This window comes from Evansella cellulosilytica DSM 2522 (genome assembly GCF_000177235.2).
Taxonomy (GTDB): Bacteria; Bacillota; Bacilli; order Bacillales; family Salisediminibacteriaceae; genus Evansella; species Evansella cellulosilytica.
In genome coordinates this window covers 1095760-1557132 of the sequence record NC_014829.1, presented here as the reverse complement: position 1 = coordinate 1557132, position 461373 = coordinate 1095760, and the positions used below count along the sequence as shown (strand labels likewise).

Annotated in this window: 381 protein-coding genes, 18 tRNA genes, 3 rRNA genes, 4 pseudogenes and 3 other annotated features (1 of these 409 only partly in view); of the genes and pseudogenes, 65 read left to right on the top strand and 341 right to left on the bottom strand. The window is 37.0% G+C overall.

The annotated features are described in order from the left end of the window. Positions 1–388: 388 nt before the first annotated feature. From BCELL_RS22030 to helD, 5 genes are all read right to left on the bottom strand, one after another. Positions 389–544, bottom strand: a complete 156-nt coding sequence (locus tag BCELL_RS22030; RefSeq protein WP_013487974.1) for a DUF1540 domain-containing protein — start codon at positions 542–544, stop codon at positions 389–391. A gap of 223 nt (positions 545–767) precedes the next feature. Beyond that, on the bottom strand, positions 768–1787 hold the full coding sequence (locus BCELL_RS06940; RefSeq protein ID WP_013487973.1) for a glycoside hydrolase family 130 protein: 1020 nt from the start codon (positions 1785–1787) through the stop codon (positions 768–770). Positions 1788–2140: 353 nt separating this feature from the next. Further along, entirely contained in the window at positions 2141–3166 is a 1026-nt protein-coding gene (locus BCELL_RS06935; RefSeq protein WP_013487972.1) for a substrate-binding domain-containing protein, read from the bottom strand. A gap of 296 nt (positions 3167–3462) precedes the next feature. Beyond that, a complete protein-coding gene (locus BCELL_RS06930) occupies positions 3463–7014 on the bottom strand; it encodes a glycosyl hydrolase (RefSeq protein ID WP_013487971.1) in 3552 nt (1183 codons plus the stop codon). 497 nt (positions 7015–7511) lie between these two features. Continuing rightward, positions 7512–9851, bottom strand: coding sequence for an RNA polymerase recycling motor HelD (gene helD, locus BCELL_RS06925; RefSeq protein WP_013487970.1), 2340 nt, complete (start codon positions 9849–9851; stop codon positions 7512–7514). Between the two features lie 399 nt (positions 9852–10250). Here helD and BCELL_RS06920 point away from each other — a divergent pair, with 399 nt between their 5' ends. Next, complete coding sequence (locus BCELL_RS06920) at positions 10251–12554, top strand: GGDEF domain-containing protein (RefSeq protein WP_013487969.1); 2304 nt, start codon at positions 10251–10253, stop codon at positions 12552–12554. 56 nt (positions 12555–12610) lie between these two features. Here BCELL_RS06920 and yhbH read toward each other — a convergent pair whose 3' ends face one another. The 3 genes from yhbH to BCELL_RS06905 all read right to left on the bottom strand — a co-directional run bounded on the left by yhbH (position 12611) and on the right by BCELL_RS06905 (position 16931). Next, positions 12611–13774 carry a sporulation protein YhbH gene (gene yhbH, locus BCELL_RS06915; RefSeq protein WP_013487968.1) on the bottom strand — a complete coding sequence of 388 codons (1164 nt, stop codon included), beginning with the start codon at positions 13772–13774 and terminating at the stop codon, positions 12611–12613. A 345-nt stretch (positions 13775–14119) separates the two neighbouring features. Further along, positions 14120–14713, bottom strand: coding sequence for a signal peptidase I (gene lepB, locus BCELL_RS06910; protein WP_013487967.1), 594 nt, complete (start codon positions 14711–14713; stop codon positions 14120–14122). A 322-nt stretch (positions 14714–15035) separates the two neighbouring features. Continuing rightward, the gene (locus tag BCELL_RS06905) at positions 15036–16931 is read right to left on the bottom strand and encodes a PrkA family serine protein kinase (RefSeq protein ID WP_013487966.1); all 1896 of its coding nucleotides are present in this window, start codon (positions 16929–16931) and stop codon (positions 15036–15038) included. A gap of 266 nt (positions 16932–17197) precedes the next feature. Here BCELL_RS06905 and BCELL_RS06900 point away from each other — a divergent pair, with 266 nt between their 5' ends. After that, complete coding sequence (locus BCELL_RS06900) at positions 17198–19057, top strand: transglycosylase domain-containing protein (RefSeq protein WP_013487965.1); 1860 nt, start codon at positions 17198–17200, stop codon at positions 19055–19057. 351 nt (positions 19058–19408) lie between these two features. Here the strand turns inward: BCELL_RS06900 and BCELL_RS06895 are convergent, their stop codons facing one another. Continuing rightward, complete coding sequence (locus BCELL_RS06895; protein ID WP_013487964.1) at positions 19409–19966, bottom strand: YufK family protein; 558 nt, start codon at positions 19964–19966, stop codon at positions 19409–19411. Between the two features lie 21 nt (positions 19967–19987). After that, positions 19988–20293, bottom strand: a complete 306-nt coding sequence (locus BCELL_RS06890) for an antibiotic biosynthesis monooxygenase family protein (RefSeq protein WP_013487963.1) — start codon at positions 20291–20293, stop codon at positions 19988–19990. 611 nt (positions 20294–20904) lie between these two features. Here BCELL_RS06890 and BCELL_RS06885 point away from each other — a divergent pair. After that, entirely contained in the window at positions 20905–22182 is a 1278-nt protein-coding gene (locus BCELL_RS06885; protein WP_013487962.1) for an acyl-CoA thioesterase/bile acid-CoA:amino acid N-acyltransferase family protein, read from the top strand. A gap of 94 nt (positions 22183–22276) precedes the next feature. On the opposite strand, the gene ltrA (BCELL_RS06880) is transcribed toward BCELL_RS06885, so the two are convergent. The 6 genes from ltrA (BCELL_RS06880) to BCELL_RS06855 form a co-directional block, all read right to left on the bottom strand. Continuing rightward, positions 22277–23602: a group II intron reverse transcriptase/maturase gene (gene ltrA, locus BCELL_RS06880; RefSeq protein ID WP_013487961.1), complete on the bottom strand. Its 1326-nt coding sequence runs from the start codon at positions 23600–23602 to the stop codon at positions 22277–22279. Positions 23603–24288: 686 nt separating this feature from the next. After that, on the bottom strand, positions 24289–24762 hold the full coding sequence (gene trmL / locus BCELL_RS06875; protein ID WP_013487960.1) for a tRNA (uridine(34)/cytosine(34)/5-carboxymethylaminomethyluridine(34)-2'-O)-methyltransferase TrmL: 474 nt from the start codon (positions 24760–24762) through the stop codon (positions 24289–24291). A 114-nt stretch (positions 24763–24876) separates the two neighbouring features. Then, positions 24877–25782 carry an amidase domain-containing protein gene (locus tag BCELL_RS06870; protein ID WP_013487959.1) on the bottom strand — a complete coding sequence of 302 codons (906 nt, stop codon included), beginning with the start codon at positions 25780–25782 and terminating at the stop codon, positions 24877–24879. Positions 25783–25980: 198 nt separating this feature from the next. Further along, complete coding sequence (locus tag BCELL_RS06865; RefSeq protein WP_013487958.1) at positions 25981–26511, bottom strand: methylated-DNA--[protein]-cysteine S-methyltransferase; 531 nt, start codon at positions 26509–26511, stop codon at positions 25981–25983. 25 nt (positions 26512–26536) lie between these two features. Next, positions 26537–27676: a tRNA epoxyqueuosine(34) reductase QueG gene (gene queG, locus BCELL_RS06860; protein WP_013487957.1), complete on the bottom strand. Its 1140-nt coding sequence runs from the start codon at positions 27674–27676 to the stop codon at positions 26537–26539. Between the two features lie 119 nt (positions 27677–27795). Then, positions 27796–27869: transfer RNA gene (locus BCELL_RS06855), tRNA-Gly, on the bottom strand. A 403-nt stretch (positions 27870–28272) separates the two neighbouring features. Between BCELL_RS06855 and BCELL_RS06850 the strand changes: the two genes are divergently transcribed. Both BCELL_RS06850 and BCELL_RS06845 read left to right on the top strand, forming a co-directional pair. After that, positions 28273–29151: an SDR family oxidoreductase gene (locus tag BCELL_RS06850; protein WP_013487956.1), complete on the top strand. Its 879-nt coding sequence runs from the start codon at positions 28273–28275 to the stop codon at positions 29149–29151. Between the two features lie 957 nt (positions 29152–30108). Continuing rightward, on the top strand, positions 30109–30732 hold the full coding sequence (locus tag BCELL_RS06845; RefSeq protein WP_013487955.1) for a GDSL-type esterase/lipase family protein: 624 nt from the start codon (positions 30109–30111) through the stop codon (positions 30730–30732). Between the two features lie 190 nt (positions 30733–30922). Here BCELL_RS06845 and BCELL_RS06840 read toward each other — a convergent pair whose 3' ends face one another. From BCELL_RS06840 to BCELL_RS06730, 23 genes are all read right to left on the bottom strand, one after another. Beyond that, entirely contained in the window at positions 30923–31576 is a 654-nt protein-coding gene (locus BCELL_RS06840) for a YesL family protein (RefSeq protein ID WP_013487954.1), read from the bottom strand. Positions 31577–31626: 50 nt separating this feature from the next. After that, a complete protein-coding gene (locus tag BCELL_RS06835) occupies positions 31627–32751 on the bottom strand; it encodes a glycerate kinase family protein (RefSeq protein WP_013487953.1) in 1125 nt (374 codons plus the stop codon). A 66-nt stretch (positions 32752–32817) separates the two neighbouring features. After that, positions 32818–33801: a 2-hydroxyacid dehydrogenase gene (locus BCELL_RS06830; RefSeq protein ID WP_013487952.1), complete on the bottom strand. Its 984-nt coding sequence runs from the start codon at positions 33799–33801 to the stop codon at positions 32818–32820. A gap of 178 nt (positions 33802–33979) precedes the next feature. Then, on the bottom strand, positions 33980–34882 hold the full coding sequence (locus BCELL_RS06825; protein ID WP_013487951.1) for a carbohydrate ABC transporter permease: 903 nt from the start codon (positions 34880–34882) through the stop codon (positions 33980–33982). A gap of 11 nt (positions 34883–34893) precedes the next feature. Further along, a complete protein-coding gene (locus tag BCELL_RS06820) occupies positions 34894–35784 on the bottom strand; it encodes a carbohydrate ABC transporter permease (RefSeq protein WP_013487950.1) in 891 nt (296 codons plus the stop codon). A gap of 90 nt (positions 35785–35874) precedes the next feature. After that, on the bottom strand, positions 35875–37248 hold the full coding sequence (locus tag BCELL_RS06815) for an ABC transporter substrate-binding protein (RefSeq protein WP_013487949.1): 1374 nt from the start codon (positions 37246–37248) through the stop codon (positions 35875–35877). Positions 37249–37351: 103 nt separating this feature from the next. Continuing rightward, on the bottom strand, positions 37352–38842 hold the full coding sequence (locus BCELL_RS06810; RefSeq protein ID WP_013487948.1) for an aldehyde dehydrogenase family protein: 1491 nt from the start codon (positions 38840–38842) through the stop codon (positions 37352–37354). Between the two features lie 35 nt (positions 38843–38877). Next, complete coding sequence (locus tag BCELL_RS06805; protein ID WP_013487947.1) at positions 38878–40038, bottom strand: iron-containing alcohol dehydrogenase; 1161 nt, start codon at positions 40036–40038, stop codon at positions 38878–38880. Then, positions 40025–41128, bottom strand: a complete 1104-nt coding sequence (locus BCELL_RS06800) for an Ldh family oxidoreductase (RefSeq protein WP_013487946.1) — start codon at positions 41126–41128, stop codon at positions 40025–40027. Before BCELL_RS06800 ends, BCELL_RS06805 begins: the two co-directional genes overlap by 14 nt. Then, positions 41125–41802, bottom strand: coding sequence for an RraA family protein (locus tag BCELL_RS06795; protein ID WP_013487945.1), 678 nt, complete (start codon positions 41800–41802; stop codon positions 41125–41127). Before BCELL_RS06795 ends, BCELL_RS06800 begins: the two co-directional genes overlap by 4 nt. A 15-nt stretch (positions 41803–41817) precedes the next feature. Continuing rightward, complete coding sequence (locus BCELL_RS06790; protein ID WP_013487944.1) at positions 41818–42678, bottom strand: NAD(P)-dependent oxidoreductase; 861 nt, start codon at positions 42676–42678, stop codon at positions 41818–41820. Positions 42679–42855: 177 nt separating this feature from the next. Further along, entirely contained in the window at positions 42856–43566 is a 711-nt protein-coding gene (locus tag BCELL_RS06785) for an RraA family protein (RefSeq protein WP_245546959.1), read from the bottom strand. A 107-nt stretch (positions 43567–43673) separates the two neighbouring features. After that, positions 43674–44690: a LacI family DNA-binding transcriptional regulator gene (locus BCELL_RS06780; protein WP_013487942.1), complete on the bottom strand. Its 1017-nt coding sequence runs from the start codon at positions 44688–44690 to the stop codon at positions 43674–43676. Between the two features lie 333 nt (positions 44691–45023). After that, the gene (locus BCELL_RS06775) at positions 45024–45767 is read right to left on the bottom strand and encodes a hypothetical protein (protein WP_157184179.1); all 744 of its coding nucleotides are present in this window, start codon (positions 45765–45767) and stop codon (positions 45024–45026) included. After that, entirely contained in the window at positions 45751–46848 is a 1098-nt protein-coding gene (locus BCELL_RS06770; protein ID WP_013487940.1) for a molybdopterin-dependent oxidoreductase, read from the bottom strand. Before BCELL_RS06770 ends, BCELL_RS06775 begins: the two co-directional genes overlap by 17 nt. A gap of 40 nt (positions 46849–46888) precedes the next feature. Next, the gene (locus BCELL_RS06765) at positions 46889–47401 is read right to left on the bottom strand and encodes a MogA/MoaB family molybdenum cofactor biosynthesis protein (RefSeq protein WP_013487939.1); all 513 of its coding nucleotides are present in this window, start codon (positions 47399–47401) and stop codon (positions 46889–46891) included. Positions 47402–47515: 114 nt separating this feature from the next. Next, positions 47516–48178, bottom strand: a complete 663-nt coding sequence (locus tag BCELL_RS06760) for an HAD family hydrolase (protein ID WP_013487938.1) — start codon at positions 48176–48178, stop codon at positions 47516–47518. A 395-nt stretch (positions 48179–48573) separates the two neighbouring features. Then, on the bottom strand, positions 48574–49161 hold the full coding sequence (locus BCELL_RS06755) for a class D sortase (RefSeq protein ID WP_013487937.1): 588 nt from the start codon (positions 49159–49161) through the stop codon (positions 48574–48576). Between the two features lie 49 nt (positions 49162–49210). Further along, positions 49211–50305 carry a sensor histidine kinase gene (locus tag BCELL_RS06750; RefSeq protein ID WP_049786628.1) on the bottom strand — a complete coding sequence of 365 codons (1095 nt, stop codon included), beginning with the start codon at positions 50303–50305 and terminating at the stop codon, positions 49211–49213. Continuing rightward, positions 50298–50984 (bottom strand): response regulator transcription factor, encoded by a 687-nt coding sequence (locus BCELL_RS06745; protein ID WP_013487935.1) that lies wholly within the window; start codon positions 50982–50984, stop codon positions 50298–50300. Before BCELL_RS06745 ends, BCELL_RS06750 begins: the two co-directional genes overlap by 8 nt. 36 nt (positions 50985–51020) lie before the next feature. Beyond that, positions 51021–51560 carry a redoxin domain-containing protein gene (locus BCELL_RS06740; RefSeq protein ID WP_013487934.1) on the bottom strand — a complete coding sequence of 180 codons (540 nt, stop codon included), beginning with the start codon at positions 51558–51560 and terminating at the stop codon, positions 51021–51023. A gap of 66 nt (positions 51561–51626) precedes the next feature. Next, positions 51627–52370 (bottom strand): cytochrome c biogenesis CcdA family protein, encoded by a 744-nt coding sequence (locus BCELL_RS06735; protein ID WP_013487933.1) that lies wholly within the window; start codon positions 52368–52370, stop codon positions 51627–51629. A 3-nt stretch (positions 52371–52373) separates the two neighbouring features. Beyond that, complete coding sequence (locus tag BCELL_RS06730; RefSeq protein WP_013487932.1) at positions 52374–53087, bottom strand: hypothetical protein; 714 nt, start codon at positions 53085–53087, stop codon at positions 52374–52376. 685 nt (positions 53088–53772) lie between these two features. On the opposite strand from BCELL_RS06730, the gene BCELL_RS06725 reads away from it, so the two are divergent. Beyond that, positions 53773–55419 carry a CoA-disulfide reductase gene (locus BCELL_RS06725; RefSeq protein WP_013487931.1) on the top strand — a complete coding sequence of 549 codons (1647 nt, stop codon included), beginning with the start codon at positions 53773–53775 and terminating at the stop codon, positions 55417–55419. A gap of 561 nt (positions 55420–55980) precedes the next feature. Here the strand turns inward: BCELL_RS06725 and BCELL_RS06720 are convergent. The 21 genes from BCELL_RS06720 to BCELL_RS06620 form a co-directional block, all read right to left on the bottom strand. Next, a complete protein-coding gene (locus BCELL_RS06720; protein WP_013487930.1) occupies positions 55981–56208 on the bottom strand; it encodes a sulfurtransferase TusA family protein in 228 nt (75 codons plus the stop codon). A 32-nt stretch (positions 56209–56240) separates the two neighbouring features. Next, positions 56241–57368, bottom strand: a complete 1128-nt coding sequence (locus tag BCELL_RS06715; protein ID WP_013487929.1) for an MBL fold metallo-hydrolase — start codon at positions 57366–57368, stop codon at positions 56241–56243. Between the two features lie 38 nt (positions 57369–57406). After that, on the bottom strand, positions 57407–57958 hold the full coding sequence (locus BCELL_RS06710; protein WP_013487928.1) for a sulfurtransferase TusA family protein: 552 nt from the start codon (positions 57956–57958) through the stop codon (positions 57407–57409). A 27-nt stretch (positions 57959–57985) separates the two neighbouring features. Then, positions 57986–58270: a rhodanese-like domain-containing protein gene (locus BCELL_RS06705; RefSeq protein WP_013487927.1), complete on the bottom strand. Its 285-nt coding sequence runs from the start codon at positions 58268–58270 to the stop codon at positions 57986–57988. A gap of 22 nt (positions 58271–58292) precedes the next feature. Next, positions 58293–58772: a DsrE/DsrF/DrsH-like family protein gene (locus tag BCELL_RS06700; protein ID WP_013487926.1), complete on the bottom strand. Its 480-nt coding sequence runs from the start codon at positions 58770–58772 to the stop codon at positions 58293–58295. A gap of 158 nt (positions 58773–58930) precedes the next feature. After that, positions 58931–59485, bottom strand: a complete 555-nt coding sequence (locus tag BCELL_RS06695) for a carbonic anhydrase (protein WP_013487925.1) — start codon at positions 59483–59485, stop codon at positions 58931–58933. Next, positions 59472–61166, bottom strand: coding sequence for a SulP family inorganic anion transporter (locus BCELL_RS06690; protein WP_013487924.1), 1695 nt, complete (start codon positions 61164–61166; stop codon positions 59472–59474). The genes BCELL_RS06695 and BCELL_RS06690 overlap by 14 nt, the downstream gene beginning before the upstream one ends. Positions 61167–61330: 164 nt before the next feature. After that, a complete protein-coding gene (locus tag BCELL_RS06685; RefSeq protein ID WP_013487923.1) occupies positions 61331–62179 on the bottom strand; it encodes a VOC family protein in 849 nt (282 codons plus the stop codon). Between the two features lie 360 nt (positions 62180–62539). Further along, positions 62540–64660 (bottom strand): methyl-accepting chemotaxis protein, encoded by a 2121-nt coding sequence (locus BCELL_RS06680; protein WP_013487922.1) that lies wholly within the window; start codon positions 64658–64660, stop codon positions 62540–62542. Positions 64661–65161: 501 nt separating this feature from the next. After that, positions 65162–66514 carry an aspartate aminotransferase family protein gene (locus BCELL_RS06675; protein WP_013487921.1) on the bottom strand — a complete coding sequence of 451 codons (1353 nt, stop codon included), beginning with the start codon at positions 66512–66514 and terminating at the stop codon, positions 65162–65164. A 19-nt stretch (positions 66515–66533) separates the two neighbouring features. Then, positions 66534–67979 (bottom strand): CoA-acylating methylmalonate-semialdehyde dehydrogenase, encoded by a 1446-nt coding sequence (locus BCELL_RS06670; protein WP_041808697.1) that lies wholly within the window; start codon positions 67977–67979, stop codon positions 66534–66536. A 213-nt stretch (positions 67980–68192) separates the two neighbouring features. Then, the gene (locus tag BCELL_RS06665; protein ID WP_013487919.1) at positions 68193–69809 is read right to left on the bottom strand and encodes a PucR family transcriptional regulator; all 1617 of its coding nucleotides are present in this window, start codon (positions 69807–69809) and stop codon (positions 68193–68195) included. 212 nt (positions 69810–70021) lie between these two features. Beyond that, entirely contained in the window at positions 70022–70246 is a 225-nt protein-coding gene (locus BCELL_RS06660) for a hypothetical protein (protein ID WP_013487918.1), read from the bottom strand. Between the two features lie 61 nt (positions 70247–70307). Beyond that, a complete protein-coding gene (gene hydA, locus BCELL_RS06655) occupies positions 70308–71726 on the bottom strand; it encodes a dihydropyrimidinase (protein WP_013487917.1) in 1419 nt (472 codons plus the stop codon). Between the two features lie 25 nt (positions 71727–71751). Next, entirely contained in the window at positions 71752–73020 is a 1269-nt protein-coding gene (preA, locus tag BCELL_RS06650; protein ID WP_013487916.1) for an NAD-dependent dihydropyrimidine dehydrogenase subunit PreA, read from the bottom strand. Positions 73021–73074: 54 nt separating this feature from the next. After that, complete coding sequence (locus BCELL_RS06645) at positions 73075–74406, bottom strand: NAD(P)-dependent oxidoreductase (RefSeq protein WP_041808696.1); 1332 nt, start codon at positions 74404–74406, stop codon at positions 73075–73077. A 217-nt stretch (positions 74407–74623) separates the two neighbouring features. Then, positions 74624–75514 (bottom strand): nitrilase-related carbon-nitrogen hydrolase, encoded by an 891-nt coding sequence (locus BCELL_RS06640; protein ID WP_013487914.1) that lies wholly within the window; start codon positions 75512–75514, stop codon positions 74624–74626. Between the two features lie 358 nt (positions 75515–75872). Then, positions 75873–76901: an ABC transporter substrate-binding protein gene (locus BCELL_RS06635; protein WP_013487913.1), complete on the bottom strand. Its 1029-nt coding sequence runs from the start codon at positions 76899–76901 to the stop codon at positions 75873–75875. Between the two features lie 102 nt (positions 76902–77003). Next, positions 77004–77891, bottom strand: a complete 888-nt coding sequence (locus BCELL_RS06630) for an ABC transporter permease (protein WP_013487912.1) — start codon at positions 77889–77891, stop codon at positions 77004–77006. Continuing rightward, positions 77892–78698 (bottom strand): ABC transporter permease, encoded by an 807-nt coding sequence (locus BCELL_RS06625; protein ID WP_013487911.1) that lies wholly within the window; start codon positions 78696–78698, stop codon positions 77892–77894. 5 nt (positions 78699–78703) lie between these two features. Next, positions 78704–79486 (bottom strand): ABC transporter ATP-binding protein, encoded by a 783-nt coding sequence (locus BCELL_RS06620; protein ID WP_013487910.1) that lies wholly within the window; start codon positions 79484–79486, stop codon positions 78704–78706. A gap of 357 nt (positions 79487–79843) precedes the next feature. Between BCELL_RS06620 and BCELL_RS06615 the strand changes: the two genes are divergently transcribed. Beyond that, on the top strand, positions 79844–81844 hold the full coding sequence (locus tag BCELL_RS06615) for a S9 family peptidase (RefSeq protein ID WP_013487909.1): 2001 nt from the start codon (positions 79844–79846) through the stop codon (positions 81842–81844). A gap of 394 nt (positions 81845–82238) precedes the next feature. Here the strand turns inward: BCELL_RS06615 and BCELL_RS06610 are convergent, their stop codons facing one another. Then, on the bottom strand, positions 82239–83603 hold the full coding sequence (locus tag BCELL_RS06610) for an IS1182 family transposase (RefSeq protein WP_013486809.1): 1365 nt from the start codon (positions 83601–83603) through the stop codon (positions 82239–82241). Positions 83604–83842: 239 nt separating this feature from the next. On the opposite strand from BCELL_RS06610, the gene BCELL_RS06605 reads away from it, so the two are divergent. Together BCELL_RS06605 and BCELL_RS06600 are read left to right on the top strand one after the other, a co-directional pair. Next, the gene (locus BCELL_RS06605; RefSeq protein ID WP_013487908.1) at positions 83843–84370 is read left to right on the top strand and encodes a polymer-forming cytoskeletal protein; all 528 of its coding nucleotides are present in this window, start codon (positions 83843–83845) and stop codon (positions 84368–84370) included. 165 nt (positions 84371–84535) lie between these two features. Next, positions 84536–85411 carry a DMT family transporter gene (locus tag BCELL_RS06600; RefSeq protein WP_013487907.1) on the top strand — a complete coding sequence of 292 codons (876 nt, stop codon included), beginning with the start codon at positions 84536–84538 and terminating at the stop codon, positions 85409–85411. 367 nt (positions 85412–85778) lie between these two features. On the opposite strand, the gene BCELL_RS06595 is transcribed toward BCELL_RS06600, so the two are convergent. Together BCELL_RS06595 and BCELL_RS06590 are read right to left on the bottom strand one after the other, a co-directional pair. After that, positions 85779–87587, bottom strand: a complete 1809-nt coding sequence (locus BCELL_RS06595) for an ABC transporter ATP-binding protein (protein ID WP_013487906.1) — start codon at positions 87585–87587, stop codon at positions 85779–85781. Continuing rightward, positions 87580–89310, bottom strand: coding sequence for an ABC transporter ATP-binding protein (locus BCELL_RS06590; protein ID WP_041808155.1), 1731 nt, complete (start codon positions 89308–89310; stop codon positions 87580–87582). Before BCELL_RS06590 ends, BCELL_RS06595 begins: the two co-directional genes overlap by 8 nt. A gap of 499 nt (positions 89311–89809) precedes the next feature. On the opposite strand from BCELL_RS06590, the gene BCELL_RS06585 reads away from it, so the two are divergent. Continuing rightward, positions 89810–90187, top strand: a complete 378-nt coding sequence (locus tag BCELL_RS06585) for a hypothetical protein (protein ID WP_013487904.1) — start codon at positions 89810–89812, stop codon at positions 90185–90187. A gap of 75 nt (positions 90188–90262) precedes the next feature. Here the strand turns inward: BCELL_RS06585 and BCELL_RS22890 are convergent, their stop codons facing one another. From BCELL_RS22890 to BCELL_RS06560, 6 genes are all read right to left on the bottom strand, one after another. Beyond that, the gene (locus BCELL_RS22890) at positions 90263–90433 is read right to left on the bottom strand and encodes a hypothetical protein (protein ID WP_013487903.1); all 171 of its coding nucleotides are present in this window, start codon (positions 90431–90433) and stop codon (positions 90263–90265) included. Positions 90434–90665: 232 nt separating this feature from the next. After that, positions 90666–91277: a response regulator transcription factor gene (locus BCELL_RS06580; protein ID WP_013487902.1), complete on the bottom strand. Its 612-nt coding sequence runs from the start codon at positions 91275–91277 to the stop codon at positions 90666–90668. After that, on the bottom strand, positions 91277–92386 hold the full coding sequence (locus BCELL_RS06575; RefSeq protein WP_013487901.1) for a sensor histidine kinase: 1110 nt from the start codon (positions 92384–92386) through the stop codon (positions 91277–91279). The genes BCELL_RS06580 and BCELL_RS06575 overlap by 1 nt, the downstream gene beginning before the upstream one ends. A gap of 89 nt (positions 92387–92475) precedes the next feature. Beyond that, positions 92476–93162, bottom strand: a complete 687-nt coding sequence (locus BCELL_RS06570) for an ABC transporter permease (RefSeq protein WP_013487900.1) — start codon at positions 93160–93162, stop codon at positions 92476–92478. Then, complete coding sequence (locus BCELL_RS06565; RefSeq protein ID WP_013487899.1) at positions 93159–93896, bottom strand: ABC transporter permease; 738 nt, start codon at positions 93894–93896, stop codon at positions 93159–93161. The genes BCELL_RS06570 and BCELL_RS06565 overlap by 4 nt, the downstream gene beginning before the upstream one ends. Next, positions 93893–94840, bottom strand: a complete 948-nt coding sequence (locus BCELL_RS06560) for an ABC transporter ATP-binding protein (protein WP_013487898.1) — start codon at positions 94838–94840, stop codon at positions 93893–93895. Before BCELL_RS06560 ends, BCELL_RS06565 begins: the two co-directional genes overlap by 4 nt. Before the next feature lie 404 nt (positions 94841–95244). On the opposite strand from BCELL_RS06560, the gene BCELL_RS06555 reads away from it, so the two are divergent. Then, positions 95245–95320 (top strand) — tRNA-Asn (locus tag BCELL_RS06555). A gap of 227 nt (positions 95321–95547) precedes the next feature. On the opposite strand, the gene BCELL_RS23170 is transcribed toward BCELL_RS06555, so the two are convergent. The 4 genes from BCELL_RS23170 to BCELL_RS06540 form a co-directional block, all read right to left on the bottom strand. Then, the gene (locus BCELL_RS23170) at positions 95548–95673 is read right to left on the bottom strand and encodes a hypothetical protein (RefSeq protein ID WP_013487897.1); all 126 of its coding nucleotides are present in this window, start codon (positions 95671–95673) and stop codon (positions 95548–95550) included. After that, positions 95666–95806, bottom strand: a complete 141-nt coding sequence (locus tag BCELL_RS23055) for an effector binding domain-containing protein (RefSeq protein ID WP_245547001.1) — start codon at positions 95804–95806, stop codon at positions 95666–95668. Before BCELL_RS23055 ends, BCELL_RS23170 begins: the two co-directional genes overlap by 8 nt. Positions 95807–96012: 206 nt before the next feature. Further along, entirely contained in the window at positions 96013–96372 is a 360-nt protein-coding gene (locus BCELL_RS06545) for a VOC family protein (RefSeq protein WP_013487895.1), read from the bottom strand. 353 nt (positions 96373–96725) lie between these two features. Further along, complete coding sequence (locus BCELL_RS06540) at positions 96726–98090, bottom strand: IS1182 family transposase (RefSeq protein WP_013486809.1); 1365 nt, start codon at positions 98088–98090, stop codon at positions 96726–96728. A 423-nt stretch (positions 98091–98513) separates the two neighbouring features. Here BCELL_RS06540 and BCELL_RS23165 point away from each other — a divergent pair, with 423 nt between their 5' ends. Beyond that, entirely contained in the window at positions 98514–98636 is a 123-nt protein-coding gene (locus tag BCELL_RS23165; RefSeq protein WP_013487894.1) for a hypothetical protein, read from the top strand. Positions 98637–98805: 169 nt separating this feature from the next. On the opposite strand, the gene BCELL_RS06535 is transcribed toward BCELL_RS23165, so the two are convergent. The 9 genes from BCELL_RS06535 to BCELL_RS21540 all read right to left on the bottom strand — a co-directional run bounded on the left by BCELL_RS06535 (position 98806) and on the right by BCELL_RS21540 (position 113869). After that, positions 98806–99069 (bottom strand): hypothetical protein, encoded by a 264-nt coding sequence (locus BCELL_RS06535; RefSeq protein WP_013487893.1) that lies wholly within the window; start codon positions 99067–99069, stop codon positions 98806–98808. Between the two features lie 84 nt (positions 99070–99153). Continuing rightward, positions 99154–99537, bottom strand: a complete 384-nt coding sequence (locus tag BCELL_RS06530; protein WP_013487892.1) for a hypothetical protein — start codon at positions 99535–99537, stop codon at positions 99154–99156. A 169-nt stretch (positions 99538–99706) separates the two neighbouring features. Further along, positions 99707–102838, bottom strand: coding sequence for an efflux RND transporter permease subunit (locus BCELL_RS06525; protein WP_013487891.1), 3132 nt, complete (start codon positions 102836–102838; stop codon positions 99707–99709). 46 nt (positions 102839–102884) lie between these two features. Next, positions 102885–104213, bottom strand: a complete 1329-nt coding sequence (locus tag BCELL_RS06520; RefSeq protein ID WP_013487890.1) for an efflux RND transporter periplasmic adaptor subunit — start codon at positions 104211–104213, stop codon at positions 102885–102887. A gap of 273 nt (positions 104214–104486) precedes the next feature. Further along, positions 104487–104933 (bottom strand): pyridoxamine 5'-phosphate oxidase family protein, encoded by a 447-nt coding sequence (locus BCELL_RS06515; RefSeq protein ID WP_013487889.1) that lies wholly within the window; start codon positions 104931–104933, stop codon positions 104487–104489. A 661-nt stretch (positions 104934–105594) separates the two neighbouring features. Continuing rightward, positions 105595–106296, bottom strand: a complete 702-nt coding sequence (locus tag BCELL_RS06510; RefSeq protein WP_013487888.1) for a DUF421 domain-containing protein — start codon at positions 106294–106296, stop codon at positions 105595–105597. 226 nt (positions 106297–106522) lie between these two features. Beyond that, positions 106523–106996, bottom strand: a complete 474-nt coding sequence (locus tag BCELL_RS06505) for a UPF0158 family protein (RefSeq protein ID WP_013487887.1) — start codon at positions 106994–106996, stop codon at positions 106523–106525. Between the two features lie 71 nt (positions 106997–107067). Further along, on the bottom strand, positions 107068–108516 hold the full coding sequence (locus BCELL_RS06500; protein ID WP_013487886.1) for an SEC-C domain-containing protein: 1449 nt from the start codon (positions 108514–108516) through the stop codon (positions 107068–107070). Between the two features lie 355 nt (positions 108517–108871). Continuing rightward, positions 108872–113869 carry a glycosyl hydrolase gene (locus BCELL_RS21540; RefSeq protein ID WP_013487885.1) on the bottom strand — a complete coding sequence of 1666 codons (4998 nt, stop codon included), beginning with the start codon at positions 113867–113869 and terminating at the stop codon, positions 108872–108874. Between the two features lie 619 nt (positions 113870–114488). On the opposite strand from BCELL_RS21540, the gene BCELL_RS22475 reads away from it, so the two are divergent. Next, positions 114489–114707: a hypothetical protein gene (locus BCELL_RS22475; RefSeq protein WP_013487884.1), complete on the top strand. Its 219-nt coding sequence runs from the start codon at positions 114489–114491 to the stop codon at positions 114705–114707. Here the strand turns inward: BCELL_RS22475 and BCELL_RS06490 are convergent. The 25 genes from BCELL_RS06490 to BCELL_RS06370 all read right to left on the bottom strand — a co-directional run bounded on the left by BCELL_RS06490 (position 114675) and on the right by BCELL_RS06370 (position 137280). After that, a complete protein-coding gene (locus BCELL_RS06490; RefSeq protein WP_013487883.1) occupies positions 114675–116000 on the bottom strand; it encodes a M20/M25/M40 family metallo-hydrolase in 1326 nt (441 codons plus the stop codon). The genes BCELL_RS22475 and BCELL_RS06490 overlap by 33 nt on opposite strands. Then, positions 115987–116688 (bottom strand): hypothetical protein, encoded by a 702-nt coding sequence (locus BCELL_RS06485; RefSeq protein WP_013487882.1) that lies wholly within the window; start codon positions 116686–116688, stop codon positions 115987–115989. The genes BCELL_RS06490 and BCELL_RS06485 overlap by 14 nt, the downstream gene beginning before the upstream one ends. Continuing rightward, the gene (locus BCELL_RS06480) at positions 116688–117410 is read right to left on the bottom strand and encodes a DUF5058 family protein (RefSeq protein WP_013487881.1); all 723 of its coding nucleotides are present in this window, start codon (positions 117408–117410) and stop codon (positions 116688–116690) included. The genes BCELL_RS06485 and BCELL_RS06480 overlap by 1 nt, the downstream gene beginning before the upstream one ends. 401 nt (positions 117411–117811) lie before the next feature. Then, positions 117812–117988, bottom strand: a complete 177-nt coding sequence (locus BCELL_RS22885) for an SE1832 family protein (protein ID WP_013487880.1) — start codon at positions 117986–117988, stop codon at positions 117812–117814. A 186-nt stretch (positions 117989–118174) separates the two neighbouring features. After that, positions 118175–119605 (bottom strand): MDR family MFS transporter, encoded by a 1431-nt coding sequence (locus tag BCELL_RS06475; RefSeq protein ID WP_013487879.1) that lies wholly within the window; start codon positions 119603–119605, stop codon positions 118175–118177. 351 nt (positions 119606–119956) lie between these two features. Then, a complete protein-coding gene (locus BCELL_RS06470) occupies positions 119957–120385 on the bottom strand; it encodes a peroxiredoxin-like family protein (protein ID WP_280966593.1) in 429 nt (142 codons plus the stop codon). 134 nt (positions 120386–120519) lie between these two features. Further along, positions 120520–121407, bottom strand: coding sequence for an RNA polymerase sigma-70 factor (locus BCELL_RS06465; RefSeq protein ID WP_013487877.1), 888 nt, complete (start codon positions 121405–121407; stop codon positions 120520–120522). A gap of 1 nt (position 121408) precedes the next feature. Then, positions 121409–122683 (bottom strand): phytoene desaturase family protein, encoded by a 1275-nt coding sequence (locus BCELL_RS06460; protein ID WP_013487876.1) that lies wholly within the window; start codon positions 122681–122683, stop codon positions 121409–121411. A 243-nt stretch (positions 122684–122926) separates the two neighbouring features. Next, positions 122927–123421: a hypothetical protein gene (locus BCELL_RS06455; protein ID WP_013487875.1), complete on the bottom strand. Its 495-nt coding sequence runs from the start codon at positions 123419–123421 to the stop codon at positions 122927–122929. A gap of 247 nt (positions 123422–123668) precedes the next feature. After that, positions 123669–124370, bottom strand: coding sequence for a DUF421 domain-containing protein (locus tag BCELL_RS06450; protein WP_013487874.1), 702 nt, complete (start codon positions 124368–124370; stop codon positions 123669–123671). A gap of 154 nt (positions 124371–124524) precedes the next feature. Next, positions 124525–125979 (bottom strand): OmpA family protein, encoded by a 1455-nt coding sequence (locus tag BCELL_RS21535; protein ID WP_013487873.1) that lies wholly within the window; start codon positions 125977–125979, stop codon positions 124525–124527. Positions 125980–126218: 239 nt separating this feature from the next. Then, the gene (locus BCELL_RS06440; protein WP_013487872.1) at positions 126219–126581 is read right to left on the bottom strand and encodes a putative zinc-binding protein; all 363 of its coding nucleotides are present in this window, start codon (positions 126579–126581) and stop codon (positions 126219–126221) included. Positions 126582–126829: 248 nt separating this feature from the next. After that, on the bottom strand, positions 126830–127357 hold the full coding sequence (locus BCELL_RS06435) for a GNAT family N-acetyltransferase (RefSeq protein WP_013487871.1): 528 nt from the start codon (positions 127355–127357) through the stop codon (positions 126830–126832). A 34-nt stretch (positions 127358–127391) separates the two neighbouring features. Next, positions 127392–128207, bottom strand: coding sequence for a GNAT family N-acetyltransferase (locus BCELL_RS06430; RefSeq protein ID WP_041808685.1), 816 nt, complete (start codon positions 128205–128207; stop codon positions 127392–127394). A gap of 494 nt (positions 128208–128701) precedes the next feature. Beyond that, positions 128702–130138, bottom strand: a complete 1437-nt coding sequence (gene proS, locus BCELL_RS06425; protein WP_013487869.1) for a proline--tRNA ligase — start codon at positions 130136–130138, stop codon at positions 128702–128704. A 199-nt stretch (positions 130139–130337) separates the two neighbouring features. Continuing rightward, positions 130338–130550 (bottom strand) — a binding site (T-box leader). A 413-nt stretch (positions 130551–130963) separates the two neighbouring features. Next, positions 130964–131437: a DinB family protein gene (locus BCELL_RS06415; RefSeq protein ID WP_013487868.1), complete on the bottom strand. Its 474-nt coding sequence runs from the start codon at positions 131435–131437 to the stop codon at positions 130964–130966. Between the two features lie 67 nt (positions 131438–131504). Then, positions 131505–132065: a histidine phosphatase family protein gene (locus BCELL_RS06410; protein ID WP_013487867.1), complete on the bottom strand. Its 561-nt coding sequence runs from the start codon at positions 132063–132065 to the stop codon at positions 131505–131507. A gap of 119 nt (positions 132066–132184) precedes the next feature. Then, on the bottom strand, positions 132185–132829 hold the full coding sequence (locus tag BCELL_RS06405) for a lysozyme inhibitor LprI family protein (protein ID WP_013487866.1): 645 nt from the start codon (positions 132827–132829) through the stop codon (positions 132185–132187). 155 nt (positions 132830–132984) lie between these two features. Next, positions 132985–133305, bottom strand: a complete 321-nt coding sequence (locus BCELL_RS06400; protein WP_013487865.1) for a hypothetical protein — start codon at positions 133303–133305, stop codon at positions 132985–132987. Between the two features lie 125 nt (positions 133306–133430). Beyond that, complete coding sequence (locus tag BCELL_RS06395; RefSeq protein WP_013487864.1) at positions 133431–133775, bottom strand: VOC family protein; 345 nt, start codon at positions 133773–133775, stop codon at positions 133431–133433. Between the two features lie 401 nt (positions 133776–134176). Next, positions 134177–134500, bottom strand: coding sequence for an antibiotic biosynthesis monooxygenase family protein (locus tag BCELL_RS06390; protein WP_013487863.1), 324 nt, complete (start codon positions 134498–134500; stop codon positions 134177–134179). Between the two features lie 195 nt (positions 134501–134695). Further along, a complete protein-coding gene (locus BCELL_RS06385; RefSeq protein ID WP_013487862.1) occupies positions 134696–135169 on the bottom strand; it encodes a ClbS/DfsB family four-helix bundle protein in 474 nt (157 codons plus the stop codon). 88 nt (positions 135170–135257) lie between these two features. Further along, entirely contained in the window at positions 135258–135446 is a 189-nt protein-coding gene (locus BCELL_RS06380) for a hypothetical protein (RefSeq protein WP_013487861.1), read from the bottom strand. A 183-nt stretch (positions 135447–135629) separates the two neighbouring features. Continuing rightward, positions 135630–135932: a TIGR04104 family putative zinc finger protein gene (locus BCELL_RS06375; RefSeq protein WP_013487860.1), complete on the bottom strand. Its 303-nt coding sequence runs from the start codon at positions 135930–135932 to the stop codon at positions 135630–135632. 139 nt (positions 135933–136071) lie between these two features. Continuing rightward, entirely contained in the window at positions 136072–137280 is a 1209-nt protein-coding gene (locus BCELL_RS06370) for a saccharopine dehydrogenase family protein (protein WP_013487859.1), read from the bottom strand. 191 nt (positions 137281–137471) lie between these two features. On the opposite strand from BCELL_RS06370, the gene BCELL_RS06365 reads away from it, so the two are divergent. Beyond that, on the top strand, positions 137472–139031 hold the full coding sequence (locus BCELL_RS06365; RefSeq protein WP_013487858.1) for an alpha/beta hydrolase: 1560 nt from the start codon (positions 137472–137474) through the stop codon (positions 139029–139031). Between the two features lie 217 nt (positions 139032–139248). Next, a complete protein-coding gene (locus BCELL_RS06360; RefSeq protein ID WP_013487857.1) occupies positions 139249–139863 on the top strand; it encodes a hypothetical protein in 615 nt (204 codons plus the stop codon). Positions 139864–139925: 62 nt separating this feature from the next. Here the strand turns inward: BCELL_RS06360 and BCELL_RS06355 are convergent, their stop codons facing one another. The 45 genes and pseudogenes from BCELL_RS06355 to BCELL_RS06140 form a co-directional block, all read right to left on the bottom strand. After that, entirely contained in the window at positions 139926–140420 is a 495-nt protein-coding gene (locus BCELL_RS06355) for a CBO0543 family protein (protein WP_013487856.1), read from the bottom strand. A gap of 217 nt (positions 140421–140637) precedes the next feature. Further along, a pseudogene (locus BCELL_RS06350) lies at positions 140638–141501 on the bottom strand (IS3 family transposase); the annotation flags it as partial. Continuing rightward, entirely contained in the window at positions 141465–142028 is a 564-nt protein-coding gene (locus BCELL_RS06345; RefSeq protein ID WP_013487640.1) for a helix-turn-helix domain-containing protein, read from the bottom strand. The gene BCELL_RS06345 and the pseudogene BCELL_RS06350, both read right to left, overlap by 37 nt. Before the next feature lie 72 nt (positions 142029–142100). After that, positions 142101–142805, bottom strand: coding sequence for a class I SAM-dependent methyltransferase (locus BCELL_RS06340; RefSeq protein ID WP_013487854.1), 705 nt, complete (start codon positions 142803–142805; stop codon positions 142101–142103). An 89-nt stretch (positions 142806–142894) separates the two neighbouring features. Further along, positions 142895–143683, bottom strand: coding sequence for a PhzF family phenazine biosynthesis protein (locus tag BCELL_RS06335; protein ID WP_013487853.1), 789 nt, complete (start codon positions 143681–143683; stop codon positions 142895–142897). Positions 143684–143902: 219 nt separating this feature from the next. Beyond that, on the bottom strand, positions 143903–144193 hold the full coding sequence (locus BCELL_RS06330) for an RNA polymerase alpha subunit C-terminal domain-containing protein (protein ID WP_013487852.1): 291 nt from the start codon (positions 144191–144193) through the stop codon (positions 143903–143905). Between the two features lie 105 nt (positions 144194–144298). Continuing rightward, the gene (locus tag BCELL_RS06325; RefSeq protein WP_013487851.1) at positions 144299–145060 is read right to left on the bottom strand and encodes a class I SAM-dependent methyltransferase; all 762 of its coding nucleotides are present in this window, start codon (positions 145058–145060) and stop codon (positions 144299–144301) included. A gap of 323 nt (positions 145061–145383) precedes the next feature. After that, on the bottom strand, positions 145384–145914 hold the full coding sequence (locus BCELL_RS06320) for a chromate transporter (protein ID WP_013487850.1): 531 nt from the start codon (positions 145912–145914) through the stop codon (positions 145384–145386). A gap of 2 nt (positions 145915–145916) precedes the next feature. After that, entirely contained in the window at positions 145917–146483 is a 567-nt protein-coding gene (locus BCELL_RS06315; RefSeq protein ID WP_013487849.1) for a chromate transporter, read from the bottom strand. Positions 146484–146529: 46 nt separating this feature from the next. Further along, positions 146530–148179, bottom strand: coding sequence for a gamma-glutamyltransferase (ggt, locus tag BCELL_RS06310; RefSeq protein ID WP_013487848.1), 1650 nt, complete (start codon positions 148177–148179; stop codon positions 146530–146532). 17 nt (positions 148180–148196) lie between these two features. After that, on the bottom strand, positions 148197–149048 hold the full coding sequence (locus BCELL_RS06305; protein WP_013487847.1) for a fumarylacetoacetate hydrolase family protein: 852 nt from the start codon (positions 149046–149048) through the stop codon (positions 148197–148199). 5 nt (positions 149049–149053) lie between these two features. After that, a complete protein-coding gene (locus BCELL_RS06300; RefSeq protein ID WP_013487846.1) occupies positions 149054–150241 on the bottom strand; it encodes an amidase in 1188 nt (395 codons plus the stop codon). Positions 150242–150256: 15 nt separating this feature from the next. After that, positions 150257–151945: a PucR family transcriptional regulator gene (locus BCELL_RS06295; RefSeq protein WP_425357456.1), complete on the bottom strand. Its 1689-nt coding sequence runs from the start codon at positions 151943–151945 to the stop codon at positions 150257–150259. Between the two features lie 65 nt (positions 151946–152010). Beyond that, positions 152011–152652 carry a cysteine hydrolase family protein gene (locus BCELL_RS06290; protein WP_013487844.1) on the bottom strand — a complete coding sequence of 214 codons (642 nt, stop codon included), beginning with the start codon at positions 152650–152652 and terminating at the stop codon, positions 152011–152013. Between the two features lie 104 nt (positions 152653–152756). Further along, a complete protein-coding gene (locus tag BCELL_RS06285) occupies positions 152757–153815 on the bottom strand; it encodes an ABC transporter substrate-binding protein (protein ID WP_013487843.1) in 1059 nt (352 codons plus the stop codon). A 234-nt stretch (positions 153816–154049) separates the two neighbouring features. Beyond that, positions 154050–154844 (bottom strand): ABC transporter ATP-binding protein, encoded by a 795-nt coding sequence (locus tag BCELL_RS06280; protein WP_013487842.1) that lies wholly within the window; start codon positions 154842–154844, stop codon positions 154050–154052. After that, the gene (locus BCELL_RS06275) at positions 154841–155671 is read right to left on the bottom strand and encodes an ABC transporter permease (protein ID WP_013487841.1); all 831 of its coding nucleotides are present in this window, start codon (positions 155669–155671) and stop codon (positions 154841–154843) included. Before BCELL_RS06275 ends, BCELL_RS06280 begins: the two co-directional genes overlap by 4 nt. A 25-nt stretch (positions 155672–155696) precedes the next feature. Then, complete coding sequence (locus BCELL_RS06270) at positions 155697–156707, bottom strand: amidohydrolase family protein (RefSeq protein WP_013487840.1); 1011 nt, start codon at positions 156705–156707, stop codon at positions 155697–155699. Continuing rightward, positions 156704–157744: a ring-opening amidohydrolase gene (locus BCELL_RS06265; protein WP_013487839.1), complete on the bottom strand. Its 1041-nt coding sequence runs from the start codon at positions 157742–157744 to the stop codon at positions 156704–156706. The genes BCELL_RS06270 and BCELL_RS06265 overlap by 4 nt, the downstream gene beginning before the upstream one ends. Positions 157745–158088: 344 nt before the next feature. Continuing rightward, entirely contained in the window at positions 158089–158508 is a 420-nt protein-coding gene (locus tag BCELL_RS06260; RefSeq protein ID WP_013487838.1) for a hypothetical protein, read from the bottom strand. A gap of 124 nt (positions 158509–158632) precedes the next feature. Beyond that, complete coding sequence (locus BCELL_RS22470) at positions 158633–158806, bottom strand: hypothetical protein (RefSeq protein ID WP_013487837.1); 174 nt, start codon at positions 158804–158806, stop codon at positions 158633–158635. 95 nt (positions 158807–158901) lie between these two features. Next, a complete protein-coding gene (locus tag BCELL_RS06255; protein WP_013487836.1) occupies positions 158902–159228 on the bottom strand; it encodes a YhfM domain-containing protein in 327 nt (108 codons plus the stop codon). 30 nt (positions 159229–159258) lie between these two features. Next, positions 159259–159495, bottom strand: coding sequence for a hypothetical protein (locus BCELL_RS06250; protein ID WP_013487835.1), 237 nt, complete (start codon positions 159493–159495; stop codon positions 159259–159261). A gap of 76 nt (positions 159496–159571) precedes the next feature. Then, entirely contained in the window at positions 159572–160036 is a 465-nt protein-coding gene (locus BCELL_RS06245) for a GNAT family N-acetyltransferase (RefSeq protein ID WP_013487834.1), read from the bottom strand. Between the two features lie 205 nt (positions 160037–160241). Beyond that, entirely contained in the window at positions 160242–160706 is a 465-nt protein-coding gene (locus tag BCELL_RS06240; protein WP_013487833.1) for an SAM-dependent methyltransferase, read from the bottom strand. A gap of 78 nt (positions 160707–160784) precedes the next feature. Beyond that, positions 160785–161492, bottom strand: a complete 708-nt coding sequence (locus tag BCELL_RS06235) for a hypothetical protein (protein WP_013487832.1) — start codon at positions 161490–161492, stop codon at positions 160785–160787. Between the two features lie 545 nt (positions 161493–162037). Beyond that, the gene (locus BCELL_RS06230) at positions 162038–162697 is read right to left on the bottom strand and encodes a DNA alkylation repair protein (protein WP_013487831.1); all 660 of its coding nucleotides are present in this window, start codon (positions 162695–162697) and stop codon (positions 162038–162040) included. A gap of 83 nt (positions 162698–162780) precedes the next feature. After that, on the bottom strand, positions 162781–163149 hold the full coding sequence (locus tag BCELL_RS06225; RefSeq protein ID WP_013487830.1) for a YybH family protein: 369 nt from the start codon (positions 163147–163149) through the stop codon (positions 162781–162783). A 51-nt stretch (positions 163150–163200) separates the two neighbouring features. After that, positions 163201–164013: a PP2C family serine/threonine-protein phosphatase gene (locus BCELL_RS06220; protein ID WP_013487829.1), complete on the bottom strand. Its 813-nt coding sequence runs from the start codon at positions 164011–164013 to the stop codon at positions 163201–163203. Beyond that, positions 164006–164461, bottom strand: coding sequence for an HIT family protein (locus tag BCELL_RS06215; protein WP_013487828.1), 456 nt, complete (start codon positions 164459–164461; stop codon positions 164006–164008). The genes BCELL_RS06220 and BCELL_RS06215 overlap by 8 nt, the downstream gene beginning before the upstream one ends. Positions 164462–164520: 59 nt before the next feature. Next, positions 164521–164746: a binding site (T-box leader), on the bottom strand. A 254-nt stretch (positions 164747–165000) separates the two neighbouring features. Continuing rightward, entirely contained in the window at positions 165001–165264 is a 264-nt protein-coding gene (locus BCELL_RS06210) for a hypothetical protein (RefSeq protein ID WP_013487826.1), read from the bottom strand. 5 nt (positions 165265–165269) lie between these two features. Continuing rightward, the gene (locus BCELL_RS06205) at positions 165270–165536 is read right to left on the bottom strand and encodes a hypothetical protein (protein WP_013487825.1); all 267 of its coding nucleotides are present in this window, start codon (positions 165534–165536) and stop codon (positions 165270–165272) included. Between the two features lie 69 nt (positions 165537–165605). Next, positions 165606–166733 carry an ABC transporter permease gene (locus BCELL_RS06200; protein WP_013487824.1) on the bottom strand — a complete coding sequence of 376 codons (1128 nt, stop codon included), beginning with the start codon at positions 166731–166733 and terminating at the stop codon, positions 165606–165608. Further along, complete coding sequence (locus tag BCELL_RS06195) at positions 166720–167604, bottom strand: ABC transporter ATP-binding protein (protein WP_013487823.1); 885 nt, start codon at positions 167602–167604, stop codon at positions 166720–166722. The genes BCELL_RS06200 and BCELL_RS06195 overlap by 14 nt, the downstream gene beginning before the upstream one ends. Then, positions 167588–168421 carry a hypothetical protein gene (locus BCELL_RS06190; protein WP_013487822.1) on the bottom strand — a complete coding sequence of 278 codons (834 nt, stop codon included), beginning with the start codon at positions 168419–168421 and terminating at the stop codon, positions 167588–167590. Before BCELL_RS06190 ends, BCELL_RS06195 begins: the two co-directional genes overlap by 17 nt. After that, the gene (locus BCELL_RS06185) at positions 168399–168965 is read right to left on the bottom strand and encodes an RNA polymerase sigma factor (RefSeq protein WP_013487821.1); all 567 of its coding nucleotides are present in this window, start codon (positions 168963–168965) and stop codon (positions 168399–168401) included. The genes BCELL_RS06190 and BCELL_RS06185 overlap by 23 nt, the downstream gene beginning before the upstream one ends. A 125-nt stretch (positions 168966–169090) precedes the next feature. After that, on the bottom strand, positions 169091–170212 hold the full coding sequence (locus BCELL_RS06180) for a GntR family transcriptional regulator (protein WP_013487820.1): 1122 nt from the start codon (positions 170210–170212) through the stop codon (positions 169091–169093). A 102-nt stretch (positions 170213–170314) separates the two neighbouring features. After that, the gene (gene araA / locus BCELL_RS06175; RefSeq protein ID WP_013487819.1) at positions 170315–171799 is read right to left on the bottom strand and encodes an L-arabinose isomerase; all 1485 of its coding nucleotides are present in this window, start codon (positions 171797–171799) and stop codon (positions 170315–170317) included. Positions 171800–171815: 16 nt separating this feature from the next. Beyond that, positions 171816–173486 carry a ribulokinase gene (locus BCELL_RS06170; protein WP_013487818.1) on the bottom strand — a complete coding sequence of 557 codons (1671 nt, stop codon included), beginning with the start codon at positions 173484–173486 and terminating at the stop codon, positions 171816–171818. A gap of 23 nt (positions 173487–173509) precedes the next feature. Then, positions 173510–174208 carry an L-ribulose-5-phosphate 4-epimerase gene (araD, locus tag BCELL_RS06165; protein ID WP_013487817.1) on the bottom strand — a complete coding sequence of 233 codons (699 nt, stop codon included), beginning with the start codon at positions 174206–174208 and terminating at the stop codon, positions 173510–173512. A 133-nt stretch (positions 174209–174341) separates the two neighbouring features. Next, positions 174342–175502 (bottom strand): multiple monosaccharide ABC transporter permease, encoded by a 1161-nt coding sequence (gene mmsB, locus BCELL_RS06160; protein WP_013487816.1) that lies wholly within the window; start codon positions 175500–175502, stop codon positions 174342–174344. Further along, positions 175503–177041, bottom strand: coding sequence for a multiple monosaccharide ABC transporter ATP-binding protein (gene mmsA / locus BCELL_RS06155; protein ID WP_013487815.1), 1539 nt, complete (start codon positions 177039–177041; stop codon positions 175503–175505). It lies immediately after the preceding gene. A gap of 81 nt (positions 177042–177122) precedes the next feature. Beyond that, a complete protein-coding gene (gene chvE / locus BCELL_RS06150; protein WP_013487814.1) occupies positions 177123–178226 on the bottom strand; it encodes a multiple monosaccharide ABC transporter substrate-binding protein in 1104 nt (367 codons plus the stop codon). Between the two features lie 482 nt (positions 178227–178708). Beyond that, positions 178709–179212, bottom strand: a complete 504-nt coding sequence (locus BCELL_RS06145) for a ferritin (protein WP_013487813.1) — start codon at positions 179210–179212, stop codon at positions 178709–178711. A gap of 261 nt (positions 179213–179473) precedes the next feature. Continuing rightward, complete coding sequence (locus BCELL_RS06140) at positions 179474–180880, bottom strand: carbon starvation CstA family protein (RefSeq protein ID WP_013487812.1); 1407 nt, start codon at positions 180878–180880, stop codon at positions 179474–179476. A gap of 1028 nt (positions 180881–181908) precedes the next feature. Here BCELL_RS06140 and BCELL_RS06135 point away from each other — a divergent pair. Further along, entirely contained in the window at positions 181909–183609 is a 1701-nt protein-coding gene (locus BCELL_RS06135; protein WP_013487811.1) for a methyl-accepting chemotaxis protein, read from the top strand. A gap of 499 nt (positions 183610–184108) precedes the next feature. On the opposite strand, the gene BCELL_RS06130 is transcribed toward BCELL_RS06135, so the two are convergent. From BCELL_RS06130 to BCELL_RS06090, 9 genes are all read right to left on the bottom strand, one after another. Beyond that, positions 184109–184759 (bottom strand): YesL family protein, encoded by a 651-nt coding sequence (locus BCELL_RS06130; protein WP_013487810.1) that lies wholly within the window; start codon positions 184757–184759, stop codon positions 184109–184111. Between the two features lie 60 nt (positions 184760–184819). Beyond that, the gene (locus BCELL_RS06125) at positions 184820–185338 is read right to left on the bottom strand and encodes a hypothetical protein (protein ID WP_013487809.1); all 519 of its coding nucleotides are present in this window, start codon (positions 185336–185338) and stop codon (positions 184820–184822) included. A gap of 180 nt (positions 185339–185518) precedes the next feature. Then, complete coding sequence (gene yicI, locus BCELL_RS06120) at positions 185519–187837, bottom strand: alpha-xylosidase (protein WP_013487808.1); 2319 nt, start codon at positions 187835–187837, stop codon at positions 185519–185521. A 318-nt stretch (positions 187838–188155) separates the two neighbouring features. Then, complete coding sequence (locus tag BCELL_RS06115) at positions 188156–189868, bottom strand: ABC transporter substrate-binding protein (protein ID WP_013487807.1); 1713 nt, start codon at positions 189866–189868, stop codon at positions 188156–188158. A gap of 77 nt (positions 189869–189945) precedes the next feature. Next, on the bottom strand, positions 189946–190827 hold the full coding sequence (locus BCELL_RS06110) for a carbohydrate ABC transporter permease (protein WP_049786682.1): 882 nt from the start codon (positions 190825–190827) through the stop codon (positions 189946–189948). 44 nt (positions 190828–190871) lie between these two features. Continuing rightward, complete coding sequence (locus tag BCELL_RS06105) at positions 190872–191831, bottom strand: ABC transporter permease (protein WP_013487805.1); 960 nt, start codon at positions 191829–191831, stop codon at positions 190872–190874. Positions 191832–191907: 76 nt separating this feature from the next. Next, positions 191908–192198 (bottom strand): hypothetical protein, encoded by a 291-nt coding sequence (locus BCELL_RS06100; RefSeq protein ID WP_013487804.1) that lies wholly within the window; start codon positions 192196–192198, stop codon positions 191908–191910. Positions 192199–192240: 42 nt separating this feature from the next. Then, the gene (locus BCELL_RS06095; protein ID WP_013487803.1) at positions 192241–193824 is read right to left on the bottom strand and encodes a response regulator; all 1584 of its coding nucleotides are present in this window, start codon (positions 193822–193824) and stop codon (positions 192241–192243) included. A 78-nt stretch (positions 193825–193902) separates the two neighbouring features. Beyond that, positions 193903–195696 carry a cache domain-containing sensor histidine kinase gene (locus BCELL_RS06090; RefSeq protein ID WP_013487802.1) on the bottom strand — a complete coding sequence of 598 codons (1794 nt, stop codon included), beginning with the start codon at positions 195694–195696 and terminating at the stop codon, positions 193903–193905. Between the two features lie 401 nt (positions 195697–196097). Here BCELL_RS06090 and BCELL_RS06085 point away from each other — a divergent pair, with 401 nt between their 5' ends. Continuing rightward, positions 196098–196619, top strand: a complete 522-nt coding sequence (locus BCELL_RS06085; RefSeq protein ID WP_013487801.1) for a GNAT family N-acetyltransferase — start codon at positions 196098–196100, stop codon at positions 196617–196619. Positions 196620–196889: 270 nt separating this feature from the next. Continuing rightward, the gene (locus BCELL_RS06080) at positions 196890–197429 is read left to right on the top strand and encodes a DinB family protein (RefSeq protein ID WP_245546954.1); all 540 of its coding nucleotides are present in this window, start codon (positions 196890–196892) and stop codon (positions 197427–197429) included. Between the two features lie 484 nt (positions 197430–197913). Here the strand turns inward: BCELL_RS06080 and BCELL_RS06075 are convergent, their stop codons facing one another. From BCELL_RS06075 to BCELL_RS06060, 4 genes are all read right to left on the bottom strand, one after another. Then, positions 197914–200283, bottom strand: coding sequence for a glycosyl hydrolase family 95 catalytic domain-containing protein (locus BCELL_RS06075; RefSeq protein WP_013487799.1), 2370 nt, complete (start codon positions 200281–200283; stop codon positions 197914–197916). A 298-nt stretch (positions 200284–200581) separates the two neighbouring features. Next, on the bottom strand, positions 200582–202606 hold the full coding sequence (locus tag BCELL_RS06070; protein WP_013487798.1) for a beta-galactosidase: 2025 nt from the start codon (positions 202604–202606) through the stop codon (positions 200582–200584). Between the two features lie 89 nt (positions 202607–202695). After that, positions 202696–204789, bottom strand: a complete 2094-nt coding sequence (locus tag BCELL_RS06065) for a cellulase family glycosylhydrolase (RefSeq protein WP_157184272.1) — start codon at positions 204787–204789, stop codon at positions 202696–202698. Positions 204790–205425: 636 nt separating this feature from the next. Beyond that, entirely contained in the window at positions 205426–205797 is a 372-nt protein-coding gene (locus tag BCELL_RS06060; protein WP_013487796.1) for a YuzC family spore coat inner layer protein, read from the bottom strand. A 331-nt stretch (positions 205798–206128) separates the two neighbouring features. Here BCELL_RS06060 and BCELL_RS06055 point away from each other — a divergent pair, with 331 nt between their 5' ends. Beyond that, a complete protein-coding gene (locus tag BCELL_RS06055; RefSeq protein WP_013487795.1) occupies positions 206129–206767 on the top strand; it encodes a hypothetical protein in 639 nt (212 codons plus the stop codon). Positions 206768–206953: 186 nt separating this feature from the next. Here BCELL_RS06055 and BCELL_RS06050 read toward each other — a convergent pair whose 3' ends face one another. Next, entirely contained in the window at positions 206954–208297 is a 1344-nt protein-coding gene (locus BCELL_RS06050; protein ID WP_013487794.1) for a serine hydrolase domain-containing protein, read from the bottom strand. Positions 208298–208423: 126 nt separating this feature from the next. Next, a complete protein-coding gene (locus BCELL_RS06045) occupies positions 208424–208792 on the bottom strand; it encodes a substrate-binding domain-containing protein (protein ID WP_013487793.1) in 369 nt (122 codons plus the stop codon). A gap of 244 nt (positions 208793–209036) precedes the next feature. Here BCELL_RS06045 and BCELL_RS06040 point away from each other — a divergent pair, with 244 nt between their 5' ends. Both BCELL_RS06040 and BCELL_RS06035 read left to right on the top strand, forming a co-directional pair. Beyond that, entirely contained in the window at positions 209037–209462 is a 426-nt protein-coding gene (locus BCELL_RS06040; RefSeq protein WP_013487792.1) for an SRPBCC family protein, read from the top strand. Continuing rightward, positions 209463–209810, top strand: a complete 348-nt coding sequence (locus tag BCELL_RS06035; protein WP_013487791.1) for an ArsR/SmtB family transcription factor — start codon at positions 209463–209465, stop codon at positions 209808–209810. A gap of 147 nt (positions 209811–209957) precedes the next feature. Here the strand turns inward: BCELL_RS06035 and BCELL_RS06030 are convergent, their stop codons facing one another. Next, positions 209958–210386, bottom strand: a complete 429-nt coding sequence (locus tag BCELL_RS06030) for a ribosomal maturation YjgA family protein (RefSeq protein ID WP_013487790.1) — start codon at positions 210384–210386, stop codon at positions 209958–209960. 328 nt (positions 210387–210714) lie between these two features. On the opposite strand from BCELL_RS06030, the gene BCELL_RS06025 reads away from it, so the two are divergent. Then, a complete protein-coding gene (locus BCELL_RS06025; RefSeq protein ID WP_013487789.1) occupies positions 210715–211350 on the top strand; it encodes a pentapeptide repeat-containing protein in 636 nt (211 codons plus the stop codon). A gap of 484 nt (positions 211351–211834) precedes the next feature. Here the strand turns inward: BCELL_RS06025 and BCELL_RS06020 are convergent, their stop codons facing one another. Continuing rightward, positions 211835–213784, bottom strand: coding sequence for an oxidoreductase (locus tag BCELL_RS06020; protein ID WP_013487787.1), 1950 nt, complete (start codon positions 213782–213784; stop codon positions 211835–211837). 236 nt (positions 213785–214020) lie between these two features. Between BCELL_RS06020 and BCELL_RS06015 the strand changes: the two genes are divergently transcribed. After that, the gene (locus tag BCELL_RS06015; RefSeq protein WP_013487786.1) at positions 214021–215148 is read left to right on the top strand and encodes a TIGR04053 family radical SAM/SPASM domain-containing protein; all 1128 of its coding nucleotides are present in this window, start codon (positions 214021–214023) and stop codon (positions 215146–215148) included. 192 nt (positions 215149–215340) lie between these two features. On the opposite strand, the gene BCELL_RS06010 is transcribed toward BCELL_RS06015, so the two are convergent. Beyond that, positions 215341–216207 (bottom strand): nitroreductase family protein, encoded by an 867-nt coding sequence (locus BCELL_RS06010; RefSeq protein ID WP_041808148.1) that lies wholly within the window; start codon positions 216205–216207, stop codon positions 215341–215343. A 746-nt stretch (positions 216208–216953) separates the two neighbouring features. Here BCELL_RS06010 and BCELL_RS06005 point away from each other — a divergent pair. Continuing rightward, positions 216954–217994, top strand: a complete 1041-nt coding sequence (locus tag BCELL_RS06005; protein WP_041808673.1) for an ATP synthase beta subunit C-terminal domain-containing protein — start codon at positions 216954–216956, stop codon at positions 217992–217994. Between the two features lie 592 nt (positions 217995–218586). Here the strand turns inward: BCELL_RS06005 and BCELL_RS06000 are convergent. Both BCELL_RS06000 and BCELL_RS05995 read right to left on the bottom strand, forming a co-directional pair. Further along, complete coding sequence (locus BCELL_RS06000; RefSeq protein ID WP_013487783.1) at positions 218587–219141, bottom strand: hypothetical protein; 555 nt, start codon at positions 219139–219141, stop codon at positions 218587–218589. 188 nt (positions 219142–219329) lie between these two features. Next, entirely contained in the window at positions 219330–220619 is a 1290-nt protein-coding gene (locus BCELL_RS05995) for a serine hydrolase (RefSeq protein ID WP_013487782.1), read from the bottom strand. A 260-nt stretch (positions 220620–220879) separates the two neighbouring features. On the opposite strand from BCELL_RS05995, the gene BCELL_RS05990 reads away from it, so the two are divergent. Next, entirely contained in the window at positions 220880–221629 is a 750-nt protein-coding gene (locus tag BCELL_RS05990) for a DUF4181 domain-containing protein (protein WP_013487781.1), read from the top strand. A gap of 54 nt (positions 221630–221683) precedes the next feature. On the opposite strand, the gene BCELL_RS05985 is transcribed toward BCELL_RS05990, so the two are convergent. From BCELL_RS05985 to BCELL_RS05965, 5 genes are all read right to left on the bottom strand, one after another. Then, positions 221684–222451, bottom strand: a complete 768-nt coding sequence (locus BCELL_RS05985) for a hypothetical protein (protein WP_013487780.1) — start codon at positions 222449–222451, stop codon at positions 221684–221686. 330 nt (positions 222452–222781) lie between these two features. Then, positions 222782–223951, bottom strand: a complete 1170-nt coding sequence (locus BCELL_RS05980) for a DUF418 domain-containing protein (protein ID WP_013487779.1) — start codon at positions 223949–223951, stop codon at positions 222782–222784. Positions 223952–224167: 216 nt separating this feature from the next. Then, a complete protein-coding gene (locus BCELL_RS05975) occupies positions 224168–224950 on the bottom strand; it encodes an MFS transporter (RefSeq protein WP_013487778.1) in 783 nt (260 codons plus the stop codon). 262 nt (positions 224951–225212) lie between these two features. Then, the gene (locus BCELL_RS05970; RefSeq protein ID WP_013487777.1) at positions 225213–225785 is read right to left on the bottom strand and encodes a hypothetical protein; all 573 of its coding nucleotides are present in this window, start codon (positions 225783–225785) and stop codon (positions 225213–225215) included. 36 nt (positions 225786–225821) lie between these two features. Beyond that, positions 225822–226142, bottom strand: a complete 321-nt coding sequence (locus BCELL_RS05965) for a YrdB family protein (protein WP_013487776.1) — start codon at positions 226140–226142, stop codon at positions 225822–225824. Positions 226143–226595: 453 nt separating this feature from the next. Here BCELL_RS05965 and BCELL_RS05960 point away from each other — a divergent pair, with 453 nt between their 5' ends. Then, positions 226596–227663 (top strand): TraB/GumN family protein, encoded by a 1068-nt coding sequence (locus BCELL_RS05960; protein ID WP_013487775.1) that lies wholly within the window; start codon positions 226596–226598, stop codon positions 227661–227663. 272 nt (positions 227664–227935) lie between these two features. On the opposite strand, the gene BCELL_RS05955 is transcribed toward BCELL_RS05960, so the two are convergent. From BCELL_RS05955 to BCELL_RS05905, 11 genes are all read right to left on the bottom strand, one after another. Further along, positions 227936–228631 (bottom strand): M23 family metallopeptidase, encoded by a 696-nt coding sequence (locus BCELL_RS05955; RefSeq protein ID WP_013487774.1) that lies wholly within the window; start codon positions 228629–228631, stop codon positions 227936–227938. Positions 228632–228718: 87 nt separating this feature from the next. Then, positions 228719–229462, bottom strand: coding sequence for a 2-dehydro-3-deoxy-phosphogluconate aldolase (dagF, locus tag BCELL_RS05950; protein WP_013487773.1), 744 nt, complete (start codon positions 229460–229462; stop codon positions 228719–228721). 305 nt (positions 229463–229767) lie between these two features. Beyond that, a complete protein-coding gene (locus BCELL_RS05945; RefSeq protein ID WP_013487772.1) occupies positions 229768–230895 on the bottom strand; it encodes a CAP domain-containing protein in 1128 nt (375 codons plus the stop codon). A 94-nt stretch (positions 230896–230989) separates the two neighbouring features. Continuing rightward, positions 230990–231889 carry an Rpn family recombination-promoting nuclease/putative transposase gene (locus BCELL_RS05940; RefSeq protein WP_041808145.1) on the bottom strand — a complete coding sequence of 300 codons (900 nt, stop codon included), beginning with the start codon at positions 231887–231889 and terminating at the stop codon, positions 230990–230992. A gap of 207 nt (positions 231890–232096) precedes the next feature. Further along, a complete protein-coding gene (locus BCELL_RS05935) occupies positions 232097–232822 on the bottom strand; it encodes a hypothetical protein (protein WP_013487770.1) in 726 nt (241 codons plus the stop codon). A gap of 532 nt (positions 232823–233354) precedes the next feature. Next, positions 233355–233639 (bottom strand): insulinase family protein, encoded by a 285-nt coding sequence (locus BCELL_RS05930; RefSeq protein WP_280967006.1) that lies wholly within the window; start codon positions 233637–233639, stop codon positions 233355–233357. Positions 233640–233825: 186 nt separating this feature from the next. Continuing rightward, entirely contained in the window at positions 233826–234548 is a 723-nt protein-coding gene (locus BCELL_RS05925) for an AAA family ATPase (RefSeq protein ID WP_013487769.1), read from the bottom strand. A 55-nt stretch (positions 234549–234603) separates the two neighbouring features. Continuing rightward, positions 234604–235359, bottom strand: a complete 756-nt coding sequence (locus BCELL_RS05920; RefSeq protein WP_013487768.1) for a hypothetical protein — start codon at positions 235357–235359, stop codon at positions 234604–234606. A 968-nt stretch (positions 235360–236327) separates the two neighbouring features. After that, the gene (locus BCELL_RS05915) at positions 236328–236507 is read right to left on the bottom strand and encodes a hypothetical protein (protein WP_013487767.1); all 180 of its coding nucleotides are present in this window, start codon (positions 236505–236507) and stop codon (positions 236328–236330) included. A 42-nt stretch (positions 236508–236549) separates the two neighbouring features. Then, positions 236550–237995, bottom strand: a complete 1446-nt coding sequence (locus tag BCELL_RS05910) for a DEAD/DEAH box helicase (RefSeq protein WP_013487766.1) — start codon at positions 237993–237995, stop codon at positions 236550–236552. A gap of 108 nt (positions 237996–238103) precedes the next feature. Continuing rightward, positions 238104–238547 (bottom strand): HEAT repeat domain-containing protein, encoded by a 444-nt coding sequence (locus BCELL_RS05905; protein WP_013487765.1) that lies wholly within the window; start codon positions 238545–238547, stop codon positions 238104–238106. A gap of 257 nt (positions 238548–238804) precedes the next feature. Between BCELL_RS05905 and BCELL_RS05900 the strand changes: the two genes are divergently transcribed. Then, a complete protein-coding gene (locus BCELL_RS05900) occupies positions 238805–240214 on the top strand; it encodes an IS110 family RNA-guided transposase (protein WP_013487764.1) in 1410 nt (469 codons plus the stop codon). 536 nt (positions 240215–240750) lie between these two features. Continuing rightward, positions 240751–243834, top strand: coding sequence for a peptidoglycan-binding protein (locus tag BCELL_RS21530; RefSeq protein WP_013487763.1), 3084 nt, complete (start codon positions 240751–240753; stop codon positions 243832–243834). Positions 243835–244253: 419 nt separating this feature from the next. Here BCELL_RS21530 and BCELL_RS05890 read toward each other — a convergent pair whose 3' ends face one another. After that, complete coding sequence (locus tag BCELL_RS05890; protein WP_013487762.1) at positions 244254–245405, bottom strand: RNA-directed DNA polymerase; 1152 nt, start codon at positions 245403–245405, stop codon at positions 244254–244256. Positions 245406–245709: 304 nt separating this feature from the next. Here BCELL_RS05890 and BCELL_RS05885 point away from each other — a divergent pair, with 304 nt between their 5' ends. Beyond that, positions 245710–247647: an RNA-directed DNA polymerase gene (locus tag BCELL_RS05885; protein ID WP_013487761.1), complete on the top strand. Its 1938-nt coding sequence runs from the start codon at positions 245710–245712 to the stop codon at positions 247645–247647. Positions 247648–248176: 529 nt separating this feature from the next. Here the strand turns inward: BCELL_RS05885 and istB are convergent. From istB to BCELL_RS23045, 18 genes and pseudogenes are all read right to left on the bottom strand, one after another. Beyond that, positions 248177–248880 (bottom strand): annotated as a pseudogene (istB, locus tag BCELL_RS21525) (IS21-like element helper ATPase IstB). A gap of 294 nt (positions 248881–249174) precedes the next feature. Beyond that, positions 249175–250296, bottom strand: coding sequence for a group II intron reverse transcriptase/maturase (ltrA, locus tag BCELL_RS05875; RefSeq protein WP_280966592.1), 1122 nt, complete (start codon positions 250294–250296; stop codon positions 249175–249177). 9 nt (positions 250297–250305) lie between these two features. Further along, entirely contained in the window at positions 250306–250503 is a 198-nt protein-coding gene (locus tag BCELL_RS23050; RefSeq protein WP_245546953.1) for a hypothetical protein, read from the bottom strand. 720 nt (positions 250504–251223) lie between these two features. Further along, a complete protein-coding gene (locus BCELL_RS05870) occupies positions 251224–253521 on the bottom strand; it encodes a HelD family protein (protein WP_041808143.1) in 2298 nt (765 codons plus the stop codon). Between the two features lie 91 nt (positions 253522–253612). Continuing rightward, a complete protein-coding gene (lexA, locus tag BCELL_RS05865) occupies positions 253613–256039 on the bottom strand; it encodes a transcriptional repressor LexA (RefSeq protein ID WP_013487759.1) in 2427 nt (808 codons plus the stop codon). 444 nt (positions 256040–256483) lie between these two features. Further along, positions 256484–257713 (bottom strand): SIR2 family NAD-dependent protein deacylase, encoded by a 1230-nt coding sequence (locus tag BCELL_RS05860; protein ID WP_041808142.1) that lies wholly within the window; start codon positions 257711–257713, stop codon positions 256484–256486. Beyond that, the gene (locus BCELL_RS05855) at positions 257694–258956 is read right to left on the bottom strand and encodes a hypothetical protein (protein WP_013487757.1); all 1263 of its coding nucleotides are present in this window, start codon (positions 258954–258956) and stop codon (positions 257694–257696) included. The genes BCELL_RS05860 and BCELL_RS05855 overlap by 20 nt, the downstream gene beginning before the upstream one ends. Before the next feature lie 429 nt (positions 258957–259385). Next, the gene (locus BCELL_RS05850; RefSeq protein WP_013487756.1) at positions 259386–259670 is read right to left on the bottom strand and encodes a hypothetical protein; all 285 of its coding nucleotides are present in this window, start codon (positions 259668–259670) and stop codon (positions 259386–259388) included. A 464-nt stretch (positions 259671–260134) separates the two neighbouring features. Then, on the bottom strand, positions 260135–261235 hold the full coding sequence (locus BCELL_RS05845) for a hypothetical protein (RefSeq protein ID WP_013487755.1): 1101 nt from the start codon (positions 261233–261235) through the stop codon (positions 260135–260137). Continuing rightward, positions 261232–262683, bottom strand: a complete 1452-nt coding sequence (locus BCELL_RS05840; RefSeq protein WP_013487754.1) for a hypothetical protein — start codon at positions 262681–262683, stop codon at positions 261232–261234. The genes BCELL_RS05845 and BCELL_RS05840 overlap by 4 nt, the downstream gene beginning before the upstream one ends. 1158 nt (positions 262684–263841) lie before the next feature. After that, entirely contained in the window at positions 263842–264552 is a 711-nt protein-coding gene (locus BCELL_RS05835) for a DUF1643 domain-containing protein (RefSeq protein ID WP_013487752.1), read from the bottom strand. 147 nt (positions 264553–264699) lie between these two features. Continuing rightward, the gene (locus BCELL_RS05830) at positions 264700–265200 is read right to left on the bottom strand and encodes a hypothetical protein (RefSeq protein WP_013487751.1); all 501 of its coding nucleotides are present in this window, start codon (positions 265198–265200) and stop codon (positions 264700–264702) included. A 21-nt stretch (positions 265201–265221) separates the two neighbouring features. After that, a complete protein-coding gene (locus tag BCELL_RS05825) occupies positions 265222–265506 on the bottom strand; it encodes a hypothetical protein (RefSeq protein ID WP_013487750.1) in 285 nt (94 codons plus the stop codon). Further along, positions 265449–266297, bottom strand: coding sequence for a vWA domain-containing protein (locus BCELL_RS05820; RefSeq protein WP_013487749.1), 849 nt, complete (start codon positions 266295–266297; stop codon positions 265449–265451). Before BCELL_RS05820 ends, BCELL_RS05825 begins: the two co-directional genes overlap by 58 nt. Before the next feature lie 218 nt (positions 266298–266515). Then, positions 266516–267505 carry a helix-turn-helix transcriptional regulator gene (locus tag BCELL_RS05815; RefSeq protein WP_013487748.1) on the bottom strand — a complete coding sequence of 330 codons (990 nt, stop codon included), beginning with the start codon at positions 267503–267505 and terminating at the stop codon, positions 266516–266518. Positions 267506–267639: 134 nt separating this feature from the next. After that, positions 267640–268191, bottom strand: coding sequence for a hypothetical protein (locus tag BCELL_RS21520; protein ID WP_013487747.1), 552 nt, complete (start codon positions 268189–268191; stop codon positions 267640–267642). 169 nt (positions 268192–268360) lie between these two features. After that, positions 268361–269314 carry an SNIPE associated domain-containing protein gene (locus BCELL_RS05805; protein WP_245546951.1) on the bottom strand — a complete coding sequence of 318 codons (954 nt, stop codon included), beginning with the start codon at positions 269312–269314 and terminating at the stop codon, positions 268361–268363. Next, positions 269311–269721: a hypothetical protein gene (locus BCELL_RS23045; protein WP_245546949.1), complete on the bottom strand. Its 411-nt coding sequence runs from the start codon at positions 269719–269721 to the stop codon at positions 269311–269313. The genes BCELL_RS05805 and BCELL_RS23045 overlap by 4 nt, the downstream gene beginning before the upstream one ends. Positions 269722–270225: 504 nt before the next feature. Between BCELL_RS23045 and BCELL_RS05800 the strand changes: the two genes are divergently transcribed. Then, positions 270226–271062, top strand: a complete 837-nt coding sequence (locus BCELL_RS05800) for a DNA-methyltransferase (protein WP_013487746.1) — start codon at positions 270226–270228, stop codon at positions 271060–271062. Here the strand turns inward: BCELL_RS05800 and BCELL_RS05795 are convergent. From BCELL_RS05795 to BCELL_RS05695, 21 genes are all read right to left on the bottom strand, one after another. After that, positions 271054–272223: a hypothetical protein gene (locus tag BCELL_RS05795; protein WP_013487745.1), complete on the bottom strand. Its 1170-nt coding sequence runs from the start codon at positions 272221–272223 to the stop codon at positions 271054–271056. The two genes, BCELL_RS05800 and BCELL_RS05795, sit on opposite strands and share 9 nt — an antisense overlap. Before the next feature lie 341 nt (positions 272224–272564). Further along, the gene (locus tag BCELL_RS05790) at positions 272565–273119 is read right to left on the bottom strand and encodes a hypothetical protein (RefSeq protein ID WP_013487744.1); all 555 of its coding nucleotides are present in this window, start codon (positions 273117–273119) and stop codon (positions 272565–272567) included. A 201-nt stretch (positions 273120–273320) separates the two neighbouring features. Next, entirely contained in the window at positions 273321–275267 is a 1947-nt protein-coding gene (locus tag BCELL_RS05785; protein ID WP_013487743.1) for a DUF2075 domain-containing protein, read from the bottom strand. Positions 275268–276052: 785 nt separating this feature from the next. Beyond that, complete coding sequence (locus BCELL_RS05780; RefSeq protein WP_013487742.1) at positions 276053–278107, bottom strand: AIPR family protein; 2055 nt, start codon at positions 278105–278107, stop codon at positions 276053–276055. Between the two features lie 14 nt (positions 278108–278121). After that, on the bottom strand, positions 278122–279066 hold the full coding sequence (locus BCELL_RS05775) for a PD-(D/E)XK motif protein (protein ID WP_245546997.1): 945 nt from the start codon (positions 279064–279066) through the stop codon (positions 278122–278124). Further along, a complete protein-coding gene (locus BCELL_RS05770; protein WP_013487740.1) occupies positions 279038–281746 on the bottom strand; it encodes a Z1 domain-containing protein in 2709 nt (902 codons plus the stop codon). The genes BCELL_RS05775 and BCELL_RS05770 overlap by 29 nt, the downstream gene beginning before the upstream one ends. Beyond that, the gene (locus BCELL_RS05765) at positions 281727–283160 is read right to left on the bottom strand and encodes an ATP-binding protein (RefSeq protein ID WP_013487739.1); all 1434 of its coding nucleotides are present in this window, start codon (positions 283158–283160) and stop codon (positions 281727–281729) included. The genes BCELL_RS05770 and BCELL_RS05765 overlap by 20 nt, the downstream gene beginning before the upstream one ends. A 159-nt stretch (positions 283161–283319) precedes the next feature. Next, on the bottom strand, positions 283320–285014 hold the full coding sequence (locus BCELL_RS05760; RefSeq protein ID WP_013487738.1) for a DNA cytosine methyltransferase: 1695 nt from the start codon (positions 285012–285014) through the stop codon (positions 283320–283322). A gap of 1017 nt (positions 285015–286031) precedes the next feature. Then, positions 286032–287123: a DNA cytosine methyltransferase gene (locus tag BCELL_RS05755; RefSeq protein WP_013487737.1), complete on the bottom strand. Its 1092-nt coding sequence runs from the start codon at positions 287121–287123 to the stop codon at positions 286032–286034. Next, positions 287116–288198 carry a DNA cytosine methyltransferase gene (locus BCELL_RS05750; protein ID WP_013487736.1) on the bottom strand — a complete coding sequence of 361 codons (1083 nt, stop codon included), beginning with the start codon at positions 288196–288198 and terminating at the stop codon, positions 287116–287118. Before BCELL_RS05750 ends, BCELL_RS05755 begins: the two co-directional genes overlap by 8 nt. Before the next feature lie 21 nt (positions 288199–288219). Then, a complete protein-coding gene (locus BCELL_RS05745) occupies positions 288220–288780 on the bottom strand; it encodes a tyrosine-type recombinase/integrase (RefSeq protein ID WP_013487735.1) in 561 nt (186 codons plus the stop codon). A gap of 168 nt (positions 288781–288948) precedes the next feature. Then, positions 288949–290547, bottom strand: a complete 1599-nt coding sequence (locus BCELL_RS05740; protein ID WP_013487734.1) for a DUF2357 domain-containing protein — start codon at positions 290545–290547, stop codon at positions 288949–288951. Continuing rightward, on the bottom strand, positions 290525–291601 hold the full coding sequence (locus BCELL_RS21515) for an McrB family protein (RefSeq protein ID WP_013487733.1): 1077 nt from the start codon (positions 291599–291601) through the stop codon (positions 290525–290527). The genes BCELL_RS05740 and BCELL_RS21515 overlap by 23 nt, the downstream gene beginning before the upstream one ends. Before the next feature lie 15 nt (positions 291602–291616). Then, a complete protein-coding gene (locus BCELL_RS05730) occupies positions 291617–292396 on the bottom strand; it encodes a hypothetical protein (protein WP_013487732.1) in 780 nt (259 codons plus the stop codon). Between the two features lie 712 nt (positions 292397–293108). After that, a complete protein-coding gene (locus BCELL_RS05725) occupies positions 293109–293975 on the bottom strand; it encodes a phosphorothioated DNA-binding restriction endonuclease (RefSeq protein ID WP_013487731.1) in 867 nt (288 codons plus the stop codon). A 47-nt stretch (positions 293976–294022) separates the two neighbouring features. Next, the gene (locus BCELL_RS05720) at positions 294023–294238 is read right to left on the bottom strand and encodes a DUF2726 domain-containing protein (RefSeq protein ID WP_041808139.1); all 216 of its coding nucleotides are present in this window, start codon (positions 294236–294238) and stop codon (positions 294023–294025) included. A gap of 593 nt (positions 294239–294831) precedes the next feature. Then, a complete protein-coding gene (locus tag BCELL_RS05715; RefSeq protein WP_013487730.1) occupies positions 294832–295617 on the bottom strand; it encodes a hypothetical protein in 786 nt (261 codons plus the stop codon). 69 nt (positions 295618–295686) lie between these two features. Continuing rightward, positions 295687–296643, bottom strand: coding sequence for a helix-turn-helix domain-containing protein (locus tag BCELL_RS05710; protein ID WP_081457242.1), 957 nt, complete (start codon positions 296641–296643; stop codon positions 295687–295689). 257 nt (positions 296644–296900) lie between these two features. Continuing rightward, positions 296901–297098 (bottom strand): hypothetical protein, encoded by a 198-nt coding sequence (locus BCELL_RS05705; protein WP_013487728.1) that lies wholly within the window; start codon positions 297096–297098, stop codon positions 296901–296903. Between the two features lie 39 nt (positions 297099–297137). Next, positions 297138–298256, bottom strand: coding sequence for a hypothetical protein (locus tag BCELL_RS05700; protein WP_013487727.1), 1119 nt, complete (start codon positions 298254–298256; stop codon positions 297138–297140). A gap of 361 nt (positions 298257–298617) precedes the next feature. Beyond that, on the bottom strand, positions 298618–299700 hold the full coding sequence (locus tag BCELL_RS05695) for a hypothetical protein (protein WP_013487726.1): 1083 nt from the start codon (positions 299698–299700) through the stop codon (positions 298618–298620). An 852-nt stretch (positions 299701–300552) separates the two neighbouring features. On the opposite strand from BCELL_RS05695, the gene BCELL_RS05690 reads away from it, so the two are divergent. The 4 genes from BCELL_RS05690 to BCELL_RS05675 all read left to right on the top strand — a co-directional run bounded on the left by BCELL_RS05690 (position 300553) and on the right by BCELL_RS05675 (position 304655). Further along, positions 300553–301887, top strand: coding sequence for an ABC transporter substrate-binding protein (locus tag BCELL_RS05690; protein ID WP_013487725.1), 1335 nt, complete (start codon positions 300553–300555; stop codon positions 301885–301887). A 219-nt stretch (positions 301888–302106) separates the two neighbouring features. Then, complete coding sequence (locus tag BCELL_RS05685; protein ID WP_013487724.1) at positions 302107–303033, top strand: carbohydrate ABC transporter permease; 927 nt, start codon at positions 302107–302109, stop codon at positions 303031–303033. Next, complete coding sequence (locus tag BCELL_RS05680; RefSeq protein WP_013487723.1) at positions 303033–303869, top strand: carbohydrate ABC transporter permease; 837 nt, start codon at positions 303033–303035, stop codon at positions 303867–303869. The genes BCELL_RS05685 and BCELL_RS05680 overlap by 1 nt, the downstream gene beginning before the upstream one ends. 135 nt (positions 303870–304004) lie before the next feature. Then, a complete protein-coding gene (locus BCELL_RS05675; protein ID WP_013487722.1) occupies positions 304005–304655 on the top strand; it encodes a YesL family protein in 651 nt (216 codons plus the stop codon). 301 nt (positions 304656–304956) lie between these two features. On the opposite strand, the gene BCELL_RS05670 is transcribed toward BCELL_RS05675, so the two are convergent. After that, entirely contained in the window at positions 304957–305250 is a 294-nt protein-coding gene (locus BCELL_RS05670) for a hypothetical protein (RefSeq protein WP_013487721.1), read from the bottom strand. A gap of 495 nt (positions 305251–305745) precedes the next feature. Here BCELL_RS05670 and BCELL_RS05665 point away from each other — a divergent pair, with 495 nt between their 5' ends. The 3 genes from BCELL_RS05665 (at position 305746) to BCELL_RS05655 (ending at position 310550) form a co-directional block, all read left to right on the top strand. Next, positions 305746–306123 (top strand): SET domain-containing protein, encoded by a 378-nt coding sequence (locus BCELL_RS05665; protein WP_013487720.1) that lies wholly within the window; start codon positions 305746–305748, stop codon positions 306121–306123. Between the two features lie 553 nt (positions 306124–306676). After that, positions 306677–309349, top strand: a complete 2673-nt coding sequence (locus tag BCELL_RS05660; RefSeq protein ID WP_013487719.1) for a DEAD/DEAH box helicase family protein — start codon at positions 306677–306679, stop codon at positions 309347–309349. Positions 309350–309665: 316 nt separating this feature from the next. Beyond that, entirely contained in the window at positions 309666–310550 is an 885-nt protein-coding gene (locus BCELL_RS05655; protein ID WP_013487718.1) for a YitT family protein, read from the top strand. A gap of 146 nt (positions 310551–310696) precedes the next feature. Here the strand turns inward: BCELL_RS05655 and BCELL_RS05650 are convergent, their stop codons facing one another. The 6 genes from BCELL_RS05650 to BCELL_RS05625 form a co-directional block, all read right to left on the bottom strand. Continuing rightward, entirely contained in the window at positions 310697–311734 is a 1038-nt protein-coding gene (locus tag BCELL_RS05650) for a linear amide C-N hydrolase (RefSeq protein ID WP_013487717.1), read from the bottom strand. A 75-nt stretch (positions 311735–311809) separates the two neighbouring features. Continuing rightward, positions 311810–312715 (bottom strand): AraC family transcriptional regulator, encoded by a 906-nt coding sequence (locus BCELL_RS05645; protein WP_013487716.1) that lies wholly within the window; start codon positions 312713–312715, stop codon positions 311810–311812. A 37-nt stretch (positions 312716–312752) separates the two neighbouring features. Beyond that, positions 312753–313454: a CBS domain-containing protein gene (locus BCELL_RS05640; RefSeq protein ID WP_013487715.1), complete on the bottom strand. Its 702-nt coding sequence runs from the start codon at positions 313452–313454 to the stop codon at positions 312753–312755. A 462-nt stretch (positions 313455–313916) separates the two neighbouring features. Continuing rightward, positions 313917–315986: a glycoside hydrolase family 36 protein gene (locus BCELL_RS05635; protein WP_013487714.1), complete on the bottom strand. Its 2070-nt coding sequence runs from the start codon at positions 315984–315986 to the stop codon at positions 313917–313919. Between the two features lie 247 nt (positions 315987–316233). Continuing rightward, on the bottom strand, positions 316234–320388 hold the full coding sequence (locus BCELL_RS05630; RefSeq protein ID WP_013487713.1) for an FIMAH domain-containing protein: 4155 nt from the start codon (positions 320386–320388) through the stop codon (positions 316234–316236). A 776-nt stretch (positions 320389–321164) separates the two neighbouring features. Then, a complete protein-coding gene (locus BCELL_RS05625) occupies positions 321165–322202 on the bottom strand; it encodes a LacI family DNA-binding transcriptional regulator (protein WP_013487712.1) in 1038 nt (345 codons plus the stop codon). A gap of 248 nt (positions 322203–322450) precedes the next feature. Here BCELL_RS05625 and BCELL_RS05620 point away from each other — a divergent pair, with 248 nt between their 5' ends. Continuing rightward, a complete protein-coding gene (locus BCELL_RS05620; protein WP_013487711.1) occupies positions 322451–323359 on the top strand; it encodes an AraC family transcriptional regulator in 909 nt (302 codons plus the stop codon). A gap of 42 nt (positions 323360–323401) precedes the next feature. Here BCELL_RS05620 and BCELL_RS05615 read toward each other — a convergent pair whose 3' ends face one another. From BCELL_RS05615 to cuyA, 20 genes are all read right to left on the bottom strand, one after another. Beyond that, on the bottom strand, positions 323402–325618 hold the full coding sequence (locus BCELL_RS05615) for an alpha-galactosidase (RefSeq protein WP_013487710.1): 2217 nt from the start codon (positions 325616–325618) through the stop codon (positions 323402–323404). Between the two features lie 39 nt (positions 325619–325657). Next, on the bottom strand, positions 325658–326491 hold the full coding sequence (locus tag BCELL_RS05610) for a carbohydrate ABC transporter permease (protein ID WP_013487709.1): 834 nt from the start codon (positions 326489–326491) through the stop codon (positions 325658–325660). Between the two features lie 13 nt (positions 326492–326504). Next, positions 326505–327416 carry a carbohydrate ABC transporter permease gene (locus tag BCELL_RS05605; RefSeq protein ID WP_013487708.1) on the bottom strand — a complete coding sequence of 304 codons (912 nt, stop codon included), beginning with the start codon at positions 327414–327416 and terminating at the stop codon, positions 326505–326507. An 85-nt stretch (positions 327417–327501) separates the two neighbouring features. Next, positions 327502–328815: an ABC transporter substrate-binding protein gene (locus tag BCELL_RS05600; protein ID WP_013487707.1), complete on the bottom strand. Its 1314-nt coding sequence runs from the start codon at positions 328813–328815 to the stop codon at positions 327502–327504. A gap of 350 nt (positions 328816–329165) precedes the next feature. Then, positions 329166–329393, bottom strand: a complete 228-nt coding sequence (locus tag BCELL_RS05595) for a hypothetical protein (protein WP_013487706.1) — start codon at positions 329391–329393, stop codon at positions 329166–329168. A 478-nt stretch (positions 329394–329871) separates the two neighbouring features. After that, the gene (abc-f, locus tag BCELL_RS05590; RefSeq protein ID WP_013487705.1) at positions 329872–331749 is read right to left on the bottom strand and encodes a ribosomal protection-like ABC-F family protein; all 1878 of its coding nucleotides are present in this window, start codon (positions 331747–331749) and stop codon (positions 329872–329874) included. Between the two features lie 177 nt (positions 331750–331926). After that, positions 331927–332055, bottom strand: a complete 129-nt coding sequence (locus tag BCELL_RS23160) for an RAxF-45 family protein (RefSeq protein WP_013487704.1) — start codon at positions 332053–332055, stop codon at positions 331927–331929. A gap of 181 nt (positions 332056–332236) precedes the next feature. Further along, the gene (locus BCELL_RS21510; RefSeq protein ID WP_013487703.1) at positions 332237–332737 is read right to left on the bottom strand and encodes a hypothetical protein; all 501 of its coding nucleotides are present in this window, start codon (positions 332735–332737) and stop codon (positions 332237–332239) included. 493 nt (positions 332738–333230) lie between these two features. Next, positions 333231–334490, bottom strand: coding sequence for a cytosine deaminase (gene codA / locus BCELL_RS05580; protein WP_041808657.1), 1260 nt, complete (start codon positions 334488–334490; stop codon positions 333231–333233). A gap of 3 nt (positions 334491–334493) precedes the next feature. After that, positions 334494–335756, bottom strand: coding sequence for a cytosine permease (gene codB, locus BCELL_RS05575; protein ID WP_013487701.1), 1263 nt, complete (start codon positions 335754–335756; stop codon positions 334494–334496). Between the two features lie 596 nt (positions 335757–336352). Continuing rightward, positions 336353–339445, bottom strand: coding sequence for an isoleucine--tRNA ligase (ileS, locus tag BCELL_RS05570; protein WP_013487700.1), 3093 nt, complete (start codon positions 339443–339445; stop codon positions 336353–336355). Between the two features lie 51 nt (positions 339446–339496). Next, positions 339497–339747, bottom strand: a binding site (T-box leader). Between the two features lie 286 nt (positions 339748–340033). Then, complete coding sequence (locus BCELL_RS05565; protein ID WP_013487699.1) at positions 340034–344452, bottom strand: coiled-coil domain-containing protein; 4419 nt, start codon at positions 344450–344452, stop codon at positions 340034–340036. Between the two features lies 1 nt (position 344453). Beyond that, the gene (locus BCELL_RS05560) at positions 344454–345179 is read right to left on the bottom strand and encodes a DUF6063 family protein (protein ID WP_013487698.1); all 726 of its coding nucleotides are present in this window, start codon (positions 345177–345179) and stop codon (positions 344454–344456) included. Further along, positions 345166–346683: a hypothetical protein gene (locus BCELL_RS05555; RefSeq protein ID WP_013487697.1), complete on the bottom strand. Its 1518-nt coding sequence runs from the start codon at positions 346681–346683 to the stop codon at positions 345166–345168. The genes BCELL_RS05560 and BCELL_RS05555 overlap by 14 nt, the downstream gene beginning before the upstream one ends. Then, a complete protein-coding gene (locus BCELL_RS05550; protein WP_013487696.1) occupies positions 346671–347684 on the bottom strand; it encodes a Wadjet anti-phage system protein JetD domain-containing protein in 1014 nt (337 codons plus the stop codon). The genes BCELL_RS05555 and BCELL_RS05550 overlap by 13 nt, the downstream gene beginning before the upstream one ends. Before the next feature lie 476 nt (positions 347685–348160). Continuing rightward, a complete protein-coding gene (locus tag BCELL_RS05545) occupies positions 348161–348511 on the bottom strand; it encodes a type II toxin-antitoxin system PemK/MazF family toxin (protein ID WP_013487694.1) in 351 nt (116 codons plus the stop codon). Further along, entirely contained in the window at positions 348501–348749 is a 249-nt protein-coding gene (locus BCELL_RS05540) for a hypothetical protein (RefSeq protein WP_013487693.1), read from the bottom strand. The genes BCELL_RS05545 and BCELL_RS05540 overlap by 11 nt, the downstream gene beginning before the upstream one ends. Positions 348750–349161: 412 nt before the next feature. Beyond that, a complete protein-coding gene (locus BCELL_RS05535) occupies positions 349162–349725 on the bottom strand; it encodes a DUF2812 domain-containing protein (protein WP_013487692.1) in 564 nt (187 codons plus the stop codon). After that, the gene (locus tag BCELL_RS05530; RefSeq protein ID WP_013487691.1) at positions 349712–350029 is read right to left on the bottom strand and encodes a PadR family transcriptional regulator; all 318 of its coding nucleotides are present in this window, start codon (positions 350027–350029) and stop codon (positions 349712–349714) included. Before BCELL_RS05530 ends, BCELL_RS05535 begins: the two co-directional genes overlap by 14 nt. A 688-nt stretch (positions 350030–350717) precedes the next feature. Continuing rightward, positions 350718–351704, bottom strand: a complete 987-nt coding sequence (gene cuyA, locus BCELL_RS05525) for a D-cysteate sulfo-lyase (protein ID WP_013487690.1) — start codon at positions 351702–351704, stop codon at positions 350718–350720. A 346-nt stretch (positions 351705–352050) separates the two neighbouring features. Between cuyA and BCELL_RS05520 the strand changes: the two genes are divergently transcribed. Next, positions 352051–352524, top strand: a complete 474-nt coding sequence (locus BCELL_RS05520) for a staygreen family protein (RefSeq protein WP_013487689.1) — start codon at positions 352051–352053, stop codon at positions 352522–352524. Positions 352525–352558: 34 nt separating this feature from the next. On the opposite strand, the gene BCELL_RS05515 is transcribed toward BCELL_RS05520, so the two are convergent. Continuing rightward, on the bottom strand, positions 352559–353620 hold the full coding sequence (locus tag BCELL_RS05515) for a GGDEF domain-containing protein (protein WP_013487688.1): 1062 nt from the start codon (positions 353618–353620) through the stop codon (positions 352559–352561). A gap of 313 nt (positions 353621–353933) precedes the next feature. Between BCELL_RS05515 and BCELL_RS05510 the strand changes: the two genes are divergently transcribed. From BCELL_RS05510 to sigZ, 4 genes are all read left to right on the top strand, one after another. Further along, positions 353934–355433 carry a spore germination protein gene (locus BCELL_RS05510; protein ID WP_013487687.1) on the top strand — a complete coding sequence of 500 codons (1500 nt, stop codon included), beginning with the start codon at positions 353934–353936 and terminating at the stop codon, positions 355431–355433. Further along, complete coding sequence (locus BCELL_RS05505; protein WP_013487686.1) at positions 355417–356514, top strand: GerAB/ArcD/ProY family transporter; 1098 nt, start codon at positions 355417–355419, stop codon at positions 356512–356514. The genes BCELL_RS05510 and BCELL_RS05505 overlap by 17 nt, the downstream gene beginning before the upstream one ends. After that, a complete protein-coding gene (locus BCELL_RS05500; RefSeq protein ID WP_013487685.1) occupies positions 356511–357644 on the top strand; it encodes a Ger(x)C family spore germination protein in 1134 nt (377 codons plus the stop codon). The genes BCELL_RS05505 and BCELL_RS05500 overlap by 4 nt, the downstream gene beginning before the upstream one ends. A 217-nt stretch (positions 357645–357861) precedes the next feature. Next, positions 357862–358437 carry an RNA polymerase sigma factor SigZ gene (gene sigZ / locus BCELL_RS05495; protein WP_013487684.1) on the top strand — a complete coding sequence of 192 codons (576 nt, stop codon included), beginning with the start codon at positions 357862–357864 and terminating at the stop codon, positions 358435–358437. 299 nt (positions 358438–358736) lie between these two features. On the opposite strand, the gene BCELL_RS05490 is transcribed toward sigZ, so the two are convergent. Continuing rightward, complete coding sequence (locus tag BCELL_RS05490) at positions 358737–361034, bottom strand: ATP-dependent DNA helicase (RefSeq protein ID WP_013487683.1); 2298 nt, start codon at positions 361032–361034, stop codon at positions 358737–358739. Positions 361035–361345: 311 nt separating this feature from the next. Between BCELL_RS05490 and BCELL_RS05485 the strand changes: the two genes are divergently transcribed. Further along, positions 361346–361537: a hypothetical protein gene (locus BCELL_RS05485; protein WP_013487682.1), complete on the top strand. Its 192-nt coding sequence runs from the start codon at positions 361346–361348 to the stop codon at positions 361535–361537. Between the two features lie 548 nt (positions 361538–362085). On the opposite strand, the gene BCELL_RS05480 is transcribed toward BCELL_RS05485, so the two are convergent. The 10 genes from BCELL_RS05480 to BCELL_RS05435 all read right to left on the bottom strand — a co-directional run bounded on the left by BCELL_RS05480 (position 362086) and on the right by BCELL_RS05435 (position 371278). Next, complete coding sequence (locus tag BCELL_RS05480) at positions 362086–362706, bottom strand: Ltp family lipoprotein (RefSeq protein WP_013487681.1); 621 nt, start codon at positions 362704–362706, stop codon at positions 362086–362088. 881 nt (positions 362707–363587) lie between these two features. Beyond that, positions 363588–364832 carry a DUF418 domain-containing protein gene (locus tag BCELL_RS05475; RefSeq protein ID WP_013487680.1) on the bottom strand — a complete coding sequence of 415 codons (1245 nt, stop codon included), beginning with the start codon at positions 364830–364832 and terminating at the stop codon, positions 363588–363590. A gap of 262 nt (positions 364833–365094) precedes the next feature. After that, complete coding sequence (locus tag BCELL_RS05470; protein WP_013487679.1) at positions 365095–365844, bottom strand: ABC transporter permease; 750 nt, start codon at positions 365842–365844, stop codon at positions 365095–365097. Then, positions 365845–366606, bottom strand: coding sequence for an ABC transporter ATP-binding protein (locus BCELL_RS05465; protein ID WP_013487678.1), 762 nt, complete (start codon positions 366604–366606; stop codon positions 365845–365847). Between the two features lie 173 nt (positions 366607–366779). Continuing rightward, positions 366780–367118, bottom strand: coding sequence for a DUF1048 domain-containing protein (locus BCELL_RS05460; protein ID WP_013487677.1), 339 nt, complete (start codon positions 367116–367118; stop codon positions 366780–366782). 1 nt (position 367119) lies between these two features. Continuing rightward, positions 367120–367458 carry a PadR family transcriptional regulator gene (locus BCELL_RS05455; protein WP_013487676.1) on the bottom strand — a complete coding sequence of 113 codons (339 nt, stop codon included), beginning with the start codon at positions 367456–367458 and terminating at the stop codon, positions 367120–367122. 156 nt (positions 367459–367614) lie between these two features. Next, on the bottom strand, positions 367615–368037 hold the full coding sequence (locus BCELL_RS05450; protein WP_013487675.1) for a DUF1801 domain-containing protein: 423 nt from the start codon (positions 368035–368037) through the stop codon (positions 367615–367617). A gap of 475 nt (positions 368038–368512) precedes the next feature. Then, complete coding sequence (locus BCELL_RS05445; protein WP_280967005.1) at positions 368513–368881, bottom strand: GNAT family N-acetyltransferase; 369 nt, start codon at positions 368879–368881, stop codon at positions 368513–368515. A 192-nt stretch (positions 368882–369073) separates the two neighbouring features. After that, positions 369074–369736, bottom strand: a complete 663-nt coding sequence (locus tag BCELL_RS22465) for a peptidoglycan amidohydrolase family protein (protein WP_280967004.1) — start codon at positions 369734–369736, stop codon at positions 369074–369076. 291 nt (positions 369737–370027) lie between these two features. After that, positions 370028–371278, bottom strand: a complete 1251-nt coding sequence (locus BCELL_RS05435) for an MFS transporter (protein WP_013487673.1) — start codon at positions 371276–371278, stop codon at positions 370028–370030. Between the two features lie 121 nt (positions 371279–371399). Here BCELL_RS05435 and BCELL_RS05430 point away from each other — a divergent pair, with 121 nt between their 5' ends. The 3 genes and pseudogenes from BCELL_RS05430 (at position 371400) to BCELL_RS22020 (ending at position 373817) form a co-directional block, all read left to right on the top strand. Continuing rightward, positions 371400–373196, top strand: coding sequence for an ABC transporter substrate-binding protein (locus BCELL_RS05430; protein WP_013487672.1), 1797 nt, complete (start codon positions 371400–371402; stop codon positions 373194–373196). Positions 373197–373273: 77 nt separating this feature from the next. Beyond that, positions 373274–373585, top strand: a pseudogene (locus BCELL_RS22025) (cysteine hydrolase family protein); the annotation flags it as partial. Positions 373586–373643: 58 nt separating this feature from the next. Then, entirely contained in the window at positions 373644–373817 is a 174-nt protein-coding gene (locus BCELL_RS22020; protein ID WP_013487671.1) for a DUF1272 domain-containing protein, read from the top strand. A gap of 38 nt (positions 373818–373855) precedes the next feature. Here BCELL_RS22020 and BCELL_RS05420 read toward each other — a convergent pair whose 3' ends face one another. Together BCELL_RS05420 and BCELL_RS05415 are read right to left on the bottom strand one after the other, a co-directional pair. Then, on the bottom strand, positions 373856–374293 hold the full coding sequence (locus BCELL_RS05420) for a PH domain-containing protein (RefSeq protein ID WP_013487670.1): 438 nt from the start codon (positions 374291–374293) through the stop codon (positions 373856–373858). A gap of 490 nt (positions 374294–374783) precedes the next feature. Beyond that, positions 374784–375542: a MerR family transcriptional regulator gene (locus BCELL_RS05415; protein ID WP_013487669.1), complete on the bottom strand. Its 759-nt coding sequence runs from the start codon at positions 375540–375542 to the stop codon at positions 374784–374786. A 358-nt stretch (positions 375543–375900) separates the two neighbouring features. On the opposite strand from BCELL_RS05415, the gene BCELL_RS05410 reads away from it, so the two are divergent. Beyond that, positions 375901–377118 (top strand): MFS transporter, encoded by a 1218-nt coding sequence (locus BCELL_RS05410; RefSeq protein WP_013487668.1) that lies wholly within the window; start codon positions 375901–375903, stop codon positions 377116–377118. Between the two features lie 329 nt (positions 377119–377447). Here BCELL_RS05410 and BCELL_RS05405 read toward each other — a convergent pair whose 3' ends face one another. From BCELL_RS05405 to BCELL_RS21495, 4 genes are all read right to left on the bottom strand, one after another. Next, positions 377448–377942, bottom strand: coding sequence for a hypothetical protein (locus tag BCELL_RS05405; RefSeq protein WP_013487667.1), 495 nt, complete (start codon positions 377940–377942; stop codon positions 377448–377450). Between the two features lie 243 nt (positions 377943–378185). Continuing rightward, a complete protein-coding gene (locus BCELL_RS05400; protein ID WP_013487666.1) occupies positions 378186–378536 on the bottom strand; it encodes a DUF2200 domain-containing protein in 351 nt (116 codons plus the stop codon). A 797-nt stretch (positions 378537–379333) separates the two neighbouring features. Further along, complete coding sequence (locus tag BCELL_RS21500; protein WP_013487665.1) at positions 379334–382384, bottom strand: EAL domain-containing protein; 3051 nt, start codon at positions 382382–382384, stop codon at positions 379334–379336. Positions 382385–382876: 492 nt separating this feature from the next. Next, positions 382877–385927, bottom strand: a complete 3051-nt coding sequence (locus BCELL_RS21495; protein ID WP_013487664.1) for an EAL domain-containing protein — start codon at positions 385925–385927, stop codon at positions 382877–382879. A 553-nt stretch (positions 385928–386480) separates the two neighbouring features. On the opposite strand from BCELL_RS21495, the gene BCELL_RS05380 reads away from it, so the two are divergent. Together BCELL_RS05380 and yidD are read left to right on the top strand one after the other, a co-directional pair. Further along, positions 386481–386756 (top strand): hypothetical protein, encoded by a 276-nt coding sequence (locus BCELL_RS05380; protein WP_041808136.1) that lies wholly within the window; start codon positions 386481–386483, stop codon positions 386754–386756. Next, the gene (gene yidD / locus BCELL_RS22015; RefSeq protein ID WP_198284001.1) at positions 386746–386979 is read left to right on the top strand and encodes a membrane protein insertion efficiency factor YidD; all 234 of its coding nucleotides are present in this window, start codon (positions 386746–386748) and stop codon (positions 386977–386979) included. Before BCELL_RS05380 ends, yidD begins: the two co-directional genes overlap by 11 nt. Here the strand turns inward: yidD and BCELL_RS22880 are convergent. Further along, positions 386929–387195 carry a hypothetical protein gene (locus BCELL_RS22880; protein ID WP_013487662.1) on the bottom strand — a complete coding sequence of 89 codons (267 nt, stop codon included), beginning with the start codon at positions 387193–387195 and terminating at the stop codon, positions 386929–386931. The two genes, yidD and BCELL_RS22880, sit on opposite strands and share 51 nt — an antisense overlap. A gap of 208 nt (positions 387196–387403) precedes the next feature. Between BCELL_RS22880 and BCELL_RS05370 the strand changes: the two genes are divergently transcribed. After that, the gene (locus BCELL_RS05370; protein ID WP_013487661.1) at positions 387404–387898 is read left to right on the top strand and encodes an ASCH domain-containing protein; all 495 of its coding nucleotides are present in this window, start codon (positions 387404–387406) and stop codon (positions 387896–387898) included. Between the two features lie 143 nt (positions 387899–388041). Here the strand turns inward: BCELL_RS05370 and BCELL_RS05365 are convergent, their stop codons facing one another. From BCELL_RS05365 to BCELL_RS05330, 8 genes are all read right to left on the bottom strand, one after another. Beyond that, entirely contained in the window at positions 388042–389265 is a 1224-nt protein-coding gene (locus BCELL_RS05365; RefSeq protein WP_013487660.1) for an ROK family transcriptional regulator, read from the bottom strand. Positions 389266–389327: 62 nt separating this feature from the next. After that, positions 389328–390860 carry a UDP-glucose--hexose-1-phosphate uridylyltransferase gene (gene galT / locus BCELL_RS05360; RefSeq protein ID WP_013487659.1) on the bottom strand — a complete coding sequence of 511 codons (1533 nt, stop codon included), beginning with the start codon at positions 390858–390860 and terminating at the stop codon, positions 389328–389330. Positions 390861–391073: 213 nt separating this feature from the next. Further along, a complete protein-coding gene (gene galE, locus BCELL_RS05355) occupies positions 391074–392063 on the bottom strand; it encodes a UDP-glucose 4-epimerase GalE (protein ID WP_013487658.1) in 990 nt (329 codons plus the stop codon). Positions 392064–392106: 43 nt separating this feature from the next. Further along, positions 392107–393279 (bottom strand): galactokinase, encoded by a 1173-nt coding sequence (locus BCELL_RS05350; RefSeq protein ID WP_013487657.1) that lies wholly within the window; start codon positions 393277–393279, stop codon positions 392107–392109. Positions 393280–393898: 619 nt separating this feature from the next. Further along, entirely contained in the window at positions 393899–395293 is a 1395-nt protein-coding gene (locus BCELL_RS21490) for a glycoside hydrolase family 43 protein (protein WP_013487656.1), read from the bottom strand. Positions 395294–395299: 6 nt separating this feature from the next. Beyond that, the gene (locus BCELL_RS05340; RefSeq protein WP_013487655.1) at positions 395300–397078 is read right to left on the bottom strand and encodes a glycoside hydrolase family 2 protein; all 1779 of its coding nucleotides are present in this window, start codon (positions 397076–397078) and stop codon (positions 395300–395302) included. Between the two features lie 54 nt (positions 397079–397132). After that, positions 397133–398227: a M24 family metallopeptidase gene (locus tag BCELL_RS05335; RefSeq protein ID WP_041808648.1), complete on the bottom strand. Its 1095-nt coding sequence runs from the start codon at positions 398225–398227 to the stop codon at positions 397133–397135. A gap of 371 nt (positions 398228–398598) precedes the next feature. Then, the gene (locus BCELL_RS05330) at positions 398599–399660 is read right to left on the bottom strand and encodes a family 43 glycosylhydrolase (protein WP_013487653.1); all 1062 of its coding nucleotides are present in this window, start codon (positions 399658–399660) and stop codon (positions 398599–398601) included. A 386-nt stretch (positions 399661–400046) separates the two neighbouring features. On the opposite strand from BCELL_RS05330, the gene BCELL_RS05325 reads away from it, so the two are divergent. From BCELL_RS05325 to BCELL_RS05305, 5 genes are all read left to right on the top strand, one after another. Then, entirely contained in the window at positions 400047–401378 is a 1332-nt protein-coding gene (locus tag BCELL_RS05325; protein ID WP_013487652.1) for an ABC transporter substrate-binding protein, read from the top strand. 290 nt (positions 401379–401668) lie between these two features. After that, a complete protein-coding gene (locus BCELL_RS05320; protein WP_013487651.1) occupies positions 401669–402613 on the top strand; it encodes a carbohydrate ABC transporter permease in 945 nt (314 codons plus the stop codon). Between the two features lie 26 nt (positions 402614–402639). Continuing rightward, the gene (locus BCELL_RS05315) at positions 402640–403473 is read left to right on the top strand and encodes a carbohydrate ABC transporter permease (RefSeq protein ID WP_013487650.1); all 834 of its coding nucleotides are present in this window, start codon (positions 402640–402642) and stop codon (positions 403471–403473) included. A 7-nt stretch (positions 403474–403480) separates the two neighbouring features. After that, positions 403481–404140, top strand: coding sequence for a YesL family protein (locus BCELL_RS05310; protein ID WP_013487649.1), 660 nt, complete (start codon positions 403481–403483; stop codon positions 404138–404140). A 93-nt stretch (positions 404141–404233) separates the two neighbouring features. Next, positions 404234–405445: an ROK family transcriptional regulator gene (locus BCELL_RS05305; RefSeq protein ID WP_013487648.1), complete on the top strand. Its 1212-nt coding sequence runs from the start codon at positions 404234–404236 to the stop codon at positions 405443–405445. A 116-nt stretch (positions 405446–405561) separates the two neighbouring features. On the opposite strand, the gene BCELL_RS22010 is transcribed toward BCELL_RS05305, so the two are convergent. Further along, complete coding sequence (locus tag BCELL_RS22010; RefSeq protein WP_013487647.1) at positions 405562–409056, bottom strand: family 43 glycosylhydrolase; 3495 nt, start codon at positions 409054–409056, stop codon at positions 405562–405564. A gap of 601 nt (positions 409057–409657) precedes the next feature. On the opposite strand from BCELL_RS22010, the gene BCELL_RS05295 reads away from it, so the two are divergent. Then, positions 409658–410917, top strand: coding sequence for an ROK family transcriptional regulator (locus tag BCELL_RS05295; protein WP_013487646.1), 1260 nt, complete (start codon positions 409658–409660; stop codon positions 410915–410917). A 99-nt stretch (positions 410918–411016) separates the two neighbouring features. Here the strand turns inward: BCELL_RS05295 and BCELL_RS05290 are convergent, their stop codons facing one another. The 4 genes from BCELL_RS05290 to BCELL_RS05275 form a co-directional block, all read right to left on the bottom strand. Further along, entirely contained in the window at positions 411017–411697 is a 681-nt protein-coding gene (locus tag BCELL_RS05290; protein ID WP_013487645.1) for a DUF1129 family protein, read from the bottom strand. Then, positions 411663–412022 (bottom strand): PadR family transcriptional regulator, encoded by a 360-nt coding sequence (locus BCELL_RS05285; RefSeq protein ID WP_013487644.1) that lies wholly within the window; start codon positions 412020–412022, stop codon positions 411663–411665. Before BCELL_RS05285 ends, BCELL_RS05290 begins: the two co-directional genes overlap by 35 nt. Positions 412023–412268: 246 nt before the next feature. Beyond that, positions 412269–413708, bottom strand: a complete 1440-nt coding sequence (locus tag BCELL_RS05280; protein ID WP_013487643.1) for a hypothetical protein — start codon at positions 413706–413708, stop codon at positions 412269–412271. Between the two features lie 87 nt (positions 413709–413795). Continuing rightward, complete coding sequence (locus tag BCELL_RS05275) at positions 413796–414518, bottom strand: potassium channel family protein (RefSeq protein WP_425357455.1); 723 nt, start codon at positions 414516–414518, stop codon at positions 413796–413798. Between the two features lie 551 nt (positions 414519–415069). Here BCELL_RS05275 and BCELL_RS05270 point away from each other — a divergent pair. From BCELL_RS05270 to BCELL_RS05260, 3 genes and pseudogenes are all read left to right on the top strand, one after another. Further along, the gene (locus BCELL_RS05270) at positions 415070–416293 is read left to right on the top strand and encodes an NAD(P)/FAD-dependent oxidoreductase (protein ID WP_013487641.1); all 1224 of its coding nucleotides are present in this window, start codon (positions 415070–415072) and stop codon (positions 416291–416293) included. Positions 416294–416359: 66 nt separating this feature from the next. After that, positions 416360–416923, top strand: a complete 564-nt coding sequence (locus BCELL_RS05265) for a helix-turn-helix domain-containing protein (protein ID WP_013487640.1) — start codon at positions 416360–416362, stop codon at positions 416921–416923. Continuing rightward, positions 416887–417750, top strand: a pseudogene (locus BCELL_RS05260) (IS3 family transposase); the annotation flags it as partial. The gene BCELL_RS05265 and the pseudogene BCELL_RS05260, both read left to right, overlap by 37 nt. 317 nt (positions 417751–418067) lie before the next feature. Here BCELL_RS05260 and BCELL_RS05255 read toward each other — a convergent pair. Further along, a complete protein-coding gene (locus BCELL_RS05255) occupies positions 418068–418505 on the bottom strand; it encodes a hypothetical protein (RefSeq protein ID WP_013487638.1) in 438 nt (145 codons plus the stop codon). Positions 418506–419273: 768 nt separating this feature from the next. Between BCELL_RS05255 and BCELL_RS05250 the strand changes: the two genes are divergently transcribed. Beyond that, complete coding sequence (locus BCELL_RS05250) at positions 419274–419924, top strand: hypothetical protein (RefSeq protein WP_013487637.1); 651 nt, start codon at positions 419274–419276, stop codon at positions 419922–419924. A gap of 368 nt (positions 419925–420292) precedes the next feature. Here the strand turns inward: BCELL_RS05250 and BCELL_RS05245 are convergent, their stop codons facing one another. The 9 genes from BCELL_RS05245 to BCELL_RS05200 all read right to left on the bottom strand — a co-directional run bounded on the left by BCELL_RS05245 (position 420293) and on the right by BCELL_RS05200 (position 427193). Continuing rightward, entirely contained in the window at positions 420293–420730 is a 438-nt protein-coding gene (locus BCELL_RS05245) for a GNAT family N-acetyltransferase (protein ID WP_013487636.1), read from the bottom strand. Between the two features lie 187 nt (positions 420731–420917). After that, a complete protein-coding gene (locus tag BCELL_RS05240; RefSeq protein WP_013487635.1) occupies positions 420918–421370 on the bottom strand; it encodes a DUF3887 domain-containing protein in 453 nt (150 codons plus the stop codon). 46 nt (positions 421371–421416) lie between these two features. Then, on the bottom strand, positions 421417–422763 hold the full coding sequence (locus tag BCELL_RS05235; protein WP_013487634.1) for an alpha/beta hydrolase: 1347 nt from the start codon (positions 422761–422763) through the stop codon (positions 421417–421419). A gap of 293 nt (positions 422764–423056) precedes the next feature. After that, the gene (locus BCELL_RS05230) at positions 423057–423518 is read right to left on the bottom strand and encodes a hypothetical protein (RefSeq protein ID WP_013487633.1); all 462 of its coding nucleotides are present in this window, start codon (positions 423516–423518) and stop codon (positions 423057–423059) included. A 334-nt stretch (positions 423519–423852) separates the two neighbouring features. Beyond that, positions 423853–424374: an NUDIX hydrolase gene (locus tag BCELL_RS05220; RefSeq protein WP_013487632.1), complete on the bottom strand. Its 522-nt coding sequence runs from the start codon at positions 424372–424374 to the stop codon at positions 423853–423855. Positions 424375–424419: 45 nt separating this feature from the next. Further along, positions 424420–424653 carry a hypothetical protein gene (locus BCELL_RS05215; protein ID WP_013487631.1) on the bottom strand — a complete coding sequence of 78 codons (234 nt, stop codon included), beginning with the start codon at positions 424651–424653 and terminating at the stop codon, positions 424420–424422. A gap of 37 nt (positions 424654–424690) precedes the next feature. Then, positions 424691–425077: a hypothetical protein gene (locus BCELL_RS05210; RefSeq protein WP_013487630.1), complete on the bottom strand. Its 387-nt coding sequence runs from the start codon at positions 425075–425077 to the stop codon at positions 424691–424693. Between the two features lie 215 nt (positions 425078–425292). Beyond that, positions 425293–426066, bottom strand: coding sequence for a class I SAM-dependent methyltransferase (locus BCELL_RS05205; RefSeq protein ID WP_013487629.1), 774 nt, complete (start codon positions 426064–426066; stop codon positions 425293–425295). Positions 426067–426212: 146 nt separating this feature from the next. Then, a complete protein-coding gene (locus BCELL_RS05200; RefSeq protein ID WP_013487628.1) occupies positions 426213–427193 on the bottom strand; it encodes a hypothetical protein in 981 nt (326 codons plus the stop codon). Between the two features lie 304 nt (positions 427194–427497). Between BCELL_RS05200 and BCELL_RS05195 the strand changes: the two genes are divergently transcribed. Beyond that, positions 427498–427722 (top strand): hypothetical protein, encoded by a 225-nt coding sequence (locus tag BCELL_RS05195; protein WP_013487627.1) that lies wholly within the window; start codon positions 427498–427500, stop codon positions 427720–427722. 445 nt (positions 427723–428167) lie between these two features. Here BCELL_RS05195 and BCELL_RS21485 read toward each other — a convergent pair whose 3' ends face one another. From BCELL_RS21485 to BCELL_RS05155, 10 genes are all read right to left on the bottom strand, one after another. Beyond that, a complete protein-coding gene (locus BCELL_RS21485; protein WP_013487626.1) occupies positions 428168–430678 on the bottom strand; it encodes a tetratricopeptide repeat-containing diguanylate cyclase in 2511 nt (836 codons plus the stop codon). Positions 430679–430953: 275 nt separating this feature from the next. Next, positions 430954–431841 (bottom strand): DUF3307 domain-containing protein, encoded by an 888-nt coding sequence (locus tag BCELL_RS05185; protein ID WP_013487625.1) that lies wholly within the window; start codon positions 431839–431841, stop codon positions 430954–430956. A gap of 25 nt (positions 431842–431866) precedes the next feature. Continuing rightward, positions 431867–432655 (bottom strand): hypothetical protein, encoded by a 789-nt coding sequence (locus BCELL_RS05180; protein WP_013487624.1) that lies wholly within the window; start codon positions 432653–432655, stop codon positions 431867–431869. A 214-nt stretch (positions 432656–432869) separates the two neighbouring features. After that, positions 432870–434273, bottom strand: coding sequence for an ABC transporter substrate-binding protein (locus tag BCELL_RS05175; RefSeq protein ID WP_013487623.1), 1404 nt, complete (start codon positions 434271–434273; stop codon positions 432870–432872). A gap of 15 nt (positions 434274–434288) precedes the next feature. Beyond that, on the bottom strand, positions 434289–435107 hold the full coding sequence (locus BCELL_RS05170; RefSeq protein ID WP_013487622.1) for a carbohydrate ABC transporter permease: 819 nt from the start codon (positions 435105–435107) through the stop codon (positions 434289–434291). Then, complete coding sequence (locus tag BCELL_RS05165) at positions 435104–436021, bottom strand: carbohydrate ABC transporter permease (RefSeq protein WP_041808636.1); 918 nt, start codon at positions 436019–436021, stop codon at positions 435104–435106. The genes BCELL_RS05170 and BCELL_RS05165 overlap by 4 nt, the downstream gene beginning before the upstream one ends. 16 nt (positions 436022–436037) lie before the next feature. Continuing rightward, a complete protein-coding gene (locus tag BCELL_RS05160) occupies positions 436038–437174 on the bottom strand; it encodes an ABC transporter ATP-binding protein (RefSeq protein WP_013487620.1) in 1137 nt (378 codons plus the stop codon). Between the two features lie 288 nt (positions 437175–437462). Beyond that, a complete protein-coding gene (locus tag BCELL_RS22005) occupies positions 437463–437585 on the bottom strand; it encodes a YjcZ family sporulation protein (RefSeq protein WP_013487619.1) in 123 nt (40 codons plus the stop codon). 82 nt (positions 437586–437667) lie between these two features. After that, the gene (yjcZ, locus tag BCELL_RS22000) at positions 437668–437772 is read right to left on the bottom strand and encodes a sporulation protein YjcZ (protein WP_245546946.1); all 105 of its coding nucleotides are present in this window, start codon (positions 437770–437772) and stop codon (positions 437668–437670) included. Positions 437773–438305: 533 nt separating this feature from the next. Further along, positions 438306–438605 carry a TIGR04104 family putative zinc finger protein gene (locus tag BCELL_RS05155; protein WP_013487618.1) on the bottom strand — a complete coding sequence of 100 codons (300 nt, stop codon included), beginning with the start codon at positions 438603–438605 and terminating at the stop codon, positions 438306–438308. A 341-nt stretch (positions 438606–438946) separates the two neighbouring features. Between BCELL_RS05155 and BCELL_RS05150 the strand changes: the two genes are divergently transcribed. Continuing rightward, positions 438947–439648, top strand: coding sequence for an SIMPL domain-containing protein (locus BCELL_RS05150; protein WP_013487617.1), 702 nt, complete (start codon positions 438947–438949; stop codon positions 439646–439648). Positions 439649–439819: 171 nt separating this feature from the next. Here BCELL_RS05150 and BCELL_RS05145 read toward each other — a convergent pair whose 3' ends face one another. From BCELL_RS05145 to BCELL_RS05030, 24 genes are all read right to left on the bottom strand, one after another. Then, entirely contained in the window at positions 439820–440665 is an 846-nt protein-coding gene (locus BCELL_RS05145) for an AraC family transcriptional regulator (RefSeq protein WP_013487616.1), read from the bottom strand. Positions 440666–440950: 285 nt separating this feature from the next. Next, entirely contained in the window at positions 440951–442237 is a 1287-nt protein-coding gene (locus BCELL_RS05140; protein WP_013487615.1) for a hypothetical protein, read from the bottom strand. After that, positions 442224–442766 (bottom strand): sigma-70 family RNA polymerase sigma factor, encoded by a 543-nt coding sequence (locus BCELL_RS05135; RefSeq protein WP_041808134.1) that lies wholly within the window; start codon positions 442764–442766, stop codon positions 442224–442226. The genes BCELL_RS05140 and BCELL_RS05135 overlap by 14 nt, the downstream gene beginning before the upstream one ends. 309 nt (positions 442767–443075) lie before the next feature. Further along, a complete protein-coding gene (locus BCELL_RS05130) occupies positions 443076–443333 on the bottom strand; it encodes a DUF1871 family protein (protein ID WP_041808133.1) in 258 nt (85 codons plus the stop codon). 166 nt (positions 443334–443499) lie between these two features. Continuing rightward, positions 443500–443584: transfer RNA gene (locus tag BCELL_RS05125), tRNA-Leu, on the bottom strand. Between the two features lie 41 nt (positions 443585–443625). Further along, positions 443626–443714: transfer RNA gene (locus BCELL_RS05120), tRNA-Leu, on the bottom strand. A 30-nt stretch (positions 443715–443744) separates the two neighbouring features. Then, positions 443745–443819 (bottom strand) — tRNA-Cys (locus tag BCELL_RS05115). 6 nt (positions 443820–443825) lie between these two features. After that, positions 443826–443900: transfer RNA gene (locus tag BCELL_RS05110), tRNA-Gly, on the bottom strand. A gap of 7 nt (positions 443901–443907) precedes the next feature. Beyond that, positions 443908–443982: transfer RNA gene (locus tag BCELL_RS05105), tRNA-Gln, on the bottom strand. 10 nt (positions 443983–443992) lie between these two features. Further along, positions 443993–444068: transfer RNA gene (locus BCELL_RS05100), tRNA-His, on the bottom strand. Positions 444069–444091: 23 nt separating this feature from the next. Next, positions 444092–444165 (bottom strand) — tRNA-Trp (locus tag BCELL_RS05095). A gap of 20 nt (positions 444166–444185) precedes the next feature. After that, positions 444186–444270, bottom strand: a tRNA-Tyr gene (locus BCELL_RS05090). 62 nt (positions 444271–444332) lie between these two features. Continuing rightward, positions 444333–444408: transfer RNA gene (locus BCELL_RS05085), tRNA-Thr, on the bottom strand. Positions 444409–444418: 10 nt separating this feature from the next. Beyond that, positions 444419–444494: transfer RNA gene (locus BCELL_RS05080), tRNA-Phe, on the bottom strand. A 33-nt stretch (positions 444495–444527) separates the two neighbouring features. After that, a tRNA-Asp gene (locus BCELL_RS05075) sits at positions 444528–444603 on the bottom strand. A 55-nt stretch (positions 444604–444658) separates the two neighbouring features. Next, positions 444659–444735 (bottom strand) — tRNA-Met (locus BCELL_RS05070). Between the two features lie 261 nt (positions 444736–444996). After that, positions 444997–445072 (bottom strand) — tRNA-Val (locus BCELL_RS05065). A 150-nt stretch (positions 445073–445222) separates the two neighbouring features. Then, positions 445223–445297, bottom strand: a tRNA-Glu gene (locus BCELL_RS05060). A gap of 11 nt (positions 445298–445308) precedes the next feature. After that, positions 445309–445401 (bottom strand) — tRNA-Ser (locus BCELL_RS05055). Between the two features lie 3 nt (positions 445402–445404). Further along, positions 445405–445480 (bottom strand) — tRNA-Asn (locus tag BCELL_RS05050). A gap of 8 nt (positions 445481–445488) precedes the next feature. Beyond that, positions 445489–445604: ribosomal RNA gene (rrf, locus tag BCELL_RS05045) — 5S ribosomal RNA — on the bottom strand. A gap of 69 nt (positions 445605–445673) precedes the next feature. Then, a 23S ribosomal RNA gene (locus BCELL_RS05040) occupies positions 445674–448606 on the bottom strand. 313 nt (positions 448607–448919) lie between these two features. Next, a 16S ribosomal RNA gene (locus BCELL_RS05035) occupies positions 448920–450474 on the bottom strand. Together the 16S, 23S and 5S rRNA genes with 16 tRNA genes alongside form the textbook arrangement of a ribosomal RNA operon. A 452-nt stretch (positions 450475–450926) precedes the next feature. Continuing rightward, on the bottom strand, positions 450927–451805 hold the full coding sequence (locus BCELL_RS05030; RefSeq protein WP_013487612.1) for a nucleotidyltransferase-like protein: 879 nt from the start codon (positions 451803–451805) through the stop codon (positions 450927–450929). A gap of 160 nt (positions 451806–451965) precedes the next feature. Here BCELL_RS05030 and BCELL_RS05025 point away from each other — a divergent pair, with 160 nt between their 5' ends. Further along, positions 451966–452316 carry a YgzB family protein gene (locus tag BCELL_RS05025; RefSeq protein WP_013487611.1) on the top strand — a complete coding sequence of 117 codons (351 nt, stop codon included), beginning with the start codon at positions 451966–451968 and terminating at the stop codon, positions 452314–452316. A gap of 178 nt (positions 452317–452494) precedes the next feature. Here BCELL_RS05025 and perR read toward each other — a convergent pair whose 3' ends face one another. The 10 genes from perR to BCELL_RS04975 all read right to left on the bottom strand — a co-directional run bounded on the left by perR (position 452495) and on the right by BCELL_RS04975 (position 459940). Beyond that, the gene (gene perR, locus BCELL_RS05020; RefSeq protein ID WP_013487610.1) at positions 452495–452932 is read right to left on the bottom strand and encodes a peroxide-responsive transcriptional repressor PerR; all 438 of its coding nucleotides are present in this window, start codon (positions 452930–452932) and stop codon (positions 452495–452497) included. 120 nt (positions 452933–453052) lie between these two features. Next, the gene (locus BCELL_RS05015; protein WP_013487609.1) at positions 453053–453352 is read right to left on the bottom strand and encodes a cyclic-di-AMP receptor; all 300 of its coding nucleotides are present in this window, start codon (positions 453350–453352) and stop codon (positions 453053–453055) included. Between the two features lie 553 nt (positions 453353–453905). Beyond that, positions 453906–454607 (bottom strand): hypothetical protein, encoded by a 702-nt coding sequence (locus BCELL_RS05010; protein ID WP_013487608.1) that lies wholly within the window; start codon positions 454605–454607, stop codon positions 453906–453908. Then, positions 454607–455470 carry an ABC transporter ATP-binding protein gene (locus tag BCELL_RS05005; protein ID WP_013487607.1) on the bottom strand — a complete coding sequence of 288 codons (864 nt, stop codon included), beginning with the start codon at positions 455468–455470 and terminating at the stop codon, positions 454607–454609. Before BCELL_RS05005 ends, BCELL_RS05010 begins: the two co-directional genes overlap by 1 nt. Then, a complete protein-coding gene (locus tag BCELL_RS05000) occupies positions 455467–455835 on the bottom strand; it encodes a GntR family transcriptional regulator (RefSeq protein ID WP_013487606.1) in 369 nt (122 codons plus the stop codon). Before BCELL_RS05000 ends, BCELL_RS05005 begins: the two co-directional genes overlap by 4 nt. A gap of 398 nt (positions 455836–456233) precedes the next feature. Beyond that, a complete protein-coding gene (gene bcp, locus BCELL_RS04995) occupies positions 456234–456701 on the bottom strand; it encodes a thioredoxin-dependent thiol peroxidase (RefSeq protein WP_013487605.1) in 468 nt (155 codons plus the stop codon). Between the two features lie 116 nt (positions 456702–456817). Further along, on the bottom strand, positions 456818–457264 hold the full coding sequence (locus tag BCELL_RS04990; RefSeq protein WP_013487604.1) for a potassium channel family protein: 447 nt from the start codon (positions 457262–457264) through the stop codon (positions 456818–456820). Positions 457265–457347: 83 nt separating this feature from the next. Then, complete coding sequence (locus tag BCELL_RS04985; RefSeq protein ID WP_013487603.1) at positions 457348–458133, bottom strand: ABC transporter permease; 786 nt, start codon at positions 458131–458133, stop codon at positions 457348–457350. A gap of 3 nt (positions 458134–458136) precedes the next feature. Continuing rightward, positions 458137–458928: an ABC transporter permease gene (locus BCELL_RS04980; protein ID WP_041808630.1), complete on the bottom strand. Its 792-nt coding sequence runs from the start codon at positions 458926–458928 to the stop codon at positions 458137–458139. Between the two features lies 1 nt (position 458929). Next, the gene (locus BCELL_RS04975; RefSeq protein ID WP_013487601.1) at positions 458930–459940 is read right to left on the bottom strand and encodes an ABC transporter ATP-binding protein; all 1011 of its coding nucleotides are present in this window, start codon (positions 459938–459940) and stop codon (positions 458930–458932) included. Between the two features lie 239 nt (positions 459941–460179). Between BCELL_RS04975 and BCELL_RS04970 the strand changes: the two genes are divergently transcribed. Next, positions 460180–461373: the 5' portion of a glutamate-1-semialdehyde 2,1-aminomutase gene (locus BCELL_RS04970; RefSeq protein WP_013487600.1), read on the top strand. It continues 93 nt past the right edge of the window; the window shows 1194 of its 1287 coding nt (coding positions 1–1194); the start codon lies at positions 460180–460182; its stop codon lies beyond the right edge, outside the window.

Below are 461373 nucleotides of genomic sequence, written 5' to 3'. Positions count from 1 at the left end.
AGACTTGTTTTTAAAAGGCTGTTTTCGTAAACTTTGTCGTTGTTTAAGGCTTGATGAAACGAAATGTGGCGACCCCAGCGATGAGCGTTACATCACGATTAGGCTTCGAGTTGTCTCGACGGATACAACACCAGAGCGTTGCATGTAGAGGAAGTGACAGGTTGAGAGCTGAAGATCCATCGGGATGGTGAGGGATAGCAATGGCTCCGTTCGTTGCATTGAGGGACTGGAAAACGTAAATATCGACCTTTTCCAATCCCTCTTGAAACCCGCGGAAAGCGTCCACCTGTAGTGCAGACAAGCAAATAATATTCTAAAAAAACATTCTATGCGAAAAGAGCCTTAAAAAAAATGAGCAGCGTATAGCTGCCCATTAACATAAAACCTTTTATATCCCAGGATCGAACGTTTTACAATCTGTTTCCTCCTGTGTTTCTGCTTTTTTACCTTTATGACTTACGACATAAATCTCATCAGCAGCACACTTGTTTCCTCTTTCCCAAAACTTACAGTTACTTACCTCACAAAGAACGTCTACAGCCATTTTTACACCTCCCCTCATCATTATTGTGTCCACTGAGGGGAAGTGTCATTCAAATCAACTTAGCATAATACATAAACGCAAAACGCCATGTTTTTCACCTTCACTGGCGTTGATAAGTCTTTGATGCAAAACGGTATCTGTAAGAAATAAATATATCCAAATAAATATAAGCCTGGATAAAGAAAAGCGCATTGGGAAATACGGTTTCCTTATGATTTTCTCACTATATTTTTCCTAATTCTTGATCATCCCCAACACTTTCATGCGTATCTTTTGCATATTGGACAATTTCCTCCACCGTTGTATAAGCCATTCCTACGCACGTATCAGCAGACCCATAATATATGGCAATCTTCCCAGACTCTGCACAATGCAAAGTAGCACAAGGGAAAATAACATTGTCGACAAATCCAGTCGTTTCATAATCCATTTCAGGCGTCAACACGAGGTTAAGAGAACGATATTTCACTTTTGACGGTTGGTCAATATCTAATACAGCAACTCCCATACTATAAACATATCCATTACAAGTTCCTGTTACGCCGTGATAGAAAACAAGCCAGCCTTCTGTCGTTTCAATTGGAGCTGGACCACCACCAATTTTTACATTTTGCCACCAACCATGTCCCCCCTTGCTCATGACATGACGATGTTTCCCCCAGTACTTTAAATCAGGACTTTCACTTAAGAAAATATCCCCAAATGGCGTATGCCCACTATCAGAAGGGCGAGAAAGCATCATGTAATTCCCATTTACTTTCCTAGGGAATAGTACGCCATTTCGATTAAAAGGTAAAAATGGATTTTCCAAACGGACAAAGCGTTTGAAGTCCTTTGTCTCCGCTAACCCAATAGCAGCACCATAAAAATCAGTACACCAAATAATATAATATGTATCCTCGACTTTAACTAGTCGTGGGTCATATGCATATTTAGGATGAAAAGGCTTGCCATCTTCATCTTCAAAATTAATCGACTCTGCTTGTATATCCCATTGAACAGCATCCTCACTCCAACCTATAGTTAAATGCGGTCTACCGTTAATCGTCTCAGCTCGAAAAACACCGACAAACTTATCTTCAAACGGGGCAACAGCACTATTAAAAATACGAGAAATTCCTTTTACAGGATTCCTCTTTATTATCGGGTTTTCTGAATGTCTCCAAACAGGAAACTCGTGGCCAATTGGTTTGTCTTCCCATGGTATTTCCGCTAATTTTTCTCCAATAATTTTTGCTGTCATCTTAAGCGCTCCTTTTTATAATCTAAGTATCAGTTTGAATTTGTTTGCTAGTAGTCCGGAATCTACAATACTATTACATCAAAATCCACCACCTACAAACTAACAATAAACCTAAAATTAAAGTAAACGATAACTTATAGGTTAATACTATTATGGAAACGCTTACTTGTCAATTATTTTAACTAAAATACATGTGATGTTCAGAAATAAAATATGTTTTCTTATTAATTTACCTTTATTTTAATCTAAAAAATACAAAAAAATAAAGTAATTATTTCGTTTATTATGAGAACTAAACCCGAGCTTCGTGCAGCTCGGGTTTAGTTTTTTCTTAAATAAAAAAACAAGGTAAATTACGCCTTTACCTTGTCCTTGATCGTTTTTACAGAATCTCTATAAATAATATTACCTTTAACTAAAACTCTTCCTGACGTTTTATCTTTATCGAATATTTTTTCAATAACAAGATCTACAGCTGTCTTTGACATCATCTCAACGTCAACAGCTACTGTCGTTAATTTCGGCTCTGATATAGAAGCGTAAATGTCATTATCAAAGCCTACAATTGAAAAATCATCAGGAACAGAATAGCCAAGCTTTTCTAATTTATTGATTAAATTATAGGCCACTTCATCACAGTTACATACAAATGAAGTCGGTAACGGGTCTGGTAGCTCAAATTCAATATATTCTCCCTTTTCATTTCTATCAAAAATTACATAGTCATGATTTAGGCTTATTCTGTGCTCTAAAAGAGATTTATAGTACCCTAAATAACGATCTTGTATACTACTTGTCGAGTATATATTTCCGACAAACGCTATATCTTTATGACCAGCGTTAATCAAATAGTTTGTAATTTCATAAACCCCGTAGAAGTTATCAGTTACAACAGAATCAATATCCGATTGATCTGTATAAAAGTCTAAAAAGACTCTTGGTATGTCATTATCTTTGAAAAATTCGACATACTCACTACCTATCTGTCCTAATAAAATAAAGCCATCCACTTTATTTTCATAATAAATGCGTGGTAAAACAAGCCTTTCTTCATCTTCTGCACTTAAAATATGGAGGATGCCCGAATAATTTCTTTCCTCTAACACTTTAGAGATGTGCTTATAAAAGGTTAAATAAAAGGATTGTGTCCTGCCTACGAACCTTTCCGGAATAATAATACCAATGTTATAAGAAAGGCCTTGTTTCATCGATTTTGCCGCCGCATTAATCCGATAACCCATTTCATCTGCTAACAATTTAATTTTGCTCTTAAGCTCGTCACTAACTCCTTCTTTATCATTAAGGGCTTTTGAGACCGTCACATTACTAACCCCTAACTTATCCGCTATATCTCGCATAGTCACATTTGTCTTCTTCATTATTTCCCACCATTCCGTCAACAAAAATAAATAGTTATTACAATCTATTTTACTTAATTATTGAAATATTTGCTACTAATAGTTCAAAGTGTTCACACTATAGTTGTTGAAAAAATATATACAAAAGTATAAAAACATATTTCTCTCATCCAGAAGGTAGGCAGAGCATCGTTAATCGTGTAAATAATATGAGAATAAAACGTTTGTACACACCCAATTTTATAAAGGAGTTTTACTTATTGACTATTAGTGAAAGTCCCAAAAGGGGATAAACGCAACCTTTTGGGACCTCTGTATTACTCGATCATCCTATTTTTTCTCGAAAAAACGAAAGTCATCCCACCAATCATTAATAATACTAACCCTAATAGGAAATAATTAAACATATTAGTGGCGGTGTCAGGTAGTGCATCTCCATCTTTAGATTTATCTTTAGCTTCCTCTTTAGTTCCTTCTTTAGATTCACCATTAGAATTTTTATTAGTTTTTTCTTTTTCCTTTTCTTCATCTGATTCAGAAGAAATGTACTCTCTTAATTCATTCAGTGCATGTGTCAACTCATTAAGTCGTTGTTCAATTACCGGAACAAGCTTTTCCATATCATTATATTTAGCTTTTAGATGGTTAAGTTCATTAGTGAGCTCTTGAACACGTTTATCAAAATCTTCTACATCGGTGTTATTTTCAAGCTCTTTTATTCTTTCTTTCAAATCAGAAATTAGATCTTTTAATTCTTGCACTTCATCCGTTTCACCCGGGTCTTCAGTGTCAGGTAATTCTTCCAAAGCTGTTAAAATTTTAATCGATTCAATGTACGCATTACTTGTTCCATCAGACCCAGCAGGAGCAGTAAATTCAAGACCAATTTCTTGTACATTTTCTCTCGCAGCATTGTCTGAAATGTCGAATACAATCTCAACATATTTATCAGAATTTAAACTAAAATCTCCTGAATCAGCCCACGTCCATGCGCTCCCTGTTTTAATAAACAATTTAGCGTTTAGTGGATCATCACCAAATGTCCCTTCTTCATCATGTTTGACAGTTGCTACAATGTAGTTGTGCCCACTTAAATCGTATCCTGAAGTTTTAGCGATTTCTGTTTTGTTACCTTCACCTAAACCTACAGGGTGGACTAAGTTTCCGTCTTTAATTAAGCTCATGTTAGTGCCCCAACCATCAAGATCTGATTCGAAATCATAAATGATCGGTTCTATTTCACCAGCATCTTCTCTTTCTGGCACAGGTGGTGCATCTTCATCATAAACAGCTCTCAGATCATCGAAGTATAGGGTACCACTTCCTTCATTACCACCCATGTAAAGAGCAAATTGACTCACTCGCTCTAGTCTAGGCTTGTCAATAATCGCTGTTTGATTTCCTTCCCAATGAGCTGGCGCAAAGTCAACGAAAGGAATTGTTACAATTCCTTCAAAGCTTTCATCAAGGTCTGTACTTGCTTCGAAGCTTACTCCACCCATTTGAATTTGTACCGTTAAACTATTGTCTGGGAGGTCATCATGCTTTAACCAGAATTGGAAGGCATTTGTCCCTGACCAATCTACTGGACCTAACGAAGTTTGTCTTCCGGCATAACCAGAACTTCCGATTGTCCAGTCATATTGAAGACCATATTCTCCACTATGCTTATGCTCCGAAGAGAGTGATATTAAAATACGATCTCCAGGATTTGAATAGTTACGATTTAATAAATCGTTATCTCCAAGGTAACCTTCAAAATCATCGACTAGTAAAGGATCAGTAGGCGCCTCTAAGTATGCATTAAGAAAGCGAACATTATCTAAATACAACTTGTTTGAAAAATCAAGTTGTTTACCAATAATCCCTAACTCGGTGCCTTCTGTTATACTTTCCTCTAAGTTAATAGTAGTTTCGTATAGTTTATATTCAACACCATCAATTTCTATTATTTCAAGATCTGTTACATTCCTCTCTGTTGTTCCTTCTCCATATTTTGTATTGCCATCAGCTGCTAATACTGTACTTAGTATCGCACCATCGGCAACAGTTTCTGGAAGTAATACATCAAATTTAACTTGGTTTACTACGTCAAAATTAACGTGGGATAAATCCTCAAATCCTATCTTTAATTCTTGCCACCATTCATCCTCAGGCATACCTGAAACAGAGAGTGCAAGTTTCCCATCTCCACCAAGCTTTTCATGAGAAAGTTCAAATTCAACTCCCACTTCTGGCCATGTCCCTTTATTAAGAGCACCTTCAATACTATCATCAAACGTAATTTCTTCTACTAAGATCTCTGGAACTCTCAAATAAGTTCGGATGACCTCTTTACTTACCTCATTATTGTTCCCGTCATAGTGACGTATTGTTATATTTGCAGTACCACCGTTTTGTAATGCATTTGGAATCCAGTCAGCAGTATAATATCTCCCTGCTAGCTCCATTTCTACTTCTTCAGAACCGTCGACACTATAAGTTACAGTAGCATCATCGTCATTAACCACTCTTGTCAAAAGCGTCACTTTGTTTTCTGTAATTGTATCACCGTCCGTCGGTGATAACGTATACATTTTACTATCATGCTCAGCAGTTTCGAGTGTTTTACCAGAATGATAGATTTGACCTTTTACTTCTTCTGAAAATAGCGTACTTTCGTCGTTATAAAATTCCTCAAATGTTGGAAGGAGTTCGTGATCTCCACCTAAGTCACCATGAATATCCCTGTATGGGACATACATATTGTTAGGAAAACCGAAGTTTGCCCATGTCGACATGAAAGCAATGTTTGCTGCTTCTGGATAATCTGGGTTATCCATAATTGCAGAAAGTAAATCTTCCCACCACTGAAGGTTATTACCTTCTTCATTCATTCCTGTAGGACTATAACCAAATTCAGTGAAAGCAGAGATCTTCCCTCTATCCTCCGCTTCTTTTGAGATCATTGCTAAGTCTTTTGCGACCGCAGTCAACCATTCTTGAGAACCCGCATTCGATTTAGTATCATATCTATCGATTCCTAATATATCTACATAATCATCACCAGGATATGTTTCTAGATATTGCTCTAAATCACCAGCAGAGGCACCATTTGGTGAAAAACCAATTAAGAAGTTATTCGCCCCATGCTCTCTTAAATATTCAACAGTATACCGAAAAATAGCTTTATATTGTTCAGGAGTAGTCGTACTTGCTCCCCACCAAAACCAAGAACCATTTTGTTCATGGAAAGGACGAAAAATGATTGGAATATGGTGCCCATCCTCATCTACAACTAAATGAGATAAATCTACAATGTTATCTAACCACTCATTATAATCATCATGATGTACTCCACCCGGCAAAATTGTTTTAACAACATTCCCATCTGTGTCGCCGTAATATTCACCTGTAACGAAGTTATCAGGGTGCATACTTAACGTTATGATTCCACCTAACTCATGAGCTGTAATCATTGATTTAGCTAAATTTTGCGTTCTTTGTTCTTGCGTTAGTGGTTCACCACTTATCGGATTCCCAGGTCTTTCTCTACCATCAAGACTGTTTGTATCCCAACCAAAAACAGCTGGATAATCACCAACAGCATTTTTCACTTCAGACTGTGTTGAACCAACAAAATTAGAATCTCCATTCTCCACTTTTATAGTTAACCCTTCATCTGTTGCGTGCTGTTGCCCAAATAGGACATTGTCACTTCCAACATCTTGTAAATATGCAAAAAGCTCTTTCGTATACTTTGAAGCATCAGGGTTAGACATCTTTAGCACCCTTGTTTCTTCATTTGCAGTATAACTCGTTGGTAATAGAGAGAAAATCATAATAAAAACTAAGACAATCGATAGTTTCTTTCTAAATTTCCTTTTCATAGTTTCCTCCTTCAATACGATGTAATAACGAAAAGCATAAAGCGCTTACATAACAATGCGTAGTTTCAATATTTAGTAGACAACTCAAAGAACCGTTATGACTGACGATTATTGTTTCACGCTGAAATGGTAATGACCCTTCAATCTAAAGTCGAAAATATAACTGTAAAATCCCCCCCACTATTTTTGTATTTGCCATATCGAACAAAATATAGCAGTAGCGTAAACAATAGTTGTATGTATTTAGAAATAAACCACTACCATTTCAATTGTAAGTAAAAAGCAAACTCTCAACCGTATAATTACTTAATTTATTTAATGAAATTTAAGTAATTTTATAATTATTATATACTTAATATATAACGTAACTTAATCTAAATCAACTGAAAAATGAAGCGTTTTTATTATTGATTTAGCACTCGAAAGAAAAAAAGAAGCTTTATCCTAAATAACAAACTAGGATAAAGCTTCTTTTTTAACGGGCCATCTGTATTAAGTTAACGTTGACTATACGAACCTCTTTCTACATGCTTAAAAAAGTTGGTTGGTTTTCCCAAGGAATAGATGTGCAATTCGTGCATTGCTCGTGTACATGCAGTATAAAAAAGCCTTCTCTCTAAATCATGTTCATATTCAGTGTTCGAAGCGTTATAAATAATAACTGCATCAAATTCGATTCCTTTAGACAGATAGGCTGGCATAATGAGAATACCTTCTTTATAAGTATGAGAATCTTTATTTAACAAATGTACATCTAATTCATTTTTAAATAAGTGGTAAGCTTCTTCACTTTCTTTTTCCGTTTTACATAATATTGCAATAGTCTTATTACCCTTTCTTATTAACTGCTCAGCACAAAGAGTAATTTGTTTTTTTAGCATCATATCACTTTCTACAACTGTTAACGTTGGGAGGGATCCACTTCGATTAAACGGAATAATATGTTCTCCCCCATCGATTAACCCTTTTGAAAAATGAACGATTTGCTGTGTAGAACGATAACTTTTCAATAAGGTTATTTGTTGAATCTTTTCAAGATCACTTTCTCTATGGGATAATAGTGTTTCTCCCCCGATTGAATGCGCATAAATTGCTTGATTTAAATCCCCTAATATTGTCATGCGACTATGAGGGAATAGTTGTTTTAAATATTCAAATTGAAATAATGAATAATCTTGTGCTTCATCAATCAAAACATGCTTAATCGTAGTGTATGTCTTCTTTCCTTCTAGCTGATCCCTTAAATATAGAAATGCCGTCGCATCCTCATAATATAACGATTCTTTATCAAGATTTCTTACCGTAATGTCAGCAACATCGTTCCATTCTTTTGGAAGACCATCAGCACAAAGCTTATGAGTGACTTCACTAGTGAAAAGCTGACGATACATTGCTTTTATCGCTAAAAAGCGGTAACCTTTAATTGCTTTTTTCAAAGGTAGTAAGTGTTTTTTCACAATCATTTTTACTAATACCTTCTCTTCACGATCAAAGTCATCGAAGGTATCTTCTTTATGCCTTCCACCCTTTTGCGATTGTCGGTATGCCTCTAAATAATCCTCTTTATCAAGTAATTCGCTTTCCTCAATTGGCCAATCTTTCCTTCTTTCACGTTTTTCTAGTTTCTTCACTTCAAGGAGTAACCATTCAACTAATAGATTCATTCTATTTGAAATTGGTAAAGAAGCGTCAAGTTCATAAAAATACTTTTCAATCTCCTCTTCCGATATAAATAATTCCCCTCTAAAATATAATGGATGAAACAGAAGCATCTCCTTGGAAAGAAGAGTTAAATATTCATCAATATACTTCCTAAATTGTATTGATGATTTAAACTGAATAGATTTCAACCTTAGTTCATAATCACTCTCACCTCTAGCGGTATACAAATACTCCATTTGTGTAAAAGGATCCTCTAGGTGATAATCTGATCCAATCCGTTCTTCTAAATAAGATTGAAAAGTCATCTGTTTCATGTTTTCTTCGCCTAGTTCAGGTAAGACAGTTGATATGTAGCTATTAAATAACAAATTAGGAGAAAAAAGCATGATATTATCCGCTGTCAGACTTTTTCTATATGTATACAGTAAATACGCTACTCTCTGTAATGCTGCTGACGTTTTACCACTACCAGCTACACCTTGTACAAATAAAAATCTACTTTTTTCATTACGGATAATTTCATTTTGTTCCTTTTGTATTGTCGCAACAATATTTTTCATTTCAGTGTTAGCATTATTACTAAGCACCTCTTGAAGTAGATCATCACCGATCGTGACACCAGTATCAAACATACTCTTTAATTTCCCATGATCGATAATATATTGACGCTTCAACGTCACTTCACCTTCTATCACTTCTGAAGGTACTTCATATCGAGCTTTTCCTGGAGAATAATTGTAGTATAAGCTAGATATAGGTGCTCTCCAATCATAGACTAAGAAATCTTCATCCTTTTCATCCATTAAAGACGCAATCCCTACATACACTTCTTCTTCCTTGCTTTCACCAACCTCTAGAAAATCTATTCTTCCGAAGTACGCTGAATCTTTTAGCTTCAGTAATTTTCTCATTTGGTCGTATGCTTGCTTATGTGTGCGTTCTCTTTCTGACAAGAGCTCAGTTTGTTGTTTAATACTTGTGAACGTTTCCCCAACCTCATGAGCATCATCCAAGTTTACAGTAACATCGTCCCAAAAAGTTTTTCTTAAACCGATAATACCTTCTTTTAAGTCACCAACATTTTCACTAAGCTGTTCCATCTTTTTATGGATTTGTTCATGTACATCGTACAATCTTTTTTCTTCTAACTCCCAATCCTTACTTCTTCCGGTCATCACTTAACACTCCTTTATGCCATTTGACATGTTGACCATCTTTTAGTAAAATTGTATTTGGTATACTATGTTTAATTCCAAACATTCATTTTTCAAATGAATTCTATAATATCATGTAAAGGCTTTTTTTCGCAATAGCTCAATGCGCATTTTTGTCATTCATTTAGGTGTCACAAGAGATTTTGTATAATCTTTTGTGATACCTTTTTTTAAGGAATTTAACCTAGCGCCCTCTTTCTTCCTATTTTCATGTACGGGAGTGGCGAATACACAGTTTATTTCAAGTGAAATAGTACTAGGAAAAGTATCGTGATTCAGGTAAAATTACCTAAAAGAAAGAGACTTAATAGTAGAGCTTACATTACATTTTTTCTATATTAATATCGAGGTGCTATAATCATGCTACACCACCAACATAAAAAGAAAAGGTTTACAATTGGATTTCTTTCTGCAAACGTTGCATTCGATGTGGAAAGTTTGCTCTTTCAAGGAATGAGACAAGCTGCAGAGAAATATGGTGTAAATTTAGTTTATATTAGTCAATTAGAGAATGAAAACTTAGATAGTTTTAAACACTTATCAGACTTGCATGGCATGAGGCTAGAAAATAACTTGAATAAATCCGATAATAGGCTTCAAGCTTCTAGTAAATACGATAAGCTGCAAACAATAGTAAAAAATTTTGCTATTGATGGTCTTATTTTTATTGGCTGGTCGAAAGACGCTGAAGATAGTAATATTCACTTGTTACAACAAGCATTTGAAAATATCCCTATCATTAGTGTAGGTAAAGACATCGATAATATTACTAGTGTCTATACACACGGTAGTCAATATATTAGTGAGCTGACGAAACACTTGATTGAGGAGCACCTATGCAGAAACATTGCTCTTATCGCCCCTAGAAAGTTCGATAAGAGAATTGACCGTTTTATAGACACAATGCAGGCTTACCAAATATATGATCAAAATATAGTAATCGATAAGGAAATAGAAGGTATAAACGATAGTGTAATGCGTATTAATGCTGCCTTCAACATTCTATTTAATGAACGACAAGCTGATATTGATGCAGTAATTGTCATGACTGCAAGCGAAGGGAAATACGCGTTAGAATATCTTCAAGATCGTGGAATAAGAGTACCGGAGGATATTAAGCTCGTTTGCTATGAGGATCACCCATCAATTGCTTATTCTTCACCTAGTTTAACAACGATAGATTATCCATTTGAAAAGCTCGGTTACTCTAGTGGTGAAACTCTTGTGAGGTTATTAAATGAAGGAAAGGCACCGTTATTGACAGAAATACCGACAAAAATTGTATATCGTGACTCTTGTGGTTGTTCAATCAATAGCGCACCTCGCTTTGAGTACGATACAGTTTTTTATAACAGCGAAAATGCATCGGTAGTCGATTTAGCAGCTCATTTATCATCCTTATTTCCATCTTTAAATATAAATTTTGATAAGGTCATTAATACATTCCTAGCGGATATTAAAGAGGAAAAAACGGATGCCTTTTTACCTATTCTTCAGGATGAGTTAAAAAGGCATAATCACGAATATCGGGAAACGACACTACAAGAATTCATAAATGCTTTAAAAGAGGCAACGTTCCCATATTATAGTGACAATGAACTTTATAATATAAGAGCGGAAAAAATTTGGTTTGCTGCAAAGTATATCGTCAAGGATTTTTCAAACCACCAAACAATATTAGACTTTATATCAACAGACAAAATAAATAAAGTATTAAAAGCTATTAATCAATCCTTCATGTCTGCTTATTCGTTACCTAAAATTATTCATGTGATGGAAAACGCAATGACATGGCTAAAAATACCTAGCTGTTTCCTACATTTGTCTAAAAATGAGCAACTACATGACGATAGTTTAGTTTTCAGCTATTATGATGACGAGACTAAAAATATAAGCGAAAAGCAAGTAGCCGATGTATTTGCCCATTTTGTAAATAGAAAAAGGGAAGAACGCTTTGATCTTGTTGTCATGCTTCATTCGCTTAACCAATCCGAAACTGCACTAATCGTAATGGAGCCTGGTGAAAATCAAACAAATACCCTTATCTCCTATTGGGTACAAATCATCGCTGCACTAAAAGGCGCTTTTCTCATGGATGAATCTCAGGAATTAATAAAAAAACTTGCATACTATGCTGATACAGATCCACTAACAAAACTATTTAATCGTAGGTTTTTCTATCGCAGTTTAAAAAGTGCGATAAAGAAGGAACAACCATTCTCTATTTTTTACATTGATGTGGATGGATTCAAACCAGTAAATGATATGTACGGGCATGCTGCAGGGGATGACTTACTGCAACAAATAGCAGGGAGAATTACATTTATCTTAGGGAAAACGAGCTATCCGTTAGAGCATGAGCTTTTATACGGAAATGCCAAAGCTAACGCTATTTTTAGACTTGGTGGTGACGAATTCACTGTACTTTTCAATAGTACAGATCCAATCGAGATAGAAGCGTATGTAAAAAAATTAATTAGGTTTATCGAATTACCTTATTCCATTAATGGCCAACATAAAAGTGTTATTTCTTGTAGTGTAGGGATTAGCAGCTTTCCAGCAGATTCTAATGACCTTGAATCGCTCCTAAAAAAGGCTGATACTGCATTATATTGTGCGAAAAAGCTTAAAAACACATTTCAAATATATTCTTCAATCAATTAAAGATGGGTGCTTTTAAGTAGTCTACTAACTCTTAAAGCACCCATCTTTTATTAATATTAATGAACCATCGATTCTTCTTTACGAAAAAACCATTTTAGTGCTCTATACACATCCGCTTTTTCTCTTAAAACATAGTGTCTAAAACGCTCATCTTGAATATTTTTATAGGAACTCATTAAAGTGGAAGGACGATTATATTGGTTCACTTCCCCATAGCCGAACATGCTCGAAACATCCATAATTTCTTTCACAAGTGATAGACAACGCTGATTATCGCTTGTTAAATTATCGCCATCCGAAAAATGGAATGGATAAATATTATATTTAGATGGTGGATATTTCGAATCAATTATCTCCAGCGCTTTACGGTATGCTGAAGAACAAATTGTTCCCCCACTTTCTCCTTTCTTAAAAAAGTCATCTTCACTCACGACCTTCGCTTCTGTGTGATGAGCAATGAACTCAATATCTACTGTTTCATATTTTGTGCGGAGAAACCTTGTCATCCAGAAAAAATAGCTCCTAGCCATAAATTTCTCCCATCTACCCATACTCCCCGATGTATCCATCATTGCTATAACAACTGCTTTAGAATCTGGTCGTACTTTCTCTTCCCACGTTTTAAAACGTAAGTCATCGTTGTAAATGGGTGCTACTCCTGGTTTACCAGCAAGGGCATTTCTTTTTACAGCCTCTAATATCGTTCTTCTCTTATCTACATTCCCCATTAAACCTTTTTTTCTAATATCGGTAAATTCAATGTTTTCAACGACAATGTTGTCCTCTTCCTTCTGCTGAAGGTTCGGCAACTCCAATTCAGAAAATAAAATTTGCTCTAACTCTGCAAGAGAAACCTCAGCTTCATAATAATCTTCCCCAGCTTGATCTCCAGCACCTTCTCCTTTTCCAGGACCCTTTTGAGGTGTCCCATCTTGAGCAACGACATCACCAATTTCGCTGTCTCCTGTGCCCTGACCTACGTGCTTATTTTTGTCATAATTATAACGAATTTTGTATTCGTCCAAAGAACGTATCGGAATTTTAACTAAATCTCGGCCATTAGACATGATAATGTTTTCTTCACTTACTAAGTCAGGTAAGTTTTTGTTAATGGCTTCCTGTACTTTTTCTTGGTGGCGTTGCTGGTCTTGGTATCCTTTACGGTGGAGGGACCAATTATCTTGAGAGACAACAAAATTTTTACCTACACTGTCTTTCATTTTTTTCCCTCCTATTGTTTTGGACTTGCACATAATAAAACTAAATACATACAATAACTTTGACGACAGTTTTGTATCATACACGATGTGCTTAAAATGGAGCTTACTTTATTCTATGCAGAAAGACGACTCAGTTGACTAAAAAATCTGATAATTACACAAGCAATTTCATCATTTTTTTATAGTACAAGCTTAAATGAATCATTTGAATGCTATAAAAAAACTAAAACCTAGAAATAAAGCTAGGTTTTAGTTTTTTAGATTTTACCACCTTTATTAAATAGAAATGGGAATCTCCGCTACCCGTGCGCGATTTTAATACAGCTAAATTTATGCTTGCAATCTCTAATGGAAAACACGTAATTTTTTTGGAGGCCAATAAGCTACATTCACTTTGCCTACAATTACATCTTGTTCTACAAAGCCCATTTGCCTACTATCCATACTATTTCTTCGATTATCTCCAAGTACGAAAACGTGACCATCAGGGACGATCATCTCCCCTGTTTTTGATTCTAAAGTAAAGTCCTTCGTAAAGACTTCGTCTGAGTCATACCCATTACTCCCTGGCTTCAGAAACGGTTCCTCGATAGGCTCGCCATTAACGTATAGCATATCGTTTTCATACTTAACGTGTTCCCCCGGTAAACCTATCACTCTCTTAATATAATCTGTATCTTCCGTTGCATGGAATATTATTAAATCAAATCGCTCTGGTTCACTAATTTCATAGCCTATTTTATTTACGATCACTCGTTCTCCATCTGCAATTGTAGGCATCATCGATTGTCCATAAACGATATAATTTGTAAACAAAAACATACGTACAAATACAACGAATATCGTAATCATTGTTATTATTTTCAACCAACTAAATAATTCTTTTTTCCATTTCCTTCTTCTCTTAGGCTGTTCTCCCACCGGAATATCTATATTCATGATGTTCTCCTCCGAAATTATAATCTGCATTTATTAGTTATATTATTACCATAATATAGTTAATTTAAACGATTATTATGTAGAAAACACCAGAAATTAAATCCTATATTTTAGATATTCCTTTGTGACAGTATTTTATGGAAAGTGACTTCTTTTCTCCATTCTTAATTAGCCTGTCTAATTGATAAAAAGCGACAATGTTTTCAATACTGAACAATGCTTCACCTTCCTATATAGAAACGAGCAGCATACATTAAAAAATGTAGAATCATTTGTTAGAAAAAGAGAAAGCCACCTTCAATGATGACTTCCTCATGCTTCGTTAACGATTAAGCAAGCTCCCTACATAGCGAAGTAAATCATTTGCTGAAGTAGAATTATAGCCATGCTCATCAATTAACCTTTCAATTACACTATTAATTTTCTTAAGCTGATTTTCATCTGGTGTTTTTGTAGAGGTTGTAATTTTAACAACATCCTTCAAATCAGCAAATAGCTTTTTCTGAATAGCTTCTCGAAGCCGCTCGTGTGAATTATAATCAAATTTCTTCCCTTTTCGTGCAAATGCAGAAATTCTAATGAGTATTTCCTCTCTAAATGCCTTTTTAGCATTTTCAGAAATTCCAATTTGCTCTTCAATAGAGCGCATGAGCTTTTCATCAGGACTCATTTCTTCTCCTGTTAATGGATCACGCAGCTTGCTTTTATTACAATACGCTTCTACATTATCTAAATAATTATCCATTAACGTTTTAGCAGATTCCTCATAGGAATATACAAATGCTTTTTGAACCTCTTTCTTTGCAATTTCATCGTACTCTTTTCGAGCAATTGATATAAAGTTCAAGTACCTTTCTTTATCCTCTTGGGAAATGGAAGCATGTTGGTCAAGCCCGTCTTTTATTGAACGTAACACGTCAAGTGCGTTAATGGCTTTTAAGTCCTTACGAATGATTGCCGAAGAAATTCGATTGATGACATAACGAGGGTCTATTCCGTCCATCCCTTCGTCTGCAAACTCCTTCTTAAGCTCTTCAACATCTTGCGAACTAAAGCCTTCTACCTCCTGTCCGTCATACAGCTTCAACTTCTTTAATATATCCACACTACCGTTTTTAGAGTCTTTCAAACGAGTGAGAACAGTAAATATCGCAGCTATTTTTAGGGCATGAGGGGCAATGTGAACATCCGAAATATCACTTTCTTTGATCATCTTTTCATAAATTCTTTCTTCCTCAGATACTCTTAAATTATATGGAACAGGCATAACAATAATTCGTGAGTGAAGGGCTTCATTTTTTTTGTTAGCAATAAACGATTTATACTCTGCCTCATTCGTATGGGCTACAATCATTTCATCAGCAGAAATGAGGGCAAATCTACCCGCTTTAAAGTTACCTTCTTGAGACAATGAAAGGAGGTGCCATAAAAACTTCTCATCGCATTTTAACATTTCTTGAAATTCCATTAGTCCTCGATTTGCCTTATTTAACTCACCATCAAAGCGATATGCTCTCGGGTCAGATTCTGAACCATATTCCGCAATTGTTGAAAAATCGATGCTACCTGTTAAATCCGCGATATCCTGTGATTTTGGATCTGATGGACTAAATGTCCCAACACCAACTCTTTTATCCTCTGATAAAAATACTCTTTCTACCATTACATCCTCAATGCGACCATCGTATTCCTTTTCTAGCCGCATCGTATTTAACGGTGATAAATTCCCCTCTATTCGGATACCATACTCTTCGTAAAACTCGTCTCTCATATGGTGTGGAATGAGGTGAAGAGGGTCTTCATGCATTGGGCAGCCTTTTATAGCATAAACAGCCCCCCGATCTGTTCGACTATATTCCTCTATACCTCTTTTCAACATAGTTACGATCGTTGATTTACCACCACTAACTGGTCCCATAAGCAGTAAAATTCGTTTCTTTACGTCTAATCGACGAGCAGCAGAGTGAAAATATTCCTCGACCAACCTTTCAATTGATTCTTCTAATCCAAAGATTTGATCTTCAAAGAACTTATAATGTTTTCTTCCATCCTTTTCTTCAACACCCGCATCCTTAATCATGTTATAAATACGAGAATGAGCTGTTTGTGCCACCTCTGGCCGCTCACGTAAAATTTCTAAGTAGTCAGCGAATGTCCCTTCCCATTTCAATCCTGCTTCCTCTTCCCGGTGTTTTTGAATTTTGTTTAAAATATCCATGATTTCCTCCTCTCAACACCAGTCTGTACTATTAGACATCCATGGTTCATCTTATGCAATCACATAGTCAATGATTCTATTACATTTATGAAACACTCGTACACATTCATTTTCATCTAGGAAGAATAGTATTCTAATATTATACTTCTGTTACTGGTATAAATTACATATTAGGTAACCAAGTAAAGAATTGAGAAATAGTCTTTTTTTCATAAAATAATAGGGTAAAATAATATTAGTTCATATATGAAGAGATGGTGCACACAATGAGAATACTAACCGGGAATCTATTTATTGCTTTACTTATTATGTTATTTGCATTTTCATTTTTACTCGTTACGGAGGAACTGGCACATACTAAACCAATCGATGAGGTACTGGATGAAAATATAAAAATTTCTAAAATGCCATTATCACAAAATAGTTTTATAGTCGATAAAAATGGAGAAATCGTTTCTGAAATTTATAACGGTGAAAACCGTGTAATATTATCCTTCAATGCTATTCCTACATTGGCAATTGACGCTTTTTTAGCTGCTGAGGATCAGTCATTTTATGAGCATCCAGGCTTTGATATGAAAGGGATTACTCGTGCTTTTATCGTTAATTTTAACGACAATTCCATATCTCAAGGCGGAAGTACAATTACACAACAGCTTGCTAGGAATTTATATTTAACCCATGACAGATCGTATGAAAGAAAACTAAGCGAGCTCTTATATGCGATACAAATAGAACGCAAGCTTTCGAAGGATGAAATTATTACTTTATATTTAAATGCAATTTATTTTCAAAACGGCGTATATGGAATCGAGGCTGCTAGCCAGTTTTATTTTAATAAGCCTATTGATGAGTTATCTGTGGCTGAAATTGCATTTATTAGCTCCATTCCAAATCATCCCGAAAAATTTAACCCACTGACAAACATCGAGCATACACATACTCGCAAAGAGTGGATACTGACAAAAATGCTAGAAACAGAAAAAATTGACGAGGATACGTTCGAGGAAGCACTAAAAGAAGAAATAACGCTAAACATCTCAAACAGAATAGACAAACACCCGGACTATGTCACATATGTTCACCATGAGCTAGAAGCACTCATTAGTGAGCAAGAAGGATATAAAAAAAGGATCGATAACGCAAGCACGGACGAAGCAAAACACAATATTACGCTTGAGCTTAAGCAACGAGCAGAATCTGTTCTTGAAAAAGGTGTCATTATCGAAACAGCGTTAGACCCAGAAATACAAGCACAAGCTGTAAAATCAATCAACGATCAATTAGCACAAACGAGTTTACAGGCTGCTACTACAATAATTGATCATCACCACCATGAAATTGTCGCGATTACTGGTGGAACCAATTACAATAAATTCGATTTTCATAGAGGTTTCCAAGCATATAGACAACCAGGCTCATCCATTAAGCCATTACTTGTTTTTGCTCCATATTTAAATGAAACAAATACAACTGAAACATCCGTTGTAGATGCTTCTCCTTTTTCTAAAAATGGCTACTCCCCTCAAAACTATGGTGGAGCAGTTTATGGACGGGTACAAATGGAACAAGCGTTTAAACACTCTTATAATACTGCGGCTGTCCGTCTTTTAGATACGATTGGTGTTGAGACTGCTTTTTCTTACTTAGATCCTTTTAACTTTCAACGCGTCCAACAATCAGACTATATCCTTTCAGCAGCACTAGGAGGCTTTACTCATGGCGTTTCTGTTTTAGAAATGACACAAGCTTACTCAACATTCGCCACTAACGGAGTTTATCATTCACCAAAGGCAATTAAACAAGTCGTCGATTTGAATGGAAATGTGCTATATAGCTGGAAGCCGGTTCATGAAGAAGTTTGGAGTAAAGCCGCAAATGACGAAGTGAAAAAAATGATGAAGCGCGTTGTGACTGAAGGTACTGGAAGTCGGGCCGCATTTTCTAATTCTAATTATCTCGGCGGAAAAACGGGAACAACGAACGATTACAACGATTTATGGTTCGTTGGTATGACTGATCGCTATACTTCAGCACTTTGGATCGGATATGACCAACCGAGATCGATAAATTATAACCATATCCATCTAAATTTGTGGCGCGATTATATGTCTAAGATCGATTAATCGGATTTCGGAGCGAATGGGAATGACGCAACGGCTGTTATTCGTGCGTGAGCGTTTACTATATTTTAGGATTGCTAAAGGACAGATGGGACGGCACGCCATCTGTCCTTTACTTACTTTTTTATTTAATCAAAGGCAATTGGCGTCGCGCCACCTTACCTTCACAATACTTTTTCTTTGCTCAAGGGCAGATGGCCGCGCGCCATCTTACATTCACACACATCTTCTTTTCCTCATTGGCAAAAACAACTCCCCTATTACTAGCTTGACTATAAATAACAAACACTGAAATAAAAAAAGACAAGTGAACGAAAACATTCACCCGTCATAATACTATAAAAAAACATAACCCTATATTGGCAAACTGGCAATGATACTATTATATATTTTTAACATTGCGTAAAGTACTAGCAATATAAATGAAATCCAAAAGAAAATATGAAATAAAATCATACCAATAACGCCGATGCTTGACAAAGAATAACTTACTTTGTATACAAAATAAATAAAATAGAAAAAACAAATACATAGAAAGAGGATAACTAAAAGTCTGATATCAAAAATAGTTAGTAGAGAAATGATACTTCCTATTAAGAAAAACCATGCTCCACCTCGGACATTAGTTAAATCGGTACCTTCACTATCTTTTGAAAAGAATAATAAGGAAAGCTCATTTACTGTATCAGCTATGAGCTTTAGTGCTGAAAATAGCATAAAAAAGAACAACCACAACAAAAAAAGTAACGCTAAATGGATGCCTCTTTCAGAAAAAAATTCTACCATTCCATCATATAATCCAATCTGTTCAAACCAAGATATGATGACCTGTGTACTATAAATCGAGAACGATAAGCTAAAAATAACGATTGAAATTAATGGGAAATGACTCGTTAAATATGCATTTTTCATGATGATAACACTGGCTTCATTCTACAAATGATGCTTTACTTCGTATGTTGAAATTTTGTTACCAGTTGTCGGGCTTTTATCAAGGTTTGCCCTTCTTTTTTTATGCGCTTCTTTAAATTCATCACTATTTACCCAAGCTTCGTACGATTCTTTACAATCCCATTTCGTTAACACTATCTGATAATCGGTATCTTCTTCCGGATGCAGAAACATAAAGTCTAAGCAACCAGGTATATTCTTCATCTTATCGGCACTATTTTCAAAACGTTTTGCAACATTTTCTCTTCCCTCTACAGGGACGTGTAACTCATTAAAAACGACAAACATAGCATAACCTCCCCTTTACTCTTATTATACGACAATAATTGTGTATATCAAAGATACATATCCATCCAATCAATTTTAAATCTACCTGTATCATATTTAGCACTATAGAAAACATTTGCTACTTTTATCAAGGCCCTACTATTTTTATTCATAATCAAAAAAATTGAAGTAATACTATTTATGGGACGTTGTTTTCTTCCCTTTATAAATGAAACGTGATATATTTATGTTTAGATAACATCAAAGGGGGCATTTTTGATGGCACTTGCATTAATTTTAGGGGTTTGTGTTGTCTTTCTAATATCTATCTTTACTGCTGGATACGAAGATAACCCACATAAGCATTAATGAAGAAAATAATACTTACGTTTTATTTAAAAACAACTCTTAAGTTCTTTACTTAAGAGTTGTTTTTTATCGTCTAGCTTAACACCTTATCACAAAACTCCCCTCACCACGAGTCTACCACCCTTTGTGTGCCCTCAACTTAATCAAGTTTTCTTACATGATGAAACGTCATACACTTTCTTTTTACAATTCTTATTTTTTGGTCTTATTTTTGCGCTTGTCCGAATACGATATAAGGAATTAAAAAATGAGGTGAGCTAGGAATGAAATGTTTTCTTTATCCTGACATAGGACGAGTTGATGAACCACTACAGTTGCACATGGATGGGCTGAAACCGAATGAAACGATCACACTCACGTTAAAAATGAAGTACGAACAAGTTATGTGGACATCGACGACGACGACGGCAGCTGATGATAATGGCAAGCTTTCTATTGGAAGCGCAGATGGCAAAAGTAATATTTTGTCTGAGCTATTATGGAAGATGCACCCTCAATCAAAACAACAGCACAAATCACTTTTCAACGAAGACATCTCACAACTTACGCTACACATCGATATAGAAGCAGAGGAAAGCCAAAGGAAAGAAGCAAGGACAATTACAAGAATGTTTAAGGAAGATTATGTTCATGAAGAACAGTTACCTGATGAACTGAACATAAATGGGACATATTTTTCTCCAAAAAACAAAAGTAAGCTACCTAGTATCATTATTTTAGGAGACCGATATGCTCCAATGCGGAATGACATTGCTGCACTTTTGGCTTCACACGGATACGGTGCGCTTTCCTTAAATTACAATGGAGCATCACAAAACAAAACAACGAATGTACCGGTTGAACCACTGAATATTGCCATTGAATGGCTAAAAGAACACCGTAGCACAGATCAGCAAAAAATCATTTTATTCGGAATGTCTAAAGGAGCTGAATTAGCATTACTGCTTGCAAGTAAGAATAGAAGTGTTCGCGCTGTTATTGCTCATTCACCAGCAAGTCACGTTTTCCAATGTGAAGGCAATAAAAACACTCGTTCATTCTTGCTAGAAAAAGGGCATCCCCTTCCGTACGTACCTCTAACAAATAATTTGTTTTCAAGAATAAAAGGTTTGTTTATGAAGACAAATGGTGAATCAGAATCGAATAGTCTTTACTATAAAAGTTTACAAAGGTATGAAAACAAAGGAAGATTTGATGCAATGATTGCAGCTGAAAAAATTCGTGGTCCAATTATGATGATCAGTGGGAAAAAGGATGCTTTTTGGCCATCCACATATATGGCTGAAAAAATTCAGCAGCGTCTTAAAGAGAATCAGTTCCCTTATGATGTTAAGCATATTTGCTATGAAAATGCTGGTCATTTTTTAACGCTTCCCTATACACCATATTTTAATCTACAAAATAAAAAAGGTGGTGGAATTTCAACCGAAAACGCCATTGCCGGGGAAGAGGCATGGCTTGAAACATTATCATTTCTTAAGAAGCACTTTCCTCCAGCAAAGATACCTACTGAGTCTTTCACGCTTCAGCTTACAAAATGAAAACTGTAAAAGCGAATAGAGTAGGCGCATGAAATTATTCATGCGCCTCTCACAGATCCGTACGTGCGGGTCATCGCATACGGCTCCTCCATGATTATCCCCGTTGGGGATGATGATCATTGTAAAGTTTTACAAGTGAGACAAGACCGATTTCTACGAACCATTCTTTAGGTAAAGCAGTATGTACTGGGGTAGACAAAGAGCTTCTCCATCTATTCATACGCAATCTAGGGAGATCTCCTTTCCATTTTCTTTTCCTCAGTTCCCTGTGCAATTTCCTAATATTTCTCCAACTTCTTAATTGAACTGATCTTAATCTTCTACGTATCCATCCATCAAATATAGTGAATATAGTCTTCCCATAAAAGTGACCAAAGTAGTTACCCCAACCTCTTAGGTATGGATTAAGTTTTTCTTTAATCAATGTCTCGATGTTTACGGTTTGGTTTCGCCTAGTGATCTCCTTAACCTTTTCTTTAAATTTCTTTAAAGCTTTAGGAGATGCAGAAACATAATAACCACCCTTGAATTCGTGACCCAAAAATAGAAATGGTTCTTCTAGGTTATTAACAACCTTAGTCTTTTCAGGGTGAACCGTTAAACCTAGTTCCTCGTTTAAGAAGCGAGTTACTGATTTAAGGACTCTTTCAGCCCCTTTTTGTGATTTACAACATATAACAAAGTCATCAGCGTACCTTGTGATTCGATGCCCCCGTTTTGTCATCAGTTCATCGAGTGGGTGTAAATAGATATTTGCAAGTAATGGACTAATAACCCCACCTTGAGGTGTTCCTTTTTCAGTAAGGTGGAAGCTTCCTCCATCCATAACCCCTGCTTGTAAAAAACTCTGAATCAACCGAATAACACTACCGTCTACTACTTCTTCCCTTACAGCTTGAATGAGTTTATCCTGTGGGATTGTATCAAAGTAGGCTTTTAGATCAGCGTCAATTACGTACACATACCCATCCATTAAATCCTTTCGGATTTTCTCTAATGCCATATGTGCACTTTTATTCGGTCTGAATCCGAAACTACAATCCAAAAATTTGTCTTCGAAAATTGGCTCTATAATGCGACGTACAGCCGCTTGAACAACACGGTCTCTCACAGTAGGAATTCCTAAAGGTCTTTTCGTCCCATCCGTTTTTGGAATAAATACACGCTTCACGGGTCTCGGTCTATAGGCCTTTTCTTTTAATTCACGTTGAAGAACTTGTACATTGTCCTCCACCCCGTGTTCAAAAGTACGGATAGAAACTCCATCTACTCCTGCAGACCCTCGATTTCGTTTTACCTCTTTGAATGCTTCCTCCATGTTGGACATAGCCCATACCTTATCCATTAAGCTATACCATTTTCTCTTTTGTGTAGACTTTACTCCATCACGAAAACTCTTCTTATTTAATCTCTCGCTCATGTTCGTATCCTTCCCTTGGCTCTCTCGGATGACTAGCACACGGCATTTTCCGAGTTTTACCTAAAGTACTCCGTCCCAAACGGTCTACTTACTATTCGACCCCAGTTCTTAGGCTCCACCTCACTGGCTTCTGCTTGGCACATGACGGCTTTCTAAATTGAATTGCTTTTCTTCCATGGACAGACGGGCTTCGCATCAAGTCCCTTCCTTTTGGGTAAGGGCTCGCCTTAGCAACGCCATGCTAAGTCACTCGCCATTACGACTTTTCCGACGAGCTTATTCACTAATATCCCCTGCTCTGACTTCTCACCACCCATAATCCCAACTCGCCCCTCACGGACTTGTTTGAGAGTTACCACTGCATAGCGGAGATGATGAGATCTCCTTGGGTCACGTCATCAAGCTTTCCCTCGAACCCAGTCCTCATAACTTACAGAACCCTCTTGTGGCACTGGACTTCCCCATCTTTCGCAAGGTTATCCGATTCTGTCAGCCAACATGGTGGTTAGTCGTCTGTTCCGAGATTCGCCTTCAGGTCCTCCACACATTTCCTCGCGGACATGCACTACCTGTCAGCTATACACTTCCGCCACTTCGGCGTGTTAGGGACTTCCACCCATTAGTTCGATGCGCTGCCAAGCGCACAAAAGAGGTGTCCCGCATATATCGGACACCTCTTCATCAATTTATGTGATATTGCAAAACTGTTGCTGGCGTAATGCTTCATAAACAAGAATAGCAGCTGTATTGGAAAGGTTCAGCGATCGAATTTTATCTGTCTGTGGAATTCTAAAGCACCGCTCCTTGTATTTATCGATTAAGTCTTGGGGCAAACCTTTCGTTTCTTTTCCAAAAATAAAAAAGTAATCTTTTTCTAAGTCACTATAATCGAAATCGTGGTAATACTTCTCACCACTCGTTTCAATTAAGAAAAATTCACCCTCTGGAAATCGAGCAAATAGCTGTTCGATATTATCATAATGTTCAACATGAACATTAGGCCAGTAATCACACCCAGCTCTTTTTAGCATTCTATCATCCGTTGAAAAGCCTAACGGATGAATTAAATGGAGTGATGCATTCGTTCCGGCACAAGTGCGTGCAATATTACCTGTATTGGCGGGAATTTCTGGTTCGTGTAGTACGACGTGTATACCCACTTCTTTCACCTCATCTGATTACTATTATATATTTTTTCAAATCTTATGTGTTTTCATCATTAACAGCATTATAAGAATACTACAATTTACAAATTGCAGCAATGACACTGCGTCTTATTCTCGATCTAAAATATGAAAAAATTTATATTTAATATTAGGAGTCCAAGCTGTTGAATCCTCATACGACCAATACCTCATTCGACTATTCGTTGTATGTGCATTTACTAATGGCATACCATCCGCATCCTTTGCAACAACGACTGTTGTATGCTGCCACTGGTCATCTCCATTAAAGTCGTAGCATATAATATCGCCTTTTAACAGCCTTTTCGGGTCATAGACTTCTTTTGCATGTAACCCATCCTTCGCTCCACTTAAGTACCATCTCAATGCATGTGCAACGGACCAGCTATAGCTCCATTGATTATTTTGATACCACCACCCATTTGATCGATCTGGAAATCCGGACATTGTTGCACCGCCAGCCGATATGCATTGTGAGATATAATTTGTGCAGTCGTTTTCAAAGTGCTTATATTCTGGATTATAATCGTTCCACCATCTTTCTGCATATTTTACAACAGCAAGGCGATCATATTGATATGTTAAAGCGCCTCTGACTCTTTCATTAAAAATTTGCTTCATTTTCGGTGTATTTTCATTGTGGCGAACCCCTTCACGATTTAATTGATAATCATCTACAATTTTTTCTTCTTCAAGGATAGCCCTTCTTAATTGTACTTGTTCTTCCATGTAAAAATGTTGGTGTTGTTTGATAACATGTTGAACAGTAACTCCGTAATCAATAATAGATTTGTTGTCATACGAATGCTCTTTAATAATCGATCCGTCTACAATATTCTTTACAATTTCGGCTTTTCGTTTTTCCAAGTTTTTATGCTTTCTTTCTATCGCCTGTCGTTCATCCGATCGCTTAAAAACATCAACCTCACTTCTGTTAACATAGCACTCATGGCATCCTTGAATGTGCTGTTTTACAATTTCCGTAATTATACTCATCCATTTCCCCTCCCTTCTTTATGCTATTCAACTGGACAATGTGTAAATGAAGGTTTTATATAAATTGTCAAAAATTCTTGATGTACGGTAATATAAATAAGAAAAAAGCCTATATCCAGATTACTGTCGTAATCATAGACATAAGCTTTACACCTCATAACTTTTATTAAATTGAAATACAGCGATACTTCTATGTTTCTATGAAATTTTTTGTATCGCTCCTTCATGCCTTAATAAAAACTCTTTCTTATCAAGGCCTCCACCATAACCAACCATTGATCCATTACTACCTATTACACGATGACATGGGATAATAATAGGAATAGGGTTTTGGTTATTTGCTCCACCAATAGCCCTAACTGCTTTGGGTGAGCCTATTTCAGCGGCAATCTGTTTGTATGATTTCGTTGTTCCGTATGCAACGTCTTTTACCTTATTCCAAACTAAAGTTTGAAATTTAGTGCCTATTAAATCTAAAGGTAAATCGAAATCCGTTCGTTCTCCTTTAAAGTATTCATCAAGCTGTTGGATAGCTGTGGCTAGTTTTTCTCCATCTTCGACTAGCTCTGCATTAACGAACCTTTTCTTTAACCACGTTTCAATATTTGAGCATGTTCTTTTAATTGATCCAAAGTAAATAAAACAAATACCTAGAGACGAACTTCCAATTGTTAAAATTCCGATCGGACTATTCATTTCCGAGTAATAAATGTACGGACGTTTTGACATTTTACCCCCACTTCCTTCAAACAAGTCATGTCACAGTTTCTAACTTATTCAATGCTTTTTTCATTTCATCATAAGCTTTAGGGTCTTGCTCCTTTTCCAAAGCTTCACCTAGCTGACCAACTAATTCTTTATCGCCAATTTCAGAAATAGCCCATGCCGCTGTCCCTCGAATAACTGGTCGAGGATCTTTTTTTACTAGCTCATAAAGATAAGGAATTGCTGCCTTTTCCTTAAAATGAGCCAGTGCAATAATGGCATTCCTTTGAATTGGCTTCTTTCCTCGCCAAGAGCCTGAAATTTTACCGAATTTCTCTTTAAATTCGCGGTTACTTATAGAAAGTAGTGGTATTAATAATGGCTTAACCACTTCTGGGTCTGGCTCCATTTCAGGATGATGGTGAAAGTCTTTCCCTTTATTTTCTGGACAAACGACTTGACATGTATCACAACCATACAATCTATTACCTATTTTCTTTCGATATTGCTCTGGAAGTAAGTCTTTTGTTTGCGTCAAAAAAGCAATACATTTGTTGGAGTCAAGCTGTCCACCTTGAACAAGTGCCCCTGTTGGACATGCATCAACACACTTATTGCAGCTTCCACATTGGTCTTCTATTGGATTATCTACTGGAAGGTTGAGGGTAGTAATCATTTCACCTAAGTATACATATGAGCCAAACTCAGGTGTAATGATAGCACAGTTTTTACCGCTCCAACCAATCCCTGCTCTCTCGGCAACAGCACGATCAGATAATTCTCCTGTATCTACCATAGACAAACAAATAGCTGAAGGGACTTTTTCCATAATAAAGCTCTCTAACAAAGAGAGCTTTTCCCTTAAGATATTGTGATAATCCTCTCCCCAGGATGCTCTACAAAAAAGGCCTCTACGTTCACCCATTTTTGAGCGGGGAGCATGCTTCATTTTGGAAGGATAAGCTAATGCAATGGATATGATTGTCTTTGCTTCTGGAAGCAAACGTTCAGGTTCTGTTCTTTCCTCAATCGTTCCTTTTTCAAAACCAGATTCAAAACCATGAGTTTGCTGCTCCAATAGCCGACCTTTCAACGTAATAAAAGGATCCGCTGTGGCAAAGCCTATTTTATCAATCCCTATATCCTTACTGTATGCGATAATTTCTTTCTTTAGCTGGGCATTTGCCACAGTTTTCACCTTCTTTCTCACTTTTTTTAGGTTATTTTATCAATTTTATCCTAGACATATGAAAAAGTAGCGTCCAATTATACGTGAACACTACTTTGGTTAGTTAAATTTAAGTTTTTTGGAGCGGGTGATGAGAATCGAACTCACGACATCAGCTTGGAAGGCTGAGGTTTTACCACTAAACTACACCCGCATTTTTTATATTATTCTTGTTTTTAAATCCGCCTTACATGTCTCTTCCTCTACTTGCTTTTGCTTCGATGCGTATCCGTCGAGACAACTCGTAGATCATTCGATGATGTAAACGCTCGTGGCTGAGGTTTTACCACTAAACTACACCCGCATTTTTTATATTATTCTTGTTTTTAAATCCGCCTTACATGTCTCTTCCTCTACTTGCTTTGCTTTGAGGTGAGGTGAATCAGTTTAAAAAAATCAATAACATTTTTTAACGTAGTTTACATTTTACTATCTCAAGTAATAAATGTCAAACTTTTTCCCAAAAGATTTTATGCTGTACGATGCATCTCTGTTTTGGTTAAATCACATAAAAATGAGACATGATAAAAATAACGTATAAAGGGGAGTGTGTTAACATGAAATATGATGAAATAAAAAACAAACAATCAAAGGGACAACCAGCTCAAACTCAGGAGCACCAGCCAGGCTTTGAAAGTGAAATGAACCCTGAACCGGTATATGATGATCCTAACTATAAAGGAAGCGGTAAGCTACAAGATAAAGTAGCTATCATTTCAGGGGGCGACAGTGGAATTGGTAGAGCTGTTGCAATAGCATTTGCTAAAGAAGGGGCTAAAATTGCTATCCTTTATTTGGATGAACATAAGGATGCAGAAAAAACAAAGGCTGAAGTAGAAAAATATGGCGGTGAATGTTTACTTATCCCAGGTGATGTTGGTGATTCCTCCTTTTGTAAAGCAGCTGTAAAAAAAACAGTTGAAACTTTTGGACAGCTTCATTGCCTCATTAATAATGCTGCCGAACAACATTACCAAGAGAATATTGAAGATATCACAGATGAACAACTGGAGAGAACATTTAAGACTAATATTTTTTCTTGCTTCTACTTAACAAAAGCTGCGATGAATTACCTTCGTGAAGGAAGTACGATCATTAATACAGCGTCTATTGTCGCCTATAAAGGAAATCCTGTATTGATGGATTACGCATCAACGAAAGGTGCGATGATTGCCTTTACACGTTCATTATCAGAAAACTTAGTTTCGAAAGGAATTCGAATTAATGCTGTAGCACCTGGACCAATTTGGACACCTTTAATTCCAGCATCCTTTCCTGCAAAGCAAGTAAGTGAGTTTGGTACAACAAGTCCAATGGGAAGACCAGGACAGCCGGCTGAGCTTGCACCTAGTTATGTTTATCTAGCTTCTGATGATTCTTCCTACGTATCTGGACAAGTCATTCATGTTAATGGTGGTAGTATCGTGAATGGTTAAGAGAAATCTTAGGTATTTTTAATCGTGGGTTGCTTTTCCTCACCTTCAAACTCGCTCATGCTCTTGTTTTCTCACGTTTTGAAGGTGATACTTTTGAACCCGGGTTCGATCTAACCCGGGTTACTTTTCCTCACCTTCAAACTCACTCATGCTCTCGTTTCCTCACGTTTTGAAGGTGATACTTTTGAACCCGGGTTCGATCTAACCCGGGTTACTTTTCCTCACCTTCAAACTCACTCATGCTCTCGTTTCCTCACGTTTTGAAGGTGATACTTTTGAACCCGGGTTCACTCTAACCCGGGTTACTTTTCCTCACCTTCAAACTCGCTCATGCTCTCGTTTTCTCACGTTTTGAAGGTGATACTTTTGAACCCGGGTTCGATCTAACCCGGGTTACTTTTCCTCACCTTCAAACTCACTCATGCTCTCGTTTCCTCACGTTTTGAAGGTGATACTTTTCAACCCGGGTTCACTCTAACCCGGGTTACTTTTCCTCACCTTCAAACTCACTCATGCTCTCGTTTTCTCACGTTTTGAAGGTGATACTTTTCAACCCTGGTTCACTCTAACCCGGGTTACTTCACCTCACCTTAGAGTAAAAAATCACAGAGAAAATTCAATATGTAAATCACCCATTTGAGACTACCTCCCTATGTGATGAGAGTACATTGCATTGTATTTCAAAGCATGACGCGACAACTTATATTCTTCTCATTACCATTCCCCGTGCAATAATTCATTCCACAAAGATTAGATAGCGTCTAAATCATTAACTTTTCACCATTATTCTCCATACAATATTATAGCTTTAAGAAAGGCGATATTAACGACTATTGCTGTTGGTTTCAACTGACATCGCTTTTTCCATTCGTATTGAAGCATTGAAAGTGGTAATCGCTATTTTAAAGTATTGACCAACAGCTGTTTAAAAAAGCCTTAATAAAAGGAGAGATTAAGGTGAAGCAAATTAATTACACCGCTTTAGGAGATTCTCTTACCGTTGGTGCAGGATCCTTAACTAAAGCAGGATTCGTCGAACAATACTCCACCTTATTACAATATAATTTCCGTCTTCCTGTAAGAACGCAAACCTTTGCCAAGCGTGGTATTCCTTCCGCCACTCTCTTGCATATGATTTACTCGACACCACAGATTCGGCAATCTATATTCCATGCGGACATTATAACGATAAGCATTGGTGGAAACGACTTACTTCAAGCAAACAAGAAATTTAAAAAGGTGAATAATCAAATTGTCTTTCAAGAGGCATATGACATTTATCAAAAAAATATTCAAGCAATCGTTCAAGAAATCAAGAAAATAAAAGCTACATCAAACAAAAAGTATACGATTCAATTTATCGGACTATACAATCCGTTACCTCAATTGCACTATAGTAATTATTGGGTACAGGCATTCAACCAATTTCTCCATTCATTACAATCCGAACACGTGAAGTATGTTGACTTATATTACAACTTTAGACAGCAAGGGAAAAGCGTACTCCAATTTGGTATTCACCCAAACGGAAGAGGACACAGTATTATCGCGAATAGTCTTGTCTATTCTATCATTCATTAATCTTGCAATAGCTACAATCGAAGCACGTCACTATAAGAGGTTGTCCCAAAAGCTAATAAAAGTTTAGAGGTTGACTCAAAAGATAAAAAATCAACCTTTTGAGTCAACCTCAAGTAACCTTGGCAGCTTGGCACAATGATTAGAAGTTCACAATGCGGGCCACTATATATCTCCTTTTTTCCCCCTCAACTTACGCCTTTACTTCGTTTTCTGTAGTATTTATATCTACCTTCTCTTCTATCTTTTTGAAGGTTATATAAGAGAAGCCCATCGTAACTATACCAAATCCGCTAGCCGCAAAGAAAAGCAGGGAAGCTGGTATAAATGCAAACAATAAAATGAGGATGACGATACTTGTTACCATTCCGATAATGGCAATAGGATTCACTAGCCCAATCATAATCGCTTGCGTAAAATATTCATGACCCTTTTCTAGCTCGTAGTGAACATAAACCGGTAAGAGAAATAATAGAAGAACTGCATATAAAAATGTGAATAAAATGAAAGCCGTCATAAATAACATATACCACGTACCTTGTAACGTAGATAAAAATATGAAATCAATATATAGGATAAAACCAATAACTGTTAGTGCTACAAAAAATAAGTTAGATCTTAAAAATTCAGCTTTATAAGTAATCCAAAACGACTTGAAAATGGGAATGCTATCATTCCCTAAAAACCATTGCCTTATTATAGTATTCATAGCAGTCGTAGCTGGGGCCACACCGAGAACGATTAAGCCTAGTAATGAGAAAAGGATCCATAATACGTTTAAGTAAGCTAACTTCATGAACCACTCACAGACAACATATAATCCTCCGAAAAAACCACTTTTTTGCATATTACCTCTCCCTTTCTAACACCTTAAATATTCCCTTCCTCACATGCCGATTAAATAAGAAGCTTTGTTACTCTTTCAGCTACATCTAATACCCATTCCTCTGTATGGTGCACCGCAGTTTTTAAGTCGCACGGTTCTTTCATAATTGAAAATGCTGATAATACACCTAGCTCCTTTAGCTCTTCGTTATTCAACTCTAAACTACCACAAAGAGCAATGACCGGAACGCCTAAAGTTTTCGCCTCTTTAGAAACCCCCATGATTACTTTTCCAGACAATGTTTGCTTATCTAACTTTCCTTCTCCAGTAAAAATGTAGTCAGCGTCTTGTATTTTGTCAGGAAAATTCACTTCTTTCATGACAACATTGATGCCTGATTTCAAAGATGCCTGACAGAAAGCAACGAGTGCTGCACCGATTCCTCCTGCAGCACCGCCACCTTCAATTGTTAATAAATCGATCCCTTTTTTCTTTAAAACGATAGTAGCAAAGTGATGTAAGCTTGCATCTAAATGGGTAACCATTTCTGGTGTTGCACCTTTTTGTGGACCAAAAATAGCAGATGCGCCTTCATTACCACACAATGTATTTTTCACATCACAAGCTACAAGAAAAGTTGACTCTTGAATGCGATTGTCAAAGGTAGAATCATCTATATCAATGAGTTTTGAAAGGTTTCCACCACCATCAGCAATCTCCTTATTGTTTTCTCCTAAAAACTTCATACCTAACGCCTTTAATAGGCCAACACCTGCATCATTAGTTGCACTTCCTCCAAGGCCTATTAAAAACCTTCGATAGCCATTATTTAAGGCATGTTTAATTAGTTGTCCCGTTCCAAAGCTAGATGCTTGAAGCGGATTTTTTTCTTCATCAGAAAGTAACGTTAGTCCAGAAGCTTGAGAAACGTCGATAACAACTGTTTTATTATCTCCTAATATTCCGTAAGACGCTCTTACTCTTTTAAAAAGCGGATGATAAACCTTTGTTGAAACAAGCCTTCCATTAGTTGCATAAACCATGTTCTCGATCGTACCTTCTCCCCCATCAGCGAGGGGGACTTTAACAACGTCAGCATGTGGAATAACATTCTTTATACCAGCTTCAATCTTTTCGCAAAGCGATTGCGCTGATATCGATCCTTTAAATGAATCTGGTGCAATGACAAACTTCATCCTTACCTACTCCTCCATAAAGAAAACGCATTGAATGGTCAGAATCAATATGTTAAGTACTGTTTTCTACCTGTTGTTCGTATATTCTGGGTTAACAAGATGTTTCGGATTGTTATTATTTAAAACTTCTATGAGGTTTTCAGCAGCTAAGTGTGCCATTTTTAATCGTGTATTTATACTCGCACTAGCAATATGTGGCGTAGCAACGACATTTGGAAGCGATAATAATGGGTGGTCTAACGAAACAGGTTCTTGTTGAAATACATCTAACCCCGCACCCCAAATTTTCTTTTGCTTTAATGCATCGAACAACGCTTCTTCATTAACAATCCCACCCCGTGATGTATTAATGAGGATAGCATTTTCCTTCATCAAATTAATTTCATCATAGCTTATTAGATTTTCAGTTTCAGGAGTATAGGGTGTTAACAAGCTCACGAAATCTGCTGATTTTAATAATATCTCTAATTCAACGTGTTCTAATCCTAACTCCTCATCAAGATCAGAACGCCTTTTCGGGTTAGCATAGATGACTTTCATATTAAAGCCCACCGCTCTTCTCGCCAAAGCCTCCCCAATTCTACCTAAACCTATAATCCCAAGTGTAGATCCGTAAATGTCCTGCCCTGTTAATAGCATTGGACTCCACGTTCTCCAAGTACCCTCCTTCAAAAATGCTTCTGCCTCAACAATTCTTCTAGCAGTTGTCATTAATAAAGAAAAAGTAAAATCTGCCGTCGTTTCAGTTAAAACGCCTGGTGTATTTGTGACAGCAACACCTAATTCTGTAGCATAATTTACATCTATATTATTAAAACCAACAGCCATATTACTGACTACTTTTAAATTTTTCCCCTTATTTAGCAGTTCCTTATCAATAGTTTCTGTTAATAAACAATAAAGTCCATCAACATCCTCTATTTCCTTTAACAAAACTTCTCGCGGTACCGGTATATCCTCTTCCTCCCACATGAAAACTTCACATTGATCTCGAAGCTTCGAAACTACTTCATCTCTTAGCTTCCTAGTAACAAAAATTTTCGGCTTCAATAAGATATACCTCCTTTTAAGGATATTTTATACTAACCCTTTCCAAAGATTTGAAGTTCATCATTCATCTGTTGTTAACTATTTTCATAGACTAGGTCGTTGCCTATTTTCTGGAAATGGGGATTTTTCGAATTCTATAATATAATCACGTTACATACCTGACAAACATGCATCCCATTCATCCTTTTACGCCACCGGCAGTTATCCCTTCGATTAAATATCTTTGGAAGAAGATAAATACGATAAATAATGGAATTAACGATAGCGTTGACATTGCAAACATTGGTCCCCATGCGCTCTGTCCTGCTGAATCTAAGAACATTCTCAACCCTAATGCAACAGTATATAGGTTGATATTACTTAAATATAATAGTTGAGAGAAGAAATCGTTCCAAGTCCAAATAAATGTGAATATCATCGTTGTAACTAATGCCGGTAAAGAAAGTGGAATAATAATATTCCAGTAAATTCTAAATGGCCCACAGCCGTCAATTTCTGCTGCTTGCTCTAAATCACGAGGAATTCCACGCATAAATTGAACCATTAAGAAAATGAAGAATCCTTCTACAGCAAAGAATTTTGGTAATGTTAAAGGTAAATACGTATTTACCCAATCTAACTGATTAAAGATAATATATTGAGGAATGATTGTTACGTGAAATGGTAGCATTAATGTCACGAGCATTAATGCAAATAACACTCTTTTAAATGAAAAGTTTAAACGGGAGAAGGCAAATGCTGCCATCGAGCAAGAAATCACATTTCCGATAATCGCTAAAGTGACGATAAGAAAGGTGTTGATGAAAAATTTACCAAATGTAACTCCGGATAAACCAGCCCAGCCTTGAATATAGTTTTCAAACGTTAGTTCTGTAGGAAAAAAGGAAACGCTAGTAAATATCTCAGTAGGTTCTTTAAACGAGCTACTTACCATCCATAACAGTGGATAGAGCATAATCGTTCCTACTGCAATGATAAAGACATGTATCAAAACTTTGTTTCTCTTCTTTTTAGTCCTTAATTTTTTACTTTTTTCTCTCATTATATTAATCTCGGTATTCGTAGCTTTACTAGTTTCCATTTAAATCACCTCTATTGTTGATAGAACACCCATTTCCTTGACGATAGGAAAATAAGTGCGGTTACAAATGAAATTGCGAGCAGTAATACCCAAGCCATTGCAGAGGCATATCCCATTGAGAAATGTGTAAATGCTCTTTGATATAAATAGAGCGTATAGAATAATGTAGAATCTAACGGTCCACCACTTCCACCACTCACAATATAGGCTGGTGTAAAGGCCTGGAAAGCATTAATTATTCCCATGACTAGATTAAAGAAGACAATAGGTGTGATGAGAGGAAGTGTTATACTCGTAAATTGTTTGAATTTCCCAGCACCATCTATTAAGGAAGCTTCATATAATTCTGTTGGTACTTGCTTTAGTCCCGCTAAAAATATGACCATTGATGCTCCGAATTGCCAGATCATTAATACAATTAATGTGTACAACGCTGTACTAGGTGTTGAGATCCAGTTGATACCTTGAATACCGAAAAAGTCTAAAAAGTTGTTAACTAATCCGCTACCTCCAAAAATTTGACGCCATAAGATCGCAATCGCAACACTTCCGCCAAATAATGATGGAACATAGTAAATGGCTCGATAAAACCTTACTCCTCTTATTCCTTTATTCAGTAATGCTGCTATCGAGAGAGCAAATAATAACTGCAGAGGTACACCGATAAATACGTATTTTAATGTAACACTAACACTATTCCGCCATTTTTGATCCTCGAATAAAGCAACGTAATTGCTTAAACCTATCCATTCTGGAGAAGTAAACATATCGTATCTCGTAAAGGAGAAGTATAGGGATGCCCCCATCGGAATTGCTGTTAATCCTATAATTCCAAGAAGCCAAGGGCTTAGGAACAAATAGGCTACCCAATTTTTTTGTACAAAACTCTTTTTAGATTTCATATTATTTACTCCTTAATCAATCAGATGGAAGTGTTCATCTCCCTTCCATCTGATCGGTTGTATAATATTTCAATAAAGAGCTATTATTTTTTACTGGAAAACATTACGAGCGACGTTCATAAAGTCTTCCACAGCTTGGTCAACGGATTTTTGACCAAATGCGATTGCCTCTGCATTGTCAGAGAAGGCTTGCTCTACTTCACTTACCCCAGTAGGTGCATATGGAGCAGACTCACCATATGGTAGGGCTTCTTGGATAAACTCAACAGCGCGAGCTTGTGCTGGGTCAATTAAGTCTTGAACTATTTGTGATGCTTGTGTACCAGCAGGAGGTCCTTGTTCTACTTTAAATAATTCAATTGATTCCTCCGCGTTAACGAAGAAGTCTATAAACATTGCAGCTTCTTCAGGGTGATCCGATCTTTCTGCTATACTTAAATATGCTCCTTCAATGTATTCACCGTTAGCTCCACCTTCAATATGAGGCATTCTCACCATACGAAGTTCACCGTCATCAAACTGCTGTTGATATAAGTAAAGCTGGTTTGCAGGTATTTGAACGAGTGCAGTTCTACCAGTAACAAACATGTTAGCTTCTAGAGGTGCACCTTCAAACTCGTTTCCAGTAGCAGCATCTGGAATTGCTCCTGCTTGACGAAGGTCATCCCACATTGTCCACCATTCTCTTACGTCGTCCTCGTCAAATGCTAGCTTCCCTTCGTCATCAAACAAGTCATTTCCTCTTTGACGAACAAAGTAACGGAAGTTTGGTTGTAACTGACCTCCACTCATATCTTGAACTCCCCAATGATCATCAGAGCCCATTGCATCATTTAGTGCGTGAACGGTTTCGACAAAGTCATCCCAAGTCCAGTTTAGATCCGGATAATCTACTCCTAATTCATCAAATTGAGCAGTATTGTAAGCCCAACCTGGCATCGTGATTCCTTTTGCTACCATATAAATAGTATCATCTACTTTACCACTATCGATTGCAGAATCTTCAAAATCTGATAAGTCTAAAACGCCAGCGTCCATTAATTCTTGTATGTCTCGTAAAGCGCCTCTTCGTGCATAGTCAGATACATAGAATTGGTGCATACTAATAACATCTGGCGCATTACCACCCGCAATTTGTGTTGCTAAACGATCCCAGTAATCTTCCCAGCCACCAAACTCTCGTTGAACCGTAATATGAGGGTATTTCTCTTCAAATCTGTCAACGATTTCATTGTAAACTTCGTTACGTCCTGTGTCTCCCCACCAAGAAAAGCGGATTTCAACTTCTTCAAGTTCTTCAGCTGCCTCGTCGTCAGCAGTGCTATCATCTCCACTATCCTCTGTTTCAGTTTCACCACCATCAGATGAAGCGCTTTCATCTGAATCGTCACCACAAGCAACTAACCCCATTAATAGGAAAACTGAAATGACCCCAACCAAAAGCATCTTCCACTTGTTCAACATACCTCTTCCTCCTCTTTTAATTTAATCTATTTGACATATTGTCATAATCACCAAGTTGGTGATTACCCCCATATGTGAAAGGGCTTATATTAATTACGCTAGGTTAGTAAGGTTTTGTATAAACAGCCTTCATTACTGTAAAAAAGTCTATATTGGAATGTCCGATAGAAAATGCACCGCAACCTGAGTTTTTCACTCCCCCAAATGGCACATGCGCTTGACTTGCAGTTCCATGGTTAATATGGACCATTCCAGTTTCGATTGATTCAGAAATTTGATGAGCAATATTTAAGCGGTTTGTAAAGACGGAAGCTGCTAGCCCATATTCTGTTGCATTTGCTATATCAACCGCATCGTCAACGTCTTTAGCTTCTAAAACAACGAGTACAGGTCCAAATATTTCTTCCTTTGCAATCGTCATATTTTTAGTTACTTCCGTAAATAACGTTGGTTGTAAATAGAAACCACCTTCTTTTTCATTAATGTGAAGTCGCTCTCCACCATAAGCAAGATGTGCCCCTTCTTTTTTCCCTGTTTCTATATAGGAAGCGACAGATTCATATTGGTTTTTATCGATAACAGGTCCCATATTTACCCCTACTTGCCATGCTGGACCAACTTGAATATTTTCCATTTTCTCTTTTAAAAGTGCTATTAATCTATTAGATTGCTCTTCCAATACGATTACTCTACTTATCGCTGTACACCTTTGACCAGTCACCCCAAATGCAGCACTTACAATTTGGTCTGCTGCAAAAACTAAATTGTCGTAATCTAAAACGAGGGCAGCATTTTTCCCTCCCATTTCTAGTTGCGTTTTCGCTAGTTTTTTAGCAGCTATCTCGTTGATTCGTAAGCCAAGGCTAGTTGAGCCTGTAAAACTTACGCCTTTCACTAATGGATGAGATACGAGAGGATCTCCCACTTTGCTTCCTGAGCCTATTACGAGATTAACAACCCCTTTTGGTAACCCAGCCTTTTCAAAAAGTTCCATTAATTTTACAGAGGACCAAGGTGTTGCTGATGCTGGCTTTAACACAACGGTACAACCATAAGCGATAGCTGGTGCTATTTTTCTGACTGGTGTTACGACAGGGAAGTTCCAAGGTGCAATAGCTGCAATAACTCCAATTGGAGAGCGAACAACTTCTGCCTTTATTTCAGTGTTTTCACTCGGCTTAATTGTGCCTTCTACTCGAAGCGCTTCTCCTGCTGCAAACCTTGCTTCCGTTGCGCCACGTTTCACTTCTCCTTTAGATTCAGGAAGGATTTTCCCTTGTTCAGCTGACAAAATATACGCTAATTCTTCTTCGTTTTCTTCTAACAAATCTGCGAAACGATATAATATCGAAGCACGGGTAGTTGCAGATGTTTTTTTCCATAGAGCAAACGCAGCATTCGCTGATTTTACGGCAGTATCTACATCTTCAGATACAGAGCTTGGGAAATGACCGAGCACGTTTTCTGGTATGGCTGATTCGTATAAAGGCGAAGTATTTCCACTAATGCTGTCAATCCATTCCCCATTAATATAATTGGCATATGTGTGACCTGAGTTGGATGCTATCCAATCTCGCATGTTATTGTCGGACATGAAAGTTTCTTCCTTTCCTACAAAGTTTTATGACATTACATGACGTTTCGGCAAATTTGCTTTAAATCTTCTAAAGATGGCTGACGAGGGTTGACAGGAACATTACCAGAGAGCATTGCTTCTTTTGCAATATAATCAAGATCCTCTTCTGTTACCCCATAATCAGATAATGTTTCAAAAATTCCAACATCCTCTTTTAGCTGCTGTACAGCTATGACCGACTGCTCTGCTGCTTGCCTAGGGGATAATCCATCCACTGGCATATCGAAAAGCTTTGCAATTTCCTTATATTTCGTTAAATTTCCAGGTAGGTTATACTTCATGACCTCAGGAAGTAAAATGGCATTTACAGTTCCATGAGGAATACGAAAATGGGCTCCTAATGGGATCGCTAAAGCATGGGAAAGACCTAATCTTGTAGGATTAAAAGCCATTGCCGCTATTAAACTAGCTAATAACATGTCATAACGTGCTTGTAAATGATCCCCTTGTGCAACAGCCGTCCGTAAACTTTGTGCAACCATTCTCATCGATTGAAGGGACATACCTTCAGATATTGGCTGGGTTGCTTTATTTACGTAAGACTCAAGCGCATGTGTAAGGGCGTCCATCCCTGTAGATGCCGTTAAATTAGCTGGAAGTGTTACTGTTAATTCCGGATCACAAAGCGCTAGATCGGGGCAATTAAATGGACTGCCAACACTTAACTTTGCATTTGCCTCTTTATCAGACATCACTGACCAAATTGTTAACTCACTACCTGTCCCAGCTGTCGTTGGGATCGCGATAACTGGCGCACCTTTTTTTGGGACTAGGTTTATTCCGACATAATCACGAATATGGCCTTCATTAACGATCATTAATCCAACAGCCTTTGCTGTATCTAATGCGCTTCCTCCTCCTACACCAATGACACAATCACATTCCTCTTTTCGTGCAATGTCTCGCGCCGTCATGACACCATCTATGTGTGGATCCGGCTCAATATCGTTATAAACTGTAAACGGAACATCATTTCCCTTTAAAACATCTATTAATTTCTGTGTTACACCTGCTTTTTCCACTCCAGGGTCGGTAACGAGTAATGCTTTTGAACCACCTAGGGTTTTTATATGATTAGCGAGCGTTCTAACAGCTCCATTTCCAAATTCAATCGCTGTAGGTAACTCGTATCTGAAGATTTTATCTAAAGGCATTTTTACTTTCCTCCCCTTCATCTACTATTTCATCTGTTCTTAATAGGGCATCATGAATGTCGATTTCATAATATTCTCCCCATCTTTTCAGTTCGTCTTCTACTTTAGGTGGGAGTTCAATTCCATGTGTCATTTTTTTTATCCTACAGCGGTGTTCAATTTCTCCTGGGATAAGTATTTCCTCTACATTTGGCGCTTTCGGTTCTCGTTTTATTTCATCAAAATATTGATCGATTCTATTTTTAAATTCTTCTATTGGCATAAATTTAGAAATTTCAATTCCGATATAAAAATGACCTACGTTTTGTGGATCTTCCCAATTCTCATACATATTGTTCACATATCTACCAAATCCAGCTCCAGTGAGCACACCACTTAAAATATCGATAAACATCGAAATGGCATAGCCTTTCGGTCCCGCCATCGGTAAAACTGAACCTTCTAGCGCATCTTCAGCGACCGTCGTCGGATTACCGAATTTATCAATGGCCCATTCTTTGGGAATCGATTTCCCTTTTTGAGCAGCACTAATGATTTTCCCTCTTGCAACAACACTCGTAGCCATATCTAATATGAATGGCGCATACCTTCCTGCTGGTGCACCGATTGACAAAGGATTTGTTCCTAGAAAAGGTCTAATCCCTCCAGTCGGTGGCATCGTTTGTGATGCGTTTGACACAATAATCATAATGATGTTTTCTTTGATTGCCTTTTGTAAAAAATAGGAGCAAGTTCCAAAGTGGTTTGATCCCTTTACACCTACAGATGCAGTCCCATGCTGTTTCGTAGCTTCAATAGCAAGCTCTAGAGCTCTATTTCCTACGACCGAACCAATATGATTCTTACCATCTAAAAGGATAACGGGTCCGTCGTAATGAACTTCCATCTCTTCATCTCTGTTTATCATTCCTGCTTGAATTCTTCGTAAATAAATATCCGCCCTGACTACACCATGTGAGTCAGTACCTTGTAAATCAGCCTGAACTAATGATTCAGCTACAATTTTCGCATCGTTTTCTGGCAATCCTGCCTTTGTAAATAGCTTTTCACAAAAGGTTTCTAGTCTTTTCCAATGAAATCTACGGTTCACATAAATGCACATCCCTTTTGACGAAGCGTTTCATCGACCCAGCTTCGATCGATTGTTTCGTTTTCAATTGCTTCAAACATTCCAAGCTCTTTTGTTTCCTGTTCAGTTGCTAACTCGATAAGCTCCTCAGCAAAGTCTAACGGAACTGCAATCACACCATCCTCATCACCAACGATAATATCTCCAGGATGAACAATCATATTTCCTACTGTTATCGGGACATTAATTTCACCTGGCCCATCCTTATAAGGCCCTCTATGAGTTACTCCTTTTGCAAAGCAAGGATAATCATGTGATTCGAAAGCAGCAGAGTCGCGAATCGCTCCATCGATGACAAACCCTTCAATTCCATTTTTTTTAGCTAAGCGGAGCATAATTTCACCGATAATCGCCTGCGTCATATCACCGCCTGCATCTACTACAATGACATCTCCTCGTTCTGCCATATCAATTGCTTTATGAACCATCAAGTTATCTCCTGCTCGTGTCCGAACAGTAAATGCAGTACCAGTTATTTTCTTACTCTTGTGAAAGGGACGAATATGTGAATAAGTTCCTTGAAGACGACTCATATTATCACTTATGAGTGGGGTAGCTATATGTCTATATCTTTCTATCAGTGCTTTATTAGGTCTTCTGTTTATTGGTAAGATTTGAAACCCGATATTTTCCATATAGGTCATTCTCCTTTAGGACAGAATGTCTTTACTAATTGCAGAAAAATCTAATTCTCCTGACTCTCCTTCTTTATCTTTAAACATCTGTAAAGCATTGCTAGCAAAAGGAAGATTCATATCTTTAGCTTCATTTACTGCAATTTGAATATCCTTTTTCATAAGATTTAATTTAAAGCCAGGCTCATAGTTTCTTTCTGTTAAGCTATCAATTTTATTCATTAACATCCATGACGCACCAGAGCTATTACCAATAACTTGCTTCACCATTTCCTTGTCTATTTCAAGTTTTTCTGCTAGAGCAACCGCTTCACCAGATGCAATCATATGAATGCCTGCAAGCATTTGGTTTATCGCTTTAATCGCTTTACCTGCTCCAATTGCACCAACTAAGTATATTTGCTTTGCCATCGCATCTAAGACAGGACGTACTTCATCGAGAACCGCTTCTTCTCCACCTGCCATAATTGTAAGCGTTCCTTGTTGTGCACCTGCTGTTCCACCACTAACTGGCGCATCTATCACTCGAATACCTTTTTTTTGATAAACAGCATGCACATTTTTCATCATTTCTGGTGACCCAGAAGTCATTTCTACTAAAACGTTTTCCTTAGAAAGATTGCTAAGAACATCGTCCGAAAGCAAGACACTTTCCATTTCTTTATCTGTTGGTAAAATACTAATTAACACGTCACTATTTGAAACAAGCTCGACTAATGACGTATGTTCTATAGCACCTTCTGATTTCAATTGTTCCACTGGTTGCTTATTTCTGTGAGCAGCAACGTGTAATTCGTACCCACTTTTTAATAGGTTTTTTGCCATAGGAAGTCCCATTGCACCAAGACCAATAAAACCAACACGCTTGATAGACATGAATCAATCTCCTCCAATATAAAATGATCATGATAAATCTTGATTTTTATCTACTATACATGTAAAATAATAATGAGATATTGTCGTTTTTTGTAAGTTCATTCAAGAGTCACTACACCCTTGAATGAACACATTTTCTATGAACATACTATCTGCCTCTCCAATGAATGCAAAGGCTTACAAAACTGTTTCGTCTAGATCCCAACCTAATCTTTCATATAGTCTGCGACGCCCCTCTTTGTCACCAGACAATTCTTGATGGGCAAATTTCGCAACTTCCACCGCATACTTTTGCGGAACAACGACAACGCCATCTCCATCTGCAACAACTACGTCGCCAGGATAAATGGCAACACCTCCGATGGCGATTGGAATATCCTTTTCATAATATCTAATACGACCTTGATCCATCCCTTGAGAGATAAATTTAGACCATACTGGAATGCCTTGGTGAATAACTTCGTCTGTATCGCGAATACCTCCACCGTTTGTTAAGTATGCTCTTGCCCCTTTTGCTTTAAAGTCAAGCGTATTATTCGAGCCTAATAGTCCTACATCAACCCCTGCTACATCTAAACAAACGAAATCTCCTGGCTCAATGTCTGCTCCCCACGGATCATTACAAACTTCGCTATAGTACCATTTCACCCATTCCGTATACTCATCACCAGTTTTATTTGTCATTGGACCTTCAAAAGGTAAGTAACGCGCCGTTCTAGCAATCCCGACTACCTTTGTTCTAAATAATGGCTGGATACTATGATCTACAGTGCCATACCCGTGTAACCCAACCCAATCTAATCCATCTCGTACATCCGTTACTCTTAAATCATCATAAAGTTCCAAAAGCTCTTCTCTGCTAACTTTCGTTTCTTGTGTAGACATCATATCTTCTCCTTTTTAGTTAAATTTTTATCAGCTATCTTTGTGTGTTAACTTCTATTATTTAACTTAAAAACGTTTACTCACCTCCCTTAAAGAGTGAAAGCGTTTTCTCAAAGACCTGTTTTCGTTCCACAAGATTCTCTTATTATTAATTCTGGAACTAGCATTGTTATATAATTTTCAAGCTTTCTTTTTTCATCTATTGCACTTATCAAATTTTCAACAGCAATCCTCCCCATTAAATAACCTGGCTGTCTAATCGTTGTTAATGGAGGATTTAAATACTTCGACCAAATCGTTTCATCATAGCCAATAATGGCAATATCTTCTGGAATTGCTAGACCTAACTCGTTGATAGCACCAATTATTTCAAGAGTAATCATGTTGTTCGTTGAGAATATTGCATCAATATTAGCATTGTTTTTTATGAAACGAATGATCGATTCTCTTACGCTATCACTCTTTTGTTCTAGCTCTAATATTGTAATAGCTTCCTCTAGGAAGCCCTTTTCATATAATGCGTTTTGGTACCCCTTTAGCCTATCTTTCCAAGTACTTACATATGGATTTTGAAAGGCGATTGCTGCAATGTTTTTTCGGGAATTTTTAAGAAGGTGTCTCACTGCTAAATAAGCACCTTTTTCATTGTCTGCAATTACTGTATGCGCTGATAAGTCTGGAATTCTTCGATTGATTACTACGGTAGGTATACTGCTAACTGTGGATTTGTATAATGGTAAGTTTTGTCCTGTAGGATTGATGACGATGCCATCAACTTGTTTTGTCTGAAATGCTTTTATGTATTCCTCTTCTTTTTCTTTTTCTTCATTTGTGTTACATATCATAAGATTATAGCCCTTGTTATGGCATGCATCCTCTACGCCCTCTAATACGGTAGCCCAGAAAGGATTTTTCAAGTTAGACAACACCATACCGATGACGTTTGTCTTTGCAGATTTCAGCCCTTTTGCCAATGCATTTGGACGATAATCCAATTCCTCTATTGCTTTAATTACTCGTTTTCTCGTCTCATAAGTTGTGTGGGAATAATTACCATTCAAGATGCGTGACACGGTTGTTTTTGATACTCCCGCCTTTCGAGCAACATCTCCCATTGTAACTTTCATCGTTACCACCACTCTTTTGAAGGATTTGGAAATCGATAAACTAAAAGAGAAAAAATTATTTTTAATCTTTATCAATAGATTCATATTTTATGTATTTATACAATATTACTACTTTTGGAAATCGATAAACTTAATGAAGAAATCTAAGAGTTTTGTATATATGCAGTATTTTTTGTGTTGTTCACTGAAGAAGATTTGGAAATCGGTTAACTAATTAATTAAAATGTAAACGTTTTCTATTTATCTGTCAACCGATTTTAACAAATTAATTTTTTCACAATTCCTCCATGCAAAATAGACCTATTTTTTGTTAGGGAATATTACTAGAATGATTTACGGCTCAAAATGATTTAAATATAATGACTCCATCTCTGCTGATTCATGCGCATATTCAGGTGCAATTCGAATTTCTTGTTTTTCGTTTACTTCAAAGAAAATAAGATGCTCCATTACTTCGGGATATTTATCATTATCCTTTATTTCATCATGTCGAACTGGTTTTATAGTTATGATAAGAGAAGATAATTTGTTATCTTCAAATACCATTTCCAAACGAGTATCACGTTGTTCTCTCAGTTCATACCCCATCACATCTACATGATGAAACTCATGGAAGATCGCTTCATATTTTTTTTGATTACCGTCCTCTTCATAGTTAACTTTTGCTGCATCCGAAAGCATGTCCACAGTCCAATTAAAGGGATGATCTAGTGGAGAAAGCTCAGCAAATACTTGATGTGGGCGTGAAGCCTGCCTCCAATCACCCTGTCTATCTACAAACATAACGTTCTCTTCAATAAATATATGAAAAAAGTAATCTGTACGCTCAGAGAAAATCGTAAAAAATGATTTTTCTTCCGACCAAATCCCCTCACTAGTAAAGGAAGGCTGATCATTAAAAGAATACTTCCCTTCTACTTTATATTCAAGTTCCTTTGCTTCCTCTATCATTTGCATCCATTGTGCGTAATGGTATTCATGAGCACTCGGAAAAAAATAAAAACCTGCGCTCCCTCCTATAATGATTGCCATTAACGGAATCAACCATTTTTTTACCGGTCTATAAGTAGCCATCAAGATCATACCCACCCCACGTTTGCCAATATCCTTTTGCACGATGATTCGTAAATTCTAACCTCTCTATCCATTTTACCGACTTATATCCATACATTTTCGGATGATACAAGCGACATGGAAAGCCTTGCGAGTGTACCAATTTTTCACCATCAAATTGAAAGACGAGCATCGCACCTTCATCGAGTAATTGTGATACTGTAAAAGTATCGTAGTATACTTTGTCACCTGAATAAGCTGTTACATAAGGTCCTTCAGGAGATATATTGTACTCCGTAAAAATATCGTTTACTAAAACACCTTTCATCTCGACATTTAAGACACTCCACCCTGTAACACAGTGGAAATCATCAACAATTGTGTGAGTAGGAAGCTGCTGCATGTCCTCCATTGTAAATGTCTTTTGATTGTTTACAAGTCCACTCACCGTAAATGTCCATTCAGTATCTTCGTATGTCGGATAATCGCTCGTCACATTGTATATACGAAAGTAACCTCTTCTTGCGTTTGGGTCCGTAATGTTTAATATTGGCTGAAACCACTTTATCGCTCCACCAATGAATAAAAACAACACTCCTAAGCTTGTAAACTTAATAAAATCTCTTCGGTTTAATTTATTTTCTGCAATAGATTCGGGTACTGGAGCTTTTCTTTTCCACCACTTCGGCCATGGGAGATGGAGCTTAAATAAATGTCCTATAGTATGAACGAGTAACCAAGGGATAAATAAAAAAGTAAATAAACCGTGGAGGTAAACTGCTATATTTGTCATCTCTGGTGGGAAATAAGTATGAAAATACATAACAACACCAGTAACGATCCAAATAAAAATGAACGTGACATTGAAACCTACATTATAAAATTTTATGTAAGGCTTATTTTTTACGTATTTAAAAACAGACCTTAGACTGAACAATATAACAGTGGCGTACAAAATAGAAGTCCAAATATGGAATGGCACAAGCGGAAAACGAAGCTCATTAAACCACGTTCTCGTAGTTGGAAAATAAAGAAATAGTCCTGAAAGAAGCAATAAAACAAACAATACGCCATGTATGTGATGAATCCATTTTAAACGAATCAAAATATCCCCCCCTGCTACTTGTCACTTTATTGCTCCACTCTTACATGTCTTTTTTTATTTCTCTTATCACGTGTGCTAACTCAGGAAGAATCAATTTATTCATAGCAAGCTTCACTGCACCACTAGAACCTGGCATTGAAAAAATAGCTGTGTGCTTACTCACTCCAGCGATGGCCCGACTTAAAATGGCAGCAGAGCCAATATCTTCTGTATAGCTAAGCATTCTAAATAGTTCACCGAAGCCCACGATTTCCTTATCAAGTAATTTCTGCACAGTTTCAATCGTTACATCTCTATATGCAATTCCTGTACCTCCATTTAATAAAATGGCATCGATTTCCTCATTTTCGATCCCCTTCATAACTGCCAGATGTATGTCATTCATTTCATCCTTCACTATTTCGTATTGTTGGATAGCATGTCCACCGTCTATTAACAGCTCTTTTATTAGATTGCCACTTTTATCCGTTTCCTCTGTCCGTGTATCACTCACCGTTATGACTTTACATTTCACAAGCTTTGGTGCTTGTTTTTTATGTTCAAATACACTCATTTTTAATTCTCCTTGTTATTAATGGTTGTAGTGTACGTTTAGATCAAATAGTAACGATTACTATTTTAACTTTATATTATCGATTACTAATAATGAGGTCAAATATGATTATTTTTATGAAATGATCTCCCACTCCATTTTTTTTGCTACTTCAAGAAGACGAGGCTCCGGCTGAACTGCTACCGCATTTCCTACTAATTGCAGTACATCTAAATCTGAATAGCTATCTCCATATGCAAAGCTATTTTGCCAATCGACTTCATTTTCTATAAGTGCTTCTAAAATTTTTTCCTTTTTACGTTCCCCATTCACGTGAGAAATAGGAGCTTGTACGTTTAACTTGTTCTCCTTGTATGGAATAACCGTTCCGATTATCCGATCAAACGTAATATTTTCCGTTACAGCATAAAGAAGTGGCTCAAATGCCCCCGATACTAACATGATATAATAGCCTTCTTTTCTATGTGCTTCAAGCTTTTTAATTACCCTTTCGTCGAGGTTTTCTTTCATATGAGCTGCGAGCTCTTCGAAAAATTGCTCGACCTCCTTTTCTCGTATTGTCCCTAATGAAGAAAGAAAGCATTTCATAGAGTATTCCTTCATTTTTTTCTCTCTGTATAACTTACACTTATACGCAATATAAACGGGCAAGAGCCTTCCTATAAATTTACGATACTTATTTTTATGTACTGGGTGCGTTTTTAAATGTTTCATCATTAACGGAAATGTTTCTTTCGGAAATAACGTTCCATCAAAATCAAATATAGCAACCTTCATGACAAGCTCCTTCCATAGCAATTCTTATTTTTTCAACATTTTATATTATCTATTATTATAACACGCCATACGCTACTAATATGAGATGCTACTAAAGTTTCATAGGAAAGTGCCAGTTGAAATAAGCAGTATCTTTTGCATAGTTCCTGTTTCTATTAACTTATTAATATTACTTTCTTACTTTTATTAGCATGTTTTAGTAGAGTGTTTTAAGTGCTAATATAAAGAACAAAGGAAGGGATTTTTTAGATAAAAAAATTTTTTGGAGATAATGTCCACTTAGTATCAGGAGATTTTCTTTCGACGTTTCTGGCCAAGAAGAAGTACATGACGAGGAGAAAAAGATCAACATGTTTATTCTACGGATAATAATGGGGGGAGCACCCCTTCCTCTATTATAAAGGGGTAGCATTAATAATATATCGGTCTGGAGCAGGACCAACATACCTAAATGGATAACAAGTACATAAAGTTAATACTTCTTCATCAGTTGAGTAATCTATCACTGTCCTATCTTCTGCATCAACAATGAACATTTCTGATACTTCATATTGAAACGTACCATAGCTCATTTGAATTTCAATAATATCCCCCTCGGTTATTTCATTTAATTCACTAAAAACTGTATCTCTATGTCCCGCTAAAAACACTTGCTTCCCTTGGGCTGGATATGCAGTCCCGAAGTAATGTCCTACACCTACATCTAAATCTTCTTCTCTTGTCCCCTCAACAATAGCCCATTCATCATTTAAACTTGGAATTGAAATGATACCAATAATTTCACCTAACTCTGGTTCAATGTCTTCCAATATTCCATCTTCTATCAGTTCTTCACTTCCCTTCCCTTCTGATTCTAAAATGATTTTTTGAGCTACTTGAAGTGAATCACTATGCTTTGATTTAGCAGCAAATATTTGATACGAATTCACACTTACAAATATAAGACCTGTTACTAATAATAAAAAGCTAATCCATCTTCCCATTCTATCCCTCCTATTTTAAGGTAAGTTCGTGGCACAGGACCGTCTTTTACTAGCACTCCGTATACTTTCTTGGAATTGAGAACCAAAAGGTGTGTATATTATTTTCTGATTCAATTCCAACGTTGCCATTAAAAGTTGTGCCAATTATTTCCTTCACAATTGCTAATCCTAGACCCACGCCTCCTGTTTTATCATTTCGCGAACCATCAATTCTATAAAACCTTTCAAAAATCAAATCACGTTTATCAATAGGTATAGGCTGCCCAGGACCAGTTACTGCAATGATAATCTCATTTTCTACAATCTCTCCTCGTAAAGTAATCTTCCCCTCACCTTGGTAGTATTGAATTGCATTTTGTACAAGATTTATTACTGCTTGCCGGATCCCCTTTTCATCTATAAAAATGATAGATTGTTCTGTGAGTATCTCAAAGTCGATGTTCTTTTTATCAAGCTCTAGTTTGAATAACTGTATACAATCATGGAGTAATTTTTCGACTCTAGTACACTTTTTTTCATACGTTTTACTTTTACCACCAATATTCCATTCATTTAATTCATACAACTGATTAATCATTAGAATTAGTCTCTCTGATTCTTTATGTAATGACTCATATAACGCAGCATCACCACTAATAATTCCGTTTTTTAATCCCTCTAAATAACCGTTAATATTTGATAGAGGCGTACGTAACTCGTGAGCCATATCCGTAATCATTTTATTACGTGTATGTTCATTTTTTTTCAAAATGTAGGTTAGTTGATTAAAGTTTTGCGTCAACACACCTATTTCATCTTGCGAGTTAACCTCTATCGGACTAGGATAATCGCCATTCTGTAGCACTTTAGTAGACCTTGCTAATCTTTTTATTGGTTTCACTATTTTTTTCATAATAGAAAAATAAATTAAGCTTCCAAAAAAAATAATGGATAGACTGATCCAAATTAAATATGATAATAACGTATCACTAAATAATACCTGCATCGACTCATCTGCATTCGTCATTTCCTCGAGTAATGTACAAGCTGTATTGTATATTACAATACTACTCATGCTGATAAGAAGTGTAATGAGGATGATATTGAGACCCGTCATACGCCATAACAACCCTATATTGTTATTTGCCAGATTCCACTTAGACAACAAAACGATACCCCATTCCTCTAACAGTTTGGATCTTCTTCGGCTTCGAAGGGACATCCTCAATTTTCTCGCGTAATTTTTTGATATGTGCATCAATGGTTCTATCTAATATATCTACATCTGTGTGTGGATGTATTTGTTGAATAAGCTGTTCCCTAGAAAGAACAATATTAGGATTTTCCATAAAGTAAAAAAGGAGATTGAATTCATATTTAGTCAAATTTACAGGTTTTCCGTTCAGAAGAACGACTCCTTTTCTCGGTTGAATTATAAGACCGTTAAGGCTAATTTTTTGGCAAAATTGACCACTTCTTCTTAGTACAGCTTCTACCCTTGCCATAAGTTCTTCCGGGCTAAATGGTTTAATAACATAGTCGTCAGCCCCTATTCTCAATCCATTTATTTTACTTTCTGCACTTATTTTTGCAGTAAGCATTATGATGGATATCTCATTTCTTTTTTGGCTTCTTATCCATCGACATACTTCTTCCCCACTAAGCTTTGGGAGCATTAAGTCAAGAATGACAGCGCATGGAGAATATTGAAGAAATTGTTCCTTCGCTTCCTCACCATCAACAGCAGTTATCACATCATAACCTTCTTTTCTTAAGTAAATTTCGACTAAGTTTCGAATCATTTCATTATCTTCAACAACTTGAACTAATTGCTGATTTAACATTTCCCATCACCGACTTACTGTATTTAATTTCTATATTTAATTCATTTCATTTATTTTTTGGATTATCATGTCTTCATTCATTGGACCGATTGCAACATGCTCAATACGCCCTGTAGTATCAATCATAAAGGATGTTGGAACAGGTTGAACAGCAAAAAGATCAGCTACTTCTGTTCTTTCATCTAAAAGTATCGGAAAAGTTAGCTCGAAATCGTCTGCAAAAGTTTCCACATTCTCAACACGAGACTCTGTCTCAGTTAAATTAACTGCAAGAATAATGATGTCGTTCTCCTCATATGCACGCTGCATATCTGGCATTTCAGCTCGACAAGGAGGACACCAAGTAGCCCAAAAGTTAAGCATAATTTTCTGTCCTCTATAATCAGAAAGCTTAACACGATCACCATCCAATGTAGTTAACTGAAAATCTGGTGCAATATCTCCAATAAATATTCCTACCTCTTCGTTAGATACACCGACCTTAGCGGTTTCTTCAGTATTCCATTCAATGGAATCAATTATTGCCCACACAATCATACCTACTAACAAAGCGCCGATTAGCAAATTTTTTTTCATTTTTTAACCTCCATACAATCGTTGGTATATAAGAATGTAAGTTTATTAGTGCGTTTACTATTTAATCTAGCCCAAGTTTTCAAACCTAGTTCCTTCAATGAGACGTAAAAGGAAAATTGAGATGTTCGCAAGTTGTCCTGTAAAGAGTAGAATACCCATTATAACCATTAGCGTACCACCAATTTTCATAATTTTTCCGCTATACTTCATAACCCAACGGCTCGAACCTATGAAAAATGTAAGTAGTAGGAAGGGGAAGGAAAACCCTATTATATAAAATATTGTGTACACTGCGCCTTGTGATGGATTACTAGCTGCTAACAATAAAATAGCTCCAAACATTGGTCCTATACATGGTGTCCATCCTGCTGCAAATCCAATTCCAACAAATGTTGATCCTAGGTAGCCCGCTGGCTTTTTAGCGAAACGAAAACGTCTTTCCTTCAATAACCAATCAAATTTAAATAGCCCTACTACAAATAAGCCCATAAAAATTATAAAAATCCCCGCAAATCTTTGAATAAGATATCCTGAATCACCTACAAACAAACCTTGTACCCATGAACCAAAATAAGTCATTCCTAAACCTAATCCTAAAAATATCATGGAAACACCTATTAAAAAGAAGACCGAGTGTATCATTAACTTCTTACGTACTTTAAAGTTTTTATTCATATTTAATTCCTTTACACTCATTCCAGTTATATAAGATAAATAAGCAGGTAATAAAGGTAATGTGCAAGGTGAGATAAACGATATCACCCCAGCGAACAGAGCAGCCCATGATGTAACATTCGCTAATTCTTCCATTGATTAATTCCCCTTCTTTTTTACTAGTCTACTGATATAAACACCTATCCCAATGATTAATAAACCGAAATAAAACACGGGAGTTATAGGGATACTAAAAAATATTGGTGATCTGTCCACAAGGGCTATAGTTAAATGGCTTAGCACCCATAAAAAATAAATACTGATAACTTTTGATTCAGTATTTATTTGTTTTTTTTCTAAACGCAATAGCCAAATGAGTAAAATAGCATTTATGAACATCATGTACAGAAATACAGGATGATTACTCCATGGCATAAAATGAGATACTGGTTCCCATATTTTCTGACCTATCTTTTGCGTAAAAAAAGCATGAATAAAAGATGTAGGTAAAAGAATATATAATAGACCATGTAAATACATTGTCAGTGATACTTTTTTTTTCACATTACTATATAAAAGGTACGTGACCATTAATAGGATGGCTAAATATAATTCTGCTCTTCCACTTGGGTAACTAATGACAGCTAATGGATCAGATATAAAAATATTTATTTTAAGAGGAATTGTTCCAAAGAAAAATGCCATAATAAACATCCCTATACTAGTACTTACCGTTTCACGAAAATCTGACCAAGTAGAACCCCTAAACGGTGAGGAATATGTTAATAATAAGTAACCCGTCACCAAGCCCCCTGCTAATACGATCCATGCAATTTGTATAATAAATGGTCCCAATTGTACAGCACTATTCAAATTATGACACCTTCCTCTATGCATTTAATAAAGTTCTAATCATAACAATAAACCACTTATATGAAAATTTGATGAAAATAAATAATATTTACAAATTGAATCAATTTCAATTTCATCATTCAATTTCAAAAAAATATCTTCTCATTGAAAAATTTGCGGATTAACTTTGTTGTTGATTTTCACTTCAGGATACTCGCTTGTCTCTTCCTCTTCTAGTTCCCTCTGAAGCTGCATCCATCGAGACAGCTCGAAGCGTATTCTAGAAGTATATGCTCGGTGCCGCTGGCCAGGCTTTAAGAGGGAAGTGAAAAAAGGTTGATCTTTACCTTATTCAATTCTCTACCTCACCCCGATGGATCTTCAGCTCTTGCTTTTCCCGCAGGAGTCTCGTACCCTTGCATTTCAATCAACCTACTTTGAACAAAATGTCTTAATTATAATCTATTGAATACTAAATATGACATTTTGGGAGGTACTCCTTCTTTCATGCTTTTAAACAATCTACTTTTCAATTTCTATCATTATTGTATTATCTCGTAACAATGCTTCAATGTTTCTTTCCTCCTTTCGTCACAAAAGCTTCAAATTTGCTTCAACTAACCGTATCCTATATACTTTATAATAACATTATACCCATACAGGTATATGTAATCGAACTATAACTTTATCGTAAGGAGATAATAATATGTCTAAAAAGATTATCATTGTCGGAGGCGTTGCTGGTGGTGCAACTGCTGCTGCCCGTTTAAGAAGATTAGATGAAAAAGCAGAGATTGTAATGTTTGAGCGCGGAGAATATGTTTCTTTTGCTAACTGTGGTCTCCCTTATTACATTGGAGGCACCATTAATAAGCGCGAAAAACTTTTAGTCCAAACAGTTGAAGGAATGAGCAAAAAGTACAACTTAGATATTCGAAACTTAACGGAAGTAACAGAAATTAATAGAGAGGCAAAAACAGTTCATGTTAAAAATGTTAGGACGAATGAAACGTACGAAGAATCGTATGATGTATTGCTTCTATCTCCAGGAGCAAAGCCTATCGTTCCCAAAATTGAAGGCATCGAGAATGCGAATCATTTGTTCACATTGAGAAATGTACCAGACACCGATCGGATTAAATCATTCGTTACTGAAGAGAAGCCCAAATCGGCAATCGTTATTGGGGGAGGCTTTATTGGTTTAGAAATGGTAGAAAACTTGCGAGAGCTCGGTATTGATGTCACTTTAGTAGAAATGGCGAGTCAAGTGTTAGCACCACTAGACTATGAAATGGCTGCGATTGTTCAAAATGAATTAAAATCCCATGGGGTACATTTAATACTTGAAGACGGCGTAAAAGCTTTCAAAGAAAATGGTAGCAAGGTCATCTTAAATAGTGGTAAAGAACTTACAACAGATATGATCATTTTGTCAATTGGTGTAACACCAGAAAACACACTAGCAAATGATGCTGGTTTACGATTAGGAGCACGTGGCGGTATTGTAGTAAATGAGTTTTTACAAACAGAAGATGCTAGTATTTATGCTGTTGGAGATGCCATTGAAGTTGTTGATTATATCACGCAACAGCCTGCGATGATTCCATTAGCAGGACCCGCAAACCGACAAGCTAGAATTGTTGCTGACAATATATATGGCAGAGGGAAAAAATATGCAGGAACTCTTGGGACGGCAGTTGTAAAAGTATTCGATCTTACAGTAGCAACTACCGGTAATAATGAGAGAATCTTAAAGAAACAAGGAGTCGACTATGAAGCCGTTCATATTCACCCAGGATCTCATGCGGGATATTATCCTGGTGCAAGTTCTATTCATTTAAAACTACTCTTTTCGAGAGAAAACGGAAAAATTTATGGTGCACAAGCAGTTGGACGTACAGGGGTTGAGAAACGAATCGATGTGATTGCGACTGCTATCAAAGGCAATTTAGATGTTTTTGACTTAACGGAACTTGAGCTATCCTATGCACCGCCATTCTCCTCTGCAAAAGACCCTGTCAATATGGTAGGCTATGTTGCAGCAAACATCATTGAGGATGGTATCAAAACGGTTCAATGGCATGAGATTGATGACATTGTTGAGTATGGAGCTGTACTCATTGATGTCCGAGAACCTTCTGAATTGGAAGCGGGTTACATTAAAGGAGCTAAAAATATTCCATTAGGTGAATTAAGAGACCGTTTAGGAGAACTGCAGTCTAATGAAACAGTGTATATAAACTGCCAAGTTGGGCTCCGCGGGTACTTAGCAACACGTATATTACTAGAAAACGGATATGATGCGATTAATCTAGATGGTGGGTGGAAGACGTATTCTATGGCAAAGATCTAGAAAAAAGGAAGCAGCGGTTTAATCCTCTGCTTCCTTTTTTGTAATACCGTTCGTCCATTAATTATAAGATTTGAAAGTTAAGTTACTCCTTCGTTATTTGAACGGAGCTGCTTTTATTCTTTTCGGTCCTCTTCTGTTTATAAGATTAACTGCGTTACCAATAAATAGACTCCTACCAGGAGCCAAAGCCAAGGACCAGGTCATATAGGAGGCATTTTCTTCTGCTTTCCTTTCCTTTTCCTTGTATTTTCTAAAGTACTTCACATACCATTACTACAAGTTTTATCAACTTTCCTCTCATCTGACATTATTTATAAGACCTTCCTTCTAAAACTTCGTAGGACATATTTTCATCGCCTTTCACTATTTAAGAAAAACTAAAAACTAGCTTTGTAAAGCTCGTTTTTAGTATTTTCTTAGAAGCGGTGAAGAAATGATGACACATGTCTTTAAAGTAGTAGTGAGTGCCTCTTCTCGCCACTACGCGTGGCATCATTTCCACCGCCTAATTTCTACTATATTACCTTTTAAAAAATCAGGAGAATAGTCTCCCGATTTCATTTAGCCTTTTTTAATCCAAAATTTCAAGATACCATCTTCTTCTAGATCTGTAACTAATTCATGTCCACCTGATTTAGCCCAAGCTGTTAAGTCATTTTTTGCACCTTTGTCAGTAGCATGAATTTCTAATACTTGACCAGTATCTAATTGCTCCATCATTTTCTTAGTGCGTACAATTGGCATAGGGCAAGCAAGTCCTTTTGCATCTAATAATTTATCAGCATTCACTTAAAAAACCTCCATTAAATTATCTTTTTTAGTTATTTTACTGCACATCGGTTCGGTCCAATTTCCATTTCACGTTGCTTTTCTTCGTCTGGAGTGATTTTCCCCATGTTTGTCTCACGTATTTCTTTATATGCATTTGGTTGGGGTGGTAAGTTCTCTGTAACTACTCTTCTAAATTCACTTTCGTCTTCTATATTAAGGCCATGGTTGTTCGTAAACAATGCACCTAATTTTTCAGCAACACTACCGTCAGTATTTAACTCTTCAATAATCATAAAATGTGCTGGTAGAACTAGTAATTCATCTGATAAATCTCTGTAACGTGTATACAATGATTCACGTAAATCTCCTACCCAATCTTCAGCCATCCCAGCTAAATCTGGTCTTCCAATAGAATCAATAAATAGAATATCCCCTGTTAACAAATAAGCATCATCAACGATAAAAGAAGTAGATCCTATTGTGTGCCCTGGAGAATATAAAGCATGAATCTTAATAGTGGAATTTCCAATTAAGACTTCATTATCACCATCTAGTGCTTCATACTCAAAAACAACTTCATCTGCATCCTTCGAAGGTAACCAGTAAGTTGCTCCTGTAAGCTCTGCAATCTTTCTTCCACCTGAGATGTGATCAGCGTGTAAATGTGTATCAAAGACATTTGTAATATTCACACCTATCTCCTGCGCAAAGTTTACAAATTTATCAGCCATGCGAGTGGCATCGATGACAGCTGCTTCCCCATTAGAAACAACCATGTACGAAAGACACCCTTTACCTAGACGAACAAATTGATACAATTCCCCACCATTTTTTAATTTCCCAACTTTCACAGGCTCTAAATATTCACTCCAGGCTTTCATGCCACCTTTTAAATAAGCAACGTCAATACCAGCCTCTGATAGCATTTCGGCAACCATTATAGATGATCCTTCTTTTGCACAAACCACTAAAACTTGACTATTTTCAGGAATTTTTCCCATGATATTCTCAATTCCATCTAAAAGTTCAAAATATGGAATGTTATAATACTTAAATTTCTTTCCTTCAATTTTCCAGTCAGAAAAGTCAGCTTCATTACGAACATCTAGAATAAACAGTTCTTTTTTTTCAATTACATTTCTGGCCACTTCACTTGCATGCATTTCTCTTACAGCCATCCACAATTACCCCCTATTGTATATTTACCACAAAAAAATTATGACCATTCGCTCATACCTGGTACAACATTCACAACATTTTTAAAACCAGCATCTGATAATTTTTGTGCAGCAATATCACTACGATACCCTGTACGGCAAACAACATAGATTGATTGATCACGTTTAAGGTCACCTATATATCGATCAAGTTCCCCGAGTGGAATACATGCAGCGCCTGGTATATGGTGAAACGTATACTCAGCCTTTTCACGAACATCTAATACGAGTATATCTTCTTTGTTATCTAGCTTCACTTGAAGCTCTTCATTCGTTGCAACATTTGGATGTTTTCTTACCTTTTTTTCCTCCTCGTTTTCCTTACGAAGATAATGCTTTAAAACACCGTTATCTTCGATTGTACCTAAATATTGATGACCAGTACTCTGCGCCCATGCTTTTAGGTCAGTTGTTGAGCCTTTGTCTGTTGCCTGCACCTCTATTACTTTACCTGGTTCTAAATCGTTCATTGCTTTTTTCGTACGTACAATAGGCATAGGACAAGCAAGCCCTTTTGCATCAACTAGTTGATCATATTTCATCGTTCCCATTATCAATTCCCCCAATATCTATAGTATTTATGCTATGTCACCTTTCCATTCGAGCATGCCACCAACCATATTTATCACTTTAAAGCCTTGCATTTCAAGTAGTTTCGTTGCCCTTGCACTTCTTCCACCAGAACGACAAACGATTATATACTCCTTTGTCTTATCTAAATCTTGTATGCGAAACTCTAACAATCCAAGAGGGATATTTATGCTACCTGGAATTTTTGCTTCTTCCACTTCCTCTACTTCACGTACATCAATAATATTAGGATGAGATAAAATTGCTACTTCCTCTGGTGTCATTGTTTTCATGATTATTATTCCTCCAATATTTTTAAATAAATAAGTTTACGTTTCCTTCTTCTGCATCTGCTAAGTAAGCGCCAACGCCTGCATATTCTAATCCATCAATTAACTCTTCTTCTTGAAGACCTAATAAATCCATTGTCATCGTACATGCAACAAGCTTGACTCCTTGCTCTTTTGCCATATCTACTAGATCTGGTAATGGCATAGCATTATGCTTCTTTATGACATTTTTAATTAACTTTGGGCCCATACCAGCAAAATGCATATTAGAAAGCCCAAGCTTATTAGCACCTCTCGGCATCATCTTTGCAAACATTTTTTCTAAAAAACCCTTTTTAACATGTACATTTTCGTCTTTTCTAAATGCATTTAATCCCCAAAAAGTGGAGAAAATCGTTACCTCATGATCATAAGCGGCAGCGCCGTTCGCTATGATGAAAGCTGCCATTGCTTTGTCATAGTCACCACTAAATAAAATAATTGTCGTTTTCTTTTTTTCTGACATCTAATTCTCCCCTTTATCATTTTTACTTATACTGGTATAGGTATTCTGTAAAATAAAAAAATATTCTTTAAATCATCTTACTTAGCAATTGAAAATTACAATACTCATACTATACCTATAGGGGTATAATGTCAAGTCGATTGTTTCCCTATTGATGCTCAGGGATTAACAATTTCCAGTTCACCAGACTCTATATGAAATAAACACCCTATCACGTCTATATTCGCACCGTATAGTTTATATATCCGATGCTCCTTTATCCGTTCTATTTGTTTTATAATATTGTATCTCGTTAATTCATCCAAGGAAAACTCGGATAATCTATTTTTATGAGGTAAAGAAGTGCGCACCTGTATAATCCAATCTTGTAGTTCGTTATCATCATTCATTAGTGAAGCTGCTTTAACTCCACCGCAGTCAGTATGGCCGTTAATGATAATTTTCGTTACCTTTAAATATTTTATTGCATAATAAAGACTCGCTGAAAAACTCTCATCTTCATTAACAACTTGGTTTGCTATATTACGGTGAACAAACATACGCCCTAATGGCATTTGTGTAATAATCGAAGGACTAACCCTAGAGTCACTACATGACAATATAAAATAATCCGGATTTTGTCCCTTTTTTAACTCATCAAAAAATGTTGGGTCATTCTCTTTCATTTTTCGAATAAAGTCTTTATTTTTATTCCTTAATTCAGTATCTTGCACAAGCTAGACGCTCCTTTTCATTATTTATTGCACTCATTGCGTGTTGGTTTGACAAATGTGCTATTTTCTCATGATACCTGTCACCCCATCCAGCTTTCCTTAGCAAGTCCATAACAGGTCCTTTTACATTAGCGAATAGAAATTGAATATCCGATTTATTATAATCTGTCATGATTTCCTCTAACGAATGTATTGCTACTGCATCGATAGCATTTACACCTGAAAAATCTAATATAATCCATTTAGTTTGCTCTTTTGTAGCGACACGTTCACTTAGTTTTTCTTCTAAAAAAGACATGTTTGCAAAATAAAGAGAAGCATCAACTCGAATTATCAACACCTCTGGATCTACTTCGGCATTCGGATATCTTTTTATATTACGAAACACTTTCTCTTCTTTTAAAAATCCTAACTCGGCAACGTGAGGATAAGCACTTCTCCAAATAAAAACTACCAATGAAAAGACTACACCAACTATAATTCCTTGCTCAATTCCTATCGTAAGCGTAGCAATAAAGGTAGTGATCCAAGTCCACCCATCTGCCTTTTTTATTTTAAATAGATGTTTCGCTTCCTTAATATCAATTAAGCTATACACTGCAACCATGATGATAGCTGCCAACACAGCATGAGGCAAATAATAAAATACTTCCGTGAAAAATAATAATGTAAGCATAATTAAAATAGCTGTAATCATTGTTGCGAGAGGCGTTTTAGCACCTGATTGATAATTAACTGCAGACCGTGAAAATCCCCCTGTTACTGGGTAACCAGCAAAAAATGATCCACCTATGTTTGCAAGTCCCAATCCTACTAACTCTTTATTTGGTATGACTTTATATTTTTCTTTTGTTGCTATTGCCTTTGCCATCGCAATCGACTCCATAAAACCTATTAAAGAAATTGCTATAGCTATAGGTATAAGTGCAATTACTGCATCCACTGTCAATACAGGTAACGATAATGACGGTAATCCCTTTGGTACGTCACCGACAATTGATACACCTAACCCCTGAAGTTGAAAAAAGGAGGTTGTCATAATACTCAACAGGACGACAACAAGTGGTCCAGGAATTTTAGGGACAAACTTTTTTATTATAATTAACAACAAAATACTCAATGCTCCTATAGTAACAGGTAGTGGATTAACTTCTGATAATCTTGACACAGACTCAAATATAATATTAAACACATTTTTATCCGCAACAAGTTTAATACCAAGTATGTGCTTTAATTGACTTAGCCCGATGATGATGGCTGCAGCTGATGTAAAACCACTTATTACTGCATGAGATAAAAAGTTTACTAAGAAGCCTAGTCGAAACAGCCCCATAAGAAGCTGAATAACACCTATCATCAGCATTAGGAGCAAAACAAAAGAAATATATTCGTCTGTTCCAGGTTCAGTAATGGTCGAAACTCCTGCTAGTACTAATAGAGATACCATTGCAACAGGACCAACCGCAAGTTGTCTTGAAGTTCCTAACAACGCATATATTAATAGCGGAATCGTTGATGCATATAACCCAATCACAGGAGGTAGCCCCGCCAACATTGCATAAGCCATTCCCTGTGGAATAAGCATAATCGCTACGATAAAGCCTGCCGACAAATCGCCAGTCAAATCTGCTCGTTTATAATTAGTTATCCACTCTAAAGCAGGGATCATTTTTTTTGACATCTTTACTATCCTTTCTCTGGGGAGGATTTAGTTTAACACGAACACACTACGACTGACCCCATATACCCCTACCGGTATAATACAGATACATTGGAATATTGTCAAACAAAAAACACGGGTATTTTTCACATTCTATAAAGATGTGAAAAATTACCCGTGCACATTTAAATTTTTAAACAAATCTTATTCCCGGATGGATCGGTAGTAATGTAACAATTCTTTCTCTCTGTTACTGTAGCCCCAATTTTGTTTAGTTGCGTCACTACTTCGTTTCGTTTTTCCTCGTTTGGCAACATGAGTGTAAAGGACTCCAATCCGACACTGTTAGGTGAAGGTGTGGGAGCACCAACCCCATTCCAGATGTTCAGGCCGATATGGTGATGGTATTTGCCGTCTGACATAAAAAGTGCTTGAGAACCAAAGCGACATACGACTTCTAGTCCTAGTCCTTTAGAATAAAATACTTCTGTTTTCTCTAGCTCTGAAACGTGTAAATGGATGTGACCCATAACCGTTTCGGATGGAAGCCCATTCCATCCTTCATCACTACTATTTGATAAAAGATCATTAAAATCTAATGGATCGACAGTCATTTCCACTAGATCACTATGCCAACGCCATTCTCTATGATCGCGATCTACATAAATTTCTATTCCATTACCGTCAGGATCTGAAAAGTAAAGCGCTTCACTTACTAGATGATCAGATGACGCTAATTGTAATCCAAATTTACTATAATGCTGAACGAAGTTTGCTAAATCAGAGCGCTCAGGTAATAAAATGGCAAAATGATATAGCCCCGTCGTTCTTGCTTGCTTTCTCACAACATCCTTTGGTTGTTCTATCGATAATAAAACCGTTTCTCCATCTGCACTTAAATTAGCACTTTCATCCGTTTGCTCTATTACTTTAAAACCAACTACTTCCTTGTAAAATTGTAATGATCGTTCTAAATCTTGTACCTTTATGTTAACTTGTCCAACAAAAGATACTGGTGCCTTGTGAAATTTCATGCCTAGTCCCCCTTTTACCAGATAAAAAGCTTTAATTCAAACGTTTGTAATATTATACTTCACAAACATTCTCGTGAAAAATGTTCTGTTTGGAAAGTTTTTATGAAGTTTCTCGTAATTCATTGGCATTGAGGGGAGTTTGAGTCTTTATCTTAAAAAAAAAACCCAATAATGTTTCTTGTGAATAGGAAGCAGACGTTACTTCGCAAACGAGATCCGTCCCCCTTTGCAACTTCAATACAAATAAAAGCACTGAAAAAGTTATGTACTTTTTCATCAGCCTAGCAGTTCACTAGGGAAGGTATTTTTTAGGTTTTCTGTAACTATTCTTAGTTTCTTTCTGTATTTGTCTCCCTTAACCTATTTAGTCACTTTAAATCTACTGATCTGTTCGCTAAGTTTTAAAGCTACATTACTTAGTTCAGAGGATGAGGAGTTTATTTCTTCCATTGTTGCAAGCTGCTCTTCGGTCGACGCTGCAACATCCTGTGAAGCTGATGAATTTTTGTTAGCTATACTTGATAGGTCGTTCATCGCTGCAGCAACTTGTTGTGAATTAGCAGATAACTGCTGTGAAACTGCTGATACTTCATGTATTTGGCCACTCACTTCCGAAATTGCAGAAACAATCTCATTAAAGTCATCACCTAGTTTTTCCATAATTTCAGTTCCTGCTTCCACTTGTAAAGTGCCTTTCTCCATAGAAGTTACAGCGTGGAAGACTAACTCTTGAATTTCAGAGATGATCGTTGAAATTTTTCCTGTAGACGTTTTTGTTTCCTCAGCTAATTTACGAACTTCTCCAGCTACTACTACAAATCCCTTACCATGTTCGCCTGCTCTCGCTGCTTCAATAGCTGCGTTAAGAGCTAATAAGTTAGTTTGTTCTGCAACACCGTTAATCAGACCTGTAATATTACTAATTTCCTTTGAATGCTCACTAAGGTCATTAATTACTTTTGACACCTGAAGTACAAAGTCTTTAATAGACTGAAATTGTTCTCTTGATTCATTCACGGTATTGCTACCTGCTTTGGCTTTATCAGTCGTATTGTTTGATAACATGGAAACCGTACTAGCATTTTCTGCAATTTTTAGTATTCCCTCAGCCATTTTTTCTGAAGCGATAGCACTTTCATTTGAACTTGTAACCTGCAATTCAGCCCCGTTCGCTACTTCATCCATAATCTCTGTAACATGTTTTACTGCTATTGTTGTTTGATCAATACTAGCTGTAAGCTCCTCAGAGGAAGCTGCGATTTGCTCTGAAAAATGACTATTAGTTTGTATCATTTCCATGAAATCCTCTGACATTTTATTAAATGCTATCCCAATTTCTTTCGTCTCATCCTTTGCTGATAACTCTGTCCTAACGGTAAGATCCCCATTCGTAAACTGCTCCATTTTTTCTTTAATATGGGTGATTGTTCCTCTTACTCCGAAATAAAAAGATAGAAAGAAGTAAATAATTAATAGCGTTGTAAAAATGGCAATGGCAATCACTGTTCCATTTTGTAATCTCAGTTCATGTATTTCCACAGCCAAACGATTGTCTAATAATGCTGTACCTTCCTCCATTAGTAAATATACATGATCAATGGACTCCGTTATCGTATTGAAAAACATATTACTGTCTAAAGTAATACTAGGCGTATTTAATATATTATTGTGAATGAGCTCAATCGTTGCCTCCGATGCTTCGTTCGCTTTCAGAAAAGCATCGCCGATATCATTTTCAATTTCAGGACTAGCATCAAAAGCAAAATTTATGCTTCTTGTTCCAGCATCTAGATAGTTTTCCATCGATCGCAAATGAAAAAGTAGTTCGATATTTTCATTAGTTGTCATCGTTTTGTTATTTACTACTGCTGTTCCTGTAGCTCGAGACATCCCCATATATTCAACCATATTAGGAAAATCTTGCAGAAGAACAGCAACTAAAAAGTAGTTCGTTTCATCTGGATCTAGTATTAAATTGGATGTAGAGGCAATATACATTTGAAAGTCTACAATGTCTTTAATAAGTGCACCATGAATTTCAATTGTCTCATTTGCATTATAGGAAAAAACATTTTCCTCTATATTTTCCCATCCATTTTTTATATCGTCCCAACGGTATTCTACTTGTAATCGCTCACCTAAGCGGTCATTAACGGCATCAATTTCTTCTACCAACAATGATACTTGTTGTTGTCTATCTTCTATATCTCCTCTAACATTTGTACCACCTTGTAGATAAGTTACTGATAGACCGCGGTGTTGTTGTATTACTTGTACAATACTTCTTAACTCGCTTATGTACTCGATTCCTTCTCTCTCAATTTCCGCAACAGCTATTCTCTCATTAGTAGTTGAAATGAGCATGAATAAAACTACTAAAAAGGGAATTAAAAATAGGCCTAATATAAAACTAAATTTCTTAATATAACTAAGCCGATTCATAAACATAATTCCAACCTTAAAAATAGATAAAGCTTTCATAATACTTTGTTCCCCCTGTTTTGTCTAAGATTCAATTTCCAGAGGTTTATTATATCAATATAGAAACAGAAAGAACTGTGAAAAAAATCACTAGTGGGTTGCATTAAATAATGTTTATAAAAAAGAACTACTATGAATGAATTTCATAAATCTCGGCTCTTTTCGGCCAAGGGTTTCGAAGCATAAGAAAACGTAATAATAGCTTCACGAAGCTGTTATTACGTTTTTAAAGCGGTGGAATTTCCAGTATCTCTTAAGGTGCTAGTGAGTGCTCTTCTCACTAGTACACATGGTGAAAAAATTCCAATGCCAAGTTTTATTCTAATCTCTAAAATAGGAGTACTACTCAAAATATCGAATTAAGTTTTCAGTAGCATAATTACGTCGTTTTGTACAAAGTAGTGTTGATCGAAACGAAAGGGTACGAGACGCCTGCGGGAAAAACATACGCTGAAGCTCCCCCAACAGGTATCTATATCGACTCTTAATAGCACTCTCGAACTACCCTATTCTATCTAAACATTCTACTAATATATCAATAATAAATGTGCTATCCTCCTCTTCGATATTTAATGGTGGTGCTAATGTTAATACGTTGTTAAAGCCAGCGACTGTCACACCATTTTTACCAATAATCAACCCTTTATCTTTACAGTCTCCAATGACCTTATTGACTAATCCTATTTCTAAAGGCTCCTTTGTTTCTTTACTTTTCACTAACTCTATACCAATTAGCAGCCCCTTCCCGCGTATATCACCAACATATTGGTGATTCTCCAAACGAGATTCTAACTCAGACAAGATGATGGCTCCCATCTTTTTTGACCGTTGATATAATTTTTCTTCCTCTAATATTTCTAGATTTTTTAATGCTAATGCACATGCAGCTGGGCTACCGCCAAACGTATTCACATGACGAAAAAAATCATACTCCTCCGAGCCTTTAAAAGACTCATAGATTTCTCTTTTAACTGCAGTTGCAGACAGAGGCAAATAAGCACTTGTTAGTCCTTTAGCCATTGTAATAATGTCCGGCTTCACTCCATAATTCATATGACCAAGTGGCTCTCCCGTTCTACCAAATCCACAAATCACTTCATCTACAATTAATAAAGCTCCATGTGACTCACAAACCTCTTTGACACCCTTCATATAACCATCTGGTGGAATAAGAACACCACCACCGGTAATGATAGGCTCCATAATAACAGCAGCGATCGTCTCACTAAGCTCCCACGTCATGACTTGTTCCACCGCTTGAACAGATCTCAACTCTCTTGGACGGCACTCTTCTTCTGGCATACGATATAGGTCTGGTGGGGGAACATGAAGAAATCCAGGTGCTAACGGTTCGTACTTAAACTTTCGTTGTGCTTGTCCTGTAGCCGCTAAAGCCCCCATCGTATTTCCGTGGTATGCGCGATATCTTGAAATGACTTTATAACGGTTATCATCCCCGTTTTGCTGATGGTATTGCCTAGCTATTTTTAAAGCGACCTCATTTGCTTCCGAACCGCTATTAGAATAAAAAATAACATACTCATCTTCTAATATGTCATTTAATTTTTCTGATAGCTGAATGGCAGGGAGATGGCTTTGACTTAACGGGAAATAAGCAAGTTCCTTCAATTGGCTATAAGCAGCGTCGGCTAATTCTGTTCGACCATAGCCAACGTTTACACACCATAGCCCAGACATTGCATCTAAATATTTTTTCCCATCTATATCAGTTACCCATGCGCCCTTGGCTTCTTTCGCAATCATGGTAGCTTCAGGGTTATAAGGCTTCATCGAATGCCAGACATACTTTTCATCGTCTTTCCATGCTTTCAAGCGTCCATCCACTGTTTTCAAAAGTGCTCCCCCTTCCCAATTAAAAATCGAATCGTGATGTGATCATTTTTTTTCGCGTAAAAAAGTTAACCCCGTCCTTTCCATTCACATGGAGATCGCCATAAAAGGAATCCTTCCAGCCTGAAAAAGGAAAAAAAGCCATCGTTGCTGGTACACCGACATTAATACCTAGCATACCTGCATCTGCTTCTTCTCGAAATTTTCTAACGGCACGAGCATCCTTCGTATAAATCGTTGCACCATTTCCAAATCGAGATTTCCGAATGAAATCTAACCCAGCATCCAAATCATCTGCACGTAATATACTTAATACTGGAGCAAAAATCTCCTCTTTTGCGATTGTCATCTCTGGCGTTACATGGTCAAAGATTGTGGCACCTAAAAAGCAACCCTCTGTAATTTCATCCATTTCCATACGTCCATCCCGAATGAGTGTTGCACCTTCCTGTATTCCCTTTTCTACATACCCGACTACTTTATCAAGATGAGACTTTCGAATGACTGGCGTTAGAAGCACGTCATCATCTAGCCCACTGCCCATAGTTAACTCATCTGCTTTTGTCTTAAGCTCGCTTACAAAGTCATCCGCATCTCCGACTACAACCACTGCACTACACGCCATACACCGTTGTCCAGCACTACCAAAAGTTGAACTAATAATATGTTGAATCGCTTTACTTTTATTAGCATCTGGCATGACGACATGATGGTTTTTCGCCCCTGCTAGTGCTTGCACACGTTTCCCTTGGCTTGCTGCTCTTTCGTACACATACTTAGCAACTGGCTGAGAGCCTACAAACGAAATGGCATTGATGTCTTCATGGTCTAGAAGACCGTTCACCACTTCGTGAGCACCATGAACTACATTTAGAACACCAGGGGGAGCACCTGATTCCGTAAACATTTCAACTAGTTTCGTTGCTAATAGAGGCGTTCTTTCCGAAGGTTTTAAAATAAATGTATTGCCACATGCAATTGCAAGAGGAAACATCCAAAGAGGAACCATCATTGGAAAGTTATAAGGCGTTATTCCTCCGACAACACCTAAAGGATAACGAAACATTTCTGAATCAATTTCTTCCGCAATGCCAGACAATGTCTCTCCCATCATTAAAGTAGGTGCTCCTGCTGCGAATTCAACACATTCAATACCGCGCTGTACCTCTCCATACGCTTCTTTATACGCTTTTCCATTCTCTAAAACAATTAGATTTGCTAACTCATCGTGGTTTTCTGTTAATAAATGATGGTATTTATACAGAATTCTTGCTCGTTTTGGAACCGGAACCTTCTTCCATATTTGAAAAGCCACTCTAGCGCTTTTCGCTGCTTTATCGACATCTTCCTTAGAGGATATTGGCACCTTACTTAAAACATCATTCGTTGCAGGATTAATTACGTCCAAGTGTTCTGTACTTGATGAACGAACCCATTCTCCACCAATGAAATTATGAAGAACCTCCATCTTATCAATTGTCTTCAAATCCACTCCTCCTCTATCTCGTGATATATTCATTATCCATTAGGACTCATCATGAATCATTAGACAGTATGTAAAACAAAAAATAAGAATGACAGGACATTTTGATAAAGTATTCCAATCAGTTTTCATAGAAAGAGGTTGACTCAAAGGTAAAACATCTACCTTTTGAGTCAACCTCTCTTCTTAATGTATTCATTAAACTCTATTATACTGGAGAAGCTTATTATTTTTACTTGTCGTTAAGTAATCATAAGCGACTAGCATAAATTCAATCGCTACACGTCGTTCGGAACTCATGAAATCATTCCCTAATAAATTTTCCAACTTATCAATACGATGGTATAACGTTTGTCTAACAATAAAAAGCTTTTTCGCCGTTTCCTGTTTAGAACCGTTACATGATAAATATGTCTTTAACGTCTTTAATAAATCTCCATTGTATTTTCTATCATAAGCAATGACAGGCTCTAAATAATCATTCACGATTTCTGTTAAGTTACTATGCTTTTTTGTTAAAGCTATTATTCTGTACATATGGAGATCATCATAAAAATAGCTGCTGTTCTCCTTAGTTAATGACTCTTGCAATAGTAATGTTTCTTTCGCCGTTTCATAGCTTTTATGCATATCACATAATGCATGCACATATTTCCCTACCCCGATTGATACATTGGACATTCGTATTCTACCAGAGCTATCTTTGTTTAACCGATTAAATGCCGCCATCATTCGTTCTTTCCAATTATCCGCCGGTCGTTTGTCTCCTATGATAAAAATAACATGATGCCGTATTTCCGTAGAAAATAGATAAAAGCCGTACCTCTCTAATACCGTTCGAAATAATAATTTAAAATATGTTCCGTCAATATCTCGCGAGTGAGCAATTGTCATTTGTTTACAAACACAAACGACTCCACCTTGAATGACCAGCTTAGGATCAATAAAGGATATATGATCATGTAGTACTTCATCACTATATTTCCCTTCAAGCCAGCTTGTAAGCCATTCGCTTTCTTGTGCCATTTTTTTCTCTTCTACATACAAGTCACGAAGCAAATGCTGAGCTAACGCAGTTGCTGTTCTGTCTAAAATGAGTAGCTCAAACTCTGTTATATCTTTATTGTTAGTAACAATAACAAGTTGAGCGAACCGTTTCCCTAAAATAAGAACTGGTAGCTTAGCAATTGAAGCGTCATCTTTATTGTTAGATTGATTAATTTTATCTAACAATTCCTCCCTTTCAGGTTTTGAACGATTAGGATAAAACTCCACTTGATTGTCATTAAAAATAGTGACAACCTGCATATCCAAATACTCTTGTAAGAATGTTAATATTTCTTGGTGGTTATCTATTTCAAGGAGGTTTTTATTTAGTAATTGAGAGTAGTTTTCTAATTTGGAGATCAATTCATATTGTTTATTAATAAGAATAGAGTGGATGTCTTGTGTGATTTCTACAAAGGGGACTTCTTCATGAAATAAAATGATAGGAAAATGATGTTTTTCCGCTAATGCAATGATTGATTGAGGTATGAAGTTCATATACGTTCCCATCTCTATACAAAGTCCAGCAGCTTTGTGTTCAATGAGCTGTGTAACGAAAGAATGAAAGATGTCAGTGTCCTGTTTCCAGCCTAATCCGGTTGTAAGAATGAGTTCTCTTCCTTTTAAAAGATTTGTTAGGTTAGTAACCTCTACAACATGGACCCACTTCACTTGTCGACGATATAAAATCTCCTTTCCTACAACTACTTCAGATTTGTCAAAATACTTCCTCTTCAAAATTTCCTCTAAGGAAATCAATGATTTCATCACATCACCTTCTTTTTATTTAGGAGCTATATGCAGATTATAATACGCTCGTTTATTTAAAACCTGATCTCGGTGATGTTTTCTTACATAATAGTTTGTTCGGAAGAAACCTGTAAGAGGCTTTCCAAGAAAAAACTAGGACATATTATGCCCTAGCTTACAATTTTAAAATATAGTCTCCTCCTATTACCATCGTCTGAGCAAATGGTCAACTACACCTTGGAAAGGTTCGTTTTCTCTTGCATCAACAAATTAGCATAGTATTTCCTGCCTTCCGCTGTCTTAATATGGAGTATTTCCACCCCATTTTTTTCTGAAAGTTCAAAATCAACTATATCGCCACTCAGGCTCTCCTTTACACGAACAATGCGATATCCTTGCTCCACTAAGTAATCAATTTTTTCCCACTCTGAAAGATATTCTTGGTAATCAGACATCTCCTCTCCCTCCTTACATTAAAGTAGGCATAGCCGATGCGTATGACACAAGGCATTCTTTTTACATCGATACTATTTCTTCCTTCTCTTCTCCCTTTCTCATTCCATATTTTGCGCGTTTAAGATATTTCCCACTACCTAACTTACCTACAAATTGCTTATCGCGAATCACAAATTCGCCTCGAGATAAAACAGATACTGGCTCTCCAGTAATCTTCATTCCTTCAAACGCGTTATAATCAACCGCCATGTGATGTGTATCAGCAGAAATGACCCTTTCAACATTTGGATCATATATAACAATATCCGCATCTGATCCTACGGCAATCGTGCCCTTTTGCGGGAATAATCCAAACAGCTTAGCAATTCTTGTAGAAGTAATTTCCACGAATTGGTTTAACGTAATCCTCCCTTTTTTCACACCTTCAGAGAAAAGAATAGGTAGCCTATCCTCAATGATCGGGCCACCATTCGGTATTTTCGTAAAGTCACCCATTCCTAAATCCTTTTGCCCTTTGAAATCAAAGGAACACTGGTCAGAACCTAATGTCTGTAGCTGACCACTCTTCAACGCATTCCAAAGCACCTCTTGATGTTCCTTGTCTCGAAGTGGTGGAGACCAAACATATTTCGCACCTTCAAAATCCGGCTTTTCTAAATACGTTTTATCTAAAACTAAATATTGAGGACAAGTTTCCCCCCAGACGTTAAAGCCTTTGTTTCTCGCCTCGGCAATTTGTTCGACCGCCTGCGCACAGGACACGTGAACGACGTATAGCTGAGAATTGGCAAGCCCTGTCAGATGTGCCGCACGTCCAGTTGCTTCCCCTTCTACTTCAGGAGGTCGAGTTAACGCGTGATAGATTGGTTCCGTATTCCCTTCCTCTAATGCTTTTTTCGTCAAATAGTCAATCACATCACCATTTTCCGCATGCACCATGACGAGTGCCCCTAAATCCTTTGCTGAAATTAAAGTTCGAAACAGTGTTTCATCGTCTGCTTGGAAAACATGCTTATATGCCATAAACACTTTAAAGGAGGTGATCCCTTCCTCGTCGATAACCTGTGGAAGCTCCCCAAGCACTTCATCGTTAATCTCTGAGATCATGAGGTGAAAACTATAATCAATAACTGATTTATCTTTGGACTTTTTATGCCAAGTATCAATCGAGTTTTTCAACGGTTCCCCTTTATTTGTTAAACAAAAATCGATAACTGTCGTTGTCCCTCCAAAAGCAGCTGCAATCGTTCCCGTTTCAAAATCATCTTTTGAAACGGTACCTCCAAATGGCATTTCGAGATGTGTATGGGGATCTATTCCTCCTGGAAAAACATAGCACCCTTTTGCATCGATAACCTCTGCCCCATCTGCATCAAGATGAGACCCAATGGCAACTATTTTTTCGTTTTCAATAAGTATTTCCCCTTCATAAGTATCTGCTGCGGTAACAATGAATCCGTTCTTTATTACCTTCTTCATTTTATCCCCTCCTTGTTTATCTCAGTTACTTCGATAGAATCGCTCCTACAATTTCCTGACGTTCATTCCAGCTTATCGGAGGATGTTCTCTACTCGCCTCGACCATGCTAATGGCACCTTCCTCAGGGCAAACAATTGAACATAAGTTGCAGCCAACACAATCCTCTTCTCGTACTTTTAAATACGCGGTACCGTTAGCGTCCTTTAGCATATCAATACATTGGTGAGAGGCATCTTCACAGGCAATGTGGCATTTATTACAATTGATGCACACATCATTGTTAATCTGGGCGACAACTTTATAATTTAAATCAAGATTTCCCCATTCAGAATATTTTGGAACTGATTTTCCGACGAGATCCATGACAGCAGAAATACCTTTTTCATCAAGATAATTGGATAGACCTTCTATCATATCTTCTACTATTCGAAAGCCATGGTGCATGGCTGCGGTGCAAACTTGTACACCAGTTGCTCCCATTAATAAGTACTCCACAGTGTCCTTCCAATTTGATATGCCACCAATTCCTGAAATCGGTACATTCACTAAAGGATTTCGAGCGCATTCTGCGACCATATTTAGAGCGATAGGCTTAACAGCTGGCCCACAATAGCCTCCATGTGCCCCTTTCCCTGCAACATTTGGTATGGTATTCCATGTATCAATATCGACACCTGCTAAACTATTAATCGTATTAATCATACTTACAGCATCAGCCCCACCTCGAACGGCTGCTTCGGCTGTCACTGTAATATCTGTTATATTAGGGGTTAACTTAACGATGACAGGAGTTGTCGCTACTTCCTTTACCCAGTATGTTTGCTTTTCTACTAGCTCGGGTACTTGACCAGAAGCGGATCCCATTCCTCGTTCCGCCATTCCATGTGGGCAACCAAAGTTTAATTCAAGACCGTCCACCCCAACATCTTCTACTCTTTTTACTATTTCATGCCACTTCTCTTGTTGCGGTTCGACCATTAATGATGCGACGATGGCATGATCAGGAAATCTTTTCTTCGTTTCATAGATTTCTTTTAAATTTACTTCTAACGGGCGATCGGTAATTAATTCAATATTATTAAAACCAGCAACACGTTGCCCGTTAAAGTTAACGGCCGCAAATCTTGATGTCGTATTAATAATGGGGTCACCTAGCGTTTTCCAAACAGCCCCACCCCAGCCGGCTTCAAATGCACGTTGGACTTGATAGCCAGAGTTCGTTGGAGGCGCTGATGCCAACCAAAATGGGTTGGGGGATTTAATTCCTGCAAGGTTAATTTGTAAATCTGCCATTTTCAGACCTCCTTTTCGTAGTTTTTCCATAAAACTTCCTTCTAGATAGTTAAATTAAGCTGTTTCCGTCACCTTTTTCATTAGCTTTTCATGTAATTGATACGCCGCCTGTTTTCCTTGCTCCGCAGCAGTAACAACCATCGCGTCGCCTTGACCATTCCCAAAAACTACATCTCCGCAAGCAAAAACTTTGTCATTTGAGGTTTGAAACGTTCCTTTTCTTACTTGAACAACACCGTTCGTATGTTCCAACTGAAACGCTTCTATTAAATCAACATATCGGGATTGCCCAATGGCTCGAATGACAACATCAGCATCCATCGTAAATTCAGTACCATCTATTGGCACAGGGCGAACAGAGCCATCCGCTTGCTCCTGAAGTTCATTTTTGCTGCATATGATGCCTTTTACTTTTCCGTTTTCATCACTAATCATTTCTTTTGGTGTCGTTAACCACCTAAACTCCACCCCTTCTTGCTTTGCAAATTCGTATTCAAAATCATAGGCAGACATTTCATCTACAGTCCGACGGTATACTACTTTTACATTCTCAGCACCTAAACGAACTGAGGACGTTGCAGCATCTATCGCTGTATTTCCTGCGCCAATAACTGCGACCTTTTTGCCGATAAAACTTGTTGGGATGTCTTCCTTTGTTTTCTTTACAAACTCAATCGCGTCATATACGTTATCTAGGTCCTCTCCCTTAATCCCAAGCTTTGGTACATTGGCCATGCCTATTGCTAACACAATAGAATCATAGTCTTTTATTAATTTTCTAACAGATACATCTTCTCCAACACGTATATTCGTCCGGATCTCCACATCAAGGCTCTTCACTTGCTCTACTTCCCAAAATGATATTGCTTGAGGTAGCCGAAAAGAAACAATTCCATACGTATTTAAGCCACCGGCCTCTTTTTCAGCTTCAAATATTGTTACTTTATATCCTAGAAGTGCTAATTCCCGAGCAGCCGATAATCCAGCGGGTCCTCCACCTACAATCGCCACCGTTTTACCATTCTTCTTACCAGCTTTAAACAGCACTTGTTCATTATGAATCGCCCAGTCAGTGGCATATCGTTGAAGGTCACCAATCACAATTGGTTTCGTTGAAGCATTGAGAACACACGCTCCTTCACAAAGCTCCTCTGTTGGGCAAACTCTAGCGCAACTAGCTCCGACCGGATTTGCAGACATGATTGTTTTTGCTGATCCTTTCAAATTACCGGAGGCAATCTTTTTAATAAAGGTAGGAATATCAATGCCTGTGGGACAAGCTTGAATACAGGGGGCATCATAGCAATACAAGCAACGATTCGATTCTTCCAAAGCTTCTTGATTTTTCAAGCCTGGCGATATTTCTTCAAAGTTTTTCCTCAACATATCAATGGATTTTAGCTTACTTGTCAATGTCAAAACCCTCCTTTCAGCGAGATAGTTCAATCGCAATTTTTAAAATCTAATCACTTTAAAAAAAATCATCAATTCCGGTTAAAAGATATTATGCTACGATAGATGCAGCCTATAGAAAAAGAATAGGTAACTGAATAATCTCTCAGTCTTCTATTCTTTCTCTATTCCAACCAACTTACACATTCTCTTAAGGTAGAAGTGCTGTCATTTCTTCATATGTTTCCGGACGTCTGTCACGGTAAAATTGCCATGTATCACGAACTTCTCGTATCATTTTTTTATCCATTTCTCCAATAATTACCTCATCACTATCTCTTGAGCCTGTCGATACAAAACTACCTCTTGGATCTACTAAATAAGACTGGCCATAAAATTCACCCATGTTCCAAGGCGCTTCGACTCCAACACGGTTTATTGCGCCTAAGTAATATCCGTTAGCCACCGCATGTGCTGGTTGCTCAAGCTTCCATAAATATTCCGATAATCCAGCTACTGTTGCAGAAGGATTGAAGACAATTTCTGCTCCTTTTAAACCAAGTAATCTTGCGCCTTCTGGAAAATGACGGTCATAGCAAATATAGACGCCTACTTTAGCAAATGCTGTGTCAAATACTTGATAGCCTAGATTGCCAGGCTTGAAATAATATTTTTCCCAAAAGCCGCAGCCCTCAGCTTCCACCCCCACGTGAGGGATATGTGTTTTGCGGTATTTCCCTAAATAAGAACCATCCGCATCGATGACAGCAGCAGTATTATAATACGTGGCAATACCTTCTCTTTCATAGATTGGCAGTATGATGACAATACTAAGCTCTTTAGCAAGCTCTTGAAAAAGTTTCGTTGTTGGGCCGTTTGGTATTTCTTCAGCAGCTTCATACCACTTCGTTGATTGCTCTGTGCAGAAATATGGTCCATAGAAAATTTCCTGTAAACAGACAATCTGGGCACCCTTCTGTTTTGCTTCCTTTACAAGCTTTATATGCTTTTCAATTGCCTTTTCCTTATGGACCTCCACTGGTTGATCTCCATGCACATCATTCTTTGCTTGAATTAATCCGATTACTATCTTGTCTGACATGTACACCCCTCCTATTAAATGAATAGTTTTCTGCTTTTTTCTAGTAAGCTATTCCTATCATTCTAAATTCAGTTAAGCGGCTTTTCATTACACAGATCGTTAGATGATCTTCACCACTTTTCAACCATTGTGTAAAAAAAATGTGAGATTCCCTTTAAATTTGTATAAATAGTACCACGATCTAACAAAAACAATCTTGATACAGTTAGGTAATCTTCCAGTATGAAACTGTCGATTATTGTCTACCGTGTCATGATAGTTCACAAACATCCTTGAATGAGAATGAAATCTATTGTCTTACATTATTTGGTTGTCCTATAAGGGATAGAAACCTAATAGGACAACCCCTCCCGTGTATCTATTCCGTTACCATTTCCATAATTTCATGCGTATACGATGCATCTAAATCTGCCGCTTCCGTAATGACCCCGAATTCGAGCGCGATATCTGCCGTTTGTTTAAACATCGCATCATCAATCATTCCAATATTCGCAGGATCAAATCCATCTGGAGCAACAAGCTTCGCTACCTCCTCCATCATTTTCACTTGGTGCTCACGATCGGAGCTACCTTCCTCTACAGCATTCATTACAGCGTCAACGGCTGCTTCTTGATCCTCAATGGCAGATTGCCACCCTTTAATGGAAGCACGAACAAATTTCGCTGCAACCTCTTTGTTTTCCTCAATCCATTCACTATTAACAAATAAATTATCTTGAAGCATGGCAACCCCTTCTTCGTTCATATCAAATACAACTAACTCATCTTCAGATACCCCTTCTGCCAATACAACCTGAAATTCGTTATATGTCATCGCTGAAGCCACTTCAATATCTCCTGTGAAAAATTGGTCCATCGTAAACCCTTGAGAACTAAATTCTAGATCGGAGTATGGGTCAAGCCCATATTTATCAAATAAAGCTAACACTTCGAATTCATTTCCCCCCATCCAGTTTCCAACCGTGCGCCCGGCAAAGTCAGCTGGCGATGCTATCCCATCCTCTTTATACGACACGAGTACAAGACCACTATTTTGATAGATTTGTGAAATCTGAACTAATGGGAATCCTTCATCGCGGTGAGCAAGAAGACTAGCTACCCAATTTACACCAATATCTACTGATCCGTTCGCTACCTGCTGCTCAGGAACGATGTCCGGTCCGCCAGGTACAATTGTTACATCTAACCCTTCTTCTTCATAATAGCCATTTTCTAACGCTACAAAATAACCTGCAAACTGTGCTTGAGGAACCCATTTCAACTGAATACTCACTGGTGTTAACTCCTCAGAGCTCGTTTCCTCTTCCCCACAAGCGGCAAGCAACACACTTAACAACAACACAATTAAAATGCCGAACTTACTTCCATAGTTAGTTTTCGTTTTCATTCATTAACCCTCCCTTAATATCATCCTTTTTTCTAGTTCCGCTATATTATTCGATTTGTGCTATGTGTCGCACAATTGGAACACAACAATAATGATAGTAAGCTACGTTCTCTCAGAAGCATGCCATTTCAAAAACACTTTCTCTAGTCGTTCTACTATGAAATAAAACAAGATACCTGCTATTGCAGCCATAATAATGCACGCCCAACCTAAAGGCATTCGTCCTATTTTGATGGAATTAGACAAGAGGTAACCCAAGCCTCTGGAGGAGAAGAAGAACTCCCCAACGATCGCTCCAATCATACTTGCTGTGGCATTTATTTTTAACGCAGTAAACACGTAAGGTAAACTATTAAAAATTCTTAAAAACTTAAAAATTTCAAATTTCGTCGCAGCGTAGGAATGCATTAAATCTAACGCGAACGGATGGACATTATTCATTCCTTTGTAGGCATTGATTGCCATCGCAGCCATTGTCATGATGGTTACAATCGCAATTCTTGAACCAATCCCACTACCAAACCAAAGGTTCATGATTGGAGCTAGCGCGACAATAGGAACAGCATTGAGTGAGGCAACAACCGTTAAACTCCCCTTCCCCCATTTCGGCCATGCGGTAGCGACTAACGCAACAATAAAACCTAGTGAGGAGCCTAAAAGCATACCAACAACAGCTTCTGTTAGCGTATAACCGGTATAGGAGATTAAAGTCGACATATTGGCCAATAAGGCTTCTAATATCGCTGATGGGAGAGGTAATTGATACGTTTCTAGCTGAAAAATAGTATGAAAAAATCGCAGTTCCCATAGGACAATAAACAGAATTCCAGCAATAACCGGAAGTACGATCATTCTCGCTTTTTCTACCATTCTTTTATGATTTTTATTATTGGCTTCTATTCTATTTTCCCCTGTCCCCTCTACGTTCGATTTACTTATCGTTGGTTGCTCCATCCAACTCGCATTTTTCTCTGCAGGACCGCCTTGCATCTAGTCGTCACCTCCTAATGAGCGAAACTCTGGTTGCCAAGGGGTTACTAAACGCTCGATAATAGTAATAATAAAGTAACTAAGAATGCCCAGTAGTGCTCCTAGTATGACGGTTAACCAAAACATGTAAATATGTGATGGCCCGTAATAAAGGTTTCGTAACATAATGACACCGAGTCCATTGGATGCTCCCATTAGCTCGACTAAAATAGCACCTGTAACTGCTAATGGAGCAGCAATCTTCAAGCCACTAAATAATCCTGGCAAAGCAGCTGGGAATTTTAGTTTCCAGTAGACCGTCCACGGCTTCGCTGCGTAAGAATGCATCAACTCCATTGCAGTAGGCTCCGCACTTCGAAGACCTCTTAAAACATTCATGGCAACAGGAAAAAAAGTAATATAACCTGCAATTAATATTCGAGCTAATTGAACATCCCGTACTATCCCATAGACGATCGGAGCTAACCCTAATATCGGAATCATTTGAGAGGCGACAGCATAAGGAAATGTAAGTTGCTCGATCCATCTTGAAGAACTCATGAGAATGGCTAACAATATACCTGCAGAAGCTCCTGCCGCAAAACCAATACTCGCATTAGCAAAAGTGACCCAACCCTCCGAAAAGAGTGTCCCCCAATAACTAGTCAACGTTTCGATTAATTTGTGTATATAAGGTAGCTTCGATTGTGCTAGCCGCACTTGAAAAACGTTTAATAGTAACCAGGAGCAAATTTCCCAAATAATCAGAATTCCAAAAATCCAAGTGATCTTTTGGGCCCATCGCTGAAGAGGTCCTCTGTTTTTCATAACAGCTACACCCCTTCAAATAGATTTCGAATACGTGATATGAGCTCATAAAAATCTGGACTTTGCCTCATATCTGCCGTCCGTGGTCGCGGTAATGGTACTTCAACAACCGATGACAATCTACCTGGGTGAGGGGAAAGAACAAATATACGATCTGATAAAAATATTGCCTCAGTAATACTATGGGTAACGAATACAACTGTGTTGTTTACTTTACTCCAAATGGACAGTAGCTCTTCATTTAATCTCTCTCTACTAAATTCATCTAAAGCAGAAAATGGTTCATCCATTAGCAGTATTTCTGGCTCCATTGCTAACGCTCTTGCAATCGCAACACGTTGCTGCATCCCACCACTTAACTGCCATGGATACTTATCCTTAAACTTTTTCAGACCTACTAACTCTAGCAAATGATCGACTCGACTTTCTCTTTCGGACTTTTTCGTCCCCATCATTTCTAAAGGCAGCGTAATGTTGTCCTTTACTTTTCTCCAGTCATATAAAACAGGACTTTGAAAAACAATGCCATACTTCTGGGCTAGTCTCGCCTCCTTCGCAGTTTTACCAGCTACTTTTATTTCACCCCATGTCGGCTGAATCAAATCAGCCATAATTCTTAATAACGTTGTTTTCCCACAGCCTGAAGGGCCTAATAACGAAACAAATTCGCCCTTCTGAATGGCAACACTCACATTATCCAGAGCTAACACTTCCGTCTTATCCGTCTGAAATCGCATGCTTACTTCCTCAAGCTCTATCTCAGGAGTAAACACTTTTGCTACAGCCATCCAAACCTCTCCTTTCGCTTAGGGTTAATGGGGACGGTTCTTATTCACCAAAATAATTGCTACACTACCATTTTTGTAAAATAATCTAACACAATCTTTTAATTATTTTTGGATTCAAAACCCATTTTGTTAACTTTCATAACAGTATATATCTATCTTTTAGGTAATACATTAGACAAAGTGTAAAATGTAAAGATATAAAATGACGTCATTTTGGTAAATGGATATTGAAGTGAAAGCTTTCCACATAAACAAAGATGTGAGAATTGTCCCATTACTTACTTCTTTTATTTCGAATATCGAAATGTTAAAATAGATTAATAGATTTTTTTAATATTCAAAATGGAGGAATTCAATATGACGAAACGTTCGATTACTGCTGAAGATTTAGTGAAGTTTAAGTTTGTTGGCGACCCTCAAGTGTCTCCTAACAAAGACAAAGCGGCCTACGTGTTAACACATGTGGATAAGGAAAAGGATGGCTACTACTCAAATATTTACGTTACTGACCTTAAAGGACCTGGAAGACAATTCACCTCTCACTACGCAAAAGAGGATAAATTAGTTGTTGATGCTGCGCCGAAGTGGTCTCCAGATGGAAGCTCGCTCGCATTTCGTTCTAACCGCACTGGGAAAAATCAAGTGTATCTATTACATACAGATGGTGGGGAAGCAATTCAGTTAACTGATGTGAAGCAAGGTGTCGGTGACTACGATTGGTCACCAGATGGAAGCAAGCTTGTTTTAACGATTCGTGGAGAGTTTAAGCTTTCAACCGATAAGGACGAAGAAAAGAAGGAAGAAAAAAGTGATGTGAAGGTCATTACGAGACTACGTTATAAAGGAGACGGTGCTGGGATATATAACGATGATCGTACACACGTCTATCTTTTTGACGTCAATACGAAGGAATATACGAAGGTGACAGAAGGCGATCATGACTTTGGTCAACCACGTTTTTCTCCAGATGGGGCTTCTTTAATTTACATCGGTACAAAGGCAGAAGATAAAGAATGGGGCTACCTTCCTGCAATATGGAAATATGACATTGAGAAAAAAGAAGAAGCGCTTTTTTACCAAGGAAATGGTTATATTTACGCACCTTCTTTTTCACCTGACGGAAAGTGGTTGGCCTTTGCTGGTCATAATCGTGGTGAAAGAAGCCAAGGTAATGCGAATGTACTGCTATTATCCTATGAAACAGGAGAGTTAAAGAATTTAACGGAAAACTTTGATTACACGGTTGGGAATCTTGTAGGTGTAGATGCGAAGTACGACACAGGCGGAGGAAACTTAACTTGGGATGCTACAAGCTCGCACATTTACTTCATCGCGACAGTTGGTGGAGATTGCCAATTATTCAGAGTAAATCTGAAAGGTGAAGTTTCGGATTCCTTATCTCCATCCGTAGCGTCAGTAACTTCTTACGATATCGTAAATGACGATAAAGCAGTTCTAGTGCTTGCTACTCCTCATTCTACAGGCGATGTCGTTACTCAAGATTTAACAGATGTAAAAAGCGTAGTGAAGCTTACGAACTGGAACGAAGCTCTCTATGACGAGGTGCATTTAAGTACGCCTGAAAATTTCCATTATAAAAGTACGGATGGTTGGGATATTGAAGGTTGGGTGATGAAGCCTTTTGGATATGAAGAAGGCAAAAAGTATCCTATGATTCTTCAAATCCATGGCGGTCCAGCTACAGCATACGGTAACGGACTCCACCACGAAATGCAGTTAATGGCTGCCAAAGGCTATGTGGTACTTTACACGAATCCTCGCGGGAGTCACGGCTATGGACATGACTTCGTAAATGCAGTTATCGGTGATTACGGCGGAATGGATTATGAGGATATTATGGCTGGTGTCGATTATGCACTGGATAACTTCAGCTACATCGATAACGATCAGCTTTTTGTCACTGGCGGAAGCTACGGTGGATACATGACGAACGTCATCGTCACACGTACAGATCGATTCAAAGCAGCGGTAACGCAACGCTGTATCAGTAACTGGCATAGCTTCTATGGAACGAGTGATATCGGTTTCCTCTTCACAGAGTGGCAGCACGGGCATGCCGACTTATGGGATGATGTAGGAAAGCTATTGGAACTCTCTCCACTTACGCATGCTCGTAATGTCAAAACACCGACGCTCATCCTACACAGTGAACAGGATCTACGTTGCCCAATGGAGCAAGCAGAGCAATGGTACATTGCCCTTAAACGTCTAGGTGTCGAAACAAAATTGGTACGCTTCCCAGATGAAAATCACGACCTCTCACGCTCTGGAAAACCGAAGCATCGCCTAGAAAGATTAGCGCATTTAATCGGGTGGTTCGAAGACCGCAAAAACTAATAGAAATACTAATGGGGACGGTTCTTATTCGCGAACTGTCCCTATTTTTGTTGGCTAACGGGGCTAACGGGGACGGTTCTCGTTTGCCAAATTAATCCCTTTGTTTTGTTTATATTTTATTTAATTAAATTTATTATATGAATCAATTTCATAATTCACTTTTATAAAAAAGCCAACACTTTCAGAATTAATAGTTATATCGTTTTTTAAATCAGTTACTTTAAATTTGTGTTGATTTCCTCTTAAGGATACTCGCTTGCCGCGGGCAACGCTTCAGCTTCCTCGGGAAACCCACCCTGCGGGATCTTCAGCTGTTGCTTTTCCCGCAGGCGTCTCGTACCTTCAGCTCCAATCAACGCTGTTTTAAAATAACATTGGTCCTTTTACAAAAGAATTAAGCTGCTACTGAATTCATTGAATATTGTTTTTGAGCAAGTCTCATGCTAGCTAATTTCATTCCATTGTACACCATGGTAACCAAATCAAAATGGACTTTAGCTCGTTTTCCTGTTCGATATCTTACATTGTTCAACTGAAAGAATTCTTTTAGGTATCCAATGACCCTTTCAACGGAACTCCGTTCCTTAAATCTATCTTTCCAGGCAACTGAACCGCGTGCGGGTGCACTGTACCGGCGTAAATCCGACTCTATTTTTATCTTGTAGACCTTTTGGCATAATGTATCTTCAGCTAGAGGACAATCCCTACACTCTTTTGGACGTGTGTATTTTAAGGTTTGGTATTTTTTATCAAAGCTATCGTATCGATAGGAATGTTCCCTTACACACGTTGGAGCGAAATTTTCATCAAACCCAATTGGCTCTGATTCATTTTTTTTGTTATAAGCAATGATGGAATATCCTTTCATTCGATGGACTTGTTCATAGATTGCATCGTAATCATATCCTGCATCCATTAGTGCATAGATCATCCTAAGTTCCGAAAAGTTTCTCTCTATTCCTTTTAATAAAGGTATAGCAGCTTTACCATCGTTTAGCCTACCTGAGGAAATCATTGAATGAAGAATAAACTGAGTTTTGGTATCAACAGCTAAATGACCTTTATAACCAAACCAAAACACATTTTTCCCTTCACTATTTTTCTTCACGCCCCATGTAGGATGAAGTGGCATTTGATCATGAAGTTCATCGTAAGAAACGTCTAGTTGATCTTCAATTTTCTTTTCAAAAATAGACAAGGATGCTTCCTTAGCTTCTTTCTCTTTTAACCATTGTTCATGTTCGGCCTTTGATTTACGCCCACGTTTCTTTGGCTCAGACTTTGGTTTCTCTTCTTTTTTTGAAGGAGCCTGATCTCTCGCCTCGAAGTGACCAGAGTCAATCGCAATATTAGGATCTGTAATATATTCTTCGTTGATTGCATCAGTTATTATTTGAGAGTTTACCTCTTCAAGAATGTCTGTATCTTTAATTTTTGTAATCATCCTTGAAAATGAAGCTTCAGAAGGGACTGGATCAGATATCAAAAAGCCACAGTCCAACTTAAACTTAAGGTCGGTGTTTAAACGTTCAACTAGGAGTTGCATCTCGGGAATTCTCTCAACAAGCCTCACCACGAGTGCTTGAATCATTGCAGGATAGTTTAATTCTACAGGTCTACCTAAATTAGATCTTTTCACTACGATAGTGAGGATGGGATGAATATCAATCGCTGAAAAAATCTCATCATAACGTTGGGTAGGTTCTAAGTCAAATAAAATTTGCATGCTAAAAAGGCTCTCTTGTCGTACAATAGACATAAGGGGCTTCCTCCCATTCGAATTGGTTTGTTCGTCACTTACTAAATTCGACATTTGGGGAGGTACTCCTTTTTTCATGTTCTGAAACCCTTGGCCCATAAGGGCCAATAATTATGAAATTGATTCATATATAAAAGGTTCATGAAAAGGTCAAAATCTTCATGAACATGCCCCTAATATTAGTGATAAAATCAATTAGTGAAAATATTAACAAACTTTATTAGGGGGAATGTTTAAAAATGAAAAGTTTATTAAAAGGGATTGTAGTAATTGGAATTTCTGCAACAGTATTAATCGCATGTAGTACGGAAGATGAAGCATCAAATAATAATGAGCCAGACGTAGTGACAACAGCATCTATTGTAAATGATTCTGATGCATTTTTGAATGCTGTCAGTGAAGATGGAGAGTGGATTATTGCAACCTTAGATGACATTTCAATTGAAGATGATGTCATTATTGCAGGTCAGTTCCACCAAAGAGGTGACCAAGCAGATGATATTTATCGTAAGCTTGCCCTTTATGAGCAAGATGAAGATAGAAATATTACTGAGACACATACATTATCTGTTTCAACACTAACGGTACAAAGTGAAAATCTACTTGTCCAAGGTGGAACAATTGATGGTGACGTTCTTGTAGAAGAAAACGGTTTTACACTGCATGAGACAGCTACTATTGATGGCAATCTCATCTTTGCTAATGCTGATTTTGAAGCATCTGCAACAGTTGATGGCGACGTAACCGGATCCATTGAAGTAGAATAGGCTAACGGGGACGGTTCTCCTTTGCGAAACGAGTCGGAATGTGAAACATCCTCACTTACCAGTTTATGCAAACGAGAACCGTCCCTATTAGTATTTTCGTACGTGCAACAAATCCCTGTTATGACATAGGCTATTATACTTCACGAAATAAACGGGGGACTAGTTATGGGATTTGTTTTGGCTTTTTTATCAGCCCTATGTTTTTCCATTACGAACATCATTTTGAAAAAGGGTATGCATCATTCAGAACACAACGGCGTGTGGATCATTACATTCATTAACATGTTGATTTTAGGCATTATATTATTGGTTTCAATATATTTACTAGATGTTCCCATCTCTCTTCATCCTCTTGGTCTCACTATTTTTATACTATCAGGTATTTTTATTAACGTTTTTGGCCGAGGTCTTTTATATATGGGGATTAGACATATTGGTTCTTCAAAGGCAGTTGCTATAAAAAACTCTGCCCCAATCATTACTTTTATATTTGCAATCGTTGTGATTAACGAACAAATAACAATGTTTCCTTTCATAGGAATTGTACTTATATTTACTGGATTAATATTGTTAGGTATTCAATTCTTCCACCAATCCTCTCAACAAATATACAAACTTGGGTATGTGATTTCACTTTTATCAGCATTTGGATATGGAATAGGCCAAGGGATGTCTAAACAAGCAATGGAATATGTGCCGAACCCCTTCCTAGGAGTATTCGTAGGAATTCTCGCGGCCTTTGTAGTATTGACGATTATCGAAGCTTCCAGAGGCAAAATTCGTAAACACCTTCATTCAGCTAGGGAGAACCCTTATTATATTTGGGCAGGAGTTACAACGAGTTTAGCGCTACTTTTCTTCTACCTTTCTGTGTCCTATATACCAGTAAGCTATGCCGTTGCCATCCTTGCAGTAGACCCAGTACTAACCGTAATCCTCGTCTCTTTTTTCATGAAAAAAGAAGAATCTGTTTCGAAATTGGTTGTTTTCGTAGCCACCATCGTATTCCTCGGAGCAGTAATCATATCTCTAACAGGCTAATGTGGGCTAATGGGGACGGTTCTTTTTTGCCAAACGAGCTAAGGAAATGCTACATATCCTTAGCTCAGGTAAACAAGAGGCTTCTTATTTGCGAGGCCACTGAAAAAGTACAGAGAAACTTTTTCAGTGCCTTTTACTTGTATTGCAGTCGCTCGCCTGATAGGAAAAACCCACTCCTATCAGGCTTTTAACGATTGCGACGGCTACACACATTACTTAGGGACACTGAAAAAGTGAAAGAACCATTTTTTTCAGCGCCCTCCTTATTTGCAATGTTTTCGGCAAACTAGATCCGTCCCTCTTAGCAATTGCCTCCTTATTTGTACTGTTTTTGGCAAACTAGGTCCGTCCCCATTAGCCTTTTAGTCTATTGTGCAAACTGGCTTTCGTAGAGGTCTGCATAAAATCCTTTTTGCTCCAATAGCTCTCTGTGGTTTCCTTTTTCGATGATGTCCCCTTTGTTCATGACTAAGATTACATCTGAATCCTTAATTGTAGATAGTCGATGAGCGATCACGAAGCTCGTGCGATTTTTCATCATTTGCTTCATTGCTTTTTGTATTTGAAGCTCTGTTCGTGTATCGACACTGCTTGTTGCTTCATCAAGAATTAAAATTTTTGGATCAGAAATGATTGCCCGGGCAATTGTTAATAGCTGTCTTTGCCCTTGTGAAATGTTCGAAGCATCGTTTTCCAATACCGTATCGTACCCATTTGGCAAAGTACGAATAAAATCGTCAGCATAAGCTGCTCGTGCTGCTGCGATCACTTCCTCTTCCGTCGCATTCTTTTTCCCGTATGCGATATTTTCTCTGATCGTCCCACTAAACAGCCACGTATCTTGTAAAACCATCGCAAAAATACTACGAACCTGTTCCCGAGATAAGTCGATCGAGTTGACCTCGCCAATTCGAAGTTTCCCACGGTTTATTTCATAGAAGCGCATGAGTAAATTGATGAGTGTTGTTTTTCCGGCACCAGTTGGACCAACGATCGCAACCATCTGCCCTTGATTTACTTCAATATTTAAATCATTTATGATGTCCTCATTTTCCTCATATCCAAAGCCGACATGTTCAAAGGAGACATTCCCTTTCACCTCATCTAGATTGACCGGTAACCTTTCTTCTCTTTTCTCTTCAGCCTCATCCAACAATATAAAAACTCGCTCTGCTGATGCTAAGGCGTTTTGAATCATATTCGCAATGCTTGCAATTTGATTCATGGGTTGAGAAATTTGTTGCGTGTATTGAATAAAGGCTTGCACATTCCCGATCACGATGCTTCCATTGATAACAAGCACACCACCAACAATACTAACGAAAACGAATCCTAAGTTTCCGATAAACATCATCACAGGCATCATAATTCCAGAAATAAACTGTGCACGAGATCCCGCTTTATAAAGACGCTCATTCACTTCATCAAATCGCTCAATCGACGTTTTCTCGTATCCGAACGCTTTTACGACATGATGTCCACCGTACATTTCCTCGACATGACCGTTAATTTGACCAACCTCGTTTTGCTGGTTCCTAAAATAGTTTTGTGAATAAGACGCAATAGTTCTTACAGAAATCAAACTTAACGGAATCGTAATACAAATAACGAGTGTTAATAATGGACTAATGAATAGCATCATCACAATAATACCAAGCACCGTAAAAACGGATGTAATGATCTGTGATAACCCTTGCTGTAAGGAGTTGTTTATATTATCAATATCGTTTACTGCACGACTTAACAAATCACCGTGGGAATTCTGATCGTAATACTTTAACGGAACTCGCGTTAACTTATCCGTTACTTGCTTCCTTAAAGTTGCAATCGTCCGTTGCGAAACACCAGCCATTAATGATTGCTGTAAAAAAGCAAAGGAAGATGCTAATAAATAAAGCAAAACTAAAGTCATCACTACCTGGCCTATAAACCCAAAGTCAACAGCAGTTCCTGTCGTTACACTGTCAAAAATGGAGGTTGTTGCTGTCCCTAATATGATTGGACTAAGGACGTTAAATATCGTAGACAACACAGCAAAGATCGCCACTGCAATGAGCTTTTTACGTTCAGGCTTTAAGTAGCTAGCTAATCGCTTCAATGTTTTTTTGAACTCCAATGGCTTTTCTACCATTGGTGGCTTCATCTCTTTAGGTGCTTGTTTCTGATCCTTAGCCATGATGACCCTCCTCCGTCTGCTGCGATTCCACAATTTCTTGGTAAACTCTATTATCCGTAAGTAGCTGTTCATGTGTACCAATGCCTACTAGATCCCCGTGATCTAACACTAGAATTTGGTCGGCATCTTTTACCGTCGTGATTCTTTGACCCACATAAATCATCGTCGCATCGTTAATTTTTTCCTTTAGTGCCTTTCTTAGCTTTGCATCTGTTTTGTAATCAAGGGCGGAGAAACTATCGTCAAAAATATAGATTTCAGGCTTACGAATGAGTGCTCGTGCAATAGATAGTCGTTGCTTTTGACCACCTGACAAATTCCCCCCCGATTGCTGTAGTATCGAATGAATGCCGTCTTTTTTTTCATTTACAAAATCGGTTGCTTGGGCTATTTCTAGTGCTTCAAGCACTTCCTCATCTTTCGCATCTGCCTTCCCATAACGAATATTTTCAGCGATCGTTCCATTAAACAACGCCGCCTTCTGAGGGACATAGCCAATTTTTTGCCTTAGTAACTTTTGTGTCATTTCCTTCGTATTCACACCGTCTACTAGAATCGTTCCTGATTCTGGATCGTAAAATCGAAGAATCAGTTGAATTAACGTCGACTTCCCTGCACCTGTACTCCCAATAATTGCTGTTGTCTCCCCAGGCTTAGCCTGAAACGAAATGTTTTGGATAGCTGGCTTTTCAGCTCCTGCATGACGATACGTAACATCGTTAAATTGCACATGCCCCCGTTGCCCCGTATCGACTTCTTCCCCTTCAGGATCAGCAATCGTTCCTTTCAGCTGAAGCACTTCGTTTACACGTTTTGCTGAGGCTTGTGCACGAGGAATCATAATAAACGTGATGGACAACATGACTAAGGACATGAGAATCATCATCGCATACTGTAAAAATGCCATCATATTACCAACCTGCATGGCTCCTTGATCGATTCGTATCGCACCAAACCAAACGATCGCAATGTTCGTAAAATTCATGATGATCATAAGCACTGGAAAAAGTGCAGCCAAAATTCTATTTACTTTAATCCCTGTGTCTCGATATGCCTCATTCGCTTCACTAAAGCGTTCCTTCTCATCCTCTACACGGTTAAACGCACGAATGACTCGCACACCCGTAAGACTTTCTCGAATAACTAAATTCAATCTGTCTGTCCGCTTTTGCAGCGTTGTGAAAAGAGGAATTGCTTTTCTAGCAATAAGAAATATAGATAACACGAGAACAGGTAACGCCACTAAAAAGATGAGAGAAAGTGTTGCTTCTCTTGTGACAGCAAGAATAATCCCACCAATAAGCATAAGAGGCGCCCTCGTCATCATTTGAAGCATCATATTTAAGACATCTTGTATTTGTTTAATATCGTTTGTCGTTCTCGTAATCAATGAGGCTGTTCCTATTTTATTGAAGCTTTCTAGAGAAAAATTTTGCACATGAACAAATAAATCGCGTCTTACCATTTTTCCAAAGCCTTGTCCAACCTTCGCAGCTAAAAAAATCACAGTAATCGTTATAAGAATGGCAAGGATGGAAATACCTATCATCACTCCACCAGTACTTAATATGTAAGAAATATCTCCATTTACAATACCGATATCCACCACATTTGCCATGAGCGTCGGCAACAATAACTCCAATAACGTACTCATTAAAGTAAGCAAAATAATAAGCACAACAAACCACTTATACTCTTTTAAATAACCCATCATTCTCAACATAAACTAACCACACTAATAGGGACGGTTCTCCCTGGCTAATAGGGACGGTTCTCCCTTGCCATTTTATTACACTTTTTTCAGTATACAGTAAATTCATTTAGCCATACCATATATAAACTTCAGTAACAAAAAGGCACATAGTTTTCCCGCTATTCTAGATTCCTCATGAGCTATGAAAATAGCCCTTAAGGTGATGAGAATTCAACGTTAATGATGATGTAACACCGTACTGTGTTAATAACATTTTATAATAAAATATTCCCGCAAATTTATCATAACGCTGCAATGTCATACGTTTATACAAACATAGCAATTAAAAAAATTTAACAACTAAAATATTATATAAAATAAATATGAACACAAAATGAACAATCTTGTAGTATACTATACACCACACTTAAAACCCCTTACTTCCTTCATGCTATTTTGTACAAGAAATTACTTTACATATGTTATGATTATTACTATTAATTCCTTGTCAAAAATGGAGTGACTTTACGTGGTACAAGCAGAAACTATTGTTCACTTTTATTATGATTTAGAAAGTGAAGATGATTATAACAATAAAATTTCCCATTACTTGAGCGGATTGAAAGGTACATTACAAACAGAAGAAACGATAAGCATAGGAACCCCCTTTGAGAATGGGAATGGACTAAGTGTCAGGGTTGTCGCAAAGCTGAAAGTATCGATGGATGAAAGGCCAAGCTGTAAACACCTTGATGATTATGTAAGCTTTATTTTTCCTACTGTTAAACGAAACATTCTTGGCGAATTGATTAGCACGCAAAACCTTTATCTCACCTACGCACGCAAACCTAAACCCGTTAAGAAAAAAGTGAACTGGGAGGAACTATATCAGCATTGGAATGATTAAAATTCCAACCACCCTTTCTATGCTTTTAAACAAAATGGACCTGCTCCTTTAACATGGGGTACAGGTCCATTTTCATTATTGGTTATGCCCGTTTCTTAACTGTCTTTTCTTTTTCGCTTTTTCTTTGTGCTCCCTATTTGCTGCTACAGCACCTAGCTCTTTAGAGAATTCAGAATCTGTTTTACTTGCATCAAACCCTTGCTTATTTTTTTGCTGTGCATCTGTTTTTCCAGAACGTTTAGCCATATTCATCACTCCTTCGACATTATTATTCAGAAGGAAATTGATAATTATTCGGTGAATTAATGTCAAAATAATGCTTCCAAAAACAGCTATTACTTTCTTCTTAGAGGCGTATAAAAAGTAGACTGCTTGTATATAATTTTTTTCGTTACTTATTCAACATTTCCACCTCAAAATGCTTTCAATCTTTTTCGAAGCGCTTTTCAATTATTTACTATATGTTCAACACCTTCCCTCACTTCACCTTTTTCCAATAGTAAATCGCTAACTGCGTTCTGTCGCGCAAATCTAATTTTTCCAATATGATCGATAAGTTGTTACGGACGGTTCCTTCACCTATATAGAGTTGCTCCGCGATTTCACGATTGGATAATCCTTGTGCAACAAGTTCTGCAATATCTTTTTCTCGAGGGGTTAGTTGGTCTAATTCTTCATTATTCGAAGGCTCTGTTAATTCTTTAAGCACATCGGCATCTAGTACTGTTGACCCTGACATAAGTGCACGTATTTGCTGTGCCATACTCGTAACCGAAGTTGATTTTATTAAATATCCTTCCGCGCCTGCTAAGATTGCCATACGAATGTTTTTTTCGTCCTTAAAAGTCGTTAGCATCATGATTCTCACCTTAGGAAGGTCTAGCTTTATTTGTCTCGTAGCTTGAATGCCATCCATGATAGGCATTTGAATATCCATGAGAACAACATCCAGCAATTCCTTTTGACAGAAAGCAACTGCTTCGGCACCATTTTGAGCGGTGCCAATGACCTCCATGTCTTTTTCACGGGAAAGGAGTACCTTTAAGCTTTGACAAACGAGCGGGTCATCATCAACAATCAAAATTTTCATCACGATCTCCTTTTATCGTTATTTTCCAACGGAAGTACACAAATAAACCGAAAACCTTCTTCATCACCATCAATCGCTATACTGCCTCCAACAGCCTTCGCTCTCTGACGTAAATTTCTGAGCCCAACACCAACATCCTTTTTCTGCTCTACCACCCCGTCATTGTAAACGGACAGCCTAACGATATGAGTACTGACATCTAAAGTCACGTCGACCTTCGTTGGTTCTGCATGACGCACAATATTCGTGAGAGCTTCTTTCAAGCACGGATAAAGAATATTCCATAAATAAGGTGGTACCTTTGACGTGTCACCATATACGTGTAAAGCCACTGGACATATTGAAAAATGGCGGGTAATCTCTTCTATGCCTTCCACACCAAACTCCTGTACGGGCTTTAAATTATGTACAGTTTCTCTTAAATACTCGGCGCTCTTCGTCATTCTTTGTTGCACTTGTGTAAACATTTCCTTTGCCTGCGGATCCCCTTCCTTCCACAGCTGTTCAAATGCTTGCAATGCTAATACCGAAGCAGTAAGTTCGTGGCCGACATCATCGTGAAGCTGTCTAGCGATTCGGTTTCTTTCCGAAAGCTCAGCCATTCTAGCTCCTTCCACGTTGGCAAAAAGCAACTCCTCCTTTAAGCTTTCTAATTCGTAACGATCCTTGCGCTGCCGATCTGCTTCCTGCAAATATATTGTTGCTTCCTTCCTCCAACCGCTAATCATCGCACCTGACAAAGCCGATTGGATATAAACGACAATCAAAGTGAGTGACAACAGTTCGGAATAAACGAATGGAAAAATCATGATTGGAATGCTATACATTATTTTTCTCGAAAGGAATGCCTCGAATAATGGGATTGCAAGAAAAAAAGCAGCAGGTTCCCAATAAAGCATAGCAATAAAGCAGGCAGCTTGATCTATGATCGAAGTCCATCCAGGTAATCGAAAGCGCGCACGTGCGCCACTCATAATGGCGAGAAACAGCAGAAGGATTACACCTACTTCTCTGCTATCGCTCATAAGCCATAGGAAAAAAAGTAAGAGTAATCCTGTCGTTCGCCATATAATAGTTGCATTTTGAGATGTCCATTGAAATACATTCATGATTGTCGCACACACTTTCCTTTTAACATTCAACTGGTAACATAGAAGTCGTTTATGTTACTTACCTCATCTATCTATATTATAGCAAATTATGCAATCCTTCTTCTGCTTCCAATAAGGAGAAAGGCAATGCTGAACAAAATCATCATTATTAATGGTATCATTATTTTCCCCATTGGTTCTTCCAAGGATAAAAGGTGCATCGCTTCAGCATACCAAAAGGTTGGAAGCAACATGACAACACGTTGCAGTACGTCAGGCATGAGTTCAACTGGCCACATCACTCCACCTAACATAGCCATGAGTATCACGATTATTCCAATAATCGCAAACGCTGTTTCTCTATTGCGGAATAGAGAATACCAAGCTAATGAAAACCCAAGAGCAGTCATGGAAAAAATAGAGTAAATAATAAACAGCAGGATTGGTGACGGTACAGCATTGCCATGATACATGACGCCAATGATGATGGCAATGATGTTTACGCTAGTAAGAATGATAGAATACGCTAATAGGTTTTCCCACAAGTATCGAAAGTGAGTAATCGGCGAAACACTCATGCGAATCAACACATTGTCCGTCCGATCCTCAAGAATGATTGCTCCGAGTTTGGATGCTAAAAACAGAAGTACTACACCATAATATTGAAAGCCTAATGGGATTGCAGGCCATTCCGCTTCGGGAAGGAAAACAACACCAATGGGTAAAAGGAGCAAATAAATAAAATTAGATTTTTTACGAAAAAACCGCTTGAAAACAAAAGTAAATACGGTCATACAAGTCTCCGCCTTCCGAGGAATGAAGATAAAATAACTAATAAAATGGATACAGTTATAATGATTACAATACTGATTATCGCACTTTCAACGTTTTCCCCCGTCATCGTCGCATAGACCATGTTTTCTACGAGCGAAAGCGGATTCCCATAAGTAGATAAAAAGTTAAAAATCACGTTGTCTGGTAGTGGAAACCAAACCTCGGCTAACAATAGGCTGACAAGTCCAAAGGTTGTACCTAGTCTTTCTGCAGTCTTATATACTTTTACACCTAAAACAATGTTAATAAAAACGAGTTGGGAGAGGAATGCCACAGCTAATAGCGCTAACAAAATGAATACATGATTCCCCCAATCAATGCCATACATGAATTGTGTATATAAAACGATAATATATCCTTGCAACACACTAAACACGGTACACGCAATTAAAATCGATGCCGCATGCTGCTGTATTTTTAGAGGTAGGGAATACATTCTCCATTTTGTTGAAGACATCAGGTCTCCTTTTACATACTCCATTGTATTGAACCCACTAAAAAGCTGAAATGCAAATATCATCGTGACAGCAACCTCTGCCTTTATTAAAATGCCAAGCTGCTCATTCATTGCATCATCAGCTAGAAAACCAAGTACTGTAATTAAAGCGATCGGCGTTAATAACAATATACATAGGCTCACATAATTTCTTAGCATTCTTCGAAACATAAAAGCACTCGATCTTAGCACCATCATGTATTCTCACCTCCGTCTCGCAGCCTTTTTCCTGTAAGCGTAAGGAATACATCTTCAAGTGTCGGCTTTTCTGCCGTGACAGAATGGATACCTCCGAATTCTTTAGCGATGGAAAGAGCTCTGTCGAGTGTTCCTGCCCCAACTTGTGATATGATTTGAATCTCCTTTCCAGCTACCGTTACGTGTTTTACCCCATCTAGTTTTCTCAGCTTCTCTATTAGTCCACCTTCCGGCTCTGAAACTTGAAGCTTAATTTTTTCCTCATGCTGTATTTTCTCTACGAGTTCATCGACCGTGCCCTCAGCAATAACATGTCCTTGATCCATAATAACAACCCGAGACGCTATGCTTTGGACCTCCTCCATATAATGAGTTGTATACACAATTGTAGTGCCATTATTATTCAGTTTACGGATCGTCTCCAATATATGATTTCTGGATTGTGGATCAATTCCAACTGTTGGCTCATCCATAATTAAGAGCTTCGGACGATGTACAAGAGCACAAGCAATGTTTAGTCTTCGCTTCATCCCACCAGAAAACTTCCCTGGCAGCTTACGAGCATGCTCTTTTAATCCAACAAAAGCAAGAGTTTCTTCGATTCGTTTCTTTAAGGCTTCACCCTTTAAACCGTATATCCCTCCAAAGAAAGCTAAGTTTTCCTGTGCTGTTAAGTCAGTAAAAAAAGAGACTTCCTGGGGAACAAGACCGATTTGCCTCTTTATATCAAGCGCATCTCCTTTTTGCTTCTTATTAAAAACACTAATATCACCAGAATCAATACGAATAATTCCTGCTAATGCATGAATTAACGTCGTTTTTCCCGCCCCATTCGGACCTAACAAACCTAAAATCTCACCATCAGCAATATCTAAATCCACATAATCAAGCGCTAAATTCGTTCCATACCGTTTCACAATATTTTTCATATCAACAATAGACATCCATAAACCTCCTCATCGGCTAACGGGGACGGTTCTTGTTTGCCTTGTTTACCTCAGGCATCCGGCCGGCCCCAACTTTTATTGTTTGTTTGCAAATATAATAATACAAAATAGGATCTATTCGGAGTAGTTACAAATGTAACGGTTGGAAGGGTGGGGCCGGAGCAGTAATTATATACGTTTTAACGGTAATTCCCAAGAAGAGAGAGGGTTATGAGATATATTGCAGCATCGAAATTGGCTTCGTTTTATTTACTTTAATTAGTCTCGCACTCCTGATTAATTATAATTTCTGAAAAGTGTTAATTGCAGTATTTTTAATAATAACGTTTAAATGCTCAATGTTTTATCCATGCTATCATTAGCTATGAAAGAGCAAGTTTTTATGATTAGCTTTTATCTATTCCACAGTAGCTCAGTTGGTAGAGCAATCGGCTGTTAACCGATCGGTCGTAGGTTCGAGTCCTACCTGTGGAGCCAATAATAAATAGTTACTGTAAATTTAACTAAGTAGTTCAGTAGTTCAGTTAACGTGGAGAAAATAGAAATTCACATCTCTTTTTCCATTACAAAAAGCAATTAAAAAAGCATTAGAATTAATAATTAATTTAGCAATATAAAAACGCTTGGAGGTATTTCTCCAAGCGTTTTTATTGTGATTAATTTTTGTTCTTCAATTAATACCTTCTTTATTGAAGGATATACTTCTATTCAATAGGTATCCAAATTTCCATTTCATATTCATCTGTTTCTTCTTTACCGAACATAATAGTTTTCACTTTTTCAATTTCGGGCATTCCTTTTTTAATTTTATAACTTTCCTTGTCAAACACCTTCCATAAATTCCCTGTAAGTGTTCGGAATTTCTTTAGCCTGACCAATATGTTTGAATACGACATATTTTTGTTTAGGAAAAGTATGCAAAGTCATTCCTTGTTCAACTTTATTGAAATCAACAGACTCTATCTCGAATCCACAAGTATAAAAATAATGGTCACTTTTTGGAGGAAGTCATACTCCTACTATTTCATCCACATTATGCACACTGATAAATTTATTGGATTTATTCCATAATTTTGGAATTGGATAAACAATATTGCCACTCCATTTTCCTCCCGAACTAAAACCAATTAACACAAACGAACTCTTTATAACTTTTTTAAATTTCATACTTATTTACCTACTAAAACAAATACATTTCCGTCTGGTGCTTGCATTACAGCTACATAACCACCTAAAGAGTTCGGAAATGGAGGACGAATCCACTGAACATCAGGGTTAGATTTTAATGCTTCGTAAGTTTCACGAACGTTTTCAACAACAATCTCAGTTTCAGAAAAGTTCAAATTAGGGTTATTCTTTAATACTAACTCTGAATTACCATTAGGAAATTTCATCCCAATTAGTCTCCATTGTTTTTCTTCATCTTGAAAGGTTTCCCAAGATTTAGTTAAACCTAAAGATTGATAAAATTTTACCGACTTTTCAATTTCCTCTGTATAAATTGCAACACATTCTATTCTTTTCCACATAAACTATTCTCCCCTTCAAGTGAGAACTTATGTTCCCTTGTATTATATATTAAGTATAGCCAAATAGGAAAGATATTCAATCTAATAATTTTATAAATGAATCAATTTCATAATTCACTTTTATAAAAAAGCCAACACTTTCAGAATTAATAGTTATATCGTTTTTTAAATCAGTTACTTTAAATTTGTGTTGATTTCCTCTTAAGGATACTCGCTTGCCGCGGGCAACGCTTCAGCTTCCTCGGGAAACCCACCCTGCGGGATCTTCAGCTGTTGCTTTTCCCGCAGGCGTCTCGTACCTTCAGCTCCAATCAACGCTGTTTTAAAATAACATTGGTCCTTTTACAAAAGGATTAAGCTGCTACTGAATTCATTGAATATTGTTTTTGAGCAAGTCTCATGCTAGCTAATTTCATTCCATTGTACACCATGGTAACCAAATCAAAATGGACTTTAGCTCGTTTTCCTGTTCGATATCTTACATTGTTCAACTGAAAGAATTCTTTTAGGTATCCAATGACCCTTTCAACGGAACTCCGTTCCTTAAATCTATCTTTCCAGGCAACTGAACCGCGTGCGGGTGCACTGTACCGGCGTAAATCCGACTCTATTTTTATCTTGTAGACCTTTTGGCATAATGTATCTTCAGCTAGAGGACAATCCCTACACTCTTTTGGACGTGTGTATTTTAAGGTTTGGTATTTTTTATCAAAGCTATCGTATCGATAGGAATGTTCCCTTACACACGTTGGAGCGAAATTTTCATCAAACCCAATTGGCTCTGATTCATTTTTTTTGTTATAAGCAATGATGGAATATCCTTTCATTCGATGGACTTGTTCATAGATTGCATCGTAATCATATCCTGCATCCATTAGTGCATAGATCATCCTAAGTTCCGAAAAGTTTCTCTCTATTCCTTTTAATAAAGGTATAGCAGCTTTACCATCGTTTAGCCTACCTGAGGAAATCATTGAATGAAGAATAAACTGAGTTTTGGTATCAACAGCTAAATGACCTTTATAACCAAACCAAAACACATTTTTCCCTTCACTATTTTTCTTCACGCCCCATGTAGGATGAAGTGGCATTTGATCATGAAGTTCATCGTAAGAAACGTCTAGTTGATCTTCAATTTTCTTTTCAAAAATAGACAAGGATGCTTCCTTAGCTTCTTTCTCTTTTAACCATTGTTCATGTTCGGCCTTTGATTTACGCCCACGTTTCTTTGGCTCAGACTTTGGTTTCTCTTCTTTTTTTGAAGGAGCCTGATCTCTCGCCTCGAAGTGACCAGAGTCAATCGCAATATTAGGATCTGTAATATATTCTTCGTTGATTGCATCAGTTATTATTTGAGAGTTTACCTCTTCAAGAATGTCTGTATCTTTAATTTTTGTAATCATCCTTGAAAATGAAGCTTCAGAAGGGACTGGATCAGATATCAAAAAGCCACAGTCCAGCTTAAACTTAAGGTCGGTGTTTAAACGTTCAACTAGGAGTTGCATCTCGGGAATTCTCTCAACAAGCCTCACCACGAGTGCTTGAATCATTGCAGGATAGTTTAATTCTACAGGTCTACCTAAATTAGATCTTTTCACTACGATAGTGAGGATGGGATGAATATCAATCGCTGAAAAAATCTCATCATAACGTTGGGTAGGTTCTAAGTCAAATAAAATTTGCATGCTAAAAAGGCTCTCTTGTCGTACAATAGACATAAGGGGCTTCCTCCCATTCGAATTGGTTTGTTCGTCACTTACTAAATTCGACATTTGGGGAGGTACTCCTTTTTTCATGTTCTGAAACCCTTGGCCCATAAGGGCCAATAATTATGAAATTGATTCAAATGCAAAAATACAGACTTTTTTCCAGAAAAATAAATTCGCTAATGAAGCGAACTATCTTAGATAAATCATTTTTTATCTACGCTCAGGTTGGTGGACCTTTCTCAATGGATTTAAACACTATTTAATATAAACTTTACCTCTAAAAAGGATTTTAAATATGTTGTCTGTACTTTGGATTTGGCAAATGAGGTCCGTCCCTATTAGCCAATTATCCACTTTTAGCCATACATAAATCGAGCGATTAAGATCAAAATATATGCGAACAATTGTATAGAAGGAAAGGAATGATATAGCGTGAGTAAAAAATCAAAGTCTAAACGCAATATGATTAAAAGTAAGGACGCAGCACAGCCTAGTAATGGTAAAGAGAGAACTACTATTTCACGAGCAGGGAAAATTGAAGGTAGAGACGAGTAAATCCCATATATTGATGCTAATTGAAAGTTAAAAGCACAACAAGTATAGCCTTGTTGTGCTTCGTTTTCTTTGATCCTTCGTCTCCTATCTAAGTTCTATCATAATCTATTCATAAGCTCTATCATACAACATTCAACAAAAATTACTCCAAACCAAATAGTCCATTCTTCTATTTTATGAAACTAGTATATAACCACAGTACAAATTGAAATAAATACCACGCGATAATGATGATATATAAAACCGTACCATATACTTTGATATATGTATTTTGACTTCTTTCCATTTTGGAATTCAGCATTAGAGCAGTCGCTATTAGTATGAATAAAAATGGTTTTTCAAAATAAAACCCTAACAAAAATATTGTTGTAGCTAAAATTAAAAATAACACTCGTGAACGATCTGTATCATTTTTAAGTAGAAAATCCGCCATTTAAACAGCTCCTTACTTAATATACACAAGACGCAATAATCTCCTGCATCTAACCTCGCTCATTACGTCTTGCATTTCTCAACTTCACTTTGTGTCTTGCAGAATGGCCATAATTAGAAATAATATAAAACTTAGAACGACAGACATCCCACCTACTATATAAAAAATGAGGTTGAATGTACTTGGTAATGATAATGGGTTAAGAACATAAAACCACATACCGACTATTAAACCTATAGCACCAATGATTGCAGACCACGCATGCCAAGCCATTAATCGCTTGCTTTTTGGTTGAAAAACTTTATAGTAGATTGCCCAGCCAAAAAGTGTTAACCAACCTAAAACGAGCATATGAGCATGAATTGGTCTAAATGCATAGGACATTGATCCAGCCATATGTGCACCGATCCCCACACCGATAACCCCAAAAATAGCAGATGTTACTAATAACAGTTTTGTATAATTCATAATTGCTACTCTCCCTTATACCCCTTTAATAATACGAGGCTCTCGTTAACAACAATGACAGCTGTCCAACGAGAACCTTCGTCTTACTACATTTAAATCACAAAATAGAACTACGTGTTACTCTTTCATAATTGGCTAATAAGGTCCGTCCCTATTAGCCTTTTGCCGGCTAACGAGGTCCGTCCCCATTCGCCTCGTCCCCATTCGCCTCATTTGCTCCAAATTTTCCTTTTATCCACTCTGTGAATTTATCTGTGTAGATGTACATTACTGGTATGAGAAGTAATGTGATCAATGTCGCAAAGGATAATCCAAAGACGATGACTGTCGCCATTGGTGCTTGTAGTTCCGCTCCTTCACCAATGCCAATTGCAAGTGGTACCATGGCTAAAACCGTTGTGAGCATCGTCATGAGAATAGGACGTAAACGAGTTTTTCCTGCCTCAATGATGGCCTCTTCTCTTGAATAGTCTCTTTCTCTTAATTTATTAATGTAATCTACTAGAACAATTGCGTTATTTACAACAATACCTGAGAGCATGATGACCCCAATAAATGCTGGTGCACTTAGTGGTCTTCCTGTAATTAAGAAGCCTATCATAATACCAATGAAGGTTGCTGGTAAACTAAACATGACGATAAATGGATATAAAACCTTCTCAAACTGAAATGCCATTACTGCATACACGAGAAAGATCGCCAATAACAGTGCAAGCACTAAGTCAGTAAAGGCATCCATCATCATTTCAAATTCTCCACCGATGTTATAGTCATACCCCTCTGGAAATATATAGTTGTTTAATTCCTCTTCTATATCCGCAATCACGCTACCTAAATCCCGATCCATAATATCTCCAGTAATGGAGACTCCACGTGATTGGTTTTGACGAGTGATTGTTGTCGGTCCTTCAACTTGTTCAAATCGAGCTATCGCCGATAATGGAACAATATCACCCGTTTGTGTTAAGATCGGTAGCTCTTGTAGACGATCGAAATTATTGCGATAATCCTCAGGTAAAATAACAGAAATCTCTATTTCCTGTCCTTCCACACGCATAAGCGAGGCTACCTGACCACTGACACTTCCTCTTACAGTATCCATGATCTCTGCATAGGATAAACCGTATTGCATAGCCAGATCTCGATTCACGTGAAGCTGCATTTCAGGTCTTGTATCTCCCATAGAATGCGTGATGTTTTCTGCGCCTGGGATATCACTAATAATATCTCTTAAGTCATCAGCAATGAAATTGAGTGTTTCAAAGTCATCACCACGTACTTCCAAACTTATCGCGTCGCCACCCATTCCACCACTCTCAAACGCCCATACGTTAACATCAATATTGGCTAGCGTATCTGTAAATTCACTAAAATCTCTAATGACATCATTCGTTGATAATGACCGCTCGTCTTGAGAGACAAGCCTTATATAAAAGTCACCGGAGTTCGAGCCTGTTGGCTGCCCCATCATTCCGCCACCGCCAATAGTCGTATAAGCAACTTCTACCTCATCTAAACTAATCAAGTACTCCTCAATTTCCGCTACAGCTAACCTCGTTTCCTCCAAGGAAGTCCCTGGAGGCGTTTCAAAGCTTGCAGAAATTTCCCCTTGGTCAAATCCCGGGATAAGCTCCATTCCGACCAAACGAACAGTCCCTAGACTAGCAACTAAAAGAATAATTGTCGATAAAACAACAGTTCTTTTATGGTTAATCGCCCATTTCAGCACTTTTCCATAAGCATTCGTTATTTTTTCTAATATGTGTCCAATTCCTACACCAATCTTCCTAATTCCTCTCGCCTGCTCCTCCTCCGCTTGTGCTCGTACCAAATCTGGGAGTAACAAGCCTGAAAGCATCGGAACGATTGTTAACGAAACGACTAACGAAGCTAATAGTGTAAAACCAACCGTTAAAGCTAATGGAATAAATAGCTCTGATGCAATCCCATCCGTAAACACGATTGGTACGAACACAACCATACTTGTCATTGTTGAAGCAATGACGGCGGAGGCAACTTCCTTCGCACCGTTAATAGCTGCGTCTTTTTTACTGTAGCCACGTTCACGAAACTTATAAATATTTTCCAAAATAACGATCGAGTTATCCACCAATAGCCCAATCCCTAATGCTAGCCCACCGAGCGTAATAATATTGATCGTTTCCCCGGCAAAGTAGAGGAGCGTAAATGCCGAAATAACGGCAATTGGTATGGATAATCCAATTATTAACGTACTTCGGAAGCTTCGTAAAAACAATAGCAATACGAGTAAAGCCATTGATCCACCGAGAAGCATATTCACTGCCACACTATCGATCGAATCAGTTATGAATACGGAAGAATCCATGATTGGCGTTAAAGATACGCCTTGGGTGATGTTTTGCTGTAATCGTTCCAATTCTCTAGTAACAGCATTTGCCACTTCCACTGTATTTGCATCAGATTGCTTCGTAATATCCATGCTTAACGTTGGCTCTCCATTTACATAAGCATACGATGTATTTTCTTTAAATGTATCCCTCACTTCAGCAACATCGGAAAGTTTTATGATTTCCCCTGTCCGAAGTGGCACATTTATGTTTTCAAGTTCATCAACTGTTCTAAACTCTCCAACGATCCGAAGAGCCATTTCTTGTCCGCCGCGCTCAATTTCACCAGCAGGAGCACTAATGTTTTCCCCGCCAATAATTTGTGAAAGCTGAGAGATGGTAAGACCGTACCGTTGTAATAAAGCTAAATCAGGCTCTACAATGATTTCACGCTCCTGTCCACCTGTTAAATTAACAGAAGCAACGCCAGGAATTCTTTCTATTTGCGGAATAATGGAATCTTCCGCGATGCTCGTTAAGCGAGTCAAATTCATATCTGCTGAGATTCCAATTTGCATGATTGGCATTTGGTTTGGATCAAATCGCATCGGTGTCGGACTGCTTGCACCGTCCGGTAATGATTGGTTTACCATATCAATTCGATCACGTAAATCAAGCATAACGGAATCTAAATCGGTATTAAAATCAAACATTAATAAAATCAATGATTGATTTTGTGTAGAGATTGATTGAATCGTGGAAACACCTTCTGTTGATGATAAAACCCCTTCAAGTGGACGCGTAACTAGGTTTTCTACCTCTTGAGGCGCAGCGCCTTGGTACGGTGTAGACACCGCAACTATCGGCAAGTCTAATTCTGGCATTAAATCTACTTTTAGGCCAGACAGGGAAACGCTACCTAGTATGATCATGACTAGCGCAGCGATAATAACCCCGACAGGTCGCATTACTGATTGTTTTATAAGTTTCATAGTGTACCTCCGTTTACCTACAGCTTACAGCCTTTTTTGTGGAAAATTAATTACTGGAAAAACCGAACTCTTCTCCGTTACGAACGTTGACGTTAGCTCCATCATATAGTTGATGGATACCATTCTCCACAATGAATTCTCCTTCTTGAAGACCGCTCACTACTTCAAATAAATCAGAGGTTTCATTTCCAATTGTGATCAGCCTTTGCTCCACACGTTCACCATCAGAAGTGACGTACACATATTTCTCTCCGTTTTCGTCAACTACTGCACGAACTGGTACTAATAGCTGCTCTTCTGTAATCTCCAGATTTAAGACCGCTTGCGCATGCATACCAATACGAAGATCATGATCAGGATTTACGATCCCAATTTCTACAGGATAAGATCGAGATTGTTCGCCTGGCATAATACTAATATATTTCACAACGCCTTCGTAAGTTTTGTTATAGGAAGGTATAAAAATATTAATCTCTTGATCTACTTCTAAGTTTGGTAGCATTGATTCATTGACATCTATTCTTACGATAGGCTCATCCATCTTCACGAGCTGCATCAGTGGCGCTTGTGGTGAAACAGTTTCCCCGACAATCGTGTTGAAGTTCGTTACTTCTCCTGACATCGGTGCCGTAATAACAGCATTTGTTTTTTGAGATTCAGCCATTTCCAATGAAATTTCTGCTTGCTTAACTGAAGCTTCTGCAGCTTCTACTTGAGCATTAGATTGTGCTTGTTCTAGCGCTATTTCTGCTTGTTTTACAGCCATTTCTGCCTGAGAGAGATCTCGCTCTGTTGGCATATTATTATTGCTCATCAAAATTCTAGTAAAAACTTCTTGAAGCTCCTCAGGTATTTTATCCAAATCTAAATCCTGCTCGGACTCGATGCCATCCCCATTAATGATGTCATCTAGCATGTCGTATGCATCCTCCGCCTGCTCCAACTGAAGCTCTGCTTGTTTTATTCCTTGCTCTCTCATTGATTTTGCACTGTTATAATTTGCTTCTGCCGCTTGCAAGCCTGCACGTGCCTGCGAAATATTTAGCTCCATGTCCGTCGCATTTAATTCAATTAATATATCACCTTTTTCAACTATATCTCCGTTACTAATATGAACTTCAGTAACCTCTCCTGTTAACATTGACAAAACAGGCATATGCTTTTCGGCCATCACATTTCCGGAAATACGAGATTCACTGCTTAATATCCCCTTTTCTACCATCCCAATTTCCACTGGAAAAATAGCTGCACTTTCCTCGGAATCAGCCTGCGCTGTCGCGTCTTCCCCATCACCATTACAGCCAGCTAATAATAAAGCTGTACTAGCTAACATACTTACAGTTATCACCTTTAACCTTTTTAAATTAACTTTCATTCTCTCCCACCCTATTTCTCTATTAGAACTTTAGAACCATCGTATATTCATCGCTAAATATAAAAACGTAGGCTACACTTAGCTCTATTGCCCCTGTAAATGTTTGTTAATGCTCATTTTATCGTTTAATCTTATGTGATAAATCTATTTTTTATCATACCAAAGTTTACAACCATTTGGCGAATGGGGACGATTGCCATTTGCGGCAGTTTAGGCACAGGGGAGACGAGTAGCTACATTTTATAATAGTTGAACAAATATCCTCACCACGTCCTAATTCTCATTCAATGTATAGGATTGATCTCGGACGACTACTGTATCAGGGATAAATGAGATTAACACATTCTTATCATCCAAATTTTTAAAACGAGGATCCCACCGTTCTTCGTCTTTTCCTAAGTAACGAGATATCAATTGATTGGCAATCTTCTTGTTAAACGATTTAACCGTTGCTTTACCTCTAAATCCTGCATGTAAAAACAATCCTGTCTCTATGTTAAAGTCTACAATACCAATGGCGCAATTAGGATTCTGATGTATTCTCTTCGGAAATGTATCACTCTCAGTTCCAATTATCCAAATTTTTTTATCCTGCCAATAAAACCAAACGGGAGAATCTTTAGGTACATCAATATCTACTGTTGATAAATGCGCCACTAACGGCTTTAATAGAAAAGTTTCCAAATCAAAACTTCTTCCTGTATCTCTTATAATATCCATTATCTTCCTCCTATTAACATATCAGCAAAGCTTACTTCCTTCGATTCAAAATACGTAAAAACTCATGAACACCCTCACCATTTACCAATTACTAGTTTACCAAATATAAAAAACAAATAATAAAGAAATAATGCTAGTGGGGACGGTTCGAGACCGCTGAAAAAGTGTAAAAATTAATATATTGTTGCATGATTATTCAGAGGACCTAATTAGAGAAAGAGTTGATGAGACCGGAGCAAACGAGACTCCTGCGGGAGTAAAGGCAGAGGTAAGACCCCGCAGATGCGCAGCATAGAGGAGGCTTACCAGCCGCCCGCGGAAAGCGAGTTTGCATAGGTCTCTTCAACCCCTATATTCTAATAACCTTATATTTATTAGGAGGATCTCTAATTGCAAGTACTTTTTCACTGATTCCGGACGGTTCTCGTTTGCCAAAAAGGCTAATAGGAACGGCTCTCACTTTACTTAAACCAAAGAATTTGAAGGGGAATGCAGTACAAATTTTTTTCATAATTCGTATTCAAAGATTTTCACAGACCCTAATTATTAAATATTTAAGTTTTAAAACAAGCAAAACAGAGCGTTATGCGAAACAACGCCCCTGATTCATAGAAAGTCGCACAGATTAAAGACCACCGCTCCCTAAAATCTACAGTTTTATTTAATCAAACGAAGAAACATTCCCATCTTCTCTTTTATCAATGTACACATTGCCCTGCTGGTCTATTTGAGCAAAGAACACGTCTTCTACCTTTTTCACACTATTTTTCTTTAATATATTCATAACCCATTCCCTATCCTTCCCCAGTATTTCTAATGTGCTTTGCAAAAGCTTACCGTCGATAATAAAGGCCTGTGGCACACCTCGACTAGACTGAAATTGATTAATATCCTTTTTCATGGCATCTAAATATTGCGGCTTCTTCAATACAGATAACGTACCATCTGTTTCTAGAATAGCTGTTTCAACTTGATCAACGTAAAAAACTCCTCTTTTCCGTAAATTTGTTAGTAAGCTATCCATCGTCATCCGGCTTTTCTTCAACCCATTCTCTAAAACCTTTCCCTTATCTATTAGAAACGTTGGTTCATCCTCTAAAATCTTTCTCCCACGAAGACTTTTAATAGCAATCACGCTCGTGATAAACGTATAAATACAAAACAAAACTAATCCAACCATACTTATAGATAGAGGTGTATTCGGCTGTAACATAGCACTTGCAGTAATAGATCCAATCGTTATCCCTGCGACAAAATCAAAAAATGTCATTTGCGCTATCAATTTTTTATTGAGAAGTCGGCACAATATGTACAAAACAAGAAAGGCAACGGTTGTCCGAATAAAAATATCTAAAAAAGTCATTTAAAGTCCTCCACCAGCAATAGATAAATTGTTATTCCATGATTAAAATTTCCCAAATAAGCAAAAATTATCGTTATATTTTTCTAGTAATAAGTTAATGGGGACGGTTCTCGTTTGCCAAATTAACAAACGAGAACCGCCCCCATCACTTCTGTTCACAAGGTTTTTCATCTAATCTTACTGAAATTAATACAAAATCTCATAATCAAAAAATAACCATTACCTATTATTCTTCTCTATATTCAATCCCATTCCGTTGGCACCACTTTATTGCCATTTCTTTCAAACGTTCACGCTTATATTTGTACCATTCCTCTGTCACTCCGAGTTCATCAATTGTATCTTTAAACCTTCTAAAGGCTCCCCTCCCTTGGATGGCACGAGACAATTTATCACTTACTTTATCAGGTTTCACATTGAATGCAAAATCCTCCATAATACCATATTCATTAATTTCATACTTTGAAGGAACCTCTATGTAATCCCCATCATTTTCAAGTAAATCGATAGCTTCATGTATCATTTCATGTTCCCACTCTGGATGATTGTCCAAATCAATTTCATCATCTTCAACTTTAAGTAAAATATCATTTGAAATCGAAACGACTTCTCCCGTTTGTATATTGACATAATTAGAGAATTCTTCTATTTGAAAATCCATATGCTCTACAAGTTCTCGAAGGTTTAACTTCTTCGTCATTATCAATACCTCCTATATATTTGTGTCGGCATGAGGAGTTGGAGCTTCTGGCAAGCCGGAACTGCCCCCATTTACCTGCTCCGAACTGTATCCTTGATTGTAAGGAATCTCTTCGCAGTTCGTGGATAAACGCTTTCTAATTCGATTAATTCCCACATGTTGATACGCCCTTTAGCTATTTTCCCAGAAAAAATGAGTCCTTCTTCTACATAATCGATGTTAACATCCGCTCCAGAAATGGTGTATTCTGCTCCTTTATTGCTCTTATTACTCCATTTTGTTACACGAAAACTTTGTTTATTCCGCTTTATAATCTCAAATACCCCTTCTTCCTTCTCACTATCAGGCGTTATATCACCTTTTAGCATTTTTACAAACTCATTCATCTTATAAGAGCCTCGGTTAGGGAAAAATGAATTTTGGAATTGTACAGCATGGAGGAATTGGACTTCCTCGTTATTCAGAAATTCACTTAGACCGTTCCATAACTTCGACTTGTTATTACTTTTGTGCCACTTTACGAATGCATTCAACACACTAATTAAATCTGTTATTTGTGTTTTTGTCATTGTCTCAAACAATTCAAAATAGTCCTTTGAAAGTAGCCTCGCCCACTCATCAGGCTGTACATCATCTAAATGAAGAAAATGATTTCTCTTTAAAACTTCATTTAATTCATACAAGCTCTCGCGGTATTTCCTAATTGTATTCGCCTTTTTCCCAGCTGTTTTCTCTTTGTAAAATAGAAAAAAGTCTTCTGCGTATGCTGGTAGGTGCTCTAAACCAAGCTCTTCTAAAAGTGGAATATCCTTTCTTTTGAAGTTCCAATGTTGATAATTTAACATTACCATTAATACTTCGAGCGGATATTCCATTAATACCTCCTCATAGCTTAGTCCCGTTTCCTTCATGAGCGACCCTATTTTTCGCTTCGCTTCTGCAACTTCATGCGGCCCCTGAATTACTCGCACTCCATTAAAGTAGTATTTGTTATTATGTAATTCTAGCAAGCCTATTGTTCCATCTAATAAAGTCAAATTTTTTGGTACATTTTTTTCTATATTCGCAACAGGATATGTTTTATTCGTTATAACATCTTGAAATAGTACGATATCACCGGACTTTTCAATACATTGCACGAGGTGAAAATTTAATTTCGGCCAATTTTTCGCAATTGCTCTTAAATTTTTATCTAAGCGCACTCCGCGGTCTTTCCAAAACCACTCTACCCCTCGAAGGCCATTTTCATAGCGATGCATAAATAAGCTAAAGAAATGAAACAGCATTGGTTGTTCATCATCACTAAGTTTATTTCCAGTTTTTATTTGAAAAATGGATTGCATCCGTTCGTGATCACGTGGACTCCACTTACCCCAAACAAAATCTGTCATCATTCTTACTAGGACATCCTTCTGCTCATAAAAATTTTCTTCTTTTTGCCTATGTATATCTATCACATTGCAGCAATGCTTATACTTTTTACCACTTCCACAAGGACATTTCTGATTTCGCTTACTCATGATTAACACCACCTCCTCAATATCTACCTTCTAAGTATAATAATACCAAAAAAAAGATATAGATATAACGCTATCGACTGGTTTGGTCAGCGGGGACGGTTCTCATTAGCCGACAATGTTCTACATCCTTGAGGTGAAGAGGGATAATAAAGGGGATTCAACAAGGTAAAACACCCTTTTGAATCCCCCTCTAAGTTTTTATGTAAAGTTGCCGTAATCACTTTGAAATTCTATTATAAGTCTGGATATGAAGTGAGTATCGCCATTTTATTAACATTTAATTAGTTAATAGGAAACCCTTTAATACATTAAAAATAAGGACGGTTCTGGCAAGCCAGAACCGTCCCCATTAGCCTTATCCTAACTGCTTTCTTCTTATGAAGAATGTAACGCCACCGATTAATAGTAATAACATACCTACCATTAAATAGTTATATGCGTTTGTTGCAGTGTCAGGAAGCTCATCGCCATCTTTAGAACCTTCTTCTTTAGACGACTCCTCTGACTCTGTGTCTTCCTCTGTACCATCTTCATCAGATACAGTTCCATTATCTCCTGATTCTGTTGACTCGGAGATATCCTCTTTTAGTTCTTCTAGTTCACTTCTTAAGTCACTTATACGTTGCTCTAGCTCAGCAACGAAATCTTCTAGGTCACTATATTGCGCTTGAAGAGCAACTAATTGACCTTCCAATTCTGCTACTCTTAGTTCTAGTTCAACAATATCTGAGCTATCTTCTAACTCTGAAATTCTATCTTGTAGGTCTGCAATAATCTCTTCTAACTCATGAATCTTTTCTTGCTCTTCGGTAATTTCAAAAACACCATAAGTTGAGAAGTGGTCTACAGATACAGTGATTGTATTTGTATCTTGGTTCATGTCACCACCAACATACTCCCACTCTTCATTCGTTTCGTTATAGTAGTAGATTGCAACACTTTCGTATTGGTCATCATAAGATAACGTTAACTCATATTCTAGCGCTTCATCAAAGCCTTCTGGTAATTCAAGGTTTACCTTAACCACATCACCAGCTTTTACTAGTCCTTCAGTAGATCTATCATCTAGCTCAATAGAAATCGTTGTACCTTCTGGTAAGTTCTCAGGCATTTTAATGGATGCGTTAGTATCTTGTAACTTAACTACTTGATTAGCGAAAACTGGAGTAGATACGCCACTTTCTACATCAACTTCTGGAGCTGGCTCCACTGGGTCAGTTCCTTCAACTTCTTGTACTTCTACTAGCCTTACATTATCTAAAGTAATAGTATAAGGAGTTTCTGGTTCTGGATCGCCAGAGTTTCTTCCTAAGCCAAACAACAGGTTGTAGCTACCCTCATCATCAACTTGTACAACCGTTTCATACGTTGTCATCGAAGCATCTACTTCAAACTCTTGTATTCCTGTTCCAGAGCCTGTTAGTTCAACATACACTGGTCTCTCTTCTTCAGAGCTCATGTCAAATTCAATTTTATACGTTCCACTTGGTACTTCAACATCCTCTTGGAAAAGTTGAATGTGCCACCAGTCCCAACCAACTTGTTCTACTTCAATTTCAAGCTGATCGTTTTCTACTATGAAGGATGCTAGACCAGCACCACCTTCATGGTCTCCTTGATTATGAGTAGCCCAATTCTCTAATCCATTTTCGAATGAACCATTAGAAAGAAGGTTTTCTCCAACCTCTTCCCATTCTTTATCTTGACCTGGATCAGATGGTGTATCTGGATCAGACGGAGTATCACTATCATCTGCGTCTCCTTCAACTACAAAGGTATACTCAAACTGATTATTGTCAATGTTATACTCACTAATTTGATTTTGATTATCTACATGTGCTACTACCGTATACTCACCTGGTGCATCAAGACTTAGTGCTGGTCCTTGACCACCAAGATTTGCTAATACTTCTGTTTCACCTGGATCAATTTGGTAAGTAATCCAACCCCATGTTGCATCTACTTGGGAGCCATCCTTATAAACAACAAATTCGATACCTACAGCACCGTTCCCATCTGCTGCTACGCGCTCACCTAAGTTCGTTACAGAAGCGTTAAAACGAATGTTTTCACCTGTTTCAGGATTTTCAGGGTCTAACCAAACTTCATTAATTGTAAGGTCCGCTTTTCTATCAACTACTAACGTTTCATAAGGTAGCTGTAGCTTTGATGGAGAATCTTGCGCATTCACTTTTAAGTCAACCGTTCCATCTCCATCTACTACGCTTACTTCCACTTGAATTTTTCCATTAACAAGGTCCGTAAATGATCCTTCTACGTCAGCAGAACTAAAGTCAATCGCTTCCCAGCCTTCTGAGGCATCTAAAGCTGTGATATTAGACGATACTACTTTATCCCACTCACCATCGCCTTCGAAATCAAATGAGATGTCAGCTTGAACAGTCATTCCTTCATCTGTACCTGCATCTACATAAATCGAGTACGCACTATCATCTCCAGGAATATGCTCACCTGAAATATCTCTAACGACATATGTTAGTGGGTCTCCATTAGTTGGTAATTCAGCACTTTCAGTACCACTACCTTGTGAAATTGAAAGTGATTGAACTGGTAGTGAACCTAAGTCTCTCACATACAGTTCATTTGTTGCCGGTGCCTCTGTTACAACAATTTCTTTCTCAATAACATTGTTATCTGTATTTACTTCATCAATATCATCTTGGTTATCAACATGACCGATTACATTGTGTGTACCAAGCTCTGCTTGCCAGCTCGTCGCTGGAGATTCCCAGTCACCACGTAACGTCATCGTTACTGTCTCACCAGGTGGTATTGGATCACTTACTCCGCCCCAGCCAATTAATTCTGGATTATCTTCAGGGCCACCTTCATAGCCTTCAACACTAATAACCATTCCAACAGAATCATCGTCATTTTTCGCTTCAGCATATCCTTGGTTTTGAACGACTAATTGGAAAGTAACGTTATCACCAGGATGAGGGTTGCTCGGTTGCCAAGTAATATCCTTCACTACAAGATCTGGTAAATCAACATCTTCTAAATTTGTATTTCTAACCGTAGTAGCTGTAGAACCCGCTGGTACAGTTAATTCAACTGTAGGATTTCCACCATGATCAGTGAACGTAACTGTCTTTTCTTCTCCGCTTCCATTATATGCAAGGTATGTTTTCACACCTTCATTATCAAAAACAGAATAGAAAGGAGTATCAGCTGTTACTGTTGTGTCAACATGGCCCCACTCTGTTAAGTTAGAAATCCATTGATACGTGTGTGGCTTACTATGACCAAACTCAGCGCCATACGTATCAATTTGAGTCATAAACTTATCCATCGCAACATCTGGATCGGCTAATGCTTGGTACATCCAAATGATATCTCGCCAAGTTGTCTCTTGTCCCCCACCTTTTTGATCAATCATCATGTCGTAGTTGGCGCGAACATATTCTGGACTTTGACCTAAATAGAAAGATGCCGCAGTAATTGGTAACATATTAATACCGTGCGTTTCTTCTTTTCCAGTAGTCCACCACGTTCTATATTCTGCTCCAGATGAGAATAGCATCGGAACATATCCATACGGATACTCTTCTGGTAGGTTTTCACCTTCAATATCAAAGTAATATTGATTAATCGCTTCTACTTCTGTCGTATATAAATAGATACCTGTTTCTAAAATCTCTTGATTCCCAGTCGCTTCTCCCCACATAATCATCGCAGCCCATGCGTTAATAGACTCAGAGGAAGATTCTTGGTTATTACCTGGCTGAATATCACCTAAATCAGTTGCATTACCAGATGCCCAAGCATGTCCCGCATATGGTTCAAAGTTTCTTAAATATGGGAATTTATCGTCTTCACGATCCCAGTTTGCATAATCTTGAAGCATTAATTCAACCATTTCAGCTCTCGGTTCGTTATCTAACCAGCTACTATCATCGAGTGCCATCATAGCTGCTCCATATACCCAATAACCAAAGTGGAAGTGATGGTCATTTAACCACTCACCGGCACCATGTCCGTTTGGATAACCGATTAAAGTTCCCCAGTTATCATTATAGTAGAAAAAGTTGTCTCCGCTTGGATCAAACCAAAGATCAAACACATCATTCATTTCTGCAATAAGTGCTTCTGCAGCATCGTCATCACCTAAAGAACGAGCAATAGGTAATAATTGTGAAATTCTTCCGAAGTTTTTCCCGTACCAGTAAGTTCCAAAAGGCTCTTCTGGTCCAGCTCTAAATTCGGCATTTTGACTATTCATTACATCGTTAAATAAATCTTGAAGTAATTCTTCATCAACATTCGAATTTGGCAAATGCGGCATAATACCGTTATATGTCATTTCCGTTGTGAAGCTCTCGCCTATAAGCGTTTTCATTGTACCGCGTGGAGAATGATATTTTAGTTCATCTGAATAAGTGTCATTCGTGTTGTTCCATTGATGTGGATAAAGAGCAAAGATTGTTTCAGTGCTACTTCCTTCCTTCACATCAGTTTCAACATGGAATGTAGTTGTGACCTTACTTGTATTTTCATCATACGTGAAATCTGCTACCGTATTTGTAACAAATGTATAAGCATGTTCTGAAAATAAATCTAACGTTGATTGTGCATTATCTGGTAGTAAAGCAACGGATAAGTAGTCGCTTCCTTCAGGTAAATCAGCAACTAATGTAGAATCACCGATTCCACTCCAAGTTGTGCCTGTCGGTGCAAAAATTCCATAGTGACGATCATTGATTGTCAAACCAAGCACGTGGTCTTGTCCATCGTCACCGCTCCAGACAGTGCCATCACCATTTAAATCTATCGTTGGAACAGTATTTTCATAGTTTACATAAATATAAGGAACACCTAATCCTGTAGTAGTTGTCATTGATTGGGATTGGTCGTCATTCTCAAAAAGAAGATCAATTGTCCAATCACCGTACCCATCTACTAAAGCTTCATTGGATGTTAAACCTTCACCACCAATGACTAAGTCAGCTTCGTCATAGCGAGCATCGATCATTAATGTGTCTACATCAGGATAATTATCATGATTAACGACATCAACGTCTGGGTAAGATACTCCCAAACCGCTTTCATAAGCGCGAACAGAGTATGGATGTGGATACATTGCACTAGAATGTTCATTCCAAATAGCAGAGCTCCACCATTTGTTCGTTGGAACAGCACCTTCTATGTTTGCTGTTTTAAAAATTTCATCCTGTGGACCAACAAAGCTTGTTCCTTCTAATGTCGTCCGATATTCAAAATTACTTGACTCACCGTAAGCAATGTTTACATTAGTAAAAGATGTACCTATCAATAGGATAAAAACTAGCATCATTGCTGTAAGCCTTTTCAATTGTTTCATAGTTTTCCCCATGTACACTAACCTCCAAAGATAATTTTAGTTTCTTCACTACCCTCCATTTCAAAGTAGGTTTTATATTCAACAGTTGGACAAGCAATCTTCATATGTCCACGCTGTTAATATTATATCAAAATAATATTATCATGAAAACACTTACAAGAAAACATAATTGAAATTTTATTCAACACTTACGTTAAATGTATTCGTGCTTAAGTTAAAGAACTCGTGAAAAAATAACATTTGTAATGGACACCAAAGCGCTTTCGAATTTATCAAAATAATAAATTCATTCCAGTATGGTAAATGCTATTAGTTATAGCATCTCACCAAGAATTTTGGGAAATTAATAAGGTTGTTCTGTTGAGTAGTTACAACATAATCTCACTCTAAAAAATCGATGAACTAACTTATAGGGGAGCGCAATCATATACTAGCATCTGATAATCTATCAGGAAAGCGCTTAAAATTACTCTAACATGAGAAGTTAGACATTAATAAAGAAAATATAATGTTTATTTAGTTTAGCTAAATATCATTCTACTAATCAAGATTTTCATTGTCAAAGATTTAACTGCTATATATACAGAAGTCCTATTTACTTGGGAAAAGTTACTATTAATGGGAACGACAAATGCTAATGGGGACGGTTCTCGTTAGCCAAATCCAAACACAAATAGACACATTAGCTGCGGTTCTCATTCGCCTTTATTTGGCCTATACTGTTGTTAATGAAACTGTTTTTATTGGCCTTGTTCACAAATTGATTGGAAATGGGGACGGTTCTGGCAAGCCAGAACCGTCCCCATTAGCCATTCGCCTAATTTCCAATCCGTTGAATTGCTTTAAATAGAGCATTTGCCCCGAAGGAAACGCATTCCACTGGAATTCTTTCATCTTCTGCATGAACACTTTGCGTAAAATTAAAGTCTGCTGGAAGATTCATAGGTGTAAAGCCGTATGTTTGGATTCCTAAGCTGGAGAAGAAGCGGCTGTCTGTCACTCCAGGTAATACATAAGGTATTGGTTTCGCCTTTTTGTCGCTTTCCTTTAAAATGGTTCCGAGTGTATTAAACCATGTCATATCTGGTTCTGTCTTTACAATATCAGATCGGATAAATTCGATCTTAATACTCGGATCATTGATCAATGCCGTTAACTCTTTTTCAAAATCCTCTTCTGTAAATCCTGGAAGTATTCTACCATCAACCTCAACGGTAATTTCCCCCGGAATCACGTTTATTTTATCACTCGCCCTAATGATTGTCGGTGAAACAGTATGATGGAGTAGGCTTTCAAATAAACTGCCCTTTGGGCCAAGAAGCTTTAGTATCCTCTCTGTTTTCTTCGGATTCAAGAGCTGTTTAAGTGCAATTTTTTTCGGCAATGACATTTCTTTTGCAATAGCCTTCACCATGTCTCTTACTACTGGATTAATATGAACAGGTAAGGGCTTGTTTAAACGATCAAGTAAACGAGACAGCTTGGCCATGGCGCCATCGCGAACCGGCATTGACCCGTGCCCACCTTGCCCTTTTATAGTTAACTTTACCCAACTAGACTGTTTTTCAGCTACCATAATTGGATAAAATCGTTTTTTATCCAATTCCATTGAGAATCCACCAAATTCACCAAAAGCATATTTTACTCCTTCAAAGAGCTCAGGATGCTCTTCCACTAAAAACTTAGCTCCGTAATTACCTCCGTTTTCTTCATCACTTAGGACGACGAGAAGAATATCTCCCGGCAACTTTGTCTCTTCTTTTTTCGCTCGAAGGAAAGCCGCAATCATCATGGCTACTCCGCTTTTCATATCAAGCGCTCCGCGTCCCCAGACGTACCCATCAATTATTTCACCGGAGAATGGAGGATGAGTCCAGTTTTGGTTCTCTGTTGTTACTACATCTACATGGCCATACATCATTAGTGGTGGAGCATTCCCCTCACCTTTTAACCTAGCAATAAGGTTCGGTCGTTTCGGGTCTAATGATATGATAGTAGATTCTATCCCATACTCATTTAATATTGATTCAATATAATCTATACATGCTTTTTCGTGTCCAGGTGGATTAGTTGTATTGAATCTAATAAGATTTTGAAGAATAACCTCAGGTTTTTCATGGATCATTTGTTTATGTTTTTCCATTTTTATCCCTCACTAATTTTTTATCTAAAAATATACAAATAAGGACAGTCAATAAAATACTAACAAAAATGTTTTCTAGAGCTCCTACTGGTAGAATCGTTATCATCAAGGCTACCGTTATGCCTATTACAGCATACAATGGCTTTTTTATCGCAAACTGGCCAAGTATTCCACCAAAAATCGCGGGCAAAATATACTGAAGCATGGCTTGGGCTGATTCCGGAAGAATAGAAAGTAAATAAGATCCCCCAAAAATAATGGGAATTAAAATCATGATATTTACTAATGAAGCAGCACCTATACCTAACGTCGCAGTAATTTCTCCTTTTTTTGTACCAGGCTCAGCACCAATGGCATTCTGTGCCGCTGCAGCAGAGGGAAGACACATATTTGAAATATTCCCAGTAAGAAAAGCCAAATATGTACCTGAAACCCCTAATGTTGGGTAATACAATACCGGCTCCATCGTCCATGCAAGTCCCATCAGCATCGCATAGGCAACATATGCAGAAATAATTGGTCCCCAGCCTGGATGATAGCCTAGAACAAAGGAAAGATACAGGGGCAATAAGATAGAAAGAATAATGACCATTCCAAGTGTTAACCGTCCCCAAAAGTGGGCTTGAGCATGAAATTTTTCCATACCGTCATTGTGTTTTGTCTTTTCTGTTATGTCTTGTATAGCCACTATAATCCCCCTCCCAAAGTCATGATGTAACCTACAAATAATCCAGCGAGAATTGCTATGCCTAACGACCATTCCTTGAGCCAGACGAGATTACGTTTATTTGCTATTTGAAGCATACCAACCATGGAGAGGCCAGCACCAATTGCAACAAAAGTATGGACGTTGCTTTTAACCATTTCTCCACTAACAAAAAAGCTGAATGCGCCAATTAATGCAGCAGTTGTGAGCACTATCATTCCGTTTCCATTTTTACTTTTTGAAGTTACTCTTTTTTCAATTTTTCCAAAGGATTTCGTGAAAATAGCAACGACTAATAGTCCTCCTGCACCTCCGAGACAAAGGGTCCATACTACGGTCGTTAAAGCTTGTGCAGTAAAACTACTAGAGCCTAACTCTGTACCGTAGGCATCTGCACCAATACTTGCACCTAAAGCCTCAATGGGCGCTGATCCGATAATTCCAATTCTCATTAATGTTAGCGGATCCCCTAAAATAGTAATCAAGGAAACAGCTATGACCATAATAGCTAGTGAAGGGCCAATTGCACTAATAGCCCCAGTCTTAATCGCACTCTTCACCTCTACTGAACTCATATTTATTGAAGAGCTTGCATGAGCTGCTAGTTTAATAAACAATAGTGCTTGTATTATAACAATAGAAATAATTAATAGAGCAAAAAACCAAATGACACCACTGTTCGCAATTTCCATAACCTCTATCATCTCTTAACCTCCCTTCACAAACAGAAGATAGTATTCTTTAGACAATATCATAAAGTTATCGAAAATAGTAGGTAGAATGTTAGGAAATTTGACAAAAATTCTTATATTCAGATAATAAATAAGTGAAAAGAGGCGAAGAGGGACGGTTCTCGTTTGCCGGATGATTGTTGGCATGAGGACTAGTCCAAATTGATTGGTTTATTATGTAGCTCTATGAAGATAAATTATTCCGAACGCGAACTGAGATTTGATGGGAAGAAAGGACTGCGATGGAGATGATAAGGCATACACTTAGAAACGAAATGAGGGACGAGGTTGATACAAAAGGTAAAAATTCGCCCTTTTGAGTCAACCTCAAACGTTCACAGCACTTATTTTGACAAAACCTTTAAATTATATACTCATACTTCATTTCGTTTATCTTGAAGCACTTTTAGCTCTTCTTCAATTTCAGCTAATCTTTTTTCTAATGGTGCTAGATTTCCACTAATCGACTCTAGCTTTTCTAAGTTATTTTGAAGTTGTAAATATTCATCTTTTAACTCCATGATTAAATCCTCTAATTCTCTTTTATTCATATTACCAACCCTCTTCTTTCAATTAAATGTGTTGATCGCGCTATTTCTGTCTTCAAGTTATTTTTAAAAGTCGACCGTCAGCCGATTTAACGTTAACATTCAGTAATAACCAGTTATGTTATGAGTGAACGCCTGAAATTCGGGACGGTTCTGGCAAGCCAGAACCGTCCCCTTTAGCCAGCCAACTTAGCCGGACTCTTTAACCGATAATTCCCACTCTTCATCTGTTGGTGGTGATGTCCGTTTTACTTTAAATGACAGGATTAATGCCACTAAGGTTAATACTCCAATCATTCCGAAAGCAATAATCGCACCGAAAATATCAGGATTAATAATGTTTGGCGACCTGCCGGCCACTCTTTCAGCTGTTGTCATCGTTGTCACGAGCAACCCAGTTCCTATCGAAGCTGACATTTGCCTAATCGTATTCGTCACCGCTGATCCGTGCGGAATGAGCTTACGCGGAATTTGATTTAATCCTGCTGTATTCACAGGCATCATTACCATCGAAAAACCAAACATGCGGATCGCATACATCGTACTCAAATATACGAGTGACGTCGTAGTATCTATGAAGAGAAACGCAAAAGTCGATATCGTCATGATAATTAGTCCAGGAATCGCTAGCACTCGTGCACCAAGACGGTCAAAAATACGTCCCGTTATTGGTGCCATGAAGCCTGTTATTATTGCTCCGGGCAGTAATACCATTCCGGCTTCTACAGCAGTAAACCCTCTCATGTTGTACATGTAAAGAGGAATAAGAGTCTCTAGACCAATAAGACCCAAAAAGCCAATACTACAAATCACCGTGGAAAGTCTAAACATTTTTGCTTTGAACACTCTAAACTCGAGCATCGGGTGAGACATTCCAAGCTGTCTTTTCACGAAAAAATAAATTGTAATTACACCTAAGGCAAGGAAGATAATCGTCATCGGACTCCCCCAGCCGTTATTCCCTGCACTCGTAAAACCGTAAAGAAGCCCACCGAAACCGAAAGTAGATAGCATAATCGAAATTGGGTCGACTTTCGGATTTTTTAACTCCGTTACATTCCTCATGCTAAAAAAAGCGACAATGAGCATGATCACGGCTAGAGGAATAATCCCCATAAACATGTAGCGCCACTCATAATTCGTTGTTACCCAACCAGATAATACAGGACCAATAGCTGGCGCAAATGAGATGACGAGACCAATATACCCCATCGCAGCTCCACGCCGTTCTACCGGAAAAATTAATAAAAACACCGTTTGCATTAACGGAATCATCACACCAGCACCGATAGATTGTATAATTCGCGCTAATAAAAGAACCGGAAAGTTTGTAGCTACCGCTGCAAGAACAGTCCCCAATGTAAAAACTCCCATCGCTGTCATGAAAAGCTGACGTGTCGTAAACTTTTCAATCAGAAACGCGGAAATCGGTACCATAATTCCCATCACAAGCATAAACACTGTCGTTAACCATTGTGCTGTATTCTCTGTAATATTCATTTCAGCCATAAGCGGAGGAATAGCAGTAATCATTAACGTCTGATTTAAAACAGCGATAAAAGAGCCAGTAAGTAATAACCCTGCAATCAGCACCTTACTATAATTTTCATTATTATTCATAAAAAAACTCCTAAATTAGTAATCTATAAAACAAGAAAACAAGTAGCAATGGAGAAAATGATAAATAGAAGACATTCGAAGAAATAATGTAAAAATGACATCATTTTATTCAATGAAAACTAATAGTAAATTATACTCCTTGAAACAAAACTAATCAAATATGTAGGGTAACAAGGCTAAAAGGGCTAGAAGGGACGGTTCTTGTTTGCCAATTTCTTGTATATAAAACACAAACTTAAGGTAACAATCTATAGAATTAAAAGACCGTTAACGTTACGTACGCTAACGGTTATATGTTTAAGTTTCTGTAGGAGTTGGTTTTCGGCAAACAAGAACCGTCCCCATCATCCTCTATTCCAGTTTTAAACATTCACTTAACTTAGTTAAAACCATCGATATAGAAGCATGATCTGAAGGATCTGAATCGACATGCTCCCAAAGCACCTCACCTGTTGTGTCCAATAACCACGTGCCCCCTAGCTGGTACACGTCTTGTTTCATCATCGCTTGCCTAACAATCTTCATTTGTTCCTTTTCCTTTGGGAATATCTCCCTAAACCTCCCTGAAAAGAGATAATTCGATATGAGTTTCGTCGATTTACCTATAGAAACTCGTTTAAGACGAAGTCCCTTATAAGAATGACGATTTGGATCTCCAAAAATTTGAAATGGGTAAGGGCCAAACACATGTAGAAAGTCTCTAATGTGCTGCGAACCCGCAGGTATAACAGCAACGATGTCGACTCCCATATTCTGAACATCCGCTTTATGCTCACGCAACTGCGCGAGAAAATCTCTACAAATTGGTCAACCAGTATGCCTCAATAACACTAATAAGATTGGTTTCTCTGCATGCAAATCAGATAAAGATACGTGTTCATTCTCTTTTTCAGTTTCAAAAAAATAGTTCATTGTTAGAAACCTCCTTCCAACATAAATTTTTTCAATGGCAGCTTGTCTGGGTTCATAATTAAATATATTTCCTTAATCGTTTCCTTGCATATATAAAAACTAACAACACTATGCAACTTACCGTTTAAAAAAAATACAATAGCAGGCTGATAATTCACTTCTCTAATGAATACCGATACTTTTTCTGTTGTTTGATTCATCACTCCCTTTATGAAAGATAACACACGGTTTCGAGATATAATTGGGCGCACAGCTGCCTTCACTTTCCCACCACCATCTGAGTAAAGCGTTACTTCCTCAGAAAGAAGTCCCAATAGCTCCTCAATATTTTCTGATTGAAAGGCCGAAATGAAACGTTGGACCATTGTTTTATTCCGCTCAAAATCTAAACTTTCTTTTTCTACTGCAGAAAGCTTTTTTTTCGCGCGTCTATATAACTGCCTGCAATAATCTTCTCGCTTATCTACAAAACTAGCAATTTCCGCATAAGAGAAACGAAACGCCTCTCTTAACAAAAGAACTGCCCGTTCATGAGGCACTAAGTTTTCCATCATTCGTAGATAACTAATACTCAATCCTTCTTTTTCAATGAGCATTTCTGCTGGATCCATATCTCCTCCTTCCCCTGTTACGAGTGGTTCTGGCAACCATGGACCAATGTATTGTTCCCGTTTATATTGCGCTGATTTTATAATATCGAGACAGCGATTTGTCATCATCTTACAAAGATAAGCTTTTTTGTTTTCAACACCATCCCCGTCCATTTCATACCCACGTAAAAAAACTTCTTGAACGGCATCTTCTGCATCTTTCACGGAGCCTAGAAGTCGATAACCTATAGAAAATAGCAATGGCTGCAATTTTTTGTATTCTTCATTACTAAATTTCATATTACCTCCTCCCTTTCCTTTGAACGATTTCCATTGCTGCTCTTTTCCCACTTCTAATTGCACCTTCTGATAAGATCCAATCAGCGGAAGCCCAATCTCCTGCAAGGAACAATCCAGGTATACCAGTGGATTCTAGCTTCTTTTCATCTCCTATCTTTGGCAAACGCTGATTTACAATGAGCTGCGGTAAGAAACGGCTATTAACCTTATATTCCTGCCAACCAGGCTGAATTTTATCTAAAAAACTTTCTAGCTCACTTTTAATCTCTTTGCTATTTATATTCACATCAGGAGATAAATATTTTAAAACGTGAATGATATGATTACCTTGATCAGAAAGCCTAGCTGAGGCGGAATGGACTGAGAAGTAAAGAGCATCCTCTATTCCCATGGAAAATATCTGTTTAGGATGAGGGAGATTCGTTAGAGCAACATCTAACGTTGCTGCCGTTACAGGCATAACACGATCATAGAAGGTATTCTTTTTAGTAGGAGCTTGCTTCAGCAAAGTATTTAGTTTGTTAGGTTCAGCAGTGTAGATCATATTTTCTCCCTGAATTTCTTTACCATCTGCCAACAAAATATGAAAACCAGCCTGCATCCCTCGGAAATTAATTTCTGTGACTGTTGCTGTCGTTTGTATCTGGACACCTAAAAGAACAGCCTGCTGATGGAGTTGATCTATGATCGTTTGCCATCCTCCATCTAAATAAAGGGTCCCTTTCATAGCGAGCTTCATTTGAGCTACAATCACTTTTGCAGCTGTATCGCTTGGTGCGTGACAGTAAGTGGCCAACCTGCCTAAAGTATAAAGTAATGACCTTACACTTTCAGATGAGGCCGTTTGCTCAACCCATTGTTGGAAGTTTATTTTCTCTAATTCTATAGGGATATCTCTATTAATTTTTAACAGGCAATTAATCCATTCAAAACGCTCATGCCAATTTAATAGTTTCGTATTCAGTATACTGATAGGGGAAAACGGAGCATCATAAAACTGATCATTATTTACAAGAGTGCAACGTCTACTTGGTGATTTCCCAACGAGCTTTACTTTCAACTCCTCAAGAATCTCTCTTCCCTGTCCTTTACTATAAAAAGCATGTGGACCTATATTAAAAAAATTCTGTTTGATCTTAACCGTTCTTGCCCTTCCCCCAACTTGAGAAGACTTCTCTAATAGTAGAACAGACACTCCTTTCCTCCCTAAGTAATTTGCAGCAACATAGCCAGCAAGACCTCCCCCAACAATGACAACGTCCCATTTCTTAATCATAAAACTTACCTCCTTATACTGATTCATCAATATGACGAGGTAAAGAAGCTTTCTGTGACAAAATGCAAAGATTTAATTAAACTTCAGGCAAAAGGGGACGGTTCTTAGTTGCCAAGTCCATTATAAAAATGCAAAGGTTCGCTTTCATCCAATATAAACATCTATGTAATAAGTCTCGAGGCTTTTAGGTCAATAGGTTTGCGATTGCATGAGCGGTGATCCGGCAAACAAGGTCCGTCCCCATTAGCCTTTTCGATAGTGGTACATCGCCTCAAGCATCAAGATGATGAAGGAGATTCCTATCGATATAACAAGGCTATTTATTTGACTTATACCAATGAAGATCCCAATGAAAAAGAATACAAATGTACGGAAAAGCATAACAAGAATGTGTGAAACAACGTTTTTCCTTGTCATAATGTGTACTACTTTTTCTATGAGACTATCAAGTGTAAATAAGTAGATTAATATAAAAATAGTAACCTTAATCAGTTGATTCATGCTTAAATCTAAGGAAAACACCATATCTACAATGTTGGCGGAGCCTAGTATCGCAAATAGAATAATAACAATTACGGAGGTTGGAGCTAAGGAAAGAATGCCTGAAACGATGAACAAAAGAAACAGATTCATCTTTCTTTCTTCTTGCTCTCTTTTATTTTGACAGTGTATAAATGCAACAATGAGGAGAAAAATTATAGTATATACGGCTACGACTGTTAAGATTATTGTCTTCATATTAATCACTTCCAGAAAAATGGCGGTGACGTTTTTGTTTATCACCTTTTTTTATTATAAATTAGCTTTCAAAAAACAGTAAGGGGGCGTGAGGCCTAGATTCTATTATAGAACCATCCAAAAAGCAGCACTATAAATACGAATTTTAGGTTTTGATTGAGATCCCCCTCGCTCAATTCCCTCGCTCATTATCTATAGGAAGTTGGACCGAGAAGACGGCAAACAAGGTCCGTCCCCATTAGCCGTTTTAGTTTTTCATTGCGTCTTGTTTTTTATCGATGTATAGTGTGCCATCTTGCTGTACTTCCGCATAAAAAACGTCAGAAATGGAAGTCACACCTGCTTGATAAAGTTGCGATGTTAGCCACGCTCGATTGAGGTTTAACCGTGACAGATTTTTTGTATTGACGACCCCATCGGATATGACTTCGGTCGGAATAGGATATACCTTCATTATTTTCTGGGGAATATTCATATCACCCTTTGTAAGGAGTTGTTCCTCTTCTTTTTTCATAACCGATATTTTGCCGCTTGTTTCAAAAATAGCGTAGTCTACATCTTTTACAGAAAAAACATTTTTTTGCCTGAGCATCGAAAGCAAATTATCAATATCTAATTTCGTTGCCCGTAACGACTTCTCCATTATTTTACCGTCTTTGATCACAATGATCGGTTCTCCCTCTAGTAGCCTTCGTGATTTTTTAAATTTAATATTAATATATTCCACTGCAAGAGAAAAAGCACTCCACCCAACCAATGCAATCATACCGTTTATAATTGATGTGTCCTGATCAACGACAAGGTTGGCGGCAATGGAACCAATCGCAATAGCTGACACAAAATTAAAGAAAGTCATCTGGCTCACTTCTTGTCTTCCAAGCATCCTCATTAAAGTAAACAATACAGCAAACGTTATAAACGTCCTTAATAGCAGATCTAATATATCCATCTTATACTCTCCTTTGAGTAAAGCTCATAAGCTACTAAGGATTATTGCCACTTCCATCTACATCAATACTTCATCGAACGATCCCTATTCAACAGCTTTATCACTACATCTTTATTTTTATTGAAAACGAAAGTTATTAATGTTAACCATCCCGCTAGTCTCTCGGATCAATGACAAGCTCTACACGCCTGTTGCGCTCTCGACCTTCCTCATCTTCGTTTGAAGCAATTGGAGCTGTTTCTCCAAAAGCCTTTACTCGAAATTCTATATGATCGAGTGATTCACCACTATTACGCACAAAATTGTAGACAGATTCCGCACGCTCCTCTGACAAAATGTAATTATAGTCTGGATCCCCTTCATTGTCTGTATGTCCACGAATTTCAATGATAGTCCCGTCTTTTAAGGAATCTAATGCTGGCAACACCTCTTTTATGACTTCCTTCGCTTCCTCCTTTAAGCTACTTTGATCAAAATCGAATAAAATATCATCCGGAAAAGTGAGCATCGTTTCCCCGTCATCTTTCGTAATGAAAACCTCTTCTGGCACTGACAATTCAGGAGGTTCCAAAAAAAGCTTTGCCTCAATTCTAGCCCTTACATTATCTGTTGCTTCAATAACAATATCACCTGTTATATGCTCAAAGTCTTCTCCGTAAACATCCTCGCTTAATGTCGGTAGTTCCGACTGTATCGTTGGACCAGCCTCCACAATGACAAAGCTCTCCTCTGTAATTGTTGTATACGGAATGACAACACTAAATCGACCATCCTTCCTCACTGTTGTAAAATAAGGGTGCATATGCTCTGCCATGCCTACAAAGGATGATGGAACATGGCGCCAGTAATTCGTACGTAACCTTGTTCCTTCTACTAAATTTGATCTCCCATCCACATACACATAGCGATGGTCCGTTGTTAAGTCCGCTTCAATCCATACCTCTGTATCTCCATAATCTTCAGGAGGATCAAATAAGTCTGGGGACGTCAGTGCATATTGTGTTGTATCTTCCTGAAGATAGATGATCGCCTCTATTTGCACATTTTTTACAACCTCTCTTCTAATGGAAGATTCGGTCCTTACAATATGCGCCCCTTCCATCCTTTCACCATTTTCACCATAGTGTTCAAGTATGTCGTCTCTAAGTCGATCCCCTGGAACAATTACATACAAACGAAAAACATCGACATCAGGACGATCCACTTCAAAGTGAAATGATCCATCCTCTTTGACCTCATCAACCGTTCTTAGTCTACTTAAAGCTATACTATGTGAAATTTCATTTAATGTATTGGCTTCGAGGTGTATCTCCGTGCCTGGGAGGAGATTACTATTCCCCTCAACAATAATGACATCATCTTCAAGATGTGCCTTAGCAGACATATCAATGACAAAGTCACCAGAACGTTGTTGCTCCTCCCCACCTAACGAATCATTTTCGTCGACCGCTTCCTCTTGTTTCTCCTTCTCATCGTTTTTCTCTTCATCAACGTCTAAGTTCTCCAGTTGACCCTCATCTTCATCGGACAATCCTTCGGTGTTATCACTACAAGCAAGTGACATGATGGCAAAAAAGCATAACAAGAAAGTAAGCGTTACCACCCTCACTTTCTATCCCCCCTTTTCAAAGCTTTTTTCGTATAAAACTATATTTTAATTTATCATAATTTTACAAAACATCCTATTAATTGGTAAAAAAGAGATTAATATTTTTTCATATGGAAGAATATATCCGCGTTTGATATAGCAAAGACAACAACCACACTTCCTCTTTCATACATACGAAAAAATTGATGGTATAGCTTCACCACCAATTTTTATAAAATATGTTTGATGATACTTAATCGTCATCGTTGTAAAATGTTAGCTAAAACTTGGTCATATGCATGGTAAACATTGGTTGGATCTGGATCCTGTCCCTTTCTTTTCGGTATTTTAAAATGCGATAAATCAAAATGATGCTTTGGCTTTACGTCATGTCTAGCAAGCACATTTTTGCAGCACGCTAAAGGACAACCATCAATTGCAATGATGTCACGGCCTGATTTAGCAGTATCAACTAACGGCTTCACATCACCACCAACCCCTGCAATGCATGACATCTCTGCAATACTTTCCCTATCCATTTTTATTGCTACCGAATTGGCAGTTTGCGCTGCGGAAGAACAACCTGAACACGAATAAACAATAGGCAAATCTTTTTTTCTCACGAGTATCCCCCCGAATAATATTCTATTAATTCAAACAATTATATAGAAAAAGGAGATATACTACAGTGATATTCGTCACCAACTGATTTTTCAAAATTTATTACTTGTTTAAAATTGGGTTTAAAAAGCTTTCGAAAGTCCTGGCATTAACTATGCCACGCAATGTTATCAGGTTGTCTCAATAGATCGATTTTTTTTACCTTTTGAGTCAACCTCCCTACTAATTTTATTCTCTATTAATAAGCAGCTCATCTATCCATCATCATTGTCATAAATTCCGCTCGAGGAGTATTGAACTTGTCCTTCTTTACAAAACCTAGTTTTTCATATAAATGAATAGCTCTTTTATTAAACGTTGCAACGGACAACCTTAATGCCATTCCCTCAAAATTCTCATTTATATTTTTGATGATATAGGTACAAAAATCAAATCCATATCCCTTTCCGACATAGTCGGGGTGCATACCAAGACCTATATCTACACAATCTTCGCGATACACACCATATTGATGTCCTATTGGTATTTGCGCTGTTTGACCAATACAAAAAAAGCCAATCAAATCAAGGGCACTGAAAAAGTGGCGTTCTTTCACTTTTTCAGTGGGCCCAACCAAATCACCATTATCAGTTGTTATCGCCTTATAAGAACCATCGAGCAGCTCATTTAATGCTTCTTCACTAACTTCATTATTATAAAAATCATAAGGCTTTTCATATTTCCAACTTAAAATCTGTTTAGCCATTTTATCATCTAGATTTTCAATGAAAAAGTTCATCATTACCCCTCATTTCCTAGTTAGAGAAAAGTATTTATCTTTCAATCCATATCGCCTTAGTATATGCAATTTTCAGCCCAGCTCGTTCCATGTTGTTTTGACTAGTCGATCCGAACTTTGCATGTCCTGCAATTAAATCACAATGCTGTTTGTACGCTTGAAGGATGCGTTGCTTAATCAGGTCACTCTGAATGCCTTTATTCCTTAAACCAGGTATCGTTGCCGCAGCAGCTAAAGTTGCTACTCCATGATCAATGTGTAAGACACCGATTCCTGCAGGCTCACCATCATAGCTTGCGAGATAAAACATCCAATTTTTATGATTACAAAGCACTTCATTATTTTGTGCAACGGCATTTTTCAAGAATTGTGGCATTTGAAAACTATTAATATAAATATCTGCAAAAATATCAAACTCGTGTCTTTCTAACTTGCGAATCGTTATTTTTTCTTTTAACTCCTTATTATTTTGGCGGAAATTCAAAATTGGAGCATAAAGCGTTGAATGAAAGTCATGATGATAAAAGCCAGCATCACTAAGATAGCTAAGGAGTTTTGTAGAGGTATGTGCTGGTGTTAATTCAAAGCGTACAGGGATCTCTTTTTTCTTGTAAAAATCTATTACCTTTTCTACTTGATCTTCATCACCAGCTTTTAAACCTTTTACCGTATTATAAGACGGACCAGGAATGTTTTTCACCGAAAACGCTGTTGCATTCCCGAAATGTTGAATGTCAACTTCCATCGGATTGCCATCCATTTTCTGCATTTCTGTCAATCTTGATTTAACAGTATCAATTTCTGCATTTTCCAACCTCTCGGCTAATTCTTGATTCACAACTAAACTAATCGTAATCTCCCCCTCCATAATGGCAAGAATGGCAAGAAGGGACGGTTCTCGTTTGCAAGGTTCACATAACAGACTTGGTTATTTTAAAAATTGGCAAACGAGAACGGGTCCGGAACCAGTGAAAAAGTACTTATCCTTTAAGTATAGGCTAATAAATATAAGGTTATTTGAATATAGAAGTTGATGAGATCTGTGCAAACTCGCTTTCCGCGGGCGGCTGGTGAGCCTCCTTGATGCTTTGCATCTAACGTAGTCTCACCCCTGCCTTTTCTCCCTCAGGAACGAGCGTCGCTTCGTCGCTAATGCTTCGAGTTGTCTCGACGGATACGCTTCAAAGCATATGCTCGTAGAGGAAGAGACACTTACCTCGCTTGCTCCGGTCTCATCAACCTTTTCTATAATTAGATATATTGAATATTAATACAATAAAATATCAAGATTTCTACTTTTTCAGCAGTCTCGAACGGGTCCCCCTTATCCTTAACATTAGTTAATCAATATGCTCGTGCAAACCAAACTGTGTGTTTTGCTTCATTTCCACAATTAATGCAAGTATGTTTTGTTTGCGGTGGGTTGAATGGTATGTTACGTGTTGTAAATTTTGTTTTATCTTTTACGTTTGTTTCACAAGCATCGTCTCCACACCACCCGGCTAATACCCATCCAGGAATGTGACCCTTTTTCTCAGCATCTGCTAAATGTTGATTTAATTGGTCTATTGTATCCAAGTGTGTATGGGAATTTTCTGCTAGAAAAGCTTTTGCTTTTTCAAATAGACGCGTTTGCATTGTATTCAATTCTTTTTCAATGGATTCCACAACCGTGTCTAAAGATACGACTAATTTTTCTCTTTCATCACGGGCCTTCATCATCACTTGATTACCTTCTAAATCACGTGGTCCAAGTTCAATACGGACTGGAACACCTTTTAACTCCCATTCATTGAATTTATAACCTGGTGATTGGTCAGAATCATCAAGTCGTACTCGAATTCCTTTCACTTTTAGAGCGACAAATATTTCATCCAACTTATCAATTATTGCTGGGTTCTTCTTCCATGGACCAACTGGAATCAACACCACTTGAGTCGGCGCAATTCTTGGAGGTAAAACAAGTCCTTGTTCGTCACCATGCACCATAATAACCGAACCGATTAAACGTGTCGATGTTCCCCAAGAGGTCGTATGCACATTTTCATGTTTATTTTCTCTAGTTAAATATTTTATATCGAATGCTTCCGCAAATTTTGTACCAAGGTAGTGCGATGTCCCTGCTTGCACAGCTTTTCCATCTTTCATCATCGCTTCAATGGAATAAGTATCCACCGCACCAGCAAAGCGCTCAGATGGTGTTTTTTCCCCATCATAGACTGGAATGGCTAGTAATCCTTCTACGACTTCTTTATAAATATTAAGCATTTGCATTGTTTCCTTACGTGCATCTTCTTCATCCACATGAGCAGTGTGACCTTCTTGCCATAAAAACTCAGACGTACGAATGAAAGGAAGAGTTTTCTTTTCCCAACGGAATACATTTGCCCATTGATTAATTAAAACAGGAAGGTCCCGATAACTTTTAATCCACTTTGAATACAAATGTCCAATCATTGTTTCTGAAGTTGGACGGAGTGCTAAACGTTCTTCTAGCTTTTCTCCTGCAGCTTCCGTTACCCAAGGAAGCTCTGGTGAGAATCCTTCAATATGATCTTTTTCCTTTTGGAAGAAAGTCTCTGGTATTAGCATCGGAAAGTAAGCATTGCGGTGACCAGTTTCTTTAAAGCGGCTATCCATCTCCTCTTTAATATGTTCCCATAATTCATAGCCATCCGGCTTAAATGCAATACAACCGCGGACTGGCGTGTAATCCAATAAATCTGCTTTTTGAATCGTATCAATATACCATTTTGAAAAATCTTCTCTTTTTTGAGACATGAAGGCGGATCCTCCCTTAATAATTGAGTTAATGATGATAAGAAAAACAAAAAACGAGATTGGTGAAACTCGTTTTTTGTTTTTTCTTAGAAGTGGTGTAGAAATGATGCCACCTCTCTTTAAAGTAGTAGTGAGTGATGTCCTGCTACGCATGGTATCATTTCCACAGCAAACTTATTAAAAAAAGCATAAAGAGTCCAAAAAGGACGTCTTTATGCTAATAGACGTGGTACCACCTTAGTTCGACATAAAAAATACTATGTCCTCTAAACGTTTGTAACGAAACTACTCGGTTAGTTTTAACTAACATCTCTGTGGTAGGGTTCAATAAGAAGAGGTGATATAGCTCTCAGCAAACGCTATATTTTCTGTCTCACAATTCTTATTTACTTGGTCACTTCATTGATTAATGTGTATTTATTTATAAATGAATATATCAGATTGTTAAGTGAATCTCAACAACTATAGAAAAAACAGTGACATGAAGAATTAATTCATTTGATTTGCTTAGTGTTCGTGCATTTCGAAAACTGTCCCGTAGATAATAGGAGTATGTCTTGTACCATGAAACATATCAGCCATTGGTTATTAAAAAATTGGCGAACGAGAACCGTCCCTCTTATCCAATTAATCTAAACGAAGACACATCCACATTAAATTTTATAGCAGCTTCTTTTAAAACATACTTATCCATCAGTAGCCTCCTTTCCAGTCAATTGAAAAGAAATCAGTTTGATCTTTACCAGTTTTTTATTCATAGGGGGTAAATAAGGAGTCAGTATGTACACACACTTGTCAAATTTTCTCATCGAAACCTTTATCATTCTAAGAAAAAATCGACTTTAACTTTCTCCCAACAAAATGAGAAGGTACTGGCGATTTCTGTAATTCTCTTGCCCAAACAGAGAGTTGGCCAACGTGGTGAATTTCATGTGCAATGATGTGATGTAATATTTCATCAGCAGTATATTGCTCTTCGTCCCATGCTACGCTCACAACTTCCCCCTTCATTTCTTCAAGATTATTAATCAAAAAATCTGTTAGTTCATTCCGAAATCTATCAGACAGAGACATAACCCTTTCAAGTGTATCGTAATCAGCAAACTCAAAAACGATATCTTCTTTACCTTGTATCCCTCGCACCCAACTGTATTCAACATCAATAATGTGAAAAAGGGTATATAATATACTTCCAACTCCGCCAGTTCGGTCTTTTAACAGCTCTTCATTTGAAAGTTGTTTACACCAATCGAACCATTCGTCTCTCACTTGCCAGTTATACTCAAAAAAGTGTATCAAAAGAATCCCCCTCATATTTTGGACTTTTAACAATAAGTAAGAATTTGAACTCTCATTAACTAGTTCATTATAAAGAGTATGTTGTACAACTCCAATGCTTTGAACCCGTCCTCTTTTTTCCTTTCAAACCTTTTTTCCGTAATTCTTTGGCAACTAACATATTAAAAAATCCATGTCCCACTAAAGCTACCTTTTGATGTTCTTCTGCATATTCAATTAATTTTTGTGAGGCTTTTTTCGCTCTTAACTTCGCATTACTCAAAGACTCGCATTCGTTAGAATAACCTAAAAACCATAATAATCTTAAGATGATAGCCCAATTCGTTGGACGTAATTTCACACCAAATTTTTTAAAGGCAGTAGGTAACTCAGCCTCTCGAAATAGAGATTCTGATATGAGTATTGCTTCGGGACTTAATAATTTGGCTGAATGAACAGCTCTATTCATGTCGCTAGTAATAATTTTTTTTGCACTTTTTACTTTACTTACTGTATCGGAGGGGTATGTTGACTCTACACACACACCATTACAATCATATTTTTCTACCCATTTTTTAAATTCCAAGCAAGTTATTTTATCATTTTCATTAAGTTGTGATTTTCCATGTCTTATCAATGATATTTCCATACCTCAACTCCGTTCGTGGAACTACTACCTGTTATTACACACTCGCTTAGTTTTCTTAAGCTTAAAAAAACGAATAGATTACTCCCTTTTTTAATAATTAATCTCATAATTCGTGCAAATTATTTCATATAACCTTCTACTAGTTCATAGCATCTTTCTTCTGTAAGATTTGCCAACACAGAAACATATTCTAAATGTTCCTGCGTTCCCCCCTTATATATTTCCGATGCTTCTAATGCACGATCATCTCTATATTTTATCCAGCTCCGTTGTTTTTCTCTTAATTGGTCCATTTCTTCTACTGTCAATTGTTCCTGTATAACTCCATAAATTTCATTCAGCAATTGATCCCAAATATCCCATCTAGTATTTTCAACTTCTTTTAAAGCGTATGTTGAGGAGTCAACTGCTTCTAATTCTTCTGTTTCTTTTCTCGTATCATCTAATTTATTCATATATTTTTCCTTCATATTTACTTCAGTAATGTTATGAGATGGATCATCAGGCAAATTACTTGAAGTCGCTGTATCTTCTTTATTATTCGTTTCATTACTTTCTGTATCATTGTTCTGGGTTTTATTGATGTCATGGTTACTCTCTGTGGAACCTTCATGAGAATCAGCATCATTTCTGTCTTCTGTTTCTTGCTTATTTTGTGACTCATTCTCCAACATAACACTTGATTCGTTTGATGAGTTTGCACATGCTGCTAATAGTAATAGTGAAGTAATGCTCGCCATAAAAATCTTTTTATTATTTGTCATAAATAATCCGCCTCTCGATGATGTAAATCTCCTATGCTGATTTGTTGAAAAAACAGCCTAATCGTATTTTGCTATTTTTACTTATATAAAGTCATTTACTTCTATATTAAAAAATCAATAAAAATAGTTTAATACCCTTTTAGTTACAATAAAATTTACAAAATACTTGTATTCATAACCTCTATAAAGTTTTCTTCTACTATTTCTCTCTTCCGATCTACTAGAATAGATTGAAACGATTTAAATAATTCCTGTATTTCCTTTTCTGTATTAATTAGTGCAATGCCTTTATCATATTCTTCCTCACTTCTATATTTAGTGATCTCGATCCACTTTGTAGTATCTGATCTACTTTGTAAATAGGTTGTTTCAGAATCAATAAACTTCCTGTAAATTTCACGCGCTTTTTCTTGTATCCGAAAATACTCTTCTGTTTTATCTCTTTTAATATGATAAATGTAAATTTTAACAAACATCTTCTCACACTCCACTTCGCTAGTGTCTCCGATTTTCCAATACAGATATTTAAATTTCTAAAATCTGCTTTGGATATTCCTCTCTAAAGTTTTGGGCTATGGTGACACTCTCCATACTCTATCTGTTAACATTGACAAATCATCAGAACGTTCCCATCCGGGTCGCGAAAATTAAACCATTGTCCATGTTCTATATCTGTTAATATCTCGACATTCTTTTTCTTACATTCTTCATAGGCCATTTGAATATTCTTCGTATTAAAATGAAATAGAGGTGCTTCCCCTTGATGCCGCTTCGAATAAATCTTACTGTCCAAAACTAGATTTGAGCTTGGAATGACATAAAGATGACCAAATTGAATGTCTATATTCTCCTCGATCCCGAGTAAATCATTATACCAATCCTTCGCTTTCTCAATATCTTTAACCGCTAAAAATACTGCACCAATTTCTCTCTCAATAAATGACATAGTATCACTCCAAAAATGACTAATTTTAACTTTTGACTCTACGTACGGTTTGCCTAGATTAAACAAATCCTTTGAAATCACTTATTTATTACTGACGTTAAATCAGTTAAAATTGTTGCAGATATACCTCGTTATTTCGGAATTATTGCTAGAATTTTGTTAATTGCTAAACTTATGCTAATACTACACTATTTATTTAGTGATTTAATATTGTTCAATCCTTAATCAACTGATGTCTCAATATAATCGATGATTAGCCCTATAATAAAAAACGTTAATGGAAGTTTAATTCAAATTATACTTTTTATAAACAGCGAAAATTCAGAATGTTTTCTGTATAAAAAAAAGAGCGCAACACTGCAACTCATATTTATACTCATATATCTGAGAATACAACTACATCAATCTTCAAAAGAATAATCTCTTTCAACTTTACAAACTCGAACACTATAATTTTTGTACCATTCTGCTTTCCCCTTTTCTTGCGCTACCTTATGAGCTGAATTTTCTTTCCATCTCTTAATATCATCTAACGTTTCCCAATATGAAACAGTAATACCTAACTGACTGTCTCTTGCACTCTCAATCCCTAAAAACCCTTGTTCTTTTGAAGCTAACTCCTCCATTACTTTTGCCATTTCCCCATAACCATTGTCACCTTTAGTTCTCTGTGAAGTAAATATAACTGCATAATATGGTGATTGCTTTTCCCCTTTACCGTTCATTTATAAAATCCCCCTTTTATTACTCTTTACTTTATGCATGAAACTGAACATACGCACTTGTTTTTCTTCGATCATAGTAGACTGGCGACTCCCCATCTTACCTTCACTCACTTTTTCTTTTGCTCATGGGCAGATGGCGACTCACTTTTCCTTATCCTCCCCATCTTCTATTAATTGAGCAATAGCCTTACATTTTTAAATGGCCCAGATGTAATGATTGGTAGTGTTTGCTGCGAAATAGCTGTATAGATTACTTGTTTTAGTCCAACGGTAGTATTTTTTTGTCATGATTTCTTCATTGGTATGTGATTTAATTAGATCCATTACTCTTTCATGACTTAGCTTCAATTTATTTATAGCTTGATTTAATTTCACATCTTGATAGTCTTCCCATATTTTCATATTAAGCAGTTTGATAGTACGCCATTTATAACCGGGTGCTGGCATATGAGGAGAGTCTCCATGCATGCCTTCTCTATACCATCTCTCTAGCATTGCATGCCATTCATACAAATGCATAAGTACATCACGAAAATTTTTATCTCTTTCCTTCGTTTCGATAGAAGTTCCTCTTTTTCTGCTAGGAATCTCTTCTACTATCCTAAGTAATGAAGTAAAGTTTTTTTCACTATCCAATAACAGTATTTCTTTTTCACTATTAACATTCATGAAATATCCACCTTTTTCTACCAGACTTCTTAATGCAGTGTATCCGATTATATGAAAAACCGTTTTTTCCCTAGTTAAAGAAAGAAAATTATATATTCCGTTCTTTCCCTCTTCTAAAATACTCAGAGAAATAGACAAATCCAGTAATAACTAATACTGCCAGTGCTATACCGTAGAATGTAGCTTTAAAAGTATAAGTAAGCCATGCTAAACTACTTATTAGCGCCGAACCTAAAATACATGATAATAAAATTATTAGTAATAGTTTATTTTTCATTAAATTTCCTCCATTTAATATGCCCATTACCCGTTTACACATATTAGCTTTTTTGTAGACTCCCTTTTAGTTTAACACTATTTGCCAATTTTTGGACAAAAAAAGAGAGTCGCAACATGGCAACCCTTCATTCTATTTACGTCAATTTAGTTTAACTACACATATATATTATTCCATCAAAAGCTACTTAAATAACTGCTCCTCTTTTTCAGTAAATTCTGAGAGAAACGGAGAAAATACTAGCGTAATAAGTAGGATGGCTACACCATAGAGAAGTGCTCCTATAGCTGAATAACTATAAATAAAGTGAATGCCGACAATGGTAAGCATGGTGAGAAATAGTGTTAGTACTTGCGTTTGCCGTTGTTTTCTTCTCGTGACGTGTTGATGCTCACGACAGCTAGGACATTCAATCTTCCTGAATTTAAATAGTAGCTCTTTCCATTTAAATCGATACTGACAGCTCCAGCAAGAAGGCAGTCTCATAAAATAAACCTCCTCCAATTCAACAAGTTATGTACATACATTTTAACATGAACCCACAAGTTTACATGCTAAACAATCGCTAAACGGGTTATTCTTAATACGAAACGATGCCCAACTCGGTTTAGGTGAAGATACCTTTTTAACTACCTCTCACCTGTTCATTCACGACCTTCATCTCGTAGGTATAAAGGATTTCTTCATCTAAATGTGATAATATTTCATCTAATTCAAAAAGCTGCTCTGAGTAGTATACACCCGATGCGTATTTATTTTCGATTAACTTCATTGCTATAATTGAAGCAACATTACCTGTAATCGCAGTATTATTTGAACCAAATAGTACTGATTCAATCGTTACTTCTTTCCCCTTCCTTTCTCCACACACTTCAGCCTTTACTAAATAATCCTCTGAACCAATGTTTAGCTTATCAAATATATGTAAAGTGCCAACAAATATTTTTACAAACATCTTTTTGAAGTGCTTATAGCTTAATAGCTTAAATACACCGATTTTTTTTAGTATTGCTAAAGCATTTGTTGTAAAAGCGGAATCATAGAAAAATCGAGTTGATACATTTTCTACTTCGAGCGTTTTTGAAATAATATGTTGATCAGCAAGGTTAAATCTATAAGCTTTCCTTTTCCCATACTGTTTAGGTAGATCAACATGTTTTCCTTCCGTAAAGCTACTTACTTTTCGCTTATGTCCATGTTCAGTTATCGCATATTTGTCATTAATATTATTTAGCAACCACTCAACGCCATCATTCCCATGCTTTTCACCAATTCCAAGCATTAAATACATATCTGTTTTGTTAACTATATCAAGTTCGGCGATTATCTTTTTTACCATTAAATTAGTTAGACCAGGGGCTAAGCCTACTCCTAATACTATAGTTATCCCTGATTTATGCGCTTTAGTATTCAGCCTTTCAATGCTTGATAAAATTTTATAAGATGGGGAAATATCTATATAATTAACTTTATTTTGAATACACTTTTCAACAAAGCTAGTATTCTTTTGGTCAAGACACATGATTACTAACTGTGTTGATTGAAATACTTCATCAGTTGCATCGACATGATAAATATCTAATTCTAAAGGTAGAACGTTCCCATCCATTGATAAAGAAAAGTTCTTTGCTTTTTCAATATTTCTACCCGCAGCCATAACTTTTTTAGGATAAAAGTGCGACAAAGCTTTACAGATCACACTACCAACTTGCCCGTATCCACCAATTACTAAAATATTTTTCATTTGAAGACCTCGCTTCATATTCATATAAGTTAAATGTAATTCTTTATCTATGAATAGGCTTTGTTCTGTATCGCCGCCTCCTGCAAGCATTCCCCCCCAAATTATAGCCCCCTTTCAGTAATTGACTACTTAAATTCCCCCTATATTTTAACATCACTTTCCATTTTTCTGGTACAAAATAAGTAAGTAAAGAGCGTTAAGAAAATCTCCTCATTCCGACTTATTATGATAAAATATAAGAAAAAACTACAAAATAACAAACATACAAAGAGGTTAACAGCATGAATATGATTAAAACAGCTAATTCTGCCATTCATTATGAGTACATTAAGTCGAGTAAACAAGGAGCTGAAACGCTTCTTCTAGTACACGGCTTAGGGCTTGATATGACTACTTGGGATGAGTCTATAACATATTTGCACGATTCTTTTAATGTTCTGCGATTTGACATTAGAGAACATGGTAAAAGCTATGCGCTGAATGAGAAACCTTTTTCTTGGGACCTTTTAGTGGATGACCTCGACTTTTTACTAGTGAAATTAGGTATAGAAGAGCTTCATTGTGGCGGCCACTCTGGTGGAGGGAACTTTTGTTTAGAACTTGCAAAGAGAAGAAAATATGTTAATTCACTTATCCTTATTTCCACCCCTATTTTTGTCCCAAAAGAAATGGGTAATCAAGAGGTTGAAAATAGAGTTTCAAGGAATATGTCCGATAAGATTGAAGACATTATTTTACCTATAGCAAAAAATATTTGCTATCCTTCAACAGATAGTAAGGTTGAAAGGCTTATAAAAATCTATAAACAAATTCGCCCTGACGCATACTTAGATTTTTTCACATTAATTTCTCGTGCTGTCTTTTCTTATTCGCCGGAGGAATTAGAGAAGATTACTGTCCCAAAACTCATTTTAGTTGGTGAATACGATGTTTTATATCCTCCAGAACTTCATATGATGAGTAAACATTATATGATCAATCATCGCTTTTTCATCATACCTAATTCATCTAATGCGATTATGATTGATCAACCTAAAGAATTTACTAAAAATACAATTGATTTTATTCATAATTTGTCAAATGATCTACCACCGGTAAGGTATACGTACACGGATAAACTTCAAACCGCACTATACTCTATCCTAGATAGTAAATTTTCAAACAGTAAATCCTCATACGTACAGTTACATGTGCTAGATTCCTTTAAACTGTCGATTCAAGGGATAGAAATTGTAGGAAAGTGGAATCAGAGGAAAGCGAAACAAATTATCGCTTACATTATTTATCATAAAAGGGTTACACGTGAAGAATTATACGATGTATTTTGGCCAGATTGCGACATAATAAAAGCCCAAAACTATCTTCGGGTATCTATAAACCATATTAAATCTATGATCGAACAAGGAACAGAGTCTTCCTTCGATAACTTTTTTACAATTGATCGTCATAGTATATCCCTTAATACAGACGTTAACATGGATTTACTTGAACTAGAAAAAGTGATAAGCAATATAGAAAAAGAAGCTGATGATAAGGTAAAACTTCAAATGGCTTTAACTACATTTGAATACCTTCCTATAGTTTTATGTAAGGAATTTTATGAAGATTGGGTCATTTACATCAGAAACTCTATTGAAGAAAGGATCAGTAAGATTTGTCAGTCTCTGTTAGTGAACCCTATTAGCAAAGATCCTTCTTCCACTAAAACATTGTTAAAAATTTTAATTAAATATAACCCAATCTCTAAAAAATATTATGAGCAACTTCTTCCTATACTATTAGACACTGAGTCCTATAAAGATTACGAATATTATAAAAATAAATTGCTAAATCTAAAATAATATTCGCTTTGTTATACTCCTTGATTTTCTAAGCCACTAAAAATTTTGACGATTTTTAGTGACTTTTGTAATGTTAGTGTAATGGGCACTAAGTTATAGTTCTTATGTAAGGTTTTCGTAGCATTATTCTTAAATTACCTTATTGTTTCAAAGTATATTAGAAAGTATGAAGATGTACTGGGACCAGCAATGAAACTTAAAAATGGAGGATGTTAAAATGAAAAAATTATTTATGGTAACCTTTATCATTATAGTAGCTACGACACTCGTTGCTTGTTTATCTCAAGAGGAAAATGAAGCAAACGCCGAACCATCCGTAACTGCTGAAGAAACTGAAACACCAGCTATCGAAGAAGAGGAAGCTGTTGAAGATGATGAGGCTATAGAAGAGGAAGATTCTAATGATAATGTAGCTGCAACAGAAAACGAAGATGATACCGATGAATCAGCTTTGATTGAAAAATACAAAGAGGAAGCACGTAGAATGCTTACTACACTGAACACTGTATTTGTTACTAATACTGAAGAAGAGTTTTTGAATCTTTATAAGGATATATTTTATGATTATGAAACATATCATAACAATGGATATGATATATTGTATACTCCAAACACATACAAGGATATGGAAATTAATTTTAGTGAAGAAACAATACTTTTAGGTGAGTTAGAGGATACGGAAAGTTTTACTTATATGGGTACTACAGAAACGAGTGTAATTGAAATTTCCAGTGGTGATCGTTTATCAGTCAAGGAAAATATAGTCATCTATGTTGAAAATGTCGATGGCGCATATAAGATTATATCGATTGAAGCAGAAGTAATAGATTAAGTGGGCAAAGAGGGACGGTTCTCGTTTGCATTGGCAAACGAGAACCGTCCCTTTTCACCCTATCACCCAGTACTTTGTTTACTTTCTATACCTCTTATAGACCCTATAATTAATCTTGTGAATAATGATTTTAGTATAATACTAAAATAGGTATGGTACCATTTCCATTTTTTACTCCATTTCACTAAATCAGTGTTTCGTGTTGCCCAAAGTTCAATAAAAAATGCTGGTGTGGTAATAAGAAAGAGTTTGTAAATAATTGAACCTACCTTATCCTTATAAGTTATTTGATTATATAAAATTGTAAACGTAGGATAAAGAAGAAAATCAAATAACTCGTGGGTATCAAATATCTTGGGAAATAACTTTATTGGATACTTAATGATTTTTTTCTTCGATAAAACATTATCTATAATACCATTTGTTAAAGCATTAAATAAATAAACTATAACCCAATCTTTTACTGGTGGCTTTCTTAGAGCTAGTGGAACAAGCAACACTAAATTTAATATGAATGCGATTAACAAAAATTGTCTTTGTGATTTATTATTCTTCATAAATAATGCACTCCTCCTTTTTCTTATTAGAGTGCCTATACTAAAGACATCTTATGTATTTTTTCATAAGTACCCTTCAGTTCAATAATTTTTGCTTATTCAAATGTAACACTGACCAAAAAGATTCAAAAGGTTTTACTAATTGGGCAAAGAGGGACGGTTCTCGTTTGCATTGGCAAACGAGAATGTTGTGACCCCTTAAAGTTAGAGTTTTATATTAAGCTACTAATTGGCTGGTGTGGAGGCGGTATTGAACCGGACTCTTCCCAGCTAATTTCTTTTTAATGCGCTTGTGATTATAGTAATCTATATAATCTTCGATTTTTCCTTTTAATTCTTCGTAAGTACACAAAGCCTCTCCGTGATATATTTCTTGCTTTAGTAGACCAAAAAAGTTCTCCATTGGCGAATTATCCAAACAATTACCTTTTCTAGACATACTCTGAAAAACGTTATTTTCTTTAAGGAGTCCCACCCAATTTTTATGTTGATAATGCCAACCTTGATCTGAGTGAAGGGTTGTTCTATACTTTGCATCCTTTATGATTTCAAGGGTTTCTACTAAAGGTTCTAACACAAGTTGAAGATTTGGACGCGTGCTGATTCCAAACGAAAGTATTTCACTATTAAACAAGTCCATAATTGGATTTAAATATAATTTCGCCCCACCTAAACATTTTAATTCTGTGATATCTGTAGTTAGTTTCTGATGGGATACAGTCGTATGAAAACGGCGATTTATACGGTTTGGGGCTACTTTGCCCACAGGACCTTTGTAAGAACTATACTTGCGTGATTTTCTATAGAACTTAGTTACTTTAAGTCCTAATTTTTGCATGATGCGTTGAACCTTCTTGTGATTAATTTGGTAACCTTGGTTTCTCAATTCTAGATGAATGCGACGATAACCATAATTCCCGTTGTGCTCATCGAAGATGGATTGGATTAACTCTTCAAGTGCCTGATCTGGGTTGTCTTTCTTCATCACTTTTATATGATAATGGTAAGAGGATTCTGGTATTCCCACTACTTGTAAAACATCTTTTAATTTGAACTCTTCTTTGAGTTCGAATGATAACGCTGCTTGTGCTTTTCGAGATAATCCTCCGGGTTTGCCCGAAAAGCTTGCAACTTTTTTAAATACTCTACCTCCAAACGAAGAAGCTCATTTTCCCTCTCTAACCGTTGCTCGTTTGTAAGTTCTTTTTCATTTATATTTTTCTTGTTTTTGTTCTTAGGTCTATCAGACATGGTACCTCGTCCTCTCGTTCGATCCAGGGCTTCAGCCTTATCTTCACGAAAAGATTTTTTCCATGAAGCAATTAAAGTGGGACTATCTAACCCAAAATGGAGGGCTGTTTGGGTTTCTGAAGTTCCTGTTCTTTTAATAAAGCTTAATACATCTAGCTTAAATTGAACAGAATAAGTTCCCTTATGCCCATTACTTTTTATTCCTTCTTCTCCGAACTTCTCATATATCTTCACCCATCTTTCAACCAATGATTTTGATTTAATATGATGCTTTTTGGCTAGACGCCTGAAGCCTAGAATTCCTTCTTGATATTCTTTAACGACTTTAATCTTTAATTCATCATTGTATTTAGGCATAAATAAACACCCCAAAAGTTAGATTTTTCACTCTAACTTTTGGGGTGCACTACAGAACCGTCCCCTTTCACCTCATTGCTTTCTAACAACGAAAGTGATTGCTTTTGTTTTTAACAATACATCCTTTTCATCACGAACAATTTTATATTCTAAAGGTTTTACTAATTGGTTTACTAATTCCCAACCATCATAACTCTGCCTTAATTTATTTATCATGTCACTAGTTTTCATATTTACTTCCATCATCACATCTAAGTTCTCACCTGTATTTATGTCGATTTCTTCTACTTCAGAATTAACGATGATACAGTTTAATCCATCACTTTTTGTTCCTAATGCCATTCTTTGAATTACATTTTCAAATGCATCATCTGATTCAACATGCTCTAATGTAGAAACAGCAATAATTAAATTATATTCATCTTTAGCAATGTTGTAGTTCCCTATATCTGCTTTTATAGTTTCGATTACTCCATCTACTTCATACTCTCTACTATAAATTTTTAATTTATTTAGTGCAGAATCTAATAAATCTACACAGACTACTTTTCCATTATTATTTTTTATTTCTTGTGCAATTGGGATACTATTTCTTCCCACCCCTGAGCCTAAATCAAGCACTTTAAGATTAGATTTACCTTTGAACAATGTTAGTAAATCAATCACTGTTTTAACTGGTTTGTATAGCCATGAACCTTCCTCAAATAATTTGTAGTTTTCATAACAAAAATCATGATATTTCTTTTCTTCTTTCCGTATATAGTCAATTCTACTCATATAAGCCTCACCACCTTATCCTTCAATTCAATTTCCACTTGTCCGCTCTAGTATATAAATGATGACTTCTGAGTCCCGTCATGTATTCACTACTTATTTTCTGCAATATATAATTCAGCTATCGAATAAAGGGCTGCTCTCCCAGCAATTTTTACTCGTGTATCTTCATGTTTACAGTAAAGCGTTCCACCTCGAGTTGATATTTGTCTTGCAACCATTTCCTCTTTCCCTAGTCTAATTGTCCATAACGGAATGAGGCTACAGTGCAAGGAACCAGTAACTGGATCTTCGTTCACTTTTAGCTTTGGAAAAAACGCTCTCGAAACAAAATCAAATTTACTTCCTTCTGCTGTAACACATACACCTAAACCATCTGGCAATCTTTCTAAAAGAGCAAAATCAGGATTAACGTTTTTCACTTCTTCCTCTGACTCTAGTATGAATACAAGATCTCTATTTAACCAAGCCTCTTTTGGCACAGTCCCCAAAGCGTTGATCATTTGATCAGTAATAGAAATTTCTTCTGATGGAACGGAAGGGAAGTCTAACTCATATAAATCATCTTGTTTATTAACGGTTAATTCACCACTAATGGTGTTAAACTTAACAGAATCTAATTGCTTTTCATAGTAATTGAGAATGACAAATGCCGTTGCTAACGTCGCGTGCCCACAAAGGTTCACTTCTCCTCCCGGCGCAAACCATCTTAACTGATAATAATCTGCATCTTTAACTGCGAAGGCTGTTTCCGATAAATTATTTTCCATGGCTATTTTTTGCATAAGTTCATCTGAAATCCAGTCATTCATGATACATACTCCAGCCGGATTTCCTTCAAAAATCTTATCAGCAAAAGCATCTACTACAAAGTATTTCATCTTATTCCCCTCCAATGATCATAATTTTAAATAGAACACCTTGTATATTGACTAGGAGAAGCATTAGCCTTTTCTACTTACTCCAATAGATTGAAAACGAAAGATCTTTCCTCATAGAAACAACGTTGATTTGTATTCCACTAGGTTTATGTACAACTTCTTCTCTATGAATACCATATCCGGCAAATAGGGACGGTTCTTATTTGCCAAAAGCACCTATTATTTTTCAAATGATAGCCCTGCTTCTTTTAATGAAGCTCTTAGATTGGGTAACGAAGCTGGTCCAATACCATGAATTTTAAGAATTTCTTTTTCAGTATACTTTGAGAGCTTTGGTAAAGTATCAATCTTCTCATGAATTAAGGCATTTCTGGCTGGTGAACTTAGTTTCGATAGGAAGCCACTATCAGGTTTTTTCTCTTTATCACAAGTTGGACAACTTGTACAATCACTACTTTTATAATACTTATGTCCTTTTTCACAGATCATTAAGTATTTTTCAGATGACATAAGAACCCCTCCAATTTATTTCATTCGGACAAAATAAACTATTTGTAAACATTTCATGCACTCCGACAAAGCTTATAAGTACCTAGTAATACCCCTATTCGATTCCTACTTCTTATTTACAGTAGCTTCGAATGTTACGATTTGATTTGAATGAGTTGGATACTGTTCGAACTTGTAATCTGCTGAAATTATTATGTTCTCAAACCCAATTTTTTCAAGAATCGCTTTAAACTCTTCGATACCAAACCATCGTAGTGGGAATCGTTCTAATTCTGTATGTATGAGTTCACCTTGTCTCCATTTTTCATAGCGATTATGAGATAATGTGTATTGGTTAATATAGTCAACTTCAACGACTTTAGTATCCAATGTAATGATATCGCCACTACTCGTTTCCCACGTTCTTGTTGATATTTTGCCACTAGAAAAGTCAGTTTGTAAAAAAGTATCTACAATTAACCTGCCACCATGATTGAGATGGTTATAGAAATTTTTTAATGCTTTAATCGCATCTTCTCTTTTGTGTAACAATAAAAATGTTCCAGTTGGGACGATAATAGCTTCATATTTTTTATCTATTGAAAAGGTCTCCATATGTCCTTTAAATATACTTGGAGTTAACCCTCTTTCTTCACAGTTGTAACGGCATATTTCTAACATTTCTTGAGAAACATCGAAGCCATCAACTTTCAATCCTATTTCTAAAAGTGGAATAAGGATTCTACCCGTACCAACCCCAGGTTCAAGAATGCTCCCCTTACAAGAAGCTAATCTATCTCGATAAAATTCAACGTCACCAAAAGAAAGTCCAATATATTTGTCCATATTATAAACTTCTGAAGAAAGTTTATTGTAATAACCGAACATACCTATTCTCCTTTTTTGTTTTATGATTCCTTCAAGAAACCTCACTTTTGCTTAACATACTTTTACCAGTTTTTAGAAAAAACTGAAAATGCTATTTTATTTTTTCTAACAGGTAAAGAGGTGTGGCTCCGCTGAAAAAGTGCAAAACTTGATTATTGTTGCATTAATTTTCTATAAATCTAATGATTAATACTATCTTATCATTCTACACATCATGAAATATAAAGAATCAGTATCCAAAGATCTATTATGGACCTTTAGATACTGACTCGGTCTTTTCCTTATAAACTCTCAGATTCTGACTGTCTATTCTTTTCTATTTCCTAGCTTAAAAACACAGCTCCATAAACCAATCCTCCTACAATGACAATAGAAGGATGTATTTTCCATTTTTCTAATAATAATAGACTCATTATCAAAAGAAAAACGGTATGCCCTATGCCTGTATAAAGGTACGATGTTTCTAGAAAGCGAAAGGCTAATACACCGAGTAGCATGGCAATAGTAGGTCTAATGAGAGCTGTCATTTCTTTTACTTTTGGTGAATTTTTAAATTTATATAATATCCTCAACAAAAAAATCATTAACAATAGTGATGGGGCTACTGTAGCAAAAACCCCTACAAAAGCACCGAACGGTCCTCCTACTTCATATCCAATATAACCAGCCATTTTCGTAGCAATTGGTCCAGGTAATGCATTTCCAAATGCTAATATTTCACTGAACTGTTCAACATTCATCCAATTGTAGCGATGCACCACTTCATATTCAACAAGAGGGATAGATGCTGGGCCACCACCGTAACCAACAATTCCAGGTATAAAAAAGGCTAGAAAGATTTCTACGTATGTCATTCCTACGCCCTCCCAGCTATATTTTTCTTATCGGTCTTCTCTCGCTTCACTATGACATAAACAAGCAGCAATCCTATAATCACTGCTGGGTGTACGTGGAGCAACTCTACTAAAAGGAAGCTAATAGTAAGAATAGATATACTCAATTTCCAACCAATACCTTTTTTTGCATTTTTAAAAAACTCCCATGTAAGTACAGCAAGCATGATCGTTACAACAGGAATAACCCCATTTGTCATTCCACCTACCCACGGCTCATCTTTATAAACAGCTAATGTCGTTAAAAAGAGTATCATTAGAAGAATCGACGGAACGATAGATGCGCATACTGCAGTAATTAAGCCAATATAACCACCTACTCGATAACCAATGTAACCAGCTATTTTCGTATTTATTGGACCTGGTAATGCGTTCCCTAATGCAAGAACATCACTAAATTCATCCTCATTCATCCACTTGAATATATCTACAACTTCTTTTTTTACTAAAGGAATGGCAGATGGACCACCTCCAAACCCTAAAATCCCAGACCGAAAAAACGCAACAAAAAGTTCCCATTGCACCTTCATTATTTACCTTCTTTCTAGGTTTAATAATTCTGACACCTTTTAGCTATTAATAACCAAGTGCAGCTCCATCACCTCGAGGGTCTGCCCCCCCGTATTTCACCTTACTAACAGGGTCTAGCATAATTGCTCCAGCATGCCCCATCACATCTGTAAAGTCCTCTACTTTTTTTATCGGATGCCCTAGTATCTTTAGATCTTCTATGACTGTAGAGGATATACGTGCTTCCACCTTTACATCATTGGAAACGACTCCCCATGTTCTCCCATATAACCAGCGCGGTGCTTCGATTGCTGCCTGCACACTATTCCCATAGTCTATTATTCTCGTTACTAGGGCTGCTTGTGTTTGCGGCTGCCCCTCACCTCCCATTGATCCATATACAAGATAAGGCTTTTCATTCTTTAGCAGCATAGCTGGATTTAACGTATGAAATGATCTCTTCTTAGGCTCTAAACAATTAATATGATTAGGATCTAAAGAAAAAAAACTGCCTCTATTTTGTAGTAGAACTCCTGTCCCTTTAGGTATAATTCCTGAACCAAATTCGTGGTATATACTTTGGATAAAAGAAACGGCATTTCCCTCTTTATCCACGACTCCAAACCAAACTGTGTCTCCCTTTGGATCAAGTGCATTTTCACGTTTACAAGTAGATTGAAAGTCTATCGTTCCAGCAAGCTCTTTTCCTCTTTTTGTTGATAGAAGGTCATCTATAGGAATAGAGGTGAAAGTGGGGTCACATAACCATGTATCGCGATCCATAAAAGCACGTTTTGTAGCCTCAATCATTAAGTGAAAGTATTCCGTCGAGTTTTCTTTCACATTGGAGAAATCAAAATGATTTAAAATATTTAATATGGATAGTGAAGCAAATCCTTGTGTATTTGGAGGCAGGTTATAAGCAGTAAAACCTCGGTAATTAACCGAAATGGGGTTCACCCAATCAGAACGGTGATTTTCAAAATCTTTTCTTGTGAGTAATCCACCTTTCCTTTCAAAGTCTTCTATCATCTTTTGGGCGATAGAGCCACTATAAAAAGCACTCGCTCCCTTTTTAGAAATTTCCTCTAGCGTATTTGCCAAGTCTGGTTGCTTCAAGATCTCACCCGTCTTGTATGGTTTTCCTTCTTTAAGAAAAACTTTTCGAAACTCTTCAAATCTTTGTAAATATCTTAGAGGGGAATTTTCCATGTTAACCTCCGTCCAATACTGTTGACTTGGAGTGACTGGGTAACCCTCCCTCGCATAAGAAATAGCTGATTGAAGTAAGGTTTCCCAAGAAAATTCTCCAGTGAGCTTATGCCGTGAATAGTTGTAGGCTTCTTCCCAACCAGCAACAGCCCCGGGAACCGTATTAGCAGATAAGTAACCTCTTATTGGAATCGATTTTTCATATCCCTTTACTTTATACAAAGGGATTGATACATTCTCTCCTGACCTCCCACTACTATTTAAACCTAAAACCTTCTTCTTTTTTGCGTCATAAATGAGCCAAAAATTATCTCCACCAATGCTATTCATATGAGGATAAACGACAGAGATTGTTGATGCTGCAGCAATAGCTGCTTCGATCGCATTACCTCCATTTTGAAGAACTGCCATTCCAGCTTGAGATGCTAAGTAGTGAGGGGTAGTAATCATGCCATTCTTCGACATTGTTGTCGGACGATAGGATGTTTTATGGTCAATTGTCATTTTACTAGCTCCTCTCACTACTCATTTACTTGATTAATTAAAGAGGGAAAATGAGTAATTCTTGCTTCCACTACATCTCCATTTCTAATTACGACTGGGCCAGGTGTTCCCGTTATTATTATATCTCCAGGGAGTAAAGTCATCACTTTAGAATGATAGGAAACGATATAGGCTGGACTATACCTCATATTTGCGATGCTATTACGGTGGATAACCTCTCCGTTTAACAAGGTTTCCACCTCTAGACCTAACACATCATCTACTTCATTTATGAGTAAATATGGGCCAAAGCTAAAAAAGGTGTCAAAGCTTTTTGCTCTTGTGAGAAACCGCTGATTTTCAGCATGTATATCTGCTTCTGTCATATCTAGGCTTGTTGTGTAGCCTAAAATATAATCTTCTGCATCTATTTCTTCTATATTTTTACACGTTTTTCCAATAATGATAGCTAGTTCCGCTTCTGCTGTAGTATTAGTTGATCCTTCTGGGATTTGTATAATATCGCCATATCCAATTATGCTTGTATCTGGCTTCATAAAACTAACCGGAGGCGCATATTTTTCACTAGGATCAGGCAATGTTTCCAAGTAATTCAAGCCAACCCCCCAAATTTTACGAGGACGACGATATAGCGGTGCAAACCGCACACTATCTGAAGGAATTTTTTCAGTGTCATACAGAATCGATTTCCCTTCTCTTTCATACCAACTTGCTAATTCAAAAACCTCATTTGCTTCTATAAGCTCAAGTATATTTGTTTTCCAATTTTCACCTATGCGATTATTTATCGTTTCTAGTAGTACATAACCATCTTCTAATGCTAGTGCAGCTTTTTCTTTAGTCCCAACCTTTAATGTCGCTAATTTCATGTGATTTATCCTCCCAATACGCTCAGTTTTTTCTTATCACTAGCTAATTCATTTGCCAAATGCAAAAGTTTAAGGTCTTGATTTTTTGCTGCAATCATTGATATCCCTACTGGTATTCCGTTTATATGCATAACTGGTAATGAAAGCTGAGGATACCCTAATAAACCACTAATACAAGTCATTAGGAGCATGCGTTTTCTTTGATTCTCAAGAACTTCTCCCCTTCCATTTAAATATGGTGCAACGCCAGGTGCTGTCGGCATGAGTACAATCGAATCCTGATCAATTAATTCTTGTACTCTATTTTGTATTTGAGCTCTTTTAAGCCTGGCTTTTTCTACATCCTCTTCCTTAATCGTACTTGCCCAATTAAACCTATCCTCAATGTCTGGACCAAACTTAGGATTAGTTTCTTTTATCCAATCCCCATGCGTTTGCCATACCTCATACCCTTGTAATGTTCGAAACGTATTAAACCAAGTCTCTATTCCTTCTGTTGCTAGAGTAGTCGTGATGACTTTATCGAAGTTTCCTTTCATCCCATCCAGATGTTTTGTGAACGTTTCCGTACATTCATCATTAGCAAGCGACACGATATCCTCAGGAACGATTAATTTTGTAAACGAAGTTTTATAATCTGGTTGGTTGATTAGCGTCAACCCCACGTCATAAAGCAATTCACTACTTTTCGTCATCCAGCCAACCGTATCAAATTGACTCGCCAAAGGAATTAACCCTTCCGTAGAAACCGCTCCATGTGTTGGTCTAAAGCCATATATTCCACAGTAACTAGATGGGATACGTACTGACCCACCAGTATCTGTTCCTATTCCTACATCCACTAATCCTGCAGAAACTGCAACTGCCGAGCCACTGGAAGAACCACCTGGTACTCGCTCTTGTGCAGTTGGGTTAACCGGTGTCCCATAATGATAGTTCTCTCCATTTAAGCTGAACATCAACTCATCTGTATGGGTAGTGCCCGTTATTGTAACCCCTTCTTCCAACAGCTGCTCCACAACTTCAGCGTTTTTTTGAGCAGGCTCATGTGTCCTTTCCCAATCAGGGTTTCCCGCTCCTGCTATTAATCCTTTAATAGAAAAAACGTCTTTAATAGCAACAGTTACACCTTTTAATCGACCTTGATTCGATCGATGAATATTTAACGATCTATTAAATGCGTTAAAATCCATGATGAACACCCCTCACTATATATTTATTTCAAAAGATTTTTGCGTTTTCCACATCTGATTTTTTTCCTTTTTATTCTGGTATTGTCTAAGTCTTCTTATTTTCAAAGCTATTTCTAGTTCAAGTACTGCTTCTGAATCTTCTAGGTCAATTTTTAATAGGGCTGCGATTTTTTCCATTCTGTATACAACGGTATTGTAATGAGTAAAGAGCTTTTTAGCTGTTTCACGCATGTTGCGATTTGATTTAAAATAAACTTCCAATGTTTCAATATAGTCTTTGCTCCGTTTTTTTTCGTTATCTAATCCTCCTAAAATATCATCTACATAGCGAACTACATCCTCACTTCCCGGTAATAAGTAGAGCAACCTAAATATTTGCAGATCATCATAAGTAACCAGACGTTTAGTAAAAGAAAAGTGTTGTTGTACGACCTTAACTTTTTCGGCTCGTTTATAACTTAATGGTATCTCTTCTACATGTTGTACCGATTCTCCAACACATAAGACAAAGTCTTCAACTAGTTTTTTATATTGAAAAAATCGTTCTGTTTCTTGTTTTATAAACGATGTATTTTGTTGAAGGTCGCTCTTTACGTCTACAATCATCACAAAAACAAATTGATCATGAAGAATTGATCCTAATAATTGACCTTTAACTACTTTCGATAATGTGCGTAGATAATAGTAAAATTCCTCTTTTACTCCTCCCACTTGTTCAGTATTCAGAATAAAAACTTGAAACCATTTCTTTTTAAAATCAATATCTAATGAGGAGTTTTGGGTTTCTACATCACTTATCGACGTTATTTCTCCAAGCAAAAGGTGTTTTACGAATTGGTTATAGTATTTCTGTTCAATTTTCTTTCTAGCATTTGTGTTAGCAAGCTCCATATTTAACATAATGCTAACTTTCTCTATCGTTAAACAGTCAACATCTGTCAATTTATAATTTGTTTCTAGACACGCAATAAAAGGAATATGATCGAATATGCCATCGGCAGTTAAAGGTGTTGCAAAGCATTGGAAGTTCTCATTACGAATCGACACAGTAGACAAACCTGCACCAGCTTTTTTTTCAATCGTTTGTGATAGCTTAAGAATTTCAACCTCTGAGAGCACATCTGATAGTAAAGGAGCTATACTATTTCCTTCAGAATCAAAAACCACAATTGGATTGCCTATCATTTGCTCTAAACTATAAATAACTTCTTTAATTTCCTTCCCATCTGTTAACTGTCTCGTGAATTCTTGAATTCGGTTGTAAAGGGTGATTAGGTGCTCCGATTCCTGGAAAAATATTTCCTCCATAGCTACTCGAATAATATCTGAGAAAACTGTAGCTGGCGGTACTGCTACAACAGGAAAATTTAATTCGTTTGCTATATCAATTAAATTTTGGGGAATTGAAGGGATAAATCTCTGTATCTTGATCCCAATTCCTGCAACTCCCTTTTCATGTAACTGTGGTATAAGTGACGCAAAGTCTTCTATTGAATCTCTAAATGGGTAGCCGGTTGTCATGATAAATTCATTAGGCCGGACAAAATTCAATACTTCTGGTGATCCAACTATATTTACCCGATTAATAACATTCGTCGCACTAGCTTTTCCCGCTACTAGCTCTGAACCAATTAATGGCTCGAGTTTCAACAGGCCTTCGACTGTCAAGCCACGACTATTTAACAGATCCTCCAAGTTGATCACCTCTTTTAACTTTTTATCCTCTCATTAGCTGGAAACTCTTCTGATCAAGATCTTCTAACAACATTTCAACTACTTTCCACTTTTTCTTCATTACTCAGAAAATAGCTATACCATTCTTCACTTGTTATAACCGCACCAAAGTGTCTTTCTATATTTTGTAACGAAGGTTCATAAGCATCTTCAAAGGCACAAGTAGTTGCATCCTTCACTACAACAACATGATAGTCTCTATGATGAGCGTCCCTTACAGTTGATTCAACACATGTATTGGTATTAATACCGGTTACTATTAACGTCTCTATACTAAGCGACTTTAAGAGTGAATCAAATTCTGGATTAATGAAGGCAGTGTACCGATGCTTCCGGACAATGTAATCTTTTTCACTTGGACGTATCTTCCCATACCACTCCACTCCCCAAGTTCCCTCTCGACAGCTATTCGGGTGTTGTTTCTCCTTTCTTCTTTGCACCCAGGCTCCATTACCATCATTCTCATCGTTATGGACCATCTGGACAAAAATAACAGGCATCAATTGCGCTCTTGCAAATGACAGCATATTAACGATCGTAGACTCTAATGCTTGATATTTTTTAACGTTAAAACCAGCTTGAGCAAATGCGCCTCTATCAGCAACAAAGTCGTTTTGCATGTCAATTACAACAAGAGCAGCTTGTTTTACTGTACTTAAAACCATTGGGTCATACATTTTCTTAACTCCCTTCCTAAAGAGGAAAATTAAATAGGGCCATCTTTTCATTACCCTGGAAACGACTCAAAGTGGCCAACATATGACCACTTGAATCTTCTAAACTACCACTCTAAAAATTCATTCGTATAGTATCTCTCTAGTTCAAACCTCTCTGAGATTAAATCACTAACTTCCAAAATATCTAGTGTATCTTTCATATTTTCTTCTGCCATCCAACCATATGGAACATCCTCAAACACTGCAATTTCTTCAAGTAGCTCTAATTGTAAAAGGACGATATCTTCGTCAACAGCATCTGGGAATAGTTCCTTCATAATAGAAGTTGTTTCCTCTTTATTCGCCATCGTATATTCAAACGCTTCATCAATTGCTGCTAGGAATCGTTTCGTTGTATTTGGATTTGCTTCAAGAAAACTATCATTTCCGATTAACGTTAGACCAGCTAAATCATAGCCAAAGTCCGCTAAATATAATGGAGTTAATTCAACCCCAAGCTCTTCCTCAAAAATGGGATATTCATTCGTAGAGAAAATCGCTACAGCATCCACTTCTTTGTTTAGAAATAAACCATTTCGTGCAGAGCTTTCTACTTGAACAGAGTCGATTAGTGATTCATCAACACCATTACTCTCTAGAAAAAATGGATATATGTTAGTAAAAGTTGATGCAATAGACATAGCAATGCTTTTTCCTTCTAAATCCTTCGGTGTCTCTACTGGCGACTCCGGATGAGAGGCAATTAAGATTGGTGATCGATTCATATAGGAAGCAATCATGGTAATAGGCATTCCTTCTACAATTCCTTGAGATGGTTCTACTGTGGACGTAACACCAAAATCATCCTGACCTTGCGCTACAGCTTGCATCGTATTTGTAGAACCATTTCCTTCGAGTACTTCTACATTTAATCCATATTCTTCAAAAATACCCATTTCCTGCGCAATAAAGAATGGAGCAAATTCTCCTTTAAATCTCCAGTTTAATCTAAGTGTTATATCTGTTACCTCTGGGTCACCAATACCAGTTTCATCAACACTCTCTCCTTTAGTCGTATCTTCCTGTTCAGCAGGTGTCGATTCAACAGTATTCTCAGAACCACAAGCAGCTATCACAAAGAGTAAAGCAACCATGAGAACAAGTCCTTTTAACATTTTAAACATATAACATTCCTCCTAAAATTGTAGTTATACTTGATATTTAGAACAACTTTATCCCTCTTTTATGGAAAATGGTTTTATGGGCACTTACTGATGTAATAAGTCACCATTTTTGATTGCTGCTTTGAAGAAGCTGGTACATCTGTTCTTTATTCTGACCTTTGGAATGCCACACTGACTCGGGACATACAACTGCTTTTGTTACCGGGCCACCTAAAGTCCTTCTTTAACGCGACATCATGCTTCTGCTAATATTCCTTGTGTCTTAAATATTGTCCGTATAGCCTTCACTGCTGAATTAAATTCAGGTTGAGAACGTGCTTCACTATCTCGTGGTCTAATTAATTCGATCGGAATCACTTGTAAAATCGTGCCTGGTCTTTCAGACATCACGACAACTCTATCAGATAAAAATACTGCTTCTTCTATACTGTGAGTAATGAATATCGTTGTAAATCCGAATTTATTCGATAGTTTAAGTAGGTCATACATCATCTGTTCTCTTGTTAATGCATCCAATGCTCCGAATGGCTCATCCATTAATAACAATTTTGGATCTTGGATTAATGCACGACAGATGGAGACCCGTTGTCTCATACCACCAGATAGTTCATGAGGATACTTGTCTTCAAATCCTTTTAGTCCAACAGATTCCAATAACTCTTTTGCCTTTGAGGTGTTGGTTTGATGATTTTTTCTATGAAACCAAGATATCCCTTTAACTTCTAATGGAAATAAGACATTCTCTAGTACGGTTCTCCAATCCAGTAACACATCTTTTTGGAAAACTACAGCCATATCCTCTGCTATTTTCTTAATTGGGGAATCATTAATCGTGATACTTCCGCTCGATGGTTTATCCAACCCAGCAATTATTTTCATAATTGTACTTTTACCACACCCACTTGGTCCGACGACGGAAATAAATTCACCCGGTTCAACAGTCAAATAAATATTTTTTAATGCTTGAACATCACCTGATTTAGTTCTGAAAATTTTATCTATGTTTCTTAAATCCAATCTTGTCGTCATTCATTCCCACCTCCAGCCTTATTTGCATGATACCAAGGCATCATCATTCTTTCGATTAAGTGGACAATGCCAAATAAAAGCATTCCAATAATTGCAAGAGCAAATAATGTAGCAAAAACAAGTGTTGTATCCAGTCTTGCGTTTGCAGTTAATTGTAAATATCCTAAACCTCTCTCTGATGCTACAAATTCACCAACGATGGCACCAACCACTGCAAGAGTAATTCCTACCTTAAATCCTCCAAATAAATGTGGCAAAGCGTTAGGTAATCTTAAGTAATAAAAGATTTTCCACTCTGATATTCCTATTGAACGCCCGAGATTATGCATATCCTTATCGAGAGCACGGAACCCAACAACGGCATTGATTACAATTGGAAAAAAAGAAATTAAACAAGCAAGCAAAACCTTTGTTGTTAAGCCGTACCCGAACCAAATCACTAAAATTGGTGCTATAGAGACCATTGGGATACATTGAATACCAATTAAAATTGGGTACAGTGAATTTGCGAGATACTTCGAATACACTATAGAAATGGCTAGAGGTATGCCAATGACTAGGCTTAATCCAAACCCAAGTAAAACTTCTGATATCGTTGTTATAGAGTGACTAAATAATACAGAAAAATCACGGATGAATCTTTCTGTAATATCTAATGGAGACGGCAACAAATATCTTGGTATCTCCAATACTACCGTCAATACTTGCCAGATTGTGGCAATACCTATTAAAGTCAAAATAGCCCAAACCGATCTTGGTATCGATACACTTCGCTTTGTTTTTTCTGTTGGTTGTTTAATAACCTCAACCTCTGTTTTTGTTTGCATGTTTATCCCCCTTTTCTTTACTTTGTTACTTTGAAATTAAATTTGTGTTTAAGCTTTGGGGACGTGGCGTCTCTGCCAATAAATCCTTATTACTAAAGTCTGAATAAGTTAAAGTATTTGTTAATCTATTTAACTCGTGTTGTACTCGTTCATTGTTTGGCTTTTCTTTCAGCCAATCAATGATTTGATTTACTTCATTCGGTTCATAAAAACGTTGCACATAGGCAAGTAATTGTCCGTATTGCAACATATTCCCACTGCCTAACGGGTTAAAATAATCTCTTAGATTGTCAGAGCCTAGTTGAATCCTTACTCCTGCATGAGCTAAATCCTTTACTCTAGTTAAGGCTCTCGTTGCGATCGCCGTCGGGCATGTTGTTACTCTCATACCTGATTCGGCAATAGCCTCAATCGTTTTCATTGCATCTACTTCTTCTACATTGGCTAAAGAACAGCAATGAATAGCTGTAACTTTCTCCCCAAGCTCTTGTTCCTTCGTCACTTGCGCTAAATATGGTAGGTTGAAATCATCAGGTCTACCAGTTTCATCCGTATGGAATTCAATCCAATCTAGCTTCTTCCCCTCTGCTAGCTTAAAAATTTTATCAATATGCTTTTTCCCATCCTGATCCATACTTGTGTGACCGCCAATACCGTCTGCTCCCATCATTAAAGCTTCGCAGAGTAAAACTTCCGTTTCAGGATATCGGTCAAAGCCTTCTTGGTTAAATGCAATTAAATCAACTACAACTCGACTTTCCCACTCTTTTTTCACCTCAAGTAAAGCTTCCATTGCCCGAAGTTCAAATAGGGGATCAACGTCAACATGCGTTCGCACATATGTTGTTCCATAATAATGCATTTTCTCAAGTGCTTTATTCGCAGCTAACTTAATTTCCTCTTTTGACATTAGCATCTTTGCTTCTCTTGTCCACTCTGCTCTTACCGGTGCTGGAGCATCCTTATATAAATGTGGAGGAGGCAAGAAACCTTTATCTATGTGAGCGTGATAGTTCATCCATCCTGAAAAATTCATCTAATCCCCCCTACTCTTATTACTGCTGCCACTAAGTTTGATCCTTGAGGCCCCTGGTGCTCAGAACCAGCTGAACATAATATTCTCGTTTCTCCAACATAGCTTCCTACAACAGCATTTGCTACGGCTTTTGCGACTATTCCGGAGTGCATAGCTAGTGCATCAGTATGCATGGTGTGCCTTCTACCACGCACTTCATTTATTGCATCAGCTCCCGCATTAACAAATACCTGAACGATTTTTGCCTGTTCTTCTTCTGATAATGTGTCGCTATGATTAATCCCAGCGTCTTTGAATGCACTTTGCATTCCTTTTAAGTCAAGAGCATCCTTCATTACTCCTGATCCTATATAAAGATTACTTGTAGATTTTACCGAATTGCCCATTACTATTACTCTAGCAGCTACTTGTTCCTGCCCCGCTGAAACGGAAGTTTTAACAGAAAATAGTGAGTGATCTTCATTAAGGCTATCTTCATCGATAACTTCCCTATCGACTTCTTTCAAAGCAACGGCTGAACCAAGGGCAGATGTGGCTTTTGCAAGGCTTCCACCAACACCCCAAGGACACTTCACTTCCACACATTTCACATCATCAATGGATTCTATGCCTGCCTCTAACATTGCCTTATTCACAGCATCTGCCACTAAATCAACTTGTGCTACTGTTCCAATTTCTTCTGGTAAAAGAACCCGAGTAGAGGCTACCCCAAAGCTAAAACGTTTCTCTTTATTTTCTTTTTCTACATCTTCCTTTTCTATAAATAACGTATAATGAGGTGTCATTAAACCACCGGTCTTGCCAATCATCATCATCGGAATGGTGTCAAATACTTCCTGTTGTGAAATATTTAATTTTTCTGATAATAGTAGTTGGAAAGCAAGCGTTGCATATCCCCTTGAGTAACCATCCCCTTCTGTTTGAGCAATAATAGCTCGAATACTCTCTGCAGAAATCTCTTCTTCATTTAATAGTTTTGCCAATGCAGATACATCGCCAGGATGATCCATGTCACATCTAATTAATTCGTAGTTCATATCTGCCACCTCTTTTTCTCTATTTTTCTATAAGCAAATTTTATCACCGGAAAATATAAGAGTAATTATTGAATATTAACAATAGATTTCGATTTTCTTTATGAAGTTGTAACAATTATACGAATTTTTGTAATATTCTCTCCATAATTCTGTGATGTTTTCTAACAATAAGTTTCTAAATACATGCAATTAATGGACGGCAAAAAGGGACGGTTCTCGTTTGCGAGTGCAAACGAGAACCGTCCCTTTTCACCATTAGCTTAACACACTTTTACCAGTTTCTAGAAAAAAATCGACAATGCCACTTTACATTTGCTAACGATTGTTGAAAACATACAACTATATTATCCTTCAACTATAGCCAAGTACTTTTTTATTTCTCCATCATATTCAACAATTAAAATATCCCCTCTTTCCTTAACCGAATAGATGATCGCACCAACAGGAAGTTTATTGGACATTTCATTATCAAAATCTGTATTAGCATCATTTTTTGTTTTTATTTCTCCAATTTGAGTATTTTTGGTTATTGTTAATTCTTCTACCCAGTCTATATTAGTCATGTAGATAACACCGTCATATTGAAAAATATCAGCATCTTCCCACAATGATAAAACTTCTTCTGCATCAATACTTTCGATGGATACCTCTATAATTTCCTCTTCCTTAACTTCTCCATCCTTTAATTCCCGAATATCAGAACATCCGGTAATCATAAATAAAGACAAGGCCATCAAAACGCAGGATAACTTGATAAGGTTCATACGAATTTCCCCCTTTTTACAAATAGACGTCAATTGTATAATCAAAGTTTCTTCTGCAAAGAGTGCAAAGAGGGACGGTTCTCGTTTGCCAGTGGCAAACGAGAACCGTCCCTTATCATCCTATCTAACTTCTCACCTTTTTTAGAGCTGTTAAGTTAAGATATATTCCATATCCGGCCACTATGACTAAAAATAAATGCCATAAACCAAAATCTATACCTACCCTATACTCAAAAAATAGTAAAAATGATACAACAATAAATACAATAGCAATCATATTTTGAATGTATTTATTCAAAACTTTTCACTCCTTTCTTGCTGAAACCTTCCTGTTAGCAAAATAAAACATCATTTATTTTACTCTTTGAGCAGAAGTATTCCTATAATTAACGATTAATCAGACAATATGTCTCTTATTGTATTTGTGGACTTTTTTGTTAATTTATATGCCGCTTCGGTATCTGTTATATGTATTATTGTTCCAGCCAAAGATTCCTCTGATATCCATATATGAAAACCATCTAGCGTACCATCTAAAGATATGAAACTTAAATCATAATCACCCTCTGGCATATCAACACTTCCTTTCATTCTTTTGGAAGTATTGATAGCATCAACAAATGCTTTTATCTCGAGGCCACTGAAAAAGTACAAACCAACTTTTTCAGTGCCTTTTATTTGTATTGCAATGGCTACGCTCGCCTGATAGGAGAACCCCATTCCTATCAGGCTTTTTAACGTTTGCGACGGCTACGCACATTGCTTAGGAACACTGAAAAAGTGAAAGAACACCACCTTTTCAGTGCCCTCTTTTATCTCTTCTTTTTCTCGTATTGTCATATGATTATCCTCGTTTACACTTCCGAAGTCTTTGAAAAATGATACTTTTATTTCCTCTACCTCAGTTTCATCCATATCAAAATTGGAAGAACATGCGGATAAACCAACTAATGCTGCCACCAAAAATACTGTAACTAATTGCTTCATAAAGTCCCCTCCGTTATTAACAACCTTTATCTATTTAAATCAGCTACAGATTCTTGTACTAAGTTATTGAAGATGACTAACACCTATATTCCATTTTCAAAAATTCAAATGTACTCCCATTCGTAGGTTGCATAAAAGTATCGACATCTTTAAATCCAACTTTCCTGTACAATTTTATCGCTCTTTGATTAAAGGTTGCAACCGATAAGGTAATTTTTTCAGGTTTAACTTCTGATTTAATGAAGTTAATACCAGCTCTTAGAAATTCTATTCCATTGCCTTTTCCTGTTAAATCAGGTCTCATACCTAAACTAATATCAAAAATTCTATCAGCAACCTTATCAAAACTAATAAAAGCAACCATTTCATCTGATTTTGTTACAGCAAACGTTGAATTGCCTCGTTCTTCCCGGTTTAAAAATTCTTCTAAATCCTCTTTATCAGCTTCCATATTATAAAAAGAATATTTCCCATCATAACGCCAGTTAAATGCAATATTTTCTGCTTGTTCTTGGGTCATAACACTAAACTTATATACCATTTATATAACCCACTTTCTTTCTTTATTTCTTCAAGTTATGCTCTATACCCGTTCACATACTTACAAAATAAAGATGTATCTCTATTTTATACGCCAGTTAAAAAAACTAAGCTTTAGTCGACTCCCCCCCTTCTGATATACTCATTTTTCTCTCGTCACACTGTTTGTACCCTACCCTCACGTTTTTAAGCCTTCTACTGGAATGCTAACCTATGCTCCAATAATTTTTCATGATGTTGTGTGTCCATTTAGGCTGGGCAATTTCGTCCACTGGAGTAAATTCTTGCATCACTGGTTTTATGTCTAAAATTGGCGTTTCATTTATACAATCGAGACCTGACACAGTTAACTCTCTTCCGTCTCTCCTAATTAATTTCACCGTTGTAAGCCCTAATTGATTAGGTCTATTTTTCCCTCGTTGAGCAAATATGCCAACTTTTGGTAACGTTGTATCGTTTCTTGGATGTCTAGCACCTGTAATTATTTTATCTTTCTCTACCTTGTGGAAGTAAAATATTATCTCCAAGTGTGAAAATGAATCTATTTCATTAAAGGCATCCTCTGGAAGAGAACTATCCAACATAATCTTACTAACTACTTCTCCCCAGTAGTCATCTTTAATTTCAATCCTACTATTATAAGCAACACCAATTGGATTTAGTGTAATCATTAATTTCCTCATTTCTATCAATTATTATTTTCTTAGTTGCTCTAAACTCACCGACAAACACACCGTTCCCCATTTCAATTACTTAACCTTTTTTATTTTTAACATGGCATTAGCATTTATTTGAAACTCATACGGCACAGTAACTTCTTCGACTATACAACCGTTAGTAGTAAGGTAATGTATCATTTTATCTAAATGTTCATATCGCTTTCCTTCTAAATCAACTAAAGGAAAAATACGAATTTCTTCTTTCGTAACCCTTAATAACTCCGTTAAGGTCTCTATGTGAAATTGATAATCTAATCTATCAGAATACATAAATAGAAAATTTGCAGACAGAAGAATATCAAATTCTTCATTTTTAAACGGTAACGAAGGTAATTGAACCGGTATGTACCGCTTTCTATTCTTCTTCATATCTTTTGAACAATCCTGCAATGCACTTAATCGATGCTTTCTAAGACCGTCTATACCTTTGAAGTAATCCCACTTATAGTTACTTTTAACTTTTTCCATAAGTGTCATCGAATGTTCAATATCCTGAATACCTTTCGTTTTTAAATCTTCAATTGTATGATCATATGCAATATCACATGCTGTTACATCTATCCCCAGATCATTTCCAATAGCAGTAAAGGAACATGCTCCTGCTGGGCAATCGAGTATTTTCTTGCCTTTCAATTCTTTTTCCGAAAGCAAAAACATTTTCACATACTCTTCATAGGTTCTTCCAATAAAAATAATTCTCTCTAAATCTAACTTTGTACTCTGCTCAACTTTACTCAACTTACTCACCTCAACTAAAATAATTTAAGCGATAAACCAAGTTGGAAATACTAACTACTTCCTCGTATTATCCCTCCTTTTTATTTTAACATTATTTTCCATGCATTTGGTACAAAAACGGCAAAGAGGGCAAAGAGGGACGGTTCTCGTTTGCATTGGCAAACGAGAACCGTCCGGAATCAGTGAAAAAGTACTTGCAATTAGAGATCCTCCTAATAAATATAAGGTTATTAGAATATAGGGGTTGAAGAGACCTATGCAAACTCGCTTTCCGCGGGCGGCTGGTAAGCCTCCTCTATGCTGCGCATCTGCGGGGTCTTACCTCTGCCTTTACTCCCGCAGGAACGAGCGTTTCTTCGTCGCTAATGCTTCGAGTTGTCTCGACGGATACGCTTCAAAGAATATGCTCGTAGAGGAAGAGACAGTTACCTCGCTTGCTTCGGTCTCATCAACTCTTTCTCTAATTAGGTCCTCTGAATAATCATGCAACAATATATTAATTTTTACACTTTTTCAGCGGTCTCGAACCGTCCCCTATCACCCTATCACTTCAAATGTTTAAGTGCTTCACGTTTGCTAAGGTTTTGAAGTGGCGTTTTTTCAACAAATGTAATAACGGATTGTGGTTTAGTTTTTCCATATTCTCTTAAAGCCCATCCAATTGCTTTTGCGATAAAAAACTCCTTATCACTTGCATGCTTTTCACAATAATAAAATAACCGTTCTTCATCCGTATTTTCCTTAAAGGATAGTTGATGCAAGAGGGCTGTCCTCTTTACCCACATGTTGTCATCTTCAATCCAATCGTCCATCATCTTAACTTGTTCAGGAAAAGTCCTTACAATATAGCCAACAACACCGCTTGCAATTGCATCGACCGTATCCCACCACGACTTTGAAATTATCAATTCCTTCACCTGTGTTAAATCATCAGCAGATAAGTATTTTTTTGATTTTATTAAATAATCAACTGCAACATATTGGTATTCCCTCTCACTCTGTTTCCAAAGATCAAATACAAACTTCCAGTCAATAGGTTTCTTTCCTACTTCCCATTCTTTAAATACTGTGGAAACAACCTTTCTTCTTTCTGGGGTTTGAATTCCGAAAAATTCAAATCGATTTTTCATATAGGCAGACATACGTACTGCTTTTTCCTTGTCCGCTATTAATGTAAATTGAGTGGCTAAGTCTTGAACTTCCATCCAATATCACTCCTGTATTAGTGATTAAATTTTCAAACCAATTTTTCGCTTTTAGTTCGAAACTAAGTTCGTAGACCTCAATACTACGCTAAACTACTCAAATGTTCATGTATTAACTTCCATTCATTGTTGTTTGTCTTTATAAATATGTTTGTTGCTCTACCATTCCCTGACACTAATTTACCGTTATAATATCCCTCATAATGGTATGTGTAAATACAAGTTGCTGAATTTTGATCAGTTGAAATCCACTGTATGTCTTTAGCGGTATAAACCTCTTCTTTTATAAGTTTCCAAGCATTTTCAAAGTAATTTTGAATATCACTTATACTCGTACATGTCTTATTTGTAAACCAATAAATCGCTTTGTCATGAAGGACCTTCTTTACATTATTAAAGTCATGTGTGTTTGTAGCTTCTATATATTTTTTTAATGCTTCCTCATAATTCATCGTAAAACATACCCCTTCTTTGCTTGTTTTATATGAGTCTCATGGAAGAACTCATTTGCTTGGTTGACTTCCAGCTAAATCAATATCAACAAACCATGATAAAATTGTCGTACTATCTCGTCCATTATTATTCTTAATCACATTTAATAAATTCCAAACCATTTCCTCATTTGTAAACTTCTCAAATGAGTGAAATATTCTTTTTGGATTTGCAAAATCTACGTTAGGACATTCCACTAGTCCATCAGTAGTTAAAAACATTTGATTCCTCCCTTGTCTAAGCTCCTTTGTACCAATACTGAAACTAGGAACCTCCAGTTCAAAAGTGTTAACTTTACCAATCCATTCATAAAAGCTTCGATGATTTTGCTGATATTCATTAAGTGCTGACAGCTCTGGGTGATTTACATAGAGGATACAGTCTCCAACTGAAAACCACCATAGATATTTTTCCTTTCTCACAGCACATAAAAAGGCTGTTTCTCCTTGGACTTTTTTACAAGCCTCTTTAAAGCTTTTACTTTCAAAAGTGTTTAGCAGTAGTTTGGAGAGGCAATCAAATGTTTTTCGTGGTGTATAGGTCATCATTTTTTTTATATCATGTTTAAGAGATGCTAAAGTAGACACTACTAATTCTGCACTTTCAGCTGTTTGATGTGCATCTAAAAGCACGACGAACTCACAATTTAAATCTTCACTTACCGAAACGATACATCCATCTTCATTTTTATACTGACCAGCTGAGGAATTTCCACCAAAACGTCCTAATACAATATGACTTATCTTCTTAATGTTTATTTCATCTACAAAATTCTCTTGGCTACCTACCCAACAATAATCACTAAATTTACCAACCTTACTCATATGGATTTGTCTCTAAATAATCTTTTAGTCTATTACATAACTGAATTACGTCACTGTTTTCACCCATCCTTGCATTTGGATCGTCATAAACTGCAAATGGTCCCCAAAACTGCTCATGCGTATTTGGATAGCGAGCAACTAAGTGCATATGCAGATGTGGAACGGCGTTTCCCGACACAAGCGCATAGACATGCTCAGCACCTTCAGTCTCTTTCAGTGCTCTACTTAATCTCGCCATAATCACTCCAAATGTCTTTGCTTCTTCTGGATTCATTTCTGCAAGGGTAGGAACATGCCTCTTTAAATCAATCATAATGTGTCCTAAATAATTCGGTTTTCCGTTATTATCAATATGTCCAACAAAAATATAATCGTCTTCGTAGATGGTAGCACCAGATGTTATTATCGTTCCTTGATGTTTGTTACAAATAAAACAGCTTTCCTCCATCATGAACCCTCCTTTATTTTCGAATAAATCTCTTTAAAAATAAAAAAACTATCATCTCATAAAGAGACGATAGGATTAACCGTAACGTGGTACCACTCTTCTTGGTTTGTCTATCATAATAACTAGCAAACCTTCTCAAATGCTCCTTTACGGAAGCAAACCGTTTAGACCTACATATCAGTCTAACCACTCCTAGGCGAGTTGGGGAAATTATTGACCACCTCTCAGCAAACGGCAGCTCTCTATACAATAATGTTCCTTAATACTCCTAATCATCGTGTTTATTATATGTAAACTTTTTCTAATCATATAATTCCCCTAACATTCAGTCAATACTTTATAGCAATTGCTACAATTCTTTCTTTTATCCTAACCATTGACCATAATAAGCAATAACTCCCAAAACTGCTCCAATAATACCACCAATTAAAACACTTATAACAGTTGCTTTTTTTGGTTTATTAAAACGTTCTTCCAATCGTAACACCTCCCTTTTTCAAATGACCGGAATGGCAGTTCAACTAACGCTCATCGTCAGCTCAAAAGTGTGTCTTTATTATTTCATCAATGACTTCCATTCTATATTTATCACTAATTTCTACAGTATTCTTCAGTTCATATTCTTCTTCAAGTATCGGATATAACCTTTCAGCGATTACCCATCTTTCATAATGAACGCTATCAAAGGTGTAAAAATACTCATCCATACTGTACCCTAATGTATCTGCAAGATAGAAGAGTATCTTCAGCTGTTCTTCTTGTTCCGTAGGAATTGGTTTTTCTATTATAGGGTTTATCGTCATTTCTATCACTTCTCGTAATCTTTCTTCGTCAACTCAACTCCATACCTTTCAAAAGCTAATTCTTGCCATGTTCGTTCATATAACATTCTCCACTGACTTTCTTCATACACTTGTTCTTTAGATTCTATTTCTTTGCCACTAGATATAGAGATTAAAAAAGAACGAACAAACGAATCTTTTTCTTCTCCTTTTATACCTAATAAAGTCGCCTTATTTATCGCTTCATCAATATCCCTTTTGTTAATCTCTATATCACCACCTAATTGGGTCATCTCAATCAACTGTGGCGAAGAGGGACGGTTCTCGTTTGCGATGGCAAACGAGAACCGTCCCTTTTCACTTTATTCACTCACCTGTTGGTTTTTAAAACGATAATACAATATCCACAGTAGAATTAGGGTAAGAACTGTATAAACAGTAATTATCAATGTAGGAAATAGCACTGGATTTCCGAATACGTTATAAGCTTTAAAGCTATCAAACAGTCGTTCCACCCGTAGCAATTCCAAATAACTAAAAAGATTGAAGGTTTCGAGCCATCCATGATCTAGTCCCACTTGTCTTAGGGCAAAGGGAAGCCCAAGTATGGATCCACTAAGGAAGAAGGTAATCATGGCGTTTTTCGTGATCACGGAAAGGAGCAACACAAGAATACCAAGGGCGGTGGCCCCTAAAAATTGCACACTAAGCGTGATGATATAAAACTGCCAAACTTCCCATGCATAGGGAGAAAAAGCGTAGTCCGCAGGAAATGTAAGTAAACTTTGAATTGGTGCATACCATCCTTTGAATCCCCCGTATATAATGAACTGGGAAACTAAATTAATAACATGGAGTAATAGGAATATCACACCGATATACGTCATACTCGCCAAAAGCTTTGCAGTAACGACTTCTCTTTTCCCATGCCTAGTTGCAAGAATTAATCCCGTCATTTTATGTAAATGTTCATCTGAAAATACCGGGGATAATCCTACTAAAACTAACAGTGCGATGAGCACAACACTGAAGAATGGCTCAATTAAATCCAGCGTTCCATTCCATGACTGTATTCTATAAAAACCATGAGGGTTCTTTAACTCCTCTAGCATCGTTAATTCCTTCGATGCCACTTTATACTCATATGTTGAAGCCTGTAAAGTAGCCATTTTCTCGTCAAGAATATCTTTTCTCTCCTCTAATTGTCCGAGGTATAATGCTGATCTAGCGACAAGAAAATTAACCTCACTTGCTGGCGTACCTCCTTGCCTCTCACCAGCATCTTCGGCAACCATCTCTTCTCTAACAATTGAATCCAATTCTTCTGTTACGGGGCCACCAAAGATTTCATAAAGCTCTCCATATACTTCATCCTTCATTACCCAATCTAACGAGCGACTATTAGCAAATAGTAATAAGAGGACGATGAAGAAAAACACGACATAAATGCTTTTCTTCGTAAAAATTTTAAAGCACTCATGCTTGTACATCGGATCGCCCCTCCTCATCGAAATAGTATAAATAAACATCCTCGAGAATGGCTGGCAGCTCTATTGCACTTTCTGTAGGCTTCTCGTCACTGACGATGCGAAGCTCAATTTCATTGTTTTTTCGTTGCACATTCCCTACTTTATGCTTCCCTTGTAGTCTTGGCAGCTCCTCTTCTGTGACGATGACCTTCCAAACCTTCCCCTGCATGCTAGCTAGTAGTCCATCTACGTCACAGCGCTGTTTCAATACGCCCTGCTCCATAATAAAAATTTCCTTGGCAATGTATTCAATGTCGGAAACGATATGAGTAGACAACAATACAATCCGTTCTCTCGATATGTCAGAAAGTAAATTTCGAAAGCGAACTCTCTCCTTAGGATCAAGACCTGCCGTCGGTTCATCGACTACAAGAATTTTTGGATCGTTCAGCAGTGCTTGGGCAATACCTAACCGTCGCTTCATTCCACCAGAAAAGGTTTTTGTTTTCCGCTTCCTTTCTTCCTTTAAATTTACGAGCTCTAAAACCTCCTCCACCTTTTTATTGGCATGTTGTTTATCTAGTCCTTTTAAGCTTGCAAAATAATGGAGAAATCGCTCAGCCGTAAAGTTATGATACACACCAAACTCTTGTGGTAAATATCCTAGTACATCACGATATCCTTCATCAAGAATGCTAATATCTTTATCATTTAATAAAATTCGTCCCGAGCTAGGCTTTAATATAGATGCAAGCATACGCATCAATGTCGTTTTCCCCGATCCATTCGGACCAAGAAGTGCATAAACCCCTACAGACATTTCTGCTGAAAAATCCTTCACTGCCCATTTATCCTTAAACTTTTTCGAAACATGATCAATAACGAGCTTCAATAATCCCAACCTCCTCATTTTTTCCGTATTTGTTAAATAGCTTCCTAACCTGTAGCATGAATAAGCATAGTCCTACACCAGTAAAGAGAAGATGAAAAGGTAGATGAACAGTTAAAATTCTCTCCGCCCACATACTATTCGAGGCTAACACGAGACTAAATATTCCCCACATAGATAGGAACGCCATCACAAATACTGCACCGCGAAAACGCATACTCAGCCATAAGGCTAAGGAAACAAATATGGTAAATGGAGCAAACCAAATGACGACTACCTCGAAAAGGCTAGCTGTCTGAATATATGGGGCAAGACTCAACGTAAGTAACACAGTTAAGGTAAGATTAAATACACCAATTAAGAGTAGCCTTGATAGAATAATCTCGTACACAGAAAACTTACATGCCATCTCCATTTCTAGTACTCCTGACTCACGCCCTCTAAACACCTCAACTAAACCGAAAATAAAAGGAAGTGGTGCTAAAATGATTAAGGTTAACAGCGGATTATGCGCGCTATAGGTTGTGAAAACATAACCGATTACAAATAAAAACACACTAATCGTCCAGTACATTGGGTGTATATAGAACGCCTCTAATTTAGCTCGTTTTATTAACGTCATGAAACGGTCTCGGTAATAAATAGACTTTTTTTGTTTTATCGGAACATACTGTCTTAAAGTGTCGATTGTCTCATCAAGCATGCTATCATCTGGGTATTTGACAAGATAATGATCTAACTCCGCTTCCAATTCTTCCAGCTCAACTGGATCAAGTAAGTCAGCAAGTTCCTCTCTGTTATCTTCGTTGTTGACGTGCATCGGCGTTACCTCCCTTTAACATAATCTTCAACTTATTCAATCCTTGCTTGAGCCTAGACTTTACAGTCGCTTCTTTACTATTTGTAATACTAGCAATTTCTCTGATTTTTAAGTCTTGATAAAACTTTAAAATGATTGCTTCCTTTTGGTAGTCTGGTAAATGCTCCATCGCCGCCTTCACTTTTTCACTATCAAGCTTTTTGCTTAACAAATCCCAGACATTCCCTTTTTCATCACGTACTGGCGCAACAAGCTCGGACTCTTCTCCCTTTTGTTTATATGTACGACTTCGGAAATAATCGCGGCAATGGTTAACAGCAATCTTTAATAACCAATGCTTAAAATCGCCTTCCTGTTTATATCGATGAATCGATTTCATCATTTTTATAAAAACCTCTTGCGTCATATCATAAGCAAGATGGTAATCTCCTAGTTTTCGATAAACATAAGCAAAAATATATTTATAATGCTTTTTAACTAGCACTTCCATTGCCGCTTGACTACCACGTTTAATTTCATCTAATAGTTCTTCATCTGTTGGCATGTCTTTTCACCACCTCTGTATATAATAACGAAAATAGTGAAAAAAGGATTTAAAAAGTTGAAAATAGAAAAAGAGGGACGGTTCTCGTTTGCCGTAGCAAACGAGAACCGTCCCCTTTCACCTTATCATCGATTCGATTCTTTCATTCCTATCTTACTCGTTGAATGGCGGACGATGAGCTCTGGCTCATAAACAACTGATTGCACATCCTCTACCATACTCGGGTTGTTTTTTTTCTCAATTAATTGTTGAATCGTTTTCCCAGCCATGATACCCATTTCTTCCTGAGGATGTCTAATCGTCGTAAGCTTTACTTCTGATGCAACAGACAAGAAGGAATCATCAAACCCAATAATGGAAATGTCTTCAGGAATGGATAACTTCATATCACGAAGCACATCTAAAAGTAAAATTGCGAGCTGGTCATTGTAACAAACAATGGCAGTTGGACGATCATTAGAATCCTGCAATTTTTCATATAATGCTTCAACCGTTGCTGTATTTTCTGTTTCCGTTGTATACGTAATAATATACTGTGGTCGAAGCGGTACCCCACTCTCACGATGCGCCTTGATGAAGCCCTTCATTCGATTCGTTCCTTGTGTATCATCACTTTTAAACAATCCTAATATTTTTTCATGCCCTTGTTCAATGAGGTGCTTCGTTTGCATTCGTCCCCCCTCCACATCATCCATCACGATGTGAATCGGTTCCAGTTCATCATAGAAAGCATTTATCATGACATAGGGAATGCCTATTCGCTCTAAGTTTAAATAATAATTGATATTAGGATTAGGTAACGCACTTTTCGTTGGCTCAACAATCAAGCCATCAAACTTTTGCGACAGCACGTTTTCTAAACAACGCTGCTCCTGTTCTAAATTATTATTTGTACTATAAAATGTCATATGATACCCTTGTTCACTCAAATATCCTTCTGTCCCCCGAAAAATCGATGGAAAGATATAGTTGGAAAAGTACGTGCTTATAACAGCTATGTTTTTACCACGTCCTTCTTTCACTAGTTTATTTACCGATCGATCAGCACAGAAAGTTCCAGCACCTTGCTTTTTATAAATCCAGCCCTCGTTAACTAAATCGTCGATAGCTTTACGGATCGTATGACGGCTTACTTCGTATTTTTTTATCAACTCGTTCTCGGATCCTACTTTCTGATGTGGCTGAATAAAGCCTTGTAAGATCTTTGATTTAATTTCGTCCTTAACAAACTGATATTTCGTTCTCATAATACACCCCATATCTTCAACTATTCATAAGAATAGTATATCACGTGTAATCATGTTTTAACTTTTGTTAAAGAGGGGTATTTCAATTTTCTATAAAATTAATTAAGGCTTCCATACAATTTCGTTCCATTTAAGCTCGTTGCGGAAACGATAAAGATCCGTATTTTTATCAATCACGACTGCTTCAATTTCTGAAAGAGCTGCCCAATCGAGCATCTGATCAAGTGTACTCGTAAAAGATAGTACCGTATGGTGTGCACCACCTGCGTAAATCCATGCTTCCCCTCCAGTTGTAAGGGATGGTTGAGGCTTCCACAACAGCTTAGCAACTGGGAGATTAGGTGTACTTTCAGTCGGCACTACTGCATCAACGATATTGATGATTAACCTGAATCTGTGTCCTAAGTCCACTAAGCTGACATTCACCGCTTCTCCTCCCATGCCATCAAAAACCATTCTAGCAGGATCTGCCTTTCCTCCTATCGATAACGGATGTACTTGAATTTCAGGTTGATTATTCGCTACAGTCGGGCAAATTTCCAACATATGCGAACCAAGCACAAGTTCTTTTCCAGGTTCAAAGTGGTACGTGTAATCTTCCATGAAAGTAGTGCCTTTGTTCCCTGTCATCACCTTCATTGTCCTTAGAAGCGCTGCGGTTTTCCAATCTCCTTCTCCTGCAAAACCATATCCTTGCTCCATTAACCTTTGGGCCGCTAAACCAGGAAGCTGCTTCATACCATGGAGATCTTCAAACGTTGTCGTAAAGGCGTTATATCCACCTTCATTCATAAATGCTTTTAAACCTAATTCTATTCGTGCTTGCTCTAATACAGATTGCTTTAAGTCAGCGTCAGCTTTAATATCATTGCTTATGGCATATTTTTCCTCATATTCTTTAAATAATTGATTTACTTCCTCATCAGAGAATCCATTGATGTATTCCACTAAGTCGCCTACACCATACCCATTGACAGTCCAGCCGAACTTAATGTGTGCCTCGACTTTATCTCCCTCTGTTACGGCAACTCGCCTCATATTATCTCCAAAACGTGCTACCTTAACGTTGCGATTTTCTACGTGGGAGTAGGCTGTGTTCATCCAATCAGCAAACCTTTTCTGCACTTCCTCCTGTGCCCAATGCCCTACAATGACTTTGCGCTCAATATTCATCCTCGATACGATAAAGCCGTATTCACGGTCTCCATGTGCTGACTGATTAAGGTTCATGTAATCCATATCAATGTCCTGCCATGGAATATTTTGATTATATTGTGTATGAAAATGAAGGAGTGGCTTTTGAATAGCCGCTAAGCCGTGAATCCAAATCTTGGCTGGCGAAAATGTGTGCATCCATGTTACTACTCCAGCACACGCATCATCTGAATTAGCATCGACCATGACCCGGTATATTTCCTCGGATGTTGTAACTACAGGCTTCATGACTAATTCAAAGGGCAAATTGCTTCCATTTAGTCCTTCCACTACCTGTCTAGCTTGATCCTCTACTTGATCTAGTGTTTCTTTTCCATAAAGATGCTGGCTTCCTGTTAAAAACCAAAATGTATAATTTTTATTCTGTTTCATCGCCCAAGATCCTCCCTTATTCTGAGTCGGTTACTCGCATTTTTTTAAGTCGCTTCATCACATCGTTTGTGCCTCGACCAAAATACTCATGTAATTGGAAATACTCCTCGTAAATTTTTTCATATCGACTTACATTTTCAGGAATAGGCAGAAAAACTTCATCTTTGACTCTTCCCATTTTTGCAGCAGCTTCTACAATATCGTCATAGCCGCCATTTTCTGACCCTGCGGCTATTGCCGCGAACATTGCCGCACCCAATGCAGGAGTTTGTTTAGAATCGGCCACTTTAATTGGTCTATTTGTCACATCAGCATAAATCTGCATAAGTAATCGATTCTTTTGAGGTAGTCCGCCACAAGCATATAATTCATTCACAGCTACACCATTTTCATGGAACGCATCGACAATCATACGAGTACCAAAGGCTGTCGATTCTAATAGTGCTCGATATACTTCTTCAGGTTTAGTTAACAAAGTATAACCTAGCATCATACCGCTTAATTCTGTATCAACAAGTACCGATCTGTTTCCGTTCCACCAATCTAGTGCAAGCATGCCACTTTCACCTGGAGCTAATTCAGCAGCCCTTTCTTCTAAAAGTTGATGAACATTTTTCCCAGCTTTTTCTGCTTCATCATAGACGTATTTAGGAACACCCTGATCTACATACCAGCCAAATATATCTCCTACAGCAGATTGACCTGCTTCATAGCCGTAGTATCCAGGTATAATACCGTCTTCTACAACCCCACACATACCTTCAACTTCTACTTCTTTTTTCCCTAGAAGCATGTGGCAAATCGATGTTCCCATTGCCATTACCATCTTCCCTTCATCCACCACACTGACGGCAGGTACGGCTGCATGGGCATCGACATTACCAACAGCAACGGCCGTCCCTTCTAGTAGACCAGTTAACTCTGCCATTTCCTTAGTCAGTCCGCCAGCCTTTGTTCCGAGTGGTACTACATCTCCGCTCAACTTCGTTTCCACTACATCTTCTAGGCGAGGATCAACAGCTTTAAAAAATTCTTTGCTCGGAAATCCATCCTGTTTGTGCCATTGTGCCTTATATCCAGCAGTACAGCTGTTACGAAGGAAGTTTCCAGTTAATTGCATAATGACCCAATCCGTTGCTTCTACAAACTTATCCGTTTTTTCATAAATGTGTGGTGCTTCATCAAGGATTTGATAAATTTTGGCGAGCATCCACTCGGAAGAAAGTTTCCCACCATATCGAAGCAGGAATTTTTCTTCACGATTCTCAGCCAATTCATTAATTTTATTCGCATGAGGTTGACTAGCATGATGCTTCCAGAGCTTTATCCAGCTGTGAGGATCATCCTTGAGCTCCTCTATTAGACAAAGGGGAACCCCTTCTTCATCTATTGGAAGCATGGTGCAAGCAGTAAAATCAATGCCTACACCTACTACATTTTCAGGATTTATAGATGATTTTTTCAAAACTTCAGGTATCGATTTTTCAATTACTTCGATATAGTCCTTAGGATGTTGTAGTGCCCATTCATAACCAAGCTTTATATTTTTATTAGGTAGTGTTTCATCCATTACTCCGTGGCGATATTCCGTTACATGGTCAGCAATCTCTGTTCCGTCAGCTAAGGAAACTAATACGGCTCTCCCCGACTGCGTCCCATAATCAATACCGATAGCGTATTTGCCCATTTTCCTTCCTCCCCATTAACGATTTAACTTTGCCCGTAATATGCCTCTTTTCCGTGTTTTCTTAAAAAGTGCTTATCTAACAAGTTCTGATCCATTTCATTTAGACTAGGATTTATTTGAAAACTAGATAATGCCATTTTCGCTACTTCTTCTAAGACTACTGCGTTATGGACCGCTTCCCCAGGATTCTTGCCCCAGTTGAATGGAGCATGACTATTGACAAGTACTCCTGGCACTAAATCGGGATCTATCTGTCGCTCTTTGAATGTTTCAACGATAACAGCTCCCGTTTCCCTCTCGTAATCTGATTCAATTTCTTCTTTTTTCATGGCACGAGTACATGGAACTGCTCCATAAAAATAATCAGCATGAGTTGTTCCTAGTGCTTCTATATCTCTTCCAGCCTGGGCCCAACTCGTTGCCCAAGGAGAGTGGGTATGAACAATTCCACCGATGTTTTGAAAATGGTTGTAAAGATATACGTGTGTCGATGTATCTGATGAAGGCTTCAAATGGCCTTCTACCACTTTTCCTTTCAAATTTACAACAACTAAATCTTCTAGAGTCATTTGTTCATAACTAACTCCGCTAGGTTTAATGACAATAAGACCAAGATCCCTATCAATGCCACTTACATTTCCCCAAGTAAACGTAACAAGACCGTATTTTGGTAAATCTAGATTAGCTTTTAACACCGCTTCCTTTAATTGCTTCAGAGACACTTGTACGCCCCCCTTACATTTTTTTATTAACTTGTACGGACAACGATTCAGAAAAAAGTTAGCCTGACAATCAATCATCAGGCACAACCACTCCTGTTATCACTACACGATATAAAACTAGTACTCTCTCACATTATTTACCTCGGTTTTTACTTATTACATCAAATGCAACAGCCCCTAGTAATACTAAACCTTTAATAGCCTGCTGCCAGTCAGTACCAATACCCATTAATGACATCCCGTTATTTAAGACACCCATAACGAGGGCACCGATGACCGCACCGAAGATCGTTCCAATTCCTCCAGTAAAGGAGGCACCACCAATAACTGCAGCAGCAATCGCATCTAACTCAAACAATTGACCAGCTTGTGGAGTTGCTGCGTTTAATCTCGATGCGAAAATTAATCCTGCAAGTGCTGACAGGAACCCCATATTTACAAACGCTAAAAATTTCATTTTCTTCGTTTTTACACCAGACAATTGAGCTGCATTCGTGTTTCCACCAACGGCGTATATGTGACGCCCTAAAACAGTTTTCGTCATGACAAAGGTATAGCCTAATACAAGTACTACGAGTATAAGAAGTACGACCGGAATTCCTCGATACTGCGCTATCAAGAAAGTAAAGGCATTAATAGCTAAAATAATTATGCCTATTTTTGTAACAAACATAGCATAGGAGGACGTTCTGAAGTTATAGTATTTTGCTGCCCTACGCTGTTGGAGCTCCCATAAAACGTAAAGTAGGGATGCAACACCACCAATAAGTAACGTTAAAAGGTGCAAGTCCCCACCTGAAATATCCGGTAAAAATGATGTACTCATTTGTCTGAACTCATTTGGGAATGGCGCAATCGTCCTTCCTCCAAGTACGACTAGGGTCAACCCTCTAAATAACAGCATTCCAGCTAAAGTTACAATGAACGCCGGAATACCCATATATGCGACCCAAAATCCTTGCCAAACACCGATTAATGCTCCAATGATTAAACATATAATAACTCCTACAATGACCGGCATATCCATCGTTACAATGAGAACCCCTGCTATAGCTCCAATAAATGCTGCTACGGACCCTACTGATAAATCAATTTCTCCTGTAATAATGATGAGCATCATACCTATTGCCAACACGATAATATAGCTGTTTTGCATAATAATGTTTGTTACGTTCAAAGGTGTTAGTAAAGAACCTGACGTTAATATTTGGAACAATAATGCGATACCTACGAGAGCGATGATCATTCCAAATTTACGAATATTATTAGTCATTACTGTTTTTAAGGTCTCCATTTATTCGTCCCTCCAACTTTCAGTCATGTATGTCATCAGCTTTTCTTGATCAGCTTCCTCCACTGGTAATTCACCTGTTATCTTTCCATTGTTGATTGTATAGATCCGATCACAAATACCTAGTATTTCTGGAAGCTCAGAAGAAATAACGATGATACTCTTTCCACTCTCTGCCAGTTGATTGATTATTTTATAGATTTCATATTTTGCTCCTACATCGATACCTCTTGTCGGTTCGTCTAAAATTAAAATATCTGGTTCTGCATTTAACCACTTACCTAGTACGACTTTCTGCTGGTTACCACCACTTAAGTTTCCTGTTACTTGTTCAATGGTAGGTGCTTTAATATTCAATTTGTCCTTTAAGCTCTCGGATACATTTACCTCTTTATGCAAATCTATTAATTTATTTTTGTTCGTTACAGAATGTAAGTTTGCTAGTGTTAAGTTTTTTCTTACACTATCTATTAAAATGAGACCGTACTCTTTTCGGTTTTCAGAGACGTACGCTAATCCATTAGCAATGGCACGGTCTACAGTTTTCACATCAATCCGTTTGCCACCTTTATACACTTCACCTGTAATATTTCTGCCGTATGATCTACCGAAAACACTCATAGCAAATTCTGTTCTTCCAGCTCCCATCAAACCAGCAATTCCGACAACTTCACCTTTTTTCACATTCATATTAATGTTATCTAATAGCTTTCGATTGGGATCGAGAGGGTGATCCGCGGACCAATTCTTGACCTCGAAGAACACATCTCCTATTTGCGAATTCCGTTCTGGATATAGGTTAGATAAATCTCTTCCTACCATCGCTTTAATGATTTTCCCTTCCGTTACATCATCCTTTTCCATAGACATAGAGCCAACTGTTTGACCATCGCGAAGAATCGTAATGTTATCAGCAATCGTCAGCAATTCCTTTAGTTTATGGGAAATTAATATAGAGGTCATTCCCTGCTCTTTAAACTCCCTTAATAACCTCAATAAGTTAGCACTATCTTCCTCATTAAGAGAAGCAGTCGGTTCATCGAGAATAAGAAGCTCTACATCCTTTGAGAGGGCTTTTGCAATTTCTACTAACTGTTGCTGACCTACCCCGATGTTTTTTATTTTTTCCTGAGGATCTATTTTCAAGCCTACTTTTTTAAGTAGTTCCGTTGTTTTCAAAATCGTTTCGTTCCAGTTAATAACGCCTCTTTTCACCTGCTCATTACCTAAAAAGATATTTTCGGCAATGGACAACTCAGGGATTAATGCTAGCTCTTGATGAATGATAACAATCCCTTTCGCTTCACTTTCATTAATAGATTTGAATTCACACAATTTGCTGTTGTAGAAAATTTCTCCTTCATACGTACCAATTGGATGAACACCACTTAACACTTTCATTAACGTGGATTTCCCAGCGCCATTTTCACCAATCAGTGCATGTATTTCACCTGGAGTGACTTGTAGGTTAACGTCATCTAAAGCTTTTACACCAGGAAAGGTTTTCGTTATATGCTTCATTTCCAGTATATAATCACTCATCCGTGTCACGCCTTTCAATAGAAAGATAGGAAGGTAATCTAGAAGAAAGCTAGATTCCTAGAATACCTTCCTGCTTACAGTCTAGTCCAGATCCTCTTCAGTGAAGTAACCACTTTCAACAAGTACTTCATAATAGTTATCAATATCTACTGAAATAGGTTCTATTAGGTAAGATGGAACTACTTTTGCATTGTTGTCGTATGTTTCTGTGTCATTTACTTCAGGCTCTTCATCATTCATAATTGCATCTGCCATGTTTACCGCTTGCTTCGCCAATTCACGTGTATCTTTAAAAATTGTTTGTGTTTGTTCTCCTGAAATGATGTATTTAACAGAACTTAATTCAGCATCCTGACCTGTGATCAAAGGAATAGGCTGGCTGTCAGAACCATACCCAACAGAAGTCAACGATGAAATAATTCCACGACTAATCCCATCAAACGGAGAATATACCGCATCGACGGTTGCATCAGAATAATGTGCACTTAAAATGTTATCCATACGTTCTTGTGCTAGTGATCCATCCCAACGAAGTGTTGCACCTTGTTCAAAGTTAGTCTGACCACTCTTAACTACTAATTGTCCTCCATCAATGTACGGTTGTAGAACAGACATCGCACCATCCCAGAAGAAATATGCATTATTATCATCTGGAGATCCTGCAAATAGTTCGATATTAAATGGCCCTTCTTCTCCATCAGTTAAGCCTAAGTTTTCCACGATATATTCCCCTTGAAGTACACCAACTTGAAAATTGTCAAAGGTTGCATAATAACTAACGTGTTCACTGTTCATGATTAATCTGTCATATGCAATAACTGGAATGTCAGATGCTTCTGCCATCTCTAGTACACTAGTTAATGCTTCACCATCTATGGAAGCGATTACAAGAATGTCAGCACCTTGTGTTATCATGTTTTCAATTTGAGAGACTTGCGTTTCCACTACATCTTCTGCAAATTGCATATCCACTTCATAACCAAGTGCTTCAAACTCTTTTTTCATGTTATCTCCATCAAGAACCCACCGTTCTGATGATTGTGTTGGTAAAGCTAAACCAACTCGCAATCCGTTTGAGTCTCCCGAAGAATCTCCGTCATCACCTGTAGATGCATCATCATCGCCACAAGCCACTAACGCCACTAAAACCATTGCCGAAAAGAGTAACAATAAAATCTTCTTCATTTTCTAAATCCCCCTTAAGATTGGTAGTTTGGTAACGCTTTCAAAACGAATAAATAAAAAACCTCCTCTTTTGGATGATAATATACATCCTAACATCTTAATTTCCACGCTTTATTTAACTTATACGGATAAGATGTTAATTCGATTATAATATTGTAAACTTATTAGATCAAGAGTTTATTTTTCAATTGTTTGATTTTTTTATATGTATTACTATAAAACCTTGTTAAAACAACATTTTATTAGGTTTTGGTTGTATAACACTTCACTAACATCCACTAAAAATATAACAGTATAATAAAATAGTAAACTTTCACAAACTTATACGTATAATTTGTCGAACAGCTAATAGGACGGCTAATGGGGACGGTTCTCGTTTGCCTGAAGGCTAATGGCTAGTAGGGACGGACCTAGTTTGCCAATAATTTAATTTATGTCAAAATAAATGACGGTTCTGGCAAGCCAGAATCGTCATTATTAGCCTATTCATTTGGTGAGAACGTTCGTTTTCCAAGCTCGCTTTCTAACATAAAGAAAGCATTGCTGTCATCATCAATACGTTTTAGTTTTTGAATAATATTATCAAAGGTTGCTTCTTCCTCAACCTGTTCTTCAATAAACCACTTCAAGAAAGTCATAGTCGCATGTTCTCTTTCATCTAAAGCCATATCTGCTAGCTTATAAATACGTTGTGTTACTTCTTTTTCATGATCTAAAGACTTTTGAAACGTTTCTAAAATGGAAGAGAACGAATTGTTAGGTGTATCCATCCCTTTTATTTCTGCCCTTTCCCCCATATCATTAATGAAATTATAAAATTTCATGGCGTGAAACCGTTCCTCCTCAGCCTGGGCGAGGAAAAAATTAGCGAAGCCATCTAAACTTTCATTAGAACAATAAGCCGCTGTCGCTAAATACACATGAGCAGAATAAAATTCGTAGTTCATTTGATCATTTAAGCCTTTCACAAGCTTTTTACTCAACATGCTATCCATCTCCTTTCATCTTTTCCTTCTATTATACTATAAACATTTTCCACTTTTTTAAGCAAAGTAAACTAGTAAATGGGCTAATGGAGGCTAATGGGGACGGTTCTCATTTGCCAAAGACCTTTTATAGATCCCGTATCTCCGCATACAGTGAACACTCCTATTGATTAACTTCTCCTTCCCCTATAAAAACAAATTGATTAACAAAGGTAAGGGACGGTTCTGGCAATCCAGAACCGTCCCTATTAGCCATATCTATTAGCCACGGTAGGAGCGTATTTTCTTTATATACCAGGCAATTACAAACAAAGTCAGGAATCCACCAATCACGACAGAAATATAATAGTCCATTCCTAAACCTTCTGGAGCGTAAAAAATGTAAGTGCAGACTACTGCTGTCATAAACATCGCTGGTACGCCACAGATCCAATGAAACTTGTTATTTTTCAACAAATACATCGCTCCTGTCCAAAGCATCACCGTAGCGACGAGCTGATTCGTCCATCCTACATAGCGCCATAAGAAAGAATAATCAATTGTTGATAAATAAAAGGCCGGGATAACGACAATCATTGTAGCAAAAAGTACAACACCTTTCCCCTTCTTGTTATTAAATCCTTTACTCAATAATTCAATCAACATCATTCTCGATGATCGAATCGCCGTATCTCCCGTTGTGATTGGCAAAATAATGACCCCTAAAATAGCAAGAATGCCACCTAGCGTTCCTAATAACGTCGTAGAAATTTCATTTACAACACCTGCAGGTCCACCAGCGTTAAGCGCTCCGGCAAGACCATCTGTACCACCAAAAAAAGTCATACCCGCCGCTGCCCAAATTAATGCAATGATTCCTTCTGCAATCATCGCTCCGTAAAAAACTTTACGACCGTCAGATTGCTTTTTCAACGTTCTCGCAATAATCGGACTTTGTGTGCTATGGAATCCGGAAATCGCACCACATGAGATTGTTACCATTAATAATGGCCAAATTGGCAGTTCGCCTGGGTGCAAATTGTCTAATGTTAAATTTGGGATCGCTCTGTCCGTAAGCAATAGCGCCACTGCAATCGATACCGCCATAAAGATTAAAATCCCACCAAAGATTGGATAAATTCTACCAATCACTTTATTTACTGGTAAAAGTGCAGCACATAAGAAATAAGCAAAAATAGCAAAAATAGCAACCATAAAGCTAAGTGGTGTAATTTCTGCAATCAATTGAGCTGGACCTGCGACAAATGCAGCTGCCACTAAAACCATTAAGATAATGGAAATAATATTTATGATAACTTGTACAGTTTTTCCTAAATACATTCCAACTAGTGTTGGATATTGAGCTCCGTTGTGACGGAGCGAAAGCATGCCAGAAAAATAGTCGTGAACTGCTCCGGCAAAAATGCAGCCAACAACAATCCATATAAAAGCCACAGGTCCATACAACGCACCCATGATTGCACCAAAAATAGGGCCTAGCCCTGCAATATTTAATAACTGAATTAAACTCCCCTTCCACCAGCTCATCGGTACATAATCTAACCCATCTGACTTCGAATAAGCTGGTGTAGGTTCCTTATCATTTATTCCGAAAACTCGTTCCACTACCTTTGAATAGACGATATAACCAACAATTAATAGTCCAATAGAAAATAAGAATGTTGCCATGATGTTTCTCCCCTGCCGTGTCATATTATTTTACTATAAAGAATAGTTTAACTATTTAAAGAAAGAAAAACAATAACTTTTTTCTGAAAATACAATTAAATAGCAGTAAGTAATAAAAATCAGACAACACCATAATCAGAAAAGACACTACTCACAATACTTTTCAAACATAGCAAAACACCCGCTAATGGGGACGGTTCTTCTTCGCCTCGTTAGGCTAACAGGGACGGACCTAATTTGCCAATACTTCAAGGTTATACAAATCGTGAACCTATAATGAACGTTCCATGTACTTTCCCTTACTACTTTGGGATAAATAGGGACGGTTCTGGCAAGCCAGAACCGTCCGAGACCGCTGAAAAAGTGTAAAAATTAATATATTGTTGCATTTTTATTCAGAGTACCTAATTAGAGAAAGAGTTGATGAGACCGGAGCAAACGAGGTAACTGTCTCTTCCTCTACGAGCATATTCTTTGAAGCGTATCCGTCGAGACAACTCGAAGCATTAGCGACGAAGAAACGCTCGTTCCTGCGGGAGTAAAGGCAGAGGTAAGACCCCGCAGATGCGCAGCATAGAGGAGGCTTACCAGCCGCCCGCGGAAAGCGAGTTTGCATAGGTCTCTTCAACTCCTATATTCTAATAACCTAATATTTATTAGGGGACTCTCTAAATGTAAGTACTTTTTCACTGGTTCCGTCCCTATTAGCCAAAAAACTAAATTATTGGTACTTATGAAATATTACAAAATAATAGGCCTTTTCTACACCCTTACATACAGCAATTGTATGAAAACGATTTAATATGTTAAGGTAGCGCGGTGTGTATTTTTATGTAGAAAAATGACGAATTCGAATTCACTGATTCATAGATCGAAATACCTCTACATCTTTGTTAATCGTTCCACTATGCACATCTCTCATTTGATCTGAAATTATAAGAATAGTAGTCATAATTCAAGAGTTTTCTACTGTTTCTTTTCACTATACATATGCCAAATATATATCAAAAACTGAAAGGGGTATTACATTGGGGAATTTTTTAAAGCATTTTAAAATAAGTACTAAACTAAATATGATTATGCTATCAATTTTAATTATATTTGCCTTCGTTGTAGGGTTTGTAGTACAGCAACAAGTGACTGAAGGGGTAAAAGGAGCAGCTGCAGAAAAAGCAGCTAATGATCTCGAACTAGCAAACTATATGCTAAATTACTATTATCCAGGAGATTGGGACTTACGAGATGGTGCCCTCTATAAAGGCAACGAAGTGATGAATGAAGACTTTGAAATCGCGGATAAAATTGGAGAAACAACTGGTGGCTTAGTAACTATTTTCCAAGAAAACATGCCTATTACAACGAACTTGTTAATAAATGATGAGCGAGCTATTAGTTCTGAAGCTACTGGAACTACAGTAGAAGTCGTACTAGAAAACGGCGAAAACCTTTATGGAGAAGCTAACATTTTAGGGACTGATATGCAAACAGCCTACATGCCGCTTCGAACTTCGTCTGGAGAAGTTGTTGGTATGCTATTTATTGGTGCTTCTCAGGAATTTATTAATGAAACAATTGCTTCCATTATGGGAGTCGTAAGTATCGTCTTAGGTTTGATCATCATTTTCGCAGTAGCAATTATTTTCTTATACTCTAGAAATATGGCTAAGAGATTAAACCGTGTTAATAATGCTTTAGAATCCGCTGGCCACGGAGATTTCACCGCAGAAATTACAGATAAATCGGGAGATGAAATAGGCTCTTTAACCACTAGTTACAACCGCATGAAGGATAATTTAAAAGACCTTATTCAACAAGTAGCAGAAACCTCTCATCACGTTGCATCATCTGCAGAACAATTAACAGCAAGTGCACTTGAGACGCGAGCTGCTACAGATACAATTACGGAATCAATTCAAAAGGTTGCTGTTGGTTCTGAACAGCAATTGGAAAACACGAAAACTACTAGCGATGTCGTTATTAATATCTCATCAGGTATTGATCAAATGGCGACTCATATTGAAGAAGTAAATCGTACTTCTACAAATCTATCTACAAAAGCCAGTGATGGTTCTAATGTCATTGATAAGACCGTACAACAAATGAATACCATTCAAATGAGGACAACTTCAACAGCGAAATTAGTAGAGGAATTAGGAAACAAATCTAATAGAATTGGTGAAATTGTTTCATTAATAACAAGTGTTGCTGAACAAACAAACTTATTAGCCCTAAATGCTGCAATTGAAGCAGCTAGAGCAGGCGAACACGGAAAAGGCTTTGCTGTAGTAGCTGACGAAGTAAGAAAGCTTGCAGAACAATCCGGAGACTCTGCATTACAAATTACAGAAATGATTAAAGAGATACAACAAGATATTGAAGAATCTGTGAAAGCAATGGGCGATGGACGTCTTGCGGTAGAAGAAGGAATACAATACGTAGGAGAAGCTGGTTCTTCCTTTAAAAACATATCCTCTTCCGTCGAATCCGTCTCAACTCAATTAGAGGAAGTAACTAAGTCAGTAAGGGATATGACAACAAACACTACTGCGATGGTACAATCCATTGAAAGTATAAAAGACTCAACTGAAGAAGCAGCAGGATATACACAAAATGTAGCATCTTCTGCAGAAGAACAAAATGCTTCAATGGAAGAAATTACAGCATCATCACAAACATTATCAAAAATGGCAGAAGACCTCCAAGCAGCCATAAAAAACTTTAAACTTTAAGGCTAACAGGGACGGACCGAGACCGCTGAAAAAGTGTAAAAATTAATATATTGTTGCATGATTATTCAGAGGACCTAATTAGAGAAAGAGTTGATGAGACCGGAGCAAACGAGACTCCTGCGGGAGTAAAGGCAGAGGTAAGACCCCGCAGATGCGCAGCATAGAGGAGGCTTACCAGCCGCCCGCGGAAAGCGAGTTTGCATAGGTCTCTTCAACCCCTATATTCTAATAACCTTATATTTATTAGGAGGATCTCTAATTGCAAGTACTTTTTCACTGATTCCGGACGGACCTATTTTGCCAATACTTCAAGGTTATGCAAAGCGATAACGGATAATGAACGATTCCATTTACTTCCCGTATAACAATGTTTACCGTTCTCAAATGAACTTTAAATTTGAAATGAGGGACTGGTTCTGGCAAACAAGAACCGTCCCTCTTTGCCGTCCGTCTTTGCCAAATAAGAAAGGGCGGTTCTGGCTAGCCAGAACCGTCCCCATTAACCTTCTCCTACTTGAGCGGCTTGTAATCTTTCTTTTTTCTTTTCGATTCGATTAAAGGCGAGTAGTGTGGACCACATTAGAAATGTTGCTATTGCACTTCCGAAAAAGAATAGGGTAAGGCCAGGGATGAAATTGAATACATAATATGCTCCAACAATTCCGGCACCCATAAATATAACAATGTGAGGGTTAATAAAAGAAACTAGGAGCGACTGCTTAAAGTATTGCGTGAACTTTAAATCGAGGTGCACGTAAATGGGAAATATAATCATGATTGTAGCTAAATAAAATAATCCAACAAATACTAGACCAAAGCTTAACAACGTATGAATTGTTCCAGAAATAGTACCTAAATACATGAAATTAATCACTAAAACATATCCAAAAGCAAATAAAATTAAGCCTAACACATTTGATTTAAAGAACTCCTTTTTAAAAACTACAAAGAAGGTTTTAAAAATAGGAACGCTCTCCTCTTTCATTAATAGCTTTCTAATTACTGCAAACATCGCTACAGTTGCTGGCATAAAACCTAAAATAAACAATCCTAATACCGTGAAGCCTAACCACAATAAATTAATAAGCGCTAATCGCATGACCCAATCTGCAATTGTGTACAACGGTGAATCTACCCAACTTCGCCCCATAACCCTTCACCTCCATAATAGAATGTTTAAAGCATTGAATTCCCTTTTTCAGATAAAATTCTAGTTTACTATCGCCTCCATGAGCTTTAACCCATATGAGTGTGAAGGTGTATCCTCCATCATCACTGCAACAAAATCAGTAGATACATTCACCCCTAGCTCCTGGAAAAGCTTCGCATCACCATTAACCGTAATTGCATAAATGTTTTCTTCTCCTGTTTGCTCATTTTCCCCAACATGCTGTTTCTCTTCATCAACATGAAAGGCAATAGAATCAAGAGGATGCAAAATGACTGGATCAAAAATAATCGGAAACATAAAATCCTCAACGAGGTAAATATCTCCCTCACGCGCCACCATTTCAATGATCAGCTTTTCCCGAGAGGGTAAAAACATTTTTACATTAATATCTAATTCCTCATCATACTCAACACTATCAAAATACGAATACATACTATCTTCAAGTGAAAATGGAAGCCCTGAAAAAACCATTACATTTATGCTATTCTCCTCTTCTTCCCTATCGCATCCAGTTAGGAACAACACGATAACAAAATAAAGGATCACCTGTTTCCCCATTTTAACACCTTCTTCTCATCTCAAATAAATGGAATGCAAGGGGTTGAAAAAATTCGTCATGCTATCTACTTTTACCACTGTATTCTATCTCGACGATGAAAAAACTTCCGTTGTTTTTAAAGAATAAGGGATAAATAACATCGCTTATTCCAAATATGATTGATTCTACTAAGCTATTTTTTATAAATAAATCGTAAATTCCGCTACAGAGTCACCTGGTACGACCTTAACTCCAATAGACGTGTCAACAACAGAAGCTCCTTCTACGTCACGCACAGTATCTATCCCTCTTAACACGATACTCCAAGGCTTTTCTATTACTTTATTTAACTTCACCTTTATCGCTGACCCAACTTTCTCAGCAGTAACCGTGAAGTCCTCTTCTCCTTTTTCACTTCTTACAGTCGCTGTTGCTGTTGTTGAAAGCTCGAATATGTGCATCTCCACATTATTCGCATAATCATAATCTGGCTTCGTGTTTTCCGAACCAACCGCAACAATCGTATTTGGACGAACATAAAGAGGAATACTTAAATAATCATGCTGCTCCTTCACCCACTTCCCACCAGCTACCGTTTCATTTGTGAAATAATTTGTCCACGTTCCTTCCGGTAAATAGTAGGAAACGACACCATCTTCACTAAACACTGGAGCAACTAAGAAGGAATCCCCTAGCATATATTGACGATCTAAATAATCACAAGTTGGATCGTCTGGAAACTCAAGAAGCATCGCACGCATCATCGGTAATCCAACCTTTGAAGAATTGTAGGCTTCATTATATAAATATGGCATCAACGAGCACTTTAGTTTAGTAAAGAACCTTACTACATCTACAGATTCCTCATCATAAATCCATGGTACTCGGTATGATTTACTACCATGCAATCGACTATGGCTTGACAGTAAACCGAATGCTGCCCACCTCTTATATAAGTCGGCAGGTGCCGTGCTTTCAAATCCACCAATATCATGACTCCAGTAGCCAAAGCCAGATAGCCCTAATGATAATCCTCCACGCAAGCTCTCGGCCATTGATTCATAAGTCGCGTCGCAATCGCCACCCCAATGAACAGGGAATTGCTGTCCGCCAGCTGTAGAAGAACGAGCAAACAATGTTGCTTCTCCAATCCCAAGCTTTTCCTCCAATAATTCAAAAACGACTTTATTATATAAAAATGAGTAGTAATTATGCATTTTCATTGGATCTGAACCGTCATGATAAACAACATCAGTAGGAATTCTTTCACCAAAATCTGTTTTAAAGCTATCTACTCCCATGTCTAACAGTCTTTCTAAATGAGCGTTGTACCATTTGCATGCGTCCGGATTAGTAAAATCAACAATTCCCATTCCAGGCTGCCACTTATCCCATTGCCATACATCACCATTTGCTTTTTTCAACAAATAGCCTTTTTCCATTGCTTCGTCAAAAAGATGCGATTGTTGTGAAATATATGGGTTGATCCAAACACATATTTTTAAGCCTTTTTCTTTTAATCGATTTAGCATTCCTTGAGGATCCGGAAAGACCTCTTTATCCCATTCAAAGTCACACCATTTTAAGGCTTCCATCCAAAAGCAATCAAAATGAAAAACGCGTAATGGTAAGTTACGCTCAGCCATTCCATCTACAAAACGATTCACTGTTTCCTCGTCGTAATTTGTTGTAAAGGAAGTGGTTAGCCATAAGCCAAAAGACCATGCTGGAGGTAACGCCGGTTTACCTGTCAGTGTTGTATAGTTTTCTAGCACACACTTTGCTGTGCCACCACCGATAATAAAGTATTCTAACGACTCTCCCTCTACGCTAAATTGCGCTTTTGAGACTTTTTCAGAAGCTAGTTCAAAGGAAACATTTTCAGGGTGGTTGACAAAAATCCCGTAACCTTTGTTCGATAAATAAAATGGTACATTTTTATATGACTGCTCGGAACTCGTTCCACCGTCTTTATTCCACGTATCAACAACTTGACCATTTTTGACAAAGGGAGTAAATCTTTCTCCAAGTCCATATAAATTTTCTCCTACAGATAAAGAAAGCTCCTCCCGAATATACGTATTGTTTTTCGCATCTGTAACATGGGCCATACCTCTAAAACCACTGGAGGTAAGTGGCTTCCCTTCAAACAAATACTGCGATCCCCAGCCTCCTGCCTTATTCAATGCGACTGATAAATTCCCGCTTGTTAAAGATACATACTCCTCATTATCGGTGACCTTAACAGACCTATCATTTTGTTCATTAATAGAAAACTCAGGATAGAGCGGCTTTCTCCCTTTATGATGCACTATTTGGACACGAATGACTTCGTTTATCGGTGAGGAGTACTTTACCGTTAGTAATGGTAAATCTAGTTGTGCACCTCTATTGGATACATCGTATGGTGCTACTAGAGCTGTTAACGATTCTTCATCATGTGTTACTTTAAATAAGTATTCAGGTGTAATAAGGTCAAACCCTTCTCTTATTAACCAATTTCCATCTGTAAATTTCATATTAAGTCCACTCCTCCTTATATACATATGTAAAACCTTTTTAGACTTTAAACTCACGTACTATTGTAGACACCTTAGAAGGTAAGCGGTTACATGTAATCGCCGCCTCACCCCATCTAAGAAAACTGCTATGGTTGGGTTCCACGTGGTCACTCCGCCCCAAACATTGCTTTAAAGGGTGACTCATAAGGATACATCGCGAGAGACTGAAAATATCAAGCTTTTTTCAGTACCCTCTCATCAATCACCTTTTGAGTCACCCTCATTAGTAGAAGGTGGTTTCATTACTATTAATCTACCACTTTTCACAATTGCTTATCAATCTTCGCCCCAAAGCTCCACACGCTGTTGAACAAGTCTAGAAAACTCTCTTTCTGCTTCCTCCATAGCATCGGTACTGATTTCTTCTAAGAAAGTATCATAAATGTCGTCAAATTCATCAGGATCAGCTAAAATTGCTTGAGGAATTCTTGTAAACATCGTGTCCTGTGCTCTTTGGAACGGAACTGCAATTGGTGAATCTGAACTATAGTTAATTTGCCATGCAGCACCATATGGTCTTGGAGTAAATTCATCGTCATGAGGGAAGAGTTCCTTCCACGTTTCCACTCCATATGCAGCTAATACCTCTTTTTCCACATCAGTATAGTCTTCAATAACGGTATCTGGTGTATTAATTGTATATGTTTGACCAGTAGGATCTATTGCTCCATCTCCGAAGTTCGGACCATATTCTCTATATACACTAATTCCAGATCTTTCACTAAACGTGCTATCAGCTCTTCGCTCTTCTCGTTGCTCTTCCGTTAAATAACGATTTCCATCTTCATCAAGCTGATAATGTTCTCCTTCAACACCCCAGTTGTTTAGGATTTGTGCTTCATCCGTTGCCATCCAGTCTAAAAACTTAATCGCTCGTACTGGATCTGGATTATCTACAGAAATACCAATTCCCCATTGTGATAAGTAGCCTGTTGGCCAGAAGTTTGCATGCTTCGTATCTTCATCTATTGTTACAGGATAAACTCCGTGCATTCGTTCATACTTGCCATCTTCACGAAGAGCTACTTGTGTGTCTCCGATAGACCAATCTGCATCAATCATCGCTAATACGCGTCCTGAAGAAATTTTTGACTTGTATTGGTCCTCCTGTTGAACAAAGCTTTCAGGGTCTAATAGTCCTTCTGCGTTCATTTTATTTAACCAACGGAAGTACTCTCTTTCCTCTGGTCTCTTGTAGTGAAGCATAGCTTCATACGTGTCTTGATCAATATACCATTCCCCATCATCCGGTGCGCCAGTAGAGAAAAATGCTGGATTTGTCACTGAAATTAATAATCGCCAATCGTCAGCTAATAATGTTAAAGGAATTGTTGGCTGTCCATCTATTTCAGGATACATTTCATAATAAGTTCTGATTGCGTTTTCAAAATCCTCCAAAGTATTAATTTCAGGATAACCTAACTCCTCGACCACCGCATGCTGTAACCAAAATCCATTTCCTGGAGATAACCATTCTTCATCGATTGGTGCCGTTCCAAGAAAGTAAATCGAATCGTCATCCTCGCTCCATACCATTCTGTCTAAGTAATCCCCATATACTCTTTGAATATTAGGTGCATGCTCTTCAATTAAAGGTCTTAAATCAATCATTCCACCTGCATCGACTAAAAGGTTTCCATCACCTTTTGGCAAGATGAAGTCTGGATATTGACCACTTGAAGCCATTAGTGCAATTCTCTCAGCTGGATCACCTAGGGCAAAGTCTGCATCTAACGTGACGCCTGTAGCCTTCAAAATCTCTTGACCAACCGGTGTATCCATCCCATTCCAGTTTGGGTTGTTATCGGCGGCGAACAAGGAGAAAGTAATCGGCTCTAAATCACCTTCTAACTCTACATCCTCTGTCGTTCCCTCATTTTCATCCGTACCATCTGAGCTAGTATCTGCGTCGTCATCACTACACGCAGCTACAAATAAAAGTGAACTCATCGCAAGTAAACCAAACATTTTACTATACTTTCTAAGCATGAAATTAACCCTCCTTTTATTTTTAAAAGCTTGTATGTGAACTCGTATTGCCAAATGGATATACGAGTTAATACTAATTACTTTACTGCTCCTAACGTCATTCCCTTTACAAAATACTTTTGTAAAAATGGATAGACGAGTAGTATAGGAACCATCGTTACTATGGTAATAGCCATTCGTACAGACTCAGGAGAAACTCTACTCACTAAATCAGAACCAGCTCCACCACGAGTAGCATCTATCCCCGCGCTTGTTGCAGTGTTTTGAAGTATTTTCATTAATTCATATTGTAACGTTGTGAGTGCTGGATTAGCGCTATTATAAATATAAGTATCAAACCACATGTTCCATTGCATGACCGCAATGAATAATGCAATTGTCGCTAACACTGGTTTACATATCGGTAAAATAATTTTCCAATAGATAACGAAATCATTAGCCCCATCTATTTTTGCAGATTCTTGGAGTGCATTTGGTAACGTATCCATAAAAGAACGAATGATAATAATATTCCAAGCGCTTGCTAATAACGGTAAAATATAGACGGCAAATGAATTAATCAATCCTAGATCACGCATCAGCATGTATGTCGGGATTAAACCTCCACTGAAAAACATTGTGAGAACAATGACCGTAGACACAAATCTTCGTGCTTGGAAGTCCTTTCTCGCTAGTGTGAACGCCACCATCGAACAAACAATTAATCCTCCGACTGTACCGATTACGGTTCTTAACACTGAATTAATAAAACCAGTGACTAAGCTATCATAACGCATAATTACCGCATAGTTATCTAACGTCCATTCCCTCGGCCATATATAAATACCGCCCCTAACTGTATCTGTCGAATCATTTAATGAAATAGCCAGTACATTTAGGAAAGGATACAGCATGACGACGATGACGATGATCATGAAAATATAGTTTGCATAATCAAAAAATCGTTCAGCTGGTGTCATTCTATTTAACCCTTTTTTCTTCTTCCTCAACTTAGTCACCTCCCCTACATCACACTTGTATTTGAATAACGCTTGAATACACCGTTTGCCACTAGTAGTAAGAAAATGCTCACCATAGAGTTAAAAATACTGATTGCTGTTCCGTATGAATAGCGCCCCATTCCAATACCGTAGTTAAGCGCATACAATTCCAGTACTTCTGAATATTCTCGGGTGAGTGAGTTCCCTAGTAGTAATTGTCTTTCAAACCCGATTGCGATTAAATTTCCGATTGATAAAATTAAAATAACTAAGATTGTTGGACGAATTCCAGGCAATGTAATATGCCATATTCGTCTAAATCTACCAGCACCATCTACTCGAGCAGCTTCATAAAGTTGTGGATCTACCCCAGCCATCGCAGCCAAAAATATAATTGAGTTCCACCCCATCTGCTTCCATACATCTGCTCCAGTTACAATAAACCAAAACCATTCTCCTTTCGCCATGAACTGTATGGGGTTATCAACTATATTTAATCCTACGAGAATATCATTCACAATCCCACCATCTGTAGATAGCATCTTCGTAACAATACCGGCTACGACAACCCATGATACAAAATGAGGTAAATACGAGATTGTTTGAACAGACCTTTTAAATAAAGAATCTTTTAATTCATTAAGAAGTACTGCAAAAATAATTGGTATCGTAAAGCCCGCAATTAGTAACAGTATGCTCATCGCTAACGTATTACGTAATACTAAATAAAAATGAGGATCATTAAAAAGTTCAATAAAATGCTGAAGGCCAACCCATTCTTGTTCATGAAACGCCCTTCCAGGTCTATAATTTTGGAAGGCCATCGTCCAACCCCAGACAGGAAGATAATTAAAAATAAAGACATAAATCACTACTGGGATAGACATTAAATATAGGATTTTTTGATTTTTCATTGTCTTCCAAAATTGTTTTTTCTTCGGTATGACAACAGTTTGCTGCGATTGCTCCGTAGATGTCTTCACCGTAATCCCTCCCTCTTTACAACTTAATCTTAGCTAACTTTCTGAATTAGAAATACCTCAATGATTACTACTAAAATCATATAAAAATTTGATGATGTATCCGCTTACACCTTTGTTTTGTAAAGGTTTCTAAGTTTCTGATCTTAACCCATAAAATAAAAATCCCTTCATCATTTAACTGTGTAGCAATATCGCTACGTACTTCATGCACAAAATTCTCCATTACATACTTAATCAATAAGAAAAGACTAAAAACAAGCTTTGTAAAGCTCGTTTTTAGTCTTTTCTTAGAAGTGGTGAAGAAATGATGACACATTTCTTTAAAATAGTAGTGAGTGCCTCTTCTCGCTACTACGCGTGGCATCATTTCCACCACCAATTTTATACACTTACCTTTTAAGAAAAACTCTTAGAGATCTGAGAGTTTCTTTAAATGATTATTTTCTTTTCGGCGATATGCAGAAGGAGAAATACCTACGTATTTTTTGAATTTACTATGAAAATAATCTACATTATTATAGCCGACAATTTCAGCAACACGATACACCTTCAGCCCTTCGAGAAGAAATTTTTTCGCATTTTTTATTCTCACTTTATCTAAATAGGTGTTGAAATACTCACCAGTATAGCTTTTAAATAACTTCCCTAAGTACGCACTATTATAATTAAATAAATCAGCTAGCTTTTCTAGCTTTAAATTTTCATAATACTTATTTTCAATGAGCATCATCAGCTTCTTCAGTTGGTCATCTGATTGATCATACTCAAACTCATCATATAGCTCATCAACCAAATTATTCACAAATTGCTGGAGCTGCTGAAAATGATTGATATGGTAAATTTCCAACACTTTTTCTGCTATTTTTGAAAAAAATAGTTCTTTATTAGGCTTAGACTTTTGAAGCTTATTCATCAAAATAGATAAAATATAGACGTAATTCTTTTTTAACGTTCTTTCACTATAAACATGATCAGACCACTCCGCTACTTGCTCCAATAATAATTTGACCATTTGCCATTCACCAAGCTCAAGAGACAAGTATAACTTATTAATGATTTCATTCAACGTCTCTGAATTCCCCACTCTTTTGGTTCGTTTAAATTTAATTAACTCCTTCCCCCTTATTAACAGTTCACCTTCAGGAAAGAAAAATTGATGCTGTATTAAACGTAAAGCAGTTTGATATGAAATTTTAATTTTACTTAAAGAATCCACACAGTTTCCAAGCGCAGATGTGAATTTTACCTGGCTATCATCGAGTACCTCTTTAATTTCTTGATACAAATATTGAATCTCTCTTTTTTTATAAACATTGCTATTAAATAAAATTCCGACATAGGCTTCGTGTAAAAAAACGAATGCACCTTTTTTAGATTTTTGATCTACTAGCTCTTTTATTTTCTGTTTAATTGAAAGCATGTTGGCTACTTCTCGGTTAAAATCCTCCATTTTCATTAACAGTACTTCATATTTATCCCAGTGAATACCAAACTCTTTAGCAAGTTGGACTCCGCCATCCGCTTCGTGTTCATCCGATTTATTAAACAGATGTGATAATATAAACCATTCCCGTTGTCTCTCTTTTTCTATTAATGTCAATTCCTTTACTATATTTTCTTTGTCCAAATCTTTTTTTATTTGAATTAAAGCTGGGATTAAACTTTCTTCATCAATAGGCTTTAATAAATACCCAGCTACATTATGCTGAATCGCCTTTTTTGCATAATCAAAGTCAGCATAGCCAGTTAATATTAAACATTGAATTTTACTATCAAACTCACGAATATGTTTAATGAGCTGCAGCCCGTCCATCCCAGCCATTCGGATGTCTGAAATAATTAAATCATAGGATCCTTCTCTACAATGCTCCAACGCTTGTTGGCCGTCCTTCACTAAAGTATCAACTTGAAAACCATAGTCTTCCCAAGGTATTACTGCCTTTAAGCCTTCTCTTACAGTTCGCTCATCATCAACAATTAATACTTTATACATGAATACCACCTCAATAATAGTTTTGACGGTGCACCTCTTTCAGCTTTCTCTATCATGTAACAAGAATGAAGAACCTTTCTATTCATCTTCATTTAAAGGAATAGAAAATGAGACTCGAGTACCTTTGTGTTGTTCACTATTGATAACTAGACCATTGCTAGTTTTGTATGTTAATAGAATTCGTTCATGAACATTTCTTAGCCCAATTCTATTCTCTGCTTCTACAGTATTTTCTGTTAACGACAAGAAAATCTCTTCCTTCTTCTTAGTCGATATTCCAACCCCATTATCTTTTACACTTACGATCATATCATCTCCTATTAGTCTCGTCTCTACGATTACTTTTCCTCCTTCTATCTTATTCTCCAACCCATGTATCACTGCGTTTTCCACTAAAGGCTGAATAATAAGTGGCGGAATCTTAATAGCCTCTGTTTTCGGATCGATCTTTAACTCATATTCGAGCCTTTCGTCAAAACGAAAATTTTGAATTTCAAGATACGCTTTTACCATTTCCATTTCCTGTTTTAAAGGGACCATACCACCGCCAACCTCTATACTGCTACGTAAAAGCTTCCCTAACCGCTTTACAATATGGGCAATTTCCTTTTCACCACTTAAAAGTGTTTTCATCCTAATCGTTTCTAACGTATTAAACAAAAAATGTGGGTTAATTTGACTTGCTAGCATTTTCAATTTTATTTGATTTTGTCTTTTTTCTAGCACCCTTTTTTCTGTATTTTTATGCTCTATTTCTTCTAAAAGCTCTTTAATGCTTTTCGTCATTCTATTAAACTCTGTGGAAAGTTGACCAATTTCATCTCTTCCCTCGACCTCAGAATAAGTAGTCAAATTTCCCCTTGCCACTTTTCTGATTTGATTACTTAAAATAGAGATTCGGTTTGAGATAAGGTGTGAGACACTAAAAATTAATATAAAAGCAATTACAATGCTAATGGAGATTATCGTAAAACCTAACCTTCTTAGTTTATTCGCATCCTCCATTATTTCAGCATCTGTGATAATCGATACTATCCTTAAATCATTTACACTATTCGGTACTGATATGTGATCTACTGTAATGTGTGATGGCTCATCAAATACGACATCTTGAAAGGTTCCCGTTCTTCCATTCGTTAATTGAGGAGAAATGGTGACTTCCTCTAAGTTTTTTCCTAGATGATCAACATCATTTGTGGCAACGATGTTATTTTTCGAATCTAAAATAAGAATGGGCAGCGCTTCTTGCGACAAAATAAAATTTAAATTATTTGTATTGATCTCGACTACAAGAACACCGTACGTTTGATGCTGCGGAAAATGAACGACACGTGTAATATGAAACCTTCTTTCACTACCGCTTCTCTCCGTCTCCATGAACTCCCAGCTTATCAACCCCCGATTGACTATTGCTTCTTCGTACCATGATGTCTGAAGCACTTCACTATGATTATTTACCGGAATTATTCTCCAATTATTTAACATCGTATCGTTTTTCACATAAAAACGAATATCATTAATTTCATTATAATAACGTACATTACTATCAAAAATGTGAAAATTTCTGTACGCTTCCACCACATCATAAGTAGAGTCATACGTTCTATTCACTAAGTCATTTAATCGATGATCTACTAATAAAGCATTTGAGACGTAAACGGAAGGAAAGAGGGCATCACTTATTCTCGTCTTAATACGAGTCATATCTGATGTGGTTTGATCGATAGCATTATTTAATGCCATTTGCCGTAGTTCAGAAGTCAAAATGACACCAACAATTAAGATTGGGACAAACACTACTAAAATAAATGAAAAGACTAGCTTATTTCTTACTTTCATATCATTTAATTTTTTAATAAAAAATTGTATCATGTTATGCTCCAATTAGATTTGATCACTTCGAGGAAAACGCTTACAAAATCTATTTTCATTCATTTTATATGAAACTCACAAAAATTAATACAGGACAAATTGATAAAAAATCATATAATAATTACACATTTTGAGATTTTTTCATTTGCACATCAACTCATGATATCACATAAAAACCATGCTTGTTTTAGTCTAACCCGTTCGGTTGAGTGGGAAAACACTTAATTCGCAATCTAAATAAGTACTCGTTTAAAAATTAATTAGCAGACCAAATCACAAGGCCTGCTTTTAAAATATTGGGAATATTTTACTTGATAACGGTATAATAAAGGGGTGAAATGACCTACAAAACAGAACGCATATTTTAATAAACGTTATGTATTAACGGGGGAGGTTTGTAAATGAATTATTATCAGTGTGACAATCTAATTATTCGCTCGATGGAACACGGTGATATAGAGAAGTTTGTTAAAGGATTTGTTGCACAGAATTGGCATAAACCAAACGAGCAGTTTGAGGAATTCTACATTCGTCAAGAAAGCAAAGAACAGGTAGTTGTTGTTGCTGAAGTAAATAATCAAGTAGCAGGTTACGTCACACTTTTACCTAGTGCTATAACAGGACCTTTCGCATCTGAACATATCCCTGAAATTGTTGATTTAAACGTACTTATAAAATTTCAGAAGAATGGTATTGGGAACAAGATGATGGATGTGGTAGAACGAATTGCAAAAGAATATAGAGACAAAGTATCGCTAGCCGTTGGTTTACATTATGGTTATGGTTCTGCTCAAAAAATGTATGTTAAAAGAGGATATATCCCTGACGGTTCAGGGGTGTGGTATAAAGGACAACAGTTGGAGCAATATGCTCCATGTGCAAATGACGATGATTTAATTCTTTACCTCATAAAACAAATTTAATCAAACGTTGTGCAATATTACTAGAAGCTACCAACGCTATTATGGTACTAACGGTGGACTTTTGTTTAGGAAGAAAAAAGTTAAATGGGGGATTTTTGAGAGGATACGCAACAACGTAAAATTTGGAATGAAAACCATAAGAAATTAAGAGAAAATCTATTATATCCAGAAAAACACATAGAAGCTGTACAATTATTCTTATTTTTACATTTATATCTACATTCTTCTTCAATTAGCCAAATGAGTGATACTACTTTAGCAGATGAAATAGTGAACAACTTGGATGATAATACATTTAGACAATATCCAGTGCCAAATCATGATACAAGTAATTCGATTGCGTGGCATTTGTGGCATATTACTCGTGTAGAAGATATGACGATGAATATATTAGTGCTAAATGAGCAACAAGTTCTACACACTTCAAACTGGCTTGAAAAAATGAATCTTTCGTTTACTCATTCTGGAAATGATATGAGTAAAGAAGACATTGCTTTGTTAAGCTCAAATGTTGATTTTAATTCATTATTAGAATATAGAGCAGCAGTTGGTAAGCGTACACAAGAGATTATTTCCTTGTTAAGTCCTGGACATTTTAATATGAAGGTTGAACAAGAAAGAATTAAACGTTTATTTGATGAAAATGCTGTAATGAAAAATTCTAAATGGTTAGCTGAATACTGGAGCAAAAAGGACATTGCAGGTTTACTTTTAATGCCTGCTACAAGACATATATTTTTACACTTAAATAAATGTGTTCGTATAAAAGATAAACTCCATAAGAAGATGAAGAAGATGGGTTTAGTATGAAGTTACCTAATTAGTTATTGTGCTAACGGGGTTGGTTGATTAAGAATTAATATATTTAATAGGAGCTTTTGAATCCAATCCAAACTCCTTGAAAATATGGTTGATATGTTCTATCGCCTTAAATATAAGAAATGTTTTAGTTCAAAAACCTTATCAGTGATACCTAAAAGGTTTTTTGGTATCATTTTGGCCTTACGTGTTATAAAAGGTATAACCATTAAAATTAACTTTTAACACCCCAATTGGCAAGTCTTTTTCACAAGTACAAAAATTGTTGTACTTGTGTGATTTACTAAGCTAAGTAATGTGCTAATTCTACTTCTTAAACCTCTACAATAAAACTTTGATAAATCAATGAAAAAAAGAGATGTGAATTAGTGGGCTAATTCCATCTCTAATTTGCGTGTTATTTTATGTTTTCTCCCTCTCAAGCGAATGGTTTAGTTTTGTCAAGCACGGCATTTTTTTAAGATTGAGGAATTTATTAAGTTAGATTAATATCTAGCTCCAATGTTTCTTCCGCTTCAAAAGCTACAGTAACTAAATGAATATCCTTCATCGTCACTAACTCATGCTGACGACAAGTCACATTTTCTATGCCTTCTCTAACGATAATATCCACATGCTGATGCCTTCTTGAATGAAGCATCACTCTTATTTTTCTCATTTTCAAGTCCCATTTAAGACTTTTAACTGTTACTTCAGTCCTCGTAAGCATTCCTGTAATAGTGCCTTTTTCTATTTCAGAAGGAAGTGCTGGCAGGAGCTCGATTATTCCTGGGGACGAATACACGAGCATCTCCATCACTAACGTTGGAAGACTACAGTTCGCATCTACATTATATATTTCTCTACCTGGATTGTGAGAGGTTACTAGGCTCGAGTGAATGTAGTCACCTTCTTGTAGGAGCAATGTTAAGTTTTCCAATACTAGTTCGCTATTTTTTTGTCTTGCAGCTACAATCCCACAATGCATGACGCCGTGTGCAGAATAATTCCCATGTTTTCGTTTTTTCAAAGCAATCTCTGCAGCCTTAAATAACTCAGGTGTCGTTTCTGGTGTTATTTCATGCCCCGGCCAAACTGGGTATAGATGGGAAATGTGCCTATGATCGTATTGGTCATGCAAATCATGATGAGCCCATTCCTTTAAAGCACCATCTTCGTTAATCAAGTAATCTGGTAATAATTCTAATTGCTTCATCCACCTTTTAATATTCTCTTGCTCGATATTTAATTCTTCACATGTATTAATTAAGTTAGTAAATAGCTCCTTCGCTACAGCAATATCCATCGTTGCATTGATCGCTGCTTGACTCGGTTGCCACCCCTTTTCAAGTAACCCCTTAGCAATAATCGGTGTATTTTCTGGTGAGTATGACGGAATAAATACACATTTCCCATTTTCATCGAATTCCGTTAAAAAATCTTCATAAAATGCGGCAATTTCTTTCATGAGTGGCAGTGCTCTGTTTATGAAAAAATCTTTGTCTCCACTTATTTCGTACCATTCAAAAAATGGCATCACTAACCATTGCGCCCCTGCTGTCCAAAAACCTAACGGCCAATCAACGTTGAAATGGGTGTGAATATTATGGTTCCCATCGGTTCGAGATCCAGCTAAAAAACCTCGACATCCATACATTGTCATGGCGTTGATTCTCCAATCCGGTGATATCTTCTCGATAAGGTTGAAGTATCCTTCAAGCGCTTCACGCATATTCCCAATGCCCCCACCTGATACAGCGAGGTTTACGTTCGCATCTGTTGTAAAATCTCCACTCCAAGGTGGGCGCCAATCTCCTGTCCATAACCCTACTAAGTTAGGTGGATAATCACCTGAGGCACAAATAAAAATGTACCGTCCCACATGAAACATTTGTTGTAAAAGTCGTTTATCTAGCTCCTTCTCCTTGTTTGCGAGTAAATGTTCTGTAGGAATATTTACCACTTCGTCCTCACAAATGGACAATGTCATTCGGTTAAATAAGTCGCCATGTATCTCTTTGTGCTTTAGAAGTAAATGCTCATATTCCTCACCTGCAAAAGAAAGGAGAAACTCCTTTACTTCAGCAAGCTTATCATGTAAATCTTGTTCCATATTCTTTATTGGTACTATTTTCGTAAACACTACTATTTCTGTCGCAGCTTCGACGATCAGTTTTTCCGCATTCGATAATACATTGCCAGTCTCTCCTTTTAAAACAATGAAGGAGCAGCCGGCATAACCTTTCTTTGTCATTGTATAATCACAGGTGAAGGTAAGAAACGGTTCCTCTGCGGTGACAGTATACGTCCCACTGCCTTCATGGACAAGGTCATCAATGGACATTACACCGCTTATTAATTGATCATCACACTTGATTTTCTGCACAATTACGTCATGAGCTCGAGAAATAAATACGTTCCGTACATGTCTTCCTCCTTCATCCTTCCATCGCACACTAACTTCGCCTGTCTCAAAATTAACTGTACGCATATAATCTTGGATGACACCATTTTCAGGTTGTGTCCACTTCAGTGCATAAGCAGGGTGGTAAGCATCGGTAAAAAGAAGGGGATGGCCTGATTTATCAGAAAATAACGCTGCTGCATCTTTAAATCGTCCACGCTTCATCAATTCTCTAATCTCACTTAAATATGGGGCCAAATCATTGTTTTGTACTATTTCGTTATGAAAGGGCTCATATAACTTTTCATGGTTTAATATGATTGTTTCGGCTAATGGCTGTCCATACACTAGCGCCCCCATTTTTCCATTGCCTGTTACTAACGCCTCTTCCCACCGCACAGCTGCTTCACTGCTTATCATGCCACTTTTTGGCGTAGTCACGTATTCTGTTTTATCCAGCACGATCTCCTCACTCCTTATGCAAGTAGTTGTAGTTAAAACTCCGATGAACTTGAAAGCACTTTCATATTAGCATAGCTCCTCGTGAAAAAAACCGTAGAAATTACGACATAAATAAGGGGAAAATTAGATATGATTAGAAGCCAAAGGGGGAATAACAAAAAGAAAAGGACTTATCTAGGAGAAGGAAATTTTTTTTAGAAAAAATACATGAAAGCACTATACATAAATAAAGAACACGCAACGCTTGTAAGACGTTACGCATTCTTGTTTTATCGTTACAGCTGCCACGAAGAGCATTTTACTTCTCTAATATCATGACACCATGACCTTCTATATGAACTGTTCCCCTTACCGTTTTTCCAGTTAACAAATCGAGCATTTCCGTTTCTATGGCTAATTCTTCTTTTGTTTCGTTATGATTCATCACAAATAAATACGATTTGCTATCTTTCCTTCTTTCTGATACCTCGACACCATTTGGCGTTTCCATTAGAGGCTCTATTCCTTTTTCATCACATAAATTACGCATTAAGCCGGTAATGAATTGTTGTTCACCACTTGAGCCAACATAAATTGCCCTTCCATTTCCGTAAGTATTGGCCGTTACTACTGGTGTTCCCTTATAAAACTCTGATCCATACTCTGCTACAATCTCTGCCCCTTCTACATGTATTATGTCAAAAAGCACGTTGCAATGGTAGCTTCCCTCCAAGGAGCCCCACGAATCCTTCATCACTATTTGATTATGATGCTTAGGGTCTAGCGCATCAATCTCTTCTACCCATAGCCCTAATAGTTTTCTAAGTTCACCTGGATAACCACCAAGTGTCACTAGATCGTGCTCATTGACGATTCCACTAAAGAAAGTAGTCACGAACGTGCCGCCATTTTCAACAAACGCTTCTAGCTTTTTCGCATAACCACTTTTCACCATATACAAAACTGGTGCGATTACTATGTCATATTTTGAAATATCCTCCTCCACACTGACCATGTCTACAGGAATATTCCTTTCGTACAAAGCAGCATAGTATTTATGAACTTCATTGACGTAATCTAATGACACCGATGGCCCGCTAGATAAATCAATAGCCCAACGATTCTCCCAATCATATACGATTGCTACTCTTGCATTTGTTCTACTATCGATAAACGAATCTGATAGCTTTTGTATCTCTTTGCCGAGCTGAGATGTTTCCCTAAATACTCTCGTATTCTCATGACCAACATGTTCAATAACGGCACCGTGGAACTTTTCGCATGCACCTATCGATCGGCGCAATTGAAAAAACATAATGGTATCGGCACCATGCGCAAGAGCTTGATAACTCCATAGCCTCATTACCCCTGGGCGCTTAAGAGCATTATAAGGCTGCCAATTTTGCTGGCTTGGAGTTTGCTCCATGAGCATGAATGGCTGCCCACCTTTTAATCCTCGCATAAGATCGTGTGTCATTGCCGTTAAACTAACTGGCGTATCTATGCCAGGGTAGCTATCCCACGAAACAACATCCATCTCTTTTCCCCACTTGAAATAATCAAGTTCAGGATATGTTCCCATTAAATTCGTCGTAATCGGTACATTCGGTGTATGTTTTTTTAACATGTTGTGTTCTAATTTATAGCATTCTAGTAAACTATCAGATTGGAATCTACGGTAATCTAATGATATCCCTTGGAAGGCACTGACGTTTCCTTCCCCTTCTTCACTTAATGCGTTAGGCACGACAATGTCTTCCCAATCATGAAACGTATGTCCCCAGAATCTTGTGTTCCACGTTTTATTAAGGGTTTGTAGGTTACCGTATTTCTTTTTTAGCCATTCACGAAAGGCTTTTGCACAATTGTCACAGTAGCAATAGCCTCCGTATTCATTAGATACATGCCAAATTAAAACTGCTGGATGATCTTGATATCGTTCCCCTAATTTGTCAGCCATTCTTTCTGCGTATTTCCGGTAAGTCGGACTATTCGGACATGAATTATGCCTTCCACCAAACGCTCTTTTTCTACCATGAAAATCTACTCTTAAAACATCTGGGTACTTTCTTGCCATCCAAGCCGGGTGTGCTGCCGTACTCGTAGCTAAACACGTATAAATGCCATTTTCATAAAGCCGATTAATATGCTCATCCAAAGCTGTAAAATCATATGTATCTTCATCAGGTTGATTCAAAGCCCAAGAAAACACGTTTAAAGTAGCTATATCAATACCTGCTTTTTTAAACATCCTAATGTCTTCATTCCAGATTTCTGGATCATCCCACTGCTCCGGATTGTAATCTCCACCGTACCAAATTTTTGGTAGCTTACTATTAATCATTGAAAACCCACCTTTATGAGAATGTGTATGCTTTTATTATATGACAAGATTAGCTTCCTCATCTCAAAGACTTGGAAGCTAATCTCCTTTTACATGTCTACTACTTTTCTTTTTCTAGAAAAAATAGTAACTGTTCCTCCTACGATAATCATCAATAGCCCGATAAGCAAGTAGTTATATAGATTTGTTGCTGTATCTGGTAATTTCGTCTCATCGCTAGATCCTGTACTTGGCGTTTTGTCGTCATCTCCTGTGCCTGGCGTTTCGCCGTTATCTCCTGCGCCTGGGGTTTCGTCATCTTCTCCCGTGCCTGGGGTTTCGTCATCTTCTCCCGTGCCCGGGGTTTTGTCGTCATCTCCTGTGCCTGGTGTTTCGCCGTCATCTCCTGTGCCTGGTGTTTCGCCGTCATCTCCTGCGCCCGGGGTTTCGTCGTCATCTCCCGTGCCTGGGGGGGTGGCGCCAACAAATGTACCGACGATGTTCTCACCATCCTTTGTCAGTTGATACGTAAGTACTTCACCACTCCAAAAATAGAAGGTTAATTCTACTTCTCCATCATTTAATTCATTAAAAAATCTATACTCCCCATACGGAAAATAAATCTCATTCGCTTCATAATCAGGTGAAAAGGCATAACCAAATTCTTTAAAGGTAGTCCAATTGTGTGGTCCTGCCGCGCTTCCGTCAGGATAAATTGCCTCCATCGTTTTAAGGTCATCACCATTAAATTGTGTTGGTATAACGAAATCTCTCACTGTTCCTGATGCATCTTCCATTACTGGTGTGTCATATGATATAACCCTAATGTACCAATCAGCGCCTTGCGTAAACGTCGCTGTTAATTTGGCATTTACACCTAAGTCTTGTGAGGTAGTTAGCTCCTCTAGTAAGCTTGCATTTATGATTAATGCATCACCATTTAATTCATAGTCTTCTCCTTCTATTAATGTTTGTCCATCAAGAAGGAGGGATACAAATTCATTTCCATGTAAATGAAGTTGAAGGCTTGTATCTTCTATTTCTTCTCCTCTTTTCAAGTAAATGAAGTTTGATTCAGCTGTCGCAGATCTCGTTTCCCAGCTTGCTTTCATGATGTCATAAAGCTCCTGGTCTCTCCATTCAAAAGATGTTCGATTAAAGTGCTGTCCATTATCCCAGAGCATATGAGTAATCTCTTTTTCCTTTGCATAATGAATCATAAACTCAAAAAATTTAAGCTTCTCTCCTTGCTGAATAACACCAGTATGGGTGTCAAAGCCTAGTAAACCAAATTCCCCTAAAACTACTGGGATATCATTTGCTGTAAAAGTATCATATACTCGGTCAAATGTTTCAATAATATGCCCTTTTGTTTCTTCGTCGAAATGTGTATACCCAGCAACGTTTACACTGAATGGCCAAAACCCATAAAAATGAATGGTTGATATAAGGTTTGGATCATCAAGTTCGATGATAGTGTCATATAAATGATCTAATGTGTGCTGATGGTCGGGACTCGTATCTAATGTCGGTAGTACAAGTGGACGAATATCATTCATACCACCTGAGTTTCTCACAATGTCGTAGAAGGACATGTTGAGATCATATAAATAGCCTAATTTTTCTTCCTCTGATCCCCAAAATCTTGGCTCATTAATGCTTTCAAACATTAATTCCATCGGATAATCTTTAAAATGATCAGCTAGTTGCTCCCATATCGCATCAAAACGAGCAATCGATTCATCATAATCTTCATGCATCCCCGCTTCTAACCAAATCCAAGAATCGTGATGTATATTAATCATGACATAAAGATCTTCGTCTAAAGACCAATCAACGGCTTGTGTCACTCTATTAAGAAAGTCTTCATCAATCGTGTAATCTGGTCCTTCTGCCATCCTTTGATCAAAGGTGACTGGTATGCGAATACTGTTAAAGCCTTGATTCGCAATTTCTTCTATGAGTTCTTTTGTTACAAACGGGTTCCCCCAAGCAGTTTCATCTTCTCCAACTGCATCGAACGTATTTCCTAAGTTCCATCCAGGCTGCATCTCTTTGACGTAATCATTAACATCAAAATCTTGATCGTTTGCTTCGCTGCTCTGCGGGAAAATCATCATAGATATCATAAGAAAAAATGCGAAAAACATCATGCTAGACTTACAAAGGAGCAATCGTTGACAGTTAAAATGTTTTAACTCCATCCTCAAAATAAAACCTCCTTTAAAGTTCGCTCATACGGCCAAAACAACAACGATCTGAAACAAAAATAATCCAAAAACCTAAGTCACCATCCCCCTTCACCTAAGTTATTAAAGCGCTTACAAAGTTAATTTAACATACGCTAAAATGACAAAACACCATACTAATTAGAGGTAAATATATATAAAAAATAGCGATAAAGCTAATGGGGACGGTTCGGAACCAGTGAAAAAGTACTTACCCTTTAAGTATAGACTAATATATATAAGGTTATTTGAATATAGAAGTTGATGAGACCTGTGCAAACTCGCTTTCCGCGGGCGGCTGGTGAGCCTCCTTGATGCTTTGCATCTACGTAGTCTCACCCCTGCCTTTTCTCCCGCAGGAGTCTCGCTTGCTCCGGTCTCATCAACTTTTTCTATAATTAGATATATTGAATATTAATACAATAAAATATCAAGATTTCTACTTTTTCAGCGGTCTCGGACGGTTCTTGTTTGCCAAATTGGTTAATAGGGTTTAACAGGACAAGTTCTGGCAAACAAGAACCGCCCGTCCCTCTTTGCAAGAGGAACAAAAGCCTTTGTAAATGCTATGATAATAACATTTACAAAGGCTTTTGTGTGACCTTATCCATTTTATCCCCACCGCAAATTCATTGTTAATGTACAGCACCTTGATTGTGCAGGAGCTTCAGCATGGAGCGTGAAGGTCACTGACATAGGGGTGTAGGAAGTATTTACAACTGTAGCTACGCCTGTCTCCTTTACTATTTTATCGACCTCCACATCATTGCCTGCTTGAGCATGGTGCATTAGACGATACATAAGATCAGGAGAGGAATGAAGTTTATTTAATACAGTTTCTCCATCCTTGACTAATTGTTGATATGCTTCTAGAGATTTTTGAAATTGCTCTATATCAACTGGAGGGTACGGATAATCGTTATTTTGACGATAATACAGATAAGGGTGATAGTAGTTCGGGTAATAAGTGGGGTAATAGTGCACTTACATCTTCCTTCCTTTCACACATAGATAAATTCAGTACTATAACCTATGTCATTCACCTAAGAGAAGTGCACAATTATTGAAGTTAGTGAAGACGGTTCTGGCAAGCCAGAACCGTCCCTATTAGCCTCAACGGATAAAAATACAAAACTACTGGACATGAATTTGGACATGCATTAAGCTTAAGTCACTTCGAGGATGGTGGTATATTGAACAGACATACTGGTAATCACTGGATGAGGTCAGGTAGAAATACTTTGTACTTTCCTTCAAGTGAAGATGCTTGGCACTTTCACCATAAGTTCGATAATTAAAACTAGGAGGTATATATATGTCTAAGTCAAAACTCACTATGTTTATTACTGGTGGAGTTAGTATACTATCAATTTTTCTGGTATTCTATATATTTCCAAAAAATGATAATGAGTATATTGTTTCTAGTCATATTAAAGATAATTGCGAATATGAACGGATGAGTGCAGATGTGTTTTACCTAGATACTTTAGAAGATTTAGAATCTGTATCAAGTTTGATTATAGAGGCAAATATAAGAGGCAACTCAAAAAGCGTTAATTTTGAAAATAATGAAAAAGAAAGTAACCATTTGCTTAATAACCCCTATGCAGGGTTTACATCCACAGAAATAAAGATAAGTAAGATTTTCAAAGACCTTGAGAAAAAAGTAAATATAGGTGATGTTATAGAAATTATGGAACCTATGTATCCAATCGAGATAGATAATAACATGAAACTATTAACTTTTGAAGACTATGAACGACTAAAATCAGGTAATAATTATATACTTTTTTTATCTTGGAACGCAAATCAAGAATTATACGAAATTATAGCTCTTAATCAAGGGAAATACAACATCGAAAGCATTCTAACAAATGACCAAATCTCTTCCCATGATGTAGATTATTACTATTTTGCTGAAGAGGTAAAAGACAGATTTATTAACAATGATTAGTATGATAGACCTTCACTTCAAGACATTCGAACAGTGTTAGCTTGTTTGCCCAATACATTACTTAAAAGTTTTCTAACCTGCGTCATGGGGAGAAACTCTATCAATCTACTGGATAAATTCTTTGATCTGCTAATAGTTTAAGAGTAGGGACGGTTCTGGCAAGCCAGAACCGTCCCTATTAGCCTTTTAGCCTTTTTTTGTTAGCATCCTTGAGCCTAGTAGCACTGCCCATGCTTCGTCTTTATCATCTAAGAAAAACGAGATCGTTTTTCCTGTCGTTTCAATAATGAATGTATTTTCCCTTTCGGTGCAGCCTTTTAGTATATATTTCTCCCCATTAGATTTTAGCTTGAGCTGATCATCTTCTATTATTATTGATGCTGTATTTCCTTCATTTGAGTGATAGCTTCCAATATATCGCTTCGCTTTCTGAGGCGATACTTCTGTGATTGTATATGCTATTCTTTTTTGCTCTAAAGGGAGAGCTAATACAGTATTCATCGCTTGTAACCATATATCGTCTGCAGACACATTGGAAACATTACATAATACTGTGACTACGATCCCTTTCTCCGGTACAAAACCAAAGTTGGAGGAGACGCCAGGCTGTCCTCCGCCGTGTTCAACTAGTGTCATATTTTCACCACAGTAATTTGGAGTAACTTTAAACCCGTACCCATAATAAGAATCCTCCGTCACTGGAAAGGGATCAGACCACATTTTTCTTATAGTTTCCTGGGCAATAATAGCTGGTTTATTCATCGTGTATATCTCACCGTATTTTAATAAATCTAAAGCGTTTGAACGAATTCCACCACCTACTTCATAATTTCCTAATGTCGGCCATGCTTGTTCTTCCAAACATTCTTGGTCCTTATTCCAAATGTACGGCGTACTGACGTCTTCATACTTCGCAACTTCCTCTAAGCTCATTGTTGTCCGATACATGCCAATTCTGTTTAGTAACACCTCTGTCAAATGTCTACGAAAAAGCTTACCTGTGATCCTTTCAATAATGGCACCTAACAGAATAAAACTATCATTGCAGTAGCTGAAATAGTCACCCGGTTTCCCAAGTAATTCGTGCTCGTGCGTAAGGTATGTAATATGATCTTTTATTTGATTAAAGTCTTCTCTTCTTTCTAAAGGAGCTAGACCAGTCGTATGAGACAGAAGATGATAAATTTTTATATCAGCCATATCTTCTACGCCAGGAATCATCAGTTCTGGCAAATGCTTCACCACGCTATCTGTTGCAGATAACTTCCCCTCCTCTTCAAGCAGCATAATCGCTAGTGCTGTAAACGATTTTGTAACAGAAGCTACACCGAATATCGTGGAGGGAGTCACCTTTTCCTTCTTATTCACATTTCTGTATCCGAACCCTTTACTATAGATGATTTCCCCATTTATAGACGCTGCAACAGCAACACCAGGTATGTTTTCCTGCTTCATTTTTTCATGTAAAAAAAACTCGAATGGTTGCCAATTAATGATAAGTCCTTCCTCCTTAAGAATCGTTGTATTCATTTTCTAGTATTGTCATTTACTTCTATAAATGAGTCGATATTCCTTTTATAAATTAGGTGAATCAGGCGAATAGGGACGGATCTCATTTGCCGTTTGGCAAATGAGATCCGTCCCTACTTACTCTCTTTAATAGAACTTTGAAATGAACATTACTAACTTATCCTCAGATTCTAAGTCTCCTTGATAAGAGATGAAAACTTCGTCACCATTATTCAATTCTTCTATACTTTCTGTGAAATTTGAGTGGTACAAATAATAGACTACCTCTCCATTTTCATTTAAAGCTGTAAATGTATGGTTATCGATTATTTCTTCAAACACAGCAACAGTTTCATATCCATCGCCAGGCTTGTTTAAAACTAATAATCCATTTTGCTCGACGATAATCGTGCTTTCAAAACCTTTATCTGCCTCTTTATTCGTTTCACTAGTAGAGCAAGCTGTCAGTAAAATGACAAAGAAACATATTAATAAAAATATAATAGCTTTTTTCATTCCATTACCTTCCTCGTATGCTGTAATTATTGTTAGGGAATCTAAGACCACTCGATTATTATATCACAATACCACCTCTAGGAAGGAGCGAGGAATAGAATGGTTCTTGCTTCCATTTAATTAGTATATTTTTTATCAGATAATAAAAAACTAAATAAGGTTTGACACGAAACCATTTGGTTACATATACTAAGTGTTATAAAAGAAACCAAAAGGTTACATATTGAAGGGAGGATATAAATTTATGTCAACAGTTCCTGAAATTCGAAAACAAACAGTATTTCAAGCACCAATTGAAAAAGTATGGCAGGCCGTCGCTACTGCAGAAGGAATCGCATCTTGGTTTATGGAAAACGATTTTACTGCCGAAGAAGGGGCGACGTTTACGATTCATTCTCCATTCGGACCATCTCCATGTAAGGTTGTTACGTTAGATCCACCAAATGAACTTACTTTTACATGGGGAGACGCTGGATGGAAGGTATCTTTCCTACTTGAAGAAGAAGAAGACAAAACTTCTTTTACTCTCATTCACGGTGGATGGGGACAAGCTGATGAGATTGTTCCAGGACCAGGTCCAGACAAAACGAATAAAGATATTCGAGATACGATGGATAACGGCTGGGATTCGATTGTTTATGAAGCGTTAAGAAAAGTGGTTGAAGGTTAAATGTCTGCTCAAAAAAAGTACGATGTTTTTCAAGCAATTGCCGATCCAACGCGTCGAGAAATCGTACGTATGCTCGCGAAGCGTGATATGCCAGTTACTTTAATCAGTGAACAGTTTGAAATAAGTCGACCAGCTGTATCCAAGCACTTAAAAGTACTATCTGAATCACAAGTAGTTTCTGTTCAACGGTTCGGCCGAGAAAAAAGGTACCACCTAGAACGAGAGGCATTCTTAGAAATAAAAGAATGGCTCGCTTACTTTGACCAATTCTGGGATAACAAATTAGAAAAACTACGCCACACATTAGAAGGCGACACCAATCACATACGCCCCATCAAAAAAAGCTAACGGGGACGGTTCTCCTTTGCCAAACCTACTCATTTGCCTATCTGAGTAAAAAGAAAAAACGGTTCCGGCAAGCCGGAACCGTCCCTATTCACTCACTTTGACAAAAATCTCCCTACTATTTCCCTTCCTCACTCTGCTATGTATATTTTATCTCTTCAGAGAAATGGACCGAGAAAACTTGAGTATTCCTTTATCAATAATAGCAGCTATCCCTATTCCTGTTGCATATCGGAACAGATCCACTATGAGAAAGCCTTTGCCTAATATCAATGCTCCGAGCACTGTACTTCGAATCTCGTTAATCCACTCTGCCTGGTATAGCTGACTAAACTCAATTCCGAAGCAGAACAGTAAACTAAGGAGGATAGCAGTAATCAGGCTTTTTTTCACCAGTAAGAAACGGAATCCAAAATAGATCATCATCGCCCACAACGCATCTCCAGCATTTTCCGCTAAAAATAATGTAAGCAAGTCACTGTATTTTCTCGAAGCTAACCCTAATAACATAGTAAAAACAACGAGTACTATATATAAATATCTCAAGTTACCAAAACGAAAATGAATAAGCCTATTCATCGTATGATTCACCTTCTTTTGCTATTGTCTCCATCATAGCTTTATGGAAAAAAATGGTCAACTTGAATTATAAAGAAGAAAAAATCTGGGGCTCTGAAAGCAGCATCTCTACTATAATTAAATTCTATGGAAATCACATGGATAATTCCCACAATACAAATCCTAATATTCTATAATTACTACATTAGTTAGTAACTAGCTTGCTCACACATTCCAATAAAAGTATAGCCTTTTCATTGCTTTGAGAATTGATTATAGTTATAGAAGATATTCATTATATACGGGGTAAGATCTTATACACATCCCCTATCCTTTGGAGATGATATTGATGAAAATTGATTTACCTAAAATACAGAAGGAACTACCTGCAAAGGACTTTGCTGATATTTTTCACGAAGAAGACCATGAACTTATAATGTGCAGTGTAACTGATGCGGACTTTATAAATGAGGTATTAGAAAGAGCACGACTAACGAATATGGTAGTTAAAAATTGTCGGTTCAATAACACTGAATTCGGAAGAATAGATGTTACCGATGTTACGTTTGAAAACTGTGATTTCTCCAATGCTAAGCTGAGTGGAGCGTCCATTCATCGTGTGACGTTTCATAACTGTAAATTGTTAGGTGTTGATTTTACTGAATCTAGCTTTGGTAATGTTAAGTTTGATCAATCATTATTAAACTTAGCAGCATTCGGAAACTCAAAGCTACAAAAGGTGATATTCCAGGAGACAATGCTTGAAGGCTCCGACTTTTATGACTGCATCCTAAAAAAAGTTGAATTTAACCTATGCACACTTGATGGTACAAACTTTGAACAAACACCTTTAAAAGGAATTGATATAAGCACATCTACATTTGACAGCCTCATCGTATCAATAAACGACTTAAATGGCTGTAAAGTTTCTTCCCACCAAGCCATCCAACTATCATCACTGATCGGCTTGGTGATCAAAGATTAATCGGCTAACAGGGACGGTTCGTAACCAGTGAAAAAGAACTTGCTTTTAGTGAGCCCCTAATAAATATAAGGTTATTAGTATATAGGAGTTAAAGAGACCTATGCAAACTCGCTTTCCGCGGGCGGCTGGTAAGCCTCCTCAATGCTGCGCATCTGCGGGGTCTTACCTCTGCCTTTACTCCCGCAGGAACGAGCGTCGCTTCGTCGCTAATGCTACGAGTTGTCTCGACGGATACGCTTCAAAGCTTATGCTCGTAGAGGAAGAGACAGTTACCTCGCTTGCTCCGGTCTCTTCAACTCTTTCTATAAATTTATAAATTAGGTACTTTGAATAATAATGCAACAATATATTAATTTTTACACTTTTTCAGCGGTCTCGGACGGTTCTCCTTTGCCGGATGATTGTCACATATAGTCGATAGATTAACGAGTTCTCTTCCATTCTTCACAAAAAGAACGGTTCTGGCAAGCCAGAACCGTCCCCATTAGCCTTGTCTGACTAGTGACTCAAGGGCATAGCCCGTTTCAAATCCTCCTTTAGTTGCTTCTCCTAAGGATACATGTCCTGCTGCGTCGCCAATGACGAATACATTGTCGAGATGTTCTCTCAATCCTATTTCTAGCGGATTGTACGATGTAACCCCCATAGCAATGACTACTTGATCAACAACAATTTCCATTTGCTCACCTGAATTTTCCTCTTCTATAAGAATGGCATTCGGTAATATTTTCCTCACATTATGGTTAGTAATGACCGTTGCTCCCATTTTCTTTAACTTAGTCAACAGCCTTGCTCTAGTTTGTGGACTAATTTTACAGCTTGACTTTGTCGGAACTTCCACCAAAACTACTTCATTGCCTGCTTCAATTAGTTTGCGGACAGTGCTGTGACAAACCATCCCACTTCCAATTGCAGCAACCTTACTATTTTTAACGACTTTTTGTTCTAATTTTACTTCCTGATAGTTGTAAATATGCGGTTGTTCGATCCCTTTTATTTGTGGGATAAGTGGTTTACCTCCTGTAGCTAAAATAACCGCATGAGGATGAAAACTTCTGATTTTTTCTACTGTCGCTTCCTCGTTTAACCTTATATCTACTTTTAACCGTTCCATTTCATGCACTAAATAATCGATATACCAGTTCATTTTCTTTTTATAGACAGGTTCTGTCACTAACTGTAATTGTCCACCTAATTCGTTTGCTTTCTCCAATATCGTTACAGTATATCCTTTTAAAGTTAAAATCCGTGCTGCTTCCATTCCTCCAGGTCCACCACCAACAATGACTACATGGTGACTCTCACCGATTGTTCGGAATTGATTAAATTCAAGCTCTCTACCAGCACGGACATTAATAGAGCACGATATATGACCTTTGGAATAGGCGCAATGTAAACAAGAAATACACAATCTAATTTCCTTTTCTCGTCCTTCTAATGTCTTTTTTGTCCATTCAGGATCGGCTATATGACCACGTCCAATGGCAACAAAGTCTGCTTTCCCTTCTGCTAAAATCGACTCGACATACTTTGGTTCTCTTATGGAACCAACAGTAATAACTGGAATATTCACTTCCTTCTTTATCTCTTCTGCTAGATAGACTCTCCAACCTTGTTCATATAAAGGAGATTCAATTACTTTTTCCATCGAATTGTAATTTCCAGCACTTGCATGAATCGCGTCTACTCCTATTTTTTCTAAATAACGACTAATATTTTTACTTAAAGCAACATCAATCCCGTCTTCATCAAATTCATCGACACTTAATCTAACGATTACTGGGTAATCATTACCACATTGCTCCTTAATACCAATAATAATTTCTTCTAAAAAACGCATTCTGTTAGCGAAGCTTCCACCATACATATCTGTTCTTAAATTTGTGTGCGGATTTAAAAACTGGCTAATTAAATACCCGTGTGCCCCATGAAGCTCCACACCATCTACACCAGCCTCTTTACATCTAATTGCTGCTGTTACAAATTTTTTTACAAGCTCCTTCACTTCCTCCGTCGTAAGCTCCCGCGGTTTTTCCCCAATCGCTTCACATGTTACAGGGCTAGGTGCTACGATTTGCTTTCCGTCTGTAAGTAACGAATTCGATTCCCTTCCTGCATGATGCAATTGAACGAACAGTTTGGACCCATATTTATGTACGACATTTGCTAACCGGTAGAACCCTGTTACATAACTATCGTGGCTGATCCGTAACTGATTAACTGCTCCTTTTCCAAGTTCATGATCAATTACAGCAAACTCCGTTATGATTAATCCAGTACCTCCCATTGCCCTTTCTTCATAGTATCGAAGAAGATGATCGGTCACTTCTCCATTTGCTCCTGCTAGGTTCGTACACATTCCAGGCATTATTACCCTGTTTTGCAACGTTAGTTTTCCTATATACCCTTTGCTAAATAAGTAACGATACTTCAAGGTACACCCTCCTCTGATATATTTGTTCATCATTTCACATATTAAGTTATGAAGTGCTCATTTCATTATAAATGAATCTTTTAGCATGTATTGTTGAGATCCCCTATAACTTACGATATTTACTAAAATTGTCATAAAACATCCACAAATTAAAGCTAATTTTACATTTTTTTCTATACTATGATAGTAATCAGAGGTGAGAGTTTTATAATTTTTTAATGAAAAAGGTGAAATAAATGGATAACAAAGGACATCCCCATAGTCACAGAAAGAATGTTGATTATCGTTTAAATCCTTTCATAGCTATATGGGAGGTGACACGGGCATGTGAGTTAAAGTGTGTGCACTGTCGAGCAGATGCTCAGACGAAACCACACCCTTTGGAACTGAATCATCAAGAGGGCATTCAGCTCATTGATCAAATTTATGATATGGATAACCCTATGATCGTTTTTTCTGGTGGGGACTGTATGATGAGAGAAGATCTATTTGAACTAGCAGATTACGCAGTAAAAAAAGGGATGCGCGTGTCGATGACCCCGAGTGCAACCGAAAATGTCACAATCGAAAAAATGAAGATGGCAAAAAATGTTGGATTATCACGGTGGGCGTTCAGTCTCGATGGACCAACTCCAGAAATACATGATCAATTTAGAGGTACAGGTGGTTCCTTCGACTTAACTTTAAAGAAAATAAATTACTTAAACGAATTAGGTATGCCATTACAAATTAATACTGTTATTTCAAAATTCAACTATCATCACCTCGAACAAATGGCAGAACTCGTGAAGGACTTAAAGGCAATTATGTGGTATGTATTTTTCTTAGTGCCTACTGGAAGAGGACAGCAGAATGCATGTATTAGTGCAACAGAGCATGAAAAAGTTTTTAAATGGTTATACGAACTAAATAAAGTGATGCCATATGATATTAAAACGACGGCAGCACAGCATTATCGTAGAGTCGTCCTACAACAAAAAGTAAGGGAACAGAAGCTTGAAAAAGATGTCATTCGGTATGAGGATACGATTACATCCGATCATGCATCTGTTATCGATGGTTTAAAGAGAGCACCAAAAAGCGTGAACGATGGCAATGGATTCATCTTTATTTCTCATATTGGTGATGTGATGCCGAGTGGGTTATTGCCCATCAAAGTTGGGAATGTAAGAGAAAAACCGTTAAAGGAAATCTATCGTGAATCCCCCGTACTAAAAGAACTTCGGAACCCAGATTTATACAAAGGAAAATGCGGAGTATGTGAGTATCGTTACGTCTGTGGTGGCTCTCGTTCAAGAGCATATGCCGTAACTGGAGATTACCTAGAAAGCGAACCATACTGCATCTACCAACCTAACGGCTAACGGGGACGGTTCTCCTTCGCCAGCTCGCGGTAGTTTCCTAATCTTGTCTTTCAAGGAACTGGAAGGTAAACGAATAAGTCCTGTACTTCAAATCTAGAATAATAAGAAAAACGTAAAAACAGCTTTGTGAAGCTGTTTTTACGTTTTTTCTTTTAAAAGGTTCCGGCAAGCCGGAATGTCCCCATTAGCCAGTCACCTACTCTTCCAGGTGTAGAGATATTCAATTTGTTCATTGTTCACGTTCATGCCGGGATTCTCCACTACCCATTCCCCTGCTAGTTGTAACTCTTTACAGGCCAAATCAAATTGACACATTGCTATTCCAATATCTAATAACTGCATGTCATAGCCTAAACTGCTACTATAGTTCGGTGTATGTTCGATATAGAAGTGGACTTGCCTTCGATCTTTTGAAACGACCAGACGCCACGGCTGTTTATTTGATGCTGATGGTCCTATTCTAACCATTTCAAGAGGTAACTCTAGTTGACCCGCGTTGTCTTTCGATAAAGATGAGTGGAAACTCTCATCAAAAAAAAGATTCTCCCAAGCCTTTCTATTGTCTGATTTAGCAACCGCACGAATCGCTTTATCAAATAATCTTCTTTTCTCCCTAGGATATCCTACTGGGGTAACACAAGGGATAAATTCGCCCTCACTTACTATTAATTCCTTTTCAAAAGATTTTCGACTGAAAGTGCCCCCCATCCAGCAAGTTCCCAAACCTAATTCCGTTAAATATAGCACGAGCATTTGAAAATTATAGGCAAACTTCACTAAAGAATAAGTATCCTTTTCTGAAATTCCAACTAAATATCCTTTTTGGCTTTTAATAAAGCCGTATGTCCCAAGCTTTACCCCCTTTTCCGACCTGTTGCTCGTTACCTCTATAAACTCTATATTTCCAATCTTACCGAAAGGGCTTATTCGAGGTATTTCTTCTATATAATTCTCGATATTCTTTATATGCTCTTCTGTTAGAGCTACATCATGATACGTTCTTACAGATTGACGTTGACGCATCGTATCTATCACTTTGCCTTCTAGCTGCACTCCCATCCCTCCAACTACTTTGATAAAGCAAAAATTGAAACATAATAAAACACAGCATAGTACATTCCACACATCCGCATAATACCAGTTAAAACAAATATACTTGATTTTCAACAAATAGCATACTTTTTGCAACATCAATGCTAATAGGACCGCTAATAGGGACGGTTCTCATTCGCCAAATTATCAAAAGTTCCAACAGGAAGAACGTTCTTATTCGCCAACTCACAATTGTTTGCAAGTCTTATCATTCAAGGAACTAGCGAGGTAAACAAATACCGTCCACACTTCAAATAATGAAGAATAAAAAAATCGGTTCCGGCAAACCGGAACCGTCCGGAACCAGTGAAAAAGTACTTGCATTTAGTGAGCTCCCTAATAAATATAAGGTTATTAGTATAGAGGAGTTGAAGAGACCTATGCAAACTCGCTTTCCGCGGGCGGCTGGTAAGCCTCCTCTATGCTGCGCATCTGCGGGGTCTTACCTCTGCCTTTGCTCCCGCAGGAGTCTCGCTTGCTTCGGTCTCATCAACTCTTTCTATAAATCTATAAATTAGGTACTTTGAATAATAATGCAATAATATATTAATTTTTACACTTTTTCAGCGGTCTCGAACCGTCCCAATTATCACCACCAACACTCATAATTACTTTATAAAATAAAAAAATTACTATGAAGAGTAATTAACTATTGCTTTTAAACGTAAATGCATTTACTATATAAAGTAAAAGGAGGTGAATAAATGGAAAATTTGGAAAATATCCAGTTAAATGTTCCTTTATTAAGGCGTAAAGTTTCAAATTTAACGGCAGCAGCCCGATCTGTTGGTTTGCGACCTGCAACTGTCTCAAATTTATGTACTGGAAAGATCCCAATTGGTCGAGCAGAAGTAAAAACATTAGTGGCTCTCGCAACTTTAGCAGAATGTAGTTTGGATGATTTAATTATTAGAGGGGAGAAGATGGAGATGATTGAAACTGGAATCAAAACACTTGATGCCTTTGCTCCTTTAACAAAGGGAGGGACAATCGGTTTAGTAGCCAGATTTGGTATGGGACAGTTAGTTGTTTTAGCAGAAATGTTTCATCGTTTAAAAAAGAGAGGGTTTACTACTGTATTATTAGTTCCATCTGGAGAGAACCCAGAGATTAATGATATTACCGTAGAAGTTGATGTACAGGTCCATTCTGTAGATGAAGCATATGAAAAACTAGTGGCTTTAGGTAAAGAAAAGGACATTGCTTTTGCAGCAGATCGTTCTAACGTCATATCAGGGGATATTCACCAACTTCAAGAGCGTTTAAGTAATGTCGGTGTTACTATAACAACATTTTTAATAGATATTAAGGGGGAAGCGGTGGATGAAGATCTGCCTTTTGGCCCATTGGAAACCCTGTGGCAGTTTGATGCAGACTTAGCGGCTAGGCGGAAGTATCCTGCAGTTAATCCTATTTACTCTACATCTTCCATCCTAGAAGGCGGATATTTAGAACAAAATCATTTAGTTGTCCAGCAGCGTGCACAAAAGCTACTAAGAAGGTATCGAGAACTCCGTTCCTTAGTCTCCGTTAGTGGTATAGAGAAGCTACCTGCTTCAGAAGTTGACACGTATCACAGAGGTGAAAGGCTAGAAGCCTATTTAACACAGCCATTTTATGTTGCAGAGGAGTTTACAGGTAAAAAAGGAGAAACTGTTCACCTACGAGAAACCCTAGATGATATAAGAAAAATTTTGGACGGTGAAAAAGATTCCATCAGCGTTGAAAACCTGACTTTTATAGGAAAAATCTAGACGAAAGCTAACAGGGACGATTCGGAACCAGTGAAAAAGTTCTTGCAATTAGAGAGCTTCCTAATAAATATAAGGTTATTAGAATATAGGGGTTGAAGAGACCTATGTAAACTCGCTTTCCGCGGGCGGCTGGTAAGCCTCCTCTATGCTGCGCATCTGCTGGGTCTTACCTCTGCCTTTACTCCCGCAGGAACGAGCGTTTCTTCGTCGCTAATGCTTCGAGTTGTCTCGACGGATACGCTTCAAAGCATATGCTCGTAGAGGAAGAGACAGTTACCTCGTTTGCTCCGGTCTCATCAACTCTTTCTCTAATTAGGTACTCTGAATAATCATGCAACAATATATTAATTTTTACACTTTTTCAGCGGTCTCGGACGGTTCTTATTTGCCAAATTATCAACATTACCAAGAATGGCGGTTCTCATTTGCAAGAACTCTCTATCGTTTGCCAGTCTTTCCTTCAAAGAACTAGAAAGATAATAAATATCGTCCAATATAATATTCCTGGCAAACAAGAACCGTCCCGCTTAGCTACGTTTAGCCAACTGAATATGAAAAACGGTTCCGGCAAGCCGGAACCGTCCCCATTAGCCTATATTGCATCAACTGGGATAATTTCTGAAATATGAAATGCATCAACAGAAAAAAGGCAGCCTAATTCAGTTTCACCATGCTGTTGTTTACAATTTGGAATTAAAAAACCTTCGTATCCTTGTCTAATAAGATGGTTACGAAACTTCATGTTCGCTTCTTCCTTATTTAACAAAATAGCATGATCTTTCCAAGTAAGTTTTCTTTTCTTTTTACTAAAATAATCACAAAACACGTCACGATCATTCATAAATAACTCATAATTATCAAAGGTATTAGACTCATATATTTTAAGTTGAGGTTCATGAATATAAGCTTTATAAATAAAGCCCATAACTTGCCTTTCGACTTCTATGACCTTTGGCTCTCCATCCTCCCAAAATTCCGTATCCGACTGTTCAAAAACTTTCTCAGTCCCTATTGCATAGGCTTTAGCTGAATTGATATCAGATGTAAACCAAACTCCAATCGTACCAATGTTATTTATTTCATTTTGAACCAATGACTCTTTATTATCGTGTTCAAATTCTCTCATAGCTCCAAAATAGACAATCATATACATACCCTCCATTTTTAGAATACCCAAAACGGAGTTAATCATTACTAAGAGGGACTACTAAGAGGGACGGTTCTCATTTGCCCTTAGTACGCCTGCAGAAAAGTTCCACTGCTTTGTTTTATATTTCTTATCTTTATAAAGAAAGATACGGTTCCGGCAAGCCGGAACCGTCCCTATTAGCCTTTTTAGCCCAAATTCTCATCAAGTACTTGAATTAAAAAAGCATTCATATTTCGGCTAATTTTTATTTGCTCAATAAAGGAAAAACCTTCTGTAAAAATAATCAGCTCCACTTTTTTCCCTTTATGATCTTCCACATAAAGCGCTTGGTTAAGTACAAAAGCAGTTGAACCACCTTTCGCGCCGAAATGTGCATACATTTCCCGATTGGATGCATGAAGTTCCATAGGCCATTCCATCACGTCTCGGAGAACTTCCTCACCACCAGGAACGGTGGCTGTATTATCGGAAATCGCTCTCATCACCTTTCCATAATCCTTCACGGTTGCATTCGGCAGACGATCAGACCATATTTTCTGCAAATCCATCGGGATAGAAACGCTCTCATGGAAAAAGTCGGCCTCTCCTTCCTTCAGCTCATCGTGAACCTCCCACGCTATTTCCCTGTATTCTTCAAGAGACATCGATTGGAGCAGCTCCTTTAATTCGTCACTGCTTAAGCTTCCATCGTGCTGCTCATTTACAAATTCTGATACTAGCAATGCAGAAACAACTGGATAGACTGGGTCGTGATTTTCAAGGTCTAGTGCTTCTATAACATGATTTATCGAATCAGCACCTAATTTTTCTATTAAAAAATCGGTGTTTGCATTGGAACTGAACATGATCATTCCTTTAGCCACTTCATGTAAAGGGACTTCATTATTGACTATTTTATTTGAAGCGCTCATTTCATCGAGCCATGCGGGGTGTGCGCCGCCATCCGTATTGGCAAGGTAGAACTTTTCAAGCTCTTCTAATGCAATGAGCTCCCCTGGATCGACTGTACCCTTAGTCGCCTGGTTCGCATATTCGATCGCAATAATCGTCTTTACTACGCTAGCGAGAGGACGTTTCATATCTGCCCCTTCGCTAACGATCGATTCTCCGTCTACACTCACATGCATGGAAGCGAGATCAGGATTGTTGTCTATGTATTTCTGTACATAGTCCGGATCATCATGAAATATGTAATAGGCTGCCCCACCAATAAGGATAACAATCACACTAACGATAATGGCACCTGTCTTCGTATAGGTAGACCTGTCCGTTAGAAAACTCACGATAACAACGAAAATGATTACTGGAAGTGGCGGGATTTGTAGGACTTCAATGACAAACACCGCGAGGATAATGGAAAAAGTGACCACAACAACTTGAACCACCTTCCACACCGTTCTGTGTTTAGCAGAAAATAACGGCAGCGCGGTAAAAAGTATGAATCCTATAAAAACGATCCATAAATATAAATACATCGTATATCTCCTCTCTATCATACTGAAACTATGAAATCGAACTAGTTGAAAAAAGTCTACTTATTATCTTATTCAATTTTCATACAGTGTTTTCCTTTAATACAGGAAGGACGGAATGATTGGTTCTATTCTCCCATTCGTGTATAGATTAACGAACTGTAGTGCTGTGCTGTCGATCCTTTCCATTGGAAAAATCACCCATAAAAAGTTCATTTTCTTATTAATGAGTTGTATAATAGGGATGTGGGAGGGAATGCTGCGTGCCTATTATTTATTTTCTATTATTTTTTATTCTTTGGATTATCTTAGATCGATTTATTCACAGGAAGTTTAACCTTGAAAGACGCTGGAGTCGTGAACCAGTTAATAAGCTGCACAAGTATGTTCAAATAATCTTTTTTGTTGTATTTATTCTACTCATATGGATTTATCCTGGTTCCTTTATACAAGATTACTTGTACCTCTATACTTTAGGAGCTGTGGCTGTCATACTTTTCTTTCGAACAATAATGGAGTGGTTGTTTGAAAGAGAATCAAAACAGTACATCACCAGTTTTATGTACTCTATTATGATTACTTTGTTAACTATTATGTCTATCTTTTTCCTATTACCGAAAGACATCCATATCGTCCATACTGGATATATGTATTCTGAGAATGGCGAAATAAGTGAGCCTGTAGATGTAAAGGTATATGGTAAAATGGAACCTAATTTAATTTTAGGGCATTTATTTGTAGGGAAGTTAGAAATTGATGAGAGCACTTTTTGGGTTTCCACAGCTAGGAAAACTCAACTTGAAGTATCAGGAAAACAACGCTCTTTTTATCTGTCAGAAAAAGAAGGATCTAGTAATGGGGAAATTTGGACGACAAGAAACTTTGGTTCATTAGCTGGTAAAGCTTCCGCAATTAACCTTACTCAGCATGGACGCTCAAGTATAACATTTGCTTTCCCTGCCGAAACAAAACTAGAAGCAGAGCAATTATTTAACGAGTTCGCCGAGGAGTAACCATAAGAAAAACTAAAAACGAGCTTGAAGCTCGTTTTTAGTCTTTCTTAGAAGCTATAACCTTTTTTCCATTAAATATTCCTCAATCATATCCTCTAAATCATTCATCTCATTGATGTCGAGAACATTTGTCTCTTCTGCAATCTTGATTATTTGTATACTAGATAGAGCTAAGTAATGATATCCTTCAAGAATTTTGTCATAAAACTCTGTTGTTACATGTTCATCATGAGTATCATTATGAATATCATCAATGTGAGGATGGATATTTTCAACAGCTTCTAAATGAATTTCCATCGCTTGTAAATAATATTGGCGAATGAAGTCTGCTTCATCAGTTTCTAAAGTCAATCTCTTTAAGTCCCTAATACGTTGGGGAGTATCATCCATAAAGAATTTATAATGAATGGGAATTGTCATCTGTTGGTCTACTGCCCTCATAACAGATCCTAACCGAAAGACGTATTCATTCCCTAACTCATCAATTACGGTTTCAAAAAATAGTTCTAAATCACCTTTTAACGCTTCTTCTGGCGAATCAACTTCGATACCAACCCCTGGCCAAGCCCCTTCATATTCAAATCTTTCAAACTCAGAATCTTCATTATCCACCCTATCAACGTCATCAGACGTACTTGATTCTTCATCTTCAGAATTCTCTACTGTCTCTTCGCTTTCTAGAACTTCATCTGTTCCTAATTCTTCAGACTCGTTACTGTCAATCAAATCTACCCTTTCCCCAGACGTTTGATTACTATTACTACAAGCTGCAAGTGCAATTAAACATCCAACTAAACAAAAATACATTACTATACGCTTCAACTTTCCCATCACCTTCTTATTTCTTATAGGATTCCTGTGCAACATAGATATTTTATAAGATCCCTCGTTATAATTACACTAAAAATTCCATAATATGAAAAAAAAGGTAATTTAGTCTTATATTATATTCGCATTCTATTTAATCTCACTCTATCCATTAGTATTTTAATACCATAGTGAGAATTCGTTATTAGTAAAATAGTTCAGGTTATTGATGACTAGACTAATTAGTAAACGATATGAAAAAAATGGTTTATTTTATAGATAATTTATTCATATATTTCCTTTGCTTAACAAAATTGACCACAAAAACCGCATCCGATCAAAAAGCTAACCTACTTTTTTATTCTTTAATTGATTAAAAGGTAATGCCGTTAGCCACCGCCATATTATTTCAAATGGACCATGATTAAATTTTTTCAACCATAGGTGTGCAAAGACCATCATAGAAAGACAAATGAAAGCTAAAATTGCAATAGTTTGTAGTGCGTTAACCCTTCCCCCTAGACCAAACCCCCAACCATAAAAGATAATTGAAGCCATTATATTTTGTAACATATAGCAGCTTAGTGCAGTTCTCCCTACTTCTGAAAGCCTACGGAGTATAAAACGATCCGGACGTTTTTCCACCAACCAATGGAAGGCCATTAAATACCCAAGCGCCATTAAAGGGGCAAATAGATAACGTACAATAACCCCCAGGGAAAACAACGGAATAAACATAAGCGCATTTAGTGGTATACCTATAGCTAAACCCCAAAATAAGTATTTCTTTCTCGCTTGTATGCTTTCTGGTGATTGCCTAAAGATTCCTTTTCTTACTAAATAAACACCGAATAAAAATAACAAAATATTCATCGGGATGATAGCAATTGCTTCTCCTCTCATCCCCCAAAAGTCATTTAAGCGAAGCAGAACTTGATCAAAATAGGAGCCTGTGAGATAAACATAAGATATTTCATTCATCATCATGAGAAATTCTTCTCTAAATTCGTCCACTCTCATAATAATCTCTATTAAAATAGAAAATAGTAAAATACCAACAATATGTATAACTCCCAAAGTAATTGTCACTGTTTTAATTACACTAGTTTTACATTTTATTAGTAGTGCAACAATGATTCCTGTTATGGCATAGCCCATTAACACATCGTACTCAAAGACAAATAAATAATGAAGGAACCCATCTGCTAGGAGTAGAAGCATCCCCCATATGTACACCCAAATCCACAGCTTTTCTTTGTTATTTCTAATATAAGATTGACGTTTTAACTCTAACCCAATTCCAAATAATATCGTTAATAGACCTAAAAACTTTCCATTTGTAAAAAATAAAACAATTGCTTCTAAAATTAGATCTAGTGTAAAAACACTTGTCGTTTCCGTCCCTAATAAGACTTCATAATTTCCTAAATTACTAAAAATCCAAATATTCGTCCCTAGCGTCCCTAATATCGCAGCTCCCCGGGCAATATCTAAGACTAAAATTCTCTTTGACATCAGAAAACACACCTTTTATAGTAATCTTTAAAAGTATTTACGTATTTATTTTTAGTAGCAAAATTTCTATAGCTACATTAAATCCACTTTATTTCTCAAGCTTTAGAAAAAAGGTTCTCATTTGAAACAAATATAACTACAAGAAAAAATGGTAAAAGGATGAATTCTAGTCCCTCGTGCACTAGAATCCATCCCTTTTATATAAAAAAAGGAAACTTATTCAGCATTGCGATAGTGATAATCATACTGAAAATAATATACGGCGTCATCTGTTTGAAAAGAATACCTATTCCATACATTAGAATCTGTATTTGTTTCTTCTGTTTCTAATAAAAGTATTTCACCTGGATCGGTTCTCATGAGAGAGGATTCGATTACTTTTAATTCATTTTGCTCTTCATCTAATGCACGGATGAGAAACTCTACTTCTTTTTTCCCCTCTGAATTATTACTAATATAAAAATGATTATCGTATTTCCTACCTGCGCAACGTCTCACACAATCTCTCTCCGAACGAACGAGTACTATAGAAAATTCTTCTTCTTCATCTGCTTGTGCCACTGCATCCACGGCATTATGGAAAGCTAATACATATGATGCTTTCTCAGCAAATGGCATAAACCAAAAGATGAATAGTAAGACAATGACACCTATTCCTCCAGTAACTTTCCACACTAACTTGCTATTATAAGCCCCTTTGGGCATATTCTTCTTCTTGCTCCAAATCGTTACTCCTATGTTAATGATAGCAATGAGTCCTAGTGAAAAAGCAACCATAAGAAGCCCTATCAAATATTGTTCACCAGTTACATATAATGGAAGATCATATTGCATTAAAAAGTAAATTTGTCCTATTAAACTTGCAAGAAATAACAAAGAGAATAGCAGCAATGCAAATTTTACATTCACCTTCTCTCGCTTCCCCTCTTTCACATAGTGCTGTTGCCACAACAATATAAGAAACGGAAGCATGAAAATGATCATCAATATAAAAACCATAAAATCCCTCCTAAATTATCCATCTATGTATTTGGAAGTATTGGGACGAAAAACGCTAAGTGAAAAACTTATATTTTCCCACGAATTCCAACCTGTTCCTATATTTCCAAATTATATACGTTTTTTATAGTGATAAAGTTTCAATTTCTACACTTTTTTTTGGCTAATAGGGACGGTTCTTCCTTGCCAAAGAAGAACAAGAAAAAAATCCCTGCCCCCCAGCACTGTAAAGTTATACAGTACGGGGGGCAGGAACAATAAATTACATAACACTTCTCCTAAAAAGAAAATATCCTCCCCATATAAACCCAAGTCCAGTAATGATTGCCCCGATTGTTGAGATGATAGATTCTAAGGCTCCAGCTACCGTTCCTAGCGCAAATACAATCGTTCCAAGAATAAGTAGTAGTCCAACTACAGCTGGAAATATTCTCGCTCTCATCATTGAAATACCAACGAAGATCATACCTACTACAAAAAGCAGTGGACCAAACGAGTAAATAAAGTGATTCACACTTACTGCAAATATTTCATCCACATTAACATTTGAAACGCCCGCCATTTCAACAAACACAATTGCCGTTACGATAATCGTACCGATCACACCTAAAATCATACCTAGCGATCCGAAAATACCATTTTTATCTCTTTGTAATTCATGAAATCCAAAAAACGCAAAAACAATAAGAAGATGAGCAATAAATACAATAGCTTGTCCTATTAATATACCTTCGCCATTTGAAAACAGCAGATTGATAGAGTGAGCTGTAGCAAGAGAGAAACCTGCAATGATAGACATAACCCCACCTAATTGGATACGAAACGCATTCTCCATTCACATTCCTCCTTTATTTGTTAATGCTGACATGTCTCATTGATTCCATACATACATTAGAATTTTGTTGACTATAACTAATGCTCCGAAGATAAATGCTAATGTAGATTTAGAGACAGCTAACAGTGCTAAAATCGCACATCCAAAAATTGCTATCTCAAGTAACAGACGATAACCCCCTGTTAAAGGTATTTGTGCTGCTGGGGAACCAAATAGTCCCCATATTATCATGATCAACAAGGGTGTACCAATACCTAGTAGTATTTTGAAAACCATTCCTTTTCCAACAACAAACCCCCAATAACTAACTGCCACAATAGCACATACTTCCAACAGAAACCGTAATACGAGATTCATAAACAACTTGTTTACACCCCATTATAAGAAGCGTGTCAAGGACACATAAATTTTGACCCATAGACACCCTCTTTAGTTAGTCAAACTCATAAAATTAGTATTTTTTAACAGTTAATTCCTTTATATTCCAACCACTAGCTATTGTCAATCAAAATATATCGGCTAATAGGGACGGTTCTTCCTTGCCAGAGAAAAAGCTGCCAAGGTTAAAACAGATTCTTTCCCCGACAAATATAACTAGGTAATAAGATATAATCTAACCTTCCTAAACGTGTTAAGGAATCGACACACTTTACAGTTTTTTACAAAATACAGTAAATAGGAACCATGCCCATTTAGTTCCATTTATAGGTTCAAATGTATGTGATTAATAGTATGATTTAGATGACTTTAACTAATTTTCCCTTAACTGGAAGATGGGGTTATTTGTAAAACGAGAGGAGAGTTGTTTCATTGAAGAATTGTATCGTTTTTGTTTTTTCTATACTCTTAGCATTAGGATTAATTGCATGTGACATTCCCGAATTAATGGATATGGTATCCGAGGACGAGAAAGTCGAAGAACATGATCAGAATTCAGATGAGCAGGGAGTTGATGAAGAGAGCCCAGATGGTGAAGATGCAGAGACAGCAGCTCCAACAGAATCCGATTCTGGCGTTCAACTATTAGAGGATTCCTCCGCTCACCCACAAGGAGTATTCTACAAAATAGAAGAAGGCTCAAATACCGTATATTTATTCGGATCCATTCATGTCGGTGTAGAAGACCTCTATCCTCTACATGACTCTATCGAATCGGCCTTTGCAGAGTCGGACTATATAGCCGTCGAAGTCGACATTTCTAACATCAATGAATTGGAAGCGATGGCAATAGCCATACGTGACGGTATCTTTTTAGATGGTAGAAACTTAAAGAACAAGCTCGGCGAGGAAGCTTTTGAAGGTCTTGTAAGCTTAACCTCTGAATATGGACTACCATTAAATGAAACGGTCCTTAACTACATGAAACCTTGGGTAGCTAAGGATTTATTGACTACTGCCATGGTAGAAGAGGCCGGACTCCAAACAGAGTATGGGATTGATTTATACTTTCTAGAAAGGGCCACCGACGATAGTATGGAGATAATTGCACTGGAAACAATGAGGGAGCAATTAGAAGTCATCCAAACCATGTCTGACGAAGCTCAGGCAGCAGACCTCGCCAAGTCCATAGAAGAATTTGACGAAGGCGTTGAAGAATTAAGTTTGTTAATGGAGCTGTGGATCGATGGCGATATAGAAGCAATAAGTGCCATGCGACATGTGGGCGACGATGCTACTGAAGAGTACAGAGAATATATTAAAGCACTTACTGACGATCGTGATGTAAAGATGGCGGAGAAAATTGAAGAGTTTATTCTTGGAGACAATAATGACACTTACTTTGTTGTTGTCGGTGCCATGCATCTTGTTGGTGAAAATAGTGTTGTAGATTTACTTACCAAGCAAGGATATAATGTCGTACCAGCAGCAGGCGGTTAAATGAAAGGCTAATAGGGACGGTTCTTCCTTGCCAGAAGCCTCACCAACATACATAATGGGGCGCGCCATTGCTTTATACCCCATTAATCACAATCTTATAAAGAAAAAAACTAAAAACGAGCTTGGTAAAGCTCGTTTTTAGTCTGTTCTTAGAAACGGTCATTGTTTCCAAAATAACCAATTACTCTCTTTTTTTTCAAATTCACTCTTGTCTAATCCAGATAATTCCCCTGCTAAAGGAATTGTTGTTTTTTTGACCTTTAAAAAAGAGATTATGAATGAAACCTTATCCTATCTTTATTTGAAGGAATGCAATTAAATTGTTTTTTCCACTCACCATCTCTAAATACTTCATACTGTTCAAAAGCGGAAGGCAGCCCGTTTGCAGTATTGATGTCACTGCTATCCATAAGCTGAAAATGTAAATGTGGAGCAAAGGAATTACCTGAATGGCCCACTCTTCCGACAAGCTCACCTTTTTTTATTCTCTGTCCAACTGAGACCTTAATAGAGCCTACTTGAAGATGGACTAACGCAGCATATACATTGTCACCACATTTCATAATGATGTAGTTGCCAGCAACTGATTGTACGTCGTCTTTTTTCGGATCGAAATAACGGGCATTTTTATAGGCATTAGACATATCAGAAAGTAAATTCGTTCGTGCTCGTTCTTCATAACCATCCTCTGCTTGAACAATAACCCCATCGCAAGGTGCATATACTTCCTGACCCCAACAATAATATTCATGTAGAGGCACTCCAAAAAGAAGGTATTGTGACAAACTGACGCGATAAGCAGGCCATCCCTTTCTTTCCCAATCCACTTGTATAAAGTCATAAGCATACCTTGATCCAAATTTGTTTGTACCATGACTCGGAATTCTCGATCCTGGAGTGTTCGGAGAAAGCCATTCTCCTCTCATAGGAAACTCTACAATTATCGGCTCACGTGTATCAATCATCATCACTTCCCCCGGCAAGACAAGGGGGACAGGTCCCTCTGTCTTATTCACTTACGAAACCAGATAAGACAAGGTACCTGTCCCTCTGTCTTACACCAATTGCTTCATCGTTTTTAGTAGCTCACGAACATCCTCAACATTTGTTTTCCCAGTCTCCTGATTAATAATGGATGAATACACATGAGGAATAACTTTCGGAACGTTAGCTTCTAAAGCAATACGTAAAATCATTTCAAAGTTCTCTTTGTCGATTCCACCCGTTGGCTCTAACGAAAATCCTTCTTCTCCACATGCCTTTGCAACTGCACGATACTCATCTTTACAGTTTAAACCTTTCATCGGGAAGAATTTCAGTGCATCACCACCCATATCACGAACTAGTGCAATGGCGGTTTTAATCGGTACTATCGCATGCTCACTTTGTGCAGCACTAATCGGTCCTGTTGAGATATTGACATATCCAACACGTCCTGTTGGGGATACTAAACTATTAATCCAACTTGTTTTTTCACCAACATTTGCTCGCGTTGCCCCAACTACCGGGAATACTTGATTAATATGACTTCCTTGGTAGTGTTTTGCAATCTCTGCTACTACAGCAGCTTGGCGGTTATCACCTGCACCTAAACCAATCGAAACCGCCTCGTCAATTTCTTCTCCATATTTTTTCATTGCAACTACGGCTTCTTCTACAGTTGAATAATTTTTTGAAAGAACCCCTACTAAAACATAGCCTTCTGCAGCTTCGAAAACCTCTTTGGCATTTTCTATACTATTTGCTAACACATTTAATGCAACACGACCTTTATAAAAACGCTTTGCAATGTTTGACATGTTATATTCTCCTATTAATCTTGTATTTTTGTTGCAAACATAAAGATGTCTTAGCTTGATGGGGATCGATATTAAAAGAGCCTTGTCTTGTCTTGCAGCATATTCACCGAGTATTTAAAGTAATCCAACAGTTTTTCTTAGTACGTCCGATTTAACATTATAATGTTAAGATAACACTGAGATTATCTCGAATCAATGATTAACGTGAATATTTTATTGAACTTTCAGAATATTTTAGTTACAGATAAAGTTCCTGCCCCCTGTACTGTATAAGTTTGCAGTACTGGTGACAGGAACCATAAATTCTAGCTGCTAAAATACTTCTTCGTATAATATGGTTTTGAATCATCATTGAACGCTACGCCAACACCTAAACGACGAAGGTCTTTGTTTAGGATATTTTCTCTGTGTCCTATGGAGTTCATTAGTCCTTCGTGCGCAAAAATGCTACTGATTTGACCGTATGCCAAGTTTTCAGCGGCCATCATAAACTGTATGTTGTCTTCTTTCATTCGTTCGAATGGCGATTGCCCTTGTAAATTGGTGTGACTGAAATATTCGTTTTCTGCCATATCTAGGCTATGCTTTCGGGCCGTGCCTCGCACATGCTCATCCCAAGTTAAAAGAGGCAAACCATGATTTCTCCTAGTAGCATTCGTCACATCAAACAACTGATATTCAAATCCCTCTTGCAGCTGTTGGCTCGGTTTCGTATATAAACCAGTTTTGTTACGCACCCATTCATCATCAATGACTTTCATTGCGGTAACCGTTTTGTTTTCATGCTGATCGTAAAAAATCGTGACATATTTGTTGTCGAGATGAAACACATCATACTCACCGTTAGTTGTGAGTTGATAGTTGAAAGTTCCATATCGAATCACAGATTCAGGAGTTCCAAGCTGTTCCTGAACGAACTGCATGGAACTACCTAAACTTATGTCTGTTGAAGAAGCAATCAAATCCTGATTCGTATACAGACCCCGAACGATATCATCCTCATCATACGCCACCATAATAAAATTCTGATAGTCATGATGATATGTGTTCCAGTTACCCCCATATTCATTTAACGTGCTTCTATTTGGACTTCTGCCGATAATCTCCTCTACTTCTGCTCTTGTATTTCCTATTTCCACATTATGAATGGAAAAAGGTTGTTCTCTTGGCTCCGCCAATTCAGGCGCTGCGATGTCTTCAAATACATCTCGTTCTTCTCGTGGGCCGTCTGTAGGGTCTAGTAACAAATCGATTTGCTGGGTTATGGAATCCATCAATGCCAGAAACGCTTCATCTTCTTTTATCTCATTCACCTTAGAAGAAAAAGATTCCATAATAGTTGTAGGATCAAGTTGTTGTACGTGCTCTTCCCATAACGGCTTTGACACATAGGCAAGAAAAACAATCATAATCAATAAAATAAACCGTCTCACAACAATTCTCCAATTCTATTTTTTATATTAGTTATTGCCGTAGACTTTACATTATAATCATATAACAGCTAAGACAAGGGGGGGCATAACTGCATTACTGTTTCCTTGAAGGAAATTCTTTCTTTAACTTCTCTACAACTATTCCCGATAGCCCAGTTATCTCAATAATTTCATCAATCGATTTCTCTTTTTCTAACATTCGTTTTGCAACTTCTAGCCTTTCTTGCTCCCTGCCTTGTTCTATGCCTTGTTCTAACCCTTGTTTTATACCTTTCCTTTCATAAGAAGTCATGATTTCCATTATCTTTTCACCCTCCTTTGGGTTCATAGCTTTCACCTCTTTTATTAATTGACTCTCCTCTTGAGCATTTAATTTTAGATATGATTCAAAAAATCCAGTAAGTAATGCTTCTCTAGCTGTATCTAATTCTAGCCTTATTAATATTCTAAAAAACTCTTTTTTAACCTCAACTCGCTCCTCTTTAGTATACCCCATTTTGCTTAAAAGTGCTGCTGCAACTGGGTTATCCTCGCGAATATAGCTTCTCCAATTTTGTTTTTTTAGCTCAACAATGAGGTAATTAAACTGAAGAATATCTGCAAATGGGAAATGAAGTGTCAAAGAATCTGGTTCATCTCGAGTAGTATCATAAGTGAAGATGGCAATAGGAAGAATTTTGCGTCGGTATTTCTGATAGATACGACTAAAGTATATAAACATGCGCTCATTAAACTTTTTCTGTGAAGATGATTGTGGTTCTAAATGAATAATGACTAAACCATCCTCTCCTTTTAATTTCGTTTCTACTAAAAGGTCTACAACATGCTTATCCCCTTCTGTGACATCAGTAAATAACTCTTGTGAAAGGAAACGAAGATTCTCAAAGTCTAAGTGTTCAAAAGCCTCAGGAAAAAATAACATGATAAACTCCTCAAAGAATGTAGAAATTAACTCTTTAAATAACCGATCATGATCAGTACTCATCCCGAGCATGCCCCTTTCAGAGAACATATGTTCCGTCTTTTATCTGCATTATATTACGATACATAGAGCTAAATCAAGAATGATTACTAATCCTTCTTAATTTTTATTGGAAAAATATTGTTCGATTCAATTTGTCCACTAAGGAAGCTCTTATACTCTATTGATCCGGCTCTAATTCAAAGAGAAGTTTGCGAGTGAAGTGATTTTACTTGAAGATTAATTTTGGTGATTGTCTAAGAAGATTTTTCTTTCAATTTGTAGCATGATTGAAAGAACGTGGTGGAATGCATCGTGCATCGTATCATGTTTTAAGAAGTTATCAAAGTGATACATCATACAAGAAGCCATTGCTTCTCTAGCTTGATAGTCAAAATGATAAAAATCAACAATAGGAAAGTAGTCTCCATTGCCTAAGGGAATCAACGTTCCGAAAACAATCTCCCCTTTTCTTGGTGGCGTAGCCTCAGGGTCAAGCATCAATACTTCTGTCGTCTCTCTCGTTAAAATATCTACTACAACAAAATAGCCATTGTGAAAAATATGACCTACAAAATAAAATTTTGGAACCGCTTTTTCCCATTCCCTTAACCATGGTAATAATATGGGCTTCTTTTTCATCAAATCATAGTTCTCTTCAATAAATTCTTCCACAACACTAATCGTGTCTATTAGGCTAGACTCATACAACAGACGGCACCAAAAAAGGTTTAAAAGCATAGAGCGATGTTTTTCCATTCTAATCTCATGTTCATCCATGTATTCCACCAAGACCGGAACAAATGTGGAAAAAAATTCTCCAAAGACATAGTTCCTAAATTTGTTTGTAACTTCATTAATCATCACTTTCTGAACTTCTTCTGAAACAGCATAGTCATGGCGAAAAACTTTTTCATTCTTTTCCGATTGGGTAAAATGCACTAAAGTTCCCTCTTCTCTCTTCATTTCATTAACCACCAGCCTCTCATTATTTATTCACATGGAGATTCGACAAATATCGTAATAATCTCCTCCCAAAAAATGAAGGATGTATGTCTTTTTCTTGAACGTTTCAGGGGGGCGGCAAATAGGGACGGTTCAAGACAGTGGGGTTCCACTGTCTTATTCACTCGCAAAACGTGATAAAACAAGGGAGTGACGTGGGGACGGTTCTAATGCTCCCTAATTGTAGTTATTACTAATAGGAAGCACGAGAACCGTCCGAGACTAGTGAAAAAGTACTTACCCTTTAAGTATAGATTAATAAATATAAGGTTAAATGAATATAGAAGTTGATGTGACCTGTGCAAACTCGCTTTCCGCGGGCGGCTGGTGAGCCTACTTGATACGTAGTCTCACCCCTGCCTTTTCTCCCGCAGGAACGAGCGATGCTTCTTCGCTAGTGCTTCGAGTTGTCTCGACGGATACGCTACGAAGCATAATTTAGTAGAGGAAACAGTTACCTCGCTTACTCCGGTCTCATCAACCTATTATATATTTAGATATATTGAATATTAATACAATAAAATATCATGATTTCTACTTTTTCAGTGGCCTCTTTTGAAAGCCCTATATTTTTATTTGTTCTTCTGAATCTATCAGATACTGATTTATCTAATGTGATATGATTTTTTTCCATTTCAAGATCTTCTGTTATAAATTTAGGATTATAAATAACCTTAAGTAACTCTTCAAAGATCTCCAAGAAATATTCAGGTAGCTCCTTTACATTATACGTAGTAAATTCTTTTGATGTAAAAGCTCTCATAAACCTACCTGTAATATCAACGAATTGGGTAATTGGTATTTATTATCACTCTTTATTCTTAAAGAAGTGTGAAATCCCATTAGATAACTCACCTTCCATTACTGAATCAACTTTGACTACTATACATACTGACATTGCTTTATAATATTTTTGTTGAAATAATATACCTGACTTTTTAATAATTTCTGTTTATCCCACTTTCTAGTGTTCCCTCCTATTAATAATTATTTCAAATGCTTTATCCGGATTATCAGTTCTAGCATTTTTAAGAAAATCATCATAAGAACCTTCAAATACTATTTTACCTTCAGACATTACATAAAGTTGGCACTTTATGAATTTAAATTCATGAAGTGTATGGGTTGTTAATACAATTAGTTTATCATCGATAGAACTCAGCTTATCAATTCGCCTTAATATATTTACTCTCGCCTCTGGGTCAACACCCGACGTTGGCTCATCAAAAATATATAATGCTCTATCGAGAAGACATATCGAAATTGTTGTAAGCCATCTACGTTCTCCTACTGACATCGCTCCAAAAGGAAGGTGCCAAAGCTTTTTCAGCATATACCTTTCCCTATCATTAATACATTCTTCTAACAAAGTATTATATAAATCGTTATTTGATTTTTTTTTATGATCTGTATTAATGTAAATTCTTACATAGTCTTTTCCCTTTAATGATAATGGAAAGAGAACCCCTTGTAATTGGTAAACTATATCTTTTTGTGGCGGAGCATTATACACTTCACTAGGTCTATTAATTGCACCTGACAAAATATCCAAAAGAGTAGTCTTCCCTGAACCATTATGACCAATTATTACATTTACTTTTCCACTTGAGAACTTTAATGACATATCATCAAGTATTTTCTCACTTGTGTTTTTATACATAAAATTCAAGTTTTTTATCTCAATCATATTTACTCTCCTAAAATGTTTATTAGACTTTTAGATCTCAATTTAATTAATACAATTAATTTCTTTTCACAACAGATATTATCTTAAAATACCTCAACATAAGTAAGCCTATCAATGTATATGTTATAGTATTAATTATAAAAAAATTATTAGCATTTTTATTACCCACAGATGTAATACCAATATTGTTTGCTATGAAAATTGTAATATTATGAATAAATTTTACTGGGTTAAATGATATAAAAAAGTCTAATATTAAGTAATCTGTATAATTAACAGAAAATGCTATAATAATCAAAGGGAAAACAGCTATATTCATTATTGGAATGATGGACTCATTTTTAATGGGTAAAGTAGTAATCCATAAATTAAAAAGGCTTATCGGAATAAAGGTAATTGTTACTACTAATAAGCCTAGTTGCAGAAGCGAATATAAGTTTTCACCTGATAAAAAAAAGAATACTAATGATACTATGATAATATTTATATATAAAAAACATAATTGAGCTAAAATTTGTCCAAAGACAATAGGTATCTTGGAGCCAGTAATAAAAAAGAACATTTTCAGAAATCCGGTTTCCCTCAATGAAATTAAACTTAAACTAGCATTTATTGAAACAACAAATATAATATAGCTAAAAAACATTGCTATAGTTTCTATAAAAGAATTATCATCAAATCCATTACTTAATGTAATTCTACTAAACAATAAAATATATATTATCGGAAATATGAGAGTCCATAGAAATGCGACTTTATTAGTTACTACAATCTTTATGAAGAGTAAATAGAACTCAAATAATCTTCTCATGACTTCTCCTCTATTAAAAGTTTATCCAAATGGTATTATTTCTCCTTCATTAGGAAAATTAGTTACCCCCATTACTTAGCGAATCTTATATTCGCGCGGATTATATTCTGTGGTCAACATATGTGGTATTCCTTGAGGTGATATGACCTTAACAATCTTGGATTTAATTGATTGTTTCAATGGGTTGATTAACCATCCATAAATGTCCATTTCCAGACCATTGCAATTTGTCTTAATCTCTCGGTAAAATTATTTGATGGATCAACGAAATAACCTTCAGAAGGTAATTTATAATTGTTTGTCAAATATTCAAACTTTCTCTTAGGAATCTTAGGGCTTAACACATCTTTAAAATAATTCCCATAAATATGTGCATCTATTATTGGACTACCAGAGTTCCTCTCATCACTTTCAATTTCTTGGATTCTATTTAATAATTAATTATACTCATTTTCATCTAATGTACTGAAAGGAATTCATCCATCAAAATATTGTAAAAGTTCTTTAAGGGAACCAAATTTGCTTCCCACCTTTTCAAGCGGTTTGCCAAAATATATCATTTATTAAAAATCAAAGACTAAACTCACTATTGGCTAATAGGGACGGTTCTACTCTGCAGAAAAAAGTCCCGAACCTCTAGTATGCAATTTTATAATTTGGCAAGTAAGAACCGTCCGAGACCGCTGAAAAAGTGTAGAAATTTATATATTGTTGCATGATTATTCAGAGTACCTAATTAGAGAAAGAGTTGATGAGACTGGAGCAAACGAGACTCCTGCGGGAGTATAGGCAGAGGTAAGACCCCGAAGATGCGCAGCATAGAGGAGGCTTACCAGCCGCCCGCGGAAAGCGAGTTTGCATAGGTCTCTTCAACCCCTATATTCTATAAACCTTATATTTATTAGGAGGCTCTCTAATTGCAAGTACTTTTTCACTGGTTCCGAACCGTCCCCATTTGCCTCTCTGTCTTAATCAAGTGCACGATAATCTTTCTGATACTTCCCTCCGTCTGCCACTTCCGCATGGTACAAGGCTTTCACGGCATAAATCTTCTCCAAGTCATGCTCCGCCATTAGCGCCTTCAACTTTTGTTGCAGTTCTTTATTGTTTTGAATCAGTTTGTTCATTTGCGGTTGTGAATACCTCATTGGTTGGCAACTCCTTTTTATTGAACGCCTCTACATATACAGCTATTTAATAGCTAAGCTAACCTTCAGTTTCTTTCCTTTGATCGTTGTATGTTCCATTGCTTCTAACACTAACGAACCTTTTCCATTATGAATATCAACGTAAGTTAACGTATCTTGGATCGTGATGATCCCAATGTCCTCTGCGGTCACTCCAGGAATATTAGCAATCGTTCCTACAAAGTCTACTGGTCGAAGCTTCTTCTTTTTTCCACCATTAAAATGAAGCTTCATAATATCCTTACTTACCCGTGCTGTCTTATTATTTCGAACAACTCGACGGCCACTTAGTTTTTCCTCAAAAGCAGATTTCCCTCCAGAAACATCCTTTTCACTAGGTGCCTCCATGACTGGTATGGAAAAACCAATGTACTTCTCGATCGCTTTAAGGTACTTCCCATCATTTGGCGTAACAAACGTAATCGCTCTTCCTTTATTACCAGAACGGCCTGTTCTCCCTGTTCGGTGAACATACCCTTCTTTTTCCATGGGAACGTCATAGTTGATCACTAACGTGACATTGTCCACATCAATTCCTCTAGCTGCTACATCCGTCGCCACAAGATAACGGAAATTCCCCCTCTTAAACCCATCCATGACGGAAAAACGGTCTTCTTGTTCTAATCCACCATGAAGTTTTTCACAAGAGTAATTAGCGCGTTCCAGTTCGGAAAACACCGTATCTACATGCTCCTTCGTATTGCAAAAAATAATACAACTGTCTGGATTCTCTACTACAGTTATATCTTTAAGGAGCGCTAACTTCCCTTTTGGGTTAACCTCCATTAAGTGATGTTCAATAGAAGCAGTAGTAATCCCTGAAGACGCTATCTCAATATGCTGAGGATTTTCCATATATTTATGACAAAGGTCCTCCACATCTTTCGGCAACGTTGCAGAAAACACCATCGTCACTCTGTCAGCTGGGAGTGCTTTCATAATCTCTTCTACATCGTTGATAAAACCCATATTTAACATCTCATCTGCTTCATCAAGAATGAGATACTTTATTTCATCCAACGCTAAGGTTTCTCTTTCTATATGGTCCAGCATCCGTCCAGGTGTTCCAACAACAACATGATTTCTCTGTTTCAATTCCTCTTTTTGCTTCGCAAAAGGCTCTTTTCCATACACAGCCAAGGCCTTGATCAACTTAAATCTACCGATATTGGCGATATCCTCTCGAACTTGAACGGCAAGTTCTCTTGTTGGTGTGAGAATTAACGCTTGAGGTTTTCTTTCCTCCCAATTCATCATTTCACAGATAGGGATTCCAAAGGCAGCCGTCTTTCCGCTTCCGGTTTGAGATTTGACTACGAGATCTTCCTTGTTCATCGCTAGAGGAATTACTTCCCGTTGAACCTCTGTTGGCTTTTCATATTTCATTAATGTAATTGCTCGATGTATTTCCTCACTTAACTGATATTCATCAAAACTACGTATACTCATACCCTAACCCCATTTTTTATGATTTTGTTACTTGTTCCGCTTAAGAATCTCTGTTATTGCAGGCGTAAATTATGCAATCGACTTGGGCCTCTCGTAAGTAACATTACATTATCTCGTCCGTAATTCAGACCACAACTGCTCCAGCCACTTATCAAAATCCGCACCTTTCTCTCCTTCATATGTATCATACAAATCAATTCTCATCTTTTTTAGTTTTTCTTTGAAATCTTCGTAAGAGTGATCCTTAGGCAGGCTCTTTTTTATGCGAACAAGAATTTTCTTCGTATCTTTAACCGCATGGCCTTCCTTCCGTTCCGGCATCGTCACCTGCTCGCCTAGTGACTGAAGCTGACGATAAGCAGCTTCTTGAACTTTATAGACAGAATCACCTGTCATGCTATGCTTTAACAATTCAATCGTCTCTCTCGTTTTCCACTTCCCTAACTCATCCACCGCATCCATTCGTTCACGCCAATTAGCTGTTCTATTAATAGACTTCTTTAACTCCTCAAAATTCTCAGGTAAATCTGTTCTTTCTACATTATTACTCATTGTATTCGACTCCTCTTTTCGCTGTATAAACTCGACAAGACACTAAGAGTTAGTTTACCATAAATTACAATTCAACATACACGAGACAGGAGGGACAGGTTCCACTGTCTTATTCATTAAGCAAAATCTGATAAGACAAGGTACCTAGTATGGAAAATAGATCGAGATAATTAAAAAAGACCACCGTTTTCATTGTAAAATAGAAGGACCTTCCACAGTACTTCCAATTACAAACCCTTCCAAAGGAGATGAGAACGATGGCTTATAATTTATTGAATCATATTCAAGGGAAAAACGGAAGTCGCTGGGCACAATTTATTAAGGAAACTGGATCTGAGAATCTATTATTAGTGGCAATTGATGCAGCGAAGTATACCCATAAAGCAATATTAACTACGTTTTATGGGGACATTTTAATAAAACCATTTGAGTTTGATGCGTCGCAAACGGGACTAGAATTGGTGAACAGTCAAATTCATTCGGTGAAAGAGGAGTTTGGTCTCACGGAGGTTGTAGTAGGCATTGAAACGACCGGCCATTATTATGAGGATCTTGTGAGGAAGTGTATGCAAGCAGGACATCGTGTACGCGTCGTAAATGCAGCCACAACGGATCAGGAAAGAAAAGCTCTTATGAATTGGTCAAAAACAGATAACATTGATCTAATGGCTATCATACAATCGCTGATAAATGGTAGAGGAACATCAAGTGAACTGTCGTCTGGAAGTATAGGGGCCTTACAGAAACTAACAAGGGCTCGCCGTGAATTAGTGGATGAACGCACCTCTACACAAAATCTAATAAGAATGCATATGGATCATGTGTTTCGAGAGTTTCAAGGAAAAAGTGTTTGGGAGAATGGGAAAAGAAAACATGTTCAGCCTTTTTCCAAGTTATTCGGTAAAGCCCCATGTTTTATTATGAAACACTATCCTCATCCTAGTGATATTTTGGGTCTTGGAGAAGAAGGGCTACGAAAGCTGTCGATTCAAGAAAACTTGAAGCTACGAGATAGTACGATTAAATGCTTAATAGATTTTGCAGAAGATTCAATTTCACAGCCTAAGCGAGAAGTAAAGGCGGATATCTACCTTTTAGCTCAAAAGCTGGATCGAATGGAATTGATAGATGAACAAATTAAAGAATTAGAAAAGAAAATTGAAGACCTCTTCCTTGAAACACCTGGTGCCATTATTTTAGCTGTACCTGGCATTGGCTTGGTTACAGGGGCAGAATTCTTTGCTGAGATGGGAGATTTATCTGATTTTGACCATGCAGGTCAATTAATAAAACTGGCCGGTACTAATCCTATAGTCAAGCAATCTGGAGGCCATCGGCCTTCCTATTACGGTATTTCCAAGCAAGGAAGGCGTACATTTAGAAACATTGTCTATCAAGTAGGCAAATCGTTATCTGTTAATAACCCAGAAATGAGAGAACGTTACTTAGCGTTAAAAGATAAAGGGAAACACACCAGACAAGCTTATGTGGCAATAGGTAATCGAATGATTCGTTTAGCCTTTTCTATGATCCGTCATCAATCCTTGTATCGTACCAACCATGAAAACTATGCTTTAGTGAATGTGTTGAGTAATAAGCTGCGAAGCACTAATGTAAAAAGATTCTATGAGAAATTTGTTCCCATTAACTCTAGTAAGTCTGCTTAAAGATGTTTAGTAATAATGAATAGTAGATTATTCAATGCAGTATACATTTGATATTTTATGAACTTGAAAATGAAACTCCCCTAGGACGTTAGATCACATTGTTTTCGGTACCTGAGGCTTTAGACCTCGTGGGACAGCGTTATGGATCTTGTCCTATAAGTACGGATAATACGTGAAATCGAAAATTGAATTTGCTAGGTGGTACCAATGTAGGATGAAAAAGCAAGGTCCTTTCACGTTCTAGAGGAGTTTTATTATATAGTCTGTGGTAGTTGAATTCTATTTCCAATAAATGGGTTGCGTAGGGTTTTACTTAAGGTTGGTCTTTTTTATGAAATATAGCTTCTTGACTTATTTACCATTATACGCTGTCCCTCTGTCTCATTGGTTCCTAAGTAAACTATTGGCAATAAAATAGGTCTCTCTTACATGAATCAATAGTTCTATGAAATGAGATTGCTATTTGCTTAGTTTTAGATAATACTATCTTTAATAGTCTAATAAATTTCATTAATATTGGAGGTGGATATTGATAGATGCAAGCAAAAAAAGCAATCATTATGTTTCTTTCCTTTGTTTTATTTTTCCATCTTATAACGCCTTTTTCTGTGGTTGTAGCAACACAAGGAAGTCTACTAGAATTGGAAGAAGACCTAATAACTTCAACTAGTGAAAATAATAGGTTAATCGAATCTGATAGTATTAATAATATTTTTTCTTCAAAAGAAATTGGTATTAAGGAAAATAAAGAAATAGAAAGCACCAAAAATAATAATGATGATGTTAAAGAAGATAGTGAACTTGAAGTCAGAAATCATCAAGATCAAGTTTCATATGAAAGTCCTGATTCTGACGAAGATAAAGTTATCGTTTTATTTAAAAATCAGGCAAACAAAGATCTCATAACAAATGCAAAGGGGACAATTCATCACGAATTTAAAAATATCCCTGCGTTGGCAATTTCGATTCCCCATCAAGCAATTGAAGGTTTAAAGAATAATCCAAATGTTATATCGGTAGAAGAGAATAAGTCCCATGTATTTCAACGTCAGACTGTTGACTGGGGGATTGAGCGAGTTCAAGCACCACTAGCATGGGAAAATGGATTTACTGGTAAGGGTGTAAAAGTTGCAATCATTGATACTGGCATTGATACTACTCACTCTGACCTTGATATAGCAGGTTGTTTTAGTGCGACAAATGCGCCAACTTGTGAAGATAGTGATGGACATGGAACACATGTTGCAGGGATCATTGGTGCAAGAGACAATGATGTTGGTGTGGTTGGTATAGCCCCTGAGGCTTCAATTTATGCAGCTCGAGTCAGTAACTTAGAAGGAGAAATTTGGTCAGCTGATATTATCGCAGCAGTTGACTGGGCAATATCAGAAGGTGTAGATATTATAAATATGAGCTTAGGGTCAAGCGAGTATTCCTCCATTTTAGATCATGCACTAACAAAAGCAAACAACGAAGGAATTCTTCTAGTTGCTGCTGCAGGAAATGATAATAAAAGCCCAGTAAATTATCCAGCTGCCTTACCACATGTTATTGCTGTTTCTGCAACTGATAAGAACGACAAGCTAGCAAGCTTCTCTAATATTGGTAATGAAATCGAAGTCAGTGCACCTGGAACATCCATTCCTTCAACTTTTATTAATAATTCATATGCCACAATGAGTGGTACTAGTATGGCTGCTCCGCATGTATCTGGTGTCCTTGCTTTAATGATAGAAGCAAACCCAGATTTAGATCATGTTGAATTAAGAAAATTAATGCATGCCAATTCTATGGATATTGGTCCTGAAGGTAAAGATCATTACTTTGGGTATGGTTTAGTTCAATTTACGATCGAGGACGAGGAAACTACAGATGTTCTTCCAGCAGAGCCTACAAACTTACAAGTAAGTAAAGTCGGTAGTAAGAATATTAATCTATCATGGGATACTGTCAATAATGCAGACACTTATCTTGTTAGTGTAACTGACTTTGCTGAATTTGAGGTAGATGTCCCTGAAATTCAACTAGACTTTTTATTACCCAATACTACTTATGAAATAAAAGTTGCTGCAATAAACAGTTATGGTAGTAGTAAAAAGGCAAGTATTGAAGTAATGACACTTATTGCTTCAACAGAAGTGCATAGTAAAAATATTACGTCAAATTCAATTGAATTATACTGGTCTAAAAACAGCGATGCCACTTACTATGAATTGTATCGTGACAATGTACTCATCTATATGGGAACGGAAACCCAATTTAAGGATATAGATTTAAAACCAGATACCAATTACCATTACTATTTAATTGCAAAAAATACAGTAAACAAGAGTGAACCTTCCACTCAAATTACTGTAAAAACATCAAATAAGACGTCTTTAGATACGGAAGAATTAATACAGTTCCAGGAAGATTTAATGAGATTAGGTTTCCTAAATAATAGCGATGTGAATGGAGAGTTTAACATTGAAACTGAAGTTGCTATTAGAGATTTTCAAGAGTATTACGGGTTAGTCGCAACAGGGATGATAACTACGGACACCAAAGTTAAAATCCAAGAGATTCTATCTAGTCCTTTAAGAAATGGTCAACATCATGATAGTGCCATACAGTTAAAAATTAATTTATCATTCTTGGATTTTCATGTGTCAAACAACCCAACTACTTACTACGGACCCACAACAGAAAGAAAAGTTAGAGAGTTTCAAGAAAAATATGGATTGAGAGTAAATGGAATAGCTGATGAAATAACTTTGAAGAAAATAGAAAGTCTCATAAATAGTCCAATGGCATTAGGAACATATCGAAAAGATGTCATAACGTTAAAGAATAATTTAGCAATATTAGGTTTTCATATATCTAATAATCCGACGACATATTATGGTCCAACAACCGAGAGGGTAGTCAGAGAATTTCAAGACTATTATGGTTTAGAAGTAACAGGGATAGCGAGTCAAGAAACTCTAGAAAAAATTGAGGAAATTCTGTCTAGTCCTTTAAGAAATGGTCAACATGATGAGGGTGCTATACAATTAAAAATTAATTTATCGTTGTTAGGTTTTCACATATCCAATAACCCAACAACGCATTACGGCCCAACAACAGAAAGGAAGGTCAGAGAATTTCAGCAAGTAAATGGATTAAAGGTTAATGGAATAGCAGACAAAGTAACATTGAAAACAATTCAGGAACTCTTATCGACCACAATGGCACTTGGTACCCATTCTCAGGAAGTCGTAACACTAAAGAATAATTTAGCTACATTAGGTTTTCATATATCCAATAACCCGACGACGTATTATGGCCCAATAACAGAGCAAGTTGTAAGAGAATTTCAACGTTACTATGGTTTAAAAATGACAGGTGTAGCAAGTCAAGAAACGTTGAATAAAATTGAAAGTGTCCTGTCTAGCCCATTAAGAAATGGTCAACATCATGAAAGTGCTATACAATTAAAGATAAACTTATCGTTGTTAGGTTTTCACGTATCAAATAACCCAACAACATATTATGGCCCTATGACAGAAAGAAGAGTTAGAGAATTTCAAAGTGCTCACGGCTTAATAGTAAATGGAATAGCTGATGAAATAACTTTAGCTAAAATTGCCGAATTGTTATAAACACAACACTTAAAATTGGGAATACCATTTTTCTAAATGAAATGGGGTATTCCCATTGTTTTGTTTTTTGACGTGTTGAATCAATAAATCTTCTAAGACAAGGGGAAAAGTTCCACTGTCTTAGTCACTTGCAAACCCATGAGATAAGGTCTCTTTGTCTTATGCCCCTTTGTCTTATAATCCACTGTTCAATGACAACACAATCTTCTTCATTCCAGCCCATAGGGCAAATTATTGTTAAAATCGTAGGATCAGTACATAGATTTCGTCTTGCCTAGCAGTCTCTGTGCTTAATGGCTTTTCTTATTCTTACGCCAACATAACTATACACATAAGGCACAAAAGGTCCTCTAAATAGCTATAATCTACTATACTAGCTACTAGCTATATATATTTTCATAATCAAACATTTTTAATTATCAATATATTAGATAGAATATTCTTTTTGAAAAGTTTTTGTCAATTGGAATATTATTAGCATTTAACCTTTTTTTTATAAGTTTCATTTGATTTCCAGTTAACTTAATATAGTTGAATCGCTTATTTATAATTTCCAATGGACTCTGATCATATTTTATAATACTTAGTAAAGTATTGGTTTTATAAGAATTTAATCTACAAGAAAAGACTAGCTTCTTTATTTCATATACTAGTTCTTTTATCATAGTCTGATCATTAATATATCTATAATTATATCCCATTCCAAACTTAAATTTTTTACCATTTTTATTATATGATGTAATCCCAAAAAGTATATTTACAAGTCTATAATATAAAGTCCAAAAGGCTTTATTAGAACTTTTATTTTTTTTATATTTATAAAAATCGTTTTTAATTTTATTTAATATCTTCAGGTATTTCTCTTTCGATATACTAATATAAAGTTTTTCTTGCCTAGTATAAAACCTGTAACCCAAATAATTAAAATCTATATCTTTTTTCAAGTTACTTTGATTTAAAAAAGATACTTCGGTCTTTTTACTGTTAATTTTCAATTCATACTTTGAGAGTAGTCTGGATATTAGGTCTTTCATTTCATTCTCATTTTTCTCTCTTGTTTTTCGATCCTTAGAATCATCATAGTTAATTATTAATATATCATCCACGTATCTGAAGTACATAATTGGTTGAAAGAATAGTTTAATATCATTATCAAAATCCTCCAAAAAAAATTCAGCCAGATGATTAGAAAATTGAAATCCTAATGGAATTCCCTCTACCTTACTAGTAAAAATAAATTCTTTGAGAATATTCAAAGAATCATTGTTAAGTATATTTGAATTATTCAACTTTTGATACAAAATATGTTTACTTACTGAAGGGAAAAAACTCTTTATATCGGTCCTTAAAATAGATAGATTTAACTTTTGAACTGAAAAATTTATATAGTCACCTTGTGTTAGATAACTAATTAATACCTTAATAATCTCATCTCTACTCTTTAAGTTAAGATTAAATTTATTCTGCATTTCAAATTTTAACCTAGTGTAATCTTCTGATTGGTTTTCATCTGGTATGAAGTACGTTTTGTTACCAGATTTAATTTTTTTTGAATCTTTAATACTTGTCATATCATTTCCCTTTCTATGCACTTATACTTTGCCCAAAAGAGTTATGAAAATACCCATTTGGGCAAAAGGTACAACCTCTACCTTTGAGAACCTCTTAGTCCTCATCGTGTGTGTATTCAATTTAGCCTCCATGCGTTTCCGTACAACTAAATGAATTTAATAGCCTCAAACTATCAAGTATAATGTGCAGTGATTCTTCAGTCATAAGAATAAACACTTATATGTAAATTAATATGAATCTAGATAATCACAATTATATAATATATTATATAATTAGGAAAAATCAACTAAATTTGGAGGAAATATGAGGGAACAACTTTTTTTTAAAACTGACACATTACCAATAGAGTTACCAATATTATTTAGTAATAGAAATTTATACTCTAATTTTACAAAAAATTATTTAACACAGTTATATACTATCGACACTAGTTACCAAAATTTATTATCATATAACACAGTTCCTTATCAATTTTATGTACCTAAAAACGAAGAAAGTAACCGAAAAATATCTCTACTTCACCCAGTTGCCCAACTTCAAATTTTTAGTTACATATTGCGTTATGAGCAACTAATAGTATCGTTTTCCAGTGAATCAAAATTCAGCGTACGATCTCCTATTATAAAAAACCAACCTGTATTTACACTAAAGAGTAGGGATAAAACTTGGAAGCGTCTAGATGAAGAATTTAGTTTTAGTAAGGAGAATGTAGTAACATCTGAAGAAGATGAAAAGTATTTTTATTCATACTTTTCATATAAGTCTTTTAAGAGTATTCAAAATTTATACGATTCTCCAAAATTTAATAGAGTAAAATACAAATTTAATTATTTTATAAAATTAGATATACAAAATTTCTTTCCAAGTATCTATACACATGCTTTAGCTTGGGCTATTTTTGGAGATAAATCACTTGCCAAAAAGTTAAGAAATGAGAAAGAAATATTTGCTAACGCAACAGATATAATATGCCAAAAAATTAACTTTAGTGAGACTAATGGAATAGTAGTAGGACCAGAGTTTTCTAGAATAATTTCAGAACTATTACTAACTAGAGTAGATACCATAATTTATAAAAAACTTCATGACTTGGGCTACATTTATAATAAAGATTATGCAATTTATAGATTTATAGATGATTATTTTTTATTCACTAAGAATAAAGCAGTTGCGAATAAAATTGAGGAACTTCTAAAAGTAGAATTAGACATATTTAATTTAAAAATTAATGATTCTAAAAAGCACATCCAAGAAAAGCCATTTGATATGTTAGATCATTCAATAGTTGAATTAAAAAATGCTTTCTCACTCTTTAATTACAATGTCAGTAGGTATGAAAATTCAAATTTCAAATCGAAGAGATGGTTAGATAGTATTTGGAGAAATTTATTTAATAATATCGAGTTAATTATAACTAAATACCCTCATTCTAAAGATAGAACCATCAAATATTTCTTAAAAAAAATAAGAAACACTATTCCCATAAACTTTGAAATTAACATGTATAGTTTAACTAATATAATTGAAATCATTTCTCAGATTTTTTCTCTCAGCATAAATACATATACTACTGATTATGTCATAGCAATTTACACCAAGATTGTTCAAACTTTAAAGAAAAGTAAAGAAGGCAATGGAGATTTTTATAATTTCATCAACGAAAAAGTATATCAATATTGCTATACTTTACTTAAAAATAACTTCGAGAAAGTTGACAGAATGTACGACCTAATAATATTCACCAAGTTTTTAGAAAAAAAATTACCAAGTACATTTTTAACCAAAATCCTTGAAGACTATAAAAATAATTATTTCGTTCTTTGTTCTGTTGGCTATTATATTCTTGATATGGATCTAACAGGCATTAATACTCAATACATAACTTGCATTAAAAAGTTAAGAAAAATCATTTTCACTTTTAAAAAACAGTACAAAAGTAAAGGGGCTGAACACCCTATTTTAGAATCTGAGTACTTCTATGTAATTAATGATTTTTCTTACTATCCAGGTTTTAGAGATAGTGATAAAAATAAGTTGAAACGTGAACTAACTCGAGCAATATCTAAATTACCATTCAACAACAATGATGATGAAAACTTTAAAAATAAATACACTGAAATTTTCTCTAAAATTACTAGTTCCTCATATTATAATTGGAATAGAAATATCTCTAGTTTTTTAAGAGAAGTCGCTAAAAAAAGCATCAATATTCCAAACAATAATTTATCAAATTACAACTAGATATTATCATATCATTGAAGAAAAGAATTAATCTAAACTACTTTAACGAACATATATGATTATATAATTGTTTATTAGTAAATACTCTTTATGATACCTGACCCCCACTTCCTTATCACCGGGGGTCAGGCACTTTTAATCAGTGCTTTGTAATATATAAATATAGCTGCTACCTTTTTCTATAACAATTCATCCAATCAATATGATTTATTGAAGTCCGTGGAATTGAAGCCCTAGTTGTTTCTCCTTTGTCATTATCATCGTTACCCTCTACTAAATGGAAAAAATTCGCTCTTCTCTATCGTCGTCATCAGCTAGATCCAAATCTCACCTTCCTCTTCAATATGTTCTGACAGATCATCAAATCCTCCTAGGTGGAAACTACTCAATTCCTCTGGTATACTCTCATTCGCCCGCTCTCCATGATTAATGCAATCAAATTTAGCCACTTATGCGTTGTTTTGAGCCAGTTATTGCGGAGTAAAGATTCACTTGTGACCGTCAAGTGAAATGAAACAATTTTTTCTCATTAATTTGATACACTTTCCTGCCCAAAGATATTTTTACGGTGTTTCATACGATAACTATCACCATTAAAATGTATAATTTCAACACGGTGAACTATACGATCTAATATAGCCGTAGTAATTGCTGGATCTCCTAATAACTCTCCCCACTCTTTTGGTGCTTTATTTGACGTTAAAACAATAGATGACTGCTCATGTAGATCGTTAATCAAGTGAAAGAATAGGTTTGCTTCATGTTGATCCATTGCCATAAACATCAAGTCATCAATAATAACCAAATCTGCATCTCTAATTCGCTTTAACCTTGCTTTTGATTTACGGGTAATCTCTTCGGTTTTTAATGCATGTACTAAGTCACCCATTGTTGTGAAAATGACTTTGTACCCTTCATAAATCGCTTTTATCCCTAGCCCTATGGCCAGGTGTGTTTTCCCCACACCTGGAGGTCCTAATAATACTAGGTTGTAAAGTTGATCAATCCAATGGAGATCAATTAGTTTATTAAACTTCTTTTTTCTAAGGGCTTGTTGCTGATCTAGATCGAATTCCTGAAGCGTTTTGTAGTGGGGAAAACTCCCCCCTTTAAACGCTTTTCTATTTACTTTTCCTCACGGCGCTTTTGCTCATATTCCATGATTGACATTAAGAATTTAATATAGGACTCTTAATTTCTTTCAGCTGTCTTTACGAGATTAGTAAGGCTAATAGGGACGGTTCTTAAAGGGGACAATCGGAAGTTTTGCGATAAAGAAAGCACAACGAGCAGCGTTCGACTGCACGTTGTGCTTTCATCTTATCTCATCCCAAACTATACACGCAAAATACTTGATTGCCCAAAGAAGCGTGGGGACGGTTCTAATGCTTCCAAATTGTATTAACTTCTAAATTGAAGTACGAGTCGAGTAGGAGGGAGCCTTTCTACTTAAAAGCAGATTGTGCTCCACCCCCCTCCTAGAACCGTACGTGCGGTACTACCGCATACGGCTCTTCCTATCACCCTTCACTTAATAAAGCTAATTTCAGATCTAAGATCGTAGATGTTTACCTTAACCTTCGGTTTAGGTAGAGGATTCTTTCTGAGGAATAGGTTAAACTTATCCCAGTTAAACGATTTACGTTGGCTACGCCTATTTAACCATTTAAAGAGAAGTCTTTGTACTTTATCAACGAATTCCCTTACCATTTGGATATTATCCGTAATGCAATAGTAGTTATAGTAACCTGATAGAGAGCGTCTGAACCGAGTCATGATTTTGTGAATGTTCATGTTTCGGTTCTTCTTTAACCATTCTTTCGTTTGTTTGAGTTTGTTACGCATTTTCTTCTTATCGGTTGTTCTCTTAACTCGAAACTTTCCTACTTTGCTTTCACTACAATAGTGAGTAAATCCCAGGAAATTAAATGTAGGCGGTCTTCCATTACCTTTTCGCCTTGCGTTCTCCTTGGCAAACTTTCCAAACGGAATTACTTCAGATTTATCCTCTGCGATCTCTAGGTTAAACTTGTTTAGTCTATCTTTCAGTTGGCCAAAGAATTTATAGGCATCTTGTTGGTATTGAAAACAACATACAAAATCGTCCGCATACCTTACAATGTAAGCTTGTCCTCTACACTCTTTTCTAATTTTCTTTTCAAACCAAAGGTCTAGCACGTAATGGAGATAGACATTCGCAAGAATGGGAGATGCAATACCTCCTTGAGGAGTACCTGATTTCTCTTTGACGTGTCTGGCTTCCTCCATGAATCCTGATTTTAAGAATCTAGCTATAATTCTTAAAAGGTTAGGATCGTTGATCCTATATTTTAAGAATTCCATCATCCATTTGTGATCAACATTATCAAAGAATCCTTTAATATCAACGTCTACTATATAGTTCGTATACTTTTCTTCTATATAGTAGTTTAATACTTTAAGAGCATCATGGCAGTTTCGCTTAGGTCTAAAACCAAACGAACTATCTAAGAAATCATTCTCGTAGATAGCGTTAAGAATCTTGGATAATCCCTTTTGAACTATTTTATCCTCATAGTCTGGAATGCCCAACGGGCGTTTCTTCTTCGATCCAGGTTTATCGATGTAAACTCTTCTTGAAGGTTGAGGGCGGTAGCTCATTCTTTTCATTCGATTAACCTAGTTCTGTAGGTTCTCATCCAATTTCTCACTGTATTCTTCTTTAGTAACTCCCGTTACTCCTGTAGCTTTGTTAGCTGCTATTTCACGATGACACTGTCTTAAGGATTCTTTGTTTAGTAAATGTGCTAGTGAAGTAAACTTCATCTTTTGATTTTCTTTAGCTAGTTCTGCTATTCTCATTAGTTTTGTTTCCACTGTTATTACCTACCTCTGTGTGTAGTCAATGTTTCCCTAAATAAGATGGTGATAGGGAGTTTACCTTTCCTCCATCAGAATTACCCGACTTCATAGGTACTATGTAAACTCTCCGACTTCCTAACTGGCATTTGGTTTCCTCACTTTGTATCGCTTGTACACCATACTCCTTGCTTCCACAAGAAGACCGTTAGGATCTCCTGAGTTGCTACAATATATCTGTGTATGACGTGCCGAGGGCAGTTGACCCCGAGGAGCCTTCTTCTTTCTTGCCATAAACGAAAGAGAAGTGTTGCTTTCTACACGGTCCAGTGCATCAGCACTCCTATATTAGGATTACGGGGCTCAATCCCTTCAACCTTGGCTTACGGCCCATCACCTAACTGTCTACGCTTAAAGGTAAGAGTTACCCCTTACCCTCCAAGACTCGCTACGATTGAATGGCTAATTCTTCATCGGCAGGAATCCCACCTGCTATATATTGCAACCTTGCTCAGTCGCTCGAACCGTCCCCCTCCTTTCCAAAATGAAGAATGTGGAAATTTCCTTCAGCTTTATCCAAAGGAAGACTCCGATGATATTTACGATATCTTTGGAAAAAATGAATTGGGAATCCTAATTCAAGATTGGCTGTCCCGGCAAAGGTAACACCCCCCTTCTACAATAATAGAAAGTGGGGGCTAAAGTTAAAAATATCAGTTAGCTTAAAAAATGATTCCCTTATAAGATATCATCTAATTCGGTTGCCAGTTGTTTTTCCTCAATAATAAGTCCTTCCAAAAGAGGAGAAGGAGTTCCCTGATAGAACACTTTAACTGCTTGCTGTGCTCTTGTTAGAAGAACATATAATAATTTGGCGTGCAAATCATCTTTAGGGAAAGTTTCTTCATTACCATTTACAAGTAATACTGCATCAAACTCCATCCCTTTGGAATTATACGAAGACAACACATTTATCCTGGTTTGTGTAAATTCTTGTTCAGGATTAATATAAATTACTTCATTACTATACTCTTTCTTAAGATGTTCCGTGAGTCTTTTTGCTTTTGCCTCATCTTTGTGAATAATAGCTATTCGCTTGTATTGCTTCATCCATTCTTCCACTTGTAAAATAATGCCATCCACCAATTCTCGTCCAGAGTTCACTCTTGTATAAGATACTTCAGATCCCTTTCGGTTTAATGGAGTTATTCCCTTATGGTTTTTACCAAACTGATTAGTTAAAACTTTATTTGCAGTATCAATAATTTCTTTCGTGGAGCGGTAACTTGTTTCCATGGATAAATACATATCATTTCCATTTTTCTCGAAGAAGGAATCAAGGATCTCTGACCAATTATTTTGCCCATAATCCATAAATATCGATTGTTCTTTATCCCCTAAAATCGTCATTGTCTTCGTTATTGTCTTGAAAATAGCAAAATGAATAAAACTTAAATCCTGTGCTTCATCAACTACAATATGAGAATATTTCTTATCGATACCATGAATAAGAAGATGGATATAATAAAGTGGTGCTAGGTCGAATACTGTAACATCTTTTTCATCGTTTTTATGAAAAAGTTCATGGATTTCTTCACCTAATTCGTGTTTGTACACCTCTAAAAATAATGGGTTTAAAATTCGTTTATAAACCGTTAGTGCACCGTCTATCATCATCAAATTCTTCCAAGAAGTGTAATTTTCCATTACTTCTTTTTTTAGTTGCTTTATCTTATAATCTTTAACAAAATTTAACTTAATTTTAAACTTTCTCTCCTCTTCAGAAGGTAATCCACCATTTTCGAGATAGCCTTTTGCAAAATCATTCTGATTATCAATTTCTTTTATTTTCTTCTTCAATAAATCATTATAGTAACCTTCTACATGCTCTAAAAAACGTTGTACTCGTTTTGAAAATGGTAAATATTCATATCCGTTGTATATTTCTTCTAACTCTTTTGGATTTAATCTTTCACCAAAGATTTCAATTGGCTTTAATTGATTTAAATAATTTACTTTCATTTCTTCTACATAGATATCAATTAACATTGCAAAAGATGCTGACCCTTTAAAAGCGATTCTCTTCTGTTCATCTCTATTTTTCTGAAACAAAATATTTTCAAAGTAATGGTGGTTTGAGTTGACTATTTTTTTCTTAACGTATGTTTTAAGATATGGCATTACTAAGTCATAAAAAGTAGACTGTTGAATTCCCTCCAAGTCCAACTCAGGAAGTAAACCTTTAAAGGAACTAATAAACAAGTTAGATGGACCTAGTATTAAAATATCTTCCGGCTTTAAATTTTTATTATTGAATAAGAGAAATGATAAACGATGTAGTGCAATCGATGATTTTCCTGATCCTGCAACTCCTTGAATAAGTACATTTCTATCAATTGGTTGCCTTATTGCTTTATCTTGCTCTTTTTGAATTGTTGCTATTATTTCCTTTAAATAACCTGTTGTTTCACTTTTTTCTAGAATATCTTGTAGAAAAGCATCTGTAACATTTAATTCTTCACCTTTATCACTCTTGGTAATGTTTAATTTACTATCAGGATCAGCCACCTGCTGAATCATCTTAATAATTTTAGCATCTTTAATAGTAAATTCTCTTTTTCTTAAGACTTCAACTTCGTTTGTAATTTTTCTACCATATTTATCTTCAAAACTAATAGTTTGTAGTGATTCCCCTGGAGTAAAATTATAAAACACAGAAGCCATCGGCATTCGCCAATCAACGACGATTAAATTTTCATCTAAGTCACGAACACCATATTTCCCTATATAAAATGACTCCCTATCTCCATCATCTATATCAAGTTTGCCAAAGAACGGCTCTTTTTTAGCTTTTAGTAAATTTTGTTCATCAATTTTTGCTCTAGAATATACAATTTCATCCCCTACACTGTTTTCTCTTTTTCTAAAAGAATTTCGTTTTCTGTTTATTATTTCACTTATATAATAACTTCGATCGCTAATTTTTTTCACAGTCTCATCAAATTTCTTTTGCTCTAGCTTAATTTCTTTATCCATTATATCCCGCTCCCCCTCCAAATGAACAAAAGTCTCCTTAGTATTATATATCTATTATCCTTAATTTTTCTGGAAATAATAATAATTCTCCCTACTTCAAAACCCCAATAACCTTCCCATTAATCAACACATCTTCCCTTTTCATTTGTATCGGTTCGTAGCTGCTATTTTCTGAGATTAGTAGAACGGAATCGCCCATCAGCATGAATTTCTTCATCGTTGCTTCTTCTTCTATAATCGCAATGACGATATCACCATTGGATGCGACGTTTTGCCGATTGACGATTACCTGGTCGCCTTTATCTATGCCGGCACCGATCATACTATCTCCCGTCACCGTTAGTGCAAACGTATCATTAGGAGAGGCTATCCAATCATTCGGCAGGACAATCACACTTTCATATTGCTCTTCCGCCGTGGTTGGGACACCAGCCGCAACATTTCCAATAAGAGGCACCCTCGTTTTCGTTTCATATTCCACGAACAATCCACTTGCCGAGTCACTTATTTCCATATTCTCTGTATCACCAATTTCTGTTGCATAAGAGTATTTCTTTCCGTTCTTTAGATTTAGATACATTCTTTTTTCTTTTGTTTCAGGTAAAAATTGAGGACGACATTTTGGAATATCGTTAAGCACTTCTCCTTGTCGATCAACACATTTAATTTCCAACCCATCAGTTACAACTCCATACCGAACCGAGGCATCTGCCTCTATATAGGATGTCAGTTGCGCGAAACCAGACTCAATTCCTGCACCAAACCGCTTGATTTCTGCAAAAATATAAGGAACCATCTCACCGTTCACGAAAATACTCACGCCAATATCCACATACCCTCGTTTTGAAAATTGCTGAACAGGAAACTCTAGTTTAATAAGCTCTAACGGATATCCATACGTATTCACCAATTCCTTCAGTAGCCATTGACGGACAACCTCTTCCTTAGCATTAATATCCACCAGTTGATTCGTTAACTGATAATCCTGTATTCCAATCGAATGAAACGGTCTTAATGTACAGTCCCGTTTGACCCGTAAATGATCGTTAGTTATTTCCTTAATAAATTTAGATGGTTTTCTGACGGAAGACATGTATAAAAGATCATTCGCTCTCGTCATCCCCACATAAAGCAACTTCCGCTCCTCCGAGTCTAGTGTCGCCTCATCATCCAAATCATAAAGGCTATCATTTGGTATGACCCCTTCATTTAAATCAATGAGGAAAATAACTTTAAATTCTAACCCTTTTATTGAATGCATGGTTACTAGTTTCACTTTATTCGAATCAAAATCCGGCTTAGTAGAATTTAAAATTTCACTAAATATCTCTGCGTTTTCTAACCCGACACTCACACTTTCAATCAAACGCTTCTCTTTGGCAACAATACAAATATCAGAATGCCTATAGTCATTTAATAATGTAGTAATCTCACTGATTAAGAAATCTAATTGCATCGCACTGCTTGTGAAAAAACGATACATCGGTGGGTGACCGTGTCTATCGATTAAGGATGGCTTCACGAAATCCACATTGTTATTAATATTTACATCATGCTCAATTAATCCATAAGCAGCAGTTGAGATTTCCGTTGTTGTGCGGTAATTCTTCGTCAGCATGCGAGACTTCCCACTCATATCATAGCCAATCGTTGTATAGGGGCGTCCCTTCCCTAACCATGATTGAGAGTAAATACTCTGGGTGTTATCCGCCACAAACATAATCGAAGAATGGCGCTTTTCGGAGTAAATACACTTTAAAAATTCTAGCTGAACCTTCGTTAAATCCTGGCTTTCATCAATAATAATATGAGTATACTTCCCATGATTCATCTGTTGCGCCTCTTGCAAGGCAAGAAGATTCATCTTCTTAAACGTTATGTATCCATTGTTTTCAAGTAGTGCATTAAATATTTCCATTAACTCAAAAATAGCAGCCCTTAGTTCCGAATTTTTCGTTAATTTCTGCGGTGTACCACTACCACCCGTAGCTCGTCCAATACGGTCGATGTTTTGATACGTTTCCACATCTGGAATATTGCATGCATTAATCCATGTCACTTCATCTCGAAGAAAAAGACTGTTCTTTGGTGACAGGATCCTATTTGTAGGATACTTTTCCTTCAACTGGTGAATCGCCTTTATCATCAGTTGGTTTTCCACAGGCGCTGTTGGTGTTTCGTATTTCGTCTTCACTCTCTGTTGATACTGATTAAAGTACTTGTACATGAGACTATCAATCGTCACTATTTTTATTTCACTAGTTGATTGAAACAATGACTCTAGTTCAGGCTCCGCTTCCTTAAGCTTTTGATATTGATGCTTAATATAACTGAGTAATGTTTTGTTATAGGTAACTAGTAATATATTATCATCCTCTTCAGGACAATAATGATCATGCAAAAAGGAAATACGGCGTACCGAAACCGTTGTCTTCCCCGATCCCGCAACCCCTTTAATCATCATATGACCACTCGGCTCTAGTTCAACAATTCGCCTCTGCTCCATATTGAGCTTCATAACGACCACCTCCATCATCCATCCATCTATGATTTGATCTGGTTCTATATAGTTAATACTAGTATAACAGGAAAATTTACTCATTTTTACAAATAATGATCATTTTCAGGAAAACAGAGGGATTTATTGGAGATTACTAGAAACGAGAAAAAGCCTTTGAAGGATATTTATCCCTAGAGTCAACTTTTCGCACGTAAAAAAGTGCTAGGCATTCAGTTCGTTGCCGTTCACACTGATTGCCTAGCACTAAAGCCAGAAATATTATGTTAATATGACAATAATTTATTGGAGAAAATGGAGAATTAGCATATACAATAAAGTCATCTCTTCCTTGATAATGTCACTCCAGTCCTAACACTAGCCTCATCAATTCCACTTTAATGTTATTTGCTTCTAACATTGATTAAAGAGGGTTAGAACTTTGTACCAAATACATTCGACACTTTAAGTACCATTATCATTTGTTAAATACCTTATGAGTACTTTTAAAGCCTTTACATAATCCTGTGAATCAGTACCATCATTTTTATTTTTTTTGATATTCAACCCTATTACTTTTAAATTTTTCTTTGCTAATTCTCTAGCGGTATCAAAATTTGGGTTTGCTACCACGATATAATGATTTCCACTTATTACGTTATAAATCTTATTATATAAGTCTTCAAAAAAAGCATCATTAAAAGAAAATCCTAAAAATAATAAAGGTTTGGAACCAATTAGAGACACAAAACGAAAATTGTTATCGTTATCGCTATAAAACTTTTCATAACTCTTTTTAGAAACTACCATACTTTCCTTTTGTTTTATATTCCCATGAAGGTGCAATACTTGATTAGACCCAATATGTAATTCCTGGGAGTCATCGAATTCATTAAAATTCATTGCGGATGTATATTCATTAAATTTCGATAAATATTTACTTAAAATTAAATCATAATTAGTTGTTAAATAGAAGTTAGATTCTAATTTGACTATATCTGAATAATTATGCTCTCTTTCTTCAACATAAGATAACTGAGTATTTTTTATGATTTCAACTACTTTTGTTTGAAGCTGTTTTTCACCTGTAATCAAATAAGACTTATCTTTTATTAATTCTAAAGCTTCCATAAAATCACCAGAGTCCATTAAATCGTCAAACATCTCATTTTGATAGTTTTTTTCAAACGACGGACTTAATCTTTCAATTAATCCCCTCCAATTTGGTATACCAAAAGGGAGGGATAACCCAGCTCCTATGAATGGAATTATCCGGTTACTTGCCTCTTTCAATCTCTTTAGATTATCCAAAAATTCGTGTTTAAAATACCTTTCTTCTTCTTTTTCTTTCAACCACTTAAGTACATCTTTATAAGCATTATCTTTCAAATGGTATATAAATTCCACTTCGTGGTCAATATCCCCCATTAAATTCCCTTCGCAAAATTCACATTTATTAGCAGAAGGTATTGTTTCACTTGATTCATTAAAAACTGGACATTCATATGAAACTTCTGTGGTGATTATTTTTTCATGTTCCATATAATTAATTATTACCAAAATTTGCTCGTCAGTAAGATTTTCAATTAATAATCTCTTTGTAAATTGCTCACGCCCAATACAATTTATCATATTCTCTATCAAAAAAAACGCATCTTCGTCTGATAATTGTAAATCAGAAGCTACGCTTTTCATTAAGTTCTCTAACGACATGGTATACAGTCCTTTCATCTAAATGTCTTGTAGGAGCAAATAATACTTTGAAGTAGTTTGTTTTTGAAATAATTCTTGTTCGAATTACATCTAAGTCACTTCCCTCAAAATCTGTAAACCAAGCCATTGACCACTCTTCTAAACGCTTTGAACTATTAAAATCTGTATATAAACTATATAGTGTCTCTGAACCATAAATTGGTTTTTTTGCAGAATTAGAACCAGTAGAACTATTGTTAGCTCTACCATTTTTATAATTTATTTTTGTTGGATACCCTAATAACTTTAATTCTTTTGCTTTGGATCTTAATTTTTCACCATGGATATTATTTCTCATATATATCCCTAATAGTAACGATTGAATATTTTTATTAAGATCACTTATATGACTGGCAGACGACATCTCTCCAATTTTATCCAGCTTTATTTTTGCCTTTTCAACAAAATCTAATGTGTCTTCTTCTATCGTCTCCATTAACTTTTCTCTGGATTCGTAAAACATGCTATCTAATAATCCCTTACAAAAATCAAACATCGCTTCTCTATCGGAATTAACATTCACGTATTTATTTATGAATAAATAAGGAAAAATCTTTTTTTCTATGTAGTTATGGAAGCTAGTCGGGGTACTAACTTGGTCATCATCGTCTTCATCTTTTGGAACTGTTGAGCAATTATGAACTAGTACCAGGCATTCTCCCTTCGAATAATGTATATCTATTCCAGCCAACATATACCTTAATTTCGAGTCATTATATGTTTTTCCAATTAATAATCGGAGCCTATCTACTTTATCATCGACAACACTATAATTAATTGCGGCAATAAAATAAACATTACTTTTTCTTATATTTAATTGATCAAGTAAATTATATCCATTGGGTGACATAGCTTCTTGAAGAGGAACTGATATATTAACGGATTTATATTTTTCAATAAGTAGTTCTAAATTTGGAGTTAATTTATTAATTTCAATAGCTTCTGCACTTTTTAATTTATGAACATATACATGTTTAAGTTGCCCATATAAAATATGTTCAAAAAGTAGTTTATTTATTATACTTTTGGGACGCAACTCTATAATATCTTGATAAAATTCAGCGAAATTTTGAACTCCCTTATCTGGCAAATCAAATTTCTCACAAACTGTTTTTTTAAATAATTCTACATCAACATATTCTAGAAACTTTTCACCATTAAATAGATAAATAGATTCAACAGTCATCAAACGCCCCCCTGAAATAACAGAATTTTACAACATCTTCTAAATTATATCATCAATCCTTTTTTCTTACAAAAAGGTTTAAAAAATATGATTATTTTAATTACTTTAATTATTTTCCAACAATCATAGTTACACCCAAATCTTAAAAAAATATGTGGATCTACTAATTGGCTCACGCTTACTTTTTTCTTTATTTACGATGAACCGTAACCTTTTATTTGTAAAAAACAAGAAGGTATAGGGGAAATCTTTCAAGAGATGAATACGGACACAAGAAAAAAAAGTGCCAGACCCCCATTACTATACAGTACTGGGGGTCTGGCACCACACGATAGAAGGAACCGTCCCCGTAATACTAAACGATTTCATCCATAAAAACTGCCTCACGTCTATTTTATAGAATCGTGAGGCTGCTTTGCTAGAGCTTGTTTATTCCTTAAATGCAGTAATCTTATTTAAATAAGAAAGTACTTTCTGCTTATCTCCTTTACTGAAAAATTCAGCCAAAAGTTCGTAGCAGATGTGCAAATCAATTAAATAGCACTCATGCGTGCTAGTGTCATATACAAAATGATACATACTTTTCTCTTTAGAACTATCCACCACTTTGTATTGTTCCAGGTCAAACAATTCACGCATACCATCCTGTGCTAGACTCATAAATTCTTCCCTCGAAACCTTTCTAAGTGCCACGAAATCCAGTTCTTCACTCATATTAGTACCTCCAGTTTATCTATTATAGTCGACCATTCAGAGAACATTATGCATGACCCAGCTTTTTAAATTTTATTATAAATTCATTGGCTTGGGTAGTATTTGGCATTTAGAGCAAAGATCAATCTAAATAATAATAGAAAAAATTCTTGATTTTCAATATTCCAAGAAAGATTATTTGATGGACAATCTTTAACGATACCATTACGCACCGCTTTCCTAGCACCATATCTATAAATATCTTATTAATAGAAAGATAATTTCTTAGGGGGAAAAGGAGAATAATACTATTACACTAAAGTGTTCTCTTCCTAGATTTTTTATGAGGAAAATTGTATTCGCTTTTTCTTTAATTTTGATTATATAATCACTATATATTACGAATCTATTTCAAAACTAGCAAGTGCGAATCGTCCCCATTTGCCGCAGATGTTCGTTTTTTTGCTGGATATCAACATTAACGTTTAACAGAGCTTAAAATAAAGAGCCTCGCAAACTATATCAAGAATTATATCATCAAACTCTTTCTTCGAGATATTCATTGATGATAAGAACCTCTTGTTCTTTTTAAAGGACTTCGACAAAAGTTTTTTATCCTTATCATCTAATTTAATTTTATATAAAAGATTTGATAATGCGATGATCAAATCTTTATGTGAGGAACATAAAACTTCATTAGCTTTTCCGTTACCTTCAGAAATAAATTTACTGAAGTCTTCTTCATTATACTTTGGTTGCAAACCTAATATCGGATTTACAAGCAATTGTGTTGATGCTGACATCAAATTTACATAAGCTCCTAATTCAAACTGCTGAACTTCGGTCATTTGATTATAATCCACTCCAAATGATTCTATCTTTTCAATCGCATCGTTGAGTTTAACACTTTCGTCTTTTATACGAGATATGCGTTCATTAAGCTCAACAATTGCAAGTTCATATGATTTTTTATCTCGCTTACTTATCAATGTAAAAATGTTTTCAAGTCGATTCCGATCACTTTTAGTCTTCCAAAAAAGAAGTCCACTACCCAAAATTGCAATGCTTGCAATTGCCCAACCAACAGGTCCAGCAAGAGCTAAGAAAGCATTTCCGGCTGCCATACCGCCACCACCTGCCGCAAGTGCTCCACCACCTAACCACGCTAATGCAGCTTTAGTGGCTGCAGCACCACTCAGAGCGGATATAGCCGTACCTGTTGATGCAACACCGAAAGTTGTCGCTATTCCCATTGCTGCAGTTGGACCAAGGGCGGCTACTGCAACACCTGCGCCAACACCTGCTACACCTTTTCCAGCATTCTTGGCTACAGCATTTTTATAATCTGACTTGATTTTTTCAACCTGTTGTTTCCAATACAAACGTACTTCTTTTAGTTTTTTATATTCCAAGTGTTTCTGACTTGGCACGTTTCTAATTTTATCAAATAGCTCCTGAATATCGTTTAATGCAGTATAAAGATTGCTAGTATATTTTCCAAGCTCCTCTATTTTATCATTTGTCTTTTTGATGGTAGATTCAACTTGTTCTTGAGCAATTTGTAAATTTGATCTCTTCTTACTCACACTTTATTTCCCCCCAAAAAATAAGAATCTATTTCCATCTTATTTTTTAATATTTCATTATTTTTCACATTTCTCTTTCTAGCTAACAAAACAGATTTTTCAAAAGCGTGTATATACATATCACTATTCTTGAAATCAGTTATAAAATTTAAAAGATTTTTATCTTCATATAATTGGGATAATAGTTGAAGTCCCTCAATATAATTTTCTACAACCAATTTTTCTTTTCTCGCGAAGATTATTTCTCTTTCTGCTTTTTGAAAGCCAATTTCACGCTTAACTTCACCGTATAAGGAAATAGTAAGTCGTCCAACCCCTACGATGTTAAGACGTAAGAAAAACTCAGTCGGATTAAAAGATCCTGCACCTGTTACAAAACCACGAACAGTAGCATCACCTATATCTATAAGGCAAAACGTCCCATGTGCTACAGTCAACATTCTTTTAACAGTTGGATTTGAAAAAGGCTCACACTTTTTCCACATAAGTGAAAACGAACGATTTTCTTTATTGGTTTTAGCAAAATATTTTATAAGTCTTCTGATAGCAAAAACAAGTCGAACTAACATCTCGTTTATAAAAACTGGAATGGCTTGAGCCGACTGGAATCGAGCATCATATCCTTTGTTATATATATTTACAGCTAGCTCGTTTATTGAGTTATCAAACTGTGACACAGGAATATTCAAAGTCCTTTTTAATGCAATGATATCATTTGTCCATGTCCATAAAGGAGAAGGAATCCCCATTCCACGGCCCTTGCTACCTGCTGAGCCTGACATATCAGATATTAAATGACCAAACCAATTAGTAAATGCACAGAATAACTTGCTTGGTATGTTGTTTCCTCTTAACTCGAATTTCTCATCTGCATCAACTAAAGATATAAGTTCACCACCGGAAATAAAATGCGAAGAATTTGTAAACTGGTCTAATATTGAAAAAAACAAACCAAGCAAACTAGGATTATGTGCGAGTGATTTAAAATGATGATTTGTCGGACTTAAATCAAAAACAGAACTTGCCGCGTCACCAGCTCCACGCTGGTCATATGGAATTTTAAATTTATTTTCAAGAAAACGAATTGCTGAAGACAAAGAGTTCTCTCCTTTATCTTCCCATCCATACAATTTAGCAAAATCAGTTGTTCGATTAGCAAACCACTTATCAGTAATATCTCCGAGAGGTGATTCTCCAGGTTTACCAACCAAGAAAATATCAATGATGCCACACAATGCACCTGAACTCGCAGCTAATATATAATCCAATTTATCACAATTAGGCTTTAAGCATTGAATTGACTCAATTGTTTCATCTAAATTATGTATTTCTAATTCTGCTTGACTTAATGCTGCGACAATAGACGATGTGAAGTCATATTCACCATCCACAACACTCATCTCAAGCAACAATTTTTTATTTTGATTTTCTCTAAGTATCTCACCCACCTATACACACCTCATTATCACTTATTTTTGTTCTTCCTATGATCGTGATATGTAATTTTAACCTCTGCATACAACTGAAAATCATCGTAAGAATTAATTTTCTTCTCGCTATCAATAATGATTGATTCTACTTAACCCTCATCGATTAGCCAACCAGTAATAATATCATAATCCAAATTTACCGTAATGTTTGTATATCCAGCCTCTTCAAAAGATTTTACTACATCTTCATAGTTCATCCATTTTGCCTCCTTCAATGGACTCCATTACTGCGTGATGTTTAATCCCTTCACTACAGCAATTTCTCTCATCTAAAGACCATTTGCCAACATAAGCAGTCTTCTCTGCTGCATTTCAGTTAAATGTCAAAGGAGGATTGAGTTTAACAGTATATGTCTTATAACTAAGCCTGTATGCTCTAGGTTTTCTTCTAAATACTTTAATAAAGCCGTATCATCAATATAATAATACATTTTGGTACTACAAATCCGGAATATCCCTTCTTAATATTTCGAATGGTATGTGTTTAGCAAAATTCTATCAATAAATCGGTTGCCGTTTTATACTTGCCAAACACAAACTAACAATACTACCGGATTCCACATGTCCAGAGTGTATGTGGTAACACACTATCATTTTGTGGTTTCCCGTTGCTAGTATCATAATCTGACCCATTTAATCCAAAATTTAACCAAAGATCCTTGAAGACAAAACCATCTATAGATGGAGGTCTTCCAGTTGTTTTTTTCAGTAAACACATTTAGTAAATTGTTGCTCATTTTATATATTTTATTTATTAAAGAAGAATACTGCACAGCCACACTCCCCACCTTTATGTATGATAATACGAGAAATATTAACTTAATTTACTAAATAATAACATCCCTAATTAACATTATATACCAACATAAATTTCGGAATGTAATAACCTTTCATTTATTTATGGTACTGTTCACTAATATTAAAACTAAACTTTATCCTCCACAATTTAGGCAATTTTGTTGAAAACAATCACCTATAAATAAAAGGTATTTCTTTTAATGTAAGTGAATTCTTTCAAACGAAATCTTTTGCTGCGCAGTAATCGTCTACTATACGGTAGCTTAAAGAAAAAAGCCCCCCCCCGGCGCCATTAAAGCATGTACTGGGGGCAAACACTTAATATGCACGATTGTTTGTATCAGTATCGTTTAGTTGCTCATCCATATCTTCAAGCCAAGCTTTACATTTATCTGGAATCATAGGATATGGATGACGAAACCCCCATTTTGGTGACTTATAACGAAGTCCATAAAGTATTTTCTCTACTGGTAAGTTACAGAGAACCTTATTAGCCAATTTTCTAATATTTGTATTTTTTCCCCATGCTAATATTAATTTTGTCTTCGGACCACTAAGTAATAGTTCCAACTCTTTCACCCTATCTTCAGCAAAAATGGTGTGATTATCGAAATTATACTTTTCTGCTTGTTTAAGGTTTTCTCCGAATTTTTTCATAGACCCTGAACAAAAGTCACTCAAATTAACGATGGAGATAACATTCCAGTCCAATAGCTTCATTAGCCGCATTAATTGTCGTTGTGTTGGATCATCATTAACACTAATATATGGAATACTTTTAACAATACCTTGAACGGTTGGAAACTCATATGACCGATCACTAGGACTACAGCTGCCAGGATTAGCCATCAAAATAACTGCATCAGCTTGATCATTTCTTGTAAATCCTTTCCTCATAATGACGGCATGGTTTCTACACTGATACTTTTTTTTGCCTATATTTGTTTGATAAAAACTTGCCTCGACTTGAAATTCCTTTCTTAGTTGATCTGCCGCCAAGAACTCTCCTTTACTAACTAACTTTTCCATATACTTTCCACCTTTCAATATTTTTTCGGAAAATTCAGACATCTAAAAGCATAATTACTAGATGTCTGAATCTCCAATCTTCATTCACTCTATAAAATGACCTTCAGAATTATATATAGATTCATACATATATAACAATACAAATTCTTAAGACTCTAACTCTTTCTTTAATTCTTTCATTCTTCTCGTTTTCTGCTCGTGCAATTCCATAAGCTCCTTATAGCGTTGATCTACGACGACTTTCCCTAGATTCCTATAAAAACCCATTAAAAAATCAATCTCCAATTCTACTCCTCTTTCTCCGTCGCACTCAACATGATACTCTGGGTTATCACTTGGTTCATTATTAATCTTAAGATGGATTTCTGGATAACCACTTGGGTGGTAGTCCGCAACATCCTTGAACTTGAGAGGAATTGATCCATTCTCTCCTATCTCCGTTATAGTAATGTAATAATTTGGTCCCACATAGTCAAGAATAAGCCAATGCTCATTATCGTATTGATCTCCCACATTCCACCAAAGGTATCCCCCCTCAATTTTCTCATCCCCTATTTCAGCCATACCTGTTTTAGGTCGATTCCTATTATATTCTTCAAACTGCTTAATTATAATGAATATAACTCCCGTAACAACTGCTATCCACATAGTACTCACCTCCTGGAAAAGTTATTTTTTTCTCCTTTTCATTTGGCGATACTTCTGTTGATTTAACTCCTTACGTTTCCTCTTTGAATATTTAAAGTTATCTAATTGCTGGAAGAGTTCTTCAGATTCTGTCAATAACTCAGAACTATCTATACTCATTGCCACTTCCCTCATGTGCAAAGCCTGTTGCTGTAACATATCCTTTCCTTTACCAAATTGACCTTTATCAAAATGGTGCATTGCTTGTTCTAACACTTTTGCTGAGGTAGTAATTTGTAGTTGACTTTCAACTTTTGGATCTGCCAAATCTGAAAGCTATCACCAAGAGTTAAATCTACCGCATCTTCATCAGAATTATAGTTATAACCAAACACATTCGTGATCCGCACACCTTTTTTTGGCAAGATATTTAGCGTTATATTTTGTCCTATTACGTTCAATAACCCATCTAATTCCTGTTCAAAAATACTTGGGATATTTTCTACTTCATTTATAAAATGAAAGTTCCCCCTCCCACTATCTGCGACGCCTTCCAAGAGTTCTTCATCAAAGTGCTCACTGACACCTAATGTTGAAATTACTAAACCAGCAGATTGATAGTCGTCAGCTAATTTTACAAGTGCCTCTTTATCCGTAATTCCAGCGTTTGCCTGGCCATCGGACAGCAATATAACTCTATTGACATAGTTTTTCACCTCTTGCTTTAAGACGTGCTGACAGCCTTGGATAAGTCCACCACTCAAATTCGTTATACCTCTTGTCTCAATTCTCTGAATGTACTCCTTTAGTAGATCTTTGTGTGTGACTTTTTGAGGTTCAATTATAGTTTCAACTTGATCGTCGAATACAACAACACTTAAAATGTCTTTATCCGTCAACTGATTAATAACAAAATTACATGCCTCTTTACAATAACGAAGGGGCTCTCCTGACATTGATCCACTCCTATCGAGTAATAAGGACAAGTTGATTGGGGATCGTTCCGTATGCTTTACCTTTGCGCCGGTTAATTCGACCAAGAGATACGCTGCTTCTTTCCCCTTGCATGGGACATTTTCGTACTGATGGGCAAAGCTTAATTTAACATTTGAACTCATTCTACTCCTCTCCCTAAACCTTGAATATTTTTCCATTCATTATCTACTTCTACTATAGCTCATTTCCCTCAACTTACCTCCTACAATAATGTGAGGGGCTAATGAAATGCGTTTCTGTTGTTACTATAACTTACTTTTAACAACTTCCCCCATTCAAAAATGACACAGGTGTAAAAAGTCCTGCATAAAATAAAAAAAGCTGTCTGTATGACAACTCCCTAATGATAATTCCGATATATTTTCTCTGCTTCCACAGCTATATTAGCGACAAGCGACTTAGGCTTCAAAACCTTGGCATCACTCCCCCACGTTAAAATCCACCTGACTAATCCTTCACTAATAACCGCCTTTGTACTCAAAACAAATGAATTCTCATCATACTTTTTAATAGCCACATTCAGACCAAACCGATCAATAATCACATTAATTAGGTGATTATCAAACACAATCTCAATATACTGATCATCTCCCGAATACATATGAAAAAGCTGATTAACATATTCTGAAAGATGAAATGTCTCGTCATACACATAGGATACCTCTGTTTTAAGGACATGCCGCATACGGTCCACACGATAGTGTCGTATCTCATCCGCAGCGCCGTATTTACCAATTAAATAATAAAAATCATTATTCCAGATCAACGCATACGGCTTCACCTGATATGAATCTCCATTTCTGCTTAGAATAAATTGCTTCCTTGTGTTATATCTGCCATATTGAAAAGCGATTTCCTTCTGCTCCGTAATCGCTTGGTGAATATCACTAATATAGTACTTAATATGATTATTTTCACTTTTCACTGCCTCATCAACCAATACCATATTCTTCAGCTGACGTGCCATATGCTTACTCGTTAACTGCTTGATCTTTCCAATCAGCTTTTCCGTATCCGACCTGCTGATAAACCTGGCCGAAGAAACCGCATCAACTAAGAGCCGTAATTCATTCACCTCAAATAACCGCTCCTGATGACTGTAATATTTAGGAAAACCATTTCCATTATGATTCATCACCACCGGAAACACATCTGAATCAACTAATTCCCTCAAGTCATCCTGAAGACCTCGCTCCCCTAAATCCGCCTCCGTCTTCCCCCAAAACGCAGCCTTCAATTGTCGAACAGATAACTCATGCTCCTCATCCGTTTCCATTCTGAGAATCTCCATTAACATCAACAACCGTCTTCTATTAGATAAAGCCTCCATAGCAGGTCCCCTAACCATTTATGATTATAAAATTATATTCTTTATCAGCATCATAAACTCCTGCATTGAAAAAAGTTCCTAACCCCCAGTACTGAAGTTATACAGCTCTGAGGATCAGGAACCATAAATTCTAATTATGTTTCCTTATCAATATCATTTATAAATACTCTTAAAAAATCATTTTCTCTAACATTTTTATCTTTGTGACCTAAATCTTTCCTAATTGATAAAAGTAGAGTTTCAAATTCTTTAAATTTATTAATTTTATCTCTATTTTCATTTTTTAAATTTGAAACTGCTGCATATCTGTATTCACTATATTTTTGAACAACATCTGATGAGCCCCAAATCAATAAATCAGGATTGAATTTTTTTGCAAATTTCTTTATTTCTATATCCTTTACGTTATCATTCGGATCTAAAACTCTAAACATGAATTTCAAAAACTCATCATACACTGGTATTTTTTTCATTCTGTTCTCTTCTTTAATTTTTTGCTTACTCTCATAATTCCTGGAAATTACTATAGTAATAGCGGATAATAATATAGTAAATCCCCCAGTTAGAATAGCTGCGGCTATCTGAGGGTCTATTGTATATATTATCCATGTAACAAGGGAATACCCCGCATAAAGTATTAGTCCTATAATCCCAAACCCTAATAACCCCTTTATAATCTCTTTCATAAATCTCGCTCCTTTTATCTTCTCATTTCGACAAAAGGAAGCTTTTCCCTCCTTATACATAATGTAAACTAGCATCCATTAGGATACGTGAAAAAAGTGCCCACTGTACTGCAAAGTTATACAGCACTGAGGGTCAGGTACCTCAAATTTAAGAATATCTTAAATATACTTAGGCAGTCTGTATATCTAGTTGCTTTTTCAACTGTAGCGATTTTCTATACTCTTCCGCTTCTGCTAGTTTAGTAAATTCAACCGTTTTATTGTGGTTATCCTTCACTGTCTTTGCAATTTCATCTAATGATACATGGAAGAATTCTTTCCTTGGGTTAACTTTATTTACTTGTGCATGTTCAAATACTTTATGAAGCGCACCTTCTAATTTCGGGGCATCCTCTGAAAAAATCATTGCGTGTACATCAAAAGTGAATGGCACTGATGCATTACCTAGTTCGTTTACTCGATCAAGTGGCTCTAAACGACGAGTCATTCCTATTTTATAAACCTCCTCCCCAAAGGAGCCTATATTGGAAATAATATAAACATAACCGGCCTTTGCATTTTGCTCTCTAAAATCTACAGCTTTCTTTTCTTCTTGGATATGTGCTAGTTTCTCATTAATCTCAGTCATTTTCTCTTCTATTTCCGCTCTTAATTCTTCCGAAGCATCGACTAGTTGGTTCTTATATTGCTCTATCGCATTATTAAAGTGTTGTTCATCCTTTTCTAGCTTTTTCTTTTCTCGCTCAATTTCCATTTGTACACGTTTCTCTTCTTTTATCTGCTCCTTTAATCTTCGCTGTTCTTCCTTCTCTTCTTCTTTTTTCACCTGATATTCATAAGCAAGATACAATTCATCAAGCTTTGAACTTAAATATTCTTCTTTAACTTCAATTCTGTTCCTTTTATTTAGCTTATTTAACTGTTTAAATGCACTTCGAATCCTTTTTTCAATCGCTTCAACATTATTGAATTTAACTTTTATAATTGCTGCATCACATTCATTATTAAATGCTCGAACAACCATTTTAATATTATCGTTGTTCAAAGCCTCACCCTTTTTCTTACTTCCATCGACAGTCCAATTATTGGAGTGATTCGTAGCTATCTTCTTAGTTGCCATCATTTTCTTTTCTCTCTTATTAAGTCTAATTGATTCTTATACTCCTCAGAATTTTCAAAGCCATATTTAGGCTCATAAAACCCAAATGACTGATATAATGATTCATCATCTAAAATAATAACTTCCCTTTTTTTATCTTCAATTTCTTTTTTCAAATGACTGATTGTTGACTCTTTCGTTGTAATTTCTTTTTCTAGCTTTTCACTATGTTTTAATAGTTTGTCTTGCTGTTCCCTAGCTTTCACAACATCACCAAAACCACTTGCTTCCCATTCTTCTTTTACCTTCTTATCTTCAATCAAAGATAAAATAAGTAAAATTACACCAACAACAAAAGGAACAATCAATATTGAGAGAGCAAACCAAATACTAATAAACCAAGTTGAAAGATACCATTTCTGATTACCCATCTTACACCTCCAATAAAATTTAAAAGATTGTATATGTTAAAAGTTCTTATTAAAAATAACTCTATTTCATACAAAAAAGCATACCCTAAATAAGGCATACCCCTGATGTCATAATATATAATTGTTCGGCATAGTTGTACACTTTTTCTATATTATACCATTTATATGGTACTTTAAATAAGCAAAAGTGAAACTTTTGAGATGGTCCTGGAAATTATACATTACCTATGAAAAAAATTATATAAAGTTTTAATAGAGTACTTGGGGTCTGGCACCGCAAATTCATAATTTAGGCAATTAAAATAAACTGGTAATAATCACTGGTCCCGCTCCGTCCCTTCGCTTCTTTTCTATGCTTTCTGTATGTTTGTATCTTTTTTCTCGATATATAATTTAGAATTTTTTGGGTTTAACCTTTAATTTAAATATTTTAAGTATTGGCAGAATAGGACATACCAAGTAAATCATAATTATAATAGTAAATATGATATAGGGGGATAAAACGTGGATCTTAAATTATACAACAAAGATTCAACAGTTGATATGAATGAAATACAAACAGGAACCATTGACTTAATTGTAACAAGTCCACCATATTGGAATCTTATTGACTACAGTCATCCTGACCAATTGGGGAAAGGTTTATCTTATAAAATGTTTATGAAAAAAATAAAGAAAAATTTGTTTGAATGCATGAGAGTCCTAAAGGAAGATGCATTTATATGTATCGTGGTTGGAGATGTCAGAACAGGTGAGTATAAACAAAATGGACGCCCTAGAATTTATTCATTACAATCTAGTCTGATTGAATATTTTACTGAGGAAATGGATTTTGATTTGTTTCAACATTTCATATGGGAAAAATTTGGAGTCAAAAAAGGTAATGGCCCCAATATATATGGTTCTGTAGGCACCGGTAAAAATAAAGATAAAGCCGTTGGACCTCTTCTCTATTCCGATTTAATAATGGAGCATATTTTAGTTTTTAGAAAGCCAGGAAAAAGAAGTAGAGGTTCTATAGCTGAACGGCTTTCCCATAAAGAGAATATACTTATGAAAGAGGAATTGGTTGAATGGTTGAATCCAGTGTGGAAAATACATTCTCCTCATAACTCTAAACATCCTGCGACTTTTCCGGATGAATTGTGCAAAAGATTAATATTACTTTTTAGTTTAAAAGATGACAAAGTACTGGACCCTTTTGCTGGTACTGGTACTACACTAATTAATGCTCTAAATTTAGGCAGAAATGCATATGGATACGAAATAAACCCGAAATACATTGATATTATAAAAAGTAATATTAACTTATCACTTGGTTATAAATATTTATCATTGTAGATACTTTTTTTCAATACCCATTAATTCATTTTCGAGATCAATACTGTGCTCACTTATATCTGAGGAATTTTCTCTCATTGTATTCATTAGGGTCATTATTCTATCCTTTAACATTCGACTTGAATCCAATTCATTACTAACCTGACTTGACACATACTCCAAGAGTGAATAATACTGACTTGCTGTTAATTCACGAGTGTTTTGTTGAGTATATACGTCAAAAAGTATAGGATAGATGATATCTTCTAACTCACTATATGCATCAGCAATAGAAATACCATTATTGCCCATTTGTAATATAATTTCTCTTTCCTTTTCAAAACAAAACACTCTGTCCCATTTTGGTTTACCATGCTTATATTCATCATTCCACAGTGGTTCGTTTAAATCTATATCAAACATACTACAGTATTCTTCTCGGCTCATAATTGGGCGCGTTATCCTACCAATAAATAATCCTTGCAACTTCCACTTTGGATAAATTAAGTTATGGTTTTTCCAATGATTATTTATTCGCTGTTTTATTTGATATTCTCCACCAAACTTAATGAAAATAATTTTGTCATCTTTTGCTAAGTCAAAACTCGTTAAATTATTCGTTGGGCACCATATCCCACTTTTTTTAGCAGGCTTTACAGGGTAAGTTTTGTACTCATAGTAAAAATTTTTAACCTGACTGGTAACCCAAATTCTTTGAAAACTATTCTCCCGATTCTGAAGTTGTTTTTGCAAGAGCCTATTAAAGTTTTCTATCACAAAAGCCCTAAAGTCTTCGATATCGATTTCATATATATCTAGATCAAACTCATTTATTAATCCTTTTGGTAAAAGGTCGTGTTTAAGGACAATAATACAACCATTTTCTTCTCTAAACTTTTTATACTGTTTTTTATAATTCTTAGATTTATGGTAATCAAATAAAGAAGTGAGAAATTTCACTTCAACTGAACGTATCATATTACTCCCTTCTATCAACATTTCATTAATATCTGGAAAAGTTGTTTCTATAGGTTTTATCATATTTACCTTAAACATCTTCCTACTCAATACTCGTTTTCCTCGCTTAAATATCTGAATTAAATATAATTTCTCCTGTTTAGTCCTATATTCCAAATACTCATATATAACTCTTTCTTGCAAAAATGCTTTTGCCTTGGACATAATTACCACCACTCCAATACTTTTAATGATATTCTGTCCATTTACAAGAAATTAGATAACCACTTCCGTTTATTTCTAAAAAAACTGACAAACTGTTAAAAATAGTTCCCTCCTTCCATGACATCCTATATTTCCAGGAATCAGAATCCGTCAGTCCCCCTCTTTTTCTTAAACACTTTAGAATGACAGTTTATATATAGCAATTCTATCAATTGTTAAACTAAACAGTATTATGGTTACTTTCAATAACGTTTTGAGAAGCTTTCGGACGCTAATGCTCCCTAATTGTAATTATTAATAAGATAGATAATGGCACAACGAGCAGATAAATACACACATTGTTAATTATATTGTTCAATTAATGAAAGAATAGCTATTAAATATACATTTATTTTGCTAAATTCTTTTTGTTCATTTAAAATTTCCCCAATATTTTTAATGCCATGGAAAAATTTATTACGCATTCTTTTCGCAATGTGAAATAAAAAGACGATTTTATCCCTAATATCTCTTTTGTTAAATGTCATTGCAAAATCTAAAAATCTTGCTTTGGCTTTTTGAGTATTGTTATCTGCTTGATTATAAAGGTGATTTATAAATTTGTGAGCATCGTTTATATATAATTGATAAAAATGATTAAAAGCCTTGTTTATATCATCAACTAATTTACCATTTATACAATTTTCAGTGCGAGGTTCTGTTATAACAATTCCAATCGTTTCTTGGGTTATTTCTAAAGAAGTTCCCCACGACTTAAAATCTAAAGTATTTAAATTACCAATTACATTTTTTAATTGACTCTCAAATAACCCCCAAATAAAGACAAAATTTTTAGCTTCCTCCAATCCATTATCGTCAGAGTTGTATCTATATAATACCCATTCAGTAACACTCATCAAATTCTCCCCATTCACAAAATTCTGTTGTACATAATCATTATCTGTAACACTCAAAGTCCCTTCTGATAAACAAAGCTCATTTTCAATCTCTCATTTTATTAATTTGTTCTTTGATTTTAAAACATAATACAAAGAAAATAGAAACATTATAAGTGGGCGAATGTAAATAAATCAACTCTTTTACGTATATATTCATATTCAATACCTCTCCCCATCCTCCGCCACCTGCGATGTCGGTCTAAAAAACTCATTTTCTTGGTAGTTATATTGAATATCAGCAATTCTTTCTCTAAAGTAGTTCTCAAGTTCCTTATCTGTACAGTAAATAAAGCAGCCCTTCTGTCCTCTTGTCATGAGAGTTCTGTAGGTGTTTCGGATAATTTCGTCCGCGAGCTTTTCTCCCTTCATCCGATCTTCCTTTAGCATTTTCTTTAATCCCTTTAATGAATTATCTTTTTTGGCTCGTTTTGTGTGATCAGTGATGACGTCACCATCGCGATAGATGAGATCGTCTCCAATAATTACCCCGACGTAATCGAACTCAAGTCCTTGGCATGTATGGATACAGCCAATTTCATTAACCGATGTCTCATCAATGGCCCATGTATCTGAGTTATTGAGGTTCCAGCTCATGGAAAAATCAAATTCTGGGATTTCAATGTCGTGGAAATTTGTATCAGCCTTCCCTTCCTTGATCCAGTTCCAACAGTAACCGGCCACTAGCCTCGCTTTATTATTTTGTTTATTTAATTTTTCTATTTCTTTACGCAATTCCGTTGGGTCAGAATATATGCGGAAATCATAGCTTGTCCCTAAATAGTTCGCATTAGCTGTTTCACGTATTTGAAGGACATCATCAATCCAGCTTAAATAACCGTCCGACCCATTGCAGCGGAACTGGGATTCTAGATTCACTCTCGTAATTGGTGCACCTAGTTCTTTGGAAAATTGTTCTATTGCATCAATACTTCCAGCATCTTTCAGAGTAACTCGTTGCCGTTCATCAATAAAGAAAATCGCCAGCTTCGAAGCCTTTATAATTTCTTTCATTTGATTTTCCCCTAGATTACTAAACAAGCCTGATTTTTCATTTAAACGGTGTGCTTCATCAACGATTAATACATCGAATTCGTTTTCTGGAGCATTGATAAAGCTTCCAGAGCCGGTAAAAAGATTATCGATATGTCCTTTACGGAAGTTTTGCTTTAACTTTGTCGCATAAATGTTTCTTGGTGCAGCATTTTTCGTGACATATTGAGAAACAAGACTACGATTCGTTGCTTCAACTAGTAAGTTAATAGCAAGAACCGATTTCCCCGTACCAGGTCCCCCTTCAACAACTAGTACCTGCTTTGTATTCTTTCGAACGGCATCATTAGCTAATTGAAGTGCGGTTTCATAGACAACCTTTTGGTCATCGATCATGATAAACTCGCGATTTCCTTGAAGCATATTATTTAGAGCATCCTGCAACGATTTAGAAGGACGAATACGACCTTTTTCTATCTTATACAAAATCTCTTTACTATCTCCATACTTGATATTTCGCTTAATAAAGTCCCGTAGCTTACCAGAATCCCCTTTAATAAAAACTGGAGCTTGCTCTATGTAATAATCGTATATCGAATCCGTTAACGGATCCTCTTCTCCCGCATTCAGATAGTTATGTAAGTAAGCACAAGGGTACAGGTTCATGTCCTCTTTCTGTGCATTTTCATTGTAGTCTTTGATAAGCGCAGCATACGACCAAGCTTGATAGGAAGGATGTGTTGTTTCCACTAGTCCTCTATTCATCGCTGTTTTAACAATCGCTTCCTTCCCTGCAATCTTTTCTACCTTTTCCCATTGCTTTAACTCAACGACAACAATCGATTGACGAGACTCCTGATCCGACCCAGTAATAAGAAAGTCCACGCGCTTTGATGTATGTGGAATCCGAAACTCAATCGCAACACCCGCATTGTCAGGAATTTCACGATCACTAAGCACCCGATACATATACTGCATCGAGTTATCCCAAGACCGCACCTCAGCCTTATTAATGCGACCAACCTTCTGTTCAAAGTTACTGCATATATTGTTAACAAGCTCATCATCAAACACATCATTCAAGAACTCATTCTTCGTCGCCTCGTATACGATCATCGTCTCACCCTTTGAGTGTTTTATTTCATTATATCTTATAGCTTGGATATTTTTAACAAAAAGGTTACAAAACACACTTGCATATTAAAAGTTGTTATATGAAACGTTACTGACTGAGATTGGTAGAAGTCCTATATTCAAAAAAATAATGATTTTACTTACATCTATTTTCAACACTAGAAACACTTTGAAGGATGATGAAAGGAAATAGAAGATATAGAAGAAAAAAGAAAGTTTAATTTTAAAACTTTATCTACTTTATTATTTTTACAATTGTTATAATCAGGACGATAAATGCGTTGTACCCTAACTTCTTGGTATATTTAACAACATCAATAACTGGTGCTTTATTGCTAGTTACTATTTAATATTGATAATTAAATCCCACTAGTTCTTTCCAGTGGGATCGTTTCTAATTCAACAATTTGAAATATTGTTTTATAAAATAATATAAAATTCCAAAATGATAATGCTTGAATAAAACACATAAATTAAAAGAAGTTGTGTTTCAGATGGAAACACCTTAGAAAATTGGTAATATCCTTAGAATGGATTTAATAATTTTCTTAAATAATTCACACCATCAATGTAGTATTTTTATCAGATAGTGGTTTTACAAGATAGATCTTTTAGCTGATATCTATCTGATTGAAATGATAGATTTTGTTTTCTATATTTTAGATCTTTTTAAGTCGTTTAACAAAATGTAAAGTATTGTGACTAGTCATTCACTATCCTCTCACTAACATCCTTTCTATGTCCCTAGTAAAATATAATTATTTCCTTTATGTTATTGACTTGTCATCCACAACTTCCCACCCTTCTTTCAGAGCTCTCTGATACAAAGCATAAAGCACTTTTGCCTGTTTTTCAGATGGTAATGGAATTTTGCCTTCTGTATATTTTTTTAAAATATCTCTCTGAGTAATTGTTAGTGTACCAAGGCTTTTTGTACTAATGTAATAGCTTAATAGTTGAGACCACACTTCAAAATTAGTTTTTACTACGAATGTCTGTATTTCAATCCCACTATCTAATTCTTTTTGCTGCTTCTCAGATTTAATTTCAAATTTTTCTTCTTCTGTTGTAATCACTAAATTTCTTAGTGGTGATAAATCTAATTCAATATTACAAATATCCTTCCAGCATAATTCTTTCTTACACCACTGTGATATATTCGCTGAACCTGGTGGTGGATTTGTAATATTTTCATAAACCATCCTGGTTATAACTTTCATTAATTCTGCTAACTCAATTGGTAGTCTTTGTTCATCCCACACTTTACCAAAATCTAAAAACAATTTCTTTTTGTGAAGCATGTGGGAAAGTAATGCAATTGAATAGGTAACTGTTTGCGCCCTAAAAGCATTCTCATACCATGGAGCTTTTGACACAATCTTTTCGGTCGTACGGAACAAAATTACCCTAGATATCGCATCCTTAAAATATTTTTCTGTTATCGCCATTTGATTCTTTTCAAGTGTATCTGTAACAGAGTTTGCAAATTCTTCGAAACTATACTGTGCACCCTTTGAAACAACATGGGGTTTTCGATCCCAAGAATTTTCACTTTTTGCTAAGAAAGTCTTATCAATAAGCTGATGCTTCGGATTTTCAATTTGAAACTGTCTTCTCTTTGCTGGAGTTAAGTAAGCTTGCTCATTTAAATATTCTCCACGTACTCTTTCATAAAACCAATGTGTACGCTTTTGAGAGCCTTCACGAGTAGCTACCCATATACGTTTTGAGTAATCCTTCATTTCCTTATGGAATGGACTATTTGAGAAGAAGTCTGATTTGTTTACTTTGTTCTGGGTATTTGCAAATTGAGATACATTCGATACAAACTCACTTTTTTTCTCAATATTATTTACTACTGATAATTTCATTTGAACTGACACTTTAGAAATGTCCAACTTCGCGTTCTTTTTTGCTGCATAGATAGCGGAAGTCGTTTGACCACCATTCACAATTTGGAAATCTGTAATTTTTGTGATATACCCGTCTTTAGTTTCAACATGAGTAGCAGTAGCTGTAATTCCATTGTTATATGCGAAAAACATATCTGGTTTAAATTGAATAGTATTACGTATACCTTTATTAACTCCGCCTCTAAATTGTAAAAAAGTACGAACATTTTGCTCTAACAATTTTTGACCATATACGTCATAAATATCAAATAATTGGTTCCCATCTAAAATCCCTAAATAAGATTGATACTCATCTGAATTACTTGGCACCACTATATAAGGAACTTTTAAGTCAATATCGTAAGAACCTGAAGTGTTCTCAGATTTATAAATAGCATATAAATAGTTTATATCAATAATTTTATGTTCGCATGGAATATTGTTTACTAAATCATTTGGTATGCTAGATATTGTTTTAGTCATTTTTCCATCTGTTAAAACGATTAATCGAAATTTATCTATCAAATTATTTTGCACATTTCGATTTATTGTAAATGCTAGCGAATAAGCATCAGAAGTTTCCTCTAAGTCATAATGAAGACCTTGCATACTTAATTCTCCGAACTTTTTTAATCGTTTAAACTTTGTAGTTACTTGTTGCTTCGTTAATGTATCGATTGTATCATCTTGAAAAAACTGAAAATTTATTAATGAAAATGTCTTTCTTTCTTCATCAAAATCGTACCCATATACCTCACAACCAGTTTTTATAAATTCTGCAGCCTCGTAATTATTGGTTAAATCGCCAACTTGCATCAAATCTTCACAGACTAATTCAAAAAATGACTGAGCCTTCATTAATCCCCGACTTTCGGAGTCAGAAAATATTGATTGTAAGAAATCTGAATGGAACTCTTCCATTGTTATCATGTTCTACACCTCTATTATATTAAAATTTCATCTACTTTAACCTTGAATTGTGAACAACCCGACAAATCAATTCTATACTTCAAGTTAGTAATTAGTGGTGAAACATGATCATAGTGTATTTTAGGGAACTCCTCTCTAACTTCAAAAACATTTATTTGTTCCATAGAGAATTTTGATAAAGAATCTTTCTGAATCTCCGGAATATAGCCATATAGTTCTACTTTCTCCATAAACTCCTCTAGTAAATTATTATCGTCTATCGCTCCGGTTATTGAGTTAACTAAATCTACGATTGTCTCCCCTTTGTATATTTCATTAATTGCACATGCAACCAGATATAATGGATTTTTTTCTGAATTTAACTGCTCTTTTGAAGAAATCCATACAGAATTACCGGATGTTATTCTATACGATTTTATCTCTATTGCTAAATTTTCTAGTAAAAAATCCTGCTTATCTCCTAAAGCTCCTACCCAGCTATTTATACTCCTACTGTAACCATATCTAGGGATTAAGTAGTCTTTTAATATCTTTAATTCACTGAATAATCCCATCTGTTCTTCTTTTGATAGTAAGTTCAAAGTAGTTCTTTGAAGTAACTTTTGCCATCTAACTAAACGTTTCATAACTTTTACAATTATTTCTTTTTCGTTTTGCTTCATGACATTAATCAAATCATTGCATAGCACTAAAAAAATTTCCCAATCCTTTGATTCCTTTAATAGTAGAATTAGCTGGTTGGGTGTAGATGTATTATCAAGTTTAACCTCAATGCCCTTTAACTTAATTTCTCTTTTCGGAAGAATAAAGTTTTCATCACATTGTATTAATAAGCCATATTTATTTAAAGCATCTCTGATCCAAAAAGCATTGTACTTGATAGACTCTTTAACCCTGATTTTATTTAAATAATTTAATTCCGTCCAAGGATTATTCATCATAGTCACCAATTTCATCATTCTCAACTTTTAATGCTTCTTCGAGTTGTCTCTTATATACATTATTGATACGAACTTTAAACATATTATCTTGTGGTCTTCCTGAGATAGGAAAACTTATCCCAAAACCAATAGCATTAGTGATAAATTCATCGTTCTGACCTCTAAGCTCAAGTGCATGAAGCATAAGTAAAGGTTTGTCCAGTTTTGTACGCATCTCACTTGAACTTAAATTACTGAATTCTTTAGGCATAACAATTCTCTCAGGATTAGCTCGGGAAAGTTGTCTGTTTGTGACTTCGAAATATCCCTCCTTATGTTTTACTTTTCTCTTTTGACGTTTAACTGTAATTGAGTCATAAACAAAGCTCTCGGTTCCTTTACCATTAAATAACACTACATCCCAATTAGATTCACTTGCTTGAATATATTTTCTTATAAAATCTATGGGCATTCTCGACCTTAATCCGAGTGGGTCATTTTTATATAATTGATAGTTCTTTACAAATGTTTCGACTATAGACTTGTCCACGTTTTTCCAAACATAGCTTTCCTTAGAGACATGCTCATATCCGCCAGTCAGTAAACTATTCATTGTTTCTCTTAAGAGAATTTCATTTTTAGAGATATCTTTTTCTCCATCATTTAACCATCCAGTTTCCTTCATTGAACCATCTAGATTCATCTGCAAATACATATCTTCTGTATGTTTGGATTTATTTCTCGCTGTAATTTGTACAAGGCTATCAGGGTGCAACTTAACAGCTAAACCAAAATCCCTAGGTGTTAAATTGTCTTGCTTCATATCCTTTAATCTATTAATTAAATCATTTGTAGCCTCAATTATAAAACCAAACTTTCTATAAAGGTCATCCGTGAGATAGATACGACAAAGGTCCTCGTATCCAATGCGATACCCAAACCAACGTCCCATTTGCATTAATGTATCATAAAAAACAGTGGTTCTTAAAAAGTAACTAACACTTAATCCTTCTAATGTATATCCCCTTGATAAGCTTAATCCACCAATAACTATTACATTCGTTTGAATATCATCTCTGTACACTAAACGGTCCTTAGCTTTTTGATGCGCATCACGTATAATTACAAGTTCAATAACCTCTGCTAACTCTCTTAAAATAGTTTCAAAACTGAATTCTATATCTTCTAATCTCGTGTCGAAAGTACTTCTCATTAACTGAATAGTTACAGAATAATTATCGGGATTATCAAGATTACCATATGCTAAAATATTATCCTTTACTATTTCAAAATACTCTTTAACAAGTTTTTTAACTTTAATATGGACATTCGTAAATCTGGAAATATGAATAAGCATACTATTATGCTTCCTTTGATTACGTAAATTTCGAATGGCTATATTTAATAGAAATAAATGAATTGCGTCCTTTAGAGTATCCGGCAAGACATTAAGTTCTTCAGCATAGTCTTTTTTGTGTTTAATTATAAATGGTATTTTTCCTGGTGGATAAGGGGTATCGTCTAACTCATAAACTGCATCTTCGTCCGGTATTTCCACTACAAACTTTTTATCTTCACTACCGAATATTTTTTCGGCTCCAAAATAATTGGAAGGCGCTTCTAATGCATAAATGAAATCTTCCGGGAATAAATCTTTACCTATTTCTTCGTTTTTGGCTTCATGATCTATAAAAATATTGGCATATGGTGTTGCTGTATAAGCAACATACGCACTTTTCTTAAATTTCCTTAATAGTAGACGTATTTTTTCATTAATTACCGTTGGATCTTCTTCCTCTTTTGTATTTATGGATGCATAGTCTGACTCGTCGTCAATTACCAACATAGCTTTTTCAATTTGGTTCTTATAATGTTTTTCTAACCATTCTAATAAATTTGATAATGACTTCGTATGCTTCTTTATTACAACTAGAATGGGTAATTGCATGTTTTCGAAGTTTGTTGTTCCTCTGGCTTTTGCTGTTTCGAGTTTAAAGTCATTGTCAGCATTAGTGAGACTGTCTGGCATTTTTTCTCTTTTAAATCCAGGTAATTGACCAACACCTTGATAATTTGCACCTATAAAAACTTCGTCTAGTCTCTTTTGCGTCTGATCTCTTAGATTATTTAACGCCCCAGCAATAACAACAATAAACCTATATCCTGCATCTGCAGCCTTACAAATCAAAGAAGCATAATTGGATGTTTTTCCAGATTGCACATGTCCAACAACCATACCGTATATTGAAAAATCACCTAAATCTGGATCAGCTAAATTATTCATTACTGCATCTGTATCTTCATCTATTGTATTCAATACATCGGTTGGCAAATTCCGTTTCATATAGTTCATGTAATTTGAAGAATAATAATTATCAATTTCTAGCTGTTTTTTACTTGTCCACCATGTTGTATCTCTTGCTTTTTGATTTTCTCCGGTTACCAAAATTCCAGACTCGATCTTAACAATAAAAGATTGCTCTAGTTCATTCTTAAGGTAATTCCAATCCTCTCCACTTAAAGATCGTATATGCTGCTCATCTTCAAGTCCAAGGATGATTTTCAATAGATTTTGGGGAGTATTTTCTATAACCCCTTTCCATTCCTCTATTAATTTTTCTATGGTATCTTCTTTCAAAGTACTTTGTTTTGTAAGATTATCTGTAATTTTTTCTTTAACTTGATCATACATATTATTTTTATCTCCCGTTGCTGGCATATTTAAAATAATCCTCCCTATTTTTATATACTTCCGTTCTTAACAATTGCTTAATAAAATCCTCACTAATACCGCCGGCACGCCAATTTTCCACAAGGGCTTTTATTTGTACCTCATCTATTAATGAATCTTGTTTTACATTCAATGGGTTGGTATTTAATTGTGCTACTATAGCATCCAAAGGAAGGTAACCTTCTACTCCCATCAAAATAACGTTTAACAAGTGTTGTTGGTCATCATCTAACGTGTTCTCAAGGCTTTTGATAATTGGATGTAATCTATTAATTGCAAATTTTATTTCTTTATTATCGGCCATCAACTCCCAAAAGCGCGTTGTTGATTTATCTTCGATTTTTTTCCCTCTACCTGTATAGGGTCGTGAACCTTTTACTGTTACTTGTTGGATAATACGCTTTAAGTCGTTTTTAAGTTCAGTATCAGGATTAGCAAAAGATTTCTTAATATCAATACCCCAAGCAGTATCTTGGTTATTAGGAATATCTATTTTGATTCTAACAAGTTTATGGGCATCGTTTGCCCTGTGCATCCCCCACCAGGTACCATATATAAGTAATCTGTGGGCTCTGTATAAATAAAAACCTTGAGACTTTGTATAACCATCTTTCGTAGCATACTTTTCAAATTGTTCCTGTGACAGTTTAGAATGGTGTGGTAAAATATATGGCTGTATTATAATTTCTCCATCCATATACTTTATTTTTTCAGGCGTTAATTGTTGAGTTGCTATATGTTTTGGATTAAACGGATTAAACGGTTCAAGTTGATGACCATTTACAGAAATACTTAATGCTTTCTTGCCTGGCACAATTCCTTCTAAAAAACAATGAAATACTAATGACAGATGGTTTCTTAGTATATCCACCTTACTCGGTATATTAGCTTCAGTAAAAGTATCTATACCCCGCCAAACGACTAAAGTTCCACAATCTTGTTTCATAAAAACATCGAATAAAGGTATCTTTTCAAATTGCTTAATATCAGGAGTGATGAGGAGCCATTCGTTTTCTCGCGAGATAAAATTCAAATCCCACTGCTTAATAGAAACTATTCCATCTTTTTTTGAGATAACAGTTAAGTCAGTACATTGGGAAAATGAAGCCGTTTTTAACCCTAGCCCAAAACGACCTAAGTCAGTTTCTTCTCTGGTTGAGTCAGGATCATTTGTAGCTAAACGCATGGCATCTATAAGCTCATCATTAGACATGCCATTGCCATCATCCAATATTGTAAACACTGTATTGGGGTTCGGAATACAAACTATCTGAATATTTTTTGCTTTTGCAGTAATACTATTATCTAGTACATCCGCTACTGCAACTTCAAATGAATATCCAATATCTCTTAAGGATTTAATAAAATTAGATACTATTGGCTTTACAACTTCTGTATGCATTATTTCTTCACCAACTTTTATTAAATAGTTTTTTATAACAACAAATGAATAATTAATACCATAATATCCTATAAATTTTATCTCATTTTAGTCTCTAATTTAATTATACAAAAAAAGAGGACTATTAGCCCCCTTTTTTCCATTTATTTGTCTATATTTTCAAATAACAATTTCCTCCAGTTTATTGTTTATATTTAGCATATCAACTGCCTCAACTTTTGGATTTTCCCCTAGTGCATTTAATAGACTTTCTGCAATAAATCTAGCTAATAATGGTGGTACAGCATTTCCCACTTGTTGATATTGTGCATCTTTTGTACCTTCAAATATAAAGTTATCTTGAAATGATTGTAATCTGGCAGCCTCCCTAATTGTCACTGCACGATCAAGGCTTGGATGTATCCACATAGATTTCCTTACATTCAAAACTGTCCCTGCAATTTCTTCATAATCTAGTCTTTTATAAACTGTATTTTGCGTTCTACTATAATCAGTATAGGTAGATTTCAGTTCATCTGTTAAGTCATGAAAATTTTGTCCGGGTTGCAACGAACGAAAACGCTTTAAGGCAGTTTCACGAGTTTCAGTTCTTACATGGTTATACAAGTATCCATTATTATTTTCGCGATAATAATTTACTAATGAATTTCTACTTATTAAATTCTGTTTCTTAATAGGAACTGGTGGTGAATCTATCATCGTACTAGTAGGGAGGGTTTCCAAGTCACTTATCGCAATCGAAATATTAAAAAACTCTTCTTCATTAGTTAATATTGGTTCAGGTAATGTTACCCTTCGTCCTTTTTTTACTAAATCTTCCCGAACTCCAATTATAAATAGACGTCTTCTTTGTTGTGGGACCCCATAATTTGCTGCATTTAAAATATATTTATCATCTTCGTTAATCTTATACCTTAATTTTTTCAACCTTTTCTTTACATACTCAAATACATTATACGTTTGTACTTCAACAGTAATATTCTCATTAACTATCGTTATATTTTTATAGAATATATCATTATCTTTAATTTCCCTATACTTCATTAATATCCTTTGTACTTCTACAATTTCTTTTAACCTATCTAGAAATCCACCGCTTTCTATCCCCGACAACAAAATATCTGCTAGTTCCTCTCTTAACTTTTTCCAATTTTCTTTATAGTCATCACACCAATAATTGTGTAATTCGTTCCATTTTGTTAATATTTTTTTGAAATAGCGTGAATTATTATCTTTGTTAAAGTATTCTTTTATATTGTTTTTTCGTTGAATTGCGTTTAATTTTGAAAAAATTTCTTCATCTAATAAAAATTCACTAAAATTAATATCTTGTTGATTTAGAAACTCAATGAGCAAAAGAGTTAATTTCATTTTTTTCCCAATTACAATTGTTTCATTCACTAGCTTTATATCCAATCTTTCAAGCTCTTCTTTTTCATGATTTGCTTTAAAGAACTTATGCTTTTCCGATCGCATCGTATTTACATTTTCCATTAAAAATGCTTTTGGATTTAGGTTTTCAATCACATTTATATAATCTTTTACAAGTTGGTTATTTATGGATATAAGTGTATTCTTTTGACGATTAGCATTTGAAAAGCCCTGACATGGTGGACCACCTATTACAATATCTATTCCTATTTTTTTTAATTCATTAATTTGCTCATATTTAAGATCTTTTATATCTCTAAAAAAAAATTCTTTCCTTAAGCTTTTATGATTTCTTCTAAATGTTTTTCTGGCATTTTTATTATTTTCGATTGCTGCAATGACTTCAAATGAATCTGTTTGCTCAAATCCAGCACTCAATCCACCTGCACCTGCAAATAAATCAATTACTTTGAGTTTGCCCATTGTAAATCCCCTTCAAAATCAAGTATACAGATTTGTTTATAAGTAGAAGTATAACATAATATGAGATACTAAGAATCTACAAAAATATACAAATTTAAAAGAATACCAAACGAGTAGGAGGGGGCGATTAGCCCCCGACCTCTCACACCACCGTATAACAGACTGTCTAATAATTGAATTCGCAGTACACTTGAAAGCATGGAATTATCCACTTTTGCTTAAAGAAGTGTTGTGCATATCAAATCTTGAAGAAGCTAGTTCTCTGTAGATATCTAAGAGCTCCTTAACTGCATTTTTTTTGAACAGTCTCTTGAGACTATAACAAGACAAATTAGGTTGGCCTCATGCCATTGATTCAAACCCTTGTGTTAAAAAGAATAAATAGCCGAGGTTTTGTTTCATAATCCTGAAAAGGGTACACAACGAATTGTCGCTCTTTGTTTATAAATATTTATTTAATTTCCCGTAGTTTTGGAAGTCTGTTCAATCACTCCTTCATCTGTAAACCTAGTTACCGACCTTCGGTTCTTGGCATAAGTACAAGACTACTTTTTGACCGCAAATACCGTAAGCCTTGCAAGTGTATCGCTTATATACTCGTTCCCCTTTTGTTTTCCATTCCATTTAAAAGGGGATTCATGACTTACCAGACATTCAAATTGAAAGTTAAAGGCATCATATTCATATTCAAAGTATCTGAAAATATATTAGTGATTACCAACAAATAACATTCACAGGAATAGGGGAAGTAAGAAGATCAAATAATAATGCAACTCTGATATACTCGTTATTTATATCGGAAAAATTTAAACTCACATGGTATTTTTCTCAGTAATTAATAACATTTAAAAAATATGGCATTTTAAAAGATCCTTACTAAGTTCTTATCGATTATTTGTAATCACTGTATAAGATCGACCATGTACACTTTTCCATTTTTATATAATTGACTAAGTAAGGTCAAATTCAATAAACCCTTATTTAGCTTTTTTCACTTAACTAAATAAGGGTTTCCTATTATGGAATTAAAGTAAGCTGTTCTATAGAATTTTTGCTATTACTTTTCTTGTATCTTTTTTGTAGTTCTAGAGCTATTTCATATCCAAGTAGTGGCGGTACAGCATTCCCTACTTGTTTATATTGACTTGACTTAGTGCCTAAAAACACAAAGTCATCTGGAAAGGATTGTATTCTAGCACACTCGCGGACTGAAGGTACACGGTTTTCTTCATAGTGGAAGTAATTTCTATGACCTGTATCTATCGTATGAGAAGGTAAATTACTGTTCATTCTCTGAAACGCTTTGTTATATTTTCTAATATTCCAGTATTCTGGTGGCAGGTCTTTAATTGACCCCCCATCCCCTACCATCGAAATTATGTCAATCGTTTGATCGGTATGGTTCGTCTTGTTATGATTAAGGATAATATCAGAATTTTCTCTCATAAATGTTTGATAAAGATTCTGAGGTTTTACATGATATTCGAACTCGACATCTGAACCTTCAAATTTTTCTAATGATGGTAAATCGGATAACGCATCCTTAGTAGAAATTACCTCATTTTTTTTTCTAGGGAACTCAAAAGCTCCGTCCAGTACGCCCACAAAGAATACTCGGTGTCGATGCTGAGGAACACCATAATCAGCTGCATTTAATACTTGTGGTTCAGATATACGATAACCTAAATTCCCAAATCGATCCATTATATCTTCTTTGAACATGCCTTTATTTAAAGTTAAAAGACCTTTAACATTTTCAATCACAAAAAATTTCGGCATAACTTCTTTAACAACTCGAAAATACTCTAAATAGAGGTGGTTCCTCTCATCATTTATATCTCTTGTACCAACTGTGCTAAACCCCTGACACGGAGGTCCGCCAATAATCCCTTCAATTGTATGATCACTTTTCAACTTTTCCAACCTTTCTTTTGAAAGATCATGAATACTCATTACTTCTGCAACCTTGTTTTCTCTGTTATGATTATATGTCTCGATAGCATCTTTCCAGAAATCGATAGCTAGAACAGTTTCATAACCAGCCATCTCAAAGCCTAGACTGAAGCCGCCAACACCACTAAACAAATCAATAATTTTTGATTTACTCATTTGTTAATCCCTCCTTGATTGCAACTGCAACTGCCTTTGCTAATAATGGGGGTACAGCATTTCCTACTTGTCTATACTGGCTTGTCCTAGATCCATAAAAAATAAAGTCATCATTAAAAGATTGGAGTCTTGCGGCCTCTCTAACTGTAGGAATTCTATGAAATATAGTGTGAAAATAATTACTATGTGCATTTCCTGTATCTATTGTTACAGAGACATCTTCTTCATCTAGACGCTTGTAGGCTGAAGAGTGGCGATTCTTACGGTTATTTGGAAAGTAACTTTCTGGAATATCGCGCCAATTTCCTCCTTGTGGAACACAAGCAATCCTGTCTTGCTGAATTTTAGCTGGATAACGGATTTCATGATTTTCTATACTATTTTTAGAATTTCTTAAATATTTTCTATATGAAGAATCTGGTTTAGAAGATAAAAAGTAGTTCGAACGATTTTTTCCCATTTGCTCTTCTAATTCATATAATTCTCCTAGCGCATCTTTAACTAACACAATTGGTTTTTTCTTTAATTTATCAAAAGTAATTTGAGGAATATCTTTCCTTGTTGCGATAAAGAATGCTCTTAATCGTTTTTGCGGCACTCCGAATTCAGAGGCATCAAGAACTGCACTATCAACTATATAACCGAGATTTTCTAGAATAGAATATATTTTTTTCCGGGCGTATCCGTTGTCTCGTGTTAGAATACCACGTACGTTCTCTATAAGTACTACTTTAGGCATAAAAACTTCTACAAATCGAATGTATTCATAAAACAATTTATTTCTCGGGTCTGCCATTTCTTTTTGCCAACGATTCGCAGAAGAAAAACCTTGACAAGGTGGTCCACCAACGATTACATCTATGTCTCCAGTTAAATCAAACATATAAGTAATTTCATCATTCTTTATCTCTTGGATATCCGCACAAATTGCACGAGAGTTTAAAAAGTTTTGATGAAAAGTTTCCACTGCATCTGGATTAAAATCAAGTCCACCTAAAATATCAAATCCGGCTAACCGAAAACCCTCACTAATTCCACCACAACCACTAAATAAATCTATTACTCTAGGAATCATTTAAATTCACCTTCCAAAAATCTATAAAATAAACTCGTTTATACTATCTTTATTATCGGGAGCACTATTGAATCCGATATACTTCAGCGTCTTCTTACTAGACGAATGGTGAAATAACTTTTGAAGATAGTTAATATCTTTAAATTTTTTATAATGATGATACCCAAATGTCTTTCTCATCGTATTTGTTCCTACATTAGCTTTGAGTCCAATTTTAATAGAAGCATCATTTAAAATACGATAAGCGTGGGACCGGTCAATAGGTTCTCTACCTTTCCTACTTTCAAAAATGTAGCGTGACAATAGAAATTCTTCTTCCCTTTTTTGCTGTTCCACAAATAACAAAAGACATTCCTTGACACCAGAATTTATAGGGTAGTTATCTCCACTGATATGTATAGAAGACACAATTTCACCTTGATGAAAGACGTCTTGAAATTTTAAAAAAAGGATATCACAAATTTTCATACCTGTATTAATACCAAGTACAAACAATAAATAGTCTCTATAGTTTTGGCTTTTTAATACTGCCTTTAATTTTTCAATATCTTTCTCAGACTTAATTGGTTCTACAAGATTCATGACTACCACCTCCAATACACCAATACAGCAAAAAATATAAATTCTATTATTTTGCTGTATTCATTATAGACTAAAATGAAGTCTAATGGCAAGAATATATGTTTGCTTTTTTAAAAAATATTTATTCACTACATAATAAAAAGCTACCTTAAAAGATAGCTATTTTTATCATCCTTCTAACGCTGCATTGATCACTTTCTCAACGGGCTCTATTAATTCTTTGTCCATAGAAGGATAGGCTTGTATTGCACTTAACCCGTTAATGTATTCTACCGTTTCCCCTGGGTATAAAATTGAAGCGTGCTCTACAACTTGACCACCTTTTTCATCTCTAATAGCATCACGATAAGCGTGCATCTTATCAATATCAACTTTCTGAGGTTTCCCTTTATTATTATGATTAAGTGCATTATCAAAAATTTCATCTTCACTTTGCAATTTATATTTGGGGTCAAATAAGAATATAGAGGTTTTCCCATTTGGTTTAGAAACTTCAATCGCTATATCTGGTCTTTGGATATAACTAATACTTCTTAAGCTCTTCCCTTTCGATGTAAATGACCTCTCTGGAATAAACCTTACTATGTTATTCGTAATAGGATTCTCAAGAATAATAGCTGGTTTCCCATCCGACAGGACCTTTACCGTATTACTACCAAGAATTGGGGTCAATAATCTTTGCATTTTCACAACATATCCCGCTTTAAGAGCTTCATCTAACAAAATAGCTAATATCTTAAGTGTCCCCCACTTTTGATATAATTCCGGCGTATTCTCTAATGGTGAATCCATTTCTCTCTCATTTATATTTGATATCATCACCTTGCGAAACTCTTGAAACCCATCTAAAACCGCACGATATGCAGGAACATTTAACAAAACCATCGTTATTTTTAAACTTATGTGGTTTGGGACATCGACTTCATGAAGAAAAGTCGCACTTTTAGTAGCTCGTTCCATTTTTGTTTCTAACAGTATAACCTGCTCATATAAAGATTGATTGTTAAGAGCTAGCAATATCTTCTTCAACTTCCGAAGCTGGGTGTTTACCTGATGTATATATAACTGTAGTAACTGATTTTCATATATATTATAAGAATGCTCTACCCTACTGTCCATAAGCCTTACTGGTAGACTTTGCGAACTAAGATTATTTGGTTGCACAAGCGAATAGGCAATTTTAGTAGCATTGGGACGTCTAACATATTCTGATCTTACCCATACATCTTGCGTCTTCAAGATTCGATGAGGAGCTTTAGTCAATATATCTAATACTTTTACTAATCCCATTTTCTTATTCGTACCTAAGATAGCTCTTTGAATTCGAAGAAGCTCTTGAGCAACAGTTGAATGCGTAGTTGGAACAAACCTTATTCCAGTAAACGCCCCTAATCGGTTTAAGCTGACTGATATATCCACAGGAAGCTTATAAATTAACTCTTCCAGCATAACTACATGAGCATCTTTACTAATTTTGGAAGGAACTACTGTAAAATTTCTATATCGATTAGCTTTGTCATAAAATAACTTCAATTTATAGTGTCCAGCGGAAAATCGGAAACTTTTGGTCACTAATCGCTTACTAGCACCTATTATTTTTAGAAAAAGCTCTACAGGTTGATTATTTATGGATAGTTCGTAATAATCCCACCTATCTATATCAACAGCTATTTCCAAAATTACGGATTGCCATTCTTTTGGTTCTTGGATGTAGCCTCTTTGTTGCTCGCAATAAAAGTTTAAATCAAAAGTAGCTTGCAACTCCATATCTAGCATACCTCTCTAACATTTTGTTTACTTTTTCAGTGCTTAATTCTAAATTAGCTCTATCAAGAATAATTTTTAATTCTTCTAGTTTGCCTCCAATTTCTAGATCAGTACCCTTTATCTTCGGCAATATTTTCTGTAATACTTGTTCATCTAATGCAACATTCCAGCTTTGTCCAACTTTCTCTGCATCTTCTATATACTTTTTTAAGTCTCCAATTACACGATAAGCAAAAGGGGCAACCTCAAATACTGTGTCCCATATCTCCATGATAACATCACTATATTCTTCAGCGCCTAGTGCAGCTTTAATTTCCTCTCTACTAATTTCCACTTCTATAAGTTGAGCACGATCGTACACTTTATCAGCAAAACTTTGTGTTGTTTCATCTACATTAATAGTCCCGATAAAAAATAGATTAGGAGTTAATATAATTCTGTCTTTTGGAGGAATATCAATGTATACTTCTTCATTTCTACCTTTTACTTCTAGAAGGGATAAAAATTTTGCAAAATAGTATTCCACACGAGCCAAGTTCATCTCATCTAAGATAATATGATATGGTACTGGCTGTCGCTTTTCTTGTAGTGAAGCTACATACTCATCTTGTGCTTCCATAAGAAATTTGCTGAATTCAGTGTGCTTATATTCGTTATCCAGTGGATTATAAAACCCCAATAAGTCCTCATTAGACGTCCAGTTTGGAGCAACTGGTACAACTAATTTCTTAGCTCCAATGGCTTCCGCATAAAGTTCAGCTAACCAAGTTTTCCCAGTACCACTAATCCCTGATAGAATAACAAACCCTTTATTTATAAGAGATAAGTGATACCTTCTAATCATTCTATCTGAGATTCTCATTCCCCTATTACTTATAAATTCTTTTACTGTATCTAATGAGATAGACTGGTTATATACCCCTCTTTTTTCCCTTGTAAAATCCGCATCCTTCGGGATAGTAGCACCCACAAGTTCAGCCATTTTACTCACCTGATCTTTAAAACCCTGTTTTGTTATTGCATTTGCTTTTTTGTATGAATTCTCGTTACTCAAATGGCATACTCCCTTTTACATTCGTAAATTATATCGTTCCTCTATATCAAAATGTTGTAAAAAATCATCTTCTAATATTGCATTAGTCAATTCGGGGTGTAAATTCCCCTTGTATATTTTACTTCCTTCTTTTCTAATAAGTCCTGTATAGTTAAGAAGTGAAGCCCAAAAACCATAAGCATTTACATTTTCAACAATACTATCTTTTGTTAAGGTAAGCTCTTTATTACGGTATTGCTCAATATATTTTTCTACTATTTCTTCTTGTACCGCATTATCGGTAGCCGTAATAAAGGTATTCATAATAAACCATTCCATTTTATCTAGCGAGTCAAATTTATCAAGTGTCTTTAAAACCGTTCTCACAACATGGATATCTGTACCTCTTACATACCAATAAATAAAAGCGTTCGCATAGAAATGCTTATACATAGTACCGACTTGCTCAATAACTTCTTTTTTTTTCTGTTCTTTCGCGAGTTGTTCCATTTCAATTAGCTGATATAGAACCTCGCCACTCTGCGTTACTAGATGTCTACTATCGGGTACTTTCCCACCTTGCAAGGAATCTCCGTAAATTATTCCAATACTCTTCATAAATCCAACTATGTGACGAAGCGTACTTGGTTTATTAACATCTATTGTTTTTCCGATTTTTGCTTGAAGTTCAGAGTTCCAAACATCCTGACCAACCTTATCTTTATCTTTTAAATAGGACATAATCCCAAACATTTGTCTATGTGTAGTATCACTTATACTTCTACCCGGGTTACTCCAACCAATTAGTTTAAGCATTTAAATCCTCCTAAATAACTCATTTAATAATTTTTATTCATCATCAAATAATCTAATTTTAAGTTCGCTAGAATAAAGGTAGATTTTAATTTGTCCTTATATATATCGTATTTTATCATACTGACCATTACGAAGCACAGGAACGATTAAAGGTAATATTCGGATTTAGTAAATAAGTGAGTTTTGTTTTCCACGCATTCGAAAATTTCTATTTCCTTCCCGGTTACTTAATATACTAGAACAGTCTTTTATACAATCCTACATCCTACTGATTCTCTTTGGGCAGTCTTCATCTATCCTTTTTCTTTATTTTTAGCTGCTTCCAACACTACTTCTATAGAATTTATTTTCACAGTTAATTTACCTGTAATTCTTGTTTTCGGTATCATATCTACCACTATCTCAATTGAACTTTCACAATGAAAAGTTGGATAGATAATGATGTTTTGAAAGGGCTCTACATCAAAACCCTGTTACACAAAGGTGTCACAATTAGACACTTCTTTTTTCCAAATTGCTCGTAATTCGTATCCACTATAGCTCTAGTAAAGATTGACTCTACAATTTGAAAAAAGACTCTTACATATAGTATTTTTTTAGGTATAAGTAAAATTACAAATTATGAAATACCCTAATACCATTTCCTTCTCCCACTGAAGGAATGAAAAGCATAATCAAGCGCAGAATTTGCAGCCCACCTCACCGTCCAATACTACACATCATAATACCTAGAAGGTCCTTTAAATACCTCTCTCACATGCCAGTTCAGGAACTGTTTCTCTGGATGATAATCTGGATGTATTGGTCTACGAATTGTTTCTCCGTGAAATTTCATTAACCATTTGTTAAAGCCATTTGTACCATGTGCCTCTTCCGCAACTAATAGGATGTTTGTCTCTGTTAATGTAAACACACCGCGATCAAATAATTTATGGTGCAAAGAGCATAAAGCGATTCCATTCTCCTCATTGTCAGGACCACCTGCTTGATGCCATTTAATATGTGCAGCTTCAATACCCACAAGATTATTTCCTAAACGGACATTATAACCGCAAATGGCACAACTGTATTCGTAGGCACGTAATATTTTATTTCTAAAATTAGGGTCCCTTGAACGTTTTCCTTTGAAATCGATATCCAGGCCAACATGCATGAGGATGTCATCGTGAATGGTTTCAGGGAAGTGGTTATTAAGAATAATATCTGTCACTTTTCTAATTAGATTGTTATTGTTAAGAAGAAGATTATATACTTGTTCAGAAAAACCGCCACTTACTTCATTTTTTAACAGCTTTCGGTTATTAGGTTCCATTTCTAATTTATCCAGTTCCCAAATCCCATCTCTTTGTAATCGAACAAACGGTTGCTCTGGATGATAGGACCTTCTCTGTGGTCCAAACTCCACCAATAGTTCCGTCAACTTTCCTCTTGCTTCTGAATAGGAGAGTAGACGTTCTTGAGAGCTCTGCAATCTAGCAAGGGCATAAAGGATCAACAACGGCTTATGAGGTGCGCGCTGGTCACCTTTTTTCCATATGCTTAGATTGGTTATTTTGTCTATTAACTCATTTTCCATCATTAGAGAATCCCTCCATCGCATTCTCCCTAATTCTTTTGCCATTGAAACTAAAATCGAATAAATATCATTTCCCTACTATCTGTTGTACTGGGCCGCATAACTGGAATATTGTACTTCTCTAAAATAGAATCCTTCATTTTATCTCGTTTTAGTTGAACAGGATTATTTGCATGATACGCATGACCGTCTACTTCAACCACTAGTAACGGCATTTTGTCTAGCTTGTTATAAATAACAAAATCAGTAAAACTTATTCCAACCAACGCTCTTCTTTATCTAAAATAAATATATACGCTATTCTATTTAACATATATTAGTTAAGAATTTTCATATCTCGGTTAGTTATATTTTTAGTTTTATTAGTATGCATATCTTTCTATCGGACCGTTTCGAAAAGTAAAATGAGTAATTGCTTTTGCAGTTTTTGAGATATTATGTTAAATTTTTAGAAGTTAATTCGTCCAAACTTATATTTTCTCCGTTTTTCTTTCTACCTAATAATTCATCATAATATCTCATTACTTGTCTCCTTTCATCGCATACATTAGATATAATTTACAGATCAAATAACTTTTAACAACTCGAATTTAGCAACAAATAATCCAACAATAGGGCACGGTTTTCTTTCAAAGAAATCCTACTGCATTTAGTTAAGAAAAAGCAGGACGATCGTTCCGACTTCTATTAAAAAATATATTATGAACTACAGTTATATTTTACCATGTAGCATTTCTTTTTTTCACTACACCGAAAATTATTTATAAGAGGTATCTGCTCGTAATACGTTAACGTTTTATGCTCAACAAGAGTCAGGCACACCGCAAATCACTTGAAAATTAGGGCATCACTTTATTTTTCACGCAACAAGCCCTCTCATCCAATCTACTAACCCTTTATAATCCTTCTCCAAAACAAACCGTTCCGCCATTTGCTTCATTTCTCCATCTCGCTTGAAGATTTGTTTTTTCAGTTGGCGAATTTCTTCTGAATCCTTCAGTAGCGTTGTGGCTATTTGTACGGTATCTTGATAAATTTTATTCATATCCCAACTGTCGCTTGAATGTTTATCTGCGATAATACTTGCGCCAGATTGATTGCCATAGTGGACGCTCCATTTATAATGAAGATCACATTTACTTAAATATTTTTCTTGAATAATCTCAAACCACGCGCCCTGGAAAACACCGGATAATTGGAAATTTGGTGAATATCTATGGTGACCGTTACAGCCAGCTAATGTCGTTATTCCTGCTAAGTTTAATACTTTCACCATCATTGCTACTTGTGGATCTAAGTTTAATGCATTTACTTTAATACCAAATCGTCTTTGGGCAAATGCTCTCCAGCGGTAATGGTAAGCTTCCATCCTCACTGGAAACTCATGACCACGAACATTCATTATTTTTTTCATCGTTGCTATCGGTAACCGGTTCACCAATACTTGGAATTGATCACCTGCAACCCAGAATGTAGGGATGTTCAAACTGCTTAGTAACTGAGGTACCATTTCGATATCCTGTGCTGTATTTTCCTTCGTTAATACAATGATGTCGTTTTTCACTTCAATAAACAATCCTCTCATTTGTAATGCCTCTGCTACACGCTCTGTTCCATTCATCATTTCTAATTTCATTAAGTTCATTGTCATCATCCTCCTGTTTTCTTTGTACCCTAAGTATAAATAAAGACCGGTTACTTTTTAGTAACCAGCCTAACGGAGGACAACGGATGGAATTTCAGACTTCCATTCGTAACCATCATTTGTTGTAACTAATACTGCCGCTGCTATATCTTCCCGCCCCATTGCTTCGGATAGCTTCCTTCGAATACTTGTGATATAACGCTTTACTGCGGAAGCACTTACTTTACAATCATCCCATATCGATTCTTCAATTCGCTTTTTTGGACAAGATGTCATCGAATGATCGATCAAGTAACCGAGAACTTCTGCTTCTTTTCGTTCCAAACGAATATCATCTTTAATACCACGAAAAAATTTATTTTCCTTCGTTAAATCTAATACAACACATTTCCCATCCATTGCATCTTCTAAAATATGATTATAATCTTCTTTTGAAACAGCTTTTCTTTTTTCATTTGTCTCTTTTAATAAAATCGGTTCTCGACGGTTCTCTTTCATTCGATCAGAATATAATTCAATAAACCACTCATGTTCCATCTGCTCATCTAATGCCTTAGCTTCTTCAAACAATTCAAGTGATTTCACAATATACCCAAGCCGCGCATAACCAAGTGCCAAATTGCAAAGCAGTTTAATCCGTCTGCTGCCCGTTACCCCCTTTTCCAAAGCTTCATTTCCGTAAAACAGAACAGCTTCCCACTTTCTTTTTTCTTTAGCTAAAATAAACGACAAATGATAAAACGCATCCGGTTTTTTAGGTGCATAAAGTGTTGCAGATCTCAATGTTTGATACGCTTTAATTTGGTTTCCCTTTTTTATCTTCTCTTCACGACCTACTTCTAAATAAAGCTCAGAGAGAGTAATAGAATAGCGCGGTTCCTTCTTATCAATCTCAATAAACTTTTTGTACAGCTCCACACCTTCCTCTAACCAAGCATTTCGCTCTTCCCCCACATCTAAGCCATCACGCTCAAGCCAGTCATCCTCCCAATCTAGTAACTCCTCAATCGAATTCATTTTCACCATAGCCCCACCCTTTTATAGAACTTGGAAGCAGAAGAGCCGTCCCCTTCCTTCTACTGCCTACTTAAAATATTTTATCAAAAAACTATTGTATGTAACGTAAATCTTTATTTCTTGAGAAAGTTAATTTTTCAACATTCATAAAATCACAAATTGTTATATTTTGAGTGACTAACAGGGACGGTTCTCGTTAGCCGTCCTGCGTATAGGTTCACATCCATTTACACATAAAAAGAGCGCCTATAAATGCGCTCTCACTCTTAGTTTTCTATTCTACCGTTAAGTCCTTCACTCCATTGTCGCTCCCACTCTTCGTACTCACTCACGTAGTCTTCGTATTCCTTTTCAATTACAGCAGGCGCATTAGGTAGTAGTTTCATGCGCTCCCTTATCGTCTTACCATCTTCGTTCCAGTAGAAGTATTCGCTATCTATAAATTTAGGTCGTTGCATATTCATAGGCTGAGTCCCCTTCGGTAATGTTTTGGCCCCACCGTTTCATCTCTTCCTAACTTTTTTTAATTGATTTACATCTATCCAACCACAATACGGACAACTTTCTAAATCCTCAAACAAAGCACCACAACTGTGACACCTATGCTCCGTGTTTTGTTGTTTTTGTACTGTTTCTTCTTTTTTCACTTCAAATCTTGTAGGCCTTTGAGTGACAGTGGATGGTAATATCCTTGTGTATTCTGTTGGATCAAAGCTGTTCGTTTTCACTAATCCCTTCTCCACTTCTTTATAAACAACGGCGATGCTTTCTTTATTATTACTAATAATGAGGTTTACTTCTAACCGTTTTTTCGTTAAAGAAACATCTTTCACTATCGTATGACGATATTTCCGTATGTTAAGAGCAGATTGATTTAATTGCCTATCATGTTCTTCGTAAACTAACTTGTCCTCTTTGAACCTTTGATCATATTCATAAATAGTAAATTTACTTAAAATGATATTTTTAAAGTCTAGTGGTAATTCCAAGTAAAAATAATAGGTTGAACCTTTCTTCTCTACACACAATTCTAGATTATTACTCGCAAGCCCTAGGGTAAAAAGGTCTGTGTCAATATCAACATTTAATAAATCATCATATGTAGGTATTTCTTTTCTTTTAACTTTATTAAAAATTCCCTTAAACATATTTAACGTTTCCGCATATTTAATCATAAAGAATATCACTATACCACCAAGTACAATAAGGAATAACCAAAGCTTAACATCGAGTAAAAGGTATGAAAATAAAATGATAAATGCCCATATACTAGAAACAGAATAAATAGAGTTTCTCGCTAATTTTGCAATCTTTAAAGTAATGTCATCTTGCTTATCGCGAATTTGCCTATATGTCGTTAATCTTTGAATGATTGTATATCCAAGGTATTCTTTAGGTTTTATAGGATATGACAATTCATTTAAATCCCACAGGAGCTCTTGCGCTTTCTCAATTCGGTGTTGAAGGTTAATAGAAATATAAATAGAGATTAACCCAACTAAAGTTAGCAGTCCTGTAGAAATCGCTAAAATAATCATGATAAAATCTGAAACACCCGCTAATCCCTCAACGAAATGAACAAGAGTAGCACCTTCTTCACTTTCATCTATCGTATCGTTCAACAAGTACACCTCCGATAATATCTCCAAAGTTTGACCTTGCTACAATGACCACATGGTCGAATTGTAATAAAACTACATAACAAGGATCCCTTTTATCTCTGTAGTTCTTTACATATTCTACAATATTCTACTACTTCCTTTATAAAAATAAGAGATACCCCCGGCTAACAGGGACGGTTCTCGTTAGCCCTTTCATGATATTCTACATTTTATCGATGTTCTTTAACTTCTAAGTATTCGTCAATGGCTTCAATTTAACTGAATGGAATGGCACTACTTTGTATATCGCAGCCAAGAAAGCATCAACGACTAAAAAATAAACCGACAACCTCTTAGGCTTGTCGGCTTTAAATAATGATTATCAATAATGCTTGTTCATACGTGTTGTCCCATTAAAAATATTAACAAGAGTTGATGTTGTTGAGCCACTAGCTGTCTGTAAGTACTCACCTTTCCAGTATCCATTATCTAAGTAAGTAACACTTTCCAATTGATAAAGTTCTGGATTATGCTGATTCAAGCGCTCCCTCTCATTTTCGAACGCTTCCATAATGATGTCTTCCGAAACACCTTCTAATGGCAAAGAAGTAGAGATAAACTCTTCGTCTAAATCAACAATAATTTCAAGAGTTTCTCGTGGAATAATCATAGGATCACCATTTTCATCTTGGAGTACAAGGTTTTCAAACAGTAATTGAGTAGGAGTCCCTTCAACATCCTCAAACTCCAACGCTATTTCATGCACCCTATTAGGCTCAAAAATAGAATGAAGGTCAATTGAACGAGTACTAGTATAAACTTCACCTGTATCCGTTAAAACAGATACTGCACTATCTGCCATATAAAAAAGACTAACATTTGGAAGGTTTATCTCCCAATTAAAGAAAATATGTACGTCTTGTCCGTAAACTCGATTTCTCGTATGAATTTCAAAGTCTTCAAAAGACAGTTGTTCCGTAGCTATCGTGTTATCGAAAGTGTCAAAAGAAGAGAAACCATCTGGATCGATTAACCAATCTCCATCCTCTCGAAACACAACTAGTTCATCATCGTCTACTTGTTCGTTTCCATTATAGTTACTTTTTACAGATACCCTGAAAAACATATTATGGTCATCTATCTCACGAGAATTTGCGATTCGATATTCAAGGAATTCAATATTGGAACGAAAATCGCGGTCCTCAAGCGCTGAAACGAAATCATTTGCGGTGACACCATGCCGCTCTAGATAAGTAGGTGATAAGTACTCCTTTACCATTTTATAATCTTGATCTAAATAGTGAGTATAAAAATGATTTACAAATTCCTCGGCTGTCATTTCATCTGTAGAGATAATACTAGCTTCGTTTACCTCGGGGGTATTAGTCGTTGCTGTATCCTCATTGCATCCACCAAGTAGCAACAGCATAGAGAATAATGTAATAGTGGGAAAAAATAATTTCATTAAGTAACCTCCAACATTTTTTATATACCATTCTAGTATATCGAAAAAAAGAAAGAAATTGGGTATAAATCCCCAAAAAAATTTATACCTTCTGATATAAAACTACTACAACACTGTACCTGACTAACAGGGACGGTTCTCATTAGCCAAACTTACAAATGCAATTTTTCCTTTGGCCTTTTATGGACATACAAGTGCCTCATTTCTCCCTTTACATGATAGGATTTATCGCATCTGTTACAAATCGTTTTCAGTGTGCTCTCATAACCGTAGCGAAAATAACCCTAACTCAGGAGCATTGGTTTCGTATGTATCAATTTATTAATAAACTAGGCTAGACTTTCATTCAATATTGTCTGCCTTCGTTCTCCAGCATCTACCATGTTATTAATCACTATCCATCTGCTTAAATCTCTCATCTGTAACCTTCTAAAGTTCAGGGACTAGATCCCTGAACTATTATTTATTTGTTCGTATGAGTTCTAACAATTTAAGTTATTTAATACAATTTTACAAATAAGTACAGCACCATCATTACAGGTAATAATACCCACGACATACGTTATATTAATGTTTTCATTTCAAAAATCACTTAAATTTCTTGAATGAATTTAACATAACTCACCCAATAACTCATACGTATAAATAGCCACTTCAATCTCATAAACTAACATGTACATTCGTATAAGTTCATGTTTTCAATATTTTAGTAGTAATTGGGAGGTGTTCGATGAAAAATGTAACCGCTTAACTAAAGAATCGCTTGAAGAATATGGACCCGTTTTACAATTCATCATCAACAAGATTTTACTAATGTAACAAATCCGAAAAGTGAAAATAGGGGGAAAAGAAATGAAGAAGTTATTGTTTCTTAGTTTAGTAGCTTTCCTTATTGTTGTTTTAGCCGCATGTGGTGGTGATAGCGATGACACTGCAGGTGGAGAAGCAGACGAAGTAGATACTGTAGGTACTGATTTAGAAGATGCAACGGAATTAACGTTCTGGACATTTGCAGGGACACACGCTGATTTCTTTACAAGCGCAGCAGAGCGTTGGAACGAAGAGTATCCAGATCGGGCAATTGCCTTTACTGCTGAAACATATCCTTTTGATCAAATGCATAACAACCTGTTGCTAGCATTACAGTCTGGCTCAGGAGCTCCAGACATGGTTGATATTGAGATAGCAAGGTTCCCTAACTTTTTGCAAGGGGATATACAGTTAGAGCCTTTAAATGACTTAATTGAAGGTGAACTAGATAAATTCATCACGGAAAGATTAGATATTTACGGAAAAGACGGCACCTATTACGGGGCACCAACTCACCTTGGGGCAACGGTTGTCTATTACAACACAGAGATTATGGATGAAGCAGGTGTAGATATTGACTCCATCGTGACATGGGACGACTATATGGAAGCAGGGAAACAAGTCGTCGATGCGACAGGGATTCCAATGACAACAATCGCTGATGGCTGGTATGGATTCTGGCCTTATGTCACGCAAAGACACTCCGACTTCTTTGATGAAAATGGGGAATTAATTTTAGATAACGATATCAATATTCAAACATTAGAATTCATTAATCAAATGGTGAATGAAGATGGTATTGCTGAAATGACACCAGGAGGAAACTATCATTCAGAAGAATTTTATGGCTTTATGAATGACGGAGGTCAAGCATCATTAGTGATCCCGATGTTTTACATGAAAGACTTTACTACCTACATGGAAGATTTAGATGGAAAAATAGAGATTAGACCGATGCCAATTTGGGACGATTCTGATGCTAGAACTGTAGGTATGGGTGGTACTGGTACAGCTGTTACAAACCAATCTGAAAACATTGAGCTCGCAAAAGACTTTCTATACTTTGCGAAACTATCCGAGGAAGGGAATATCCACCTATGGACGGAGCTCGGTTTCGACCCACCACGCTGGGACGTATGGGATGCACCTGAAGTAAGGGAGGATAATATTTACTATCAATTCTTCCACGATGACATTTTTGATATTTTACTAGACATTCGCGATGATGTGGCAAGTGTCAACATTACAGAACACACACCAGATGTACTCGACGAGATCGATACGAACATCATGCACAATGCTATCCGTGAACAGTCTAAAACTCCAGAGGAAGCACTTCGGGAAGCCGCTGAAAGAGTGAGATCTTCAATGGATTAATTTTTTTAAAAACGCTTATGCCTAGATTTGTTCTCCCGTGAAATACTGACACATTGCTATTTTTCAAAGAATGAATGGCGAGGGACAGGTATGTTAATACTTGTCCTTCCTTCATAGAAAGCGCAAGCACCTTGGTTTTCAGTCACAAAAACGTAACAAAACCGAGGGTTATAAAAAATCACAAAAAGGTTTTAAATAATTCGCATGAGGTGTGATCATATGTCTGATACATCCGCAACGAGTAAGAACAAACAAAACAAAATACTGAAATTCCTGAATTCAAAGAAAGTCGTTCCTTATGTGCTTGTATCTCCATTCATATTATCGTTTTTAGTTTTGACTTTATATCCAACAATACAAGCGTTCATCATGAGTTTTCAAACTATACTGCCAGGTCAAGTCACCTTCGTTGGATTGTCAAACTACGATCGAATATTTAACCCTACTTTTTATAAAGCATTGCAAAATACAACTATTTATATGATATTAACGGTTTTCATTCTAGTTTCCGTTCCAATCCTTTTAGCTATTTTATTAGATTCAAAAATAACGAAGTTTAAAACTATTTTTCGCTCTGCTCTATTCATTCCATCCCTGACATCCGTTATTGTGGCCGGGGTTATCTTCAGACTAGTATTTGCTGAATCAGACACAGCAGTAGCAAACCAAGTATTAGGATTCTTTGGTGTCGATCCAGTCAATTGGCGATATAACAGTTGGTCTGCCATGTTCTTAATGGTCACGTTAGCTTCATGGCGTTGGATGGGCGTTAACGTATTATACTTTTTAGCTGGACTGCAAAATATTCCTAAGGAGTTATACGAATCAGCTGAAATTGATGGGGCAAATGTTTTTCATAAATTTAAGAATATAACATTACCTTTTTTAAAACCAATCATTATCTTTGTTTCTACAATTAGTATTATCGCTGGCTTCAGAATGTTTGAAGAAAGCTATGTTTTCTGGGAAACGAGCTCGCCAGGTAATATCGGTTTAACGCTCGTCGGGTATTTATATCAGCAAGGGATTCAACAAAATGATATGGGATTCGGTGCTGCAATAGGTGTCGTGATCTTGATTATCGTATTTGTCGTAAGTTTGATTCAGTTGCTGCTGACAGGCGCGTTTAAGAGGAGTGATGTGTAATGTATAAAGACCATAAAGTTTATAAATGGCTCATAAATCTATCCCTTACCATTGTATGTCTCATTGCATTATTTCCATTAATCAGTTTAATTATCTCCTCTTTTCGACCGTCGTCAGAATTGATTAGAAGGGGTATCACTTTTAACGTAAATATTAGCGATTTTTCTCTTGCAAACTATAACTATATTTTTGTCCAAGCACCTGAATATTGGCAATGGTATATGAACAGTTTGATTATTTCAGGTTTAACAATCGTGTTATCGTTATTCTTCTCCTCCATTGTCGGCTATGCATTAGCAGTATACAATTTCAAAGGAAGAAACTTAATCTTTTTATTTGTACTGTTCATTATCATGGTTCCATTTGAAATCTTAATGCTACCACTCTATCAATTAATGGTTGATTTACAGCTAATCAATACGTATACGAGTATCCTCCTCCCATTAATTGTTGCACCCATTGCTGTATTTTTCTTCAGACAATATGCACTTGGCCTACCTAAAGAATTAATGGATGCTGCGAGAATAGACGGTTGTACGGAATACGGCATATTCTTCAGAATCATGATGCCTTTAATGCTCCCTTCCTTTGCTGCAATGGCTATTCTACAAGGATTAACGAGCTGGAATAACTTCTTATGGCCGCTTTTAGTAGTCCGGTCTAACGATATGTTTACATTGCCAATTGGTTTAGCCTCTCTCTTGACGCCTTACGGAAACAACTATGATATCTTGATTGCAGGATCCGTCTTGACGGTCATCCCAATCGTTATCCTGTTTATCTTTTTCCAACGATACTTTGTTGCCGGCTTAACGACAGGTGGTGTGAAAGGGTAAGGTTTGAGCGATTCGAAGGTTAGATATGTTAGTAGCTAGTTTTGGCTGATGCAGTTAGTTACACATTTTTCAAGTGAGGTCTGCATAGGATCTGTCGGTATATTAATTGTAGGTTAATAGGAGTAGGTGGAAAAAATGAATGGCAGTAAAGTTGTAAATATCGTTGAAGTATTCTTCACATGGATCACGAGAATTGTCTATTTAAATGTGCTTTGGATACTGTTCACTTTGATGGGACTCGTGGTAGCTGGCTTGTCCCCAGCTACCATGGCTACAATAAGTGTGGCCAGGAAATGGTTGTTAGGAGACACGGATTTCTCTGTTTGGAAAACCTTTAAGAGGTTTTATTCTGGAAGTTTCTTCGTTTCAAATATGGCTGGATGGATCATTGCCACTGTTGGAGCACTCCTATATTTAAACTACACTATTCTCGTTAGTTTAGGTGATGAGGTCTTTTTCCTCGTTCCATTTGCCTTTTATCTCATTGTGTTTTTATTTTCAATGATGGCTGTTTGGGTATTTCCTTTATATTGTCATTATGAAGGCGGGCTGAAGCAGCATTTAAAAAACGCCCTTATCATTGGAATTGGAAAGTTGCATTACACACTATCCATCTGGGTGTTATTGTTCTTCATTGTATATATTTCGTTAGAACTGCCAGGGATCATCCCATTTTTCATGTTTAGCATGATTGGTGTGTGCTGGACATGGATTACAATGACCGTGTTAAACAAGTTAGATGAAGGCAAACAGGGACGGTTCTCATTAGCCGAAAGATCGCCCTAATCAAAATGATTTTTATTAGAAAGTACAGGACCTTTTAGATCATTCCATTACAATTGAGTAGAGCCTAATGCTCCATAATAAGCTGGCATTCCAACAGAGGTAAGCCAGCATTTTTTATTAAATAAGATGTGTTAGTGTTTGGTGTTGATTATATATAAAAAAACACAGACTTCCATAATTATGGAAGTCCTAAAAGTGTAGTTATGTCTTGCTGTCGCAACCGAATAAGGTTACAACAATAAAGAGTGAACATACACATAGTAAATTTTTCATATTTCTTTTCCTGTTGTTTACATTATCTTTAACCTACGTGTTTTTTGTCATAAACAAAAATCCAAATTACAATTGGTAAAACTAAAACAATGAATAATACCACAAACAAAGTTGTTCCAATTATTTGTGCCTCTGTTGCAAACGCTATGCATATAAATATTATACCTAACGCTAAAAAGGGAGCCACCAATCCTTTTTGATATTTATGGCGTGCATCTGTGTCCATCTTTTTAGCTCGTTTCCCTAACAAAAAGGTCGATTTCATTGCATGACTAATGGCGTATAATATCATGAAAGCACCTAAAAAAAGTGATAAAAGCAATGTGTACTTCCTCCTATATATTTTTATTAGAATAACGATATCTCATTTCTCATAATTCGATATTGGATGTACCAAGTGTATCATACGGCTAACAGGGACGGTTCTCATTAGCCAAATTTACAAATGCAATTTTGCCTTTGACCTATTATGGATATACAAGTGCCTCATTTCTCCCTTTACATGATAGGGTTTATCGCATCTGTTACTAGTTTTCAGTGTGTCCTCTTAACCGTGGCGATAATAGCCCTAACTCAGGAGCATTGGTTTGGTATTGGCATGTATCAATAAACTGATCTAGAATTCCGCTAAGCGTCGGTTGAATTCCATTCAATATTTCCTGGCTTCGTTCCACAGCATTTTTTATTATATAAAATGAGTATGTTCATAATAGTGATAGATGAGGTGCGTATAATCCCCTTCTTTCGTTAAAAATAGTATAATAAATAAACTGCTATGATTCGGCAGTCAAATAAATGAAAACTGCAGGTGAAACAAATGATTGAGATAAAAAAATCCCCCACTAGTGAAGGTGAATTTAATAGAGGTGTATTTGCAACACACGATATAGCAAAAGGGACACTCATCCATGAAGCGCCAGTTCTTCCTTATCCAAATGAGCAGCATCAATTAATAGAACATACAGTTCTTGCAGATTATGTATTCGAATACGGGGAAAACCACTGCGCTATAATCTTAGGTTACGGCATGCTTTTTAACCATGCATATGAGCCAAATGCCACATATGAAATTAACTTTGACAAGCACACATTTGATTACTATGCCTACACAGACATTAAAGCAGGAGATGAAATATTCATCAATTATAATGGTGATGTCGATGACAAAGAACTATTATGGTTTCATCGAAAGTGAATGTTAAATCCGGGCTAACAGGGACGGTTCGGAACCAGCGAAAAAGTACTTATCCTTTAAGTATAGACTAATAAATATAAGGTTGTTTGAATATAGAAGTTGATGAGACCTGTGCAAACTCGCTTTCCGCGGGCGGCTGGTGAGCCACCTTCATGCTTTGCATCTACGTAGTCTCACCCCTGCCTTTGCTTCCCGCAGGAACGAGCGTTACTTCGTCGCCTTATGCTTCGAGTTGTCTCGACGGATACGCTCCAAAGCATATGCTTGTAGAGGAAGAGACAGTTACCTCGCTTGCTCCGGTCTCATCAACCTTTTCTATAATTAGATATATTGAATATTAATACAATAAAATATCAAGATTTCTACTTTTCCATTGGTCTCGGGCGGTTCTCATTAGCCCTTTCCTCACTTACACCTCCCCCTCCTTCATCAGCACGCCCCTTGAATTCCTAATATTACCAACATTACCACAACTCTTATGCTATTATAGATATGTTATATTTTGTAAAATTTCTCTTTTTATATCAAAGTTCAATTTATCGAGGTGATATATATGAAAGAATTCCCCGGCAACATTCAGTTTTGTCATCCTTGGCGAAGTTATCAGCAAGAGGTCCTCGATCATCTAGATCACCACCTTGCAAATAAGCATCTTCACCTTGTTGCCCCGCCTGGATCTGGTAAAACGGTACTTGGACTTGAGGTCATGCTTCGCTTAGGAAAGCCAACCTTAATCGTCGCCCCTACACTAGCGATCAGAAATCAATGGGTGAGTCGATTTGTGGAACTGTTTTTACAAGCAAATGAACAGCCAACCTGGATTTCAACAGATTTGAGAAACCCAAAGTTTATTACAGTAACCACCTATCAAGGACTCCACTCCATTTTTCAGAAAAAAGGGGAAAAAGAAACAAGTCAAGATGTGATTGATGATGAGGAAATGGATGAGTCTTCAAGTGAAGTTGATCCGACTGACAAAGAGTTAGCGCAGCAAAAACTGATTGACGAGCAATTTCAAACACTGATTCTTGATGAAGCACATCATTTGCGCACAAGCTGGTGGAGAACGACGTTATCATTTCGTAATAAACTCCATGATCCAACCGTCGTTTCCTTAACTGCCACGCCTCCGTATGATGTTGGAAAATCAGAGTGGGATAAGTATATGGAGTTATGCGGCCCCATCGATGAAGAAATTGAAGTCGCTGCATTAGTAAAAGAAGGAGATTTATGTCCACATCAAGATTATGTTTGGATGTCTGAACCGTCAAAGAAAGAAAAGGAACCGATTGATACATTCCATCAAGAAGCAGAAGAACTCAAAAAGCGTTTACTCGAAAATCACGATTTTCAGAAGTTAATAGAGTCACACCCATGGATACAATCCGAGGAGTACGTAGATGAAAAGCTCTCCAATCACGGGTATTTTACGAGCATGATCCTTTATTTAAAGGAAATTGGAAGTGAGGCCTGGGAACAACCATTCCAGCTTCTCAATGAAAAAGCGAAAAACTTACCTAACTTTGATATGGAGTGGACAGAAGAGCTTTTAACGAACATGCTTTACCGGGATAAGTGGATCGATCCAAAAGAGGAACCAATGAAAAGTATCCGGAAGCAGCTATCAACGATCGGTGCATTGGAACGACGCAGAGTAAAGTTAATTGCGACGCGAGCGATGGAACGTACGTTGTTACATAGTGTATCGAAGTTAGACAGTATTACAAGTATCGTTTCACTTGAGAAACAATCAAAACAGGAATCTCTTCGTTTAGTTGTATTAGCCGATTACATCTATGCAGATGATCTGCCGAAAGATCCATCGGATAATAGACCTCTGATTCGCCTCGGGGTTATACCTGTTTTTGAAAAAATCAGAAGGGAACTCGGTGAACAGTGTCGCCTAGGCGTTTTAACAGGATCAGTTGTTATCTTACCTCAGGATGTTGTTCCGATTTTAAATGAAAAGCATGTAAACTTTAACACAGAAGTACTTCCCCATGATGATCGTTATGTGAAAGTGACAATCCGTGGTGCTTCAAGACAAAATATAGTCAGTATCGTCACTGATATTTTTTCACAAGGAAAGGTGGATGTGTTAATAGGGACAACAGCGCTACTTGGAGAAGGCTGGGACGCTCCTAGCGTGAATACCCTCATTCTCGCTTCATATGTTGGTACATTTATGCTAACGAACCAGATGCGGGGGCGTGCTATTCGCACGGAACAAGGTAACCCTGAGAAAGCGGCAAATATTTGGCATTTAGTCTGTGTAGACTCAAATACTGGAGATGGTGGTCATGATTACTATTCGTTAATACGGCGATTTCGTTCCTTGAAAGGGCTTGATGAAGAATTGCCTCTCATCAGTACGGGAATCAATCGATTAAGATTTCCAGATTCTCGTTTTGATCAAAACGCGATCGAATTGAATAATCAGGAAATGGCAAGAAGGGCATCGAATCGAAGCCGTCTGATGGACCGATGGCAAGAGGCTGTTCAACAAGGAAAAGCGAAACGAGAAGAGGTTCAGGTAGACAAATCCTTTATTCCACGTCCCTTTGTTTTTCACAACACTGTAAAGTCATTACTCATTATCACTCTTTTAATTATGGCCGATAGTTTGCGAGCGATTGGTGAAGGGCCGCGTTATTCTAATTTGAGTCAATTGGGGTTGGCCTTACTGATTGTGCTCAGTATAGGGGTCGTCTTATCTTCCCCATTCTGGTGGAGGGCGCTCCGAATTATCTGGTTTAATAAGTCAATCGAATCTAGTATGAAACAAGTAGGGATTGCCATCTATCATTCCCTCTATGATACTGGAATGATAAGTACTCCCCCATCTCAAAATATCATTCATGTCCATGAGATGCCAGGGGGATTCCTAAAATGTTCTCTTGAACACGGTAGCACGCATGAACAAATACTGTTTTTTCAAAGTCTTCAAGAAGTCGTGGATCCAATCGATAATCCACGATATATCATTCACCGGCAGTCTGGGAAGAGATTTTGGGTGCGTCACGATTACCATGCAGTGCCTCACGAGATCGGACGTAAAAAAGAAAGTGCTGAAATCCTACTAAACTACTGGCAAAAGAAAGTAGGAAAAGCTGAACTAGTTTTCACACGGACACCAGAAGGACGCAAATTATTGTTGAAAGCAAGAATGCGAGCGATGTCCAGTAAATTTGTAAGTCGTTCTGAACGAATTAGCGTTTGGAAATAAGAAAACAATAGTGAGAGGATATTGGAGAAGGTTCGGGACGATTCGGTTCCCGGGCCTTTTATCCATGTGAAATTTGCTTGTTAGAGAAAGTAATTCGAGAATCTCCCTTACCCGAAATCGTTTTCAAATGTCTGAATATATAATCTTTTACGAAAAGCGCTCAAGCCTATTGGGTAGGGGATTAAAGCTGTGTTATACTTTCGTCTGATTGAATATTTTAGGCACGGACTTTGGGTCATTTATTCACCACAAAAATAAACCGAGCTAATTTATGATTTAACCAATATATCAATCTTTTTAAAAAGGAGGTAGCGCAGTGTCGAAGCTATTTGAAGGGATTCGTTTAAAACCCATCTTCATTATTTTAATTGGAACGTTAGTTTTTGCATTTGGAATCATACACTTTAACTTAGAAAATGGCCTGGCTCACGGTGGATTTACTGGTATTACTCTTTTACTTTATTATTTATTTACGATCGAGCCGTCCCTTTCAAATCTATTACTAAACATTCCATTATTTTTAATAGGATATAAGTTATTTGGGAGATTAATGTTGATTTATAGTTTGATAGGAACCTTTTCCCTGTCGGTGTCCTTGCGATTGTTCGAACTGTACCCTGTCACTCACCTGCCGTTACAAGATGATATGATTCTCGTATCCGTTTTTGCAGGAGTATTCGCTGGGACCGGACTCGGAATGATTCTTCGCGCTGGTGGAACGACTGGGGGCGTTGATATTCTTGCCCGTTTAGCAGAAAAATATTTTGGAATGAGTCTCGGGAAATTTATGTTTGGCTTTGATGCCTTTGTCATAACTATTTCCCTCATTCAAATCACGCTTACAAACGCTATGTACACACTCATCACCGTGTTTATCGCTAGTCGCGTGATCGATTTCATAATAGAAGGGGCAAGTGCAGCAAAATCTACCATGATTATATCTTCAAAAACAGAAGAACTATCTAAGGCGATTATTGAACGAATGAGTCGTGGATCAACGGTGTTAACAGGTAGAGGAAGCTTTACTGCAGACGAACGGGAAATTTTATACTGTGTCGTCAACCGAAGCGAGCTTATCCAACTAAAAAACCTCATACATGAAGTCGATCCATATGCCTTCTTCTCCATCAACGATGTGAAAGAAGTATCTGGAGAAGGCTTTACCTTTGATAATAAGCGCCGCCCACTAAAGCCCTCCTAAAGGCAAACAGGCAAACAGGGACGGTTCTCATTAGCCAATAAAGCCATCATAAAAAGTTCAGGGACCTGGTCTCCGACAATTCTGTGAACGTTCACGAATTGTGTGGAACCAGGTCCCTGAAATCTAACGACTTTCTTAACTCTCCTCTATAAAACTCTCTTGATTGAATCAGGATAGTTTATAAGCTCCCTCTGTTCATTCAGAGGAAAAATATCACTCATTGGCTCATAACTTAACAAGATAATCCGCTCATTATCTTTTGTTTCGTATGGTTGAAACTGACTAGAAATCCTCCCAGAAGCTTTATTATCTAATGCCAATGCCATTACCTCATTACTAAAATGAAAGTCGTCAAGATGAATAGAACGAATTTCATGATTTTGTAGATCCCTATAATAAATGGTTTGACTGTAGATATCGAATACAATACTCCAATACGTAAAGGTTGGTGGCACCCCGTTACCTACCCATTCCCATTGGGTTTGGTCCGATGGTTTTGCTGCTACTTTCTCCAGTAGTTCAAATGATTTTTGAATTGGATTTTCAAGTGTAGATTGACTTTGAACGTCTTTTACTAACCGATTCACTAAACAAAAACGGTCGAGAGAAGTCGTTTTATTTGAAAAGTTCTCTAACGGAGATTTCTCAAACTTTTTGGCATGCGCAATTGATTTTTCATAACTTGTATTTGTCATCGTGTAGCATTCAGCATGCTCTGTCACATGACATACACCATCAATAAAATCGATCAGTGCCGTCCTCCCTGTTGAGTCAGCAATCGTATAATGAAGTTCATAAACTGATTTTTCCAACCTAAAATCCTCTACATGCTCTATCACTTCCTCAACTGACTTGAACTGATCAAGCTGATATTGAATCCATTGTAGCTCGTTCAATCCAGGACGATCATCCTCTGCTGGAAACTGGCCATCTTCCTGATGCATCATGGCAATTGTTAATCCCTTTTCGTTCATCCCACTCATTGGAAGCTCTCTGCCAAATTGTGTGAATGTCACAGTACCGTAGTTTGATACCCAGGTGACCTTTTGAGCAGCATCCTTCGTTAAAGATTGTTTCATCAGCCCCCTCGGACTTACCACAATAAGACCGTGCCCGTAGTAGAAATCATAATTTTGCGCTAAAACAAATGACTTATCCCTTTGAAATGTAAATGTTGTACACATTCTCTTCATCCCTCCACCAAGTTTTCTATGCTAGCTCCACTTCCTACAATCACTATACTTGGCATCGCATAAAATTTATTGATTCTGGTTGCTACCTTCAGGAATGATAGACAAGGATATGTTCATATGTGCATCATCCTCATACGGGCCTTTAAAGTCCTTTCCATACTTTTCGATGATATAGTCACTCGTTAATGTTGCTTTCAGAAGTGGAATTCGATATTGATAAATGAAATGATAAGTATCTATTATCTTCCCTTCCTCTTCTGTAAACAGCTTCCCTTGGTGAGTATATGTAACTACATGGACATTGTCGATTACTTTACCAACCATACCATCAGGAATTTGACTCAGATTACTGACTTCAATAGCAATAAGTTCTTGGAAAGAAGCCGCTTCATTGTTAGTATCAAAATCTAAGCAGACACGGTAGACGTTTCCATTCAATTGGTTTGGAACGAGATGAGCTTTGGTGAAAAAATTTGTCATTCTCTCGATAATTGACAATGGATTTGAATCACTCACACGGTGAATGACTCCGACCAACATTAAATCATTTATCGTTTCAAGGTGCTCATTTACTATAGCCTTTCCTTTAGCCAACTTCATATTTAGCCTAATAGATTCCACATTTATTCTATTGTTACTTCTCATTGGTATTTGGACTTTTCGAAATTTGCCAGGAGGTACACCATAGATTTTTTTGAAGTTTCGGATAAACACCTCTTGTGATTGAAAACCAAACTGCAAGGCAATGGTGAGAATACTATCCTTTGTATGTAGAAGACAATCCGCTGCCCTTGCTAACTTTCTCCTCTTTACATATTCATGAACTGACAATCCAACAACAGCCTTAAATACTCGATAGAAGTGAAATTTTGAATAATAAAGTTGGTTAATGATGGCGTTGATGTTCATGTCTTCCTCGATATGTGCTTCTACATAATCACTGAAATCTTGAATCTTCTCCAAATAGTCCAATCTAAAGGTCACCCCCAGTTCACGAATCGTTAACTTATTAGGAAACTTGAACGACATCCCAAAGCGTTATTATTCCAAGTAAAGATTCGGTAGATTTTCCACTGTGTGTAACGAGGAGAGCGTCAAGTCTATCTGTATCGACACTACTCTTAAATAGCTCCTTTGCTTCATATATACTTGCTTCTCTAGATATGAATTTATAATTAGTATTTGATTCTTCTAATGACAATACTTCCTCTACTAACCTTTCGGGTAACATGATTAATTCCTCGTTCACTTCCCTTGCCAAAAATGCAGTAATCCCGTTTTCCGTGAGCAGCCCTTTAAATTCTTCATTATGATATACAGGAAACTGAGAATATCCGTATTCTTTAACAGCTAGTAATACATCTGTTAATGTGTTATCAAGGTTAAAAATAACTACATTTCTCTGATACTCTGGAATCACCTTCTTGGGATCTTTAATCTCCATCTCGATTTTTTTAATTTTTTCTACAGTTGTTTCATGTGGTTCAGCTATAAAAATGTTCGGTTGCGTTTTATCATGGACAATGACGTTCCTTAGCTTGCTAAAGAGAAGCAAATCTTCCTTAAACCTCCGTACAATAGAATTTGATTCACTGCTCTTTTTAACAAGTTCTACAAAATCGACATGTCTATCACCACTAATTTTGAGAATTCCTCTTAATAGCTTGTCAATTCTATTAAAGGCTTCTAGAAAACGGTCTGCGTTTTCCATGGTTTTCCCTCCTCATTTGTAAAAAGCTAGAATTAAGTATTATAGGTGCGAGTATCCCGTTACAGAATATAACAAAGTTGTTATATTTATATTAGTTGAAAAAAACATACTCCTCAATACATTTTCATATTGAGTTGAACCTCAGTAATTACCTTGAAATTAGCTTTTACGCATGAGGTTTGGCAAGGTGAATGATATGGCATACGAAGAAGATTATTTGATGAGACAATTTTAAAATGTTGGAAAAGGAATAGGAAATAAGATTGCTACAGCCTTTCAATTAACAAGAAGTAGTGTTAAGGAAAGTTCGAAGTTGAAAAAGGAGAGTTAATATCAAGAAAGCTTGCGCCGGTTCCGTACATTACTTAGAGGTTGACTCAAAAGGTAAAAATTCTACCTTTTGAGTCAACCTCACCCTCTATCACTTTCACTCCCCTACCAATCTCTATCTCCCCCCTCCCCTCACTCAACTAATGCTTCACATTTCCTTATCTCAAATAATCTTGCACTATATGTTTCTGTCATCCTAACGGTTAGTTCACCTTTCAATTTATTCCAACGCCACTTTGTATTATTATTTTTAGGGTATGCCACTTCTACCTTGACGTCTTCTCCCTTCAAGTCCTTTAGTGGGATTGAAATAACATTACTGTCACTATTCATTCTCCAGACTGCCATGAAATAATGATTGTGATGAACGAGTCCAAATGCATTCCATTCAGAATAAAAGGATGGGATGCCTAAAGGCCAGATAGATTTAGATTTAGGAATGTATTCACGAATCGATTTATAATATTTAATAGCTTCTGCAACGAGCTTAAACCTGTCTTCTGTTATCTCACTTAAATGGCCACTTTGGTGGATGCGTAGCAAAATCGCATTCACCATATTAAAAATCACTTCTTCATCATCACCATCTTTTAATGGATACGACCAAACAGCGCACTGTTCGGGAGTAACTAATGAAGATGAAGCTGCAGCTATTACTCCATTTTTCACGTAATCTGTTTGATCACTTGTTGACTGTATGCTATGTCTGCTTAATAGAGCATAATCCATTCTCATTCCACCACTGCTACAGTTTTCAATAATTAAATCTGGGTATTTCATAAAGATTTGATCTAGCCAACGTAAATATGCCCGATTATGCTCTAACAATCCGTCACCAAAACTATCCGCATTTAATTCTGTTCCGACACCTGCGTTTATATTATAATCCATTTTAATATAGCCAACGCCGTATTCGGAGACTAAACGATCTATCACTCTATTTGCATACGCCACAACTTCAGAGTTTCTATAATCTAACTGATATCTTGAGTGATCTATCACCCTTTTTCCATGGAGGAGAAAAAACCAGTCATCTGGTACTTTTGAAGCTATATTACAGTTTATCCCCATAACCTCTAATTCCAGCCACAAACCTGGAATCATCCCTTTTCGCCTTATATGCGCCATGACTTCCTCTATACCATGAGGGAAACGTGCTTTTGAAGGTAGCCATTCCCCTACACCATCCCACCATTCTCCATCAGAGTACCATCCACAATCAATACAATAGATTTCACAGCCAGCACGAGCTGCTGCATCAATTAATGGCATAAGCTTCTTCGTCGTCGGATCACCAAATAAACAATTCATATAATCATTGAAAATAACAGGAAGAGATTCATTGTCTCTATTCTCGCGACGTATACTCCTCCGATACTGATTCATCGCGTTGATCACTTCTTCAAAATCCCCTTCAACAGAACCAATTGCAACTGGAACTGTTTCAAATTTTTCCCCAGGATGAAGAGACTTCCACCATTGGTTTTCCACTTCGGTTGGTCCACTTACTTGTAAATACAACAACTCGTTCCTATCACTTATTTCCCAGTGCCATGATCCGTGATGTTCAATTTGCCAAGCTAAACAAGTTCCAGCTTCCTTATTTTCAAACACTGCCGTAGGGGCATACTCAGAAGTTGACCATGTACCTGTACTACTGTAGGAGATTCTTTTCATGGAAAACTCGTTGACGGAATGAAACCCTAATTCCGGTAATGTATATTCCTTCCACTGCGCTTCACCAAACCACGTATGATGTGGTATGTGAAGGTTAACTTTATCTTCTCTCGTACGTAATCCTTCTTTATCAATACCCGTCAATGCAAACGAGGATATATACTCCAAACCTACAGGCTCTGAGCCAGAATTTGAGACTACTGACCAACTTTTGATAAATGGAATATTGTCATAAAATTGCATATGACAAGTCACATCCAAATTAGTTATCTTATCAGTAAGGTATATCTCTATTTTCCGCCCTCTATCATTCCTACTATCATACCGATTGCAATACTTTAATCGGTTCCCTGGACTCGTTCCAGTATGTTTTGACCCATGATGATCTAGTTGATTTTCACCTGAGACGTGAAGTTCGATTAATCTAAACTTACTCCTTTTACGATCGTCCCATCCATCCTCTTCTAGAAAAGGATGCGCTCCGAAATGTAATAGTCTTATATCTTTCTCATCACTAATCTCCAATACTACATAAAGACCGTTTTCCTCAATGTTAATTCGTTCGATAATAGATCAGCTCCCCCTTATCTTTTTACAACTCCATCCATTCTCTTTTAAAAAAAACTGATCACATCTGCAAACACAGAAGATCAGCGTAGTACTAGATGATGGTTCAAGCAGGTTATATAGGCATGCATACATGGAGAAGTGGATTCCATATCATTTGTTAATATGGAATCCACCTCTCTTCATTTGTTATCACTACATGTGTTTATAGATTTTCCCATTCCATCATTAATTTTTCTACTTCTTCAATTAATCTAGCTTTTGTCTCTTCTTCTACATGCTTCGCAAGCGCTTGATTATTAATATGCTTAACAAAATCTGATAATTGTTTTATCGCCTGCTTTATTCTTCCGTTTTCATCATGATGTTCTGCTTGATTTAATCTATTGCGAAGCTGAGGTAGGAGTGGTTCAGACAAATCTCCTGCAGCTTCTGCTTGATCAATTATTTTGTGTAAACCAGTCGTGCTGAATACTAACCCTTCAAGTGACTCTTCCAACGCTTCTTTTGCAGCATCAATCTCCGCTTGAGTTGCTGAGCCATTTTCAAACACTGATTTTGCATGAAGTAATGCATCGATTACGTTTTCCCATGAAAGACTAGTATAGTCCTCTTCCTCTAATTCTTCTGCAATAGCAATGACATTTCCTAATTCAGTTTTATCAATACTCGAGATGGACGCCTTGGCAATTTCAAATTTGTCAAAGTGAGGCGCGTATTGAATAACATCATTAAATCGATAAGAATTATCATTATATAACGTAATCGTATTTTCTCCAGCCTCTAATTCAATATCAATGACGTGATTTCTTACCGAATCCCATGAAAGTGTATTGATAAAATAAACTGTTTGTGGCGTTTGATCGTTCACCACAACTTGTGCATAACGTTCAACCAAATCCTTGTTATAAGGGTGAATATATCCGTCTGGGTGTCTATCGGTATACATGACCGGTGCAGGCTCATTATTGATGTAATCCATTGAAAGCTTATAAGCCCCTGCTTCATCGACATTCACTGTAAGCGTTAACCCATTCTCTTCACTTACTCCTATATCCGTAACAAGCTTACCACCTGAAACATGTTCATTTTCTGTAACTCTAGCATCTCCAAACAATTCCCCATCTTCAGCCTCCACAACGATCCTTTCAGAAGCTGTTAACTCTGGGTCATATGTTAATGTTAGATAGTCTAATGAAATGTCGTTTTCTGCTGTAATCTTTAATGCGTTAGCACCAGCAGTTAAATATACTTTCATGCCAGAAACAGACGTGAAGTCACTGCTTTGCTCTACATCATATCTTGCAATTGGACTCCATTCTGTAGTTAAATCTGCATCAGCTGTCGCATCAGAAGCATAGTTTACGATTCGTTTTTCAACTTGAACTGCTTGGTTAGAGTCTGATGCATACCCTATTTCAAGATCGTAATAACCATTATCTTCTACAACAACTGTGTATTGGTTTTCTCCGCTACCTTGAATATAACCAGCACTACTAAACTGATCCTTTGTTTGTGAAAACGTAAATCCATCTGTATAGCTTGCTTCTTCTGCTTCATATTGATATACTTTCGGCGCTTCTTCTCCCATTTGACCTACATAAGTAAGATCAATCTTATCAAGGGAAGCCTCCATGCCATCGTGATAGCTAAACTGTAGTGTATTGGTACCTTTATTTAAATCAAGATAGAGCTTTTTACTAGCAAATTTATTAATGTCAATTGTAGAATCGTATGTTAAAACATCATAGTCTTCTCCATTAAGCTTTAATAATTGCTCAGCAAGTTCACCTTGTGCTCTATTTTGTCCATTAGTGAATGGGGCACCATTTCCATAAAATACTTCTAGTTTGTATCTACCATCCTTTGGCACGTCAACTGTAAATTCCACATTCCTATCTGGTGAGTTTAAGCCTCTCACAAATCTATTGTCATTAGATGCCGCTCCCCAACCAGAAACTTCAACACGCGCACCATTTAACTGTGCATCCTCTGCCTCATACGTTTTTGTCCACACTCTATCATAGTCTTGGAAATCCGTAATAGTATCATCTGTTGCAGGCGTTACAATAGCATGAAAGGCATCCATACTGTCCGAATCTGGAACTGTAATATAAAGGTTTCCATCTACTAGTGGAAGATTCCCTTCATATTCAACCCTTGGTACTTCATGACTTCCCATAAACCCTGTATACTTAGTACGGTACAGCTTTACATGTGCAGATGATGCATCTTTAAATGTCTCTGTATCCGCAAGGTCAATCATAGTAGCAGTAATAGGCCCATCTTCCCCACCAAAAATAGTGTAGGCTTTTCCTCTTTCATCATCTATTGATGCTAACCCATACATACCTTCTATTTCCGCATTGTAAGTTTCAGTAGTTACCGTTTCTCCAGTCATATCGCCATACCACTTATATAACCACCATGCGCCATTTGGTTTATTGGCATCAGCAGCCAACTCATTCAACGAGTTTGCAGAATGCCAATAGGCAAGACCTGCATATACCTTACTGTTTTCAACTCTGGAAAGCCAAGGGACTAAGCGTCCTGGAGAGCCATTATCATCCCAGCCAACATATTCATTAATCACAATTGGTAGTTCAATTCCGTACTGTTCTTCAAGCCCTCTATAATGAGCCACATGATCGTACCAATTACTCAGTGAACCGGCACCAGATAATTCATGCCAAGTGAATTGATCTGGGAGCACATCGTGTTCAACTGTATAGGCAAGGAATTGTTCATGAAAATTGTGGTCGTAATGATAGAAGTTAGGACCGGCAATTTTTGCATCTGGGTCTTCTTCCTTCACAACATTATATATTCGCTTCCAAGCACTTAGGAAACCATCTTCCCCTAGATTCCCTGAGAACCAAATACCATTAGGCTCATTAAAAATTACATATACAAATTTATCACTATGTTTATGTTCCTTTGTTGTTCTCACTGTTTCTCTTACTAATTCCTCATAATGGTCTAGTCCTTCATATTCATATGGCCATTCTAAGTACATATCTTGAACTGCCAATTGGATCCATTTTGTTCCAGCTTCCAAATATGTGTCTGCCACTCTTAAACCGTCACCAGTTGGATGCTGTAGACCATTAGGTGGCTTTTGTTCTACACTTTGTGGTTTAAGTGGTTCAAGTAAATCAATTGTCGGAACGTTAGGCTCACTTACACCATACAAAAAGCCGCTAGCTCCGTGCATGATTTCCCCATTCGTTTCCGTCATGTTAAAGCTTGCAATTGCACCTAAATCTGGGTTGTAAAAAGCAAGTGTATACGTTGTCTGTACTAGCTCATTTGGTGATGTAACAGTAATGGCATAAGATAGAAAGTTCTGTTGCTCAATCTCCACAACTGCATCTGGATTCGTAGTTTCTACTTGAATGTCTTCAAGACCTACTACCCCTTGTGTTGTTTCATATCTAATGTCTTTACTCTTGACGTCAGTCATTTTATCATCACCGATGGTTATGCTTTTCAAAGTTGCGTTAAACTCTGAATCTATATTTGCTCTTACTTGTTCTGGAGTCAGAGCTTTATTATAGATTTGAAGATCATCAAAATAACCTATTGTATCATTATCAGACGTATAAATAGATCTACCAAAGTCATTGAATAGTAATGCATCTAAGAAATCACGATCGAAAAACCGTTGTACAGCTCCCTCTAGAGTCGCATCATCATTACTTGCATTACCGTCCATACCGCCAATCTTAATCGATTGACCATCTAAATAAACAATGTATTCCCCATCATCCTTTAATGTAATGGTCACATGCTGCCAAGTATCTCTCGTTATTTGCTCTTCCCACATGATAGCTGCACGATAATTTGCCGCACCACCTGGGCTTGTCCCAATTTGAATTAACTGCTCATACCCTGTAGTCCCTCCAGCTACAAATCCAAACTCTGGATCAGACCATGAACCAGTTTCCCCTTGGAAGTGTAAATGTTTTTCCGTAATTGTAGATGCAAATAATCTAGAAAAATTACTCGCGTTACTATCAACATTCACCCAGACTGCTATCGTTAACTCATCATTTACTTCCTCATATAAATTAGAAGGAAGTGTTAACCAGCCATTACCAGGTAAGTGTAATACACTTCCTTTATGTTCATCATCTACTACAGTGGCATTCTCTTTCATTTCTGCAAATCCTGAACTATCTTCCACATCAATCTGATTAAAAATGAAATCTCCATCTACCTCATCTTCTTCGAATCCCCAATGAAACAATGGTTCTGGAACTTCTTCTTCGTTTGTCTGCGCTGCCCCTGATAATGATAAAGCTGCAACTAATAAGAGGAGAGATAATAGAACCATTAACCCTTTACGAAAAGTATGCATGAAAAATTCCACTCCTTTTAATAATATTTAATGTGACAATTTAAACGCCAGCTATGTTTACGATCCCCCCCTTCAATGAGATGAACTAGGAAGTTGAGATGTAATAGCCCAGTTGTTTCTGTTGCCTAGTTATGAAAACGAGGCAACATCTCGTTTCTAACAACCCCACAATTTGTGTAAGCCCTTTCAAAATAGATCAATTGAATTTCGCCACTTCTTAGAAATCTAACTATTAAACTACCTTTTAATAAAGATAGGGCTTATTACGAGTTTTTAAATAATGAAAATCTGGATTTCATATGCTTTATGAGATTGATCTTGTATGAGTAGCAAAATGTTTATTTATCAGGAGTAAAAAAAGAGGGCGACTAGTACGGAAACTAGATTATATGAGTTAAAAATGTAAATTAAGTTAATTTAGTTAGTAATTTTTACTAAATAAATATCTTTTCTGTAATTATAACGTAGCGATTTCACTTTTTCAATATCTTTATCTGAAAATTCGTAATACTTATTAACTAAATTTAACTGTTGTTTTTATGTAAATATACACAACTTTTTTACTATATATTAACTATAAAATCTCTTATTTGAAGTGTAATACAGATGCGGAAATGGTAATGTTCGGTGAACTAAAACATAGGTTAAGGGAGATCATAATACGGGGAACAGCAACATAAGTGGGAGTAAATCATACACAAAAGAATCGCTTCACATAACAATACAAACTATTAGTGACTTCAGTTATGTTAAACGATTCTCTTAAAATTCTTTTTTTACTTTAATTTTACTGCACTCTCTCTCACTATTAATTTTGATGGAAATAATACATTCACTGGAATTTCTCTTTCTTCAAAACGGTCTAAAAGCATATTTACTGCATACTTTCCCATTTCTTCCGTGTAAACTCTCACTGTTGTTAATGAGGGTTGAGTATATTGTGCAACATCAATGTCATTGAAACTGACTATACTAATATCAGTAGGTACATTTAAGCCCGCTTCATGTATTGCACGTATAGCTCCGATTGCCATAGCGTCACTTGCAATGAAGAATGCGGTAGGTACGACTTCCTTTTTCAATACATTCTTCATGCTTTCATAGCCATCATTAATCAGAAAGCCTTTTGATAAATGTACAAAACTGGGGTTATAAAGGTTATGCTCTACCATCGTTTCCTCGAAAGCTATCTTCCTAGGATTTGCTATCTCAGGACCTGATTGACCACGATGCTCAATACCGCCAATATAACCAATTTGCTTATGACCTAAAGAAAACAGATAATTAAGGGCATGATGAGTTGCATAACTGTAATCAATTCCAACATTATCGTATTCTCCACTATTTGAAAGGTTATTCACATAAACAATATACGACCCAAATAGCTCATATAACTCCCTTTCCTCGTGTTTATCAGGTCCACCAACAAATATAACACCGTCTAATTCTCTTAATTCATTATCGTCATCCATTTCACCATCACCAAGATCACCAAGATGAATGATCTTACGAATAGAAAGGCCCTTGCGATTACATTCCTTTTCAATCCCTTTACGAATGGACATAAAGTAAGTGTCTTCCCACTCATATTGTTGAGAACAATACATTAAAATACCGATATTTTTCTTCATAGTTTGGATTATTCGTGGTGATTTTCTTTTTCTTATCGGTACATATCCTAGTTTTGTTGATATGTCGAGTATACGTTCACGCGTTTCTGTTGATACGCTCATCTTTTTATCATTGTTAAGAACTCTAGAAACGGTAGCGGTAGAAACCTTCGCAGCTTTTGCAATATCATTTATGGTTACCATCCAGCACCCTCACTTTTTTAGTAAATTTTACTTAATAATATCATATAGATTAAAAGATTTACATAAAAACATTGAAAATTATTCCAAATAAAGACAAATTTCTATAGCTTCTTACTTCTATTTATAGAGAAGGACATCTCAGAAACTAAAGATTACATTATTTTACATAAAGAACAAGTTTAGACAACAAAACGTAGATGGTGGTATACTTTAGTTAAAAATTTGTATACGCTAAAGGGGATATTTAAATGAAGGCAAAATATACTCATTCCGCGCGTTATAAATGTTTAGAATATTTGAAAAAAAATTCTTATGATCTGTATCTTTGTTATTGCGGGTTAGAAGAGTGCGATCCCTACCACTCCTATGGACCAATTAGTCGTAATGAGTATTTGTTACATTACGTTATTAAGGGGAAAGGAATATTAAAAGCAGATGGAAAAACATATCACATCGGTGAAAATGATGCTTTTTTAATCTATCCATCAGAGATTACATACTATGAGGCCGACAAAGATGATCCTTGGACATATATATGGATCGGATTTGACGGTATGAAAGCAGAATCATGTCTCATAAACGCTTCTTTTAGTAAGGAGAATCGAGTGAGTAAATTTGAATGTGGCGAGACGTTAGTACATTATTTAAATGGTATGTTAAGTGCTAGTAAACTCACCTATTCCAATGATTTAAAAAGAGAGGGCTATCTCTATATGTTTCTTTCTGCTTTAATACAAGAAAAGACAGATAACAATTCAGATAAACCTGAAGTGTATGACTATCCATTTCTCGTGTATGTTGAACACGCACTTGATTTTATCTCTCATAATTATGAAAAACAAATAAAAGTGATTGATATTGCAGAATATATTGGTATCAATCGAAGCTACTTAACTACTATTTTCAAGAAGAGCTTAAAAGTATCACCTCAAGAATACTTAGTAAAATATAGACTTGATAAGGCATGTACGCTGTTGAAAAACACAGATCTACTCGTTAATGAGATTGCTAGAAATGTCGGCTATAATAACGCATTAACGTTTTCAAAGGTTTTTAAAAACTACTATAAAATGAGTCCAAAAACGTACCGTACTCAGCATCAAGAACTTGTTTATTCCAACAAAAAACACCAAAAAATTGATGTAGAACTACAATAAAACATTCGTCTACATCAATTTTTGGTTTCAGCTTTTTTAGAATCATTCCTTCATCTCTCTTAGGACAAACAAAGCAGAAGAGAAATCACCAGCATTCGCACAAAAATCACTGTCATCGATCATCATCCCAACTTGCATTAGCTCATCCCCATAATGGATACTGTTAGGACTGCCATTCAATATATATTGTTTGTTCGGATCTAAACCGAGGAGTTTTAATCGTTTCCAACTATCGTTAGGTGCATTCAATGCCTTATAGTATCCGGCAATTGCCTCTGATTTATCTTGTGCAACAACACTCCATGCAGTTATTTGCTGCTCAAAAGGACTTAAATGTCGATAGAACGTTCCATACAGTAACAGTTCTCTATGAGATTTATAAAAGGTTATTTGCTTTTTTACTACTTCTTTTTCTCTATCCGACAACGTGTTCAAGTCCATTTCATATCCAAAAGCACCAAAATAAGCAACGTTTGCTCTCGTTTCAATAGGTGTCGTTCGCCTTACTTGGTGATTCGGAACCTCCGATACGTGTGCGCCCATACTACTGACAGGATAAACAAAAGAAGTACCATATTGTATTTTCAATCGCTCAACTGCATCGGTATCATCACTAGTCCATCCTTGAGGTGCATAGTAGAGTATACCTGGATCAAATCTTGCACCACCACTAGAGCATGATTCAAACAAAATGTATGGAAATCTTTCCATTAATCTTTCATATAAAGAATAAACACCAAGTACATATTGATGAAAAGTTTTACCTTGATTCTCCGCTGTTTTCACATGTGAAAAACATTCTGTAATATACCGATTCATATCCCATTTCACATAAGATATTTTCGCCTCACTTAACACTCGTTCCATTAAACGATATATATAATCAACTACTTCTTCTCTTGAGTAATCTAGTACATGCTGATTTCGTGAAGGTGATTGTCGGCGGTTCGGTGTCGAAATAATCCAATCAGGGTGCTTACGATATAAATCACTATCCTTGTTCACCATTTCCGGTTCAAACCAAAGACCAAACTTTAATCCCATTTCTTCTACTTTTTTAGCTAGGCCAGTAATACCTTCTGGTAGTTTGTTAAAGTTTGTAACGTACCAATCTCCTAAACCTGCTTTATCATTGTCTCGACTACCAAACCAACCATCGTCCAATACAAATAACTCTGCCCCTAGCTCTTTTCCTGCTCTAGCAATGCTCAATATTTTCTCTTCCGTAAAATCCATATCTGTCGCTTCCCAGTTGTTAATGACTACTGGTCTTGGCTTATCTCTCCAATATCCTCGTGCTAACCTAGTACGGTATAGAGTATGAAAAGACTGACTCATTTTATTTAACCCTTTATCGGAATACGTCATGACAACTTCAGGTGTTTGGAATTCTTCCCCTTCCTCCAAAGGCCATTCAAAGGTATCTGGATGGATACCTATAAGAACCCTCGTTCGACCAAAAGTATCGACCTCCACTTGTTCTAAATGGTTTCCACTATAAACAAAACTAAATCCGTAAGCTTCGCCAGAGGTTTCGTCCGTATTAGGTCTTTTCAAAGCGATAAAAGGATTATGTTCTGCGCTACTCGTACCTGTCATACTGTGAATTCCTTGCGTACCTTGCTCTAATTTCCTCACCTTTACATGCCGCTCTCTACTCCAAGCTCCAGCTAAATGAATCATATCAAAATGACTATCTGGTAAATCGACTGACGCACTCATTGATCTAGTAAGAATGATTTTGCTGTTTCCTTCATGAATAAACCTAGTATTCCTAGTGATGATTGGAAGGTTTTCATAGATACAGTAGCTAAGAATTATTTTCGTATTAATGATACGATCAAACAAAGTGATTTCAAGCGTTGTTGCCTCGTTCTCCTCCTCTACATAAGTTGCTGGCAGACCATCTAGTTTTTTCTTCCCATGAAATATTTGATGTGAATGATACTCAAAATTAGTAATTCTGCTACCATTTTCTTGTTTGATTTCAAAGGCAGGATATCTGAAATCCGTAGTACCATAGGATGGATACTCTTGCTTCGTTTGTTGTAATGATAATGTATAGTCATTTTCAAATACATACGCATTTAAAGGTCTTAAGTCTCCTTTTAGCAAGTGTGCAAAACTATTTCGGTCTCGAACCTTCTTTCCATAATACAAATTTCCAAGTTGATTGTTTTCTAAGATTTTTATAATATAACTAATTTCATTGTTATAAAGATGAAACTCTTTTGCGTCTTCATGAAATACGATAGCCATAGTCAACCTCCTGTTTTCAATTATTCTGTATAGAAGACCTTAAAGTTTCCCACCAGAAGTCGAAATACCTTCAATAAATTTTCTCTGAAATAGTAAATAAACCAAAAGCATTGGCCAAATGGCAAGTACAGAAGCAGCCATTAACTGGGGATAATTAACTGAATATGCCGCTTGAATTCTAGCTAAAGCCGATGATAATACTGCAGCATTTTCATGGTTATTTATAATTAAAGGCCACATTAGATCCTTAAAGGCAAATAATGCAGTAAAGATACCAAGTGCAATTAAACCTGACCTTACTAACGGGAACATAATTTTGATGAATATTTGTCCAATATTCGCTCCATCTATTATTGCGGCTTCCTCAAGCTCCTTTGGCAATTGCAAAAAGAATTGACGAAGCAAAAACGTACCGAAAGCACTAACAATACCCGGAAAAACTAAAGCAAATATTGTATTTCTCATACCCATAAAATCTACCATTAAGTATTGTGGTATGATAAAAATTTGCGGAGGAACCATCATTTGAAATAGCACCAATCCAAAAATAATATTTCTACCTGGGAAATTCAATCTTGCTAACGCATATGCTGCCATTGCACTAAAGACTACTGCGGATACAACCCTCCAAAACATCATTGCTATTGTATTAAAATATAATATAACGAAATTATTTCTCTCTATAACTGCTATAAAGTTATCAAACCGCCATTCACTTGGGAAGAACACAAAAGGATTCATCGAGGTTGACTCTGTAACAGTTTTAAACGCTGTCAATACCATCCAAACAAATGGAAAGATCATTATAATAGCACCAAATATTAAGATCGCATGAATAGCTGTTTTTTTAAGTATTTTATGTTTTATCTCCATTCCAATCACCTCTCTATCTATAGTTAACCCATTTCTTCTGTGCTTTTAGTTGGAATACGGTAATAATCATAATAATTACCAATAGTAGCATTACAATAGCTGAACCATAGCCTCTATCTCCATATCTAAAAGAATTATTATAAAATAAATAAACAAGTGAAACGGTACGTTCATATGCCGGGTTGCTAACATCAATCATCATATAAATAAAATCAAACACTTGCATAGATTGGATAATTGTTGTTACTGAAATGAAGAATAAAGTTGGTGATAGCAATGGAATCGTTACATTAAATAATTGGTAAATTGGTCCTGCACCATCAATCATTGAAGCCTCATAGTAATCTTTTGGAATTTCTTGTAATCCAGCCAGCATAAGGACTACGTTATAACCAATAATGCTCCATATACCGATGATTGCTATTGATATTAGAGCAACATTCGGATCGTGAAGCCAGTCCACTGTTGGAAGACCTACACTTTTCAACGCATAATTAATAAGTCCAAAATGATTGTTATACATCCACTTCCATACCATCGTAACAGCAGCAGGGGCAGCGATCATTGGAATAAAATAAATAGTACGGTAAGTTGTTTTTGCAAATATTTTTTGGTTCAATAAAACTGCAATAACAATGGAAATTGAAATCGAAACCGGAACAACAATGGCTGTATACACCAATGTATTAGAAACAGCATGCCATACTTGAGTATCATTGAACAATCTAACGTAATTATCAAATCCTACAAATATATTTCCTCTACCAAAATCACCACTTCTAAACAAACTTAAGTATAGGGTCTGAAATATAGGAATAATATTCAATACTATTAGACCAATAAGTGTAGGAGCTACGAAAAACCATCCCCACTTCCATTCATTTAATTGTTTTTTTGTTAGTTTTCGTTTGTTTAAATTAGGCACATCATCACATCCTACCTCGGATTATATATTATAAGAATATTACGGCAACTAGGCTGATAGTTGCCGTAATATCATTTGATTTGTTCTATTGTTCTTGTTCTAAACTCTCATTCATTATCGCCGCTGCATCCTTAGCTGCTTCTTCTACCGTTTTCTCCCCAGTGAAAGCCCCTATTAACGCTTCATAAGCTCTATCTTCCCATACAATAGTTGTATTAGAATATGGTCTAATTTGAGCATAATCTACCATATCAATAAACACTTCAATATTGTAGATATCATTTGAGTTTACCCAATCATCTGCAGCACCTTCGTATGCTGAAATAGCGATACCTAGTTCTGCTTGTCTTGTCTGAGCTTCCTTCGAACTTAGATACTCAACCCACTTCCATGCTTCTTCCGGATGCTCAGTGTTGTAAGCAATGGCATTTCCAAGTCCATTGAAGATTGAAGCTCTTCCACCATCATTAGTAGCTGGCAATACTGTTACATCAAAGTTTTCTGCCATGTATTCGTTTTCCGTGAATCCTGTTAGGTTCCATGAACCAAAAAATCCCATAGCGGCAATTCCATTTTCTAAGAATGTTGCTCGTTCTGCATCAGAATAAGATTCTGGCGATAAGCCTTCCCTAACAAAATTGATATAAAATTCTAACGCTTCAATGGTTTTAGGATCATCGTATCCTGAACGTTTATCATCAGTAATGATTGTGCCTCCATTTTGATAAACAAAGTTATAGTACCCTTCTTGACTGTGTAAAGGTGTTAAAATACCATATTGTGAACCATCATCCTTCGTTAGTTGTTTTGCAGCATCGTATAAATCATCCCATGTCCATGTATCATCAGGATAGTCTACACCCGCTTCATCAAACATTGTTTTGTTGTACCAAAGCCCTATCGTGTCATAATCTTTCGGAATGGCATACTGTACGCCTTCAAAATTATAAATGGATTTCAGCCCTTCAGGAAATTTATCCATTTCAACTACATCACTACTTTGAATTCGCTCATTTAAATCTAATAACATTTCATTTGATGCGTAACGGAAAATTTCATTTGAGTGCATCCAGAAAACATCAGGTAATGATCCACCGGTTGCTCCCGCCTCAAGCATAGTCCAATAATCTGACCAACCAATTACCTCAATGTTAATCTTGATATTTGGGTTCTCTTCTTCAAAATCATTTGCAATTTGTCTAAGTCCTGGTTCTTGATTAGAGTCCCAAAGCGCAAACCTAAGCTCTACTTCTTCATCAGATCCAGTTGGTGCCTCATCAGTACTTCCACCGTTATCCCCAGCATTTTCACCAGTTGATTCTGTATCATCTCCACAAGCCCCAAGAAGTAATACCACCAATAATGACAGAATACTCAGAAAAAATAATCTCTTTTTCACCTTAACCCCTCCTCATAAATGATGTTCCGTACTTTGTAAGTAAATTTTACTAATTAATTTCCTAAAACTAAATGGAATAATGTTACTTGAATATAGAATAATGTAAGGGCTTTCATAAGGTTGGTATCTAAGATTCAAATCACCAGTTTAATTGATCCTTTAAAACATCGAATAAGATGGTTCATAGAATTGGAGAATATTTAGGTTTCTACTGGATTAAAAAAGATGATTTCTGTTTAATAAAGAAATCATCTTCACCATTTGGCATGACCTAGGGTACAGATTAAAAAAACTCGTTAACCTTATAAAACGACAGTACAAGTTAGTTGACGTTCACTTGTATCCAACAGTTAAACAAAGGTATTAAAAAACCAAACAATAAGAATAATACTGACTACTCCCCAAGCGGTAGTACCATATATCCACCAAACTATGAATTTAGCTTTTTTTGCACTTTCATCGCTTTCCTTATTTGCTTTAATAAAAGCCAGTTTACTTTCCATACTTTTTTTAGCAAATATCAAAATAATAAATCCTATTGTGATGAAACCGATAGGAATCCAAAGTATTGGGTCCATATTTTATACCACCTTTCCTTTCTTGTAAATTACTTCCTAAAGATTTTCTACAAACTGATTCGATTCTAGAACCTAGTCAAAATTCTCCACAATATCATGTATATTCATAATTAAATCATAACAGAAAATAACGAGTTATGTTCTCAGAAAAATGGAAATAGTACATTAAAACAAGTTACGATTTTTATGACAAACAGGGATTGTAAAGTGAATTACAAATTTAAAAAGCACAATACCCCGGCCTTCTCATATTAAAAGGCCACTGAAAAAGTGGCGTTCTTTCACTTTTTAAGTGCCCCTAAGCAATGTGCGAAGTCGTTGCAATCGTTTAAAAGCCTGATAGGAGTGGGTTTATCCTATCAGGCGAGCGACTGCAATACAAATAAAGCTATTTAACCTATTTGTATATCGCTCACATACAACTCGTACCTTTCCTTCAATATTTGATAACTGATTCTTTTTGCATTTTATCAACCTTTTAACCTTCTAGCTGGTCACAAAGTACTTCCCATTCTTTCTCTAAGTCTTCTTTTTCCTTATATAACTGTTGTAGTAACTCCAAGTCTTCCACTTCCAAAAGCTTTTTGTCTAACGCTACAATGCTATCTTCCAACTTGACTAAATCCTCTTCCAAGTTTTCGGCGTCCTTACGCTTATTTTTTATTGGCTCCTTTTTGGGAAGTGACACTTCTTTCTTTTTCTCCAAGCTCAACTGTAACGTACTTTCTCTTCGCTTCGTCATTTTTTCTTTTGCCCAAGTATAATTCCCCTCAAAGCAATGGATCTTCTTTGCTTCAATCCAATAAATTTTGTCAAATAACTTGTTAAGAAAATAACGGTCATGTGATACAGCTAATAAACTGCCTTGAAAGTCCTCAAGGGCTTCCTCCAATACTTCTCTTGATTCAATATCTAAATGATTTGTTGGTTCATCTAAAATTAATAAATTGATATCTTGGTACATCAACTGGGCTAATCTTAAACGCATCCTTTCTCCACCGCTAAGCTGCGAAACCTTCTGGAAAACCGTGTAGCCATAAAACATAAATCTCGCTAAAATATGTCTTGCTTCACCCTCTGTTACGTTCACTACATCCCTGAACGTCTCAATCACTGTTTCGTCTTTAATAGAAGAGAATATATTTTGAGATAGGTAACCGATCTTCACATTACTGCCGATCCGTACCTCTCCTTTGTCTGGAAAAAGTTGTTGGAGAATTAATTTCAGTAGTGTTGATTTTCCTGTACCGTTTTCTCCAATGATGGCTGCTCGATTTTGATAAGTAATATGCATATTTACTCCCTCGAATAACAACTTGTCACCAAAACATTTCGAGATATCTTTAAGCATAATGACATCATTACCGCTTCTTTCCGTCGACTCCATCTCTAGGTTCATTTTAGTGCGATTTAGTATCGGGCGATTTAACTTTTCCATCCTCTCTAACGCTCTTTCCATGTTCCTTGCTCGTCTATGAAGATCAGCATTAGGTGGGGTCGCTCTGTTCGCCCAATCTCTTAAACGTTTAATCGCTTCCTTCATCTTCTTTATTTTCTTTTGCTGTTCCTCATATGCTTGAAATTCCTTTAGGAGCTTTTCTTCTTTTTCTTTCACAAAACCTGTGAAGTTAGTGTGGTAAGTTGTTACTTCTCCGTCTTCCAAATCAATCACCTTGTTGACTACTTCATCAAGAAAATAACGGTCATGTGAAATAACAAGGACTGTCCCACTATAATCTCTTAAGAAGCTTCCAAGCCATTCAACTGCCATTAAATCTAAATGGTTCGTTGGTTCATCTAGCAGTAGCAGGTCTGGTTGTTTTAATAGCATCAACCCTAGACCAACCTTTGTTTTTTCCCCTCCACTTAATTGAGAAAATGGGGAATGAATGAACATCTGAATATTTAAACCGTGAGCTATTTTTTCAATATTGGACTCTATTTCATACCCACCATTATTCGCATATTGATCTTGTAATTCTCCATATTCACCCATGAGTTTTTGAAGTTTATTAGGGTCAGTCTCTACACCCATTTCAGCCTCAAGCTTTTCCATCTTTTCCTCCATCTGAAGTAAAGGTGAAAAAGCTGATTTTAAAACTTCCTTTGTAGATGTAGAATCATGGTAATCTGGGATTTGTGTAAGATATCCAACAGCTGCATCTTTTTTCAAATGAATGTCACCTGTATCTGGTGTTTCTTCACCAGCTAACAAACGAATTAACGTTGTCTTTCCGCTACCATTTCGTCCAACTAGACCAACACGTTCTTTTTCTTTTATTTCAAAGGATATCTCTTCAAAAATAGCGTTTCCACCATACATCTTAGCAACTTTATTCACACTACATATAATCACGTCAATTCCTCCTTTTATGGATACAAAAAGGCCATGAGAGGACATACCTTCCCATGGCTGAGCAACGATCGAACGCAAAGTTCATTTGATCCGCGTTCTACTAAATAAGGAGAGCATGAAAATGCCCTCCTATAACCGCTCTTTTATTGTGTGGGTTAAGAAATGTTTTTCACTGTTTTAGTTTGCTATTGAATTGTTAAAAAAGGACAGACTTCTCCCGTTAACAACTAAAACAGCAAATTTTGCACGGACAAAATATAGGAATTGCATCCAAAATCCATGCACTAAAACAGCGTGATTCAACATCCTCCCCCACCTCCGTCCATAAAAGTTAGTCATATTTTACCACTGACAGAAATTTTAATCAACCTGGCTAACAGGGACGGTTCTCATTAGCCAAAGTACAGGATGTATTATAAGTCATTCCAATGTTAAGAAGGGAACAACACTCACTCTATATCAGAAAGTAGTTAAACTCAAAAATTCTTTATTTCTCGTTATATTTCTCCATCCATGCATCAAACCAGCTTGGATAGTCCTCAATTGCGTGTACCTCTTCTAGAGTTTTCCCGTCAATATCGTATGTGGAATAACCTAATAAATCGATATCATCATCTAAATTTGGAATAGCGTATCCACCGATTGGTTTTCCATCTACGAAAATTATTGATACTAAAGGGTTCCCATTAGCGCTCACACCACCATTATTGCTCCAGTTTTCTAAGGGATGATTATCCACTCTAAAATATTCTGTTTCAATTTCTTTCCCAATGTAATCTCCTGGTTCAAACGTTTGAAGTGCCCAGATGGGGAACTCGTCTATTATTTTTTCTTTTGTTAATTGATACATAGAACCGCTTCCCTCATAAGTATCTACATCGTAGCCCTTTTCTGCTAAATACTCTATAGCCACATCTTTATTCGTCTGCGAACAACCACTAATAAATAATAAGCTGATAGTTACTAGAGCAATCAATACTTTTCTCATCTTTTCTCCCCCTCTACTCTACTATTGTAAGTAAGAAATTCGTTCGTTTATGATCAACATTTCACAGGTTTATTTTACCATACTTTTTTTACAATATATACCAGACTAACAGACTAACAGGGACGGTTCTTCGAGACCGCTGAAAAAGTGTAAAAATTAATATATTGTTGCATGATTATTCAGAGTACCTAATTAGAGAAAGAGGTGATGAGACCGAAGTGAACGAGACTCCTGCGGGAGTAAAGGCAGAGGTAAGACCCCGCAGATGCGCAGCATAGAGGAGACTTACCAGCCGCCCGCGGAAAGCGAGTTTGCACAGGTCTCATCAACTTCTATATTCAAATAACTTTATATTTATTAGTCTATACTTAAAGTGTAAGTACTTTTTCACTGGTTCCGAACGGTTCTCATTAGCCACACCAAATAAGGAAGCCACCAACGTGACCTCCCCCTATACATCTATTCAAAGAAGGCTCCTTCATAAATGAGCCTTCTAAATATCGATATCTTCAAACCTATCCCCATTCTTTAACTGATATTTAGGAGCATCGGCTTTTGCAATAACTTTTCCATTTCGAAAAGAATATAGTACGTGAGACGATTTCCGAATAATCTCATACTCACTTTTCCCGTCAAGGATAATAAAATTTGCTGGCTTTCCTTCTTCTATACCGTATCTATTCGTTATTTGAAGTGTTTTCGCACTATTAGATGTAACAAGATCGATTGATTCTACAATTTCATCGTACCCGAGCATTTGGCAAACATGAATACCCATGTGTAATACTTGAAGCATGTTTCCTGTTCCAAGGGAGTACCAAGGGTCGAAAATATCGTCATGCCCAAAGCATACATTTATATTAGCATTCTGCAATTCTTTTACACGCGTAATCCCCCTACGCTTTGGATAAGAATCAAATCTCCCTTGTAAATGTATATTTACCAATGGATTAGCGACAAAGTTTATCTTTGATAACTTTAAAAGCCGAAAAAGCTTGGAGACATAAGCATCATTATATGAGTGCATAGCAGTGGTATGACTGACGGTAACTCGCTCCCCCACCCCAGTTCGATATGCCTCTGCAGCTACAACTTCAACAAATCGAGATTGCTCATCATCTATTTCGTCACAATGGATGTCAACCATCCGATCATATTTTTCTGCAAGAGAAAATACCGTCTTTACTGATTGCTCACCATATTCTCTCGTAAACTCGTAATGTGGAATCCCTCCTACAACATCAGCTCCCATTCTAATAGACTCTTCTAACAATTCCATTCCGCTTGGAAATGATTGAATCCCTTCTTGAGGAAAAGCAACAATTTGTAAATCAACGTCATTTGCTAGCTCTTCCTTCAACTCAAGTAACGCTTTTAATGCTGTTAAATTTGGGTCTGTTACATCTACATGTGTTCTTACAAATTGAATGCCTTGTGCTATCTGCATTTGTAATGCTTTTTTAGCACGTTTTTTCACATCCTCTTGTGTCAATAATTGTTTTCGCTTCGCCCAAATGTCAATACCTTCAAATAGCGTACCACTTCTATTCCACTCTGGTTCACCTGCTGTTAATGTCGTATCTAAGTGTACATGTGGTTCTACAAATGGGGGAAGTAGAAGGTTTTCCCCACAATCGAAAGATTCGACATCTGATAAAGGTATTGCTCTTGCTATTTCCTTTATTTTTCCTCCGGAAGTAAGGATTTGCCATAATCCATCCTTACCTCTAAGCCTAGCGTTTTTTAATAGCATCATTTAACTCACCTTTTCTGTTCCTATTACTCCGTCTTTATCTCTTCCAACGAATTTCATCATGATAATATATACCACAGCAGATCCAATGATCGCATTTAGTGGCGGAATGCCTGGCACATAAGTCGCCAACAATATACCAATGCCCCATGCAGCAAGGGCAATCCAATTCACTGGTTTGAATGTCATCGCTTTAAAATCGTTATATTTCCCTTTATTTAAAATAAAGTAATCCGCTAATATAATCGCTCCAATAGCTGGTAAAGTAGAACCTAAAAATGTTAACCAACCAACAAAGTTGTTGTTTAACCATAGAGCAAATACTGTACCTACTAGTCCATTAAAAATAACTAATTTGTTTTTAGATATTTTTGTAATATTAGAAAAACCTAATCCCGATGCATATAGCGCATTATCATTTGTTGTCCAAATGTTTAAACCTAAAATAATGATAGCTGGAATAATTAACCCTTGAATAAACATTACTTCAGAGATGTCAGATTCCCCTGTTGATATGGCACCGATTGCTCCAAAAATAAACATGAGCGAGTTACCAATAAAAAAGGCAACAAGTGTTGTGATGACTGCCGTTTTCTTCGTTTTTGCAAAACGCGTAAAATCAGGCGTCAGTGTACCTCCACTAATAAAGGAACCAACACAAATGGTTAATGCAGCTGCTAACCCGATCATTTCAGGAGGTTGGTAGTCAAATAAACTAGAAAAACCACCAATTGATTCCGTTGCATTATACACAGAGATGGACCCCAGCACCGTAATGGAAGGTACTGCAATAAAACTTAAAATAACGAGTGCCTTCATTCCAAAATAAGCGGTAGCTGTCATTAAAATTCCAACAAGAAAAACTAACAAGTATTCATTTACCCCTGTTACTTTTTGTACAGGGAGAGCAAACATTGCTGCGCCAACTCCAAACCATCCCACTTGTGTCGCTGCTAACATAAATGAGGAAACGTAAGAACCTTTTTCCCCAAAAGCATATCGAGCCAATAAATGCGTCGATAGCCCAGTATTCGCAGCAATATATGCTAGTGCGCCAGTATACAATCCTAAGATTAAATTGCCAGCTAAAACAATGAGAATAAATTGGGTAAATGTTAAGCCATTTCCTAACGTTCCTCCAGACCACATGCTCGCAGAAAAAAAGGTGAATCCAAGCATGACAACTAGCATTTTCCAAAAACCACGTCTATTTGTACTCGGTACTGCCTCTAAAGCAAATTCATTATCAACAGCTGATTGTTTCATTCTTACTCCCTCCCAATTAATTGATTTTCACAGGTTTTTTCAGAATTTTCAGTAATATTGTTGCGGACTGATTTGTTTACTCCCCCCTCACCTATACACATGCAATAGACCAAAAACGCGTCAAGAAAGCACTGCTTCTCTTATTTTCTTTTTAAAAAAAGTCCGGTGAAGAATATAAATTCTTCACCGGACTTTTCCTCCCGATCATAACATCTATAAGATGTCGCCATTCTCGGACCAGCCTTATTCATGATAAGCGGAACCCTAGAAAAGCTTACTATGTTTTTGTAACTTTAAAATAGCAAACATTGAAATTATTTACACGACACTCGTCAAATAATATCACATGCTTTTTTCCTATGACTAACAGGGACAACTAACAGGGACGTTTCGAGACCGCTGAAATAGTTAAAAAACTTGATATTTTGTTTATTCTTTACTGCGTATTAAGTATTAAAAATGAAATGCGCTTACTAGGAAGTGACAGCCTATAGTTCCTTACCAGAATCCTTGTACTGCGTAATATTTAAATATACTAAACGGAAAACAGCTTGCAATCTACCATAGTAAAGGGCTTAAACTAATCCCCTTTTAGGCTATTCTTCCACATGAATGCCCATTTCAGCTCCATCAATTACTATTAACTTCATATCATCTTGCTTGTTATACTCTAAACTCTTTATAAGAAGGTTGCTTTGTAAAAGATCTTTAAACTGTTCTATAACTTCTTTCATTGATTCATCAACATCAAAGACAAGCTTCACACGTTGTTCTACTGGGAGGTTCAATTCTTTTCTGTATTGTTGAACGGAACGAATCAGTTCTCTTGCTTTCCCTTCTTTACGTAAGTCGTCTGTAATAGTTGTATTTAAGAAAACACTAAAAGTTGTATTTGAAGCCATTTCTAATCCTTGATGTGTTTTTTGACTCACAATCAAATCATTTTTTTCTACTTGAACCTTTTCACCAGTTGGAGAATCAGTTTCAAAATAACCTTGTTCAACAATCTTTCTTGTATCTTCAGGTGTTAGAGATTTTAGAGTCTTTTGCACAACTCCGACCAGCTTTCCTAGTTTTGGACCTGCAGTCGGAAAGTTCAACTTCAGTTCATATTGTACAGAATCTCCGGTATGGTCTGTAAACTGAACTTTCTTAACATTTATTTCATCTTTAATGATATATTCATACTTCCGAAGTAAATCCGTATCATTTTTCGAACCTACAACAGTAAGCATAGATAGAGGTAGCTTCGTTTTAATATTTGTCATATTACGAGTGGCACGAGCTAGTTCTACAACTTGTAATACGCTATCCATCTCGATTTCTAACAGTAGATTAACCTCTTCTTCATTTGCTTTAGTGAAATCAGATAAGTGCACACTCTCACTCGTTAAATTCAAATGAATATCTTCTGCGATAAATGGGGTAAAAGGAGCAAGCAATCGGCTGATTCTTACTAGTACCTTAAATAACGTATGATAAGCTGCTAATTTATCATCATTTAACCCTTCACTCCAGAAACGCTCACGCGATCTGCGGATATACCAATTACTAACTTGATCAACTAGTAAACTTATTTCCCTTGCTCCTGCTGTAAAATCGTAGTTATCTAAATGTTCTTTAACGTTTTTTGTTACAGTATTTAATCGAGATAACACCCACTTATCTAGAAGTGATCGTTCTCCTTGTTCGTGTTTATTAGGATCAAAGCCATCTATCTCTGCATAAAGCGTGTAAAAGGAATGAACATGATTCAATGTATCGACTAGCTTCGATTTCGCCTGACTGACTACGTTTTCTGAAAAACGTTTATTATTCCATGGAGCACTATCTGCAAGCAATGCCCAACGTAAAGCATCAGCACCATAGTTTTTAACCAAATCGATTGGGTCAATGACATTCCCTTTACTTTTAGACATTTTTCGCCCGTCTTCATCTAGGATGTGCCCTAGTGATAAAACCCGCTTATAAGGTGCTTTCCCTGTGAAAAGAGATGATACCGTTAACAGACTATAGAACCATCCTCTCGTTTGATCTACTCCTTCAGCAATTACATCTGCTGGGAATTGTTTATGAAACATCTGTTTATTTTCAAATGGGTAATGATATTGCGCAAATGGCATAGAACCACTATCAAACCAAACATCAATCACTTCTTTCGTCCTTCTCATATCCTTCGAACAACAAGGACATTCCACTATAACCTCATCGACATATGGCTTGTGTAGTTCAAGATTCTCCACCATGCCACTTTTTGCATTTACTTTCAAATCTTGAATACTCCCTGGAACATACTGATGATTACATTCCTCGCAAACCCACACATTTAATGGTGTACCCCAGTAGCGATTCCTACCTAAGTTCCAATCGACCATATTTTCAAGAAATTTACCAAAACGGCCATCTTTCATATGATCTGGATGCCATTCTACTGTTTGGTTGTTTTTTAAAATAGTCTCTTTAATTTCCGTCGTTCTTATAAACCATCCTTCCATTGCATAGTAAATAAGTGGTGAATCGCAACGCCAGCAATGTGGATAGCTGTGTTCATACTTCTCTTTTGAAAAAAGAAGCCCTTCGTCTGAAAGCAACTTTATAATTTTAACATCGCAATCCTTCGTAAACTCTCCAGCAAGAGGTTTTATGTCATCAGTGTAGCACCCCTTTTCATCTACAATATTTACAAAATCCAACCCACTTTCTTTAATAGCATTGTAATCATCTTCGCCATGTGCTGGAGCTAGATGAACTATACCAGTCCCACTATCATCAGTGACAAATGTAGCTGAGATAACTTCATGGCCACGTTCTAGAGTAAGATAGTTAAAAGGTGGCTCATAAGTAATTCCAACCAACTCACGCCCTTTATGTTCACTTATTACATTGAAATTTTCTCCCAATATATCTTTTACAAGGTTTTTAGCAAGGATATATATATCACCATGTTGCTCCGCTTTCACATAATCTATTTCATCATGTACACCCAGAGCAACATTTGATGGAAGCGTCCACGGTGTTGTCGTCCAACCTAAAAAGTATTCATTTTCTTTCCCTTCAACCTTAAATTTTGCTGTAGCAGACAAATCTTTCACGTCCTTATATCCTTGAGCTACCTCATGGGAACTAAGGGAAGTTTGACAACTAGGGCAATAAGGAGTGACCCGATGACCACGATATAGTAATCCTTTTTCATGAATCTTGGAAAGGACATACCAAACACTTTCTATATAGTCATTATTGAGTGTCACATATGGATTATCCATGTCTACCCAATATCCGATTGCCTCTGTGAACTTGCGCCACTGCTTCTCATAATCGAAAACACTTTTTTTACATTCATTTATAAAATTTTCTACGCCATATTCCTCAATTTCTTGTTTACCAGAAACCCCTATTTTCTTTTCAACACCTAATTCAACAGGAAGACCATGTGTATCCCACCCTGCTTTCCTAATTACTTGATGACCTCGCATCGTTTGATATCTTGCTACAAAGTCTTTAATCACACGGCCTAAAACATGCCCAGCATGAGGCAACCCATTGGCAGTTGGTGGTCCTTCATAAAATACAAATGTTTTTCTTCCTTCACGATTGGTTACTGATTTTTGAAAAATGTTATTTGAATCCCAGTAACTTTGAATTCTATTTTCCCTTTCTATCGCTTTTTCATTTACATTAACCTTTTGCATTTTTCCTCACTCCTTTACTTTATTAAAATAAAAAACTCGCCCCCAACTAATGTTAGGGACGAGTTTTAACCCGCGATACCACCCAGATTCTATAAATAAACTTATAAGTTACATTCATAGCACTCATTCAACGTACAATCATACGCGTTCCTTTTAACGGCGGAATCCCGTCAAAGCTTAAAATTCTTTCAGCTTTGCTTTTCGGAGAGGATATTCAATATGGTCTGAACATTGACTTGCACCAAACGTCAACTCTCTGTAGAACAGATTACATACCTACTCGTTCTCGTCACCAAATTTAATTATTACAATTTTTGTTAAAAACAAGACTACACTATTAAGAATAGAAATGTCAAGCGCTTTTGAAAAAGCTTTAAGCATTAACTTCTAGTCCACTTTTAACATTTCATCTCTCCAACAAATAAAATCTCATACAATCCTCTCGTCGTTGACACAGATATTTTTTCAAATCTAAAAATCGTTTTCTTCCGTGACATCATAAACAATCACGGCATCCAACTCTAATCATTTACTTAATTAGGTCAATCACTGTCACTTGTCGAATGGACAAGTGACAGGCACCCATTATTATTCAAAAAGAGGCAATTGCTCTATTTCCCCAAGACGATCTATAGTTTTTGGTTCATGATCTTGGAAGTATGCATGGTGAAGCCACTTTTCTTTCGTCATGATTTTTTTAGAATCGTTGACAGATGCTCGTAGACGGCAGCTATAAATGATTGGGAAATAATCTTGTAAAAACTTACCTTCGGCATGTGCGGTCAAAGCAATAATCTGAAAGCCAAGTTGTTCTGCTACAAAAAATACTGGACTTAGGACATGATCACTCGATGCCTTTCCAAACGGATTATCAAGAATAACAGACCTATGACGTTTTATCTTCGGCATGATATGTTGTTTTTTCTCTGCAACATAATTAAGTATTCCGAGGAAAAGAGTCATGTTTTTACTCCATTTTTCTCCACCTGACCAAACATTACTTTGCTCCCATGAAAATGACCTAGTTGAAACCTTATTATCATTCGTCACTTTACGGCAATTCACTTTCATAACCTCATTATTCATAACAATTTGCAAAAGCTGTTTTGATTGAAGCCACATTTCAATGTCCTTTCTTACCTTGCCATGGTCCTGTTGCCCTTGATCGTTTAAAAATCTGTCTGACTCTAACTGCTCTAAAATCCATTCTATATAATCACGTATTTTGGATTTCCCTTCTTCTTCAGACCATTCTGGTATAAAGAAGGTAAATATTTGTTTCCAGTCATCCTCTACTTTCACTTTTGTTTTCTTTGGTATCTGTTTCAGTTCCTCAGTAAGTGTCTGGAGATGGGAATGAATATGGTTAATATACGCTTGTAAATCAGCATCTTTCTGACGAATATGCTCGTTAGCGTAACTTGTAGCACGCTGGACACTTGAAACCATATTATTCTTAAATACGATAATATCCTCAAACGTCTGTTTATGCTTTATCCCATTTAAAGCCATATTTCGCATTTTCACATCTGTAATCGCTCGATTGCAGAAATCTGCAAATTCACTTTTTGCCTCTTCCACTTTTCTTCTTTCCATGTCAACAGAAGCTTTTTCATCCCCCAGTATTTTAGTAGTTTCTTGCACATACCTCATTTTACTATTAGAAAATGCTAGCTTTTCTTCTTCATTTAAGAGATGAGCTTCTACTTCTGGCAAATTAAAATGGTGGGCTACACTGAATCTATTAAGCTCTTGCATCGTTTGATTCAGCTTCTCAAATTCCTTATCCAGTCTCTCTATTTGTTTATTAATATATTGTATCCGTTCATCTAGTTCTTTCTTCTCGCGCTCTAACAAAATTGGTACTTCGTTTAATGGTTGTGAAAACAAATAAACTTCTTTCTCAGGGAATGTTTCATTAAACCTATCTCGTAATGAGTCAACCTTTCCCTTTTGGTTTTCTTTTTTTGTTAAAGTTTCTTCTACAGTTTTACTAAACTTTTCTCTATCTGCGTTAAGCTTCTCAATCTTCTCCCACAAACTTTGGAGTAGCGGAGTACTATTAGTAGGAAGTGAACGTCCTTCATCTATATAATCATGTTCTTTTTTCAATACTTTCATTTGGTTAGCCAATTTGCTGATAGCATCCGAAGTAGCTTTCCGTCTCTCTATCCATTCTCCATAAGTTGTCGCTATTTTATCTCTTTTCTTTTCCAGCTCACGAATCTTCTGCAAAATAATCGTTTTACTTTCATTCGTGTAGAGAGGTATTAACGATTGTACAGTAATATACATGTCATCATCTTTCAGGTTCTCTACATTTATTTCAAGCCTACTTATTCGTCCGTCCAATTCTACTTTTTCGTTATTAAAACTCTTTAATTCTTCACGGACACGTTTCAGCTTTCTAGTAATCTCTGCAAGACTCTCAACAATTTCTTTTTCTTTTTCAAGACATTTATCAACCTCTCGTGAATACTGGAGGTAAGTAGTCCCCTTCTCCATTTTCATTTGTAGACCTTGTTTTTCTTCTTGATATTGCTTCTTCTTGTCATGATTACTAGAAATCATCCGTTTAGTCTCAGCGAGATAGATCTCTAACTTACCAATATCTCCTGATATTTTTGATAATTTTGTTTTATAATCAGAAAGCGAACCCTCCCACGTCATTAACATGTCATAAGGATAATTCTGGAGAAAGCTTTTATATGAATCATAACATTGTTCCCATCGTTTCAGTTCTTTCTCTTTTTCTTCCCGTTCATCTGTCATTTCCTTAGCACTTGCTCCAATTTCCTCTTTCCACTTTATAAATGTAGAAGGATTTGAATTTGTTTTCCAATGGACTGGAGCAACCCATGATTGAAAATCATCGTTTTCTTGAATCTCAACAGCTTCCTCCGTTGTCAAAACTAAAATTGGGTACTGTATACGATCCTTTATATTGTCTAATTTTGATATTAATTTATCTTTTGATTTCTTTGTTGTTATTAACGAGATTGACCATAAAGGGTAGCTTTCCTTCATTTTTCTTTCTTCTATTGTTAACATTTGTAAATACTCGACACCTGTCACGATATAATCAAGCTGATTTTTCCACGAATGTAGCATCCCTTCAAGGTAAGCATCAGCAAAAAAGGTATCTAGATTACTATAGTCGTCTACAAATCGATAAGCTAATCGTTCTTTAAATAAAAGTGATTCTCGATCTTTTTTCAGCTTTTCTATTTGATCAGAAAAACGATTGTTAATCGATTCTTCATTGAAATATATACTCTCAAGAGTTCCCCATTGTGGTCTTATTATAGCTAGTTTTTTTATCACCGATTCTTCTTGTTTTTTCAATTCAGCAATCTTATACTCTAGTTGTTTTTTCTCAGATTCTACCTCTGAAAACCATTCTTGTTGTTCTTGTTTATTTTCAGTTGCTTCCTTTAAATCAGACTCCAATTGCTTCTCTTTTTTGTTTAACAAAATGATTTCTTCATCGAGAAAATGATACCTACTTGTCCACTTCGGTAATTCTTCCATTACTTTTTCTTGTGCTGGATTAGCAAGCAGTAACTGCTCTAAATCATACATATCTTTCAAACGCGACTCACAATAGGCTTGGATTTTTAACCGTTCTCCCTGCAGCTTTCTTTCATCCGTATCTAGACGAGTTTCTTCCTTAGACTTATCATGGATATGGTTTATAATAGGATTTCTCTCATAAATAAGACCTTGCTTTTCTTTTTCTAGCCCTTCCATTTGCTTATGAAAAAAACCTAAAAGAGCCCTATTTTTCTGTTCCATTTCATCTTCAATTTCCACAAGATCTTCCGTTTCATCAAGCTTACCTATTTCAGAGTTAATATGTTGTAATAATTCTTCCTTTTCTTTCTTCTCTTGCTGTAGTTCTGCAAATTTATATGAATAATAATCTGTAAGCGCTTGGTGATACTGTTCCTTTTTTTCGCTATGGGAACTAGCTGCTGATGTATAATCCTTATCAAGGTCAGAAAGTCTCTCTTCTTCTGAACGTATTTCATATGACTCAGCTTTTAATGAATACCATTCATTGTTCTTTTTCCACTCCTCGTGGATCTCACTCATATCCTCTTTCTTAGTTTTTAAGCTGTCCAATTGTTCGGAGATTTCTATCCAAACTCCCTTAGCATTCTGCTTTGCCTTCACATACGACTGCTCACTTTTATGAAGACCCTCAAACGCTTTTACATAATCTTCTAACTCAAATTGAATCTGTTTGTTTTCTTCAATTGTTTCCTTTAGTTTTTTGTAATGTCTTAAACTAGAATGCTGTTTTTCAAACATATCAGCAAATATATTCGCATCATGTCCTGCAATTGAGTTTTCCACCGTTGGGATTAAAAGTCGATCGAAGAGCTGACTTGTGTTTTTACAGTCATCAAAGAAGGCTTCTACTCCCCCTTCTGAACTATTAATCTTTAACACGCTTTCCCATTCACTTGAGATAATATGATGTTGTTCTTCAATAAAAGTTTTATATTCCTTAATCGTATCAAACGTATATGCATTAAACTTTTCCTTTTCTTTCATCAAACTATAATAATCTTGCATTTCCCCTTTTGCGGATGGCCGGATTCCGCTATTTCCCTCTTTTACAAACGGAATACCTTCAATTCCGTTTCTGTCATTTGCTTCGTACTCATAAACATAGCGGATAGAGTCTAACCCATGTTTTGTTGTAAACAAAGAAACAGCTGTGACAGCATAACGCCTTGGGCGATCACTTAATATCCATTCCACCGCAATGTGAGCTGGTGCATTTTCAAGCAGTAATGTGTTTTTTATTTTTCGGTCTGCTAAATCACTATGAGGTAAGATTGCTTGGAGTGCTGTTTGAATCAAAACGGTTTTTCCACCACCATTTTCAAGTAAAATCGCACCATTATGACCGTCGAAAAGAAAAAGCTCATCATTATACCTTTTATTACCTTCTTCGTAAACGATATTCGTCAAACGTATTTTACTAATTGCTGGCATACTATTCCGCCCTTTCAAAGCTATAAATAAATTCAAAAATACCTTTATTATACTCAATTTCCATAAAAAACCGTTGAATGATTGTCTTTGCTTTTTCCGTTAACGTTACTTCTCCATCACCAATCTCCGTCACTAAACCTTGATCAATTAAAAAACGTTTCACTGTATCAAGAAAACTAAATCTGCTTATTGTTTTCCCTGTTTGTTTTTTCGCTGTTTCTTTAATATCATCCATGTCATCCCACTTCTCAATAATTAAACTCCAATTATAGGAAAACTCCTTTTCATACCCTTTTAATGTTTCCTCATCTAGGCTTTTTAACTGTTCAATGCGAGCTTGTATTAGTCGAAGCCACTCGTCTTGACGTAAAAATTGTCTTGTTGGCTCCTGGCTTTGATACGAATCATAAAATGCACCAAACAATATCAGGCTTGAGAAATACAAAAGATAAATATCTCCATTTGTTGCGCCTGACCGAAGATAATTTCTTTTTATCCAATCATTACTGACGTGGAAAGGAGACAGCTTCGTTTTCGGCACTAAATATATTTGCTCACTTGTTCGAATAATGACACTTTCCACTTCTCTGCTAAAGCTTTCCAGTAGACTTCGAATATCATCATCTGCTTTAAACTTTTGTAGTGAAACTACATCCGCATAGCCATCCCTTGCAAGCACCGTATATAATTTAAAGGCTTCTACTATTTTTTCTTCAGAATATTTCATTTGTTTCCCCTTCCAAGCGAATAATCATTTCTTGTATCGAAAAGCGAGCTGTCTTTTGAATAGTTCCCGGCTCTTCTTCTATCGTCAGCTTCCTCTCTCCCAAAAGATAGAGAGAATCTCCTAATATTGTCTGCGCCCCATCCTCTTCTTCGAAATCCCCCATTTTAATCGGTGATCTTTGATGAAGGATGAGCCAAAAATCATAGAAATATCGTTGCTTTAAAACTTCTTCTTGCTTGTTCTCAATTAGATACTCCATAAAACTACTTAATCTCTCTGCCCGATTATTCTCAAATGCAGTAAGAAACAGTTCCATTAGCTCCTTGAATTTAACAGCCATCTTTTTTCGAAATTTGTCCGTATCTTCTTCATCCTTTAATTCCATTAAGTTATCGTCAGGTCTATCTTCACGATCGTCGATAATATTTTGCTCTTCTAAAATAGAAAGAGGGGACCACATCTTCGTCTCTTCCACTTTTAAGAATGGATGGAGAATACCGATCATAGCTTCAATTGGTAGTGGAGAAGAAGTAATTTTAGAAACAATATCATGCTCAAAATTAAACGATTGAATACCTGTATAGTAAAGAGATTCTTGTGCAGTTATGAGCGTAGTTTCTTTCAATTTAAACGTTTGATCTAATAATCGTGAGTGATCGTAATGAACCTTTTCTAGTTCGTTATTAATTTTTAGAATGAGTTCATATGTCTTCTTTTCCTTCTTATGAATATCTTTTGAAAATAGTCGGTCCTTCGTTTCCTTGACAAACTCTCTTAATTCTTTAAATTCCTCATCTTCTCTTGCAAGTCTGCTATATATATCTTCGAGCAGTTGCTTGTACCTCTCAAAGGTTTCCTCGGAAACAATACTTCTTTGTATTTCATGTCTCAGTTTAATCATACGTTCCTCAAGAGTTTCAACATCAATCCGCATTTCATTGATTTGTCGAAGTGCTCCTTTGAACTCCCCTTTATCTAATTGCTTACGTAGAAGTAATTGGTTAATAGAAAGCTGAAATTCACTATAAAACTCTTTTGTTGCAAATACTAATTCAAGACCATCTTCGTCGAGGGTATAATACTGCGTATTCGTTTTCACATCGAAACTATTAGCTTTTAGAATCGAATACTCAATCATTTCGTCTTTCATTTTCTCCCAATTGAAATAGCTGTAACTCCTTTTTTTTCCTGAGGCAGGGCGAAACGTTTGAATAATTGTTCTTGCCATTTTCTCATAGGTACTTTTATCTAGCTTATATTTTTGTTTCGTAAGCTCTTCAATGAAATATGCTAGCTGCATTGCTCCTGTTTTATACTGTCTCATCAATTTTTTCTCAAAAAAGAATAAAAGCGTGAGTAAACCTAAACCTTTCATATCTATTACATTATTATTCTGATCTTGTTCACGTTTTCTTTCTAATTCATAAAGAGCGTCAAATAACGCTAACCTTCTCATCCGTTCCTGATAACCACTAGATATCTCCAATAAGTCTAATTTCTCCAAAAGGATTCCCTCCAGACTTTCTGTAGTTCATTTGTATTTAAAGTTTCTTGAGGATGATATTTCCCATTTTTGAGGAGTGTACTAATTTGCTCTCGTACATTTTCTGGAAAAAATCGAATAAATTTATCTTCTGCTTCACCATTTGATTTTTGATAGCCTTTTCCTAATGCAGCCTCTTTCTTAAGACATTCGAGATAAAACGGGATTGCTAATTTTACTTCTAGTTGTTTCGTTAGTGAATACCAAATATTTATTCCTTCTCTATCAATATCACCGAAATAAAAAAATTGGTGAGTCGCTTTTATTGGGTACTGTAACTCAAACTGCTCAATACTTTTAATAACTTTTTTTCCACTCCCGTAAACTAAAGTAGAAAATTCCGTCTCAGTTATTACTGGTAATAATGCTTGATAAGTTGTTTTGTTCTCAACAATGATATGCAACTGTTTACTTTCTGCTAATTTCAAGGGATTTATGGCAAACATCATTGGATCTGAAACAGGTATAATATTTAATTTGTCATATACGTTAATTTTTTCTAGTAAACTCTTTCCACTATTTTCGGTAATCCACTTTTCATCCCCTACCAGTTCGTAGCTTCGTTCAGGTGCCGGTACTTTATCAGTTGGATAAAAATTTTTTTTAAGGTATTCATCTACTTTTAAAATATAAGGCAAATCAGTTTTCCAGTCTGATGGGTTCCCATAATATTTATCTATACTAATTGAGGGGTCTAATTGGGCACGATAATATTGTAATTCCTTATGATAATTCTCCGTGAGGGCACTTTTATCTATGCGATATTGTTTTGCTAAGGAGGGCTTCCTTGTGGTACGGCCTTTTGATTTAACCATAGATATTATGTTGTCTTCTTCTAATTGCAATATCGTCGATGAGAAGTCTTCATATGTATGTTTATAAGGCTTAATCACTTCTTCTAGTTCATTTAAATTAATTGTTCGTTTTCCAAAAGCAATTAATTCTTTCTTTATTTTATCCACTCGACATACACTCCTAAAATCTTACAATCTACTTTCTTTCATTGTACTAAATAGCTTATATAACAAAAAGAAAAAATTCCTCTCTAGTAAATATTGGAATCATGGAGTTGAAATATATGCCGTGCACAGGAGAAAAACTAGGTAAGGGTACTTATTGATGTACAAAATATCGCAATACAGTGACTCTTGATGATAACACTGGTACACTCCCACCATGTAGAAAGTGTTTTGGGACATGTTTTAGAAGAGTGTAAAACATGATCTGTCACTCGTTGAGTTCTACAATTTCTTTTAATGACTACTTTATTCATTTTACTAAACGAAGAGAGAGTTAACCTTCTTCAAAACTAAGAAGCAAGAGGTCCGTCCCATTGTTCAGTTCATAGAAAATACATGCACAGTAGAAACATGAAAAATAATGGTAATAACAAAAAAATGCACCCTCATATATATAGGTTGCACTAGGTATGTTATGATTAATATATTGCCTTTTTAGAAGACTCTACGAGGTTGTTAATGATTGCTATATCTAAATTATGTTTAATTTTGAACTCTAATTGCGATTTGCCGATAGTATAAATTTTATTAGTTCTTACACTTGTTTCATACTTTAATTGTACTGTAATATCATATTCAGACCTTGCTGGTTCTTTGGTGCATTTACAAACAATAACGTCCTCATCATCATTAGAATCATTATCTTTTCCTATTACAAAAACAGGCCTAGGTATTACTTGTCCATTTGACATTCTTACTTTTGCAAAAAAGAAATCGCCCTGATCAGCATTTCTTCGATCGCGGGCGATTTTATTTAATTTATCGCTCATATAATTCCCGCAGCTCCTCTTCATACCAATCTCTGAAACAATCTCCTTTATCATCAACATCCTTCTGGTCACTAGGTGATAAAGAAATTGGTTTTGTGTTATTAAATCCTAATTCTTCTTGAATATGCCTTATGTCTCTTTTATCCATAACATTTACTCCTTCCGCACTTGCTATTCTTGCGCGGCGGACACGTTTTACACCCTGATGGGCTTTACGACTTATAGTCAATTCAGCCACATCGGCCACCTCCTTGTATGTTTTCCTTATTTTAACATACAATTCCGCGCTTGTATCACTTGTAAGTGACATTTACCCTATTTTTTATTTAATACACCTATGTATTAATCATATTATCGGAAAGTTCGTTTTAATACATACATACTAAATAAAATAACTGACAAAAACAGTGTTAATGTGACGAGACTCTTTCAAGCAGCCAATTGAATGGAAGCTTCCGCTGTAATGGAAGAACAAAATGCTTTCATTGAATAAACCTCTGCCACAAACGAATCACTACTAGACTTGGCACAAAAGGTACACACCTATATAATCAAAAAGTTACTTCCAAGTGTTTATTAAATCAATTAAAAGATAAACTTTCTTTTAGATGGAGGTTAAACTAATTGTCTCCTTATAAAATCTATAACTATTATACTTTGAACAACGAATACTTCCGATAAGCTTTATATAAACTGATTGCAAAAAGAATAGCCAGAAGTGTGGGAGACAACTTCACTAATACAAATGGTGTTTCAAATAAAAATGCCTTCCAAAATAATGCCCCATTCATGCTCCAAAGACCTTCGTGGTATAACCCTGCATCGTTGTATAGCATATAGGAATAAACCAAACAGAGAGAGCCTAACCAAATTGAATAATGCATTAATCTTTTATAATAATTACCCTTTGATTGACGATCGGAGAAAATCTCGTTTTGGTCATCCTCTTCTTTTTGCCAATAACGAATTCCGCTGAGCGAGGAGCCCTTGATATAATTCCAGCCGAAATCCTCATATATCCCTTTGTATTCTACGAACCTTTCTTTACGTAAATAACCTTGATAATCAAGTCGCATAGCATATCTCTTGTCAGTTTTTTCAAAAGTGTATATTCCAAAACTACTAATATTTGTGCACCGATAGCCTTTTTGTAATTGGTCGTTCAGCCATTGCTCTTCTTTTTCAATATTAAAAAATACTTTAAACCTCTTCATTTGATTCACTCCCTTCATACAAGGATAAAATATGCGCTAGCCTTTCTCGTTCCAATTTCAAAATGTCTCTTCCTTCTGAAGTTATCATATAGATTTTTCTCCGACCCGAATTTCCGACAGGTTCAATCCAACCATGTTTGTTTAAGTTTTCAATTGCGCCGTATAATGTTCCAGCCGCTAAAATAACAGTACCGTTACTTATTTGTTCAATTTTCTGCATTGCGGCATAGCCATGGAGTGGTTCACGTAAGGCTAATAAAATATAATGCATCGTTTCTGACAACGGCAGTAGTTTATGTTTCATACTCTCACCCTCTATTCAGTTTAACTGTACAGTTCGACTTAATAATAAAATAATACAGTTCAACTGAATAGTCAATAGTATTTTTAAAGTTCAACGAAGTAAATTAATGTGTCACTTTTTAGCAAAGCAATAAATATTCAATAAAGCCGATTCCCTTTACGTTAGGAAATCGACTCTTTATGTAATTTTATTCATTTTAACTCAGGCATGCACTCCTTCTCACGGGATTTTAAATTCATTTTTATATCCTTTCGCTCATGCTCTTACTTCCTCACGGGATTTTAAACTCTTTTTTATATCCTTTCGCTCATGCTCACTAGTCCTCACGGGATTTTAAATTCTTTTTTATATCCTTTTGCTTATCGGCTCGCGTGCTACAGAAAAAATCTGCTTATCACTACATCAAAACATGAATCGACCAAGCTTTTAAATGATATGATATGCGGAGTAGGAAAAATACTACTCCTTTTTACCATCTCTTATTTTTAAAATATGCTAGTCCTCCACACAGGAAGAGAATACCACCACCAACAATGACGATGAGCAGGGTTTCTGTAGAATAAAAGGTATCTCCTTCCCCACCTAAGCATCATCCCTAAAAAAGGCTGTGCCCATGGATACCATGGACCGAACATCTCTGAATTTACCACCATGATGTTTGGAAGAGTAAAGATCACGTTCACCAAACTTAAAATAGAGATGCATAGGCGTATAAAGCAGGTGTCCCCCCAGAATGGAGGAATAAAATATTGTCCTCGCGTTGGAAATAGTTTTTTCCACTGAGATCTATAAGCCCTGCCATTGTTTTTCCCGTATAAACAGGATCAAGTAAGATGGCCTCCGTACTGGCGAGTCGTTTCACCGCTTCTACCATTTCCTCTGTTGGTAAGGCATAGCCTGGCCCAACATAATCATCAAAGCAAACAACAGCTTCCCGCGGGATCTCTCTTCCCAAGCCAAGATGCTTAGCCGTTTCCTTCGTGAGCTGATACACCTTCTCTTCTTGCTCCTCTTTTCCGCGACTAATATTGATCCCTATTACCTTAGCTGCACTATCCACGGCCAAAAGTCCAGCCACTAACCCTGCATGCATTCCGCCACTTCCACTCGTACAAACTACATAGTCAAACTGTATGCCCTGTTCTTTTGCTTGCTCGATAATTTCTTCTGCACAGGCTGCATACCCCGTTATTCCTGTCACATTGGACCCCCCCACTGGAATGACATAGGGAGTTCTTCCCTCGCCCCTGACTTGCCGAGCTAGCTTCTCCATTTCCGCATAAACATCCGTTCCGTTTGGCACAACCTTTACATTCTCCGTTCCTAATAGCTGAAATAAGAGAAAATTACCGCTCGTCTTCGTATGGAACAGGTCTAACTCATTTTCCTCCAAAACAAGAATACACTTCAATCCCTCTTTCACACAGGCAGCTAAGGTGAGTCGGCAATGGTTCGATTGGATTCCCCCTGCGGTAATAATCGTGTCTGCCCCTTTTTCCAGTGCGTCTCCCATGAGAAACTCTAGCTTTCTCGTTTTATTACCTCCCGCTGTGAGACCGAGCAAATCATCCCGTTTAATGTAGAGATTCGGTCCCCCTAAACCAGCTGCAAATCGGGTGACCTTTTCTATCGGTGTTGGTGCCTCTGTATAAATTCGACGTGGAAATTGCTTCATGTTCCTAACTCCCCCTTATTTAAATGAAAAATTAATTTTATCTTATCCAACTTTATTTTAACCTACCTAACTTTGTGTTCCATCCATATTCTTGATTCTCCTTTAATAGAAAATATCCTGCAAAAGACTAACAGGGACGGTTCTCATTAGCCATAACGATAGCTTATCCATATCGTCGCATCGCCTATTCCCGTCAGCATTCTAGAGAAACTCGTGCGAACTTAGTCTATTTATTAGTCCAGGAGCTGTCCGTCACTAGCCATCACTAAATAAAATGACTAATACTCATAGAACTATTACATAGTGAGTGAATAAAATATGAAAAAAGAGAATGGAGTTGATGGTTTTGAGTACCTTTAATCCAGATAAATTATTTGTAGAGTACAGGGAAGGGGTATCACCTACAGGACCTGTTTTCCCGAGACGGTATACAATAACTCACTCTGACATAACTGGAGAGCTATTTTTAACAATTGGACTCGGTTACGCCTGGGATAAAACTAATTCTATGAGAGATGAAGTGTTAGGAGAATGGGTTAGAAGAGGCAGTGCGTTCTATTATTGTGTTTATTTGTATATAGACCAAGGAGAGTTCAAGAAAAATGAGGTTGTAAGACGAAATGAGATCTTCAGACGTGAATTACCTCTAGCCTTATCAGCTATTCGGTACGGAGATAAATCTTTATTCGATACATCCCCTACTCTAGATCGAGCACCTATTATCGTTCACTTTATGTCTATTTACCCTCAGTTTAATAGCCATGAAGATTGGGGGACTTTTCGTGAATTAAAAATAAAAAACCTGCCCCCATTGCAGTAATTTTTACCACAATGGGGGCAGGCTTTTTTGTCTCTCATGTCCGACTTAAGACTATACAATTTTTCCCTTGGTTTTTACCTTCTATTAGAGCTTTATCCGCATCTTTAATACAATCTAGCACATCTACCTTCGCCTCATCGTATTCAGTTAAACCATAGGTCATCGAAATTTTAAATGGTTTGTCATGATAAGAAAAAGTTATATCTTCCTCGAAACGTTGTCTAAGTTTTTCTAAAACATGATGTGCCTCAGCTATTTGCGTATCTTGCAGCAGAATTAAGAATTCTTCCCCACCCCACCGTGCAACTGGGTGGCCTCGAAAAAATTCTTTTAAAAAATTCGCACATTCTTTTAACACCATATCTCCACAATCATGACCAAACGAATCATTAATCTGCTTAAAGTTATCGATGTCTGCTAGGATTATGGTGAACGGTTTTTGCTTTTGTTCAAAATCTGCTTCTGCTTCTTTCAAATTAACTATTATGCTTCTACGATTGAAAAGATTGGTTAATGAATCTGTGTTCGCAGCAATTTCAAGTTGTTTATTAAGGTTAATCAAATATTTCTCCGTTGTATCGGTTACTTTACGATATAAATAGGTGAGAACAGCTAACGTAATACAAACAAAAACGGTGTTCATTAAAAGTAAACCGTCTATGTAGACAACTTCTATTTCAATAGAGGGCGCCCTGGAATGAAGAGATAAAATAATCAAAATGACCATATCTATAAAAACGATCATCGACTTTACTAGAGTAGAAGGTTTCAAAGCGATAAACGTTAGAATAATAGCATGTACAATATAGTATTGAAACCCTGCCCCAATACCTAGAAGATAAATAGCAATAGAGGTGTGGACTACAATCTCAATATGCCCTATATATAAAGCTACTAATGTATGGCCTCGCTTAACTAGATAGTATCCACACACATATACGAACGAACTTACGATATTAACATAACCAAGAAGGGGGATATCCAGCCAAAAAAATAAGAAAGCCCAAAAGAAATGGATAAAAAATGCAACTACCATAAAGATATTCGTGATGTAATCAATCTGCTTGATTCTGTCTATGGAACCGTGAACCCCCATCAGCACACCTCTTTTACTAATTCCTCTGGTATTAAACCTCATTATCGAGATCTGAAATGAGTCTTTATACTCAGATCAATTTTACCACAAGAAGGAAAATTCAGGAAGTTAAATTGCGTTTTGTAACAATATTGGCAAACAGCGAAGTTCGAGAACGCATATAATCAACCCAAATAGGCTACTACCTCTTTATTCCTCAATAAATAGGGAACGGTCTGTAGAATCAAACATCTAAAATTAGGAACTTTAATAATTATTAGCCATTTTTGGGAATAATAAAAAAAATTAATCACTTCATTGAGGAGCACTATGCATGACAAAAGATAATAGTGAACAACGAACAACTCAACTAGTTACTACCAATATAGAAACCAACATCAAGCTTATATTAAATGAATTTCATCATTCAGAAGATGTGAAGAGACGGTATTTTACCTTTCAAGGCTCTCATGGTGTAGCTGTTTTTGTTGAAACATTAGTTAATGAAGAACGATTATCCAAGAGTTTTCTTGAACGACTCAATTTGAACCAATATGAATCTGCTGAGATACAAAGAGTTATTTCTTCAAGTGCCATCGAAGTGGATAAGAACGTGACTGCTATCGTTAATAATATGCTCAAAGGATATGTAACGATTTTTATGGAAGGGCAAATCGAGGCGATATCCTTTTATGTAAGCGATAGTTTTGAGCGCGCTATTGAAGAGCCAGGGAATGAAAAGGTGATTCGTGGAGCACATGATGGGTTTGTTGAGGATTTGTCTTCTAATATCCAATTAATAAGAAAACGGATTTCAAACTCCAAGCTTGTGGTAAAGTACCAATCCGTTGGGGATGAATCTGGCACAGAGGTAGCCATTGTTTATTTAGATCATATTGCTAACCCAAAGGTCGTTCAAGAGTTAGAAACAAGAATAAAATCGATTAGTGCGGATATGGCATTCAGCCCAGGTTTTATTGAAGAATTCATCGAAGACAAGCCCTTTTCTCCCTTTCCACAATTGCTTATTACGGAAAGACCAGATAGAACGAAGGCAAACATCATGGAAGGACGGGTAGCCCTTCTCACAGCGGGAAGTCCCACCGCATTGATTTTGCCTGTCAGCTTTTTTGCTTTCTATCAGTCACCTGACGATTATAGCGGCCGATTTTATGCTGGATCATTTTATCGTTTAATCCGACTAATTGGTTTTTTTATTGCTGTATTTGTTCCAGCATTATACATTGCTACCGTTTCCTTTCACTTTGAAATAATACCGGCTGACCTTGTTTTACAAGTGAAAAATTCAGTAGAAAGGGTTCCCTATCCTCCAATTATTGAAGCATTACTAATGGAGTTGACGATTGAGCTTATCCGGGAAGCTGGGATTAGGCTTCCAACACCAATAGGACAAACAATAGGTATTGTAGGCGGACTCGTCATTGGTGATGCCGTCGTTCAGGCAGGTTTGGTGTCAAATATCATGATCATAGTCGTAGCCATCACAGCAATCGCATCCTTCGTCGTACCATCTCCAGAGATGAATGCATCCATACGAATGCTGCGATTTCCGTTTATGTTTGCCGCTGCCTCCTTTGGCTACTTAGGAATTTCCTTTTGTTTTATCTTGCTAATCATGCATTTTTGTAAATTAGAATCCTTTGGATCGCCTTATTTTGCCCCGGTATCACCATTGCAACCAAGCGATTGGCGTGATACGTTCATTCGAATGCCAAATTGGAAGATGTCGAAGAGACCTAAAGCAGTACAAGCGCAAAAGGCGACGAGACAACAGCAAAATAGAGAGTGGGCAAAAGATGATTCCACAAAATAAACAAACAATATCACCAACACAATTTCTCTTTTTTATTATTCAGACGCAAATCGGAATTAGCTATATTTCTCTTCCGTTTCATGTGCATCAATCAGGGGCAAAGTCAGATGGATGGCTATCCGTTCTCCTCACTGGAATTGCTATTCAATTTGTTCTTTTTCTTTATTGGTTTCTTTCCAAGCGTTTTCCGACATTATCTTTTTACGATATATTGCCTGCCGTATTCGGAAAGCTTATTGGAAAATTGCTCTCTTTTGCGTTTATACTCTATTTTTTGCTTGTAGGCAGCATCATCTACATGCAGTATAACTATATTATCGAAATTTGGGCATTCCCTCGAACACCACTGTGGGTCTTTGCCTTGCTGCTTAGTATACTCGCATTATATATAGTTCGAGAAAGACTAAGGGTTATCGGCCGATTTCAAACCATTGTTTCTTTTCTTTTATTTATATTAATCTTCATCTCTTTACCGGGCTATGAAAACACTGATATCCGCTTTGTTTTACCAATAGGTGAGAATGGACTAGGAAATATAATAGCTGGAGTAAAAGATGGTATGTTATCCTTCTGGGGGTTTGAATGTATCTTATTTCTTTATCCTTTTGTGGAAGGAAGTAGACGGCAAAAAATCCTTGCCGCAACGTCATCAAATATTTTTGTGACCTTGTATTATACATACTTTACTTTTCTTACGTTTATTTTTTTTAGTCCAGAGGAGATACCGTTAGTACCACAGCCTCTATTATATATTTTAAAGGCATTTACGTTCCCCGTGTTTGAACGGATCGATATCTTATTTTTGTCTACATGGATCGTTTTCGTCTCAAGTTCTTTAGTAAGTTATATGTACCTTTGTTCCATTGGCGTTGCCTCTGTTCTGTCCTTGAAACATCACAAAAAGGCAGTTCCATATGTCGTTGGATGCAGTGCAGTGCTTTCACTCTTACCACTTAATAGTTTGTCCATTGAGAACTATACGAAAGTGATAGATCAGACTGCTTTTGTATTCGCTATAATCATTCCCATTGTGACCTTGTTGGCAACTTTAGTATTCAAAAAACAAAAGGTGAGCGTATGAAGAAATACTTTATGTATATAAACATAGTGATTGGACTTTTTCTATTGACGGCTTGTTGGGATCAACTTCTCTTAAAGGATGTTAATTTAATCTATAGTTTAGGTATTGATAAGACGGATGAAGGTCAGTTTAATACTACCGTTTCGATTCCTAAGGAAGGTTCCAGTGAGAAAACGTCACCCAGTAGCTATATTATTTCGGCAGAAGGGCGTACCTTAAGGGAATCGAGAACAAATGTAGACAATGCCCTCCCCGGTTCTGTAGATTCTTCTAAAATAAGGGTTATATTAATTGATCAGGCATTAGCCAAAATAGATCTTTATACTGTTTTGGATGTACTTTATCGAGACGCACGTGCTCCCTTATCATCTCGAGTAGCAATTACAGTTAATACGGCAGAGGATTTGATCCGCTTAAATATAGAAAGTGCTCCGTTAGTAAGTACGTACTACATTGATTTAATTGAGGGAGCCGAGCAGGATACGATTGTGCCACGGCTTAATCTTCAATATATTTGCCCTGTCATGCTTGATATAGGAAAAGATTTCAACATACCACTTTTGAAAATAGACAAACAGCATAGTACAGAAAAAGCAAGGGTAATCGGAACAGCTTTGTTTGATGACAAAAAAATGACTGGCACCCTTTCCGTAGATGAAAGCATTATGGCAAACCTATTAAGTGATAAAAAAGGGAAAACAGAAATGACATCCTTCATTACAACAATTGATGGTCAACAGCAAGAATTAACTGCGTTTAATCATATCTCCTATCAGATAGATGAGTATAAATCTAAAATTGCGGTAACTCCAGCTGGTAATTCCTATACAATAGATCTGAATTTAGAGGTGTATTTAAATGTAACTGAATATCCTCCAGACCATTTGAACGAAAAATCAACCATTGTCGAACTTAATAGTCAAATCCAGGAAGAACTTCAAGAACTAGCTGTAACAACCGTCGCCAAGCTCCAAGAGGCAAAATGCGATTTGCTAGGTATCGGTCGTGAACTTATGGCTTACCATCACTATAAAATAGAAGATGGTAAAGAGTGGAAAGAGGTGTACGGACAGCTTCCCATCAACGTGAACGTACAGGCTGAAATCATTCACCATGGTATTATTAACTAAAGGTTACATAAAGAGCTGCTGCTCCGAGTATGTAAAGTACAAGTGTAATAGAAACGACTACACTCGAAAAAGATGCCCGTCCACCAGCAAGGTAAAGTTTTATCTTGCTAGGGGCAGACACATTACATCTTTAAGACCATCTATTTAAAAAATTTTGCATCCTTCTTCCCGATTATTCGTCTTTATATAGTAGTAAGTTTTCAAGGAGGAAATTCAGATGGAACTAGAAGATATCTACAAGCAGTTTCATAAACCGTTAATGGTTTTTATTATGAAGCGTGTCTCAAATCCAAATATTGCAGAAGATATTGTCCAGGATGTCTTTACGAAAATTACTGCATCCATTACATCATTAAAAGAGGAAGAAAAAATACGAAGTTGGATCTACAACATCACACGTAACGCAATCATCGATTATTATCGATCAAAAAAGCCAACTACCGTGTTTCCAAGCGAACTAGTTGATGTTAACCAGCTAGAGAATCATGATTTATCAAAGGAACTGTCTGCATGTATTCGTCCGATGGTCAATCAACTTCGACACAAATACAAAGAAGCGATTGAACTTACTGAACTACAGGGTATGTCCCAAAAAGAATTAAGTCGCCATTTAGGAATGTCTTTCTCCGGTGCGAAATCCAGAGTTCAACGGGGACGGTTGAAGTTAAAGGAGTTGTTAATTGCATGCTGCCATATTGAAGCAGACTCCTATGGGAATATCATTGATTTTCATAACGAAATAAATGTATCCGGAGATAGCTGTAAGCATTCCAATGACTGTGCCTGTAAATAGCATTTGCGTCTTTCTTGGTTGATCTTCGTCTTATAATGTGCAGGTAAAAAAAAGGAGGAGATCTTATGGAAGAAAAAAAGAAAGGTGTAACCTACAGTGATGGGGAACATCAATGTGAATGCGAATGTACATGCAAAAACAAAGGGAAAGACAACTGCACTTGCGTCTGTGAATGTGATTGCAGCGATAGTTCTGTAGCAGATAAGCCTGTGGAATCAAAAACATGCTCTTGCTGCTAAAGGAGGAAGGATGGGGACGGAAATTTCGTTCCCGTCCTTAAAATGAATCTCCCTGTTTATTCAACGGTGATGGTTAGATGTACCTGACTTTTTAAGACCCACCACCACGCTATAATCCTGCCATTCATAAGGGATTAACGCCTGGTACTTCGTCTGTAAAAATCGATCATCAATTAAAGCAATCACGCCAGTATCGGTATCAGAGCGAATCAATCGTCCACCTGCTTGCAGTACTTTATTCATTCCAGGATAGACATAAGCGTAATCAAATCCATTCTTTCCAACCGATTGGAAATGGTCCTTGATGATATCCCGTTCAAAACCAATCTGTGGCATGCCAACCCCAACGACAATGACACCTTGCAGTCGGTCACCTTTTAAGTCCACACCTTCAGAAAAGATCCCCCCTAGTACAGCAAAGCCTACTAATCTCTCGGCACGTTCAGACGTAAACTGTGCTAAAAAATCTTCCCGTTCTACTTCGGCCATTCCCACATCTTGAATAATCGTAGACACACTTGGATAATGCTCCGTAAATTGCTCATACACACTTCTCATATATTGATAGGATGGGAAAAAGATTAAGAAATTCCCTTCCTTCTTATCAATGACATCTTTGATAAAGTGTACCATCGGCTCCATTGTTTTTTCTCTATCCCGAAATCTTGTCGATAATGGTTGTATGATGACCTCTATGTTTTGCCGCGCAAAAGGGGATGGAATCGAAATAACATAATCCTCCGATTGTCCACCAAGTAACTCTTTATAATAATCGGCAGGTATTAACGTTGCTGAAAAGAACACCCTCCCCCTAAATCCTTTCCCCATTTTAAGAATTTGTTGGGATGGGTCAAGGCAAAATAACTTTAACTTCACTTCACTTTTATGAACTTCGACATAAGTAATGAATTTCTCATTGTAAAGTTTAGCAATCTTAACAAAGTTTTGCGCGGCAAAGTACGTATCTAGCAACAATGCATGATCAATCTTTACTAGCTCTAGCTCCGCCTCCATGATGAATGTTTCTAGTAATGCTACAAGCTCTTCATCTACGTTTTTTCTTAAATATTCCTCAGATTTCTTCACTTCTAGTAAATAGTCATTGATCGCCTTAGCCTCTGCAGCGAGTCGGTTATTTTTAAAATCCCTTTTCAGCTGCAAAAAGCTGGATTTATGAATCGTAGCAGAATACATTTCCCTCGCACGATCCACTAAGTTATGCGCTTCATCTACTAAGATGGCCGTTTTCTTTTTCTGATCTTCCAACAATCGCTTCAACGATACTCTTGGGTCAAAAATATAATTATAATCACAAATGACAGCATCTACTGCATAAGCAAGTTCAATGGAAAACTCAAAAGGACAAACTTGATGCTTTCGAGCGTATTGTTCAATAATGACCCGTTTAATTATATTCTCATGCTCCAAGATATCAATAATTGCCTCATTTATACGGTCATAAAAGCCAGCTGCAAATGGACATTTTTCACTCGTACATATCGTTTCCTCTTGAAAACAAATTTTATCTTTTGCAGTTATTGTCAGCACTTTCATATCTAGACCGTTATCCATCAATAGCTGAAATGCTTCTTCTGCTGCTGTTCTTGTAATTGTTTTTGCAGTCAAATAAAACATTTTCTCTAGTTTTCCTTCGCCAATCGCTTTTACAGCAGGAAAAATAGTAGATATCGTTTTCCCTATCCCAGTCGCGGCACTTGCGAATAATGTTTTTTTGTCATCAATCGTTTTATATACTGCACCTGCAAGTTTACGTTGACCTTCTCGATATGTATCGAACGGAAACGCCAGTGTTTTACTCGTCTTATTTCGCTCATTTTTATGCTTTAGCTTCACTTTTAAAAAACTAGCATATTCCTCAATTACCTTATAAACGAATGATTCCATTTCCTCATATGTCATCACACGGCGAAATTGTTTCTGCTCCATCGTTTTCACCTGTACATACGTAAGTTGGATCGTCATTTCTGATAAATGATGGTCACCAGCATAAACATAAGCATAGAAAATAGCCTGTGCCCAGTGGACTGGATGTGTATCTTCCTCCACATCCTCTAAAGAATGTACCGTAGACTTTATTTCATCAATTGTCACACACTCCTCATCTTTCAGAAGTCCATCACACCGTCCATCCACTCGTACAACAAAATCTTGATAAGGAATATCTGCTTCTACAAACACTTCCTTTTCATCGTGTTCTCCGTAGCCTTTTTGGATTAACTGATGGATTCTTGTCCCTTCTGTCATCGTCGAAGAAGTGCGGAAGCCAGATTCAATACTGCCACTTCGATACACATATTCTACTAAGTTTCTCACTGAGATTTTCACCATGTTCGTCATCTTATCACCTATAGTAATTATCAGTGGCGCTGGGTTGATAGTCAAATTTTTATTTAATAATACTAATCCATATTTAGTCACAAAAAAAGATATCAAAGGGTTGGAGTAACGGGGTTTACATCAATGGCGTAAACAAGCCATTCAAGTATATTAGCAGGCTAATCTCTTTTTGAATATTGGGAATGTTTTACTTTTTTATGGTAAGATTAAGAGAGATTGTGAGATAACGTACTAACAGGGAGAGTTTTACTTTAAGAAAGAAATTCTGATAAGGCTTGTTGACAAAATGCGTTATTTGGGGGTTTTACTTAATGGAGGGTATCGGTTTAGCGATTGTATCGTGTATTGTTGGTCTATTTATTCTTTATATAATTATTGAAACCGCAGTCAGGAGAGGTATCAACAGTTCAATGATCGGTCAATATCTTGAAAAGAAATATGGGATAAAGGATATTAGAGAAAACAAAAAATCTTTTCTTGATGATGATTTAGATAAAGATTAACCAAAACATTTTTTTAATTAACAGGTTGCATTAGCTGAATAAGCTTCCATTGCCGTTGGGGGAGGTTGGCTATACTAATATTATGTACCTTTCCCTGGCAACTTCGTATCTAATTTAGGAGGTGTATTAAGTGAAGAAAACACTTAAGATTCAATTGGAACAAATATTATCATTGTTTATACCTCAACATTGGATTGATTTGCATAAAGACAAAAAGAAAAACAGTTATACAAGAATTAATAATTATAAGTAAAACTCCAACAGACGGGAATCGTTTCTGCAATAAGCAGAGACGTTTTTTACATATTTATAGCAAACAAAAGGGGATTAGTAGTCAACATATTAAGTGCAACCGATCGGTGAACGTTTTAACATCCAAATTAACACATTCAATTTTGGCATATTATTAATTCCTTATACTTACTTTATTTTGCTTAAAATACTACGTTATATTTAAAAGTAACTTAAAAAAAGCCCGCCACGTACAATACAGTTTCACTGTATGAGGGGCAGGCACCTAAAACCTTCAATACTACCGATTCCAATTATTAAAGTCCTATTGCATCAACTGCATAAGTTGCATCTTCAGTGCTAAACCCTTCAAATACCAACTGATCTATGAGACCGCTTCTTGAAAAACTTGTGAATTCTAAGTAATTTTCAGCCATTTTTACGGCTTGCTCTTGCCAATCAACATTTATCTGGTTTACTGCATAAGTAGCGTCCTCATCATCAAACCCTTCAAATTTCAACTGATCTATAAGCCCGCTTTTAGAAAAGGCTGTATAAGCTAAATAGTTTCTAGCCATTGCCACTGCATTTTGTTGTGATAATGTTTCTGATTCTTCCACAATTTCTTCTTCTTGTACATCTTCTTCAACTGGTTCTTCTTCCTCTGGAGTTTCTTCAATTTCCTCTTCTATTTCAGCTTCTTCCTCAACCTCTTCTTCTATCTCAATATTTTCTTCTGTTTCATTTTCTTCCTCTGCTATTTCCTCCACAGGTTCAGGTGCAGTGATTACGAAAAGAATTAAAAAAACAAGTGTAGATGCAACTGTCACAAGTAATGCTTGTGGTCTAGACTTCGCCTTGACTATATTAGGTTTAAATAAAGCGACGGGAATAGCGATTAACGACAATAGAAACAAAATAAAAAACAATGTATCCATTTTTCCAAACCTCCTCTTTTTAACCTATAATCCCCGAAAAAGTGGACATTATTCCTTCTACCGTTAGGTCACGCTCCCCGACTTGAAAAGAAAAAAACGAATAATAAGTGTCATACGAGGGCAATGACACATGAAAAATAAGAAGCAATCCAATAACGCGTGTCATACATGGGGAATGACACATGAAAAATAAAAAGCAATCCAATAACACGTGTCATACAAGACCAAAGACACATGAAAATTAGAAAGCAATCCAATAACTTGTGTCATACGAGGGCAATGACACATAAAAATTAGAAAGCAATCCAATAACGTGTGTCATACATGGGGAATGACACATGAAAATTAGAAAGTATTCCAATAACGTGTGTCATACAAGACCAATGACACTTGAAAATTAGAAAACAATCCAATAACGTGTGTCATACAAGACCAATGACACTTGAAAATTAGAAAACAATCCAATAACGTGTGTCATACATGGGGAATGACACATGAAAATTAGAAAGTATTCCAATAACGTGTGTCATACGAGGGCAATGACACATGAAAATTAGAAAGTATTCCAATAACGTGTGTCATACAAGAGCAATGACACTTAAAAATTAGAAAGCAATCCAATAACTTGTGTCATACATGGGGAATGACACATGAAAAATAAAAAGCCAGCCAATATTCCGTGTCATACAAGGCCAATGACACATGAAAAATAAGAAGCAATCCAATAACTCGTGTCATACGAGATCAATGACACATGTAAAATAAAAAGCAATCCAATATTCCGTTTCATACAAGGCCAATGACACATTTTATCCAAAAACGGCTGCACTCATAGAGTACAACCGTCTTCTTTATGGAATAATTTCCATAATTTAATGTTGTTATAGCGCTTTCCTTAGGCGTTGAACTTTCACTGCATTTTTCCCATAGGTCAGTCTTCTCCACAGCCACTCCATCGGCCCAAACCGGAACCGCTTCATCCAAAAATAGCTGTAGGCAATTTGCACACAGTATATACTTAATGTTATTAAAATGCCTCCGAAAGGCCCAACACTTCCGAATAAGCTGAACCCGTATCCGTAGAAAATAGTCGTACAAACGAGCGTCTGCATGAGATAGTTCGTCAGAGCCATCTTACCTACAGGCTGTAAAAATGTCGTTGCTTTTGCCAATCGTTTTTTGTTTTGCAGAAGTAACAAAATACTCATGACATAGAAAATACTAATCGAAGGTCCACTGATGAACAGCCCTCCATACTTAACGAAATACCATGGAGAATTAGCCCCATCGATGAATACCTTTCCTAAGCTAGCAAGGATTAAGCCTAGTACTCCTACCATTAACATTCCTTTTGAAATTCGACGGATTCTATCCAGATTTTCTGACGTATTTGTGAAAATACCAGTTTTCCAAAAATACATTCCAAAGAAAAACATCGTTAAAATGACCCCAAATAGAAAAATGTTGCCAACAGCAATGACTGAAATGTCATTTATTCGTTGCTGTAGAATTTCAATGAACGTACCTTGACTATATACCTCTGCGATTCGATTCACTTCATTTTCCATCAATGCCTGTTGCTCTGGACTATTCTCTAATTGGGCCAAAAACATTAAAGAAGCCATAAGCATAAAGAAACTAACGATAATACTCCAAGTAATGATAGCTGCCTTTTTTAAGGAACGAGGTTGTTTCCCTTTCATAAAAAGCAAAAGAAAGCCAAGTACGGCATAGAACGTCAAAATATCGCCATACCAGAAAAAGAAAATATGAATTAGACCAAACAGGAGTAGAACGAGAAGCCGCCGTTTAAAGAAATTCTTTACGTCAATCCCCTTTTCTTCTCCCCGTTCCATAAACAAAAGAAAACCAATACCGAATAACATCGAAAACATAGAAACGAATTTGACTTCTGCAAAAATAAAGATAAACCACGTACTGATAGTGTCTAGCAAATTGCTACTAAATGACGTGCCGACCATCTCCGCTTGAATAGCTGGTGTCGAAAAGAACCTCATATTGACAAGTAAAATTCCAAAAAGTGCAAAAGCCCTAATAACATCAAGCGTAACAATTCGCTCATTTGCTCCAGTAGGAACAAAATGCTGTTGCTTCGTTTGCTGCATATTTTTTCCCCCTCTCACTACTTTTTTCAGGATAATTTTACCATAGTCATATATAGGAATAAGGAGAAATTAAGTCATTTATATGACAGAAGGCTAATAGGGACGGTTCTCGTTAGCCAATACACCTCAATATCAAAAAAGGCTCCAGAGCTCCGGCACGGTATAACTTTACCGTACCGGGTGACTAGGAACCAACTTAAATGTTATTATTGCACTTTCTGCAGACGTTGGACTTTCACTGCACTTTTTTCCACTGCCATCCTTACCCTAACTGACGCTGAAATGCTCTACTTGCAAAAAAGTAAGAGACGACCAAGAGGGCTAGGCACCAGCCAAGTGCATTCCACATATCAATACCAACATTTCCTTCATACAAAAGTGCTCGAACTGCATTTACGATTGATGTCACCGGCTGGTACTCAGCGAATGCACGGACTATGGTTGGCATCGTTTCAGTTGGAACAAAAGCCGAACTGATAAACGGAAGGAAAACTAGTGGGTATGAATAAGCTATTGCCCCTTCCATCGATTTTGCTGTCAATCCAGGAATAACAGTAAGCCATGTCAAGGAGAGCGTAAATAGTCCAAGTAACCCAACAACTACTAGCCAATCTAGAATATCAGCGCCGGAACGGAAACCCATCAAGAGCGCAACGAGAATAACGACCAAGACAGTAAGAGCATTGGATACAAGCGAGGTTAACACGTGAGCCCACAAAACTGACGAGCGCTTGATGGGCATAGTAACGAAACGTGCCATCAGCCCACTTTTTACATCATTAAACAACCGTAAAGAAGTGTAACCGACACCGGACGCTATTGCCATCAGCAAGATTCCCGGCAGTAAATAATTAACATAGTTATCCGTACCTGTTTCTATAGCACCACCAAATACATAGACAAACAGTAGCATCATCATAATCGGCGTAATCGCCACTGTTATTATCGTATCCGGGCTTCGCATAATGTTACGCATTAAACGTCCTAGTAAAACCGTTGTTTTACTTTTCATCTAAATTCCCTCCTTTTTGCCGACGATCGCGAGGAATATTTCTTCTAATGTTGGCTGCTTCTCAATGTATTCCACTTTCTTCGGTGGAAACATTTCTTTGAGTTCTGTAAGGGTACCCGTCGTGATGATTTTCCCGCCATGCAGGATGGCGATACGGTCCGCTAGTTGTTCGGCTTCCTCTAAGTACTGGGTTGTTAGCAAAATGGTCGTGCCACCACCAGCAAGTTCCTTAACGGTATCCCAAACTTCTATCCGTCCTTCTGGATCAAGCCCTGTTGTCGGTTCGTCGAGAAAAATAACCGGTGGCTTTCCAATCAGACTCATAGCGATGTCAAGACGTCGCCTCATTCCCCCTGAATACTGGTCAGCTCGACGGTTTGCTGCATCAGAAAGTCCAAACCTTTCTAGCAGATTGTCAGCAACTTGAGCGGGATTAGAAACTCCCCGTAACTTGGCGATCATCCTCAGGTTTTCTCTCCCAGTGAGAATACCGTCTAAAGCTGCGAACTGGCCAGTCAGGCTAATGCTTTGACGAACATGTTCCGATTGACGTTGGACGTCAAATCCACAAACAGTGGCTTCTCCTCCATCGGGCTTCAGCAGTGTCGAGAGAATGTTAACTGTCGTCGTCTTCCCCGCCCCGTTTGAGCCAAGCAGTGCGAATATTTCTCCACGTTGCACCTCAAAATTTACACCCTTTAACACTTCCTTGTCTTTAAAAGATTTTTTCAACCCTTTTACTGAAATTGCTATTTTGCTCATACTATCTGCCTCCCTATAATAAGCGCATCAATGCGCTATTTTTCCTTTACACAGCTATTCAGTATTACTAATATTCTGTATCACTTACTACTGAAGTAAAAATATAACTGAATAGTGGCGGTGGCAATTCCCATTTCTAGCCAGCTATTCAGTGGAATCTTTCTAAATAATATTTACTTTTTCCAAATCGTCTCATTCAACTTTGTGCGATACTTATCCATCCAAGTTTTCGAATCCTTCACAAGCTCGTCACAGAAAGCCGCCACATCATCACCAGTGAGGTCAGTGACTTTCTTTCCTTCTGCTGCCCCTTCCTCGAAGAGTTCGAGAATTCCACCAAAGATACGCTTGATGTCCTGCCAGTCAGTGGGACCCCCAGATGTCCAAATATATTTTTGTATAGCTTTGTAAGCATTACAATAGTCCTTTGGAAGTGCCTTCGCACGCTTCTCCATCGCCTTCCATTCCCGCTTCTCATTTAGCTCACCAATAATCTTGTCTATAATACTCATATTACCTTCTCCTTTTAAGTTCTTTCGTTCTGAGTTCGTTCATTTTAGTTGATACGAACTCCCATTTCTCCCAAAAAATATTAAGCTGATTTTTACCAGCTTCGTTAAGTGTGTAAAATTTTCTCGGCGGTCCTACAGTGGATCGCTTTTTCTCAATGTCCACAAGATTGTTTTTCTCAAGACGCATGGTAATCGTATAAACTGTTCCTTCAACTACATCAGTGAAACCGAGTTCTCGCAGCTGCTGTGTGATTTCATAGCCGTAAGTTTCGCCACGACTGATGATTTCAAGCACACATCCCTCAAGAACCCCTTTTAGCATTTCTGTAATATTTTCCAAATTTACCACCCATTTTTTTATTTTTACACTACTCTGTGTTACAGGTATTCAGTAATACTTACTACAGGTATATAGTATTACGTAGTAGTGTTGTTTGTCAAGCAGAAATATATTTTCAAACTCTGTTACACATTATCCCCCCGTAGTCACATCACTTTATTCGTTCGGATAAAGATTCTGATATGTTTTTACTGTATGTTTAATTAAATCCTTTAAAACATCGATATCTATATCAGCTAGTTTATTCACATAAATACAAGCCTTACTTTTAGTATGTTTACCGAAGTTTGCTAATAAGCTATCTCTTTCTTCACTTTCGTAGGTCATATAAAGACTAATTTTTGCCTTTCTTGGTGAAAAAGCAGCTAAAGGTGCATCTCCTTCACGACCTGATGCATACTTATAGTGATAGCTCCCAAAACCTATAATACTAGGCCCCCACATTTTTGCTTCAAATCCAGTTACCTCTTCAAAAATTTCTAATAACCGATAGGCATCTGCCTTCTTTTTCTCACTTTCGATCTTTTCAATAAATTCAATGACACTATTGTCGGTTTCTTTCATCTTTCGTTCAGACATGTATGCACTCTCCTATTCTCTAAATGAAAACTTATATACATTCTTTTTATGATTATTACATTCTATAGTACAAGGGCGTTTTCCTACACAAGTTATTTATTAGCTTTTGAAAGGTGATGCTACTTTTATAATCCTATTAGTTAACTATCTTCCCCGTTTTCTCGTAGTAAATAATCTATACAATCACCCCGACGACTCCTATTGCGATAAAAAAGAATAGAGTAAAGAGAAAGATTTGATGTGATGGCCTCTATTTAGTGAAGAACAGCTCGAGAAAAGACGTCCTGTGGTTTCATACTAGCTTTTCTCACATAAACTCTCCATATCGTTTCACAAATTCCCGAGAATAATATTACCTGATATTTACAGTAATGATCTAATTTAAAAAGACGATCACATTGAATGCAATCGTTTCTTAAATGATTCTCTATTTAAAATATCCTTGTACTCTGCAGCCGATGCGACAAGGATATGACTATTTCACATTTAACGAATACACACTATGTAAATACTTCTTCCCTCTAAAAAGCTCATATTTCGAACCAGTTTTAACAAAACCTATTTTTTCTACTAATTTTATAGACTTATCGTTTTCAGTATAAATACAGGCATTTATCTCTTTTAAATCCATAGTGTTCTTAGCAAAGTCTATAATTCCCTTTACAGCTTCACACATGTATCCATTTCCCCAAAATTCCTTTTTCAGATCATAGCCTATTTCAATTTTGTTATCTTCTTTACTCCAACAGTGAAATCCACAGGTTCCCACCTTTAGCCCATCAACTTTACGTATTACGATCCATCTATGTTGTGCTCGTGGCTCAGGCTGTAAATAAAATTCTATGACTAACAGGGACGGTTCTCATTAGCCACATCCATATCCAATGAAGTAAGCTTTAATCTTGCGCTAATAATAATAGAATATAAAACGAAATATGCATTTTACGGCCGCTATTTCCTTTACCATTTTTCCCTGATGATAAAGGAAACGTTTTAATATCCCCCCATTCACGTAGGTAGTTTATAAGAGAAATACCTATACTTTTAGCTTAAAGTAATGTTTTGGGTGCTCATAAATTAGCTGGAAGTTCTTATCCTTCTTTAACTGATTGTCTAGTTGATATGGAGATATCCATAAACCTTCATGGCTAAAATCATAATTGGCTCCGTAGTAATAACACAGCCAAACTAGTTTTGTACAGTATATCGTGGACCATAAATCCGTTAACTTAGAGGGAAGAAAAGAAAACAGAGGTTTATTTACACCTTGATTCACATTCTTTTTGTACTTTTCATGGTAAGCCAATCCCCAATTAACAGCAAGCTCCCCCATTTTTTCATTAATTGGACGGTATAATGCGTACCATTCATGATCCTTAAAAAACTTAGTTATATGGTTCACAGCTATACTATCGTCTTGATAGTCCGACTCTAGTATTCTTTCATTGTCCACCATGATAATTGCGTGGCCCATATAGCCGTTAGGTATCCCTTTTTTGTTATCACTTGCCACTAAAATATCTCCTGGCTTAAAGGTATGGCTTCGAAAATTTGTGGAAGTAGTTCTCTTTTCAATATCAATAGGATAAGATTCTTCGACAGTATAGGTTTCCCCATAGTTACTGACCTCCCCCACCAGATGGAAGAGATGAGAACCAGATGGCAACAGATCAGTTCTTAAATAAATATCATCATTCATTTTATAGATATTCAGTTTAATGTCATTTATATACAGATGTATTCTTGTCATTGCCGGCGTATTTGCACGAATACAGATAAACTCCTTGCTCCGAAGAAATGTAAATAACCGATGATTGAAATAATACATATCAATCCCTCCCATACCTTTAACGTATGCACATAGTAGGCAGAGGTTCATGTTAGGAATTGTGAATAGAGAAAAGCAATCACGTCCTCGTCCTCATTAAAATAAAGGTGCCCCCCGGTACGGCAACGTCTCACCGCATCGGGGGGCAGGCACCTAAAACACTCACTTCATTTTAACAACTGGGGTTTTGATTAAATATAAAATGATCATCCCTGTCATGACGGCTGACCCTAAGAAGATAAAGTGGACAGGAATTACTTCTCCTAAAGCACCTACACCAATAAAAGCAAATGGTACTGCGAGCTTCATGATCGTTGATGATGTACCAGCTACGCGACCTAACAAATGATTCGGTGTAGTTTCTTGACGAAGGGTGAAATAATGAATATTAATGAGCCCTCCAGTAAAGCCATTAAAAAACATCCCGACCGCAAGCCAATACCAATCCATCGCTAAAAACAAAATCACATATCCGATGCTTTCTAAGCCAAGAGCGATAAGGAATAATGGCCCTCTTTTAATCCAGCGCACGATTTTCTTTGCTATCATTGCCGCTAACAATCCACCAACTGCGGAACTAGACAAAATAAACCCAATTTGCACCTCCGCCACTTGCATGACATCAAGCGCGAAAAAAATAAGAACGGCTAACGTGGATGCAGACGCTATGTTACTAAGGAGAACCATGATTGTCAGATTCCACAGCTCTCTATTTTCTATGAGACTATTCCAGCCTTCTTTTATATCAGAAAAAATACTATTTTTTTCATTCAGTACTTCCGGCTTTTTCCTATGAGGAATGCTTAAAAAACTCGTGAACAGCAAAAGAAGTAACAAGCCTACAAGCGTGATCGAGAGTCCATACATATAATTTATGGCCACTAAGATAAATCCTGCAAACGCAGGTCCAACTAAGCTAACGGTCGTACGAATAAACGAAATAATAGCGTTTGCCGAGGTTAATTGATCCTTTTCTACGATTAAAGGAAGTACCGTATGATACGCATTGCCAAATGTATATCCTGCTGTATATAGAATAAATCCGAAAAGATAAAGGTGCCATAACTGTATTGAAGAGGACATGAGAAATACAATAATGACGAAGATGCAAAGTGCTTGCACACTTGCCGCACTCAGTAGTACAAATTTGCGATTAAATCGATCAACGAGCACACCGATAAAAATTGCCAATAGTAGGTTCGGTAAAAATTCTATTCCCCTCATCGTTCCCATTGCAAAGGTTGATTGGGTTAAATCATAAATAATAATCGGCAATGCTAAAGTAAAAATATAAAAGGTTAAGTTAGATATGGAACTGCCTGATAACAGGAGCAAAAACTGACCGTTTTTCCATAATGATTTGCCGCTATTCTCCGCTTGTTCCTTCACTTTATCATCAATTGCTGCTTTCATGTTCATCACTCCCTGTCTCTTTTACAAGTCCATTTTATATGTGGAAAAAGTGACTAAAAAGTGTACAATTAATGTATTGTTGTTCACCTTTTATCTCCAATAAGGAAGGAGTGCTTGTAGAATGAAATTAACGGAGCATTATCTCCACTTAAGGAATCACTTTGGGGACACACTGGAAAACGAGGATTTCACCATTACAATCGATGAATTAGCAAATATTTTATGTTGTAGCCCTAGATATACAAAGAAGATCATGAAGGAAATGCACTTAGAAAAATGGATTCATTGGAAAGTTACATACGGGAGAGGAAAACGACCAACACTTACATTTTTAAAAAACAAAGGGGAAGTTCTCTTAGAAGTCTCTAAATCCCATATTCAATCAGGACGGTATAAAGAGGGGCTTCAACTCCTCCATTCTTTAGGACCGCACTATCAAGAAAAAGCCAATGAATGGCTAGTAAATCAGTTTGGTTACATAGAGGAAAATGACAAAAATGAACCACTAGAGGTGTTACGTTATCCATATTATTTTTCCATCATTCACCTAGACCCAGCCCATATTAATTCCATCCATGAGAACCATTTAGTCGATCACATTTTCGATACCCTTCTCGTTTACAATCCAGAGACGAAGTCCGCCGATCCCCACTTGGCTCATCATTACGAATGTAGTGATGAGGGGATGACATGGCGTTTCTATTTGAGGAAGGGCGTATTTTTTCACCATGGAAGGGAATTAACCGCACAAGACGTTGTTCAGTCGTTTCAAAGATTGAAAGAAATAGCTTTTTCTAATAAATCGATGATTAGCAACATAAAAGCAATAGAGGCTAATAAAAAATGGGTGGTGGAATTCCATTTATCCCAGACAGATTATTTATTTCCACACGCACTTTGTCACAAACAATTATCGATTATACCAATCGATGTTTATCGTAATCTTGGTGAAGCATTTACTACATTGCCAACAGGAACAGGTCCTTTTAAGATAACAAAACATGATGAGTCGATGATAAGGCTTGATGCCCACGGCACGTATTTCAAAGGACGCCCTCACCTAGACCGAGTGGAAATCATTACGTTAGACGAGATAAATCAGGATACAAAACGCGGTTTTGCTGACTACTTCTCCCATGATGTTTCAGCAAATAACACTCCCATGTATTGGGAAGAGGTTCATCAACCGGAAGAAGGGGCAACGTATATCACGTTTAATCTATTTAAGGATGGACCTCACCAATCAAAAAAGTTAAGAGAGGCCATTAACCTTTGCATTGATAGAGACGCCCTTTGCCAGTTTCTAGGGGGAAAACACCTCTTCCCTGCAGATAGTCAACTAATCAATGAAACGGCTAAAACCTATGTAAATGCATATAATCCTGCAAAGTCTATGGCGTTACTTCATGAGGCTGGATATAGCGGGGAAACATTGACACTTTATGCTACACAATTACGGAAGAACGCTTCAGTTCAGACGGAAGCATTTTGGATCAAGGAACAGTGTGAGAAAGTCGGTATTAAAGTGGATGTCCATGTCATTCCTATCCCTGAGCTATTAAAGCAGTCCACGATGAAAAAAGCAGATATGATTATTGGTGGCTTCGCTTTCGGAAACGACATTGTCTACTCCTTCTACCGTTTCTTCCAAATACCAGGAAGCTTTGTCAAAAACCTAATGGGGAAAAAGTTAGGCGCTATTCTCGACCAGCAAATACTAAATGTCCGCCAAGAGGCTGATACAAATAAACAAATGAGCTACTTATTAGACCTTGAACATACGATAAAAAAAGAAGTAGCCATTATCAATCTATATCACCGAAGTCACGCAATCAACGTCAACAACAACTCCCAACTAAAAGGAATCAGTCTAGAATGGTTTGGAAGAGTAAACTATAAAGACTTGTGGTTTAAATGAGACAAGGGGACAGGTCCCTTGTCTTATCAACCTACAAGTAGAGAAATTTAGGTGCGACGAGGGACCTGTCCCTCTGTCTCATTATTACCAAAAGTGTTAATAGTGCTTTTATTGGTACTAACCTTGAAGAAATATTAAAGAAAAACAATAGTCGTAACATTGTTATAACAGGCTTAACTACTAAACACTGTGTGGAAACAACAACTCGTATGGCTAGAAATCTCGGTTTTAATCCTTTTTTAGTTTCAGATGCGACCGCAACTTTTGATAGGCAAAGTCTCAATGGGGAAACATTCAATGCCAATAAAATACATGAGATGTCTTTAGCCAATTTGCATAAAGAGTTTGCAATTATAAAAGAAACAGAAGAATTAATAGCAATGCTATAAAATTTGATGTGAAAATTGGGTATTAAGAAAAAAACTTTACAAGGGAGAGAGTAATAAAATGGCATTAGAGATGAGAAAGTTTTGTGAAGCTTGTGAACGAAGCATATCAATAGAAGCCGATGCTTACATTTGTACTTACGAATGTACTTTTTGTGAACCTTGCACAGAAAATATGAAATATATTTGTCCTAATTGTGGAGGTGAATTAGTTAAACGCCCTAAACCTAGATAAGACAAGGGACCTGTCCCTCTGTCTCAAAGAATTTAGTTTTAACCACTCTGTTGACGGATAAGATTTTTATCTACTTGAATATCCGGATTTTCACTTAATAAAATACTAATAAAATCAATTTTGTTTTTCGGGGATACAATTGCCATATTATACATACCGTGAGTAATCTCTATCCTATCTAGGGACAAGGCAGGTGCTGAAAGCGGGCTCTTCGTTGCACTCAACTTTGTAATTTCTTTAATTCTTACTGTACTTTTAAAAGGACCACATCTTATCTTTATAAGTCCTTCTTCAAGCTTGTATCCTGTTCCAAGCCATATCCATAAGGGTAAACCTATTACCAGTAAACATATTATGAATTCTAATATTGGCCAGCCATTTCGGTTTCCATCAAAAATGAAACTTAAAATAACTAAAAGTATTGCTCCCAAAATTACAAATGCCAACCAATTATCTTTCTTGGATGGAAAATACATTAAATCCCCTCCCTTAACACCTAGTCTAGCACAACATTCAAATAATATTTACTAGGAGAATTACAGCCATTTTATTATATTCTTTAGAAACCTTATTCAATAATCCTGCCTCGTAGTTTAAGTGAAAACATTCGCAAAACCTCTTATTTCCTATTATCATATCAACATAGATTTTCCAATTCGATTTGAAATAAGGCAAATTTACTAATTCAACAACCTGGCCTGATTCTTGAAATTGATCAGATATAAATAAAATCTTTACTGAAAATTTCTTTTAAAAATGAAGTTATTTGCTGCGTAGTATAGAGTCAAATACGACAAAACGATCCTCCTAAAAGAGTGATCGTTTTAATAAGAATAATATTTAGTTACCAGTGTCGTTGTAGTGTGAGCAAATCGATCCGTTGTTTTTTCATCTTTCTCCCTCAACAATATACCCCATTATGGAACAAAGCACTTTAGTCATTTGCTTCTAGTCACCTGTTTTATCCTATTCATTATTATCGTTCTCGTCATAATAAGTTTTCAATTCCTTATAAATATAGCTAGCGATGTTTTCAGGAAAATAATTAGTAAACTCATGATTGTACTTAGTTAAAAAATGATTATTATCCACAAGATTTAAAATCTTCCTACTCGCAGGGAATAGGTTGTTCATTTCGTTAATAATTTTTTGTACTTTTTTTCTGCTGGTAGAATCATTATTATGAATAGCATTTCGAATGGCTTGAATTAAAAACCATATCTCTCGATCCATTTTCTCCTTGTATTCAGGATCATGAAGCCTTTTTATTTCTTTTAAGATCTCCGTGTCATCTGTAAAATGTTCTTCCAATATTTGAATTTGTGATTTTTCTCGCCTAAATAAATCAAGCATAATAAAAGCAAATTCATTTAATTCTTCCTCAGAAATACCTTCAATGTTGTACAATTTCTCCATTCTCGTAATTACTTCTAACTTATTATTTAATTCCGCTTGCTTTTCTTCAATTAACTGCTTCTGTACCTGCAACAACTCTCGATTATTAAATTTCTGCTTAGTCATTAGTTCTTTTATTTCATTTAATGTTAAACCAAGATGCTTTAAAATAACTATTTGTTGAAAAGTTTCCCAGTCTAATTTTGTATATATTTTCCGCCCATTTTTATTTAATTTTTTTGGGGTAAGTAAACCAATTTTATCGTAGTATCTAAGTGTTCTTACTGTTGAACCTACTATTTTTGCAAACTGACCAATTGTCATTTCCATGCCATCACCACCTTACTCAATTATAAACTGTTACGTAAGGTCACAATCAATACTCTTGTTCATCGTCTAAGTAATATAGAATTTTAAAATTTTTAACAGGCAATTTTTTAATAGAAAGGCTCTGTTAAAGGCTAATGTTGATTTTCACGAGGGTGCGAGTCGCCTGCGGGAATAGCATTAGCTGAAGATCCCGCAGGGTGGGGTGCCCGAGGAAGCAGAAGCAATGCCCGCGGCAAGCGAGCATCCTGAAGCGAAAATCAACAACAAAGTTTAACATAACCAATAGAAAAAGTTTGCTTACGACATAACGTCACCATTTATGATTGGTTCTATAATCAGATAGAGAGGAAGATTATCTATGGAACAACAATCATTATTTCGGAATCGTGCTTTTATATTTCTGTTTATTGGTGGCTTTTTGGCTCTAATAGGGTATAGTATGTTTTTCATGACAACAACGTGGTTTGTCATTTCTGAATTAGGTTCTGCTAGTTCATTGGGCATCATTCTTATTGCCATTACTGTGCCACGTATTCTCATGATGGCATTCGGAGGGGTTCTTGCTGATAAATTCAAGAAGACGACAATCATGTTCAGCACGAGTTCAATCCAAGGAGTTTTGCTAGTTATCATTTTTTTATTGCATAATGCAAATCAATTATCATTTCTGCATCTGATCATTTTGGGGTCCATTTTTGGAACATTAGATGCATTTTCTGGACCAGCTGGAACATCATTAATCCCGAAAATAGTAGAAAAAAACCAAATTAAACAAGCAAATGCTATTATTCAGGGGTTGGGGCAAATTGGCTTTGTTATTGGACCTATAATCGCTGGGAGTGTCATGGAATTCGGTGGCGTAACATCAGGGTATTTCGTATCATCTATTATTGTTCTGTTGTCTGCCTTTTTTATGTTCCCACCTTTCATAAAAGAAGGTCCTGTAGTTAATACAATAAAACAAACACCATTTAGAGATCTCATAGAAGGGCTTTCCTATGTAAAAGCAAGTAGATTTTTAATGACAGGTATCTTTATTTTAATAACGTTAAACTTTTTTGCCTTCGGAGCGATATCCATTGCAATCCCAATTTTTGTGGAAACGTATGGCGGGTCCCCAATTAACCTTAGTTACATTGAAGCTGCTTTAGGAATTGGAATGCTAGTTAGTACAGCTATAATCGGTATAATTAAAATACGCCGCAGGGGATTGACGTCGATTGTAGGATTAATTGCAACATTAATCGTAGCTATAGCGTTTAGTCAAATTCCTAATTTGTATATATTAACAGTGTTAGCGTTCTTCATTGGATTTACCATGACATTTGTATTCATCCCATTTTTCACTTCAGCACAAGAAGACACTGATCCCCGCATTATGGGCAGGGTCATGAGTATTGTCTTTTTAGCCATGAATGGGTTTGATCCGCTTGCCTATGCAAGTGTAACTTTACTCGTTTCTAGAGGATTTGATATTCAATTAGTCATTCTGTCCTTTTCTATTGTTGGATTAATGATTGCTCTTTCCATTTTATGGAGAGGGAATACGTTTAGAAGTTACAAGTCTAACTATTAATTTATCTTCGGGAAAAGACCACTTTAAATTGAAGTGGTCTTTTTTAGGCTTTATTAATATAGTCCATTTCTATTGTTATATTTTTCTTATTTGGTTGGGAGATAGAATTATGCAAATTACTTATTCCACTAACTGCTCGTTATTTTATGTGTAATCATTCATAAAGTCATATGAAAGTGACGACGCTTGATGCACAAGGACAAAGCGAAAATCTTATTCAGCTATTGTGCTCGTAATTAATGTAGTGATTTAGTAGAAATAAAAAATTCTTACACGAAAGAATAAGTAAGGATGGAAGAGATGATGAGCTCTCTTCCTTGTTAATATTATTATTTCATTTGTTTATCAAATTTTCGCTTCGGCTTAAATCCTTCTTCAAGTAAATATTGCTTCGCTTCATTATACGATAGAAACGTTCCGTCTAGTTGTTCTCCTGCATAGACGTTCCACATATCATCTTCAAGAATAATAGTAAGCTTATGCCCTTCTTTATCCATCCATATTGCATCAATATTTTGAAGCTTTTCCTCTACTTCACTAACTGCATTTGATTGCAGAGACTCTATTGAGCGTTCAATGATCGAACGTAATTCCTCTTCTGAAAAATCACGGATATTAACCATCCCTTTAGGATCTTTTTTCGGCACTTTAAGTTTTGCAGCATAAACAAACCCATTTCCGTTTGGATGCAAATGGTATACGATATTTTTTTTATCACTGTCTCCTCCCACATAATGAAAATTAACACGATTTAGCGATACATCGTGGCGTTCTAATTCTGGGAAAGACTCGATAATTGCAAGTTTTTGATCAAATGTAAGCATAGTTCCTCCATAATTCTAATTTAATAGTTCAGTTCATTATATCATTAGTAGATATTAACAAAAAATACACTTACTTTCATGAGACACGGGGACAGGTTCCTTGTCTTATCAGCCAACAAGTAGTGAGACAGAGGGACCTGTCCCTCTGTCTCAAAGCTGAAAAAAGCAACAAATTTCACGAAAATAGGCTAACATAAATAAGCGCCCCCGATAATTTCAGAGGGCTTTTTTTGACGAATTATTTTATTTACGCAATATTTTCTCCATCGCTTTTCCTTTTGCTAACTCATCTATTAGCTTATCCAAATAGCGAATTTCTTGCATAGTTGGTTCTTCAATGTTTTCCACTCGAACACCGCAGACTACACCTTTAATCAACTTTCGTGAAGGATTCAGTTTGGGAGCTTCTGCAAAGAATGTCTCAAAGTCTGTCTGCTTTTCTATTTGCGTTTCTAATTCTTCCTGGCTATAGCCAGTCAACCAACGAATGATTTCATCCACTTCCGTTTTCGTACGTCCTTTTTTCTCGGCCTTATTAACATAATGGGGATAAACGCTTGCGAAGCTCATTGTATATATCTTGTGTTTAGTCATCATACACCCTTCCTTTCTGTATCTTCTAGACTAACAGGGACGGTTCTCATTAGCCAAATTAACAGCATTTTTGTCCTGTCCTCCTATCACTTTTGATGGGAGGACAGGACATGAACGATCACACTATTTCTAAAGGTTATCATACAAGCGCTATGCTACTCGTCAGTGAAACAATTAAACAATCACGGTAATCATACAAGCGCTATGCTGACCGTCAGTGAAACAATTAAACAATCACGGTCAGCATAGAGAAGCTATGCTACCCGAAAAACGATCACACTATTTCTAAAGGTTATCATACAAGCGCTATGCTACTCGTCAGTGAAACAATTAAACAATCACGGTCATCATACTGAAGCTATGCTACCCCAAAAACGATCACACTATTTCTAAAGGTAATCATACAAGCGCAATGCTGACCGTCAGTGAAACAATTAAACAATCACGGTCAGCATAGAGAAGCTATGCTACCCGAAAATCGATCACACTATTTCTAAAGGTTATCATACAAGCGCTATGCTACTCGTCAGTGAAACAATTAAACAATCACGGTCAGCATAGAGAAGCTATGCTACCCGAAAATCGATCACACTACATCTAAAGGTAATCATACAGGCGCTATGCTGACCGTCAGTGAAACAATTAAACAATCACGGTCAGCATACTGAAGCTAGACTAACAGGGACGGTTCTCATTAGCCAAATTAACAGCATTTTTGACCTGTCCTCCTACCACTTTGGATAGAGAGGAGCACAGGCCATAACAATATCCATTTATTTTTCCCTTACTGCTTTTATTTACTCCTGCACAAATCGTAAGCACTCTTCAGCAGGAAGTGGTTTGCTATAAAGATATCCTTGTAGGTAATTACATTTTTCTTGAAGCAGTATATTCTTTTGATCTTCCGTTTCAACACCCTCTGCAGTGACCGTTAATTCTAATGAATGAGCCATGGCAATGATTGCTCTAACGATCGCACCATCATCCTTATCTACATCCATATCTCTTATGAATGATTTATCTATTTTAATATTACTTATTGGTAATTGCTTCAACATTGCTAAAGAGGAATAGCCTGTACCAAAATCATCGATCGCTATCTTAATGCCTAACTCACCAAGCTCTTTCAGCATATTCATGCTAATATCTATATTTTTTATTGCTGTACTCTCGGTGATTTCTAGACATAAATATTGCGTAGGTAACTGCGTATCTTCTAGTATAGATTTGACCGCTTGTACAAAATCTTTTTCCTGTAATTGTCTTGCTGAAATATTTACAGAAACAATCTTCGGTCGGTGACCTTGATCCATCCAGCGTTTGTTTTGTCGACATGCTTCTTTTAAAACCCAATAACCTATTGGAATAATAAGTCCTGTTTCTTCGGCAAGAGGAATAAATTCCATCGGTGATACAATTCCACGATCAGAAGAATTCCACCTTAATAATGCCTCAATTCCGAGCACTTCATTATTCTCCAAATGAAATTGCGGCTGATAATGTAACACAAACTCCTCTCGCTCTAATGCTTTCCGCAATTGATTTTCCATCTGAAACCTTTCCATCGTTAATGTATTTATCTCTGAAGAATACATCTCCATTTGGTTTTTACCATTTTCTTTTGCTCTGTACATTGCTATATCAGCATTACCAGTTAATGAATCATAGTCTCGTCCATGATCTGGATATACACTAATACCAATACTAGCAGATGTAAATACATCTTGGTTTTGGATAAAAAATGGCTCCTTAAATTTTTCAATGATAAGGTTTGCGGAAGCTTGCAGGTCAGAAACATCAGTAATATGGGTTAATAATATAATAAACTCATCCCCGCCCAACCTGGCTACCGTAGTGTGTTCCTGTTTTGCTCGTGAATGAGTGTCAGGGGATCGCATTGTCAGCTCCAAAACATCTGCTACCTTTTGTATCAATTCGTCTCCTGCTTGATGACCGAGTGTATCGTTTATGACTTTAAACCGGTCTAAATCAATCAAAAGGAGCCCTAGTTTATAATTATAACGATCAGCATCAGTCATCGCTAATTCTAAACGACTACGTAATAACCGACGATTAGGCAATCCCGTTAATCCATCATGAAAAGCCAAATGCATGATTTGTTTTTCTTGTTGCTTCTTCTCTGAAATGTTAGTGATCGACCCTATTATTCGAATGGCTTGACCATTCTCGTCACGAATCGAATCCCCAGTCAAATAAACCCACATTTCTCCCTCTTTTTCACCTTGAATTCGGAATTCCATTTTTAAACTACTGCCTTCATACTGGTGCATTTTAAAGCTCTCAATCACATTATAGTAGTCTTCTGGATGAACGAGGTTTAAAAAAGATTCAGAGTCAGTCGGTAAAGGCTCACCTACCGAACTGAAGATATCAAGACTTCGAACATTCCAGGTTACTTGATTAGTAATGATATCCCAATCCCAAATTCCATCGTTTGTTGTGCTTGATACAATCTCTAACTGCTCTGCTATTGTTTGTATTTGTAGGAACAATTCATCACGTTCTAGTAATGCTGCAGAAATTGTAAAGCCCACCTGTGTAATATCAGCAGCCGAGATCAGCACAAGATCATCTATTGGTCCTACAATAGCGATAAAGCCCCAGTCCCCCCTCTCATTTGTGATTGATTGAATACGTACAAAATCGTCATCTTCCATTGAAGGAATCCATTCGGTTGGTGGGAACTGTTCAACCGGAACCTTTAAACCAATTGGTGGTACTGGATCCCCCTTGGTGCTGAATGCCTGCGAAACAATGAGATTCTTATTGTTACTGTCGCTTTTATCCCATAATGCGATACAACCCCAATGATTTTTTTCTTTAAACATATTAGAAAAATTGAATTTTTTCTCTCTTGTAGCAGAAGCCCATTTTTCTACAAACTGCTCATAGCGAATCATTATGCTTTCAAAATTCATATTTGACTTTATTAATTGATGTTGTATATTAACTGTTGGTTCAACAACAGGCACATGATTACATCCACAGGATTCACGACAAATAAGTTGGGTATGTATTTCCGTTTCCGAGTTAGTAATAACCTCTCCATTCATTTGTCGATATAAAACATCGAAGCTAATTCGAGCTATGTCAGTCATTGATTGACGTACAGTTGTTATTGGAGGATTGAAAGTTGCAGTAGGAGCCATATCATCGAATCCAATCACTGCAATATCTTGAGGGATTCTGTAACCCTCTTCTTTAAGTCTCTCAATTGCACCCATGGCATTTAAATCTGTGGAAGCAAATATAGCGGTAAATGTAATCCCTCTAGCTATCATCTCTTCCGCTGCATGGTATCCACCATGCCTTAAAGTGCCTTTTGTCCGAAACAGGAGATCTTCATCATACTCAATCCCGCTTTCCGAAAGCGCTTCCAGATAACCTTCAAATCGTTCCTTCATATCTATGTGCTCGTAGCTTTCAATTATAAACGCAATTCTTCGATGCCCATGTTCCCGTATCAAATGAAGAACTGCTTCCTTGGCTGCTCGGCGATTGTTAATAACAGTAGAGTGACACTTAATGGCATTTTCTTTATAACCAATTGTTACAATTGGTTTCCCTGTCATTTCTATTTCCTTCAACAACTCTGGGGCTAATGGAAATATAGAGTATGGATTAGTCAATAACAACCATCCGTCCGTTACCTTTGTCCCCACATTGTAATTAAAAGGGAACGGTGTTTTTGCACCCGCCCTAGCTTGAATAGTGAAGATTCTTGAATTATTCTTTTTTGCTTCGTTCATTAAATCAACAAATATTCTCCCGTAATAATCACCTTCCAAATAGGGGCTCAATAAACTGATGCGTGAGTAATTTGTCATAGGATAGTAACTCCTCTTAATTTTCTGTTTTACGAACTTCATCTATCTATGTATTTCGACACAAATTGCAATTCTCCTCCTAGGACTAATAGGCTAACAGGGCTAACAGGGACGGTTCTCATTAGCCAAATCAACAGCATTTTTGTCCTGTCCTCCTATCACTTTTGATGAGAGGACAGGCCATGAACGATCACACTACTACTAAAGGTAATCATACATGCGCAATGCTGACCGTCAGTGAAACAATTAAACAATCACGGTCAGCATAAAGAAGCTATGCTACCCGAAAAACGATCACACTACATCTAAAGGTAATCATACATGCGCAATGCTACCAGTCAGTGAAAAAGGCAAACAATTAGAGACTAACAGGGACGGTTCTCATTAGCCAAAGCTAGCATTTTAAACCTGTGCTCCTACCACTTTCGATAGATAGGAGCACAGGTCATAGTCATGGCAATATGGAATTTCCCCTTGCCTTACAGCTTTTAATCACCCCTGTACAAATCGTAAGCACTCTTCAGCAGGAAGTGGTTTGCTATAAAGATATCCTTGTAGGTAATTACATTTTTCTTGAAGCAGTATATTCTTTTGATCTTCCGTTTCAACACCCTCTGCAGTGACCGTTAATTCTAATGAATGAGCCATGGCAATGATTGCTTTAACGATCGCAGCATCATCCTTATCTACATCCATGTCTCGTATGAATGATTTATCTATTTTAATATTACTTATTGGTAATTGTTTCAACATTGCTAAAGAAGAATAGCCTGTCCCAAAATCATCAATCGCTATCTTAATCCCTAACTCACCTAGTTCCTTCAGCATATTCATGCTAATATCTATATTTTTTATTGCTGTACTCTCGGTGATTTCTAGACATAAATATTGCGTAGGTAATTGGGTTACTTCTAATATAGATTTGACTGTTTGTACGAAATCCTTTTGCTGCAATTGCCTAGCTGAGATATTAACTGAAACAATCTTCGGTCGGTGACCTTGATCAATCCAGTATTTGTTTTGACGGCAAGCTTCCTTTAATACCCAGAGGCCAATTGGAATAATAAGTCCTGTTTCTTCGGCAAGAGGAATAAATTCCATCGGTGATACAATTCCACGATCAGAAGAATTCCAACGCAATAGTGCCTCAATTCCGATCACTTCAGTATTCTTCAAATTAAACTGTGGCTGATAATGTAACACAAATTCCTCTCGTTCTAATGCTTTCCGCAATTGATTTTCCATCGTAAACCGTTCCATCGTTAGTGTATTTATCTCTGAAGAATATATCTCCATTTGGTTTTTACCATTTTCTTTTGCTCTATACATTGCTATATCAGCGCACCCAGTTAGTGAATCAAAATCTCGTCCATTGTCTGGATAGACGCTAATTCCGATGCTAGCAGATGTAAATACATCATGGTTTTGGATAAAAAATGGCTCCTTAAATTTTTCAATGATGCGATTTGCGACAGTCTGCAGCTCGGTAACTTCAGTAATGTGCGTCAATAATATAATAAACTCATCCCCACCCAATCTTGCTACTGTGGCGTTCTCCTGTTTTCCTCTTGAAATAGTGTCAGAGGATCGTATCGTCAGCTCCAATACTTCTGCTACTTTTTGGATCAGCTCGTCTCCTGCATGATGACCAAGAGTATCGTTAATGACTTTGAATCGATCCAAATCAATCATCAAGATTCCTAGTTTAAAATGATAACGATCGGCCTGAGCCATCGCTATTTCTAAACGATCACGCAATAATCGACGATTAGGCAACCCCGTTAACCCATCATGAAATGCCAAGTGCATGATTTGTTTTTCTTGTTGCTTTTTCTCGGAAATATTAGTAATCGACCCTATGATTCGAATGACTTCACCATTTTCGTTACGAATCGAATCTCCCGTTAAATAAACCCACATTTCCTCCTCTTTTCCACCTTGAATTCGAAATTCCATTTTTAAACTACTGCCTTCATACTGGTGCCTTTTAAAGCTTTCTATCACGTTTTCACAATCCTCTGGATGAACAAGATTTAAAAATGATTCTGAGTCAGTGGGTAAAGACTCATCTACCGAACGAAAGATATCGAGACTTCTCACATTCCAGTGAATCTGGTTGGTATTTATGTCCCAATCCCAGATTCCATCGTTCGTTGTGCTTGATACAATCTCTAACTGCTCAGCAATGGATTCGATTTGTTGGAATAATTCATCGCGCTCTAATGAGGCAGCAGAGACAGTGAAGCTCACCTGTGTAATATCAGCAGCCGATATAAGAACGAGTTCATCCACTTGACCAACAATAGCAATAAAGCCCCAATCGCCTCTTTCATTTTTGATTGACTGAATTCTTAAAAAATCGTTCTCCCCTATGTTTGGAATCCAATCCTTTGGTGGGAACATTTCTATTGGGACTCTTAATCCAATTGGTGGAACAGGATCTCCCTTTGTGCTATAGGTTTGGGAAATAATGAGATCTTTTTTGTTATTGTCTCTTTTATCCCATAATGCGAGACAACCCCAATGATTTTTCTCTTTAAACATATTAGAAAAATCAAATGTCTTCTCTCTTGTAGCAGAAGCCCATTTCTCTACAAATTGATCATAAAGAGTAATAATATTTTCTAGATTCATTTTTGACTCTACTAACTGTTGTTGTACATCGACTGTCGACTCACTATCAGGTTCGTATTCACATCCACAGGAGGCTCTACATATGAGTTCTGTTTGTATTTTCGTCTCTGAGTCTTCAATTACTTCTCCATTCATCTGTCGATATAGCACATCAAAACTAGTTCGAGCTAAGTCTGTCATTGATTGTCGAACAGTTGTTAAAGGAGGATTGAAAGTTGCCGCAGGTGCCAAGTCATCGAAGCCAACTACTGCAATATCTTCTGGTATTCGATACCCCTCCTCTTTAAGCTTTTCAATTACACCCATGGCATTTAAATCTGTCGAAGCAAATATAGCCGTAAACTTGACGCCGCTAGCGATCATGGCTTCCCCTGCATGGTAGCCACCTTGCCGTAGAGTGTCACTTGCCCGAAACAGAAGCTCTTCATCATACTCAATCCCACTCTCAGAAAGCGCTTCCAAATAACCTTCAAACCTTTCAACCATATCTATGTGTTCATTACTGCCCACAATAAACGCAATTCTTCGGTGTCCATGGTCTCTTATTAAATGAAGAACTGCCTCCTTAGTAGATTGACGATTATCAATCACAATGGAGTGACAGTTAATCGAGTCCTCCTTATAACCAATTGTTACAACAGGTTTCCCACTCATTTCGATTTCTTTAAGCAACTCCGGGGCTAACGGTAAAATAGAGTGTGAATTAGTCATTAACAACCATCCATCCGTTACCTTTGTACCAACATTGTAATTAAAGGGCGACGCTTTTTTTGCCCTCGCTCTCGCTTGAATGGTGAAGATGTTTGCATTTTTCTTATTTGCCTCATTGAGTAATTCAACAAATATTCTCCCATAATAATTTCCATCCAGGTAAGGCGTCAAAAAACTAATGCGCGAGTAATTTGTCATAGTAAAGTAACTCCTCACTATTTCTATATTTAAAATAACTACATCTATCTATGTATTTCGACACTAATCGCAATTTTCCTCCTAGAACATTAGTCCTATTTGGCTAATGGGGACGGTTCTTATTAGCCAAATTCCAACTTCTAATTTTATCCATCTCATTAATATGACATCACCTCTCCTGGTTTTAATAACTCCACAAGAAAATGAACCACCCACAGTCGAGGTAATGATCTTTTCTCCATTATTATCCAGTCCTCCCATCACTCAGCAATGGTAGGATTGGCATTTCCACTTTAGCTTTATACTTCAATCTCAATAAGCCCACGACCCAAAAGCAGTGTTTTTTAATAAGAAGGTTTCAGCACTCATTCTAACCTAGGCCATACTCCATACTAGACACCCCCTTCTCCGAAATCACTAATATCTATTTCTTCGTCGAGGTCTATTAAGCAATGGTTTTGTTCAAAAGCCTCCTGAGTTTGGAGCAACTATAATATTTTTCATTTGAACGGGAAAATATAATGCTTATTACGAGTAATGAAGGGTGATTTCGTTGACAAAAAAGATAACAGAAACAAAATGTACATGCAAAGCGTGCGGGAAGGTTTGGTTTTACGGAAAGGACGAAGAGCGGGAAAATCTTGGAGAGAGACTTCAAAACTTAGGAAGTGACATGAGTAATACGGGTAAAAGTATGATGTGCTGCTCCGGATGTTTACCTGCACTTTTCATACCAGAAAAACAAAAAACTGCAGTGAAAGATTTAAAAAGCTGTCCAAACTGCGGCTCGAAAGCAGTGATTAAGGAAAAGGTTGTACATGAAGTTTAGGAAATTCATCTTATTTTTCCTCATTAAGCTTATTCGTTTTTATCAAAAAAAGCTCTCTCCAATTAAACCGAAGCATATCAAATGCAGGTTTCATCCGACCTGCTCCCAATACGCCATTCTTTCATTAGAAAAATATGGTGTGAGAAAAGGAACAATCAAATTCCTACAACGACTATGGCGCTGTCGCCCAGATAACTACGACAGCTGCATCGACTACCCATAATGCTAATACAAATGGGGACAATACTAATGGGGACGGTTCTCGTTTGCCGCCGTATTGCTTGTTTTGCACGATTTTCTCAAAGTTACGTGCGATTTCTGCTAAGTTACGCGCAATTTCTACTAAGTAACGTGCGATTTCTACTAAGTTACGCGCGATTTGGAAGTACACTGGTAAAATGCGAACAGGGACGGTTCTCGTTTGCCAAAAATTCCTCACTTAATTGAAGATAAGTATTATATATACGCACTTTTCCGAACTTTTTTCTTCCCTATTTACTCTTAGACATGCTCTATCGCATTCCTTTTAACAACTCTTCTATAGAACAAATAGGAGGATCAATTACTCATTAATATAGTATAATGATGGCTAGAGATAGGGCCTGATTAATGCAAATATCCGATTTGTGGCTTGAGGAGGAATTGTAGTGGGAAGTGAGACACATTCACAAGAAAAAATCGAACGATTTTGGGAAGAGTTTTTAATGAAAACGGGTAGACCTGACACGATAGAGTATTTAGATGTTTTCCATTTTGAGTTGACTGAGAAATGGGCAAATGAACTATTACGATTAGTGTTGATTGGACAAAAGAAAGCTACAGCAAGTAGTTTATGGAGCTACGAAATAGAAGGTGAACGTCTACCTGAGGTTGGTGACTTAAGCATTGTCACCGATTGGGAAGGTACGCCACGATGCGTTATAAAAACCACTGCAGTAACTATTATTCCATTTTCAGAGATTACTTATGATATTTGTAAGCGCGAAGGTGAGGATGACACATTAGAATCTTGGCGTGCTGGGCATATTCGTTTCTACAAGGAAGAAGGAAGTCAAATTGGATATGAGTTCAACGAAGATATGCCAGTCGTTTTTGAAGATTTTGAAGTAGTATACAAGGCAAATGGGGACGGTTCTTGTTAGCCAAAATACTAACAGGGACGGTTCTCGTTCGCCGAACTTGCCACAATTCCCGCAACCCTTCACCTACCGCGATCGAGAGAACCGCATTAACACCTTCACCCTTCTTTCCCCATCACCCAAGCAAATTTACGTCCAAATTCCCATCACCTAGAAATACTTTGCGTAAACAGCTCTGAAAGAACAAGCGTGATCGCTCCTACTAATGAGCCTTCCTCTCCGAGCTCGGAAACAGTAATTCTCGTATTTTTTGACCTTGGCGTGAGCGCTCTCTTTTTCACTAACTCATGGATCGGCTCCAGGATAAAGCGTTCTGCCTTAGACACGCCGCCACCTATAATAATTCGTCCAGGATTATAGAAATGGAGAATGTTGAGAATACCTACTGCAAGATACCTTCCTGTCTGGTGTAGCACATCGATGGACAAGCTGTCTCCTTCAAGAGCAGCTTCATAAATAAGCCGACCATCCACTAGGTCAAAATCTCCTTTGCATTTTTCCTGTAAGACGGAGCTTCTACCTAAAGCAAGCTCCTTTAATGCTCTTTCCTTCAACGCTTGACCGGAGGCAAATGCTTGGAGACAGCCGTAATTACCACAGGAGCACTTCGGTCCGCTAAGATCGATGATCGTGTGTCCTACCTCTCCGGCGATATGGTCATTTCCGTGTAGCAGCTTACCATCGAGAATGACCCCTGCGCCAACACCCTCTCCTACATTAATACAGACGAGGCTCTCTTCCCCTTGACCATTTCCGAACCAGACTTCACCAATAGCCAACGCTTTTGCATCATTTTCTACTCTTATCGGTAGATTTAAGGCTCGTTCCAGCTCCTCCTTTAATGGAAGATCTTTAAATTTCAACGATGGTGCCCATAAAGCAATCCCTTGCTCACTATCGACCATGCCGTGCATGGCAATTCCTACACCGATCAATTTCTCTTTATCAGAGCCTAAAGAACCTATTAGTGCTCTTAACGATGTGACGAGTAGCTTTACAAATTCTTTTTCACTCGTTGATCCGTTAGGGAGGTGTTTAACCTCCCTTTTTACAATCTGCCCATTTAAATCCGAAACACCGAATCGGATTTTTCCACTAACACCTATATCGACACCGATAATGAATCTTGCCTTTCCATTAATCGATAATAGAATCGGCTTCCTTCCCCCACTGGAAGTGCCAGGCTCTGTTTCCACAACGAGGTCTTCCCTAATGAGTTCGTTTACGATGTTTGTCACCGTTGGTGGTGTTAGCTTCGTCAGCTTCGCGATTTCCGAACGGGGAATCACTCCCTTTGTACGAATCGTGTTCAATATTAACGTTCTATTTAATGATTTCATTAGTTGAAAGCTACCTGGAATATGCATCATATCTCTGACTCCTTTAAATTACACATCGGAAACTGCTACTCTGTTAGGCAAACGATAGTCGTTTATAAGCTCTTAACAAACTTACGGAACGCCTTCTGTCCCTGTTCATCTCGCTTGAAAACTCCTGCGTGCTCAAGGACAGTAGCAAACACTTTGCCAATTTCGTTTTGTAATATTTCTTTACAATTTTCTTCGTTTATCGTATCGTATTTTTCGACAAATTGCTTTGCCCACTCTCCGTGCTTCGAAATTTCCTCTGTCTCGCTAATCACTTCTTCCATTCTACCAGAAAGTATAGCAGACTCTAATAGGTTCATTTCATGCACTAACCGCCCAGGTAAAACCGCAAGTCCCATCACTTCAATGAGTCCTATATTTTCCTTCTTAATGTGATGAACCTCTTGATGTGGATGGAAAATTCCCATCGGATGCTCTTCACTCGTACGGTTATTTCTTAAAACAACGTCCATTTGGAATTGCACGCTCTTTCTACGAGCAATTGGAGTAACTGTATGATGTGGAGTATTGCCAGTGTGAGAATAAATCCCGACAGACTCGTCGTTATACACCTTCCATTTTTCAAGAATATGGCTGGCAACTCGTTTCACCTTCTCCTTATCCTCACTCGTAATTCTCAGCACACTCATTGGCCATTTCACGATTGCAACCTGAACATCGTCACCAAACGAAGCAAGGCGAAATGTTTCCTCTTCTGCTGCAACCTCTATTGGAAACTTGTGATTTCCACCTTGGTAATGATCATGGGTTAAAATAGAGCCACCAACAATCGGCAAGTCCGCATTCGATCCTACAAAATAATGCGGAAATCGCTCTACGAAATCGAGCAGTCGTTTAAACGTTGCTTCACTGATTTTCATAGGCTCATGTTTTTCAGAAAACACGATGGCGTGCTCATGATAGTACACATATGGGGAAAACTGAAGTCGCCATTCCTCTCCACACAATTGAACAGGAATCGTTCGTAAATTTTGCCGCGCGGGATGATCTAGTCGTCCTGCATAGCCAACGTTTTCCTTACAAAGCACACACAGTGGATAATTTGACTTTTGAATAGCTTTTGCCGCAGCAATCTCTTTCGGGTCCTTTTCCGGCTTCGACAAGTTGATCGTCATTTGCATATCTCCGTATAGAGTGTCCGCTTCCCATATCACATTTTTGCTGATCCGGTCTTGCCTAATATAGTGCACATCTTTACAAAATTGATAAAACCACTCCGTCGCCTTTTCTGGCCCTTGCATTTTTTCCAATTCATTAAAAGTAGCGACAATTTCAGATGGACGCCCCGTCAAAGCCGCCATTAACCTTGTATCAAGTAAATCGCGCTCTGTCACAGAATTGTTCTCAAGTCGTCCGTTCTCATTTGCCCAATCTAGTATCCCATTTAATATCTCAGGAGCAGAATTTACATCCTCCAGCCCTGCTTTCTCCATATTAGGAACAGGGTTAATTTCGTGTATCCCTAAGCTATCAATTAAATTGTTCCGGCAATAATCCTTGTCTTCACGGCTAATCAGAGATTTATCAATGCCGTATTCCAACAGTTTTTCAATAAGCTGATCGATCGATGCATACATCTTATAACCTCCATTCATAATCTTACAACTGCTTTTTTAAAGCTATGTTAAAACTAGTCGTTGATCACTGCGCTGGAAGCTCGCTTGTCTCGGGCATTGCTTAAGCTTCTTCAGGAAAAACGCTGTGCGAGCATTAGCTCATTCTGTTTTTACTGCAATAATTAACATCGCCTTTTAAAAAATGATGCAACTGCTGCTTTCACGAAGCTATGCCTATTTTCCATACCCATTTTGATGGGCTTGCTGCCATTTCCAAGCTGTGCTAATGATGTCCTCTAAACTTGTGTAAATAGGCTTCCATCCTAATTTTTCAGCTGCTTTTGTGGAGGAAGCAATGAGAATAGCAGGATCACCTGGTCTTCTCCCTTCGACTACTCGTTGAATTGTCTTTCCGGTCACTGTTTCCACCGCGTCAATCACCTGTTTTACACTAAATCCGTTGCCATTCCCTAAATTAAAAATGTCACTGTCCTTGTCACATCGGAGGTGGTCTAGAGCGAGTAAATGGGCATGAATTAGATCGGAAACATGAATATAGTCGCGAATACATGATCCGTCCTCTGTCGGATAATCGTCTCCGAATATTTTAATTGCATCTCGTTGTCCTAGCGCAACCTGTAGCACAATTGGTATGAGATGCGTTTCTGGTTGATGATCTTCACCGATATCATACGTTGGATGGGCACCAGCCACGTTAAAATAACGTAAAATAACATGTTTGATCCCATAAGCCTCATCGCACCATTTCAGCAACCTCTCAATCGCTAGCTTCGTTTCTCCATATGGGTTCGTTGGCGCTGTTTTGTCAGTTTCTAGAATCGGTACACTTTCTGGTTCCCCATACGTTGCCGCTGTCGAAGAAAACACAATATGCTTCACACCGTACTCTTTCATTTTTTTCAGTAGACATATCGCTCCATAAACATTGTTTTCGTAATACTCAAGTGGTTTTTCCATACTGACACCGACAAGAGAGTCTGCCGCAAAATGGAGAACGGAATCGACTTCGTTTTCTTGAAAAACACGATCTAACACTGCTTCATTTCGCAAATCACCATGATAAAAACTTGCAGCCTCTAACACCCCTTTTTCATGGCCTGTTTGTAAATTATCGAGGACGACTACTTGTTCTCCACGGTCCAATAAGTCAGCTACGGCATGACTGCCAATGTAACCTGCACCACCGCATACTAATACTGCCATTTTCCCCACTCCTTCAATATTCTTTAGTTTGAATTCCTACTATCTAGAATTCTGCTGCCCCGCTTCCAATATTAACGATATAAAACTCGGGTGTTACATTCGTTTTTTGTTTATAACGTTCTTCTATTCTTTTCACTATTTCTTCTAAGTTTTCTTCTTTTATTAAGCTCACTGTACAGCCGCCGAACCCAGCTCCGGTCATCCTTGAGCCTAAAACACCGTCTTCTTCCCAAGCTGCTTCTACTAGCGCATCTAGATGCTTCCCAGTTACTTCATAATCATCTCGTAAAGAAACGTGGGATTCATTCATCAGCTGACCGAAGCCGGAGACATTTCCTTCATTTAGTTTTTCTACTGCCAGCTTCGTTCTCGCATTTTCATAGACAGCATGGCGTGCTCTTTTTAAGACAACAGGATCTGCTATATGATGCTGTACCGCTTCGAACTGCGCTGGTGTTAAGCTACATAAATGATCAATGCTCACTTCCTCAGATTGATTCAGTTCTGCTACTGCACGTTCACACTGTGCACGTCTTTCATTGTATTTGGAATCTGCCAATCCTCTTTGCTTCATTGTATTTGCTATGACGAGCTTCACCCCATTCAGCTTGGCAGGTGCATACTCGTAATCTAACGTATTACAATCTAGTAAAATCGCATGCTCTTCCTTGCCCATACTAATGGCAAACTGGTCCATAATACCGCAATTCACACCGATATAATCGTTCTCCGCCTCTTGCGCATATTGAACAAGCTTCACACGATCCACGTTGAACTGTTGAAGCGCATCCCAAAGGACAGCTGTCACTAGTTCAATAGAAGCAGAAGACGATAATCCTGCCCCGTTTGGAATGTTGCCATAAACAACAGCATCAAAACCGTTAGAACCCTTGTACCCATGCTTTTCCATCGTCGCAAGCACACCTTTACAATAATTAGCCCACTCATGCTCCTTGTTTTTTTCTAGTTGACTTAGCTTGAAGGTAACGACACCTACTTCCGGAAAATTTTCTGAATAAAGTCGGACGAGATCATCGTCTCTTTCCTTTACAACCGCATACGTTCCAACACTTAACGCACACGGAAATACTAAACCACCATTATAATCCGTATGCTCACCAATTAAGTTCACACGTCCAGGAGCAAAGAAAAATCTTAACCCTTCATTTTCTTTAAATACGTTAAAGAATAAATTCCTTAAATACACTTTCTCCATATCCCACACCTCTAAATTAAATTATTTAATAAAGTATCTATAAATTAACCATATTATTACTACATATTATACAGCACGATATAAAATCTGTAAAACTTAATTAATATATTTAATTAAGTCATAGCTAACGGGGACGGTTCGGAACCAGTGAAAAAGTACTTGCATTTAGAGAGCCCCCTAATAAATATAAGGTTATTAGAATATAGGGGTTGAAGAGACCTATGCAAACTCGCTTTCCGCGGGCGGCTGGTGAGCCTCCTTGATGCTTTGCATCTACGTAGTCTCACCCCTGCCCTTTCTCCCGCAGGAACGAGCGTCGCTTCGTCGCTAATGCTACGAGTTGTCTCGACGGATACGCTTCAAAGCATATGCTCGTAGAGGAAGAGACAGTTACCTCGTTTGCTCAGGTCTCATCAACTCTTTCTCTAATTAGGTACTTTGAATAATAATGCATCAATATATTAATTTTTACACTTTTTCAGCGGTTCCGGACGGTTCTCGTTAGCCAATCAAAAGGCTAATTGAGACGGTCCTTATTAGCCATCTACTAACAAGAACCGTTTTCATGATCCATTTTCTAACAGGTCCAAGGCCTTATTCGCCCTAGGATATTTACTAATTAAGGTAATTTGGTCAGGATTGTACCGGCCACTTTCCCTTCATTCACCCTCACGATTCCTTTTCCTTCAGAAAAACCACTGTCCACTTCTGCCACAAGGAGTTTATTCAAAAAGATTTTCAGCACACTTCCACGTTTTTCTACTTGGAAAAGATGGTAGGCTTCTTCATTAAAATTCGCTTGTAAAGCAACTGTATTATTAGCCATTTCCTCCCCACCTTTTACAGCGTAAATCTTCACTGTTTTCTCCTTAGGGTCGATGATCCAGCGCACCGCATTCGCTTCATCAACATAGCAGGCATCGCCAGAAGCACTTTTCCCACCAGTACGCACATTCGTTTCAAAAAAATAATTCTCGTACATGTGCTTAAGTAACTGTTCGTTAATTTGAGAAATGGAAGGTAAAAACCTGCCATCGAACGTTGGCATCGTAGGTGTTGGGAGTGTGTCTAAGCTAGGGGGCTCGAGCCAAATGTTATCTCCATTCCACCGAAAGCGTCCTACTCGAACTCTCCGTTCTCGTACATTCTCACCAGGCTCGTATCCATGATAAATAATGTAATCACCTACTCCATCCGGGCCTTTTACAACGACATGGTGACCGGGGCCAAGACAAGCCTCATTCGTTCTAAGAATTGGCTCGCCATCCCCCCATTTCGACCAGCTTGTATCTTCCATGCCGCCCTCACCTTTTGGCGTATCAGAAGTAGCATAGTAGACGCCATACGTATCATCTCCGAAAAAACCAGCACTGTACATTTGAAAGTACTTTCCATTTCGTTTCAGGACAAACGGACCTTCATTCCAGAAAAACGAATGGTCCTTGTTTCCTTCCCAAAGATGCTCTGGCTTGACTACCATCGTAGGATTACCACTTAAACTAGTAAGATCCGCCATCCGGTCTACTACATTTCCTGTCCCTATCACACCATTCGGTCCTCTCGTATACTCGTTCCGAACATTATAAAACATATAATAAGTGCCATCTTCGTCTTTAAAAGGATGGGCGTCAATAGACCACTCATCCGTTAACGGCTGGGGTGCAAGCGTGAATGGCCCCAATGGGTTTTTACTCGTAGCAACACCGATGCGACGTACGTCATCGTTTTCAGAACCATCCGAATTCATAAGTGCTGCAGTTACATACATATAGAAGGTGCCATTTTCGTGTATGATCTCTGGCGCCCAAAGTCCGATTTGTGCCCAATGATCTGGATCATCCGAAGCGTGTAGTGCTATCCCCTGCAGCTCCCAATCTATTAAATTTACTGATTCATACACGCGAATTTCCCTAGGTCCTGTGTGATACAAGTAATACTTCCCGTTATATTTGCACACCGCAGGATCACCATGGTCCATTCCTTGAATGGAAATGACAGGATTTTTATAGCCCATTCACTCTCACTCCTTCTCTGTGGAGAATCGTCTTATTTTACGCCCTTCATTAATTTGCTTAATAATATCTAAGTCGATTTTCGGTTTACGGTCATACGTTAATAACCCGTTAATTTCTTGTTCAACATCGGTTAATTGCGTATAACAGAAGCCCTGAACAAGTGGAGACTCGAGCATAGCCGATACTACTTTATAATATTTTTCTTCAAAGTCTTTATCATTTGTAGCACCAGAATAACCCCACCCATCCCAGTCACTTTTCTTATAGGCAATACCACCAAATTCGGTAACTTGAATTGGTTCCCCATCGTACTTATAGCCCGGTACATAAATAAGGCGGTTACCTGGCAGTGACTTCATGATATTTTCAACGGTGTTATAACGCTCTTTGAGTACCTCTTTATCACTTTCATAGTCGTGAATCGTACACATATCCGATTTCGTATGCTCCCAGCCATCGTTCGAAATAACAAGGCGAGTAGCGTCTAATGATTTCGTTAAATAATACATTGCTAAAGTATGGTCTTGCTGGCGCTTGTCACTTAGAAGCCTTGGCACACCCCAGCTTTCGTTTACTGGTACCCATGCAACAATAGATGGATGATTGTAGTCACGCTCTACTGCTTCTTGCCACTCTGCTGTCATACGACGGACAGCATCATTTGTGTACGTGTAGGCGTTGGCCATTTCTCCCCATACGAGAATGCCAAGTTTATCTGCCCAATAGAGGTATCGTGGATCCTCAATTTTTTGGTGCTTTCGCGCACCATTGAATCCCATTTCTTTCGTTAACTTAATATCATTTTTTATATCTTCATCCGATGGAGGCGTTAACATTCCTGTTGGAAAATAACCTTGGTCAAGTACGAGCTTCATATAGTACGGATGATTATTTAACATGACTATGCCATTTTCAATAGAGATCTTTCTCATCCCAAAATAACTAGTCACTTCATCTACTACGTCCAATCCATCCTTGATACGGAAGTTAATATCATATAAGTTAGGATTCTCCGGACTCCACAGTCTACCTGGACCATGAACGTTAAAGTCGTTGAGTAGGATGCTGCGCGTCCCCTTGTTTGTCGTAAGCTGGATAACATCATGTGACACGTGATTCCCATCAAACATGATCTCGATTTCAAGTTGATAATCTGGCTTACCTCCATTTACAACATACTCTACAGTAAGTTCATCTTTATCAATGTCCGGCGTCATTTTCACTTTTTCTAAAAATGTCGTTGGCACTGCTTCTATCCATACCGTCTGCCAAATACCTGTTGTTCTTAGATAAAATATCCCTTCTGATTTTTCTTCCCAATACTGCTTACCACGAGGCTGATCTAAATCCTTGGAAGGATCTTCTACACGGACGACAACTTCGTTTTCTTCATCAAGAAGTACATCTGTGATATCGGCTTGGAATGGTACGTGACCACCTTCGTGGTATGTAACGAATTCCCCGTTCACCCACACCCATGTACGGTAGTCGACAGCGCCAAAATGTAGGTGAATCCGCTGACCTGCCCAATCAGCAGGTACGGTAAAGCTGCGTTTATACCAAACTAAATCGTGAAAGGCTGTTTCTCCAATTCCACTTAATTCACTTTGATAGCTGAAAGGTACGTTTATCTTTTTAGAAAAATGATTGTGCTCTTTTTTAAACCATTTGTTTTCTAACCCTTTGTTTTCATCATCATAATCAAACTGCCACTCTCCGTTTAAGTTGATCCATTTCTCACGAACAAACTGGGGGCGTGGATATTCTGGACGTGGTATAGACATTATGAAACACTCCTTTTTATACTAATAGATTAATAATTTCAACTAGTAATTTTATTAACGAACAAGGACATCTGGGCGTTTATAGATTTTCCCATCGTACTCTACTTCAATGTAAACCCAATTCCCTGTATGCGTCAGAAATTGATTACCTTCTTCATCTACAAAAATAGTATCCTCTGATTTAATGCCGCGAATTGCTGGATTCCAAGCAAACGCTTGGTTTTTAACGATAATATGATCTGTCTCCCTGCTTGCTAAAAACTCCCGCGGTGCAAACCCTGTTAATCCTCCTTGATGTAAAAAACGCCAATCTTCTGGAAATCCTACTTCCGCATAGGCTTGTAGCCCTTTCTCAAAAACTTCATTTATTCTAACACCAGGCTTCGTTGCCATATTCATAGTAATATCAATCTTCGCTAGCTTTTGTGTATTCTCTCTCAACGTTTCAGGCAACTCTCCGAAGTGGACAAATCTCGTACAGTTTGCAACAAGGCCGAACTTTTCTGCGCATATAACGATCATTGCATAGTTTTCAAGTTTCTTTGCTGTTGGTATCGGATGGCGGTAATTAAAAATTCTTTCATCTGTTGCAACTAAAATGACCTGTGGATTAATACCATCTTCCATTACCTTTTGTGCAAGAAGTGCAGCAATCTCGTGCTCTGTCATTCCACGTTTAATTTCATGGCAAACATTTTCCAATGCCCCAGCAGCCTTTTGACAGAGCCATTTATAGTTAGTAATTTCTGTTTCCGATAGTTGGCTTCGCAAATACGCCAATTCTGAGGAAACATCTTCTAGACCGAGGAAAGTCGAATCACCGACGATCATCTTTCCTTCTATATGCTTTCTAATAAGAGGGATGATACTCTCATACCATTCGCATTCAACTAATTCAAAGTCAAAATCATTTAGCTCTTCTTCCATTATTCGTCTCGACTCCATTTTGGATGTAAAACAATACTTTTTGTTAATCCTAGGGATAATCAATAAATCAGCTACGCCATATTCAGTTGTATTTTCAATATGATTAACCTTCCCTCCTGTTATCCACGAGAAGTTTTGACGTTTTCTGAGTAGTATCCCGTCATAGCCTTCTTTTTCTAACCAATCTGTTAGTTTTTTTACGGGAGCTGCAGTTTGCTGCAAAACACTCCCTCCTTTCTGAAGAGGATAAATAGTTAAGTGCCATTTAAATGAAAAATCATGTGTGACTTCGATGGAATCATGTCCAACTCCGTTAAAATCATGTCTAGCTTCGTTGAAATCATCCGAAGCACCGTTTAATTCATCCAAAACTACTTTTCTATTAAAATATCAATCATCCACACAGTTTGTTAATTAATTTTATTTACTATAACTACCATATTATATGATGAAACGATCTGGTTCAAGGCGTATTGCACTTATTTGTTGATTAATTTTATTATCTTTCTCCAATATTAGTAGTATACTAGCGTGAGAAATCTACTACGTGCATATAACAACTGTCCATTTCTATACATATTACCGACTTTTCCTTATTGACCGCTAAGAAATGCCTCTGTAATAGGACCTTCCTGCACCCCTTCACCTGGTACACCACCTTCGATTGTTGGCCACCCATCTTCCCAGATGACTTTATCTAGCATTAACGGACGACGGGTTACACCGCTCCCAATCCAGGCTTCATCTTTATCTATCGCATGGTAAATCATCCAATCCTGACCAGCCTCGTCAGTAACTATTGCGTTATGTCCTGGTCCAACAAATTGCTCGCCCTCTTGAAGAATGAGCGTTCCAGTTGAACGGATGATATCGCTTCCATTTTTGTCGACATACGGTCCCTTCAATGAATCTGACCGACCAATTGCTACACGATATTGACTCCACTGACCTTCACAGCACGAACCTTTTGATCCAAAGAAGTAATAATAGTCATCGCGCTTAATAATGTAAGGTGCCTCAAAGGCCGTCCCTGCAATTTGGAACTTCTCTCCTACGTGATCAAAACCATCCTCACTCATTTCAATTCCCCAGATACCGTACCAACTACCCCAGAATAAATAAGGAGTACCATCGTCATCAATAAACAGCTGCGGATCAATTGAGTTGTTAACCCCAATCTCTTTACTATCGAACACTTTTCCTTGATCTTCAAATGGTCCCTTCGGTGTATCAGAAGTAGCTACACCAATTGCAGGATTAGCATCTCCCCAAGTAGATTGAGAGTAGTATAAATAGTATTTGTCATTGAAGTAAACGATATCTGGTGCCCAAATTCCTCCGTCCTCTTTCCAGCTTGGCTTTTCATGAAACGCTTCTCCTACATACTCCCAATCCACGAGATTTTCGGACCTTACTATTGGAACTACACGTGAACCCATACCGTCTCCCCAGTTATCTTCTGTTCCATATACGTAATAAAAGCCATCATCCGCTTTAATAATGGATGGGTCTGCAATAACAGGTTCAAATACAGGGTTTTGATATTCTGGTCCAGCCTCGCCTTCTAATTCTAAGTCTGTTTCACTTGAACAAGCTGTGCTTCCTAGTATTAATAAAATAATCAGTATTGCTAAACCTAGTATTCTATCTCTCATAAGTCTCACTCCTATCCATCCATCTTTAGTTAGTAAATAAAATTAATTAATTTATGTTCTCAACTGAATTATAACAAAGGATAATTCCACTTGTTAAGTATTTTTTTTAAGCCCCGCTTAATATCCTTATTATATATACTTTTTTCACTACAAAAGTACCAACCAAGTTTATAAATTAATTTAATTTTTCCTTCAAAAAACTCTTGATAGATTACCTACTTTCATGTAATAATCGAAACAGATAGTAAATTTAATTAACTAACTTACCTCCTAGATGAATAACTTATTTTTTTATTTTTTCATGAAAGTGCTTACATTTCATTAGGAATACGGATGGGCGCTCCATCCTTTCCATAAATAAACTCTTAATATAGGGGGAAGAAGCTGTGAAAAAGTTTAAAAAGTTATTTGCTGCTACCGTTATTAGTCTAGCAATGCTCGTAGCTGCTGGATGTGGAGACCAGCCTACAAACGAAGACCAAGGAGATGCAGACAATGGAGGTGGAGATGAAGTTGTAACTGAAACTCCTGGGGATGTCGGAGATGCGGAGATTACGCTAGAATTCTGGAACGGCTTTACTGGTCCAGACGGAGAAGATATTGCAAAAATCATCGCTGAATTTAACAACCTACATGAAGGTGAAATTGCGATTCGTACGCAAACAATGCCTTGGGACAACTTTTACGATCAATATCGTACTGTCGTAACTGCCGGCGAAGCTCCTGATATTGCTATCATGCACTTAGATTCTATCGCTGGTTATGCTCGCTATGATCTATTAACACCACTTGATGATCTAGCTGCTGATATTGGATTAGAAGATGATGACTTCATACCTGAGGTTTGGGATGCAGGTGTATATGAAGGGCATCGCTATGGTATTCCATTGGACGTACATCCATTAACACTCTTCTATAATGTGGATTTATTGGAGGCGGCAGGTTATTCAGAGCCACCGACAACCTACGATGAATTAGTAGAAATGTCATTAGCAGTACAAGAAGCGACTGATGGCGATGCTTGGGGAATAGCAATGCCTGTGTTTTGGCCAAGTAACATGATCTTCTATAGTTCTTTAATGTCGCACGGTGGAGATTCTGTCAGTGAAGATGGACTAACACCACTTTATAACACGGAAATTGGTTATGAAGCACTTCAAAAAATGGTTGATCTCGTATATGAGCATGAAGTATCTCCTTCTGACGTTCAAGCAGATGGTGAAGTAACTTTATTCCGTCAAGGTAACTCTGCATTCCATATTAACGGAATTTGGATGATTGCAGGATTTGAGCAGCAAGATGGATTAAACTTTGCAGCCGCTCCTGTTCCTACTTTTGGCGACCAAGAAGCAGTTTGGGCTGGTTCTCATAACTTTGTATTACCTAAGCAAAATGACGAGGATCCAGAAAGATTAGAAGCATCAATGAAATTTATTCAATTCGTTTCTGAAAACAGCTTACAATGGGCAAAGGCTGGTCAAGTGCCTGCTACTTACTCAGTTTTAGAGAGCGATGAGTTTAAAGCACTAGAGCATCAATACAATGCATCACAGCAAAACTTCGTCTTCCCTCCTTCTACTCCATTCTATGGAGATGCTTGGGGACCAACTGGACCAGCGGTTGACGAAGCAATGTTAGGTCAATTAACACCTCAAGAAGCATTAGAAAGAGCTGCCCGTGAAGGGGAAGAAAACGCTCGCGATGCGGCAGAAAACTAAATCTCACCTTTTCATAGTAAACGATTAGAAGTTTTGGCAATGGCTCTACTAGCACGTCTCTTATATTAAGAAGCCACTTAAAGTTGGCATTTAAGTGACCGCTGCTGTTCCGCTCATTGCTTATAGGGTGACTCAAAGGTGAAAATCAACCTTTTTGAGTCACCCTCGAAACTTTCATCAATAGCATAGCCGCGGCACGTAAATAATGAATCATCTCTTCATTGCTTACGTGCAGTGTGCAAAGTCATTGATGGGCAGTCCTCATTATCTAATTAGGGAGAGGAATGAACATGAACGTATCCAATGTAAAAACAAACGTAAAGACAAACGCTCCTCGCATTAAAAGCAGGAGTAACTGGAAGAAAAAGCTAACACCACTATTGTTTATCTCACCTCATTTAATCTTTTTTACGATATTTTTAGCATATCCAACGATATACGGACTTGTTATTAGCTTCCATAGCTGGAACTTCTTCACCGACATGCGGTTCATTGGTTTGGAAAACTATGCAAATATTTTATGGAACGCAGATAGTATCTATTATGATTATTTCTGGGCTGCTTTTCGAGCAACTTTAACCTTTGTTGTTTTATCAGTTCCCTTTTTAATCATTATTCCCTTGTTTATTGCGATAGCGATTCATGCTCGTCCTTTTGGACACAACTTCTTTCGTGCATTGTTTTATGCGCCAAGCTTATTATCTGTTGTAACTGTCGTACTCATTTGGATTTGGATGCTTGATACAAATGCTGGTTTAGTAAACTTTTACTTAGGCTGGTTAGGGTTTGATAATATTCCTTGGTTAACGCGAACGCCTTGGGTATGGATCTCCTTAGTCGTCATGACGATATGGTGGACAATTGGTACAAATATGATTTTATTCTTGGCAGGTTTAGGAGAAATTCCAGATCACCTGTATGAAGCAGCGAAAATTGATGGTGCCAACCGCATACAGCAGTTTTTCAATGTAACTCTCCCTGGCTTAAAGGGGCCGTTTATATTCGTCATGATTATGACGACCATCGCTTCCTTTAACGTCATGGCACAGCCTCAGCTGGCGACGAATGGTGGACCTGGTTATGAAACGAGAGTATTGATCCTTTATATTTACGAGGTTGGCTTTACAGGTGGGAACCCTAGAGCTGGTATGGCAGCGTCTATGTCTGTTGTATTAGGCTTAATGCTTCTTTGTATCAGTCTTGTTCAGTTCAAGCTAATGACACGGGAAAAATAGTATTTTTATAGATTGGAGGGGAATTTATGACAAACGAAGGTAAATCTTCAAAAAGAATTAGTTTAATATTTTTATCTTTAATGGCTTTATTTTGGATTTTACCTTTGCTATGGGTTTTATCTACATCACTTAAACCAGAAAGTCAGGCGATCGCCTGGCCGATTCGTTGGATACCAGAAACGATTACCTTTCAAAACTATGTGGACGTATTGATGCGTCAAGACGTCCCTGTACTCCGTTGGTTCTGGAACAGTTTTTTCATTGCAACCGTCCATACAGGACTCATGCTACTGTTTAACTCTATGTCAGCCTATGCTTTTGCTAGGTTAAAATTTCGAGGACGTGAAGTTCTATTTTGGGGGTTAATGGCAACGATGATGATACCCCCAGTCATGAACTTAGTTCCGTTATATGGCTTAATTAGCTCTTTCGGCTGGGTAAACAACTACTCTGCCATGATTTTCCCTGGATTAGGTGGCGTATTCGGTATTTTCCTATTACGTCAGTTCTTTATCGGTATTCCCCATGAGCTCGAGGAAGCAGCGAGAATTGACGGAGCCTCTGCCTTCTTTATTTATTGGAGAATCATTTTACCGTTAGCAAAACCAGCATTAATCGTACTTGCCTTATTTACTTTTATGGGTAACTGGAACGACTATTTATGGCCGTTGATTGTTACTACAAGTGCTGATATGCGAACATTACCTGTTGGCCTTGCCATTATGCAGGGACAATTTAATATCCAATTTGCTAAATTAATGGCCGCGACTATACTATCTGCAATCCCTGTTATCATCTTGTTTATGTTTGCACAAAAGTTTATTATTAAAGGGATTGCATTAACCGGGATTAAAGGATAATTCACTTATGAAAAATTCATTAACTGTATTTCAGCGATCATTATTTGATACTTATCAAAACCTAGGGGTCATTCTATGGGCAACTGTTTTGTGGTGGATTAGTGTGTTGCCAATTATCACATTGGGTCCAGCAACCGCTGGGCTCTTTTATGTAATAAAATGTAAAAAAACTAAAGTCACTGTTGGTCCAAGGGATTATTGGACAGGAGTAAAAAAGTATTTTTCTATAGGTATGCGCTTGACACTTCTCCATCTGTTTGTCGTCGTACCTGGCCTTAGCTATTTCTTTCTATTATTACGGACGGAAAGCTTTTTCTCCTATTTTATTGCGATGATCCTTCTCTACTTTATCCTTATGTGGCATTTATTCATGCTTTATATGATGCCAATCTTAGTAGAGCAGGAGGTAACAAAAATATCTATTTTATTTAAACGCTCTTTTAGGCTAGTAACTGAAAACTATTTCTTTACTGTCAACATCGTTTTGTATATGTTCTTTGTAACGTTAATAAGCAGTATTTTAGCGATTATGCTTATCGTTTGGGCAGGTTGGATGGCGATGACTGCCTACAATTCCCTGCTCTACTTGCTAAACAAATACGAACCGAACGAATACCGTTTTGACGAGGAAGTGAACTGGCGTGGAACGGTACGACCATGGAAGTAGTTATATTTCAACTACAACAAATGAAAAGTAATAAATAGTCTCATTAATCTTAATACAAAATAATGGTTAAACTTTAGAATAGAGGGAAGTAACATGTCGTTTATTCCGCAGACAGGTAGTTTTGAAGGGATGAAATCACTTAACAAATCTGCCATCTTAAATGTAATTCGGTTTCAAGGTCCGATCTCACGTGCTGATATAGCAAAAACTACAAAGCTAACGCCACCAACTGTAGGCAGTATCGTCAGTGAATTACTTCAAGCTAATTTGCTCGTTGAAGAAGCTGGGGAAGGAAAATCACAAGGTGGCAGAAAGCCCATTATGCTCAGTGTTAATTCATCTGCTTTTTACGCGATCGGTGTCTATGCAGCTGCCGAGGTCATTCATACAGTGATTGCTACTTTAGACGGGGAAATTACCTACAGCTTTGAACAAAAGGTTTCTGTTCTCCCTTCTAAGGATGCGTTTTTGAAAATGATAGTCAATGGTATTAAACAAGTAATGAAACATAGACGAATTAAGCGTGAGTCTATTATCGGGATTGGTGTCGGTATGCACGGTCTTGTCGATCCAGAAAAAGGGATTTCCATATTTGCACCTCACTTGCACCTTGAAAATATTTTAATAAAATCTGAAATTGAAGCAGAGTTTAGTATTCCTGTTTTAGTAGATAACGATGTACGTACCCTTGCCTTAGCCGAAAGCTGGTATGGTCAAGGCGCAAATAATCAAAATTTCATCTGTGTTAGCGTTGGTTTAGGGATTGGCTCTAGCATCGTGCTGAATGGAGATATTTATAACGGTCCATATCATTCTGCTGGAGAGCTTGGTCACACGCTCGTTGATGTCAACGGTCCTAGGTGTAGTTGTGGAAACTATGGATGCTTAGAGGCATTTGCGTCTGAGGGTGCTATTCTTAATCGGCTAAAAAAGGGTATCCGCCTTGGACGAAATTGGAATTATGGAGATGCCGATAAATTAACGATCGAATCAGTCATTCAAGCTGCTCAGGACAAAGATCCTTTTGCTTTAGAAGTGCTTGAAGAAACTGGACGTTATCTCGGTATTGCCATCGCAAATATTATCAACATACTTACCCCCTCCAAGGTCATTCTTGAAGGTCGAATTTTTGAAATTGGTGATGTCATCATAGAACCATTAAGACAAATTGTCCAAAGATCTACCTTGAGAAATTTGCCTGGCGAGGTATCCATTGTAACTTCCGATCTTGGCAAAAAGGGCATGGTCATGGGAGCATATACATTAATACTACGAAAAATGTTTATTAATGGTGGGGTAGGTTAACGAATTAAGTATTAACTAGAATGATAGAAGAGGTTGACTCAGAAGGTGCATTTTTACCTTTTAAGTCAACCTCTTTTTTGATTTTAAAACGTATGATACTTATTGCTAGCACGTGATTAATTCATATATAACCCTTTACTTTTACGTTTGATTATTATCAATAGATAACCTAACAATATGAAACTTATGCCGACAAACAACCAGTTATATATAGAAGTCGCGGTATCCGGAAGTTCCTCCCCTTCTACACCCTCAGAATGGTTTGTTGTATTCTCGTCTTTTCCACTGTCACTATCTGTAGCATCTCCATCAATTGTTTTCTCTTTCTTTGAATCATCGACTTTTGATTCTTCGTTATCTCTATCATTTTTCGAATCGTCTTTGTCTTTATCTTTATCCTCGTCTTGATCATTATCAGAATCACTGTCATCTTTGGAATCATCTTCATCTTCTGTTTCAAAAACGCTAGGATGGAATACGGCAAAAATAGAGAAGTGGTCTGTAGAAGCTATGACATTTCCATCAGCGTAGTTTCCACCAACCTCTTTCCACTCAGCCTCTGTTTCATTCCAATAATAAACGAGTAGATCTTCGTTGCTATCCGTCATTTCCGTGATCGCAAAAGACAATGTTACTTTTTCAGTAAATGTAGATATCGTAGCGTCTCCTTGCTGTAGTGTCATGAGATAAATCGAGCTGCTTGCGAGATCAGATGAAGGCAGTACGTCTTGATTTTTTTCAATTAACGCTATTGTAATCGTTAACGCTTCTTCCTTTTCGAAGTTTACTGCTGGAATCTTTAATTCAATATCAGACTTTGATAAATGAATCGTTACATTTCTGTCTACTAATGAGTTTATTTGTTCCTTTGTAAAGCGTATTTCTTCTATATTTTCTAGCTCATTATTTAATGCAATTGTTAACGTTCCATTCTCTGCAACAGTATTTACCTCGACATCGGAAACACCTACATAATTACCGTAATTGATTGGTGTTGCAATGACGCTATTTTGTCGTTCCAATACTAGTGTAGTGACTTCACTCTCGACTTTTTCACCATAAAGTCCAGTCACTTCTGCCCAAACATCTATTTCCTGAACATTCCCGATATCCTCACTGATGAAAATATTCCCTTCTCTATCAAACGTTAATATGTCAGGGTGGCTCGTTTGGAATTTAATTGTATTTGGCGATGTAACAGGTGCATCTAGCCATCCTTCACTAGGCTGTTGATCCTTTACAGTAGGCCATCCGTCTTCCCAAATTAGTGGGTCAATCATGAGCGGTCTGCGCGTCGCACCCGGTGGCAATAACGGATCATTTTTATCAATAGCATGATAGACAATCCAGTCTTGACCTACTTCATCTGTGATCAATGCGTTATGGCCTGGACCAACAAATGTATCCCCTGATCCGCGGAGAATGATTGTACCTTGCTCGCCATTTCCAATAATATCATTGCCATCTTTGTCTAAATAAGGTCCTTTTAGAGATTCTGAACGTGCTACTCCAACTCGGTATCTGCTGTTTGCACCGTCACAGCAGGAATCCATGGAACCGAAGAAATAATAGTAGCCATCTCTTTTGACAATGTATGGTGCTTCAAACGTTGTTCCAGCAATTTGAAATTTTTCTCCGACGTAGTCTAATCCATCTTCACTAAGTTCAATCCCCCATATGCCATGCCAGCTACCCCAGAATAAATAAGGTGTGCCGTCATCATCCACGAAAAGCTGTGGATCAATGGAGTTATTAACACCAATCTCATTACTGTCAAACAGCATTCCTTGATCCTCAAATGGACCTGCTGGGTGATCGGCGATGGCTACTCCGATCGCTGGGCTTGGATCGTGCCAAATCGAGACAGAATAATACAAATAGTATTTATCGTTAAAATGAACGATATCTGGCGCCCAAAGGAATCCCTCTGATTTCCAATTCGGTTTTTCCTCAAAAGCATGTCCGATGAATTCCCAATTAATTAAATCAAGGGACCTCACAATAGGAACTGGACGTAATCCTTCTCCATCTCCCCAATCATCCTCTGTACCGTATGCATAATAATAGCCATCTTCCCCTTTTATGATAGAAGGGTCTGCAAGAACCGGTTCAAAAACTGGGTTTTTAAATTGCTTCACTTCAAATGGATTCACGATATCCCCATTGCTTTTATGAATGTCTAGTAGGCCGTTAATTTGTAATCCTGGAGTAAATGTTGTCCTATCTAAACGGAAGTCAGCATCCGTGACTTCAACTGCCGCATCTAGCTCAAAATGTACTTTATACGTATTCGTTATCTCTCCATCAAGTGATGTCACTTGTATTTCTGATGTCCCCGGCAATTCATCAGTATCGCTGATAGTATAATGAGAACCGGTTTGTACATTGATGCTTGGTACCCTTGGAAAATCGAATGGAAGTGTGACAGTGTATTCAAACACATCGGAATCGAATCCTTCTATTGTTTTTCCATTTACTCTCAAATCTATCAAGCTAGCATCTACAGTTGTCGTATCTTTTACTACATGAATATTTTTAAACTCTACCGCTGTGTCTTCGGAAACTAACCCTATTTGTCCGCTGTCAACGGCAAAACCACGCTCTTTCATAAGCTCGCCATTTAAGAAGAACTTAAAGTTATGACCTGACTTTTCTACTCTAAGTGTATTAAACTCGTTATGGTTAAAGTCATGTGGCAATGTCACATTGCTCCACCCTGCAACCTCACCATTTACGACACCATATGTTGCAAGTGCATTATAATTTTTATCAAGCCATACGGATACGAAATTATCGTCATCTTGATAGACTGCATAAAGCCCGTGTTTATTATAATTAGATACATCCCCACGTTCTAGCAATCTAATATCAGCTTCTACTGAGTAGTGCGTATCTAACATTCTATTTTGAAAGATGCGATGCCAGTCCCATGTTTCACCTACTGTCGTCGATAATAGATTTTCACTTATCTCCCAGCTACCATGCGTATCACCATTCCAAGCTGGCCCCCAGCCATGGTTCACCTTTTCATCATTTACATAAATGTTTTGAAAAATTGCAGCGGTATCCTCTGTCACTAGACCGACCTGACCTTTGTCAACAGCAAAAGTACGTTCAATAATAAACTCATCATTTAAATAAAACCTAAATTGATGACCTGTTTTTTCCACCTTCAATGAATTCCAATCACTAGGATTATAGTCATCAGGTAGACTTCCATTTTCCCAGTCCTGAGGCACACCATCTACTTCGCCATACGTTGCAAGTCCATGGTCATTATCTATAAAAGCGGTTACAAAATTACCAGCGTCGTAATAAACTGCGTAAATACCGTATTTAGGATATGCCTCTGAATCCCCTGTCTCAAGCCATTGAATATCTACTTCGACTGTATAATCCTCATTATATAAAGCATTTTTATAAAGTCGGTGCCACCCACTTCCCGTTGTACTCGTGAATGTTTCGTTTTCTATTTCCCATTGGCCATTTTCAGACTGTCCAAAGGTAGAAGGTCCCCATTCTGCATGATTATGAGAGCTACTGCTATATACTGAAATATTACTTAAAACAAACAACAATACGACGATCATGAAATATTTAAGAATTTTCAAAGCAAAGTCCTCTCCTTTTTACTTAAAGATTTAGAAAGAAGTTAAAGAATAGACGTTGTAATTAAAACTTATGTTTTTCCTCCTCTCTTTTGTTATTAAATTAATTTAATTAACTAATTATTTGAAATATATCACACAGTTTCTACTTTTTCAATTACTATCTAAATATTTAGTTATTTTTATCTATTTTTGTTTTCTAGTAATTTACACACCTCTCATGCAAACAACTACTTAATACTCGATAAAAACTTATGAAACGATCTACTAATTACGTTATTGGAAAATATTGTCGAATCATTTGAAATATGTTAATATAAGGTTAATTTATAAAATTATTTTATTTATCATGCTGAAGTACCTGGAGAGCTAAGCCATTTATTTATTTACGACATTTGACGCTTTCAGGGAGTTTTCTTCGGTTCGTAGATGCAGGTGGGAAAAATCGTATTAAAGATTACCCCTATTGTGATGAAGTGAACAATGACGTCTATTTTTTACTATTTAAGTATTGAAGGAAAACTAAATGGTGATTTTTGTATCAAGGTAAAATTATTTTTAGTGTTAGACACTATTACTTTTATAAAGAATTGAGGTTGAATTTATGACGTTCATACCACAGACTGGCAGCTTTGAAGGCATGAAATCCTTAAATAAAACAGCCATTTTAAATATCATACGCCTAAAAGGGCCTATTTCTAGAGCTGAGATTGCTAAAATGACAAAATTAACGCCCCCAACTGTTGGCAGTATTGTAGGAGAATTAATAGACAGTAAAATGGTTATTGAGGAAACTGGTGAAAGTAAATCACATGGCGGCAGAAAGCCTATTATGCTCACAATAAACGCTTCGAGTTATTATGTAATAGGTATATATGGAGCACGGGAGATTATTCATACCGTCATTGCGACGCTAGACGGTAAAATTTCATATAGCAATGAAGAAAAACTTAGTACACCTCCTACTAAAGACGAGTATATTGATTTGCTGAAAAATGGGGTCGAAAAGGTTTTACAACAGAAGCGGATCAAACAAAATAAAGTGTTAGGTATCGGTGTAGGGATGCACGGCTTGGTTGACCCACAAAAAGGAATTTCTATCTTTTCACCTCACTTACACATTGAAAATATACCAATCAAACAGGAACTTGAATCAGCATTCGATATACCAGTTTTAGTAGACAATGATGTTCGCACACTGGCCTTAGCGGAAAGCTGGTACGGTGAAGGGAAGGACATTTCCAACTTCGTTTGTTTAAGTGTTGGTTTAGGGATCGGTTCAGGCATTATGTTGAATGGGGAAATCTATACTGGACAATATCATTCAGCTGGAGAAATTGGGCACACCGTTGTTGATATAAATGGGCCGCGCTGTCAATGCGGTAACTACGGTTGCTTGGAGGCCTATGCCTCAGAGCTTGCTATTATTAGTAGAGTTAAAAAGGGTCTCCGACTAGGACGTAGTACTATCATTAATGATTGGATCAAAGAAACTGACAGCCAGCTCACGATTGAAATGGTATTTGACGCAGCAGAAAAAGGAGATGCTTTCGTATTAGAGGTTCTTGAAGAGACAGGACGTTTCCTTGGGATTGCCGTAGCAAATTTAATCAATATATTAACGCCGAGCAAAGTAATCCTAGAAGGGAGAATCTTTGAAGCAGGAGGCAACACTCTTCTCTCCCCTTTAAAGGAAATCATAAAAAAATCATCTTTACGTAGTTATTCAGATGATGTCTCGATCGTTACATCAGACCTTGGAAAAAAAGGCATGGTAATCGGCGCATTCACCCTCGTCTTAAAAGAACTATACACCACCGGAAAAGTCTTGACTAATGGGGACGGCTATGTAGTGGACGGCTAATGGGGACGGTTCTCATTTGCCAAGTTCCCTTATCTTGCAACGGTTAAGAGGACGGTTCTTGTTAGTATATTACTAACAAGAACCGTCCCTCTTAGCCAATTACTGCCCTTTGTTTTTCGTCCATCTTCCTGCAAGAAGTAGTAGCATACCTAATAGAATAATATAAAAGGCGGAGACCTCCATTGTCGGTCCAATTTCAGGAGTAAAATAAATGGCTAACATAAAAACTCCCACCGAAGCTACTCCCCATAACCAAAACAGGAAGAACTCAGCCACTTTATTTACATTTTTAAAGGAAGCCCAGCGTAAATATAAAAGAATAAAGTACATAAACAAAAATGCAATTGGGATTGATAAAAGCGCTCTAATTGCAACAGACCCTAAATAAAATTCCCGATAAAGGGAGTCTAGTCCGAAGACATAATGGGCAATAACAGAAAACAAACCAAGAAAAATTGTACTATATGCGCCAAAATAAAGTAGTGCCATGGCTCCTAGTAGTAACCTATCCTTTGTTATCATCTTTGGGAGTTCACCGATAATATCATCAGCATACTTTTTAGGGTCATTTCCAAAGACATCCTCTGCTGACCTTCCCCCCTGTTGTGCTTCTAATAGATGGTCTAGCATTTCTGTTAAAATTTCTTCGGTTTCCTGCTCAGACTTATCATAAGACAACCTAATATACACTAGCATTTCTTCATAATACTTCTTATTTTCTTTGTTTAGTTGCTTCCTCTTATGGTTATTCTCCTCTATTAAAGTTTTTGCCTTCAGCATGATCAATCTCCTCCCCTATTAATAGATCAACTGGCTTTTTCACCAATTCCCAATGTTCTCGAAAATCTTGCAATGCTTCTTTTCCTTCGTTTGTTAAAAAATAATATTTTCTATTTGGCCCACTTGGAGATTTTTGCATTTCCCCACTAATTAATTTCTCTTTCTGAAGCCTTAGGAGGACTGGGTAAATTGAGCCCTCACTTACTTGAAGCCCAAACTGTTGCAGTTTCATAGATAATTCATAACCATACACGTGATGTTTTGAGATAATCGCAAGTATACACCCTTCCAATATTCCTTTTAATAATTGACTTCTTAACGACACCTTCAGCACCTACCTTGCAATGCAATATAGTTAAATAAAAAAATTTGTCCCCTTCAAATTTACGTCCTTTTCTCACCACTCTATCTTGTATTACAATATAGCGTATCACAAAATCCCCTCAATCTGCAAGGGCAAATGGGGACGGCAAATGGGGACGGTTCTCATTTGCCTTGATGACCAATATTAATCGTAATGGAAAATATCATGCATTTGAACCGTCCCCGCTTGCCTTGTTCTGTATATTTTTTAGTTGGATTCCCGAATAATCCCTGTATCCACGTAGGTCACGTCACCTGTTTGGGCATTAATTTTTTCAATAGCTCCCTTTTCACCAGGATAGTCTAGGATATACGTCAAATCATAAATCGAGGTATCATCTATGTTTTTCACAGATCTCGATAGCTTTAATTCCATTTCTTCAAAGTAACGTTCCTCTGCTTTTTCAAGTGTAATGGTTGGTTTAATTTCTAATTGTTGCAGTTGTAGCTCATTTAGTTTCGAACCACTACACTCCCGAATAATTCCCGTATATAATCCTACATGGATTCGAACCTCATATCCTTCAATCTTCATTCCTTTATGATGTCGTTGAAAGGTAAACATTTGTGAAGGTTCACTCGGGAAAAATTCATCCTCTTGTTCCAGATCGATGTGTTCTTCATCCATGATTATTTCCATATCCTCTATTTCATCAGGATTATTCTCAGGCTCCTCTAGCCAATATTTGATATGTACATCTCCAATAATACTTTCTAGAAAATGAATAGCCCGTTGTTGTAAGTCATCAAGTGAGAGGGATGATTCTGATTTTTCCCACCTTACTTCAGAAGCGATAAAAAATCCTGTATCATCTTCATAAATAGAAACTTTGTGTTCTATTTCTTCCTCATCTTCAGCAGCATCCAAAACCTCTTTTTCAATCCAAAGCTTTGATTGTCCGTCATCCTTAAACATGATAAATTCAGACGTTATTCCTAGCATTGTCTCTTTACTACCCTTCTCATCCACCTTCTCTAGTCGATAAACAGGAAGCTCTTCGGCTCCCATGAACTCCATCACATTGTCAATTTTCCCATCTACTTTTACACCGATATAAGCGGGGTGCATTCGATAAATCAATTCTACGTTTTTATGTTCTTCTGCTTGAATGACTAACTCTATGACCGAGGCATTTCTGAAAATAGCTTTTGCTTCCTCCTTCGTGATTGAAATGTCTGGGTATTCAAGCGTGTACGTTTCATGACCAAGGTGAGCAGAGGTGATGTCCCCGTCTCGGTTAAAATACAGTGTACAGCCTGTGTGTGGGATAGGGATTCCTAGTTTTCCATCAATCTCTTCGTAAATCATTATGTAACTATTCTCTGCCCATTCCGAAAGCATGCCAAACTCTACCTGAGCGCTTACAAAGTCCGCTACAAACTGATCTCCTTTTTCAATAAAGGATTGAATTTCGTTATCAGATAAAGGTATAGGCTCAGTTGCTTCCAAAGCCCCCTCGTTTTCTTCTTCATCAAAAAAAAGATCAACCTCGAAACCAGTAAAACTTCCGTTTTCAGCATAATAAACATTTCCATACAGGTCTCCTGTCTTCGCATCAACAATGGAAGATTCATACTCCCCTTTTTCAATCATAATTTCTGGATTACCTCTTAAATATGCTCTTAACTTGCTCGCTAATTTACTCACATTTTCTACTCCTCTACTAATGGGGACGGTTCTCGTTCGCCATTTAATTTACTTATAAATGATATAGCCCCCCCTATTCATCATGCTTCATTTCATCTTCTCTTCTTTAAACTTATGGAGGAGGGTAATTAAATTATCTATCTCTTTCGTTGAAAGTTCATTTATCCTGCTCATTTCGGATTTGATCAATTGCGTGGTAGATTCATTACTTGAGCTCGGGTTTTCCTTTATAAAATAAGTAGCGATTGAGCTAGTAACCATTCCTATTAAGCCGATGCCAACAACCATAAGGAGGACAGCAATCAATCGACCGGCACCAGTTTGCGGAGATATGTCTCCATATCCAACAGTAGTCGCTGTTACAATAGACCACCAGAGTGCATCTTGATATGTTCCAATCTCTGGCTCTATTAAATAAATTGGAATAGCAGTGATAATAATTAATATTGCAGTAAAACCAAGTACCTTATCTAAACCATTTGTTTTTAATACAGCAACGACCGGTTTAATATAATGAACACCAATTAAGAGAATTCTAATCACCCTGATTAATCGAACAATTCTAGCCAAACGAAAAATAGAATCGAATGGAATAATAGCGATAAAGTCAAATGGGTTTTTCTTTATGAACTGCTTCTTACTTTCAGCTGAAAAAAACCTCACTGTAACGTCCACGACAAATATAAACCAGACTCCCCAATCTAGCATTAACACTGTCTGATGATTGGACCAGATGAATATGACTGATATTAATGCTAGTGAAAACATAATTACCTCATATGCAACCACTAGCCGTTTCAATTTCCCCACTCCTTTTCACAACCATCTACGCAATTCAATCAGCACAAATTGTTGAAAATTATCATATTCTGGTATTCAATGTTTGTATTATTCTCTAATTATTTATGTAAACCCTTCTTAAAATAAATTTAATTTTATACTAATGGGGACGGTTCTCGTTCGCCAGAGATTCATGACATTAGTTTTAATGTTATTAGATGCTCTTTATCTTTACATTAATATCTATCTTTATTTTACATCTAATGTCAAAAAAACAAGAGCATTATTTTTTACGAGTGGTGGGCCCAAATTGCTTGAAAATCCGTTTTATTTTTATTCAAGCAAAAGTATTAATGGATTTTGATTGTAAAGGCTGCGAGAGAATGAAACTACTCGTAGAATACACTTTCCAGCCTCCCCATACTATTAAAAAAAAAATTCTATAACTGACTACGTAATGGATGAACGATTGCTATCAAACTATTTTTCACATGGATTTCGAATTGTGGTTGATGATTCTGAATGACTCCCTCTCCCAAGGTCATACTACTAACAAAAGAATTATGAAAAGGAGAAATGAAATGAATATTCAATCTGGAACGTACTATTGGCCGACTACTATGACAGATCCGCCTACCTACTCTCCTCTAAACGAAGACCTAAATTGTGATGTTCTTATTGTTGGTGGCGGTAGTTCTGGGGCCCAATGTGCATATTACCTTTCAGATACAAGATTAGATGTTGTCCTTATTGAAAAAAACACGATAGGTTCTGGAAGCACAAGCTCTAACACAGCATTTATACAGTATTCAGGAGAAAAGCTTTTCACAGACTTAGTCCACACCTTTGGGGAAGAGTACATAAGAAACCATTTGGAATTGTGTCGCGGGGCTATTAATGATATGGAAGAGGCTTCGACTACAGTGGAAATAGACTTTGAATTTGCTCGTAAGGATTCACTTTATTATGCTAGCTACCCTGAAGACGTAGCAAAGTTAAAAAAGGAAATGGATTTTTTAACAAAGCAGCAGTTTGAAATGACATTTTTCACAAGCAGTGATATTGAAAGTAAATATGGATTCAAGAAGGCTGGCGCCCTTTATTCACTCAATGATGCTGTGATCAACCCTTTTAAATTTACTCACTCCTTACTTGATTATAGTGTTAAAAAAGGCGTTAAGGCGTTTGAAAAAACAGAAATGAACGGTTATACATACGATAAAACGCGGGACAAGGTCGTTATAAGAACGAAAACCGGAAACATTATTCATGCAAAAAAAGTTATTTTTTGTGCTGGTTATGAAGGAATGGACATAAAAAAAGAGAAGCAAGCTTCTTTCGTGAGCACGTACACAGTCACTACAAAACCGGTAAGTGACTTGTCACAATGGTATAACCGGACACTCATTTGGGAAACCGCAAGACCTTATGTTTTTATGCGTACAACAGAAGACAACAGAATCATCATCGGTGGATTAGATGAAACGACGATTTATCCTGAGGTACGAGACAGCAAGCTGATGAATAAAAAAGATAAACTCCTCCAAGAATTCAATAAACTTTTTCCAGATATTAAAGTAGAAGCTGACTATTCCGTAGCTGCGTATTATGGAGGTACAGTAGATGGTCTACCAATTATCGGAAAATATGAAGATATACCAAATAGCTACTTCCTTTTCGGCTATGGAGATAACGGAACAGTTTACAGCCAAATACTCTCAAAGTTAATTGTAGAAGAAATTGTTCAAGGAGAAAGCAAACAACTCCCCTTATACTTACAAAATAGACCGTCTAAAAGCGGCTAATAGGGACGGTTCTGTAGTGCACCCCAAAAGTTAGAGTGAAAAATCTAACTTTTGGGGTGTTTATTTATGCCTAAATATAATGATGAATTAAAGATTAAAGTCGTTAAAGAATATCAAGAAGGAATTCTAGGCTTCAGGCGTCTAGCCAAAAAGCATCATATTAAATCAAAATCATTGGTTGAAAGATGGGTGAAGATATATGAGAAGTTCGGAGAAGAAGGAATAAAAAGTAATGGGCATAAGGGAACTTATTCTGTTCAATTTAAGCTAGATGTATTAAGCTTTATTAAAAGAACAGGAACTTCAGAAACCCAAACAGCCCTCCATTTTGGGTTAGATAGTCCCACTTTAATTGCTTCATGGAAAAAATCTTTTCGTGAAGATAAGGCTGAAGCCCTGGATCGAACGAGAGGACGAGGTACCATGTCTGATAGACCTAAGAACAAAAACAAGAAAAATATAAATGAAAAAGAACTTACAAACGAGCAACGGTTAGAGAGGGAAAATGAGCTTCTTCGTTTGGAGGTAGAGTATTTAAAAAAGTTGCAAGCTTTTCGGGCAAACCCGGAGGATTATCTCGAAAAGCACAAGCAGCGTTATCATTCGAACTCAAAGAAGAGTTCAAATTAAAAGATGTTTTACAAGTAGTGGGAATACCAGAATCCTCTTACCATTATCATATAAAAGTGATGAAGAAAGACAACCCAGATCAGGCACTTGAAGAGTTAATCCAATCCATCTTCGATGAGCACAACGGGAATTATGGTTATCGTCGCATTCATCTAGAATTGAGAAACCAAGGTTACCAAATTAATCACAAGAAGGTTCAACGCATCATGCAAAAATTAGGACTTAAAGTAACTAAGTTCTGTAGAAAATCACGCAAGTATAGTTCTTATAAAGGTCCTGTGGGCAAAGTAGCCCCAAACCGTATAAATCGCCGTTTTCATACGACTGTATCCCATCAGAAACTAACTACAGATATCACAGAATTAAAATGTTTAGGTGGGGCGAAATTATATTTAAATCCAATTATGGACTTGTTTAATAGTGAAATACTTTCGTTTGGAATCAGCACGCGTCCAAATCTTCAACTTGTGTTAGAACCTTTAGTAGAAACCCTTGAAATCATAAAGGATGCAAAGTATAGAACAACCCTTCACTCAGATCAAGGTTGGCATTATCAACATAAAAATTGGGTGGGACTCCTTAAAGAAAATAACGTTTTTCAGAGTATGTCTAGAAAAGGTAATTGTTTGGATAATTCGCCAATGGAGAACTTTTTTGGTCTACTAAAGCAAGAAATATATCACGGAGAGGCTTTGTGTACTTACGAAGAATTAAAAGGAAAAATCGAAGATTATATAGATTACTATAATCACAAGCGCATTAAAAAGAAATTAGCTGGGAAGAGTCCGGTTCAATACCGCCTCCACACCAGCCAATTAGTAGCTTAATATAAAACTCTAACTTTAAGGGGTCACAACATTCTCATTTGCCGAATTAGGCTATCCTAACTCTTAGTTTTCCAACGATTTTATTTAGTACAGAATTGAGTGGGCTGTCCCAAAAGATATGAAAAGTTCAGGCAATGGCTCCCAATCGCCGCGACTCCGCACATTGCTTAAAAGGTTGACTTAAAAGGTAAAAATCGACCTTTTAAGTCAACCTCTTCTAATAAGACGACTATAAAACGTGAATTGTATTTTTAAACTTTACATAGGTGGTTGTCCAATTTCGGTTAAAAGCGAATTGTCTTACTAGTTTAAGAAGATTAATCTGCTTCAGCAATTTTCTCTTCTACTTTATGCAACTTTTCAATTAGACTCTTGATATTTAGAAGATTGATTAATTGGAGAAGTAGTTTCAAAATCTGCTTTTTAATTGAAGGATCTTGTTTCTTACTTTTGCTTTTGTTTCGTAAGTCTTTTAATAGACATACGAGTTTATCTAATAGATCGTCAATTCTTCCTTCAATTCGCTTCAAAATTCGCTTTAAAAAATCTAAATCGTGTAAGTCTGGTAAGATAGGCTCTTTTCCACGTTTTAAGTGTGATTTTAGATCAAGATGATCTACTAGTGCTGGACTAACTATATCTGGTCTTTTTAGTTCTTTTAATAGTGATTCAATTAAGCCACGCAATTTAACATCAGACTTTAATTCGCGGATATTTAATAGTTCTCTAAGGGTTGTTTCTATTTTCTTATCCACCACAATCTACTCCTTTCAGTAATTAATTTTTCAATACTAATGTATTCAACATTACTAACATTGTTCGAAAAATAATGACAAAGCCTTGTCTCATTGGAGGGAGGAAAATCGGTAAATAGGGCAAATAGGGACGGTTCGGAACCAGTGAAAAAGTACTTACCCTTTAAGTATAGACTAATAAATATAAGGTTATTTGAATATAGAAGTTGATGAGACCTGTGCAAACTCGCTTTCCGCGGGCGGCTGGTGAGCCTCCTTGATGCTTTGCATCTACGTAGTCTCACCCCTGCCTTTTCTCCCGCAGGAGTCTCGCTTGCTCCGGTCTCATCAACCTTTTCTATAATTAGATATATTGAATATTAATACAATAAAATATCAAGTTTTCTACTTTTTCAGCAGTCTCGGACGGTCCTCGTTTGCCTATTGATAAACTTAAATATGCTAATTCACAAGGTCACTGAAAAAGTGGTGTTCTTTCACTTTTCCAGTGGTCCTAAGCAATGTGCAGAGCCGTCGCAATCGTTAAAAAGCCTGATAGGAGTGGGGTTTTCCTATCAAGCGAGCGACTGCAATACAAATAAAAGGCACTGAAAAAGTGATCTTTTTCAGTGACCTCCTAATTTACTGCTCTTTTCAGCAATCAAGTAAACCTTTTCAGAATTATTTTTCACTGCCTTTAGTTTCAATAGTTTTTATGTAACTTAATCATGAAGTCCTATTATAAAAAGAGAAGTTGCAATATAATAGAGGAATAGGGAGGTGAGAAAAATGAATGAACTATTATCTCAAATTATGCTTCGACTCGATTCTCTAACAGAAGGACAGGCCGAGATGATAAATGTGCAAAGTGAAATGAAAACTGCTCAGGATGAAATGAGATCGGCACTAGGCGAAGTAAGAAGCGCACAGGATGAGTTTAAAATTTCACAAGATGACATCATAAGCGCGCATATTGAAATGAAAACTTCTCAAATTGACATGAAAACTGCTCAGGATGAAATGAGATCGGCACTAGGCGAAGTGAGAAGCGCACAGGATGGGTTTAAAATTTCACAAGATGACATCATAAGCGCGCAAATTGAAATGAAAACTTCTCAAATTGACATGAAAACTGCTCAGGATGAAATGAGATCATCACTAGGCGAAATGAGAAGCGCACAGGATGAGTTTAAAATTTCACAAGATGACATCATAAGCGCGCAATTTGAAATGAAAACTTCTCAAGAAGAAATGAGAAATGCACAACATGGTTTTAAAAGTACGCAAGATGAAATGAGAAATGAAGTGGCCTTTTACTATGGTAGTATGATGAAAAAACTAGATGAAGTAAAGTCCGAACTAAAGAGCGAAATTAATCATTTAGCCGATGTCCAAAAACAACATCAAAGTGCGTTAGAAATAATCAACGAAAAGCAATAACTTCAATTACTACTATTATATTCCCCCTCAAAAAACGCTTACCTATATTTGAACATGTTTACACAAATTCGGAGGGCCCCGATCATCCTTTTTAGGGGATATATTACTCTAATAATCAACATTCCCACGTCACTAATTTCTGTGTGGGAATGTTTCTATATTTTTCTAAGAGGGACGGTCCTTACTTGCCAAAATGACAATATTAACAGCACTTAACTGTCCAATAAAGGTACTTCTGAAATGCCGCGCCCCCCTATGATAAATAAGCAAAAAACGAAGAAAGTCACACATACTAAAAAAGATGACAAAACAGTTTAATAACCGGAGATCTGCCATCTTTTTTATTTGAAATTTAGAATATTATACTGTTAAAGAGAAACGACCATTACCTCTTCGTCTTCCTCTATTATCCCTGTTCGCTCAAATCCAGTTGATTCATACAATTTTATTGCAACATCATTCTCCGGAACAACACTTAATTTTCCCTTTTTTGCTTTGAACTCATTTTTAAAGACATCAAGGACCATATTCATTGCAGCTTTTCCATAGCCCTTTTCTTGGTATCTATGATCAATCATGAAGCGGCACAAGTAGCCCTCCTCCTCGGCTGGATGATGCGCATACATAGTAAAACCTACCATCGTATTACCGTCATAAATTCCCTTCGTTATCCATTTTGGTTGATACTTAGATTGAGCCAGTGAAACTGCATTACTCGCGATATATTCTACCTGTTTTTCTGTAACCTTTTTTCGAATACACTCAAGCCAATTAGACTCATCAATATCTACTAATCTCATAACCATAGCTCAGCCTTCTTTCCAATTATATACAATCAAAATAATCATACTTTCTCTCAAGGAGGGCGTCAACATTAGGAACACTAGAACAATATTTTGGATTTGGCGATTTTTATTTCTTGAAAACCTTCATGTACGTTTAGTTAAATAGCGCACTTGTAAAAAAGGATGACGAGAACCGTCCCTGTTAGCCTTACTGAACAAAGAAGCCTGCGATTTCATAGTTTGTATCAATTGTGACTGTGAAAACAACGTCCGCTCCATCAAACAGTCCGTTTATTAACACGACCTTATAATTCTCCACTTCTTGAGTGGAATTAAAATCTTGGTCGATGTATGTACCTACCTGACTCTCTAGTGTTTCCCATATATCGCCTAATTCGCTCACTTCTATTTCGGCTTTCATCACTTCATTAAAAAAATCATACGCTATTTCAAAATCGCCTTGTGATAAATGGGAGATATATTCTTCAGCAATGGCAACTGCCTGCTCATGGTCAATACCGTTATCATCCTCTATTTCTCCATTCACATTTTCCTCTGTGCCATTCATACCATTAGCTTCTTGCTCCTCACCACCGTTACTGTTGCAGCCAGTTAATATGAGCAGTCCTGTAATAATCATCATAATAATATATTTCTTCATTTCAATTCCTCCTAGTTAAAACTATTGTTATGTTTTATGTTTCGATCTAATTTCCCACTTGCTCTAGCAGCCAATTAACGATATCATTCAGCACCTTGTCATCAACAACACCTGGATGCTGGTATTCCGCGATTGTCCCCTGTCCTTCTCCTTCAAAGTGCATAAATAAATGATTTAAATGAGGATAACTAATCAAAGTAGCGTTTTTTCGATCATTCAAAATATCTTTGTACATTGCAAAATCGTTTTCCATAGAAACTTGAAAGTCATCTTCCCCTTGCAGAACAAGCACAGGCTTATCCAACTCAGCTAGCAACTGTTTTGTATCGTGCATTTCCATATCTTTAAAATAAATTGCCGGTAATCCGAATATCGTATCATCGATGATGCTTTCTACAGGTGCATCTCCTAACGATGTTGCTTTTTCGTATTCCTCTTCGATCATCTTTATTAATTCCTGTTGTTCAGACTCGTCTACTGACTGGATACTAGCCATGTTTTGGTCATAAATAATTTCCCAAAGCGGCCTTGGAGAGCCTGCCATGATAATTATGCCTGCAAAGTCACCACCTGCTGCATCAATTCTTGGTGCTAGCATGCCTCCTAAGCTATGTCCTATCACATAAACATTGCTTTTATCAATTCTTCCGTCATCCTTTAAAAGCTCCGCAGCCAAAATTGCATCCTCTACTGTTTCTTCATGGACTGTAAGCTCGTTGATCTCCTCTTGCGACATGTTTTCACCATGTGTATACGTTCGTTTATCATAACGCAACACGGCAATTCCATTTTGGGCAACGTTCCACGCAATATCTTTAAAAGGCTTATTTGAAAAAATCGTAGAGTCTCTATCATGTGGGCCTGAACCATGAACAAGAATGACAGCAGGAGTGGCTTCATCAATTTCAGTAGGTAATGTTAATGTTCCACCTAGCTCATACGCTGTTCCTTCTCCGATAACAACCTCTTCTTCAAATACCGTTTCTGGAATAGTGGCGTTAACGACGGGCTCCCCTTGATGGAAACTGACTAGTTGATTATTCTCGTTAAAAATCATTCGTATAGGTAAAATGAAATTTGTATATTCTAATTCAATTTCCGCTACCTCGTATGCTTCTCCCCTTTTTGAAACGTGTAACGAATCTATTCCGACGTATTCCCCACTAGCATCAATCCGTCCATGCCACGTCTGTTCAAATTCAGAGAGCGATAATGAGCTTTTTAATTCGTCAGAAAAAAAGTCGTGAACCACTTCTTCTAGGTCACCGTTAACCATCAACCCAATAATAGTACGACTAGTCTCCTCAACGTTATGTTCATCAGTAGAACACCCTAGCACCAATGTAAAAGTACATAACCATATCACAATAACCCAACTACGTTTTTCCAGCATTTTATCAAAACACTTCTTTCTATTTTTTATTACAAAAAAGCTCCTGCCACCTTAACTAAATTCTTTCATATAAACATACGAAAACTATGACAACAAAGTTTCACATTCCGGCTAATAGGGACGGTTCTCATTTGCCATCTATTCCGAGCCAGTTGTTATGAATGAAACGAAAAAGCATCTATCCAACTAATGTGGAGTAGATGCTCTGAATTTGAGGAGAAATAATACTCGTAAACCATGCAAAATGTAGTATGCAACCTCTCTAAACAAAGAACAGTGGGGCTTCAGATTAACTAATTGCTTGTTTTAATGCTTCCGTCCTCCTGCATCTCGGCAACGAATGAATCTTTAACAAAAGCTTTCACACCATTTCCTTCTTGGCAACTGAAAACCACATTAGGCGATTGAATTTTATTCCCTTCTGCTTCAAAGCTTCCTTTAGCAGATCTCAATGACTTTGCCAAACGAGAAAGAAAGTTTATTTCTTCTTTTGTTGCACCAGTGTATGAATAAATCTTCGCTTCTTCCTCCCCCGCCGACACCATTTTATAGGCAATTTCAAGAACAGTCTCTTTTCTTGATGCTTCTTTTTGATTAGCAGGGCTATTTTGACTTCTGATGAGTGCTTCTTTTAAATTCCTAATCGCTTGCTGCGTATTTTTCTGAAGCTCTCTCCCCTCATCGTATTCTCTTTCTTTACTTTCCTCAATAAACTTCCTTACTTCTTCTTTATTTTCCCTAGATAAAATCCTCATAAAATCCCTCCTTCACTTCTTTAATCTATATGCTAACAGGGACGGTTCTTATTTGCCTATATTTAAATAATACTAATAGGAAGTTCTCATTTGCTTTATATTTAAATAATACTAATATAGGAGGGTCTCATTCACCGGAATTCATCGATAGACTAGAAGTGACGTTTCTCACTTGCCTATCCTCATAATGGATGCCCCGCTTATTTGTAGCATTCCACTTCCTAACACTTAAGGCAGAAATCATTACCGAAGTACATCCAACCATTTTTCTAACAATTAGTTCAAAAGTAAGGTTTATCTTCCTTTCCCCTCTCACAAAGCTCACCTAATACTTTTACTTCCGTCTATGGCCACCCATATGTTTCCTCATATCAAATAAAAGCTCTATTAAACTATTATGGTATGGGATGAATATTCCTTCCTCTATCATCGACATGATTTCTTCCTTTGTTGCCCACTTCACTCGTTGTACTTCCTCAGGCTGCAACGTCAATTCACTAATAGGAAGATTTACATCTACAAGAAAATAATCATCGAAACCGAATTCAAAGTTTATCGTTAAAGAGGGTCTTACATTTCGTAAGTTTATTTTATAGCCTAGTTCCTCTAACACTTCTCGCTCCGCTGCTTGTTGACTTGTATCTCCAGCAACAGCACTGCCTCCCACAGAGATGTCCCACATATTCGGCCAACCTTTTTTGAAGGGATGTCGCTGTTGAATTAACATTTCATCATTTTCGTTAAACAAGCACACATGCACAACGAGATGATACGCCTCTTTTTCAAAAGGCTCTCCACGCTTCATCGTTTTCCCGGTTATATTTCTGTTTTTGTCATAAACATCCCATATTTCCAAGCAGATCTTCCTTTCAATTGTTTACTAATCTACACCAATCATTCTCTATCCAGCCGTATTAGGAAATTTTGAATCAAAGTGGAAAGTTATTTCATGTTTGTACTTTTCATACAGTTCTTTTCTTAATTCTTTATCAGTTATCTCCATTGCCTCTCGGTAATTATCTACATCTACACCTTCATCTTCTATCTCAACCATTGAAGCAATATACTGTGAATGAATAAATGCCTTTTTTAATATAGGGAACCAAATCTCATCTAAGAAATCTTCAACTGACATACCTCTTCTTACGAGGACACTGAAAAGTGAAAGAACATCACTTTTTCAGTGCCCTTCTTCTTACAGCCTTTTCTTCTATGAAGTTGTAGGCTTCTTGATTGGTTACTAGGTTTTCATACTCATAATGCGCGATTGCTTCGCTTACTTCTGTTTCATCTACTTTAAACCCATCAGATTCAGCCTCAACAATGACCAGCTCCAAAAATAATAAATCCTCAGCACGAACATACATATCAATTTCTTCTACCGGTTGATAATCCATCGCATCAAAATTAGTAATGGATGTATCCCTAAATGAAATTAAGACTTCTTCATTTGCCATATCCATTTGATCACTATCTGTCATTAAAGTAAAAGTTTCCATTGCGGTCACAATAGCTAGTATTAATATAAAAATTAAACTAATTTTTTTCTTATTAACCAATCTGTATACAGCCCTCTTTTCCAGTTTCCTACCAATTATATCATATTTTTTGCTATCTGATTTTAAAGAAAAATAGATTCATATATGTATTTACATTGACTTTGTTTAAAGTTTTCCAAGCTTCTCCTTAGCTTTGTGTATAAAAAAAACTCCCATTTTTGTTGAGAGTTTTTTTATGTAAAAGGAAAAAAGCAACTCACCCTCCCTTTACAATGCTATTTTACACCAATAATACGAATCCGTTTATAATCAGCAATCCAATTACCTTCTTTATATAGTGACCCCTTTAGATTTTTTTCGACGTCTGTTATTATTTCATTTATTGAACGCTCTGATATACCGTCAAACAACTGTTTGCAGAACATATCAATCCAATTCTTTAATCCATTTTCCCCAGCCAATTGAGTTGGTCTATCAAAATGCTGAGCAAAGGTCACTCTAAAACCCACTTCTTCCATTAAGCTAGAATACTCTGCAATGCTTGGGTAAAACCACGGGAATTGTTCCTTTTTAAATTTATGTCCAGCTTCTTCTATTTGTTTAATAATTTCATTTGTTATTGTTTGGACATTCCCTTTTCCTCCAAATTCGGCAACAAATCTCCCACCTTGTTTTAAGCTTTCATGAATACAATGTAATGCTTGTATAGGGGATTTCACCCAATGAAGCGTAGCGTTAGAGAATACCGCATCAAATTCGTAACGAAAATCTAAAGTTGTCGCATCCTGAACCATAAACTGTATCTGGGGGTATTTATCAATGGCTTGTTTTACCATATTTTCTGATTTGTCTACTCCAATAATATCAACACCAGACTCGTATAATGTATTCGCTATGTCTCCTGTTCCACAACCGAGGTCAAGTATTTTTTCTCCTTTCTCTGGTGCAAGCAATGCAATCAAGCTATCTCCATATTTCGAGACAAAAGAATGCTTCTCATCATATAAGTTTGCATCCCAATTCTCTTTTGTAGTTTTAAATGATTTCATGTTTTCTATCTCCCAAATGTATATTTAATAGTTATAACATAATTTAAATATGAAAATATATGACTACAGTGATTAACTGTCGCTGGTTGTTCATTGTTTTCGTTAATAACAAAATAATGTCGAAACTGTAAAATGCCCTTCATATTTTAATAATCGACTTGTATCAGCTTTACGTTTTTCCCACGTAGAGCTAATTGAAATCCCCATCCAAAATATTCAGTTCGTTTCAAGTGTATGCGCAACTGCTGCTCTCCTGCCTTTAAAGGAACTGTCACCGTTTCAGAAAAACGAACGTATCCTTGGTCTCCCCAATGAGGTGAGTTTTTAAATATATTTTCTCCAGAAAAAATAAATGTGTCATTCATAAAAATAGTAATTTCATCGCTAAATCCAAAATCCAATGTCACATCCCCATCTTCCTCTAGACAAAAGCGTCTTGTTAAATATGCGTCGGTCATCGAAACTGGCAGGTAGCGATTCAAGTTTACAATAGGATGACTCGACTCACCGCAAACACGACCATAGTCTTCAAGGAACCACTCATCGATAATGGAAGTATCTTTTGGCCCTATCACTCTCTTTTCTCCCCTTAAATTGCTACTATTCCAAACTCGTAGCTCTCGAAAATAAGCAGGTTTATAACACCACAATCCGACGATTTCTCCGTTATCACTGCGATGCGCAAGTGGTTTGATTTCAAGAGGAGTTTGGTCATCAAGTTGAAGTAAAGCCGTGTTTTCTTGAAAGGTTATACGAAGTTTATGCCAACGATGCATAGAAATTGATGCTTCTTGCTGAGCCCCTTTTCCGTGATACAACTGCCATGTATTACTTCCGTGAAAAACAGGGTCATACTGTAATGCATCCCATCGACCACTCGTATGAGGTTGAACATAAACAAGCTCGTAATTAGCACGATCTCTCATTCGAAACACAACTCCGCAATATGTCACATCATCAGCACCTATTAACACTTCAATCATCCCATTACGAAGCTGAACATCCGGAAAGAAAACTAGTCCATTCATTTTTAAACACTTCTTTTCTTGCCATTCAACAATAGAACACTCATCGCCACAAAATCGAATTCCTTCCATACTACTTAAACTATTCTCATAAATTAGCAAGAAGCCCCACCCCCATTTTGCTCAAATTGTAATTGTATATAAGATAAGCAACAAGGTCCTAAAGTAGCATTTCGACGGCTAATGGGGACGGTTCTCACTTGCCAAAATGTCAGGAAGTTAACAGGGACGGTTCTCACTAGCCAGATTCTATCTACAGTCCGATTACTTTTTTGCTCAATACGAAAGAAATCCTATACTTTTACTAACTTTCCCCATATTATTGCAGCCTTTCGAGCACACTATAAGAACTTAAGTATGTGAAGCGATTCAGTATAAAACCCTATTTATAAAAGGAGAAGAAATAATGAAAAATATCGCCAGCAAAGTCGACTTAGGTGAAGTAATAGTCGTTTCTAAAGTATTCCAATTAAACACTTTTCAAACGGTAAAGCTTCTTGAAAGTGGTTTGATGGAGATATATGAAAATAAGGAGGATTTTATAAAAAAGTACGGGGAAAAGGATGAATATGAAGAATTAGATGATTGGTGTGAGTTAAGTACTGGAAAGGTGTTTGCCAAACTAAAATAGAGCATGAACGCTTGCTCCGTTAATAGGGACGGTTCGAAACCAGTGAAAAAGTACTTACCCTTTAAGTATAGACTAATAAATATAAAGGTATTTGAATATAGAAGTTGCTGAGACCAGTGCAAACTCGCTTTCAACGGGCGGCTGGTGAGCCTCCTTGATGCTTTGCATCTACGTAGTCTCACCCCTGCCTTTTCTCCCGCAGGAACGAGCGTTGCTTCGTTGCTAATGCTACGAGTTGTCTCGATGGATACGCTTCAAAGCATATGCTCGTAGAGGAAGAGACAGTTACCTCGCTTGCTCCGGTCTCATCAACTCTTTCTATAAATTAGGTACTTTGAATAATAATGCAACAATATATTATTTTTTACACTTTTTCAGCGGTCTCGGACGGTTCTCCTTTGCCGTCGTTTGGCAAAGGAGAACCGTCCCTATTAGCCTTATTAGCCTATTCGCCTGCTATTTCCCAATAGCAGGATACTTGATTTTTACCATGTTCTTTTGCGTATCTTTCTGCGATATCGGCTTTGTCTATAAGCTCTTGCACGGTCATTGGGGAATCTTTATCGACAGTTGATACACCGATGCTTGCTGTAATTTGATACATGTCATTAATATGAATATTACATATATCGCTTAAAATACGGTTCGCTACTCCTTTTGCAATATTTGCATTCGTATTAGGTAAAATCACTATCAATTCCTCTCCACCGTATCGCCCCACAATATCACCGCTGCGTACAGATTGTTGAATACCTTTTGCAACTTGCTCTAATATACGATCTCCTTCAGCATGCCCATACTGATTATTCACGTAGCTAAAATTATCAATATCAATCATGATAAAAGAAAGATCCGAATCATAATCCACGCACTTTTGAAACTCTTCTTCTAGTCTTTTTGTGAAATAATTTCGGTTATATAGTTTTGTTAAATGATCAACATGAACGAGCTCTTGCATAATAACCTTTTCGATTTTTGGCGTAATCATTTGTAAAAATTGTTCTACAGAGTAGACGTATTCTCCAAATAGAACATTTTGATTGTCGATTAAGACGACACATACAACCTCATTCTCATCAGAAATAATCGGAAATCCATATAAATGCGAACTATCAGATTGAATATGACATACTTTCTTTTCTTCCATTACTTTCTTCATCGCTATATCCACTTTTTCATTGGAAATCTCTTTGCTTTGTAGCTTATCACTTACATGTAATGTTTTCGTTCTCAATCTTCCCATTCTAAAATGAAAATACGTGTGATCGAAAACGATATTCTCATGAAGAACCTTCACTATATTTTTACACACATCCTCTAAAGTCTTCGCAGAGTGAACTAGCCTCATGCTATCAAATATGATTTCATTTTTTGTTAAGAGATTCATCATCTCTACCTGCCTGTTCGATGGCGAATGCAATAATGCACTATCAACAGATTCAATATGATGACACATTTCCTTTTGCTTAAGCTGATTATTCACTTTAGTAAAATAGCTTCTCGCTCTAATAAAATGTACCCTTGCTTGGATATACGATTCGTTTTTCTCATAAAATAATCCCTTTAAATAATACACATACCCTAAATAACCAAAGTATCCCTTGTTATATACCAATTCTTCAAAGGACTGAATATATTCTGTGAAAGCTTCATCTTTATTTAATTTCATTAATGCCTCTAGGAGCATTATGGAAAACTCGAGTCTTTCTTCCACACTTAGATTCCCTTCCTCTAGACAGCTTTTTGCAATATAAATCGATTTATCATATCTATTGAATAAAGTGTAGTATTGGCATTGGAGTAATAAATGTTCTGCTTTATTTTTATGTTTTTTACTCATTTTCTCAATAAATGGCCAAAGTCGCTTCGCTTTTTTCACATCATGCTGCTTCAACATAATTTTATACTGGAAAACTAGAGCGTCGACTCTTGTCATAGTTAAGTGAATACGCCTTACCTTAGGCTTTATCTCATTAATCAGTTTCAATGCTTTATCATAATCTTCAATGAGATAGTATAGTTTGACCAAATTTATTTCATTAAAGTTTGAATTGATCTTTTCTCCAATCGCTTTTGCTCTATCAGCCAACTTAATAGCATGACTTGTTTCTCCTAAATACTGATAAAACATAAATAAGTTTGTATTGGCGTTCATCTCATGATGTTTGTTTGCTAGCTTTATCGCCAAATCCTTTGATTTTATCATGTAATCCTTCGCCTTAATCACGTTCTCTTCTAGCAATCCGATGCCTATCAAGTTATAAATATTCATCAACATCGTTGTTTCTTCGTATTGCTCCGCTAACGATTCCGCTTCAAAAATGAGATGACACCTTTCATTCCAAGGGAAGTTATTTAGGAGCTGAAGAATATGTAGATTATATATCCAACGAATATATTCTATTTTCTTTAATTTTTCTCTAAGTTTCGTGTTATTGTTTTTATGATATTGAATCATATCATTTACAATTGACGTATCTCTTCTTGTATAGGAGTAAAAATAACCTAATATCACTTGTAAGTGTAGCTTGTCTTGTAAAGAAACGGATGAAGAGTGGATTCTTTCTATGCAGGTACTTTCATATTTCTTTAGGAGCGACAAATCACGAAGGTTGATACTAATGTACCCTGTTCTAATAAAGGCAATTATCTTATTATGCTTAGTGTATATCTCATAAAATGTTGTTAAAGCTTGTTTTAGATTTCCGTTCTTCTCTAAAATATGTCCATATAGGAGTTGTACACACACTGGTGGCTCCTCATTCACATATTTTTTATACAGATCAAGTGCCTTTCCTATGCTTAGTTGTGCATCAGAAAATAAGCCTTCTCTATAACATTTCTTTGCTTCTAATAAACGGTAGGCTAACGCACGCCTCCCTTGCCCTTCACTCTCATATTGAGATGCAATCACACCGTAGTCTTCCACACTCTTTTTCACTTTTATGCTATGCATAGCGAATCTCCTTACATTTATTCATTCATCATACTTTCAACAAGGTAATCTCAAACTTCATTACAATTGATAACTGATCCGCGACAATGTGAATTGGCACCTAACAAAGGACAAAGGTACCATTATTAATATGTTTTTTTAGAAAATTAAGAAAAAACAAACATAACCATAGTTTACCTTTTTAATCCATTTATTTAAAGAGTTTATTTTAAAAAAATGGCGAAAAGGGACGGTTCTCATTAGCCATTTGGCCAATGAGAACCGTCCCTTTTCACCTACACTATGAATTTAATGATTATGCCATAGACGATTGCCAAAAATATGGAAGCGAGGGTGCCTAATAAAAAGTACTCTGCCCAATCACGGTCATCCAGCTGTTTAAATCTTGTAATAGACTTTGCTGCGATAATAAACGCTATGGAACTAATGGAATCGTTCATGACAAGAACAATGACAAGAAGCCTTTCTAAATAACCGATAATTTTTCCACGTGATAAATCTTGATCCTTTAATACCATATACGTATATTCTTCTACTATATTTGTGTTTTGATAGTTACCTTTACTACTATCGTATTGACCATTACGCTTATCTTTAAGTGTATACTTCCCTTCAAAAAGAGATAGGTAATTTGTAAATGAACCAAGAAAAATTCGAATAAGGTGACCACTAACACTTGTGGCAATAATAAGCATAATGACGACAAAGACTACTTTCTGTCCAGGGGAAAAACTAGGAGTTATTCCTTCTATAAGTCCAATCGATATAAGGAATTGATTGCTCAGGTTATAAACATCTATGTTAAAAAATATTACGGAAATGACTACAATCGTGACGAAGTGAAACAGCTGATCAATGACAAACAGGGCCAACTCCCATCCGCTTCGTTGACCATATTTCTTCTCTAGTAATGATTGCCCATTTATTTTGCCTATATCAATAATCCAATGAAAGAAAACGAAAAGGATAGAGGGTATAGCAACATAAACCAAAAAACTGTCTTCTCCCGAAATGACAAAGATAATAAAAAGGGCAATAAATCCTACTACAAACTGGTGTAATAGGTGCCTTTTAAGATATAATTTCTTGTTTTTCACCATTTTTTCCGTCTGCAAGAAAAAATCACCGATTAAATGAGCAAGAACTAAACTTAGTAACGCCATGCTAGTATCCTTTCTCCAAACTTTCTTAAGGAATTATTTTAAATTCATATAAACGCTCACTAATAATACTTTTTATCGAATCAGACATATTTTTTGTGTATTGCTCTAGGTGATCTTTACTCGTAACTACTTCAAAGGCATTGATGTTCTGATGAATTTGCTTATGCGCTTTAAAGATAAGCTCTCCGTTTCCTTTTTTATAATGACTAGAAATGGTAGCCGCAGATTTATTTAGCAAAGCTGCTACACGTTTTTGCTGGCCATATATAAAATAGAGATCGTATATAAGTTTTTGTAATTTCGATTGGTTTTTCAATAAGTTATCTTCCATTTCGATCATTAAATTCATGAGATTCTCAGTTTCTTTATTACTTTCACCAAAAATAGAATCACTACTATTATATAAAAAATCCCAATCTAATTTAAATAGAATACTAGTGTGTTTTTTCGATTGTTTTATCTTCTCATTCGCTTCCCTAGCCCTTTTAATGAGAGGATGATTCCAAGTCTCCACATCTATTATATCTATTTCCCTATCGACATTGCCAAAGGAAATTCCAAAATAAGGTGGTTGGTCTGGATACTTCCAGAATTGCTTAACTAAGGTAGCGATCGTATATGCGGTGACATAATGTTGAGCAATGAATATGATTTCATCTCCTCTTCGGTGTTTCACAATTCCTTTACCAATTGGAGCAATCCAAACCTTTATCCAATTCTCCCACTCATCTAAATACGCGGAAATATCATCCCAATTATTATTTTTTGTAGAATTTGAAACATCCATAATGAAAATTGAAACAGGATTGTGCATGTAATCTGTCTCCCCCATTAGTATTTGTATTCCATTTAATAGTTTGATTATATAGTCTTATTATACTTAAATTAGACTATTTTATCTAACTAATTTATCCTTTTACTAAAAGAACTAAGTTAATAAAGCAAGCGAAGTCAAAAGGCTAAAAGGGACGGTTCTCATTAGCCAAATGGCTAATGAGAACCGTCCCTCCTTACCTTTACAAATCTTTTTACTCTCCTGATGTTCTATTTGCAATTTCAATTGCTCGGTTAGTACCTTCTACTGCTTGATCCAACGCTTCCTTCGGTTCCATGCCTTGTAGCATATTTTCTAGAGCCGTCACGACAAGCTGACGCGATTCAGGAAATACCGATATTAATGCGCCTTGAGTAGCCGTTCCTGGTAAAGTAGCTTGTAATTGTTCGATAGGAACTCTTAATTGCGGATACTCTTCATGAACTTCAGACACAATTGGCTCGTCATAAGCAGACGGATTTATTGCAAAATAGCCAGTTGCTAGATGCCATTCTGCTTGCACCTCAGGTGTTTGCAAAAATTTCATGAAATCGAAGGCTGCTGCCTGCTCTTCTTCAGAAATTCCATTTGCCATCCAAATAGATCCACCTCCGATAATTACACCATTTCTTTCTACTTCGTCCGCATAAGGAACAAATCCTGACCCTACTGCGAATGGCGCATTATCGACCGTTCCTTTCGTTCCTGCTGAGGAATCTAAATACATCGCTACTTGTTCTGCTTGGAATGCAGCACGAACGTCATCCCAGCTTGATCCAAAATATCCGAATGTACCAGCTTTGTTCATTTCATTAATCCATTCAAATGCACGAAGTCCTTCTTCTCCATTAAAAATCGCTTCTGTTGCGATATCCGATCTACCATTATCGTTATTGACATAATCTGCCCCTTGAGTAGAAAGTAGCTGTTCAAAGAACCACCCATGGCCTAAGATTGAAAACCCATAACGGTCATCTGTCGTTAACATTTCTGCTGCCTCCATTATTTCTGAGAAGGTTGTTGGTGGATTTTCTGGATCTAATCCTACCTCCTCAAAGGCATCCTTATTGTAAAGAAGTGCAGGTGTAGAAGAGTTAAATGGCATAGAATATAACGAACCATCTACAGTGTAGTAGCTTAATATGTTTCCTTCAAGCTGATTAACATCATAATTATCTTTATCTATCCACTCTTGAACTGGAGTTATGTAGCCTGAGTCAATCATATATTTCGTTCCTACCTCGAAGACTTGCACTAATGCAGGAGCCTCACTCGTACCCCCTACACTTCTAAACTTAGTTAATAACTCTTCATAAGAACCTTGGTATTCCGATACAACCTCTACCGCGTCTTGAGAAGCATTATATTGGTCTACTAGTTCATCTAACGCCTCACCTAGACCTCCACCCATTCCGTGCCAAAACTCCACAGATACTTTATCATCCCCAGTTGCATCATCCTCCACTGGAGATTCTTCTTCCTCAGCACTATCATCGTTGTTATCCGTAGTTTCTGTGTCTAATGTTTCTGGTGAAGCCTCACTTTCTTCTGTAGAACAAGCAGCAATTACCCCTAAAAGCATGATGACAAGAAAAATCCAAGATAATTTTCTTAACATAACTAATCTCTCCTTTTATTTTAATGCACCCTGTGTCAAACCCTTTTGAAGCTGTTTTTGTCCTATAAATAGAAGTAATAGCGTTGGTAAGATCACAATGACAACACCAGCCATTACTACCCCCCACTCCGTAGAAACCTCTACTGTTTGTAGCTGTTTCAAGCCAATCTGCACTGTTCGTTTCATGTCATTTGTAGTCACTAACAATGGCCATAAATACATATTCCACGTGGTTAAAAAGCCATAAATACCTAGTGTTACTAAGCTTGTTTTTGCATAAGGAATGACAACCTTATAAAAAAATTGAAACCGAGATAATCCTTCTATTTGTGAAGCCTCATATAATTCATGAGGAATTGTTTTAAAATGCTGACGTAATAGAAAAGTTCCAAACGCTAAGGCAAAAAAAGGTACCGTCATGCTCAAATAGGAATTCATCCAGCCTAAGCTTTGAATGGTTAAAAAGTTAGGTATCATCGCTGCTTCCCATGGAATCATTAGCGTTGATATAAACAATAGAAAGATAAAATTCCGTCCTTTAAATGGAATAAAGGCGAACACAAAGGCTGCTAAAGAACATACAATTAATTGACCAATCATGACAATACATGAAACTATAAAACTATTTTTCAAGTAATGCAGTAAAGGTACTGTTCCAAAAACCTTTACATAGTTATCAACATTTATTGATGAAGGTAGGAATGCACGTCCTAGTACTTCCGCACCATTCATGAAGCTTACGAGTACCGAATAGATTATAGGAAAAAAAAGGAGTAATGCAGATACAAGCAATAATACGTAAAAGACAATCGAACGTATTTTTCCACCTCTCACTGATAATGCACCTTCCTTTCACCAAACTTAAATTGCAGCAATGTTAAAACAAAAACGATGATAAAAAGCATAATAGCCTGGGCACTAGCCGTACCAAATTGATAGTTAATAAATGCGTCCTGATAAATGGAGTACACGATTAAATTCGTCGACTCTGCCGGTCCACCTCTTGTTAAGATATCCACTTGCCCAAAGGATTGAAACGAATTAATGAAAGTAATTGTAATGATAAAAAATAGTGTAGGTGACAGCATTGGCACAGTAATTCTCCGTAATTGATAAAAATACCCTGCTCCGTCAATATTGGCACTTTCGTATAAATGCTGGTCTATATTCTGCAAACCACCTAAAATAATCAAAAAAGAAAATCCAATATTCATCCATATTGTTGTGATAGCAATGGATATAAGAGCCCATGTTGGATCTAATAGCCATCTAATTGCAGGAATTCCAAACATCCCTAAAAAGCTATTGATGGTACCTACTGTCGGATGAAATAAGAACAACCAAATGACTGCTGATGCTGCCACAGACATTCCCATCGTTGATGAGAAAATTGTTCTGAAAAAACCGATTCCTCTTAGCTTCTCATTGGACAGTAAGGCTAAAAATAGTGCAATAATTACACTAGTCGGAACGGTGTAAAGTACAAAGAGGCCTGTAGAGAGCATGCTTTTTTGAAATTTAGCAGATTGTAGTAAATATATATAGTTTTCCAATCCTACAAACACTGCTGCCGCTCCTTTAGCATCCGTTAAGAAAAAGCTTAAATATACTGTTTTGATCATTGGGTAAAAAAGAAATATCGAAAATAACAAGATGGAAGGAAGCAAATACAACATAGCAATTCTAATATTTGCTGTTTTTCTCCACAACGATTGATGATCAATCAATTGATTTTCAGCTAGTTTCATTCGAACGCGTTCCGCTTCAACGAGATTCAACAGACAGAACCTCCTTTAACACCGTTTCATTCCACGCAGGTGAAATAACCGTTTTTTCTGTATCTCCATCAAAAAGATATAATTTTTCTATAGAAAAGGAGATGTTAGTTTGCCTATTTAAATCCAAGGGCCACTGTCCTAACCATTTAGCCTTCCATATATCCTCACCGATATAAAACGATAGTAACGTCTCATTACCTAGTACTTCGACATTCGAAAGCTGTACAGAAAAATCTACGTCTCTAGATTCACCTTTCCCGCGACTAATTTGCTCTGGTCTAATGCCTATATAAACAGTATCACTCTTTATTTGTCTGACTTCCTCATTACTTATAGGTATAATAAGGTCATTTTTCAATAGTAACTGGCTATTCATTCTATCTACCGTTGCTTTTGAAATATTCATCGGTGGCGCTCCAATAAAAGTAGCAACAAATAGATTCTTCGGTTTATTATAGATTTCTAATGGCGTTCCTACTTGCTGAACCTTTCCATCCTTTAAAACCATGATTCTATCACCCATCGTCATCGCCTCTACTTGGTCATGCGTTACGTATATCATCGTAATACCTAATTTTCTTTGTAGCTGACGAATTTCCGTTCGCATATGCCCTCGCAGTTTGGCATCAAGATTAGATAGCGGTTCATCCATCAAGCACATTGGTGCATCACTAACTACGGCTCGTGCTAATGCAACTCGTTGTCTTTGTCCACCAGACAACTCCCTTGGCTTACGCTTTAAGTAGTTTGTTAACCCTAATAGTTTAGCCGCTTCCTCACACCGTTTTTTTCTTTCTAACTTTTTCACTTTTTTTACTTTTAATCCAAACAAAATATTTTCTTCCACTGTTAAATGAGGGTACAGGGCATAATTTTGAAAAACCATCGATAAATTTCGTTGACTCGGCAGTAAATGATTAGCTCGTTGGTTATCTATGTATAGCTCACCTGCACTAATTCCCTCTAAACCTGCAATCATCCGTAGAATCGTACTCTTTCCACACCCTGACGGACCTACAAGAATAAAAAATTCTCCTTTTTCAATTGAAACCGTGGCATCTTCTACAGCAAAAGTACTTTGATCATAGGTTTTACACAGTTGATGAAGTTGTATATGACTCATGGAATCCCTCCTTTTAAGAAAAGCGCGTAGAGCTAGACTACTTTCAAGGCGGCTAATAAAAGTAAGACATGTTTAGAAGCCTATTCATCATTCTTTTAAAAAGTTTAAGCATCTATCTCTCTTTTACACATTCAAGAATACTCCATGATTATTAACTCTATATAAATGAGCGTTCAACTTTTGTAAGTTTTTTGTAAATAGAGAAACAAGATTATGAATAGTTTGACTAATAATAATAGGGACGGTTCTCATTGGCCAAATGGCCAATGAGAACCGTCCCTTCTTACCTTAAAATGCGATTACTGCTCCAATGATAACTAAAAGGATAAACAGCACTAATACTAGAGCAAAGCCTGTTCGATATCCTCCGTGCTGGTAACCACCATATTGATAGCCATGATAGTAAGACATATTATTCACTCCTTTCATCATAGTTGCTTTACTAAAAGAAGTAGAAAAGGGGAGGGGGGAGCCCCTTTTCACTAACCTTTTATTAGTAATAAGGTGTAGACACTACTGCGCCAATAATGACTAACAGTACGAAAACTACAATGACAAAGGCAAAAGCGCCTGTTCCAGTATGATGTTTGTGTGTCAAAATAAAAACCTCCTTCATACAAATTTGAGGAAGTTCTCTCCCAACCTCACTAATACTTTATGAAAGAAAGGAAGTAATCGTATAGGACGACCCCTAATTTTAGACAAAATAGTTTATTAACTAAAGTTTTATCATGCAACCTAGTTCTCACTCAAATAGATAAATAGTAGTGTAAACCACCCATATATAGTTTCTTATCTATTATTGGAAAATGATAAATGTTTATAGGAGAAACTACTAATTTACCCTTTTCTTAAAAACATATGTATATGTACAAGCAAATCATTGTTAATTGAAATACATTACATTAGCTATACAAATAGTTTTGATGTATAGCAAGCAGTATCCTCGGCTGCGTAAGTGGCTCATTCATCTCCTCCTTTTTGAAAAGAGGGAGACTCAAAAGGTTGATTTTTACCTGATGAGCCTCCCTCTATACAATGTAAGTGAGTAGGGACGGTTCTTATTTGCCGTTTGGCAAATAAGAACCGTCCCTATTAGTACTACATAGTAGTCCCTATTATTATCCTAGATTAATTTAATGGGTCTGTTCTGTTTGTGAACTGTAAGAAAAATGGTGTTATTAACATAGCCAGGGTGAATAGACCAATACCGACATATACATAAATAATGAACGGTAGTTCTAAATAATGTCTAATGAAGTATCCGGGTAAAAGTAAGATAAAAGCTGTCGGAAGCATTGTCTTCCAATTACTAGTGGCAGTGAGATACTGTCTTTTATTACATGTAGGACATTCTTTTGACCATAAAAAACGAAGTGCTTCTATATATTTATATCGATGTTTACAAGACCAACAAATTGGAAGTTTCAAAGGATTTTCCTCCATTTCTATTCTACGAATATTTTACGCTAAGTATTTTTTTGATGACGTTCTAATAGAAAAAGGTTGACTCAAAGGGTTGATTTTTACCTTTTAAGCCAACCTTTAATCAATGTGCCGTGCCGTTTAATTATATCACAATAGACTTACAACACTAAAATGAGTTAGTTATCTGATTTTACTATAATCCCATTCTCATTGTTTTGACGTAGCTCCACTGTTTTACCACTCCCACAAATGCACCCAAATACTCGTTACCATACTCAAAACAGAACCAAATACTAAACTAGGCATATACATATCGTATAAATCTTTAGAAGGTAGGTTTCTATATGTACACTAATCCTTATTACCAACAAAGCTCTTCTTCAAAAAGCATGGTCACAAACCCACAGTCGAGTACATTCGCACATTCCAATAAAGGTGGAAAAATAAAGGTGCATGGAGAAGGAAAGGTTACCAGTCCTCCTGATACTGTAACAATCACCCTCGGAGCTGTTACTGAATCCCCTTCTTTACGGGAGGCACAGCTAGAGAATTCAAATCGCGTTTCTGCAGTTATAGAGTTATTAATAAATTTAGGTATTTCCGAGAGTGACATTCAAACCATTGAGTATCGGGTGAATCCACAATATGATTTTATTGATGGAAAGCAAACTTTTCGAGGCTATCAGGTTGGTCATCTGCTTAACATTATACTGAAGGACGTTACGATGGCAGGAAGAATTACCGACGATGCTGTTGCTGCAGGTGCCAATACGATTAGAAGCATTGATTTTTCCATTCAAAATGCTTCATCACTATACGAGGAAGCATTAATTCGTGCAGTGGAAGATGGAAAAACAAAGGCGGCGTCAATCGCATCTAGTCTCCATGTAAACCTCCATGCGGCTCCTGAAAAAATAGAGGAAATTATTCAACCAGATATTATCCCTTTCCGTACAATGAATCTGACTGCAGCAGAAGGGGACCCACTCCAGCCAGGTTCCCTTGAAATTATGGCCTCGGTTGAGATGACTTTCACCTATTCATGATGAAGTCCCTTGTTAGACCTTATATGAGCTTAATAATTATCTAAATAGTGTAATCTGGGGACATTATAAAAAAAACTCAATTCCTAAGTAATCACTTCTATATTTCGTCCATAAAAAATAACCCCGATTCTCAACAGCTCAGGCTGTTTCATATCGGGGTTTCTCATTACTCTATTTTTTTACTACTGTCATCCAAATCTCACTTCTGTTCTCTTTACTTGCTAAAATCTCTGGCCCCTCCACATGCTCATACCCAGATGACGGGAACCACTCTGAATAAATTCTTCCCCAAGCATCTTGTACTTGATCCCATTCTCCCTCGACTTCAAATACCGCCCATGTATAAGCTGGTATTTCAAGTTCTTCCAAGTTATTTGGACAAGGCTTCGTTGTCGCTGCTGCAATGTAGTAATCCAGTTCCCCTGTTTGACTTCGCTCATCAGAGAAATTTGTACATACATTGATTATACCTCTAGGAGTTAAATCAGATAACGCTTCGATTTGTGTATATGTCTCATCACTAATCGTATCCCACATTTCTGATATTTCAGGATTCGTCCCTTGAGGAATCAAATTAATCCTTTTTTTCCAACCTACAACTCGAAATGCCTCTTTTTGTACAATTCTGTAATTCATTTCTGTTCCTCCCTTAATTGTCAGTTGGAAGGTCATTTTAGGATATGCTTTGAGTGAATGGCCATGGTGACGTGCTTCTGTCGGAGTAACGCCATGAAGACTTTGAAATGCTCTAGTAAAAGAATCCGGAGAATGGTAGCTGTATTTCATTGCTACATCTATCACCTTTTCATTCCTGTCCTTCAAATCAAAGGCCGCAAGTGTCAATCTTCTTCGTCTAATATATTCCGAAAGTGATACACCTGCCAGAAATGAAAACATCCTCTTAAAATGGTATTCGGAACATTGCGCAATTCTCGCCACCTCTCGAAAATCAATTTCGTTCAATAAATTATCTTCTATATAGTTTATCGCGCCATTCATTTTTTCCAATGAATCCATGTAATGACCTCCCTTTCATTAATAGAATAACAATGATGAATTGTCGTGACCCGACTATCGGTGCACACTTTTGCAGGATCGGGAGAAATTATCGTTTTTTTCTAGAAAACTATATCACAGTTAGAATCCAATACCACTATTCCTAGTTATGTTACTTTTACAATTAGTCTACTGAACAACTTATTTACTATCCGGAAAAGTTGAATCAATATTCATGATTCCTAATTTATAGGAATATACGAAGCATACTCAATTTCCTACTTCACTGTTTCTAAAACAACTACCTCACTCCACCTCGTAAATCATCCAATCATCATCATCAGGAAATTTTACCACTGTATAAGGTTCATCATACATACCATTCCAATCCCTCACATTTATATTATAAATATGGAGTGAAAGCGCAATGTCACTCGTACCGTAGAAATCATATACCTCTTCCATAACCATTTCTGCAAAAACATTTAAATGATCATCGTCTAATTGTTCATTTCCTTCAATTAATAATAAAAGGGTTTTAGCTTCCGTACTCGGTGAATCTACAGAAGCTCTCGTACCCGAACCATTGTGAAACCCTTGCACATAAAACATGTCAAATACATCATGAATTCCATTGACTTCTTCGTTAAAAATGAAGTTAAATTTGTTTGATAAGTGACTTGCAAGTTCATTATTTTCCCCATATTGCACTCCATTTAAATACTGAATAACAGGAACATTATTGTAATAACCAATAGCATTGGTCTTTAAAAAATAATCGTACTTTGTTGTAAATAACACAGTAACTGGTATCGTCGGAAAATCAGTTTTAATGGTTTTTACAATATCCTTTAAATACTCCTCTTCCTGATTTTCACTTAATAGGAGGAAGGTTGCCTGAATTAGTTCCTCATCGTCAAACTTTCCAGCAGGAAAAATATATGACAATTCGTTAAATTGCAACTTCAAATTAACAACTTGATCTTCCGTGTAGGCATCTTTGTATGTAAATCTACTGAAAGGATAGATCTGACCAGGTAATTGACTTTCAACTAAACCTAAACTTGCACTTATCAGCGTATGGTACCCATCCTCCATGATATAACCTAGATTATTAGTATCAACACCGTCAACCAAAAAATTCTTAACGTTTACTTCACGTACATAATCAATTCGGGATTCAGTGGCATACATCCCATCACCATACTCATACACTACCTCCTCTGGTTCACTGTTTGTTTCCACACCAATCATTTCCCTTATCTTTTGTGTCTCATCAGCTACATCATCTTTACGATATTCCTCTCTCTCTTCGTCTTCTTCAACGACTAGAGCGTCTGTCTGATTACTATTGCTAGGAGAAAAGGAGCCTGTTTGGTAGTAATGAAAAACTAAGACAAATAGAATTGCAGAAGAAGTGAGTAAGACTACTGATGGTTTTAACCAAGTTCCCAGGAAGCTATTCCTCCCTGCTCCACTTTTATTTTTTATTATATGTAAAACTTGTTTTGAGTTTTTTGCATTAAATGGATTACTAGAAAACTTCGTTTCCTTTAAAGCTCGTTTAATATCCTTCTTATTAAATTGACTCATAAGTAATCCCCCTTGAAGATAATACTTCTTTCAATCTTCTTCGTGCCCTCTGCAAACGACTCTTTAACGTTGATACATTCTCTCCGAGTAGTTCTCCCATCTCCGTTAATGATAGATCTTCATAGTAAAAAAGAATGATAACTTCCCTGTACTTAATTGGTAATATGAAAATGCACTCTGCCAACTCTTTATCCATCGATTTTTGAATAATATTATCTTCTGGTGTTCTGTCGGTTATTAATCTATCAATTACACCCATAATGACAACTCTTTTAAAATATGTTTTCCTCAAATAATCTTTCGATTTATTCATTGTAATCTTATACAACCATGTTTTAATAGATGATCGGTTTTCAAAAAGATGATAACTATTTAAGATCTTGATAAATACATCCTGAACAATATCTTCCGCAGTACTCCAATTTTTCACATAGGTGTATGAGACATTCACAAGAGCCTCATAATATTGATTAATAAGTACTTCAAGAAAAACATCATCCATTGTATCTTGCCTATTTAAGACAGACACATAGCCCTCCCCCTCTCCCAATACTTTCAATCCACCTCTTTGACGAAATTTGACATGATTCGGATGCACTAATTCTATAATTTCTATTTATATTTTAGTAGTCTTAGCTTTTCGAAAAGGTTGGATAGTTCTTTTTGTCCAAATACTATGTATAAACACTACTTATAGTAAGAGCTTCTTATCATTAACTTAATATAAACAAAGTGCACGCCCCCAAAGTACTGTATAGGAGGGCGGGGACTTTAAATCAGCAACGCAACTCTACTCTATTTTTCAGCCGAGGGTAATTATAAATGACCTGCTGTCACTTTAGTTATGTAAATTAACCCATATCTTTTTAGCTATTTCAAGACACTCTTCAAGGGGAAAATCCCTACCAAACGAATCATCAAAAATGTCTTTAATAACTTCTGCCACTTCAATTTCATCTTGGCAGCGTGATATTTCTTTCGTTATACGCTCGATCTCAAATTCGTACTCATCATCAGGAGCTCCCATTTCTAAAAGTAGTTCTGGATCCCAATTATTCACGTGCTTAGTTACAACATTGTTAGCCGATCTTTCCATATTAATCTCCTCCTTATAGGCAATTAATACACATCCTTGTGGAAAATGTGTGTAAATCGCCCCCTTTTCCATGTTATACTCGAAAACATAAAAAAACTCATAAACATTGATATATCAACATTTATGAGTTAACTGGTTATTTTAATATTAACGTATATTATTTATATGGTACCGGTGGTCGGGGTCGAACCGACACTCCGTGAGGAACACGATTTTGAGTCGTGCGCGTCTGCCAATTCCGCCACACCGGCTAAAAAGCCTCATTGAATAGCTATAGCTTGTCTAATTTAAATGGTGCCGAGGGCCGGACTTGAACCGGCACGGTAGTCACCTACCGCAGGATTTTAAGTCCTGTGTGTCTGCCAATTCCACCACCCCGGCAGGACTTATTGCTAAAAAATATGCTATTCATGGAGGCGGCACCCGGATTCGAACCGGGGGATAAGGGTTTTGCAGACCCGTGCCTTACCACTTGGCTATGCCGCCAATAAATGGAGCGGAAGACGAGATTCGAACTCGCGACCCCCACCTTGGCAAGGTGGTGTTCTACCACTGAACTACTCCCGCAAAATAATGGCTGGGCTAGCAGGATTCGAACCTGCGCATGACGGAATCAAAATCCGTTGCCTTACCGCTTGGCTATAGCCCATTAAAAAATATGGGGCGGCTGATGGGAATCGAACCCACGAATGCCGGAACCACAATCCGGTGCGTTAACCACTTCGCCACAACCGCCATAATCTTCAGTTGTTATACTCTGGCAGGGGCAGTAGGAATCGAACCCACACTGGAGGTTTTGGAGACCTCTGTTCTACCGTTAAACTATGCCCCTAAAACGGTAGTAAAAATAAATGGTGGAGGGGGACGGATTCGAACCGCCGAACCCTGAGGGAGCGGATTTACAGTCCGCCGCGTTTAGCCACTTCGCTACCCCTCCGAGAGAGACAATTATTATGTTACAAAAAGTTTTAATAATAGTCAAGGGAAAAATTTAATTACTGGTGCTGGCCAGAGGACTTGAACCCCCAACCTACTGATTACAAGTCAGTTGCTCTACCAATTGAGCTAGGCCAGCAAATATAAAATGGTGGCTCGGGACGGAATCGAACCGCCGACACATGGATTTTCAGTCCATTGCTCTACCGACTGAGCTACCGAGCCATTTTCATTTGTACTCTAATACTTAATAAAAAATGGCGGTCCCGACGGGAATCGAACCCGCGATCTCCTGCGTGACAGGCAGGCATGTTAACCGCTACACCACGGGACCTAAATATTAGTACTTATTTTTTATAACAATGTTTGTTTATCTTCTGTTAAAAATTTGGTTGCGGGGGGCGGATTTGAACCACCGACCTTCGGGTTATGAGCCCGACGAGCTACCAGACTGCTCCACCCCGCGACGTTATAAAGATTACGGATGTTGTAATACTTTGTAGTTTCTTACTGTCTCTTCCTCTTCTAGCTACGCTTTGAAGTTTATGCGTCGAGACAACTCGTAGTTAATTCGACGATGTTCTGCTCGTTGCTCCACCCCGCGACGTTATAAAGATTACGGATGTTGTATTGAACTTTCACTTGATCTGTATTTAAAAACTGAATCATTATATCTCATACATTTGTAATGTATGTTCTCACAAATAATAATGTGAAGAAAAATTGATGGTGGAGGATGACGGGATCGAACCGCCGACCCCCTGCTTGTAAGGCAGGTGCTCTCCCAGCTGAGCTAATCCTCCGCAGCGTTGATGATGCTATTTCAGGGAAGTCCCTGTCTCTTCCTCTACTAGTAATGCTCTGTGGTTTTATCCGTCGAGACAACTCGTAGTTGTTTCAATGAAGTTTCGCTCGTAGCTGAGCTAATCCTCCGCAGTATCCGAATAATTAATTGGTGACCCGTACGGGATTCGAACCCGTGTTACCGCCGTGAAAGGGCGGTGTCTTAACCACTTGACCAACGGGCCAGATGTTTTTCTGGCGGAGAGCGAGGGATTTGAACCCTCGAGACGGCTCTAAACCGCCTACACGATTTCCAATCGTGCTCCTTCGGCCACTCGGACAGCTCTCCTTATGGCTCCACAGGTAGGACTCGAACCTACGACCGATCGGTTAACAGCCGATTGCTCTACCAACTGAGCTACTGTGGAATATAAGCGCCCAGCAACGTCCTACTTTCACAGGGGGAAACCCCCAACTATCATCGGCGCTGGAGAGCTTAACTACCGTGTTCGGCATGGGAACGGGTGTGACCTCTCCGCTATCGTCACTGGACTATTTATGAGAGTTTATCCTCTCAAAACTAGATAACATTTTCTGATTAAATGATCGTCTTAATAAAGTTTGGTTAAGCCCTCGATCGATTAGTATCTCTCAGCTTCACATGTCGCCATGCTTCCACATGAGACCTATCAACCTCATCATCTCTGAGGGATCTTACTCACTTACGTGATGGGAAATCTCATCTTGAGGGGGGCTTCATGCTTAGATGCTTTCAGCACTTATCCCTTCCACACGTAGCTACCCAGCTATGCTCCTGGCGGAACAACTGGTACACCAGCGGTGTGTCCATCCCGGTCCTCTCGTACTAAGGACAGCTCCTCTCAAATTTCCTACGCCTGCGACGGATAGGGACCGAACTGTCTCACGACGTTCTGAACCCAGCTCGCGTACCGCTTTAATGGGCGAACAGCCCAACCCTTGGGACCTACTTCAGCCCCAGGATGCGATGAGCCGACATCGAGGTGCCAAACCTCCCCGTCGATGTGGACTCTTGGGGGAGATTAGCCTGTTATCCCCAGGGTAGCTTTTATCCGTTGAGCGACGGCCCTTCCATACGGTGCCGCCGGATCACTAAGCCCGACTTTCGTCCCTGCTCGACCTGTATGTCTCGCAGTCAAGCTCCCTTATGCCTTTGCACTCTACGAATGATTTCCAACCATTCTGAGGGAACCTTTGGGCGCCTCCGTTACTTTTTAGGAGGCGACCGCCCCAGTCAAACTGCCCACCTGACACTGTCCCTGATCCGGATTACGGACCGAGGTTAGAATTCCAGTACAACCAGGGTAGTATCCCACCGACGCCTCCACCGAAGCTAGCGCTCCGGCTTCCAAGGCTCCTACCTATCCTGTACAAGTTGTACCAAAATCCAATATCAAGCTACAGTAAAGCTCCATGGGGTCTTTCCGTCCTGTCGCAGGTAACCTGCATCTTCACAGGTAATATAATTTCACCGGGTCTCTCGTTGAGACAGTGCCCAAATCGTTGCACCTTTCGTGCGGGTCGGAACTTACCCGACAAGGAATTTCGCTACCTTAGGACCGTTATAGTTACGGCCGCCGTTTACTGGGGCTTCAATTCAGAGCTTCTCCCGAAGGATAACCCCTCCTCTTAACCTTCCAGCACCGGGCAGGTGTCAGCCCCTATACTTCGCCTTACGGCTTGGCAGAGACCTGTGTTTTTGATAAACAGTCGTTTGGGCCTATTCACTGCGGCTCTCTCGGGCATACACCCTAATAGAGCACCCCTTCTCCCGAAGTTACGGGGTCATTTTGCCGAGTTCCTTAACGAGAGTTCTCCCGCGCGTCTTAGAATTCTCTTCCCGCCTACCTGTGTCGGTTTGCGGTACGGGCACCAGTCACCTCGCTAGAGGCTTTTCTTGGCAGTGTAGGATCAGGAACTTCGGTACTATAATTTCCCTCGCGATCACAGCTCAGCCTTATGACAAGCGGATTTGCCTACTTGTCAGCCTCACTGCTTCGACGCACATATCCATCAGTGCGCTTACCCTACCTTCCTGCGTCCCCCCGTTGCTCAAACGGTGACGTGGTGGTACAGGAATTTCAACCTGTTTGCCATCGCCTACGCCTTTCGGCCTCGGCTTAGGTCCCGACTTACCCTGAGCGGACGAGCCTTCCTCAGGAAACCTTAGGCTTTCGACGGAGGGGATTCTCACCCCTCTTTTCGCTACTCATACCGGCATTCTCACTTCCAAGCGCTCCACATGTCCTTCCGGTCATGCTTCAACGCCCTTGGAACGCTCCCCTACCACTGTCCGTAAGGACAATCCATAGCTTCGGTGATACGTTTAGCCCCGGTACATTTTCGGCGCAGAGTCACTCGACCAGTGAGCTATTACGCACTCTTTCAATGGTGGCTGCTTCTAAGCCAACATCCTGGTTGTCTAAGCAACTCCACATCCTTCTCCACTTAACGTATACTTTGGGACCTTAGCTGATGGTCTGGGCTGTTTCCCTCTTGACTACGGATCTTAGCACTCGCAGTCTGACTCCCGAGGATAAGTAAATGGCATTCGGAGTTTGACTGAATTCGGTAATCCTGTGGGGACCCCTAGTCCAATCAGTGCTCTACCTCCAATACTCTCACCTCGAGGCTAGCCCTAAAGCTATTTCGGGGAGAACCAGCTATTTCCGTGTTCGATTGGCATTTCACCCCTACCCACACCTCATCCCCGCACTTTTCAACGTGCGTGGGTTCGGGCCTCCATCCAGTGTTACCTGGACTTCACCCTGGACATGGGTAGATCACACGGTTTCGGGTCTACAACAACGTACTATGGCGCCCTATTCAGACTCGCTTTCGCTGCGGCTCCGTCTCTTCAACTTAACCTCGCACGTTATCGTAACTCGCCGGTTCATTCTACAAAAGGCACGCTGTCACCCATTAACGGGCTCCAACTACTTGTAGGCACACGGTTTCAGGATCTCTTTCACTCCCCTCCCGGGGTGCTTTTCACCTTTCCCTCACGGTACTGGTTCACTATCGGTCACTAGGGAGTATTTAGCCTTGGGAGATGGTCCTCCCGGATTCCGACGGGGTTTCACGTGTCCCGCCGTACTCAGGATACACTCCGGAGGAAACAACGTTTCGGCTACAGGGCTGTTACCTTGTCTCGCAGACCTTTCCAGATCGCTTCACCTACGCTGTTTCTTTGTAACTCCGTATGGAGTGTCCTACAACCCCAAGAGGCAAGCCTCTTGGTTTGGGCTAATTCCGTTTCGCTCGCCGCTACTCAGGAAATCGCATTTGCTTTCTCTTCCTCTGGGTACTAAGATGTTTCAGTTCCCCAGGTCTGCCTTCTCATACCCTATGTATTCAGGTATGGATACCATCCCATTACGGATGGTGGGTTCCCCCATTCGGAAATCTCCGGATCAAAGCTTACTTACAGCTCCCCGAAGCATATCGGTGTTCGTCCCGTCCTTCATCGGCTCCTAGTGCCAAGGCATTCACCGTGCGCCCTTTCTAGCTTAACCACTAAAAAGTGTGGCGTCTTACATTCGCCTTAACTAAGACACACAGTTGATTTCGTTAGAAGAATAGACTTCTATTGATATCTACTGGTGATCATTTAAATCAGTTTTTGTTATCTAGTTTTCAAAGGACAAATTCAAAACGCGTAAGCGTTCGAAATGTAAGTAAATGTGCTAAATCAGTTAAACCTGATACACACAACACTATATAATTGAAGGTTTAACCCTTCAAAACTAAACAAAAAGTCCAAAGCGAAGTTCAAAAGTAATGAGCTTTATGTTTCTACAGTTGTTGTAGAAAATAACTGCTCCTTAGAAAGGAGGTGATCCATCCCCACCTTCCGGTAGGGATACCTTGTTACGACTTCACCCCAATCATCTGTCCCACCTTCGGCGGCTGGCTCCAAAAGGTTACCTCACCGACTTCGGGTGTTACAAACTCTCGTGGTGTGACGGGCGGTGTGTACAAGGCCCGGGAACGTATTCACCGCGGCATGCTGATCCGCGATTACTAGCAATTCCGGCTTCATGCAGGCGAGTTGCAGCCTGCAATCCGAACTGAGAGTGGCTTTATGGGATTCGCTCGGCCTCGCGGCTTTGCTGCCCTTTGTACCACCCATTGTAGCACGTGTGTAGCCCAGGTCATAAGGGGCATGATGATTTGACGTCATCCCCACCTTCCTCCGGTTTGTCACCGGCAGTCACCTTAGAGTGCCCAACTGAATGCTGGCAACTAAGATCAAGGGTTGCGCTCGTTGCGGGACTTAACCCAACATCTCACGACACGAGCTGACGACAACCATGCACCACCTGTCACTCTGTCCCCCGAAGGGGAACGTCCTATCTCTAGGAGTGTCAGAGGATGTCAAGACCTGGTAAGGTTCTTCGCGTTGCTTCGAATTAAACCACATGCTCCACTGCTTGTGCGGGCCCCCGTCAATTCCTTTGAGTTTCAGCCTTGCGGCCGTACTCCCCAGGCGGAGTGCTTAATGTGTTAACTGCGGCACTAAGGGTATCGAAACCCCTAACACCTAGCACTCATCGTTTACGGCGTGGACTACCAGGGTATCTAATCCTGTTTGCTCCCCACGCTTTCGCGCCTCAGCGTCAGTTGTAGGCCAGAAAGTCGCCTTCGCCACTGGTGTTCCTCCACATATCTACGCATTTCACCGCTACACGTGGAATTCCACTTTCCTCTCCTACACTCAAGTCCCCCAGTTTCCAATGACCCTCCACGGTTGAACCGTGGGCTTTCACATCAGACTTAAGAGACCGCCTGCGCGCGCTTTACGCCCAATAATTCCGGACAACGCTTGCCCCCTACGTATTACCGCGGCTGCTGGCACGTAGTTAGCCGGGGCTTTCTGGTTAGGTACCGTCAAGGTGCCAACCTATTTGAATGGCACTTGTTCTTCCCTAACAACAGAACTTTACAATCCGAAGACCTTCATCGTTCACGCGGCGTTGCACCGTCAGGCTTTCGCCCATTGCGGATGATTCCCTACTGCTGCCTCCCGTAGGAGTCTGGACCGTGTCTCAGTTCCAGTGTGGCCGATCACCCTCTCAGGTCGGCTACGCATCGTTGCCTTGGTGAGCCATTACCTCACCAACTAGCTAATGCGCCGCGGGCCCATCTCACAGTGTTAGGATTGCTCCCAACTTTTACAATAGAACCATGCGGTTCCGTTGATCATCCGGTATTAGCTTCGGTTTCCCGGAGTTATCCCAGTCTGTAAGGCAGGTTGCCCACGTGTTACTCACCCGTCCGCCGCTGATCTCATAAGAGCAAGCTCTTAATTGATCCGCTCGACTTGCATGTATTAGGCACGCCGCCAGCGTTCGTCCTGAGCCAGGATCAAACTCTCCAAAAAATTGTTGAGTTCGATGTCTCTGACATCAAGCCAATTTTTGGCTAATTTTTAAATCTTATTGACGGGATATCCTTTCATCAATCGTATAAACGACTAATGTGTCTATCCCACTTCGCTTGGCTTTTTGTTTAGTTTTCAAAGGTCAAAACTTGATGTTGTTGTTTTTTTAGCAACTCTTATACTATATCAGAATAATAAATTACTGTCAACAACTTTTTAAAATTATTTTTTATCACTCGTTTTTAGCGACAAGTAATAATATATCAGATTCATTTTTGATCGTCAACATTTTTTTCAAAAGCATTGAATTAGTTCTTACGACGACTTTTAGTAATATATCATTTTCTTTTTTTAAAATCAACACTAAGTTTAAATAATTATCCGTTAGTTACAATGCTACAAAAACTTCATTTAAAAAAGCTATTCCATATAACCGAAATAGCTTTTACACATTATATCCTATTTTTACTTACTTCATAATAGCGATGGAATATATTTTTCCCTTTTGTTTCTACTTTAACGACATCTACGTAGCCTTTTTGAACAAGGTGTTCTAGCAAAATACTCACATCAAGTGAATAATCATCTATTCCTAACTCTTGTTTGATTTCTTCAATTGTCCAATACTTTTCCTTAGAAGACATTAAATCAATTAAGTGTGCACTACCGAGTTTGGTTTTAGATACTACTTCGAATTCGTTAGCCAATAATAGAAGTTCCAGTCTTTTTTCTATCGGCTCACTTCCAGTTACTAGTTCAGAGTATAACTTATATATTTCTGGTTCGATTTGTCTCACTTGCTCCCATACAGTAACCTCTGGGTGAAAACCATGTTCAATAATTGCAAGGCGACCTAAATGGTGAAGAGCATGAACTATTTGATTATAAGCATCTAAGTAATGCCCTTCATGAAATAGTGCCTTTCCATCTTTAAAGCGACGGATAAGTTTGGCAAATTCAACACCTGTTCTTACTTTACGTTCAGAATCAGGATAGTCCAGCATCTTTTTACGGAAGTTTTGGGTATATTCATTTCTATCAAATATTATTTTTCCATGAATGAGCCAATCCACCATTCTTCTATTTGTACTATTTAACAACCAATGATGTATTTGATCAGTTGTGACGAGGTGCATAGCTACTTTAGATCCATTATATGTATAATGTTTTGTTTCCCAAGAATTTTCGTTTTCTGAAACAATGACTAATAATAAGAAGTCAAAGTAATCCGTTTTACTATCAAATTTTGAACGTTGTTCTATATGAATAATACCTAATGTACTCTCATTACTAGAACGATCCTGGTAAAGTTGTCTCAATAAATCATCCATGAGAAAGTCCTCCTAAGTAAACAATATAAAATAATTCTTTAACATTAATGTTCGACAGTCCTATAAAAAAACCTTCAATTGTTGTTCGACATACCTTATTCTTAAATAGTAGACAAAGAAGAAAATATGCTATACTTTCTATCGTAGGAGGTTGTTTTATATGGGAGTAAAATATTCAAATAAAATTAATAAAATAAGAACTTTTGCTTTATTATTAATTTTTGCAGGGATCATCATTATGTATTTAGGCTTGTTTTTTCAAACGAGTCCATTCTTTATGACGCTTTTTATGATACTCGGCTTTTTTAGTATTATCGCTAGTGTCATTATTTATTTTTGGATTGGTATGCTATCATCGAAAGCTGTGCTCGTACAATGTCCAGGATGCGAAAAAGAAACAAAGATGTTAGGGCGGGTAGATGCATGCATGTATTGTAGCGAACCACTAACGTTAGACAAGTCTCTTGAAGGAAAAGAGTTTGATGAAAGCTATAACTCAAAAAAGAAATAATATTTATAGAAGAGAGGGAGACTCAAAAGGTTGGTTTTTACCTGTTGAGTCTCCCTCACACTTTTTTATGGCTTATAAAAGCTCAAATATTTTTTCATTAATAATCACGTCTTCTTCCACAGCTATCACCTTTTCTAAAACTGCAAAAAGAAAAAGCTGGGATTTACGAGTCGCCAGCTTAATGTTGGTGTTGTTTATTACACGTCGGGCAAAGTCCATAGATCTCCATTCTATGATCTCTTACCTTAAAGCTTGTAACATGCTCAGCCAACGTTTCTACCTCATCTAAACCTGGGTAGTGAAAGTCAACAATTTTACCGCAATCATCACAGATAACATGATAATGATCCGAAGTATTACTGTCGAACCTGCTGGAAGAGTCTCCATAAGTCAATTCTCTAACCAGTCCGACTTCTTTAAAAACACGTAAGTTGTTATAGACTGTTGCCACACTCATATTCGGAAATTTCCCCTCTAGTGCTTTATATATATCGTCAGCAGTAGGGTGAGATTTAGCATTAAACAAAAACTCTAAAATAGCATGGCGCTGTGGAGTCATACGAACCTTAGTACTTTTTAAAGAATGTAACGCCTCTTGAAGTCGATGGTTTTCCATTTTCTTCACCTCTTCCAAAAAACATTCTTACTTTATAATATTTATAAATAGTATACATAATGACATTATTTATTGTCAACGTAAACACCTTTGTTAATAATATATATATGTTATTAATGTTTAATTCGTATTTTTTAAAAATGGTAGACTCTCGTTTGCATTCATTACAAAGTAAGTAAATCGACTTTGACCGTCCTTTAACTTCCCCTTCTTTTTCTCAACGTCTAAACAAATTTGTTTCATGAGGTTCTGTAAGTCATTTACATCCTCATCTTTAATTCCAAAGAGAAACGTAGTGCTTCCTTTACGAAGAAATCCTCCTGAGCTTGCTAATTCAGTCATACGATATCCTTTTTCCTTCAGCTTCTCTTCCATATCATCGGCATAACGATCGTGTACAACACAAACCATTAATTTCATTCATTATCCCCCCAGAGGTTTAATTCTATTTCATTGCACATATTGTACTAATTTAACCAATATTATTTTTTACGTAATTGATAAAATGCTTGGTACCATTTTACCACCACCATAGCACGTATAGGAATATGTATTATGAAAAACATATCACGACAGATTCAGGAAACCGGGGAGATTGTTCTAACTTCAAGCGACTATTTATATAGTAGTAACGATTATTCTTTGTTCGAATAATAAAAAACCATTCACACCGCTATGATCATTTGGTATGAATGGTTTTATTACTTATAAAGAAAATGCCGCACATCCTTAAAGACGAGAGAGTATTTACCTTTAAAAGCTTGCTTGTTGATTAGTCTCCTAGACACCCGCAATCCTAGGAAAAGCGACAAGCATTTGAAAAGAAGCGAGGCAGTTTGTTGCCCCGCAAATCTACGGAGAGCACCGGATTATTAAAGAGGGATCGTTTAATATCACCGTTCTCTTTATATATATGAAAGAAAATTAATCCGGTTTGGACATATCCCTATTTCAAGTGATTTTTCATTAGCGATTATGCAACTTTCTCTCTTTTAAACAAATGTATACGTCGGACAAAAGGAAATGGTAGTAATAATAAGACGACAGCAATTAAAATTAGCGGCCCCACTAAGTTTATAAAAGTTGCAGTTGTATACCAGTTAAATAACTCTACCCAAAACGGATGAAATGTTGGCAGTATAACCAAAAATGCAAAGCCTGCTGATACGATATAAAGTGGGATCGTACCAAGCTGGTGCCAAACAATGGAAAGAATAAAGCTAAGCGACATAAATAACGTAAATACTGCAAAGTCAGCAGCAGTAAATAAGAAGAAAGTTGCTTCTATATTCGAGTATTCTAACATACTATGAACGAGCATCGTATCAATATTAGCCGTTAGTGCATCTACTGAAAAAAAGAATATGTTGTGCACAAGCGCATTAAAGATTGTCATCATTAACAAAAATGTTGTTAACCCTATATATAAATGGCGTCTAGTACTTCCAAAGGCAGCTCCATATTGAAGACTATTCCGAAACAAGTGCGTCCCTATAATTGTTAAATAAATGATAACCGGGATGTTCGTATTCCAGTTAATAAAGCCGTCCATCGGAACCGTAACACTAATAATAATTCCAAACATGATGAGTGAAAAAAGGATCGTCCAGAATATTAAAAGAGAACGTTTTAAGTCTAACCAGAGAAATTTCCATACTCCTTTTATTTCCTTCATTAGTTTACTACCTCCTTTTCTGCTTTCTTATCTGTTTTTCTTAATAAATAATCCTGCAAATCAACTTTTTCATCAAAATGACCAGCTAACTCCTCATTTTCTACCATTAACCTAACCATCGGGCCCATTACCGTTTTTTCGATTATTCCTCTACTATCCATAAATTGACTTGCTGACGCTTTATCACCGTGGATGTAGCCCGTTCTCTCTTTAATAGCATCTAATGAATCTTGTAAAAGAAGCTTTCCTTCATCTAATACGATCAACTCTTCAATATAACGTTGTAGCTCCTGTATATAATGAGTCGATATGATCACAATTTTTTCCTCTTTACTACATTCCTCCATTAAAAGCTCATAAAATACTTCTCGTATCGCTGCATCCAAACCGTTTGTTGGCTCATCAAAAATCATTACTGGTGCACCGCTACTTAATCCAATTGTTAACGATAATGCTGTCCGCATCCCTTTAGACATTGCTTTTACTTTTAGATTTTTACTGAGATTAAATGACTCTAGGCATTTCTCTGCGATAGTACTGTCCCAGTTTTTATAAAAAATAGCTGCGATCTCTAATACCTCTTTTACTTTCCAGAGACTGTTTAATGGGTGGTTTTCTTGTATGAAACATATATCATTCAGTACGTCTCTATTTTCATATGGAGACTTGCCATTCAATGTGACACTCCCCTGATTTACAGCAAGTAACCCTGTCATGCACCTCATTAACGTCGTTTTACCTGCACCATTTCTTCCCCAAAGCCCATAGACCTTACCAGCTTCTAACTGAAACGAGACATCCTTTATCGCTTCTTTTTTTCCATGTGCATACGTAAGCGCATCTACCTTCAAATGATAAGTCATTTTTCTCCCTCCTCTTCAAATAATGCTAATACTTCCTTCTTCGATAACTGTAATCGCTTCGCTTCATAAAGTAACGGCTGTATAAATTGCTGTTTAAACTGTTGTTTCCGTTCTTTAACTAAACGCTCTTTAGCTCCATCAGCTACAAACATTCCAATACCCCTCCGTTTAAAAATAATTTCCTTGTCTACTAGCGCTTGAATCCCCTTTGCGGCTGTCGCCGGATTGATTTTATAAAAGCTCGCAAGCTCGTTTGTAGACGGAATTTTATCCCCTTCCTCTATGGTGCCATCTAGTATTTCTTCTTCAATCATATCTCTTATTTGATGAAAAATAGGACGATCGTCCGCCAACTTACGCTTCACTTCTTCACCACCTTACCGGTTAATTACTCAACTAACTAACCAATATACTACTGGAATGTTTTTTCAAAGTCAATGGGTTTTTACAATTTTTGATTGTTTAATGGTTGTGAATAGAGACAGTGATTTGTCGAGTGTTTTTCATTAGTTAGGCAGGGCTTTTTACAGTTCTGATTTTTTTAGGTTGGCTTCGAGGCTAATGATTTGTTTGCTTTTTTGTGCTACAAATAAAAAGCCCTATAAAAAGGCATTTAGTATTTCCGAAGCAGTTCAGGCTCAGTACAAACTTGACATCCAATCGCACCTACCGTTCACATACTTGAAGAAGGAGTCTTCTCACCCAAAAACGATAAAAAGGTGCCTCAAAAGGTAACTTTCATCCTTTTGAGACACCTCTATTATTACTTTTGCTCTCTTAAATATTGCAGCGCTTCTTCCACGTGGCCTTTCACTTTTACTTTACGCCATTCTTTGATTAGTTTTCCTTCTGGGTCAATGACGAAGGTGGAGCGCTCGATTCCCATATATTCTTTCCCAAAGTTTTTCTTCAGCTTCCAAACATCGAAGGCTTCGGCTAGTTTATTTACTTCATCAGCTAATAGTTCAAATGGGAGATCGTGCTTGTCTATAAACTTTTCATGCCGTGCAACAGGGTCTGGGCTCACACCGAGAATGACCGCGTTTAAGTCTTTGAAGCTTTCATGATTATCTCTAAAATCACACGCCTCTGTTGTACAACCTGGCGTCATATCCTTCGGGTAAAAATAAAGCACCACATATTTACCACGATAGTCAGACAGCTTCACATCCTTATCACCATTCGCTTTTAGTGTAATGTCTGGTACCGCTTGTCCAATTTCAATTGTCATAATAGTTATTCCTCCTTATTCTACTTCTTTCATATAAGGATAACTAATATATGAGAAAAAACCAAACAAACCACCTCTTCAAGGTACTCCGTTTAGTTCTCACTCATCTTTATTTTTTATGGTGCGACGTCAGTTTGTCTAGCACGTCTCTCGCGGTAAAAGACAGTTGTGACAACAAAGGCTGCTGGCAATAAATAGCCGATTAACGCTTGTATCATTGCAATCCACCGCCCCACCCCCATTGGCGTAATATCTCCGTAGCCGACAGTTAACAACGTAACTGCACTAAAATACATGACATCCTCAACTAAATGAAAGAAACTAGCATGCTGAATTGACCCACCCTCGGTCAACACAGGAATACCACTCAACTCTAGGCCGAGGTAAAGTACACCAAACCCTGTCATCACAGTCACATACACTAAAATAAGTACGATAAAATTTCTTAAGGAAATTCTCCGACCTTCTACAGGTTGATTTTTTAAAAGTAAATACAAACTCATGAAGACCCCTACAATTGCAACCGAAATGACAAAAAACATAAAGAGGTTCTCTATCACCATTATCACCTCCATTCACTATATGAACAAAGACAAATAATTAGGACAAGTAACCTCTATTTTTTTCTTAAAAAAAATATATGTTATTAATTTCCCGCTCCTCGATAACGCTTTACTCCTGCATTCCAAAGAATAATCGCGATCGTAAGGAAGACTACACCCATCACTGGTGTTAAAAAGGCATAACCATACCAATCGGTTCTTCCGAGGAAAAAAGCAGAAGGGTATACACCAACAAATGCAAACGGTAAAATCCACGTTAACGTAAAACGAATCACTTGGTTATAAATATCAACTGGATATCTCCCATAGTTTCCTATGTTATACATCATCGGCATAATATCCGTTTTACTGTCAGACCAAAAGCTGATCGCAGCTAAACTAATAAAAATCCCCGCATAAATAAAGGCACCCCCGATAACCATCACTAATAGTACAAGCGGGTCATACCAAGAGAGAGATAATCCAAGTTGCGAACCCGCATAAAACATAATGACAATACCAGTTATAGCACCAAATAACGATTCAAGCTCCATTCTTTCAATTACTATTTGGTACAGGCTATGCAAAGGTCGCGTCAAAATCCTATCCATTTCCCCTTTTACGATATACCGTTCATTGAAGTCCCATATGTTAAAAAAGGAAGAAAAAATCGCATAAGGAACTAAGAAAAATCCATAAATAAATATAATTTCTTCCCTATTCCAGCCACTTAAGTATGTTGTGTGACCAAACACTACTAAAATAAATACTAAGTTCACAGCTTGAAACAACAAATCGGAAAAGATTTCTACAACGAGATCGGCACGGTAGGACATTCTCGTTTTTAAATACTGTGATGCATATTGAAAAAAGATTGAAAAGTAAAACATCATCTACCCTCCTTGTACAATTAATTGGCGTTTAGCAACGATCCATAGTAACTGGATTGGGACTAATAATACTAACGACCAAAATAATTGTATGCCTAACGCTGTATAAATCTCTGCACCTACGAACCCTTCGGAAAAGATCATTGAAGGGATGTAGCTAATTGCTTGGAACGGCAAAAACATCATCACTTCCTGCGCCCATATAGGATAAAACGAAATTGGCAATAACAATCCAGAAAATAAATCTATTACTACTCGTTTTGCACGAATAAGCCCTGTATTATTTAATAGGAAGAAAGTGACAATACCAGTTAATAAATTTAGCTGCGTGTTGACAATAAAACTAAAAATGATAGATATGAGAAACAATCCCCAAACGGCCACATTACTAGAAAAAGTAATAGGGAAAACGAGCCAAATAATGAACATGCCTGGTACGGAGAAGAACAGAAGCCTGAATATCCCTTCTCCTAATCCTTGCATCGTTTTCACAGCGAGATAGTTATACGGCCTAATCATCTCAACGGCCACTTTGCCGTCTTGAATTTCCTGGGCAATTTCACGATCTATATTGTTAAAGTAGAACGCTCTTGCCATCCAAGCAATCGCCACGTATGTAGTCATTTGTGCTACGTTCATACCTTGAATCGATTCTTGCGCACCATAAATCGCTTGCCATAAAAAATAGTAAGCACCTATATTAATAGAATAAATGAGTATCCCACTATAATAGTTCGTCCGATAAGCGAGCATCATTAAAAAACGAATCCGAATCATTTCTATATACATTGTCATATTAGCCATGAGTGATTCCTTCTTCATATATATTTCGGATAATTTCTTCTGTAGACACTTGATTTATTTTTACGTCGGATATCGCATGCTCTACCATAACTACACTCATAAGCTTCGATACAACATCATCGTCACCATCGACGTTTGCAATCCAGATATGATCACGGTCCCCTTGCCTCCATCTCACTGAGAAGTCACTACTCAGCGTTTGCAAAGAGGACAGCTCAACAGCATGCTGGAATTCAAAACGTACTTCTTTTCCTTCAACCCAATTTTTTTGTAAATTATCTAAACGACCGTCATAAATGATGCTCCCTTTATCAAGCAAAACAACTCGCTCACAGAGCGCCTCAATGTCGGCTAAGTCGTGCGTTGTTAACAATATTGTCGTTTTGTATTTGCGATTAATTTCTTTAAGAAACTTTCTAATTTTCATTTTCACTAAGACGTCTAACCCAATTGTCGGCTCGTCTAAAAAGAGTAACGGCGGGTTATGAATAAGCGCAGCAGCTAGCTCACAGCGCATTCTTTGTCCGAGTGATAGCTTCCGAACTGGCTTGTCGAGTAAAGGCTCCAGCTCTAACGTTTCGATAACCTCTTTCATATGAGACTCATAGTCTTCGTCAGATACACGGTATACTTTTTTTAATAGTCGGAATGATTCCTGCACTGCAATATCCCACCAAAGCTGGGAGCGTTGTCCGAAGACGACTCCGATCGTTCGTACAAACTGCTCTCGTTCCTTATGCGGATTCATCCCATTTACCATTACTTCACCAGCAGTTGGTGTTAAAATACCTGTTAGCATTTTTATCGTCGTCGACTTACCGGCTCCATTTTCACCAATATAGCCGACCATTTCACCTTGCTTCACGTGTAGAGTGATATCATCCACCGCTCGCAATATTTTATAATTTCTAGTAAAAAGATCTCTAAAAGCACCACCTAATCCAGTTCTGCTAGAATAGGATTTAAATTCCTTTCGCAAACCTTTTACTTCAATAACGTTCATCTATGTTCCCACCTTCCATCATAAGAGGGCTCTGAAAAAATTGCTCTGTACTTTTCCTATCCCTTCATCATAACGATATAAGTATACAGATAGTGCCATCTCTCTTCAAGAATAAGTAAAGTGCGTCTCCTTGCTACGAAAAATCCCCTATATTTTAACGTTGTCTATGTCTTCATTTAGATATTAAATTAGTTCATGGTACAATGTGAAGCGTAATACATAGTAAGGAGGTACGGAAAATGAAACGTATACAATCGGAAGCGTTATACGAGGAAGCTCTAGATGTAATCTTAGGCGGCGTCAACAGTCCTTCACGATCATTTAAAGCTGTCGGTGGTGGTTCACCAATATTTATGGAAAAAGCAAAAGGTGCCTACTTTTGGGACGTCGATGGCAATAAATACATTGACTACCTTGCAGCATACGGACCTATTATCACCGGACATGCCCATCCACACATAACGAAGGCGATACAAGCAGCTGCTGAGGACGGAGTGTTATATGGCACTCCTACCGTTCACGAAAACAAGTTTGCGAATATGATTCGCGAAGCCATACCTTCAATGGAAAAAGTTCGCTTTGTTAACTCAGGAACGGAAGCCGTTATGACAACGATACGTGTAGCACGTGCTTACACAGGCCGTGATAAAATTATCAAGTTTGCCGGTTGCTATCACGGACATTCGGATCTCGTCCTTGTCGCTGCAGGGTCTGGACCTTCTACACTCGGAAATCCTGATTCTGCGGGTGTCCCTCAAAGCATTGCAAACGAAGTGATTACAGTGCCTTTTAATGACATCGATGCATTTAAAGAGGCGTTCGATCATTGGGGGGATCAAATTGCAGGGGTCCTCGTTGAACCAATCGTAGGAAACTTCGGTATCGTTGAGCCTTCTAAAGGATTTCTACAAAGCGTTAATGATATTGCCCATCAGGCAGGTGCACTTGTCATTTATGATGAAGTCATTACTGCTTTCCGCTTTATGTATGGTGGTGCCCAAAATTTACTCGATGTAGAGCCAGACATGACTGCATTAGGAAAAATCATTGGTGGCGGCTTACCAATTGGCGCATACGGAGGTAAACGAGAAATTATGGAGCAGGTTGCCCCGTTAGGACCAGCATACCAAGCTGGGACAATGGCTGGGAATCCCGCATCGATGCGCTCAGGCATAGCTTGTCTTGAAGTGTTACAGGAAAAGGGCCTATACGACCGTTTAGATGCACTCGGCCAAAAATTAGAAAAAGGAATTTTAGATGCTGCTGAGAAGCACCAAGTCCCTGTTACTGTCAACCGATTAAAGGGTGCACTTTCGATTTATTTCGGTGTTGATAAAGTGACTAATTACGAGGATGCAGAGAATAGTGACGGCGAAATGTTTGCATATTTCTTCAATGAAATGCTTAAAAATGGTATTAATTTCGCACCTTCA

Coding starts and splice junctions, on each gene's coding strand:
- BCELL_RS22030 (WP_013487974.1), bottom strand. CDS start 544: ATGGCTGTAGACGTTCTTTGTGAGGTAAGTAACTGTAAGTTTTGGGAA.
- BCELL_RS06940 (WP_013487973.1), bottom strand. CDS start 1,787: ATGACAGCAAAAATTATTGGAGAAAAATTAGCGGAAATACCATGGGAA.
- BCELL_RS06935 (WP_013487972.1), bottom strand. CDS start 3,166: ATGAAGAAGACAAATGTGACTATGCGAGATATAGCGGATAAGTTAGGG.
- BCELL_RS06930 (WP_013487971.1), bottom strand. CDS start 7,014: ATGAAAAGGAAATTTAGAAAGAAACTATCGATTGTCTTAGTTTTTATT.
- helD (WP_013487970.1), bottom strand. CDS start 9,851: ATGACCGGAAGAAGTAAGGATTGGGAGTTAGAAGAAAAAAGATTGTAC.
- BCELL_RS06920 (WP_013487969.1), top strand. CDS start 10,251: ATGCTACACCACCAACATAAAAAGAAAAGGTTTACAATTGGATTTCTT.
- yhbH (WP_013487968.1), bottom strand. CDS start 13,774: ATGAAAGACAGTGTAGGTAAAAATTTTGTTGTCTCTCAAGATAATTGG.
- lepB (WP_013487967.1), bottom strand. CDS start 14,713: ATGAATATAGATATTCCGGTGGGAGAACAGCCTAAGAGAAGAAGGAAA.
- BCELL_RS06905 (WP_013487966.1), bottom strand. CDS start 16,931: ATGGATATTTTAAACAAAATTCAAAAACACCGGGAAGAGGAAGCAGGA.
- BCELL_RS06900 (WP_013487965.1), top strand. CDS start 17,198: ATGAGAATACTAACCGGGAATCTATTTATTGCTTTACTTATTATGTTA.
- BCELL_RS06895 (WP_013487964.1), bottom strand. CDS start 19,966: ATGAAAAATGCATATTTAACGAGTCATTTCCCATTAATTTCAATCGTT.
- BCELL_RS06890 (WP_013487963.1), bottom strand. CDS start 20,293: ATGTTTGTCGTTTTTAATGAGTTACACGTCCCTGTAGAGGGAAGAGAA.
- BCELL_RS06885 (WP_013487962.1), top strand. CDS start 20,905: ATGAAATGTTTTCTTTATCCTGACATAGGACGAGTTGATGAACCACTA.
- ltrA (WP_013487961.1), bottom strand. CDS start 23,602: ATGAGCGAGAGATTAAATAAGAAGAGTTTTCGTGATGGAGTAAAGTCT.
- BCELL_RS06870 (WP_013487959.1), bottom strand. CDS start 25,782: ATGAGTATAATTACGGAAATTGTAAAACAGCACATTCAAGGATGCCAT.
- BCELL_RS06865 (WP_013487958.1), bottom strand. CDS start 26,511: ATGTCAAAACGTCCGTACATTTATTACTCGGAAATGAATAGTCCGATC.
- BCELL_RS06850 (WP_013487956.1), top strand. CDS start 28,273: ATGAAATATGATGAAATAAAAAACAAACAATCAAAGGGACAACCAGCT.
- BCELL_RS06840 (WP_013487954.1), bottom strand. CDS start 31,576: ATGCAAAAAAGTGGTTTTTTCGGAGGATTATATGTTGTCTGTGAGTGG.
- BCELL_RS06835 (WP_013487953.1), bottom strand. CDS start 32,751: ATGAAGTTTGTCATTGCACCAGATTCATTTAAAGGATCGATATCAGCG.
- BCELL_RS06825 (WP_013487951.1), bottom strand. CDS start 34,882: ATGGAAACTAGTAAAGCTACGAATACCGAGATTAATATAATGAGAGAA.
- BCELL_RS06820 (WP_013487950.1), bottom strand. CDS start 35,784: ATGAAATCTAAAAAGAGTTTTGTACAAAAAAATTGGGTAGCCTATTTG.
- BCELL_RS06815 (WP_013487949.1), bottom strand. CDS start 37,248: ATGTTGAACAAGTGGAAGATGCTTTTGGTTGGGGTCATTTCAGTTTTC.
- BCELL_RS06810 (WP_013487948.1), bottom strand. CDS start 38,842: ATGTCCGACAATAACATGCGAGATTGGATAGCATCCAACTCAGGTCAC.
- BCELL_RS06805 (WP_013487947.1), bottom strand. CDS start 40,038: ATGCCTTTAGATAAAATCTTCAGATACGAGTTACCTACAGCGATTGAA.
- BCELL_RS06795 (WP_013487945.1), bottom strand. CDS start 41,802: ATGGAAAATATCGGGTTTCAAATCTTACCAATAAACAGAAGACCTAAT.
- BCELL_RS06790 (WP_013487944.1), bottom strand. CDS start 42,678: ATGTCTATCAAGCGTGTTGGTTTTATTGGTCTTGGTGCAATGGGACTT.
- BCELL_RS06785 (WP_245546959.1), bottom strand. CDS start 43,566: ATGATGTCTACACAAGAAACGAAAGTTAGCAGAGAAGAGCTTTTGGAA.
- BCELL_RS06780 (WP_013487942.1), bottom strand. CDS start 44,690: ATGAAAGTTACAATGGGAGATGTTGCTCGAAAGGCGGGAGTATCAAAA.
- BCELL_RS06765 (WP_013487939.1), bottom strand. CDS start 47,401: ATGAGTGTATTTGAACATAAAAAACAAGCACCAAAGCTTGTGAAATGT.
- BCELL_RS06760 (WP_013487938.1), bottom strand. CDS start 48,178: ATGAAGGTTGCTATATTTGATTTTGATGGAACGTTATTTCCGAAAGAA.
- BCELL_RS06755 (WP_013487937.1), bottom strand. CDS start 49,161: ATGGGAAGATGGATTAGCTTTTTATTATTAGTAACAGGTCTTATATTT.
- BCELL_RS06745 (WP_013487935.1), bottom strand. CDS start 50,984: ATGTTAAATCAGCAATTAGTTCAAGTTGTTGAAGATAATGAAATGATT.
- BCELL_RS06740 (WP_013487934.1), bottom strand. CDS start 51,560: ATGAAAAAAAATTTGCTAATCGGCGCTTTGTTAGTAGGTATGATTGTG.
- BCELL_RS06735 (WP_013487933.1), bottom strand. CDS start 52,370: ATGGAAGAATTAGCGAATGTTACATCATGGGCTGCTCTGTTCGCTGGG.
- BCELL_RS06725 (WP_013487931.1), top strand. CDS start 53,773: ATGTCTAAAAAGATTATCATTGTCGGAGGCGTTGCTGGTGGTGCAACT.
- BCELL_RS06715 (WP_013487929.1), bottom strand. CDS start 57,368: ATGGCTGTAAGAGAAATGCATGCAAGTGAAGTGGCCAGAAATGTAATT.
- BCELL_RS06710 (WP_013487928.1), bottom strand. CDS start 57,958: ATGGGAACGATGAAATATGATCAACTAGTTGATGCAAAAGGGCTTGCT.
- BCELL_RS06705 (WP_013487927.1), bottom strand. CDS start 58,270: ATGAAAACAATGACACCAGAGGAAGTAGCAATTTTATCTCATCCTAAT.
- BCELL_RS06700 (WP_013487926.1), bottom strand. CDS start 58,772: ATGTCAGAAAAAAAGAAAACGACAATTATTTTATTTAGTGGTGACTAT.
- BCELL_RS06690 (WP_013487924.1), bottom strand. CDS start 61,166: ATGTCAAAAAAAATGATCCCTGCTTTAGAGTGGATAACTAATTATAAA.
- BCELL_RS06685 (WP_013487923.1), bottom strand. CDS start 62,179: ATGAAATTTCACAAGGCACCAGTATCTTTTGTTGGACAAGTTAACATA.
- BCELL_RS06680 (WP_013487922.1), bottom strand. CDS start 64,660: ATGAAAGCTTTATCTATTTTTAAGGTTGGAATTATGTTTATGAATCGG.
- BCELL_RS06670 (WP_041808697.1), bottom strand. CDS start 67,979: ATGGAGGTTCTTCATAATTTCATTGGTGGAGAATGGGTTCGTTCATCA.
- BCELL_RS06665 (WP_013487919.1), bottom strand. CDS start 69,809: ATGAAATCATTGATTTCCTTAGAGGAAATTTTGAAGAGGAAGTATTTT.
- BCELL_RS06660 (WP_013487918.1), bottom strand. CDS start 70,246: ATGTCTGATTACCAAGAATATCTTTCAGAGTGGGAAAAAATTGATTAC.
- hydA (WP_013487917.1), bottom strand. CDS start 71,726: ATGAAGAAGGTAATAAAGAACGGATTCATTGTTACCGCAGCAGATACT.
- preA (WP_013487916.1), bottom strand. CDS start 73,020: ATGGCAGATTTACAAATTAACCTTGCAGGAATTAAATCCCCCAACCCA.
- BCELL_RS06645 (WP_041808696.1), bottom strand. CDS start 74,406: ATGTTGAGGAAAAACTTTGAAGAAATATCGCCAGGCTTGAAAAATCAA.
- BCELL_RS06640 (WP_013487914.1), bottom strand. CDS start 75,514: ATGTCAGACAAGATAGTAATCGGATTAATTCAAGCAAAGAATGATGTG.
- BCELL_RS06635 (WP_013487913.1), bottom strand. CDS start 76,901: ATGAAAACGAAAACTAACTATGGAAGTAAGTTCGGCATTTTAATTGTG.
- BCELL_RS06630 (WP_013487912.1), bottom strand. CDS start 77,891: ATGCAAGGCGGTCCTGCAGAGAAAAATGCGAGTTGGATGGAGCAACCA.
- BCELL_RS06625 (WP_013487911.1), bottom strand. CDS start 78,698: ATGAAAAACAGAGGACCTCTTCAGCGATGGGCCCAAAAGATCACTTGG.
- BCELL_RS06620 (WP_013487910.1), bottom strand. CDS start 79,486: ATGGCTGTAGCAAAAGTGTTTACTCCTGAGATAGAGCTTGAGGAAGTA.
- BCELL_RS06615 (WP_013487909.1), top strand. CDS start 79,844: ATGACGAAACGTTCGATTACTGCTGAAGATTTAGTGAAGTTTAAGTTT.
- BCELL_RS06610 (WP_013486809.1), bottom strand. CDS start 83,603: ATGTCTATTGTACGACAAGAGAGCCTTTTTAGCATGCAAATTTTATTT.
- BCELL_RS06605 (WP_013487908.1), top strand. CDS start 83,843: ATGAAAAGTTTATTAAAAGGGATTGTAGTAATTGGAATTTCTGCAACA.
- BCELL_RS06600 (WP_013487907.1), top strand. CDS start 84,536: ATGGGATTTGTTTTGGCTTTTTTATCAGCCCTATGTTTTTCCATTACG.
- BCELL_RS06595 (WP_013487906.1), bottom strand. CDS start 87,587: ATGGCTAAGGATCAGAAACAAGCACCTAAAGAGATGAAGCCACCAATG.
- BCELL_RS06590 (WP_041808155.1), bottom strand. CDS start 89,310: ATGTTGAGAATGATGGGTTATTTAAAAGAGTATAAGTGGTTTGTTGTG.
- BCELL_RS22890 (WP_013487903.1), bottom strand. CDS start 90,433: ATGGCTAAACGTTCTGGAAAAACAGATGCACAGCAAAAAAATAAGCAA.
- BCELL_RS06580 (WP_013487902.1), bottom strand. CDS start 91,277: ATGAAAATTTTGATTGTTGATGATGACCCGCTCGTTTGTCAAAGCTTA.
- BCELL_RS06575 (WP_013487901.1), bottom strand. CDS start 92,386: ATGAATGTATTTCAATGGACATCTCAAAATGCAACTATTATATGGCGA.
- BCELL_RS06570 (WP_013487900.1), bottom strand. CDS start 93,162: ATGACCGTATTTACTTTTGTTTTCAAGCGGTTTTTTCGTAAAAAATCT.
- BCELL_RS06565 (WP_013487899.1), bottom strand. CDS start 93,896: ATGATGGTGCTAAGATCGAGTGCTTTTATGTTTCGAAGAATGCTAAGA.
- BCELL_RS06560 (WP_013487898.1), bottom strand. CDS start 94,840: ATGTCTATTGTTGATATGAAAAATATTGTGAAACGGTATGGAACGAAT.
- BCELL_RS06545 (WP_013487895.1), bottom strand. CDS start 96,372: ATGTGGAAAAGAATAGAATGTGTTGCAATTTATACAGAGGAAATTGAA.
- BCELL_RS06540 (WP_013486809.1), bottom strand. CDS start 98,090: ATGTCTATTGTACGACAAGAGAGCCTTTTTAGCATGCAAATTTTATTT.
- BCELL_RS06535 (WP_013487893.1), bottom strand. CDS start 99,069: ATGGCGGATTTTCTACTTAAAAATGATACAGATCGTTCACGAGTGTTA.
- BCELL_RS06530 (WP_013487892.1), bottom strand. CDS start 99,537: ATGAATTATACAAAACTGTTATTAGTAACATCTGCTATTTTTGGGGTT.
- BCELL_RS06525 (WP_013487891.1), bottom strand. CDS start 102,838: ATGAAACTTATAAAACAATCAGTAATGCGACCTGTCGGGGTTATTATC.
- BCELL_RS06520 (WP_013487890.1), bottom strand. CDS start 104,213: ATGAAAGTTAATTTAAAAAGGTTAAAGGTGATAACTGTAAGTATGTTA.
- BCELL_RS06515 (WP_013487889.1), bottom strand. CDS start 104,933: ATGGATATTATAAGAGATACAGGAAGAAGTTTTGATTTGGAAACTTTT.
- BCELL_RS06510 (WP_013487888.1), bottom strand. CDS start 106,296: ATGACTTTTTTAGATATTTTTATTCGGACAACCGTTGCCTTTCTTGTT.
- BCELL_RS06505 (WP_013487887.1), bottom strand. CDS start 106,996: ATGACGAAGAAGTTAAACCTTCGAGAACTTGTAGAGCATATGGATTTT.
- BCELL_RS06500 (WP_013487886.1), bottom strand. CDS start 108,516: ATGAGTAAGCGAAATCAGAAATGTCCTTGTGGAAGTGGTAAAAAGTAT.
- BCELL_RS21540 (WP_013487885.1), bottom strand. CDS start 113,869: ATGGGGAAAACTATGAAACAATTGAAAAGGCTTACAGCAATGATGCTA.
- BCELL_RS22475 (WP_013487884.1), top strand. CDS start 114,489: ATGCTAATGGGGACGGTTCTCGTTAGCCAAATCCAAACACAAATAGAC.
- BCELL_RS06490 (WP_013487883.1), bottom strand. CDS start 116,000: ATGGAAAAACATAAACAAATGATCCATGAAAAACCTGAGGTTATTCTT.
- BCELL_RS06480 (WP_013487881.1), bottom strand. CDS start 117,410: ATGATAGAGGTTATGGAAATTGCGAACAGTGGTGTCATTTGGTTTTTT.
- BCELL_RS22885 (WP_013487880.1), bottom strand. CDS start 117,988: ATGAATAAAAGAGAATTAGAGGATTTAATCATGGAGTTAAAAGATGAA.
- BCELL_RS06475 (WP_013487879.1), bottom strand. CDS start 119,605: ATGAATAATAATGAAAATTATAGTAAGGTGCTGATTGCAGGGTTATTA.
- BCELL_RS06465 (WP_013487877.1), bottom strand. CDS start 121,407: ATGAAATTTAGTAATGAAGAATACAAAAAATTGCAGCCATTGCTATTT.
- BCELL_RS06460 (WP_013487876.1), bottom strand. CDS start 122,683: ATGATTAAGAAATGGGACGTTGTCATTGTTGGGGGAGGTCTTGCTGGC.
- BCELL_RS06455 (WP_013487875.1), bottom strand. CDS start 123,421: ATGAAGACAATAATCTTAACAGTCGTAGCCGTATATACTATAATTTTT.
- BCELL_RS06450 (WP_013487874.1), bottom strand. CDS start 124,370: ATGGATATATTAGATCTGCTATTAAGGACGTTTATAACGTTTGCTGTA.
- BCELL_RS06435 (WP_013487871.1), bottom strand. CDS start 127,357: ATGAACTTTTTCATTGAAAATCTAGATGATAAAATGGCTAAACAGATT.
- proS (WP_013487869.1), bottom strand. CDS start 130,138: ATGTCTCAAAAAAGAGAAGATTTTTCAAAATGGTATATTGATACGATT.
- BCELL_RS06410 (WP_013487867.1), bottom strand. CDS start 132,065: ATGGAAATATCATTGATAAGACATGGAAAATCACAACTTAATGAAAAT.
- BCELL_RS06405 (WP_013487866.1), bottom strand. CDS start 132,829: ATGACAAATAATAAAAAGATTTTTATGGCGAGCATTACTTCACTATTA.
- BCELL_RS06400 (WP_013487865.1), bottom strand. CDS start 133,305: ATGTTTGTTAAAATTTACATTTATCATATTAAAAGAGATAAAACAGAA.
- BCELL_RS06395 (WP_013487864.1), bottom strand. CDS start 133,775: ATGTCATTTATTGAGAGAGAAATTGGTGCAGTATTTTTAGCGGTTAAA.
- BCELL_RS06390 (WP_013487863.1), bottom strand. CDS start 134,500: ATGAACGGTAAAGGGGAAAAGCAATCACCATATTATGCAGTTATATTT.
- BCELL_RS06385 (WP_013487862.1), bottom strand. CDS start 135,169: ATGAATGTTAATAGTGAAAAAGAAATACTGTTATTGGATAGTGAAAAA.
- BCELL_RS06380 (WP_013487861.1), bottom strand. CDS start 135,446: ATGAAAAATAAACTATTACTAATAATTTTATTATCATGTATTTTAGGT.
- BCELL_RS06375 (WP_013487860.1), bottom strand. CDS start 135,932: ATGAGACTGCCTTCTTGCTGGAGCTGTCAGTATCGATTTAAATGGAAA.
- BCELL_RS06370 (WP_013487859.1), bottom strand. CDS start 137,280: ATGCTTGCAGGAGGCGGCGATACAGAACAAAGCCTATTCATAGATAAA.
- BCELL_RS06365 (WP_013487858.1), top strand. CDS start 137,472: ATGAATATGATTAAAACAGCTAATTCTGCCATTCATTATGAGTACATT.
- BCELL_RS06360 (WP_013487857.1), top strand. CDS start 139,249: ATGAAAAAATTATTTATGGTAACCTTTATCATTATAGTAGCTACGACA.
- BCELL_RS06355 (WP_013487856.1), bottom strand. CDS start 140,420: ATGAAGAATAATAAATCACAAAGACAATTTTTGTTAATCGCATTCATA.
- BCELL_RS06345 (WP_013487640.1), bottom strand. CDS start 142,028: ATGCCTAAATACAATGATGAATTAAAGATTAAAGTCGTTAAAGAATAT.
- BCELL_RS06340 (WP_013487854.1), bottom strand. CDS start 142,805: ATGAGTAGAATTGACTATATACGGAAAGAAGAAAAGAAATATCATGAT.
- BCELL_RS06335 (WP_013487853.1), bottom strand. CDS start 143,683: ATGAAATACTTTGTAGTAGATGCTTTTGCTGATAAGATTTTTGAAGGA.
- BCELL_RS06330 (WP_013487852.1), bottom strand. CDS start 144,193: ATGTCATCTGAAAAATACTTAATGATCTGTGAAAAAGGACATAAGTAT.
- BCELL_RS06325 (WP_013487851.1), bottom strand. CDS start 145,060: ATGTTCGGTTATTACAATAAACTTTCTTCAGAAGTTTATAATATGGAC.
- BCELL_RS06320 (WP_013487850.1), bottom strand. CDS start 145,914: ATGACATACGTAGAAATCTTTCTAGCCTTTTTTATACCTGGAATTGTT.
- BCELL_RS06315 (WP_013487849.1), bottom strand. CDS start 146,483: ATGAAGGTGCAATGGGAACTTTTTGTTGCGTTTTTTCGGTCTGGGATT.
- ggt (WP_013487848.1), bottom strand. CDS start 148,179: ATGACAATTGACCATAAAACATCCTATCGTCCGACAACAATGTCGAAG.
- BCELL_RS06305 (WP_013487847.1), bottom strand. CDS start 149,048: ATGAAATTAGCGACATTAAAGGTTGGGACTAAAGAAAAAGCTGCACTA.
- BCELL_RS06300 (WP_013487846.1), bottom strand. CDS start 150,241: ATGGATTTTAACGCATTTAATAGATCGTTAAATATTCATCGATCGAAT.
- BCELL_RS06290 (WP_013487844.1), bottom strand. CDS start 152,652: ATGTATGACCCAATGGTTTTAAGTACAGTAAAACAAGCTGCTCTTGTT.
- BCELL_RS06285 (WP_013487843.1), bottom strand. CDS start 153,815: ATGTTTAAAATGTTAAAAGGACTTGTTCTCATGGTTGCTTTACTCTTT.
- BCELL_RS06280 (WP_013487842.1), bottom strand. CDS start 154,844: ATGACGACAAGATTGGATTTAAGAAACATAGATAAAATTTTCAGAACT.
- BCELL_RS06275 (WP_013487841.1), bottom strand. CDS start 155,671: ATGCAAACAAAAACAGAGGTTGAGGTTATTAAACAACCAACAGAAAAA.
- BCELL_RS06270 (WP_013487840.1), bottom strand. CDS start 156,707: ATGAATTTTTCAGGATGGATGAACTATCACGCTCACATAGATAAAGGT.
- BCELL_RS06265 (WP_013487839.1), bottom strand. CDS start 157,744: ATGAACTACGAATTAATTAGATGTGACATGGATCATCCTGGCGATGTA.
- BCELL_RS06260 (WP_013487838.1), bottom strand. CDS start 158,508: ATGAACCTTATCAAGTTATCCTGCGTTTTGATGGCCTTGTCTTTATTT.
- BCELL_RS06255 (WP_013487836.1), bottom strand. CDS start 159,228: ATGGGGTTCTCCTATCAGGCGAGCGTAGCCATTGCAATACAAATAAAA.
- BCELL_RS06250 (WP_013487835.1), bottom strand. CDS start 159,495: ATGAAGCAATTAGTTACAGTATTTTTGGTGGCAGCATTAGTTGGTTTA.
- BCELL_RS06245 (WP_013487834.1), bottom strand. CDS start 160,036: ATGGTATATAAGTTTAGTGTTATGACCCAAGAACAAGCAGAAAATATT.
- BCELL_RS06240 (WP_013487833.1), bottom strand. CDS start 160,706: ATGATTACACTAAATCCAATTGGTGTTGCTTATAATAGTAGGATTGAA.
- BCELL_RS06230 (WP_013487831.1), bottom strand. CDS start 162,697: ATGGAAGTTCAAGACTTAGCCACTCAATTTACATTAATAGCGGACAAG.
- BCELL_RS06225 (WP_013487830.1), bottom strand. CDS start 163,149: ATGAATTATGAGGAAGCATTAAAAAAATATATAGAAGCTACAAACACA.
- BCELL_RS06220 (WP_013487829.1), bottom strand. CDS start 164,013: ATGAGTAAGGTTGGTAAATTTAGTGATTATTGTTGGGTAGGTAGCCAA.
- BCELL_RS06215 (WP_013487828.1), bottom strand. CDS start 164,461: ATGGAGGAAAGCTGTTTTATTTGTAACAAACATCAAGGAACGATAATA.
- BCELL_RS06210 (WP_013487826.1), bottom strand. CDS start 165,264: ATGACGATAAACCCTATAATAGAAAAACCAATTCCTACGGAACAAGAA.
- BCELL_RS06205 (WP_013487825.1), bottom strand. CDS start 165,536: ATGACCCAATTAGGTGGTGATATAGAGATTAACAAAAGGGATATTGAT.
- BCELL_RS06200 (WP_013487824.1), bottom strand. CDS start 166,733: ATGTACAAGCATGAGTGCTTTAAAATTTTTACGAAGAAAAGCATTTAT.
- BCELL_RS06190 (WP_013487822.1), bottom strand. CDS start 168,421: ATGCACGTCAACAACGAAGATAACAGAGAGGAACTTGCTGACTTACTT.
- BCELL_RS06185 (WP_013487821.1), bottom strand. CDS start 168,965: ATGCCAACAGATGAAGAACTATTAGATGAAATTAAACGTGGTAGTCAA.
- BCELL_RS06180 (WP_013487820.1), bottom strand. CDS start 170,212: ATGAGAACGAAATATCAGTTTGTTAAGGACGAAATTAAATCAAAGATC.
- araA (WP_013487819.1), bottom strand. CDS start 171,799: ATGAAACAGAATAAAAATTATACATTTTGGTTTTTAACAGGAAGCCAG.
- BCELL_RS06170 (WP_013487818.1), bottom strand. CDS start 173,486: ATGGGCAAATACGCTATCGGTATTGATTATGGGACGCAGTCGGGGAGA.
- mmsB (WP_013487816.1), bottom strand. CDS start 175,502: ATGGAGACCTTAAAAACAGTAATGACTAATAATATTCGTAAATTTGGA.
- mmsA (WP_013487815.1), bottom strand. CDS start 177,041: ATGAGTGATTATATACTGGAAATGAAGCATATAACGAAAACCTTTCCT.
- chvE (WP_013487814.1), bottom strand. CDS start 178,226: ATGAAGAAGATTTTATTGTTACTCTTTTCGGCAATGGTTTTAGTGGCG.
- BCELL_RS06145 (WP_013487813.1), bottom strand. CDS start 179,212: ATGTTGAGTAAAAAGCTTGTGAAAGGCTTAAATGATCAAATGAACTAC.
- BCELL_RS06140 (WP_013487812.1), bottom strand. CDS start 180,880: ATGGCAACATTCTTATTTTCTATTGGACTATTAATTGTTGGTTATATC.
- BCELL_RS06130 (WP_013487810.1), bottom strand. CDS start 184,759: ATGGGGCGAAGTTGGGTAGATTCACCGTTGTACACAATTGCAGATTGG.
- BCELL_RS06125 (WP_013487809.1), bottom strand. CDS start 185,338: ATGGGGAAACAGGTGATCCTTTATTTTGTTATCGTGTTGTTCCTAACT.
- yicI (WP_013487808.1), bottom strand. CDS start 187,837: ATGAAATTTACAGATGGAAATTGGTTAATAAGAGAAGGGTTTGACCTT.
- BCELL_RS06115 (WP_013487807.1), bottom strand. CDS start 189,868: ATGCTTAGAAAGTATAGTAAAATGTTTGGTTTACTTGCGATGAGTTCA.
- BCELL_RS06110 (WP_049786682.1), bottom strand. CDS start 190,827: ATGACACCAGCTGAACGATTTTTTGATTATGCAAACTATATTTTCATG.
- BCELL_RS06100 (WP_013487804.1), bottom strand. CDS start 192,198: ATGATGCCACGCGTAGTAGCGAGAAGAGGCACTCACTACTATTTTAAA.
- BCELL_RS06095 (WP_013487803.1), bottom strand. CDS start 193,824: ATGTATAAAGTATTAATTGTTGATGATGAGCGAACTGTAAGAGAAGGC.
- BCELL_RS06090 (WP_013487802.1), bottom strand. CDS start 195,696: ATGATACAATTTTTTATTAAAAAATTAAATGATATGAAAGTAAGAAAT.
- BCELL_RS06085 (WP_013487801.1), top strand. CDS start 196,098: ATGAATTATTATCAGTGTGACAATCTAATTATTCGCTCGATGGAACAC.
- BCELL_RS06070 (WP_013487798.1), bottom strand. CDS start 202,606: ATGATTAATAGTAAGCTACCAAAAATTTGGTACGGTGGAGATTACAAT.
- BCELL_RS06065 (WP_157184272.1), bottom strand. CDS start 204,789: ATGGAGTTAAAACATTTTAACTGTCAACGATTGCTCCTTTGTAAGTCT.
- BCELL_RS06055 (WP_013487795.1), top strand. CDS start 206,129: ATGTCTAAGTCAAAACTCACTATGTTTATTACTGGTGGAGTTAGTATA.
- BCELL_RS06050 (WP_013487794.1), bottom strand. CDS start 208,297: ATGAATACAACGATTCTTAAGGAGGAAGGACTTATCATTAATTGGCAA.
- BCELL_RS06045 (WP_013487793.1), bottom strand. CDS start 208,792: ATGAAAAAAGCTATTATATTTTTATTAATATGTTTCTTTGTCATTTTA.
- BCELL_RS06040 (WP_013487792.1), top strand. CDS start 209,037: ATGTCAACAGTTCCTGAAATTCGAAAACAAACAGTATTTCAAGCACCA.
- BCELL_RS06035 (WP_013487791.1), top strand. CDS start 209,463: ATGTCTGCTCAAAAAAAGTACGATGTTTTTCAAGCAATTGCCGATCCA.
- BCELL_RS06030 (WP_013487790.1), bottom strand. CDS start 210,386: ATGAATAGGCTTATTCATTTTCGTTTTGGTAACTTGAGATATTTATAT.
- BCELL_RS06025 (WP_013487789.1), top strand. CDS start 210,715: ATGAAAATTGATTTACCTAAAATACAGAAGGAACTACCTGCAAAGGAC.
- BCELL_RS06015 (WP_013487786.1), top strand. CDS start 214,021: ATGGATAACAAAGGACATCCCCATAGTCACAGAAAGAATGTTGATTAT.
- BCELL_RS06010 (WP_041808148.1), bottom strand. CDS start 216,207: ATGGGAGTGCAGCTAGAAGGCAAAGTGATAGATACGATGCGTCAACGT.
- BCELL_RS06000 (WP_013487783.1), bottom strand. CDS start 219,141: ATGATTGTCTATTTTGGAGCTATGAGAGAATTTGAACACGATAATAAA.
- BCELL_RS05995 (WP_013487782.1), bottom strand. CDS start 220,619: ATGTATTTATATTTATGGATCGTTTTTATAGGATTCATACTTTTTACC.
- BCELL_RS05980 (WP_013487779.1), bottom strand. CDS start 223,951: ATGTCAAAGAGAATTTTAGTCTTAGATATTGCCCGGGGAGCTGCGATA.
- BCELL_RS05975 (WP_013487778.1), bottom strand. CDS start 224,950: ATGGTTTTTATATTGATGATCATTTTCATGCTTCCGTTTCTTATATTG.
- BCELL_RS05970 (WP_013487777.1), bottom strand. CDS start 225,785: ATGGAGAATGCGTTTCGTATCCAATTAGGTGGGGTTATGTCTATCATT.
- BCELL_RS05965 (WP_013487776.1), bottom strand. CDS start 226,142: ATGAATCTCGTATTACGGTTTCTGTTGGAAGTATGTGCTATTGTGGCA.
- BCELL_RS05955 (WP_013487774.1), bottom strand. CDS start 228,631: ATGATGATTGATACACGTGAGCCGATAATTGTAGAGTTTCCTATGAGA.
- dagF (WP_013487773.1), bottom strand. CDS start 229,462: ATGTCAAACATTGCAAAGCGTTTTTATAAAGGTCGTGTTGCATTAAAT.
- BCELL_RS05940 (WP_041808145.1), bottom strand. CDS start 231,889: ATGCTCGGGATGAGTACTGATCATGATCGGTTATTTAAAGAGTTAATT.
- BCELL_RS05935 (WP_013487770.1), bottom strand. CDS start 232,822: ATGAAGAGAGAAGAGGGAACTTTAGTGCATTTTACCCAATCGGAAAAG.
- BCELL_RS05925 (WP_013487769.1), bottom strand. CDS start 234,548: ATGATTGAGATAAAAAACTTGAATTTTATGTATAAAAACACAAGTGAG.
- BCELL_RS05920 (WP_013487768.1), bottom strand. CDS start 235,359: ATGAGAAGATTATTTGAGTTCTATTTACTCTTCATAAAGATTGTAGTA.
- BCELL_RS05915 (WP_013487767.1), bottom strand. CDS start 236,507: ATGAGGTATTCACAACCGCAAATGAACAAACTGATTCAAAACAATAAA.
- BCELL_RS05910 (WP_013487766.1), bottom strand. CDS start 237,995: ATGAGTATACGTAGTTTTGATGAATATCAGTTAAGTGAGGAAATACAT.
- BCELL_RS05905 (WP_013487765.1), bottom strand. CDS start 238,547: ATGAGTAATAATGTAGAAAGAACAGATTTACCTGAGAATTTTGAGGAG.
- BCELL_RS05900 (WP_013487764.1), top strand. CDS start 238,805: ATGGCTTATAATTTATTGAATCATATTCAAGGGAAAAACGGAAGTCGC.
- BCELL_RS21530 (WP_013487763.1), top strand. CDS start 240,751: ATGCAAGCAAAAAAAGCAATCATTATGTTTCTTTCCTTTGTTTTATTT.
- BCELL_RS05890 (WP_013487762.1), bottom strand. CDS start 245,405: ATGACAAGTATTAAAGATTCAAAAAAAATTAAATCTGGTAACAAAACG.
- BCELL_RS05885 (WP_013487761.1), top strand. CDS start 245,710: ATGAGGGAACAACTTTTTTTTAAAACTGACACATTACCAATAGAGTTA.
- ltrA (WP_280966592.1), bottom strand. CDS start 250,296: ATGAAAAGAATGAGCTACCGCCCTCAACCTTCAAGAAGAGTTTACATC.
- BCELL_RS05870 (WP_041808143.1), bottom strand. CDS start 253,521: ATGGATAAAGAAATTAAGCTAGAGCAAAAGAAATTTGATGAGACTGTG.
- lexA (WP_013487759.1), bottom strand. CDS start 256,039: ATGAAGCTCAATATGGAGCAGAGGCGAATTGTTGAACTAGAGCCGAGT.
- BCELL_RS05860 (WP_041808142.1), bottom strand. CDS start 257,713: ATGAAAAGCGTAGCTTCTGATTTACAATTATCAGACGAAGATGCGTTT.
- BCELL_RS05855 (WP_013487757.1), bottom strand. CDS start 258,956: ATGACTGTTGAATCTATTTATCTATTTAATGGTGAAAAGTTTCTAGAA.
- BCELL_RS05850 (WP_013487756.1), bottom strand. CDS start 259,670: ATGAGTGAAGAACTGGATTTCGTGGCACTTAGAAAGGTTTCGAGGGAA.
- BCELL_RS05835 (WP_013487752.1), bottom strand. CDS start 264,552: ATGGAAAAGTTAGTTAGTAAAGGAGAGTTCTTGGCGGCAGATCAACTA.
- BCELL_RS05830 (WP_013487751.1), bottom strand. CDS start 265,200: ATGTGGATAGCAGTTGTTACGGGAGTTATATTCATTATAATTAAGCAG.
- BCELL_RS05820 (WP_013487749.1), bottom strand. CDS start 266,297: ATGAGTTCAAATGTTAAATTAAGCTTTGCCCATCAGTACGAAAATGTC.
- BCELL_RS05815 (WP_013487748.1), bottom strand. CDS start 267,505: ATGGAGGCTTTATCTAATAGAAGACGGTTGTTGATGTTAATGGAGATT.
- BCELL_RS21520 (WP_013487747.1), bottom strand. CDS start 268,191: ATGAAAGAGATTATAAAGGGGTTATTAGGGTTTGGGATTATAGGACTA.
- BCELL_RS05805 (WP_245546951.1), bottom strand. CDS start 269,314: ATGATGGCAACTAAGAAGATAGCTACGAATCACTCCAATAATTGGACT.
- BCELL_RS23045 (WP_245546949.1), bottom strand. CDS start 269,721: ATGGGTAATCAGAAATGGTATCTTTCAACTTGGTTTATTAGTATTTGG.
- BCELL_RS05795 (WP_013487745.1), bottom strand. CDS start 272,223: ATGTCCAAGGCAAAAGCATTTTTGCAAGAAAGAGTTATATATGAGTAT.
- BCELL_RS05790 (WP_013487744.1), bottom strand. CDS start 273,119: ATGAGTGTTACTGAATGGGTATTATATAGATACAACTCTGACGATAAT.
- BCELL_RS05785 (WP_013487743.1), bottom strand. CDS start 275,267: ATGATCGTATACGAGGCGACGAAGAATGAGTTCTTGAATGATGTGTTT.
- BCELL_RS05780 (WP_013487742.1), bottom strand. CDS start 278,107: ATGATAACAATGGAAGAGTTCCATTCAGATTTCTTACAATCAATATTT.
- BCELL_RS05775 (WP_245546997.1), bottom strand. CDS start 279,066: ATGATGAAATTGGTGACTATGATGAATAATCCTTGGACGGAATTAAAT.
- BCELL_RS05770 (WP_013487740.1), bottom strand. CDS start 281,746: ATGCCAGCAACGGGAGATAAAAATAATATGTATGATCAAGTTAAAGAA.
- BCELL_RS05765 (WP_013487739.1), bottom strand. CDS start 283,160: ATGCATACAGAAGTTGTAAAGCCAATAGTATCTAATTTTATTAAATCC.
- BCELL_RS05760 (WP_013487738.1), bottom strand. CDS start 285,014: ATGGGCAAACTCAAAGTAATTGATTTATTTGCAGGTGCAGGTGGATTG.
- BCELL_RS05755 (WP_013487737.1), bottom strand. CDS start 287,123: ATGAGTAAATCAAAAATTATTGATTTGTTTAGTGGTGTTGGCGGCTTC.
- BCELL_RS05750 (WP_013487736.1), bottom strand. CDS start 288,198: ATGATTCCTAGAGTAATAGATTTATTTAGTGGTTGTGGTGGAATTAGT.
- BCELL_RS05745 (WP_013487735.1), bottom strand. CDS start 288,780: ATGAATCTTGTAGAACCAATTAAGTCTGAGAAAGATATTGAAAAATTA.
- BCELL_RS05740 (WP_013487734.1), bottom strand. CDS start 290,547: ATGGAGTTGCAAGCTACTTTTGATTTAAACTTTTATTGCGAGCAACAA.
- BCELL_RS05730 (WP_013487732.1), bottom strand. CDS start 292,396: ATGCTTAAACTAATTGGTTGGAGTAACCCGGGTAGAAGTATAAGTGAT.
- BCELL_RS05725 (WP_013487731.1), bottom strand. CDS start 293,975: ATGATGGAAAATGAGTTAATAGACAAAATAACCAATCTAAGCATATGG.
- BCELL_RS05715 (WP_013487730.1), bottom strand. CDS start 295,617: ATGAACTTAATGAAATTAGAAATGATGAATGGAACAGAGCGTGTAGCA.
- BCELL_RS05710 (WP_081457242.1), bottom strand. CDS start 296,643: ATGGTGAAAATGAATTCGATTGAGGAGTTACTAGATTGGGAGGATGAC.
- BCELL_RS05705 (WP_013487728.1), bottom strand. CDS start 297,098: ATGAATATGCAACGACCTAAATTTATAGATAGCGAATACTTCTACTGG.
- BCELL_RS05695 (WP_013487726.1), bottom strand. CDS start 299,700: ATGAAATTATTTTTTCCCACTATTACATTATTCTCTATGCTGTTGCTA.
- BCELL_RS05690 (WP_013487725.1), top strand. CDS start 300,553: ATGAAGAAGTTATTGTTTCTTAGTTTAGTAGCTTTCCTTATTGTTGTT.
- BCELL_RS05685 (WP_013487724.1), top strand. CDS start 302,107: ATGTCTGATACATCCGCAACGAGTAAGAACAAACAAAACAAAATACTG.
- BCELL_RS05680 (WP_013487723.1), top strand. CDS start 303,033: ATGTATAAAGACCATAAAGTTTATAAATGGCTCATAAATCTATCCCTT.
- BCELL_RS05675 (WP_013487722.1), top strand. CDS start 304,005: ATGAATGGCAGTAAAGTTGTAAATATCGTTGAAGTATTCTTCACATGG.
- BCELL_RS05665 (WP_013487720.1), top strand. CDS start 305,746: ATGATTGAGATAAAAAAATCCCCCACTAGTGAAGGTGAATTTAATAGA.
- BCELL_RS05660 (WP_013487719.1), top strand. CDS start 306,677: ATGAAAGAATTCCCCGGCAACATTCAGTTTTGTCATCCTTGGCGAAGT.
- BCELL_RS05650 (WP_013487717.1), bottom strand. CDS start 311,734: ATGTGTACAACATTTACATTTCAAAGGGATAAGTCATTTGTTTTAGCG.
- BCELL_RS05640 (WP_013487715.1), bottom strand. CDS start 313,454: ATGGAAAACGCAGACCGTTTTCTAGAAGCCTTTAATAGAATTGACAAG.
- BCELL_RS05630 (WP_013487713.1), bottom strand. CDS start 320,388: ATGCATACTTTTCGTAAAGGGTTAATGGTTCTATTATCTCTCCTCTTA.
- BCELL_RS05625 (WP_013487712.1), bottom strand. CDS start 322,202: ATGGTAACCATAAATGATATTGCAAAAGCTGCGAAGGTTTCTACCGCT.
- BCELL_RS05620 (WP_013487711.1), top strand. CDS start 322,451: ATGAAGGCAAAATATACTCATTCCGCGCGTTATAAATGTTTAGAATAT.
- BCELL_RS05615 (WP_013487710.1), bottom strand. CDS start 325,618: ATGGCTATCGTATTTCATGAAGACGCAAAAGAGTTTCATCTTTATAAC.
- BCELL_RS05610 (WP_013487709.1), bottom strand. CDS start 326,491: ATGGAGATAAAACATAAAATACTTAAAAAAACAGCTATTCATGCGATC.
- BCELL_RS05595 (WP_013487706.1), bottom strand. CDS start 329,393: ATGGACCCAATACTTTGGATTCCTATCGGTTTCATCACAATAGGATTT.
- BCELL_RS23160 (WP_013487704.1), bottom strand. CDS start 332,055: ATGTTGAATCACGCTGTTTTAGTGCATGGATTTTGGATGCAATTCCTA.
- BCELL_RS21510 (WP_013487703.1), bottom strand. CDS start 332,737: ATGAGAAAAGTATTGATTGCTCTAGTAACTATCAGCTTATTATTTATT.
- codA (WP_041808657.1), bottom strand. CDS start 334,490: ATGCTATTAAAAAACGCTAGGCTTAGAGGTAAGGATGGATTATGGCAA.
- codB (WP_013487701.1), bottom strand. CDS start 335,756: ATGAAACAATCAGCTGTTGATAATGAATTTGCTTTAGAGGCAGTACCG.
- ileS (WP_013487700.1), bottom strand. CDS start 339,445: ATGCAAAAGGTTAATGTAAATGAAAAAGCGATAGAAAGGGAAAATAGA.
- BCELL_RS05565 (WP_013487699.1), bottom strand. CDS start 344,452: ATGCCAGCAATTAGTAAAATACGTTTGACGAATATCGTTTACGAAGAA.
- BCELL_RS05560 (WP_013487698.1), bottom strand. CDS start 345,179: ATGAAATATTCTGAAGAAAAAATAGTAGAAGCCTTTAAATTATATACG.
- BCELL_RS05545 (WP_013487694.1), bottom strand. CDS start 348,511: ATGAGCGATAAATTAAATAAAATCGCCCGCGATCGAAGAAATGCTGAT.
- BCELL_RS05535 (WP_013487692.1), bottom strand. CDS start 349,725: ATGAAGAGGTTTAAAGTATTTTTTAATATTGAAAAAGAAGAGCAATGG.
- BCELL_RS05530 (WP_013487691.1), bottom strand. CDS start 350,029: ATGAAACATAAACTACTGCCGTTGTCAGAAACGATGCATTATATTTTA.
- cuyA (WP_013487690.1), bottom strand. CDS start 351,704: ATGAAGCAATTTCCACGTCGAATTTATACAGAGGCACCAACACCGATA.
- BCELL_RS05515 (WP_013487688.1), bottom strand. CDS start 353,620: ATGGGGGTTCACGGTTCCATAGACAGAATCAAGCAGATTGATTACATC.
- BCELL_RS05510 (WP_013487687.1), top strand. CDS start 353,934: ATGACAAAAGATAATAGTGAACAACGAACAACTCAACTAGTTACTACC.
- BCELL_RS05505 (WP_013487686.1), top strand. CDS start 355,417: ATGATTCCACAAAATAAACAAACAATATCACCAACACAATTTCTCTTT.
- BCELL_RS05500 (WP_013487685.1), top strand. CDS start 356,511: ATGAAGAAATACTTTATGTATATAAACATAGTGATTGGACTTTTTCTA.
- sigZ (WP_013487684.1), top strand. CDS start 357,862: ATGGAACTAGAAGATATCTACAAGCAGTTTCATAAACCGTTAATGGTT.
- BCELL_RS05490 (WP_013487683.1), bottom strand. CDS start 361,034: ATGACGAACATGGTGAAAATCTCAGTGAGAAACTTAGTAGAATATGTG.
- BCELL_RS05485 (WP_013487682.1), top strand. CDS start 361,346: ATGGAGGGTATCGGTTTAGCGATTGTATCGTGTATTGTTGGTCTATTT.
- BCELL_RS05480 (WP_013487681.1), bottom strand. CDS start 362,706: ATGGATACATTGTTTTTTATTTTGTTTCTATTGTCGTTAATCGCTATT.
- BCELL_RS05475 (WP_013487680.1), bottom strand. CDS start 364,832: ATGCAGCAAACGAAGCAACAGCATTTTGTTCCTACTGGAGCAAATGAG.
- BCELL_RS05470 (WP_013487679.1), bottom strand. CDS start 365,844: ATGAAAAGTAAAACAACGGTTTTACTAGGACGTTTAATGCGTAACATT.
- BCELL_RS05465 (WP_013487678.1), bottom strand. CDS start 366,606: ATGAGCAAAATAGCAATTTCAGTAAAAGGGTTGAAAAAATCTTTTAAA.
- BCELL_RS05460 (WP_013487677.1), bottom strand. CDS start 367,118: ATGAGTATTATAGACAAGATTATTGGTGAGCTAAATGAGAAGCGGGAA.
- BCELL_RS05450 (WP_013487675.1), bottom strand. CDS start 368,037: ATGTCTGAACGAAAGATGAAAGAAACCGACAATAGTGTCATTGAATTT.
- BCELL_RS22465 (WP_280967004.1), bottom strand. CDS start 369,736: ATGAATGATGATATTTATTTAAGAACTGATCTGTTGCCATCTGGTTCT.
- BCELL_RS05435 (WP_013487673.1), bottom strand. CDS start 371,278: ATGAAAGCAGCAATTGATGATAAAGTGAAGGAACAAGCGGAGAATAGC.
- BCELL_RS05430 (WP_013487672.1), top strand. CDS start 371,400: ATGAAATTAACGGAGCATTATCTCCACTTAAGGAATCACTTTGGGGAC.
- BCELL_RS22020 (WP_013487671.1), top strand. CDS start 373,644: ATGGCATTAGAGATGAGAAAGTTTTGTGAAGCTTGTGAACGAAGCATA.
- BCELL_RS05420 (WP_013487670.1), bottom strand. CDS start 374,293: ATGTATTTTCCATCCAAGAAAGATAATTGGTTGGCATTTGTAATTTTG.
- BCELL_RS05415 (WP_013487669.1), bottom strand. CDS start 375,542: ATGGAAATGACAATTGGTCAGTTTGCAAAAATAGTAGGTTCAACAGTA.
- BCELL_RS05410 (WP_013487668.1), top strand. CDS start 375,901: ATGGAACAACAATCATTATTTCGGAATCGTGCTTTTATATTTCTGTTT.
- BCELL_RS05405 (WP_013487667.1), bottom strand. CDS start 377,942: ATGCTTACATTTGATCAAAAACTTGCAATTATCGAGTCTTTCCCAGAA.
- BCELL_RS05400 (WP_013487666.1), bottom strand. CDS start 378,536: ATGACTAAACACAAGATATATACAATGAGCTTCGCAAGCGTTTATCCC.
- BCELL_RS21500 (WP_013487665.1), bottom strand. CDS start 382,384: ATGACAAATTACTCACGCATCAGTTTATTGAGCCCCTATTTGGAAGGT.
- BCELL_RS21495 (WP_013487664.1), bottom strand. CDS start 385,927: ATGACAAATTACTCGCGCATTAGTTTTTTGACGCCTTACCTGGATGGA.
- yidD (WP_198284001.1), top strand. CDS start 386,746: ATGAAGTTTAGGAAATTCATCTTATTTTTCCTCATTAAGCTTATTCGT.
- BCELL_RS05365 (WP_013487660.1), bottom strand. CDS start 389,265: ATGATGCATATTCCAGGTAGCTTTCAACTAATGAAATCATTAAATAGA.
- galT (WP_013487659.1), bottom strand. CDS start 390,860: ATGTATGCATCGATCGATCAGCTTATTGAAAAACTGTTGGAATACGGC.
- galE (WP_013487658.1), bottom strand. CDS start 392,063: ATGGCAGTATTAGTATGCGGTGGTGCAGGTTACATTGGCAGTCATGCC.
- BCELL_RS05350 (WP_013487657.1), bottom strand. CDS start 393,279: ATGGAGAAAGTGTATTTAAGGAATTTATTCTTTAACGTATTTAAAGAA.
- BCELL_RS21490 (WP_013487656.1), bottom strand. CDS start 395,293: ATGGGCTATAAAAATCCTGTCATTTCCATTCAAGGAATGGACCATGGT.
- BCELL_RS05340 (WP_013487655.1), bottom strand. CDS start 397,078: ATGTCTATACCACGTCCAGAATATCCACGCCCCCAGTTTGTTCGTGAG.
- BCELL_RS05330 (WP_013487653.1), bottom strand. CDS start 399,660: ATGAGAGATAGAATACTAGGTTTAGCAATACTGATTATTTTATTAATA.
- BCELL_RS05320 (WP_013487651.1), top strand. CDS start 401,669: ATGAACGTATCCAATGTAAAAACAAACGTAAAGACAAACGCTCCTCGC.
- BCELL_RS05315 (WP_013487650.1), top strand. CDS start 402,640: ATGACAAACGAAGGTAAATCTTCAAAAAGAATTAGTTTAATATTTTTA.
- BCELL_RS05310 (WP_013487649.1), top strand. CDS start 403,481: ATGAAAAATTCATTAACTGTATTTCAGCGATCATTATTTGATACTTAT.
- BCELL_RS05305 (WP_013487648.1), top strand. CDS start 404,234: ATGTCGTTTATTCCGCAGACAGGTAGTTTTGAAGGGATGAAATCACTT.
- BCELL_RS05295 (WP_013487646.1), top strand. CDS start 409,658: ATGACGTTCATACCACAGACTGGCAGCTTTGAAGGCATGAAATCCTTA.
- BCELL_RS05290 (WP_013487645.1), bottom strand. CDS start 411,697: ATGCTGAAGGCAAAAACTTTAATAGAGGAGAATAACCATAAGAGGAAG.
- BCELL_RS05270 (WP_013487641.1), top strand. CDS start 415,070: ATGAATATTCAATCTGGAACGTACTATTGGCCGACTACTATGACAGAT.
- BCELL_RS05265 (WP_013487640.1), top strand. CDS start 416,360: ATGCCTAAATATAATGATGAATTAAAGATTAAAGTCGTTAAAGAATAT.
- BCELL_RS05250 (WP_013487637.1), top strand. CDS start 419,274: ATGAATGAACTATTATCTCAAATTATGCTTCGACTCGATTCTCTAACA.
- BCELL_RS05245 (WP_013487636.1), bottom strand. CDS start 420,730: ATGGTTATGAGATTAGTAGATATTGATGAGTCTAATTGGCTTGAGTGT.
- BCELL_RS05240 (WP_013487635.1), bottom strand. CDS start 421,370: ATGAAGAAATATATTATTATGATGATTATTACAGGACTGCTCATATTA.
- BCELL_RS05235 (WP_013487634.1), bottom strand. CDS start 422,763: ATGCTGGAAAAACGTAGTTGGGTTATTGTGATATGGTTATGTACTTTT.
- BCELL_RS05230 (WP_013487633.1), bottom strand. CDS start 423,518: ATGAGGATTTTATCTAGGGAAAATAAAGAAGAAGTAAGGAAGTTTATT.
- BCELL_RS05215 (WP_013487631.1), bottom strand. CDS start 424,653: ATGTCAGTTGAAGATTTCTTAGATGAGATTTGGTTCCCTATATTAAAA.
- BCELL_RS05205 (WP_013487629.1), bottom strand. CDS start 426,066: ATGAAATCATTTAAAACTACAAAAGAGAATTGGGATGCAAACTTATAT.
- BCELL_RS05195 (WP_013487627.1), top strand. CDS start 427,498: ATGAAAAATATCGCCAGCAAAGTCGACTTAGGTGAAGTAATAGTCGTT.
- BCELL_RS21485 (WP_013487626.1), bottom strand. CDS start 430,678: ATGCATAGCATAAAAGTGAAAAAGAGTGTGGAAGACTACGGTGTGATT.
- BCELL_RS05185 (WP_013487625.1), bottom strand. CDS start 431,841: ATGGCGTTACTAAGTTTAGTTCTTGCTCATTTAATCGGTGATTTTTTC.
- BCELL_RS05180 (WP_013487624.1), bottom strand. CDS start 432,655: ATGCACAATCCTGTTTCAATTTTCATTATGGATGTTTCAAATTCTACA.
- BCELL_RS05175 (WP_013487623.1), bottom strand. CDS start 434,273: ATGTTAAGAAAATTATCTTGGATTTTTCTTGTCATCATGCTTTTAGGG.
- BCELL_RS05165 (WP_041808636.1), bottom strand. CDS start 436,021: ATGAAACTAGCTGAAAATCAATTGATTGATCATCAATCGTTGTGGAGA.
- BCELL_RS05160 (WP_013487620.1), bottom strand. CDS start 437,174: ATGAGTCATATACAACTTCATCAACTGTGTAAAACCTATGATCAAAGT.
- BCELL_RS22005 (WP_013487619.1), bottom strand. CDS start 437,585: ATGTCTTACTATCATGGCTATCAATATGGTGGTTACCAGCACGGAGGA.
- BCELL_RS05150 (WP_013487617.1), top strand. CDS start 438,947: ATGTACACTAATCCTTATTACCAACAAAGCTCTTCTTCAAAAAGCATG.
- BCELL_RS05145 (WP_013487616.1), bottom strand. CDS start 440,665: ATGGATTCATTGGAAAAAATGAATGGCGCGATAAACTATATAGAAGAT.
- BCELL_RS05140 (WP_013487615.1), bottom strand. CDS start 442,237: ATGAGTCAATTTAATAAGAAGGATATTAAACGAGCTTTAAAGGAAACG.
- BCELL_RS05130 (WP_041808133.1), bottom strand. CDS start 443,333: ATGGAAAGATCGGCTAACAATGTTGTAACTAAGCACGTGAATAATTGG.
- BCELL_RS05030 (WP_013487612.1), bottom strand. CDS start 451,805: ATGGATGATTTATTGAGACAACTTTACCAGGATCGTTCTAGTAATGAG.
- BCELL_RS05025 (WP_013487611.1), top strand. CDS start 451,966: ATGGGAGTAAAATATTCAAATAAAATTAATAAAATAAGAACTTTTGCT.
- perR (WP_013487610.1), bottom strand. CDS start 452,932: ATGGAAAACCATCGACTTCAAGAGGCGTTACATTCTTTAAAAAGTACT.
- BCELL_RS05015 (WP_013487609.1), bottom strand. CDS start 453,352: ATGAAATTAATGGTTTGTGTTGTACACGATCGTTATGCCGATGATATG.
- BCELL_RS05010 (WP_013487608.1), bottom strand. CDS start 454,607: ATGAAGGAAATAAAAGGAGTATGGAAATTTCTCTGGTTAGACTTAAAA.
- BCELL_RS05005 (WP_013487607.1), bottom strand. CDS start 455,470: ATGACTTATCATTTGAAGGTAGATGCGCTTACGTATGCACATGGAAAA.
- bcp (WP_013487605.1), bottom strand. CDS start 456,701: ATGACAATTGAAATTGGACAAGCGGTACCAGACATTACACTAAAAGCG.
- BCELL_RS04990 (WP_013487604.1), bottom strand. CDS start 457,264: ATGGTGATAGAGAACCTCTTTATGTTTTTTGTCATTTCGGTTGCAATT.
- BCELL_RS04985 (WP_013487603.1), bottom strand. CDS start 458,133: ATGTTTTACTTTTCAATCTTTTTTCAATATGCATCACAGTATTTAAAA.
- BCELL_RS04980 (WP_041808630.1), bottom strand. CDS start 458,928: ATGACAATGTATATAGAAATGATTCGGATTCGTTTTTTAATGATGCTC.
- BCELL_RS04975 (WP_013487601.1), bottom strand. CDS start 459,940: ATGAACGTTATTGAAGTAAAAGGTTTGCGAAAGGAATTTAAATCCTAT.